Origin of the sequence: Polynucleobacter sp. JS-Mosq-20-D10 (genome assembly GCF_018687755.1) — a bacterium.
GTDB lineage: Bacteria > Pseudomonadota > Gammaproteobacteria > Burkholderiales > Burkholderiaceae > Polynucleobacter.
This window is the reverse complement of sequence record NZ_CP061305.1, coordinates 721,456-1,182,828: the sequence shown is the minus strand read 5'-3', so window position 1 is coordinate 1,182,828 and position 461,373 is coordinate 721,456. Positions and strand designations below refer to the sequence as shown.

The following is a 461,373-nucleotide window of genomic DNA, read 5'->3' as shown; positions in this document are numbered from 1 at the left end:
ACTATGCAAGTTGGTGCTGGCTGTAAAGTCCATTTACTGGCGAATGAGCTACCCTCGGGCAGATTAATTGTGAAGGTTTCTAAGCACCTTACAGCTGTAATTAACGGTGTTATTCAGGATACCCATAACCCCTCTCGGGCTGGGTCACGCTGTGTTTATGGCTACTATATTTTGCGCTAGGGGCGCTATTGATAAAGAAAAAGCCTCCAAAATGCGGAGGCTTAATTCATCAAAAATGACCAAAAATGGCCTAAAACAGAGCTAAATCAGCAATAAATTACCAATTTCCACTAGTTCTACGTGATTTCTGCTCCATTACTTTAGCTTCGCTAAAAGAAACTGCCAGCAATATGAAAAAGTCTTTAATTGCTAAAAAAGGCTTAAAGCTGATGGTGAATGCCTGTTGAAACTGTGTTGAGTTTGAATGTGCCATGGTGAGCTCCTTAAGGGTTAACCCTAATGATATACCTTATACTAATTAATTGCAGCAGTTGCCTACAAAAACCCACTTTTACTGGGCGGCGCTCTCAATTAAGCAAGGCTAGGCTAAGTTTCCATCCCCTAGGTTGATAATGAAGTATCCCTAATTTGATATTAAGAAACCATTGAACGAGCATCACATGCTAGGCGGCAAGAAGAAGGAATACTTTTTCTTGTTCTCCTTGGCCGGAATTCAGTTCACCCACATCCTGGACTTCATGATCATGATGCCTTTGGGCCCCGAATTTATTCGCGAGCTCAATATCAATACCCATGAGTTCGGTCTATTACTCTCTTCCTATACGTTTGCCGCTGCTCTTGCTGGTGTCTTTGCCACTTACTTTGTAGATCGCTTTGAGAGGCGAGTACTACTTCTGAGTTTGTATGCTTGTTTCATTATTGCCACCTTAGTCTGTGGTTTGGCGCCGGATTACCATTCCCTTTTTATTGCTCGCGCATTTGCAGGCGCATTTGGCGGTATTCTGAGTTCACTAGTGCAAACTATTGTTGCGGACTCCATTCCGTTTGAGCGCAGAGGCAAAGCTTTGGGAACAGTGATGTCTGCTTTCTCGATATCGACTGTGGCAGGAGTTCCACTCAGCCTATTGTTGGCTCACAACATTCCATCCTTAGGTTGGCGAGCGCCATTCTTTTTTATTGCTTTGATATCCAGCCTCATTTTATATTTGGGGTATCGCAATATCCCCAAAATTTCTGGCCATCTCCTGCACTCTCATGAGGGAAGTCGCCTTAGTCAAATCTGGAATATCTTTGTTGCCCACCAACATCTACGCGCATTCTTTTTTATGGCACTGATCATGTTGACTGGATTTTCAGTCATTCCGTATATTGCGCTCTATCTCACCTCGAATGTAGGTGTTGAAAACTCCTATATTTCTTTGATCTATCTTTGCGGTGGCATTGCTACACTGATGAGCTCTCGCCTAATTGGGCAGATGTCCGATCGTTACGGCAAGGTTAAATTATTTAGGGTGCTGGCAGTCATCAGCTTAGTCCCATTATTGGTGACGACCAATTTGACGCCAGTACCGCTTTGGGTGGTGTTAATTAATTCCACTGCATTTTTTGTCTTAGTTTCAGGCCGTATGATTCCAGCGATGGCGATTGTCAGCCAAGTGGTGGACGCCAAAATTCGGGGCACCTTTATGAGTCTGGTAGGCTCAGTGCAAATGTTAGCGTCGGGACTTGCTTCGGTTCTTGCTGGCATGGTAGTTACCATTGGTATGGATGGAAAAATGGAGCATTACAACCTAGTTGGTTATGGTGCGGCGGCATGTGGCTTGCTTACCTTCTGGTTGGTGGGCTATATTCATACTGATAAGCAAGCGCAGTAAATCTAATTTACTTGAAAAGAAAGATTGTGATGATTTCATTTAAGAGACCAGATGCCACTTTAGTAGAAGCCTATTTAATTGAGCCAGCCAACCCAAGAAATGCTCCTGGCGTAGTAGTGATTCAAGAGTGGTGGGGCCTTGATGATGAGATTAAGAATATTGCTAACCGTTTAGCAAAAGCAGGATATCGTGCCTTAGTTCCGGATCTGTACCGTGGCAAGCTCGCCTTGGAAGCAAATGAAGCTGAGCACCTCATGAATGATCTGAATTTTGGTGACGCTGCTAGCCAAGATATTCGTGGCGCTGTTCAGTACCTCAAGTTAACAGGTAGCACTAAAGTTGCTGTTACCGGGTTTTGTATGGGCGGGGCGCTCACAGTATTATCTGCTGGCCTTGTTCCGGAATGCGATGGAACAGTGGTTTGGTATGGTTACCCTCCGCTCGAGTATGTTGATGCAACGGCTATCAAAAAACCGATGTTGGCGCACTGGGCCCTGCATGATGATTTTTTCTCTATCGCTGGCGTAGATCAGCTGGAAGAAAAGCTGAAAGCAGCTGGAGTTACGTATGATTTCCAACGCTATGACGCTAAGCATGCTTTTGCAAATCCAAAGTCAGACGCTAGAGGTCTGCCACCATTGCAATACAACTCTGTAGCTGCAGATTTGGCTTGGGATCGCACGATGACTTTCTTAAAAACTCAGCTAACTCCATAAGTACTTTAATTGCAGATCTATCCTATGCATCTTTTTTCCGAAAACCTTGCTGTTGAACTTTCTTCCTATTACCGTAATCTTGCTTTAGGGCATGGTGTGATTCCTAAAGTCTTCACCTTAGTGAATGGAGAGGGGAGCCAATACCTCTTTTTTATTGATGACTTGCGTATGAATGCGGTTGAAGAAAATCAATTTTTGGCGTATATCGTGCAGGAGCATGAGGCAGTTTGTTATGCACGCGGAACTTTAGTAGTCTTAGAGAAGTCTCAACAGCTCATTGAGTTTGCAGTAATTGATCAGGACGACGCACAAGCAATTGTGTGCTCTGCCCAATTAACTCGGGATGTTGACGATAAGCCGGTTGGGTTAACGGAGTTTGAAAAGATCCTAGCTCCCAAAAAGACAATCTTCTTTAGTGGTCTCTTTGAGCCCATGACGCTATCAGAGGATAGAGTTGAAGAGTTTGAAGGTCTTTGGGATGAAATGAAACCTAAGATTTTGCATCGCTCTATGGGACTCTAGCTCTTCGATATGACGAATCAAACTGAGGAAGAAGTTCGAATCAATTTAGCTGCAGCGTATCGTCTCGCTGCGATGAAGGGGTGGGATGATGGTATTTATACCCATATTACAGCTTCTATTCCAAACGAAGAGGACGCTTATCTAATCAATCAATTTGGTTTGCGCTTTGACGAAGTGCTTCCAGAGAATTTAGTCAAGGTGAACCTTCAAGGAGAAATCATCTCGGGACTAGGGCCAGTGAATAAATCTGGTTTTGCCATTCATGGGGCGGTACATGCGGCCAGACCAGATGCGGCATGTGTACTGCATTTGCATGTTGATTCCGTCATTGCCATCTCTGCACGAAAGCAGGGTTTATTGCCACTATCGCAGCATGCCCTACGCTTTTATGGTGATATTGAAAGGCATTGCTATCAAGGGCTAGCCTTATCAGTGTCTGAGCAAGCGGGACTCATATCGGCTCTTGGAGATAAAAAAGCTTTATTGTTAGAAAATCACGGCAGCATCATCTGTGGAGCAAGTATTCAGCAGGCATTTTATTTGATGGACGTATTAGATAAAGCCTGCAAAATTCAACTATTGGCAGGTGAGGTAGAAGGATTGATAGTTCCCGATCCGGTAATTTGCAAGATGACTTATGAGCAATTATGCAGTGATGGTGATGAGGAAGGTCAGATGGAGTGGCCGGCTTATCTAGGTTTATTAAAAAAATAGTGAATAGGAGATATCTGTGCCATTAATTCAAGTTCAATTATTTGAGGGTCGCAGCGATGAGGTCAAGCGCGAGTACGCCAAGGCAATTACGGAAGCGGCGGTCAAAATTATGGGATGCAGTGCTGAATCAGTAGATGTTATTTATCAAGATGTTAAGAAATCAAATTGGGCGACTGCAGGCAAGTTATGGAGTGATTAATATTTGCGTATTAACGAATGCTCGATGTGGGAGCCAAAATGGGGCTTGTATTTAAGAAAGACGCCCCCATATAGGCTTTATGTATTTTTATGTAGAAACGGCCAGTTTTCTCTATAGCGGCCTTGTATTTTCAGGCGCAGAGCGCCGTTAAGCCTTGTTTGGTGCCCAGGAAGGGACTCGAACCCCCACAACCTTACGATCGCCAGCACCTGAAGCTGGTGCGTCTACCAATTTCGCCACCTGGGCATGCCGTTATTATAAAGGTATGCGCCTTCTGACCCACCTCTTAACTTGTTTTGGCCTTTCACCCTTCAGACTTGATGGTTTGATACAGTAGGCTAATTCACAATTTTCATTGAAATATAAGGCATGTATTGCCGAAGGAATTAAATGCGTAAAGCAAAAAACTTGGTGCCACGAGAGGCTGACCGTTTGGGTACAGTCCAGGGTCACCGAGATGGATTTGGATTTGTCATCCCAGATGACGGTGGTGAAGATATTTTTCTTTCTGAAAGAGAAATGTCCCGCGTCATGCACTCAGATAGGGTAAATGTCAGAGTATTGGGAACAGATCGCCGCGGTCGTCCAGAGGGCCAGATCGTCGATGTCATTTTGCATGCCAATAAAGTAGTCATTGGGCGTCTCTTAAATGAGAATGGTGTTTTGATTGTTGCGCCGGAAGATAAGCGTATTGGTCACGATATTTTGATTCCACCAAAAGGTCAAGGTAACGCGAAATTAGGTCAGGTCGTCAGTGTCGAGATCATTGACTATCCAGATAGTTACCGTCAAGCCGTTGGTCGTGTTGTCGAGGTGCTGGGTGAAATCGATGATCCTGGCATGGAAATAGAAATCGCTGTCCGTAAATATGGCGTGCCCCACGAATTTTCAGCAGCCGCAAAAAAAGAAGCGGATGCCTTACCCGATACCGTTCAGCAATCTGATTTAGAAGGTCGCGTAGATTTGCGCGATGTTCCTTTGGTCACCATTGATGGTGCTGATGCTCGTGACTTTGATGATGCGGTGTATTGCGAGCCAGTTATGTACGGCAAGAGCAAGGCTTGGCGCCTGATTGTCGCGATTGCTGATGTATCTCATTATGTTAAGCCTGGACACCCTTTGGATGATGAGGGACTTCTACGTGCAACCTCAGTGTATTTCCCGAGACGGGTAATACCCATGCTGCCGGAAAAGATCTCGAATGGCCTTTGTTCATTGAACCCTGATGTTGATCGTTTGTGTATGGTGTGTGATTCGGTAGTAGATCAAAGTGGAGTAGTCTTGGCTTACCAGTTCTATCCTGCAGTCATGCATTCTGCGCAACGCTTTACATACGATACGGTCTGGGAGATTCTCTCAAACAGCAAAGGCCCTGAAGCAACACGCTTTGCGCAGTTCAGGCCTCTACTGACTAATCTCTACTCGCTATACAAAATTTTACTAGACGCACGTCAAAAGCGTGGTGCTATCGAGTTTGAAACTACCGAAACCCAAATTATTAGTAATGAGTTAGGTAAGATTTTGCGCATTGAACCTCGTCTGCGCAACGACGCACATCGCTTGATCGAAGAGTGTATGTTGACAGCAAACGTCTGCGCTGCTGATTTCATTGATAAAAATAAGCATCTCAGTCTCTATCGCGTTCACGGTGAACCTTCAGAGGAGAAGCTGATGACTTTGCGCCAAGTCTTGCGTACCTCTGGCTTGTCATTGGGCGGCGGTGAAAAGCCGAAGCCAAAAGACTATGCCAAACTCATGCGCGAAATCAAAGAGCGTCCCGATGCAAACATGCTGCAGTCGGTTGTTTTGCGCTCTATGCAGCAGGCAATGTACCAGCCTGATAACGAAGGCCACTTTGGTCTTGCGTATCCTGCATACTCACATTTCACAAGCCCGATTCGTCGTTATCCTGATCTCTTGACCCATCGCGTCATCAAAGCAATTCTTACCAAGAAACCTTACACGCCAGTATTGCCCCCAACGGTTCCGTTAAATCTCACTTTGCCACGCAAAGGCAAGGGTCGCGAAAATGCCGTGAATGCCAAGAAGTCTCATAGCGATGCAAAAGAGGCTGCATCTAATGGTACGCGTTTGCCTAAATTGCCTAAGGGCGCTAATGCGGCAATGCCTATTTGGGGTCAACTTGGTGTGCATTGCTCATCTAATGAGCGTCGTGCAGATGAGGCATCTCGTGATGTAGAGGCTTGGCTCAAGTGCTATTACATGCGCGATCATTTGGGTCAAGAATACGCTGGTACGGTTACTGGGGTAGCTACATTTGGTTTGTTTATACAACTGGAAAATCTCTTTGTTGAGGGCATGATCCATGTGACTGAACTGGGTGGTGATTATTTCCAGTACGATGAAGCCCGTCAAGAATTGCGTGGCGAGAGAACTGGCATTCGTTATCGCTTAGGTGATCGGGTGCACGTTTTAGTCAGTCGAGTTGATCTAGACGCACGTAAAATTGAATTTAGTCTGGTGAAATCTGTTGGCTTAGAGCCGGGCGGCACCACCAATCGCCGTCAAATTGTATTGGCTAGCGATACCGGTAGACCCAATAAAAAAGCTTCTCCCAAAAAAGGTCGCCCTGGCAGCAAAGAACCACAGAAGCATTCTGGTGTGAATGTGAATGCCGCCAAATCTGCAGGGAACCTTGGCGCAAACCAATCTAAGAATCAAGCTGGGCGCACTGCGAGTAAAGTTGCGAAGTCTGGAAAGCCCACAAGACCTGCCGGTAAACCTACAGGTACAAAACCACCCGTTCGCAGCACTAAAGCGCGTCGTAAATAAGCATCAATATCAGATCGAGATAAGTAAAGATGAAGCAAATATTAGTTGGTTTTCATGCAGTTCAAGCGCGCTTACGAGTGGATGCAGCAAGTCTAAAGTCGGTTTATTTTGATCCTAGTCGACGAGATCGCCGTATGGGCGATTTTCTCAAGCAAGCTGAAGAAATTCTAGGCGAAAGATTGCATGCTGCTGATGCCGAGCGTCTTCACAAGCTGGCAGGGCATGATCGCCATCAAGGTGTGGTGGCTTTGGCGGAGAAGATGACTATTGCTCGGACCATTACGGAGGTAGTGGAAGATGCACAAAGTAATCAAAGTAAAGTGATGTTCTTGGTCTTGGATGGTGTGACCGACCCTCATAACTTTGGTGCATGCTTGCGCGTAGCGGATGGTGCCGGTGTAGATGCCGTAGTTATTCCTAAAGATCGTTCGGCCTCAATTAATGCCACTGTGAGTAAAGTGTCGAGCGGTGCTTCTGAGGTAATGCCTGTGATTACCGTTACCAATCTGGTTCGCAGTATGAAAGAAATGCAAGAAGCGGGTGTTTGGCTAATTGGTACCGATGATGAAGCTGAAAAATCTATTTACGATTTAGATCTGACTGGTCCCATTGGAATCGTTATGGGTGCAGAGGGTGAGGGCATGCGCCGCCTGACCCGCGAGACTTGTGATGAGTTGGTACGTATTCCGATGAAGGGTGTTGTAGAGAGTCTAAACGTATCAGTTGCAAGTGGCGTCTGCTTGTATGAGGCACTCAGACAGCGTTTATCCAAAGAACCTAAATAGTAAGCACCACTCACATACTCACTTAATCACTCAGTCAACTGCCGCACAAATTGTTCTAGTTGGGCTGGTGGCAGAGCACCGCTAACACGATGCACTTCTTTGCCACCCTTAAATCCCGCTAGCGTTGGTATTGAGCGTATATTCCATTGCGATCCGAGTAGTTGCTCGGCCTCGGTATTAACTTTCACAAACAAAACTTGATTTGCATGAGTGCTGGCGCTTGCCTGGAAAGTCGGGCCGAACATCTTGCAGGGTCCGCACCATGGCGCCCAGAAATCTACTATGACTGGCATTGTGGATTGAGTTACCAGTTCGCTAAAGTTAGCTGCTGTGGCATTAATCGGAAGCGAAAGGAGCTCTTGTTGACAGGCTCCGCAGACAGGCGTTTGATTGAGCCTTTCGGCAGGAACACGATTTCCTTTATTGCAATGCGGGCAATGAATAATCATATTGACTCCTCAATCTGGCAATTGACAGAATTAGTTGCTTAAGAGCGCTTCTAGTTTCTCGGTGTCGATGCAGAAATTTCTTATTCCTTCAGCTAGTTTTTCAGTGGCCATTGCATCGTTATTCAACTGTAATCTAAAATTCGATTCATCTAGCTTTAGGGCTAGGATATTTTCGGTGGAAAGTGCGTTAGCTGCGTTGCTGGCATTCAGTTGTTTCTCCACTACAGCAGTGCTTTTCTGTAGATCGCTCAATAGCTCTGGGCTGATGGTGAGTAAGTCGCATCCGGCTAGCTCTAATATTTGACTGGTGTTACGAAAACTAGCCCCCATAATTTCGGTGCTGATCCCGAAGTGCTTGTAATAGTGGAAGATACGCTTAACCGATATAACACCGGGATCATTTGCTCCGCCATTATTTTCATCACTCCAATTGCCGCCAAGCTTTGTCTTATACCAATCAGTAATTCGCCCTACAAAAGGGGAAATCAATTTTGCATTGACTGCACCGCAAGCCGCCGCCTGTACCAAAGAGAAGAGCAGCGTCATATTGCAGTGAATGCCCTCAGCCTCTAAAGATTTAGCTGCCTCGATTCCTTCCCATGTGCCAGCTAGTTTAATCAAGACGCGTTTTCGATCAATCCCATGAGATTCATACAGTGAGATGAGATGCTTGGCCTTCTTAATCGTTGCCAGAGTATCAAAAGAGAGGCGGGCATCAACTTCAGTCGAAACCCTCCCTGGGACGATCTTCAAAATCTCAAGACCAAAAGCTACCAGGATATGGTCGACTAAATCAACGGGTTTGATACCAGAGTGCGCTGATTTGACTTGATTTACTAAGGCCTGATAGCTGGCTTGCTGGGCAGCCTTCAGGATGAGGGAGGGATTAGTAGTGGCGTCTTGCGGTTGGTATTCCCGCATACGCTCAAAGTCGCCAGTATCGGCCACGACGGTAGTGAATTGTTTGAGTTGGCTCAGTGCGCTTGCGGGTGATGTCATGGGTATTTGCAATACTCTCGATGAATTAATCAGGAAAATAGATTGAATATCATATGATAGATGGATAAATCAGGTTGTTCCAGTTTAGATAAGGATATCGGGCAAGATCATGAATCAAGATCAACTAAAGCAATTGGTAGGTGAAGCAGCTCGGGATGAGGTACTAAAGCTACCCGCAGGTCAGATCTTAGGTGTTGGGACAGGCTCTACCGCTAACTATTTCATTGATGCCTTAGCACCCCATAAGGATCATTTCTCGGGAACAGTATCTAGTTCAAATGCCACGACTGAACGCTTGTTAAAACATGGTTTTAAGGTCATGGACCCCAATGAGGTAGATTATCTGCCTGCCTATGTGGACGGCGCCGATGAAATCGATCCTGCTGGTCATATGATTAAAGGTGGCGGCGGTGCTTTAACCCGTGAAAAGATTATTGCTTCCATGGCCAAACAATTTATCTGTATCTGCGATGCCTCAAAACAGGTTTCGGTATTGGGTAACTTTGCATTGCCTGTGGAAATCATTCCCTCATCAAAAGGAATTGTTACTCAAGAGCTAGCTCAGTTGGGCGGCACAGCAACACTCAGAATGAGCAAAGAGACTCGTGCAGACTTAGGTCAGACACCAAGCCAACCTTTTGTGACAGATAACGGCGGGTGGATTTTGGATATTGCCGGCTTGAAGATTTCTAATCCACTTGCGCTTGAAGCGCAAATCAATCAAATTGCCGGCGTTATTACTGTTGGGTTATTTGCAAAAGAGAAGGCGGATATTTTATTAGTAAGCAATACATCTGGCGTGAGTAGAATTACCTTTTAATTAAAAAACCCGACGGGGCAGCAAGCTGATCCATCGGGTTTTTTTGCCATGATGATTCATGGCGCAGGCAAAGGGAAGAGGTTTAGTTCCCAGTGCCCATAAGCATATAGATATGCTTACGAGTAGTGGCTTTCGCCAATGTAGCCGATCACGAAAACTGACTGACTACTATTTCATCCTATGCTTCTGAATTTGACTCGTCAATAGATATTCAGAAATAATTATTCAGCTGGCGGTACATAGCCCTGAGCCATATCTGCTCCACCTTCAAAGAAGTATTTTTCAACTTGCTTGAGGAGGTACTGACGAGCACGAGGGTCAGCCATATTCAGGCGATTCTCATTAATGAGCATTGTTTGGTGCTTCAACCAAGCGGCCCAAGCCTCTTTGGAGACTTGATTCCAAACCTTCTTACCGAGGTCGCCTGGTAGGGGGGCGAAGTCCATGCCTTCAGCTTCTTTATTGAGTTTGATGCATTGAACCATGCGTGCCATTTGTGTTGCCTTTCAAATATGGTGTACTAAAGAGAAAATATAAGGCGAATAATTTATTAGAGATCTTTGGTCAAAACCATCGATTTACGATCCCAGTTGTAAATTTGCTTTCTTTCTTCTGGAAGATCGTCTACCGAGGCGCGCTTAAAGCCACGCTTCAAAAACCAATGCTCTGTTCTAGTCGTCAAGACAAAAAGCTTCTTGATGCCTTCCCGTTTTGCTCGCATTTCAACGCGCTTGAGCAAACGCTCTCCATCGCCTGACCCTTGAACATCGGGATCTACTGCGAGGCAAGCAAGTTCACCTACGCCATTCGGGAACGGGAAGAGGGCTGCACATCCAAAGAGAACCCGGTCATGCTCAATGACAGAGAAGCGCTGAATATCACGCTCGATGACATCTTGACCTCGGGCAGCCAGAATACCTTCTTCTTCGAGTGGGCTGGTGAGCTGCAGAATACCGCCAACGTCATCTTGATTGGCTTCCCGCAAATTCTCAATATCGGATGAGGCCAGCATCATGCCAATACCATCATGGGTAAAGAGTTCTTCAAGCAGCGCACCATCTTGGTTGCAAGGTAAGAAGTGCACCCGACTTACACCAGCACGAATAGCTCTGCCAGAAATATTTAACAAACTCTTCATACCTAGATCAAGTTCCGGATGTTGGGCTACGTATTCTTGAAGCTGGGGCATTGAGAGTTCAGTGATGAAGTCGTCTTCCTCATCTTTTAAGCCTGCATAAGGGCTTAAGAAAATTAATTTATCTGCTTTGAGTGCTGCAGCAGTAGATGCAGCTACATCCTCAAAAGCGAGATTAAATGCTTGACCGGTTGGCGAGAATCCTAGTGGTGAGAGTAGTACGATCTTATTGCTATCGAGCGAGAGCTTGATGGAGGTGGAGTCCACCTTACGCACCAAGCCAGTATGAATGTAATCAATTCCCTCAACTACGCCAACAGGCATTGCTGTAATAAAGTTGCCTGAGATGACGGAGATTCGTGAGCCTGCCATCGGAGTATTGGGTAATCCCCGACTAAATGCAGCCTCGATATCCAAGCGTAATTCACCAGCAGCTTCTTTGACACATTCTAGGGCGGCTGCATCGGTAATTCGGTAGCTGTGCATTGCACTTTTGCCAAACTGACTTTTAATATTACGAAGCATTAGCTGCTCTTCAATTTGAGGGCGGATACCATGAACCAAGACAATACGCATACCCATGGCGTGCAGCATGGCGATATCTTCAATTAGATTTTCTAGGCCAATTTCTTGAGCCAGCTCACCGGCAAAGGCAATGACAAAGGTCTTCTCACGGAAGCTATGGATATAGGGCGCAACATCACGGAGCCATCCTACAAAAGGAAAGTTAGAGCTGGATTCTTCGGCATTTAAGCCGGGATTCGGTGCGTTTGTTGGCATAGTGAGAAAATTATAGGGTGCAAGAGCCTATAAACCAACAAAAACCCAAAGCGAGCCCTGAGACTGTGCCTGCTTCCAACACCCTTCGACGGCTGGAGATTCGCTTTCCGGAGGAGTTGCCGGTATCCAGCCAGCGCCAAGTTATCAAGGATGCCTTGAGTTCTCACCAGGTTGTGATTGTCTGTGGTGAGACTGGTTCTGGCAAAACAACCCAATTACCCAAAATCTGTTTAGATCTCGGCAGGGGCACTATTAACGGTGGTCGCCTTATTGGGCACACGCAACCTCGCCGAATTGCGGCTACAGCTACTGCAAAGCGTATCGCTCAGGAGTTGGGCAGTCCAATTGGCCAAGACGTAGGCTACCAAGTGCGCTTTGCTGATAAGACCAGTCAGGGCGCTTCAATCAAGTTGATGACCGACGGCATCTTGCTAGCAGAAACGCAGCGAGATCCTCAGCTGCGCGCCTATGACACTCTCATTATTGATGAGGCCCATGAACGCAGCCTCAATATTGATTTTCTATTGGGTTATCTGCGACAGTTGCTACCCAAGCGTCCAGACCTGAAGTTGATCATTACTTCAGCCACCATTGATGCAAAACGTTTTTCGGATCATTTTGCATTAAACGGCAAGTCTGCTCCTGTGATTGAGGTGAGTGGGCGACTTTTCCCGGTTGAGCAACGTTATGAGCCACTAGAGCCCGATGCTAAGCCAGACGGAAAAAAGGAGCCTAAAGAGGCTAAGGAGCTTTCGGATGCTGTAACAGAGGCAATTACAAAAGTATGGCGCGAAGGCGTATCCGGTGCAGGCGATGTACTGGTCTTCCTGCCCGGAGAGCGGGAGATTCGGGATTGTGTTGAAGCTCTCAGAAAAGACCCTGTTCTTCAGCAGCGCTTTCATCCGGAGATTTTGAGTCTCTTTGCTCGGCAATCGGTTGCGGAACAAGAGCGCGTATTCAATCCCGGCAATGGCCGACGTATTATTTTGACGACTAACGTTGCCGAGACCTCATTAACAGTTCCCAATATTCGTTATGTGGTTGATAGCGGTCTGGCACGCGTCAAACGCTACTCCTACCGCAATAAAGTAGAGCAATTGCAGATCGAGTCAATCTCTCAGGCGGCTGCCAATCAGAGAGCAGGTCGTTGCGGTCGAGTATCAGATGGTATTTGTATTCGTCTCTATAGCGAGCAAGATTATTTAAGTCGTCCTAAATTTACTGATCCAGAAATTTTACGTAGCTCATTAGCGGCGGTATTACTTCGCATGAGCTCGCTACGTTTACCCCGTATTCAAGAATTTCCATTTATTGATAAACCTTTGGGTCGTGCGATTGCTGACGGTGTCCAGCTACTAGATGAGTTGGGCGCTATCGTCTATGACGATGTTACCTTCGGTAGTGATACGGATAGCAACAGTAGATTCAAGCTCACCTCTATTGGTAAGCAGTTAGCGGATCTGCCATTAGATCCTCGAATTGGTCGAATGTTGTTAGCTGCTAAGGAGCACAACGCATTACGTGAGGTCACCATCATCGCTTCCGCTTTGGCTACACAAGATCCGCGTGATCGACCCATGGATCAAGCTGCTGCGGCTGATCAAGCGCATTTGCAGTTTGCAGATGAGCGTTCCGAGTTTCTGAGTTTCGTAAAGCTTTGGGATTGGTATCAAGATGCTTTAAAGCACAAGCACAGTAATCGACAATTAGAGAATCTATGCCGTAGTAAGTTTTTATCACCAAGACGTCTGCGTGAATGGCGCGATGTTCATGGGCAACTACATACGATGTTGAGCGAAAAGGGTTGGAAAGAAAATCCATCTGCCGCTACTTATGAACAAGTTCACCTCTCGCTATTAACAGGTCTCTTAGGTTATGTAGCTAAAAAAGAAGAGGATGAAAAATCTCAGGAGCGTGGTAGCAAGACAGGTAGCTATATGGGTGCCCGCGGTATTCGTCCCTTTATTTGGCCTGGCTCAACGATTGGCAAAAAGGCCGGCGCTTGGATTTTGGCTGGTGAGCTTCAAGAAACGAATCGTATGTATGCACGTACGATTGCCAAAATCGAGCCAGGGTGGGTTGAGAAGGTTGCAGCCCACCGCCTGATTAAGTCTTTGAGCGAGCCATTTTGGGATAGCCGTCAAGGAGAGGTCATGGCCTTCGAGCGTGGCACTCTATATGGGCTCCCCATTTATCACGGTCGCCGCGTACGTTATGAGCCTCACAACCCAAAAGATGCGCGTAGTTTATTCATTACCCAGGCCTTAGTTCAAGAAGAGATGTTTGGTCGCATGGATAGCCCAGCATTGATTCGGGAGACCGAGGCTGATGCTAGAAAAAAATATCCCGGGACTTTTGAATTCTTTTGGCACAACCGCAGACTGATTAAAGAGATTGAGGCTTTAGAGCATCGCTCACGACGGCCCGATGTGTTGGTAGATGATGATCTCCTTTTTGCTTTTTATGATTCACGTATTCCTGAGGATGTTCTAAGTAGGGAAAGCATGAAAGCCTGGTTGCTGAAGAGATTGGCGAGTAAAGGGGTCACTGAGGAGACACCCGATAGTCTTTTGCGCCTAGCTAAAGCAGATTTAATGCGCCACGAGGCAGCCGGAATTACGGTAGATCGTTATCCTAAAAAGATGATGGTTGGTGGTGGCGAACTAAGTTTGACTTATCACTTCGAGCCTGGCAGCCCCAAAGATGGAGTAACGCTGGTAGTTCCTTTGACGCTATTGAATCAGGTTGATGGTCGTCGATGTGATTGGCTGGTTCCAGGCATGTGTGAAGAAAAAATTGGGCTATTACTCAAATCACTGCCTCAAAAATTACGTCGCCACTGCGTCCCACTACCCGAGTATGCAAAATCTTTTTTAGAGCGGATGCTATCAAGCAAGCAGTTTGGGGTAGGTGACTTTTTGGATAGTCTCATTACCGATATTCGGAAAGAACGCGGCTTAGAAATTAAGCGCACCGATTTCAGACCCGAATCCTTACCTTTACATTCTTCAATGAATTTCCGCCTAGTGGATGAGCATGGCCGCCAGCTGGAGTTAGAGCGTAATTTATCTCGATTGCGTGCGGAATATGGAGAGACTGCCCGCACAGCCTTCCAAGCTATAGCGCAGCAAGCTGTCCAGGATGAGTTAGGGAGCGGTGCCCCAGTAAATAACTTAGCTTCTAATGGCAAAACCAATCAAAGTGCTATTGCATCTTCAGTAAAAACGGTAGAGCAGGGCGGCTATCGAACCTGGGGCTTTGGTGAACTGCCCGAGACTCTAGAGATTCAGAAGGGCAATCGCACCTTATTTGGTTATCCAGCTTTAGTAGACCGAATCGAAGCGTGCGATCTTGAAGTGTTCGATGATTTACTAGAGGCTCGGAAATATCATTGGCAAGGATTGCGCAGATTATTTGCACTATCGAATAAAGACACACTGAAAGCGCTACAAAAACAGCTCCCAGGAATTCGGGAGCTTGGATTGCTGTTTATCAATATCGGGTCCGTTGATGGCTTAATTGAGCAAATTTTGAATCTCGCCTTGGAGCGAGCATTTATGAATGATCCATTGCCTGTGAATGCCGATCAATTTGCAGAGCGTTTGCAAGCAGGTAAGCCCCGTTTGGCTCTGATTGCTCAGGAGATTTCAAAGCATGCCCTGGCGGCATTGCAGGCTTATGCAGATTTACAAAAGAAGTTATCCCAAGCAAAGGCTGCATCAGCTACTGCCCATGTCGATATTCAGAATCAAGTTCAGGGTCTCATATTTGCCAAATTTGTTTCAGAAACACCATACGTCCAGTTGGTACATTTCCCCCGCTATCTCAAGGCCATTGCCATGCGCATTGATAAATTGCGCGCTAACCCAAGCCGGGATTCACAATGTCAAAAAGACTGGGAGTCGGTTGCTAGGCCATGGCAAAAACTCGTTCAGGCTGGCCATGGCTCTGCGGCTTATGCTATCAGTCAGGATCAGGCCTTAACGGATTTTCGCTGGCAACTGGAGGAATTAAGGGTGGCTTTATATGCCCAGGAGTTAAAGACCCCTAGCCCAATGTCCTTAAAGCGTCTAGAAAAGGTCCTAGCTAACTTGCGATAGGTCAAATGCTTCTGCTTAAAGATCTGCGTCAGGTGAATCAATTGCTTACAATATCGCTCATGCATACCTATATTAGTAAAGCCAAATTTGGTAGTATTTCGACCTTAACTGTATTTGTTCTGGCAGGGCTATTGAATCCTGTCTATGCTCAAGGTTTAATCTCATCCGAGCCCAAGTTAGCCGTGGTCTTGAACTCTGGTGATGCTAGCGTCAGTTTGATTGATATGCCCAGCCGTAAAGTGATCAAGACGGTACCGGTTGGAAAAGAGCCTCATCACTTGATGATGACCCCAGATCAAAAGACATTGCTGATTGCCAATGCCGCGGGCAATGATGTTGTACTAATGAATCCCACCACAGGCGAGTTAACTGGCAAGATACCAGACATCATTGATCCGTACCAAATTGGTTATTCACCTAATCACAAGTGGTTTGTTGCAAATGGCAATCGCTTAGACAGGGTGGATGTCTATCACGCGCAGGGGGCAGATCTCAAGTTAGCTAAAGCAATCAAGCTGGGTAAGACGCCAAGTCATGTCGCATTTACAGCAGACAGCAAAATCGCATTTGTTACCTTGCAAGACTCCAATGAACTTGCGGCAATTGATTTGGATACCCAGACTGTCCTGTGGAAATTTACTACGGGTAAAGTGCCAGCAGGAGTTTGGATGACGCCCGGTGATCAATATCTATTTATTGGTATTACTGGTGAGGACTATGTTCAAGTCATTGATTGGAAAACCCGTAAGGAGGTAAAACGCATCGTTACCGGAAAGGGTGCTCACAACTTTCGCCCCCTGGGTGATAAAAAGCATGTGTTCGTAACCAATCGTATTGCGTCAAGTATCAGCATGATTAATATGCAGACCCTGGAAAAAATGGGCGATATTACTGGGCTTCCGGCAGGTCCGGATGACATGGAAATTACGCCTGACGGAAAAACTATGTGGGTCACTCTCCGCTTCTCTAAAAAGGTGGGAGTCATTGATATACCTTCGATGAAGTTAGTCTCGGTAATTCCTGTTGGTAGATCCCCTCATGGTGTTTTCTTCACTCCGCGTGCCAGCTGGGAATAGCCTAATTAGATGTATTTGAATGCGACTCTCGCTCGACTGACGGCATTCATTGTTTTGGCGGCCTGCTCTTCGCTGGGCTTTGCACAAGAGGCGAATTGTAAAAAAACGGTTTACCTAACATTTGACACTGGCAATATGTCCGTAGCGCAAACCATTGCCGATATTTTGAATCGCCAAAATATCAAAGCTACCTTTTTTCTAGCGAATGAAAAAACTAGCCGTGGTGATTTTTCTTTAGATGACTCTTGGAAATCCTTCTGGCAAGATCGCGTTCGCGAAGGTCATCATTTTGGTAGTCATACCTATGACCATTTGTACTTTGTGAAGGATGGCCCAAGTGGAGAGATCTATGCAAAGCCACAATTTGGACCAAAGGCTGGAGTGGCAAATCTATACAACGAAGCAGCTTATTGCCGAGAAATCCGACGAGTTGAGCAGCGCTTTCAAGAGTTAACGGGCGCCAGTATTCAAAAAATCTGGCGTGCCCCTGGCGGAAAAACATCACCACGTTCGATTAGGATGGGTGAGCAATGTGGTTATCAGCATGTTGGCTGGAACCCAGCGGGATTTTTGGGTGATGAGTTGAATTCTCAGACGCATCCCAACCAAATGCTTTTGGATAAGGCTAGTAGCCAACTTCAGGATGGCGATATCACTATGGCTCATTTGGGTATTTGGTCGCGTAAGGATCCTTGGGCTCCAGCAGTTTTAGAGCAGCTGATATTGAACTTAAAGGCTCGGGGGTTTTGTTTTGCAACCCTGCCAAAACGGGATAAATAAGACACAATTGAGTATATGGACTCAAACCCTCTGATAGCCGCCATCGCTTCAGCCTACGCTAGCGTTCAAGAATTCTTGTTTGCCTATATGGTTGGGCCAATTTTGTATCAATTCGATCTGATGTCGATGGCCGAGGATGTGTTTGATGGCATTGACTGGTTTTTATTCGGATGTATTCAGATTTTCCTGATTGCTGTAATTCTTAGAGCATGGGAGAGACTTTCCCCTGCAGAGATACAAGAGCGGTTTGCAAAGAGCTCCAAGGCAGATATTTTTTACACCCTGTTTCATCGTCTAGGTATTTTTCATGGTCTGATTTTTATCGCCTTATCAGGATTTTTCTTTCAAATTGATTCTGTCCTGCATGATTTTCGTTTTGGTAGGTTAAATGTGGAGTCTTGGTGGCCTTCAGTGACATCGATACCCTTGGTGAGTTTTTGTATTTATTTTGTATTGCTTGATTTTGTAGAGTACCTATATCACCGCGCTTCCCATGCTTTCAATTGGTGGTGGCAACTACATGCCTTACATCACAGTCAAATGGTCATGACTGCTTGGTCTGATGATCGCAATCACATTGTCGATGACATCATGCATGCGTTTGTGTTTTCCTTCTTTGCCCTACTATTCGGTGTTTCACCTGCGCAATTTATCGTATTGGTGGTATTGAGTCAATTAATTCAAAGCTGGCAACATGCTAATTTGAAGATTGATCTTGGACCTTTTAAGTATTTTTTGATTTCTCCGATGTATCACCGGATGCATCACGCGGTAGGGTTTGGTCACGAGGCCAAAGGTAAGCCAGGTGTTCTAGGTGGCTGTAACTTTGGTGTCTTGTTTCCTTGGTGGGACATGATGCTCAATACTGCAATCTTTTCAAAAGAGGTTCATCCCACTGGAGTCAGAGACTTAGTTTTGTCACCCAATATATTGCAACATCAGTGGCAGGGTCTCATGCACTCGATTCGAGAAATCTTTCCCAAAGCAAAATAGAAGCGAGTAGCTCTCACAGTGGCAATGGAAATCTATGGATAGCATGCAGCAAGTTTTTAAGTCTTTTGGCTTAGCTTTGGTTGGCTCAATGCATCCCAAAATGCTATGGCTGAGTCTAAGGCCATTTATGATCGTCTCGGTCTTTTGGGGTGCCTTAATTTGGCTAACTTGGACGCCAGCATTGGAGTTACTGAGTACTTTTCTGACAGCATCCATATTTACTGGCTGGATTGCGGATGGTTTGATTTGGGCAGGCTTTGAGAGTGCTCGTGCATGGATCGCGCCACTCTTCTTTGTAATGTTGCTGATTCCTCTAATCTCAATTAGTTTATTAGTATTCATCGCTTTGACAACCGTACCAACTATCGTCAAGGTGGTTACGCGGCAATATGCCTATAAAGACATTGCGAAGAAAAAGGGCGGCAGTTTATTTGGCAGCTTTGTCTATACCCTCTGGTCTGCATTGATCTGCTTAGCCCTAGTGATTCTTACTTTACCAGTGTGGTGGATACCGCCATTGGTTGCTGTTTTGCCTCCATTACTTTGGGGCTGGTTGACCATGCGCTTGATGTCTTATGATGTGTTGGCTTTGCATGCTACTGCAGAGGAGCGCGATACACTTTTGCATCAACACCGCTGGCCATTAGTGGCTATGGGAATCATTTCTGGGGTGTTGGGAGCGGTACCCACCTTTTTCTGGGCAACTTCTGTTTTAGCTCTTGTCTTGTTTCCTATTGTTAGTTTTGTTGCGCTCTGGATCTATTCTTTAATCTTTGTCTTTGCTGCGCTTTGGTTTACACATTATCTGCTTGAGGCTTTAAAAGAATTGCGCAGTAATGAGTTGAATCAATCCTTAAATATAGAAGCGCGTGTTATTGATACGGAGTTACCAAACCATGGTTGAGGTGTTAAAAAAGTCGAGTCTCGATGATTCTGAAGTGAATACTCGTCGTTTCGGTTTAATTGTGATTGGCGATGAAATTTTGTCAGGACGTCGTCAAGACAAGCATCTGGGTAAATTGATTGAGCTTTTAAATGAGCGCGGCCTCAGCTTATCTTGGGCTAAATATGTTGCAGATGATCCCGAACAAATTACTGCCACTCTGAAAGATAGCTTTGCTAGTGGTGACGTGGTTTTTAGTACTGGCGGCATCGGAGCCACGCCTGATGACCACACGAGACAATGCGCTGCTTTAGCTTTGGGTACTCAAACGCAACTGCACCCGACCGCACAAGACCTCATTACAGTTCGTATTCAGACCATGGCAGAGGGCGATCCCATGAAGGCAGATCTGAGTACTGCAGAAAATCAGCATCGCTTTAAGATGGGGGAGTTCCCAATTGGGAGCGACATCATCCCAAATCCCTATAACCAGATCCCTGGTTTTTCGATTAGTGAACACTATTTTGTTCCTGGCTTTCCCGTCATGGCTGCGCCCATGATGGCGTGGTGTTTGGATACCTATTATCAGAATTTGTTTCATCGCGAGAACTGGGCAGAACAAAGTTTCATCGTTCCAAAAGGCATAGAGTCCGTCTTAACGCCCTTAATGGAGCGTATTGAGGCTTCATTTCCGGGTGTAAAGGTATTTAGTCTCCCATCAGTTGGAGACTCCTCTAGAGGTGGTGTTTACGCTGAGCGGCATATTGAGTTAGGTATTAAGGGTAATGCCAACCTCCTAGATAGCGCCTGGATTGCTTTGCGCGCAGGCACTGAGGCTTTGGGTTATGTGATTCATGATATTTCAAAATCTGAGTGAGCACTAATTTGGTGCAAATATCGTATTTTTTAGGGTTTTAAGGGGTATTTCAGCACTTAATTAGTGCAATAATGATAATTCCCGTTTGTTTGCTTCAGTAAATTAGATACATCCCAAGGGCATGTTTGATGCCTGGAATAAACAAGGGTGTACACCTTAGGTTTGTATTCCGAATTCAGTTAATAGAGGAGATTTGCATGACGAAGACCGTCGCTGATGTGATGAAGTTGGTTAAAGAGAAGGAATGTACTTTCGTTGATTTCCGCTTTGTAGATACAAAGGGTAAAGAGCAGCACACAACAGTACCCATTTCCCATTTTGACGAAGACAAGTTTGAGAGCGGTCACGCGTTTGACGGTTCATCTATTGCTGGTTGGAAAGGCATTGAAGCTTCTGATATGTTGTTGATGCCAGATCCAACAGCTTGCTACATCGACCCATTCTATGAAGAGCCAACATTGGTGATTACATGTGATGTGATCGAGCCTTCAGATGGTAAAGGTTACGACCGTGACCCACGTTCAATTGCTAAACGTGCTGAGTCCTATTTGAAGAGCACTGGTTTGGGAGATACAGCGTACTTTGGTCCAGAGCCAGAATTCTTTATTTTTGATGGCGTCCGTTGGGGTGCTGACATGCAGGGTTGCTTCGTTAAGGTAGATTCTGAAGAGGCCCCATGGTCTTCAGCTGCTGAAATCGAAGGTGGCAACACTGGACATCGTCCAGGTAAAAAGGGCGGTTACTTTCCAGTTGCTCCGGTAGATACATTCCATGACATGCGTTCTGAAATGTGTTTAATCCTCGAATCTTTGGGTATTCCTGTTGAAGTGCATCACCATGAAGTTGCTGGTCAAGGTCAAAATGAATTAGGCACCAAGTTCAGCACATTGGTTCAACGTGCTGACTGGACAATCTGGCAGAAATACGTTGTTCAAAACGTTGCTCACGCATACGGTAAGACAGCCACATTTATGCCTAAGCCTGTTGTTGGCGACAACGGTTCTGGTATGCACGTTCACCAATCTATTTGGAAGAACGGCGAGAACTTATTTGCTGGTAATGGCTACGCAGGTTTGTCAGAGTTCGCATTGTTCTACATCGGCGGCATTATTAAGCATGCTAAGGCATTGAATGCGATTACCAATCCAGGTACAAACTCTTACAAGCGTTTAGTTCCAGGCTTTGAGGCACCAGTGAAGTTGGCTTACTCTGCGCGTAACCGCTCAGCTTCGATTCGTATTCCACACGTTTCAAGCCCTAAGGGTCGTCGTATCGAAACTCGCTTCCCTGATCCGTTGGCCAACCCATACCTCTGCTTCTCAGCATTGATGATGGCAGGTTTAGATGGTATTCAGAATAAGATTCATCCAGGTGAAGCTGCTGACAAGAACTTGTATGACTTGCCGCCAGAAGAAGATGCAAAGATCCCAACCGTTTGTGCAAGCTTGGAAGAGGCATTAGAAGCCTTGAACAAAGACCGTGAGTTCTTGACTCGTGGTGGTGTCTTTACAGACTCTATGATCGACGCATATATCGCTTTGAAGATGGAAGATGTCACACGTTTCCGTATGACTACCCATCCAATCGAATTCGATATGTACTACTCCCTGTAAGCGAAGGAGAAATGTTGAGCGCAGGTCTGTTGCGCAATTCGTTCAAAGGGGCAGCTTCGGCTGCTCCTTTTTTTCCGACATTGCTTGATCAGATGCCCAATGCCATCGTGGTATTTGAGGCGGACAACCAACAATTGGTTTATGTGAATCCTGCAGCAGAGTCTGCGCTGGATCTTTCTCGTAAATCACTTGAGGGTCAGTCTGTGCACGACTTATTTGGATCCAATGAATCCCTTAGTCACATGATTGAAGAAGTTAAGGCTGGACACTTTTCTGCGAAACGACAGGAAATGATGCTGCATTCATTACCCGGTAGCATTCATCAAGAATCTATTCCTGCGCATGTGGTGGTAGCTAGTCTTGAAGATCCAAGCCTCATTATGATGGAGTGGTTTCCAATAGATCAGCAGTTACGTAGTGAGCGTGATGAGCGCGTAACACAGCAAGTTGAGGCAAATAAACAGCTAATGCGTAACTTGGCGCATGAAATTAAAAATCCTTTGGGTGGCATTCGTGGCGCTGCTCAACTGCTCGAGTTCGAGCTTCCAGAAAAGGGTTTGCGTGAATATACCCAAGTCATCATTAAAGAATCTGATCGTCTGCAGAACTTGGTTGACCGACTGCTCGCGCCGCATCGCAAGGCTCATGCTATGGAGTCATTTAATGTTCACGAGGCCCTAGAGCGAGTTCGTAGTCTCGTATTGGCTGAGTTTCCAAAGGGACTCAGAATCATTCGCAACTATGACACCAGTCTTCCTGAGGTTTTGGGTGATCGTGAGCAATTGATTCAGGCAGTCTTAAATATTGCTCATAATGCAGCCCAAGCGCTTACTGAAGAAATTACTCAAGGTACAGCTCAAATTGAATTGAAGACCAGAGTCGCTCGCTCGGTGACTATTTCTAAGCAACGCTACAAGATGGCGATGGATTTACATGTGATTGATAACGGACCTGGTATTCCAGAAGAAATTCGTGAGCGCATTTTCTTTCCATTGGTATCCGGTAGGGATGGAGGTAGTGGTCTTGGCCTCACCTTGGCTCAAACTTTTGTGCAGCAGCATCAAGGATTTATCGCTTGTAACAGCCGTCCTGGACGGACTGATTTCCAAATTCAAATTCCTTACCGTAGGCAGGAGAAAGTAATATGAAACCCGTTTGGATCGTGGATGATGATCAATCTATTCGTTGGGTCTTGGAAAAGGCGCTTACTCGCGAGAATATTCCTCATAAGAGTTTTTCTAACCCCAATGATGTACTTGATGCATTGGAAAAAGATGCGCCACAGGTATTGATTTCAGATATTCGTATGCCACGTGGCAATGGTTTAGATCTTTTGCAGAACGTAAAAGAAACTCATCCACTACTTCCGGTCATTATCATGACTGCATATTCTGATTTAGACTCTGCGGTCTCGTCTTTTCAAGGTGGCGCATTTGAATACCTTACTAAGCCATTTGATATTGATAAAGCGGTTGAGTTGATTCGTCGTGCCATGGAGCAGAGTGAGCGCAACCAATCTGGCAACAAAGAGATGAATGGTTGGAGACAAGACTCCACTGAAATTATTGGCCAAGCTCCGGCAGTGCAGGAGGTCTTTAGAGCAATTGGACGTTTAGCTCAGTCACATTCAACAGTATTAATTACAGGCGAGTCTGGAACTGGTAAAGAGTTGGTAGCGCAAGCATTGCACAAGCATAGTCCGCGTGCGAAAGGTCCATTTGTTGCCTTTAGTACGGCAGCAGTCCCCAAAGACTTATTGGAGTCAGAATTGTTTGGCCACGAGCGTGGCGCTTTCCCTGGAGCTTTGAATTTACGTCGGGGCCGTTTTGAGCAGGCTGATGGCGGCACCTTATTCTTGGATGAGATTGGTGACATTCCATTCGATTTACAAACGCGTCTATTGCGCGCTCTAACTGACGGCCATTTTTATCGTGTTGGTGGTCAAGATCCGATTAAAGCAAATGTACGCATCATTGCATCGACTCACCAAAACTTAGAAGCTCGAGTGGCTGCAGGCGCTTTCCGGGAAGATTTATTGCACCGCTTAAATGTCATTCGCTTGCGCATGCCAGCATTGCGTGAGCGTGCAGAGGATATCCCCGTTTTGGCACGGCATTTTATGTTGTCCTGCGCAAAGTCCTTGGGTGTTGAAGCTAAAAATCTTTCGGATGACGTTTTAAGAGAAATGAGTTCTATGCCATTTCCTGGCAATGTGCGTCAATTAGAAAATCTCTGTCACTGGTTGACAGTAATGACGCCGTCTAATGTCATTGGGGTAAGTGATTTGCCTGCTGATATTTTGGCAGAAGCCGGTGAGCAACCGGTTCTGTTACAGGGTGAGTCTAGCTCTAACGTGCAGCTTGCTGTTAAGACTGGCTCTGTCGATTGGGAGGGTGGTTTGGGTCGTCTTGCGGTCAAAATGTTGCAGGATGGAGATTCAAAGGTGTATGACGTACTGTGCTCTAAATTTGAAAAGGCAGTACTACAAGCTGCGCTAGAAGTTACCCGCGGCAGACGTGTAGAGGCAGCCCAAAGACTGGGTATCGGTCGCAATACGATTACTCGGAAGTTGCAGGAGTTGGGAATCAATGACTGATTTAATCAGAATAGCTGCCTGGAATGTGAATTCTCTGAAGGTGCGCTTGCCCCAAGTACTCAAGTGGTTGCAAGATCATGAGCGTGCAAAAACACCTATTGATGCGCTCTGTCTTCAGGAGCTCAAGCTGACTGATGATAAGTACCCGCATCAAGAGCTTGAAGAGGCGGGATATCTCAGTATTGCTGCTGGGCAAAAAACCTATAACGGTGTAGCTATTATTGTTCGAAAAGCAGCGTTAGCGCCTATTGCTACGGATCATGACACTACTTTTCTAAAGCCAGTGAGAAATATTCCGGCTAATACAGATGAGCAACAACGCATCTTAGCGGCCACAGTCTGTTTTAAGGGAATGCAGCCTATTCGCCTAGTATCAGCATACTTCCCTAATGGACAATCGCCCGATAGTGATAAGTTTGTTTACAAACTAGGCTGGCTTAAAGCGCTGGAAAATTGGCTAAGAGAAGAATTAACTCAGAATAGCCGCTTAGCCCTTCTGGGTGACTTCAATATCGCACCAAGTGATGTCGACGTTCATGATCCCTCAAAATGGATTGGGCAAAACCTAGTTTCTCCAGAGGAACGTAAGGCCTTCCAGCAGCTAGTGGAATTAGGCTTGACAGACTCTTTCCGAATGTTTGAGCAAGCACCCAAGTCGTTTAGCTGGTGGGATTACCGCATGATGGGTTTCAGAAGAAACGCCGGTATGCGAATTGACCACATTCTCCTGAGCGATGCCTTAAAAGAAAAGTGCAACTCAAGCATCATCGATAAAGAGCCGCGCACTTGGGAGCAGCCTTCGGATCATGCCCCAGTCATTGCAGAAATAAAAGCTTAGATCCTTACCTTTACTGAGTCACTAAGCCGCCGTGACGAAGCAGGGCATCGATGCTGGGCTCGCGACCTCTAAATGCCTTAAATGATTCAGCAGCGGGGCGGCTACCACCTACCTCCAGAATCTCTTGGCGATAGCGTATACCCGTTTTTTCATCAAGGACGCTACCAGTCAGTTTTGCCGCTTCTTCAAAAGCAGAGTAGACATCGGCAGAAAGTACTTCTGCCCATTTATAGCTATAGTAACCAGCAGCATAGCCACCAGCAAAAATATGGCTAAATGCATTTATCCAGCGAGAGATAGATGCCTGCGGTATGACATTAAATTGATCTGCAATGTTTCTGGACAGATCGAGCGCAGATTGACCTTGGAAGTTTTTTGGATCAAAGCTAGCATGCAGACGCCAATCAGTTAGAGACATTACAACCTGTCGCAAAGTCATATAGCCATTTTGAAAATTCTTGGCAGCAAGTATTTTTTCAAATAATTCACGAGGCAGTGATTTTCCAGTTTCAGCATGCGCTGTCATTTTTTCTAAAACCTCCCATTCCCAGCAGAAGTTTTCCATGAACTGGCTTGGTAGCTCTACGGCATCCCACTCAACACCATTGATACCGGATACGCCTAATGCACTAACTTGCGTTAATAGATGATGTAGGCCATGACCACTCTCATGAAAGAGTGTGATTACATCATCATGAGTAATTGTTGGTTGGCGCAACACACCATTTACTTTTACAGGAGGTGCAAAGTTGCAGACTAGATACGCTACTGGTATCTGGATTTCTCCATTAGGTAATTCACGACGACCGCGCGCATCGTCCATCCAGGCTCCACCACGTTTGCCTGACCTCGCGTAGGGATCCAGATAAAAATAGGCCACTGTGTTGTCAGCAGCATTTTTGACTGAGAAGGACTGTACATCAGCATGCCAAGTTGGCAGATCAGCCTTTTCAATCTTCACGCCAAATAAGGTTTGAATAACGCCAAACAAGCCCTCTAAGACTTTAGGTAAGGGGAAGTACTGTTTCAGCTCATTTTCAGAGAAGGAATAGCGCTCTTGCTTCAATCTCTCGGAAGCATAGGCAATATCCCATGGCTCTAATCCATCAACAATAGACAGTTCAGTCTTGGCGAATAACAAAAGTTCCTGCCAATCCTTTTGTGCAAAAGGTTTTGCCTTTTGAGCAAAATTCGTTAAGAAGGTATCGACTTCTTTAACACTGCTTGCCATTTTTGGAGCCAAGCTCAGGGCGGCATAGTTTTTGAAACCCAGCATACGTGCTTCTTCATCGCGCAGCTTTAACTGCTCAAGTATGTTTTGTGTATTATCCCATTCGAGTTTGCCTTGAGAGTATTGAGGTCCTAGCTCAGAAGCTCGAGTGACATAGGCCTCATACATTTGGCGACGGAGTGACTGGTTCTCGGAGTACTGCATTACTGGGTAATAGGAAGGGAAGTGCAGTGAAAATGCCCAGCCTTGAATATTCTTCTGTTGGGCAAGATCGGCTGCAGCGGCAATGGCATCCTCAGGCAATCCAGCCAACTCAGCATGATCGGTAATGAGATGAATAAATTCATCAGTGGCATCTAAAACATGGTCGGAGAAAGCTTTCCCTAACATTGCTTGTTCATCTTGAATCTCTGCGAAGCGCGGCTTATCAGCATCACTCAGCTCTGCGCCACCAAGACGAAAGTCTCTTAATGAGTTTTCAATCACTTTTTTCTGGGCGAAATTGAGTTTTGTAAAGTCGCTACCTTGACTTAGAGCTTTAAACTTTTCATACAGTGCGAGATTTTGTCCCAAGCTTGAAAAGAAGGCAGTGACTTTAGGCATCATCTCGCCATAAACTGCTCTGAGCTCAGGATTATCTGCAACGCTGTTGAGATGAGAAATCACTCCCCAAGATCTACTTAAAGATTCAGTTGCATCCTCTAGGGGTTCTACCAAATCATTCCAGTTTGCAGGGGTGACCGGGTCTACTGCATGATCCACTGCAGATTGCGCCTCCTGCAGAAGGAAGTCGATTGCTGGCGCAATATCAGATGGCTTTACCTCGGAGTAGGCACAAATACCTCTACCGAATGCAATGAGTGGATTTTTCTGGAGTTCGGGAGAAGGCTTTGATGTGATTGATCTAGTCATCCCTATAGCTTAATGGACGACAGAAACTTTTGCTAATCAGGCCCTAAAACAACCTCAAGTGAAGACGTCTATTAAGTCAGTTTTGCTGCTTTTTCTGCTGCCTCTAGGGTGTTCATCAGAAGCATGGTGATGGTCATGGGGCCTACGCCACCTGGCACTGGAGTGATCCAACCGGCAACATATTGAACGGCATCAAAATCAACGTCGCCACAGAGTTTCCCATCAGGCATACGATTAATGCCCACGTCAATGACTACGGCACCATTTTTGACCATGTCGCCGGTAATCATTTTCGGCTTGCCAGTGGCAACCACCAAAATATCGGCATCCTTAGTATGATGCGCCAAGTCACGAGTCTTGCTATTACAAATAGTAACTGTCGCACCTGCCTGTAACAAGAGCATCGCCATCGGTTTGCCAACAATATTAGAGGCTCCCACGATCACAGCACGAGCACCACGAATCGGATATTCAATACTCTCTAGAATCTTCATGCATCCATAAGGAGTACATGGCTTAAATTCTGGTTGACCCACCATTAAGGCGCCGGCATTGGCTACGTGAAACCCATCCACATCTTTTGCGGGTGCAATTGCTTCAAGTACACGCTCGGCAGCAATGTGCTCAGGAAGCGGTAGTTGAACTAAGATTCCGTGGATAGCCGGATCAGCATTGAGAGTGGCAATGCGAGCTAGTAATTCTTCTTCGCCTAACTCGACGGAATAGCGCTCAAGCACAGAGTGGAAACCAACATCTTCACAAGCTTTCACTTTGTTTCTGACATAAACCTGGCTAGCAGGATTTTCGCCAACAACGATCACTGCCAAACCTGGTCTAACACCTTTGGCGGTAACGATTGCTCCACGAGCAGCAATTTCAGTTCGTATTTTTTTGGATAGGGCGACGCCATCGAGTAGCTGTGCAGGCATAAAAATTAATTGGGTTGTGGATCAGAAAGGGCAAGACGGAGAAGATCTGCAACGGTATTGACGTTGAGCTTTTCCATAATATTGGCGCGATGCGCCTCTACAGTTTTGATGGAGATGCTCAGGTCATCTGCGATTTGTTTATTTAAACGACCTGCTACGATTCGCTCGAGCACTTGGCGCTCACGCCCAGTGAGTTTACTTAAAAGGCTCTGGGTTACTTTGCGCTGACTTGCTTGGGAGTAATCAATCCGCGCTTTTCCAAGCATTCGATCTACTAAGCCGCAGAGATCATTTTCTTTAAATGGTTTTTCGATAAAGTCCACCGCACCACGCTTCATAGTAGAAACTGCCATCGACACATCGCCGTGACCAGTAATGAAAGCAACTGGCATGGGTAGGTTTTCACTAATCAGGCGCTCTTGTAATTCAAGGCCTGACATGCCGGACATACGCACATCCAGGATTGCGCAAGAGATGGTTGACTTATCGGTGCTTTGTAGTGATTGCAAGAAACGCTCAGCACTTGCATGACAGCGAACAACATAACCATTACTTTCGAGTAGCCAAGTGAGGGAGTCGCGAACTGCCTCATCGTCATCTACAACATAAACTACTTCCGCTTGATTGGATTTGGTAGCAGCACTGATATTCATATTAGCTCTCGCAGATAAACCTAAAAAAATACATCAATTAAATAGTGTCCTGAGAGCCCGGAGACTCTAAAGGTAATAATATTGTAAAGGTGCAGCCTGACAGCTTAGTATGTTCAGCATCCATCAGATTTGTTGCCCAAAGACGGCCCTGATGGGACTCAATGACAGATCTGCAAATGTTCAGACCCATGCCCATGCCGTCACTTTTGGTGCTGAAAAAGGGCTCAAACATGCGTTCAATCACTGATTTTTCGATTCCGCCACCCGCGTCCCTCACCTGAATGCGCAACATGGCGGGGAAGGTGCTGGTGTCTAAATCCGCTGAAATCCTTACAGGTGGAGCCGACCAGCGCGAGGAAAGGGGATAAAACTCCCTTAGACTATCCAGAGAGTTTTTCAGGAGATTGACCAAGACCTGCAGAATTAAAACTGGATCTAAGTCGACCGCAGGGAGATTTTCAGCAATTTCAGTGCTAATACTCAAGCGATGGCGATGGGCATCAATTTCCACCAATCCAACGGCATCATGAATAATTCCAGTAATGTCGCAAGACTTTCTTTGGGGTTCACTACGTTTTACAAAGCCTTTAATACGCTGAATGATCGTGCCAGCGCGATGAGCCTGATCAGATGCCTTTTCTAGTGCCGGAATAATATCTTTTTGTAAGGCAGGGTCAAGATGACCCTGTAAGCGCTTCGCTACACCCATGCAATAGTTCGAAATTGCAGCAAGCGGTTGATTTAATTCATGGGCTAAGGAAGAGGCCATTTCGCCCATGGTTGTTAAACGGCTAGTAAATTGCATCCGCTCTTCTTGTTGTCGTGCTAAGTCGTCAGCTTCAACGCGAAGCGTGATATCCGTGGCAATTAATAATTGTGCCAAGTGACCATCTACCCATGGGACATTACGTCTGCGAACTTCATACCATTTTGAGATTTCCGACGCCTTATCTAGCAATTGAATTTCTTTTGATTCAGTTTCTTGGAACAGTGGTGGGGGTGAAATAGTTTCGGCTTTCTTATCACCGGAGTCTTCAGACAGACTTTGCATTATGTTGTCGTTGATATCGCTACCAGCTAATTCAAAGTGACCCTTGGCAGTATTACCAAAGCGTTCACGATAGAAGCGATTTGTAAATAATAGCTCACCATTCTCATTTGACACTACCGAAACTGCTGCATCAAGCCCCTCCAATACGGCAACAAATCGCTCTTGTGAAGCTGCTAATTCTTCTCGAATTTTCTTAGGTTCTGAGATATCAATTAATGAAGTTACCCAGCCAGTTTGCTGACCCTTTTCATTTACGAGGGGTGCGATAAATGTCCGTGTCTGCATGACTGATCCATCCCTGTGAAGAATTGAGCCTTCAATTCCAATTTTCCTTTCTTCATTCAGTGTTATTTCGAGGGCCTTATTCATTTTGTCGGTCAGCTCATTTTTCTGACCTTCGGGCCAGAAAGCAAAAGGGGGGCTCAGTCCGATGAGCTCTTCCGCAGACCACCCTGTCATCTCACAAAATGCTGGATTCACATAAGTAATCACTCTATTCATGTCATGCGCACGGATTCCAACTGGAGTGGAATTTTCCATCGCACTACGGAAATTGGTTTCTGCTCGAAGATTTGCTTCAGCTTCTTGCCTAACCTGCATCTGTCTGAGAACGGACCATAAGCTCCAAATCACAAATGCACTCAAACCCAACACCACGCCTATTAACATTCTAAAAGTTAAATTCGTGGCTGGCGGGTAGGTGTCAATGCGCAGACTCAGGTTTGGACTGAGAACCCCAATATCCAAACTAGTTTGATTGCTAAATGCACGCTTTGGTGTATTTTTATCAGATGAGATTGCTAGTATCTTGTCGTCATCCGTAATTAAAGTAAATCGATATTGACCCTTGAGCTCGCCAGGGATCATTTCAAGTAGACCCTGTGTTGTATATAGCACAGCCACCATACCTTTAATTTCGCTACCAGACATCTGTGGAACAGCTTGCCAAAACACATTACGAATTTCTTTTGACACCACTTCGTCGCTTGGAACTTCAATGGTAATAAACTGACTGAAGGCGGGTCTATTTGTTGCAGTGCTGAGTTCCAGCGTTTTTTTCAGGGCTTGGTTTATTGGTACTGCATTATTTGCTTTATTAAACCAGTCCGTTTTTAAGTTGTCCGTAGGAATTTTCCATAGACTCTGATCCGTTTCATTAATCCAAGCAATTTGCGCTATTTCATGATTGCTTTGCAGAAGATTTTCTGCCTGAATAATCACGTTATCTTTTAACTTTGCGGAATCTCCAGCGCTGACATAATCCCTTCCAATGGATTGCAATACATCGGTATTGTTTGCAAAACGTAATTGGATGCGTTGCTTTGCAAAAGAGAGCTCTCTAAATAGTGCAGCTTCTTGCTGGCTCTTTTCTTGCAGTTGTAGGGTGCCCATAATGACCCCCATAACAACAGTAAACAGCACAATGGCTATTAATGGCGTGTAGACAAGCTTAAATCCCCGTATTCGACGGAACCATTTCACAGGTTTTAGTTGCCAGATTGAAAACGCTATTTTTTTCATGTAATTGGCTTATTTTGCCCTATAGATAGGCATTCTCAGCACATCTAACTTTTTAGTGCATTTGAGTGCGATGCAACAAAATACCACATAGTAAGAAATATTATCATTATGTGGAAAATTGCTTGTTTACACCCATAGACCTTCCTAGAATATTGGCTATAGAGTGAATCAATAAAAACGATGTGACAAATGGAGGCAGTTTATGGCAGCGGTTCCAGAACAAATTTTGGGTAGCGCAGGACAACAGGACGCGGATCCAGGCGAAACCCAAGAGTGGTTGCAGGCCCTCGATGGTGTTATTCGGAATGAAGGCCCAGAGCGTGCTGCCTATCTGATTGATCAGCAAATTTCGCATGCTCGTGTGAATGGAGTTGATCAACCTTTTCATGCTGAAACTCCCTACATCAACACAATCCCTGTAGAGCAGCAAGCACGTCTACCAGGTGATCAAAATGTCGAGCACCGCATTCGTTCATATACACGCTGGAACGCGATGGCTATGGTGCTGCGCGCCAATAAAGATACCAACGTTGGCGGCCATATTTCTTCTTTCCAGTCGGCCGCAACTCTGTATGACGTCGGCTTTAACCATTTCTGGCATGCCCCTTCCCCAGAGCATGGCGGCGATCTGATATTTGTTCAAGGACATTCTGCCCCAGGCGTGTATGCCCGTGCCTACATGCTCGGTCGCTTGTCGGATGAGCAGCTGAATAATTTCCGTCAAGAAGTGGGCGGCAAAGGTATCTCTAGCTATCCACACCCTTGGTTGATGCCAGATTTCTGGCAGTTCCCAACGGTCTCGATGGGTCTTGGACCCATTATGGCTATTTATCAAGCACGCTTTATGCGCTACATGCAGGATCGTGGATTCATCAAGGCGGAAGGTAGAAAAGTTTGGGCCTTCCTCGGCGATGGTGAAACTGATGAACCAGAATCACTTGACGCTATTGGCATGGCTGGCCGTGAAAAATTAGACAACCTGATTTTCGTAGTGAACTGCAACTTACAACGCCTTGATGGACCCGTTCGTGGTAACGGCAAAATTATTCAAGAGCTCGAAGGTGAGTTCCGCGGCGCCGGTTGGAATGTAATCAAGGTAGTGTGGGGCGGTCATTGGGATGCTTTGTTCGCTCGCGATAAAAAGGGCATCTTGATGCAGCGACTTGGTCAGATCGTCGATGGTGAATACCAGACTATGAAAGCCAAGAGTGGTGCCTACGTACGCGAAATCGTCTTCAATACACCCGAGTTAAAGTCATTGGTCAGTGACTGGAGTGATGATGAGATTTGGCAGCTCAATCGTGGTGGTCATGATCCCCATAAAGTATTTGCCGCTTTTCATTCGGCTATAAATCACAAGGACCAGCCAACCGTTATCTTGGCTCATACTATTAAAGGTTATGGCATGGGGGGCTCGGGTGAGGCGATGAATATTGCCCACCAAGCGAAGAAGATGAACGCAGATGATGTTCGTCGTTTTCGCGATCGTTTTGAGATCCCTGTAAAAGATGAGCAGCTAGATGAAATGCCTTTAGTGAAATTTGCTGAAGGAAGTCCAGAGCTTGAGTACATGAAAGCTCGGCGTCAAGAGTTGGGTGGTTACTTGCCACAGCGTCGTATGAAGGCTGAGAGCTTGCCTGTTCCTGCACTTGAGGTATTTGCACCATTGCTAGAGGCAACTACCGATGGCCGTGAGATTTCCACAACGATGGCTTTTGTTCGCATTTTAAATACCATTGTGCGCGATAAGGTTTTGGGTAAGCGAGTTGTTCCGATTGTTCCAGATGAGTCACGCACCTTTGGTATGGAGGGCATGTTCCGTCAATTAGGCATTTGGAATCAGCTAGGCCAGCTTTACACCCCAGAAGATCATGATCAATTGATGTTCTATAAAGAGGATAAGACCGGTCAGATTTTGCAAGAAGGTATTAATGAAGCAGGCGGTATGTGCGACTGGATTGCTGCTGCCACTTCATACTCAACCCATGGCGTGCCGATGTTGCCTTTTTACATCTTCTATTCCATGTTCGGTTTCCAACGCATTGGCGACCTCTGTTGGGCAGCTGGTGATATGCGTAGTCGTGGATTCTTATTGGGCGGTACTGCCGGTAGAACTACTTTGAATGGTGAAGGTCTTCAGCACGAAGATGGTCATAGTCAAGTTTGGAGCGCCGCAATTCCAAACTGCATTAGCTACGACCCTTCATTCTCATTCGAGGTAGCTGTAGTAATTCAAGATGGTATGCGCCGCATGCTGGCTGAACAAGAAGATGTGTACTACTACATCACCCTGATGAATGAAAACTACGCTCATCCAGCCATGCCAAAAGGTGCAGAGCAAGACATTATTAAGGGTATGTACAAACTTAAGTCGGTTGGTAATGCCACTGCGAAATTGCGTGTACAACTTTTAGGTTCTGGAACCATCTTCCGTGAAGTCATTGAGGCCGCTGAAATCTTGCACAAAGATTGGGGTGTCGCTTCTGATTTATGGGGCTGCCCAAGCTTCACTGAGTTAGGCCGTGATTGGAATGCAGTCCACCGCAACAATCTGCTGAACCTAACTGCAGCGCCAGCCTTATCTCACGTTGAAAAATGTCTCAAAGATACTGCAGGCCCAATCATCGCTGCAACTGACTATGTCCGTTTATTTGCCGAGCAAATTCGTCCAGCTATCCAGCATATGGGTCGTCGCTTCGAGGTATTGGGCACGGATGGTTTTGGACGTTCCGATACTCGTGAAAAATTACGCGATTTCTTTGAAGTAGATCGTCGCTGGGTTGTGTTGACGGCTTTACGCTCTTTGGTAGATGCTAACCAGATTGATCGTCAAGTACTAGCCGAAGCGATTAAGAAGTACGGCATCGATACCACCAAGCCAAACCCAATGACGGTTTGATAAGAGACGGATACTATGAGCCAACTAATTGATATTAAAGTCCCAGATATTGGGGATTACAAAGATGTGCCTGTCATCGAGGTATTGGTAAAAGCCGGTGATCGTGTTGAGAAAGAACAGTCTATTGTTGTTCTGGAGTCAGACAAGGCGACCATGGACGTTCCCTCTTCACACTCCGGTCTTGTGAAAGAGGTTAAGGTTAAAGTGGGTGACTCTATTTCAGAGGGCGCTATCGTTCTGGTGCTTGAAGAGAGTGGTGCAGCCCCAGCCCCAGCTACTCCACAAGTTGCTGCCGCTGCAACGCCAGCAAAAGTTGAGCCTGCTACGGCACCAGCCCCAAAAGTAGAGCCACCAATTGTGCGTGCACCAGCACCACCTCCTGTTAGCAATGCCTCGGTTGAAGCGGATCCAACAGCTAGTCACGCAAGTCCTTCGGTCCGTAAATTTGCTCGTGAACTCGGCGTTATGGTCCATCAAGTTAAAGGTTCTGGTCCCAAAGGCAGAATTACCCAAGAAGACGTACAGGCTTTTGTTAAGGCTGCCATGAGTGGTGGCGCTGGCAGCGCATCGACTGCATCTGGCGGAAGCTTAGGCGGCCTAAATCTAATTCCTTGGCCAAAAGTTGATTTCTCTAAATTTGGTGAGACGGAGCGTCAGCCATTAAATCGTATTAAGAAGTTGACCGCTGCGAACCTTGGTCGTAACTGGGTCATGATTCCTGCTGTGACCTATCACGAAGATGCGGATATTACTGATCTCGAAGCATTTAGGGTGCTCACCAATAAAGAGAATGAAAAGCAGGGTCTCAAAATCACGATGCTGGCTTTCTTGATGAAGGCTGCTGTTGCTGCTCTCAAAAAGTATCCTGAGTTCAATAGCTCTATTGACGGCGATGACTTGGTACTGAAGAAGTATTTCAATATTGCCTTTGCTGCAGATACACCAAATGGCTTAGTGGTTCCAGTGATACGCGACGCAGATAAAAAAGGTATCTTTGAGCTTGCTCGTGAAACTTCAGAGTTAGCCGCGCTAGCGCGAGATGGAAAACTGAAACCCGAGCAAATGCAGGGTGCTAGTTTTACTATCTCTTCCTTAGGTGGCATTGGCGGTACTTATTTCTCACCAATCGTGAATGCGCCTGAGGTGGCAATCTTGGGTGTAAGTAAAGCTGCTATGAAGCCAGTTTGGGATGGTAAGCAATTTGTGCCACGCTTAATTTGTCCATTGTCATTAAGCGCCGATCATCGTGTGATTGATGGTGCTTTGGCTACACGTTTTAATGTCTATATCGCCCAGTTGATGTCTGACTTTCGTCGCGCAGCACTGTAAGGAGAAGATATGACTAAGCAAATTATTCTCGTACCCGATATTGGTGATTATTCAGATATACCAGTGATAGAAGTGCTCATCAAGGTGGGTGATGTGATTGAAAAAGAGCAGCCACTATTGGTTCTAGAGTCAGATAAAGCAACGATGGAAATTCCAGCCGATGCAACTGGAACCATTCTGAGCATTTCCGTCAAAGCGGGCGACAAAGTCAGCAAGGGTAGTGTCGTGGCTGAGATTGAAGTAGGCGCGGCGACTGCACCTCAAGTTACATCGACTGCAGCAGCACCTGCTCCAACACCCTCTCCACAAGTAGCACCCCTAATCAGCACTCCTGTTGCCGGTCAATACAGCGGTAAGGTTGACCATGAGTGCGAAGTACTAGTCTTGGGCGCTGGTCCAGGAGGCTATAGTGCCGCTTTCCGAAGTGCAGATTTGGGTATGAGCACTATTTTGATAGAGCGCTATTCAACCTTAGGTGGTGTTTGTTTAAACGTGGGCTGCATTCCTTCAAAAGCGTTACTTCACACAACTGCAGTGATGGATGAAGTGAAAACGATGTCTAAGCATGGCATTAGCTATGGCGCTCCCAAGATTGAAATTGATCAATTACGCGGCTATAAAAATTCAGTCATTGCGAAGTTAACTAGTGGCTTGGCCGGAATGGCAAAAGCTCGCAAGGTTACTGTAGTACGCGGATTAGGTCGATTCTTGGATGCAAATCACGTAGAAGTTGAGTTAACCAAGGGGGATGGTCAGGATTTAACAGGGCAAACAGAAGTGGTTCGCTTTCAGAAGGCGATCATTGCAGCGGGAAGCCAGCCAGTAAAACTACCATTCTTACCAGAAGATCCTCGTATCGTAGATAGTACTGGCGCCTTGTTGCTCAAGAGCATTCCAAAGCGCATGTTGGTGATCGGTGGTGGCATTATTGGTTTGGAGATGGCCACTGTTTATAGCACTCTAGGCTCCCGTATTGATATTGCTGAAATGATGGATGGCCTCATGGCAGGTGCAGATCGTGATTTAGAAAAGGTCTGGGAGAAATTTAATACTGGCCGTTTTGAAAACATCATGCTCAAGACTCGCGCATCTAAAGCTGAAGTGAAGGCCGACGGCATTGTGGTGAGCTTTGAAGGTGAGGGCGCTCCCAAGGAGCCGCAGACTTATGACCTAGTATTAGTTGCTGTTGGGCGTACGCCGAATGGCAAGAAGATCGATGCATCGGCTGCTGGAGTTGTTGTAGATGAGCGTGGCTTTGTTCCTGTCGATAATCAAATGCGCACCAACGTTAACAATATCTTTGCGATTGGCGATATTGTTGGTCAACCTATGCTTGCTCATAAAGCAGTGCATGAGGGTCACGTTGCTGCAGAGGTTGCCGCTGGTGAAAAATCCTACTTTGATGCTAAGCAAATTCCATCGGTGGCATACACCGACCCCGAAGTAGCTTGGGCTGGTCTGACTGAAGAACAGTGCAAGGCCAAAGGAATAGCCTATGAAAAAGGTTTATTTCCTTGGGCGGCTAGTGGTAGAGCGATTGCCAATGGTCGAGATGAAGGCTTTACCAAACTTATTTTTGACGCTACAAGTAAGCGCATTATTGGTGGCGGTATCGTTGGTACGCATGCCGGCGATTTAATTGGTGAAGTTTGCCTTGCTATTGAGATGGGCGCTGATGCTGTGGATATTGGCAAAACGATTCATCCACATCCAACCCTAGGAGAATCTGTTGGATTAGCCGCAGAGGCTGCTCTTGGCCACTGCACTGATTTACCGCCAGTAAAGAAGAAGGCACATTAAAAAATTCTCTTGGCCTTGCTAAAAAAGCCCCAAAAAATAGGGGCTTTTTTTACATTTCTGCAATAAGAGTGATGTAGCAATTACATGGCAATCACTTCTGATTACTATTTTTACTTGCTATTTTATCGGTTGATCGGATGTTCTTCTCAATTGCGCTTGCGGCATTGCTAATATTAGTTTGAGCAACTTCAACTGCGTGCTGAACTGTCTTCTGACTGGTTTCAAATACATTGGCGGCAGAAGTGATCGCTTGTTTCATGGCATGTATTGCGGCATCTGAGCCTGCCGGCGTATTCTTGGTCCAGTCTTCTACCAAGGCATTCATTTTTTTCTGACCCACATGAAATTCTTTTTCAGCGGACTTGGTAAAGCTCGCTTGAGTCTCATGAGCTAATTCATAAAGATGGCGACTATAAGCCATTATTTTTTCAGCCATGGGCTGGACTGCTTCCGCCTGATGAGCAAGGAGTTGCTGAATATCTTTAACTTCAAGTGCTTTCTTGGCACTATTCATACTTTCACCCAGGCTTTGCTTGGCGATATGCATATTGAGCTCAATTAACTTTTCTATACTTTGTAGTGCTTGATCGGTTAGTCCGCTCAAAGTTTCTAAGTTGGCCTTTTGTGCTGCTGCTATTTGTTCGAGCGTTAATTTCATAGCAATACCTTTCCTGATGATTTCATAGCTTTGCTTACTATGAGCTATATCTGCACAATGTCAATTCATTTTGGCTGCATAGACCAGTATTTAGTATTTATGTTGCAGCACCCCCAAGATCTAGGCTGAGGCTTCAGAAATAAGCCTAAAATCACAGCTTAACTAAAACTCCGCACTTTCACTAAGTTATCCATGAGATTGAAGCTTGACAGCCTGATTGCCCCCTTATTTGTATTGATTTGGAGTACGGGCTTTGTGATTGCGCGCTTGGCAATGCCTTATGTAGAGCCTGCCACCTTCTTATTCTGGCGTTTTTCAGGCGTATTAATGGCTATGGCATGCCTGAGTCTTGTCTGGACAATCAGCTGGCCAAGTTGGTCTCAATTTAAGCATATAGCGGTTGCTGGCATATTGCTCCAGTTCGGTTATCTACTGGGTGTTTGGTTTGCAGTCCGGCTGGGGATGACTGCAGGCTTAGCAGCAATCATCGTAGGCTTGCAGCCCATCTTGACCGCTTGGTTTGCTGCCTGGGTATCTGAAAAAGTGACGGGACGCCAGTGGATCGGTTTGGGATTTGGATTTGCTGGGGTAGCTTTAGTTGTGGCGGAAAAGATCGGCTTTGCCCACATTCCTCTGCTGAGTTACGTATTGGCCTTTGCCGCCTTACTCTCAATTACGTTTGGCACTCTCTATCAAAAGAAATTCTGTCCAGTCTTTGACTTGCGGGCGGGCTCATCCATTCAGTTTGGTGTATCAGCCATACTTTGCTTTATTTGTATGTATTACTTTGAGTCTGCCGTTATGGTTTGGAATGCCTCAGTCATTGGGGCATTGCTATGGGCGATTTTCCCGCTCTCGATAGGCTCTATCAGCTTACTCTTTATGATGATTCGCAAGGGGGCTGCAACCAAGGTAACGAGTCTTCTGTATTTAACGCCGCCCACCACTGCGGCGATGGCATGGTTATTATTTGATGAGCCCTTCACCCTTATGATGGCATGTGGTTTATTGCTCACGATGACTGGAGTTGTTTTAGTTAATCGAGGTCAAACAAGTACTGTTGCTACCATTGCAGAATAAGTTTCCGTTCAGTGCACTAAATAGAAGCATTATTGTTGCCTTTATTTCTAAAAACTGCAGCTGAGCAGTAAAAGTTATTTATCATTCCGTATGTTAAAAGTTTTGGAAGGCAATTTGGGATGTATTTGAATCGTTTTTGGCTCGTTGCTCTCGTTTGCCTAATATCCCTTGGAGCGGCTACCTCCTCTCCGCTAATGGCGGCTAACTCAGATTCTCAAAGTGCAAAGTCCACCAAAGCAGCAGCCAAGACGTCTGCAAGGTCTGAGTCCAAGAAGGTAGTTAAATCCTCTAAAAAGCCAAAAACAGTAAGGACTACTGTTACTCGTCCAGTCGAGTCTCTTGTCCCAGCAAGACCCTCATTTGCAACGGCACTTGGTTTACGTGGCCAACACGACGATTTGAGTTTGAAGTCCAGCGTAGCCATGGTTGTTAATCAAGATACCAAGGAAGTGTATTTTGAAAAGAACTCCTCGGTTAGCTTGCCGATCGCTTCCATTACGAAGCTCATGACTGCGATGGTGGTACTTGATTCTAAATTGCCCCTAGATGAAACCATCGTCATTAATGCAGATGATGTCAATATATATCGTTCGTCCCGCCTTGCTGGGGGAACAGTATTGACTAGAGAAGAGGCGCTGTTATTGGCGCTAATGTCCTCTGAGAATCGCGCAGCCTACACGCTTGGGCGAAATTATCCGGGCGGTATTCCTGCATTTATTGACGCTATGAACCGTAAAGCAAAAGAAATAGGGATGGTACATACGCATTTTGCTGATCCTACTGGCCTCATGAGTGAAAACGTTGCGTCGGCAGAAGATCTCGCACGTATGTTGAGTGTTGCCTATCAATATAAGATGATTCGTGATTTTTCTACCTGGCCAGATTTGACCATGGTGATTGCCAAGCGACCACAGAAGTTCTTAAATACTAATCGCTTGGTACGTGCAGGTGATATGAATATTGGCTTACAAAAAACAGGATTTATTAATGCAGCAGGTAAGTGCTTGGTGATGCAGGCCCGTGTGAATAACACACCCTTATTACTGGTTTTCTTGGATTCTGTTGGAACGCAATCGCGTTTTGCTGATGCAGTGAGAGTGCGTGATTGGTATGAGCGCATGCCATTGGGTGAACCTCAGGCAATTCGTCGCTTGATGTAAGAGCTACATTCGCAAGAAAATCAAACCTTAAGAATGAGGGTCGCTGATCTTGGGTTTGTAACCCATACCCTTGGAAATTTGTAGGGCGGTATCCTGTAAAAGCTTGAGCCAGTCTGCCTGAATGCGATCTGTAGGCGAGCTCAATGAGAGCCCTGCTACCAACTTACCGCTGTCATCATAAATTTCGGCTGCCACGCAACTGACACCTAACTCTAGCTCCTCATTGTCGCGTGCATGACCTAACTTACGAACCTGATTAAGTTCTGAATCTAATTTTCCTAATTCGGTAATACTATTTCTGGTGTGGCCAGCTAAACCAGTACGTGTAACATAAGCGCGAACTTGGTTTGGGTCATCGCTCGCCAGAAATAGTTTGCCAACAGATGTCAGGTGGAGTGGTGCGCGACCACCAATAGCGCGAACCACTTGCATGCCAGAGCGTTCGCTATAAGCGCGGTCAATATAGACAATCTCATCACCCTGGCGAACCGAGAGGTTGATGGTTTCACCGGTGAGCTTGTGCAATGCCCGCATTGGCGCTTGGGCGGCCTCACGGACTGATAAACGGGCTTTGACAAGGTTGCCCAGCTCAAGTAACTTCAGACCAAGGCGATAGGTGCCACCATCGCCACGCTCCACCAAGCGGCAGGCTACCAAGTCATTGAGAATACGGTGCGCTGTGGACGGGTGTAAATCAGTTTCTTCAGCAAGGTTTTTAAGGTTACTGGACTCTTCGTGGGATGCAAGGGCGTCGAGCAGGTTCATCATGCGTTCAATCACCTGAATCGCTGTTTTGCCAGCTTCTCCCGGTGATTTTGTAACTTTTTCAGATTTAGTCGATGTCATGCCGTCAATTGTAGCGATTTTTGCTCAAATTGCACAATATGAAATGTCGCTGCGGCACTAAAAAGCGATTATTTAAGCCTAATTACCTTTTAGGGCTGCAGCGCACTCAGAAATTAACTTCGGACCCCGATAAATCAATCCACTGTAAATTTGAACTAGGCTAGCCCCGACAGCGATCTTCTCTTGCGCATCTTTGCCAGACATAATGCCGCCAACACCAACAATCGGAATGGTATCGGCTAAATATCCTTTGAGGCTCCTGACTACTTCGTTGGAGGCGTGACGAACAGGTGCCCCAGAGAGGCCGCCAGCTTCTTGACCAAATTCAAGTCCTTGAACAGCATCTCGAGCAATCGTTGTATTGGTAGCAATGATTGCATCAATCTTAAATTCCACCAAGAGATCAGCGATGAGTTTGATATCGTTTTGCTCAAGGTCTGGTGCAATTTTTAAAAAGAGGGGTTTGCGTACGCCAAATCGGTCACTCAAAGCTTCACGTGCAATATGCAGTGATTGCAGCAAAGAGCGCAACATATCTTCGCCTTGGAGAGCGCGTAAATTCTGTGTATTGGGCGATGAGATGTTGACGGTGATGTATGAAGCCACCTCATAGACTGCTTCCATGGCGGTGACATAATCACTTGCGGCATTCTCGATTGGGGTGCTCGCATTCTTACCGATATTTAAGCCAATAATGCCGCCGTTCTGCCAATAAGCTGAATTACGAACGCGCTTTACGCAAGCATCAACACCATCATTATTGAACCCCATTCGATTAATGATGGCCTGGGCTTGCGGCAAACGAAACATGCGAGGCTTTGGATTGCCAAGTTGCGGTTTTGGGGTAACAGTACCAATTTCTAAAAATCCAAAGCCTAGAGTGCCTAACGCATCAATATGTTTGCCATCCTTATCAAGACCAGCAGCAAGGCCAACTGGGTTTGGAAAGGTAATGCCACACAACTTCCGTGGATCTGGAGCTGGTTGATCACTCAAGTGGCGCAATAAACCCCAGCGCTCTGCGCGATCAAGATTGCTTAGGGTGATATTGTGGGCTTGCTCTGGATCTAAGGAAAAAAGCCAGGGGCGCAGAAGAGGGTAGCTGTCAATCATGAATCGATATTATGGCCCATTGATGAGCTGCCAGTGATCATCGATCAAGCCTTCTATAGGCTGAAACTTAGCCTTATAGGACATTTTTTCGCTCTGTTCTATGTAGTAACCAAGGTAGAGGTAGGGAAGATCTAACTCTAAAGTCTGCTGAATTTGCCACAAGATACTATAGCTTCCATAGCTTGCAGAGGCATTGCTGGTATCAAAGAAGGTATAAACCGAGGAGATTCCTTGATCCAAGATATCAATCATACTGACCATGCGCAGATGCCCTGGGTCTGATTCTTGGGGGCCATCCCGAAATTCAACAATTCTGGAGTTCACACGACTTTGCAATAAAAACTGCATGTACTGGTCTTGATCATCTTGATCTACATCACCACTGGCATGACGCTCATGTTGATAGCGTTGATAGAGTTGATAGTGTTCTTCTTGGTAGCCTAGATTGAGAATGCGAACATCTAGTCCAGCATGTTTTTTCCAGCTGCGTTTTTGACTTCGGTTCGGTGAGAAATGCTTCACTGGAATGCGTGTAGCAGTACAGGCATTGCATTCATCGCAATAAGGTCGATAAGTGTATAAACCACTGCGACGAAATCCCGCATTTACTAGCTCACCATATAAATCGGCGTGTATTAAATGTGAGGGAGTAGCTACTTGCGAGCGTGCAGTCCTCCCCGGTAGATAGCTACAGGGATAAGGTGCAGTTGCATAAAACTGCAATTCCGTGAGAGGAAGTTCTTTTAGTTGAGTCATAGCCAGTGACGAAGAATCTGTTTATCAAATTTCCAAGGAATCTCTATATTAGTTTGATTTAAAGCAACTTGCAGATGCGCTAAAAATTCATTGCGAGAAATCGTTGCAGCCCCTAATGAATTGAGGTGAGCTGTCTCTTGCTGGCAATCGATCATTTCCACTTGGTTTTGCTCGCACCAGGCAGCAAGAGCGGCTAAGGCAATTTTTGAGGCATCTGTTTGATGGCTAAACATCGATTCACCAAAAACCATCCCGCCGAATGAGACACAATAGAGGCCGCCTACCAGACGCCCATCCTCCATGATTGCAATGCTGTGAGCATGACCCTCTTCATGAAGATTTGTGTAAGCATCCATGATTTCATGGGTAATCCAAGTGCCATCCTGATCTTTACGGCTCGCAGTTGCACAGGAGCGAACAACGGCACCAAAGTCTTCATCAACCCAGATTTCTTTCCGAGGATCAGCTAAAAAATGACGAATGGCTTTCTTAAGCGAGTCATGACATTTAAAGTGTTCAGGCTTTAGTACCATCCGGGGATTGGGTGACCACCACAACACTGGTTGATTATCGGAGTACCAGGGAAAGATTCCCATTTGATATGCACGAGCTAGCTGTCCTGGATATATCCGTTCACTCACTGCAATTAAGCCGGGGACGCTTGGGTCAGGATCTGAATGATGAATAGGGTTGGGAAATTCATCCTGAGACCCTAGCCAGCTGATGTTACTCATGGGCTTGTGATTTTTATATTTTTTCAGCTGGCAGAATGTCTCTGCTGCGAACGCTAAATTCATTGCCAGAATCAAATACCCCAGCAGCACGATCAGCAAAGAACCACTCAAGAGTTTGCTTTACCGTTGGAAAAGCAATTTCATCCCACGGGATATCCTTCTCATCAAATAGAGCAACCTCAAGACTCTCTTCTCCTGCTTGAAAGTTTGGCGAATCCATCGAAGCTAGATAAAAAAGATGCACCTGTTCTGCATGTTGCACATTGAGCAGAGAGTAGAGCGGACCCATCTGAACAATAGCGCCGGCCTCCTCATATGTTTCACGAGCTGCTCCAGTACTGGTGCTTTCACCCAGCTCCATGAATCCAGCAGGCAGAGTCCAATAACCATGGCGAGGTTCTATGGCGCGACGGCATAATAAAACTTGATTGCCAAAGACGGGGATGCTGCCAACTACGTTACGTGGATTGAAATAATGAATACTTCCGCAAGAGTCGCATACATGGCGTTCCCGCGAATCATCCGCAGGAATCTTGATGCTGATGGGTGCTGCACAGTGCGAGCAAAACTTCATGCGGACTTTCTAAAAATGAGCGGGGATGAGACCGCGTAAAGCATTGCTAAGCATAATCTCTTTTGCATTCTGAATATCATCAATAGTCAGGTTGACCTCATGGGCATTCCATTGAGGATCATTCAATATGATTGATCTCATCACCCCCGGTAACAGACCCGCTGAGACGGGGGGTGTTAGCCAGCTATCTCCAGATTTTACAAAAACACTGCTTCTTCCACCCTCAGTGACATAGCCTTGCTCATTGGTAAAAAGGGCATCAAAGCCAGTAAGGCCCTCTGCCAATCTCCAGGCTTGGTCATAGAGATTTCGAGTGCTTATCTTATGTCTCAATAAAATATTGCCAGAGTAAAGTGTGGCCATATTTGAATCGGGCAGAATATCCCTTGCCCAAAAGATTTTTACCGATCCTTCTAGTGGGCTGATGGGTGTTATTTGATAAGTTGCGATTCCTAGATGATCGAGATCCAAGCGCAACCGATACTCAGTATCTATTGAGCAGTTTTTATACCCAATCTCAATCATTTTCATGATGTCCGGCACCGAGCAGGGTATGCCAAGAGCTAAAGCAGAACTGGCTAAGCGTGCTAAATGAAGTTGAACATGTTGAGCCTGACCTTTGCGGACCAAGATAGTTTCAAATAATCCCAGTTCACTGGGTAACTTGCTCAAGAACGCAGCTTTAATTTGGCATTCTTCCCACTCCTGCCCAGGCTCAGAGTCAATCGTAATGCCGGCGCCTATGCCTAAAGAAAAGAGTGAGGTATGTGTTTTTGCATCATGATTCATTTCAAGGGTGCGGATAGGAACGCTAAACGCAAAGTCACCACTAGGATCAATCCAGCCCAAGGCACCACAATAGTAGGCTCGATCTTGAGGTTCTAATTCTTGAATGATCTCCATGCTGCGTTTTTTTGGGGCGCCCGTTACAGACCCACAAGGAAATACCGCATTGATCACGTCACTCAATTTCATTTCAGGCTGCATCTCAGCTTGAACTGTAGATGTCATTTGCAGTACATCACCGTACTGAGTCACCTCAAATAGCTTGGGAACGGTGACCGTTCCCGGTAAGGCAAGTCGACTCAGATCGTTACGTAATAAATCAACGATCATGACATTTTCTGCTTGATTCTTTGTATCTGCTGATAAATGCTCGGCTGTATCGTTTAATGCGCTAGCAGTGCCTTTCATCGGCATAGCTTTTAATGTATTGCCTTGCTTCTGAATAAATAATTCGGGTGATTGGGATAATATAAAGTTCGAGTCTTGCGCAATAAATGCGCCAAATCTTCCTGGCTGCCGCTTCCTTAATCGTGCATATAAAGAGAGAGGGTCACCATAGGCTTCACCTGTAATCCGAAAGGTATGATTAATTTGATAAGTGTCGCCATTACGAATGTACTCTTGGATAGTCTGGATATCGGAGGTGAACTTCTCTTGGTTTACGGAAAAAACAAGATTAGCCACTCCTGCAACTTGAGCTTCGGGATCTAGAGTTGCTATCTTTTTTTCAATGTAAGTATCGACATCCGCTTTACTAAAGCTTTCATAGGATTTAAAAGACCATGCCTGCATTAATGGGTGCTCTTTGCTTTCATGTTGAGCTAGTCCATTTATATTGTGTATGTATAGACCTAGTTCATATGCAAATGCAGCGACAACATATTCTCCCTGAACTAATGCTTTATTAATATCTTGCAGGCATTGATCTACAGCTGCAATTGTCTGAGCATGGTTAGACTGAGGATAGACCGTCCAAAGTTGGAGCGCTTGCTCATACACGCGACTGCTCGGCTTTGCCATAGTGCTCTGGGCATCATCAAGCAATATCATGCTATCTATCGTCAGTGCTCAAATAAGCTAGTAGAAATTACTTTAAAACAGTGGCTGATTCAATTGCGACTGTCTTGCTAGGTACGTCTGACATGCGACCCATTCTTGGCGATGATGCCACCATTGTTGGGATTTTGCGAATAGCATCAATTGTTTGAGTGCCGGAAATAACTGTACCGAAAACGGTATAGCCATTACCCATCGCATTTGGATAATTCAAGCTCTCATTATCTTTAACATTAATAAAAAACTGGGCTGTTGCTGAATCGGGGTCAGAAGTACGCGCCATAGCGATAGTGTAAGTTTGATTCTTAAGACCATTTTGAGCTTCTGAAACCACAGGCGCATTAGTCGGTTTTTGGGTCAAGTCCGGAGTAAATCCACCGCCCTGAATCATGAAGCCATCTATCACGCGGTGAAAAATAGTCCCGTTATAAAAACCACTATTGACATAGTTCAAAAAGTTGGCTGAAGTTTTTGGGGCCTTGACTGAATCAAGCTCAACAACAAAATTGCCCATGGTGGTTTTAAATTCCACCTTAGGCCCGGCAAAGCTTGCGCCACTAGCAATGAGGCTGGAAACTAAAAATAGGGAAGCAATAATTTTGCGCATACTGGGTGTCCTTAAGAATCGAGTGAAAATAGGGTAAATCAGATTGTATTGCTCAAAGCCCAGAGGGGACTTGACCAGCATAGCGATAAGCCACATCTTTAAACATATTCGGCCTATCTAGATAATCTAAGGCCCAATCGATGGTGTCAACACCCCAAAAAGCATGACCATTGATAACAAGGGTTGGCACACCAAATGCACCATCAGCTTTTGCCCTTTCTGTATTACTAATTAGCTTGACTTTAACCTCTGGCGTATCTGGTTTTGGAGTGTCTTCTGCTAAGCCAAGGTATTGGCAAAACTCTGGCCAAGATAAATTGGGATCTTTACCTTCTACCCAAACATACTCAAACGCGCGCTCAACCATGTTCCATTGTGCATCTTGCCCAACTAGCAGACGCTGTGCTGCAACGGTAAGAAAAGGGTGGTGTTCTGGAAAGCGAAAAGGTAGACCTAACTTTTCAGCGAGCCATACGCAATATTGATAAGTATGGGGGCGTTTGGCTTCTATCTCCCCAGGCCCGCGGTTATCGGTCGCGCGGAGTAGGCCGCCTAATAAGATGGGCACAGGTTGTATGTCTACGTGTTTTTCTAGGCGATGGCGTTGCTTGATATAAAAATATGAAAATGGGGAAATGATGTCGTAGTAGAGCGTCCCTTTAATCCGTTTTTCGTCTGCTTGATCTTGAGTCATCTCTATTTCGACTCCTCATCTAACTTCCGCAAGAAAGCCATTTTCTCAGCAATCTGACTTTCTAAGCCCCGATCAACCGGTTGGTACCAATGGGGCTCTGCCATTCCATCGGGTAAGTAGGTTTCTCCAGCCGCATAGGCATGTGGCTCATCGTGTGCATAACGATATTCTTTACCGTGACCCAACTCTTTCATGAGTTTAGTTGGGGCATTGCGTAAATGGTTAGGTACAGGCTTACTTTGGTCGCTAGCAACATAAGCTCTTGCCGCGTTGTACGCTTGATAGCTTGCATTACTTTTGGCGGCGATCGCTAAATAGACAACGGCTTGACCTAGCGCTAATTCACCTTCCGGTGAACCAAGCCGCTCAAAAGTTTGAGCTGCATCATTAGCAAGTTGCATCGCCCTGGGATCGGCAAGTCCAATATCTTCCCAGGCCATGCGAATAATTCTGCGTGCAAGATATCGAGGGTCTGCACCGCCATCCAGCATCCGGCAAAACCAATACAGCGCAGCATCAGGATTAGAGCCGCGCACTGATTTATGTAAAGCAGATATTTGATCGTAAAAGTGGTCTCCGCCTTTATCAAAACGACGTGCCTGGACTGTTAAAGCGTTTTCAATAAACTGCTGGTCTACTTTAAGAATCCGAGAGTTTGGTGTTGAGACAGCATTGTGCAACTGCTCAACTAGATTCAGCAAACGCCTAGCATCACCATCTGCTTGAGAAATTAAACTATCAATTGCATTTGGTTCAAAAGGAATATCGGGCATCGCATAATTACATGCTCGATCAAACAACTGCTTAAGCTCCTCAGCATTTAATGATTTCAGCACATAGACTTGTGCGCGTGAGAGCAGGGCTGAGTTCACCTCAAATGAGGGGTTTTCAGTTGTGGCGCCAATAAAGTTAAATAATCCAGACTCAACATGGGGTAGTAAAGCATCTTGCTGACTTTTATTAAATCGATGAATCTCATCAACAAATAATATAGTTTGTCTGCCATATTGAGACATGTTCTGTTGGGCTTGCTCAATAGCCTCGCGAATTTCTTTTACTCCGGCAAGCACAGCTGAAATTGCAATAAATTCTCGATCAAAGGCTTTTGCTGAAAGTCTTGCCAGAGTGGTCTTGCCAACTCCCGGAGGGCCCCAGAGAATCATCGAATGTGGCTTACCTGATCCAAATGCGAGATTAAGTGGTTTACCAGCTGCGAGAAGATGTGTCTGTCCGATTACTTCTTCTATGGATTGTGGGCGCAAGACTTCCGCTAATGGTGGCGGAGGTGCTTGATCAAATAGATTGCCCATCAGCGCTGGTTTAATTCTGTACAAACAAAATAACCAACGCTGCCCAAATTAAGCATCCAGCAGAAACTAATGTAAGTCGATTTCGTAAGGTGATGAATGCATGAAGCGCTGCTTCATTGGAAAAGTAATATCGATAAGTTTCTTTATCAATATTACGCTGAATCACTAATGCTGATGCCAAGATGACGAGGCCAACTGGTATGTAAATGTGTAGTGCAAGCCAGGCAACTAATGCAGGTATTACGCCCCAGATCCATGCGTTGCGATCTCCCCACCGATCGCCTCGGGGTATTTTGCCTAGGGTATGTAGATTGGCGCCCCAATGCAAGGCACCCATGAATGCAGTGATCACCGCCCCGTAACCAGCTAGCGACTCAGCACTTAAATAATTGAGTGGGGTTGGAGCTAGCTGCACCATCAGTGCGAGACCAATAAAAGGAATTAGGCCGGCATAGGCTAATTTAGTAACTAGAGGGGGTAATGGGTTCACAAAAACTTCTTTATCTAGGTTGGTGAAGGGTGAATGGTGAATTGCAAAATCATTGATCGTAGGTATAGACGCCGCGTCCAGACTTGCGACCGAGGTAACCAGCTGCAACCATCTCGCGCAGCAGTGGGCAAGGGCGATACTTAGAGTCACTGAAGTTCTCAAAATAGACTTCCATAACAGCTAAGCATGTATCGAGACCAATTAAATCGGCTAAAGCGAGTGGACCAATCGGCTGATTGCAGCCCAATTTCATGCCGGCATCTATATCTTCGGGGCTAGCAAGGCCTTCGTGCAGGACAAAAAAAGCTTCGTTAATCATTGGCAACAAAATACGGTTTACTACAAAGCCAGGAGAGTTCTTGACGGTGATGGGCTCTTTGCCAATCCGTTTGGCCATCTCAATAATGGCGGCGTGGGTTGTGTCTGAGGTTTGCAAGCCTCGAATCACTTCAACCAATGCCATCATCGGTGGCGGATTGAAAAAGTGCATACCAATGAAACGGCCGGGATTGGAATCTAAGGCAGCAAGCTTGGTAATGGATAGTGAAGAAGTATTGGTGGCAATAATAGTTTCTTTGCCGACGATCTCATCAACCTGCTTCAGAATCTTTTCTTTGACTGCTTGGTTCTCGGTAGCAGCCTCAATGACTAGTTGAAGTCCCTTGAGTTCGGTATATGAAGTTCCACCTTGGATGCGTTTAAGTGCAGCATCTTTATCCTCATTGGTGAGCGTTTCTTTTTTCACTAAGCGATCTAAGCTTTTGCTAATTTGATTTAAGCCGCGTTCAACAGCAGCATCGCTGATATCAACCATGACGACATCAAGACCGGCAACTGCGCAGACCTGCGCAATACCATTGCCCATCGTACCCGCCCCAATGACTCCGACTGATTGAATCTTCATGCTATTTCCTTTTTTGATACTGTGATGAACCAAATAATTGCTCTCTTGCTTTGTCATCGTGCAAGGGCTTACGCAATGCAGTTAATACTTCAACGCCACGCTTAACGGCAGGGCGTTCACCAATCATTTCAAACCAACGCTTGAAATGAGGATATTCGTTGATATCAATACCTTGATTCTTCCAGTTACGCGTCCAAGGGAAGATGGCAATATCTGCTATGGAGTAACTTTTGCCGGCAATATAAGAATTATCTTTCAATTGATGGTCTATTACTCCATACAGGCGCTTAGCTTCATTGGTATAACGGTTAATTGCGTAATCAATTTTCTCTGGGGCGTAGATTCGAAAGTGGTGGTTTTGCCCTAAAAGTGGTCCTAGGCCGCCCATTTGGAACATGAGCCATTGCAACACCTCATATTTGCCTCGGGTAGATTTAGGTAAAAACTTTCCCGTTTTGGCTGCTAGGTATAGCAAGATTGCGCCAGATTCAAATAGATGGATGGGCTTGCCGTCGGGCCCATTTGGATCGGTTATAGCTGGAATCTTGTTATTCGGGCTGATTGCCAAGAATTCTTTCTTAAACTGATCTCCAGCTCCAATATCAATTGGATGGGCAATCCAGTCTTTACCTAACTTATAGCCACACTCCTCGAGCATGATGTGAACCTTATGTCCATTTGGCGTTGGCCAGCTATAAACGTCAATGATGTCTTTATTAGATTTGCTTATCGCCACGATTAATTCCTTTTCTACAGGGTTTGTAAACGCTCTAATGCGGTTGAAAGCGTCTTTTCTTTTTTAGCAAAACAAAAACGGATCACGCCTGACTCAACTGGCTTAGCGTAAAAAGCAGAGACCGGAATGGCTGCTACGCCAATCTCGGTGGTTAGCCAGGAGCAAAAATCTGCTTCGCTTAATTTAGCCTGGGGGATGCCCAGCTTGGTGTAATTGACGCACTGAAAATAGCTTGCTGGAGCTGGTAGTAACTTGAACTTGGTTTGCTGCAAACCTTGGCTAAAGTAATCCCGCTTAGCTTGATAAAAGGATGGTAATCCTAAGTAGTGATCTGCATTCTTGAGGTATTTGGCAAGACCATATTGCATTGGCGTGTTCACGGTAAATACGTTGAACTGATGGACCTTACGAAACTCTTTCATCATCGCTGCAGGTGCTGCTACATAGCCCATCTTCCAGCCGGTGACATGATAGGTTTTGCCAAAACTGGATATCAGAAAACTACGCGCTGCTAATTCAGGGTGACTTGCAATACTAATATGTTGATGTCCATCAAATACCATGTGTTCGTAGACCTCATCGCTCAAGATCAGCGCATTCGTATTTTTGACTAAATTTGCCAGGCGCTCAAGATCTGATGCCTGCCACACCATGCCAGTTGGATTGTGCGGTGTATTAATCATAACGAGCCGCGTTTTTGTATTGATTGCTTTTGCTAGATCATCCCAGGGTATTGAAAAAGAACTCACCATTCCTTGATCATCGCGATTGGCAGTCAAAGATACGGCAATCGTTTTGCCTCCCGCTAGATCAATTGATGGGCGATAGCTATCGTAGGCGGGTTCAATGATGACAACTTCATCGCCTGGACTGACGCAGCACAAAATAGCCGTCATGATTCCTTGGGTGCCGCCGGCAGTAATAGTGATCTCTGTATCGGGATCATATTCATGACCGTATAAAGTCGATATTTTTTTTGACACACCCTGGCGTAACTCAGCAATTCCCATCATAGGTGGATATTGATTATGATCAGCCAGCATTGCCTCATGAACCTCGGATATGAGCTTTCGATCGCATGAAAAGTCTGGAAAACCTTGCCCTAAATTAATGGCTTGATGCTTTGCAGCGAGGGCTGACATGATCGTAAATACGGTTGTGCCCACCTTGGGTAGGCGACTTGGAAAGTCTGGGCTTAGGGCGAGGTTTTGGTCCATGCAGGCGGTTTAGGGCAAATAAGGGAGGTAGTCGCTAGAATGGTAGAAATTCATCTTCAAATTGTGCCATGTTGATCGTCCTTTCACCCGCAAAATCCCTAGATTACAAAACCCCAGTCAAGGTCAAGGCTTCAACCTTGCCAGAGTTTGTCTCGGAATCGGCCAAGTTGATAGCTGATCTAAAGAAGCTCTCGCCTCAGGAGGTCGCCGATCTGATGGGTCTCTCTGACCCGTTGGCCGCATTGAATGTGGGTCGTTATCGTGATTGGTCCAAGAAATTTACGGATGCCAATAGCAAACCGGCTATTTATGCTTTTGATGGCGACGTCTATGACGGATTTGACGTAAAGACACTGAATAACAAAGCCATGGATTTTGCGCAAGATCATATTCGTATCTTGTCAGGCTTATATGGCGCTCTTCGCCCCCTAGATTTAATGCAGCCTTACCGCTTGGAGATGGGCACTTCCTTTAAAAATGCCCGAGGCAAGGATCTATACGCTTTTTGGGGCGAACGTGTGACTGACTCACTAAAGAAGTTGTTGGAACAACAAAAGAAGCCTGTGCTTCTCAATTTAGCTTCTGAAGAATATTTCAAGGTATTGCAAGCCAAAAACTTGGATTGCCCGGTGATTTCTCCGGTATTCCAAGACGGTAAGGATGGTAAATACAAAATTATCTCCTTCTACGCTAAGCGAGCTAGGGGATTGATGGCTCGCTATGTTGTTGAAAACCGGATCACCGATCCCGTAGATTTGAAGGGTTTTAATTTGGATGGTTACAAATATGTTGCCTCCGAATCTAAACCAGAAAAACCGTTATTTAGACGTCCCGAGAGAAAGTAGGAGGGTGCACCATGGCTGTTCATCGCACTAAATCCTCGCAACGCACTTCACCAGATGTTGAGCGCCTAGTAGCAGATGCTATCTCTTTGGCGGCTTCTGGCAGTCATATTGAAGACCAATTTTGGGAGGAGCGCTTAAATGTTCGCTTAATGCGTCTTCTGAGAAGTCAAAATCAAAATGTGATTGATGCTTCCTTAGATCAAACGTTTCGCATTAATACGCTAGCATTTGAGGTGCTTGCGGATTGTGCTGAGACGCTGGCTGAATCCTTAGTGATGGAGAATGAGGGTCAGAATTGGGATGTGCTGCTATTGGCTTTGCCAATCGTTGCCCACACCCGCTATCAGATTCCCTCTGGGGCATTGCCGGCGAATGTGATTGAATCTACTGCCGCGGCATTGCATAACTCAATAGCTTCTACGGACACACGCTTAGCGATTGTTCCCTGGCTATACAGTATTGATCAAATGCCGCACTCCCACTGCCAAACACGTTTGCTAACCGAGGCTTTAGCTAGCGCCGCTATTACCGCTAGTGAGGTTAAGTTAGAGCTGCGCGATATGTCAGAGACCATTGCGGTTTTAGCCGATCCACGCTTTATCATCGCCGCCGTTGCCGCTCCTTCTGGGATGCCATTATTCCGTTGGCAAGCTGAGGTGCCAGCACATCAAGAGCGTGGCGTAAGCTTAATTGGCTGGCAAAACGCGATGCAGGAACCTATCGCTGCGCTCTTGCCGGGTTGCGAGTTTGAGCTCTTATTGCCAGAGGCGTATTTCACAAACTGTCGATTAGCGGATAAACAAGTGCGTCCACTGAGTATTCGAGCCGCTGTGAATTTTCTTGAGAGCACTCTCGGAGTAATGCCTGCTGGATTGTCCTGCGTAGTTGGGGCTTTTGGCGAGGATCAGGCTGATGAGTATCGAATTTCTTTTAGCTTAAAAGGTTCTTCTGAAGTTGTATACGGAGTGATTTGGCCCTTGTATGATCGCGAGAGTGTTGCCAACGATGCGCTCAATGATTTGTCTGATGATGAAAGTCCCATGAAGCGCATTGCAGATGCGCTTCGTAATGCTGGTGTTGAAGACGTCTTCCGTCATGCCATGCTCTTTGACCCAGAGCTTTGCGATGACTGTGGTGCGCCGCTGTTCCCAGACCGATCTGGTGATGCTGTGCATGCTGAGTTGCCAGACGATGCGCCGACACAGCAACCCTTGTTTCATTAAGCAAATTCAGTCAGCTTTAAAGCTGAAAGATACAAATAAAAAAGCCGAGAATGTCTCGGCTTTTTTACTATGAAGCATTACTTTTAGTTCTGTACAAAGGGCTCTGAATTTGCAAACAAGTGCGGGAGCTTACCAGTCTTCATTTCTGCTGTTTGGCAGAAATCAGCAAGGCGAGTTCCAGACTTAATATTAAATAGCATTGCCTTATTGCCCAACACTACAAGATCATGTCCAGTAGCGGCATTTTTATAACGCAAGCTTCCTGGAAGGGAATTTTCGCGCTTCAAGTCAAACGTTTTAGATTCCCAAGTCAGGCGAACCGTTTCAGTTGTTCCGGAAGTTTTGAATTGCTTACTTTCGCTACAAGTCCAAGTGGATACTTCTTCGCTAGCAGTGACTGGGGCGGATCCTAAAAGGGCGGCTGCAACTAAGCTAGCGATGAGAAGAGTTTGCTTCATGTGCATAAATCCTTATGAGAGAAGATGCTTAACACCAGCTTGCTCTTCAAGCAATTCATTCAGCGTGTGATTCATGCGTTCGCGAGAGAACTCATCAATTTCCAAACCTTCCACCATCTTGTATTCGCCGTTTTCGCAAATCACTGGGTAACCATAGATTACTTCAGCAGGAATGCCGTATTCGCCTTTAGATGGAATACCCATAGTGACCCACTTACCATTGGTGCCGAGAACCCAATCGCGCACATGATCAATTGCTGCATTAGCTGCAGATGCTGCAGAAGATAGGCCACGGGCTTCAATAATGGCAGCGCCACGTTTACCAACTGTAGGAATGAAGGTATCTTTATTCCATGCTGCATCGTTGATGCTGTCTTTGACAGACTTACCATCGATGGTGGCAAAGCGATAGTCTGGGTACATTGTTGGGCTATGGTTGCCCCACACAACGAGTTTCTCGATATCAGCAACTGGCTTGTTCAGCTTGTTAGCTAATTGTGAGAGCGCGCGGTTGTGATCTAGGCGGAGCATTGCTGTGAAATTCTTCGCAGGAATATCTGGTGCAGATTTCATGGCGATATAGGCATTCGTGTTTGCTGGATTGCCAACAACCAACACTTTGACTGTTTTCTTAGCTACGGCATTCAATGCCTTGCCTTGCGCTGTGAAAATCTGTGCATTGGCTGAGAGTAAATCTTTACGCTCCATGCCTGGGCCACGTGGACGTGCACCAACCAACAAAGCAACATCAATATCTTTGAACGCTGTCATTGGGTCGGAGTGGGCTGTCATGCCTGCCAATAGGGGGAAAGCACAGTCTTCGAGCTCCATCATCACGCCAGCCAGGGCTTTTTGAGCTTTTTCGTCTGGAATTTCTAGTAACTGAAGGATAACTGGCTGATCTTTGCCCAATAAGTCGCCATTGGCAATACGAAAGAGTAGGGAATATCCGATTTGACCGGCTGCACCGGTGACTGCAACACGCATTGGGGCTTTTGCCATTACTAATAACTCCAGTTGAGGTTAATTAACTATTTTTTCTATTATCCATTCAAGTGTATGGACTTTCCATTTACACTGTCAATCATGTCTTATATAAGATATGAGATAAGCCTCAATTTTATCCAACATCAGCTGTCCTGGAGCTAATTTGCCCCTTACATCCGAACCCATTGCCTCATTTAGCCCGCTCTATGAGCAAATTAAAGCCATGATTCTGGCGAGTTTGCAGGCCTCCGAATGGTTGCCTGGTGATGCAATCCCCAGCGAGATGGAGCTTGCAGCGCGATATGCGGTGAGTCAGGGGACTGTTCGCAAGGCTATTGATGAGTTAGCTGCCCAAAACTTGCTAATACGTCGCCAGGGTAAAGGTACCTTTGTGGCAACCCACCAAGAGGAAGACTTTCAATATCGTTTTTTGCGTTTAGAGCCTGATTCTGGTGAGAAGTTACACCTCAAAAACCAGTTTTTAGCCTGTGAGAACATCCGGTCTGATCCCCATATTGCTCAGTTACTTAAGCTAAAGCCAGAAGATTCGATTATTCGGATCGACCGAGTGCAAAGCTCTGCAGGTCGACCAATCGTTTTTGAAGAAATTTGGTTACCAGAGGCTCGCTTTAAAGGCTTAAATTTAGAGATGCTCAATGCTTGGACTGGCCCGATGTATGCCTTTTATGAGTCTGAATATGCCACGCATATGGTTCGGGCGGAGGAAAAAATTAAGGCCATCTTGGCGGACCTAGAACTTGCAAGATACCTACAAGTTTCCGAGGGCGCCGCCTTACTTTCTATTGAACGTGTGGCTTTCACCTACGGGAATAAACCAGTAGAAATTCGACGCGCAAGATATGACACTGATGGGCAGCATTACGACAATAAATTGAACTAGGTAGTACACTCAAAATCAGTAAAAACCAGTTTTTAACCCCTTTAAACGCTAAAAAGTCCCCGCCACCCCCAGGTTTCTAATAGAATATGTTGCAATACAACAAAACCACACTGAACCTCCACCGAAAGATTGAGATTACCCATGGTTGACGCACAGCAAAATGTAAAAAAAGATAGACCCGTTTACCGAAACATTGGTCTTGCTCAGTTAATCAAGTACCGCCTTCCTTGGGCTGGGAAAGTTTCCATTCTTCACCGCATCAGCGGAGCGTCACTGTTCTTGATGTTGCCATTCTTGCTTTATCTCTTAGATCAAAGCTTAGCTTCTGAGATGAGCTACCAAACCTTTCAGGCAATTACGGGTCATGCGCTAGTAAAAATTGTCCTTCTAGGCTTAATTTGGTCCTTTTTGCACCATTTCTGTGCCGGAATTCGCTATCTTTTGTTGGATTTAGAGATTGGGGTTGAAAAAGCTGATGCCAACCGCTCTGCGATCTTTGTATTTTTCTTAGGCCTTGTTTTAACTGCGATTGTTGGCCTCAAACTTTTTGGCTTCTATTAAGCACTTCTTCACTAAGGAAATCGAATGCCTATTTATCAAATTGGACCCAAGCGTTTAGTTGTTGGCGCCCATTACGGCCTAAAAGAGTGGATTATTCAGCGTGCCACAGCCATTGTGATGGTAGTTTTTACGATCGTTCTTTTGGTGGATTACTGCATCACCGGTAGTGCAACTTATGAGGGTTGGGCTGCCTTATTTAGTAACCAATTCATGAAGCTGTTGACGCTACTATTTTTCATCAGCTTGTTCTATCACGCTTGGATCGGTATTCGTGATATCTGGATGGATTACATCAAGCCTGTCAGCATTCGTTTAACACTCCAAGTGTTAACTGTTTTGTATCTTGTAGCCTGTGCGGCCTATGCCGTACAAATTTTGTGGAAAGTGTAATTCAATGACCGCGATTAAAAAAGTGTTACCACGCCGTCGGTTCGACGCGGTAATTATCGGTGCAGGTGGTTCAGGTATGCGTGCTTCTTTGCAGTTAGCAGAAGCCGGCCTGAATGTTGCGGTATTAACTAAGGTTTTCCCAACACGTTCACATACCGTTGCTGCCCAAGGCGGTATCGGTGCCTCACTCGGTAACATGAGTGAAGACAACTGGCACTATCATTTTTACGACACGATCAAAGGTTCAGACTGGTTGGGCGACCAAGATGTGATCGAGTTTATGTGTCGCGAAGCTCCAAAAGTTGTTTATGAGCTTGAACACTTCGGCATGCCTTTTGACCGCAATCCAGACGGCACTATTTATCAGCGTCCTTTTGGTGGACATACAGCCAATTATGGTGAGAAACCTGTACAGCGTGCTTGCGCTGCAGCTGACCGTACTGGTCATGCCATGTTGCACACCTTGTACCAGCGAAACGTTCGCGCAAAAACAAACTTCTTCGTTGAATGGTTAGCTCTCGATTTGATTCGTGATGACGCGGGTGATGTCGTTGGGGTTACTGCGCTCGAAATGGAAACGGGCCAAGTTTATATTTTAGAAACCAAAGTCGTCATGATGGCTACTGGCGGTGCTGGTCGTATTTGGGATGCATCTACCAATGCATTTATTAATACTGGCGATGGCATGGGCCTTGCTGCACGCGCAGGCATTCCATTGGAAGACATGGAGTTCTGGCAATTCCATCCAACTGGCGTAGCTGGTGCAGGGGTGTTGTTGACAGAAGGTTGTCGTGGTGAAGGCGGCATCTTGCGCAATAAAGATGGCGAACGCTTTATGGAGCGTTATGCACCTACCTATAAAGACTTAGCTCCACGCGATTTCGTATCACGCTGCATGGATCAGGAAATTAAAGAAGGGCGCGGTTGTGGTCCGAATGGTGACTATGTGGTTCTCGACTTAACGCACATTGGTGCCGAGACTATCATGAAGCGTTTACCTTCGGTTTACGAAATCGGTATCAACTTTGCTAACGTCGATGTTACTAAAGAGCCGATTCCTGTTGTGCCCACTATTCACTATCAGATGGGCGGTATTCCCACCAACATCAATGGTCAAGTTGTTGTGCCAGGCAATGGCAAACATAATGACATCGTTAATGGTTTGTATGCTATTGGTGAGTGCTCTTGTGTATCTGTTCATGGCGCAAATCGTTTGGGCACCAACTCATTACTAGACCTGTTGGTATTTGGTCGTGCTGCAGGTAACCATATTGTTGCCATGGATCTTAAGAAGCGCGAATTCAAACCCTTGCCTGCAAATGCTGGCGAGCAAACTTTGGCTCGTATTGCTGCTCTTGATAACTCGACTTCTGGTGAATATGCGCAAGATGTTGCAAACGATATTCGTAAGACTATGCAGAAGTATGCTGGTGTATTCCGTAACCAAGAATTGATGGATGAAGGCGTTCGTCAAATGGCTAAGCTAACTGAGCGCGCTAAGCACTTATGGCTGAAGGATAAGTCTGAGATTTTTAACACAGCACGTATCGAAGCCTTAGAAGTTGCGAACTTAATTGAAGCTGCAAATGCGACCATGATTTCAGCGGCTGCCCGTAAAGAAAGTCGTGGTGCGCATTCACATGATGATCATCAACATCGTGATGATGACAACTGGATGAAGCACACGCTTTGGTATAGCGAAGGTAACCGCTTGGACTACAAACCGGTCGTCCTCAAGCCATTGACTGTTGAGTCTTTCCCTCCTAAAGAACGTACTTTCTAAGCGAAGAGAAATTAAAAATGAGTGATATCCGTGTATTTGAAATTTACCGCTACGATCCAGATGTCGATGCTGCGCCACGTATGGAGCGCTATGAGCTTGAATTAACTGGCGAGCGTATGTTGTTGGATGCCTTGATTTCCTTAAAGAAACAGGATGAAAGCATTTCCTATCGCCGCTCATGTCGTGAAGGTGTTTGTGGTTCGGACGCTATGAACATTAACGGTAAGAATGGATTAGCATGCTTGACCAATATGTTGACCTTGCCTAAAGTCATTACATTGCGCCCCTTGCCTGGTTTACCAGTGGTGCGTGATTTGATTGTGGATATGACTTTGTTCTTTAAGCAATATCTGTCTATCAAACCTTACTTGGTTAATGACAATCCATTCCCAGAGAAAGAGCGTCTCCAGAGCCCTGAAGAGCGTGAAGAGTTGAATGGTTTATATGAGTGCATCTTGTGTGCCTCCTGCTCAACTTCATGCCCATCTTTCTGGTGGAATCCAGATAAGTTTGTTGGTCCTGCTGGTTTACTCCAGGCATATCGATTTATTGCAGACAGCCGAGATGAAGATACGGCGCAGCGCTTAGACAACTTGGAAGACCCATACCGCTTATTCCGCTGTCATACCATCATGAACTGTGTAGACGTTTGTCCTAAGCATCTAAATCCGACCAAAGCAATTGGAAAGATTAAGGAGTTGATGGTCCGTAGGGCGGTATGACCCTCGGTAATGCAGAGTTATATCGTTTAAAGAGTGATGCCCGCAGGGGTTTGCTTGAAAACGATCTGATTCTGCAGCGTTTTTTTGAGCGTTATGGCTCTCAATTGAGTGTAGAAGATGGAAAAGTATTGAGCCAGTTATTTGCTTTAGAAGACAATGACTTGATGGACCTATTAATTGGTCGCAAGGATTCTGTGGCGGGATTGGAAAAAGAGTCGCAAGATGACTCTTTTAAGGCGGTTTTACAAAAGCTGAGACAGAAATAATTCAGCATAGTGTTGTAGTTGTAGTTTAGATGCGTGATCACATAATGAAGTAATCATCAATTTGAATGACTAAGGATTAGAAATGATTGAATCGGACATCAAGGCAAAATTATCGTTTTCGGATGGCACACCAGATATCGACTTGCCAATATACAAAGGTACAGTCGGCCCTGATGTAATTGATATTCGTAAACTTTATGGTCAAACTGGCAAGTTCACTTACGATTCAGGTTTTTTATCAACAGCTTCTTGTAATAGCAAAATTACTTATATCGATGGCGATAAAGGTGAGTTACTCTATCGCGGCTACCCAATTGAAGATCTTGCACACAACTGTGACTTCTTGGAAGTTTGCTATCTTCTAATTAACGGTGAGCTGCCAAATGCTACCGAGAAAAAAGATTTCGAGAATTTGGTCATGCATCACACGATGGTTCATGAGCAAATGCAATTCTTTCTGCGCGGTTTCCGTCGCGATGCGCACCCGATGTCTGTATTAACTGGCCTGGTTGGTGCGATGGCAGCTTTCTACCATGACGCAATTGATTACAGTCAGCCTAAGGCACGCGAAATTGCGCAGATTCGTCTGATTGCCAAGATGCCAACCTTGGTTGCAATGTCTTATAAGTACTCCGTAGGGCAGCCATTTATCTATCCAGATAATTCTTTGTCTTACACAGCCAACTTCATGCGCATGATGTTTGCAACACCTTGCGAGGAGTACAAGGTCAATCCATTATTGGTACGCGCCTTGGATCGCATCTTTACCCTGCATGCTGACCATGAACAAAATGCCTCTACTTCAACAGTGCGTTTGTGCGGCTCTTCTGGTACTAATCCATTTGCTGCTATCTCTGCTGGCATTGCTTGTCTCTGGGGGCCGGCTCATGGCGGTGCAAACGAAGCTTGCTTAGAGATGTTGAATGAAATACAGGCTAGTGGTGGTGTAGATAAGATTCATGAGTTTATTGCTCAAGTCAAAGATAAGAACTCTAGCGTTCGCTTGATGGGCTTTGGGCATCGCGTTTACAAAAACTTCGACCCACGTGCAAAACTGATGCGTGAAACTTGCCATGAAGTATTGAAAGAGCTGGGTCTGGAAAATGATCCATTGTTTAAATTGGCAATGACTCTTGAGAAGATTGCTTTGGAAGATGAATATTTTGTCAGCCGCAAGCTCTATCCAAACGTAGACTTCTACTCTGGAATTGTTCAGCGCGCCTTGGGCATCCCAACCGAAATGTTTACTTGCGTATTTGCTTTAGCGAGAACAGTGGGCTGGATTGCTCAGTGGGAAGAAATGATTACTGATCCTGAGTACAAGATTGGCCGTCCACGTCAGCTATATGTTGGAGAAACTTCACGCAAGGTTCCCAACATTTCTGTTCGCAAATAACAAGTTCTCGAGGGTATTCATGTCACGTACGCTTTACGACAAATTGTGGGATGACCATGTCGTCTATTCCGAGGAAGATGGCACGGCCACGATTTATATAGATCGTCAGTTATTGCATGAAGTCACAAGCCCTCAGGCTTTTGAAGGGCTTAATTTAGCTGGCCGTCCAGTATGGCGAATCTCTGCCAATCTGGCTGTTTCAGATCACAATGTTCCCACAACGGATCGCTCTGAAGGGATTGCTGACCCTATATCTAAGTTGCAAGTAGATACGCTAGATCAAAACTGTGATGCCTTTGGTATTACGCAATATAAAATGAACGATACCCGCCAAGGGATTGTTCACGTCATTGGACCAGAGCAAGGCGCAACCTTGCCGGGTATGACAGTGGTCTGCGGTGATTCACATACCAGTACGCATGGCGCCTTTGGTGCGCTAGCTTTTGGTATTGGGACATCTGAAGTTGAGCATGTATTAGCCACCCAAACTTTGCTGATGAAAAAAAGCAACAACATGTTGGTTAGGGTGGATGGACGCCTTCAACCAGGCTCTACTGCGAAAGATATTGTGCTCGCTGTGATTGGCAAGATTGGCACTGCAGGTGGAACTGGCTACACCATTGAGTTTGCAGGCGAAGCTATTCGTAGCTTGTCCATGGAAGGTCGCATGACTATCTGCAATATGGCCATTGAAGCAGGTGCTCGCGCTGGACTTGTAGCGGTTGATGAAACCACGATCGAATATATTCAAGGTAGACCTTACGCCCCTAAAGGCGAGGCTTTACTTCATGCTTTGCAATACTGGCGCACCCTACATTCAGATTCAGATGCCCAGTTTGATGCTGTGGTTGAGCTTCGTGCAGAAGAAATTGCTCCTCAAGTGACTTGGGGGACTTCGCCGGAAATGGTGTTAGCCATTAGTGAGCGCGTTCCCGATCCCGAAAAAGAGCGCGATGGAAACAAGCGTTCTGCAATGGAGCGTGCGCTTGAATACATGGGTCTTGTGCCCAACACGCCATTAAGCAATATCTCCGTAGATAAAGTATTTATCGGATCTTGTACCAATAGCCGTATTGAAGATATTCGTGCTGCCGCCAAGGTGGTTGATCGTCTAGGCAAGAAGGTGGCAGCTAATGTGAAGTTGGCGCTGGTTGTTCCTGGTTCTGGATTAGTAAAAGCTCAAGCTGAGCGCGAAGGTTTAGATCGTGTGTTCAAAGCTGCCGGCTTTGAATGGCGTGAGCCTGGCTGCTCTATGTGTTTGGCAATGAATGCGGATCGCCTTGAGCCTGGTGAGCGTTGTGCATCCACATCAAATCGTAACTTTGAAGGTCGCCAAGGTAATGGTGGGAGAACGCACTTAGTGAGCCCAGCAATGGCTGCTGCTGCTGCGATTGAAGGTCATTTTGTTGATGTTCGTAAGATTTCTTAAGGAGTTACAGTGTTTAAATGGTCTTCTTTCACAATGATTAAAAAATTGATGATAGTTGCTGCTATCGGCATCATCCTATCTGCTTGCGCAAACACAATGGAAGGTGTTGGTAAAGATCTTCAAACCATGGGCAACTCTATGGGCGGAAGCAAAAATTCCAACACATCCAATCAGTCCCAAACTCAAGGGAAAGATGTTGTTGTAACCCCAGTGAAGTAAGTTCACAACAATCATCACAAAGTTCACTATGGAAAAATTTACGGTATACAAAGGCTTGGTAGCTCCGCTTAATCGCGAAAATGTAGATACCGATGCCATCATCCCAAAGCAGTTCTTAAAATCAATTAAGAAAACGGGTTTTGGCCAGAATTTATTTGATGAGTGGCGTTATCTCGATCATGGTGAGCCTGGTCAAGACTGCAGTACACGCCCAATCAATCCAGATTTTGTTTTAAATCAGCCCCGCTATAAAGATGCTGGTATTTTGCTAGCTCGTAAGAATTTTGGCTGTGGCAGCTCCCGTGAGCACGCACCTTGGGCATTAGATCAGTATGGCTTTAGAGCGGTCATTGCCCCTAGTTTTGCGGACATCTTTTACAACAATTGCTTCAAAAATGGGCTTTTACCGATCACTCTCTCGGAGTTGCAGGTAGACCATTTATTTAATGAAACTCTGGCTTTTAGTGGCTTTCAGCTCACAATTGACCTAGAGGCCCAGCAAGTTATCTCCCCTGATGGAACCGCTTATAGCTTTGATGTGGCGCCATTCAGAAAGCATTGCCTGCTCAACGGCTTAGACGATATTGGCTTAACCCTGCAACATGCAGATAAAATCAAGGCTTACGAAGCTGAGCGCATTCTCAAGATGCCTTGGCTTGCTACACAACTGCCGTAGTTTTATAGAGTTAAAGGCCTTTTCATGAAAATTGCAGTCCTACCGGGCGATGGTATCGGCCCGGAAATCGTTGCTGAAGCCGTTAAGGTATTAAACGCGCTCGGCCCTAAATTTGACCTGGAGACAGCGCCTGTTGGAGGCGCTGCTTATGATGTTGCTGGGCATCCATTGCCTCCTGCGACTCTTGAGCTTGCTAAAAAAGCGGACGCTATATTGTTTGGTGCTGTGGGCGACTGGAAATATGACGCCTTGGCACGTGAACTCCGTCCAGAGCAAGCCATCTTGGGTTTGCGCAAGCATCTTGAATTGTTTGCCAATTTTAGACCTGCTATTTGCTATGACGAGCTTACCGCCGCATCAAGCTTGAAGCCTGAAATTGTTAGCGGTCTGGATATATTGATTATTCGTGAACTGAATGGCGATATCTATTTTGGTCAGCCACGTGGTATTCGTACTTCTGAATTGCCTTTATTTAAGGGTGCACGCGAAGGTTTCGACATGATGCATTACAGCGAGCCTGAAGTAGAGCGTATTGGCCGTGTAGCTTTTGAAGCAGCTCGTAAACGTAGCAAAAAGGTATGTAGCGTGGATAAGGCCAATGTTTTGGAGACTTCGCAGTTGTGGCGTGATGTCATGATTCGTGTTGGCAAAGATTATCCAGATGTTGAGTTATCGCACATGTATGTTGATAACGCTGCCATGCAATTAGTTAAGGCACCTAAGGCATTTGATGTGGTGGTGACTGGCAACTTGTTTGGCGACATTCTCTCGGATGAAGCTTCAATGTTGACGGGCTCAATTGGCATGTTGCCATCCGCTTCTTTGGATAAAAATAATAAAGGCTTGTACGAACCAAGTCACGGCTCAGCACCCGATATTGCAGGTAAGGGTATTGCTAATCCACTGGCAACTATTCTTTCTGCTGCCATGATGCTGCGTTACTCATTGAGTTTGCCTGCCCAAGCCGATCGTATTGAAGCGGCTGTCCAAAAGGTTTTATCTCAAGGTTTACGTACAGCCGATATCTACACCGAAGGTACAAAGAAAGTTTCTACCGTTGAAATGGGCAATGCCGTTGTTGCCGCCCTTTCAAAATAAGAATTACTTACACCCGAAAATATTTCAACACACTGAATAGATAGTTGATCATCATGTCAAATACAAAAACTCCCTTAGTAGGTTTAGTTGGCTGGCGCGGTATGGTTGGCAGCGTTCTCATGGAAAGAATGTTGGCTGAAAAAGATTTTGACCTGATTGAGCCTGTATTTTTTAGTACTAGTCAGGCTGGCGGTGAAGTGCCGTTCTTAAATGGTCAAAAAGTAGCTAAGAGTGAAAATGCTTTGCTCGATGCGAATGATATCAAAGCACTTTCGCGCTGCGATATTATTTTGACCTGTCAGGGTGGTGACTACACCAATGAGATTTTTCCTCAACTGCGTTCCGCTGGTTGGCAGGGCCACTGGATTGATGCCGCTAGCGCCTTACGTATGAAGGATGATGCGGTCTTGATTTTGGATCCAGTGAATCGTCCAGTAATTGATAAAGCATTGGCTGCTGGTGGAAAAAACTGGATTGGCAGTAACTGCACAGTCAGTCTAATGATGATGGCTATGGGTGGTCTTGTTAAGGCTGATATGGTTGAGTGGATTAGTGCTATGACCTACCAGGCGGCCTCAGGTGCTGGCGCCCAAAATATGCGCGAACTGTTGTTACAAATGGGCGCATTGCGCGATAGCGTGGCTACTGAATTGGCCGATCCTTCTTCTTGGATTCTGGATATTGATCGCAAAATCACTGAGACATTACGTTCACCTGATTTTCCAAAGAAAAACTTCCGTAATACTCCCTTAGCAGGTAGTCTGATTCCTTGGATTGATGTTCCCGTAGAGAACGGTCAAACTAAAGAAGAGTGGAAGGGCGGAGCCGAATTTAATAAGATCTTAGGTCGACCTGCGTTTAGAACTCCAGGCAGTATTCCCATTGATGGTTTATGTGTCCGTGTTGGCGCTATGCGCTGTCACTCACAAGGTCTCACCGTCAAACTCAAAAAAGATATTCCGCTTAAAGAAATTGAGGCAATATTGGCCAATGACAATCAATGGGTCAAGGTGATCCCAAATGATCGTGAGACTACTGAACGTGAATTATCTCCAGCAGCTGTTAGCGGCGCATTGACGATACCTATTGGACGATTGCATAAGATGGCAATGGGTCCTGAATATCTTGGTGCTTTTACTGTAGGCGATCAACTTTTATGGGGAGCAGCTGAGCCCTTGCGTCGAATGTTAAGAATCCTATTGGAAAGTAATGCCTAATATTCAGATGCTGAAATTTATCTTTGCTAGTCTTATTGGTATCGCACTATCGACTAGTGTCTTTGCCGTTACATTAGGCAAGGCGAATTTGGTATCTAATCCTGGCGAAAGTCTTCGAATTGAGGTTCCCATTGAGTTGGCTCCAGATGAGCAAGCCCTTTTAACAACTTTATCGGCGTCAATACCATCGGCAAGCGCTTATGAGCGCCTTGGTATTTCACCTAAAATTTTGGACTTCAATACCCAAGTCATGGTTTATCGATCAAAGGATGGGCGGTTGATGGTTTTGGTAGAAACGGTGGAAGCCGTACCGATCTCTGAGGATATCTTTGTAGATTTATTACTCACCTTAAATTGGTCAACAGGTTCAATTACTAGAATCTATACATTTTTGAATGGGACTTTGCCTAAGTTTGTTGTGGAGCCTGGACAAACCCTCTCTTCGATTGCTTCAAAGATGGATTCAGGTTCACCAAAGTTTTCGATCGACCAGAAAATGATGGCTTTATATCAAGCTAATCCGGATGCTTTTGCGGGTGGCAATATTAATCGTTTACGGGCTGGTTCTGAGCTCGTGATTCCTGATCCAGCCTCAGTACAGGCGATTGATTCTAAGCTTGCTAAGGATTTTGTAGACTCAGCGGCTCAACCACGGGCTGAGAAAAAGAGTGACCTGGCTAGCGTAGAAGTTAGTGTTGATGATGTTATTAATTCTGCAAATCGTTTAAAGATCGGCTCTAGCGGAGACCGGGATGCAGATACCAAGCGCATTACGGAAGAAATAGTAGCCCAAGAAAAAATTCTCGAACAAACTAATGTGAGAGCGCAAGAGTTGGAGAAGAATGTCGCAGACTTAAAAAAATTATTAGCTGAATCTCAAGGCTCTTCAGAGGTGCTTGATTCGGGAAAGAGCGGGTTTAACGCAAAGGCACTTTTTCTTGGCTTGCTTGCGCTTGTTTTAATTACTTGTCTTTTGATTTGGTTCTTTATTAGTAATTCGCGTAAAACTCCATTGCCTCATATCAACGCTCGTGACTACCCAGCCGAACACGAGCGGGTGCAATCTGCAGCGCCCGATCAGCATTCTGGTGATCATGAGGGTGTTCCCGATAAAGCTAAGGCATTGTTCGGAAGCATTAATCTAGATTTGCCTGTTGCTAAGCCCTCCACATCAGATCTGACGCCTGATGAACTTAGGGTTAGATTAAATCTAGCCAGAGCCTACATCACTATTGAAGATTTTTCCGCAGCCAAGAAATCTTTAGAAGAGATTGTTCGTATTGGCGCATCAATCGACCCTGAAATTGTGGTTGAAGCGCGCGGTGTTTTAGCCGAGCTTTCACATAGTAATAGCTAAATTTAATGCGCATTGCCCTTGGACTTCAGTATGACGGCAGTGCCTTCTCTGGTTGGCAGACACAGGTAAATCAGCCCACTATTCAAGATGAGTTGGAGAAGGCTATTAGCTCGTTTGTTGGTAATGATGCCCGGAACTCTTATCCTATTCGCGTCATTACTGCTGGTCGAACAGATGCCGGGGTTCATGCATTAGGTCAAGTTGTCCACTTTGATGTCAATGTTGAGCGAGAAAGCTGGTCGTGGGTGAGGGGGGTTAACGCATTCCTGCCAGATTCTATTGTGATTAATTGGGCTCAGCCAGTTACGGATGAATTTAGCGCTCGCTACTCAGCTCATGAACGCACTTATATTTATGCATTGCATGCAGGACCTTGCCGCTCCCCCATGACTGCCGATCGCGCTGGTTATGTGATGCTTCCAGCAGATCGCTGGTTTGATATTCATGCGATGAGATTGGCAGCTGAATGTTTGATTGGTGAGCATGACTTCACGTCTTTTCGTTCCTCAGAATGTCAAAGCAAGACTCCAGTGAAGATCATGTATTCCATCGAAATTTTCTCGAATGAGCCATGGCTGTATTTCAGGATCAAAGGGAATGCCTTCTTGCATCACATGGTGCGCAATTTAGTAGGGAGCTTCATCCAAATTGGCGTAGGCAAACAATCAGCTAATTGGATGGCCGAGGTTTTGGCCGCGAAAGATCGTAGTGTTGCAGCCCCTACGTTTTCACCTGCGGGCCTCTATTTAGCCCAAATTGCCTATCCAGAAGGATTCAATATCCCAAAACCATGGCTTTCAAATTCTTGGTTGCCTAAGGCGATTTTCGTTTAAATGTGTCTTTAATAGCTCAAGACCCTTATCATTTCCCCCTATGGGCTTACTAACAAACTCTCCGGGCCGAACTAGGGTCAAAATCTGTGGTCTCAAGACGCCTGGTGACGTTGATGCTGCCATTAGCTCTGGTGTTGATGCGCTTGGCTTCGTGTTTTATCCCCCCAGTCCTAGAGCCGTTTCTCCAAATATAGCTGCCGCATTGATTTCTAGGCTTCCAGCAGGGGTTGATGCTGTCGGATTGGTGGTAAATGCTACCGATGCTGAATTTGAGGCTATTAGAGCGGCTGCTCCTATTACTTTGTGGCAGTTTCATGGGGATGAGTCACCAGAGGAATGCCGCCGCCTAGCTGCAGGGCAGTCCTGGATTAAGGCTGCACGTGTTGGAGCAGGCTTCGCGTTTGATAATTTTTCCCTACAATATAGGCAAGCAAATGCTCTTTTGCTCGATGCGCTCGTTGAGGGCTATGGAGGAGGGGGCATTCCTTTCGATTGGTCAGGAATTCCACAAGCATGGATAAGCGCAAACGCGCCTCGGGTCGTTTTGAGTGGTGGATTGAACGTTCACAACGTGGGCGAAGCTATTGCTCGTCTACATCCTTGCGCGGTTGACGTCTCTAGTGGCGTAGAAATCAGCAAAGGTGTCAAAGACCACGCCTTGATGAAAGAATTTATCGAGGCAGTGCGTGCGGCAGACGCAAGCACACCATCCTAATCATTTGCTGCAACTAATAAAAGAGGTATTTATGTACGATAAGCCAGATGCACGGGGACACTTCGGTCCTTACGGTGGCGTATTTGTTTCTGAGACGCTCATGTTCGCTTTGGATGAGCTCAAAGCGGCTTATGCTAAATATCAATACGATCCAGAATTCTTAGAAGAATTTCATTATGAGCTTAAGCATTTTGTAGGTCGTCCATCACCGGTCTATCACGCTAAACGTTGGAGCGAGATATTGGGCGGTGCACAAATTTACCTTAAGCGTGAAGATCTAAATCATACTGGCGCACACAAAATCAACAATGTTATCGGTCAAGCCATGCTCGCTAAGCGCATGGGCAAGCCGCGCATCATTGCTGAGACTGGGGCGGGGCAGCATGGTGTTGCCACTGCAACTATTTGCGCTCGATTTGGTTTGGATTGCACTGTGTATCAAGGTTCTGTTGACGTAGCACGTCAAGCGCAAAATGTGTTCCGCATGAAATTGCTTGGTGCAAAAGTGGTGCCCGTTGAATCTGGAACGAAGACGCTGAAGGATGCGTTAAACGAAGCAATGCGTGACTGGGTTACTAATGTAGAAGATACCTTTTACATTATTGGCACTGTCGCCGGACCCCACCCTTATCCAATGATGGTCCGAGACTTTCAAAGCGTCATCGGGGAAGAGTGCAAAATACAAATGCCTGTAATGACTGGGCGTCAGCCTGACTATGTAATGGCTTGCGTTGGCGGCGGTTCTAATGCAATGGGTATTTTCTATCCTTACATTGATTTCCCAGAAGTCAAATTGATTGGCGTTGAAGCTGCGGGTCATGGCCTCAATAGCGGTCTTCACTCTGCAGCCCTTTGCGTTGGGAAGCCGGGTGTATTGCACGGCAATCGTACCTATCTTTTACAAGATGAAAATGGACAGATATCCGAAACGCATTCTGTGTCGGCTGGTATGGATTACCCTGGAGTTGGCCCTGAGCATGCTTGGTTAAAAGACTCAGGTCGCGCTGACTATGTGGCAATAACTGACGAAGAGGCATTGAAAGCTTTTCATGACTGCTGCCGTATTGAAGGCATCATTCCTGCCTTAGAATCTGCGCATGCGATTGCATATGCATGCAAATTAGCGCCCACGCTCCCTAAAGATAAAACGATCTTGGTCAACTTATCTGGTCGAGGTGACAAGGATATGCATACCGTTGCTCAAGCCACTGGTTCTGAGGGCTAACCCATAGCCAATCACTAGGTCACATATAAGAATAGATACGAATTTCCATGTCAAAAATTACTGCACTCTTCACTGAACTAAAAGCTAGCGGAAAAAAAGGTCTGATCCCTTTCATTACTGCCGGTGATCCCGATCCAAAACTCACTGTTGAATTAATGCACGCATTGGTTCGTGGTGGTGCTAACGTCATTGAGCTTGGGGTGCCATTTTCTGATCCGATGGCTGATGGTCCAGTTATTCAACGCTCATCTGAAAGAGCGCTCACTCAAGGCGTGACCTTGCGTGGTTGTCTAGAAATGGTGAAAGAGTTTCGTAAAACCAATGTGGATACACCGATCGTTTTAATGGGCTATGCCAATCCAGTTGAGCAGATGGGAGCAGAGCGCTTTGCAACGGAAGCTAAAGCTGCCGGTGTTGATGGTGTTTTGATCGTGGACTACCCTCCAGAGGAGTGCGTTGATTTTGCTCACCAAATGAAGATAGCGGGTGTTGATCCTATTTTTCTATTGGCTCCCACCTCATCACAAGATCGTATAAAAGATGCAGCCAAAATAGCTGCTGGTTATATCTACTATGTTTCTATGCGGGGGGTAACAGGTGCATCTCATCTGAATACTCAGGATGTAGCCAGCATTATTCCTAAGATTCGTGAGGCTACGCCAATTCCGATCGCAGTTGGTTTTGGTATTAATGACGCTGAAAGTGCCCGTGCAGTATCAAAAACAGCTGATGCGGTGGTGATTGGCAGTCGAATTATTCGTCTTTTGGAGGATTGTGCCCCTGGCCAAGCGGTACAATCACTCGAAACCTTCATACGTGAAATTCGTGTCGCTTTAGATAGTTAATGCACTGGATAGTTAAAAACTGATGAGCTGGATTGATAAATTATTACCCCCACAAATCCAACATACGGATCCTGCCAATCGCAAATCTGTACCTGAAGGACTTTGGGTTAAGTGCCCCAGCTGTGAAACCGTGCTCTACAGCACTGATATCGAAGCGAATTTATCGGTTTGCCCAAAATGTAGTCACCACATGCGCCTTGGCGCCCGTCAGCGCCTCGATAGTCTGTTGGACCCAAAAGGCCGCTACGAGATTGGCGCCGATGTTTACCCAATCGACCCCCTCAAATTTAAAGATTCCAAAAAGTACCCAGATCGCCTAAAAGAAGCTAGTGATGCCTCTGGCGAAACCGAGGCCTTAATTGTTCTTGGTGGAAAGATTGAGAACATACCAGTGGTGGCAGCCTGTTTTGAATTCCAATACATGGGCGGCTCAATGGGTTCGGTTGTGGGTGAGCGTTTTGCTCGCGGCGTAAAAGAGGCCATTGCTAAGAAGTGTGCCTTTATTTGTATTACCGCAACTGGTGGCGCGCGTATGCAAGAAAGCTTACTATCCCTCTTTCAGATGGCTAAGACTAACTCGATGCTAACCCTGCTCTCTAAAAAAGGTTTGCCCTACATTAGCGTCTTAACTGACCCAACTATGGGCGGAATTTCTGCCAGCTTTGCGTTTATGGGTGATGTTGTGATGGCTGAACCAAAAGCCTTAATTGGTTTTGCGGGTCCGCGTGTGATCGAGCAAACCGTTCGTGAAAAATTACCAGAAGGTTTTCAGCGCTCTGAGTTTTTGATGCAAAAGGGCGGTATAGACATGATCGTTGATCGTCGGCAGATGCGTGGTGAGATTGCTCGTTTGTTGGCCTTGCTACAGCAACTACCTGAGCCTGCGATTGCGGGTAGCGCAGCTGTATAAAGCGCTTGAATCTTCCCCTTCAAAACCCCATCCTCTTTTCTAGCTTAACGGCTTGGCTTAGTCATCTCGAAACAGCTCATCCTGTTGGTATCGACATGGGGCTTGCACGCATCAATCGTGTTAAGGATGTGCTAGACCTTCACTTTGATTGCCCGGTTATTACTGTGGCTGGCACCAATGGTAAGGGCTCTACCTGCGCCTATCTTGAGAGTATTTTGCTGGCGTCTGGCTATAAGGTTGGCTGCCATATGTCTCCGCATTTACTCGCATTTAATGAGCGTGCTCGAGTTAATGGTGAAGAGGTAAACGATGATCTTTTGCTAGAGCATTTTGCAATCGTTGAAAAAGCTCGCGTCAGCTTAGCGAATGCTCCAACCTTAACGTATTTTGAATTTACTACCTTGGCTATCATGCATTTATTTTCCAAGGCAAACCTAGATGCAGTAGTGCTTGAAGTGGGTATGGGGGGTCGCTTGGATGCTGTCAATATTGTTGATGCAGATTGTGCGATCGTCACGAGTATTGATATTGACCATGCTGATTTTTTGGGTGGCACACGTGAGGCAATTGGTTTTGAGAAAGCTGGCATTTTCCGAGCCGGCGGTATTGCAGTCTGTGGCGATCCCGTGCCTCCACAATCTTTAATTGATCACGCCGAAAAACTCGGATGTGATTTATGGCTACAGGGCCGTGACTATAACTTTCAAGGCGACAAGCAGCAGTGGGGTTGGGCGGGGCGTCAAAAGCGCTTTAGCGGTCTAGGCTACCCCGCATTGCGAGGTGCCAATCAGATTCTGAATGCATCCGCTGTGATTGCCGCATTAATGGCGTTGCATCAGCGACTGCCAGTTAGCGCACAGGATATCCGCAATGGCTTTGCTATGGTGGAGTTGCCAGGTCGTTTTCAGGTTCTTCCAGGTCAGCCCACTATCGTTTTGGATGTTGCCCATAATCCCCATGCAGCGGCCACATTAGGGCAAGGCTTGGATAAGATGGGCTATCACCCCTATACCTATGCCATTTTTGGTGCTATGGCGGATAAAGATATTGCCGGGGTTATTAAGCCCCTGTTGAATAGTGTGGACTTCTGGTTTTGTACTGATTTACCAACTCCCCGCGCCGCCAGTGCCGCAGCACTATCTGAAAAGCTGGTAGACCTAGGCGTGTCCGTCAAAAATGGGGAGGATGGCGGTATTGAGTGCTTCCCAGATCCAGCTGCAGCGTATCAAAAAGCGCTTTCTATGGCTGGTGAGGGTGATAGAATTGTTACCTTCGGATCCTTCTATACTGTTGCCGGAGTAATGGCATATCGAAATAACCAGGCCCATTGATCCATGATTCGTTTACCGAAGCTTTTTAAGCGAAACTATCAGACTGAAGACCTTGATCGGGCTTCGGTGAGGGGGCATCGTTCAGTCAATAAATTAGCTCCTCGTAGTTTTCAGCGGGCTCAAGAAAACGAAGAGCTAGCACTTACAGAAGACCCTGATCAGCAACGTGCTCGTCACCGTCTGATTGGTGCAGCTGTCCTAGTGTTAATTGCGGTAGTTGGCCTTCCTCGTATTTTGGATAACAAACCCAAATCTGTGAATAACGATATTGCTGTGAATATTGTTACTAGTCTGCCCGCCCCCAATACTGCAATGCCCGCAAATGATGAGAAGGTAAAACCGGCCGCCGCTGTTCAGGCGCCAGCGAAAGAAAAAGAGCCCACTCTATCCAAAGAAGTTGTAAAAACGTCATCTCCTACGGTAAGCAAAATAAATTCTATTAGTGGCTTGGCCGCTGGTGAAGAGGTCATTACTGCACCAGATGCAATCACCAAATCAAAAACTGAAGAACTGCCAAAAAAAGTGGGGCCTGGTAAGTATGTCATTCAGATTGGTGCTTTTGCATCTGAAGAGCGGGCTAAGGGTTGGATAGCTAAGATGAAGGATCAAAAGATTCCTAATTATGTTTTCAATAAAACCGGCACCGACGGTGTAAAGCTTTTTGTATTAAGAGCTGGCCCTTTTGCAGATAAGGACGCGGCTGAAGTTGCTGAGAAAAAAGTCAAGGCTATGGGCTTGTCTCCAAGGCTAGTTGAGGTGGAAGCCCCTTAATGGAATATTTATCCACCCTGCAGTTAACCACGGTGGATTACTTCATCCTCGTAGTGCTATTGGTGTCTGCATTGGTGGGAATTTCTCGGGGTCTCTTTAAAGAGGTGCTAGCACTAGCCTCTTGGTTCGTAGCTGCTTGGGTTGCTTATCACTATACAAACTATCTTTCTGTTGAATGGTTGTCTACTTTTCATATGGATGAGTTGCTGAGCTTGGGTGTGAGTTTCCTCGTTCTATTTATACTTACCTTGATTGTCTGTGGTTTGATCGGTAATGTGATTCAAAAGATTATTTTGTCTGCTGGATTGAGCATGACAGATCGATTTCTCGGTCTTGTTTTTGGCTTGGCACGTGGTGGTGTAGTGGTAGTCGTGATGGCCACATTAGCGGCCTTGACTCCTATTCCTCAAAGCGTCGCTTGGCAGAAGGCAATTACCCGGCCAGCCATCGATATCGCAACTAGTTTAATTAAAGGTTGGTTGCCGGCTGACTGGGCAAAGCAATTAGGTAATGCAATGCCTAAAATTGCACCCACCATTACACCTTCATTAACAATAGGGATCTAGGCTTATGTGCGGCGTCGTTGGAACAGTTTCCCACTCCCCAGTTAATCAGCTTATTTATGACGCGTTGTTGTTGCTTCAACATCGTGGTCAGGATGCTGCCGGCATGGCAACGATGAATGGCAATTCATTCACGATGCATAAAGCCAATGGTCTTGTGCGAGATGTATTTAGAACTCGCAATATGCGAAGTCTAGTAGGTAGTGCTGGCATTGGTCAGGTTCGCTACCCAACCGCCGGCTCTGCAAGCAGTGAGGAAGAGGCTCAACCGTTTTATGTGAGCGCTCCTTACGGCATTATTTTGGCCCATAACGGTAATCTGACTAATGCGGCTAGCCTGCGTGTAGAGATGGCTTATCGTGATCGTCGCCACATTAATACCAGTTCAGATACAGAGGTGTTATTAAATGTACTGGCCGATGAACTTCAAAAAGAAACTAATAGCGCAGCATTAGATGAGGGCGCTATGTTTAACGCCGTTACACAAGTAACTCAACGCGTTAAGGGCTCTTATGCTGTGGTTTCTTTGATAGCTGGTTACGGTTTATTGGCATTTCGCGATCCGTTTGGAATTCGGCCCCTCTGCATCGGTCGCATGGATACACCGAAGGGTCCGGAGTGGATGATTGCCTCTGAGTCAGTTGCACTTGATGGCCTTGGCTTTACTTTTGTGCGTGATGTAAATCCTGGCGAAGCAATTTATATTGATTTGGATGGTAATTTCTCTTCACGTCAGTGCGTTGCTGATGCAGTTCTGACGCCTTGCATTTTTGAATACGTTTATATGGCTCGTCCAGACTCCACGATTGATGGTGTGACTGTTTATAACGTACGGATGCGCATGGGCGACTATCTTGCTGAAAAGATTCGAAAAGAAACGATTCCAGGTGAGATTGATGTTGTGATGCCGATCCCTGACTCTAGTCGTCCAGCGGCAATGCAGGTTGCTAAACGTCTAGGCGTAGATTACCGAGAAGGATTCTTCAAGAATCGTTACATTGGTAGAACCTTCATCATGCCAGGTCAGGCTGTTCGTAAAAAATCAGTACGCCAGAAACTCAATGCCATGCGCATTGAGTTCAAAGACAAGACTGTCCTCATTGTGGATGACTCTATTGTTCGCGGTACAACCTCATTTGAGATTGTGCAGATGGCACGAGAGTCTGGCGCCAAGAAAGTGATTTTTGCTTCTGCAGCACCCCCTGTGCGCTTCCCTAATGTCTATGGCATCGATATGCCAACTCGTAGTGAGTTGGTTGCCTATGGCCGTACTGATGAAGAGATCAATAAGATGATTGGTGCAGACCAATTAATCTATCAAAGCGTCGAAGATATGAAGCAGGCAGTGAAGGATATTAATCCCGATATCCAGCACTTTGAGGCATCTTGTTTTGATGGCCACTATATTACCGGCGATATTAATGAATCCTATTTAGATGCTCTCGAGGCTGCTCGTAATACCTCCGAGGCCAAAGCTGACCGTCAACGCGATTCTAGTGACTTTGCCCGTTCGCAACTGCATTTGCACTTAGCTACAGAAGACTAAAAACAACGATCGAGTTCCTCGGACATGCGTGTCTGAGGCAATTCTGTAATTCGGTGTCAAAATAGCGCTATGAAGAGTAAAACTACCCGTAAAAAACCTGACTTCTCTAAGCTCGCGCTTGAAACCTTGGCGGTTCGTGCAGGTACACGCCGTACTGCTGAATATCAAGAGCACTCTGAGGCCATGTTCCTCACTTCGAGCTTTTGCTTTGATAGTGCTGAACTTGCAGCGGATGGTTTTGCACATGCAGATCAGGGTTTTATTTATTCTCGCTTTACCAATCCTACTGTCAGTATGTTCCAGGATCGATTGGCTGCGCTAGAGGGCGGCGAAGCTTGTATTGCAACTTCTTCTGGTATGGCTGCTATTTTGACGATGGCAATGTCGCATCTTCAGGCGGGAGATCACGTGGTTTGTTCTCGCTCTGTATTTGGTGCCACCATCCAATTATTTAGCAATATTCTGGGGCGCTTTGGTATTACAACGACCTATGTGGATTTGTCAGATACTAAAGCTTGGCAGAGTGCCGTCCAAGAAAATACCAAGTTGTTTTACTTGGAAACGCCTTCCAATCCATTGACTGAAATTGCGGATATCAAAGCTATCTCTAAGATAGCAAAGAAAGCTAAAGCTTTATTTGCAGTTGATAACTGCTTTTGTACGCCGGCCTTGCAAAAGCCACTTGCATTAGGTGCTGATGTAGTAATCCATTCGGCAACCAAATATTTGGATGGCCAGGGTCGTGTGGTTGGTGGCGCTATTGTAGGTAGCAATGATTTCATCATGGGCAAAGTATTTCCCTATGTGCGTACTGCTGGCCCAACACTCTCAGCGTTCAATGCCTGGGTGTTCTTAAAAGGTTTAGAGACTCTAGAGTTGCGTATGAAGCAGCAGAGTCAAAATGCTCTAGAGATTGCTCAATGGTTGGAAAAGCAGCCTGGAGTAGAACGCGTTTATCATCCTGGTCTGAAGTCTCATCCTCAACATGCGCTGGCTAAGCGCCAGCAAAAAGCGGGTGGTGCTATTTTGTCCTTCACACTTAAGGGTGGAAAAAAAGCTGCTTTCAAGCTAATCAATCAAACGAAACTCTGCTCCATTACGGCAAACCTGGGGGACACTCGTACAACGATTACCCATCCTGCTACAACGACACACTGCCGAGTAAGTCCAGAGGCTCGCAAAGCTGCAGGCATCACTGATGGCTTGGTTCGCATCGCAGTTGGTCTCGAGAGCGTAGTGGATTTAAAGAGTGATCTCATTGGTGGTTTGAAGAAGTAATCCAACATCAAATTAATCCAAGATCAGGGAATTCATGAGCTTTGCAGATGCTACCCAGTTCTGGAATGAACGCTTTGATAAAAAAGAGTTCATCTTTGGTAAAGAGCCAAATGAATATCTGGTTGAGCAAGCGTCTCGTTATCTTAAGCCTAGCTCCTCTGTTCTTTGTATTGCTGATGGAGAAGGGCGCAATGGTGTTTGGCTTGCTAAACATGGAATGCGCGTCACGGGTTTTGATGTTTCCGATATTGCATTAAGCAAAGCAAATCAGTTTGCTGCTGATAACGAAGTCAATATCCAATACAGTCTTTGTGACACCGATGGCTTTGATTGGCAGGCTAGCTCATATGATGCGGTAGTTGGTATCTTCATCCAGTTTGCTGATCCCGAAATGCGCGCCAGAATTTTCAAGCAAGTACATCGGACTTTGAAACCAGCTGGCCTATTTATTCTGCAGGGATACACTCCAAAGCAGTTGGAGTACAAAACCGGTGGCCCATCACTTATTGAGCATCTCTATACTGAAGAAATGATTCGTGAGTTAAGTCAAGATTTTGAAATTCTCGAATTACAGTGTTATGAAAAACGATTATCAGAAGGTCCCAGGCACACTGGTATGTCAGCATTGCTCGGAATGGTTGCCAAAAAGATTGTATGAAAACCGTCGACATTAAGTGCATCGCAGGTTGGTAGCAGTTATCGAGATACTTTCAGAAATAAAAAAGACTGCCGAAGCAGTCTTTTCAATTAAGCCTATAGCTAAAGAAGGGTTAAGCCTTCTTAGCGTATGCAGAGCACCAGCCTTTACCAGCAACTTGCTTGCCAGCAAACAAAGAGCAACCACCGGCAGCAGAATCAGGCTTACCTTGGTACAAAGCGCAGTTGCCGCATGCCTGACCAGCGGCGTACTTAGGGTACTTTGCTTTGTCTACAGCAGTAGCGTTTGCTTTGTAACCCAATGCAGCAGCTTGTGGATCTGTTTCAGCAACCATGGCTTGGGCTTGAACATGACCATTCAAGGCCAAGGTGCAAGCACCAGCAGCAGACAAAATCATAAATTGGCGACGACTATTTTTCATATGAGCTCCGTTTATTTGTTATTGAGTAAAATAATAATTTTGAGGATACTAGCATATAAAGTGGATGTTATCTGTCTGTTATGAGGATGATTTCAAAGGCTGACTGGGTAACTTATGTGTACATAGCCTGGTTTACAGAGTATTACTAAGTAAATTCCCAAGATTTTAATTTCCAATGAAGCGTCTAGGATCATTAATTAGCCGTAAGGGCATGATGTGAATTTGATTGCCATCAAGCTCGATATGCATTTGCTTGCCGACTTCCATCTCCAGCCTCCTGACTTCGGCGGAGGAGGCCTCCCATTCAACAGTATTTTTACTCTCTTGAATACGTAACTGGGTCACAGCTATCTGGCCAAGACTACTCATCTTTTGAACTAAGGCAGGTATGCTAGTTTGCGTTGGTTTGTTATGAAGGCTTAAGCCACTTTGGGGGATGACCCAGGCAACCCGAGATTTCGGTGGAATCTTTCCTTTATCCGCAACTGAAAAGACCTTTGCGCAGCCATCCCAAGTCAAGCTGCCGGTGTCGAATACGCCATTAAACAGATTGCTAATGCCAACCAATTCAGCAACCCTTGAATTTCTCGGCTTCTGAAACAGTACTTGTGGCGCTGCAGTTTGCAGGCTAATACCTTGGTCAATAACAGTAATATGATCAGCCAATAAATCAGCCTCACGTAGGTCATGAGTGACTAACAAGATGGGGATGTTTAAGTCTGAACGTAGATCTGCCAATATTTTGTATAGACTTTGACGTGTTGGTGTGTCGATCGCCGAAAATGGCTCATCTAGTAATAAGACTTTCGGCTGTCTAGCAAGTGCTCTTGCAATAGCAACGCGTTGCTGTTGTCCGCCAGATAGTTGATTTGGCATGCGCTCTGCGAGATTAGCAATACCCATGCGATCAAGCAGATCCAAGCTAATAGCCTTGCGCTTAGATCTGGAGATGTCAGTGTTCTGCAATGGAATCGTCACATTATCCAAGGCGCTGAGATGGGGAAAAAGAGCGTACTGCTGAAATAAGAAGCCGCAAGAGCGTTCTGCCGGCGAGAGTTGCTGGACTTTGCTGCGCAGATCATCCCCCTCAAACCAGACCTCGCCGTCACACTCAATTTTTCCACTAGCGGGTTTGTTTAAGCCTGCAATCGTTCTGAGAACGCTAGTTTTACCACTCCCGGAGGGTCCTACTAAAGCATGCAATTCTCCTGGAGCGCACTCAAGATTGATTTGTAGCTGGCTTGGAGCGGTCTGTTGAATTTTGACCCTTAACATTAGCTTAAGCCTTTGCGCAAATTTGGATTGCGCCCCAGTACTCCATAGGAAAGAGCAATGCACACCAGAGATATACCCAAGAGGACAAGAGCAATAGCGCCGGCACCAGAGGTGTCAAAGCTCTGAACCTTGTCATAAATTGCAATAGAGGCTGTTTTTGTTTCACCAGGTATTGCGCCACCAACCATCAGGACAACGCCGAATTCCCCAAGGGTATGGGCGAAGGTGAGGGCGGCTGCACCAGTAATGCCACGCCAAGAGAGGGGAAGTTCAATTAAGCGAAAGATTTGCCAATTACTGAGGCCGCTGACTTGGGCGGCCTCTCGAATTTCAGGATTAATAGCCTCAAAGGCCCGCTGTATAGGCTGAATTGCAAATGGGATATTTGCAATTAGCGATGCAAGTAGGATTCCTGTAAATGAGAATACAAGGGGAACGCCGAAAATACTGGTGTTACCAAATGAAACCAGAAAGTAGTAGCCCAAAACTGTCGGCGGAAGCACCAAGGGAAGAGCCAGAGCAGCCTCAACCCATGGTCGGCTTCTATTGAGATTCACTAGCTTATGGGCAACCCATATCCCAAATGGCAACATCAGAGCCATGGTCCAAAAAGCAAGCTTTAAGGACAGCAGAATTGCATCAATATCCATTCAGTGATTGTATTGCCTTCAAAGCTTAGGGTATTCCACTATATGGGTATCAAACTCTTTGGTGTCAAATATATACACATATACAAATATACGCATATATCGTTATAAATAATGAATATTGAAACTAAAGCAAAAAAAGCCACCAAAAATCTCTCTCCGCAAGTAATGGAAGAGGTTTTTTCACGTGTTGCTGAATACTTCAGCGTTCTTTCGGAACCGTCACGCTTACGCATCATGTATGCAGTGTGTAGCGGTGAAAAGTCTGTATCTGAGGTTGTTGAGTTGTGCGGCTCGAGCCAGGCTAATGTTTCACGTCACCTTTCTGCGCTTCACAAAGCGGGAATTTTGCTTAGACGCAAAGAGGGCATCACTGTCTTTTATTCAATTGCTGATAACGCCACTGTGGAAATGTGCCAAACCGTGTGCGCCAAGATTGCCGAGAGTTTGCATTAATTTTTTAGTATTTATTGACCAAAGTAGAGATCACATGAATAAAAAACAAGTCGAGATTAGAGCTCAGGACATCAGCACAATCGAAAAGCCATTTAATCAGGCTCGCCTAGTAAAGGCACCAGAACATTTTATCTCTCAGGAGCTCATCGCCGATATCAATGCAAACGGCTTAGATGAAACCCGCCGTAGCTTCTTACGTAAGGGCTTTATGTCTGCTCTTGGTGGTGCAGCAGCTGGACTGGCGACCCCACTAGCTATGGCGGCAGGCGAGGGTGACCCAGCTATTCTGGAAAAGCAAGAATGGCAAACAACGCTTGGCAAGAATGTAGCAACCATGCCATATGGTGTGCCATCAATTTATGAGTCAAACCTCATTCGCCGTGAGTCGCCGGGCTTGACCCGAGTATCGGCAGCCTCTGTTGCCTTTACTCCGCTTCAGGGCTTGTTCGGAACCATCACTCCCAACGGATTGCATTTTGAGCGCCATCATCAGGGCTGGTACAACGTCAATCCAGAAACACATCGCTTGATGGTCAATGGCTTAGTGAAGAACCCACGTGTTTTCACGATGAATGATTTAATGCGTTTACCTTCGGTATCTCGTACTCACTTCATTGAGTGTGGTGCAAATACTGGATTAGAGTGGGGTAACGTTGCTGTTCCAACTGTGCAGTACACCCACGGCATGCTTTCTTGCTGTGAATTTACAGGAGTTCCTCTAAAGGTATTGTTGGAAGAGTGTGGTGCCGACCTTAAAAAAGGCAAGTTCATGTTAGCCGAGGGCGGTGATGGTTCAGGGATGACCCGCACTATCAATCTCGAGAGTTGCCTTAATGACACAATTGTTGCTTGGGCCATGAATGGTGAGATGTTGCGTCCAGAAAACGGCTTTCCATTGCGCTTGGTAGTTCCTGGGGTGCAGGGTGTGAGCTGGGTGAAATGGTTGCGGCGTTTAGAAGTAGGCGATACGCCTTGGAATACCAAAGACGAAGCGGTTCACTACATTGAGCTCATGCCAGATGGAACACATCGTCAATACGCATCAATACAAGAGTGTAAATCCGTCATCACAACGCCCTCAGGCGGTCAACAATTGCTTGATAAGGGCTTCTATAACGTGAGTGGTATGGCCTGGTCTGGTCGGGGAAAAATTACTCGAGTGGATGTTTCTTTTGATGGCGGCAACAACTGGCGAACAGCTCGCCTAGAAACGCCTGTCCTCACTAAGTCTATTACGCGCTTTAATATCGATTGGGTATGGGATGGCTCCCCGGCAATCATGCAATCAAGAGCTGTAGATGACACCGGCTACATTCAACCTTCGATCAAAACACTTCGCAATGTCCGCGGTACACGCTCGATCTATCACAACAATGCAATCCAATCATGGAAATTGGATACAAACGGCGAGGTGAGCAATGTTCAAGTTGGATAAATTTAGCATCGGTCTAGGATTTGCGACGCTCATCGCAATTAGTTCTCAACAAGTATTAGCGCAATCTGGCTCAGCCAAATTCCCTGGTATTGGTAGAACGGCTACTCCTGCAGAAGTTGCAGCCTGGGATATTGATGTGCGCCCAGACTTCAAAGGTTTGCCTAAAGGATCTGGTTCTGTTGAAAAGGGTCAGGTTATATGGGAGGCTAAATGCGCCAGTTGCCATGGCACCTTTGGTGAGTCTAATGAAATCTTTACGCCTATCGCTGGTGGTACCTCCAAGGATGATTTGAAGACAGGTCGAGTTGCCTCTTTAAAAGATATGAAGCAGCCTCAAAGAACGACCTTAATGAAGGTGCCCACAGTATCTACATTATGGGATTACATTTATCGCGCTATGCCATGGAATGCTCCTAGATCACTGACTCCTGACGATACTTATGCATTAGTTGCATTTATCTTGAGTCTTGGTGAAGTTGTTCCAGATGATTTTGTTCTCAGCGATAAAAATATTGCTGAAATTAAAATGCCAAACCGCAACGGTATGACGACTAAGCATGGCTTTTGGAATGTAAAAGATAAGCCTGACGTCAATGGCAGTGCATGTATGCTTAACTGTGTACCATTTGTGCAAATTGGATCAACCTTGCCTGACTTTGCTCGCAACGCTCATGAAAATATTGCTGAGCAAAATCGAATGTACGGCCCATATCGTGGTGCAGACACCACGAAGCCACCCATTAAACAATTACCTGGTTCTTCAGGAGCTGGGTTGGCACATGCAGCAGATACCCATTCTTCTGCAGCAAAAGGTCCGTCAGTACTCTTTAAAAATGAGAACTGCTCTGCTTGCCATGCCCCCAATGCCAAGTTGGTTGGACCATCAATTGCAGATATTGCTAAAAAGTATGAGGGTCAGAGTGGTGCAGTGGATAAGTTAATGACCAAGGTGAAAGTGGGGGGAGCAGGGGTGTGGGGCTCAATCCCGATGCCAGCTCAAGCCCAGCTTACTGATGAAGATCGCAAGGCTTTAGTGGTTTGGATGCTTTCTAGCGGTAAATAAAAAGCTATTTTTGGTAGTAAGTAGGGTGTTTTAATGCAAAATAAGTAATAAATTGAGAGAAGTAAAGATTAATAAAGGAGTTTTTATGAATCAGCAGCGTCGCAGTGTATTGAAGTACTCAGCAGTATTTGGCTTGATGGCTTCTGCAGGCCTTATTAGTTCTGCTCAAGCCCAAGAGTGGAATAAAGCTGCTTTTGAAGGTAAGGGTATCGATGATGTGTTTAAGATCATGGGTGCTAGTAGCCCAGAAAAATCATCCGCGGTTACTTTAAATGCCCCTGATATTGCTGAAAACGGCGCGGTCGTTCCCGTTGGAATTATCACTTCGCTTAAAGCAGAGCAAATGGCAATCCTGGTTGAAAAGAATCCAAGCGCACTTGCGGCTCAATTCTTTATCCCAGCCGGTACAGACGCTTTTGTCACCACTCGCATCAAGATGGGTCAAACATCTAATGTATATGGTTTAGTCAAGGCTGATGGTAAGTGGCTAATGACTGTTAAAGAAGTCAAAGTAACGCTTGGTGGTTGCGGCGGTTAATTCCGCAGTAATTCAACAGAACAATTCATTTATATATAGAGTAAAAAAGGAACCAAAATGGCTGATCCAATGCGCGTAAGAGCTGCTGAAAATGGTGGCACTGTAGACGTAAAAATCTTGATGAAACATGATATGGAATCTGGTCAGCGTAAAGACGCGTCCGGTAAAACTATTCCAGCTTGGTTTATCAACACAATTAATGTGAAGGCAAATGGTAAGGATGTATTTAATGGTCAATTTGGTCCGGCGGTATCTAAGGATCCATTTTTGAACTTTAAGTACAAAGGTGCTAAGGGCGACAAAATTGTTGTGACTTGGAATGACAGTAAAGGCGACAAACGCACTGATGAAGCAACTGCTTCTTAATTGTTTTTTTGCTTTAATAAATCTTTACCGCCTCCGTGGTTCTGAAAGGGTAGGAAATGCAGCGTAAATTGACCTTAGGGCTAGCTACTGGTCTAGTAGTAGCTTTATTAACAATGACATCCTCGGTGTCAGCACAAAAGAGTGCTACAGACGATATTGCTAAGTATCGCGAGATGATTGCCGACGGAAATCCTTCAGAGCTCTACGAGGCGGCAGGTGAAGAGCTGTGGAAAAAACCTGCTGGGCCAAAGAATGCAACTCTTGAACAATGTAATCTAGGTTTGGGGCCTGGGGTTGTGAAGGGTGCCGCGGCTCAGCTGCCACGCTACTTCAAAGATACTAATAAGGTTCAAGATTTAGAGTCTCGCTTGATGACGTGCATGCAAGTATTGCAGGGTCGCGATCCACAGGAAATGATTGATGCTCTATTCCAAAAGGGTCCTAAGAAGGACATGGAGGCTATCGTTGCCTATGTTGTTACTTTATCTAAGGGTGACAAGATTAAGGTAAGCACCGCTCATCCAAAAGAAAAAGAGATGTATGACCTTGGTAAGCGCGCTTTCTTTTTCCAGGGCGGTCCGATGGACTTCTCCTGCGCATCTTGTCATGCGGAAAACGGTAAGCGTATTCGTTTGCAAGATTTACCCAATATTACAGAGCAAAAAGGTGCTGCTTTAGGTTGGGGTTATTGGCCAGCCTACCGCGTATCGAGCGGTCAATTTTGGACTATGCAGCAGCGTTTGAATGATTGCTTCCGTCAGCAACGTTTCCCTTTCCCTATATATAGCTCGGACGTGACTATCGCTTTGTCTATGTATATGGCAAAGACCGCAAATGGCGGAACAGTCGAAACACCTGGCTTAAAGCGTTAATGGATAAGAGATGAACATGAAAATTACACACTTAAAACAACTCTTAGCTGCTATTGGATTTATTTTTGCCGCTGGCTTGGTTCAAACTCCTGCTCTTGCTCAACAGAAAAATGATCCAAAATTTAACAAGATGATTCAGGAAAGCTTTAAAGCTGATGGTATTGCAGGATTAAATCGTATTGATCAAGATATTACGCAGAAGTTCTGCTCAGATCCTCAGTTTGCAAACAGCAAACAAGGTCAGGCCATGCGCGAGAAAATCCAGAAAATCAATATGGATTCAATAAAGCAGCCTGCTGATGGAAAATATATAGGCGACTGGAAGAATGGCGAGCGAATTGCGCAAAGTGGTCGCGGTGCAACCTGGACCGATACGGCTGATACCCCTATTGGCGGCGGTTGCTATAACTGTCACCAGATTGACTCCAAAGAAATTTCTTATGGAAACATTGGCCCATCGTTAACTGGTTATGGAAAAGTGCGTGGCTACTCCAAAGAGGTGGTCACCTACACTTGGAATCGCATCAATAATTCCAAGGCCTATAACGCTTGCAGTAATATGCCGCGTTTTGCTCACTTCAAATTATTGAATGAGCAGCAAATGCAAGATGTCATGGCTTTACTGCTTGATCCAGAATCACCTGTGAATAAATAATATATTTAAACAGGCCGAAAGGCCTGTTTTCTTAAGGGAATAACTATGCCTTTAAATCGTCGTGAGTTTTTACAAGCATTGGCTATCGCCTCCGCAGGTGGCATGAGTTTGCAATCTAATTTTGCTAGCGCACAGACAACTGCCCAAAAATTCTATGATTTGCCAAAGTTTGGCAATGTACATTTCTTGCATTTCACAGATTGTCATGCCCAGCTGTTACCAATCTACTTTCGTGAGCCCAATGTCAATCTTGGCATTGGTACGCAAGAGGGTAAGGCACCTCACTTGGTCGGCGAATATTTTCTAAAGGCTAACGGCATTAAGTCAGGGACGCGTGATGCCCATGCCTTTACTTATCTTGATTACGTTGCGGCGGCGCAAAATTACGGCAAGATGGGTGGCTTCGCTCATATGGCAACTTTGATTAAGCAAATCAAAGCAAGTCGTCCAGGCTCACTATTGTTAGATGGTGGTGATACTTGGCAGGGATCTGGCACGGCACTTTGGACCAATGGTCAGGATATGGTTGATGCTGCCTTGCTCCTAGGTGTCGATGTGATGACTCCGCACTGGGAAATGACACTAGGCGAGAAGCGCGTCATGGAAATTGTGAATGGCGATTTTAAGGGAAAGGTTTCTTTTCTTGCTCAAAACATTAAAACCGCAGACTTTGGCGACTCCGTTTTTAATCCTTATGTAATGAAGGTGCAGAACGGGATTCAAGTCGCCATCATTGGTCAAGCTTTCCCATACACGCCAATTGCTAATCCACGTTATTTCACGCCAGACTGGACATTTGGTATTCAGGAAGAAAATCTTCAGAAGACGATTAATGAAGTAAAGGCTAAGGGTGCAAAAGTAGTTGTGTTGCTATCCCATAACGGTATGGACGTGGATTTAAAGATGGCATCACGTGTTACTGGCTTAGATGCGATTATGGGTGGCCATACGCATGATGGCGTTCCGACTCCAGTCAAGGTAAAGAACTCGAATGGGGTAACTTTAGTTACCAATGCAGGTTCCAATAGCAAATTCTTGGGTGTGCTTGATTTTGATGTCAAAGGTGGCAAGCCCGTAGACTTCCGCTACAAGCTTTTCCCAATCTTCTCGAATATGATTCCCGCTGATCCTGCGATGAATAGGCTGATCGCTAAAGTGCGAGCGCCATATGAAGCTAAGTTGAATGAGAAATTAGCCACTACGGATGGTCTTTTGTATCGTCGTGGTAATTTCAACGGCAGTTTCGACCAGTTAATTTTGGATGGATTGATGGCTCAGAAGAATGCAGAGATTGCTTTCTCTCCAGGCTTCCGTTGGGGCACAAGCTTATTACCAGGCCAAGCTATTACTCGCGAGAACTTGTTAGACCAAACTGCGATCACTTATCCATACACCACGGTTACTAATATGTCTGGTGAAACTATCAAGACTATCTTGGAGGATGTGGCAGACAACCTATTTAATCCAGATCCGTATTACCAACAGGGTGGCGACATGGTTCGCGTAGGTGGTATGCAATACACCATTGATCCGGCAGCATCTGCCGGTAAGCGGATTAGTGATATGCGTTTAAATGGCAAGGACATCGATCCTAGCAAGACCTACAAGGTTGCTGGTTGGGCGCCGGTTAGCGAAGACGCTAAGAATGTTGGTGGCGAACCAATTTGGGATGTGATGGAACGCTATTTGCGTGATGTTAAGGTGGTTAAAGCCGTGAAGCTCAATGAACCCATCATTAAGGGTGTAAAAAACAACCCCGGAATGGTTTCACTCTAATACTTTTTATCCGAGATAAACAATGAAAAAATTACTTCAGTGCCTGGCAGTTACTTTTACCCTGTTTGCTAGCGGAGCTTATGCTGCAGGACCTACAGAAGTGGTTTATCACATTGATGATGCTGAGTCTCAAGGCATTAAAGGCCTACGTAATATACGGAACCACCTCGATGTATCCCCGCAGACCAAAATCATTGTTGTTACTCATGCCAATGGCGTCGACATCATGATGGAGGGTGCAAAAGATAAGAAGAATGGAATTGAATACGCACCTCTGGTTGGTGCGTTGAAGTCGCGTGGTGTTCGTTTTGAGGTCTGCGAGATTACGCTAAAGAATCGTAATCTGAAGAAAGATCAATTTACTCTAGATGCAGACTTCACTCCATCGGGAGTTGTTCGAGTTGCCGATCTTCAATATCAGAATCATTTTGCTTATATAAAGCCTTAAGCTATGCAGTTGTCGTATCTTAAGTTGTGCTTATATGTCCTACGAGCGCTTTCCCTTGCCTCGGCCTTACTGCTTATATCTGTAACCACTACTCACGCATCCGATGATTTAATCCTCAAGCCTATTCAAGTAGCGCCAAATACGTATTTCGTAAAAGGCTTAGCAGAGATGGGTAGCAGTAAAAATCAAAACTTTATTTCCAATGCGGGATTTGTGATTACGCCAAAAGGTGTGGTTGTCATTGATGCCTTGGGTTCGCCAGCGCTTGCCAAGAAACTCATTGCGGAAATTAAAAAGCTCACATCTCAAAAAGTCGTCGCAGTCATCGTAACGCATTACCATGCGGATCATGTTTATGGACTCCAAGAGTTCAAGCAGCTTGGGTCGAAGATTTATGCCCAAGGAGAAGGAAGAAACTATATCTCCTCTGAAACTGCTAAGCAGCGCCTGATCGCATCACGGACTGATTTTGCTCCTTGGGTAAATGCATCTACTAATTTAATTTCTGCAGACGTCTGGATAGATCAGAGTTTCACGCTGACAGTTGGGGGCGTCGAATTGAAGATTGGAAGAGTAGGTCCTGCCCATGCGCCTGAGGATTTAATTATTTATGTGCCATCGGAAAAAGTCCTTTTTGCTGGAGACTTGGTTTTTCGGGGTCGCATCCCCTTTGTTGGTAATGCCGATAGCAAGGGCTGGTTGAAGGCTTTGAATGAGATCGAATCACTAAACCCTAGTGTCGTGATTCCCGGCCATGGCGCGCACTCGATTAATCCAACTCAAGATATCCGCTTCACCAGGGAGTATTTGAAGTATTTACGTCAATCGATGGCAAAGTCGGCTATCGATATGGATCCTTTTGAGGAGGCCTATCAGCAGACAGATTGGTCAGAATATGAAGGAATGCCCTTGTTTAGGGCTGCAAACCGCATGAATGCCTATAACGTTTATCTATCCATTCAGGCGGAATAAGGCAAATTTGTCATCTGGCTTTAAAATAGTCGTTTATTTCGCTAAATGACTGATTTCTAATGAAATTACTGCTAATTAAGCTTGGATTTACGTTCGTGGCTATTTTGGGCCTGAACTTATCCGTCTACGCTACATCGGATCTTGCCAATGGCAAAAAAATTGATCAGCAGAAATGCTACGCCTGCCATGCCAAGAAATCTGGATTTGGCAATGGTGACATGATCTACACCCGCAGCGATAGTAAGGTTAAAAACCTTCAGAACTTAAAGACCATGGTCGCTTTGTGCAATACAGAATTGCGTCTTGATCTTTTCCCTGAGGATGAGGCTGACGTAACGGCCTTTCTCAATAAGCAGTTTTATAAATTTAAATAATTTCAGTAAAGATTTTTATTATGGATGCAGTGGATATTTCCTTTCTTAGCAAATCCGTTTTACTTGCTACCTTTGCAGTAACTTTTCTGCTTGGCGCAGTGATGCAAAAAACAGGTTTTTGTAGCATGGGCGCAGTCTCAGATATTTTTATTATGTCTAGCTGGGGTCGTTTGAAGCAGTGGTTTCTGGCTATTGGCGTTGCCATAGTCGGGTTTGCTTTGATGTCTTACTTGGGGCTCATTGATCCACTGAAAAGTATCTACACCAGCAATAAGTTTTTATGGTTATCCGCCATAGTAGGTAGTACTTTATTTGGTTTTGGCATGGTGCTTTCTTCTGGTTGCGGCAGCAAGACTCTTGTCCGCATTGGCGGCGGTAATCTCAAGTCCATCATCGTGTTCGTTGTCCTTGGGCTTTCGGCATACATGACTTTGAAGGGCTTTCTGGGCGTGATTCGTGTTAACACCTTAGATTCAGTATTCATTGCTTTGAGTACTTCTCAAGATTTACCAAGTATCTTGGCTCCAATTACTGGTATTGCTCGCAATAACTTACATCTAGCTTTAGGTTTAATAGTGGGATTTGCCTTCATTGCTTATGCGCTAGCAAGTAAAGCTTTTTGGACCGCTGAAAATCTATTTGCTGGAACTTTTGTTGGTCTGGCTATTTGCGCTGTGTGGTGGATATCAGGTAACTTGGGCTTTGTTGCTGAGGATCCCAATACCTTAGAGGAAGTTTTCTTGGTAACCAACTCTGGTCGCATGGAGAGTCTCTCCTTTGTGGCGCCTTATGCATTCTCGCTTGAATGGTTGATGCTATACAGCGATACTTCAAAGGTGATCACTGTCGGTATTGCTGCTGTCATCGGAATGATTACAGGATCTGCCTGTGTTTCCATTTTTACTAAGTCATTTCGCTGGGAGAGCTTTCGTGATACTGAAGATACAGCCAACCATTTAGTTGGTGCGACTTTGATGGGATTTGGTGGGGTTACAGCACTTGGCTGTACTGTCGGCCAAGGCTTAAGTGGTATCTCCACATTGGCAATTGGATCACTGCTTGCTTTGCCAGGATTTATCTTCGGTGCCTACCTAGCTCTTCTTTATTTAGAAACCCGCAATGCACCTAATCCCTGTAGTTAACCCATAAATTAGGCTGGATGATATGCAGATCGATTGGCTTGCCTTTACTCCTGGCCCCGCATTTCTTGGTGGAATTTTGTTGGGCCTTGCAGCTGCCTTATTCGTCATCCTCCATGGTCGCATCCTAGGTATCAGTGGAATTATTTCTGGACTATTGTCGCCCAAAGAGGGCGATATTCATTGGCGCTTAAGTCTTGTTTTGGGATTATTGAGTGCGCCAATTTTAGTCAGCCTCTTTTTTGGTCTTCACACAATAACTGTAATTGATGCTGACTGGATCACCATTATTGTTGCCGGTGTACTGGTGGGTTTTGGTGCCAACTATGGCTCTGGTTGCACTAGCGGTCATGGTGTTTGCGGCCTATCCCGTCTTTCGCCAAGATCTTTAGCTGCTACGCTGTCTTTCATGAGTGCTGGATTTTTAATAGTCTTTCTCATTCGTCATGTACTGGGCCTATAAATCATGAGAGGATATTTGAATTTTTTTAGTCAATATTTGATAGGTGTTTTATTTGGAATTGGCTTGATCATTTCCGGTATGAGTAATCCGCAAAAGATCCTTAATTTTCTTGATCTGGCTGGCAACTGGGATCCATCCTTAATTTTTGTGATGGGTGGTGCAATTATGGTGGGCCTCGCCGGTTTTTATTTGGCTTCCAAGCGTTCTGAAGCTTTTTTTGGTGGCGCACTACATATTCCCACTCGGAGAGATATTTCCAAGCCCCTCATCATAGGCAGCCTCATTTTTGGAGCGGGTTGGGGTATCGCTGGTTTCTGCCCAGGCCCTGCAATTGTTGCTCTTGGGGCAGGTCACCTTAAGGCTCTCGTCTTTATATTGGCAATGTTAGCTGGCATGGCCATCTGCAACCGCTTCTTTACAGGCCACAAAAAGTAAGTCTGATTTAGAATCTAAGTTATTAGTTTTTAAATTCCTATCATTTTTTGAGGTTTAGATGAGCCTTCCTATTGCCTGTCATACCGACCATTTCGGTACCTTGGGTCAAATCGACCCAAGTCACTTAGCTGAGATTGTTAAACAAGGTTACAAAAGCGTAATTAATAATCGCCCAGATTATGAAGGTGGTCCTGACCAACCTACGAATGCGCAAATTCAGGCTCAAGCTGAAGCCTTGGGTTTGAACTATGCTTTTTTGCCTGTAATCCCTGGCGCATTTACGCCGGATCAAGTTGTTGAGATGGCACGTTTACTAAAGACTATGCCGGGTCCCATTTTGGCCTTCTGTCGTTCTGGTGCTCGCTCTACCAATTTGTATCATATGGCTTTACAAGTTCGCTGATGCAGTATTGATTATCCAGTAAGCATTCATGCGCATTGAGATCCCGGAAGCAAAAAAGTTTGTTCATCAGATGTGTATGCCTATTCGTTGGGGTGACATGGATGCATATGGACATGTTAATAACACGGTGTACTTTCGGTATATGGAGCAGGCTAGGGTAGAGTGGATTACATCTCTCGGATATAGCGTTGCTCCTGGCGACGAATCTATGTTGATGATCAATGGCTTTTGTAACTTCTATCAACAGCTTACCTATCCAGGCGAACTCATTCTAAAAACCTACATCGGTAATATTGGTCGTTCAAGTTTGGATGTTTACACTACGATGGCTTTAACTACTGAGCTAGATACGATGGCTGCGGTCGGAGGCGCTACTATGGTGTGGGTGGATCTAAAGACAGGTAAATCGTCACCTTGGCCCGATCACGTGATCTCTAAGCTGCAATAGGATATCTTTTTTGCAACCCAGTAACCCGCATATTCTCAGTATTGAAGAGCTGGAGTCCTCCTTACCTGAGTTCGATTCCATTATTGATGTGAGGACGCCAGCGGAGTTTGCTTTAGATCACATTCCTGGTGCAATCAATCTGCCGGTTTTGAGTAACGAGGAGCGTATTGAGATTGGAACTCTGTACAAGCAAGCCTCTCCATTTGTCGCTAAGAAACTGGGGGCTGCTTATGTTTCACGCAATATTGCTAATCATTTAGAAAATTCTCTGATTGATTTTCCGCGAGAGTGGCGCCCCTTAATTTACTGTTGGCGTGGTGGCGAACGTAGCGGTGCCTTTACGCATATCCTCAATCGTATCGGCTGGAAAGCCCTGCAATTACAAAGTGGCTATCAAGGCTTTCGACGTGTCGTGATTAATGATCTCGACCAAGCTGCTAAAGACTTTTCTTTTCAGGTGATTGCCGGCATGACCGGAAGTGGTAAGACACGCATTCTCCAGGAAATTGGTTTACTTGGTCAGCAGATACTAGATCTAGAGGGTTTGGCTATTCATCGTGGATCGGTGCTGGGTAACGAGCCGAATATAGAGCAGCCTTCACAAAAAGGCTTTGAGACGAATCTATGGAATGCATTGAATTCACTAGATCCATCCAAGATAGTGTTTGTTGAATCAGAAAGTAAAAAGGTAGGAGGATTGCATATTCCCGATCCCTTGATGGAGCGTATTCGAGACGGCCAATGCATTGAGCTTCGCTCGAGCACTCATACGCGAGTATCTTGGTTGCTACGCGAATATGAGCATTTCTTATCTAATCCCGAAAGCTTTAAAGAGAAGCTGAGCCTACTGACATCACGGTATGGCAAGGAGCAAATCACAAAATGGCATGAGGCTATTAATGTGGGGGATTTTGAGAGCTTGGTCGAGGAGTTATTGGTGATGCATTACGACCCATCCTACCAATCCTCAATTATTCGAAACTTTCCGAGCTATCGCGAAGATCATTTTGTAAAGCTTGAGGATGATAGCGATGAGGCCTTTTCAAAAACAGCAAAAGACCTCATCACCAAGCTTGGACTTTAGCTAAAAGCCTGGATTCCAGTTTGCGCACGACCCAAGATGAGGGCGTGAATATCATGCGTACCTTCGTATGTATTGACTACTTCTAGATTGAGCATATGACGAATTACGCCATACTCATCTGAGATGCCGTTACCGCCATGCATATCTCTCGCTAAGCGAGCTATGTCTAAGGATTTGCCACAAGAATTACGCTTCATGATGGAGGTGATTTCTGGTGCGGCAATCCCTTCATCTTTCATGCGACCTAAACGCAAGCAGCCTTGCAGCGCTAAGGTAATTTCGGTCTGCATATCTGCAAGCTTCTTTTGAACTAGTTGATTTGCTGCGAGGGGGCGATTAAATTGCTTGCGATCCATGGTGTATTGGCGCGCTGCATACCAACACCACTCAGCAGCTCCAAGCGTGCCCCAAGCAATGCCATACCTGGCTGAGTTCAAGCAGGTAAATGGACCCTTGAGGCCGGTAATTTCTGGGAATTCATTTTCGGCTGGAACAAAGACTTCATCCATCACTATTTCACCGGTAATGGAGGCACGCAGACCCATCTTGCCGCTGATCTTGGGTGCAGACAAACCCTTCATACCTTTTTCTAGAATGAAGCCCCTAATCAAACCCTCATCATTTTTAGCCCAGACAACAAATACATCTGCAATGGGAGAATTAGAGATCCACATCTTGGATCCCGTTAATGAGAAGCCACCTGGTACTTTTTTAGCTCTGGTGATCATGCCACCTGCATCGGAGCCATAGTTAGGCTCAGTCAAACCAAAGCAGCCAATCCATTCACCGGTGGCTAACTTAGGTAAATATTTTTGTTTTTGTGCTTCGCTACCAAATTCATTGATTGGCACCATGACTAGAGATGACTGCACGCTCATCATGGAGCGGTAGCCCGAATCAACGCGCTCAATTTCTCGAGCAATCAGTCCATAAGAAACGTAATTTAGATTTGCGCCGCCGTACTGTTCAGGAATAGTGATGCCGAGTAGACCTAATTCGCCCATTTCGCGAAAGATTGCAGGATCGGTAGTTTCATTACGATAAGCATCATGAATACGCGGCATTAAACGACCTTGTGCATATTCAGCTGCAGCATCACGAATCATGCGCTCATCTTCTGTCAGTTGTGTATCAAGGAGAAGGGGGTCGGCCCAATTAAAACTAGCTTTACTCATGGTTCTTAGTGATCCTATAGGGGGGGTTAATCAGCGTTCTGTTAATTTTTAAGAATGCGGATATTCTTTTATCCTATTATCCATTTTTCTAGACATATGGACGCACCTAGACGTCATCATCGCTATTACGACCTGATATTGGCTGCCTTTGTTGTGGTTCTGCTGTGCTCCAATTTTATTGGTGCCGGCAAGGCCGCCACATTAGATTTGCCTTATTTTGGCAACGTCACATTCGGCGCTGGAATCCTCTTTTTCCCGATCGCCTATTTCTTTGGCGACATATTGACTGAGGTCTATGGCTACGCTTACGATCGCCGCGCAGTTTGGGCAGGTTTTGCAGCACTTGCCTTTGCCGCCATCATGGCCCAACTGGTTATTGCTTTGCCTGTCGCCCCGGGTTCTTATATGGCTAACTACCAGCAGGGCATGGAGACAGTATTTGGTAATTCTTGGCGGATAGCACTTGCCTCCATGATTGCTTTTTGCTGCGGCAGTTTCGTAAATAGCTATACCTTGGCCAAAATGAAGATCCTGACCCAAGGGCGTCATCTTTGGATGCGCACTATTGGTTCTGCCGCCTGCGGAGAATTAGTCGACTCTTCACTGTTCTATATGCTGGCTTTTTACGGTCTGTGGCCTATAAATGAGGTCTTGGCTGTTGCGGCGTCTCAATACGTCCTAAAGACTGCCTGGGAGGTTCTAGCAACCCCTTTAACCTATTGGGTGATTAGTTTTCTCAAACGCAAGGAAAATCAGGATCACTACGATATTCACACCGATTTCACGCCATTTAAGCTGAAAGTCTAATTTACGGCTTTTTTGGCCGCAAGCCGTTAAAATAATGCTCTTTGATGCATTTGCTGCATCCGCATCCTCGAATTGACCTATCAGAAAGTAAAAATACATCCGTGCTGTCCGCATCTAATATCACTATGCAGTTTGGGGCTAAACCCCTCTTTGAAAACATTTCCGTTAAGTTTGGCGGAGGTAATCGCTATGGCCTCATTGGCGCCAACGGTTGCGGTAAATCCACTTTCATGAAGATTTTGGGTGGAGAGCTAGAGCCAACCAGCGGAAACGTGAGCCTTGATCCTGGTATTCGCTTGGGTAAATTGCGCCAAGACCAATTTGCTTACGAAGATCAGCGCGTGCTTGATGTAGTGATGATGGGCCACGAAGAAATGTGGAAGGCGGCTGCAGAGCGTGATGCGATCTATGCAAACCCCGATGCCACTGACGAAGATTACATGAAGGCTGCTGAACTCGAGGGCAGTTATGCAGAGTATGGTGGTTACACGGCGGAAGCTAAGGCAGGCGAGTTGTTATTGGGAATCGGTATTCCGATTGAGCAACACAATGGGCCAATGAGTGCCGTGGCTCCAGGTTGGAAATTGCGCGTATTGTTGGCGCAAGCCTTGTTCTCTGATCCAGATGTATTGCTACTGGATGAGCCAACCAATAACTTGGATATTCACTCCATTCATTGGCTTGAAGATATTCTGAACCAAATTAAGAGCACGATTGTCATCATTTCCCATGATCGCCACTTCCTCAATGAGGTGTGCACGCATATGGCGGATATGGACTTCGGTACTCTGAAGGTTTATCCAGGTAACTATGACTCCTACATGTTGGCCTCTGTTCAGGCTCGTGCACAACAGCTAAGCTCCAACGATAAGGCTAAAGAAAAGATTGCTGAATTAGCGGCTTTCGTGGCCCGATTTTCTGCAAATGCATCGAAGGCGCGTCAGGCTACTTCACGTCAAAAACAATTAGAGAAAATTGAGATTGTTGAAATAAAACCTTCTTCACGTCAGAACCCATTTATTCGTTTTGATTCTGAGAAGAAGTTACACAATATGGCGGTTGAGTGTAATGCGCTCTCTAAGGCATATGACCGTCCTATTTTTAAGAACTTTAAGATCGGCATCCGCGCTGGCGAAAAGATTGCCATCATTGGTCAGAATGGCGCTGGTAAGACAACGTTGCTAAAGACTATTCTCAGCAAACGCTTTAGCGGGATTTCAGCAGATAGTGGTGATGTGAAGTGGGCGGAGAATGCTAACGTTGGCGTGATGCCACAGGACAATACCGAGATGTTCGCAAAAGACGAATTGCTCATGGATTGGATGAATGAATGGCGTAATACTGGTGACGATGATCAGGTCATTCGTGGCACCTTAGGTCGCCTCTTATTTTCTGGCGATGACATCGGTAAGTCTGTAAAGGTATTGTCAGGTGGTGAAAAGGGCCGCATGATTTGGGGTAAGTTGATGCTGCAAAAGCACAACGTACTTGCAATGGATGAGCCAACTAACCACATGGATATGGAGTCGATCGAGAGCCTGCAAATTGCTCTTGAGAAATATGAAGGCACTTTAATTTTCGTGTCTCATGATCGTGAGTTTGTCTCAGCGTTAGCTAATCGCATCCTCGAAGTGAAGATGGATGGAACAATTGCTGATTACTCAGGAACCTACGAAGAGTATTTACGCAGCCAAGCTTTAGCTGGCTAAATTGCTTACTTGGCTTGACGTTGGAAGCGCATTGCAGTGCCCTCTGCACGAATGCGTTTCCATACCAAATCCTTTTCTTCTTGGCTAAAGAAGACCCAATTACTGACCTCGCCCAGAGTGCGACCGCAGCCCTGGCAAATTTCATCGTACAGCGTCGTGCAGACTCCAATACAAGGTGAGTCAGAGCTATCGTCACCAACAGCTAATGAATTTACTCCAACTTGTTCTGGTAGGTTGTTATTAGATTCGGTCATGGCAGTACTTTAGACGATTTCAAAGGAATGTGTTGCTCGAGCTCATCAACATAAGCTGACATACCTTCACGTTCACGCTCTAAAAAACGTTTCACTGCATCAGAAAAACCGGCATCCGCTATCCAATGCGCTGATTGCAGGGTGGTTGGTAAAAAGCCTCTAGCCATTTTGTGTTCCCCTTGGGCGCCACCTTCAAATATCTTAATGCCTTCCTGAATGCAGTACTCAATTGCCTGGTAATAAGCTAATTCAAAATGTAGGCAGGGGATGTGCTCGATTGCACCCCAATAACGTCCGTATGCTTTTGAATTCGGGCGATCGACCACCAGTAAGGATGAAGCAATTGGCCTCTCATCTTGGGTGGCAATAATGAGGTGAAAATTCTCAGGCATATCCTTTCCAAGCATTTGAATACATTCTTCCGTTAAATAGGGAGAAGAGCGGTGCTCTATATAAGTATTTTCATAGCAGCGATAAAAGAATGCCCAATCATCTTTAGTTGCTATCGCCCCTGGAGCATGTCGATAGCTTATTTTATTCATTGCTACAGATGCACGCTCTCGCCGAATATTTTTCCGACGTTTCATTGTGAGGTCTGTAAGAAATTGTTCAAAATCTTTGTAGCCGATATTTTGCCAATGAAACTGTACCGAGTTGCGCAACATAAATCCTTGCTTCTCTAACTCAACTAATTCGCTAGCTTCTGGAAAGAGGATATGGGCGGATGAGAGTGCATTTTGATTAACCAGCGTCTTTAATCCAGTGACTAGGATTCGTTGTATTGCACCCTTATCGGCAGTTTGCGCTACGAGTAGTCTAGGTCCACGTACTGGAGTAAAGGGAATGGCAGACAGTGCTTTGGGATAGTAAGGCATGTTGTTTTGCTCGTATGCTTGAGCCCAGGCCCAGTCGAAAACAAACTCTCCGTAGGAATGTTGCTTTAGATAGAGCGGCATGACACCCAGCAGCCTTGATTCAGAATCCTCAACGAGTAAGTGAGCAACTTGCCATCCAGTATTGCCACCCACACATCCACTGACTTCTAATGTATTCAGAAACGCATACTTTAGAAATGGGCCTGCTTCGGGGGATAGTAGGGCATTCCAATCATCTTCAGCAATCTGCGAAAGACTATCAATCACTCGAAGTTGGATGGCGCCTTGCTTCAACTAAGTTAAAGGAAAATCTAGCGTTGAATTAATTCAATTTTGTAGCCGTCAGGATCTGTGACAAAGGCGATGATGGTATCACCACCCATGACCGGGCCAGCCTCACGCGTAATATTGCCACCAGCAGCTTTGATTTTTTCACAAGCGACATAGGCGTCGGCGACACCAATTGCAATATGTCCGTATGCGTCACCAAGTTGGTAACTTTCAACACCATGGTTGTAAGTGAGCTCAATCTCAGATTGGCCGTCTACATTCCCTTTTCCGTAGCCGACAAATGCGAGGGAATACTTTTGCTCTGGCCGCTCAGTGCTACGAAGCAGGTTCATCCCCAATACTTTGGTATAGAAATTGATCGAACGAGTCATATTGCCAACTCTGAGCATGGTGTGAAGAATCATCATTCTTCCAATATAAAGCTAAATCTGGTTTTCTGTTGACCAAGAAAAAACCCAGGGAGCTTGGCCTGGGCTTGTAGTCTAGGAGCGGAGACTTCTTATTGGATCTTGGCCTTAGCGCGAAGCTTTTGCATTAGCTCTGAGAACTTTGCCTTTTGCCAATTTTGATCTGCTGTGATCATCTGCTTAAGTTGGTCTTTAATTTCATCCATGCTTGGTGCCTTGACATCGCGAGTATCATCCATGTTGATAATATGCCAGCCATATTGAGTCTTCACTGGTTTGTCAGTGATTTGTCCTTTTTTGAGCTGCACCATCGCCTTGGAAAATTCTGGGACAAGCGCTTTATCACTTACCCAGCCTAGATCTCCACCATTCGGCGCAGAGCCGGGGTCTTTGGACTTTTCTTTAGCAATTTGTGCGAAATTACCACCAGCTTTAATTTGGGCAGTAATGGCTTTAGCATCCGCTTCTTTTTCTACCAATATATGTGCTACGTGGTATTCCTTGCCGGTGTACTGACCCTTCACTTGTTCGTATGCTGCTTTTAGTTCAGACTCTGCCACGCCTTCTTTTTCTACATAGTCTTCAAAAACTGCTGCGATCAAAACACCCATCTTGGATTGTTCAAGTTGATCCCGTACAGATTCTTTTTGCATGACACCGCGATTATTAGCTTCTTGCAAAATGAGCTCACGAGTAACTAGCATTTCTCTTGCTTGATCTCGGACTTGTGGATTATCTGGTTGATTTGATTTTTGAACCAGTTTATCTAGTTGCGCCTTTGGAATTGCCTTGCCATTAACAATGGCAGCGTTTTGAGCATAAATGGCTGTTGAGAAAAGCACAGTACTAAAGGTGCTGATGGTCAAAATTTGGCGTGTGTTGAACATGGATGAGGAATTTAAATATAGGTAAAGGAGAATCTTAAAGCAATCTGCGCTTAATGGGTGCTTTCACTGGGGGTGTATGCCAAGATGGTCAGAGCATGGATTGCATCAGGAAAGTGGCTATTTAAGGCGGCATAGATGGCTCTGTGACGGGCTACCTTAGCCATTCCCTCAAATTCTGGGGCTACGATGGTCAATTTAAAGTGACCACCACCAGATGCTGCACCCGCATGGCCTGCATGAAGATGGCTTTCATCCTCAATATTGAGATGGCTTACCTGAAACGCTAACCTGAGGTCAGCTTCAAATCGGGTAATTCTTTCTTGATTGATATTCATTCTGCAGGATGCTCCATGTGGCGAGTGAGCCAAACTCCCTGAAGAATCACAAATACCACTAGCAATCCTGTGCTACCAAATAGCTTAAAGTTGACCCAGGTTTCCTCGGAGAATTCAAAAGCAATGTAGAGATTGAGTACACCCATAAAAAAGAAAAATGTTGCCCAGGCCATATTCACTTGATGCCAAACCGATTTTGAGTTGTGCTCTTTCAGAGTAATTTGTTTGCCCATCAAAACTTGAATCCAGTTTTTTTGAAAAAATTGAGCACTAATGAATAGGGCGCCTGCAAAAAGCCAGTAAAGCGCAGTCGGTTTTAGTTGAATAAAAGTCTTATCGTGCAAGAAGATGGTTAGGCTTCCGAATACTAGAATCATGACAAGGCTAACCCACTGCATGGCGTCAATCTTGCGATGTCGGTAATACACCCAGAGTATTTGACCAATGGTTGCAACCATCGCTACGATAGTTGCGGTGTAGATATCACCAAATTTAAAGGCGATGAAAAAGAGGATGATCGGGAATAGGTCGAATAGAAATTTCATGGGCTTGATTATCCAGCTATTTATAAATTATTCCGCTTTACTTGGGGCGGCATTCTCTGAAGGTTCAAATGCTAGGGATGCTGAGTTAATGCAGTAGCGCAGCCCGGTAGGCTGTGGACCATCTTCAAACACATGACCCAAGTGTGCATCACATGCCTTGCAGCGCACCTCAGTGCGAATCATTCCATGGCTTGCATCCCGAATTTCAGTGATGAGCTCATTATTTTCAGGTGCGTTATAGCTGGGCCAGCCACAACCAGCATCAAACTTCGTTGCGGATTGAAATAGCGGGGTGTCACAGCAAATGCAGCGATATTGACCGGCAGCCCAGTGATCCCAGAATTCACCAGAAAACGGTCTTTCTGTTGCAGCCTCTCGGGTCACTCGATATTGAATATCGCTCAGTGATTTTTTATATTCTTGATCTGTTTTCTTGTTCATGGCCGGTTTAGTTTTTTGGGTTACGAGGAGCAGCTGACTTCTATGCGTTGCATATCGAAGGGTGGTGGTTTTGCATAATTCTCAAATACTTCCTGCTCATTAAAGGGTTTACTGAGTATGAGCTGCAGTCGTTCAATTTCAGAAAAATCATCTTGTTGAGCCTTTTCAATGGCGGCTTGAGCGAGGTGGTTCCTGAGAATATATTTGGGATTGATTTTATCCATCATTGCCTTTCTGGCTTCGTCACTGAAGACTTCACTTTGCAGTCTATGGATGTAATCGGCAAACCATTGATCAATGCTTTCACGATCGAGGAATTCATCTCTTTGAGTAATATCCGTTGGCTTGGAATCTTTTTGGGTATTGCTGAGCTGACGGAAGAGTGTGGTGAAATCTACTTTTGAATCATGCATCGCTTGTAAGAGACGTTCAATTAATTTAATATCAGATTCTATTTCTAATTGCAGGCCCAATTTAGAGCGGAAAGCTTGTTGCCATTCCTTTGCATAAGTCACTGGGAACTCCTCCAGCGCCGAACGTAAAAGAGCTTGGGATTCTTCTGGTGAATGCTCCAGCTCAAGCAGGGGGAGCATAGCGCTAGCAAGGCAGGCCATATTCCAATGCATGATTTGTGGCTGACGATGATAGGCATATCGCCCGCCATGATCACTATGGTTGCAAATATGGTCTATTTCAAAATGATCTAGAAATCCAAATGGCCCATAGTCAATAGTGAGTCCAAGAGCGCTGATGTTGTCACTATTTAAGACGCCATGACAAAATCCTACCGATTGCCACTGGGCAACCAATTTGGCATTGCGAGTGCTGATTGCTTTAAATAAACTTAAATAGGGATCTTTTGTATTAAGGCACTCTGGATAAAATTCGTTCATCAGCAAATCTGCCAGCTCCTTAAGGCGGACAGCATTCTGAAGTGAAGCAAAGTGTTCAAAGTGGCCGACCCGAATAAAGCTTGGGGCAATGCGTGAACACACTGCTGCAGTCTCTAGCGTTTCTCTGATAACCCGCTGTTTAGATCCGACTACCGAAAGGGCTCTGCTGGTAGGTATACCTAAAGCATGCATTGCTTCGCTACAGAGGAACTCACGTATAGATGATCTTAAGACGGCTCTGCCATCACCCATTCTGGAGTAGTGCGTCTTACCAGCCCCTTTTAGTTGGAGCTCAAGCTGATTCATGTCGCCCAGAAGGATGGCGCGACCATCTCCTAGTTGTCCTGCCCAGGACCCAAATTGATGTCCGCTATAGACAGTTGAAATCGGGCTGGAGAAAGTGAGTTCACCCGCATTCAATTGATTTCCCGCTAACAGTTCAAGCCAATCGGGATCATTGGGTAAGCCAATAGGTCCGAGCTCAAGCTGTAATAGTTTGGCAGCGGATGCTGAAAATGCAACCCAATAGGGATTGGATATGGGGGTGGGCGGGGTTGGCTGGCATACATCGTCGCCACGGAGTGTAAAGGGCATATTTTGTATTCTATGGGTAATTCACAAGCGTCGCAGAAGCCTCTAGAATGACACTATGACAAATAAAGTACAACTGAATGCAGAAACTCAACTTGCCAACCTAGGTGAAGAGCTTAATGTTCCTTTTTTGAAGCTTTTAGGGGTGAGGCTAATTACTGCTGAAATGGGTAAAGGCGAAATACTCCTAGCTCTCAAGCCCGAACATACCAATACTTGGGATGTGGCTCATGGTGGCGTTTTGCTCACCCTGATGGATGTGGCTATGGCCGTGGCTGCTCGCTCAAGTGATCCTGGTGATCGCAGTGTTGTTACCGTTGAGATGAAAAATAACTTCATGCAGGCTGCTAACGGCATCTTGCGTGTAAAAGCCGATACAGTGCGTCGTACTGCAACGATGGCTTTTTGCGAGGCCAAGCTCTTCAACGATCAAGGTGAGATCTGCTGTATGTCAACCGGGACGTTTCAGTTTATAAAGCGACTGGCAAGCAAAAATGCGAATGGCGAACGCGTTATTAATGAGGACTCCCGTCAGCAGAAATAATTCACGCTGATTGGTCGCTTACACCGAAAGGTTGGATCCCGGTGCAGCAGTAAGCTCACCGGTGACAACATCGTGACCGATGGTTCCATTGGCATCAAAACGTCTTTCTACCATCTCAAACTGACCATCCTTACGAACGCGCAAAATGGTGCTAGAGCGTGTTCCATAGCTTGGAGTCTTAATAAATGCAGCGGATAAAGCCTTTTCCCAATCTGGATTAATGCCAGTATTTGGTAGCTCTTGTGGGCTTGCTTCGTGAGTATCTGCCAATAAGCGCAGATAGTGATCTGCATTTTTAAGTTGTCCGCTATCCATTGCTAATGTTTGAGCAAACGCCGCAACCCGGTGATTTACTTTAGGCCATGGTGTATCCAGCATCGCGTTGGATAGACCATAGACTCCAGGACTCAATGCTTGCTCAGGAAATACTTTTCTTGGGCGAATACTCTGACCCATCAGGAGGCGATTGCTTACCCAATGCATTTCAGCGTTCTCTGGATCACTGAGATCAGCCATCAGTAGATTAAATCCGTTGTACAACTCAAATCGTTTTGCATTTTCTTGTATGTAAGTATGCGGTTTATGGTGACCAGTAAGATAGTGCAGACTGAGTTCACCACGAGTTCTTGCATCAGGATTTTTTTCGCTAGGCGCTCTGACATTCGTTAATGCAGCAAAGCGACCTGTCTTCGTGAAGCCCAACCAAGTTCCCGGACTGCCCAATACATCTGCTCGATCTTTGCCGGCTAATACGTGTGGGTGCTCGGACCACCATCCCATAGGATCAGTATCGCGCTCATAAAATTCATCACGGTTTGCCGCAACTACCAACGGGTAGTCTGGGTGAGATTTCCAGGCAAAGAGAATTAAGCACATAACGATATGAATGGAGTAAGAGTCAGATTAAATTTCTAATAAAGGGTAAGGTAGAGAATCTAGCGTTAAGACCGGCCCATCCCTCGCACCAAGATGAATTGCTCCAATTTCAAAGGCATCTAGCTTGCATTCCACCTGAAGATCAATGCGATCTGAATCTACCGCATTGGTAGCTGCCAGCACTACCATACCGCATGGCTGACTATCATCACTAGCTTGAAATAATTCCACACCGGGTTTCGAAAGCGCCAATGCAGATACATTGTTATCGATATGCATCAGTTGGAGTCTACGTTTTACTGCGCCACGGTATTGGCTACGAGCAACAATTTCTTGACCCGGGTAACAACCTTTTTTGAAATCTACACCAGCAACGGATTCAAAGTTAATCATCTGCGGGACAAATTGCTCCTGAGTTGCCAATACAATTCTGGGGATCGCGCTCAGTACCTCCAAAGAATTCCACTGATCTAGTGAGGCTTGATCAACCGATGACGCAGTAGCCCCCAACTTTTTCTGGGCGATGAGGATGCGCTGAAAAGATTGATCTTGGACCAGTACGTCAGGCATGCCCAAGGCTATAGAGTTTTTGGGTGGATTAGTGGATTGACTTGCATCCTCGTTTTGATAGGCACCAAACACTTCCCAGTCATCCGAGGCATCCACCACTTTTACTTTTGAGCGCAGTACGTACATCGACAATCGTTTTGCAGTACTTGCTGCAATATCTTTAGAAACAAATAGGGCAAAACGGTCATCTGAATCAACGGTTTCTGGAAACAAGCCAAGCCAAGCACTAGAGAGAAGGCGTCCTTTGGGACTGCAATATCCAACTAATCGAACAGAATCGGAGCCGCGTGCAATATGACCCAGCATGGTGCGCTTGAGACTAACTACGGAGTTGCTTAATTGACTTTGAAGCAGGGCTGCGGCGTCAGGCCCCTCGACCAAGATCAAGCCCCAATGGGTCAGGGAGGTAAATCCATGGTTTAGGCTAAAAGGAGGCATCGTGGAGTTTTTCTGTGCTGAAGGTCATGAGCTTTTATCATAGCTTGATGAGCAGAAAATTTCAGAAAAGTCTTTTTATTAAACCTTCAATTGGCGGATGGAAGTCTTATTCCCTGATCTTCATTTCCTTGCCACTTCTCTTGTACGGTGCCATCTTTTTATTACCGGTTGTGCCAGCCACATCAAATGTTGATAAGGGATCTGCCTATAAGATCAAAATAACTCCTCAATCTGGGCTGTCTGCAATTGCAGGTCAGTTATCAGAGCAGGGCATATCTACAAATGCAATCACTTTTCAAGTTGCAGCAAGAGCAGTTTTTGTTGGTTCTAAGTTAAAACCCGGAACCTATTTACTGGCTCCCCGTGCTAGCTTGGGAAATATCTTGCTACAAATTGCTCGTGGTGATCGAGTTCGAGAGACTATAGCCATCATTCCCGGTATGACCATATGGCAACTTAGAAGCCTGATTGATAAACATCCAGCTCTAATCCATCAGACTAAAGACATGAGTTCTAAAGAGCTGTTAATGACCATTGGGCTTTCTTACCCGGGCGATGAAGGGCTTTTTTATCCGGATACCTATATTTTTGATCCAGATGATTCGGATACTTCAATCTATAGAAGAGCCTCAAAGGCCATGCAAAAGCAGCTAACCGCTGCTTGGGATCAAAGGGACTCAGCCACACCCTTAAAAACGCCCTACGACTTGCTCATTTTGGCTTCTATTGTGGAAAAGGAGACAGGTCGCTCAAGCGATAGGTCACTGGTCTCAGCAGTTTTCGTGAATCGCCTCAATTTAAATATGCCCTTACAGACCGATCCAACCGTAATTTACGGAATTGGCCCTAAATTTGATGGCAATCTTCGAAAAACGGATTTGCGTAAGGACAGTCCCTACAATACTTATATGCACAAGGGTCTGCCACCAACACCAATAGCTATGCCCAGCAAGGAATCGCTCCTCGCTGTGATTCAACCGGCTAAAAGTGATGCGGTCTATTTTGTGGCGCGTGGTGATGGCACTAGCCATTTCTCCAAAACCTTAAAAGAGCATGAAAGCGCGGTTGATCAGTTTCAACGTAAACGCAATTCTTCCAATCAATCAAAGCCATAGTAATCGTTATGACAGCTCAATTTCCAGGTTATTTCATCAGCTTTGAAGGTATCGATGGCGCAGGTAAAAGTACGCACATAGAATCTTTCAGTAGCTTGATTAAACAGCGTCACCCTGATCGCGATGTTGTGATAACTAGAGAGCCAGGCGGCACTCAATTGGGCGAACAACTCCGCGCCTTATTGCTTGAAGTGCCCATGAATTTAGAAACTGAGGCATTGCTGATGTTTGCTGCTCGTCGAGAACATATTGCACAAGTTATAGAACCAGCATTGAAAGCGGGAAAGATTGTGATATCTGATCGCTTCACGGATGCCAGTTTTGCTTATCAAGGTGGTGGTCGCGGTTTAAGCTTGTCAAAGTTAAATGATTTGGAGAAATGGGTTCAGGCTCGCCCCGATGGTTCATTGCTCCAACCTCATTTAACCTTCCTTTTTGATTTACCTGGCTCAGTTGCCGAGGCTAGGAGATCAAAGGTAAGGGCGCCTGATAAATTTGAAAAGATGGACCTGGATTTTTTTGAAAAGGTTCGTCAAGAGTATCTGCGTAGAGTAAAGGCAGATCCAAATCGTTTTTATCTAGTGGATGCCACCCAAACACCAGAGGCTATTTGGCATGAGCTCAAGTCATTACAGATGAAACTCTAAATGAGTGATGTGATCTTTCAAAATGAGCCAGTTAAGAAGATAGCCCCATGGCTTGAGCCTATCTGGGATAGCATAAGCTTGGCTGCATTTCCTAATGCAGTTCTGATTCATGGTCAGTCCGGTATTGGTAAGTTTGAGTTTTCTATTGAATTGGCTAAAGCGCTGTTATGCGAGACGGCCGCGGCTATCAAGCCTTGCAATCAATGCGAAGCCTGTCGGTGGTTTGACTCTGGCAACCACCCTGACTTTATTGCGCTAGTGCCAGAAACGCATCGCAAACTTTTGCCGCAGGGTGATTTTGATTCAGACGCTGAATCCCCAAAAAAATCCAAGGCCAGTCAAGCTGATGGTGATGGTGATGCGCCCGAGAAAAAAGAAAAGAAGAGTATTTCTATTGAAGATGCCCGCAGTGCAATTGAAGGGCTATCTATTGGATCTCACCGTGGCGGAAACAGAGTCATTCTGGTCTATCCGCTAGAAATGCTCAGATCAGACTCCGCAAATACTTTACTCAAATCCCTTGAAGAGCCTCCAAAAAATACGATCTTTATTTTGCTAGCAGATCGCCTTGATCGTGTCTTACCAACCATTCGTTCTCGCTGTCGCCTGCTTTCCGCACCGCGACCAGATCGATTAAGTGGGCTCAATTGGTTACGTATCCAACTGAGCAAGATTCCTGGTTTAAAAACGAGCGATGCCGATGTCGAGGCTATTTATGATGAGCAGGGTGGGGCACCTTATGCAGTATTGGATTCCTTGATCGCGCGTCATAATAAAGATGAAAAGGATGAGCTTACGATTGCCATCCAAGCTTCACGTTATTTATTGCAAGCGATGGCGCAGGGCGCTCGGATCAATTGGTTAGATGCTGCTGATAAGACGCAAAAAGCCCGGTATTCAGTTTTGTTAGCTACTATGCAACGGTGGGTCTCTGATGTACAAAGTTGCGCACAAATGGGTTCGCCTCGCTATTACCCCAAGCATGAGGCTGCTATCAAGATGCTTGCGCAACAGGTGCGTCTACCAAAACTGCTCCGTTTCTGGAAGTCTCTGATACAGGCGCGTCGCCATGAAAATCACCCGCTGGCTACCCGTATTCAAGTAGAAGCATTGCTTTCTCAGTACCAGCAGGTATTTGAAGACTAAAATAGCGAGTCATGTTTATAGACTCACATTGCCATCTCGATTTCCCAGAATTCCAAACTCGCCTACCTGAGGTTTTGTCTAATATGGTCGCCTGTAAGGTGAGTCATGCCTTGTGCGTGTCGGTGGATATTCCTGATTTCCCTAGGGTTCGAAAGCTAGCTGAAGATCATGCTCATTTGTATGCTTCAGTCGGGGTGCATCCTGATTACGAAGATACGCTAGAGCCCAGCTTTGAATTCCTGATTGAAGAGGCTAAGCACTCCAAAATCATTGCGATTGGTGAAACTGGGCTTGATTACTACCGCATGGGTGATCGTAGCTATGAATCCATGGAATGGCAGAGGGAGCGCTTCAGAACGCATATACGCGCTGCTATTGCAGCTAAGAAGCCCCTCATCATCCATACCCGAGCCTCTTCTGTTGACACTCTCAGAATCCTCAAAGAAGAGGGCGCTGATCAGATTGGAGGAGTTATGCATTGCTTTACAGAAACAACTGAAGTTGCTAAGGCTGCTATGGACATGGGTTTTTACATCTCATTTTCTGGCATTGTGACTTTTAAGAGTGCCAAGGACCTCCAGGAAACATGCAGGCAAGTCCCTCTAGATCGCATGCTTATTGAGACGGATTCGCCTTATTTAGCCCCAATTCCCTATCGCGGCAAGACGAATGAGCCAGCCTGGGTATCCAAGGTTGGAGAATTTGTTGCTGAGTTGAAGGGTGTTTCTATTGAATTGCTGGCAGAACAGACATCAAGTAATTTTTTCCAATGTTTTCAAATAAATAGTGCATTTTCATGATAAGTTTATTTAAATTTAACCATCTTTTACATGCCTATTTATTATGCTTTTCTAGCTTGGTAATTGCACAGACTGCAGATCAGATTGCGGATTTCACCAAAGCAGCGAAGTTCGATGATGTCTCAGAGGTGCAATCCTTAATAAAAGCAGGTGTTAGCCCAAATGCGCTGGACCCGAGAGGCAATCCCATGCTAATCGTTGCTATTCGGGATAAATCTTTCAAGGTCACGGACTTATTGCTTGCTAATCCTGCTACAAACGTCAATTTAGCCAATAAAAGCGGTGAAAATGCACTCATGATGGCTGCTTTTGATGGTCAATTGGCCTTAGTGAAGACTTTGGTTGTTGAAAAGAAAGCCTCCGTAAATAAGCTAGGCTGGGCCCCAATTCACTATGCAGCCACCAATGGCCATTTAGAAATAGCTCAATTCTTAATGGCTCATGGTGCTCAGGTTAATGCATTAAGTCCAAGTGAGACAACGCCATTAATGATGTCTATTGGCTCCGGCAATGACCAATTAATCAAATACCTGCTTGATAACGGCGCAGATTTGCGCATGAGAAATCATGAGGGATATACGGCTATAGACGTTGCTCAATTATTCGGCAAGGATAATATTCGTGATGGCTTAATGTCACGTTGGTTAAAGCTCTATAACCAGCCGTATCCAGGCGGCCCTAAGAATTTTCCTTCATAAGTATCACATCTACTTACTGCGTATAATCATTATTATGTCAAATAAGAAATGTAACTGGATTTAACGGATAACATCAATGACTTTGAGCGGATTCTTGGACAAGCTCCCCGGCCTTAACTCCCTCCCCAGCTTCAGCACACTCTTTGCTGAAATAAATGCAGATATGGGAGATAGCGATATTTGGGTTTTATTATTTCTAACGTGTTTGATGCTGACATTTCATGGTTTGAGCGTTTTATCAATCGCGGGTATTTTTCATTGGATTGACCAAAAACTCGAAAATAAACGGGTCTATGGAGCCAACTTTGTATCTTATTTCTTTGCAATTTTATTGATTATTGCTATTCACCTGATTGAAATTATTGCCTGGGCCTATATTTGCTTGGGATTGCAAGTATTCCCAACCAACCTTCAAACCCTGTATTTTGCCGGTGAGATGTACACAACCGTTGGCTATGGTGAATATCTTCTTACTGCGCGCTGGCGGATTCTCCCCATTATTATTTCTTTCTCAGGAATCTTTGCCGTATCCATGTCTGGGGCTGCGCTGTACACCATGATGGGCGCTTTATTAGGAAGATCAAACCAAAACCCTAGATCAGGATCTGGGTTCTAAATTGGCCTCCCTTAGTTTTAGCAAACCCTAGGCTTAGTTAACTAGCTTAGATTTATCAATGGGCGCCCTTTGCTTAAATACGAGCTCTAAGATACGCCCATTGGACTCTAGAGAGCGCATTCTGCCTGGAAGCCAATCTAGATCCCTGGCCAGCCAAATATCTACTTGGCGCTTATATGGACTGCTCTCCCGCTGCATTAATGCGTAATGTCGGTTTACTGACATCCCCAAGCTTGGGATGTCATCTGACGCTACTTCTCCGTAGCTTTTAAATTGCCACATCTCAAGGGTGTCGTAGTCCACAACAGGAATACTTCGGATACTGCCAGCCTCATCAATCTTGTCGCTGCCATTGAGTAAAGAGGCCAGCTGAAAAAGTAAGCTAAATCGATCTTGAGTGCCCGGTAGTAGATCCGGTGTGAACTCAGGCTTTTCGGAGAAGTACATCTTCCCTACCCCACTCTGATCACGATCAAAACGAGAATAGCGCGGTGGTTTTGTACCCCGCTGGGTCCAGTAAATGGATGGTGCTATGCCATAGGCGTCAACAGAGCCTTTGGATTCAAAAACAAAAGGGCCGATAACCGCGAATGGTATGTTGATGTACAGGCGGTAATTATTGCCCTCAGTGATCCAGTCCAGTTGGGCAGTTTGATAGAGCTGCCCATCGACATAGGCATCAAAATAATATGTACCAGACTCAGGAAGGCGAAATGCCTGCCCAGATTGATTGCCAAATGCACCCTGCTCCCCTTTTCCCTGATCTGATAAAGGGTCCGCTGATACGGAGTTAGTTTGCTTGGGCAATGTTTTTTTCTTTGGCGCCGAAGTCATCTGGATTTTTTTTGGCGGTTCTACCCGCAGCTCTGTTTTGATGATGAGATCCTCGGCAATGGGGGGCGCACTACCAAAAGAGAAGAATGGAATCCCAAAAAATAAAATCAGGTGCCCCAAAAGGGATAGAAAAATTGCAGCAGCCAGAATCCACAAGGATTTTTTTGGCACAAATTGAAATCGATTGCCGATTGCATCCATCAAAAGAGTTTAATGCTTGATAAAGTCAATTACTACTGGCAGGTGATTAGCGTAATCAGAAATTCCATGATCGCTACCTTCGAGGATAAGTTGTTTGGCGCCAGGATAAAAAGCCGCCATTTCTTTCCAATCTAAAAGCTCATCCCCTTTTGCGGCAATTAAAAAATAACGCTCTGGATTAGTAATTGAATCTATCTGTAAGGCATGTAATTCATCGATGTACTTAGCCTTAAAATCAAATGGCTCTTCGCTGTCATAGGCAGTCATCATGCCAACATGGGGCTCTAATTCTCTAGCGGCATATACGGCAGGATTAAGGGCAATGCCTTTGCATTGATATTTTTCGACAAGATAGTTGGTATAAAAACCGCCCAAGGAGGATCCGACGATAACCAAGCGGTCAAATTTGGCTTGATCGATATGGTTGACCACCATCTCCAGGCTCTCTTCTGGAGATGCAAGCAGTTGAGGGCAATACCACTCATAAGAATAGTCGCCCGATGAAAGCGCCCTCACCGCCTCTCCAGTCATTACTGCCTTGGTTGAGTTTGGTGATGACCGAAAGCCATGCAAATAAACAACCAGGGTTACTGCCATACTTCTTCCTCTAGCTTTTTTGACCTATTTCAAAATTAGCCATTTTTTCTAATGCCTTGACCATAGCGGAATGATCCCACGATTTTCCACCATGTGCTGCACAGGAATTAAATAATTCTTGTGCGCTAGCTGTATTGGGCAAACTAACACCCAGTGCCTTTGCACTGCTCAGGGCTAAGCTCAAATCTTTTTGGTGAAGTTCAATCCTAAAGCCGGGATCAAAGGTGCGATTGATCATGCGCTCACCATGAACTTCAAGTATTTTTGAGCTGGCAAAGCCACCCATTAATGCCTGTCTAACTTTTGCTGGATCGGCGCCTGCCTTAGAAGCAAAAACCAAAGCCTCTGCAACTGCTTCGATATTTAAGGCGACAATAATCTGATTAGCAACTTTAGTAACTTGGCCGGCGCCATTATCGCCAACTAAGGTAATATTTTTTCCCATCAAATCAAAGACAGGTTTGACCTTGTCAAAGATTGCTTGTTTGCCACCAACCATGATAGTGAGGCTTGCACCCTTTGCGCCTAACTGGCCACCGGACACAGGGGAGTCCAAATATTCACAGCCTAGATCATTGATACGCTTCGCAAAATCTTTCGTAGAAATAGGAGAGATTGAGCTCATATCAACAACGATCTTGCCCTTACTAAGACCTGAAGCAATGCCATTCTCTCCAAAAAGTACTTTTTCTACATCAGGGGTATCTGGAACCATCGTAATAATGATGTCTGCCTTGGTCGCAACTTCTGCTGGAGTTGCACAGAGAATGGCGGCAGTATTAGCTAACTCATCTGGAACTTTACTGCGGGTATTGATAAATAGCTCATGACCTGCTGCAACCAAATGGCCAGCCATTGGCGCGCCCATAATACCCAAACCCACAAAGCCCAGTTTTAATTTACTCATGATTCATTCCTAAATGTTTATTAAATTATTGATTTAAAGCTCAACTAATATTACTGCTCGTATTGATCCATCCAATGTAGGCCAGCCTCAGTAGTTTTCAAAGGCTTGTACTCACAACCGATGTAACCCTTGTAACCAAGTCGAGTTAAAAAATCAAATAAGTAGCTGTAGTTTATTTCTCCGGTACCGGGCTCATTACGGCCTGGGTTATCCGCCAACTGAATATGCGCAATTCGATCAAAGTATTTTTGTATCGTATTGGCTAGCTCACCTTCCATGCGCTGAGCATGGTAAATGTCGTATTGTAAAAAAGCATTATCAGCAGCAACTGCATCCAGTATTGCAATACCTTGAGCAGTTTTAGAGAGATAGAAGCCGGGGATATCAAAGGTATTAATTGGCTCGATCAAGAGTTTTAATCCTGACTTCTTCAGCTCAGCAGCAGCAAACTGTAAATTGCTAACGAACGTGTCATGAACTAATGCCGGATCAACCCCCTCAGGGGTCTTTCCTGCTAAGCAGTTGAGTTGAGGTACGCCCAAAATACTGGCGTACTCAATCGCCTTCGCAACACCAGATCGAAACTCAGCAACACGGTCTGGGTGACATGCAATACCTCTTTCCCCTGCGTCCCAATCTCCTGCTGGCAGGTTGTGCAACACCAACTTTAAGGCATTGTTATCTAAAGCGGACTTAATTTCGCTAGCTTCAAAAGCATAAGGAAATAGAAATTCAACGGCTTTGAAACCCCCAATCTTGGCTAGCGCAAAACGCTCCATAAATGGTTTTTCATTAAACAACATAGTGAGGTTGGCTGCAAACTTGGGCATTCCTATTCCTTAATAACAATCAGATTGGATGATACATGGCTAAATTCAAGGCAATGAATCAATTACTCTAGAAGGCCGGCGGCAACTAATCCCTCTGTTCCAGCGGGATGACGGCAGTCAATATCTTCAAATTCATTCACATTGTTAATCTCGGTACCCATAGCAATGTTGGTGATTTTTTCTAAAATAATCTCCACTACTACCGGTACACGATGTTCCTTGGCCATCTTTTGCGCTTCAATCAATGCAGCACTGATTTTATTTGGATCCGAGACTCTGATAGCTTTGCAACCAAGCCCTTCAACAACTTGAACGTGATCCACTCCATAGCCCTTCAGGTTTTGATCGTCCACGTTGATGTTGTCAAAAGCCAGTTGCACGCAATAATCCATCTCAAAACCACGTTGCGCTTGACGGATCAAACCTAGGTAACTGTTATTTACCAAGACCATCACTAATGGCAAGTTAAATTGTGCACCAACTGCTAATTCCTCAATTAAGAATTGGAAATCGTAATCACCTGCAAGTCCGACTACAGTCTTTGTTGTGTCTGAGGCCAATGCACCTAATGCAGCTGGAATTGTCCAGCCTAGGGGGCCGGCTTGACCGCAGTTGATCCATTGACGAGCACCATAGACATGTAAGAATTGTCCACCAGCAATTTGCGACAGGCCAATAGTCGATACATATACGGTGTCGCGACCAAATACAGAATTCATCTCTTGATAGACGCGTTGTGGTTTGATAGGTACATTATCAAAGTTGGTTTTACGGAGCATCAAGCTCTTGCGCTCCTGGCAGCGCTCAACCCACTCACTGTAATTAGTAAGCTTGCCTTTTGCCTTCCATTCTTTCGCCACTTCAACAAATAACTCTAGCGCAGCTTTTGCATCTGAAACAATGCCGTAGTCGGGATTAAATACACGACCAATTTGAGTTGGCTCGATATCAACGTGAATAAACTTGCGATCTTTGCAATACACATCGATTGATCCTGTATGACGGTTAGCCCAGCGGTTACCGATGCCTAAAACAAGATCACTAGCTAGCAAGGTTGCATTGCCATAACGATGCGAGGTTTGAAGGCCAACCATACCGGCCATGAGTGGATGATCATCGGGAATGGTTCCCCAGCCCATCAGTGTTGGAATCACTGGAATGCCAGTCAATTCTGCAAACTCTACTAATAATGCATCTGCATCAGCGTTAATAATTCCACCGCCAGCAACAATCAATGGCTTTTTGGCTGACATTAACATTTCCAGCGCTTTTTCGATCTGCTTGCGGCTAGCTGCTGGTTTGTATACCGGCAATGGCTCATACGTATCAATATCAAATTCAATTTCAGCTAATTGAACATCAATTGGCAAATCAATTAATACAGGACCGGGACGGCCTGAACGCATGACATGAAATGCCTGCTGGAAGACGCGTGGCACTAAGCCAGGCTCACGAACAGTTACAGACATCTTCGTTACTGGCTTGGAAATTGTCTCAATGTCAACAGCCTGAAAATCTTCCTTATAAAGACGAGCACGTGGGGCTTGTCCAGTAATGCAGAGAATGGGAATAGAGTCAGCGCTTGCGGAATATAGTCCTGTAATCATGTCCGTACCAGCTGGGCCTGAAGTGCCGATACAAACGCCAATATTGCCGGCCTTAGCTCTTGTATAACCCTCAGCCATATGTGAGGCGCCTTCAACATGTCGGGCTAGGATGTGAGTAATTGACTGACGTTCACGCAACTGTGCGTAGAGTGGATTAATAGCAGCTCCAGGAACACCAAAAGCAGTGGTGATACCCTCTTTTTCCATTACAAGAACTGCTGCCATTGCGGCTTTCATTTTGGCCATGATGTTTCCCTTGCTGTTTAAGAATGGTTACATCATCAACACTTCGTGATGAAATGAGAATGCCACTCACCATCATATGTGCTATTCCAAAATGGAATACCCAAACAAAATCCAGTTAGAATTCTTGAATGGATCGAATTCAGGGAATAGCCCTTTTTGTCCGAGTCGTCGAAACCGGCTCATTTAGTAAGGCTGCAGCCAGCCTAGGCATAACTCAGCCTACAGCAACTAAGCACATCGCCTTTTTAGAAAAGCGACTCGGTTCCCTTTTATTGCATCGCAGCACAAGAGGAGTTACCCCAACTGAAATTGGCGAGATCTACTATGAGAAATGTAAGATTATTTCGAGAGAGCTTGAGGAGGCAGATAATTTAGCTGCCCTACTTCAAGGAGAAATGCAGGGTAAATTGACCATTAGCTCTTCAGTTGCCTTTGGGCGACGTATTTTGACACCGCTGGTACTTCAATTTATGAGTCAAAACCCAAAATTAGAAGTGCATCTGAGCCTTGAGGATCAATTTGTCAATTTGGTTGAAGGTGGTGTTGATCTTGCAATCCGTATGGGTCGCCTCGCAGATTCTTCTCTGGGCTCACGCTATTTAGGCTTAAATCCTTGGGTCCTGGTAGCTAGCCCAGATTATTTAAGCCAGAACGGCACCCCAAATCATCCAGAGGATTTGACGGCACATCAGGCCTTAATTTACAGCTCAGTTCAAGATAATCACCGCTGGCACTTTAGTGGGGGTGATGGCGAGACCATCTCTATACCTGTTAAAGGTCCGCTGTACTCCAATAACTTATCTGCTTTGCTGGCCGCAACCATCGGGAACATGGGTTTAGCCACTATTCCTTGGTACGTTGCCTATCACTCTATTAACAAGGGCACCTTAAAGCCTATATTGACTGATTGGAGCCTGCCCTCCCAGGAAATACACGCTGTATTTTCGTCGCCTCGCTTAGTGCCAGGCAAGGTCAGTCAGTGCATCGACTGGCTGCAATGTCACTTTTCTGGAAACTGGTGGGAGCGACTTTAAGTTCAAGCACTCAGGCGCAATTCTATTAATACAAAGTATTAGTCGCTTTCTGCTGAACTACCGCCCCCACTCATCTGTGGGCTTACCAACAGAATTTTTACAATTGAAATACGATAATATCGTTGTAGATACTCAATATTAAGGAAAGTCATGAAAATTAAATTCGCCCAGATTACTCTCGTAGCCGCCACATTGCTGGCAGGTTCATCATTAGTAATGGCACAAGCCCCAGTTGCCAATGCTCTAGTGGTGGATGCAGCTGTTACTGACAATATTTTCCAATTGTACGAAGGTACTGTTACGAAGATTGATAAGCAAACACGCACGATTTTCTTTAAAAATAATGATGGTGAATCCAAGTTTATTGCCGGTCCTGAAATTAAGAACTTTGATCTGATAAAAATCGGTGATCGACTCAATGTGACCTATGAACTTGCCGTTGCAATTGAATTGATTAAGGCCAAAAGCGATGGCATTCGCAGCAAAGTGGAAACTTCATCAGAAGTAACTTCTAAGCCTGGTGAAAAACCAACTCGCACAATTTCAAACACCACGACCATCATTGCTGACATCGTAGCTGTAGACCGCGCTAAGAAATTGGTCTCAGTTAAAGGGCCTAGTGGCAAGGTTACGGTTGTTACTGTTAAGAATCCCCAGCTGTTAGCGGATGTTAATGTTGGTGAGCAGGTTAGAGTTATTTATTTTGATGCAATGGCTGCATCGATTACGCCTCCAAAGAAGAAGTAATTTAAAGTAATTTAAAAAGAGTAATCAGTATTAGCAAGGATTTAATTTGAGCTTTCGCATCTTTTGGATCCTTGCACTTGTTGCCTTGCTCTCGGCATGCGCCAACACTACGCGCTCGGGAGCGGTTGGCGTTAACCGATCTCAATTTATGATGGCTTCTTCTGAAGAAGTTAATCGCATTTCTGCGGTAAGTTATAACGAGCAGAATCAAAAGGCAAAGGAGAAAAATATACTGGTCACCTCCGGCCCTGCCTATGATCGATTGAAGTTCATTGCAAATAGGTTGATCCCGCAGACCGAGGCATTCCGAGATGACACCAAGCAATGGGATTGGCGGCTAACCCTTATCGATGCCCCCGTACTGAATGCTACCTGCGCACCCGGCGGAAAGATCACCTTTTACACCGGCATTATTGAGCAGCTGAATTTAAATGATGATGAAATTGCAGCCATCATGGGCCATGAAATTGCTCATGCACTAAGAGAGCATGGTCGAGAGCGCGTATCCCAGTCGGTCGCACAAAACGTATTGGTGAATATTGCCATGGCTGTAGCTGGTCCCTATGGCTCCGCAGTAGGCGCTGCAAACCAGGTTGCCCAATATGCAATTATTTTGCCAAACTCTAGAGAGAATGAATCAGAAGCAGATGCAATTGGATTAGAGCTTGCAGCAAGAGCGGGATACAACCCTATGGGTGCAATTAGCGTTTGGCAAAAAATGTTGAAGGCAACCAAAGGTAGTAGCTCTCCCGAATTCTTATCCACCCACCCTTCTGGTGAAACCCGAATCGAGCAACTAACCGCGCTAATGCCGGCGGTTGAGCCTCTGTATAAAGTGGCGCCAAAGCCAGTGCCCACGAAAAAGCTTTAAGAAAGATTCAGTAGATCGCCAGTTTGATATGAACAATCCTAAGCAATTAATTCTTGCGATTCACAATGTATGCAAATAGAGTAGCAAAGAAGATTGTTGAAGCAAAAATAAAACTAATAATTATTTATTAGAGCTTAATTTAGCCATTATTTGCATTCTTGAATCAGAGACTCTAGCAATCAGTACAGCCCTAAATCGCTCACGTTGCAATTTTTCAATCAAATAAATAACCGTAAAGAATAAAGCCGCATAAATAAAGAGATGTAGAACATCAATCATGGTGGGTATCTCAAAACTATTATATGGCGGTATAAAAAAATAATATGCCAATACCATTCCAATAATGGCACTCATAGTTGCTGGCTTCCAGCCGAACCTGTAAGCAATAAAAACGGTGTTAAACAGAAAAAATAATATTGGGAACTGGGCCTGCATTAAAGGATGGAATTGATAGCGCATGAAAAATGCAGCTAAGGTTCCAAGTAATGCATATCCATAGACAGAAGGAGTATGAGGCGCCCATGACCGTGAGTTTTTTATTTGCATTTGGATTACACTCTATTGGAGAAAGCTACCAATCAAAAAAATGTCTAATGAAGTGAATGATCTTTTCGAGGAGTTTACCCCAGGAACTACGGGTATCGCGGTAATATTCCTGCCTGGGCTTCAGGGGTCTATGTTGGAATTAGGCTCCATCCCCAAAGCGATCAAAAAATTAGGGCATACCTCCTGTGTCCCCAGAATTCATGGCTACTCTGCTCAAAGTGGCTTTGACACATTTGATATTTGGCTCTCCGAATTGGATACGGTAGTTAATCTGCTACTTCAAAATCACAATCAAGTTTCTTTAGTTGGCTTGAGCATGGGTGCAACACTAGCAATAGCATACGAGGCTGATTATCAAAAGAATCTACCAGTTGTAGCCCTCTCCCCAGTTTTTGCCTTCGATGGTTGGAGCGTACCTTGGTATTACCCATTACTCTATATTGTCTTCAAACTTGGGATTACAAATTGGCACTATAAAGAATCTCAACCTTACGGCTTACGCAACCCTGAAGTCCGTCGTCGTGTCGCCAAACAAATCTTAGAGCAAGAAACTACAGAAGTGGGATCAGCATCTCTCTCAGCAAAACATTTATATCAGTCCTTGTGCCTTATTGAATTTGCAAAAAAAATACTGAATGATTTTCGATCTGATATAAAAATCATTTGCTCTATTGATGATGATGTAGTTGCACCAACAACCATTGATTGGATCTCTGAGAGCATCACCTCTTCAACTTGTAAGATCATTTGGCTTGGCGGCTCTTATCACATCATCACTTTAGATAATGAGCGTGAAATAGTAGTTAATGAATCCGTAGAATTCATTCAAGAATCATTTTTTAAGCGCAAGGCGCAAGTTGAATACAGCAAGGATGCTAAAGATTTAATAATTCGTGATCGCATCATTGAATAAATTATTTAAAACGATAGGCAAGCGCCATAAACATCGTATCTTGAAATGAACGAGTTAGAACTGGGCTGTTGTTGACTCCAGAACCTAGCCATTTTCGCTTTCCGTATAGATTAACGTACCAGTCTTCTGCTACTGGTATTTCAAGCAAAAACCCTGCCAATGGGTTATTTGAACTAGAGGCTGTATATGCTCCATACCCAGTAATTTGAGCCTGCCCAGGAGTAACACCGTAGTAGTAGTTCGCAAAAGAGCCCGACTGACGTTCCATGCCTACTTGCGGGTAGAGGACTACTTTGCTAAACAACTCGATTTCTGCAAAATAATTAACCTCAAGGAGATTGCCTTTAGACTGGCCAAAATCATGATAGGCGTTCAAAAAGAATGCCCCAATAGGTGTATCTTGAAATGTTCCCAGGCCGATAGGTACTTGATAACCTTTGTTAATCGTTTGACCGTTAATGGTTGATTTAACCTTATAAGAATCGGGATCGACTTTACCTACGATTTCAAGGAATCCGAATCCGACAGGTAAAGTTTTAAAGGCCAACTGATCAATGCGCATGGCAAAGCGCTGGTAGTCAAAAAATCCATAGGGTAAGGCCATTGATTGAGCGCCATAGCTACCAATATTTAGACTAGTGCTGTACACAGCAGCTCCGATATCGCCCACAATGCGATCTGGAATTCCATTTGGAATATCAGAATCCACGCTATTTGCAGCGTAGGTCACAGAAATACTTGATAAAAAACAAAGTAATATCAAGCTTGCGGTTAGTTTTACACATTTAATCATGGTGTCAATCTAACATGAAAGATGACCATCTGTATTAGCAGCCAAATCACTCAATGGAAACGTTATGAATAACCCATTACAAATCATTGCAAAATTTATCCAATGCACAGTGTTGGGCGCCTTTCTTTTTGTAAGTTATAGCAATGCGCAATCAACAGACCCAGTGATTGGTGTTTGGAAAACGATTGATGAAAAAACAAACCAACCCAGTTCATTAATTCGATTGGATGAAAAAAATGGTGAATTAATCGGTACCGTAACTGAGTTAATTCCTACTCCTGGCGAAACACTGGTAACTCATTGCAACTTATGCAAAGATGAGCGAAAAGGTAAACCTATTACCGGAATGATCATCATGAAGGGCCTTAAGAGATCTAGTCCAGGCGTTTGGTCGGGTGGAGAAATTTTAGATCCCGAAGAAGGTGAGATTTATAAGGTAAAAATTAATATGGTCAATGACAAAACATTGGATGTCAGGGGTTATATCGGCATTCCATTATTGGGTAGAACTCAAACTTGGGTTCGTTAATCTTTATTGCAAATATCAAAGAAACTACGCAGTAAGCAAAAATACTACGGGGTAACTTTCGGTGAATAAACATCAATCAGGCTCACTATTGGTTCAGTAGAAATGAAAAAAGCCCCTTATGCAGGGGCTTTCTAAACTTACTTGGCGGAGCGGACGGGACTCGAACCCGCGACCCTCGGCGTGACAGGCCGATATTCTAACCAACTGAACTACCGCTCCAATTACATCGATTGCTACTTGTGTCACTTCTTACTACTCACAACTAGCCAAAAATTTGGCGTCCCCAGGGGGATTCGAACCCCCGTACTCACCGTGAAAGGGTGATGTCCTAGGCCTCTAGACGATGGGGACCTGGACTACTACTAAAGCTAATACTGCAATTCTAAATGCTTGGTGGAGATAAGCGGGATCGAACCGCTGACCTCTTGCATGCCATGCAAGCGCTCTCCCAGCTGAGCTATACCCCCGTAATCTCGTTAAAACGCTACAAGACACTCAAAACAATCCAAGATTTTATCCTATTTTTGTAGGGGGAGGCAAGTTCTGGTTTAGACAACCTTCGAAAGCCTTGCTACCGCCTCATTCTTACCCAAAACAAGTAAGACGGAATCAATGGCTGGCGTCTGTGTGGTGGCAAATAAAGCATAACGCACCGGCATTGCTAATGCTGGCATTTTGATCTGATGCTTGGCTAAAACTTCTTTAAAAGCTGCCCCATAAGCCACTTTTGTATGCTCAGCAGATTGAATGGCCTCAACCAAATCCTTCAGAGCAGGAATGATTTCGGCTGGAATGTTTTCTGCAATTTGCTTATCACTGTGATTAGGTGCTGGTAAATAGAACAGCTTTGCACCTTCCGCAATTTCGATCAATGTATTAGCGCGATCTTTAAGCAGCGCAACTACTTGCACAAAGTCCGGACCATTTTCTGTATCAATGCCGAGTTCATGTGCGAATGGCTTAGTTGCTTCTGCCAGTATTTCTGGATCAGCATTCTGAATATATTGATGATTTAGCCAAAGTAACTTTTCAGGATTGTGTTGCGCCGGTGATCGACCAAGGCTACCCAAGTCAAACCAATTTACAAACTGCTCTTTAGTAAAAATCTCTGCATCACCATGTGACCAACCTAGCCTTGCTAGGTAATTCAGAATAGCTTCAGGTAGGTAGCCTGCTTTTTGATAATCACGCACACTCATGGCGCCATTCCGCTTACTCATTTTTTCACCAGAGTCGTTGAGGACCGTTGGTAAATGGGCGTATACCGGTGGTGTACCACCGAGCGCCTTCATGATGTTAATTTGACGTGGCGTGTTGTTGACATGATCATCGCCACGAATCACATGGGTGATGTTCATGTCGAGGTCATCTACTACAACGCAGAAGTTATAGGTTGGCGTGCCATCAGGACGGGCAATCACCAAATCATCCAACTCATCATTATTAATTTCGATCTTGCCTTTTACTGCATCTTCCCAAATCACAGATCCACCAATCGGATTTTTAAACCGAATCACTGGTAAAACATCTTCCGGTATTGCTGGCAGAGTTTTGCCTGGCTCTGGACGCCATTGACCGTTATAGCGAGGCTTTTCTTTATTGGCCATCTGTTGGTCACGTAGCTTATTGAGCTCTTCTTCGCTCATATAGCAAGGGTAAGCAAGGCCCGCATCGAGCATCTGCTTAACAACCGCACGGTAACGATCAATACGCTGCATTTGATAAATTGGGCCTTCGTCTAAATCTAGACCAAGCCATGCCATGCCTTCAATAATGACATCGACAGCTTCCTGTGTGGAGCGCTCTACATCGGTATCCTCAATACGCAAAATAAAGTCGCCCTGGTTGTGGCGAGCAAAAGCCCAGGGATATAAAGCGCTGCGAAGGTTGCCCAAGTGAATAAAGCCCGTTGGACTAGGGGCGAAACGTGTTCGTATATGCATAAGGCACATTATCTCAGGTCGGCTTTGAATATGATCATTTAGCACTCTGATCGTCAAAAAAGTGGATACTTTCACTTATGAACGAATTACTTGTATTTATGTGCGATGGTGCCCCGGTCCGCGGGGAGATTGTTTCCATTAGCAGCGCCTGGCAAGCCGTATTAGAGCGCCGTAATGATCCTCCTGTAGTCAGGCGCATCCTGGGTGATTTTGTGGGCGCTGCGACCCTGTTGAGCGCCAGCCTCAAATTTGATGGGACCTTGATCATTCAGGCTCAAAGTAAAGGCCCTATTCAGCTCCTCGTAGTGGAATGCAAGTCTGACCTGACCATGCGAGCTACCGTCAAGCTATCTGTAGATCCCACCAGTATTGATCCCAATGCCACACTAGGCGAATTACTGGATGCGGACAATACTGGGCGTCTAGTAATCACTCTAGACCCATCTGACCGTCAACCTGGTCAACCGCCTTACCAAGGAATCGTGGCCCTTCAAGAGCACCGCGGTACCGTCATTAAGCCTGTTACCAGCGCTGCCGAAGCGATTGCCCTGTACATGCAAAACTCGGAACAATTGGATACCCGCATCTGGCTAGCATCCAATGACACCCATGTTGGTGGATTGCTGTTGCAGCGATTGCCGGACTCAGGTGGTCATACCCATCTTGATCCTCAACTTGCAGCAGAAGGTTGGACCAGAATTCAGGCGCTGGGTGAAACGATTACCAATGAAGAATTACTCACGCTTTCACCAGAAACTATCCTCCGCCGTCTCTTTTTAGAAGAGTCAACAGAAAGCGGTGTCCGAAGCTTTCCACTCCGCCCTGTTCGCTTTAGCTGCCGCTGTTCACGCACCAAGGTGGCCGATATTCTTAGAATGCTGGGCGAAGAAGAAGTTGAAAGTATTCTTGCAGAGCAAGGCGTCGTAGAAACCGAGTGTGATTTTTGCGCTAAAGCTTATCGCTTCGATGCGGTTGATTGTAGGCAGGTCTTTAAAACAGATTTACTGGCAGATGCAACGAGACCACCCTCTAGTGGGCATTGAGCAATAGTTATGGCTTAGGCGTTGTTGGCTTTACGCCATCAGCAGTATTAGAGGCAGATTTTTCAGTGGGCAGGATTTGTACGAAGAACTCTCCCTCCTTCAGCATGCCGTGCTCAACACGAGCCCGCTCTTCAATCGCTCGGGTACCATCTTTTAAATCCTTAACGTCGCCGGTGAGTTTGGCATTACGCAAGCTCAGAAGACTGTTTTTAGCCTGTTGCAACTCAAGCTGCTTCTCCATCTCGTATACCTTTAGCCATCCACCCTTACCCAACCAAAGTGGGTACTGTATTGCAATTAGCAATAACAGCATCGAGTAGATGACAATACGCATAAACTAAAAACTAGCTAATGATTAGCGTTTGAGATTATAGAAAACAGATTTACCTGGATAGGTGGCAACATCACCCAAGTCTTCTTCTATGCGTAACAACTGGTTGTACTTGGCAATCCGATCGGAGCGAGACAAAGAGCCTGTCTTAATTTGGCCAGCATTTGTACCAACGGCAATGTCAGCAATGGTGCTGTCTTCTGTTTCACCGGAGCGATGAGAAATTACGGCCGTGTAATTGGCACGCTTAGCCATTTCAATCGCAGCGAAGGTCTCAGTTAAGGTGCCAATTTGATTAATCTTGATCAAGATGGAGTTAGCGATACCTTTCTCAATACCTTCCTTGAGAATGCGAGTATTAGTCACGAAGAGATCATCGCCAACCAATTGGATCTTCTTACCCAATTTCTGAGTAATGTCGGCCCATCCATCCCAGTCGCTCTCATGCATGCCGTCCTCAATCGATACAATTGGAAATTGGTCGGCCAAGTTACCAAGGTAGTCTGAGAATTCGCTTGAAGTCAATTGCAAACCTTCGCCTGAAAGGTGGTACTTACCATCTTTATAGAATTCACTTGCAGCACAATCTAAGGCTAGCAAGACATCTTCACCAGCTTGGTAACCAGCGCCCTCAATCGCTTTCATGATGGTCTGTAAGCACTCTTGATTGCTCTTGAAATTAGGTGCAAATCCGCCCTCATCTCCTACAGTTGTTGGCATGCCTTGAGCACCTAGAATCTTTTTCAATTCATGGAAGATTTCAGCGCCACAGCGAAGTGCTTCGCGGAAGCTTTGCGCTCCTACAGGCATCACCATAAATTCCTGAATATCTAGGCTGTTATTTGCGTGAGCACCACCATTGACAATGTTCATCATTGGGACTGGCAATTGCATGCCGCCTGATCCACCAAAGTAGCGATACAAAGGTAAGCCAGCTTCTTCTGCAGCAGCGCGTGCTACAGCCATAGAAACAGCCAATGTAGCATTAGCACCTAAGCGTGCTTTGTTATGTGTTCCATCCAGTTCAATCAAGGTGTGATCCAGGAATGCTTGTTCGCTAGCATCAAGACCGAGGATAGATTCAGCGATCTCAATATTAATATTTTGTACAGCCTTGAGAACGCCCTTACCTAAATAGCGTGCTTGATCTCCATCACGCAGCTCAATAGCCTCACGTGAACCAGTCGATGCACCTGAAGGCACTGCTGCACGCCCCATCACACCTGACTCAAGCAATACATCGCATTCGACTGTGGGATTACCGCGTGAATCCAAAACTTCTCTACCGATGATGTCAACAATGGCGCTCATGCACCTTCTCCTAAATTAAATGAATATGGGGTCTTACTTCAAGCTGTCTTCTAAAAATGAACCAGGCTTTTTCACAACAGAGTCAATGGCAACTAAAGACTCAAGTAATTCTTTCATGCGATTCAAGGGCACAGCATTTGGGCCATCAGAAAGTGCTTTAGCTGGATCTGGATGCGTCTCCATAAATAAGCCACTGATGCCGACTGCAACAGCAGCACGAGCTAGCACGGGAACAAATTCACGTTGGCCACCACTGGCATTGCCTTGACCACCAGGAAGTTGCACAGAGTGGGTCGCATCAAATACAACTGGTGCTTTTGCTTCACGCAAAATAGCCAAACTACGCATATCAGAAACTAAGTTGTTGTAGCCAAATGAAGCGCCACGCTCGCAAACCATAAATTGATCTGGCATGTTCGCTTCTTTAGCGGCTGCACGTGCTTTGTCAATCACGTTGAGCATTTCATGAGGAGATAAAAATTGACCCTTCTTGAAATTCACTGGCTTGCCACTTTGAGCGCAAGCGCGAATGAAATCCGTTTGTCTGCACAAGAAAGCTGGCGTTTGAAGAACATCTACCACTTTTGATGCCGGCGCAATTTCGCTGATGTCATGAATGTCAGTTAATACCGGCACACCAATCTCGCGCTTAACCCGAGCCAGAATCTCTAGACCCTTTTCCATGCCTAAGCCACGAAAAGAAGTTCCAGAGGAGCGATTGGCTTTATCAAAGGAAGACTTGTAGATAAATGGAATGCCGAGAGCAGCAGTAATCTCTTTGAGCTCACCTGCGATATCTAAAGCTGATTGCTCGGACTCAATGACGCAAGGACCCGCAATCAAAAAGAAACGATGGACTAGGCCAACATCAAAACCACATAACTTAAATGCACTCATGTATTTCTCCTACGCAACTTGCTTTTCGGTTGCGACTTGATGAACTAATGATGCCTTAATAAACGCAGAAAATAATGGGTGACCATCACGCGGAGTCGAAGTGAACTCTGGATGGAACTGCACACCAAAGAACCAGGGATGCATAGAACTAGGTAATTCCATCATTTCAGGTAAGGACTCATTTGGAGTTCTAGCGGAAATGATTAGGCCAGACTTCTCAAGACGAGGAACGTAAACATTATTTACCTCATAGCGATGGCGATGGCGTTCATTCACCTCATCACCATAAATCTCATGAGCCAATGTACCCGCCTTGACAGGACAGCGCTGTGAACCTAAGCGCATAGTTCCACCCAGATCAGAATCATTACTACGTTTCTCAACCCGACCTTCTCGATCAACCCACTCAGTAATTAGTGCAACGACTGGATTCTCAGTCTCTGGATCAAACTCAGTACTATTAGCCTTGGCAATATTGGCAACATGGCGAGCAAATTCGATCACAGCCAATTGCATGCCTAAGCAAATACCTAGATATGGGACATTATTTTCACGAGCATAACGAATCGCAGCAATTTTTCCTTCGGTACCACGCTTACCAAATCCACCTGGAACCAAGATCGCATCTAAATTTTTCAGGCAATCGACACCATCTTTTTCAATCACTTCAGAATCAATATAGTTAATGTTGACGCGAGTGTGATTATGAATTCCGGCATGACGCAAAGCTTCAATCAACGACTTATAAGACTCAGTTAACTCAACATACTTGCCGACCATGCCAATAGTGACATCATGTTGTGGGTTGGCCAACTCATAAACCAAGTTTGCCCAAACTGATAGGTCTGCAGGTTTAGCTTGAATATCTAATTCACGACAAATCAAGTCATCCATTCCTTGCGCTTGCAGCATCTCTGGAATCTTGTAAATAGTATCAACATCCCAAACTGAGATTACCGCCTCTTCCCGTACATTTGAGAAAAGAGAAATCTTAGCGCGCTCGTCCTCTGGAATCGGGCGGTCTGCACGACATAACAGCACGGTCGGCATGATGCCTATTTCCCGCAGTTTTTGCACTGAGTGCTGGGTGGGTTTTGTCTTTAATTCCCCTGCACTGGCAATGTAAGGAACCAAAGTAAGATGAACAAATGCGCAACTGTGTCTTGGCAGACGAATACTCATTTGGCGGGCTGCTTCAAGAAATGGCAAGGACTCGATGTCACCAACAGTTCCACCGATTTCACAAATCGCAATGTCAGCCTGACCGTCGTGACTTGCTTTGGCCCCCCGCTCTACAAACGCCTGAATCTCATTCGTAATGTGTGGAATGACCTGGACAGTTTTACCCAGATACTCGCCGCGTCGTTCTTTGCTAATCACAGATTCATAAATCTGCCCAGTAGTGAAGTTATTGCTTTTGCGCATCTTTGCAGAAACAAAGCGCTCATAATGTCCAAGATCGAGGTCAGTTTCAGCGCCATCTTCAGTAACAAAGACTTCACCATGTTGAAGTGGGCTCATTGTCCCTGGGTCAACGTTGATATATGGGTCTAATTTTAGGAGGGTGACTTTCAGGCCGCGGGATTCGAGAATCGCGGCAAGCGAGGCAGCTGCGATTCCTTTCCCTAAAGAGGAAACCACACCACCAGTGACAAAAACGTATTTGGTCATCGCTTAAGCTCTGTTGGAAAAAGTAATTATAACGATAGCGACTGAGTCATTAAAAAATCTTGGCAAGCTCAGAGATCAAATAGTGTGATTGCAGTTATTAAGACAATGGCAACTTTTTAGGCTTGCATTTGGGTAATGTGGAATCATTTCAAGGTTTTTTAATAGAACAAACCCCTCTTACCTAGCTCATGATCACCTAAATTGAGTCCAAAAATAGTCAGGCGGATCGATAATTGCCTAAATTTTAAGCAATTTAAGATATTTTTAAGAATTAAGTCTTATATAAGACATGAATTCGGAATTACAATAGACTGATTAAGGGTCACGCCCTACGTAAACTTACTGTTGATAAATCTTACCCAATAGGAAACACGATGCTAGAAGCCTATAACGCTCAAGTTGCCGAACGCGCAGCCCTTGGAATTCCAGCCCTCCCCCTGACTAAAGATCAAACTGCTGAATTAGTGGGTTTGCTCAAAAATCCTGCAAAGGGTAAAGAGATGGAATTAGTTGAGCTAATTACCAATCGCGTGCCAGCTGGGGTTGATGAAGCAGCTAAGGTGAAGGCAGAGTTTTTAGATGCTATTGCCAAGGGAACAGAGAAATCTCCGTTGATTTCACGCATTAAGGCAACCGAACTCTTGGGGACCATGCTGGGTGGTTACAACATTAAACCTTTGGTTGAATTATTATCGGATGCTGAGTGCGCAGCAACTGCAGCAGCAGCATTGAAAAAGACCTTATTGATGTTTGACTATTTCCATGATGTTCAGGAATTAGCAGAAAAAGGTAACGTGCAGGCTAAAGCAGTCATGCAAAGCTGGGCAGATGCCGAGTGGTTCACAAGCCGCAAGGCTGTTCCAGAAAGCATGAACCTTACTGTATTTAAAGTTACCGGTGAAACCAATACAGACGATCTGTCCCCTGCACCTGATGCATGGAGCCGTCCAGATATTCCATTACATGCAACCATCATGTTGAAGAACCCACGTCCAGGCATTGAGCCTGACGAGGTTGGTGTGCGTGGCCCAATGAAACAAATTGAAGCTCTCCAGAAAAAGGGTAATCAAATTGCCTATGTTGGAGACGTAGTTGGTACAGGATCCTCACGCAAATCCGCAACGAATTCTGTGTTGTGGTGGACCGGTCAAGATATTCCGTTTGTGCCAAACAAGCGCTTTGGCGGTGTTTGCTTAGGTGCGAAGATTGCCCCAATCTTTTTTAATACGATGGAAGATGCTGGTGCATTACCGGTTGAGCTTGATGTTTCCGATATGAATATGGGTGACGAAATTGAGTTACGTCCATACGAAGGCAAGGCATTTAAAAATGGGAAAGAAATCGCCACTTTCTCATTGAAATCACCAGTCATCTTGGATGAAGTTCGTGCGGGTGGACGTATTCCTTTGATCGTCGGTCGTGGTCTTACTGCTAAAGCCCGCGCAGCCCTTGGATTGCCAGCCTCTACAGAATTCCGCATCCCTGTTAGCCCGCCTGATAACAAGAAAGGCTTCACCTTGGCGCAGAAGATGGTTGGTCGCGCTTGTGGGTTGCCAGAAGGTCAAGGTGTTCGCCCAGGTACTTATTGTGAGCCACATATGACTACCGTAGGCTCGCAAGACACCACTGGACCAATGACCCGCGATGAATTAAAAGACCTTGCCTGCCTAGGCTTCTCCGCTGATCTAGTGATGCAATCTTTCTGTCACACCTCCGCTTATCCAAAACCAGTAGACATTCGTACTCACCATGAATTACCAGCGTTTATGACCAACCGTGGTGGCGTTTCATTACGCCCAGGTGATGGTGTTATTCATAGCTGGTTAAATCGTCTGCTCATGCCAGACACTTGTGGAACTGGTGGCGATAGCCATACTCGCTTTCCCATTGGGATCTCTTTCCCTGCTGGCTCTGGCTTAGTTGCTTTTGCTGCCGCTACTGGCGTAATGCCTTTGGATATGCCTGAGTCTGTATTGATACGCTTTAAAGGCAAGATGCAACCCGGCATCACTTTGCGCGACATGGTCAATGCAATTCCTTTGTATGCAATCAAAAAAGGTTTATTAACGGTTGAGAAGCAAGGTAAGAAAAATATTTTCTCTGGCCGTATTTTAGAAATTGAAGGCTTGCCTGACCTAAAGGTTGAGCAAGCATTTGAATTATCAGATGCCTCGGCTGAACGTTCTGCTGGCGGTTGTGCCGTTCAATTAAGCAAAGAGCCAATTATTGAATACATGCGCTCCAACATTACTTTAATGAAGTGGATGATCGCCAATGGCTACGAAGATAAGCGTACTTTAGGTCGTCGTATTAAAGCAATGGAAGCTTGGATTGCTAAGCCTGAATTGCTCAAGGCCGATGCTGATGCAGACTATGCTGAGATTATCGAAATCGATATGAGCGATATTAAAGAGCCTATCTTGGCCTGCCCTAACGACCCGGATGACGTGAAGTTCTTATCTGAAGTATCTGGCGAGAAAATCGATGAAGTATTTATTGGTTCATGCATGACTAACATTGGTCACTTCCGCGCTGCAGGTCAAGTGCTTCAGGGCAAAAAAGATATGCCTACACGTCTTTGGGTTGCACCACCAACCAAGATGGATCAGATGATTCTGACCGAGGAAGGTTATTACGGCATTCTTGGCGCTACTGGTGCTCGCATGGAAACTCCGGGCTGCTCACTCTGCATGGGTAACCAGGCACAGATTCGTAAAGGCTCAACTGCAGTCTCTACCTCGACACGGAATTTCCCGAATCGCTTAGGTATTGATACTCGTGTCTACTTGGCTTCTGCCGAGCTTTCAGCCGTTGCTGCACTCTTAGGTCGCCTGCCAACTCCGAAAGAATATTTCGAGCAAGTTGAATCCTTGAATGCTAAGGCTGGCGAAGTGTATAAGTATATGAACTTTGACAAGATTAAGTCATTTAGCGATGTTGCTGACACAGTTACAATTTGAGTCAAATTAACCCTGAATCTGAGGGCAACAAAAAAGGCGATCAACTGATCGCCTTTTTCTTATTTAATTCTCGTCAAATGGATAGTTTATTTTCTTGATGTGCATTTTCACGATTTAATCCAGACACCCAAGTATTGGTCGGTAAACCCGTTTTTTCCATAATGAGTTTTGCGCGCTTAGAAACCTCTTTCCACTCAACATCAAGCTTTGGACCTTTAAAAGCAATTGCTACAACATTGCAATCATGCGATTCCGGAAATAGCAGAACTCGGTTATCAAACGCTTCGCAGATGTTATTGAGATTAATATCAAAACTCTTATGGCGAGAGAACAAGTTCACCGTTAATATGCCAGGCGACCTTAGGATATCGAAACAGCCCTGATAAAAATCTAAGGAGCTCACAGATGGGCCGTCACAAATCGCATCGTAGAGGTCAACTTGGACTGCATCAAAGTGATTGCGATATTTGGAGTTCATCACAAAGGCTTTTGCATCAGTTTGAAGCGTCTCTAAACGCCGATCATCGGCCGGCGTGAAAAACATACTTCTAGCAGAAACAATCACAGCGGGATTGAGCTCAACTACAGTGGCTTTTACTGCAGGACAATAACGGTGCGCAAACTTGGTGAGAGCGCCAGTGCCAAGGCCAAGTTGAGCAACACGCATACCCGGTTTAGTCTCTAGAAATAGTAGCCAAGCCATCATCTGCTGGTTGTATTCCAGATAAATCTCATCCGGATCGCGAATACGCATAGCACCTTGAATTAACTCACTACCAAAATGCAAGTAACGGATGCCACCACTCTCGGAAAACGTTACTGGCTCCATAGCCATGGACATATCTGACATTGATTTATTTAGCCCAAACTCTCGCATTGCGGAACAAGCGCATCCAAGGGCTTGCTCCATCGGGCGCATTCAACCATTCATTCGGCGCCCAACTCATCTGCACAGTCCTAAACACCCGTTCAGGATGCGGCATCATTACGGTAAATCGACCATCCGGAGTAGTAACTCCTGTCAGGCCACCGGGTGAACCATTCGGGTTCATTGGGTAGGTTTCAGTTGGGCTACCTTGGTGATCTACAAATCGTAGCGCCGCCAATCCTTGTTTTTGCAAAGCCTCTAAGCTACCCTGCTGGCTAAAGTTGGCAAAGCCTTCACCATGCGCAATAGCAATCGGCAACTGACTACCTGTCATGCCTTGCGTAAAGATCGAAGGTGAGGAAATCACCTCAGCCATGACCAAGCGCGCTTCATATTGTTCAGACTGATTACGCGTAAATTTAGGCCAAGATTCTGCACCTGGAATAATTCCAGCTAGATTGCTCATCATTTGACAACCATTACAAACACCTAGCGCAAAGCTATTTTGACGACTAAAGAATGTAGAGAACTGATCGCGCAATTGACTATTAAATAGAATCGTCTTCGCCCAGCCTTCACCTGCACCCAATACATCTCCGTAACTGAATCCGCCACAGGCAATCATGCCTCGGAAATCATCTAACTTGGATTTGCTAGATAGCAAATCTGACATGTGTACGTCATAGCTATCAAAACCTGCCCAGTTCATGGCGTAAGCCATTTCTACATGGGAGTTGACGCCCTGCTCGCGCAAGATAGCAACTTTAGGTCGAGCATTCTGATTAATGAATGGCGCCGCAACATCATCCGTAATATCAAAGGTCAACTTGGGAGACATTCCTGCATCAGCAACATGTTCAAGTAGAGAAAACTCGCTATCAGCACACTCTGGGTTATCGCGTAAGCGTGCAATCTGATAGCTGGTGTTAGCCCACATCTTGTGAAGCACTTCACGGGGCTCTGCAAAAATATTCTTAGCATCACGCCAAATTTCAATTCGACCGTTATTATTCGGCTGTGCAATTACATGACTGTATGCACTGAGATTCAACTTACGCAGAACGGCAAATACTGCATCACGATCTGCTTTACGAATCTGAATCACTGCGCCAAGCTCTTCGTTAAATAATGCGCGCATGGTCTGCTCATGACGAAGCCCAGAAACTTGCTCTGCCCAGTTCTTAGCATCACCCCAATCAGCCTCTTGCCCAACATCTACCGCAATCATGTCAACATTCATGGAGATGCCGGTATGGGATGCGAAAGCCATCTCTGCGATACAGGCAAATAAACCACCATCAGAGCGATCGTGATACGCCAGTAATTGCTTACCTTGACGCAATTCGATGATCGCGGCAGCTAGAGCTTTGAGATCTGCTGGGTCATCTACATTAGGAGCTGATTTACCAGATTGGTTGAGCACTTGAGCCAGAATACTTCCCGCCATACGATTTTTACCGCGGCCCAAATCAATCAAAATTAATTCAGTTTCCAGGGCTACGCCAGACTCATCTTGAAGTTTTAGCAATGGCGTTGTTGTTTTGCGAACGTCCTGAACTGCTGCAAAAGCAGAGATGATTAGTGAAACTGGAGAAACTACTTTTTTAGCTTGATCACCCTCTTGCCATGCTGTTGCCATGGATAAGGAGTCTTTGCCGACTGGAATAGAAATTCCCAAAGCTGGACATAAATCCATACCAATCGCTTTAACGGAGTCATATAGCTTTGCATCTTCACCTGGTGAGCCGCAAGCGGCCATCCAGTTAGCAGAGAGCTTAACATCCTCTAAGCGACGAATATCTGCAGCCAATAAATTGGTAATGGCTTCACCTACAGCCATTTTGGCGGCAGCTGGAGCATCGATCACGGCTAATGGTGTGCGCTCACCCATCGACATTGCTTCACCGCGATAGCCTTTGTAATCCATCAAGGTAACGGCGCAGTCGGCAACGGGAACTTGCCATGGACCTACAAATGGGTCGCGCGCATTGAGACCGCCGACGGTACGGTCACCGATAGTGATTAAGAATGACTTGCTGGCAACAGTAGGCTGTTGCAGAACCCAAGCAATGCATCCTGCTAGATCAGCATCAGTAACGTCTAATTCTTCAAATTCTTGAGCAACACGCTCCACATCACGATGCATACGTGGAGGCTTCCCAAGTAATACCTCCATTGGCATATCAATTGGCATGGCAGCATCACTACCAGCAACTTCCTTGTTATCGCTTAACTGAAGTTGACGCTCTGTTGTGGCTTCACCGACTACGGCGAATGGGCAACGCTCCCGCTCACATAGCGACTTGAAGATCTCTAAGTCTTTAGCTTCAATAGCCAAAACATAGCGCTCTTGAGATTCATTGCACCATATTTCTGCAGGGCTCATACCGCTTTCTTCTAGCGGTACTTTACGCAATTGAAATTGCGCACCCAAACCAGCGCCATCAGCAAGCTCTGGGAATGCATTGGATACACCACCAGCACCAACATCATGAATCGAAACAATCGGGTTGTTTGTTCCCATGGCAATGCAAGAGTTAATCACCTCTTGCGCTCGACGTTCCATTTCTGGGTTACCGCGTTGGACTGAATCAAAATCTAAATCCGCAGTGTTAGTGCCGGTTGCAACAGAACTACCTGTTGCGCCACCCATACCAATACGCATACCAGGACCGCCTAATTGAATAAACAAGTGACCTGCTTTAATTTGTTTCTTGGCCGTGTGTATGGAGTCAATGCTGCCAATACCACCCGCAATCATGATGGGCTTGTGATAACCACGACGAACACCCTCTAAGGTTTGTTCGAATACGCGGAAATAACCACCCAAAATAGGGCGACCGAATTCATTGTTAAATGCGGCACCACCCAATGGGCCATCAATCATGATTTGAAGTGGTGTAGCGATGCGCTCAGGCTTGCCGTATTTCTCAGTTTCCCATGGTAAATCAGTGCCCGGGATATTAAGGTTGGATACAGTGAACCCAGTGAGGCCCGCCTTAGGGCGTCCGCCGACACCTGTTGCACCCTCGTCTCGAATCTCACCACCAGCACCAGTAGATGCACCTTGGAATGGTGCAATTGCTGTAGGATGATTATGCGTCTCCACCTTCATTAAGGTGTGCACTAGTCGAATGTCTTTTTCGTAACGACGATCTTGACCTTTAGCTAACCAAGTTTCCGATTCAGCCCCCACCATCACCGCTGAGTTATCAGAGTAGGCAACGATAGTACCTTCAGGCTGAAGTTGATGTGTGTTACGAATCATCGCAAATAAGGATTTTTCCTGATCATCACCATCAATTGTCCAGCTGGAATTAAATATCTTGTGGCGGCAATGTTCACTATTCGCCTGAGCAAACATAATTAATTCAACATCACCCGGATTACGCTTTAAGCGTATAAAGTTCTCAACCAAATAAAGCACCTCATCTTCGGAGAGTGCAAGACCTAGTTCTTGATTAGCCTTATCTAATGCCGCTCTACCCTCAGTAAGTACGGGGATGCGTACAAAAGGTTTGTCGGGAAGAGATTGATACAAAGCACCTGCTTCATTAACATCGCCAATAACAGCTTCAGTCATCCGATCATGAAGAGCGGCCAATATCAGTTGCTCTTGTTCTGCATTGAGTGATTTTTTACTTTGCCATGCGTATCGAACACCGCGTTCAATGCGTAAAATTTGAAGACCACACTGTCGAGCAATATCCGTGGCTTTACTGGCCCATGGAGAAACTGTGCCGAAACGAGGAATCGAAATCGCAGATTGTTTATCAGAGGTCTTGCTAAATATGAAGCCACCATCCTTCATTTGGGATGCAAAGGGCTGGCCGTAAGTCAGTAGACTTTCGAGAACCTCTCTATCTTTGGCATTAAGTTCAAACTCAGACCAAATGAAATGAAGGTATTGAGCTTCAATAGACTCAAGTTGAATTCCTTGGGCTGCGAGCGAAGCTAAAAGTCGCTGTTGGCGGAAGGCAGAAAGGGCATTTGCCCCGGGCAAGCAACAGAATGATGACATGCCAAGATTATAAGGTTTTGATTAAGCCAATCTTCCGCCAAGCAGGCTCAATTGGCGTCCACACCGAGCAGCCAAGGCTGGATCATGGGTCACCAAAACTAGTGTCGAGGAATTCTCCTGATTTAGCTCAAAAAGGAGCTCAATCACCCTATTTCCGCTGGCCTCATCTAGACTTCCAGTGGGCTCATCAGCAAACAGGATGGCTGGCTGATTAATAAAGGCCCGTGCTAGTGCCACACGCTGCTGCTCGCCCCCAGAAAGGGTTTTGGGAAAATGATTGATTCTAGGAGTTAAGCCCACCTTTTCTAGCCACTCCAGGGCGGACAGCCGAGCTTCAGCCTGAGCTTTCCCAGCAATCTCAAGAGGAAGCATCACATTCTCCAGGGCAGTGAGGTGAGGCAAGAGCTGAAATGATTGAAAGACAAAGCCAACTAACTGACCTCGTAAACGTGCCCTACCATCCTCATCGAGTAAGTTGAGGTTTTGCCCCATGAGGTCAATTTGCCCTGTACTGGGCAGATCTAGTCCAGCGAGAAGGCTAAGCAAAGTACTTTTTCCAGAGCCTGACGCTCCTACAATGGCCACGCTTTCGCCTTGCTCGATCTGAAAGCTCAGGTCGTGCAAAATACTCAGGTTGCCATCAGCCGTATTTACCAGCTTGCTTACCCGATCGGCAACAATGGAATTAGACTGTGTGTTCATGTGAAAAATTTTCAAGAATGGAAAAATGCAGACTCAGCTTTTAATCGCCAATAAATTTATTACGGGTCTATTTTGCCTCTTAATGAGTATTTGTTCTTGGGCTCAAGTAAAGCCGGTAATTCTGGTATTGGGCGATAGTCTTTCAGCGGAATATGGTCTTCCACGTGGCGCTGGCTGGGTTACGCTCCTTGAGGCGGAGCTTGGAAAAGATAAAAGTCCTTGGGGCGTGTTTAATGCCAGCATTAGCGGTGAGACTAGTTCTGGGGGATTAACCCGTCTGCCTGCCCTATTAAGTCAGAAAAAGCCGGGAATTGTCCTGATCGAGTTAGGCGCTAACGATGCTTTGCGAGGCTTACCTGTAAATCAAACTGAGACCAATCTACGGCAGATGGTTCAGATGAGCAAAAAATCAGGCGCCAAAGTTTTACTCTGCGGCATTCAGATCCCCTCAAACTATGGTCAAACTTATACCAAGCAATTTAAACAACTCTATCCTCAGATAGCAAATCAAGAGCGAGTTGAGTTGCTCCCGTTCTTCTTGGAGGGCGTTGCCACTAAACCAGAGTTATTTCAAGCGGATCGACTGCATCCCAACGTAGAGGCGCAAAGCATTATCTTTAAAAACGTATGGGGCTCAATGGCCCCATACAGTAACTTGCTGAAAAAGCTACCTTAGCTTAGCTTCCCGCACTTCCAGTGCCTGCTTGCTTTAGTGGGTTAATCACCTTAACGCCTGCGCTGTTGCGCCAGTAGCCCATAAAGCCTGCGAACTCTGACTGTGCAGCTAATGCTTGAATCTGTTGTGCTTGGGCTTTATGAGCCTTGGCATCTACCACTGACGGTTGACGAACCTGATCAATGCGATAAATCGTACTACCAACACCTGGATTGATCACTGAAACTACGGCTGGTAATGTACTTGCATTCACGGACATGACTTCATCCATAGACGAACCCACTAAGCTGCCTGGCTTGTTACGTGAAATCCAGACACCAGTACTGAAGCCAGCAACATTTTTTGGATCCTTTTCAAGGGCGACTAATTTCTCGCTAGCAGCAGCAACAGCCAGTTTCTCCGCAGCACGTTGACTCACTTGACGCTTTACTTCTGCCGCAACCTCTTTGTAAGGCAGAACTTGCGCTGGGTGTAAGGTCACTACTCGAGCAGATACAAACACGCCAGGTGCTATTTGCACAGCCTCGGTGTTGCGCTTATTTTTAAGAGCCTCATCGCCATATAGAGACTGAACTACTTTGGCATTTGCTAAAGGATGATCTCTGGGCACGCCAACTGCACCACCACGAGTGACACCCTTCTGAGTTTGAATGCTGAGCCTTAACTTGTCTGCGGCTGGCTTCAAGCTATCCGACTGGTCGTAAGTAATATTGGCAAACTGATCTGCTTTTTCATTAAAAGCCTTAGAATCCTCTTTCGGATCAGCCTTCAACACAATGTATTCAACATCAATATATTCAGGCTGCTCAAACATCTTAGCGTTGGCCTCATAAAAAGCCTGCAACTCTTGTGCACTTGGATTTACTTTGGCTAAATAATCTTTAGCATTGAACTGCAAAGTCTGAACCTGTCTTTCAGTTTCATATAAAGATGAAACAATCCCTGATAATTTTGGGCTAGCCAACTCTGTTCGGGCAACTGAATTTACTAGTTGTTGAATTTTTAAATCAAAACTTTGGCCATCATAAAACTGTTCTTCATTCATGCCGTTGCTAGAGAGCAACTGCTTAAAGCGCACATCATCAAATGTGCCGTCTTGCTTATATAAAGCACGAATCTGCGGAATCTTTTGCAGGCTATTAACTAGCTCTTGCTTACCTACTTGCAAGCGGAGGTCGCTGACTGCAAAACCAAGGATGCGCTGTTGCAATAACTCGTTTAGGATCGCCTGACGAAACGGCAGGCTTTGAGCAATTTGCATATTTCCACCGACGCGCTCAGCCTGGCGCTTAGCAGCCGTATCCACCTCTTGTGCGGTAATAGGCTTGCCGTTGACCTTCACAATGTCAGTTTCTTTATCCATAAATTCGGAGTAGCTTGAGATCCCGAAAAAGGCAAAGGATGGAACAATAAATAACATCAATACAAACTGCAGAACTCTTTGGTGTTTACGTACTGAATCAAACATGAATTAATCGCTCGAGAATGAAAATAATACGAGTGTACTAGGCGGAAGGTCTAGAAAGAACTAGAAAGCCTATTGGAGGGAAAACAAATGCAAATGGGGGAAACTGGTGGGCGCTGACGGGATCGAACCGCCGACATTCTGCGTGTAAGGCAGACGCTCTACCATCTGAGCTAAGCGCCCCAAATTAATACAGACGAGATTGTAACCTAGTGTGGGGAGAAAAGAGGGATTCTTAAACAAATTAAGCTGTAATAAACCGCTCAATCTGACTCAAAATCCCTCAAACATCCAATTGCATCAATGCTTCAAGACCTCTCCGGAAGAAATCTTTTCGTTGGCCTTGCTAGCTTCAGCAGCTTTTTTGGCAAGCTCTTCTGGCGTTGGATCAGACAAAGCAACTGGTTTTCTCTCTAAAGCCAGCTCCAAAACTTTATCAATCCATCGCACCGGCACGATTTCAATTGCATTCTTGACGTTATCAGGAATATCAATTAAGTCTTTGATGTTCTCCTCTGGAATCAATGCCAACTTGATGCCACCGCGATGCGCTGCCAAGAGCTTCTCTTTTAAACCACCAATCGGAAGCACCTCACCACGCAAGGTAATCTCACCTGTCATTGCCACATCTGAGCGGATTGGAATACCTGTAAACACAGATACCAAGGCAGTTGTGATTGCGATACCAGCTGATGGGCCATCTTTCGGGGTCGCACCATCGGGGAAGTGAATATGAATATCCTTCTTCTCAAATGCTTCGTCAGTAATACCAAGCGCTCTTGCTCGTGAGCGCACCACCGTTTTTGCCGCCTCTACAGACTCCTTCATAACATCGCCAATGGAGCCTGTTCGGGTAATGACACCCTTACCAGGCATCACTGCTGCTTCGATGGTGAGTAGATCGCCACCAACTTCAGTCCAAGCCAGACCAGTTACTTGGCCAACTTGATTCTCTTTTGCAGCAAGACCAAAGTCATACATCTTTACAGATAAGAACTTCTCTAAATTGTCGGCATTTACAGTGACTGGAGCGGCTTCTTTTTTCAGGAGAAGCAACTTCACCACTTTGCGACAAATTTTGCTAACTTCTCTCTCTAAGGAGCGTACACCAGCTTCGCGCGTGTAATAACGAATCATGCTACGCACAGCAGATTCCTCGATCTTCAGCTCACCTTTTTTGAGACCATTATTTTTAATCTGTTTGGGAATCAAGTAATTGGTAGCAATACTAGTCTTCTCATCTTCCGTATAACCAGCAAGACGGATAATTTCTAAACGATCTAATAGTGGGCCGGGAATATTTAATGAGTTCGATGTAGCAACAAACATCACATCAGAGAGATCAAAATCAACTTCAACATAGTGATCTTGGAACGTGTGATTTTGCTCTGGATCTAACACCTCTAGCAAGGCACTTGCGGGATCTCCGCGGAAATCCATGCCCATCTTGTCGACTTCGTCCAAGAGGAATAAAGGGTTACGCACACCAACTTTGGTCAAGCTAGATAGAATCTTGCCTGGCATAGAGCCAATATAGGTACGGCGATGCCCCCGAATTTCAGATTCGTCACGTACGCCACCCAATGCCATACGCACAAACTTACGGTTTGTTGCACGGGCAATCGATTGACCTAGGGAAGTTTTACCAACTCCAGGGGGACCCACTAAGCAGAGGATTGGGGCCTTGACGCGATCAACTCGTTGCTGAACCGCAAGGTATTCCAAAATACGCTCTTTAACTTTATCAAGACCGTAATGATCTTCATCTAATACTTTTTCAGCATTCGTCAAATCATTATTGATCTTGGTTTTCTTCTTCCACGGTAGCGTCACCAAGGTATCAATGAAGTTGCGAATCACTGTTGCTTCAGCAGACATTGGTGACATCAGCTTCAACTTCTTCAGTTCAGACTCAGCCTTCTTTAACGCTTCCTTCGGCATGCGAGCAGCTTTAATACGCTTCTCAAGTTCCTCGAGATCAGCACCCTCTTCGCCCTCGCCTAATTCTTTTTGAATGGCTTTGACTTGTTCATTTAAGTAGTACTCGCGCTGACTCTTTTCCATCTGACGCTTCACACGTCCACGAATACGTTTCTCGACTTGCAAGATATCGATCTCACTCTCAAGATCAGCCAGAAGACTTTCAAGTCGCTGCACTACATCAGACATCTCCAGCAAACGTTGCTTTTGCTCAAGTTTGACTGGCAGATGTGCGCAAATGGTATCCGCCAGACGGCTTGGATCATCAATGCCGCCTAGTGATGAGAGAATTTCTTGAGGCACTTTTTTATTCAGCTTCACATACTGATCAAATTGGGCCATGATGGCGCGACGCAATGCCTCTGTCTCGTGAGCGTCTAATGAGGACATTGCTGTTGGAGTAGCTTCGCAAGAGAAGTAGCCTTGGCTATCTTCCGCTTGACTGACGTCAGCGCGCTGAACACCTTCCACCAATACTTTGACAGTACCATCAGGTAATTTCAGCATCTGCAGAATATTGGCAATGCAGCCAACCTCGTAGAGGTCGTCCACGCTAGGCTCATCTTTCGCAGCAGTCTTTTGGGCTACTAAAAGCACATTCTTGCCAGTTTCCATTGCAGCCTCAAGTGCTTTAATGGATTTAGGGCGCCCCACAAACAGTGGAATCACCATATGAGGAAATACCACCACATCCCTTAATGGGAGCAGTGGCAGTTGTATTGGTTCAGAGGGCAGTAATAAGTGGCCGGGCATGGGGCAATTCCTCCAAAGGTAGTCATTCCGTAAAAATCTCTAAAAATGCCGCACCACTAGATACAGACATTATTAGAGAACAGGATACTACCTATGTGTGTGCCGCCTAGCGAAAAACAAGGGGGAAATATGCAAAAAGTGAGCAAAAAACTACTGAAAACAGCAAAAAGTAGCAAAAATTAGGCTTTTTTACTCAATTCTGTAGATTCCTCGCCTTGCTTGTAGACCAAAATGGGCTTACCACCCTCGGCAATGGCGCTTTCATCAATGACAACCTTTTGAACATTCTTCAAAGATGGCAGGTCATACATGACATCCATGAGGGATCCCTCAAGAATAGATCGTAGGCCACGCGCACCAGTTTTGCGGGCAATGGCTTTTTTGGCAATGGCTGACAAAGCTGCTGGGCGAACTTCAAGATCAGAGCCTTCCATCGTTAATAGTGCCTGGTATTGTTTAACCAAGGCATTCTTAGGCTCAGTCAAAATTTGGATCAAGGCCGCTTCATCTAATTGCGCCAAAGTGGCCACAACCGGCAATCGACCAATCAACTCAGGAATGAGGCCGAACTTAATGAGATCTTCGGGCTCCACCTCGATTAAGAGGTCGCTGATACCGCGATCATCTTTGCCTGGAACCGTTGCATTAAATCCGATACCGGTCTTCGCAGTACGCTGCTGAATGACCTTCTCAAGGCCATCAAATGCACCGCCACAGATAAACAAGATATTGGTAGTATCAACTTGTAAGAAATCTTGGTTTGGATGCTTTCGTCCACCTTGAGGTGGCACAGAAGCCATGGTGCCCTCAACTAGCTTTAAGAGCGCTTGTTGAACGCCCTCACCCGATACGTCACGAGTGATAGAAGGATTATCTGATTTACGGGAGATCTTATCAATCTCATCGATATAAACAATGCCACGCTGCGCTTTTTCTACGTTGTAGTCGCAAGCCTGTAACAACTTTTGAATAATATTTTCTACATCTTCACCAACATAACCTGCTTCTGTCAAGGTGGTTGCATCTGCCATCACAAACGGCACATCCAACATGCGCGCTAAGGTCTGGGCTAATAGTGTTTTGCCAGAGCCCGTTGGGCCAATCAGCAAGATATTGCTCTTAGCTAATTCGACACCGTCAACCATAGCTTTAGCAGGAAGCTTGGACTCTTTTTTATCAGAAGTCTCTACAGTCTTACCGTCTTTATCGAGCTTCTCTTTTTTGGGCTTTGGCAAATACTGTAAGCGTTTGTAGTGGTTATAAACCGCTACTGCTAAAGTCTTTTTAGCATGATCTTGACCAATCACATACTGATCCAAATTCTCACGAATCTGATGGGGTGTTGGCAAAGAATCATCGCCCTCAATCTTAGGCAACTTTGATAATTCTTCTTGAATAATGTCTGTGCAGAGATCAATACATTCATCGCAAATAAATACCGATGGGCCGGCAATCAGCTTTTTTACTTCGTGCTGACTCTTGCCGCAAAAAGAGCAATACAGAACTTTGTCTGCGCTAGTAGTGGTATTGATATCGCTCAAAATAACTATCTAAAAGGAAATTCGAATTAAGGGCGCTTATCGATAACTTTATCGATCAAGCCATACTCTTGAGCCTGGTCTGCAGACATAAAGTTATCACGATCAGTATCTTTAGCAATTGTTTCAATCGTTTGACCTGTGCGATCAGACAAAATCTTGTTTAAGCGCTCACGCAGATAAAGAATTTCACGGGCCTGAATTTCAATGTCTGAAGCTTGACCGCGTGCACCGCCTAATGGCTGATGAATCATCACGCGTGAATTCGGCAAGGCGTAGCGCTTGCCTTTCTCTCCGGCACATAATAAGAACGCACCCATGCTGGCAGCCATCCCCATACACAAAGTACTCACGTGTGGTTTGATGAATTGCATCGTGTCGTAAATTGCCAGGCCAGCTGATACAGAACCACCAGGAGAGTTGATGTATAGAGAGATTTCTTTATCTGGGTTCTCGCTCTCAAGGAATAGTAGCTGTGCAATTACTAGGTTGGCGGTTTGATCATTTACTTCACCAACCAAGAAAACAACGCGTTCTCTGAGTAAGCGGGAGTAAATGTCATAGGCTCTCTCACCTCGACCAGAGGTTTCAATCACCATTGGAACTAAACCCAAACCTTTGGGCTCTAAATTCTCAGACTGGAAATGATTCTGGTTCATGTGATCAGACCTTTATAAATTAATGACTTAGTTGAGCTTGCTGAGTTCTTCGAAGGTAACTGCTTTGTCAATCACTTTAGCCTGCGAAGTGAAATACTTCATCACATTATCTTCAAGAACCAAGTTCTCAACATCTTTAAGGCGGTTAGGATTGCTGTAGAACCAGCGGACCACTTCTTTTGGATCCTCGTAGGTAGCAGCCTGCTCATCAATCTCCGCTTTAATTTGATCTGCAGTGGCAGCCAAATTTTGCTGCTTAACTAAATCGCTCAAAATGAGACCAAGGCGAACGCGCTTCGTAGCTTGCTCAGCAAACATCTCAACCGGAATTGGCGCATCTTTCGCATTTGGAATGCCGCGCTGTATCAAGTCCTGACGTGCAGACTCCACTAAACGCTCTTGCTCTTGGGCAACCAAAGATTTAGGTACATCAAATTCGCAAATACTGTTGAGTTTCTCCATTACTTCGCCTTTTAACAAGGAGGTAATGCGACGCTTAGTTTCACGATCTAAATTTTCTTTGACTTCTTCACGCATCTTCGCAACGCCACCCTCGGTAACGCCTAAAGACAATGCAAAAGCATCATCAACTGCTGGCAGGTGCGCCCAATTGACTGACTTCACAGTGATGGTGAAATCAGCAGTTTTACCCGCAACATCTTTGCCGTGGTAATCCGCTGGGAAGCTTAGTGGGAAAGTCTTGCTATCACCTGCTTTGAGGCCCAAAGTAGCAGCTTCAAATTCTGGGAGCATGCGGCCTTCGCCGAGTACATATTCAAAGTTTTCCGCTTTACCGCCAGCAAATTCAACACCATCGATCTTGCCAACAAAGTCAATAACCACTTGATCGCCAGCCTGCGCAGCTGTATTTGTACCGCCATCACCATGAGCACCAGCATCGCCGCGCGGATGGTAATGTACTTGCTGCTTGCGCAATACATCCAGTGCACGATCAATTTCTGCATCGGAAATATCCGTTGTGTACTGAGTTACTTCTGCTTTAGAGATGTCGCCAATCTTCACTTCTGGCAAGACTTCAAAGTAAGCATCAAACACAATTTTATCTGCGTTTAATTCTGATTTTGGATCAAGGCGTGGTTGGCCAGCCAGTAGGATTTTTTCTTTTTGAGCTAATTCATAGAATAGTTCAGAGGCTTTGTCGAACTGGAGTTCAAAATCGACTTGCATGCCATATTGCTTTTCAACCATGGTCTTAGGCACCTTGCCTGGACGGAAGCCTGGGGCTTTCATGGTTTTACCCAATTTAGCCAAACGGTCTTCTCTAGCCTTTGCCAAATCGGCACGAGCGAACTCTAAGGTCACTTTGCGGTCTAACTGACCTAAATTTTCTATCTGCACAGCCATTCTCGTCTTTTAATTGAAAATCGGATTATGTGAAGCCCAAGCCAAGTAGCTATCTTGTGGTGCGAGGAGGGGGACTCGAACCCCCACACCATTGCTGGCGTCAGGACCTAAACCTGGTGCGTCTACCAATTTCGCCATCCTCGCGCGAATTCCGCAAACACTACCGAGCCAAAGCTTCACTCTAAAGACCATAATTCTACAATGCTTAGCGGTTGTGGAGGATATTTAGACCTTGTAGAGCAAAGCCACGGCATGGACTGCTATGCCCTCGCCCCTGCCAAGGTGCCCAAGAGATTCGTTGGTTTTAGCTTTGAGGTTGACATGGCTGGGCGTCACCAGCAAATCTGCTGCGATATTGCGGACCATTTCTGGTAAGAAAGTGGCTAATTTGGGTTTTTGGCAAACAATCGTTGCATCCACGTTGCCTACATGAAATCCAGTTGCTTGGATCTTTTGCAAAGCTGCTCTGAGCAAAATGCGGCTATCCATATCCTTGAACTGCGGATCTGTATCCGGAAAGAGCTGGCCAATATCATTTAAGCCTGCGGCACCCAGTAAAGCATCCGTTAAAGCATGCAACAAGGCATCCGCATCCGAATGTCCCAGCAAGCCCTTTTCATTAGGAACATGAACCCCACCTAGAATAAGCTTGCGACCCTCGACTAGGGCATGAACGTCATATCCCTGACCGATTCGAAATTGAGGAATGAGGGGCGTAATTGATGTCATGGGATTGTGAATGCTCTCTGAACGCTTAGTTTATAGAGGTTCGTAAGATCGTTTGCATCAAATCCCAATCTGCTGGGTGGGTTACTTTGAAGTTACGAGTTGCACCCTCAATTAATAGGGGGTTTTTGCCAGCAAGCTCCATGGCGCTGGCCTCATCTGTTATATCCGCCTCCAAGCGTATGCCACCTTCAATAGCGTCGTGAAGATCCTTTAAGCCAAACATCTGAGGTGTTTGGGCTTGCCATAGATGATCTCGGGATATCGTCTTCACAGCTCGGTTGGGATTGCCAGCAATCGCGGAGTTAGCATCAGCCATCTTGAGGGTGTCAGCTAGCGGCATTGCTAATAAGCCACCCTCGCCCGTTTGACTTACAGCAAGAATCAGTTTTTGAATGAGTTGAGGCGTGATTCCTGGTCTAGCAGCATCGTGCACCAGAACCCAATCGCTCTCAGGAATACCTGCCTTAAGCATCTCCGCCAAAGTATTGCGGACGGTTTCTTGACGGGTTGGTCCACCGCTCGGAGTGAACCGTACTGAGGGGGATTTGCTGGAAAGCATACCTAGGATGGGGTTATCAAGAAAAATAGGGCTTACACCCACCCAAATGGAGGCTATCTCCGGAGTCTTGATAAAGGCGTCCAGGGCAAAGGCTAGCATCGGCTTTCCTGCCAGCTCCTGAAACTGCTTTGGCAAGGCTCCACCAAGCCGAGATCCAGTGCCTGCCGTAGGTAACAGGGCATGACATTGAGGTAGAGACTGTGAAGATTGATTTCCAGAGGGCATACCTGATTCTATAATGAGCGCAGATGTCTGATGCATTAAAACTAGCACCCCCCATACCTGCACCGCGGGCTGGGCAGCGCTTTACCTTTTCAGGCCTAGTTGGCTCGTCAGATGCAGCACTTATCGCCCAATCTGCTCTTCGGTATCGCTTAGAGTTCTCAGTCATGGTCATTTTCTGTGCCCAAGCACAGGAGGCGCAGCGGCTTTTGGAAGAAATTCCGGCTTTTGCACCACAACTCAAAACACGCCTGCTGCCTGACTGGGAAATCCTGCCGTATGACCACTTCTCCCCACACCAGGATTTAGTTTCTGAACGCTTAGCGACTCTTTATGAATTACTCAACGGCAGCTGCGACATTGTTCTGGTCCCAATCACTACAGCTTTGCAAAGACTGGGACCGCCAAACTTTTTATCTGGACACACCTTCTTTTTTAGACAGGGTGACAAGCTCAACGAAGTCGCACTGAAACTGCAGCTACAGCAGGCAGGTTACGATCCCGTAAGCTCGGTGATGCGCCCCGGTGAATACAGCATCCGTGGCGGCTTGATTGATTTATTTCCAATGGGCTCCAGCTTGCCTTATCGCCTCGATCTTTTTGGTGATGAGATTGAGCAAATCAGAGCTTTTGACCCTGACACCCAACGCAGTCTCTATCCAGTAAAAGAAGTTCGCTTATTACCGGGTCACGAATTTCCATTTGATGATGCTTCACGTACCGCATTTCGGGGGCGCTGGCGTGAAGTTTTTGAGGGTGATCCAACTCGGTGCTCAATTTATAAAGATGCCAACCTGGGAATTCCTAGTGCAGGTATTGAATCTTATCTACCTCTCTTCTTTGAAGAGTCATCGACAGTTTTTGATTACTTTCCCCGTTCAGGCGATCCTGTTTGGGCGGTGACGATCGGCGATGTTGAAGAATCTATTAAGGGTTTTTGGAAAGATACACTTTCTAGATATGAATTCTTAAAACATGATCTTGATCGCCCTATTCTTCCGCCAGCTGAATTATTTCTAGATGTAGATCAATTCTTTACAGCGGCCAAGCCAAATGCGCGCTTAGCATTAAATAAAGAGGCGGATAAAGAATCCAAAGAGACTCCTCAATTTTTAGCTGTTCCCGACCTATCTGTTCATCGGCGAGACACCGATCCCATCAATCGACTGCGCACTTTAGTTGCTCAAGAAAAAGTACGTGTACTGATTTGTAGCGATAGCAATGGTCGTAAAGAATCCATTCGCCAACTGTTTGAAGATACTAATTCAGTTGCTGGTCAGCACGGTAAACCACTCTATCCACTGAAGCCAGCAAATTTTGAAGGCGTCTCTGATTTTATTAAGAGTGATGCTTTATTTGGCCTCGTAACAGCACAGCTATTTAATGGCTTTACCTGGCCTGCCGAAAACTTGATTATCGTAACCGAGGCAGAGCTGTTTACAGCCACCGCTCGCCAAAGACGTAAAGGTAAAGAGAGTGAGAGCGCCGATCCAGACATGCTCTTTAAGGATTTGTCTGAGCTCAAAATTGGTGACCCGGTTGTGCACTCTGATCATGGAATCGGTCGCTATCAAGGCTTAGTGCTTCTGAATTTAGCACCGCCTAAAGAAGATCCCATTTTTGAAGAGTTCTTGCACTTGGTATACGCCAAAGATGCCACTCTTTATGTGCCAGTACAGCAACTGCAGATGGTGACCCGTTATGCGGGCTCTGATCCTGACTCAGCACCATTACATCAGCTAGGCTCGGGTCAGTGGGATAAGGCAAGACGTAAGGCCGCTCAACAAATACGCGATACCGCAGCTGAACTTTTAAATCTATATGCCGCTAGAGCCATTCGCAAAGGTCATGCATTTGAATTCTCAGCCCATGACTATGCTGCGTTTGCAGAAAGCTTTGGATTTGAAGAAACACCCGATCAGGCTAATGCCATTGCTGCAGTTATTGGGGATATGACTAGTGGTACACCTATGGATCGACTGGTATGTGGTGATGTAGGCTTCGGTAAAACAGAGGTCGCCCTTCGTGCTAGCTTTGTTGCTGTCATGGGCGGCAAGCAGGTAGCCATCTTGGCGCCAACCACTCTTCTCGCTGAACAACATGTCGCGACCTGGAAAGATCGCTTTGCCGATTGGCCTGTGCGCATCGTCGAGCTCTCCCGCTTCAGAACCACCAAAGAAATTAATACTGCGCTAGAGGCGATTAGCAAAGGCGAAGCTGACATCATTATTGGTACACATAAGCTGCTTTCAAAAGAAACTCAGTTTGCTAATTTAGGCTTAGTGATTGTGGATGAGGAGCATCGCTTTGGTGTACGTCAAAAGGATGCACTCAAAGCATTACGTGCTGAAGTAGATATTCTGACTTTAACTGCCACTCCAATTCCACGAACTCTCGGTATGGCCATGGAAGGTTTGCGGGAGTTTTCTGTCATTGCAACCGCACCACAGAAACGCTTGGCCATCAAAACCTTTGTGCGACGAGAGGGTGATGGCGTTATTCGTGAAGCGGTCCTTCGAGAAATTAAGCGTGGTGGACAGGTTTACTTTCTGCATAATGAAGTCGAAACGATTCAAAATCGTAAGCATGCATTACAAGAACTCATTCCAGAAGCACGCATCAGTGTAGCGCACGGTCAAATGCACGAACGTGAGCTGGAGTCGGTTATGCGTGATTTTGTGACCCAGCGTACCAATATCTTGTTATGCACCACCATTATTGAAACTGGTATTGACGTTCCGACCGCTAACACCATCATCATGCATCGTGCTGATAAGTTTGGCTTGGCGCAGTTACATCAATTGCGCGGACGTGTTGGACGATCTCACCATCAGGCCTATGCCTATTTACTGGTTCCAGATCCTGAGGCGCTCAGTAAGCAAGCACAATTACGTTTAAATGCCATTCAAGCGATGGAGGAACTTGGCTCCGGTTTCTATTTAGCGATGCATGATTTAGAGATCCGTGGTGCCGGAGAAGTTTTGGGGGATAAGCAGTCAGGTGAAATACATGAGATTGGATTTCAGCTCTATACCGAGATGCTCAATCGTGCAGTGAAATCCTTGCGTAGTGGTAAAGAGCCAGATCTCTTATCACCACTTCAGGCGACAACCGATGTCAATTTAGGTGTACCAGCTCTCTTTCCAAATGACTATTGCCCGGATGTCCACGAACGACTGTCGATGTACAAGCGCTTTGCTGGAACAAGTGACTTCTCTGAACTCATGGGTTTGCGTGAAGAACTTGTAGATCGTTATGGTGATTTACCCGACCAAGCTAAATCTCTTTATGAAACCCATCGCTTGCGCCTAGAGATGGCTGGCTTTGGCATCAAAAAGATTGACGCCAGCCCTCTATCGATACAGATTCAGTTCATCCCTAATCCACCGATTGACCCGATGAAGATTATTCAACTGATTCAATCATCAAAATATATACAGCTAAACGGCCAAGATAAATTAAAAATTCTTCCCCAGAAAGAGAAGGATTTTGAGAAACTAGAGCAACGTCTTGACCAAATTCGGAAAATTCTGAGAAGCCTAAATGCATCTGCCATACTCAATACTGCTCAAGCCAGTTAATTATTAATTGCTTACTACCCATGTCCAGTCACCTCACACTTGTCGCTCTAGCTAACGCTGCGATCCCTGCAGAATTAAACGTTGCATTCATTGAGCATGCAAAAGTCTTAGGTATTGCAATTACTAAAGAGAGTATGGAGTACCCGCAGTCAAAATACTTCACTGCCCGCTGGACTTGTGCTCAAGTTTTATCGCCTGAAGCAAGGGTTGCTATGCGTGATATCGCCGCAGCACACGACACAGATTTAGCCTTTCTTTCATCAGCATTTAAGCCGGATGCAGTAAAAGTACTGGCGATGGATATGGACTCCACTCTCATTAATATTGAATGTATTGATGAGATTGCCGACTTCGCTGGTAAGAAAGCGGCTGTTTCAGAAATCACTGAGGCCACCATGCGTGGAGAAATTAAAGACTTTAAAGAGAGTTTGCGTAGACGGGTAGCTCTTTTAGCCGGTGTATCTGCTGATGTACTCGATTCGGTCTACAAAGAGCGTTTACGCCCTAACCCTGGCGCTGCTCAATTACTTGCTGGAGCAAATACTCAGGTACTTTATACGCTTCTAGTTTCTGGTGGTTTCACCTTCTTTACTGAAAAGCTGCAGCAAGAGTTAGGCTTCAAACAAGCCCAGGCCAATACCTTGGAAATCATTGACGGCAAACTGACAGGAAAAGTCATTGGCGATATCGTTGATGGTGCCGCTAAAAATGCCTATCTAGAACAAGCATGCGCTCTGATGAATTGCCTTAAAGAAAACTCCATCACCATAGGCGACGGATCCAACGATCTACCAATGATGCATGGCTCTGGAATCAGTATTGCCTATAAAGCAAAACCGATTGTTAAAGAAAAAGCCGACGCGGCTTTTGACCGAGTCGGCTTGGATGCTGCCTTACTACTGATTGCCTAAATCCCTTGGAACTAGGCTTATTCAGCAGCTGTTTCTTGCTTAGAGGCGCTCAAAAATAGTTGCGATACCTTGTCCACCGCCAATACACATGGTGACTAAAGCATATTTACCTTGAACGCGATGCAACTCATGGATAGCTTTAGTAGCAATTGCGGCACCAGAGCAACCAATTGGGTGACCCAATGCAATCGCTCCACCATTCACGTTAGTCTTGGCCGGATCTAATCCCAAACCTTTAGTGACGGCTAATGCCTGAGCAGCAAATGCTTCATTAGATTCGATCACATCAATTTGATCTAGTTTCAGTCCAGCGCGCTCAAGAGCAATCTTGGTTGCGGGGATTGGGCCCTCGCCCATGATGTGATTCGGTACGCCAGCAACAGCGTAAGAAACTAAACGAGCGATTGGCTTATGACCAGCCTTCTTCGCCGCTTCTGCATCCGCCAGCACAAAGAATGCTGCGCCATCATTAATGCCTGATGCGTTACCTGCAGTAACGCTACCACCCTCTTTTTTGAAGACCGCTTTCATCTTCGCTAAAGTTTCCATGGTGGTATCTGGCTTGCAGTGCTCGTCTGTATCAAACACCACATCGCCCTTGCGAGTTTTGATAGTGATTGGAACGATTTGAGATTTGAAGCGACCTTCTTTAATGGCATGTGCAGCACGGCGATGGGACTCTACTGCGAGAGCGTCTTGCTCTTCACGCGTGAGTTTCCACTTTTCAACTAGGTTCTCAGCGGTAACGCCCATATGACCGACGCCAAATGGATCTGTCAAAACAGATACCATCAAGTCGATCATTTTGGTATCACCCATGCGCGCGCCACTTCGCATTGCTGGTGAGCCATACATGCCACGTGACATCACTTCAACGCCACCACCAACACCGTAATCACAGTCGCCCAACATAATGGCTTGAGCTGTAGTCACAATCGCTTGTAAGCCAGAGCTGCACAAACGATTCAAGGCCATCGCAACAGATTCCATTGGCAAGCCAGCCTGGATAGACGCTACGCGAGCAACATAGGCGTAACGGTTGTCAGTAGGAATCGTGTTGCCTACAGTGATGTAATTAATTAAGGCTGGATCTACGCCAGAGCGCGCAACGGCCTCCTTCATCACAATACCGCCTAGCTCACTTGGCTCAAGGCTGCTGAGCGAGCCATTGAAGGCGCCAATTGCAGAACGTACAGCACTTAAAACGACGACATCTCGAGTCATAACAATCCCCTTTTTACGATACCTAATTAAGCAAAATAACGGGCCCATTCAAGGGCCAAAACTTTAGTTTTATTCTAATAGTCAAGTTTCGGCTATTAGGTCATGCCCTTGGGAGCTAATCACCGTAACTTTGATGATTTCACCTGTACGGTAGCGCTTTGATGGCTTACTTGGGGGTAAAACCCTGACCAAGCCATCAATTTCAGGAGCATCACCAATCGTTCGGCCAACCCCACCAGACTCATCAACCCGATCAATGATGACCTGAATGCGCTTGCCTATTTTTTTAGCAAGTCGCTTAATGGAGATTTCCTCAGCCTTAGCCATAAATCGGGCACGACGCTCTTCGCGCAATGAATTCGGAACAGGATTATCTATAGTATTGGCAGTTGCTCCATCTACTGGTGAATAGGCAAAACAGCCTGCACGATCAATCTGAGCTTCACCGAGGAAATGTAGGAGGTGCAAAAACTCTTCCTCAGTTTCGCCAGGGAAGCCGGCAATAAAAGTACTGCGAATTACCAAGTCAGGGCAAGCGGCTCGCCACGTCTGAATCCGTTCTAAATTCTTTTCGCCACTGGCTGGACGTTTCATGCGCTTAAGGACATCTGGATGCGAGTGTTGCAAAGGAATGTCTAAATAAGGAAGTACGCCAAAACCGTGGTCAGCAAACTCAGCCATTAAAGGCAGGACATCATCGACATGTGGGTATGGGTAAACATAATGCAGACGCACCCAAGCTTGATGCTCTCTCGCAATTTGGTTTAAGGCATTTACCAAATCAAACATTCGTGTCTTAACAGGTTTGCCATCCCAAAAGCCAGTGCGATATTGGATATCAACGCCATAGGCGCTCGTATCTTGGGAGACAACCAGTAACTCTTTTACCCCTGACTCAAATAATTTTTTTGCCTCTAGCAATACTTCACCAATCGGGCGTGAAACTAAATCACCTCGCATGCTTGGGATAATGCAGAAAGTACAGCGGTGATTACATCCCTCGGATATTTTTAAATATGCATAATGTTTTGGTGTGAGTTTGACGCCAATGGGTGGCAGCAAATCAGTAAAGGGATTATGCGGCTTTGGGAGGTGCAAATGAATAGCTTGCATTACCTCTTGGGTGGCATGCGGCCCTGTTACTGCAAGGACTTTAGGGTGAATGCTTTTAATGAGATCGCTGCCGTCTGCATTTTTTCGGGCACCTAAGCAGCCCGTCACAATCACCTTGCCATTTTCAGATAAGGCTTCACCAATCGCTGCGAGACTCTCCTCTACTGCGGAATCAATAAATCCACAGGTGTTCACGATCACCAGATCGGCACCAGAATAATCTTTGGCGGTCTCATAACCTTCAGCACTGAGTTGCGTGAGGATGAGTTCAGAATCAACTAGCGCCTTAGGACATCCCAAGGAAACAAAACCAACTTTACCTGCCACAATTATTCTTTTTCAGTCTTATTGGCTTGCCCAGAAAACGGGAAGCTACTGAACAGATTCGGAGAATTTTGCATTTGCTCCTGCATCTTCACAAATAGATCTTTACTTTGCTCCATATAGTTGCCCATGAGACCTTGCATCATTGGGTTTTGGAGATTCATCATCTTGGCCCAAGCTTCAGGTGTGCTGCCTGCGCCTAAACCCTCAGTTTGATCGCCTAACTTATTGTGAATATCCACGAAAGATTGCATAGTCTTTTCGAGATAACTACCCATCAAACCTTGCATGGAATTTCCGTAGAAGCGAATGATTTGAGAAAGCATTTGAGTTGAAAAAACTGGAGCTCCACCAGCCTCTTCTTCCAGAATAATTTGCAGCAAAATGTTACGAGTTAAATCGTCTTCAGTTTTTGCATCTACAACACCAAAAGCATCGCCAGCCATCACTAAATTTTTAATATCAGCCAGTGTGACATAAGCACTAGTTTGGGTGTCGTATAAACGACGATTGGGATACTTCTTGATTAAGCGGCTATCGCCGGCTTTTTTAGAACGTGTAGCCATGTAGTTTTTTCCTAACTCTTTGTACTGCAATGCAACATCGGCATAGTTTATCCCTAGTTTGAGCTAAAGGTAAATATGCCGATGCACAGACCACCAAAATTCTATTTTTATGGGATTTAGCCCGTATGCAGACCGCCATTTAAGGAGAAATCAGCACCAGTAGCGTAGCCACCATCATCAGAAGCAATCCAGCAGCAGATCGAAGCGATCTCCTCAGGGGTGCCTAAGCGCTTTACTGGAACGCCGGCAACAATCTTTTCTAATACATCTTCGCGAATGGCTTTGACCATATCGGTACCAATATAGCCAGGGGAAACCGTATTCACCGTTACGCCTTTAGAGGCCAACTCTTGTGATAAGGCCATCGTAAACCCGTGTAAGCCCGCTTTTGCTGTTGAATAGTTAGACTGACCAAACTGACCCTTTTGACCATTCACAGAAGAGATATTGATAATGCGACCCCAACCGTTATCAGCCATACCATCCACCACTTGTTTGGTAACGTTGAATAAAGAATTGAGATTGGTATCAATCACCGCTTTCCACTGATCTGGGGTCATTTTGCGGAAAACGCTGTCTTTAGTAATTCCGGCGTTATTCACCAAAACATCGACACGCCCTACTTCAGCTTTGACTTTATCGAATGCAGCAACGGTACTATCCCAATCGGAAACATTGCCCTCAGAAGCGATGAAGTCATAACCCAAGGCTTTTTGTTCGCCAATCCAGCGATCTTTGCGCGGAGAATTCGGGCCGCAACCAGCAATGACCTTAAAGCCATCCTTGGCAAGACGCTGACAAATAGCAGTACCAATACCACCCATACCACCAGTTACATATGCAATCTTTTGAGACATGTATTTCCCCTTATGAAAATATTATTGAGCGGCTGTGGATACTTTTTCTTTCACGTACTTACCAGGCGCTGCTTCTAGTTTTTTATAGCGTGCATTGCCAAACGTTTTGCTAGCTTTTACTTTCTTACCACCAAACTCTTCTAACCATTTTGCGTAGTTAGGCCACCAACTACCCTTAACATCTTTTGCTGCAGCTAACCACTCATCCGCAGACTTAGCCAATTTATTATTTTCAAAATAATGGCGCTTATTTTTTGCCGGTGGGTTAATCACGCCGGCAATGTGTCCAGAAGCACCCAAGACAAATCGATTTTTGCCTTTCAATATATGAGTAGATTCATAAGCAGATTTCCAGGGCACGATGTGGTCATCATGCGATGCATATATGTAGGCTGGAACAGCAATCTTGCCTAGGTCCACTTTTTCTCCACAAACCGTGAGCTTGCCAGGTTTGATCAATTCATTTTGCAAATAGGTATGACGTAAATACCAGCAGTACATTGGACCAGGCAGATTGGTTGAGTCGCCATTCCAGTAAAGCAAATCAAACGGCGGCGGCGAATTGCCTTTCAGATAGTTCTCTACAACATAATTCCATACCAGGTCATTCGGACGCAGGAAGGAAAAGGTATTACCTAAATCTAAGCCAGACATCATGCCGAATTGACCGCCTTCACCACCAATAGTGCCCTCACGTAACTTCACCATACTTTCATCGATGAACACATCTAAGATACCCGTGTCACTAAAGTCCAATAAAGTAGTGAACAAGGTTAAGCTTGCAACATAATTCTTTTTCCGTGCCGCCAATACTGCCAAGGCGGTAGAAGTTAAAGTTCCGCCGACACAAAAACCAAGAACGTTAATTTGATCTGTATCACCAATGTCTTTGACAACCTCAATTGCCTTAATGACGCCATCACCTACATAGTCATCCCAAGTAATTTTAGACATTGAAGCATCTGGATTTTTCCAGGAGACCAAGAAGACGGTGTGTCCTTGCTCAACCATGTAACGTACGACTGAGTTGTCTGGTTGTAAATCCAAAATGTAGTATTTGTTAATACAAGGCGGCACCATTAAGTATGGGCGCTCATACACTGTTTCAGTTAGCGGCGTGTACTGAATTAACTCAAAGAGATCATTGCGAAATACCACCTGACCTTCAGTTGTTGCAATATTCTTGCCAACTTCAAAAGCACTTTCATCCGTCTGTGAAACCTTCCCTTTTTTCAGATCGCCAAGCAAATTCACAATTCCGTTTTGAATGGATTGGCCCTGTGAGCTAATAATGTTTTCAAGAACTTCAGGATTAGTTGCAATAAAGTTTGATGGTGACAAGGCATCAATCATTTGCTCTGTAGTGAACAAAATCTTGGTCTTGGTTTTTTCATCCGCATCAACCGCTTTAGCAAGCGCAATCAAATGCTTTGAGTTCAGCAAATAGGTTGCTGCAATCATTTTGCTCCATGAGGAATGCCACGCTTTACCGGAGAACCGGCGATCTTTTACTTCGACAGCATCGGGATTGGTTGCAAGATGGGAGAACTCTGTGAAGTATTCTTTTTGAATTTCCGCTAAACGTTCTGGGGGAATTAACGCCATATGGTGTGGAGCCAAGGATGGCGCTACACCGGTATTCATGCCTGCTAACATAATGATCTCGTAAAGTTGTTGAGTTCATTCTCCATCTATCGGGCTGGAAGGGTTATACGCACTAACCCTAGCCCTAGAGCTAAGCTAGTAATAACCCCAAGATTAAGTGCTTTCTGAAATCCAGATGAGAGAGGCAAAGCGTCCCGTGACCTTATCCCGGCGGTATGAAAAGAAGCGCCCTGGATCATTCACGGTGCAAAACTCACCACCATCGATTTGCTCTATACCTAGGGTATTTAACCGATCTCTTGCTAGTAAATATAGGTCGGCTAAGTACTTGCCGGAAGTTCCAGCAATGGGAATAAAGGCTCTGGATAAGATTTCTTGATCCTGCTGGGCAAAGGCTTGCAACACATCCTCACCCACTTCAAATGCGCTGGACCCAATTGCTGGACCCATCCACGCACTGATATCACTCATCGTGAGGCCTGGAGATAGTGCAATCATTTCATTAATCGTGTTTTCCAGGATCCCGCCACTTAAGCCACGCCAACCGGCATGAGCCGCCCCAATCACATCGCCACTCCTGCTAGCAAATAAAACTGGCATGCAATCTGCAGTCAGAATAGCTAGCACCTCATTTGGGATATTGGTGACTGAGGCATCTGCCTCGTAGGGTCCATTGCCCAAAGCATTTCTCGAAGCTGGGGTACTGACTGTGACCCCATGAATTTGTTTGAGCCAAAGTGGCTCTGCAGGAAGCGCTGACCTAAGGATGCTGCGATTTTGTAGAACATCCGCTGCATCGTCGCCCGCATTCAGCCCAAGGTTAAGGTAATTAAATGGTGCCTTACTCAGGCCACCTTGCCGAGTAGTGCAAAAAGCCTGGATTTGCTGCGATACAGTCCAGTTTGGTTCAATCTTATTGAGCGCGTTGATCATTTTTAATGGAGGCCAATAGGGCCTCTTCTCTTGGCAAGTCGGCTTCCGTCATTCCCACCAAGGGCAATAAATCGAATAAATCTTGGGGAGGCAATCTAAACCAGGTCATAACTTCTTGAGTTGCTGGATGCTGCAGGCTTAAGGCGTAAGCATGTAAAGCCTGGCGACTAAAAGGCAATGATTTAGCTACTCCTGGAGTCCTCTTACGGTAGACTGGATCACCTAAAAGAGGAAAGCCCAAAGACTCCAGATGAACCCGAATTTGATGGGTACGGCCAGTCTCTAAGCGGCACTCTAGCAAAGCAACTGAACTTTGGGCAAAGCTACCTTTGGCTAAGCGCCGAAATAAGGTGGCAGCAGGTTTACCTTGAGCAGAACCGGCAGCCATTTTGAGTCGATCACGCTGATCTCGACCAACAGTCGCCAGTACCTTGCCCTGTGAGGGGGCATCACCCCATACCAAAGATAGATAACGTCTCCCAACTGTCCGCTCTTGAAGTTGCCTTACCAGTGAGGTTTGGGCAATATCTGTTCTGGCAACCACCATTAGTCCGGAGGTATCTTTGTCTAGGCGGTGGACAATCCCCGCTCTTGGAAGCTGCTTTAGCTCCGGAAAACGATAAAGCAAAGCATTTAACAAGGTTCCCGTCCAATTCCCAGCAGCAGGATGAACCACGAGTCCAGCAGGTTTATTGACCACAATAATAGAGTCATCCTCATAAACGACATCGAGCGCAATGTTTTCAGGGGAAAAAGCAAACTGTTCAGGCATTTCCTGTGGAAATACCTTAATACTCTCGCTCCCACGTAATAAATGACGAACTTTAGTGACTTTTCCATCCACCGTGACCGCCCCAGCCTCAACCCAGGATTTGAGTCGGTTACGAGAATAATCGGGCAAAGCGCCGCCAAGAAACTTATCCAAACGCTCGCCACTGACCTCAGGGGGAACTTCTAGGGCTATAAAATCCTCATCATCGATATAATCAATGGGATTCGAATCGGGAGTATGCGTCAATGCCACGCTTAAAGAGCCTTTTAGTTATGTCGGACGTTATTACAGACGCCAGTTTAAGGCTTGCCGCCACCCTTGGGTCATCTTCCAGAAAATCCCTGATTTCTCTCCTTGTTAGCACTAGTGCTGCCTGTCTTGTCCTGAGCGGATGCGCTGGCAGTGATGGCCAAAAAGATGAAACTGATATTTGGTCAGAGACAAAACTGTATTCCGAAGCCAATGAGAAACTAAAAGATGCGGACTATGCAAAGTGCGGTAAGTATTTTGAAAAACTAGAGGGTCGCTTCCCTTTTGGGCCCTACTCTCAACAGGCACAAATTAATGCTGCCTTCTGCTATTGGAAAGCACAAGAGCAAGCCCAAGCCCAAGTTGCTATCGATCGATTTATTAAGCTGCATCAAGGCAGTCCTAATTTAGATTACGGCTACTACCTCAAGGGCTTAATTAGCTTTAATGATGATTTAGGTTGGCTCGGTAAATTTACAGGGCAAGATTTGAGTGAGCGCGATCCAAAGGCAGCTAAAGAAGCTTTTGAGTCTTTCAAAGTTGTTGTTGAGCGTTTTCCTGATAGTAAATATGCGCCCGACTCTTTAGATCGCATGCGCTATATCGTCAATTCATTAGCAGAGGCAGATGTCATTGTGGCTCGCTTCTACTATCAACGCGGCGCCTACTTAGCTTCTGCTAATAGAGCTCAGCTCGTGATTCGAGATTACGATCGCGCACCAGCCGTTGAGGAAGCGCTCTACCTTCTGACAAAGTCTTATGAGAAGCTGGGCATGACTGATCTTAGTGATGATGCAGCACGTGTCTTTAAGCTGAATTTCCCTGATAGTCAAATGTTACTGACCGGTCAGCGCGTTCAAAAAGAACGTCGCTGGTGGCAGATCTGGAATAGGTAAGAGTAAGGCCGGCCGTTTCACTCAGTTAGCACTGACACCCTCTGCGCCAATGCGCAAATAAGTTCATAGCCGATGGTGCCGCTCATTTGAGCCACATCATCTACCGGCACTTCATTACCCCAGAGCTCTACCACACTGCCTATTTTGGCATTAGGTGCTTCGCGCAAATCGATCGTTAACATGTCCATAGAGACTCTCCCAACAATCGGGCAAATGACACCTTCCCCCTGAGCATCAGCATTCTCAACCCAAACTGGCGTGCCATCTTCCGCATGACGTGGATATCCGTCAGCATAACCGCCAGCGATCACACCAATGCGCATATCTTCTGGAGCTTCATAACGACCGCCGTAACCAACATGGTCACCCTTCTTTAGATTTTGGATATCGATGATTTCACTACGTAAACTCATCACCGCTTGAAATTCAGAGCGAACGATATCGGCATGCACCCCAGTTGGTGAAACGCCGTACAGCAGAATGCCTGGGCGTATCCAGTCTCCCAACGCATTGCGATGCCAAAGGATCGCAGCTGAATTAGCCAAGGAAGACGGAGCCTCGAGCCCTTGAGTAGTTTTATTGAAGCACTCCATTTGCTCACCGACCGATGGTGAGCGCTCAACCTGGTCTGCATTAGCGAAGTGAGTCATGTGATGGAGATGGTATCCAGCAGCATGCAAACGATGAAAGGCAGTTCGGTATTGCTCTGGTCTGAAACCAAGGCGATTCATTCCAGAATTCAGTTTTAAAAAGACATTGATCGGGCGATCCGAATGATTTTCAAAGCTTTCAAGCCATATAACCTGCTTCTCGCTATGTACCACTAAGTCACACTGAAGCTTGATTACCAACTCGAGCTCCTGCTGACTAAAAAGACCTTCTAGCAATAGGATTCGACCTTCCCAGCCGTGGCTCCTTAACCATTGTGCATCTGCAATATCTAGCAAAGCAAAGCCATCGGTAGACTCTAGCCCTTTAAATGCGGCTTCCAGGCTGTGGCCATAGGCTTTTGCCTTCACCACTGACCAGATCTTCGATTCCGGTGCAAGCTCCCGAATGCGGCCTAAATTATGTCGAAAGGCATCAGTGTGTATAGTTGCCACAATAGGCCTATTAATAAAGCGGTTAGCCAACAGACTCATTTACACCCTCCTTTCATGTTTTAATTACTTCAATGACTAGATTGTACGAATGAACCGTAGTTTTTACATCATTATGGCGGCGCAATTTTTTTCGTCGCTTGCTGATAACGCATTGCTGATCGCAGCAATCGCCCTCTTGGTCCAGCTGAGCGCTCCGGCCTGGATGACGCCTTTACTCAAATTATTCTTCGTCCTCTCATATGTATTGTTGGCAGCCTTTGTGGGGGCCTTTGCTGACTCCCGCCCCAAGGGTAATGTCATGTTCATCACCAATACGATTAAATTTGTCGGTTGTGTAGTCATGCTGTTCGGAAGCCATCCCTTATTAGCCTATGCGATTGTGGGTTTGGGTGCGGCCGCCTACTCTCCTGCCAAATACGGCATCCTTACAGAATTACTCCCACCTGAAAAGCTGGTGGCAGCCAATGGCTGGATTGAGGGCCTTACGGTAGGCTCCATCATTATGGGTACTGTTCTTGGCGGCGTCTTAATTAGCAAGTCCGTATCTGAAAGTCTTCTGGGGTTTGACATGCCCGTCCTAGAGACTAGCATCGATACCGCAGCAGAGTCCGCCATTATGATCATCATGATGATTTATGTGCTGGCAGCACTCATTAATTTACGTATTCCAGATACTGGGGCGCGCTACGAGTCACAAAAAGCGAATCCAATTGAGTTAGTAAAAGATTTTGCTATCTGTTTTAAGACGCTTTGGGATGATCGTCTTGGTCAGATTTCATTGGCGGTTACCACTCTGTTTTGGGGGGCTGGCGCCACTTTGCAATTTATTGTGATTAAGTGGGCTCAGGTTGCTCTTCATATGACCCTATCCCAGGGAGCTATTCTCCAAGCAATATCCGCATTTGGAGTTGCCGGAGGTGCTGTATGGGCTGCTTGGCGTATACCTCTTAGAAGTTCACTGAAGGTTCTACCATATGGCATTGCCATGGGTTTAGTCGTCTGTGTCATGGCTATATATAACTCAGACATGCTGCCCAATATTACTGTCTTGACTGTCGGCAAGTTCGAGCTTTCGCTCAAATTGCTGCCAGCATACTTCTTATTGATTTTGGTAGGCTGGTTAGCGGGCTATTTCGTAGTGCCCATGAACGCCCTACTTCAGCATCGCGGGCATGTGCTGATGTCTGCCGGCCACTCCATTGCAGTTCAAAACTTTAATGAAAATATTTCTGTTTTGATGATGCTGCTAATCTACTCTGGATTGATTTGGTTAGATGTTCCAATCCAGGCAGTCATTATTGGCTTTGGTGTCGCGGTTAGCGCGATCATGTGGCTGGTAATTAAACGTCACGCTGCCAATCAAGCTGAATACGATTCCATGCATTTAATTGGCGAACATAAGCACTAAGCCCAAGGCTTAGATATTTTGTAATACTGACTTAGCAAGCAGTAGATCTTGCCAAAATAGCACTTTATCCTTTGGCCTAGAAAGCAGTTGATTTAATTCAAAAGTAGCTATCAGCGGCAGATCCTCTGCCCCATCAGCATGAATTGCTAAAACAGTTTCACGAAGCTCTGGCAGAGCATCACGTTCACCAGATAATTTTTGGGCAGCAGCGCCACCAAATGCTAGAGCAACTATAGGTGTTCCGTCTTGTGGCAATAGTTCGGGACTGAATTTGTCCGCAGGATTTTTCCAAGACCACTCTTGTGGAGTTAGACCGAGAACCCGAATGGTGTTTTGAAAAAGTACTTCCGCATCACCCTGCGGTTTATTACCAAAAAACCACCATACTCCTAAAGAGTGACGCTCTTGTGTTTCTGTAACAACAGATGATGCAGGGGCAGCCCCGCCAACCTGATCGTTACTTATTTGGACACCAAGCATCGCTTGAGTATGCTCTGGAGCGGCATCGCGCGATGTCCACTCAGTAATACCCATTTCTTTAAGAAACGTGGAATTTGTACTCATATTCATGCCTCAAGCTTAATCGATTTAGCTAAAACTAGGGCATCTTCACGTAAGCCATTGACAGCATCGGCTGGGTAATAATTTTTGCGTAAACCGATCTGCTCATAACCAAGGTCTTGATAGAGCTGGAGGGCTGCCTCGTTACTGGGGCGAACCTCTAAAATAATTCGGGGCATTTTTTGCTGTGCAGCTACACCCTCAATTGCATTCATCATCTTTACACCAATACCCAAACGACGTAATTTCGGTGAAACAGTAATATTCAGAAGATGCAACTCATCTACAGCAGGAAACAAGATGCAATAGGCCCAAAGAATATCTGGGTCCAAATAACTACCTTTTACCGCATCTGCTAACTGGGGCCTTACACAATAAGCCCAATGACCTGCCGCCAATGAGTCTGAGAAATTGCCCTTAGTCCATGGATGAATATGTGAAACAGATTCAATAGCGAGAACCGAATCCAAATCCGCCACAGTCATAGGCAAAAATGAAAGCTCAGAAACACCCTCAGTATGTGATTGCACAGAGTTAAGACTATCAGCCATGCTGTAGACTCCGCTCCGCAGAAGTTAGTGCCACCTTATTGCGAATGTATAGCGGTTCCAATAAGTGAACATCTTGTTGGAGACCCTTGCTCCACATATCTTGGGCACACGCTAAAACGCCTAAAGCATTCACCCCGATAGTTGAATCGAAATGGCTGCTGGCAAATGGCCTAGGATTACTGGCAAGGAGACGATCACCAAACTCTGCAATTGCACTTCCCGCTAAAAAATCAATATTCTTAAGCTCAACACTCTCTGGTGCAGTTAGATGAATATCGCCCTGACGCTGAGGCAATAGATTTGTTCCAACTCGGTAGTTGGCCCAGTAAACTTCTTCCATACGAGCATCAACAGAAATGACAAAAGACTGAGCTCCAGAAACAACAAATGCAGGAGTTTGAATCAGTTGACTGGCAATGGCATCCAGGCTGGCAACAGGAAGCACTGGCAAGCGAGCGGCTGTTGCTAAACCCTGAACAGCAGCAACGCCAAGTCGGACGCCTGTAAATGCCCCAGGACCGACTCCTATCGCAATGGCATCAAGGTCGTTCAGTTCAATCGTGGCTTCGGATAAAAGCTCTTGCACCCAAGGCAATAAAAGCTGGCTAGCTCCAGCAGACACTTTTTGGTGACGGGCTAAGGGGGTAGCGCCATCTAAAGATAAAGCCACCGAACACCAAGCTGAGGAGGTGTCGATGGCCAATATATAGGTCAATTTGGACTCTCTTGATCTTATGAACTCAAGCCTGCAATGATATCTTGTGGCGCCTGAACTAGCTCGATCAATACACCCTCACCGGAGAAAGGAAACTCCTCATTTCCCTTGGGATGAACAAAAGCAATGTCGTAACCAGCGGCACCCTTACGTATCCCGCCAGGAGCAAAGCGAAGACCTTGGGCGGATAACCATTCGACAGCTTTAGGAAGGTCATCAACCCATAAACCAATGTGATTAAGGGGCGTTTGATGAACAGCGGGCTTCTTTTCAATATCAAATGGCTGCATCAAATCAACTTCAATTTCATGAGCTCCCTTACCGATAGCGCAAATATCCTCATCCACGTTTTCACGCTCAGATACAAAAGTGCTTTTGTACTCAAAGCCTAATAAGTCAACCCAAAGCTTACGAAGCCGATCCTTATCTTCGCCGCCAATCGCAATCTGCTGAATCCCCAATATCTTGAATGGCTTAGTCATGATTATCCTATTCAAAGCGAATAATCAATTGATCAACCGCTAAGCTTTCACCAGCCTTGGCACAGATTTCCGCAACGACACCATCTTGAGCCGCAACCAGGGTATTTTCCATCTTCATTGCTTCAATAGCGGCTAATTTTTGACCAGCAGTCACTGTCTCGCCGACCTTAACTGAGATATTAGTCAATAAACCAGGCATTGGAGACATCAATAACTTTGAGGTGTCTGGTGGAACTTTAACCAACATACGGCGCTGAAGCTCGGCACCAAGAGGACTTAGCACCATACACTCGTAATGTGCACCATCTATTACAAGAGCGTATTTCACACCCTTACGCTCTACCTGTGCGGTTATTTTGTGTGTGCCATTGATAGTTGCGCGCAAACAAATTTCACCTGGACGCCAATGGCTAACGATGTTGTAGCGACTAACATCGCCCCCCTCTTCAATGTAGACAGAGTAAATGCCATCTTTAAGCTCAACCCGAATAGGGACTTCTTTGATCTCTTCGCTTGAGCCTACACGCGATCCAGTAACGACAACAAACCTCTTTGCAATCGTCATTTCATGACCGGCTAACTGGCCATCAATCATTTTGATATGCTCAAGGTAGCGGTAGCGCATGAATGCCGCTAGGGCTGCCAAACGTTTAGGATCAGCTGGTTGCACAGAATCTTTTTTGAAACCATCTGGATACTCTTCGGCAATAAAACCAGTGGTGAAGTCGCCCGATACAAAGCGTGGATGCTGCAATAAAGCCGCCTGGAAGGGAATGTTTGAGTGAATGCCACGAATGACAAAGTCATTAAGCGCAGAGCGCATCTTCTCAATTGCCTCAGTACGATCCTTGCCATGCACAATCAGCTTAGCAATCATAGAGTCGTAATACATCGGTATCTCACCACCCTCATAAACGCCCGTATCTACACGCACACCATCTAGCTCTGCTGGTGGACGGTATTTAACTAAGCGCCCAGTAGATGGCAAGAAGTTACGAAATGGATCATCTGCATTAATACGGCACTCCATCGACCAACCATCGAGCTTAATATCTTCCTGCTTGAATGCTAGCTTTTCACCAGCAGCCACACGAATCATCTGCTCGACCAAATCAAGACCAGTAATACCTTCTGTCACTGGGTGCTCAACTTGTAAACGGGTATTCATCTCAAGGAAGTAAAAGGACTTATCTTTACCCACTACGAACTCTACGGTACCGGCTGATTGATAGTTAACTGCCTTTGCTAAAGCAACGGCTTGCTCACCCATGGCCTTGCGAGTTGCAGGATCAATAAATGGAGACGGCGCCTCTTCAATCACCTTTTGATGGCGTCGCTGAATTGAGCAATCACGCTCACCGAGATACACGATATTGCCATGGGCATCACCCAGCACCTGAATTTCAATATGACGAGGGCCTTCAACAAATTTTTCAATGAAGACACGATCATCACCAAAGCTATTGAGAGCTTCAGTGCGACAGGCTGTAAATCCCTCAAACGCCTCTTTATCGTTAAAGGCGACACGTAAACCTTTGCCGCCACCACCTGCTGATGCCTTAATCATGACAGGATAGCCAATACCTTGGGCAATCTTTACGGCGTCATCAGCTTTTTCTATAGCCTCATTAAATCCAGGTATCGTATTCACTTTGGCTTCTAAAGCGAGTTTTTTCGAGGCAATTTTGTCACCCATTGCTGCGATAGACTGATGCTTGGGGCCGATAAAAACTATCCCCTCTTCTTCACAACGACGTGCGAATTGCTCATTCTCGGATAAGAAACCATAGCCAGGATGCACGGCTTCGGCGCCAGTGTCCTTGCAGGCCTGAATGATGCGATCCATCACTAAATAGGACTCACGCGACGGTGCAGGTCCAATAAAAACTGCTTCATCGGCCATCTGTACATGACGCGCTTCTTTATCAGCTTCAGAGTACACGGCAACCGTCTTAATACCCATCTTTTTAGCGGTTTTCATCACACGGCAAGCAATCTCGCCGCGGTTAGCAATCAAAATTTTCTTAAACATTTTCGTAGTCATGATTTTTTTCGGCGCCTTAAAGGGGGATATTGCCGTGTTTGCGCGGTGGATTTATCAGCACTTTATCCTTAAGCATTGCCAAAGACCGTGAGATACGCTTGCGTGTCTCATGCGGCAAGATCACATCATCTATATACCCACGACGACCAGCTACAAATGGATTAGCAAACTTGGCCTTGTACTCAGCTTCCCGAGCCGCAATTTTTGCTGGATCAGATTTTTCCTCACGGAAAATTATTTCAACAGCCCCTTTTGGACCCATTACTGCAATTTCAGCTGACGGCCAGGCGAAGTTCACATCGCCACGCAAGTGCTTAGAGGCCATTACATCATAGGCGCCACCGTAAGCCTTGCGAGTGATCAGCGTCACCTTAGGAACCGTACAATCCGCATAAGCGTAGAGTAACTTTGCACCATGCTTAATAATGCCGCCATACTCCTGAGATATACCCGGCATAAATCCTGGCACATCAACTAAAGTGACTACTGGAATATTGAAGGCGTCGCAAAAGCGAACGAAACGTGCAGCTTTGATAGACGCTTTGATATCCAAGCAGCCAGCTAAAACTAAAGGCTGATTAGCAACGATACCAATCGAGCGACCTTCCATGCGAGCAAAACCGATCAGAATATTTTTAGCGTAATCTGGCTGGAGTTCAAAGAACTCACCATCATCGACAATTTTCCCGATCAATTCTTTCATATCGTAAGGCTGATTAGGATTGCTTGGCACCAATGTGTCTAGCGAGAAATCAGGCTCTTCGGTGCGTTGCGCCCCATTAATCATGGGGGGCTTTTCACGATTGGATAATGGGAGATAGTTAAAGAAACGACGGAGCATCATGATGGCATCAACGTCATTATCAAAAGCTAGATCGCAAACTCCTGAAATGGTTGAGTGAGTCATTGCGCCACCGAGCTCTTCAGCAGTCACATCCTCATGGGTTACCGTCTTTACGACTTCTGGACCAGTTACAAACATATAAGAACTGTCCTTCACCATAAAGATGAAATCAGTTAAGGCTGGCGAATATACAGCGCCGCCAGCTGACGGACCCATAATCAACGAAATTTGCGGAATAACACCCGAGGCAGTGACATTGCGCTGGAAAATTTCAGCATAGCCACCTAAGGAAGCAACACCCTCTTGAATACGCGCACCACCAGAATCATTTAAGCCAATGACAGGTGCACCGACCTTAAGCGCCTGATCCATGATCTTACAAATCTTCTCCGCATGAGCCTCTGAAAGCGAGCCTCCCAACACGGTAAAGTCCTGTGAAAATACAAATACCAAGCGACCATTAATCATGCCGTAGCCAGTAACAACACCATCACCCGGAACAGTCTGATCAGCCATACCAAAGTCATGGCAACGATGCTCAACAAACATATCCCACTCTTCAAAGGTGCCAGCATCTAACAAGAGCTCGATACGCTCGCGTGCAGTTAACTTACCTTTGGAGTGTTGAGCAGCAATACGCTTTTGCCCACCACCTAACCTGGCGAGCTCACGCTTTGCTTCTAGCTGTTGAATGATTTCCTTCATAACTACTCCTTAGAAAAATTCGTGACCCATTGCCTCGAGCAAACGCCTAGCAGCAACAGAGGCAGCCATAGTTCCTTGATTAACCTCGGCGCTCAGACTGGGTAAAAGTGCTTGTACTGCTGGGTGGTTCTGAAAAGCATTCTTAAGACCGGCATCAATCCGATCCCACATCCAAGATCCAGCTTGTTGCTTACGCCGAGATGCTAGTTGACCGTTCGCATTTTGTAGTTTCTGAAAATGCAGAATTTTTTCCCACAGTTCAGGAACGCCATTGCCCTCTAGGGCACTTAAGGTCATGACGGTCGGATGCCAATACTCCAAATGATGTGTGGCATGGTCAGGGTTACCTTGAAAGCCTAATAATCGCAAAGAGCTAGTGATAAATAATTGTGCACGCATGGCGGCATCAGGATCGATATCAACCTTATTAATCACAATAAGATCAGCAATTTCCATCACGCCTTTTTTTATTGCCTGTAGATCGTCGCCTGCATTAGGCAGTTGCAATAAGAGGAACATATCGGTCATACCGGCAACGGCAATTTCACTTTGACCTACGCCTACGGTTTCAACAATCACAATGTCAAAACCGGCCGCCTCGGCAACGAGCATCGCTTCGCGTGTTTTCTCAGCAACACCGCCTAATGTGCAGGATGAAGGGCTCGGACGAATAAAGGCGTTATCCAGGACAGATAATCTCTCCATACGAGTCTTATCGCCCAAAATAGAGCCGCCCGATAAGCTCGAGGAAGGATCAATAGCCAGAACAGCAACGCGATGACCTTTTGCAATTAAATCCAAGCCTAGCGTTTCGATGAGAGTAGATTTGCCAACGCCAGGAACACCTGATATGCCCAAGCGAAATGATTTACCCGTCTTTGGTAATAAAGTATTGAGAACCTCATCAGCACGTTGACGATGATCCATGCGAGTAGACTCAAGCAAAGTAATGATCTTGGCCAATGCTCGGCGCTGCGCCGATGACGGCACACCCGTGAGATCATTCACTAAAGCTTGGTCTACTGCATTAAGCATGCTGATTTCTTTTATCTAAAGTTAATCAGGCTTTACAGATTTACGAATCTGCTCAAGTACATCCTTAGCAGATGCTGGAATCGGAGTGCCCGGGCCATAAATACCCTTAACTCCAGCCTCATATAAGAACTCATAATCTTGTCTAGGAATGACTCCACCCACGAAGACAATGATGTCGTCGGCACCCTGTTTTTTCAATTCAGCAATGATGGCGGGAACTAAAGTTTTATGACCCGCTGCCAAAGTGGAAACCCCTAGAGCATGTACATCATTCTCAATGGCTTGACGAGCGCACTCCTCAGGAGTCTGAAACAACGGCCCAATATCTACGTCAAAACCTAAATCAGCAAAGGCGGTCGCAACCACCTTAGCGCCGCGATCATGGCCATCCTGACCTAGTTTAGCAATCATCACACGCGGACGACGGCCAAAGTCTTTTGCGAAATCGGCGATCTCGACTTTCAATTTATCCCAGCCTTCGGCTGAATCATAAGCAGCTGCATACACACCGGTCACCTTTTGAGTATCGGCGCGATGGCGCCCGTAAACTTTTTCCAATGCATCAGAAACTTCACCAACCGTAGCGCGTAAACGTATCGCTTGCACAGCTAATTCCAATAGGTTGCCAGTATTTTCTTCTGCGGCTTTAGTCAATGCTTCTAATGCTGCTTCTACTTTCTTAGAGTCGCGCTTTGCCTTGATGTCTTTTAAGCGAGCAACTTGGCTTTCTCGAACCTTGTCGTTATCAATCATCAAAACATCAACCAAGTCTTCTTTTCCAAGCTTATATTTATTGACGCCCACAATCACATCAGAGCCTGAATCAATCTTTGCTTGTTTTTCAGCAGCCGCAGCTTCGATCTTGAGCTTAGCCCACCCACTCTCGACCGCCTTAGTCATGCCGCCCATAGCATCAACTTCTTGCACGATCTCCCATGCTTTATCAGCCATCTCTTGAGTAAGATTCTCCATCATGTAAGAGCCAGCCCATGGATCGATCACGCTAGTGATGTGAGTTTCTTCTTGCAGAATTAACTGAGTGTTGCGGGCTATACGGCTAGAGAACTCAGACGGCAAGGCAATAGCTTCATCAAAGGAATTGGTATGTAAAGATTGTGTGCCACCAAATACAGCGGCCATTGCTTCAACTGTGGTGCGAACAACGTTGTTATACGGATCTTGCTCAGTCAAGGACCATCCAGATGTCTGGCAGTGCGTACGCAACATTAACGACTTTGGATTCTTTGGTTCGAAGGACTTCATAATGCGCCACCAGAGAAGGCGCGCAGCGCGTAACTTAGCAACCTCTAAGTAAAAGTTCATGCCTATAGCAAAGAAGAATGAGAGGCGGCCAGCAAAGCCGTCTACATCCAAGCCTTTTGCCAAAGCAGTTTTGACATACTCTTTACCGTCAGCCAATGTGAATGCTAATTCAAGAACTTGGTTTGCGCCTGCCTCTTGCATGTGATAACCCGAAATCGAGATCGAGTTAAATTTCGGCATGTGTTTGGCGGTGTATTCAATAATGTCACCGATGATGCGGATCGAAGGCTCTGGTGGATAGATATAAGTATTGCGCACCATAAACTCTTTCAGAATGTCATTCTGAATCGTGCCTGACAGCAACTCCTGCTTCACTCCCTGCTCCTCACCAGCAACGATATAACCCGCCAACACCGGCAATACTGCCCCGTTCATCGTCATCGAAACAGAGACCTTGTCCAGAGGAATCCCATCGAACAAGATTTTCATGTCTTCCACCGAGTCGATAGCAACGCCTGCCTTACCAACGTCACCAGTCACGCGCGGATGATCAGAGTCGTAACCACGATGAGTCGCCAAGTCAAAAGCAACAGAAACACCCTGGCCGCCTGCATCCAGAGCCTTACGATAAAACGCATTGGACTCTTCTGCAGTTGAGAAACCAGCATACTGGCGAATGGTCCAAGGGCGTACTGAATACATGGTTGCTTGTGGCCCACGTATGAATGGCTCAAACCCTGGTAATGAATGTGTGTACTGAAGACCCTCAGTATCTTGGGCTGTATATAAAGCCTTTAGGTGAATACCATCCGGTGTTTGCCAACCTAATTTATCAATATCACCATTGGGCGCTGACTTTTGGGCTGATTTTTTCCAAGCATCTAAATCATAATCTGGCACATTGGGCCAAGTATTCGATGAATTCGATGCAGATTTTTTCTCACTTGTACTCACAAAGCACTCCCGGTTGGCTTTCTACATCATGACTAATTTTCGTATGGCTATTTTGCTTGACTTTTTTGAATTTGTCTAGATACTGTATACATAATTATGAATACAAAACTAATAAACAGACCTCTTTATGAAGATGTTGCCGAGCGTTTACGAGAGCAAATCTTCTCCCATGAATTAGCCCCAGGAAGCTGGCTAGATGAGCAAAGCTTGGCTGCTGCCTTTGGAATTAGCCGCACGCCCATGCGTGAGGCCATTAAGGTACTTGCCTCCGAAGGTCTTGTCACAAGCAAAATGAATAAAGGCTCTTATGTCACCGAGGTTGATAGACGTGATTTAGAGCAAATCTTTACTGTTCTTTCCCTACTGGAGGGTCAGGCGGCAAAAGAGACGGCAATTAATGCTACTGAGGCTCAGCTAACTGAATTGGATGATTTACATCATCGTCTCGAAAAGGCCGCTGCAGATCGCGATATCGGGCAGTTTTTTGAATTTAATGTCAAATTTCATGAATTAATCCAAGAAATTGCAGGGAACAAGTGGATGAATGGCGTTATTGATGACCTGCGTAAGGTACTCAAGCTCCAAAGACGGGATTCATTGAGTAGAGGAGGTCGCCTTTTAAGCTCCCTGCTTGAGCATCGAGAAATTCTTCAGGCCATTCTAAAAAGAGATCCCATAGCTGCTGAGCTGGCTATGCGCAATCACCTCGCTAGAGGGCTTGAGGCCACAAAATAAGAGATGTACTGCGAAATCTATAAAAAACAAAGGCTTAGGTAATTAACCTAAGCCTTTATAGTGAGTTCAACTAAGCAAGTAAATTACTTCCTTACAACAAAGTTCCCAGGCAATTTAGCGATATAAGCAGCCATGTCGTGAAGATCAGCATCGCTGTAAGGCTTGGCCTGAGAAGACATTACTGCATTGTTACGGCCAAACTGCGGGTTGGAGCCGCCAACTTGGTAAGCACGCAAAGCGTAGTAAAGGTAGTCAGCATGCTGGCCAGCTAACTTTGGGTAAGCTGGCAAGATAGGTGCATTAAGCCCAGCACCATGACAGGAAGCACAGTTGCCCTTCTCTACAAGTGCTTGACCTTTTTCGGCGCTAGCTGCTTGAGCTAGGCCAATACTGGACAACAAAATGGCGGTAATTAGTCCGAATTTCATAAGCGTGCCTCTAAATATCACTTCAATGGGTTATTTGGTGAGCTGGCAGTTTGCGCAGCATAGTATTCGCCGATATCAGCCATGTCTTGATCAGACAAGCTACCCGCTATAGAACGCATGGTTGGATGCTTTCGCTCACCTTTTTTGTATGCCGCTAAGGAGCTGGCAATGTAAGCAGCGTTTTGACCGCCAATCATTGGGACTTTGTATACCAAAGGATAGTCAGCGCGGTAGTCAGGAATGGCGTGGCAACCAATACAAAGCCAAACCTTGCCTTGTCCAGCTTGGGCAGAACCTTTAACGTCTTGAGCTTGAACTGCAAATCCAGCAACAGCCAAACCAGCGCAGAGAGTCAATTGGGAAAGCGTAAGGTATTTTTTCATGGAAATCATTAGTAACGAGTTTGATTCAAAACAATTTGGTGAGAGTATAGCGGAGACGAGCCAAGATACCCTGTTTTTACCCCCTGCAATGAGTAAAAACACTGAAAATACCGACTCTTTTACCTATACTTGAAGACCATTCACAGACAAATTGATTCCCCTCACGATGACTAAGATCCAAGCCCGCTTTGATGGCTCGAAAAGCTATGTAGCTACTGATGATTTGAAATTGGCTGTCAATGCTGCCGTACAACTTCAGCGCCCTCTGTTAATTAAAGGAGAGCCGGGAACAGGTAAAACAATGCTGGCCGAGGAAGTGGCTGCAGCCTTGAAGATGCCTCTGATGCAATGGCACATTAAATCGACTACCAAGGCCCAACAAGGCCTTTATGAATACGATGCCGTTAGCAGATTAAGGGACTCCCAGCTTGGCGATGAAAAGGTAAATGACATTCGCAATTACATTGTTAAAGGTGTTCTTTGGCAAGCATTTGAAGCAGATGAACCGGTTGTTTTGCTAATTGATGAGATTGATAAAGCCGATATTGAATTTCCTAATGATCTCTTGCGAGAAATCGACCGTATGGAGTTCTACGTATATGAAACTCGTGAGTTGATCAAAGCGAAGCACCGCCCTCTTGTCATCATCACTTCAAATAATGAAAAAGAATTGCCAGATGCGTTTTTGCGTCGCTGCTTCTTCCATTACATCTCTTTTCCAGACGCAGAAACAATGCAGAGCATTGTTGATGTCCACCACCCAAACATCAAGCAAGAATTATTAGAGGCTGCTCTCCAATCTTTTTATCAAATCCGCTCTTTACCGGGCTTAAAAAAGAAACCTTCCACTTCTGAACTCATTGATTGGTTAAAGCTATTGCTTGCAGAAGATATTCCTGCCGAGGCTCTATACAGCGGTGATGACAAAATTGCGATCCCCCCACTGCATGGTGCGCTTCTCAAAAACGAGCAAGATATTCATCTCTTTGAGCGTTTAGTAATGATGAACCGCAATCACCGCTAATCCCACGGGCCGATATTTTTCAATAGCCCAATCATGTTGATTCAATTCTTTCTCAATCTCAAAGAGGCCAAGGTGCCCGTTTCCGTTCGGGAATTTTTAACGCTCCTAGAAGCTCTAAAGGAAGGCGTCTTTGAACCTTCGATTGATGAGTTTTATCAACTAGCCCGGATGACCTTAGTTAAGGATGAGCGGCACTTTGATCGCTTTGATCAAGTGTTTTGCTCCTACTTTAATGGTGTAGAGCAGATCATGGCCTTAGCTCCCGATATCCCTTTGGACTGGCTTGAGAAAAAATTACAACGCGTATTAACTGAAGAAGAAAAGGTCGCACTCAAAAAGCTAGGTGGCCCAGAAGCTTTACAAAAGCGCCTTCAAGAGCTTTTGAAAGAGCAAAAAGAATGGCATGGTGGTGGTAATAAATGGATTGGTGCAGGTGGTTCATCACCCTTTGGGCATAGCGGTTATCACCCAGAAGGCATTCGTATTGGCGGCGAGAGCGCGGGCAATCGTACAGCCATCAAAGTTTGGGAAGCCCGAGAATTTAAAGACTACGACAGCGATCTTAGTCTAGGGACGCGCAATATCAAAATGGCTTTACGACGCTTACGTCGTTTTGCCAGAGAAGGCTCAAATCTGGAGTTAGATCTCGATAAAACTATTCACTCTACTGCTGCAAATGCAGGGATGCTCGATATCCAAATGCGTCCTGAGCGTCACAACCAAGTCAAAGTCTTATTACTGATGGATGTAGGTGGATCAATGGATGATCACATTACGCGCATCTCTGAATTATTTACGGCGGTCAAAACAGAATTTAAACACTTGGAGTATTACTACTTTCATAACTGTGTTTATGAACATCTTTGGCAAAGTAATCGCCGCAGACGCGATCAAGTCACCGCAACCCAAGACATCATTAATAAGTATGGCTCCGACTACAAACTGATTTTCATTGGAGATGCCACTATGTCTCCCTATGAGATTCTGAGTCCCAATGGATCGGTTGAGTATAACAATCGAGAAACTGGTGCATCATGGATTAATCGCCTCATTGACCACTTCCCTCACTTTGCCTGGCTTAATCCAGAGCCAGAATCAGTTTGGCAATATCGACAATCGATCGATATCATGAAGGGCCTCATGAAAGACCGGATGTATCCTGTGACCTTAAATGGTCTCGAGAGTGCCATGCGTCAACTATCAAAGTAACCCAGTAAAATTTACGTCAACCTTCTTTATTTTCTTTATTTTTTCTCCACTAAAACTCTATGACAAATCATATTAGCAATCGCCTGAAAACTCTTGGCATTGACTTGCCTCCACCAGGACCACCTGCTGCCGCCTATGTCATGGCTTCAACGACTGGCAATACCGTTTTTCTATCGGGCCATATTGCCAAGCAAGATGGCAAGCCTTGGGTTGGTAAGCTAGGTCTTGATATGGATACCGAAACCGGTAAAGCTGCGGCGAAATTAATTGCGATTGATTTAATTGCCACACTACAAAATCACCTAGGCTCACTGGATAAAGTAAAGCGCATAGTTAAAGTGATGGGTTTAGTAAATTCGACCTCCGAATTTACAGAGCAACACCTAGTGGTTAACGGTTGCTCAGAACTACTCTTTGAAGTATTTGGCGATGCAGGAAAACATGCTCGTAGCGCATTTGGTGTAGCGCAAATCCCTCTAGGTGCTTGCGTTGAAATCGAGCTGATTGCAGAGATTTAAAAACTAAATCGGTTTAATTTATGTCTTTGGATGTCTTCCGGTGTGTCGACATCCATGACAAATGCCTGATTACCGGTGTGCATAGCCCTTACTTTGTCGGGATGCGCATCCATATAGACTCGACAAACCATGCCTGGGCTGGCTAGAACACCCGAGACTGCTTTATAAGAAAACAAAACAGGATTGCCGCGTCTTCCCTCCACCATTGGCAGAATGATTTCCTGACCGTCTTCTCGCTTAGCGTATTCGTCAAGCAGTTCTTGTATTTCTCTTGCACCAACTTCAGGCTGATCTGATAGTGCGACTAGCAAGACATCAAAGTCGGCTCGGAATGTTTCCAGACCCAAGCGAACAGAGGATGACTGACCCTCCTCTGGTGAAACATTTTTAATGATCTTCATCGGATAAGCCAAAGAGGAATTGATCTTGGCTATCTCAGGCTCAACTAACTGAGCATGAAAGCCAGTGACCACGATGAATTCGACAAGACCAAATCCTTGAATTGCACTTGCAAAACACTCCAATAGAGTCCTCCCTCCCTGGTGAAGTAAGACTTTGGGATACTTGCCGAGCCGACTACCCTCGCCTGCTGCCAGCAACAGCACAGCCATACGTACTTCTGAATCTTGGGTTGATGGGCTAGAACTTGTCATTAGAGAGATAATAAATAGGTTGATGGTGAGAAATAATAAATAAAAAAATTAAACGTAAGAAATTGACAGCATGAAATTGAAGACAGGAAATGAATAGTACCGATTTAAGCGTATTAAAAGCCGCGGTAGATTGGCTCAAATCGGGCCATCCGGTAGCCATTGCCACAGTTGTGCAGACATGGGGCTCTGCTCCAAGACCTGTTGGCTCCTGGCTAGCTATTCGAAGTGATGGGCAAGTCACTGGATCAGTCTCTGGTGGATGTGTCGAGGATGATCTGATTCGTCGAGTGCAAACCGAAATCCTCACTCGAGATTTACCAGAAATGGTGGTCTATGGCGTTAGTCAGCAAGAGGCCGCCCGCTTTGGCCTGCCCTGTGGTGGAACGCTACGATTACTCGTCGAGCCAAAACCAGAACTGGCTATTTTGGAGTCCATTCTGGAGTCCATCAGCAATCACCAAATTACTTCACGCACAGTAGATCTTGCGACTGGAAAATCTACGCTCGAAGCTGGCAATCGAAATGCAGCATTCATCTGCGATGAGCGCTTGATGAAAACTACTTACGGCCCCCGCTGGCGCATGGTAATCATTGGCGCGGGACAGCTATCACTGTATACCGCTGACTTTGCTCTCGCGTCGGACTTTGAAGTGATCGTCATTGACCCGCGCGAAGAATATGCAGAAGGCATCAATCGTGAACAGATTCAGTTTATGAAGGGTATGCCAGATGATGTGCTGCTCGAAATTGGGGTTGACTCCCATACGGCGGTGGTTGCCTTAACGCATGATCCTAAGCTGGATGACATGGCTTTAATGGAGGCATTGAAGTCCCCCGCTTTTTATGTGGGAGCGCTGGGTAGCAGAATCAATACTCAGAAACGAAAAGCCCGTTTACTGGAATTTGATGTGACACAGGAGCAAGTTGAAGGTCTTCACGGACCCGTTGGCCTATTCATTGGTGCTTTGACTCCACCAGAGATTGCCGTATCGATCTTGGCTGAAGTCATTGCAGTCAAGTACGGCGTACCAATTCCCCAAAAGGTTTAAGCAAAATAAAGAACCCGATCAACTCATGACCGGGTTTTTAATTCAGTAAAACTGGCTTAGCTTCTTAGTTCGCTTTGAGCTTGCCGTCTTTGAGTCTTGGTTCGACAAAGTGACCCTTACGGGCACGATTACCTGCAAACGACTTCAAGGTTTTCGCATCAAGACTTAACTCCGTTGGCTTACCAGCGCGTCCCGCACCTGAATACGTAGCGCCATCAGGTCCGACCGCAATTGCCGAGGCCAACCTCTCTTTATCATCTAAGCCCATCAGAATGACACCTTTACCACCAGTAGGTAAACGCTTTAGCTCATCAAGCGGGAAGACCAATAACTTAGAGCTTTCAGACAAGCAGGCTACCTGCTTCATGCCTGCCGTGACCTTAGCGGCTCCGAGAGGTGCATCACCGCCAGGAAATTTACTGTCGATACCAACAAATGATTTACCAGCCTTATTACGGGTAGACATGTCTGCCACATTTGCAAGAAAGCCGTTACCTGATCTAGTGGAAATCAGCACGAGATCATCCGACTGACCAGCATAGTAGGCAACCATTTGCGATCCAGCAGCTAAGTTCACAAAACTGGTTAGCGGTGAGCCATCCCCTCGTGCACCCGGCAACTCACTCACTGGCACTGTATATACGCGGCCATCACTGCCAAAACCTTGCATCACATCAACCGTGCGGCACTCAAAAGTACCATACAAGGCATCACCCGCTTTAAAGGCAAACTGCGTTGCATCATGTTCATGACCTTGGCGTACGCGCACCCAACCTTTTTGTGACACGATCACGGTGACTGGCTCATCTAAGACTTTAGTTTCAGCTACAGCGCGCTTATCTTCTTGAATAAGGGTTCGGCGATCATCACCAAAATCTTTCATATCGGATTCGATTTCTTTGATGATGCGCTTGCGTAGAATGGTATCGCTCTGCAATAAACCTTCAAGATCATCACGCTCAGACTTGAGCGCTTTCAACTCTTGCTCAATCTTGATGCCTTCAAGGCGGGCCAACTGACGCAAGCGAATATCTAAAATATCTTCCGCTTGACGATCACTCAGCTTGAACTCTTTTATGAGGTCAGCCTTAGGTTCATCACTATTGCGAATGATCTTAATGACCTTATCAATGTTCAGAAGAACGATTAAGCGCCCTTCCAAAATATGCATCCGATCATTCACCTTACCTAAACGATGTTGAGTACGCCGTGTAACCGTGCCAACTCGGAAAGAAATCCATTCGGAAATAATTTCTTTAAGGCCTTTTTGTCGTGGACGTCCATCAGTACCAATCATGACTAAATTCATTGGTGCATTGGACTCTAGTGATGTGTGAGCTAGCAGCAAGTTGGCAAACTCGTTGACATCAATATTTTTACTCTTGGGCTCAAATACCAAACGCACGGCAGCATCTTTACTAGATTCATCGCGCACGCCATCAAGGACATTCAGAATGGTGGATTTGAGATTGCTTTGCTCGGGAGTTAAAGTCTTCTTACCAACTTTCACCTTAGGATTCGTAATCTCTTCAATCTCTTGCAATACGCGCTGCGATGAAGTTGATGGTGGCAGTTCATTGACCACAATCTGCCACTGGCCACGAGCCAATTCCTCAACAGACCAGCGCGCACGAACTTTTAAACTTCCACGACCTGCTTCATAGATCTGCGCAATCTCCGCTGGAGAAGAAATAATTTGACCGCCACCTGGATAGTCTGGTCCAGGCATGATTTCTAGCAGCTCTGAAGTACTCATTTTCGGAGACTTCATCAAGGCAATAGCTGCACTAGCGACTTCACGTAAATTGTGCGAAGGAATCTCCGTCGCCATGCCTACCGCGATACCCGATGCACCGTTCAATAGAACGAAGGGTAAGCGTGCTGGCAACAACTTAGGCTCCTGGAAAGATCCATCGTAGTTCGGAGCAAAATCGACCGTACCTTCGTCAATCTCACTGAGCAACAAACCGGCAATCTTGGTTAAACGTGCTTCGGTGTAACGCATTGCCGCTGCACCATCACCATCACGTGAGCCAAAGTTACCTTGGCCATCAATCAGTGGATAACGTAATGAGAAACTCTGTGCAAGACGTACTAATGCGTCATAGGCAGATTGATCACCATGTGGATGGAATTTACCCAATACATCACCAACAACACGAGCACTCTTAACGGGCTTAGCATCAGCACGTAAACCCATCTCGCTCATCGAAAACAGAATGCGGCGTTGAACTGGCTTTTGACCATCGGATACATCCGGTAATGCACGACCTTTGACGACGCTAATGGCGTAATCTAAGTAAGCGCGCTCAGCGTAGACGGCTAGCGTGAGGCTGTCTTTGTCATCCTCATTGAGCTCAATCTTTTTTGGATCATGAGGATCATTCGGTCCGCCTGCCTGAACTGAAATGGGCTTATCCACTTCCACGATATTCATTTCAATTGGCTCACCTGCAAATAAGTCTGCTTGCTCTGCTGGTTTATTACCACCCGGAGTTTTTTTAATCGCCATTAGATGTCCGCCTCTACCTCGTTGCCACGCTCTTCCAACCAATCGCGACGTGCCCCGGATTCAGATTTACCCATCAACATATCCATTGTTTTAATTGTTTCATCTTCTGTCCATGCGCCTAAGGTCACCGGTAAGAGACGGCGCGTATCTGGATTGAGGGTGGTATCCCACAGTTGTTCGGCACTCATCTCGCCCAAACCTTTAAAGCGAGAAATTTGCCAAGCAGACTCTTTGACGCCATCTTTACGCAACTTATCTTCAATTGCTTGCAGTTCGCTTGCATCAAGTGCGTAAATCTTTTGTGCCGGTTTTTTGCCACGCGCTGGCGCATCCACTCTAAATAAGGGTGGTCTAGAAATATGAATATGCCCCAATTCAATTAACTTGGGGAAATGCTTATAGAACAAGGTGAGGAGCAATACCTGAATATGCGCACCATCGACGTCCGCATCAGACAAGATGCATACCTTGCCGTAACGTAAATTTGATAAATCAGGCGTGTCATTTGCACCATGCGGGTCCACGCCAATTGCTACAGCAATATCATGCACTTCATTATTTGCAAATAAGCGATCGCGTTCTGCTTCCCAGGTATTAAGGACCTTGCCGCGTAAAGGCAGGATAGCTTGATACTCTTTATTGCGACCCATCTTAGCTGAGCCGCCCGCTGAATCACCCTCGACGAGGAAGATTTCATTCATGCCAATGTCTTGGCTTTCACAATCAGTGAGCTTTCCAGGTAGAACTGCCACACCGGAAGATTTTTTCTTCTCCACTTTTTGTCCGGCACGGGTTCTTGCTTGGGCTTGTTTAATGACTAAGTCCGCTAGTTTGCGACCGTAATCCACATGTTCGTTAAGCCAAAGCTCTAATGCAGATTTAGCATAGCCAGAAACTAAACGCACTGCGTCTCTAGAGTTCAGACGCTCTTTAATTTGCCCCTGAAATTGTGGATCCAATACCTTGGCTGACAAAATAAATGAAGCGCGCGCAAAGACGTCCTCAGGCATGAGCTTCACACCCTTTGGCTGCAAAGCGTGCATCTCAATAAAACCTTTGACGGCATTAAAGAGACCTTCACGTAGACCACTTTCATGCGTTCCGCCTGCGGGAGTCGGTATCAAGTTCACATAACTCTCACGCACGGGTGCGCCATCTTCAGTCCAGGTTACAACCCAGGCTGCGCCCTCGCCTTCAGCAAAGGAATCATCGTCACCGTTACCAGTAGCGTATTGCTCACCTTCGAATGGAGGAATCACTTCTGCGCCATGACCTGCTTGAGCCATGGCTTCATTTAAGTAGCCGCGTAAGCCTTGAGCATATTGCCAAGTTTGGCTCTCGCCAGACTTTTCTTGAATCAGGGTCACTTTTACGCCGGGCAATAAGACTGCCTTAGAGCGCAACAGGCGAATGAGTTCAGGCATGGGAATAGCTGCACTATCAAAGTACTTGCCATCAGGCCATGCACGTACACGTGTACCGTGCGATTTATCCTCTTTGCCAGCGGCGCTGGTTTTGAGCTTTTCAATTACTTTGCCATCCGCAAAGGTCAATGTAGAGACTTGACCCTCACGCCATACGGTAACTTCTAGGCGTTTAGATAAGGCATTGGTAACTGAGACACCGACACCGTGCAAACCACCAGAGAAGGCATAAGCACCACCGGTGCCTTTTTCGAATTTACCGCCAGCATGAAGTTGGGTGAAGACGATTTCTACTACAGGGAGCTTCTCAGTCGGATGAATGCCGACTGGAATCCCGCGGCCATCGTCCTCTACGCTCACACTGCTATCAGCATGCAAAGTAACGATGATTTGCTTGCCAAACCCACCTAATGCCTCGTCAGAGGCGTTATCAAGCACCTCTTGAATAATGTGCAAGGGATTGTCAGTGCGGGTGTACATTCCCGGCCGCTGACGGACGGGTTCGAGCCCTTTTAGGACTTGAATTGATGATTCGCTGTATTCGGATGTTTTACGGGTAGCCATGCGCGCAAATTGTAGTCATGTCTGAACGAAAACCTGAATTTTCCTGAATGACCCTTTTTTTCATGTCAAAATTGCGGGATGGGAGCATTAAGTCATATTCGCGTTTTAGACCTCAGTCGTGTACTTGCTGGTCCGTGGTGCGCACAAAACCTCGCCGATCTTGGTGCAGATGTAATTAAAGTGGAACGTCCAGGCGTCGGGGATGATACCCGACATTGGGGGCCCCCTTTTGTTAAGGATGCGCGGGGGAATGACACTGCAGAAACAGCCTATTTCATCTGTATTAACCGCAATAAACGCTCAATTACGGTTGATATCAGCAAATCTGAGGGCCAAGAAATTATTCGCGAGCTCGTCAAAGAGTCTGACATCGTTATTGAAAACTACAAAGTTGGTGATCTGGCTAAGTACAGCTTAGATTATGAAAGCTTGAAAAAGGTCAAATCTGACCTCATTTATTGCTCCATTACTGGTTTTGGCCAAAATGGACCCTATGCGCATCGCCCTGGCTATGATTTCATCATCCAGGGAATGGGTGGTTTTATGAGTGTTACTGGGGAAGCGGATGATTTTGAAGGGGCTAGCCCTCAAAAGGCTGGGGTTGCTATAGCCGACATCTTTACCGGAATGTATGCCAGCACAGCCATTTTGGCTGCCGTTGTGCATCGGGACAAGACGGGCCAAGGTCAACACATCGACATGGCCCTCTTGGATACCCAAATTGCTGTGATGGCCAATGTTTCAAGCGCCTACTTATGCTCAGATAAAGTACCCCGTCGATGGGGTAATGCCTCACCCATTATTGTTCCCTATCAAACTTTCCCGACCTCAGACGGCTGGATCATTGTGGGAGTTGGTAATGACGGTCAATTTAAGCACTTTGTTACTGCAGGTGGTGAGGCCCATTTGGCTGAAAACCCTCTCTATATTAACAATCCCCTCCGCGTTGAGAATCGCAAGTCATTAATTTCATTACTAGAAATCATGACTCGCCGAAAAACCAAGGCTGAGTGGATAAGCCTTTTAGAGGCAGCAAATGTACCCTGTGGACCAATCAATAACTTTGAAGAAGTCTTTGACAATGAACAAGTAGAGGCACGAGGCGTCCAAATTCAGGTTCCACATCCCACTGCGGGGGTGATAAAGCTTGTTGCCAGTCCAATGCGCTTGTCAGAGACCCCTGTTGAAGTCCGTATGGCCCCACCCACTTTAGGACAGCATACGGATGAGATTCTCCGTGAGCGCTTGAACCTGAGCCCACAAGCTATTGCCGAGTTACAAATAAAAGGCATTACCTAATTACTATGTATACAAGTCACTCAAGTCAAAAATTAACTCTCAGACAAGTGTTGATTTATGGTGGTTTGATGGTGACATTTTCAATGGGTATACGTCATGGATTCGGCCTCTTTAACCTACCCATTACCTTTGCCAATGATTGGGGGCGAGAGACCTTTGCCCTAACTATCGCTTTACAAAATTTAATTTGGGGCGCAGTTCAACCCATCACCGGGGCATTGGCTGATCGTTACGGCGCGCTCAAAATTATGATTGCCGGGGGTGCACTCTATGCACTGGGTTTGGCTGGTATGGCGATCTCTACCGATGCTCTGAGTTTTACATTTGCTGGTGGATTGCTAATCGGTCTTGCGCAAACTGCGACCACCTATAGCGTGGTGTACGGCATCTTAGGTCGCAACGTTGCTCCTGAAAAAAGAGTGTGGGCCATGGGCATCACAGCAGCAGCCGGATCATTCGGACAATTTTTAATGATTCCGGTTGAGCAAGGCTTGCTGTCAAACTTGGGTGCCAATGATGCGCTACTCGTATTGGCGCTCATGGCAAGCCTCATGATTCCGATTGCCTTTATGTTGCGCGAACCCAATGCCGCAAATATGCAGCAAGAAAATAATCAAACTATTAAAGAAGCCTTAAAAGAGGCGATGACTTACCCTAGTTTTAGATTGCTCACTTTGGGTTATTTTGTTTGCGGATTTCAGGTGGTGTTTATTGCAGTTCACTTAGCGCCCTACCTAAAAGATTTATCCAAGATGTATCCTGATGTTGGCGCACCTTTTGTAGCTACTACCGCCCTCGCATTGATTGGTCTATTTAATATTTTTGGAACCTACGCCGCAGGAATCTTGGGGCAACGCTTCCCAAAGCACTACCTTTTGTCTGGTATCTATATCAGCAGGTCTATTGCAATCATCGCTTTTGTTTATTTGCCTTTAAGCCCGACTACTACCTATATCTTTGCAGCCATCATGGGCTTCTTGTGGCTATCTACCATCCCATTAACCAATTCAATCGTTGCGCAAATTTTTGGCGTGAAGTACCTCTCCATGCTCTCTGGTCTTGTGTTCTTCTCCCATCAACTTGGCAGCTTCTGCGGAGCTTATTTTGGTGGCTATCTATTTGATCGCACTGGCTCCTACCTGATCGTTTGGAATATTGCGATTGCCTTAGGTGTGTTTGCATTCTTAATCAATCTGCCAGTGAAAGAGCGAGCAATTCATCGCCTTGCTACCACTTAATTTTTTAATGACCATTTCTATTTCGCGCTTCGTTTCGTTTGCTCTGGCGGTTGTCATGTTGGGAATTATTTTCTCTACATACTTTGCACCAGAGTTGACTGTCGCAATCACCAATCAAGTGTGGGCACTGTGTGGCTGGTAATCGGTGGATAATGAAGATTGCCTTAACATCTTTTTTATAAAACGTTTTACTTTTTTTTCAATCTTGCCGTAGCACAATGGATAGTGCACATGCCTCCTAAGCGTGGGATACAGGTTCGATTCCTGTCGGCGGGACCACTTCTCGATCAGAACTTATCCACAGCTTGTGTGGATAAATACCCAAAAGTTTTCGTAAGTCGCAGATTTGTATAGTGTGACCTAGCTTGCTTAATTTATGAGCATCTACCTATAAAGAAAAATGTGCGTAAAAAATTATTGACAACTCAAATTTGTTTATAGATTTTTAGATAAGTTTTTATTGTTTTTTTAATTTCTCTTACACTCAAGGCATGCATAAGCTCAACAATAAGCTCACACCTAGCGCCATCGCCGCCCTAGAAGAATTACTCCAAAATACTGCAAGGCCCGCTCCACCAGATTACTTGCCTATCCATTTCTTGGGTGGATACACGGCTGGACAGGTTATTGGGTACCTAGACCCTGATTTCACAAACTATTTACAAGAATCTTTGGGGGAAAGTCCGATACCTCATGTCGAACTCGGCCAAGATCGCCTAACAATTAACAATGCAAAACCCTTAGCACTCTCCGAGAGTCTCTCGAAAATAGCCGATCGGATGCGTCATGGCGGGCTGATTCCGGGGTGGAGGAATGAGGACTTCGCCTGGATTGACCAAAATGGTCACGAATACTTCCGCTTGGAACGCTCTGCCTTCCGCGCTTTTGGCTTTCGCAGCATGGCAACCCATATCAATGGCTACACCAAGGCCGGTAATCTGTGGCTTGGGCGACGTAGTGAAACCAAGTCTACTGACCCTGGCCGTCTCGATAACCTAGCAGCAGGGGGTATTGGGGCGGATGAAACCCCTCGGGTTAATGCCCGTAGAGAATTATGGGAAGAAGCGGGTGTGCCACCCCAGATTTCCGATCACATTGATCCCGTGGGTCGCATACATATGCGCCGCCCCATACAGGGACGAGGCTTTCATGATGAGCAGCTCTATATTTATGACCTAGAGCTGGCGGATAATTTTGCACCTACCAATCATGATGGAGAAGTGAGTGGTTTTATTGAAATCTCGCTTTCAGAGGCTGCAGCCCGCATTTTGGCTGATGAATTTACTAGCGATGCCGCCTTTGTGACTGCGGATTTCATTCTGCGCAATACCAAGACGGACTAAATCTCTCTACACTGGATTTAAGCGCTTGATTTTGATCACCCAGCTTTAGGGCATTTCGTGGTTAAATAACATCTAAGGATGAAACAGGGGTGCCCTCGAGTTTTTTTGCTACGAGGCGCTGAGAAAGACCCTATAACCCGATCCAGGTAATGCTGGCGTGGGGAGTTTTCCATCAGACCGTCACCCGGTTTCGTCCATCTAAAAACAGTCAGGAGATGGACATGAGTGATACCAACACAAAATCAAAACAAGAAATTCCTAGCTTAAAAAGCTTAGAGCGAGACTTTGGCCAAAAATTTGCCTACCCCGCCTCTACTAAAACCTACCTAGAGGGCTCACGTCCAGATATCAAAGCGCCGATTCGTATGATTGAGCAATTATCAACCCGCGTTGGTGAAGAAATGGTTTCCAATCCCCCTGTGCCGGTTTATGACACATCAGGCCCTTACAGTGACCCAGAGATCGTAATCAATCTTGAAAAAGGCTTACCTTTATTGCGCAAAAACTGGATCGAAGAACGTGGTGACACAGTTCAGTTAGCCGGACCAAGCTCTGAGTACGGTGTTGCCCGCTCACAAGATGCGGCTACGCAGAATTTGCGTTTCGCCCATATTAACCCTCCTCGTGTTGCCAAAGCCGGGCAGAATGTGAGCCAAATGTATTACGCCCGCAAAGGCATCGTGACTCCCGAAATGGAATACGTTGCTCTGCGTGAATCCATGGGTCTTGAGCAATTGCGCAAGAACCCTGAATACAAACAACTGCTCAAGCAACACCCTGGTAAGAGCTACGGTGCGAATCTTCCTGACATCGTTACTGGTGAATTCGTGCGCTCTGAAATCGCAGCCGGTCGTGCGATTATTCCAGCCAACATTAATCACCCTGAACTGGAGCCAATGATTATTGGTCGTAACTTCCGCGTGAAAATTAACGGCAACTTGGGTAACTCTGCTGTGACTTCTTCTATTAATGAAGAAGTAGAAAAAATGGTGTGGTCAATCCGTTGGGGTGCGGATACGATCATGGATCTTTCTACAGGAAAGCATATTCATGAAACTCGTGAGTGGATTATTCGCAACTCACCAGTTCCGATTGGTACAGTTCCAATCTACCAGGCGCTCGATAAGACCGGCGGTATTGCAGAAGACCTCACCTGGGAAATGTTCCGCGACACCTTAATAGAACAAGCTGAGCAAGGTGTCGACTACTTCACCATTCATGCGGGCGTATTACTACGCTATGTACCTTTAACTGCTGACCGCATTACTGGCATCGTCTCTCGAGGCGGATCCATCATGGCGAAGTGGTGCTTGGCTCATCATAAAGAAAACTTCCTCTATACCAAGTTCGATGAGATTTGCGAAATTATGAAAGCCTATGACGTGTCATTTAGCTTAGGTGATGGCTTACGTCCTGGCTGCATTGCTGACTCGAATGATGCCGCGCAGTTTGGTGAGCTTCGGACCCTTGGTGAACTCACTGCCAAAGCCTGGAAGCATGATGTGCAAGTCATGATTGAAGGTCCTGGTCACGTGCCAATGCAGCGTATTGAAGAAAATATGACCGAGGAATTAAAGCACTGTCTAGAAGCACCCTTCTATACTCTCGGACCATTGATTACCGATATCGCTCCTGGTTATGATCACATCACCAGCGGTATTGGTGCTGCGCAAATTGGTTGGTACGGCACGGCGATGCTTTGCTATGTCACACCAAAAGAGCATCTAGGTTTGCCGGATAAAGAAGATGTCCGAACTGGCATCATCACTTACAAAATTGCAGCCCATGGTGCAGACTTGGCCAAAGGTTTACCAGGCGCTCAAGTGCGAGATAACGCTTTATCTAAAGCCCGCTTCGAGTTCCGCTGGGAAGACCAATTTAATCTTGGTCTAGACCCTGAGCGTGCCCGTGAGTACCACGATGCCACCTTGCCTGCAGAAGGCGCGAAGATCGCGCATTTCTGCTCAATGTGTGGGCCGAAGTTCTGCTCGATGAAGATCACACAAGAAGTACGTGACTACGCTGCCACATTAGATGCGGATGGCAATCCTAAGTCGAAAGTGATCCCGATTACTGCAGAAGGCTCTAGTGATCCAGCAAAAGGCATGGAAGAGATGTCAGCTGAGTTTCGTAAGCGCGGTAGCGAGATTTATCAGTAAGTGAGTCACGCATTCTCAAACGGCAAATACGCCATCGTTGGCGCCGGCCTCATGGGTCGGCTGCTAGCGGTCGCACTTGCTAAGCGAGGTGCTCAGGTAGAGCTGTTTGAGAAAGGTGGCTCGGATGGCAACTCAGCGGCGGCTCGGATTGCGGCTGCTATGTTAGCTCCATTGGCAGAGTCGGCCATTACAAAAGATAACGTTGTACGTATGGGTGTTTACAGTCTGCCGCGCTGGAAACAACTCATCGATGAATTGGCGAAGCCGGTGTATTTTCAGCAGAATGGCACACTCATCTTATGGCATCGGCAAGATGCTAGTGATGCAGAACGCTTTGCCTCTCATCTAGAAAGAAATTGCGATCAAAATCAGTCCCTGTCTAAACCGATTCCTTTGGATAGTCAGTCTCTTGCAGAAATCGAGCCTAGTGTTGCTGAGCGCTTTACCCAAGGCCTCTACCTTCCCAATGAAGGCCAGCTCGATAACCGCCAACTACTGGAGGCTTTATTAGTTGAGCTGACTTTAATGAAGGTGCCTTGTCATTGGAATCAAGCTGCTGATTCTGAGCTACTTCGTACAAAAGAGAATGGTTACGATTGGGTCATCGATTGTCGTGGTCTTGGTGCTAAGGTTTCTTGGGGGGATGCTGGTAGATCTTCTAAAGATTTACGAGGGGTGCGTGGTGAAGTTATTCGCTTGCATGCGCCTGAAGTAAAACTGCGTCGACCTACTCGCCTAATCCATCCGCGCTATCCAATTTATATCGCCCCCAAAGAGGATGATGTCTACGTTGTTGGCGCAACAGAAATTGAATCTGAAGATCTTTCCCCAATGAGCGTGCGCTCCGCTCTGGAATTACTCAGTGCTGTTTATACAGTCCATAGCGGCTTCGCTGAAGCGCGTATTTTAGAGATGGCAACACAATGTCGTCCTACGCTTAAAGATAATCTGCCGAAGATAACTGTTGATCGAAAACCAAATCAAGCTGGTCTGATGATGATCAATGGACTCTATCGTCATGGCTTCATGATCTCGCCGGCGATTCTAGATTGCGCATTAGAGGTATTAGATTCAGGGTTTAGCAGTACGGCTGTTGACTTAGGTCTTCAGGTGACAGCTTCTGCCGACCAGGAGCTCAGTACATGCGCATAATGGTGAATCAAGTTGCCAAAGAGGTTCCGGATCAGAGCACGATTGATGATGTATTGTTACTCATCGATGCTAGACCACCCTTTGCTGTTGCCGTCAATTATGAATTTGTTCCCAAGACCAGACATTCAGAAGAAGTATTGCGTGAAGGCGATGAGATGGAAGTCATAGCGCCAGTCACTGGCGGCTAATTTAGCATTGAACACATAAAGAAATATTTCCCGATAAAAGTATTTGATCCACATGACAGCCCCATTACCAAACTCTTTAAATACGGCCGATCCATTGTTGCTGTATGGCGAGTCCTTTGCTAGTCGCTTATTACTAGGGACCTCGCGTTATCCATCCCCACAGGTTTTGGAAAATGCTGTGAAGCAATCTAACCCTGGAATGATTACAGTAAGCCTGCGTAGGCAAGGCACTTCTACCACTGAAGCGCATTCCGGTTTTTGGGACCTCTTGAAGAAAATGGCTGTACCGGTTTTACCAAATACCGCAGGATGTCACAGCCCTAAAGAGGTGATCGCTACTGCGCAGATGGCACGCGAGGTTTTTGAAACTAGCTGGATTAAGTTAGAGCTTATCGGCGATGACTACACCTTACAACCCGATACCCTACGTTTAGTTTCTACAGCAGAAACTTTAATTAAAGATGGTTTCAAGGTCTTGCCTTATTGCACCGAAGATCTGATTTTGTGTCAACGCTTAGTGGATGTTGGATGCCAAGCGGTGATGCCGTGGGCTGCTCCGATTGGTACTGGTCAGGGCCCTTTAAATCCTTACGCATTGAAACTCTTACGTGACCGTTTAAAGGTTCCGCTCCTAATAGATGCTGGTTTAGGCCTTCCCTCGCATGCATGCAGTGTGATGGAGTGGGGCTTTGATGGCGTTTTACTCAATACTGCCGTTGCGCTAGCTGATGACCCGGTGGCGATGGCTAAAGCATTTGCGATGTCAGTCGATGCTGGTCGAACTGCCTACCTCTCTGGAGCTATGAAAGCCCAACACTCCGCCCAAGCCAGTACGCCACTAGTTGGCACGCCTTTTTGGCATCAAAGTTAAAGCGTCATTGAGATGAGCTTAGTGCGCGACCTTGCGGATCAAATTGTTGCAGCCCATGCAAAGGATGATGTGTGCTTACCGATCCCAGCGTACAGCATGTCATCGCCCCCGCCAAAAATTGATAACGAACATGCTACAGATCATTACGAATTAGCGGGCGCACTTGCATCGATTGAGATGGGCTTTATCGAATGTGATGCCAAAGTATTAGGCAAGGCTTGGTCACGCATGGTTCACCAAGACGGTGGATTTAATCCACTGAAATGGCCTTCTAGACCTGAGCATTTTGATTTGCTCCCTTGGACGCGGAACATGAATCCCAATGCTTTTCCGGAGTGTCCTCCGCGCTTGGGTTTATATGCCGTAATGCCTGATGCTGATTGGGTAAAGCGTGCAATTGAGGCTGAAGTACCAACGGTGCAACTGCGCCTAAAATCAGATGATCGCAGACTCATCCGAAAGCAGATTGTGCAATCTGTTGAGGCAGTTAAAGGCAGCAAGACTTTACTTTTTATTAATGATTATTGGCAAGAGGCGATTGAAGCTGATGCCTACGGTGTACATCTAGGACAAGAGGATCTAGAGGTGGCAGATTTGGACGCGATTCGATCTGCAGACCTACGCTTGGGTCTAAGTACCCACGGCTATGCTGAGATGGTTTATGCAGATCGTTTCTGCCCGAGTTATATCGCTATGGGTGCAGTCTTTGCAACCAATTTGAAGAAGATGGCCACCGCTCCTCAAGGCTTAGGGCGTTTATATAAATACGCTCAATTGATGAGTCACTATCCTTTAGTGGCTATTGGTGGCATTGATGAAAGCAGTATTCATGCAGTAGCGCAAAGCGGCGTTGGCTCAGTTGCGGTTGTCAGGGCAATCAATGGGTCGAGTGATACAAAGGCAGCAGTCAAGAGACTGCAAGAACTCATGAAAACCTAATTCTTCATTTTTTTATACTTATCCTCTTCTTCTGGCAATGCAGTCGGATAAAAATCATGCATATGCCATAACGGTCCTGGACCTTCGCCAATACTTAAGAAACGCCCTTTCTCCAGTCCCGCCTCAACATAAGCAATTGCCTTAGCAACAGCATGAGAAAGATCGTGACCGTCTGCTAAGTAAGTAGCAATAGCAGATGACAGTGAGCAGCCAGTACCATGGGTGTTAGGCGTATTGACACGATAGTGCTTGAATTCTTTTGACTGAACCACCTCAAGACCATCTTCAATAGTTCGCCACATCAGAAAATCTGTCAGCTGAGTATGGCTAGCATCCAGATGTCCTCCCTTGATCAAAACTGCCTGAGAGCCCATCTCGAGCAACTCTTCTGCCGCCATCTTGAAGTCCTTCACTCCGACGAGCTCACGACCCAAGAGCAAGCCCGCTTCTTCTAGATTAGGGGTGATTAAGCTTGCTATCGGAAATAACTCCTTAATCATGGCTTGAGCGGTATCGTCTCCACCAAGACTAGCGCCTGAGGTAGCTCTTAGCACAGGATCTAGGACTATTCTTTTGACTCCATGACGTTTGAGGGCCGACGCCACAGTACGAACGATTTCTGGGCTGGCCAACATGCCGATCTTGACAATGTCCACCCCAATATCCAGAAATACCGCATCAATCTGAGCCTCAACCACATCAAGATCAATATCCTGAATACGACTCACCCCCATAGTGTTCTGGGCGGTAATAGCCGTGATGACCGTCATCCCATATCCACCAAGGACTGTAATCACTTTGAGGTCAGCCTGAATGCCCGCGCCACCGCCACTATCGGACCCAGCGATGGTCAATACTTTAGGGATCTGCATAGAACTTGGAGTAGATGATTTCATCTTGCTATAATATCGGCTTATTCCTCGATAGCTCAGCGGTAGAGCAGCAGACTGTTAATCTGTTGGTCCGTGGTTCGATCCCACGTCGAGGAGCCAAATATGCGAAGCCCCTAGAGAAATCTTGGGGCTTTTTCTTTATAGACGATAGCACTAGGGTCTTTTTAGGCAAGCTAGCGAATCGTGAGAAGAGATAGAAAAAGGGGCTATTAAGTCCTTTTTTAAAATCTTAACGTAAAAGATAAAAACACCATCGGAGTATTCATCCGCCATTTCATTGATAACTTTAGCTACAGCTTGTTGCAAAAGGGTTTTTCAAAAAAAGGCAAAGACTAAGATTACTTCTTTTTAAAAAGCCCCCAACAATCAGTAATGTATCTATTATTTTTTGACCTAAATCGACCATCTTGAAAAATGGATATTGGGTAGCGTAAATCTCTCAGCCTGTGAACACCTTTTTTAAGCTGATTATTTGTCAGCCACTGGCCACTAACTGCATTAATTAGATACTTATGGGAGCCCCAAAAGCCAATATTTAGGATCTCTAGGTTGTGTTCTAGGGCAAGTCTTTCTAAGAACCTAGGATGAAATCCAGCCGAATAAAAGTATGGCTCTCCATGAATGCAGTTAACGGTTGGGATTGATATGTAAATATGGCCATCTTTCCTTGTGTGATGGATTAAGTTTTCAAGAGCAATATGTTGGTTAAAGATATGTTCAAAAACCTGATTACATATTGTTAGGGAAAAATTACGGCTTGGCTGGAGTTTCCACGGCATATCTAAGTCATAACTAGCATCCTCAGAGAAATTTAGCAGGCTAATTTGCTCCGCGTCAATTAGTTTAAGTTCAGGCTCATTCATGGATCCTGATACAACCCCAACATGTTGCTGGTTTTGCAACTTAAGCTCTTTTATTAGGCGACCAAACTCGGCAAGCGATACCACCCTTGAGTAGTTATAGAAATTACTTAATTTTCCATCAAAAAGAGAGTGATGGTCTTTGATGAATCTGTTAACTTCCGCAACACAAAGTTCGTAGTGCAATCCGTGATAGTTATATGACATTTCATATCCGATTTTTTTAGGCGCTTAAACATTAATTAGCAAATGCATGAGATTAACCTAAAAGGTTATTGAACTCTAATTTAATATGTATCTTTTGGTGTAAATTAAAGGGGTCAGTTGTTTAAAAGGTATCTGTTAATACATAGCACCCTATTACGAGTCTAGGTCGAGATCCAGATACAAGAAAACCACCCTTTTAGGTGGTTTTTTCTTTGATTGTCCAGCTGAGTCGATTGAGTCTAGATTAGCCCTTTCTTTTTTAGATTAGCAAGGCGGTTATTTAGAGTCTTGATGGTGAGAAGATTGAGTTTATCCCCATCGGACCAATTGCTGCCTTTCCACTCAATTCCACCTGGGGTGACATTGGCAAATGGCTCTTTACCCTCTTTTGCGTAGCCTTCCAAAATGGCAATGAGTGCTGGGCGATCATCCGATCCTCCCGCATCTTTAATGGCATCCAAGATTGGCTTGGTAATCGTATCGCCATAGGTGACTTTAGAATCTGGATGTTTTGGTGCTGCTGGCTCGTCAAAGATGTATTCATGTGGCCACTCAAATACATTTCTAGCTGAATTTTTTACTAACTGTGGACTTACTGCGCCGCCTTCGGGATTTTTTGGATCTGCCGGGAGATTTAATTCCATAATCCAGGCTTCAAATTCTGCGATACGGGCGTAGCGTTTTTCTTCACTATCGCGCTTTTGCTCTTCTTGAGAAAGTAGCAAAGTAACCCAAGCCCAGGCGATGTCTTTAGGTATAGCAAACTCCTGCGCCAAAATGCCGCTCGCTTTTTTTAGGATGGGCTTGGATGTGAGTTTTGTCATTGCGTTCTTTCTGCATTCATTAGTAGGCGCCTTCAATTTAAGATTGAAAGGCATGCCACAGACCCTGTAGGATACTCTTTATAAGGTTAGATTGAACACAAAATAGGCCTTTTAATCCCATGAAACCCTTTTGTTTCTTGCTCTGTTATGCTTTTGGCACTGGATTAAAAATCATCATTAGAATGAATTTAGTAAACAGGAGATAGCCATGATTCAAAGCAAACTTTTAAATGTATTTATTCGTATGCCCCTATTCTTTGCAGCACTGATAGTCTTATTGCTTGGCACAAGCCACATATCCCTCGCTCAATCGGACTATCCAAATAAACCAATACGTTTTGTTGTCCCCTTTCCTGCTGGCGGGGCAACCGATAACATTGCCAGACCGCTCCAAAACGAACTATTAAATACCGTGAAGTGGAATGTCGTTATTGACAATAAGCCAGGTGCAGGCGGCAATATTGGTGCGGAAATAGTTTCTAAATCGGCTCCAGATGGCTATACCTGGCTCATGGCATCCGTGGGTACGCACGGGATTAATCTCCCCCTTTACACCCAAGGCGGCGGAAAATTACCATTTGATCCGATTAAGGATTTCACTCCCATTACATTGGTAGCAGAGCTGCCTAACGTATTGGTTCTAAATCCTGAATTTGCAGCTAAAAACAAAATCAATAGCGTGAGTGATTTAATTGCCTACGCCAGGGCTAACCCAGGAAAAGTCAACATGGCTTCGAGTGGTAATGGCACCTCCATTCACATGGCTGGGGAACTATTTAAATCAATGACAAAAACTTACATGTTGCACTTGCCCTATAAGGGAAGCCCTCCAGCAGTCACTGATTTAATGGCGGGCAATGTGGACATCATGTTCGACAATCTCCCTTCTTCGATTAACTACATACGTGCTGGTCGTTTAAAGGCATTGGCAGTTACTAGTGCCAAACGCTCACCTGCATTCCCGGACATGCCCACCATTGCTGAGGCGGCAAACTTGCCAGGCTATGAGGCAACTTCGTGGTTCGGTGTTGTCGGCCCAGCAAATATGCCCGCCGATATTCTCAACAAAGATAGCACCGTTCTGATGGCTGCTATCAACAGCCCTGCTGTGAGAGAAAAATATTTAGCCATGGGTGCACAGCCAGTTGGTAATACACCTACTCAATTCTCAGCTTTTATTAAAAATGAAATTGCCAAGTGGACAAAAGTTGTCAAAGATTCTGGAGCAAAGGTAGATTAAGTTTCAATCTGACTTGCTTAAAGAGGGGCATCGCTCCTCTTTTTTATTGCCCCAATTGAGAAAGTAGTTTAGTTGGGGTAATTACTTCTGGATCTAAGACCAGTTCAATCAAAGCACCTTTTTTACTAGCAAGCGCCTTTGCAAATGCCGGCGCGAATTCCTCGGTCTTGCTGACTCTAAAACCGGGCATTCCGAAACTATCTGCAAACTTCACAAAATCGGGATTGGTTAACCCAGTCGCAATCACGCGAGACTTAAACTCCCTCTCTTGATGCATGCGAATAGTACCGAGCATGCTGTTATTCACCACCAAAATAATTGGGTAAGCATCGTAACGAGCAGCAGTAGCCAGCTCTTGGCAGTTCATCATAAAATCGCCATCACCGCAAACTGCGATAACCACTTTTTCGGGGCTAGCAATCTTTGCAGCAATTGCGGCAGGCAGACCATAGCCCATTGATCCATTAGCGGGTGCCAATTGGGTTTTGTATGCCCCATAGGGATAAAAACGATGCACCCAGGCTGCAAAATTCCCAGCACCATTAGTGATAATTGCATCACGCGGTATGAGATCAGACAATGAGTCCATGATGAACGCTAGTTGCAAGTCACCTTGTACAGTCACTGGGCTGGAGAAAGCGAGATACTCATCATGAGCCTGCTTCATAGCGGTGCGATCATGATGATCATTCATCTTCACCATGGTTAATGCTGAGCAAAAATTTTCTGGGCTGCAATTTAAGGCAAAGTCAGGTCGATACACACGACCCAACTCTTCAGGGCCTGACAGCACATGAATTAATTTTGGTTTCGCTTGAGGAACAGTCAATATGCTGTAACCAGCAGTTGTCATCTCTCCAAGGCGCTCTCCAATGACTAACAAGACGTCTGCTTCTTGAAGACGTTTTACCAAAGCAGGATTGGCGCCAATACCTAGGTCACCTGCAAACGCAGGATCCAGATTGTCAATAACATCTTGAGAGCGAAAGCTCGTTGCAACCGGTATGGCCTGCGAGTTTGCCCAAGAACACAAAGCCTCGCATGCAGTGCCGTTCCAATTACCACCGCCAGCTATTACCATTGGATTTTTAGCAGAGGTAAAAGCAAGCATTGCTTGGTCAAAACTGTGGAGATCTAAGCCTGGCTGAACGATATGGGCAGCTTTGACAGGGTTTTCTTGACCAGTCATGTACAGCACATCTTCCGGTAAAGCTAATACAACTGGTCCTTTTCGACCTGCCTGTGCCACATGAAATGCATGTGAAACAAACTCATCAATCCGATCGACGCGATCGATGCTACCAACCCATTTCGCACATTCTGAATACATCCGGCGATAGTCAATTTCCTGGAAGGCCTCACGCTCAACCATATCAGTGCCAACTTGTCCGACCAATAAAACCAATGGGGTTGAGTCTTGATAGGCAGTGTGCATTCCAATCATGGCGTTCGAGGCGCCAGGGCCTCGGGTAACCATTAAAACGCCGGGGTGACCCGTTAATTTTGCGTAGGCCTCTGCCATATAGGCAGCGCCGCCTTCTTGTCGACAAGTGATAAATCGAAAATCAGGATGATCGACTAAGCCATTTAATAAAGGCAGGAAACTCTCGCCAGGAACGCCAAAGGCAATATCTACACCCTGCCTTGCTAATGCGTTTGCGAGGATTTGGCCACCATTTAGCACTTTACTTGGGGTCTCCATGATGTTGATCGGCTTTCTAAAGATTTTGGATGTATATGTCGAGTATCAGAAACTTATCACACTTTATCCAGCAATGGAGCTGATAGAGCGGTCCTGATCAGTCCCAGATACTGCCCTATACTGCCATCACAAACAACAAATAAACCAATTCAATTGGAGGCTTTGCAATGCGATTATTTAGTTATCGAGATTCAAGTGGCTATGACGGTGTGGGGGCCCTCTTAACTGGGAGTTCAAATATCTTCATCAATCTATCTGCTACAGATCCTTTTATACCCAATAGCTTGCAAGCAATTATTGAATCTCAAGAGTCCTTAAATCGTGCTGCAGCAGCCATCCATAATTCAAAGGCAATTAAAGGGGAGATAGACGCTATCACTTTTAGATCGCCCATTGAGAGACCTGGAAAAATTATCTGCATGGGTTTGAACTATGCTGACCATGCAAAAGAAGGTGGCAACGCTAGACCTGAATACCCCAGCTTTTTTATGCGTGGACCCAGCTCATTAACAGCGCATTTAAGCCCCATCATTCGACCCCAGGTTTCCGATAAGTTAGATTACGAAGCGGAGCTTGCCTTTGTGGTGGGTAAAAAGGCGCGCCATCTGACATTAGAAAACGCTTTGGAATGTGTGGCGGGATACAGCATTTTTAATGATGGCAGTATTCGAGATTATCAACGTAAAACGACCCAATGGACTATTGGTAAAAACTTTGATCAAACTGGTGCTTTTGGGCCATGGCTAGTGACGCCAGATGAGCTTCCCCTTGGCTGCGATGGCTTGAGAATTCAGTCTCGCTTGAATGGCCAAGTTATGCAAAACGCTAATACCAAAGACTTTTTATGGAACGTGGCAGAAACCATTGTGCTGATAACAGAGTGCATGACGCTCGAGCCTGGCGATCTTGTCATCACCGGAACCCCGGCTGGCGTTGGCTATGCAAGGACACCCCCTGTTTTTATGAAACCAGGGGATATTTGTGAGATTGAAATCGAATCTATTGGAATACTGCGCAACACTATAGCGGATGAGTAATCGAGCTAAAGCTCTCAGTAGACCTTAAAATAGCGCTATGACTAAGATTCCAGAACTTCTCGCCCCTGCCGGCAGCCTTTCCATGCTGCGCACTGCCTTTGACTTTGGTGCCGACGCCATTTATGCCGGACAACCGCGTTACTCCCTTCGAGTGCGTAATAACGACTTCGGAAAAATGGAGACACTTCAGGAAGGCATTGATACTGCCCATGCTTTAGGTAAGAAGTTTTATCTTGTGTCCAATCTACTACCCCATGGTGGTAAGACCCGTACTTACATTAAAGATATGGATCCTGTAGTTGCATTAAAGCCTGATGCGATGATCATGTCAGACCCTGGTCTGATCATGATGGCCAGAGAAGCTTGGCCAGACATGCCCATTCATTTATCCGTTCAAGCTAATACGGTTAATGGCGCCTCTGCAAAATTCTGGCGCTCTGTTGGTATCAGTCGAGTGATTTTGTCACGCGAGCTATCTTTTGATGAAATTGAAGAAGTTCGACAAGACTGTCCGGAAATGGAATTAGAAGTATTTGTACATGGCGCTTTGTGTATTGCCTACTCCGGCCGCTGCCTACTATCTGGCTATATGTCCCATCGTGACTCCAACCAAGGCGCCTGTACCAATGCCTGTCGTTGGGATTACAAGGTCAAACCTGGCCAACAAAATACCAGCGGTGACGTGGTTCTTCTTCAGGAGGCACGTCGTCCAGATGATTTAATGCCAATGGAAGAAGATGAGCACGGCACTTACATCATGAACTCCAAAGATTTACGTGCCATTGAACATATCGAACGCTTGACGAAGATGGGTGTTGATTCATTCAAGATTGAGGGTCGCACTAAGTCGCCCTATTACGTTTCTCGTACATGCCAATCCTATCGCACTGCGATTGATGATGCAGTTGCCGGTCGTCCAATGAATATGTCTCTCATTGGCAATCTTGAGGGTCTTGCAAATCGTGGCTATACCGATGGTTTCTATGAGCGTCATCACGATAAAGAGTATCAACTCTACATGCGTGGTCACTCGCTCTCGGGCAGAAGTTTGTATGTTGGGGAGACCCTGGAGATCGATGAGGCCTCCGGTCGCGTCAAGATAGATGTGAAAAACCGTTTCTCCATTGGTGATAAGTTAGAAATCATTGAACCCGAGGGTAATCAAGATATGGTGCTTGATGCCATGTGGAACCTCAAAGATGAACCAATTGATGTTGCCCCTGGCTCAGGTCACTTTGTGTGGATTCAATTGCCACTCAAGAGTAAGCATGCATTTATTGCGCGCTACACCCAAGAACCAGCACCTGTTGAGGTTAGCTCTTGCAGCAACTGCTAATGGATCACTTCAGAAAGTTTTTATGAGTGCTACGCTACCTAATTTAGCTCCTTCACATGGCTTTAAAGAAAAAGCCAAGGAAGAATTTATTAAAGCATTGCAGTTAACCATTTACTTTGGCACTTGGTTTTGCGCTCTTGCCTTTTTAGCGGCAACCTTACTAGATCATAGGCCCATTCCTTTATCCATCTTTGGCTTTGCTTTGTTTAAGGCGGCAATCTGCGCCAAATTCATGCTACTCGCTCAAGCTGCATTCCCAATCAAAGTCAATGAGAAGCGAGGAATCGTGAGCTCATTACTCTTGGAGTCCCTGATTTATCTTCTAGTTGTCTTGGGCTTAAATTATTTAGAAGCTGGAGTTCATGGATTAATTCATGGAAAAGAATTTTTGACCTCCATGACTGAATTTGGCCAATCCAACCCCTTACGTGTAGTAGCTATGTCGATCGTGTACTGGTTAATTGTGTGGCCTTATCTACTCATGTCGGGGATGACCATCATGCTTGGTAGCAACGCTACCCTGAAGATTTTGTTTGGCGATAAACCGAAATCAAGCTAATTAAACTTCAGTCATTCAACTCGGATGATTAATTTACCCTCCATTACTCAAGGTCGGGCTTTTCTAATAGGTAAATGCCTATTACTCATTACAGGCCATTTTCTAGCAACTCTATCTCATGCCCAAGAAATCGAGGCGCGCACTTATTCCAATGCACCAGTAGGGATTAATTTCATCAGCGCGGGGGTTGCACAGGCAAAGGCTGGCAATTACACCCTGACCAGCGAAGTCATGGGCCTCACCCATATCTTTGATGCAGGGGGTCAATCCGGCAAGCTCACTCTAGTGCTTCCTTATGGCCAACTGACTGGGTCTAGCACCATTGGTGGGCGCACAGTCAATGCCAGTACTGAGGGATTATCAGATCCACTCATCAAGGCAGCAATTAACCTCTATGGCGCTCCAGCATTAACGCTAGATCAATTTAAGAGTTATCAGCAAGATCTAATTGTTGGGGTCAGTCTTGCGGCATCAGTGCCATGGGGCAAGTACGACGACAATCAACTCATTAATGTGGGCGCAAATCGATGGTTCATTCAGCCTGGTCTGGGAGTTTCTAAAGCGCTTGGTCCTTGGCGATTTGAGCTCGCTGGTTCTGGTATTTTTTACACCAGCAATACCAACTTCATGGGCGGTAACTCGCTATCTCAGAACCCGGTTTACTCAACACAAACCCACGCGATTTATTACTTTCAGAATACTGCTTGGATTTCAGTAGATGCCACCTACTTTACTGGCGGGCAATCCTACGTCAATGGCAACCCAATTAGCGGCAGCCAAGAGAATTGGCGCTTTGGAACAACGATGTCCTACCCAGTAAATAAACATAATTCGATTCGGCTATCGGCAAGCACGGGGGCTTACTCAAGAACCAATAATAGTTATGACTTGTATGGGATTTCTTGGCAATACCGCTTTGGTGGCGGGTTATAGTTATTTATAAGTCGCGCAGATGACGGCGCAAGATTTTGCCCACATTAGACTTAGGCATTTCATTAATAAAGGCGATCTTTCTGGGGCGTTTGTAACTTGTCATTTGCTCTTTGCAATACTGAATGACTTGAGCCTCAGTTAGCTCGGGCTTATCCTTGACGATATAGGCCTTGACGATCTCGCCGAGCTTGCGATGGGATAATCCAATCACGGCACATTCTCTTACACCGGGCATTTGAGAAATCACTTCCTCGATTTCATTGGGGAATACTTTATAGCCAGCAACAACGATCATGTCTTTCTTGCGATCGACAATCTGCACAAAGCCATCAGGACTCATAATTCCGATATCGCCAGACTTAAAATATCCCTCTGAGGTGAAAGATTGTCGAGTCTCTTCGGGTCTATTCCAGTAACCCGTCATCACTTGAGGACCCTTGATACAAATCTCTCCAGGCGTACCAAATGGAACTTCTATTCCGTCGTCATCCAATATCAATATATCCGTACTAGGCACGGGCATACCAATGGATCCGGTAAATTCTTTTACAAATGGCGTGTTCACACAAACCACTGGGGAAGTTTCCGATAGCCCATATCCTTGAGCAATCGGCACCCCCATTATTTTCTGCCAAAGTTCCGCTGTTTTCTTTTGAACTGCCATCCCACCGCCGATAGTAACCAAGAGATTGGGTATGCGTACATGTTTAAATTCTGGACGATGTATCAGCGCATGAAATAGCGTGTTGACACCTGGAAAAATATTGATATCGGGGTGCTTCATCAACAGCTTAATAAAGCCAGTGATATCGCGGGGATTGGCGACCAATAATAATTTGGCACCCTTACGCATTCCAAGCAGACCGCAGGCAGTTAGTGCAAAGATATGAGTCATGGGTAACGCACATAAAAAAACCAACTGCTGCTGACGATTTTTTAAGGCGGGCTCAAGCCAAGATTCAATTTGAATGATATTGGCTAATATATTGCGGTGTAATAAAACTGCGCCTTTAGAAACTCCTGTAGTACCGCCCGTGTATTGTAAAAAAGCAATATCGTCCTGCCTTAGATTTGGTTTAGTAAAGCCATGCCCAAACCCAATTTTCAGAGCTTGATTGAATTTGACACAAGCAAAGCTCCAATGCGGAATTAGCTTTTTAATATGGCGAGCAATCAAATTGATGATGACGCCCTTCGGACCCAAAGTCTCACCTATGCTGCTCACAATCACTTTCTTTACAAGCCCATAATTGGCAATCTCCTGATATACGTGAGCAAAGTTTTCTAGCATCACCAAGATGGACGCACCGCTATCTTGGAGTTGATGCTCTAGCTCACGAGCGGTATAGAGCGGATTAATATTGACTACAACAAAGCCTGCACGGAGAGTCCCTAGCATTGCAATTAAGTACTGCGGTACATTCGGGAACATGATTGCGATACGCGAGCCTGCTTCAAGACCTAAAGTTTGTAAATAAGCAGCGAAGTCCTTGGACAGAATGTCGAGTTGACGGTAGCTGATGGTGTGCCCCATCGAATCCATTGCTATGCGATTAGGATAATTATTAAAAGAGCTCTCTATCAAATCAGCAATTGATGAATAACCCGCTAAATCAATTTCATGGGGAACGCCCTCGAGATAGCTGTTCAGCCAGGGTTTTTGTAAGTTCATCTGCTTGAGTTATGAGGTGATTGTGCTTGGAGCGCTTTACGTACTCATCAAGTCTTTGAGCTTCTCTAAATACAGTTCTTGACCGTGATTGACGCGGTGAGTCCATTCATTTCCAGAGTCAGCGTTGGCATCATCAGTCACGTATTTAAATGATTGCCATGGGATATTAAATTGGTAAGCAATATTAGCAATCGCAAATAACTCCATATCCACCACATCAACTGCCTGCGATATTAACCAGGGGTCATGCGCAGTAACAAAGCTATCGCCAGTGCCACAAGTATGCTCACCACCAAGAGAAAGGTAGTGGGATGGTTTAGGGCAAAAAGGGGTTTGGCCTCGAGGCGCCAAAGGGACTGTCATCATGTCGCGCTGTATTACTTTGCCGATTTCTAGCAAACCCTGAAGAGCGGGGTTAATTTTTCCGACGGTACCAAAGTTCACTATCCTCTGAGGCTGATATTGATGAATGGCCTGAATACTTGCCGTAGCTGCATTGATCTTACCAACCCCAGAATACACAATATCAACACCCGCCGGCAACGTGCTTTTATCCAGCTCAGACTCTAATGCGGTAATAATGAGTAATTGTGTTTTCATGTCAGCCAATAATGAATTTATTAGATTATCTACCCGGAGTCCCCGACTTTCCTAAGCCAGGAATCCTCTTTAGGGATATCTCCCCTTTATTAGCTAATCCGAGTGCATTTAAGGAGGCTACGCTGCAACTAGAGGCACTTGCACAGCAGTTTGATTACAGCCATATTTTAGGTATTGAATCCCGTGGCTTTATCTTTGGCACCGCCCTCGCCTACAAAACCCATAAAGGCCTCGCTTTAGCTCGAAAACCCAATAAGCTACCTCTAGCCAGCCACCGAGAGTCTTATGGGCTGGAATACGGTTCTGATTCTCTGGAAATTCAGCAATCTACTTTGCCAACTGGTTCACGTGTTTTGATTGTGGATGATGTGCTAGCTACAGGCGGAACCATCATCGCAGCCAGTAAACTGCTCAAAAAGGCTGGCTTTGAAGTAGCTGGCGCCATCACATTTTTAGAAATTTCTGGTTTAAATGGTGGTGGAGCCCTGACCCAAAGCGGAATCCCCAATAAGACGGTCTTAGTTGCTTAAGGGCTAGCTATAGAAGGCTCTTGGCACCCTTGAGTAGTTTGACGGCACCCCAGCCTACGGCGAGCACTTTACTGGCAAGCTTGGGTTTGTAGTGCGCTAGTACAGCGAATGCACTAGTCCATAAGATCGGCGTGCTCTTCATGAAATTAAAAGCATCTATACCCTTATCAGCCCATGACAAGGGCTTTTCTATGGGCTCAAAATGCAACGCGAAGTCAGCTCGCTCAAGGGCTGCCCGCTCCTGCAGCACCCTTTGCCTAGCCTGAAGTTCAGCTAGTTTTTGACTCATCGCTTTGAAAGCTCCTGGCGGTCTTTTGCCAACTCCGTAATGGTTGCCTCAAATAATTTAGGCATGGTTTTGAGTGAGCGAATAACTACCAGCGCCAAAATGATACCTACAGCTAAGAAACTACTTGTTAGCAAGCTCAGCGCCATGATGCGATCAGTTTCCCAGCTATAAATCACAATGAGCAAGGCCAGCATCACCAAGCCAAAGAACAAGAAAAACAATGTAAAGATCACCATAACTAAAAGACTCAAAAACTTAGTACGCGCAATCTGCACATCCGTAGAGATCAACTCCAGACGGGTCTGAGCAATAGATGCCCCTGTGGAGACGAGATTCTTTAGTGAAGAGAAAAGATTTTCTTGTGACATGAATTCCTAGCGACGGCGAATCAATAGACCAACTAACAAGCCAATACCAGCAGCAACACCAACCGCCTCCCAGGGATTTCGATGGACAAACTCATCAGTGCGCTCAGCAACGACTTGAGCCTTTTCAGTCACAGTGCCCTCAACAGAGGAAAGACTTTCCCTTGCGCTATTGAGAGTCTCCAAGGCCTTTGAACGAATTGCGCCAAGCGGCCCATCGTCATAGCTTGCTGTTGCTTTAATGAGATCCTCAGCATCTGCCATGAGTGCCTTGAAATCACCAATTAAATTTTCAGAATTGATTTCTACCTCTTCATGCATAGTTGTCGATTTTTTAGCAGTCATTGCCACTCCTTGCTGATGCCATCGCATTGATGGATGAGTCCATTCTAAGCAATTTCAACAGAGATCACAGTATTAATACCGTCATCCCAGCGTTTCCTTCTTTGAAGTGCTTTAGATAGGCCCTTAATCCAGGTCTTCTTCTCAAAAGTGCATGGTAAGACTCGCTACCAAATGCGGTTTGTTCACCGAAGTGATACTCATCAACACGGTCCGAGAAATAGTTATTCTCCAGAGCATCATGAACGGCCCATTTAATTTTGCCACCCTCGCCACTGGCTCCATAGCCATGTATCAATATAATTGCCTTGATGCCCACTTCCGAAGCTCGGCGCAGTCTAATAGTCAATCGGTCCAAAGCCTCCTCAGCACTTGGACTATCAAACTTTAAATTCAATACCATCGTGTCACTATGCGGGAAAGGAAGTTCCTCGCTGCCGCATTGACGACATTCCCCCTGCATCCCTCGGGGATTGCCACATTCTGGACATTCAAATGAGTGGGCCAATCAAAATTCCTGTTATAAATATCAGACTATAAAGAGGAGACAATAATGCATCGCATCATTATGAACGGACTACTACTAACTGCAACATTAATCGCTGGCAACGCAGTCGCCCATAAACCTACAGAACCTGCCCATCAACTTTATGCAGAGGGTAATTTTGCCCTTGAGAATGGCTCGGTTATTAAGGACTTTGAACTTTCCTATACGACACAGGGAACCTTAAATGCCGATAAGAGCAATGCCATACTCATGGTCACTGCAATTGGCGGCAATCACCATCGGATTGATTACCTCATTGGGCCAGGTAAAGCATTAGATACAGATAAATATTTTGTGATTTGTACTGATGCTATTGGAAATGGCTTAACTACCTCTCCATCAAATAGTAAATTACAACCCAATATCCAGTTTCCAGAATTCAATATGCGCGATATGGTGAACAGCCAATATCGCCTTATTGCCGATCACTTCGGAATTAAAAAGCTAGTGGCAGTAGTTGGTGCGTCTATGGGTGGCATGCAAGCACTGCAATGGGCAGTCTCTCATCCGAATTCTATGCAGGCAATTATTCCGATCATTCCGCTTGCAAAAACGAATGCATGGACAACGGGCGTGCTGGAGATGCTACGCCAAAGCATCATGACAGATCCGAGCTATCAAGGCGGTAAATACGATAAACCCGTTGAGCAAGGCATGCGTCTGTGGTCAGGATGGCTTAGCGGAGTAATTGTCAGAACTCCAGCATATCAAGAGCAACTGAACGCAACGCCTGAAGCTGAAATTGAGTATCTAAAAAAGGTACAGGATGCAGGATGGAAAAGGATGGATGCCAATGATTGGATCTGGCAATCAAGGGCCTACGACCGTCATGATGTGGGTCAAACCCAAGGCTTTAATGGCGATACTTCTGCCGCTTTAAAGTCAATCAAAGCTAAAACTCTCATTCTTGCCGGTACTGGCGACTTGCTCAATCCAGAATCCGATGCCAAACTTTCGGCTAAATTGATTCCAGGAGCTAAATACATAGCCATCAATGATCGCCTCCCTATGGGCCACCTATCAGGTGCCGGGGCAACAAAAGATGAAAATGCATTTCAGAATAAAGTTATTGCAGATTTCTTAGCAAATCTTAAAAAATAATTCCACATGGGGGTCTGTCTGACCCCCCTTCTTTATTAGCAAGCCCCTCAAGACTTTGATATTCCTTTACCCCTACGAGCAATACTTCGTCTCTAAGACTGATGTTGAATTAGTTGAATCATCAATCATTCGATTTAGGGTCATTTGCGCTGCATCTTTGTTCTCTTGAACTTTTAGATTTAAATTAATTAAGCCGGCTACATCCTTGCGAATGGAGGTATTGCCATAGCGTAAGCCCTTTAATGTAGAAACTGCTTCAGCGGAAATCTTGCATTGCTGGTTTAGCAACTCAGAAGAATCCGATGAGGTATTTGCATAAGCCAATGCAGCTACTGAGATTGAGACAACGGCCAATAGAGTCTTCTTCATCTTATTTCCTTAATTTGTGACCACATGTTGGACAACAACCTAAATCTTTTGCTTTTGTTTTTCTTAAGGCGGCGTAGACGCTAGATTCTGAAATTTCCATCTTCCTAGCGGCCTGAGCTGCGGTCATTCCCTTCCCTATCCAATCCAAAGCTTGATGTGTTTTTGGTATCGCTCTTCTCATGTCACCTCCTTTGACAATACTATACCACAGAAGTTGTGAAGTTGTGAACATTATTTACAATTTTTTTCCAGGGTTGAAAAAGCTAGGTTTTTAAGGAAAAGGCTGTAGAGGCGCTAGAAAAGCGATAAGACGACGACGGTGATAAAGTAAGGGAATTAAATAAATACAAATGCAAAAAACATGAAGCCATACTTAGATTTATTGCAGGCATGCCAGCAAATACAACAAAACCAACTCAAAGTTGACGATTATTTGGCGCAATGTACTGCGCGAGCAGATCAAATTGAGCCGGAATTAAAGGCATTTACGGTAAGAGCATCATTACAAGAGCTTCAGCACCAATCAGGGGCTGGGCCATTAATGGGTATACCGGTAGCTGTGAAAGACATCATTGCAACGAAAGATTTTGTTACAAGTAATGGCTCGGCGATCTATAAGGATTTTGTCCCGAGCGAAGATGCTGAAATTGTCAAAAAAATCCGTAGTTTAGGTGGTGTTATTTTTGGTAAAAGCGTAACAACTGAATTTGCTTGGCGTCAAGCTGGTGCCACAACCAATCCATGGAATAGCGCCCACACTCCTGGAGGGTCATCAAGCGGCTCAGCTGCCGCTGTAGCGAGCGGAATTGTGCCCTTGGGCTTGGGCTCCCAAACCGCAGGGTCAATTATTAGGCCGGCATCATTTTGCGGTGTTGTCGGCTATAAGGCCAGCTTTGGAAGCGTTCCACGTAAAGGTGTCAATCCGGTTTCTGGCTCACTAGACCATATTGGATTTTTTACAAGATCTGTGGCGGATGCGAGATATGCATTTAACTTACTTCGCAATACCGCTATCGACGAGGAAGATGCAATTGTTTTACAAGAACTTACTCAGAAACCATTGAGTGAGGTTCTAAAAAATCGGCAACCTCGAATTGGCATCCTAAAAACGCCCTTTGATGAATTATTAAGCCAAGAGCAGATAAAAACGGTAATGACAGCTGAAGCATTACTAAATGCGTCTGGTGCCATCACAGAAGAAATCACACTCCCCGCAATTTACTGGGATGGAATAGAGGCTTTAGCAGTTTTGATGGCATGTGAAGCTGCGGTAGTTCATGAAAAGCATCTAGAGAAATTTCCAGATTTACTAAGCCTCGACATGAAAGAGCTCATAGAAAAAGGAAATACCTGTTCGGCTAGTAATTACATCAAGGCAAAAAATCTCCAAGCAAAATTACGCCTCTCTCTGGCTGAATATTTTCAAAGATTTGATGCGATATTGGCGGCACCTGCTACGGGAGAGGCGCCTAAGGGACTTAACTTTACTGGAAATCCCATCTTTTGCTCTCTTTGGAGCTTTATAGGTGCGCCAGCAATTGCACTTCCAGTGACAAAATCAAGCAATGGGCTACCGCTAGGAATTCAGCTTATTGGCAATTACAGAGAGGATGGAAAATTGCTCAACATCGCACAATTTGCTGAAGAATGCTTTAAGACGGCGGATGGGCGGTCTTAAGGTTTTTGCCAATCAGAAATCAGGTTGGCAAATAATTTAGTGGCATCTTCGATCTTATCGACATAGCAAAACTCATTTGTTTGATGAGCCATCTCAGGCTGACCAGGGCCTAAAATTACCGTGGGTGGATTACCGATCACGGATTTTAAAGCCGATGCATCCGTGAAATAAGAAACCGTCTTCTCTATTGGTCGAACACCATTCATTTTTGTGCAATGCTCAAATACCTTCTCCATCCATGGATCATTGGCTGGAGTAAAAACACCCTCAATATCAATAATGGTATCCAGCTGTACTGTTGGGCCCAACGCCTTGCATAAACAGCCATAAATGTGAGAATGACTTTGCCCAGCTACCGTACGAATATCTAAGGTCATTTCTGCAGCATCCGGAACAGAGTTGATATTCAGGCCAGCTTTGGCGGTGCCTATATTCAATGTTCCCTGCCCCATCATTTCATGTGGAGGCGTATCAAAACTAAATTGTTCCAGTGTTAATGCCGCTTTAGCAAGCTTATAAAATGCATTGTCACCTCTCTCGGGCATCGAGCCATGAGCAGTTACCCCCTCAGTTTTGGCTCTTAGCCAATAGGCACCCTTATGACCAAGTAGCGGCTCATTAGCGGTAGGCTCAGCTACAACAAAGCAACCAGCAGGACCCAAGAAATCTACAATCTCTTTACTTGCAGCAAGATGAAATGCGCCTTCACAGCCTGTTTCTTCACCTGCAGTAATAATCATGGTCACACCAGCACCTTGTTTAGCTTGATTTGCCATCTCTATGCCCGCCACTACAAATGCAGCGATACCACTTTTCATATCACTTGCACCGCGACCATAGAGCTTGCCGTCATCAATCAGACCAGAAAATGGCTCATACTTCCAAGGACGCGCACCTAAGGGCACAACATCAACATGGCCTGTAAAGCAAATACTCGGTTGATCAGCACTACAAGATCCAATTTTTGCAACTAAGCTTGTTCGTCTTGGGGCAAATTCAACCTGACGACACTCATAGCCAGCTGACTCTAAGAGAGTTTGCAAGTATTGACAGATTTGATCTTCATTACCAGGCGGGTTCACCGTATTAAAACGAATGAGATCTTGGGTTAATTCGACGGGATTCAGTTTAGCGTTCACAGTCAGTTACCCAAAATAGGCGGCTTGGACTTCTGCATTGTCCGCAAGTTCTTTTGCGTTGCCTTTGGCAACAACTCGACCTTTAGAGATGACATACCCTCGATGAGCAATTGCCAAAGTTTGACGCACATTCTGCTCAACTAAGAGCACAGTAGTTCCCATCTGATTTATTTCTTTGATAATTTTGAAGTTCTCTTTAACAAACAGTGGAGACAATCCCAATGATGGTTCATCAAAAATCAGCAGATCCGGCGAACTCATTAAACTGCGACTAATTGCCAGCATAGCCTGCTCACCACCAGACATTGTTCCAGCTACTTGCGAAGAACGCTCAGCCAAGCGAGGAAATAGCGTCTTCACATGTAAGCGACGCTCCTCAATTACATTCTTATCTTTGACCAAATAAGCACCAGCAGACAAGTTTTCATCAACCGTCATTCGTGGAAAAACACGCCGCCCTTCTGGTACGCAAGCAATGCCTTGCTCAATAATTTTGTGGGACGGTAAATGTGTGATGTCTACATCCTTGAAGAGAATTTGACCCCGATTGACTGGCGTTAGTCCTAAGATGGATCGAATTAAAGTTGATTTTCCTGCGCCGTTAGCACCCAAGATGCAGGTGATCTCACCTTGTTTAACTTCGATTGATACATCCTCGAGAACATCAATACGATCGTAGGCCGTATAAATATTGTGAATATTGAGCAAGTTCATGATCACTCTTGTCCTAAGTAGGCTACCTGAACCTCAGGATTATTAACAATCTCATCGTAGGTACCCTCGGCAATTTTTTTGCCGTAATTTAATACAATGCAACGCTCGGTCATACGTTGAATTAAGCCCATTTCATGCTCAATCAAAATGATTGTGAATGGCTTTATTTTGCTGCGAACCTGCAAAATATCGTCCATCACTTCAACAGTTTCATCATGGGTCATCCCAGCAGAAGGCTCATCTAGCAACAAAAGATCTGGCTCGCTAATTAAGGCACGGCAAATCTCGATACGACGCCGGTCAATCATTGGCAGACTAGCAACGGGCTCGAATATCTTTCCCGCTAATTTAGGATTAAAGGTGAGAAGCAATTGATTTACCTGCTCCACCACACGGTCATATTCCTCTCTAAATTGCTTTCGCTTGAAGAGATTAAAAATTAATCCAGTATTTAGACGTCGATTATCACCAATCGCAATATTGTCAAAAACGGTGAGGGGTAAAGACAGTCTGGATCGTTGAAAGGTTCTCGTAATGGCCTCACGATAGACCTCCTGAGCGCTGGCATCAGCAAGGTCCTTCCCCCTGAATGTCACATTACCAGAGGTTGCTCTATAAAGACCAGTCATCACATTAAAGAATGTAGTCTTACCAGATCCATTTGGACCTAAGAGCCCAAGAACTTCACCCTCATTAACATGCAAATTCAGAGAATCTAACGCTGTAACACCACCAAAGCGCATTGTCAGATTGTGAGCCTCTAAAATTTTATTTTTGATTTGGTTCATTTTTCACTCCCTGCTTTGTTACCAGGGAAATACTCTCGGATTCTTCTTGGCAATAGGCCATCAGGACGGAATAGCAAAATTAAAATCACAACAATTGCATATAACAAAAAACGATATTCCTGAATGAACTGCAACTTCTCTGGGAGGATCACCACAATAGCTGCTGCAGGAATAATGCCCCAAGGATTGCCAATTCCTCCCAAAATAACGATGGAGACCATAATTAACGAGTCGGCAAAAGTGAAATTATTTGGAGCTACATAGGCAGTCATCATTCCATATAGGGCGCCAGCCATGCCTGCTATCACATTACCCAATGTGAATGCCACAATTTTCCAATGTGCAATCTTGACACCAAATGTGGAGGCGGCAATCTCGTCAGTACGCACCATGTCCATACTCAATCCTATCCATGAACGCTCTAAATTACGGGTAACTTTGAAGCTCAAAATTAACAGGATTAAAGCGATTAACAAATAAGGTATGTAAAAGGAAATTTCGTATCCAGCGATCTCAATTCCATTCGAGAGATCCCAGCCAAATAAATTCATGGCTGGGATCTTCATTCCCTGAGGACCGCCTAAACTATCGTTTACCTCTAGAAAATTTCTGAACAAAATACCAAATGCAATAGTTACCAAAGCCGCATAGTGGCCCCGGGTTCTTAAGACCGGATAAATGAGAATCGATCCAATCAATGCAGATACACCTGCGGCCAACACTAAGATCAAGATATGCGGAACGGCCGTATAGGTTGCCAAGATTGCTGCTGTGTAGCTACCAATGCCAAAAAAAGCTGCTCCAGCAAAGTTAACAATTCCAACATACCCAAACTGAGTATTTAAACCGAGACAAACTACAGAGTAAATCAGCACTGTAGCCAACATCAGTAAGGCGAAGTGAGAGTTGTGAAAGACCACCATAGTGATGAGCACACCAGCAACCGAAGCATAGGCTGGGAACTGCGGGTGCTCTCGCACGGCAGCAGCCAATCGGTCCATCAGACCCATCTTTTTACCAACAACGCTGACAGCAAACGCCAGAATGACCAGACCGCCAACCTCGATCTGACTTTCTGATCCCAGCAATAAAATACTGTAGAGCAAACTCAATATAAAAGTAGTAATTAATAACTTCATTCTTACACTCGCTCGCTTGATTTTTCAGAAATCAAACCGGTTGGCTTTAATCCCATGATGATAATAATTACAGTAAATGCGAATACATCCTTATAGGCACTAGGAACATCAGGGAAAATCGCTGGTAGCAATACAGCGCCAATAGTCTGCAGTGCCGCAAAAAGAAAGCCGCCCACAATTGCCCCATAAAAATTTCCAAGGCCACCTACAACAGCAGCAGAAAAACCAATGACACCCAACAAAAGTCCCATGCTGAAGTTCACTTCGTTGTAATACAACCCATTCATTAAGCCAGCTAGGGCCGCCAAAGCAGACCCAAGCATAAATGTGATTAAAACAATTTGACGGAAGTTAATCCCCATGATTCGAGCCGTCTCGCTATCCTGCGCCACAGCTCTGATAGCTAACCCGATCTTGCTGCGAGTGATTAACCTTTGAACAGCAACAATACAGATGATTCCAGTTAGCAACAAAATGAGGCTGTCTGAGCGCAAGGTAAATTCCCCAAGGGCGATTCCGTCTACTGGTAAAAGTCTCGGGAAAGGCTTTGGATTAGAGCCATTCGGGTAAAAAAGGCGCACTGCTTCGCGCAAGGCTAAGCCCAACATCAGCGTGACTAATAATGTATTGATGGGGGGAGCCTTTTGCAAAGGCAGAATTAAGTAACGAGCAATCAGAGCGCCCAAGAATGAGGCCACTGAAAGGCTAATTAAGACAATGATTAATAATTGCAGCCATGGGGAATCAAAGGTGCCCGCTATACCAATATATGTAGTGAGACCAGCAAAAGCACCCACCATCAAAATATCACCGTGCGAAAACTTAATGACGTCCAAAACACCGAAGTAGAGAGTAAAACCCACTGCAACAATCGCATAAATGACGCCTAACATTAAGCCGTTAAGCAGATACTGCAAAAATATATCAAACGACATGCACTTTTACCCTCTTTACTTCGGTTACAAAACAGTAAATCTGAGCTTATTGCCCTAACTTACGCTGCTTCTTAGCATACAAGCTATCTTCCCAAACAACCCACTTACCATCTTGTGCAACGTACTTAGAAATTAATGGGACGATGTTCTGGCGGCGATCATCAAAACTAACCTTACCGATAATCGTATCAACATTATTTGTCTTGTTGAGAATATCCATCACCTTCTTACGATTTGGGCCAGCTTTTTCAATGGCATCCATAATCAAGTTAGCAGCTGTATATGCAAATGGGCCATAGGCTTCAGGTGCATCTGGATATTTTTGCTGGTTGTATTTAGCTGTAAATTCCAAGCCACCTGGTAATTTCTCCCATGGAGCGCCCTCGATGAAAGAAAGTGAGCCCTCTGACAATTTACCTAAACCTTCAATATAGGCATCAGACTTAATTCCAGATGTTCCTTCAAATACAGCCTTAATGCCCAGGCGGTCCATTTGTGTACGAATACGAATACCAATTGGAGTTAGGCCGCCAAAATAAACAACCTCGGGCTTCAAATCTTTAATCTTCGTCAACTCAGCGGTAAAGTCTTGTTGATCAGCGGTAACGCCGAAGGTACCCAGAATTTGTCCACCATTTTTGGTTAAATATTGGGTGAAGTATTTGTTATGGCCCTTACCGTAATCTGTAGTGTCATGAATAATGACCCACTTTTTATAACCCAGGCCTGTAAGAAATTTAGCCGCCACCTCATTCTGATTAATCATGGTGCCATTGACACGATGAATCTCTTTATAGTCATTGCCGTAAGTGATCTCCGGCAATACTGCTCCCCACACCATTACTGGCAGGCCAAATTTATGATAAACATCCACAGTACTCATTGCGACTGCCGAGCAATAGTGAGTTACGCCAGCAATAATTGAGTTATCGGCAGCAATCTTTGTAGCAACTTGCACGCCCACGTTTGGCTTGCATTCATCATCTGCGGAAACAAGTTCATATTTATATTTAGCATTGGGATCCTGGTTACGAAGACGTACCGCAAGATCAGCCGAGTTTCGACCACCAATACCATTGGCAGATACGCCGCCAGTCAAAGGCCCAATGTAGGCTATCTTTACCGTGTCCTTAGCTGAAACGCTGAAGGAAAGGCTGGAGCATAAAGCGAGGACTAAAGCTGAAACAATTGATTTCATAACTAATCTCCTAGGAATTTTTTATAACAATCTACGACTCAGTGTATCAATATTTTGTTTTATGAATATTGATCTGAATCACCCCTTTGATATGCTCGTTAACCCTAGATAATAATGCTGATGGCTCATAAACAAATAAGTGTGATTGCTTAAAGTATATGTGGTTGATCAATAACTCTGCACCCTGCCAATGTCTATAGTGGTGCAGAAAGAACTGTATTTGCACACATTGCACCAAAATTGAGGGGAGATGATGTTCTTAAGGATCTCCGAGCCTAGAGCTCTAAGGTAAGAGGCGGTGTTATAAATGAATTGTGGCCAGATATTATTCTGGGGTGTTAAAAAAACTGAATTCAGGGGGAGTGTCATGTCTTTATATTTCGAGAAGCGTAGAGGGTTACTTGTATTACTCACTGCCCTAGCCTGCTCAACGATAGGAGTGGCAAATGCCCAAACGAACGTAAGTTGGCCTGATAAGCCCATTAAGATCATTGTTGGTTACTCCGCTGGAGGGGCTACAGATATATTGGCACGTTTAGTTGCAGTAAAAATAGGCAACACCTTGGGTCAGCCAGTGATTGTTGAAAACAAGCCTGGCGCCAATAGCAATGTAGGCGCAGAAATCGTTGCACGGTCACCGGCTGACGGTTATACCCTTTATGCCTTTTCAATTGCCAACACCATCAATATGTCGCTATATCCAAAACTCGGATACGACGCACTCAAAGATTTAGAGCCTATTGGCATGATTGCCAAGATCCCCAATATTTTGGTAGTAAATCCAAACCTTCCAATCAAAACAGTCTCGGAATATGTGCGCTACGCCAAAGAATCAAAAGATGGCATCACTTTTGCGTCCTCTGGAAGTGGCTCATCCATTCACCTCTCCGGTGAAATGTTTAAGATGCAATCCAAAATCCAAATGCTGCACATCCCTTATAAGGGTAGCGCTCCTGCTGTCACAGATTTATTAGGGGGTCAGGTAGACTCCATGTTTGATAACGCCCCTTCTGCAATGCCTCATATTCAAAGTGGAAAGCTGCGTGCAGTTGGCATTACCAGCGCACAACGATCCCCATTGCTGCCCGAGGTACCTACAATTGCTGAGTCTGGCTACCCCAATTTTGACGTACAGTCATGGTTTGCCTTGGCTGCTCCTGCCGGAACTCCGAAGCCGATTATTGAAAAGCTCAACGCTGCATTAAATAAGGCTCTCACAGCACCAGATGTGCGTCAACGCCTGCAAGAATTGGGGGCTACACCTGAGCCAGGCTCCCCAGAGAAAATGCGCGACTTCGCAACAGCCGAGGTAAAGCGCTGGCGTGAAGTGGTTAAAGCATCGGGCGCCAAAGCCGAATAAAACACAACAAAAAGAAGGAAGTCCCCGCATGTTTCCAATCGACTTCTTTTGGCGAGCATCTTTGCGCTGGCCAAATCGTATAGCCATTGATACGCCTACTGGCCCGATTCGCTATGAAGAATTAGCGTCCAAAGTGAAGGCTCTTGCTAGCGCCCTCGTGAAATTGGATCCCAAGCTTCAAAGCCGAGTCGCAATTTGTTCCGGTAATAGTGCGGAGCACATCATCGCCTTATTAGCGGTGCTTGCCTCAGGCAAAGTATGGGTTCCGCTCAACCCTAAAAGTACCCGACCTGAGATACGACGCATCATCGACATTACAGAACCAAGCCTAATCATTCATGATCAAGCCTTAGGTGAATTATTAACCGATGCCCCAGGTATTTTTATTCTTACCAGCATGAATGATGCCCAGGCATCAAGCAAAACGATGGGTGGCTTGATCCAACTACACGATAGCGTCCCACTTCCATCATTTGATCTGCCCTTAGACGCTACTCAAGCGATCAAATTTACTGGCGGCACTACGGGGGCTCCAAAAGGGGTAATGCAACCCTATCGCGCCTGGTTGGCTAATATTGCTAATCAGATTCAGTCATGGGGCTTTGATGAGCATGAGCGCTATATTGTCGCTGCGCCAATCACTCACGGCACGTCAACTTATATTTTGCCCATTCTTGCGCAAGGCGGATGCCATGTCATCTTAGACGGTGCTGGTGCTGAAGTAGTTCGTACAGCCTTTAGAGAGCGCGGTGGCACTGCTTCCTTTATGCCCCCAACACTGCTGTACATGTTGATGGCATTGCCCAATGCCTCACGTAAGGATTTTCCCAAGCTACGCAGATTGATATATGGTGGCGCACCAATGCCCGCCGAAAAAGTGCGTGCTGTCCGTGATTTTTTTGGCCCTGTACTTTGTACTACGTATGGTCAAACTGAAGCCCCTCAAATATTAACCGTCATGAAACCAGAGGATTTTGAAGATCCTCAAAATTGGGCTGCTGTAGGATGCGCTACCTGGTTTGGCGATGTCGCGATCATGGCGCCTGATGGCAGTTTCCTACCCACAGGTGAAATCGGTGAGGTAGTGGCACGTGGCGATCTTCTCATGACGGGTTACTGGCGTATGCCAGAAAAAACTGCGGAAACAATCATGAACGGCTGGCTTCACACTGGAGATCGCGGTCTGATTGATCAGCGTGGTTACCTCTATCTTAAGGACCGCCTCAAGGATATCGTTATTACTGGCGGATTTAATGTATATCCAGTCGATGTTGAGAATGCTTTAACCCAACACCCCGCTGTACACGAATGCCTAGTTTTTGGCATTCCAGATGATAAATGGGGAGAAAGCGTGCAAGCAGCAGTACAACTTCGCCCTGGTCAGCAAGTTGATGAGGCAGCACTCATTTCATTTGTGCGCGAACTCTTGGGCCCGGTTCAGACACCAAAACGTATCCACTTTTATGCGAGTTTGCCTCGCTCCAATGTGGGCAAATTACTCAAGAGCGCCGTCCTTCAACATATTCTTAACCCATCAATAAATTCTTAATCAAGCCATCATGACTAATTCATCTAGCAAAACTCCAGTAACTAGTTTATGCACTCATACCCTTACCAGCCTGCACTATCGCGATGCAGACCTTGTCGAAGACTTGATGGGGAAAAAAACATTTACTGAAGTGATGTTGATGCAAATCTTAGGTAGGATTCCACGACCCGTAGACATCCGAATTACTGACGTTGTACTCATTGTTCTCATGGAGCATGGCCTCACTCCTAGTGCAATTGCGACGCGATTAATTTACATGAGCGCTCCAGAAAATCTTCAAGGAGCAGTATCAGCTGGCTTGCTGGCTGTCGGGAGCTCTTTTATTGGCACTATGGAAAATTGTTCCGGCTTGTTAGATCGAATTACAGCTGCAAGTAACCCTGATGCCGAAGCACTGGACATAGCGCAACATTACAAAGCAATCAAGGCAGCAGTTCCGGGATTTGGGCATCATCTTCATAAACCAGTGGACCCACGTGCATACAAATTATTGGAAATGGGTCGGGCTGAACCAGATCTTCAGGGTGATAAGATCCGCGCACTGGAAATTCTATCCAAAGCCGTTGATGTAGTGGCTGGCCGCCCGATTACGATCAATGCTACTGGTGCGGTAGCTGCGCTACTTGGTGAGATTGGCATTCCCACTTCTGTGATGCGCGGCTTTGCCGTCATCTCGCGCTCAGCAGGTTTGGTAGCCCATATTGTTGAAGAGCAACAGAGCCCCTCCGGTCGTTTTATTTGGGATACCGTTGAACATGCCATTCCCTTCGTGGATGGTGCCAATAAGATTGGATAAGGATGGGCCCTCAAGCTCAAACAGCAAGAGAGTGTGTATTGATTACAGGCGCTAGCCGCGGTATTGGTCGAACAATTGCTGATCGCCTGATTGCTGATGGTATGCATGTCATTAACTTTGACAAAATAGCCCCTAAAGAAAGTGCTGGTCATGAGAATTTCTATGGAGTTGATGTCTCAAATCAAACAGAGTTGCGTAGTGCACTGTTAGAGGTGGCATCAAAGTACTCAATCACCCGCTTAGTCAATAATGCGGGTATTGTGCGCCCTGCCACCATTGAAAATACCAGCATCGAAGATTTTTATGCAGTGATGAATGTGAATGTCGCAGCAGCGATTATTTGCGTACAGGAACTTCTCCCCGCCATGAAAGCGGCTCACTTTGGACGAATTGTGAACATCTCTAGTCGCGCAGCTTTAGGGAAAGAAGAGCGAGTTGCCTATGCCACTTCTAAGGCGGGCTTGCTAGGGCTCACGCGCACATTGGCTTTAGAGCTTGCGGCTGATGGCATCACTGTGAATGCCGTTGGACCCGGCCCTATTGCAACAGAGCTCTTTCAGAGTGCAAACCCTCCGGGCGCACTTGCAACGCAACGAATTCTAGATAGCGTACCCCTGGGTCGCATTGGTCAACCAGAAGAAGTGGCGCATATTGTTGCCTCACTACTAGATGAACGTGCCGGATTTACTACTGGCCAAGTAGTTTATGTTTGTGGTGGCATGACCGTAGGACTACATCATTAAATGAGCTCAATTGCACATCCTCCCGGCTTACCACTTGACCTCACTGGTCGCATCGTTTTTGTCTCTGGCGGTGGTTCCGCTGGACCAGGTTGGAGTATTGGTAGAGCATCTTGTGTCACTTATGCCAGACTGGGTGCCAAAGTCTGCGTAGTGGATCGAGATGCAAGCTCCGCAGAAGAAACCACCAAGATCATTCTGCAGGAAGGTGGCATTGCACAGACTTTTGTCGGCGATGTTTCTGAAGAGGATGAAGTAAAGAGGCTCTTTAGTGAAGCCCGTAATCAATTTGGACCTATTGATGTTTTGCATCACAACGTAGGCATCGGTAAAGTTGGTGGGCCCATGGAAACAAGCGCCGAAGATTTTGATCGCATTCATAAGGTAAATGTTCGCAGCCTCTTGCTAGCAGCCCAAGAGGTCTTGCCTGAAATGGCTTCCCGAGGTACGGGAAATATCATCGCCATTTCATCGGTAGCTGGAATGCGGTACATGGGTTACCCGCATTTGGCCTATAGTGTCACTAAGGCTGCCAATACCCAATTTATTCGGATGATCGCTCAACAGTATGCTGGTCAAGGCATCCGCGCCAATACGGTAGTGCCTGGTTTAATTGATACCCCACGCATTGCCAACACTGTAGCGAAGATGTTCTCTGAAAATGGTCTGGACGAGGCTCGTACTGCTAGGGATAAGCAAGTCCCTATGGGCCGATCAGGAACAGCATGGGATGTGGCTCATGCCTGCGCCTTTCTGATATCGGATGCAGCCGCCTACATTACCGGAACAGAACTAGTAGTAGATGGGGGGATCACCGGAAAATACACCTAACAAAACTAAGGGTCAGCACCCATTTCCCAGTTCGATCATCTTGAGGTATTTTGTAAACTTATTCCAAATCAAAGAGACTCTAATGAATCGCCTCCTGCAATTAGGACTCCTCACCTGTTTCTACCTACTTTGTGGCTCAGCCGCTGCTTATCCAAATAAACCAATCACTATTATTGTTCCTCAAGCACCTGGCGGAACAAATGATATTGTTGGTCGAGTAGTTGCACAGCGACTCGGAGAGCAAATCAAAGCCTCTGTGATTGTCGAGAATAAGCCAGGTGCTGGCGGCAATATTGGCACTCAGTTTGTTGCCAATGCCCCAAAAGATGGTCATACACTCTTAATGACAATTAGTAGCGCTCAAGCAATTAATCCCGCCCTCTATAAAAACCCCGGTTTTGATCCAGTCAATGACTTTATTCCTCTAGCCATGGTCGGATCAGTTCCAAATGTTCTAGTTGTGAATCCTAATTTTCCAGCTAAGAATCTAGATGATTTTTTAAAATTGGTTAAATCAAAGCCGCCGGAGACTTACCAATTTGCATCAGCTGGTAATGGGACGCTAAATCATCTCTTAGGTGAAATGCTTAATCAAAGCTATGGGATATCGTTGCAACATATTCCCTATAAAGGGGTTGCACCAGCACTCAATGATCTCTTGGGTGGGCAAGTTCAAATTGCTTTTGCTAGTTTGCCATCTGTTTTGCAATACATCAATACTCAAAAATTAGTTGCCCTTGGTGTAAGCTCTTCGAAGCGTTCACCCCTTCTGCCAGATGTCCCATCCATCTCAGAAAAGATTCCAGGCTTCTCTGGAACTCTTTGGATAGGTTTATTTGCACCTAAAGGCACACCTAAGACAGTCATCGATAACTTGCGAAAAGAAATGCAGTTAACCCTGACCAATCCGGAGTTAAAAGAAAAGCTGCAGGCCACTGGAGTAGAGCTTGCCAACATGACCCCAGCTGAATTTGCTAAACAGCTTCAAGAAGACATTACACGTTGGGCAAAGATCGTAAAAGCATCTGGGGCTTCTCTTGACTAAACTCTATTAATGCAATGTCAGAAGGCAAAAAAATAGAGCCCCGTGGTTAGGGGCTCTTCTATGGCATTTGGCGGAGACGAGAGGATTCGAACCTCCGATCAGAGTTTTAGCCCCGATGCTCCCTTAGCAGGGGAGTGCCTTCGACCAGCTCGGCCACGTCTCCGTATTGCATACAATTACTACGCCCCACAGTTTAACGGATAACCGCTCCTGAGGGGTTTCTTTTACTTCTGATCAAGCTCAAACGCCTTGTGCAGAGCACGTACAGCTAACTCCATGTATTTCTCGTCAATCACCACTGAAATCTTGATTTCGCTGGTGGAGATCATCAGGATATTAATACCCTCTTCCGACAATGTACGGAACATTTTGCTAGCAACGCCCACATGGGAACGCATCCCGACACCAACTACAGACACTTTAGAGACCTTGGGGTCGCCATTAATTTCTTTTGCTTCAATATGGGCTTGCACATTCTTCTTGAGCAAGTCCAATGCTTTTTGATAATCAGCTCGTGGAACTGTAAAAGTAAAGTCTGTCTTGCCTTCAAATGATTGATTCTGAATAATCATGTCCACATCAATATTGGCATCGGCAATCGGACCCAAGATTTGATAGGCGATGCCTGGGCGATCAGGAACTCCCAGAACGGTAATTTTTGCTTCATCACGCGCAAAGGCGATGCCGGAAATAACTGCGGCTTCCATAGTGCTGTCCTCTTCAAATGTAATCAAGGTGCCCGACTTCATCTCTTGGTCTAAGGGCATTAACGGATCTGTCAGTGATGACAGAACACGGGTTTTAACTTTGTATTTACCAGCAAACTCCACTGAACGAATCTGCAATACCTTTGACCCTAGACTGGCCATCTCTAACATCTCTTCAAAAGTAATCTTGTCAAGACGACGTGCATCTTCACAAACACGTGGATCAGTTGTGTAGACACCGTCCACGTCGGTGTAGATCAAACACTCATCAGCTTTGAGCGCTGCAGCCATTGCAACAGCCGATGTATCGGAACCCCCACGACCTAGAGTGGTGATGTTGCCATTGGGATCAACGCCCTGAAAACCAGTAACTACTACGGCACGTCCAGCATTGAGATCAGCCAGGATTTTTTTGTCATCAATACTCTTGATGCGGGCTTTAGTAAATGAGGAGTCCGTATGGACAGTCACCTGCCAACCGGCGTAGCTCACTGCATCAACGCCTTCACGCAGCAATGCCAATGCCAATAGACCGGAACTAACTTGCTCGCCTGTGGAGGCAATTTGATCGAGTTCGCGTGGATTTGCATCGGGATTGATGTCTTTTGCCAAGCCAAGCAAACGATTGGTTTCGCCGGACATCGCTGAAGGCACCACAACCACCTGGTGACCAGCACGCATCCACTTGGCAACGCGTTTAGCGACATTCTGAATGCGCTCAACCGAGCCCATTGAGGTACCACCATACTTATGAACGATAAGAGCCATAAAAACCGTTGTATTGTCTATTTACAGGGAATTACATTCCCTAGTGTCTAAAAGGGGCTTATTTTACAGGGTTTTATGCTTTGCTATGGCTTCTCAAGCCATGCGGGGAGCACTCGCTTACCAACAGAGACCAGATGGGGGTAGCTCATCCCCACCCCAGCAACAGCTACGAGCTCGTCGTTGATATAGAGCAGCGGAGCCTGTCTCTCCCATGGTGGCGTATCGGATTCCTGATAGAGGTTCTTAAGCGTTTTGCGCGGGGTATTTGGCTTGATTTGGAGCTTTTCTGCCCCCTGGCGTAGTCTTTCCTCAATCAAGCCTTGCTCTTGAGCTGAAGTGACCCAATCAGCAGACAAGCCAAGCAACTTACTTCGTGCGGGCACATTTTGGAAAACCCACCGCCCTAACTTGCACTGAGTTATCTGCAAGACGCTGCGCCACAAATAAATACTCACCTCATCATGCTGCCACTCCAAGCTGGAGTCTAGCTTTACAGCCTTCAGGTCTTTCCACCAAGACTCAAGACGTTCCTGAGATGGCATTGCTAGATCATTTAACTTTAACCAATAACGCATCACATTATTCGCAGCGGGTTGGTCCGTCTTGGCAAGGTCTAAGAGAGGCGCTAGCTTTACCTGATTACTTTGAAAAATATTTTTCCCATCTTGCTTAGCTAGGCGATCCAGCAACACTTGGGATTGAGCCAATAAAGTAGCACTGCGAGATAGGTTGGCAATGGCACCTGGCTGGATTTTCTCTAGCCTCGGAATGATTTCTTTACGAATGGCGTTGCGACGATAGCGAGTATTTTGATTGCTGGGATCCTCTACCCATTTGAGCTTGTGTTCTTTAGCATAGATCTCTAACTCTGCCCTGCTTTGATTCAGCAAAGGGCGCCAAAGAGTAATTGGATCGCCTTGCTTGACATTGGTGCGATGGAGAGGCATACCAGAGAGACCCGCTACGCCAGAGCCACGTAGAAGTTGCAAGAGCACAGTTTCAGCTTGGTCGTTTTGATGGTGCGCAAGCAGTAAATCTTCAATGCCATGCTCAATACATAGATCAGTCAACGCACCGTAGCGCTCCACCCTTGCTCGGGCTTCAATATTGCCCTGAGATGGATCAGCAAAGTGCAGTAAACGAAAATCAAAATGCACTTGGTATTTTTTGGCTAGCTGCTCACAAAACTCCAACCATTGATCGGCTGGCTTTTGCAAACCGTGATGAATATGAAATACCCAAAGCTCAGTTGGGTCATTAGAATTTGCTTTGAGGGCTTTACAAACAGTATCGAGCAACACAACCGAATCAAGCCCACCGCTTAAGGCAAGCCCAATACGTTTGGCTGCTGGTGAAGCCGCCTTAAGACTTGACTTCGATTTCCTTGAACTTACCATAGCCCATCAAGCGTTCATGGCGACGCTCTAGAAGCGCATCCACTTTCATCCCATCAAAAGTCTTGAGTGACTCAGCCAAAGCTTTGCGCATATTATTCATCATCGTGTCGTAATCACGATGTGCGCCACCAGTAGGCTCAGCGACGATCTTATCGATCAAGCCAATCGCCTTTAAACGTTGCGCAGTCAAGCCTAATTGCTCAGCAGCTTCAGGTGCTTTATCTGCCGTCTTCCAAAGAATGGATGCACAGCCTTCAGGTGAAATTACCGAGTAGGTTGAGTTTTGCAACATCATCACCACATCACCCATTGCAATCGCTAGTGCACCACCGGAACCACCCTCACCAATAATGGTAGCGATGATCGGCACTTCTAATTCCGCCTGAACATAGAGGTTGTGACCAATTGCCTCTGATTGGTTTCGCTCTTCCGCATCAATCCCAGGAAATGCACCCGGTGTATCGACAAAGGTAAATACTGGTAATTTAAATTTTTCTGCCAAGCGCATGACGCGCTTTGCTTTACGGTAACCCTCGGGGCGACTCATGCCAAAGTTTCTTAAGGCACGCTCTTTGGTGTCACGGCCTTTTTGGTGACCAATGACCATGCAAGGTTGATTCTGAAAACGAGCTAAGCCAGTAATGATGGATTGGTCATCTGCGAAATTACGATCACCATGAAGCTCATGAAAATCGGTGAACAATGCACCGACGTAATCTAATGTGTAAGGACGCTGAGGATGACGCGCCACTTGAGAAACTTGCCATGGGCTTAAATTGGCATAGACATCTTTAGTTAATTGCTGACTTTTTTCAGTCAGCGTTTTGATCTCATCAGAAATGTCTACTGATGATTCATCTTGCACAAATTGCAGCTCCTCAATCTTTGACTCTAATTCGGCGATTGACTGCTCAAAATCCAGGAAAGTCGTTTTCATAGTTTAATTTTAATATTCAACGGGCTTGGGGTCGATACTTCTCCACATATACCAAGTTGCTACCGTGCGCCAGGGAGCCCAATTTGCAGCCACTTCACGGGCCTCATGCCTGCTCACAGGCTCTCCACTGAAGTAATTGAGGGAAATAGCCTTAATCAGGCCAGCATCGTCTAAGGGGAGGATATTCGGCCTAATCATATTGAAAATCAGGAACATTTCTGCTGTCCAGCGACCAATTCCCCGAATCCCACACAATTCTTTGATAATGACCTCATCCTCCATACCCTTCCACTGATTGGCATGTAAACGACCAGAATCAAAGTGTTCGGCCAAATCGCGAATGTACTCCACCTTACGACCCGATAATCCCGCTGAACGCAAATCTTCAATACTTAAGGAAAGAATATTTTTAGGATTTACCTTATCTTTAGATGCTAACAAAACCTTAGTCCAGACAGACTGAGCTGCAGCAACCGAAATTTGCTGGCCAACAATGGCCCTTGCTAGAGTAGTAAATGCATCACCGCGTGTCCGCAAAAAACCTGATCCGTATTTTGGAATCAGTTTTTTTAAAATACGATCATGTTTCATCAACTCAGCACAAGCTTGCTCCCAATAATCGGGGGCAACCTCTTCAATGATGACTTGCTGTGCAACTTTACTCAAAATAAATATTCTTCAATTAACTTTTGCGCCATTCAGTAATGCCGCCTGGCTTATCCTCCAATACTACGCCCTGATCCAATAAAGTCTTGCGAATTAAATCTGCTTTAGCAAAATCTTTAGCCAGCTTAGCAGCGACTCGTGCTGCAATCTGCTCTTCAATAGCAGCAGCAGATAAGCTAGTATCACCACCCCGGGATCCTTCTTGCAAAAATACGATTGGGTCACGTTGCAAGAAATTGAGATCTCCAGCCAAGCTTTTGAGAGCGCTAGCCAACCGTACCTTCTCTTCGCCCTGCGCACGGTTCACCTCACTAGCCAAATCAAACAGGACTGCTATTGCCTCAGGTGTATTAAAGTCATCATTCATCGCAAGAGTAAAGCGCTGAGACCATGTTGAATGGGGGTCTACAGGTTTATCGACTGATGTAACTTGCGCCAAAGCCGTGTAAAGACGAACTAGGCCAGCGCGAGCCTCTTCAAGTTGTGCATCACTATAGTTAATTGGGCTGCGATAGTGGGCGCGTAACATAAAGAAGCGCAGGACCTCGGGGTCGAAGCTCTTCAAGACATCGCGAATGAGGAAAAAATTACCCAATGACTTGGACATCTTCTCTTCATTTACCCGAATATGCCCGTTATGCATCCAGTAATTTACAAAAGGTTCATCGCTAGCCTGGTGATCTTGGCCGTAAAGAGCCCCCTCGCTCTGAGCAATCTCATTTTCATGGTGCGGAAACTGCAAATCTGCACCACCACCATGAATATCAAAATGCTCGCCTAGCAAATCGCATGACATTGCGGAACATTCAATATGCCATCCAGGGCGACCTTCACCCCAGGGGGATTTCCAACGCGTATCAGCAGGCTCCTCTGGTTTAGCACTCTTCCATAGAACAAAATCCAATGGATCTCGTTTACCACCGCCAACAGCAACACGCTCACCAGCATTTAATTCATCTAGAGATTTACCGGAAAGGCGACCGTATTCTGGAAACAATCGAACGGCGAAATTGACATCGCCATCTTCGCCTTGATAGGCTAATTCTTTTTCAATTAAGCGGCCAATGATGCCTTGCATTTGCCCGATGTAATCGGTTGCACGAGGCTCATGATCGGGGTGCATCAAGCCCAATTCATTTGAGTCGGCATGCATCGCATCGATAAAACGCTGCGTTAATACAGAAATAGGCTCGCCATTCTCAATCGCACGATTGATGATCTTGTCATCGATATCAGTGATATTGCGGACGTAGATAACCTCATAACCACTGGCTCGCAACCAGCGCACCACCATATCAAACACAATCATCACTCGGGCGTGACCAATATGGCAAAAGTCATAAACCGTCATTCCGCAGACATACATCTTCACCTTGCCCGGCTCAATGGGTTTAAAGGCCTGCTTAGAACGACTGAGAGTGTTATAGATTTGCAGCATAAGGGCTATAAAGGTGGGCAGGTAGCGCCAATTTGTTAGACTGAGCGCTGAGTATATCGAATGAGCCCGTTTTTAACCCTGAACCCTATGCTAGCTAACCATTTTTTACTACGTCCAGCTCAGCTGCATGGCTTATGCGCCATTTTTGCTGTTTTGCTCCTTGCAGGCTGCAGCACTCCTGGGCAACAGTTAGCAGAGGCTGAAATTAAGGCCCTCAATAGTGCCCCCGCTAGTGCTCAAGGCACTCAAGCGCCCTATTTAGGATCTTACGGCCCCAATGACCCTCCAAGACTTGCCGGTAATGATGCTGGATACGATCCATTTAACGCTGAGCTATCAGACTCTGTTGCTGTTCCATTTTTATCCTTTTTGATTATTGAGCCTGATCCCGTAACTAAAAATGGGGTTCCGTCCGATATTGAAAAGTTAGTCAAAGCCAAAAAATATCCTGAAGCCATCGATAGTATTAATCAGCAACTGAAGAAAACACCGGGTAATGTGCAGTTACGTTACGTCAAGGCGCGTATGCAGATTGAAATGCGCCAATGGGTAGAAGGTAAAAAGACCTTAGTTGAAATTACCCAACAGTTTCCAGAGCTACCTGAGCCTTACAACAACTTAGCTGCACTAGCAGCAAACCAAGGCAATTGGATTGAGGCAAGGGATTATTTAGAGCTCGCCTTAAAATTACGCCCCAGCTATACAGTTGCCTCTGCCAACTTAGGCGAGGTCTATATTCGCCTTGCTGCTCAGGCATATGACAATGCCGCGAAGGATGCAGTCTTAAATCAACGTCAATATACCAACCGCGCAAAAGCATTGATAGAGATACTAAAACCACCCAAAAAGGTGACTACTCCAATGGCGCCTGTCTCAAAATAATTTTTTAGTATTTTTACCCACTGACACATAGAAAGTGAATTCATCATGACCAAAATTCTACTCACAACAAATAAGGGTGATATCACACTCACACTGGATGCCACTAAGGCGCCAAAGACTGTTGACAATTTTGTGCAGTACGTCAAAAGTGGTCACTACGATGGCACGATTTTCCATCGCGTGATTGATAATTTTATGATTCAAGGTGGTGGCATGACTGCTGGCCTAAAAGAAAAATCATCTGGCGCCCAAATTGAGAATGAAGCAAACAACGGTCTCAAGAACGAACGTGGCACAGTGGCTATGGCTCGAACTAGCGACCCGCACTCTGCGACAGCGCAATTTTTCATTAACGTCAATGACAATGACTTCCTAAACCATACCGCTCCCAATGCTCAAGGTTGGGGTTATGCTGTTTTTGGCAAAGTCACCGATGGTCTTGATGTGGTTGATGCCATTCGCAAAGTCAAAACAGGCAATTCCGGCTTTCATCAAGATGTTCCTGCAGAAGATGTCCTCATTGAAAAGGCAAGCGTTCTCGAGGAATGATTCCGCAATACGCGAGCGCGCTGCTCATTTCTGATTTACATCTTACGGCGTCAATGCCATTGACGGCGCAACGATTCTTTGATTTTTGCGAAAAAGATGCCCCCAAGGTAGAGGCTGTATTGATCCTGGGTGATCTCTTTGAGTATTGGGTTGGGGATGATGCCGCTTTACATTCACCTTTTCAACAAGAGGTAAAAAATGCGCTTGCAACACTGTCCACAAAAGTAAAAACCTATTACCTTCACGGTAATCGGGACTTTTTAGTTGGCAAGCATTTTTTAAGTAAAACAGGCATGACCCTCATGCCTGACCCTAGCAAGATCAATATTGCTGGCTCTGAATATGTTCTCTGTCACGGCGACTCACTTTGCACGGCAGATATTGGTTACCAAATTTTCCGTAGCTGGGTTCGTAAACCCTGGATCCAAAAACTATTCTTGAGAATGCCTTTGAATTGGCGCCGCTCCATTGCTAATCACCTGCGCAGCAATAGTAGTGTTCAATATCAACGGTCAATGCAATTCTCTATTGAAGAGGCAAAAGCCAAAACCAATGTCACCTTGACTGCCTGCGCAGCAGTTCTCAGAGATCAATCTGGCACTCAATTGATTCATGGACATACTCATCTGCCTAAACACCACCAAGAACATCTACAAGATCAAGAATGGCAACGCTGGGTCTTATCAGACTGGGATTTAGATCACCCCGAAAGTGGGCGACCACGCGCAAGCGCCCTACTCATTAATCAAGACGGCGTACATTACACCGACCTGATCAAAACTTAATACTGCCGCCTAATTAACAGCTGGAGTATTTGGATAAACACTGCACCATCTGAGCAAAGATACGTGGGTTTGCACTCATCACTTCACCACTTTGCAGGAATCCTTCTTCGCCTCGGTAGTTGCCGACAAGTCCACCAGACTCAGTAATCAATAAAGCGCCTGCAGCCATATCCCATGGCTTGAGATCGCTCTCAAAAAACCCATCGTAACGACCAGCAGCAACATAGGCTAAGTCAAGAGATGCAGCGCCAGGGCGACGCAGACCGGCACATTGGCGGGACATATCTGCAAAGATTTTTAAATACTTTTCTATATCTTGATCATCGCGATAAGGAAAACCAGTACCCAACAATGAATTGGCCAAACGATCTTGCGTGGCAACACGCAAACGCCGACGATCTAAATAAGCACCTGCACCACGCGTGGCAGTAAACAGCTCATCACGAGTCGGGTCATACACCACTGCTTGTTGGGTTACCCCGTTTACAGATAGTGCAATGGAAACTGCATATTGAGGGAAGCCGTGGATAAAGTTGGTTGTACCATCCAGCGGATCAATGATCCAGACATGTTCAGCATCAGCGTTTTGAGCGCCAGTTTCTTCAGCCAAGAAACCGTGCGAAGGATAGGCTTCGCTGAGCGTTTCAATAATGGCTGCTTCAGCCTGTCTGTCCACCTCAGTTACGAAATCATTATGTTGTTTGCGGTCGACCTGAAGTCGCTCTAAATTCAGAGACGCTCTATTAATCACGGTTCCGGCACGACGGGCAGCCTTAACGGCCACATTTAACATGGGATGCATAGTATTGATGGACAAATTAAATAAGAACAAGCTCACTAAATTGCAAACTGCGGGACAATAAGGAGCTAACACCCTGATTCTAAACGATTGCTACATTGAACACCCATGCCCATAGAGAATTCCGGTTGATATGAACGCCTCACAAGCACAGTTACTACGCTGGGTTTTAGTTGAAACCAGCCACCCAGGAAACGTGGGGTCGGCAGCGCGTGCACTAAAAACCATGGGGTTTAGTGATCTCCATCTGATTTCACCGAAGATTGCTGGGGTTGCACAGGCACCTGAGGCAATTGCTCTAGCCAGTGGTGCGGTCGATGTCCTGGAGTCCAGTCATGAGACTTCGTCTTTGGAATCAGCCGTTCAAGGCTGCACTCTTGTCTTAGGACTCACCAGTCGTGATCGTGAATTTGGGCCGCCAGCATTAAATTGGCAAGATACTCGCCCACTAGTTCAGGCAGCTATTGCGGGTAATCAGCGAGTCGCACTCCTCTTTGGACCAGAGCGCACCGGGCTAGATAACCACCACCTCTCACTGTGCACCCATCGCGTATGGCTTGATGCAAACCCACTTTATCCCTCCCTGAACCTCGCCCAAGCCATTATGGTTTGCGCCTTCACCCTCAGAGAATCGCTGGGGGAAGATTTGGGGCTTGGGATCTTAGGCCCTAATGCTGAGCCGGAAGATTATGCAGATCCTGCGGCTGTAGCTGCTATGCTGGAGCACTGGCGTGAGGGGCTAGAGGCCATTGGCTACCTTGATCCCACTAATCCCAAAAAGCTCATGCCCCGCTTACAAGCGCTATTTGCCAGAACGCGCCTCCATAAAGAAGAAATCGACCTGCTCCGTGGCATTGCCAAACAGATGCTCTTGAAAAAATAGATTGGGCATTACCCGTTAAAATCAATTTATGCTTAATTCGCTTTTCGACCAAGTCGACTCCATCATTGTTCGTGACCCTGCCGCAAGAAATCGCTTAGAGGTCATTACCTGTTATCCAGGCTTACATGCTGTTTGGATACATCGGGTATCACATGGTCTATGGAACTTGGGGTTAAAGTGGATTGCGCGCCTTCTATCGATGCTGGCCCGCTTCATTACTGGTATTGAAATTCATCCTGGAGCCAAGATCGGTCGTAGGGTATTTTTAGATCATGGTCTTGGCATTGTGATTGGAGAGACTACTGAAATTGGTGATGACTGCACCATCTATCAAGGCGTTACTTTAGGTGGGACCTCTCTATATAAAGGTGTAAAGCGTCACCCCACTTTAGGTAAAGGCGTAGTCATTAGTGCCGGAGCTAAGGTTCTGGGGGGCTTTACTGTTGGCGATGGTGCCCGAGTTGGATCTAATGCGGTAGTGCTAAAAGAAATCCCGGCTGGAGCAACTGCCGTGGGAATTCCTGCGCGCGTCTTGCATCCTGATTTGCCCCAGGCCAGCACTCCAGACAGCAAGGCTAAAGAATACTTCTCAGCCTATGGCGTAACGCCAAACGTAGATGATCCAGTTTCTATGGCATTAAAAGGTTTAATTGATGCCACTCTAGAACAAGAGGCTAAGATCGCTGCACTTGAAAAAGCGCTAGCGAAATTGAGCAATATGCCGTCATCACATACCGACGAATCTAGCGATACTAAGCGTGAGCTCGGCGTTTTAAAAGAGTGGCTTAAGGAGTAGTTTTGGTCTTAATGCAGAGTTGGTGATGAGCTGCCTGGGTTAGAGACTGCGCTAGTAAAGTCATCCTCAGCGTCATCCAAATCATCAGGCATCCCAAATGCAAATGCTTCTGCACCTACAGGGTGACGATTTTCAATCTCTTCATCTGTAGCAGTTCGAATATCTTCCACCTGAACCCAGAAGCGCAAAGCCATGCCAGCAAGCGGATGATTCCCATCTAAAACGACTTGGCTATCAGCCACATCAGTTACGGTGTAGATCAAGGGCTCCTCCTCTTCATCACCAGAGTCTTCCCCCTCTTCATCAGGAATACCCTCAAACTGCATACCGACTTCCAAAGGTTCAGGAAAGCGTGCGCGTGGCTCAATCTTGAGTAACTCAGGATCGTACTCTCCAAAGGCTTCGCTAGGTTCAAGCTGAATGCTGGCTTCGTAGCCCACATCCTGACCATCCAATAAGGTTTCAATTTTGGGAAAAGTGCCCTCATATCCGCCATGCAGGTATACCATCGGAGAGTCTGGTTCCTCGATAATATTATTTTGTGCATCAGTTAATTTGTAGCGCAGGGATACAACGGTATTTTTTTCGATCTTCATGCGTAATTCATTCAACATTGTGTTTTAAACAGCTTCTTACTGATATGACAGCATTTTACTTGAGCAAGGCCTACGATCCACCGCAGGCACCCCAAAAACTACCGCTAGATCGCCCATGGGCTCTTTTGGGGGGTAATAGCCCTCAACAGTTCATGAAATCCTATTGGCAAAAGAAACCGCTTTTAGTGCGAGGTGCCATTCCCGCCTTTGAGCTTGCCAAACAAATTGGTGATCCCTTGGGTTGCTCGATATCGCCTAAAGAGTTGTTCGAAATAGCAGGTGATGATGCAGTAGAGTCTAGATTAATTAAGGCAAATCCTTGGGCTTTTTCAAATGGTCCATTTAAAAAGAAAACTATCCCCTCTATCGAGACGACGGATTGGACGCTGCTGATTCAAGGTATGGAGGCAAAACATCCTGCAGCCGCAAAAGTACTTTCTTGGTTTCGCTTTATTCCAGATGCGCGCTTAGATGATTTGATGATCAGCATTGCTGGCCCTGGCGGCGGCGTAGGTCCACACTTTGATTCTTATGATGTCTTTTTGATTCAAATGTCGGGACGCAGACGTTGGCGCATTTCTGAGCAAAAGGATTTAACTCTGAATCCAAATCTCCCCTTGAAAATTCTGCAGGACTTTAGAGTAGAGCAGGAGTGGGATCTAGAGCCAGGCGATATGCTTTACCTACCACCCCATGTTGCTCATGATGGGATTGCTTTGGACGCAGGCTGTCAAACTTGGTCAGTTGGCTTTAGATCGCAAAGCTATAAAGAAATCTTGCAAGAAGGCTTATGGCGTTTGGCTGAGTCACTTGAAGATATTCCTGGGCTTAATAAGCACTTTACAGATCCCAAGCAAGCGGCAACTCATTGTGCCGAACAACTTCCGGACGAAATCATCGTACAAGTAGCGCAAAAGTTGAAAGACTTAAAACTCGATCGCGTAGAAACATTTCTTCCCGGCATAGCCGCCTATCTCAGCGAACCAAAGCCCCAGGCCTTCTTTGATGGACTAGCAAACGAACTTTCGCCCGAGCAATTTAGACACCAGCTTAATCAGCAATCCTTACACGCACACCCCTATACAAGGCTTCTCGCTTTGGGCACAAGAATTTACTGTAACGGTGAAGAGATGACCGACGGTCAAAACGCCTCAACTCAAGCCGCCTGGCGCTCGCTGGCAAGTAGCAAACAGTTCACAGGCTCCTTGGAAAAAATTGGATTAAATAACAGCCTTTTTGAGGCTTTTGAGGCCGGATGGCTGCTTTTTTAAGGCTCAATTCGTAGATGGCTATAATGCATGCTGGAAAGTACTTAGGGTCTAACCCTGCACTTACCAAGTATTCATAACCGGTTATTAATGATATTTTTTAAGAGGAAATTACAAATGAAGAAGTCACTAGCACTCGTAGCAATGTTGGCAATCGCTTTGGCCGCTTGCGGTAAAAAAGAAGAAGCAAAACCTGTTGAAGCTGCTCCTGCTGCTCCTGCTGCTGCCCCAGCTGCTGAAGCTCCTGCTGCTGCTCCAGCCGCTCCTGCTGCTCCAGCTGCTGACGCTAAGAAGTAATCTTCTTCTTGAAGAAAAAAAGCCGCTGAGAAGCGGCTTTTTTTTTGGCTCAGTTTTCTTAACTTCAATACCTATCTGGCCATTTGTTCCGTCAGCAACGTTAAGAGTTGCAAGCCAGCAGCAGTATTTTCAGGTTTACCATCTACATTTTGAACGTACACACTTGAAGAATTATCACCAGTCGCTTTGACCACCACGAGGTATTTCTTAGCCTTCAAGCTGGAGTCGTCCTTGCTACTGAACAGGTTAGTGAAAAATCCTTTGGTATCACCCAAATCCTTAGGGTTGACGTAACGTACATAGTAAACGCCGTTCGCACGATTACGATCTTCAACAGTAAAATTGGAGCGATCTAAGGCAAGTCCTGTATCACGCCATGCACGATCGAAGCCGGCTGCCATTTCAATATGAGCGGTATTGATGCCCTCTTGGACTAACGTTGCCTTAGGTGTCTTTGGTCCTAATGGCGCTGCAACTTGAGCCTTCGCCATTTCTTGGGTCATACCCAAGCGCTCCATCAAGCGGGCCAAAAATACTGCTTCAAGCTCAGGATCATTTGGACGTGCAGTCCAAATAGTGGAGATACAGTTACCAGTGCTATCGGTTGTACATTTTTCGATCGCACCACGTTGAGTAATATAAACTTCTGTTTCGTTAGGTTTAGTTGCTTCAAGACGAGTCTTGTACTTATCGCGCTCACCAGTGTCATAAATTGAATCTAATGCGCCACCGATAATATTGCGAATAAAGTCTTGCGCGATCCTAGCGCGGTTCTCCGCCCAATCAGTTTCCATAATGCCGGTAGAGGGTGAATCAATCACCAATAGGAAACCATTCTCTTGCCAGAAATCTTTAATTTGCGGATAAAGTTCTGGAGCTGGCTTTTCTACGACCAACCAACGACGCTCACCATCACGAGCGATACGCATACCCGGAATACCAGTCATGACGTTCTTACGAGTTTGGACCGATTTTTTTACTGCAGCGTTGTACTCAGACATGGTGGCAGAGCCATCCTGAACGATATAACGACGATCAGCTTGTGCGGTAATCAGGTCTGGCGGATAAGATAAATTAGGTCCACGCACAGCACCAGTGGACTTGTAGTCGACTGTGTCATTCGTTGTTATAGATTTACAGCCAGGCAAAACAACACCCACCAAAGAGAGTATTAGTAGAGTTGCACAGTGTTGGCGCAAGGGTCGCATCAAATTCATCATAGTAAGCCAGCCTGTTTCAATGCAGCCTTCAAAGGTTCGCGCAAGGCAACACTCAAAGGGGTTAAAGGTAATCTGATGCCTGAGGTCACTTTGCCCATTTGATGCAGGGCCCATTTCACAGGAATCGGATTTGCCTCAGTAAACATGGCTTTATGCACGGCCAGTAATTGATATTGAATTGCGCGTGTCTTGACGACATCATCGGACATTGCAGCCTGACAGAGCTCATGCATCAAACGGGGTGCGATATTGGCCGTCACAGAAATATTACCCTTGCCACCCATGAGCATCAGCATTGCCGCGCTGAGATCATCGCCAGAAAATACGGAGAAATCTTGGTGTCCAGCACGCTGGAGGTCGGCTAGCAACAAAGTGCCACGCTCAATACTTCCAGTAGCATCTTTGATTCCAATAATTCCTGGAACTCCTGCCAGGCGAACAGTCGTATCTCCAGCTAGATCAGCAACGGTTCTACCGGGAACGTTATACAGAATTACAGGCAAATCAACCGACTCCGCAATTTTCTTGAAGTGGGCATACATACCCTCTTGAGTTGGCTTGTTGTAATAAGGAACTACTTGGAGGCTGGCATCAGCACCAACCGACTTAGCAAAATTGGTTAACTCGATTGCCTCGGTAGTGGAATTACCACCAGTGCCAGCGATTACTGGGATACGCCCAGCAATATGATCAACAGTCACTTTAATGAGTTCACAATGCTCTTGCACAGAAACCGTGGGGGACTCTCCGCTAGTGCCGACAATGACAATGCCATCAGAACCTTCGGCAACATGCCAATCTAGCAAGGAACGTAAGCCCGGAAAATCTAGGCTTCCATCCTCGAACATCGGCGTCACAATGGCAGGCATACTGCCTGCAATAGGCTTTTTACTGACTTTGGATTGTGTTGTATTAGTCACTGAATGTGTCTGAATTTTCTGAATGTTAATCAGCAAATTGTAACGGAATGCACCCTTTTAAATGCCCTTTTACGGCACAAATCCGCTGAACCATGGCTGGTTTAGGTTGATCGAGGTAAATATCCTCATAGGCAATCACTTTCAGGCCTGAACGCTGTGCCAAAGCCAGCAATTCCCCTGGATTTAGCAAGAAATTAGGGTTTGAAGGTTTACCGAATGTGGCATTCCCCTGGGCAAAGGTCTCGTAGATAAAGACTCCACCCTCAGATAGCATTTTGGGCAATTCCTCAAGAAATGGGCGATAAAGATAATTCGTCACCACAATTCCTGAAAACTGCTGGTCTTGCAAGGGCCAATCTGAGCCCTCCAGATCGAATTTCTGGATATGGACAGCATCACTTTTCAGCAACTCAATGACAGAAATATCTTGATCAACCGCCAGAATATGATGGCCTAAAGAAGCCAGCAAGGCGGTATGCCGACCGGAGCCGCAGGCCAAATCAAGAACTACCCCTTCTTTTGGGAGTGCCGCAGCAAAACGCTTCACCCAAGGTGAGGCATTTACGATTGCATCATGCATTGAAGTCAAAGCAGCCTTAGTCGTACGCCAAGCCCATGGACTCTCGGACCTCGCGCATGGTTTCTTGAGCAACCTTACGCGCTTTATCGGAACCATCAGCAATGATGGAGCGCAATAGGCTTGGATCATCCAAGTATTTCTGGGCACGTTCAAACATAGGCTGCTGCTCAGCAAGAATGGCATCAATCACAGGCTGCTTGCACTCTAAGCAGCCAATACCTGCAGATTGACATTCTTTTTGAACCCATGTTTTGGTATCTTCGGATGAATACACAGCATGAAGTTGCCACACAGGACAACGCGTAGGATCACCTGGATCAGTTCGGCGCACCCGAGCAGGATCTGTAGGCATAGTCCGGATTGAGCGGATAACCTCTTCAGGTTTTTCTCGAATACTAATCGTATTGCCGTAAGACTTGGACATCTTCTGCCCATCAATACCCGGCATGCGGGATGCAGTAGTTAACAAAGCTTGTGGCTCTGGCAGAATAATTTTACGAGCACCCTCTAGAAAACCAAATAGTCTCTCGCGATCAGCCATCGACAGGCTTTGCGCTTCTTGCAATAGTGCTTGAGCTTGCTCAAGAGCCTCTTCATCGCCCCGCTCCTGAAAAGCGACACGCAATTCAGCGTACATTTTTGCGCGCTTACTACCCAATTTTTTAACCGCCTCTAAGGCCTTCTCTTCAAAGCCAGGCTCACGACCATAGAGATAGTTAAAACGACGCGCTACTTCACGGGTCATTTCCACATGTGGCACCTGGTCTTCACCCACCGGCACAAATTGAGCGCGGTACATCAAAATGTCAGCGGCTTGCAGCAAGGGGTAGCCTAAGAAACCATAGGTCTGCAGATCTTTTTCTTTGAGTTTCTCGATTTGATCTTTATATGTTGGCACGCGCTCCAACCAACCCAAGGGGGTGCCCATCGCCAGCAATAAAAAAAGCTCTGCATGCTCAGGCACTTTGCTTTGAATAAATAAAGTCGCTTGGTTCGGATCAACACCGCATGCTAACCAGTCAATCACCATGTCCCATACCGATTTCTCGATCACATCCGGAGTTTCATAGTGGGTTGTTAAGGCGTGCCAGTCTGCGACAAAAAAGTAACAGGGATACTCAGATTGCAAGCGAACCCAATTCTTTAAAACACCATGGTAATGGCCGAGATGCAAGCTACCAGTTGGGCGCATGCCAGAGAGAACGCGTTCTGCAAACATCTTGATCTTTATTCTTTAAGAGTAGTTAAAAAGGTTAAGTGTGGACGGTCGCCTAATGAAAGAGCGACCACACTGGAGTCAGGTGATCTGGCAAATGAGGCAAGGTGCCAAGGTCAATATAACTTTCCTCCGGGTCATGAAAATCTGATCCTCGAGAAGCTAAAAATCCATAATGCTGAGCAATCTTGCCATAGGTTTGATACTGATTTGGGCTATGACTGCCGGTAATGACTTCAATAGCCATGCCGCCAATTTCTTTAAAGTGCTTGTAGAGTTCATCCATCTGCATAGCGCTCAGCTTGTAACGGCCAGGGTGTGCAATCACGGCAGCACCCCCTGCTCCTTTAATCCAGGCAACCGCATTATCTAGTGTTGCCCAGAGGTGCGGCACGTAACCCGGCTTGTCTTCAACCAGATATCTTTTAAAGACCTGGTCAGTATCTTTGCAAATGCCCTGCTCCACTAGAAAGCGCGCAAAGTGTGTGCGAGAAATGAGTTCTTGATTACCCGCAAAATGCAATGCACCTTCATAGGCGCCAGGTATCCCAGCTTTTAACAATTGTTCGGCCATCTGCTTCGCACGATTACCGCGACCTTCGCGAGTACGACGCAAGCCCTCTAGAATTCCTGCATGGGCAGCATCAATTCCTAAGCCAACGATATGGATAGTTTGCCCCATCCAGCTTACCGAAATCTCGACCCCAGACAAATAGTCCATGCCAAGTGCGCTTGCGGCAAGCTGCGCCCTCTCTTGACCGCCTAGCTCATCGTGATCGGTCAATGCCCATAAACGCACGCCGTTAGCATGGGCACGCTCAGCCAACTGCTCAGGCGTTAGCGTTCCATCAGAAACAACGGAATGGCAGTGTAAATCTGCGTTTAGGCTGGAATTGCTAATCATGACCCTATTTTAGGTCAAGCTGGTATCAATTACCCGACGAGGTGCATCTAGGTAATCACGAGACTGCATCTCAATCAAACGAGAAACCGTTCTAGAGAACTCACTGGTAATCTGCCCCTCGGTATATAAATCCACCGCTGGGACCTCTGCAGAGATGATGAGTTTGATTTTATGGTCATAGAGGACGTCAATCAGCCAAATAAAGCGGCGGGCTTCATTAGTCATTCTAGGGGGCATATAAGGCACCCCAGACAAAATTACCGTATGAAACTGCTTGGCAATCTCCAAATAGTCATTTTGTGACCTGGGGCCGCAACATAAGGTTTGAAAATCAAACCAAACTACCCCTTCGGCCATATGCAAAGGTCTGAGCTCCCGGGATTCAATACGCAACACCGGGCGGACAGTCTCTTTTTGATTACCGATTAAAGTTTGAAACATCTGCATCAAGACCGCATGAGTTGCGGCGTTCACAGGAGTCAGGTAGGCCTGAACTTGGGCCATTTGTACGCGGCGATAGTCATTGCCAGCATCGACATTCATCACATCGAGCTGCTCTTCCAATAGCTTAATGGCCGGCAGCAAGCGATCACGATGCAAGCCGTTAGGATACAGCTGGCTTGGTTCATAGTTTGAGGTCATCACAAACTGGACGCGATCTTCAAAGAGTGCGCTGAGCAAGCGATACAAAATCATGGCATCAGCAATATCATTAATATGAAACTCATCAAAACAGATGAGCCGGTATCTATTGGCAATTCTTTTGGCAAGTTCATCCAATGGATCCGCCATACCAGAGAGCTCATGAAGCTCACGATGCACTTCTCGCATAAATTCATGAAAATGAATGCGGATCTTTTTCTCCAGGGGAGATGCAGCAAAAAAGACATCCATTAAAAAGGATTTGCCACGACCTACTCCACCCCACAAATAGACTCCGCGGGGGAGTTTTGGTTTAAAGAGTTTCTTTTTTAAACCGCTGCTACGGATTTCTTTATAAGCAACCCACTCATCTTCACAGCGCTGCAAGCGCTCAATAGCAGCAAGCTGCGCGGGATCACTGTGGTACCCGCGGGCCTTTAACTCCTGATGGTAATACTCTAACGCTTTCAATTACATGTTTAATGCACGTTTATCCGTCGCTAATGCAGCCTCGCGAACCACTTCCGACAGGCTTGGATGTGGATGACAGATACGAGCAATATCTTCAGCTGCTGCTTTAAATTCCATTGCTACGGCCGCTTCAGCAATTAAATCAGAAGCATTGGGTCCGATGATGTGAACACCTAATATTTCATCGGTTTTTTCATCGGCCAATACTTTGACAAAACCATCCGCACGATCCATGCCTAATGCACGACCATTAGCTGCAAATGGGAACTGACCTGCTTTGTAGGCAATACCGGCCTGTTTGAGCTGCTCTTCAGTTCTACCAACCCAAGCGATTTCGGGATCGGTATAGATCACCCAAGGAATACAGTTGTAATCAATATGCGGCTTTTGACCAGCGATCGTTTCAGCAACGAGCACACCTTCGTCTTCAGCCTTATGAGCCAACATAGGTCCACGCACTACATCACCCACGGCGTAAACGCCAGGCGCTGCTGTTGCACAAGTATGGTCATCAATTGGAATGAAGCCACGCTCATCCACTTTCAGGCCAATCTTATCGAGGCCTAATTTGTCAGTATTTGGAACCCGACCAACAGAAACAATTAAACGGTCACACTCTAATTTCTGAGCCTTACCTTCGCTATCAGTGTAGTTAACAACAACACCTTTTTTATCCACCTTAACTTCACCAATCTTGACGCCCATATTGATTTTGAGGCCTTGCTTGGTGAAGATCTTATGAGCTTCTTTTGCAATTCCTTGGTCACATGCACCTAAGAAAGTTGGGAGCGCTTCAAGAATAGTCACATCAGAACCAACACGACGCCATACAGAGCCAAGCTCCAGGCCGATTACACCAGCGCCGATGACACCAAGCTTCTTCGGAATGGAGTCAAACTTGAGACCACCTTCATTATCACTAATCAACACATTATCAACAGGAATACCTGGCAAATGACGCGCTTTAGATCCAGTTGCAATGATCACGTTTTTAGCGGTAACTACTTCTTTATCTTTACCGTCAATTTTGATTTGATAACCATCAGCGCCTTTGCCTTCAAAAGACGCATGGCCTTTTAACAAGGTAATTTTATTTTTACGGAACAAGAACTGAATACCAGCAGTCATCTTGGTCACAATCGCATCCTTACGGGCGATCATTTTGTTAGAGTCCAACTTAACAGATCCCACGGTAATGCCATGGTCGGCTACGTGATGACTAATCTTCTCAAACTCCTCAGAAGAGGCAAGCAACGCTTTAGAAGGAATACAGCCGACGTTCAAGCAGGTTCCGCCTAGGCGTGTCTCACCCTTTGGATCATCATAGGAATTTGATTCAGCGCAGGCAACTTTAAAACCGAGTTGCGCCGCACGAATCGCAGCGATATAACCGCCAGGGCCACCGCCGATTACTACTACGTCAAATGATTGGCTCATGTTCTTCCCTCTTACAGATCAAGGAGAAGACGTGAAGGATCTTCCAATGCGTCCTTCATAGCTACTAAGCCAAGTACTGCCTCACGACCGTCAATAATGCGGTGGTCATATGACAAAGCCAGGTAGTTAATCGGACGGATCACGATTTGACCATTCTCAACAACTGCACGCTCTTTGGTCGCATGAATGCCCAAAATCGCAGACTGCGGAGGATTAATAATTGGGGTGGAAAGCATCGAACCAAACACGCCACCATTAGAGATAGAGAATGTACCGCCAGTTAAATCTTCCAATGAAAGCTTCCCTTCGCGCGCTTTTACACCAAACTCAGCAATCTTCTTCTCGATATCAGCCAAATTCATTTGATCCACATCACGCAGAATTGGGACTACCAAGCCTCGTGGTGAGCTGACTGCAATACCAATATCAAAATAACCGTGATACACGATGTCATTGCCGTCAACTGATGCGTTTAACAATGGGAATTTCTTCAATGCGTGGGTAGCCGCTTTAACAAAGAAAGACATAAAGCCTAACTTCACGCCGTGCACTTTTTCAAACTGATCTTTGTATTTGTTACGCATAGCGATTACTGGGGCCATATTGACTTCATTAAAAGTGGTCAAGATGGCATTGTTTGCTTGAGACTCCAGCAAACGCTCAGCAATACGGGCACGCAAGCGACTCATTGGTACGCGCTCTTCTGGGCGATTACCCAGCGGAATTGGTGCGCTTGGCAATGCAGCGGAAGATGAACCTCCAGCAACAGCATTCAGTGCATCACCCTTAGTTACACGACCATCACGGCCAGAGCCTGCAACTTGACCGGTGGTCATATTGTTTTCAGCCAAAATTTTTGCTGCGGAAGGTGCAGCAGCGGCGCCAGATGACTTTGCTGCAGGTGCAGCTTTAGCTGGCGCAGCAGCTGGAGCGGCGGCAGGTACCGGTGCAGCAGCAGCTGCAGGAGCAGCGGCGGCAACAGCGGTGCTGTCAATCTTTGCAATCAGTTGCTCAGCAACTACAGTGCCACCGTCAGCAACAACGATTTCTGTAATAACGCCAGCAGATGGAGAAGGAACTTCCAGTACAACTTTGTCAGTTTCAATTTCAATCAAGATCTCATCTTGACCGACTGCATCGCCAACTTTCTTTTTCCATTGCAACAAAGTAGCTTCTGCTACTGACTCGGAGAGCTGGGGGACTTTAACTTCAAAAATGGCCATGATTAATCCTGTTTAGTATTTATATGTGAGTGACGCCTACGATTACTTCGTAATGACATAACCCTTAAGTTTTGCGAATGCTGCAGTAAGAAGAGACTTCTGTTGTTCTTGATGGAGATGGGCGTAGCCACAAGCTGGTGAGGCAGAAGCTGGACGGCCGGCATAAGCCAACTTCATGCCCTCAGACATATTCTCCAAAATATTGTGCTGAACAAAGAACCAAGCGCCTTGATTTTGCGGCTCATCTTGACACCACACTACTTCTTCTAAGTGTGGATATTTCTTTAACTCAACAGTCAACGCTTTGTGCGGAAATGGATAGAGCTGCTCCAAACGGATAATCGCAACATCCTCCAGTTTTTTATCAGCACGTGTTTTAGCTAAGTCGTAATAGACTTTGCCAGAACACATGATTAATCGAGTTACCTTTTTGCCATCGATGCTCTCATCGCGCTCAGGAAGAATGGTATGAAAACCACCCTTTGTAAACTCAGTCAACGGCGAAGCAGCCTCTTTGTTACGTAGCAATGATTTTGGTGTCATCAAGATCAACGGCTTGCGGAACTGACGAATCATTTGGCGACGCAAGACATGGAAGATCTGCGATGCGGTTGTTGGCTGAATCACTTGCATATTAGTATCGGCGCATAACTGCATAAAGCGCTCTAAACGTGCAGATGAGTGCTCCGGGCCTTGACCCTCATAGCCGTGAGGCAACATCATGACCAAGCCGTTTGCTCGACCCCATTTCACCTCTCCTGAAGCGATAAATTGGTCGATCACCACTTGAGCACCGTTCGCAAAGTCGCCGAACTGAGCCTCCCAAATAGTCAGAGTGTTTGGCTCTGCAGCGGCATAACCGTACTCAAAACCAAGTACAGCCTCTTCGGAGAGGATTGAATCAATCACTAAAAAAGGAGCCTGATCCTTGGCGATATGGCGCAGGGGAATGTAGACCCCTGTATCCCATTTTTCGCGGTTTTGATTATGCAAAACTGCGTGACGATGGGTGAATGTACCGCGACCACTGTCCTCGCCGGATAAGCGAACTGGATAGCCACTAGCCACTAGGGATGCGAAAGCCATATGCTCACCCATGCCCCAGTCAACATTAGTTTCACCACGGCCCATGGCTGCACGATCTTTTAAGACCTTTTCAACCAAGGGGTGAACCTTGAATCCTTCTCGGGCTGTAGAGACTCGCTCTGCAAGCCGCTTCCACTCAGTCAACGGAATGGCAGTATCAGCCTCATCGGTCCAACGCTTATTGAGAAATGGAGACCAATCTACCGCAAACTTACCTTTGAAGTTGCTGAGCACTGGGTCTGAAGTCTGTTTACCAGCATCCATGGCCGCTCGATACTCTTTCACCATTAATTCACCGGTGCCGGCAGGCAAAACACCTTGAGCTTCTAATTTATCTGCATACAACTTGCGTGTACCCGGATGAGCAGCGATGATTTTATACATCAATGGCTGTGTCATTGCTGGAGTGTCTTGCTCGTTATGACCTAGCTTTCTGAAGCAAACAATATCAATGGCAACATCTTTGTGGAACTGTGTGCGGAACTCAACAGCGAGTTTGGTAGCCAGAACAACCGCTTCAGGATCATCACCATTCACATGTAATACCGGCGCATCAATCACCTTCATGATGTCCGTGCAATACAAACTAGAACGCAAATCACGAGGATCAGATGTAGTGAAACCAATTTGATTATTAATCACGATATGAATCGTGCCGCCAGTGTAATAGCCACGCACCTCTGCCATTGCTAAGGTTTCTTGCATCACGCCTTGACCTGCAATGGCGGCATCTCCATGCACCAATACAGGCAGCACTTGCTCACCCAACATATCACCACGACGCTCCATGCGAGCACGTGCAGAGCCCTCTACTACCGGGTTCACGATTTCTAAATGGGAGGGATTAAATGCCAGCGATAAATGGACAGGTCCCGCCGGGGTAGAAATATCGCTCGAGAAACCTTGGTGATACTTCACATCACCTGCAGGTAATGTTTCTGGACCCTTATGCTCAAACTCAGCAAAAAGATCTGAAGGCATTTTTCCTAAAACGTTCACCAACACATTAAGTCGGCCACGATGGGCCATGCCAATCACAATTTCTTGGACGCCTTTAGCGCCAGACTCACGAATCAACTCGTCCATACAGGCGATAAAGCTCTCACCACCCTCTAGAGAGAATCGCTTTTGACCTACATACTTTGCTTGAAGATAGCGCTCCAAGCCTTCTGCCGAAGTAACGCGATCCAAAATATGGCGTTTCTCATCCATATTAAATCGAGGAGTTGAACGAATCGACTCTAATTTTTCTTGCCACCATTTTTTGATAGTCTGGTCAGCAATAAACATGTACTCAGCACCCAAGGTGCCACAGTAAGTTTGACGCAATGCTTGCAGTAAATCACGCAAGGTCATTTCGTTTCGACCAAAGAAGGTATTACTAGTGTTGAAGACGATATCCATATCGCCATCAGTGAAACCATAAAAAGCAGGATCTAGCTCTGGAATATCCTTGCGTTCAATTCGCTTCAAGGGATCAATATCGGCCCAGCGGTTACCGACGTTACGATATGCGGCGATTAACTGCTGAACAGCAACGCGTTTACGCCCCATCTCAGAGTCGGCCGAATCAGAAACTGTTCTGATGGGGCCTTGCTTAGCTCGCTCAGCAAAGGAAGCAACAATAGGTCCATGAGCAACATCGGCCCGAGAGGAGCCATCGAACGCTGGGACTTGCTTCACATTATCAAAATAATCTCGCCAATGATCGGCTACAGAGCCTGGATCGTGCAAATAGGATTCGTAGAGTTCTTCTACGTAAGGGGCGTTTCCACCGAAGAGATAGGAGCTATCTCTTTGATCTTGCATCATGATGCTCACCTTTCATCGGGTTTCCCGAATAAAGACTGTGGTTAAAACCATTCGTTCCACGGCTAAACCGCTTTACGAATTGATCTGTGCGAATACTCTTACAACTTCACTAATTTAACACGACTACCCATTGATTCGTAAAGGGCTTTCCCTGATTTAAGGACTTTCAGAGCCGCCCTCCATTTTTTTAGAGTCTGAATAAGAATTTTCCTACTCTGATTTAAACCATGCCTGACAGATTCCCTCAGACTTGATTCGTATTCTCTAAATCTCCAAATAAATTAATGAGATTAGGGACATATGAAAGCAATTACCCCAGAATTAGAATATCTAAGCACCCGTCAAAGCGCAAAAGTGCTGCAGGTATCACTTGGAACCGTCCAGAAAATGGTTGAATTAGGTGAACTAATAGCCTGGAAGACGCGTGGCGGTCACCGACGCATCTTGGCAAGCTCTCTAGATCAGCAACTTGCCCGTCGCAAAAGAGCTATGCGCCAAAAAACTACTCAAAACTGTATTGCAATGGGGATATTCAGGAGAGCTGAAAATAGCTATGAATTAATCGAATCTATTCAATTCTGGCAGTTAAAAGTGGACATGGAGGTATCTGTAGATAGTCTTGAGGGTCTGATGAAGGCCGTTTCAATTGCCCCCGACCTCATATTTCTAGACGCCCTGATTCCACCAGTTGAGCAGGTACATCTCATCCATTACTTGAGCAAAAACAAGGATACACAGCGTATTCCTATCTTGGTAGATGAGGGGTTTATTCGCCTTCATCCTGGGGTTATAGGCTTGGCCGATGAAAATACGGTTGGAGTAAAGTCGCGATACCCTGAATTACTGCAGGAGGAGCTTGAAAATGGCCTAATTGACCAAAATCCTCTGATTATTGGCTATCCAGCTACTAATCCAGAGCTTGAGAACAACTTGGGGGATAAAAATCGGCACGAACTCTTGGAGCCAATATTTATTCAGGCGCTCAATAGAAAGTGCGCCTAGACACTGAGCTGGCTCCATAAAACAAAAAAAGCCGCTCAGTCAAACAATGAGCGGCTTTTGAAATAATAAAACTATTTAAATCAATAGGTTATATCAAGAAGTTACTGCGATCTCTACCTTCAATCCATTTTGGCGCCTTACCGCGGCCAGTCCAGGTATCACCATTAGAAGGATTGCGGTACTTAGGGGCAACCTTGCCACCTGAACTGCGGACGCCAGCTTTACGACTGAATAAGTCTGACGCAGTTAAATCATATTGCTCAATGATGAGCTTGGCTTTAGCAATACCGTCAGACTTTTCACGTAATACTGCCTCTTTAATCTGCTTATCCAACAAATCACGTTGGGCTAACAACTCTTTATATGATGACATTTTTAGTTTATCCAGATAATCAATTTATGGAATAACAAAGGATTAGCTATTCCTGATTTATTATTATATCCATATATTGAAGAAATCATGATATATATTCAAATACTGCTTATAACCCTATAGAAATAAGCCTATATTGCAGTAATTAATAAGATAACCAACATAATCATTATAAATACTATATTTATAATAAGCAGATAAATATTACCTTCTTAGCATAAATGTCCCGCTAGATTTAGCAGTAATTTCACCAGCCTCATTTAACACTACGGCCTCGCAGTAATGAATCGTTTTACCAAACTTGAGAACGCTACCCTCCACCACAATCTTGCCAATACTTGGGCGCAAGAAACTGACATTCATATCAATTGTCATGGCGCCAAGTTGTTGGTTCACGGTACTACGAGCTGCCGCCCCCATCGCAAAGTCCAAAAGGGTCATCACAACACCACCGTGGGCAATCTGAAAGCTATTCTCAAACTCTGGTTTGATGACTAAGCTAATACGTGATTTACCCCCTTCGGCATACTCAGGGACAACACCCAAGTGGGCTAAAAAAGGGATTGTCAATCCAAAATACGTAGTGCTGTTTGAGTTTGTTGTCATAGGAAGTAGATGCGAAATTGAATGGTCGGGGCGAGAGGATTTGAATGGGAAATTTGATGAACTATGACGAACTATGATAACCCTGACAGCCTTACACAGCGTGACTTTATTCGTCATGGTGTGTTTTAGATAATCTCTAGAAAGCCACATAAAAGCCACACGAATAGCCACAAGAAAGCCACATGGAAGTGAGTAGATTTTTATGGCTCATTTACCAACTTTTTCCCACCCTCGAAACTTTCCAGATAACGCAGACTTTAATGCGTATTCAACTTCTTCCCACTTCATATTCCAGACCTCTTCCTTATTGAGGAAAGGTATGTCTGCGAATGGGGTATGCGCCCAAAATAGGCTCTCCGTTGCGTAAATATTCTCAACTGGGTGGAATTCCTTAAGAACCCACTTTTGTCCAGTCTCTTTTACTATTCTTCCCGTTAGCTGCTTGTAGTTTGTATTGTGTTGAGCAAGACGCTTTAGGGGATCACGAATGGTTACACCTATCTTATATAGCTCATCATCTGAGGGATGGGTCAGGACATAGATATATCCTGCCTTTGGTTCTCCAGCCATCACTTAAAGCTATAGCGCTGCACACACTCAGCAGCTCTCTTGGCTCTGGCAGCCTCAATATGGTCTGCGTTAAATCTTGCTAAAGAACAATTTGCCTCTTTCTTAGCTTCTTTGCATTGGAAATTCCAGTCATAGTCATAAGCTAATCTTGCTTGCTCTACGCAATCATCGAGCTTGCTTTCCCGATGGAAGTAGATAAGCAAAAGGACTACAGAAAAAAATACTATAAAGAGTTTGAACCAATTAGTAGCAAGAAAGCCTTTAGTTTGTTCGCTCATAAGTGCCTAAATAGTATGTAAATATAAATTTTATTACTAAAAAAGCCACATAAAAGCCACATGACCTTCCATATGCCGTACAAGTGATTGATTACATTGAGGAAAGTGGTCGGGGCGAGAGGATTTGAACCTCCGACCACATGCACCCCATGCATGTACGCTACCAGGCTGCGCTACGCCCCGACGAGAAACAAAATTGTATCAGTAACTATTTAGAGAGAATTTGCAGGACAGCCTGCAACTCATCGCGCAAGCGAAGCTCGCCACGAGCCTCATCAAGACGATTTCGGGCGCCACTGATCGTGAAGCCCTCTTCATATAAAAGCGCCCTAATCTTGCGAATTAAGACAACTTCATGGTGTTGATAGTAGCGACGATTACCGCGACGCTTTTGCGGACTTAATTGGGTGAATTCCTGCTCCCAGTAGCGCAATACATGAGAACGAACACCACAAAGATCGGATACCTCACCAATAGTGAAATAACGCTTAGATGGAATTGGGGGGAGCTGCGAACTCAGCAGCACCGACCCAGCATCAAATGCTGTTTTCTCGAGCATGAGACTCAACTACGTCCTTGAGCTTTTGACTTGCATGAAATGTCACGACGCGACGAGCAGCAATTGGAATCATTTGCCCAGTTTTTGGATTGCGACCTGGGCGGGCAGATTTATTACGTAACTGGAAATTACCAAATCCTGAAATCTTCACCTCAACACCAGTCTCCAACGATTTTCCAATACGGTCAAAGAAGGCATCAATCATATCCTTAGCTTCGCGCTTATTTAAGCCAACTTGATCAAAGAGAGCTTCCGAGAGCTCATTCTTGGTAACGGTGTCGTTGCTAACTAAATCATTCATGGCGGAAGTCTCTTCTTACTAGATCTATTGCTAATATTAAACCTAGCGCAGACGGGCTGCGCAATTTTTCTCAAGTGTTGCTAATAAAGCAGTCATAACCTCTTCAATTTGCGCATCCTGCAGGGTTTCCTGTGGATTAAGCAAAGTTACACGGTAGGCCAAGCTCTTCTCATCATCAGCCATACTGCTAGAACCAGCTTTTGGCTTGAACTCATCAAACAACTTAATTGCCTTAACAAAGTTCTGCTTCTTCGCATTCATTGCATCGAGCAAAGTCTGTGAAGAAACGGATTGCTTTACAACTACTGCTAGATCTCGCTGTACAGCAGGGAATTTACTCAACTCTTCCGGCTGCGGAATACCTAAATTACGAACAGCCTCTAAATCCATTTCGAACAGAACTGGGGCCTGTGGCAACTCGTAGGCTTGCTGTAAGCCAGGATGTAGTTCACCAATCCAGCCAATATTTTGCTTGCCAGCTGGGGTTAGTAATTGAATCTGTGCAGAACGCCCAGGGTGCAGTGCCGGATGCACCGCCGCCTCAGTTGTGAAATGCAAGGGGTCGAGCACACGCTCCAAATCGCCCTTTACATCAAAGAAATCGACTGCAAGATCAGCGCTTGCCCACTGCTCTGCTACAAATGAGCCATAAGCCAAGCCCCCAAGCTGCTGCGGCTGATGAAATCCTACAACTTTGCCGGCCTCTTCTTGTACGCTAGCATCACGCTTAAATACACGACCTGTTTCAAATAAACGGACACGTCCAGCACCACGATTCAGGTTTGACTTCAGGTTAGCCAATAAACCACCCCACAGATTGCTACGCATGACACCATATTGATTAGCAATCGGGTTGAGAACAGCAATAAGATCTTTTTCAGTGGCCGCAGCCAAACGTTGTTCACTCTCAAGATCAGTAAATCCAAAGTTCACCGCCTCTTGATAGCCTTGTAGAGCTAAACGCTGGCGCAATAAATGCACTCCGCGCTTTGCCTCGGCCCTAGCACTCATTTTTAAAGGGGAAATTGGCGGCACATCGGGAATATTCTCAAAGCCGTACATGCGCGCGACTTCTTCAATTAAATCTTCTTCAATTTCGATATCAAAGCGATAACTTGGCGGTGTTACAACAAATATATCACCTGCTTCTTGCTTAAACTCAAAACCAAGACGTTTGAACACATCAGAAACAATTTCAGCAGTGAGCGGAATGCCGATGACTTTCATAGCGCGAGCTAAACGCATGCCGACTGGTTTGCGCTCAGGAATAGCTAATACTTGATCATCAATTGGGCCAACTTGACCACCACATACTTCAACAATCAAAGCCGTTAAATACTCTAAGCAGTTAGCTGTATTTTGCGGATCAACACCACGCTCAAAGCGATGCGCTGCATCCGTACTGAAATTAAAACGACGCGCACGACCCTGAATTGCCGAAGGCTGCCAATAAGCGGCTTCAACATAAATATTTTTAGTGTCAACGGTCACGGCGCAATGATCGCCACCCATGATCCCAGCTAATGCTACAGGACCACTTTGGTCGGCAACCACACCAGCATCCTGGATCTTGCCTGCAGAATCTGGGCCTTGCAAAGTCACCGTCTGACCGTTCAATAGCTCAAGACTTTCGCCTGACTTCGCCCAGCGTACAGATAAGTCACCAGTCAATTTATCAATATCAAACACGTGGGTCGGCTGGCCCATTTCTAACATCACATAATTAGAAAGATCTACTAACGGAGAAATACTTCTTTGACCAGCATTACGAAGACGTTGAATCATCCAATCTGGTGTTTGTGCCTTTGGATTAACGCCACGAATCACGCGTCCTGCAAAGCGTCCGCAAAGATCTGAGTTTTCAACGGTCACTTTGAGCTTATCGGCAATAGTGACAGTTACTGGCGTCCATTTAGGAGCGCACAATGCAGCGCCAGTGATAGCCGACACTTCACGTGCCATACCTATCAGAGATAAACAATCAGCCTTATTGGGTGTTAACTTAATGACAAAGATCTGGTCATCCAGACTTAAGTACTTGCGGATATCCTCACCAACTGGTGCATCTGCAGGCAACTCCAGAATGCCCTCATGATCATCGCCAAGACCAAGCTCTCGACCCGAGCACAACATGCCTTGGCTTTCTACACCGCGTAGCTTGCCTACTTTGATTAGGAAGGGCTTACCACCCGCTTCAGCTGGCGGCAATTCTGCACCAACTAATGCGCAAGGGATCTTAATCCCAGCACGTGCATTTGGAGCGCCACAGACGATTTGTAACTCTTGACCAGTACCTGCATCAACCTTGCAAACACGTAAGCGATCTGCATCAGGATGCTGCTCTGCCGAAAGGATTTGAGCAACCACAATTTTTGTGAATGCAGGGGCTACTGAATGTTGCTCTTCCACCTCAAGTCCAGCCATAGTCATTGCGTGACCTAAGGCATTGCTATCGAGCGAAGGGTTTACGTATTGGCGTAACCAAGATTCAGAAAATTGCATATGCGCTATCTACTATTAGAAGGTTGGCGAATTAAGCTGGAAATTGCGCCAAGAAACGGAGATCGTTCTCAAAGAAAAGACGTAAATCATCAACGCCGTAACGCAACATCGTCAAGCGCTCTAAGCCAGAGCCAAAAGCAAAACCGGTATAGCGCTCTGGATCAATACCCATATTGCGCAATACATTGGGGTGTACCTGCCCTGCACCAGAAATCTCTAACCAACGGCCAGCTAGCTTGCCGCTACCGAAGGCCATATCAATTTCAGCTGAAGGCTCAGTGAATGGGAAATACGATGGACGGAAACGAACTTGCAGCTCATTAGTCTCGAAAAAAGTTCTTAAGAAATCGGTGTACACACCTTTTAAATCGGCAAAGGAAACGCTCTGTGCAATCCATAAGCCTTCAACTTGATGAAACATCGGTGAATGGGTTGCATCACTATCTACGCGATAGGTTCTGCCAGGCGCAATCACTTTGATAGGGGGCATCACATCAGCGTGAGCATATTTCTTGACATGCTCACTCGCATAACGAACCTGAATCGGACTGGTGTGCGTACGCAATAGCAAAGGCTTTCCATTAGAATCTTTGCCATCAATATAAAAAGTATCCTGCATTGAACGCGCAGGATGATTCTCGGGACTATTTAAGGCGGTGAAATTAAACCAATCAGTTTCAATTTCAGGGCCATCAGCTACTTCAAAACCAATTGAGCGAAAGATCTCTTCAACACGTTCCCAGGTGCGCATCACAGGATGCAGGCTACCTACTGATTGGCCACGGCCAGGCAAAGAAACATCAATCGATTCCGCCGCAAGACGTTGCAGCAATACCGCATCAGCCAATGCTTGGCGACGCACTTGTAATGCTGCTTCTACTTGGGTTTTGACTTGATTAATTTGGGCGCCAGCACTCTTGCGTTCATCAGGCGACATTCCACCAAGCGCTTTTAAACGCTCAGTGAGAACACCTGACTTACCGAGATACTTGGCTTTCGCGTCCTCTAGAGCTGCCGAATCGGCAGCTCCGAGGAAATCACGTTTAGCATCCTCGACAATGTGGTCGAGAGAAACCATTGCAGCTTAGTTTTTTTAAATGTACTAAGAATTAAGCTGCAGCGCTTACTACGGATTTGATCCGAGTAACCAAAGCAGCGAAAGCTGCCTTGTCAGCAATGGCCATATCAGAAAGTACTTTGCGGTCGAGTTCGATCGCAGCTTTCTTCATACCATTCATGAATACGCTATAGGTCATGTCATGCTGGCGAACTGCCGCATTGATACGAGCAATCCACAATGCGCGGAATACACGTTTCTTATTGCGACGGTCGCGGTATGCATATTGGCCAGCACGCATAACTGCTTGCTTAGCAATACGGAATACATTTTTACGACGTCCACGATAGCCTGTTGCAGCATCGGTGATTTTCTTATGACGGGCTCTTGCTGTAACCCCACGTTTGACTCTTGGCATTTAATTCTCCTAATCTAGTCTGAGGTTAAGCGTATGGAAGCATAGAGCGAATTGACTTAACGTCTGCCTTCGCAACTTCGGTAGTACCACGCAGGTGACGCTTATTCTTTGTGGTCTTCTTAGTGAGGATGTGGCGTTTGAAAGCCTGGCCTCGTTTGATCGTTCCGCCTGCGCGAACCGTGAAGCGCTTTTTGGCGCTACTCTTGCTCTTCATCTTGGGCATAAAGCACCCCTTCTTCTGCATGTGCAACTTAGGTGGTAACCGACGGTTACGCTTCCTGTACCTAGAAGCACTTCTTACTACCAGGGTCTTGCGACCCCTCCCTACTTAAACAACAAACCCCATCTTGCGATTTGGTTTATTACTTAGCCTTACGAATGGGGGCCAATACCATCACCATCTGGCGACCTTCCATCTTTGGAAACTGCTCTACCTGACCATGTTCAATCAGGTCTGACTTCAAACGTTCCAACATTCTGACTCCGATTTCTTGGTGAGCCATTTCACGACCCCGAAACCGTAGCGTAATCTTTGTCTTATCGCCATCTTCCAAAAAGCGGATTAGATTGCGTAGCTTCACACCATAGTCACCATCGTCTGTGCCGGGACGGAATTTAACTTCCTTCACCTGAATCACTTTTTGCTTGAGCTTAGCTTCATGCAAACGTTTGGCTTCTTGGTACTTGAATTTGCCGAAGTCCATGATCCGGACTACAGGTGGCACAGCCGTCGGAGCAATTTCAACCAAATCGGTCTCTTTCTCTTCTGCTAAAGCCAGGGCTTCACTCAACTTAACTACACCGATGGGTTCTCCATCCAGTCCAATCAGACGCACTTCAGGAGCAGTAATCTCCCGATTTATGCGCTGCGATTTATCAGTAGCGATCTTCTTAATTCCTTTAAAAAAACAATAAAAACCATTCCACCCCTAGCTAAGCTCGGGTCCGACTTTCTGAGAAATATCCTGCTGGAGTCGGGCAACGAAGGCATCAAGAGGCATCACCCCTAAATCCACTCCGCCACGGGCACGAACGGCCACCGAATTACTTTCTGCTTCTTTATCCCCTACAACTAACAAAAATGGGAGCTTCTGTAATGCGTGCTCGCGTATTTTATACGTAATTTTCTCATTTCGCAAATCTGATTCGACTCTAAACCCTTGTTTTTTCAGAGATTGCTGGACTTTTTGAGCATATGCAGCAGAATTATCCGAGATATTGAGGACTACAGCCTGGGTCGGGGCAAGCCAAACCGGCATATTTCCAGCATGGTTTTCGATCAAAATACCGATGAAACGCTCCAAAGAGCCCACAATGGCCCTGTGAAGCATCACTGGAGCCTTGCGGGTGTTCTCTTCGGTGACATATTCAGCACCTAAACGGGCTGGCATTGAGAAATCCACCTGAATCGTGCCGCACTGCCAAGTACGCCCAATCGAGTCCTTGAGGTGATATTCGATCTTCGGGCCATAAAAAGCACCCTCGCCTGGCAATTCTTCCCACTCTTGGCCTGAAGCGGTCAAGGCACCGCGTAAGGCAGCCTCCGCTTTATCCCAAATAGCGTCATCGCCAACGCGTTTTACTGGGCGCAAGGCGAGCTTGACAGCGACTTCAGTAAAACCAAAATCTTGGTAAACCTCACGAACAACCTTATCAAACGCAGCTACTTCAGACTGAATCTGATCTTCAGTACAGAAAATGTGGCCATCATCCTGTGTGAAACCGCGTACGCGCATCAAACCATGCAATGCACCCGACGGTTCGTTGCGGTGACACTGACCAAACTCGCCATAACGCAATGGCAATTCACGATAGCTATGCAAACCGGAATTAAAAATCTGCACGTGTCCTGGGCAGTTCATCGGCTTTAATGCATATGCACGATTCTCCGACTCCGTTGTAAACATGTTTTCTTTATAGTTATCCCAATGGCCAGACTTTTCCCAAAGGCCGCGATCCAAAATTTGCGGGGCTTTTACTTCTTGATAACCTTCGCGCTGATAAACGCGGCGCATGTATTGTTCAACTTCTTGCCAAATAGACCAGCCTTTTGGATGCCAGAAAATTAAACCCGGGGCTTCAGGTTGAAAATGAAATAAATCCAAGAACTTACCAAGGCGACGGTGGTCACGCTTCTCAGCCTCTTCGAGCATATGTAAATGCGCATCTTGATCTTCTTTTTTCAGCCAAGCTGTACCGTAGATCCGTTGCAACATCTCATTCTTACTATCGCCACGCCAGTAAGCACCAGCAACGCTCAGAAGCTTAAACACCTTAAGCTTGCCAGTAGATGGTACATGGGGTCCGCGACATAAGTCAGTGAACTTACCTTCGGCATACAAAGAGACATCCTCGCCTTGCGGAATGCTGGAAATAATTTCTGCTTTGTAGTTTTCCCCTTGATCTTTAAAGAACTTTACAGCTTCATCACGCGGCATTACTGTACGAATCACGGGCTCATCTTTTTTAGCCAGCTCAGCCATTTTTTTCTCAATTGACACCAAATCTTCTGGCGTAAACGCACGGTGGAATGAGAAGTCGTAATAAAAACCGTTTTCGATGACAGGGCCAATAGTGACTTGGGCCTCTGGGAATAACTCTTTAACGGCGTAGGCCAATAAGTGGGCTGTGGAATGGCGCACAATCTCCAGCGCTTCTGGGCTTTTATCAGTAATGATTGCCAGTTGACTATCTTTGTCAATCAGAAAGCTGGCATCCACCATCTTGCCGTCCACTATGCCGCCGAGGGCAGCTTTAGCAAGACCGCTTCCAATGCTTTGGGCAACATCAAGAACGCATACGGGAGCTTCGAACTCACGTTTAGATCCATCTGGCAGAGTAACTACAAGCATGACCGCTCCATCTTATTAAGATTCAGCCAAAAGACTGATTTACTGCACAACATCCACCAAAAAGAAAGCGCGGGAGCTTTTGGGCAACCGCGCACTTTTGGGTCTTTATTCGTTGGTAGGCTCGATTGGACTCGAACCAACGACCCCCACCATGTCAAGGTGGTGCTCTAACCAGCTGAGCTACGAGCCTATATAAGCCATAGAGTTTATCACCGGCGGCGTACTTGGGTCACCCCTTTGACTTCTTCTAGCGCATTTTGGGTAAGCCGCAAGGCTTCCGAGTCTTTAATCTCTACTGTCAACAGTATTTGAGCTAGGCCTCGCTTGGCAGATTTGCGAAGATCAATCACGTGGACACCCTGTCTTGTCAGAATCTCAAACAGCTCGCGCATCAGCTCAGGACGATCGAGGCCGGTTACAGCTAAATCCGCAGGAAATACACGCTTAGGATCATTTACGGCTGCTGCTTCGAGCCCAGAATCATTCCAGCCGGTTTGGATAACGCGCTCAGGGGCTCGCTCCAATAAACCTCTAAACGTTTTGCAAGAGCGTCGATGAATCGATACGCCACGACCTTGGGTCACAAAACCGGCAATTGCATCGGGTGGCACCGGCCGGCAGCACCGCGCCAACTGGGTCATCAATGAATCTACCCCCACGACCAAAACATCGCTTGCCTGACCCTGTTTGCGAGTGCTTTGTTTAAGAACAATTTCTGGGGTTGGGGCAATTACCTTCGCTTCTGTCTTTTGCTCTAGCTTGGTGTCGGTGGACTTGGAGCCCGCCTCTTCATCATCCAAAGCATTAAACCAAGCGCGTACACGTGTGCGAGCACGCTGTGAGCGCAAGTAATTGCGGCTAGGACTAATCCAATCTCGTGAGGGGCCGCCATGTTTTACAGCGACGATTTCAACCGTTTGGCCATTCTGCAATGACGTATCTAAAGGCACCATGGCGCCATCTACACGAGCACCGCGACAACGGTGACCTAGGTCGGTATGAACTGCGTATGCAAAATCGATAGGCGATGAACCCTTCTCCAAGGAAATTACTTTTCCCAATGGAGTAAGCACATAAATATGGTCATCGATCTCATGGTGCTTGAGTTGTTCCCAAGCATCTTCCTTCCAGGAAATAAGCTGTCTTGCCCAAGCAATTTGACGCTCATAGGCAACTGCCGCACTATGGGTGCCCGTTTGATGATTGAGATTTGAATCATGAGCTTTATTTTTTGGAGGCGTTGCAGCGCCAACATAGGCACCTTCTTTGTAGCGCCAGTGGGCAGCCAAGCCGTACTCAGCCTGCTGATGCATTTCATTGGTACGCACCTGAATCTCAAATGCGGTGCCATGCTCATCCATCACTACGGTATGCAAAGATTGATATCCGTTTGGTTTTGGCCTGGCAATGTAGTCATCAAATTCACGTGGGACTGGCTGCCAGATGTTATGCACTATTCCTAAAATCGCGTAACAGGATTTAACGTCATCTACTAAAACTCTAAACGCCCTGACGTCATAGAGATTGGCAAAGTCTAATGACTTGCCCTGCATCTTTTTCCAAATGCTGTAGATGTGCTTTGGGCGACCCTGAACCTCACCTTCAATGCGGGCAACATTTAATTCTTCTTTAAGCTTGCTAACAATCTGATTAATAAAAGATTCGCGCTCAATACGCTTGCCATCCAACATCCAGGCGATGTTGCGGTAGATTTCTGGCGAGAGAACTCGAAATGCCAAGTCCTCCATCTCCCATTTCATCTGCCAAATACCGAGGCGATTAGCAAGTGATGCATCAATATTCAGAATCTCTTGCGCCCAAGCTTTTGGCATCTCGATTTTTTCTTGAGTAATCCAACGCAGCGTTTGCAAGCGTGAAGCAAGATAAATCAGAACGACCCGTAAGTCATCACCAAAAGCAAGCAACATCTTTCTGAGCATTTCCTCTTGCCCAGAAATACTCAGACCGCCATCATTGCGCACTAGCTTGGCTTGAGCCTGTCTCAGGCCGCGATAGCCAATCAGGAGTTTGGCTGATTCATCGCCAATCAGCTTAATGAGGGATTCTTTGCCATGGGTACGGGCAATATTATGTGCAGCATTGAGCGTTGCTTCATCTAAGTGAAGCAGCTTCAGTATGCTAAGAACGCCAGTAGCATGATTTTCAGAAGGCTCGCCATACCAACCATCAATAATTTTGATGCTCTCAGATGCAGAAGAAGCATTTGACATGGACTACTGAAATCCTTAACTAAAGAATTCTTTTGCCAAAGCCACTTGCTCTGACTTTACAAAGGCGGGGGCATGACCAACTTCCGGAATTTCAATACTCCGAATGTAGGGGTTGAGCTTGCACATCTCGGCTACAGTTTTAGCGGAAAGCAAATCTGACTCACCACCACGCACGATCAACATCGGGATATGGATTTGCTTGAAGGCATGCCACATCGCCATCTCTCCCGCCTTTGCCATAATCGGATTGACCGATGCAAACGGCACAGAAATATTAGGGTCGTAGTGCATTACCCAAAACCCATCTTTTTGCACGAGCATGGGACCGTTATAAATCTCCCACTCTTGCGGAGTATGACTGCCAAAAGATGCGCAGATTTCGTTTAAACGCTGCAGAGCGTCTGCACGATTAGAAAAGCTAAAAGGTTGACCGACGTAAGAACCTAAGCGCTTGATGGCCTCAGGCTCAATGCGTGGACCTACATCATTAATCAACATGCGGCGAATCGGATTCTTGGGCATTGCGGCATAGACCATACCAATCAAGCCACCCATAGAGGTTCCAAACCAGTCAACTTGTGCAACGCCGAGATGCCCAATCAAGCTTGCCATGTCTGCGACGTATTGAGGAACGGCGTATAGCATAGGATTCTTAAGTCGATCAGAATCACCCCGGCCCACTACATCTGGACAAACGACGTAGTAATCCTGACTCATTGCCTCTGCCAGAGTTTTGAAATCACTTCCCCTGCGCGTTAGACCATGAACACAAACTAGAACCTTTGAATTATTAGGATTACCCCAGGCGTGGTAAGCCATACGATGCGGGCCATCGGGGCTGGTACAAGTCACATAAAAAGTATCGCCATGATGAGTAACGTTCGGCTTTTGAATCTCAGCATTTAGGAGTTCGTCACGCGCATGCTCTTCCGCCATGCCCGGAACTTCTGGCTGTAGCGTTACATGATCAATGCCGTGCTCGCTAAGCAACATCGCGTTGATACGCGCCATAATTTCTGGCCACTCATCCATGCGCTCAATTTCAATATGGCCAATCAGTGCCGGGAAGCTGGGAGTCATCTCCCAAACATGCAGATCATGAACCGCTAAAACACCAGGCACCTTTTTTAAATCCTGGCCAACTTGTAGATAGTCGATATGTAGAGGTACTCCCTCCATAAGAAAGTGATAGGACTCCTTCAAAATGGAAATGGTGGACTTCAAAATTAAGAGAGAGACCAAGATAGATAAGATGGCATCAATTGGCATCCATCCAGTAAGCTGAATCACAATACCCGCAATCAGAGCGGCTACGGAACCTAGCAAGTCACCCATGACATGAACCAAGGCAGCGCGAGTATTGACGCTCTTTTTATCGCGCGACAGCACCCATGCCACCACAATATTCATGATCAGACCAATGGCAGCCACTATGGTGACAGTTAAGCCATCCACCTTATGCGGGTCATAGAATCGACTAATTGCCTCAAACATAATCCATGCAACTAAGGCCAGCATCGCAATGCTATTGACAAAAGCTGCCAAGGCCTCAGCTCTTCCAAATCCAAACGAATGTTTGGATGATGGCGGACGACGAGAGATGATTTGCGCCAACAAGGCCAGACCTAGCGCAGCAGCATCAGTCACCATATGACCAGCATCCGATATCAGCGCTAAAGAATTCGCAAAGTAAGCAGCGGCACCCTCAACCCCTGAAAAACCGAGTGTGAGCACCAAGGCGATCAGCAAGAGATTTTGGTTAGAGACTTCCTTACTATGGGTATGCTTAGCATCACCCTGCTTGTGTGCGTGAAGTGAATGATCTACAACGCTCATAAGGGTATCTTTACAAAAGAAAATGGGGTCATCGACCCCATTATTTCACTATCTATCAAAAAAGGTTAGAAACCTGCGACGTCTATAGGGGCGCCTGTTTTGGATATGACCTCTTCCTTAGTGACGCCAGGAGCTAACTCCACCAACTTCAAACCCTTTGGAGTGATATCGAGCACGCAAAGGTCAGTAATGATGCGGCTAATAACACCCACCCCAGTTAATGGCAAAGTGCACTTAGGCAGAATCTTGATTTCTTCGGTGCCGTCTTTTTTCTTAGCAACGTGCTCCATCAAGACAACCACATGCTTTACGCCAGCAACCAAGTCCATGGCGCCGCCCATACCCTTCACCATCTTGCCAGGGATCATCCAGTTCGCTAAGTCGCCATACTCACTTACTTGCATCGCACCCAAAATCGCGATATTAATTTTTCCACCACGAATCATTCCGAAGGAATCTGCAGAAGAAAAAATGGAGGAACCAGGCAAAGTAGTAATTGTTTGCTTGCCCGCATTAATTAAATCCGCATCAATCGTTTTTTCGGTTGGAAACGGGCCGATACCCAATAAACCATTCTCAGACTGGAGCCACACTTCCATGCCCTCCGGTACATGATTGGCTACCAAGGTTGGCATACCAATACCTAAATTGACGTAATAACCATCCTTTAGTTCTTTAGCAGCACGTGCTGCCATTTCATCTCTATTCCAAGGCATGTCGATCTTCCTAAATATTCTGTTCTGTTTTTGTATGGCGTCTATAGGTATTAAGCGGCAGACAACGTGCGTTGCTCAATACGCTTCTCAGGCGAAGTGTTCAGCACCAAGCGATGCACATAAATACCTGGTGTATGAATCTGATCGGGATCTAATTCACCGTTCTCCACAATCTCTTCGACTTCAGCAACCGTGATCTTGCCAGCCATTGCAACCATAGGATTAAAGTTACGGGCGGTATAGCGATAAATTAAATTACCGGATTTATCTGCCTTCCACGCTTTCACAAGTGAGATGTCAGAAACGATTGCACGCTCCATGATGTAGCGCTCACCATCAAACTCTTTTTCTTCTTTGCCCTCAGCAACTAAAGTACCCACACCTGTTTTGGTATAAAAAGCAGGAATGCCGCAACCGCCAGCACGTAACTTTTCTGCTAAAGTTCCTTGCGGAGTAAATTCCAACTCAAGCTCACCAGCCAAAAACTGGCGCTCAAATTCTTTGTTCTCACCTACGTAGGATGCAACCATCCTTTTTACTTGTCTTGAATTCAGCAATAGACCTAAACCAAAGCCATCTACACCCGCGTTATTGGCAATTGCTGTTAAATTCTGCGCACCCAAATCCTTGACTGCGGCAATCAGCGCCTCTGGAATGCCGCACAAACCAAAACCACCAACAGCCAGTTTTTGGCCATCTTTCAAGATATCCCGCAAGGCATCGACAGCAGATGGGTAAGTTTTATTCATAAATTCGTCCTAATATTGCCAAAAAGGTAAAAAAGTAATCATAACGCCTTAGACCTCTCAGCCTATTAGCATTGGGCGCTAACTTGGTTTTTATGGCTTGGAACTAAACTATAGGTATAGCTTAGTGCTTCAAAGGTGGCAGAAATGCTCAAAATACCAAAGAGCCACAATGCCTAATGCGCCCTATTGATAAGTAATGTCGGAGAAATGAAATGACTGCCCAGGAATTACTCGAACAGTTTGGACCCAGAGAATCCATGGACTATGACCTCGTTATCGTGGGGGGTGGTCCTGCAGGCTTGTCCGCAGCCATTAAAGCCAAACAGCTAGCCAATGAATCTGGCAAGGAAATTAGTGTCTGCGTTCTTGAAAAAGGATCTGAAATCGGCGCACACATCTTGTCTGGCGCCGTCATGGACCCTAAGGCATTAACTGAACTCTTCCCCAACTGGAAAGAGCTAGGCGCACCACTGGATACCGAAGTAAGCCAAGATCAGTTTTTATTTCTAACCAAAGAGAGCTCATTTCAAGTTCCCAATTGGATGCTGCCCCATTGCTTTAAAAATGAAGGCAACTATATTGTCAGTTTGGCTAATGTCACTCGCTGGCTAGGTCAACAGGCTGAGAACCTGGGCGTAGAAATCTTTCCAGGCTTTCCTGCTGCAGAAATTCTCTATAACGAGCATGGCGCTGTTTGTGGCGTGATCACTGGCTCGATGGGTTTGGATAAAGCAGGTCAACCCACCGATCAATTTCAGCTTGGCATGGAATTGCGTGCCAAGTACACCCTATTCGCCGAAGGTTCGCGTGGACATTTAGGCAAACAACTAATTGCCAAGTTTGGGTTGGACAAAGATGCCGATCCCCAAAGCTATGGCATTGGCATTAAAGAATTATGGGAGGTCGAGCCCTCCAAGTCTAAGCCTGGTTTGGTGATTCATACTGCAGGTTGGCCGTTAGAGAGTGATACCTATGGGGGCTCCTTCCTGTATCACCTGGGTGATAACAAGGTTGCCGTTGGTTTGGTTGTTGGTCTTTCTTATAAGAACCCGTACCTCTCGCCGTTTGAGGAGTTTCAACGTTATAAGTTGCATCCGAAGATTCGTGAGACCTTTGAGGGCGGTAAGCGCTTGGCTTACGGTGCACGAGCACTGACAGCGGGTGGCTTAAACAGCTTGCCTAAAACAGTTTTTCCCGGCGGTGCACTGATTGGTTGTGATGCTGGATTCTTAAATGCCTCACGCATCAAAGGAAGTCATGCTGCCATCAAGACCGGGATGCTGGCTGCACACGCTGCAGTTGCTGCACTTGCTGAAAATCGCTCGGCTGATGTCTTGGCCGCATATCCAAGCACCTTTAAAAATAGCTGGCTGCATACTGAGCTAAATCAAGCGCGCAACTTTAAACCGTGGATGTCTAAAGGGCTCTACCTTGGCACTCTCATGGTGGGCCTTGAGCAAAAACTTTTGGGTGGCAATATGCCCTGGACCATTCACTTAAAGCATGCAGACCATGAATGCCTAGAACCAGCAGCCCAGCACCAAGCAATTGACTATCCAAAACCGGATGGCAAGATCACTTTTGATCGCCTTTCATCGGTATTTATCTCCAATACCAATCATGCTGAGAATCAACCCGTCCACCTCACCTTAAAAGATGCATCGGTACCAGTGAACTTCAATCTCAAAACCTACGCAGGTCCAGAGCAACGCTACTGCCCTGCTGGCGTGTATGAGTATGTAGAAAAAGAGGGGCAGCCGCAGTTGCAAATTAATTCGCAAAACTGTGTGCATTGCAAGACTTGTGACATCAAGGATCCAAGTCAAAATATTGTTTGGATAACCCCTGAAGGTGGTGGTGGTCCAAACTATGGATCAATGTAAAGATTGCTGATTCAGTTACCTAGGGGGGTAGTGGCGAGGGCGCAATTTGCCAATCGCCATGCCTCCTAGACCACAGGCTAAAGCCGCCATCACAAATACATTGCGGGGCTCAGTAGCATCCCATAACCAACCAGCAAGTAAACCACCCAGCGTTCCGCCTAAGCCATAAGACACGGTTGCCATTAAAGCCTGTCCTCGTGCTTGTAATGAGCCAGTAAACCAGCGTTGCAATAGTTTTGTAGCCGCACTGTGGTGTGCGCCAAAAGTACCGGCGTGCATGAGCTGAGCCAGAATCAGAACCCAAGTTAGCGGGAAGAAGGCCATCAAGATAAATCGAAACACGCCAATACCAAAAGCGATTTGCAAAACAACTTCGGCATCTAAGCGACTTAGTACCTTGCTTTGGAAGTAAAAGAAGAACACTTCAGCTGCGACGCCTAAGGCCCAAAACAAACCAATCTGGAATTTATCGTAACCTAAATCAGCGAGGTAGAGCGAATAGAACACATACAAAGCAGCATGCGCAAAGATCATAAAAAATCCTGAGAGCAAGAACCAGCGCACATCCGGATTAAACAGAACAATCAGCAGTTCACCCTTAACCATCTTACGACGCTCCATCTTGGGCTCATGCAAGCGAAAGGTGACCAGCGCCAAGAAGGCCAAAATCACCGCGCCCACAATAGGGTAAAGCTCGATGCCCTTGCGCTGAAATAATTCACCCGCAAATAAGACCATGGCAATAAAACCAATTGAGCCCCATAAACGCAAACGACCGTAACGCTTATCAAATGAATTGTCTTTAAATAAAGCATGTACGGTGGCCGACTCACCCAATGGCATCAAGCTACTGAGGATGGTGTGCAGCACAAACATCCAAATAAAAAAAGCAATGTAGCTATTGAGAAAAAAGATACTTAAGAAAGTAACTGCCGCAAAGCAAGCGCAAAAGCGAATGATGCCGATGCGATCCGATAGGTAGTCCGACAACCACCCCCAAGAGAACGGTCCCACTATTCGTGTAATTTGCAGCATAGACATTAAGATCGCAATCTCAATAACGCTAAAACCACGATCTAGAAAAAAGAGGCTAGCGTATGGAGAAACTAAACCAACATAAGCGAAATACAAAAAGAAAAAGGACCCGAAGGCCCAGCGCACTGAAGGTGTCATTTTCTTTTTAGTTTTCTAAAATGGATTTTGAATTTAATCCGTTGCAGAGCCAGGACGTGCAGCAGGGATCGACGGAACAGCATGTTTCACATCGCCGCATTGGGCACGATGACGCAAAGCGTGGTCTATCAATACTAAGGCTAACATCGCTTCCGCAATTGGAGTGGCGCGAATACCAACACAAGGATCATGACGACCCTTAGTTTGCACAGTAATAGGTTTGCCATCTAAATCAACCGATTCTTTTGGGCTCAAAATACTGGAGGTTGGCTTAATAGCAATCGATACACGCAAATCTTGGCCAGTACTGATACCGCCTAAAGTACCGCCTGCATTATTGCTAGCAAATCCATCTGGATGCAATTCATCACCATGCTCACTGCCACGTTGCGCTACTGACCTAAAGCCAGAGCCAATCTCAACGCCCTTCACTGCATTAATACCCATCATGGCATGCGCAATATCAGCATCCAACTTATCAAATAAAGGCTCACCCAATCCGATGGGCACATTGCGCGCCCGCACTTCAATCTTCGCCCCGCAAGAGTCCCCTGCTTTGCGCAGCGCATCCATATAAGCCTCTAACTGAGGAACGATATCGGCATTAGCGGCAAAGAAAGGATTGCTCTCAATTAGCGCTGTATCTTTAAATGGGATTTCGATTTCACCGAGCTGGCTCATATAGCCATAAAACTCCGTGCCATATTGTTCTTTGAGCCACTTCTTGGCAATCGCTGCTGCGGCTACTACAGGTGCGGTCAGTCTTGCTGAAGAGCGCCCACCCCCACGAGGATCACGCAAACCGTATTTATAGTGATAAGCGTAATCCGCATGACCAGGTCTAAATGTTTGGAGGATGTTGCCGTAATCTTGACTGCGTTGATCGGTATTCCGAATTAACAAGCCAATGGGCGCACCCGTGGTTTTGCCTTCATACACACCAGACAGAATTTCTACTCTATCAGCCTCTTGGCGTTGGGTAACATGGCGTGAGGTTCCTGGCTTGCGACGATCCAAATCAATCTGCAAGTCCGCCTCACACAGAGACATGCCTGGAGGGCATCCATCAACAATAGCGCCAATGGCGGGACCGTGGGATTCACCAAAAGTGGTGACAGTAAAGAGAAGGCCTAATGTATTTCCTGACATATTGACATTATGTCATTGCTCGGAGGCTTGGGCTAGGCTGAGTCTATGGAGTAGCTTTTTCGGCCTCTTCTGGCCAGTCTCGGATGTAAGCCTTGAGCATGGTGTTTTCGAAGTCCTGGGCCTCAACAACGGATTTAGCCACGTCGTAGAAAGAAATAACGCCCATCAACATCTTTTGATCAATCACCGGCAAGTAGCGGGCATGGTCAACTAGCATCATGCGGCGAACCTCATCAATCTCAGTCTCCATGTTGCACGTCAAAGGCTTGGCATTCATGACGCCTTGAACTTTGAGGTCATCTAATTTGCCATGGTGTTTTGCCAAAGCTGCAATCACTTCACGGAATGTCAGGATACCCACGAGCTTGTCGTACTCCATCACCACCAATGAGCCGATGTCATGTTCACTCATGACCAAGACGGCCGTTTGCAAAGCAGTATCCGGAGCCACTGTAAATAGTGTGCTGCCCTTAACGCGCAGTATGTCGCAAACTTTCATTTGATCTCCACTAATGGGTTCTTACCTGACCAATATATTCTTATGCCCCCAAGGAATCAAGGGGCACGGAAAGTATTTCAGTAACGAATAACCCTAAGCAACCCATTCCGAATGCTGGGGAGATTGGCAACTAGGACCGCCCCAGCCAAGGTAATCCACCAGGTAAGGTAAATCCAAATCAGCACCAATGGGAAGATCGCAAAAGCGCCATAGACCGTCTTGTAAAAGGCGACATTGGTTAGAAATAGACCAAAGCCAAACTTCATCAACTCAAAAGTCAGAGCTGCAAAGAAAGCGCCACTTAAAGCATCGCGCCACTCAATTTGGGTATAAGGGAGGATTTTGTAAGCGACAGAAAATACGGATATGGCCAGAAGTACTGGCACCACCGTTGCCACAAACCCCAAACCAAAACTCAGGGTTTCCGTCCAACCCTCTGCCGCACTAAATAGAAGACCACTCAAATAGGTGCCAATACCCAATAGGATGGGCCCCAATATGGTTGCGGATGAATAGATCGCAACCTTCTTCAAAATAGGTCGACTTTCAGAGACACGAAAGATCTGATTAAAGGCACTCTCAATAACTGCCAATGTCATGAGCGTGGTAATCACCAGGACGACCAAACCAATCAAGGTGAGGCCTTTGGCCTGAGCTGAAAATTGATCCAAGTAATTAAAGACCTGCTGATTTAAACCACCCGGCATATAGGTGTCCAGTAACCAGGTCTGAAAGGCATACTTAATTCGAACTACACTGGGGAGATAGCCGATCAAAATGGAAGCCACAGTTAGCATTGGAATCAAAGCAAGCGTGGTGGTAAAGGCCAAGCTAGCCGCTACTTGCTTCAGATTTTGACCCCGGTTACGATCCCAGATCTCTTTCCCAAGAGAGAGCCATAATTGAGGATTCTGTATGAGGCGCATCGCCCATATCATAAGAGATAAGAGAAGAATATGAGCCAATCTGACATTTTAGTGTTGTACTACTCACGCTATGGAGCAACCCGAGACTTAGCTCGACTGATTGCCGAGGGTATTGAAAGTGTCCCGGGCGTTAACGCCAGACTACGCACCGTGCCAGCGATCTCCACAGTATGTGAGGCTACGGAAGCCGCTGTCCCGGCTGATGGCGCTCCCTATGTTGAATATGCCGACCTAAAAGAATGTATTGGTCTAGCCCTAGGTTCTCCTACGCGCTTTGGCAATATGGCCGCTCCCATGAAATACTTTTGGGATGGCAGCTCCTCAGAATGGCTCAATGGGGCTCTCGTTGGTAAACCAGCCTGCGTCTTTACTAGTACGGGTAGCCTGCATGGGGGTCAAGAAAGCACCCTTCTCACCATGATGATTCCCTTGCTTCACCACGGCATGATGCTCATGGGCATACCGTATAGCGAGCCAGACCTGATGAGCACCTCAAGCGGTGGCAGTCCTTATGGCGTTACCCACCTTGCACACGCTGATGGTCGAGCGCCGATTAGCGCTGAAGAACAGCGCCTGGCTATTGCACAAGGTAAACGCTTGGCACTTGCAGCACTCAAACTCATTTAAGGCAATTCATGCTCAAAAGCTGGCTCTCCAAAAACCCCTACCAACTGATCGCTACAGCAGCTTTTGTTGACCTGTTTATTCTGTGTATTGCTTGGGAATGGTTTATCTCACCACTCAGGCCGGGAGGCTCTTGGCTCATTCTCAAGGCCATCCCCTTGTTATTTGCCATTCCAGGCCTGTGGAGAGGTAATGTCTACACCATGCAATGGGCCTCCATGCTGATCCTGCTCTACATCACCGAGGGCTTAGTCCGTATTTTGGAAACTGGAGTCAATTTTTGGATGGCTGCTCTAGAAACCACCATAGGAACAGTCGGGTTTGTATGTCTGCTGATGTTCCTCAAACCCATCAAAGCGCGGGCTAAGGCAGCAAAAAAAGAGCGAGTTGCAACGGAAAAGCAGCTTTAAAGTGGTAAAAACAATTGATTTGACTAGTTTTTGTTAATTTCTTTAAAAATATTACTTATTTCTGTCATCTCAGCCTCTTTTCCATGCGTTGTATGCTCATGGAGGTAGTAAAAATGTCAACAAGACTTAAACGTTGGGCCCGCACCATTGAGCAGATCGACTTGTCTAAAAGGACGCCTGAAGTCGCTATTGGCTATTTAGACAGCAAATACCGCGATATCGCCTGGCGCTACATCCGTATTTTGGGCTTTGAGCGCACTATCAGCTTTATGGCCAGCAATAACTTCCACCCAGAATAATCCGCTTCACTCAAAAAAACCCCAGAAGATCTCCTATCTGGGGTTTTTTAATTTAGAGCCAAATAATGGTGAGCATTAATTGCTACCTCTGGCCTTTAAAGCCTCTTCCAACTGATTAATCTTGTTTTGCATTGCAGATATTTTTGCATTCAGGGCGCCTACATTTAAAAAACTTTCGTCAGAGACTTGAGCTTTGAGGTTATTTCCCCAACCCAGCCACGATGAGTCATAAACCTTCACCTTTTTAAAACCAAGATTTTTGAGGACTGTGGCTGTTTCAGCAGCACGCACACCGCTTTGACAATAGACCACTGTCTCTTGATTGGGGTCCAGGTTCGAATACAACTTTTTCAAATCTGCCTGGCTTTTTAGAGCCATTCCCGAATTATCAGATACCTGCTTCTTGCCAAGCTTAATGGACGTTGCAGGATCCTGCCAATTTTCCTCGTAGGGAATATTGATTGCATTGGGAATGTGGCCACCTCGAATTGCACGAACATCTTTGCCAGAAAACTCATCAGGAGTTCGCGCGTCAATAATTTGGACCGATTTTGTTTGAGCCAACCTCAGCATCTCCTCATTTGTCACCAGCAACTGAGGCTGAGGCACCAGTGTTACGGAAACAGCCGGCAGACTGGGGCGCTCCTTTTGAAGCGGTAATCCAGCCGATTTCCAAGCATCAACCCCGTCGTGATAGATTTGAGCCTGCTTACCGCCAAAATAATGAATCGTATAGAGGCCAAAGTAAGCGTAGGGATTTCCGCGCGAGCCGTACACCACAATGTCTTTATTCACATCGAGTCCGGCAGCATTAAAAATAGACTGAATTTTTGCGGTGGCGATGTAATCCTCTTTATTTGCATCCCTCAGAATGTTGCCTGCATCACCGATATTGATTGCGCCAGGGATATGCCCCTCTAAGTAACTTTTTTCATCGCGCACATCCCAAAGAATTGCGCCTCGTGCCATGGCCTCCTGCACTTGCCCCGTCTGAATAATGGCATCATTTTTTTGCGCGGAAACCAAAGAGCTCAGGAGCAGCAAGCTGACGGAGAGGATGTATTTCAGGGGTGGGCGCATATAGATGCTTTCTTTTCAAAATGGGACTAAGACTAAATATTAACTCCTTGCTCTTGCAGGGGATGAAATACACGTAGCACCCAATTAAATATGGCGCTGACTGTCACAATCGCTTGAAACTCATCCCAATAAAACGTAGGATCAGGAATGAGACATCGGCCATTTACGCAGATTGAATAAACAGCATCCTATTGAAAGGAATACACCATGAGTCAGAAAAAATTAGTGAAGCAATTATTGAAAAAGCTAGATAAGCTCGAGGCAGATAGAGAAAAGCTCATCGACAAGCTTGCAAAAGCCTTGGACAAGCTCGAGAAAAAAGCTCCAGCTAAAAAGGTAGTCTCCAAAAAAGCAGCGGCCAAAAAAGTCCCTGCAAAAAAGACTCCAGCTAAAAAGGTCGTAGCTAAGAAAGCGCCAGCAAAGAAAGTAGTAGCGAAAAAGGCTCCTGCCAAGAAAGTAGTTGCGAAAAAAGTGATTCCAGCAACGCCAACTGCTTCATAGTCAATTGCATAGTGAAGTCTGCCCGTGAGTAAATCTGACATTCATGAACACACTTACGAGGCAGACCTCAGACTTCTTCAAATTGAATTGGTCAAACTTCAGCGTCACATTATTCAAAAGGGTAAGCGACTCTTAGTCATTTTCGAAGGGCGTGATACAGCCGGCAAAGACGGATCCATTAAAAGCATTACGGAACATTAAGCCCTAGAGATAGCAGAGTCGTTGCCCTGAATAAGCCCTCCCCGCGCGAGGAAGGCGAATGGTACTTCCAAAGATATGTTGCTCAACTTCCAACTGCAGGTGAATTCGTATTATTCAACCGCAGTTGGTATAACCGTGCGGGCGTTGAAAAAGTCATGGGATTTTGCACTGATGCGCAGTACAAGCAGTTTATGCATACGGTGAATGATTTTGAATCTCTACTGGTCGGATCAGATATCCAGCTAATGAAGTATTACCTGGATATCAGTAAAGAAGAGCAAGTTTCTCGACTCAAGGATCGCGCGAAGGATCCACTTAAGCAATGGAAGATTAGCCCGATAGATCAAAAAGCACAAAAGATGTGGGACGCCTACTCAGACGCTAGGGATAGCATGCTCAAAAAAACTAGCTCATCAGATGCCCCATGGACAGTTGTAAGTGCTAATGATAAAAAGCTTGCACACCTCAATCTGATTGCCGATTTATTATCACGAGTGGACTATCCAGACAAAGATAAGAAGATCTTAGAGATTGATCCGAAGATTGTGCTGACTTGGCCTGCAGATTCTAAAAAGTTACCGAGGCTCGCTCAATAGATTAACGATCTGCCATTGCCTGAATTTGAGCGACGGTGACATACCCCCTGCCCTGCTCATCAATTCTGCTGAAATGATCATAGATTCGAGGCATACAGCCCTTAGCCTCAACCATAGTCAACTTGCCGTCTCGATCGGTATCGCATTTAGCAAAGCGCTCTTGAATCTCTTTGTTACGTGAAGCTTCGTTAGCATAGGCGGGGACCGCTAGAAACATGAACGCTGCCGTGCCGATGAGGCATAAGCTACCGATAGAAAATCGCATAGGAAGTCTTATTTTGTGGCAGTTGCTCTTGGGTCTGCAGAAGTCTCCATTGCTACCTTGACCACCTTCTTAGCCATGGCTACAAATGATTCAACTGAACCGCCGCCAGTCCGAAAAGATTCACCCTGAATAGTGACTAAGCCCTCGCCAATGACTTCTTTAGTTTGGCTATCGGTAATCTTGCTCTCTACCAACATTGCCGGTGTTTTAGAGTTCACACCACCAGCATAAGCAGCCGCATTCATTGCCAAGCCAATCGGCGTGAAATTCCATGGCTGCAGGCTATCTGCTGAGCTCTCCGCACCAGTAATACCAACGGAGATTCGAGCAACCCCTGGACCGGGTTGATTTACGATTTTAATATTGCCACGACTGTTTACAGCATTCACCATCGAATCTTGCAATGCAATCTGCGCTTGATTAATCACCTCTGGAGAAATTTCCTTAGTAGCATTTTGGTTCAAGTAGATTGGATCTAAGATCACTGCGGTGTAGGCGCCTGGATTAACATCGGCTTTACGGTATCTCCATATACGAGTATCGGCCTCAGATGTCGCCATCGGCATTAGCACCGAGTAATTTGGTAGAAAACCAGACTTGGGCATTGGCTGGCTTGCCAATTTAGGCGTGTTGCTACAGGCAGCTAATGCAGCTACGGAGATTGCGGCAACTAAAGCGCCTAATTTGTTCATATTTTCTTCCAGTGAGTGATTTGCTTGATATTAGCTTTACAGCTAGCGGTATCAAATCATACGCTTAATACAAACTATGAACCCAAGCAACCTAAGGTGCTGGGCAAGGCATCAAGCTGCCAGACTTTTGATGAAGTTGTGGCCTGCACTCTAGTGGTGAAGTAAGGACTTTTGGAGTGGATGCTAAGCTGGAAGGAGATGATTGCACCACTTCAGCTTGAACCGCCTTGGGCACTGTCATATTTAAAGCTGGCACAGATTTATAAAATTCTTTATCAGTACCGGGGCACGGCATTACGGTACCAGTTTTAGAATTCACGACTGATTTACATTGTGGGTCAGCCTGTAACCTAGCCTCTAGCTTATCAACTGTACAGGCGCTTATTTGGGCCAAGGTGAAAGATAGGACGGCAACACGCAAATAAAGAGTCAGGCCCATAGGAATCATTCTAGACTAAACAGGGGGTTCTGAATAGTGGCAATATATCGATTCCAACTAATACAGCATCACCATAGGAGCTTGATATGAACAAAGAAGCATTTGAAAAGGGACTCAAAACTCGCCGCGAGGTTCTGGGAGCGGAGTATGTAGACAAATCCATCCAGAATGCCGATTCGTTCAATATGCCCATGCAAGAATTAGTTACTGAATATTGCTGGAATGAAATCTGGAATCGTCCTGGCCTTGACCGCAGGACCCGAAGCATCATTAATCTATCTATGATTACCGCTTTAAATCGCCCCCATGAGCTTAAGCTTCATGTGCGCGGTGCCATTAATAACGGGTTAAGCAAAGAGGATATTCAGGAAATCTTTTTGCAGGCTGCAATTTACTGCGGAGTACCAGCAGCAATCGATAGCTTCAGATGCGCTAAGGAAGTTTTTACTGAGATGGGAATTTAGATCAGTAATCTAAGATTTTTGAGAGGAAATCTTTGGCTCTCGGCGATCTCGCTTCGGGATTGCCAAAGAACTCCTCCTTGCTGCAGTCTTCAATAATTTTGCCCTGATCCATAAAGATCACGCGGTGACTTACCTTGCGGGCAAAGCCCATTTCATGGGTAACGCAACACATGGTCATCCCCTCATGAGCAAGTTTCACCATGACATCTAGCACCTCACCCACCATCTCGGGGTCTAAGGCTGAAGTTGGCTCATCAAATAACATCACAATCGGATCCATGCTTAAGGCACGCGCAATTGCGACTCGTTGCTGCTGGCCACCAGATAACTGCCCAGGAAACTTATCCTTTTGAGCCATTAGCCCAACACGCTCTAAATACTTGAGGCCATGGGTCTTGGCCTCTTCTACCGATCTACCTAAGACCTTCATTTGGGCAAGCGTCAGATTTTCGGTAACGCTGAGGTGCGGGAAAAGCTCAAAGTGTTGAAACACCATGCCCACACGTGAGCGTAGTTTTGGTAAATTGGTTTTTGGGTCATGTAGCGCAACTCCATCAACTGTAATTTCACCCGCCTGAAAAGGCTCGAGAGCGTTGATGGTTTTAATCAAGGTGGATTTGCCAGAGCCAGAGGGCCCGCAAATCACAACTACCTCACCTTTTTTAATCGATGTAGAGCAATCGGTTAGCACCTGAAATGAGCCATACCATTTGGATACGTTTTGAAGTTCAATCATGATGATCTATTTAATTTTGCACCGGATGAGATTAGCGAATAATAGCGACTCTAGCTTGTATCTTGCGTACTACCTTAGAAAGCGAGAAACAAATTACAAAATAAGTTGCTGCGGCCAAAATATAGGTTTCAATTGGGCGGCCGTAATTTTTACCAGCAATCTCAAACCCCTTCAGTAAGTCATATGCGCCAATGGCATAGACCAATGAAGTGTCTTGAAACAAGACAATAGTCTGAGTCATAAAAACAGGGATCATGTTTCTAAAAGCTTGGGGCAAAACTACAAGCCGCATCTTTTGGCCATAAGTCATACCTAAAGCCTCCCCTGCATAACTCTGCCCCTTCGGCACTGATTGAATACCAGCGCGCACAATCTCCGAGAAAAATGCCGCCTCAAATGCGATGAAAGTAATCGTGGCCGAGAGATCTGCACCAATGGGTCTGCCAATCAACATAGGGATGAGCAAGAAAAACCAGAGAATCACCATGACTAAGGGAATAGACCGCATCGTATTGACATAGAGGGTAGCGGGATAAACCAATACTGACCGTCCAGACAAACGCATTAAGGCCAAAAATGTCCCAAAGAGGATGCCGCCAACTGTTGCAAAAACCGTTAACTGAATACTAAATACCAAGCCCTTCAGAATATAGTTGGTAAATAATTCCCAGTTATAAAAACTTAGATCTAAGCTCAGCATGTCATTAATCCTATTAACGCCTAGTGAGCCAAGCTTGCATCATTAGAAACAATAAAACCAGGAATGCGACTACGCTTTTCAATTAAGGTCATTACTCGATTGACTGCAAATGCTGAGAGCGCGTATAGCAAGGTTACTGCTAAGTAGATTTCAACACCCCTAGATGTTTCTTCTTGGGCCTGCATTGCAAATAAGGTCAGTTCTGGTACAGAAACTGCAAAAGCCACTGAAGAGTTTTTAATAAGATTCATGCTCTCCGAAGTCAGTGGTGGCATCACAATCCGCAATGCCATCGGCAAGATAACATAACGATAACTTTGTATGGTTGTTAAACCTAATGCAGTTGCAGCAGCCCTTTGTCCGCTTGGCAACGCCTGAATACCTGCCCTGACCTGCTCAGCTATACGAGCAGATGTAAAGAAACCAAGAGCGATACTCACCAACCAATAGGATGGCAGAGACTTTAAGGGCAATACAAAAGATGGGATAACGTGATACCAAAGAAATACTTGAACCAAGATGGGGATATTTCTGAATAGCTCAACCCAAGCAGTAGAAATACGAATCAGCCATCTATTCAGAGAGCTGTTAGTTGGCAGAGTACGTAGAGTACCCATCACCGCCCCCAAAATTAAAGCAAGCGTCAAACTCAGGGCTGCTACAGCCAAAGTCCAGCCCCAAGCCTTCATCAGCCAATCCAAGTAGCTTGGATCGCTGTTTTGGGCCAAACCAAAAAGTGCGGAGAAGCAGTGATCTACCACTTCCCCGTCTAAGGTGTTCTTACAAAAAACACCTAAATCTAAAGACATATTGTTGACTCGTATTTAGTGACGCCTACCAATTATTTTTTGTTGTAATCTTCAGCAGGTTTGTCGTTGAGATTGGCCCAAGCGTTTTTAGTCGCCGGAGACAATTCAAGACCTACAACAATATTCTTTGGTGGAATTGGAGCTAAAAACCATTTATTCCAAAGCTTAGGCATATTGCCGTTTGCCACAATCTTAGCAATCGCACTATTTACAGCAGCCTTAAATTCTGGATCATTTTTAGGGACCATGATGGCGATAGGCTCAGTTGCCAGCACCTCACCAACAATCTTATAGTCCTTTGGATTCTTGGAGTTAGCAATGTTACCGGCCAGAATTGAACCATCCATTACGAACGCATCGGCGCGACCCGACTCTAGTAATAAGAAGCTGTCGGCATGATCCTTACCAAATACTTCGTCAAAATTAACGCCATTGGCTTTTTCATGCTTACGTAGCAACTGCACAGAAGTAGTACCGGTAGTTGTAGCAACTTTTTTACCAGCTAACTGAGAGATTGAAGTGATGCCAGAGTTAGCTTTTACTGCAATCCGAACCTCTTCAACGTAAAGTGTGTTGGCAAAACCCACATCCTTAGAGCGTGCAGTATTGTTAGTCGTTGTTCCGCACTCAATGTCTACTGTGCCGTTTTGAACTAAGGGCACACGGTTCTGGGATGTAACAGGCTGATAGTTAATGCGCAAAGTGCTTAAGCCAAGATTCGCTTTTATGTCAGCCAAAATCATTCGGCATACCTCAACGTGATAGCCATCAAAGCGGCTATCGCCAATGGTGTATGACATTGGAATAGAGGATTCACGAACGCCCATAGTGACCGCTCCAGTAGATTTAATTTTATCCATCGTCTGGCTTGCGGCATGGGCATTTACAGCACCCAACAATAATGTTGCAGCGATCAAATAGTTGGTACCGATTTTTTTACTTTTCATGAATCTCTCCTATCGTCTATGAATCTCAAAAGTGTCAGCACTAGTATATATATAGATATCAAAATGAATATGGCAAATATCCCTGAATAGAACAAAAGAGGCGGGAAGCAAGACTGGCGGAGTGGCCGCCCAGCACGATTCTAAAGTGCGAACTAGGCCTTAGAAGCTTTCGCAATTTTTCGAAATCCTATATATTTCAATGGTTTACACACTAGTAGTAAAACTCTGTCTTTGCAAGTAAGAGTTAGATTTTTGTCATTGATAGTTGAAACATCGGTATAACAGCGCTAAACATTCAAAAAGTTCATCGCTAGATTACTGTAACTGTGACAGATAGTGGGCAATTGCCTTTAAATCATCATCAGTCATGCCATACAGGGATGCCGCCATGACTGTATCCCTACCCGTAGCTTGATTTGAACGAAACTGTCTCATACTATACAAAAGGTAATCTTCTCTCTGAGCAGCAATTCGTGGCATCTGATCTCTGCCAACATAGCTGGGCAAATGGCATGTTCCGCATAAAGCCTCTTTTGAAATAACTTGACCCTTTTCATATAAAGCAGCATTCCTAGAGTCCGCTTGCGATATGGCTGGACTACTGGTGTAAAACTTTGCAATAGCAACAATCGCAGCATCGTTTAATCCATCAAGCTGCCCCTGCATAGCGGGAATGTTGCGCATACCCTCACGAATCATCACCAATTGGTTTTCTAGAAAAGTCTTGGGCTGACCCGCTAAAGAAGGGGTGCCTATCATTTTAGAATTACCATCAGAACCATGGCAAGCGCCACAAACCTGAATCTTGGCACTAATATCTTGCGCAAAGGAAAGCGGCGCTGCGCTAGAACATACGAGTCCTAAGGCCAACGCCGCTATTTTTAAATACTTCACAACAATACTGCGAATTACTGAGCTGCTACTAGCTGCTTGCTGTAGGTAACTCGGTAAATTGCACCTAACTGCTCATCCGACACCAACATAGAGCCATCAGGCATCTGCATGAGATAGGCTGGACGTCCCCAGAATGAATTATCTGCCGGATTCATAAAACCAGTAATGAACGGGGTAACCTTGGCATTTTTACCATCTGCGCTAGTCTTTACCATGACAACGTCATAACCAGACTTTTGATTGCGGTTCCATGAACCCTTACGAGCAACTAGGGCAGCATTTTTATATTCAGCAGGGAACATACTGCCCGTGTAAAACTTCATTCCCATTACGGCAGCATGAGGACCCATTAAAGTAACAGGTTGCTCTACGCCCTCACAGGGATTTGACTTCTTCACAACATCGTCTGGAATATTGCCTGCATGGCAATAAGGGAAGCCATAATTTAGGCCTGTTTTTTCCATGCGATTGAGTGTGTCATTAGGCTTATCGTCACCCATCCAGTCACGACCATGATTGGTAAACCAGAGTTGCTTAGTCGTAGGGTGCCAATCAAAGCCGACGCTATTGCGAACTCCCGTTGCGAGTACTTCCATGCCTGATCCATCAGCGTTATAGCGACGAATCTGAGCGTACTCAGGGGTAGGTAACTCACAAATATTGCAAGGCGCTCCAAATGGAACGTAAAGCTTCCCATCGGGTCCGAATGCAATGTACTTCCAGTTATGGTGTTGCTCGGGCGGTAAATTAAATTTAGCAGTGAGATCTACTGGGGCCACGCTTGGATTTTTTTCAATCCCGTCGTAACGCAGAACCTTATTGATAGCCATCACGTACAAGGAACCATTTTTAAATGCAACGCCAGCGGGCTGAACTAGCTTATCCACTACCACACGGCTAGAGCGCTCTTTGCCGTTATCGGTTAATTCATAAACGCGACCAATAGCTCGGGTGCCGATGTAGATTTTGCCGTTATCACCACGAGCCATCGCACGCGCACCGGGCATTCCAGTTGCCCAGACTTCGATCTTAAAGCCTGGGGGTAATTTCAGCTTATCAATCGGAATGTCGCCTGCTGAGGTAACAGTCATCTTCCCAGGCATTGGCGCCAAGGTCGAAGTGGCCATATCTGGCCCCATACCCTGCTTCCATGCTGGCGCTGGAGCTGGGGTAGCCTCGGCCTTAGGAGGGGGCGTAGTTGCACAGCCTTGCAAAATCATCAAGGACATGGCGAGGGTCGACAGTGTTGATGCTGAAATAAGTCGCTGGGTCATGGTTATTTCCATTCTTTTTTTTGACTAAATTTATTTATATTGTTAGTGCAATCAATTTAATTCTTTTTTTGAGTAATGGCTATAGTCTGATACTAGGGTTTTGCCTTATATAGCATCAACAAATTGGCAATATGTTACTTTTTTAACTTACTTAAATTGATAGCTTGCATTGCCGCCGATCATCCAATTACGTCCGGGGGCAGACTCATAGAACTGGCTACTAGCCTGATTAACAATGACAGATCCAACGTATGAGCGATTTAATATGTTGTTGATCCTAAAAAATTGTGAGGTCGACCAGCCGCCAGCAAGCTCTTGGCGTAAAACACCGCGAATATTCATCACGGCATAGCCATTTGCCATACTCAAGCTGTTGATGTCATTGACCGCCATAGACCCATTGACCCGCGCTTCTATTGCAGCCTCAATCGATTTATTAGGCTTGACCCAAAGGAGCTCGGAAAAAAGACCTTGATTGGGAACGCCAGGAATTCGATTACCGCTGAGCACGACATTGGTTGTTGTCGGGATACCAGTAGCTTGATAAGTATATGAATATGCTTCTTTAACAATTGCATTTAACCAGGTGTAAGCAAGATTCATTTCGAAATGATGAGGCAATATAAATTGCGAACCAAGCTCCATCCCCTGTCGATTCGTCTTTGGAGCATTAGTAAATGCAGTTCTTCCAAAGCTCGAAGCCCCGACCACTATATCGTTTGTGGTGTTGGCGTTAAAAAAGGCTAAATTGACTTGGGCCGACTTCGATACTTTGGATTTAAAACCAAATTCAAGCTGTTTAGTAGTAGCAGCGAATAAACCAAAATTTGAGCCACTAAAATTGGAGTTGTACGTCACCTGATTTAGCGTAGGAGTATCAAAACTGGACCCATACGAGACATATACATTGGAAAGCTCGGTTAAATAATATTGCAATGACATCATGCTGGTGAGTGCCTGATAAGTATTGGAGCCACTACTCGTATTATTTAGTGCGGGGCTGTTACTAATTGAGCTCAAAGTAGTTGTAGAATTTCTTGCGCCCATGTTGAGTGATAAGCGCTCAAGCAAGCGCCAATCTAAGTGTGCATACTGATCAAAATTTTTGGCACTCATGCGGTAATTTTGACCAAGTGCTCCTTGAACGCCCCCATTATTTTGATAGGTCAACCGATGATCATCATTCTCGTTCATATCAACGCCACCGACTACTGTAAATGGCATCTCTAGCATTTGGCTTTTATGAACCCATTTGCTATCCATGCCATAAAAGTTTCGCTTCAAATCAATGACCCCGTTACTCTGAGCAGCAAGGAATTGGGTGACATGACGCTGGCCATAATAGGGAGTAAACAATAGCTGATTGTCTTGATCAACACGTGTATCAATCGTAGCGCCCGTCTGAGACTGCAAAACTGATTTACGTGTATTTTGACTAATGGCACTATTGCCAGCTTGTTTTGGGTTAGCAGCTAATTGCGATGACGTTAGCCCAAGTGGATCTTGAGCACTTAAGTTGACATTATTAGCAATGAACGTGACAGCTGTGTCACCACCCATCTTAAATTTAAGCTTTGAGTTCGCATTAAATCGATCTGCTACGCTATGCACCCGATAGCCATTGGTATGGAAATCTCCTACGTCCAGCAGATAATTAGTATTGCGATAGATGCCATTTGCCTTAACGCCTGCTTTTCTTTGTGAGTAAGACCCCGCCTCAAAGTAAGGTTCTACCACGTTATTTGGACCACCATCTTGTGTAAAGACACTAATAACTCCGCCAGATGAATTGCCATAGAGAACAGAGTATGGGCCACGCATAGCCTCAATTCGCTCAGTGGATGGCAAATCAATATGTGAGATCTGACCCTGTCCGTCTGCGACGGTACCGGGAATATTATCAACAAAAATTTTGATGCCCCGCGTACCAAAAGTCGAGTTTGCTCCAAAGCCGCGGGAGGATATTTGAAGATCCTGCGCATAGTTTTGACGATTTAAGGCAAAAATACCAGGCACTCGATTCAATGGCTCGGAAAGGTTCTCCATGGCTTGACCGTTTTGAATCTGATTGCGGTTAACTACATTAATAGAGGCTGCTGTATCTAATATTTTTTGCTCATATCCACTAGCTGAGACCACAATCTCATCGAGTGGCGGGGCTTCATACTCAGGCTGATTCGCAAGCGCTGGCTCAATAAAAATACCGCTTGCGAACAGTGCTAGTACCTTTTTACGAAAAACAGGCCCTCTAGAATTCATCTTCTTCATATAAAACTGAGAGTTTATAGGTAAGGGCTGATTATGAAATTTGGCATACCCAGCACAATTCAAACGTGCGACCTACACATCAATAAATGAGATTATCGATCATAGTCACTAGCAAATTGGTGGTTTGTATCTCGATGATGGGCTTCATCATTTCGGACGGCAATCACGACATCACGCAAGGTTGCATTGGCATCCAGTTTCCAATAATCGATAGCAATCTTAGGAGCAGGAACATTGGGCGTGCGCCCCTCGTCAATTTCTTTTAAATATTCGGTATAGGAGTAGACGGCCTCTTCCTCAAAATAGCCGACTATGCGATGTGCTGTTCTTGGAAAAAATACATAGATAATGAAAAAGAAATTCCAGAAAATGGCTTGTGTAATCAAGACCAAATAGCGCTCAAACATATTGGGCTTGGCAATCTCGATAAAGGTCATTAAATGCATTCTTTCGTTCTCCGCCTCTGCTAAAAGCGTGCGAATCTTTGGTCCATAGCCCACCTTCATACTGCGTAGACTTGTTAAATGAGTCCACATACCAGCAACCATTCCCGGAACTCCTGCAACGGTTTCTAAAACAACAGCTCGGTGCCCATAGCGTTTCTTAAAAAAAGTATCAGCAAAAAAACGCATGCCCTTAGTAAATGACAGGGCGACTCGATCAGAAAATTGAATGGGGGTGTAGTGGATGGCGTCTTTCATAACAAATACTTTAAGTGTTTTTTGACTTTTGTGCCCATACGTCTCTGTTTTACTTACCTAGGGCTTTGATATTTGGCCTGCCAAGCACGATTCGAACGTACGCCCTACTCCTTAGAAGAATTCGTGGTTGTTCGAATATCTCATTATTTCAATGACTTACAGTATATAAATGGCACTATGCAAGGGCTTTTTTGCCTAATGAGAGAGGACGTGCCGTTGAAGAAGATTGCTCAGAGCTAGATAGGTCAGATCTTGATATTTATGGAAGAATATCTACCAATCAGTTTTAAAAAGGAAAAGTCAACATGTCAATATCTCGCACCGGTCTATCGTTAGCATTTATGTTAATTATGGCTAACCAGTCATTTGCTCAGGCAATCTCTAAGGACTATCAAAAAAATTGTGCTCGCGAACAAGTGGCTGAGCATCAAGGCATTAAAGGTAAAGCCCTTGCCGAGGAGGACTTTACAGCTTATTGCGCTTGTCAAGCAGACTTCATTTCTAAAAATGCTACAAATCGACAAGTTAATGAGTTACTGATGAACCCAAAAGCAAAGCCTGAATGGCTTAAGCTTATAGAGTTAAAAGCAATGAAGGCTTGTATTGCAGATCCTAAAATGAGTACATAGTATTTCTATATACCAATACACAATCAATATTAAATCGACACTTAAAGTGAAATAGATGGATAGCTTCGGTCCCGTTATCTTAATTGAAGTAGTGCTGATCTTCGGAGGAGTTTTGCTATTTGCATGGTGGCAATTGCGTGACCTTAAAAAGGAGCGAGAAAAAGACCTAAAGAAGAAAGCGCAAGATGAGAGACAAGGCTAAGAAAATTATTGAATAAAGCGACCTGCCCAGCAAGACCCAAACGTGCGACCTGGGTCTTAGAAGAAATTGTGGAAAGAACGTTGGTAGTTTGACTGCTAATTTTAAAGTACAGATTTAATTGCTTTTGTAGCCACATCCTCTAACCAAGCAAAGTCTATTTGGCTGTGTGCTTCGCAAATAAACCAAGGCTCTCTTGAGTCTGGCTCGAGCATCACTCCATACTCAATTAATTTCCAGGCAAAGTTCTTATATAAGGTGTTGTTGACCTTTCGCCACTGACGATAATTATTAGGCACTTCACTCGAAAAATGAATTCCCAACATTGCAGGAGGGCCAGCAAAAGCATGTTCAATTCCAGCGGCAGTAAAAACGCGACCTAATAAGGCTTGAATCTGTTGCCCCGCTTTATCCACTGTTTTGAGAGCATTGGTATTTGCCAAAATATCTAAGGTTGCGTACGCTGCACTCAAACTGACTAGGTTTGCTGTATAGGTTCCACCATGCACAACACCTCCAGCATGAGAACCAACCACATCCATTACCTCGGATCTTCCACCAAAAGCTGCAACTGGATATCCATTTCCCATGGCCTTAGCATACGTTGTCAGATCCGCATAAATCCCATACAAAGATTGAGCGCCGCCCTTAGCTACTCGAAACCCTGTTTTGACTTCATCAATAATGAGAATCGTACCGTTTTTAGTACAAAGATCACGCAATCTTTGTAACCAACAATTGCAAGCTGCAATGCTCCCAGCATTACCAATAATCGGTTCCAACAAAACACAGGCTAAAGAATCTTTATGTGAAATAAAGAGTTGCTCAAGAGACTCAAAATTATTGAGCTCAATAAAATCAACAAGCTGTCGGGTATTATTGGGAATGCCTGCCCCAAATGGAATAATTTTCGGGGGGTGAAGATCGCTAGAATTCCAATTCTCGATATCCGACTTCCACATCATCTCATCAACTAGGCCGTGAAAGCTACCTTCTACAATAGCAATTCGATCCCTACCAGTAAAACCACGCGCCGTTCTGACTGCACCCATCACAGCCTCAGTACCAGAATTAGCAAAACGTAACTTATCAATTTGTGGGCACAGTGCTTTGATTTGCTTCGCCACCTCTGTATCTAGCGATGTAGAAAAACCCGACAGCGTTCCGCCTTCCTGAATCTGTCGAATGACAGCTTGATCTACCCGATCATCGCGATAGCCCAAAATAATTGGGCCATATCCCAAACGAAAATCAATGTATTTTTTGCCATCACAATCTGTCAGCTCGGCACCCTTGGCTGAGGATATAAATACAGTTTGCTCATCACCCCAATAGCGATAGTTTTCTGCAACCCCTTGAGGCATATGCAAGTGAGCCTCTTGCATGAGTTTGACTTGATTTTTTAATGTCATGATCGGTGAAAACGCTATCAGGGCCGATTTTGTAAGTGGGGGCGCAAATAAGTACCGACCCGATCTTCCAATAATTTGACCACATGTAACTCAGCAGCAGATTCGCCATAAGTTTTTTTAGCCTCCTCAAAAAGGCTTTGAACAAATTGGCCCATAGTCAACGTAAAGCCCTGAGACTGCGCAATTTGATTGACCAAATCTAAATCTTTACAACATAGCGCCAAAGAAAAACTGGGATCATAGTGCCCCGCAAAAATAGATGGGATGTCATGTTGAGCTACCCAGCTGTTACCAGCACTTGATTGAATTGCTTTTGCAACAATATCTAGTGGAATGTCAGCTTTAGCTCCTAACATTAAGGCCTCACCAATCACTGCGGCGTGTGTAAACCATAACAGATTGGTTAGCAACTTAATCGTTGCCCCATTACCAGGCTTACCAACATAAAATATTTTTTCGCCAAGAACTTCAAAAATAGGTTTACAGATCTCAAAATCCGATTGCTTGCCGGCAACAAAAATCGACAACTTACCAAGCGCTGCAAAGTCAACAGCATTAGTCACTGGCGCCTCTAAAAAACCTACATTCTTTTCCTCTAGTAGGTTCGATAATTCTTGTGCAAGCTCTACCGAGCTTGTGGAAGTATCAATAATAGTTGATCCTGGCTTCATTGCTTTAATGAGCCCACTACTACCAAACATCACCTCTTTGACTTGAGCTGGGCCAGGCAATGAACAAATCACCACTTGCGATTGCTGACCAAGTTGCGTAATATTTTCTGCAAGACTTGCGCCTAAGGATATTAAATTTAATGCCTTGTGAGGCTCACGATCAAAAACACTTACCCTATAACCCGCTTTTAATAAATTGGCCGCCATGGGATTACCCATATTACCTACACCAATAAAGCCAATCAATGGATCATTCATCTTTATGGACATCTCTAAACACGCTTAAATTCAAGAAAATGTTGGTGCCTTTCTGTCCGATCCTCATACTCAAAACCATAACTCGATAGTAATTGCTTGGCATCGCTAAAATTATAGGTGCGGTAGTGAATCGTTTGAGCCATGACACGATCATCTTTGTCATCTAGGTAATAGTGCTTAGTAAACCCTAGCTCTAAAGGTTCAATCTTTTGTGAGTAGATCATCCCATTAGAAATAGGCTTCTCATAATCATGGTGTGGCCCTTGAATTCCTAGTAGCAATTTTCCACCGGACTGAACAAATTTACTTAAACTTTCAAGGCCAAGATGATTTGCTTGCTCATCATAGATATGGCTAACTAGAAACGGCTCTTTATCGCCATCAATCACGAAATACCAAACGCCACCATATGAAAAAGCCAAGCGATATTGCTGCTCAAGACTTAACTCAGTAATATTTTGCTGGCTTAACTTAATGTTTGGATACGGCTCTAAACGTTTTTGCGCTATGTCAAGCATCGATTGAGTTAAGTCTATGCCACGGATATTAGCTGCCGGTTCACGTTTGGCGATCTCCTCCAAAATTAAACCCGTGCCGCACCCAATCTCCAAGACATTCTCAAAAGGATGATGATTAAGTAATCCATCCACAATTGCCTGATAGTCGTAATACCCTGAGGTCATAATCGTGTCGTAATGTGCCGACATCTTGGTGTAATCGCCCATCTGCTTTCCATTTCCATTAGGGGTCTTGCAATTGAAGAATTAAAAGCTTCGAGTGGGTGCTTTTTTGTACTATAAACGATGATTTCTAAGTGGCGGGCATAGCTCTATCCAAAATCTTGCCAACGGAGCACAGTAGTGAAGTTGAAGTCACATTTAGCAAGAGAATTGAGCCTGAGAAGAATTCGTAGCTGCTGGAAAGTCTATATATTTCAGTGACTTACATGCTTGTAGCGGGACTATGTAATAAACTGTGTAATTCAGATCAATATCACTAGTTAGATGTAAAGTGTTTTGGTGCACTCAATGACCCAAGGAGACAAAAAAAGATGAGTAATTCATTAGATACTATCGCACCCTTGCGAGAATTTATTGTTGGAATGACAAAATTAGTTACTCAAGAGTCAGAAGAAAAAAATCTCATTACCAAAGGTTCTGAATTACTAAAGCCACTAATTCAATCAGATACTTGGCTGCCAGAATTCTGTTCCATCCCTAACCCTGAGTTTTATCAACAATTCTTACTGCATGCAGATCCACTAGGTAGATTTTCTGTAGTCAGCTTTGTATGGGGTCCTGGTCAAAAAACACCAATCCATGATCATTGCATCTGGGGTTTGATTGGGATGCTGAGAGGAATTGAAAAAGGACAGCGCTATCAAAGATTGCCAACGGGAGAATTAATGGTAGATGGTCCCGAAACCGTTCTTCGCCCAGGTGAAATCGAGGTAGTTAGCCCTACGATCGGAGATATACATGTAGTGAGTAATGCTGTACCCGATAAAACATCCATCAGTATTCATGTGTATGGTGCCAATATCGGTGCAGTCAAACGTCACACATATGATCCTGTGACCGGCAGCCCAAAGAACTTTGTTTCTGGTTACTCCTCTAAGCAAGTTCCCAATCTCTGGGACCGCTCAGCAGAAATTAGAGCAAGCCTCTAATCCAATAGGATCACCGAGCGGATTTCTTTGCCTTGCTTTAAGCGGGCAAGCCCCTCATTCACACCAGCTAATCCAATTCTGCTGGTAATGTATTCATCAAGCAGTAATTTTCCTGAGAAATAAGCTTCTGCCAGAAATGGGAAATCAATTTCTGGCCTAGTGCCGCCATAACTTGATCGATGAATGCGCTTCTCACCCATCAGCGATCCCCAACGAAATGCGACTTTCTGATTAACCGGCACCTTACCGAGCCAAACTGTTTTTCCACCAGGTCTAACTATCTCCACACTCAACTGAAAAGCAGCTTCATTACCTGCCGACTCAACAACACAATCAAAGCCAATCTGATTTGTCATCTGCATACAGGCTTGAATTGCATTTTCATCAGCCAGCAGGATATCGGTAGCGCCAAACTGTTTGGCTGTTTGTAGCTTAGTAATATCTCGATCAATCGCCAAGATTTTTCCAGCATTTGCTAGCTTGGCCCCCTGGATTGCTGAGAGTCCTACTGCGCCACAGCCAATCACTGCCACAGTTCCACCCGGCTCTAGCTCAGCAATATTGAGAACGGCCCCAACACCGGTCATAACGCCACAGCCAATCAAGCAAGCAACTTCGAAAGGCAATTCTTTAGGCACCTTAACCGCACACTCCTCCGTCACAACAACCACCTCAGAAAAACTCCCTGCATACATTAACTGGTGAACGGGATCATCCTTTGCGTAAATTCTGGGGGCGCCGTCAAAGTGGAATGACTTAGTGGCATTAGTGCGGTACTGGCTACAAATAATTCTTTGTTTGCGCTGGCAAAAATAACAAGTACCGCAATAGGGATTCCAAGAAATAACGACATGATCGCCTGGCTTTAGATGGGAAACATCCTTACCCACTGATTCCACAATCCCAGCAGCTTCATGACCCGGAATAAAAGGTAGAGGGGTTCCAAGCGCACCCTCTACCGCCTCAAGATCAGTGTGGCAAAGGCTAGTGGCCCTGATTCTAACTACGACATCTTTATTCAATAACCCTTTGAGAGATAAAGTCTCGATTTGTAAGGGCTGACCAATTTCTCTAAGTACTGCTCCGGAAAAATTCATGCGGAACGCACTTTCGGATCTGCCAAAGATGCATCATAGCTATCAACTTTAGTCCCTTTGTAGAGAATCTTGGCACTCTTATCGGTAATCTCTTGATGCAACTTCACGAAGGCAGGCTCCATTTCTTGGCTGGGTCTAGGTTCATGAGCAAACGTCTTAAACTCATCTTCACCACGCACCAAGGTAGCTGAATCATCACCCTCAATTTGCTTTACATACGTTGGAATGTAGCGAATTGCAAAACCAATCCGTCTTGCATCCGAATTGTTAGGAGGTGATCCATGAATAATGCGTACATGATGCAATGACATTTCACCAGGCTCTAACTCTAAAGTCACACCCCTACCCTCATCTACCTCGACTGCAACTTCTTGTCCGCGGGTAAGCAAGTTATTTTTGGAATAGGTATCTCGATGAGGAATTTGCTCCATGGAATGGGTGCCCGGAATCACGGCCATGGCACCATTACTTTTATTGCTGGGCGATAAGGCAATCCATGCAGTAACAACATCCGGTGACGACAATCCCCAGTAAGTGGAATCCTGATGCCAAGATACAAAACCCGGATCATGTGCCTCTTTAATAAAGAAATTACTTGTCCAACACAAAATATTGTGGCCATATAAGTCCTCAATCGCATCGACGATTTTGGTTTCCCGAACCAACTCATTTAACCAAGGAAACAATAAGTGGGTTTTATGTCTTTGAGAGCCATGCAAGGGAGATCCTTGGCGCTTTTCAAAGTCTTCTAATAGATCACGAATAGCCTGTGTCTGCTTGGAATCCATTACCCTAAGGTTCGAAACATAGCCCAAATCCTTAAATTGCTGGACCTGAGCTTCGGTTAAAAACTTAGGCATTATTCTCTCGCTTTCATTTGATTGATCAACTAATATATAAGTTGTACATTACCGAAAACTTTATTGAAGGATGCTCGCCGTGTCAATAGATACAAGCTCTCTAAACGCACATCCACCCCTTCAAGGTGATTGGATTGATGCGCCGCATCATTTATCGAGTATTGGAGACTTCCCGCTTGAGCTAGGTGGGCAAATTAAAAATTGCCGAGTAAGCTATGCAGTACATGGCGACCTTCAAGATCAATCAAAGCCATTGGTTGTTTTCTTATGCGCTATTGGCAGCATTCACCACCGCCTTGATTTTTTGATTAATCAATCGCGCACACTTGACATTAAAAAAACCCGCATCATTGCGATTGATGCCCTTGGGAATGGTTTCAGCAGCTCTCCATCCAACTCAACTGAGCAACCCTTCTTTCAGTTTCCCAAATTTACGATCCGCGACATGGTTCAAAGCCAAAAGAAGTTGCTTGATCAACTTGGCATCACCCATGTCAATATGATCATTGGGGCCTCGATGGGTGGCATGCAAGCCCTGCAATGGGCCGTCTCCCACCCAGATTTCATGGATTACATCGTAGCGCTGACGCCTATGTCTAAAACGACGGCCTGGGCATCATCGATGACTAGGGCTGCACGAGAATCTTTAGCCCCCCATATTGAACCTAACGGCTCATACGATCCAGATCATGCTTGGCTAGCCTGGCTACCAATAATGCAAATGCTGGCGATGCGCACTCCCAAGGAATGCGATGAACAATTTACTGATGTGCCCCAAATGCAAGACTGGTACGAGCAAAGACTGCGATGGTGGAAGAGCATGAATTTCCACCCTCTGGATTGGATCTATCAGTCCATTGCCTACGACACGCATGATGTGAGTAAGACAGCGCTACTTAACGGAGATTTGGCGAAAGGGCTTGGATCCATTCAAGCCAAATGCCTCATTGGCGTTCCAAGCCTTGATCTATTTAATCCAATTGAGCAAGCAATACATACCGCAAGCTTGATTCCTAATTGCGCATTGGTAAAGCTAGATACCAACTGGGGGCATATGGCTGCTAGCGCTCTTGACACTCCTTCTGCTCAAGCCATCTCACAAGCGATTGACTGCCTAACTGGGCGCTAAACCTTGGCTGCTATCGATAGTTGAGATTGGGCAACGCGTTTTGCCTCATCAACTGATCCAGAGAAAATAATTTCTCCACGCTCGATAATGTAAACCCGGTCAGCATATTCCGGAATGTGGAAAGCATTTGACTCAGCCATTAAGATGGCCCTACCCAACCCTCGTATAGAAGATAAGCCATCGCTAATCACCGGAATAATCGCTGGGGAAAGACCCTCAAAGGGCTCATCTAAGATGAGCATCTCAGGATCTAAAGCGAGAGCCCTTGCAATCGATAGCATCTTACGTTCACCACCAGACAAATGGTGACCACCCCTATCCCGATAGCGCTCAAGCTTAGGAAATATTTTGTAAGCAAGTGCAATACGCTCTTCATTCGATAATTTAGTCTGAATTGTCCAGGTGGGCATCTCAATATTCTCGGCAACAGTGAGATCACCAAATACCTCACTCTCTTCAGGTGAAAATCCAATACCTGCCCTAGCAATATCGAAGGTCTTTAATCCCACCAAGGATTTACCTTTCCACAATATATCTCCGCTCTTCGGTTTTAAGTAACCCATTAAGCTTTTTAAAGTTGTAGTTTTGCCAGCACCATTTCTTCCAACAAGGCATACCAATTCACCAGGATTGACCTCAATATTGATATTGCGCAATATTGGGCTATTTTGAATATCAACCGCCAAAGATTTGATCTCAAGCATGAGAAACCCGCTTTCCAATAATCTGCGCTTCTAGTTCAGCATTGGCAAAGAACTCTTTTGGCGGTAAATCAGCCAACAATTGCCCTTCAGCCAATGCAACAATGCGCGTTGAATACTCAGCCACCAACTCCATATCGTGCTCAACAAGCAAGATGGTCTTGATGCCTGAGATCTTTGCAGCCTCCATCAAGGTATCCATGATGCCGCGTTTATCTGCGGTAGAGATACCGCTAGTAGGCTCATCGAGCAAGATCACCTGAGGATCAAGTGCAAATGCACTGGCAATATCGAGAAGCTTCTTTTCACCTTGAGAAAGATATGACGCTTGCCAAGACATCTTTTTATCCAAATTAAAAATTTTGGCAACCTCATAAGCCTTATCGACTAAACGTTTTTGCGCAGCTGCACTTGACCAAAAATTATATTGAGAGCCGGTTTGCGAAATAACTGCAGAAATAATCGTCTCCTGCACCGTCATCAACGGAAAAATATGCACGAGTTGGAAGGCCCTAGCCATACCATATTTAGAGAGCTTCACTGGGCCAACACCAGCAATCGATTTACCCAAAAAATCAACATCTCCCTCAGTTGGCTTTAATAAACCAGTAAGGACATTAACGAATGTTGTTTTGCCAGCACCATTTGGTCCTACGATAGAAACTGTCTCACCTTCAAAAAATTTCAAACTAACATCTTTTAAGGCTTGATAGACGCCATAACTTTTAGAAACATTTTTAGCCTCAAGTATTGGGGTCATTGCACTTTCTCCTGAGAAACTGTTCTTTTTCTAGCTTGCAATAGGCCCATAATTCCGTTGGGCAGCAACAAGACCAGTAGAACTAAAACTACACCCAAGGCAAATCGCCAGTATTGCGTCAATCCAACCAACTGATCTTTGAGGCCAATAAAAGCAAATGCACCTACGATTGGGCCTAAGAAATTATTGAAACCACCCAAAATAGTCATAAACACAATATTTCCTGAATGCGTCCAATAGGCGAGCTCTGGATCAGCAAGACCAACAGGGACGACCAGTAAAGCCCCGCCAATTGAAGCGTAAATTGCAGAAATAACAAATGCAATCAAACGAAAGCGGTGTACTTGAATACCGAGATATTCAGCCTTTCTAGGATTGTCCCGAATCGCCCGAAAGTGCATCCCCATTGGAGAGTTCACAATCCGCCACATGAGAGTTCCCAGCAGAATCAAAATAATGATTGAGTAGTAAAAGAAAGGTCCGACCAAAAAGCTCGTCTTATCCATACTACTTAAATCTTGACCAAGCAGAAATGGCCGCACCACAGGTATTCCAGAATCCCCTCCCGATAAGTCATAAAACTTAAATAAAATCGAGTGGAATAACATACCAAAGGCTAGAGTCAACATACCAAAGAAAATGCGCACGTGGCGGACGCAGATCAACCCAACCGGCACTGCAACTACTACACTTGCAGCAATTGCGTATAAAAATATGATCTCCATATTTTTGATGCCTAATCTGCTGGTGAGTATAGCTACCGTATAAGCGCCAATCGCAACAAACAAGGCATGGCCAAATGACAATAGACCTGTATAACCAAAAAGTAAATTAAACCCCAGCAAAATAATGCTGTAAGCAATTGCTGGGAGCAATAAAGTCATGTGATATGGACTTAGATACAGCGGTGCAGCGCACAAGATGCTAAAGCAAGCTAACAATATAAATTTGGTACGGGCACTCATGACTCTACCGCCTTTCCAAATAAACCTGCAGGCTTGAAGATCAGGATTCCAATCACGATAAGATAGATCAAGAGAAGATCAATCTCCGCATAGATAGAAACTGCAAAGGCTCGCATGATACCAACAATGAGTGCTCCGACTAATGCACCACGCATACTACCAAGACCGCCAATGACAACTACAGCAAATGCCTCAACAACCACCTCTGAAATCACCTCTAGAGAAGCTGCAGCAGTTGGAACAACGAGCGCCCCACCAATAGTTCCCAAAATAGTACCCAGAGTAAAAATTGCCACATTGATCCACACGACATTGACGCCCATTGCCTCGCTCATACGGCGATTTTCTGCTGTGGCTCGCACAATTCGTCCAAAATTTGTCTTTTGTAATATCCAACCTAAACCGAGCGCTAGGATGATGCTCGCGCCAATGACCAAAAGCTTGTAAGTTGGAATCGATGTAGATGCGAAATTGAGTTGGCCATAAGCCATAGATAAATTACCCAGGGTCATTGGAGTGGCACCCCAGATCATCCTAATTAAATCCTCCAGCAACAACATAATTGCAAACGTGAGTAGCAATTGAAAGCCCTCCTCTCGGTCGTACACGAGTCGAAGTAATCTTTCGATAATTGGACCTACAAGCCCCATCAGTAGCCCGGCAACAATCAATACCAAAATCAAGCCATAAGTAGGCATACCAAATTTAATAGCCAATGTGACTAAAGTAATACCGAAATAAGCACCTAGCGCATAAAAAGCACCACAAGCCAAATTCACAATTTTTTGCACGCCAAAAACTAGTTGCAAGCCGCCAGCAAGCAAAAATAATACTGCGGCATGAAAAACTCCGCTAAGAATAATGTCAATAAATGCCGTCATATCTCACATTCAAAAATGCTGAGCAACAAGAATGTTGCTCAGCGTGACTAACGATTAAAGAGTGATGTTAGCTGTTTCAATCCATTGCCAGAAATCCATTCCTGGAGGCTTCTGCAGCTGATCACTAAACTTCTTATCAACCGGATTGATCGTGACAAAGTCATATTTATTCTTATGCGTTGTCAGGCCTTGATAGAAGGTTTGTTCTGCGATATGGTCTTTGCGCATCATTCCAGGGCCGCCTAAAGATTGAACCTGTACACCTTCCATTGCAGATGCAATTTGATCTTTGTTAGGCCATTTACCACCATTAGCTTTCAGTGCTTTTTCAACACCAGCCTTATAGACCTGCATTGCAAAGTAAGCCCTATCAGCCTCCCAATTTGGGTAGTCCTTGTATTTATCGTAATACATAGCTACGAATTCTTTTTGTAGAGGGGTAGCATTAGGCAAATCAAAATACATCGTGTTGTGCCCGAATACCATACCTTCTGGTGTGAATTCTTTCTTCATCAAAGTATGCTGGAAGCCAGCAGCAGGTAGGACAAACTTCACATCTCCATTACCTAATCCAGCAGCATTTGCATTTTGCATAAATACTGGCAAATCAGCAAATAAGAGCGAGGAGAATATGAGGTCTGGTTTAGCTGCCTTCAAAGCTGCAATTTGCCCTGATAGCTCCATAGTTCCAACCTTTGGCCATTGCTCGGCAACTACCTTATGTTCAATATTAAAACGCTTCAAGAGAGCCTGGAATGCCGCCCAATTATTTCTACCATATGAGTAGTCTGGATTGATACCTGCAATCGTTGCAAACTTACCCTTGTATTGCTTAATAGCAATCAAGGAAGCCATTACTGCTTCACACTCATTATCAGTTGAGCGGAAAAGATATTTTGGTTTTGGAATGGTTTCCTTCACCCCATCTTGTGTGGTTCCATCCCAGTAAACGGTAATAGTCTGCATTTCTTCCACAGTTGGCCCAAGCGCCAAAGAAACCCCGGAAGAAACTAAACCTTGAACACAGTCAACTTTGTCTTGAAGAACGAGCTTGCGATAACGCTCCGTTGTATCTTTAGCATTTGTCTCTTCTTCAATAACCAACTCGACCTTACGACCACCAATTCCGCCCGACTTATTAATCTTATCGGCTGCAAACATTGCCCCACGTAGACCGCACTCACCAATTGTTCCTGCAATACCAGCACGAGGGGCCAAAATACCAATTTTAATTGGGGTGTTTTGAGCAATAGCCGGAAAGCCCCACCCGCTAGCTGCTAGGGCTGTGAGTGCCCCAACTCCCTTAATGATCTCACGACGACCCTGATTATTCACTTTCTGTTTTTTCATTTCAGTCTCCTATCAATCTTAGTTAAACAAGACATCAACTACTACTAACGGCATTACTTACACGACATCACTCATGCAACATTACTGTCTTACGCGTAAATTCTTCTATGTAATCAAGTAACTTATCTACTGCTAAACCAGCTTCTTTTTCACTACCCAAAAAAATTGCATTGGCAATCTCGGCATGCAACATCGCTGCCTCTTTGATATCTCCGATCTGATGAAAGTTACCAAACCAAAATCTTCTAGACATACCTTGAAGCATGGATAAAGCCTTAGATGCATATTCATTTTTGGCGGTAATAATTGTCAAATCATTGAGCTCTTTATCAACTTTCAGAAAAAGCTTTTCATTATTCTCTTTTGCAGCTCTTTTAAAATCTTTAGAAATTTGCTCAAATTGTTTGCGTTCCTCTGCATTACATCTTTTTGCCGACTTTGTGCAAATTAGCCTTTCGAGAACACGACGGGTTTCGAGGACTCTGAGTTGCTTTTGTGGGTTGAGATCTGAAATAAAAATACCGCGCTTAGGCATAATAGACACAAGGTGTTCATGGCTCAGGCGCTGAATAGCTTCTCTAATTGGGGTTCTCCCAATACCGAGCATGGTGGAAAGCTGACTTTCTGAAACTGGCGTACCTGGAGCTAACTTCATAGTCACAATCATCTCTTCTAATTGCTCGTATGCTTTATCCGAAAGAGACGAATTTTCAATAGGGGCGGCAAGCGGAGTTTTAGTAGTTTTTTTGGTTGCCATATTGATTACGCGAAAACACTAGGAGCTTGCGCTCGATCAAACATTCCGTAATCACGCTGGACCTCATACACCCCAAGATCGATTAATCCATGATTGGAAATTGAATTTTTTACTTTTAAAGCGCTTACTGCATCAAACTCTAACAAAGCAATCCCTCTTTCAGGATTAATAACGCCCTTAAATAATTTAGGCACTGTACCAATTGATTTTTGGGTGCGCCCTGCTTCCAACTGAACTTGTTCAAAATTTCCCGCCAAAGCGAGCATGTAAGACTTGTCAGATTCACTGCTACTATCAAAGAAAGTAGATACAACTCTCAGACGATAGTCCTCTAAAACCAAATTTCTGCCACAGACTTGCGCCTCATGATGATCATGTTGACAGCGCCATGAGCTGAGCGCCTTCTCATCCACCCATTGCGAATAGGATAGGTACCAACCCTCTTGCCCAAGATTTTCAAAACGCTCTACTGAAATAAATCCAGGATTCATTTCTACCATGGGCTTTAAGCCAGCCGCCATTCCAAAATAGGCGTCTGTAAAACCTTTTTTTGGCAAAACATCGAAGAAAACAGCATGTGTCATAAGCTGGATAGCAGAAGAATTACTTCTCTAGCGCTTTAGACTCTTCAGAGGTCAAAATTGGGCCTTCGAGTGTGACTTTTTCCTCTTGTATCTTGCCGTTCTTAAACTTCTCAATAATTGGCTTTAGCTCAGGGTCTACATAGGCCTGATTAAAACCATTAAACAAAGTTCCTAACAAGCCACGTTTTAAATCAGACGTTCCCATTACCCAATCAGCTAGTGGGAAGCTCAGATTCATATTTTTATGCATCATGATGCCCATATTGTGATGTGCAGCGTGGTGACGCCTAATCGTATTAACGAATGGCATATTACGTACAAACCAATTTTCTTTTACATGGCAGCAGTAGTGAAATGTCTCATAAATCAGATAATGGCCAACCATAGTCATGAATAAAAAGTATCCGACATTGGGATTGAAGATTTGACTGGCTATGAACCCGAATAAAGTCCCAGCAACACCTAAGACAGTCAGTACGCGCCATGGAAAGAAAACAATCCTAAACTCTTTGACTGTATCGATAGTGTAGTCAGTATCGGTAAAGTACTGATGATGTTGGCGTGTATGGCGATCATAGATTGCGCGCAAGGCAAATACATCAATCAAACGATGCATGACGTATTTATGCATCGCCCATTCGACAAAGTTTCCAGCTATTGCCACTGGGATAATAACCATCCACTCCCAAGTAACGTCATGCAGGTTAGAAACGCAGTAGTAAATAAGGCTAATGCCAACCGCGTACATCACCCCAATATGAACGAGACCATTGTAAAAGGGGCTTACACCGTCGATATATTGATCGCGGAATTTCTTTTGCCTCTCGGTCATCACCATCTCTTGGAAAGCAATACTCATAGCCACCTCACGTTTGATTAAACTGTATATAAAACATATATGTTACTAATATACTAGAGAAATGTTAGGCTGGATCTAGATCAAATGATAGGGATTTCCCTTATTACAGGGTCTTCATCCCTCAAGCTCACGTAAAACCCAATTTTGCAGCCCTTGAGGGGTGCGGAAATCCATGACAGAACGTGCAGAAATCGCTGGATAAACCCAAGAAATCATCTTTGATAAGGCGCCCCCAGGACCCAATTCAAGGACTACGGTAATCCCAAAATCTACAAGGGTCTGCATGCACTGCTGCCATTGAATAGGCTCTGAGACAGCCCTCGCTAAAGAATGCATGCCCAAGGTCATGTTATCGGTGATTAAACCATTGATTCCCTGAATAACCGGAATACTGAGTTGCTGATCGCTTAAATTTAAACCACTTATTCCTGACTGTATTTGCACTGTAGCCTTCAGTAACAATGGTGTATGCGAAGGTATCGTAACCAGAAGTCTTTTTACCCAAGCTCCAGACTCTTCAAGTAATTTCTCATAGAAACTTATCTCCTCAATGGATCCAGCGATAACAAAGTGGTCATCCTCGTTATAAATTGCAATGTAGCAATGTGACCCATTCAAATGACTTAGCAACACTGACTTTGAAACTCCCTTCACAGCCAGCATTCCGCTATGAGTTGGGGCAAAATTTTCCATTGCCTCACAACGTAATTTACATAACTTTGCTAAGGTCTTAAGATCTATCTCCTCAGAGCAACCTAAAGCACTCACCTCTCCTGCACTATAGCCGGCAACATAGCTTGGTTTGGGCAGGCCATCTTTTATAGCCTCCCAATTTGCTAATGCCGTCGCGACTGTGAGGGGTTGTGAAAATTGGTTCAAAGTTAAATCCAATTTGTCGCTCTCTACAGAAAGCATATCCCAATTAAATTCATTGGAAAAGGTATCAATGACTGTAGTTGCCTTGGGAGATTGTTTGGCAAATGAAAAGATTCCTAGGTCCAGTGAACCTTGCCCGGAGCAAACGATAGCAAATTTATTCATCGACTTTCAATTTGATGAACAAATAAACAGGCGCTTAATAAATCAGCGCAACCTCCTGGGCTTAAATTCTGTGCTATCAATTGCCGATGAACATTGAATGCCCTAACATCCCAGTTATTAAGATGGATGCCGCCTTCATCTAAGAAAACTTGAGCTAATCCTTGGGCACGCTCAAGACCTTCCCTGCCCCCTCTATGAAGTAGATTGCTATCCTCCACATTGGCAAGCAGCGTAAAGAAGGTTTGTATGCAGGCTAACTGATGGCTTGAAGTCATCGTAAGCACATTACGATAGACTGGCAAGCCTAGCTTATATACAGATGGGTATCCCGATACAACCTCTTGAATTGCTCCGCCAACGTGATATGTGGATGCCACTCTAGAGCCATGGCTATTTTCCTTGCGACGATGTAAGGCAAGCTCTTCACCCCAAGTTTTCACCGTAATTTCACCTAAAGTTAAAGTGGTATCAGCCTGGCTATATTGGTAGGCAGCAGCAGCAGCCAACATACCTAAATTAAAAATTGCCCCACGATGCGTATTCACCCCATCAGTTGCACGCAGCATTCTAGCCTCAGCGACTAGGCCAGCCGAACGCAAGAATGCAAAGCTTGAACCTTCCAAGCCAAGACTAGCGATATCAAAAAAATAATGTCGCAAAGATACGATACTGGAATAAAAAGTATTGGCATCCATATCTTGGTGACTGCCAGAATCGACCAAGCTCACTAAACCAGGCTTAGGATAAGTGACCAATTCATGCCATAGAGATTGCACTGCACAGTTACGAATTTTCCGCAGGTATTGCACAGCATTCTGTTGCAATTCTTGTGCTTTATCTTTAACTAGATGATCAACACTACTAGAGAGCATTAAACTCCTCCATCATCTGATATCTAGAGATCATCTTAGGTCCTAAATCTGTCTTTATCAGCAATTCGGTTTCTTTGCTTGCAAACTCTCTCCAGCTAACTGAGTAGCCATTCAAGAATTCGAATTCGCCATCTAATCGCAAGTCAATTTCTTCGGATAGGCTACATAGCGCCTTTGCTAATTTGGATAAATGACAATTTTGAGCAGGTGAAATTAAGAGATCAATATCTGAATTCTCAGTCATATAATTTTGCCCGCCCTCATAGCTCCAAAAAACAGAGCCAAATACCTGAATCTGAATTGGATAATCCGCCAATCTAGATAGCATACACTTCACTTTTGAGGCCATACTTGAAGGAAAAGTACCCATAACTATCTGGATACTTAAAGGCTCATCAATTTTTAGAATGTCTGTTGAATCGACTTGCAGATTTAGACGCTTTTTTGGCGCTTCCGGTACATGCAACATTAATCCCAAAGGCAATAGGTTTTCACCACCTTGATCACAAGGGTTTACAGCCCTTCCTACTAAAGGCCTTCCTGACATAACCCAATTTTCAAGAAAAGCACGTTCTGTTAAAGAGATCTCATTAAGGCCTCTTATCGAAGCAATGCTTGCTGGTTTTATCCAAACTCGACGATGCCGCCAGCATTTGAAGTTATCCATTCAAACTGTTCATCAAGCTTTAATAATTGATTCAATAATAGTGTGGGCCATACTCCTCCCGCCCCTTTCATGCCCCAGTTTTGCCCTGTTATCAATCGTTGATTTGTTGCGAATTGCGCCCTCAACCAAAGACGCCAAATGGGCATCATCGCTATTCTCTAGCGCTCCAAGTGCCACGTAATTTTCTACTCCAGGCCCAAAGATAGAGGAGCTTTTACATAATTCCTGCAATCTCTCTAATGGGATTTGTGTAATTCGCGACATTGCTGGTAAGGCCATAACCCGAATCTGCGCATCTGAGAGAGCAAAGGACTGGTCGGCAATCATCCCCAGCGCAAGATATCCTCCGCTAACAGCTTCGTTGTAAATAATGCTGATGATTCTATGACCCCGGTCTCTAGCCAACTCAAAACATTTGGAGAGATGGGAGAGGTATCCCGCATTACCTAGCAGTTCATCTCGGCGCGATAACTGTTGACCTTGGGTATCGACCAAGATAATGATTGCTGTCCCAGGAGAGTGCTGCACTATATCCAGAACTTTGCTTGCTAATTCAAAAGCTAAGTCAACACCTATTGCTGCTTGATTGACTGTGCCAATCAAAGCAACGTCTCCCTGGGAAGTTTTTGCTGTGCCTGACACCAAATCACCATGGATAGAAATCTTATAGCCCAAAGGAAAAACTTTGGTACAAATTTGATTGATCTTATCCATTTTCGCGCACTTGATTTGCAATCTTCATAAAAGCATCGAAATCTAAAGAAGGAATCTCTTCAGGATTTGGGATACCCAAATCCCTCCATATATCCATTGCATCCTCAGCCTTGCCATATTTTCTCAAGCGTTCACCTAAATGTTGATGCTCAGCCATTACAGTATCGAAGTTTATAGGAATCGGTTTATTGAAATACTGCATCAGAGCATTGCGAATATCTTGGATTTCATCCTTAACAAAGGTTTGCGCCTCATTTATTAAGTATCGGTGCTTTCCTCCCATGGTTCGCCAAACTAGCGCACGATCTCTAGCATCAAATTCTTCAACCCCTTTTTGTGACTCAATCACTTCAGGCCCAGAAACCGATAGGCGCCCTTCCTCTGTAATGACAATATAGTCACAGCAACGAGAAATAATGCCAATGCCTCCGTAGACACCATTTGCTCCAGCTGAAACAACAATGAGAGGCACGCCAGCTTTGCGCGCATTAAACATAGCCCTTTGAATTTCAGAAATTGCTATTAGCCCTGCATTTGCTTCGTGTAAGCGAACTCCCCCAGTGTCAAACAACAAAACTACTGCTGCTGGCTTATGAAGTGCAGCTCGCTCGAGAAGCCCTGTTAACTTAGCGCCATGCACTTCCCCTACGGCACCGCCCATAAAACCGGGTTCTTGGGCGGCGATATAGATATTTTGACCGCCAATAGCACCTTCACCAATAATGACTCCATCATCAAATGAAACTGGCATACCCAAGCTTTTTAAGTGCGGGCTAAATACCCTTTCTGACGGAGGCAAATACTCTTGAAATGTATCAGCGTCCAATACCGCTAGTACTCGCTGGCGAGCAGTGGATTCTCTAATGCCAACTGTATTTTCAATCCTCATATTGAGCCCTCCACTGCTGTGCTGCTTGCATCAATCTCAGCTGCACTACTGCAGGCGTTGCACCACCATCATTAATAGTAATGAGGGTATTGGAAAATTGTTGTTGGTCAGAAAAATCTCTCAGGACGGCTTGCCATGTATTAGCAAATCCACTCACTGAAGTTTCAACAATAAATCTACTTTTTCCATTGAGGTCGGCATCCTCTAATAGAATTTCTAAATTACCCGATCCCACAACTCCAACAATAATTGGGGTTATGTTTTTTCGCACTCTGAGAATATTCCATGGGCCAAACTCATAGCTTAATGATTCCATTTTTACCAATTCCTAAATCGTTTAGGGGGTTTGTACAAACCATCAGACCAGCTCACCAAATCTTTGATTGAACGGGCGGCCAATAAATTTCTAGTTGCCATGCGCGGATCAATCCCTAATTCCTGTGGGCGCTGAATAATGCCCCTTGCAATGAGAGATTCCACTTGATCCCTATTGCGCTTGAGGCCTGCCGGCGTGTATCCAGCAACACCACGAATAGCCTGCTCTCTTTCTTGAAGATTTTTACATTTATGAAGATGGGCAATGCCCTCTTCGGTCACAAGGTGCGTAATGTCATCTCCATAGACCATCACAGGCGGTAAATCTAACTGAAAATCCTCCATCAGCTGCCAAGCATCTAAGCGCTCGACGAAAGTGGGCTGCATTTTCTCCTTAAATGTCTCCACTATCTGCACTACCAGCTTTCTACCGCGAGGCATAGTTGCATTCTCTGGCTTCATGCTTTCTTTACCAGCCATCAACCAAGCCTTACTCGAGTGTCTTCTCGCTCTTGAATCAGAGCCAAAATTCGGGGCGCCTCCAAAACCAGCGATTCGATTCAGTGTTGCCGTTGATGAGTTGCCCTCAATATCAATCTGTAAAGTTGAGCCAATAAATAAATCAGCATAGTGGCCTGCTAGCTGACAAAAAGCACGATTTGATCGCATTGAGCCATCCGGCCCATTAAAGAAAATATCGGGACGAGCTGTAATGTAATCCTCCATTCCCAACTCAGAGCCTGCACAATGAATATTCTTAATAAAGCCTGACTCAATTGCTGGAATTAATGTTGGACAGGGATTAACACTCATATATTCACAGATCTTGCCCCTCAATCCAAGTGATTCCGCATAGGTTGGCAATATCAATTCAATTGCAGCAGTATCAAAACCAATACCATGATTTAAGCGATTAATTCCATATGGCTCATAGATGCCCTTAATAACCATCATGGCCATTAAAATTTGTACTTCTGTGATTAAAGCAGGATCACGTGTAAAGATAGGCTCTATGTAATGAGGTCTCGGGGCCTGAACTACAAAAGATACCCAATCACATGGAATATCAATTCTCGGAATTTCATCAACCAATTCATTTACCTGAACGATCACCAATCCATTTTTAAATGCTGTAGCTTCAACGATAGGTGGCGTATCTTCTGTATTGAATCCGGTATACACATTACCGTGCTTATCAGCACTTTGTGCTGCAATGATTGATACTCTAGGTGTCAGATCTACGAAATATCGACTATATAACTCAAGGTATGTATGAATCGCACCGACTTCAACAATATTTTCCTTGATTAGACGTCCGAGACGAATACCCTGCTCACCTGAATAGCAAAAATCAAGTTTTTTAGCGATCCCCTTTTCAAAAATATCCAAGTGAGTTGCTAGTGCAATATTGGATTGCACAATGTGCAGGCCATTAATCTTGCCAGGGTCTACGAGTGTTAACTGCTCCGAGAGGAAATCTGCATGCTTTTGGTTATTACCCTCAACGCATACCTTATCGCCTGACTCAATGACAGCCTCAAAAAGGCGAACTACATCATCATTGCGAACGATCTTAGAATCCGTAATGTGGTTTGCCCGCTCTAGGCGACTACGCTTATTTCGTAGTAAGGTATCCCACAGCTTTTCTTCCACCAACATGCTTAGGTATCCAGAGTTATCTTCGCTTCACGAATTAATGAGCCCCATTTACGATAATCATCCTGAATGAGTGCCAAAATTTCTGTAGGAGTTTTGTACACAATCTCGTCATTGCCGAGTTTCTTTAATTCTCCAACAACCGATTGATCCCCAATCATTGTTTTAAAATCTGCTTGTAATTTACTGGCTACAGTTGGCGGTAACTTTGTCGGACCCATCACCATAAAGCGTAGCACTGCCTCATAACCTTTTAGACCCTGCTCCGCAATGGTGGGAACATTGGGCAATGATGCTGATCTCGCTAATGAAGTGACGCCAAGTGCGCGAGCTTTGCCTGCAGAAATCATTTGCAGTGCAGGGCCAATAGTTGCAAACATCATTGGCACTTGTCCACCAATGAGATCAGTTAGCGCAGGACCAGCGCCTTTATAAGGAACGTGCAGTATAGAAATACCGGCTTTAAACTTAAATAGTTCGCCAGCAAGATGATGAACGGATCCCACACCCGAGCTCGCGTAACTTAACTGCCCTGGTTTTGCTTTTGCCAGCGCAATCAACTCCTGAACATTTTTAACATCAAGCTCTGGATTGACTATTAATACCAAGCCTGTAGTACATACGTAAGATAAGGGTGTGAAATCAGTCAGCGGATCATAGCCAACCTTACGTAAATTTGGCGCTATACAGAGAGGACCTGTATCAACTAGTCCAAGCGTATAGCCATCTGGATTCGACTTTGCTACAAATTCTGCACCAATAGATGCTCCTGCACCTGGCTTGTAATCGATAATCACTGTTTGCTTGATAATCTGTTCAAACGGTCTCGTAATGATCCTGGCAGTTGCATCACTTGCACCTCCAGTGGTGTAGCCCAAAACTAATTTGATCGACCTATCTGGCCATCCTTGACTCCAGGAGCTCAAAGAATTGAAGCCAGCAGCAAGTCCCAATAGAAGCTTGATAACACCTCTTCTCTTTATCTCCATCATCATCTCCGTTTTTTAGCATCTAGTATGTTACTAATATACTAAAGAAATGTTAGGTTTGATCTAGATGAAAACTAAGGTTTTACCCTGACTTCTGCTCAGCATCAAAAAAGGTTTTGGCCCAATAAATAGGCTGGAAGCGAGGTCAAAGAGCCTAGTTTGCTCTGTTTTCTTTAGGAAAAATAATTGCGCCAATGACCGTAAGTAAACTCAGTCCAGCAATCGCCTTGAGCATCAAATCAAAACCGCCTTGGTTATACAGAATAGAAACCAATCCTACGGACAGTCCTGCAGCAGTAAAGCCTAAAAAGTATCTTGCCGCATAGGCGCGACCTCTCCACTCATCAGCCGTATATTTCCCAAGCATCGTATCGTTAACTGTTACCTGCCCAAAGATACCCACAATAAATACAATTGCCAAAACAATTAACCCATAATCACTCATTGTTGAAGCCAAATAAATTGTTGGAACAATCACAATGGCTAGAGGTAAGAATATATTTTTAAGAGAGTGCTTATCTAGTAAGTTTCCAATAATGTATTGAGCAAGGGCACCAGACAGGTAAACAAAAAAAGTGATACTTCCCAAAGCCGCCGTATTAGTGGTTAAACCTGACAGTCTCTCTTGAAACAGTTTTGGCAAAGCGACAGTAATAGTATTAAAGGCTATAGAACTAGCAATGACGGTTATTACAAGTGATGCCATGACCCAGATCATTACTGACTTTGATACCCGAGCAGGACTTACTGACGATTTTGTAATGATTAGATCAACTGAACTTGGAATATTTCGTAAATATGAAATACCAATAACAAGACAGACGATTGCGGGCGCTAGGAACGCAATACGCCATCCCAAGTATTGAGTGATAACGCCGGTGATGAGGGCTGAAGAGGCAACGCCAGCATTTCCCCAAACACCATTAATGCCAATTTCTTTTCCCAATTTTTCAGCATGAGCTACCAGCATCGAAGTTCCAACTGGATGGTAGATAGAGGCTATTATGCCAATCAATAAAAGCATGATGCCTAATTGAAGTGGTGTTTGAATAAAAGAAACACCTAGAAGAGTCAACCCCATACCGAAAAAGAAAATAGCCATCATGTTACGACGACTCCATTTATCACCTAGCCAACCTGTGAATAATGATCCAGCCCCAAAAGCAATAAATCCAGGGGTAGCGTAAGGAAGTAATTCTCCATACTTCATGTTAAAAGTGGGAGCAATAACAATCACCGCTGCCGCAAAGATCAGCATGGCGTAATGATCTATAAAGTGGGCTATATTGATGTAGGCAATAATCTTTTTAGTTTGGCTCATATCTCAAATATTAACAATTAAAAGTCTAAGAGCGGTGTATTTATCGTTTTCAACGATATGACCAACACATGAGCAGTCATTACCGGTCAAGGTTTATTGGACGTAATATGAAATTTAGCCTGCCCAGCACGATTCGAACGTGCGATCTACCTATTAGAAGAATTCGTGGCTGCCAGAATATCTATATATTTTAGTTAGTTACAGCGTAAAAAATGGCACTGTGTAATAAATAGTCTAATGCATAAGGGTTGTTTAATCTCGTTGCTCAAAACCGTTTTTATGAACAAGTTTGAAGTTCTATTGCTTGATTCTTATAAGGCCCTAATAAGGCTTTCTTAATTATCTTAAAAATATTGAAATCAAATATGATCCATAAAAAAATGTTTTACATACTTTACCCAAAAGATAGGAGCTAGTATTCTAGGGTTCAAGATTTAAATGCTAGTCTTATATAAAAAAATTAATAGGGACAAAAGATGCCTCAACTTCAATTCAAAATCTTTCTAAAGCTATCCGCTTTAATCATCACCTTTTGTGCTGCAAGCTTTTCTTTCTCGCAAACTGCAGATACTTACCCCAAAGGATCAATTAAAATTGTTGTCCCCTACTCCGCTGGCGCAGTAACCGATGCACTTGGTCGCATCATTGCCATGGGGCTGAGCGAAAGTCTTGGCGTAAGCGTCATAGTTGAAAATAAAGTAGGCGCTGGTGGCACAATAGGTACAGAACAAGTGGCCTTCTCTCCGCCCGATGGATACACCTTACTTTTGGGAGCGACCGGCCCTATTTCAGTAGGCAAAGCGCTTTATCCCCAACTTCGCTACGATCCTGCAAAAGACTTAACACCGCTTGCAGTCATCACCCGCGTACCGTTTGTAGTCGTGGTGCATCCAGATCAGCCATATAAAAATATAGCGGACCTCATTTCTGCCGCCAAAGCAAAACCAAACACCATAGCCTATGGCTCTGCAGGAAATGGAACTCCTCAACATATTATTGGCGAGATGTTTAAGCAATCAGCCAATGTACAACTAATGCACGTACCATATAAAGGCTCCGCTCCAGCAACCACCGATCTTCTTGGAAATCAAGTTCCGCTGATGTTTGATAATCCTGGTCCCCTAATGCAACATATCCGCAGCGGTAAATTACGTGTTCTAGCTCAAACCGGTGATCGCCGCTCCGCGGCATTACCAGATACGCCAACCATGCGTGAAGTAGGTGTTGCTGGGCTAGTTGCAGCACCTTGGTACGGGATTATGGGCCCAGGAAATATGCCTCCAGCAATCGCTGAAAAACTCAACAAAGAAATCAATGCCGTTCTACGTCGTCCTGACGTCATAACACGCATGCAAGAAATGGGATTGATAGCAACACCGATGTCATTAGTGGAGGCAAAGCAATTTTTAACTAATGAAGCAAAAGTTTGGGGTGATGCTACGCGTAAATCAAATGCTACTATCGATTAAAAATGCCCCACATCACTATTGAATCCCCATCAGTTCTTACAAAAAAAATTAATTGGAAAGATTTTTTCCAAAAATTGCACATCAGATTATCTAATGCTGGGTACGGCCGCTTAGATGACTTCAAGGGTCGCGTAATTAATCTGGATTGCTGGCAAGTTGCCGATAAAAATGAAGATGCACTATTTTTATTTGCCACACTTGAAACAATGAATCCTCGAACCCCTGAGATTATTAGATCAATGGGGGCTGTAATTACAGAGGAGCTAGAGATCGTTGCAAATGGAATTGCAAATGGTCGTTGGCTGCAAGTCTGCGTTAGAGTTGGAGGAACCCCAGTTGAAGACTATTTTAAAATCCACATAAACGCTCCAGATCTTAAGCCGGGTAACTTCAAGATTGGAGAATCCATTCGGTAAATTAGTGTTTATTTCATAACCTACAAATCAAACTGTGTAATTAACTAATACAGTCGACTAGGTGATATTTCCGATTGTATTGCTTAAGGTTTTTGGCCTACCCAGCAAGTGCTCGAAAGTCTATATATATCAATAGCCGACGGTGTAAAAATGGCGCTGTGTAATGAACTGTGCAACCCCGTTTGAAGGATTTAGCTTACTTCTAGCTCCTTTTGTCGGCCCCACATCTTTTTAAGATACCGGAGGATGTTGTCAATATCGTATTAGATGCTTAAGCGATTGGCACTATTGGCGTATTTGCTGTAAAAGGTATGGAAGATACCAATACAGCAATGGCTGACATAGCCACTATCATTAATGATTAAAAAGTAACTATAAAAATGGAGGCAGCATGAATAAAAAATCGATCTTTAGAAACCTAGCAATAGCCGTAACAGGTTTAGGAGTTGCAACAAGTGCATATTGTGGTACCTATGTTTATATCTCCAATATTGATGATGCCGATATAACAGCCTATGAACTAACGACTGGACTAACTCCACACTTAACTTCAGTAGGCCGCTTTCCTGCCAATAAATTTGTAATGCCGATGACTGTTTCACCCGATGGCAAAAATTTGTACGCTTCTGTTCGATCTAAACCGTTTTCCCTATACATGTATCAAATCGATCAAACTAACGGACAACTTAAATGGACAGGCGCAATTCCTTTGCCTGATAGCATGGTCTACGTATCCACTGATAAAACGGGTAAATGGTTATTAGCGACTTCTTTTGGCGGCCATAACAACAGCGTCAACCAAATTCAAGCAAATGGTTACGTTAATCCAGTCCCAGCAGAAGCATTTATGAGTGGCGGGAAAAATCCCCATGCAATCGTTTTTGATCAGACTAATAAGTTTGTATATGTACCCCAGCTAGGTACAGACGAAATCAAAATCCACGCTTTTAATGACGCTCAACTAAAACCACTATCGGAAACATCAACATCCGTTTCACTCCAAAAACAGCAAGGGCCAAGGCACATTTTTATCTCGTCAGATAATAAATATGCTTATGTCATCACCGAGATGACAGGCGAAGTCATTGTCTTTTCAAGAGACATCAAAACAGGATCCTTAACTCAAATACAGGCTGCCTCAAGCCTTCCAAGCGATAGCAAACTTGTCCCTGGAAGACCAAGACCACCTACAGGATCGCCGGAAGCAACCGCTTTTGATGATTCAAATATGATCTTTAATGCTGAAATCAAATTGACACCTAACGGAAAATTTCTCTATACATCAGAGAGAACTAAGAGCACCTTAAGCGGTTTTGAAGTAAATTCTCAAACTGGAAAGGTGAAGTATTTATTCACCATTCCCACAGAGGAAATGCCAAGAGGATTTAACGTTGATCCTAGCGGACAGTTTTTAGTGGCTACCGGTCAAAAGTCAGACAAAGTCTCACTTTATTCCATAAACCAAGTCACTGGCGAACTCACTTTAATTGAAAGAGTTCCTGGAGGTAAAGGTGCTAACTGGGTCACTTTTGTAAAAACGAAGTGAAATTACATTTCCAAGCTAAGAGCCACCTTCGGGTGGCTTTTTTAAAGGACGCGTTGTTTGTTTCACCAATAGGAAATTTATATATTTATTGGGGTTGAAATAACTACGTAGTGAACTAGCAAAAAAGTGACTGTGCAATGCGATTTGGGGTCTTTAGCGCTCACAAAAATCAATTTAATAGTAATGATTCAAGCTATGTGCTCGATACGGACTTTCTAAAGCGAGAGAATCTTGATGCCAGTACTTAATACGCCATGTATAGCAAAGGCTGCAGTACTGACAACACAAGCCAAAACGGTAATGGCAGTAACTGTCACATAAAAGCTTGGCTTGTGGCGCACATGGGGGCCATCTTCCTTGTCTTGCATATCTTCCGTGTCTAGCTTATCAAACTTGTAATGCTTATTTGGTTTGTGTTGCATATTTAATCTCCTAATGCGCTCCCAAAGGGTTGATTTAGTTTATATAAGAACTGATACAGAGCTTAAGTTTTTTTGAGGTCGCTTCTAAGCCAATTTGATCCAATTTTGTGCATCATGTACCAATTAGATAAAGCTTTTGTGCCGATAAAAAGCTCCTGAATTTTCATTCAAGAGCTTTTGCCATTATGGACAGAAATTAGTAAGTCTTATAGGATAAATATTTACCAGAAAGAACTACCTGCACACGATCACCCTTTGGGTCTGGCTCTCGCTGTATATCCATAGAGAAATCAATTGCACTCATGATGCCATCACCAAACTCCTCATGAATAAGCTCTTTGATAGTGGTGCCATATACGCTCACAATTTCATACCAACGATAGATTAGCGGATCCGTTGGAACAGCTGTAGGCAAAGAACCCTTATAAGGAACAATCTGCAACCATGCCATTTCTTCATCGGTTAATTCGAATAACTTGCCAGCAGCCTCAGCCTGGGATTTAGTGAAAGTCATTTGACCTAAGCATCCAGCAGTAACCCACTCCTTTGATTCGCCAATAGCTTTCGCAATGTCACTCCACTTCATCCCCTTGCGCACTTTTGCCTCTATGATCTTTTGAGTAACTACAGAACGATCCATCATTTTTTCTCCTTGATAATTAATTTATTGAGTAATCGGTGTGTGAAGGCCGGGACATACCAGTACTGGCTGATAGCCATCTAGCCCTCCAGATGAACCTTTGACCTGTAAATCTTTTGAGCGGTTCACCAAAAAATCAACTAAGTGATTTCGCATTGGGTAATACATCGGATCGTGATGCAAACTTGCACGCTTACGATCCTTAGGTAAGGTATTGATTACGATTTCTGCAATACGAGCATTAGGTCCATTGCTCATCAACATGATTTTGTCTGAGAGCAAAATTGCCTCATCCACGTCATGCGTAATCATGAAGACAGTTTGCTTGGTCTCGCTACAAATTTTGAGTAGCTCATCCTGAATCACTCCGCGAGTGAGAGCATCTAGTGCGCCAAATGGCTCATCTAGTAAAAGCATTTTTGGCTCAATTGCGAAAGCCCTGGCAATTCCAACGCGTTGCTTCATACCACCAGATAACTCTGAAGGCTTCTTATTTTCAGCGTTGACCAAACCTACCATCTCTAGATATTTTTTAGAGTGCTCGGTAATTTTTACCTTAGTCCAGTCTGGATACTTTGACTTGACAGCGAAAGCAACGTTTTGCAGAACAGTCATCCAAGGCATCAATGCATGACCTTGAAATACAACCCCACGATCAAGGCTTGGTCCTTTAATTTCTCGGCCAAGCATATAGGCGTAACCACCAGTGGCATCTTCAAGACCAGCGAGAACATTTAAGATAGTTGTCTTGCCACAGCCTGAATGGCCGATGATGCAAACAAACTCTCCGCGCTCAATTTCAAAATTAATACCCTCGAATACTGGAGGAGCATCAATCTTGTATGACTTACTGAGAGCCTCAACCTTTAAAAATGAATTTTCAATCTGCATAGGAAACTACTTTCTGTAATCTTGCAAATGCCATATCTAAAATCATCCCAACAAGTCCAATCATCACAATCGCAAAAATAACGCTAGAGATAGATAAGTTATTCCATTCATTCCATAAGAAATAGCCAATTCCTGTGCCACCAACGAGCATTTCTGCTGCAACAATTACAAGCCAGGCAATACCCATTGAGATTCGCATGCCAGTCAAGATCGTTGGTGCAGCTGCCGGCAATATCACCAAGAAGGCTTTTCTCAAAGCGGAAACTTCTAAGGTTTTGGTGACATTCAATAATTCTTTGCGGACATTAGCAACACCAAACGCTGTATTCAATAACATTGGCCACACAGAGCAAATAAAGATAACAAAGATGCCAGAGATTGATGAATCCTTAATCGTATAAAGCGCTATTGGCATCCATGCCAAAGGAGAGATTGGTTTTAGGATTTGGATGAATGGATTAAATGCCTCGTATGCTAATGGCGACATCCCGATTAAGAAGCCAAAAGGGATGGCAACTAACATTGCAAGGAAAAATCCAAGGCCTACCCGAGCCAAGGAATAGGCAAGTTGAATACCAATCCCTTTATCGTTAGGGCCATTGTCATAAAAAGGGCTTGAGAGTTGCTTGTAAAAGGTTTCCCCCATCTGACTGAGTGTTGGAAACCCTGACTTTTCCACAGAAACTCCGCCACCCTGCCCCATCAGGGCTTGATACTCACTCGACCCTGTACTAGCTACCGGAGTTGAAACTACTTTTGGAGCGGTTGCAATATGCCAAAGCAATAATGCAAACACCAGAATTGCAACCGAAAGTATTGCTCCGCGAATCTTAATAGAAAGCTTATTCATTCCCTTATACTTTCTTACTGAAAAGATTTGAGATAGGCGGCAGGCTGACTTGGGTCAAACTCCTTACCCATGATCTTGTCTTTTTTGTAACCCGCTTTTGCTAAAGTCGGAATAGCAATGCCAGTCTCCCCCATGTACTTCTTAGCATCTGTCAACAAAAATACCTTTTCAGAAATATCTTTGTAGTTGACATCACCCTTTACGTATCCCCAACGCTGCATTTGGGTGAGCATCCAAGTAGCCATTGAGTACCAAGGGATTGGGTTGAAATCAATCCGGTCTGGGACATTTTGAACATTGCCAAGACCATCGGCAAATTTTCCAGTCAACACTTGCATCACAACCGTTTCAGGTTGATTTAAGTAGTTAGCTGGCGAAATCACTTTTGCAATAAGCGGTCTATTAGCTGGATCACGAGCCATCGTTGAGGCATTCAATACTGCACGATATAGCGCCGCAAAGGTAATTGGATTTTTCTTAATAAACTCTTCAGATGTTCCAAATGCGCAACAAGGATGTCCGTCCCAGATTTCCTTAGTTAGGATATGGATAAAGCCAACCTCGTCATAAACAGCGCGTTGATTAAACGGATCAGGCCCAAGGAATCCATCAATATTGCCAGCACGTAAGTTGGCCACCATTTCTGGTGGTGGCGTCACGCGAATTTGGATATCTCTATCAGGATCTAATCCAGCTTGAGCTACGTAATAGCGCAATAGGAAGTTATGCATCGAATATTCAAATGGAACAGCAAATTTCATTCCTTTCCATTTTTTTGGATCGCGATTATCTTTGTGCTTATTCGCCAAGGTAATAGCCTGGCCATTCACATTTTGAATGGTTGCTACGCGCATCTGACTGGGGTCGGAGCCCAATCCCATAGACATTGAAAGCGGCATTGGAGATAAAAAATGAGAGGCATCATGCTCTTTATTGAGCATCTTGTCTCGAATCAAAGCCCAACCAGCTGTCTTATTGAGAGTGACATTGAGCCCCTGCTTCTTATAAAAACCTAAAGGATCGGCCATGATCAGAGGGGTTGCACAGGTAATTGCAATAAATCCAATCTTTAAATCGGGTTTTTCTAGGGGGCTTTATCTTGGGCCATTGCTTGCAAAGCACCTACTGGCAAAAAGCCAGAAAGCGCACTCATTGCACCACCAGTTCCTACTGCCTTTAAGAATGCACGACGACGACTTTCTTGAGGAAACAAGGCCTTAACAAGACTTGCCTCAACAAAATCAGCACTCATTCTCTCCTCATCAACTTTCGCAGATAAATCAAGTGCATGCTCGGCATCAGATGCATGACGACCACAACTGCAACGACTGCTAAACAGCGGTCTATCAGGATCAAAGGGGCGATATGAATTCATTTACATCTCCTGGTGGTATTAGTGATGAAACATAAGCAAAAGCTGACACCTCATTTTTAACAAGCCAAAATAATGCATCGACTTAGCCATGCACCAAAACATAACTCGGGAAAATGATTAGCACCGAAATGGGGATTATTAAACTGAGATCGAAAAGAGCAAGAATAGGTCGTGAAACAGCATGCAACATGCCTGGCGCTCTAATTCAGCATTCAATGAATGCCCCAAAGTTGGGCGGCAGATGCAATTATTTTTCAAATTCTCAGATGTCAATAGTTATCCTAACCACCTTGCATTAACTTAAATACATCAGAAAGTAGAGTTAGCGCCATGGAGCAAAAATTACCCCTACCCCCATTTACTAAAGAATCAGCGATTCAAAAAATCCGCATGGCTGAAGACGCTTGGAATACGCGTGACCCAGAAAAAGTTGCGCTGGTCTATACAGAAGACACTATATGGCGTAATCGTGCTGAATTTCCCAAAGGTCGTGAGCGAGTGAAAGAGTTTCTTCGTCGCAAATGGTCCAAAGAATTGGAATACAGGCTAATAAAGGAACTATGGGCATTCACAGATAACCGTATCGCAGTTCGCTTCGCATATGAATGTCATGACGACTCAGGCAACTGGACAAGGAGCTTCGGGAATGAAAATTGGGAATTTAATGAGAATGGTTTCATGATGCGTCGGTTTGCGAGCATCAATGATTTACCAATTAAAGAATCTGATAGAAAATTCTTTTGGTCCCTAGGAAGAAGACCGGATGATCATCCCGCACTGAGCGATTTTGGTTTTTAATTTATGCATTAAAAAAGTCAGCCTGAACAAATGAAAATGCCCCCATAAGTAGGCTATTCCGAATCTTTAATGATCGGGGCAGATTTATTAGGGCCTTAGGCGAGCAACCTACGAACAAACCATTCAATGGACTAAAGCAGCACTGTAGCTACTGTATCCGTTAATATTTCTTGGGATTTTGGCCTGCCCAGCACGATTCGAACGTGCGACCTACGCCTTAGAAGCTTTAAAAATGAGGTTAAACAACACTAAAAACAATGCGTTTAAGGTGTTGGATTTTGGTGCCCTGTAGGCACAGAGATCTTTGGTTCGGAGTGGAATGCCATGGATCCGACATTGCATCTGCAGGCGGTCGGATGTCTATTTTGTCGGGTAAACCGACAAAAATACTACTTTGAGTCTTTTGCCAATCTAAATCCAAGGTGTGACATTGGGCTATATGGATCTGCGCCACGTCTTGCACTTGGACGATAAGACTGGCAGTAATCTTCATTGCATAAAAATGATCCGCCTCGGATCACCCTCTTGGGTGCATTTGCAGGCACACCATAATCATCTGGATCATATGAGCTGCCTGGACCTTGAGGATTATTAGCTACAGCATTACCAAACTCCTTAGCTTGCATCGCAAAATAATCTGAGCGATACCAATCGGCAACCCATTGCCAAGCATTGCCAGTCATATCAAATAGACCAAAGCCATTTTGTGGAAAGGTTCCTACTGAACTGGTACCGATTGCACCTCCCGCCTTAGGACTTACGACTGGATTAACTACCGGAAATGCCCGCTTCTTTACATCCCAAATGTTGGCCGGTAACTTTCCCTCTTGCTCTAGTTGATCACCCCATACATAGGTTGCTTGATTCAAACCGCCGCGAGCTGCAAACTCCCACTCTGCTTCAGTAGGTAATCTTTTGCCGGCCCACTTGGCGTATGCCAAAGCATCCTCGTAACTCACTTGAACTACTGGATGATTTCCCTTGCCATCAATATTACTTTTTGGTCCAGATGGATGTCGCCAATTTGCACCAGGCACATAGGCCCACCACTGTGAGTAATCGTTCAGATTCACTTTTTCTTTCGTACCAACAAAAACCATGGCGCCAGCTACAAATACTGAAGCAGGCGGCTTAGGTATTCCTGGTGGAAGTTGTACACGAATGGTTTCCCAATCTGGGATTTTCTCTGCAGTTGTTTTGTAATTGGTTTCTTTAACGAATTGTGCGAATTGATCATTAGTGACATGAGTGATATCCATCCAAAATCCAGACACCTTCACTTTATGCGTAGGCTTCTCATTGGCCTGTGCTTTTTTATGGTCACTCCCCATTAAGAATTCACCGCCAGGAATCCAGGCCATCCCTTTTGGGCTATTAACGCCATCACCTAGACGAATTTCTGGGATGGATTTCTGAGATTTTGAAAAGTAATTACTCCAGATGAAATAGGAGCCCAAGCCTAAAGCAGCAACGGCAACCACAATCAATACTCGACGCTGTAGATTCATGCTGCTACTTTCCTAACGGGATGCTAATGGTCGAAATCATGGCATACCCTTCAACTCGGTTCTGTGCCCAGAACTCTTTATAAGCACGCAAATTTATATAGGCTTGTTTTTTACCAATATTAAATAAATATCCAATTTGTGGACCAATGGCTGCAACTTGGGATTTGAAGGCCCCCACCCTATCCCCACTACCGGAGTCGGCAGTGAGTTGATAGTAAACATATCCCGCAATACCGACCTGCCAGTTTTGCGATAAGAATTGTGAAACAGACCAATCCAAGTGGGAATCAATGCCGTTCTTATAGTTGGTTTGATTGTTCATCCAGTTATAGGTTGCACCCACTACGCTAGAGAATTCAAGGCCAGTTGTATTGTTTAAATAGGTATAGCCACCGCCTGCATCCATTGCAGCATGACCAATACCAATACTAGAAAGACTGGTTGCACTATAGGTGCCCACTGGTATATCACCAGTCACATAGGTCATAAAATTATTATTACCTTTATTCCAAGCCAAACTGGCCAAGGGATATATATCAGTACTTCCTGTCACCGAATTTGCTTTATTAAATTCAGTATTGATATTAGAGACACTTGCAAATGCAGTAGTGGTATTCGATCCGGGACCCCAGCCTACTCCAACATAGGGCTGCCCGCCTAAGATCTTTTCCTCTGCCGAGTATCCCAACTGAAATAAGAAAATAGACTCTCTAGCACTTAAGCCAGCATTAACGCTTTGGCCATGTTGAAAGTTTTTTGATTTGTCTGCGCTGCCGCTATAGACATAGGGCATCAATACCAATGACCAGCCAGGGTTAGAAGGGACTGCTGCCATACTGGCGTATTGACCAGACATCCAAAATGGAACTCCGCCTTCATCTGCCAATACCGATTGCGACGAAAAGAAGCTGAATGAAATCAAAAGAAGTTTAGAAAAAATTCCTAAACTTCTTTTGCAAAGCTGGCTATGCACTCAACATTCCTTCTTAACGCGCATTAAAGTTGGTTAAGTTAGCAGGTGGTGGGTTGGGGAACTTCTTAACCGAGGCAAGATACTCTTGAATTGCTTTGAATGCGTTAACTGAAATTGATTCGTAATTTACTAACTGTAAATCTTCATGCGGATCCATTTCGATATTGTAAACCTTTGGGTAGTACATTGGAACTGAATTAGCAGCTATGCCGCCAAGCATTTGCTGACCAGTACCCGTACGATTCATATCCCTAAAATACATTCTCCACTGCTTCCAGCGAACTGCCACTAAATCCGCGCCAATAAAGGACATTAAATGTTCGCGATTACCTATTTTGTTTTTACCAGTAAGCGTATCTAATTGATTGACTCCGTCAATGGCTCGATCTGTTGGTAGCTTAGCGCCCAAGATAGCGGCAAAGGTCGGCATAAAGTCCATGATCGAAAACATAGCATATGAAGAGGTATTTGGAGCGATGCGACCAGGCCAGCGAATAAAGCAAAAAGTCCGAACAGCGCCTTCCGTAGCCTCGCCTAGATCCCCTCGAAACGGCCCATTTGATCCCATGTCAGGCGCACCAAGACCCAATCGATCATAAGTCATCATGTATTGTCCGGTACTGCCATTATCAGAGGCAAAAACCAAAATAGTATTGTCCTCAATATTCATTTCTTTGAGGGCATCCATAATTTGGCCAACGTGATAATCCCCCTCCATCAATTTGTCACCGTACTGACCAATGCGGGACTTTCCAGCGAACTGCTTTGAAGAAAGATTCGGTGAATGACCCATTGAGAATGGCAGATACAGAAAGAATGGTTTACCAGCGGCATTCTCCTGCTTCATGAATGCAATAGATTTATCAGTCAATTCATTATCAATCTCTGCTCTGACCTCCATCGTAAATGGCTTTACACGCTCAAGCGGTCCATTTCCCTTTTGCTGAGTAAGCCAAGGCCCCTTTTCATATAAAACCTTATCGGGTACATTTGGATAGGAATGTGTTTGTAAAGCTTGTGCAACGTAGGTGGCAGAATCCCAAGAGACATCCGGCGGTAGACCGTAATACTGATCGAATCCGTGAGCACCGGGCAAACTCTGAGGTGATGCACCTAAATGCCATTTTCCAAAAATTGCGGTTGCGTAACCTGCATCTTTAAACAATTTACCCATTGTGTAGGCTTTGCCCGGTAAAGTACTAGGAGTGCCTGCCTCTGCAACAAGTGACAAACCATTCCGAATGGAGTATTGCCCGGTCATTAATGCAGCACGAGATGGTGTGCATGCTGGCTCTACCAAATACTGGGTCAGCTTCAGCCCACTCTTGGCTAATTCATCAGTGCGTGGCGTAGGAGCACCTCGTAATTCACCGCCACCGTAAGGCCCCATATCACCATAGCCAACGTTATCTGCAAGAATAAAAACAACGTTAGGTTTCTTTTGAGCAGGAGCAGTTTGTGCAAATACGGTTGGGGCAACCACTGAAATAGATAAAACTCCAATCCACACTCTTTTTAAAAACATTTCAATTCCTATGCTGTTATTAATGCAACTACCTATTTATTTGCGTAACCTTTGAAATCTTCGCCGACCTTGATATTGGGGTACTTCTTGATACTTGCTTCATAGCCCTCTATCCACTTAAAGCTTGGGGCATAAACCCAACCCAAGGTCAAATCCGTGTACATGAGATTGTTATCTTCATGCGGATCGCTACTCAAGTCATAAATCATTGGAATCTGAGGTTTTACATAAGGCTTTCCAATGGACTCGGGAGATTCGGCGTACCTAAAGATCGTTTTATAGATCTTCCATTTAATTGACATCAGCTCCCCATCAATACCAAAGAATGGATATAAGTCTCGACCAGTCGTTTTGCTCTTCCCTAACATGAAATTCGAGGCATCAACCCCATCGATCGGACGATCTTTAGGAACCAAATTGGATGAGCCAACCATTCCAGCAATTGTTGGCATCCAATCCACTGCAGCAAACATTTCTTCAGTAACCATGCCTGAAGGTACTTTTCCTGGCCAACGAATCATCGCAGGCACACGCATACTTCCCTCAAATGGCGTGTTGAAGAAATTGCCACGAAATGGTCCATTGGTTGCGCCACCAATCTGAGGACTCGCACCACCTCCAGCGTTATCACTACTGAAGATAAAAATAGTATTGTCTTCAACGCCCGCATCCTTAACAGCTTGCATCACCTGCCCAACGCGATAGTCCATTTCAGCAACGAGGTCTGCAAAGAGTCCACCACGTTGTGGAGACTTACCAGCAAAGTTTGGATTAGCTATTGGTGGCTCATGCATTTCTGAATAACCAACATATACAAAGAATGGTTTATTTGCTGCAGCATTTTTCTTGATGTATTCAACCGTCTTGGGAATAATGTACTTCTCATCAATCACTGGACGAATCTTTAGATCAAGTGGCATGACGGGTTTAGATTTTTGCCCTTTCTTGCCCTCCCAGAGCATTGGAACAGGAACTCCACTCTCTTTAAATAGAGGCCACTGTGTATAGCCAGCTTGATCCCATGTATCGGGGGTACCCCACCATTCATCAAAACCCTGATCATTAGGCATACGGCCTTGCGTGTTACCTAAGTGCCACTTGCCGTATAGAGCAGTGGCATAACCAGAATCGGAAAGTAGCTTAGCGATAGTGTATTCCCATGGAGCCATTCCTGCCTTTCCTTGACCGGGCCAAGGAACTGAAGTGGTTCCTGATCGTACCGGGTGACGCCCGGTCATGATTGCAGAACGAGATGGCGTGCACTGAGCTTCAACGTTGTAGTTATTAAAGCGAATGCCTTGACTTGCTAACTTATCAATATTTGGAGTTGGCACTGTGCCGCCATAAACACCAAACGATCCCCATCCGGTGTTGTCAACTAAGAAGTAAACAATATTTGGCTTTTTTTCTTTTGGGCCAGAATCGGATTGAGCAAATACTGGTCCAACAATTATTGAGATTGAAAAAAATCCAATCAAAAATCTTTTAAAGACCATTCAAGCCCCCACTCATTTAATTACATATACTAATTAGATTAATTATCGTTATACAGGAATCGGTTTACGGTTCAATATGGGGCGTAGTTACCCTAATAAACAAGACGCAAGAATATGGGATTAAAGTGCTTTCCAAGTCAAAATTTGTCGGTTTTCCCGACACATTTACTGATCAACATACGCTCTATTACGGCGTTCCAGAGGTTGGGCGAGCCGGGTCAAAATTTGGTCAACAGACCACAATAAAATCAGGTTTTGTGATCAAATCTCATCGGCTAGTCAAGCCTTTGGCCTGCCCAGCACGATTCGAACGTGCGACCTACGCCTTAGAAGAATTCGTGGCTACTGGAATGTCTATATATTTCAATGACTTAGATTAATAAATCGGGACTGTGTAATAAACTGTGCAATGCGATTGAGGCTATTTAGGCCTATCCTTTGCAGCTTTTAATGCAATTTTCTTTCTATCCATACAAGCAAAGCAACGCCACGAATTGGTGGTCTTACCACTACTTCGGGACACTATCTTTTTCATTTGATTCATTGGAGTAAGCGCACGACAGCTTGGGCACACTTTAGGAGCTTGGATAATCTCAGTCATAGCCTATTTTAGGCTATTAACTTAACAAGCTAAATTAAGGAATAAAAAAGGCCAACATAGAGTTGGCCTTAAAGGATATTCAAAAGCAGTTGAGCTTAGTTGGGCTTGACTAAATCAGGGGGATCAATAAATGCGTATCCAGGAACACGCCGCTTAATCCTTGAACGTATCGTTACTGTAACAACTCCCAACGCTTTAGCAGCCGCAACCAATGTAAAAAATTTTCCTATTGGCGTCTCTACCCATCTATAAGCAGGATGAAAAGCTTGTTCAGGTTTGACTGTTCCAATTGGCTCGCCTTCGTATGCATATCCATAATGCTTTTTTGAAATACGATATCTAATTGCCTCTCCAGTAACACTATAGTATCTTGCCGCTTCCTTGACTGATGCAAAAGATCCGTTAGGTGTAATCACTACTTTTGAGTTTGGATTATTGCCTCCTGACCTAGTCCCAGCCCAAGACCAGTCTTTTTTGATCAAAGTCATTCGCTCACTTTGTTTTTTTCTAATTAGCGGATTAGCCCAATGCTTTCTCAAAGAAATGCTTGCTTTACTAAGTTGATTACCGCTGATTACTTTTGACGCTCCAGCAAACTGTCTAGGTGTAAGGGATAGTAACCAGTCAATATTTCGATCTGCTTTATTCATTACGCAGCCTCCAAAAAGCGGCGAGCTTGACGCTGCCAATTATTAGGCTTTGCTTTCATGGTACGAGCGATATGCTGAGGTAAGCGAAGATCTAGACGACGAGGTGTATCCAGGTTTTCTAACAAGAACTTAAGTAGCTCAATTTTCTGCTCATTTGCAATTTCAGTATTTGCGTCAACTGCAAGATAGTCTTTTTCTACGATCATATGAAATATCTGTGCGTACTGATCCTCTCTACTCTCCAAATTCAATGAAAATGGTGCTGAGCGACTACGGAGTGCATCCATATGGTTAGCTATACGACCACGTCCGCTGGCTAGACGGACGTTTGTAGACACAATTACTGTGCCATTAAATTCAAAACTGCTGGGTAAAGGCTTGCCATTAATTGGGTTACGTAACTCTTTTGTAGATGACCATCCAACCCAGCGATAAGTTGGATCGGTAGCACCTTTTAATAAGTTGAGACCAGTCTCATCAGCAATGATCCCATCACAATCATCCAAGATTACATACTTGCCGTGCTTACGCATGAGATAGAGCAACACATATAGCATTCCAGGAGTCGTATGGCTTCTTGCGATAATAAAATCATTATTTTCTTGCAGCCCTGCATTGCTAAGTGCCTCAACAATTGCATGAGTCTTTCCCATGCCTGGAGGGCCATAGATAATAGCTGCGCGATGTGCGCCAGCTACTACGTCACGCAAAAACTCTTGTGCATCTTCGTTATATTCACGTACTTCATCAATACGTTTACGCAGACTTGGCTTAAAGATTGGATCTTGTAAGATTTCGGCAACTTCGGCATAGTTGATTGGATCTTTATCTGATACAAGATTACCAATTAATACAGTTTTTTGAATTTTCATAGCTTGCTCTTAACTTTCGTGATTGATAAAAATTAAATGTGTTTAAAGTTCAATTGGGTGATAAGTCCAATCAACACCCTCATCTGATAAATCATTGAAATAGGTTTGCGCTATATCTGAGAGCGACTCGTATAAAAGGTCGCTTTTGGCCATGTCATTTGAATCAACATATTGATAGAAAAAATTAGTAATAGTGTCTCCAGCGCATTGCAAGGCTAAGCTGCCTTTAAATCCCTGCTGCACCATTACCTTACGCGCGATTTCTCCCAAAGTGGAGTTATGAACGACGTGCATAAATGGCACGCTGACTCTTGTAAAACGATCTTCGCAGCAGCTGCACTTTGAAACATATCTATAGCTTTTTGACATTTGAAACTCCCTTTTAAAACAGCGAAATTGCTGTATTAGTAGTTTCTCAGCATTAGCACTTTCTTTGAATTGACTATTAATTCCCATCCTTAAGTGTTAATATATTTGTATGAATAAATCTCCAAAAAGTACCCTACCCGGCCGAACCATGAAGGACTGGTCCACTAGAGGTATTAAGGGTTACATCATGCTGATGGTCGAGTTTTTAAGGATTAGCCCAAGCTATGATCTAGCTAGGCAGATCCGCTATAAAGCGCTAGATAAGAAAACCCAAAACAAGCTCATTACTCAGTTATATGAAGCTGAAGGTAAAACGCTATCTGCTATTGATAAGCAAGCTGTGATTGCTGAGTTTCAATCGGTACTAGCTACCTACGATGAAATTGGCGACATTGCCACAATGACATTTGATGACTGGTGGCAAACACGTGGCATTTATATCTACGGCACGCCTTTTAGCAAACCTTTAGTCAATCAAATTACCCGTATTGAAAAGGATGAAGATTTTGAACCTCTTTTCTACAAGCCATACGAACAGTATCTAACCAAGATTCGCTCATCTGAGGGCAACCCCACATCATTGATATTAGGTTTGCCTCTTGGGATTCCTAAAGCTGATCTACTTAGACAGATATCTAAGTTAATAGATAACGCGAAAGTGCCGCTAGCCACTAAATCAGCACGTGCAAGCAAAGCATTGGCTGCTAAACGTTTACGTTCAGAACCGCTGTTTATTCAGTTACGCATTCTGATGGCAAAAGCACAATATCCCGATATGCAGCTTTGGAAAGTGGGCTTATGGGCAAAGGTTAGCGCCAAGCATGCCAAAACGCTAGACTTGAAAGAATCCAAAAAGAAGTTTGAGGACGCGGACAGTAAAGAACACTTGGCAATACTCACTAGTAGAGCTTTTAAGAATGCCAAGCAAGTGGCTGAGAACGCGGCACGGGGCAGCTTTCCCAGCTCCAAACCAGTAAGACTGCCTCATTATGATTTTGAGGACATCTACACTCGCTTAAGAGCGCACTACAAAACACTAAAGCCTAGATGAGTTCTACTGCATTGCGCAGGATATCGGGTCTCGTATCTATGTAGCGCTGCGTAGTTGACATCTGGCTGTGTCCTGCTAACTGCATCATTACCCTAACTGATACGCCCTTCTCACTCAAACGTGTCAAAAAGCCACGACGTCCACTATGGCTGGTAGCTCCATTAAGTCCCGCTTGACGGTACAAGCCGTTAATCACATGAGTGAGTGTATTAGGCGTAAATCCATAAGCCCTTTGTGTGGGAAACAATGGACGATTCATATCCTTTGGTGGATGCGCTGCGATATAGATGGCTAACTCTTGTTGCATACGTTCAGATAACAAGACCACCCTACTTTTAGAACCCTTAGTTTGATTAGCCGCTAAGTGGATCTCACTTAATACCTGTTTATCCGCGTTTAAAACGTCGCTGTAGCGCACGCTCGCCACTTCACCTATACGCATACCCGCCCAATGCGTTAACAGCAGTATTGCGCGATTACGCACTGCTGCTTTTGTAGTTGCTGCGTAATCTAGTGCTCGCTGTAATTCTGTATCGCTTAATGTTTTTGCTTGTGCCATGGTCTCTCCTTGTTTTGCCATCTATGTACTTATATTTTGTAGTCAAAACTGCCATATTCCTACCGGAAATGGCCACAAATACACTCAGATTGATGGGTTTTTCAAGAGAAATTTACTGAAAAATAACCGCTTGATTTTCAAATGGTTACAAGTACTCAACACTTAACGTAACTAATGTGTTGAGTGGAAATATCATGGATTTTAATGGTGATTCGTGGCAGAAATGCCACATGAATAGGTATAAATTCTGTCAAAATCGTCACCATATATCCCAATCGAAATATTTCGTATTGCAGTAGTATTTCACAACCAATATGTGAAATTGACGGAAAAAAATCAAAATGCCACAACATCCAAGATACAGTAATAGTCCAGAAAAAAATTACGAAAATTTAGGTAGCCTTTTATGGGAACTAGAGAAATTTGGCTTTATTCACGATGAAATAGATCAACCAATTAATCAATTAATGTCAAAGCTATATCCAGAAATTACCAATACGTATCTTTTACGTAATAACGATCTACCACTTGACGCAAATGTTGCTGATTATGATGTGGAGGAGCTTGATGCTTACTTGCCGAGTGTGTATGAGATCTGGGAACTAATCGACAATGATCAAGAGGAGCAATTTGTACAGGACTATCAGAATGTAATTAGAGCCTGTGTTTTTGGTGATGGTTACATGCTTTCTGATAACAAAGAATTTATTGATGAACTTATTAAATTGCGAGACCTTGACTACTTCAGAATGCATATACGAGTTGATTGTGATCCTCAGACGCTAAATTTATTTGAAAACGATGAGCGAACTATTTGGTTTTCATGGGATATTTTTCCACTGAGAGTTGGAATTTATGAAATATCAACAGATGGCTACAACGAGCCATATCGTGTTAGTGGCTATGCTCATTGGGATGGAAAAAAATGGCATGACTCCAGTGTTTTGTTAGCTGACTGTATTAAGCAAAAAAGAACTAAGCAGACTTCAAGAGACTATGGATATACGTGGCGAGGTTTTACAGCCTCTATAACTACAAAAGAGATGCTGGAAAGAGAGCAAAAATATAAAAATAGACGTATGCGAACGTTGGAGTCATTAAACTCTTCAAAATCTTTCGAGTTTGCAGAAGCTCTTTGAATACCAAGTCTTGAAATTTTCAATGTATGACTGAAGATTATTACTTTAAAAGCTAACTGCGTTAGCTTGCTCTTCGCTTGCGCTCATCGCATTTTTCTTCTTTTTATCATATTTTTTATAGTCATAATTAGAAATATTGAATTTCAAGATCTTTCACTAGGAAGCACAAGCCAAGCCCTGATAAAGGGCTTGACTTATGCTTACCTCTTTCACTGAGGTTTTCAACTGATATACACACAACTTGCCAGTGCAAGATAGGTAGGTATTGCTATCACCTATTACGTGCCGTCATACGCAGCTAATTTGCGGCCTATATCAGGAACCATTGCAAACTAGCTTGTGGATTTATTTCATTGGCGTTCCCACTCACTTTCAGCCTAGACGAATTTCTTCGTCATTTAGCCTACATTCACGTATCGCTACGCTACCAACCAATACAACATTGCAAACGGTACTGCCACACAGGGGCGTCGTTTAAAGCATCCAAAACAGGGTCTTGGGTAGTGCAATGAGGCCAGATAGTAAGTGATCTGAATTGCGTACCGTCACACATCAGAACGGGTTTCGCAGCACTATTACCTTCGGCGTGCCAACCTTTATGCCTTACTGTTTTTACTTCTTTTTATGAATTTATTTAGCTTGAACATAAAAATCGATAAAAAAAGTACCTATGTGTTCTAAGGCCTAAAAAGAGGTTAAGAACGGCCTTTTTTCGGTTGTCCAAAGGGGTTTTCTGATCATATTGTTGTGTTGTCCAGGCATTTTTAACTCAACTGATGGAGAACACGATGGCAACACTAGAGAACCTCAATACCCTCAAATTGACCGATGCAAAACGGCCCAAAAACCAACCCCCTATAGTGCAGCGTAGAAACAAGCTGATTAGCAAGTTATGGGAACAGCTGGAATTAGCCAAAGCAAAACATAGCGGTAAAGACTTTGTCGTAAAGCGCTACAAAAACGTCAAGGATCTAGAAGGCAATATCAAAAGTATCGAAAAGCCCAAGCGCATTAAACCTTGGTGGTTTAACAGCAGCGCAGGATCACTGTGCATTAACGTTTTTTATGGCAGCAAGCTTTTAGAGCTGGCTAATGGAAAAACTACTGTAGAGGCTGCTAATTTAGAGAATGTCATTGAAGTACTTGAACTACTCAAGCGCGAAGCGGAGATCGGTACATTTGATGCAGCCATAGAAGCGGCGAGCCTGCAGCTGCGCAGTCGCTTTGAATTGAAAATCCCGAAAACGAGTCAAAAGAGCAAGGTTTTAACTAGATCTGTTGCGTAAACCCAATTCATAAATAAATGACTGTGAGGCATAGCATAAATGAATCTATCTAAAACCCAGCTTTTGAATCATTTGGAGCAATTTTATGGAACGCAGTACTACTACCCTCTATGGCCTAAAGTCTTTCTAACGGATGGTGCACAATTTTTGGCACAAGAAGCGGCCTGCTATTGGCTGATGGATGCCATTAGCAGTCATATTGTCCATTTAACTAAAGCGGAAGTATTTGTCAGTTGCAAGTTGACTGTGAATAACGGCAAGGCTGAGCTATTACTCGATGATGGCAATGGCAACGTACTAGCCACTCAGAAAATTACCTATACGACCTTTCCACTAGATTCCATAGCACTCTATGCCTGCTGGGATAGTGAGCGTTGGATCTTAATGCTACCCACTGAGTATTAGTCACTAAAAGCCAACAGCTAAATATCAGTATGCGATTTTATGAATTTAAATCTAGCCCAACTAAGCCACTAACGCCAGCACAGGCGCGGATCAACGCCCTTAAAGATCAGGCTAAACGAGCACAAGCAGCAGTTAAAGCGGAGCGAGCCAGGCAAAAGATTCAAGCTGCTCAAACTACCCTCAATCAATTAGAAAGCTATCCAATGTCTAAAACCTTTAGAGCATTACATAAGCCCAATAACCCCTACTCAGCTTGGATAGGCATTGGAACCTATGGCTCATTTAATGATGCGCTAGCAGCAGTGCTAAGAAAGAAACAGCAAGGGTCTATTGCAGTGCAGATTCAAGATAGCGCAAAAATAGTGGTTTATTCTGCTTGAGCGCTCTTTGGTTTTCAAAACCACAGGAATTTTGGAGCAACCATCTAACACTTCGTTGCTCCAAAGTACTTTTTGAATGATTTGTAAGTGTTACTTAAAGTAACGCTTGTTTAACCAATGTCCGCTAACGACCCAAAGCGGACCTTGGTGGTACATCCTGCCACCACAATCTTACGTAATAGATGTATATATACGCATACACTCATATACGCATATACACAATTAAGCGTGACTTCTGCTGCCTAAAGAGAACAGTCAAAATTTTATTTTTGTATTAATAAATTAGCTAATTGATCTACTACTTCTGACCACTCTGAATCACCGGCCTTAGCCTTAATTAAAAAGGCCTTTTGATCTGGAGCCCAATAGATGGCATCGTGAAGGACTGAACCTGGCTTGAGCTGATGCCTTTCTATGTATCTCTCCATATGAATTTTTTGTGACGAAAGATCTAACTGCTCGAATAATTCTTCTAGAGTTTTTTTGTTAGCATTCATCAAATTCACCTTTGACAATATTTGCAGAATCGCTTTGTACCTATAGGGTTTCCAATCGCCCTCATATGTAGCTTGCAATGCGGGCAAGTAAGGCCATCCCACTGGGAAAGATAACCACTAGAATGACAACTAAGACAGACTTGCAACTTACTAATTTCAGTATTAATACCCCCTTGTTGAGCCAAAGTATAAGTATTAATTATTGAGCAAAATTTGCAAACCATCACCACTTTAGAAGAGTGAAGTCCAATTTCTCTGCCTATGCTACTAATGCATTCAAACTTACAAGAACGGCATTTAAATTTATACCTAGTCATAACTTAGGCTCGCTAACTCTTTTTAGACTGCACGGCCAACCGCTTCATACGGGCATCTTGTATGAGCAATTGTCTTTCCTGGTTAGCTACTCCGATAGTGATCTTTCTAGCAATGAGATCCGCATAAACGCCATCTATTTTTTTAAAGAACTCTTGATAAATTAAAGTCAACTCGGGGCTTAAGCCCTCAGTAGCAACCGGGCGACAGGTATTTGCTTCAGCCAAGTAACTTCTTAGAGCAATTATCTGCTGGTCAGTTAATTTATCGGCCGAATTAAAGAGAGCCTTAGCATGCGGATTGTTTCTTGTAACTACAATAATCTGACTATCTACCAGCAATGCATCGGCGCTTTGATTGGTTCGCACAATACAATCATTAAGTCGCCTAGTAACAACGCCTGACTGAACTGGAGTTATTGCTGTCATAGGTGCCGGCGCTTTAGTAACTTCTGCCGAGTTATTGGATGTGGTATTTGTCGCGCATCCACTTAGGAAAGCAATCCCCATCAAACTGAGTTTGAATATGTTTTTCATTGAATAGCCTTTGATGTTTAGCGATAGACAAAATCAGCGCGGCGATTTTCTTTAAATGCCGCTTCTGTCTGAGCCGGGTCAGCTGGCTTTTCTTTTCCAAAACTCACCGCCTCCAACTGAGATTCACTAACACCTTGAGCAACTAGGGCCTTCTTAACAGATTCGGAGCGCTTTTGGCCTAAGGCGAGGTTGTACTCTGCAGTTCCACGATCATCGGTATTACCTTGAATGATCACGGAGGCTTTTTGCTTTTGAAACGCTTTTAAATACGAGGCATGAGCAGAGATAGTTGAAACATATTTTGGATCTACGGTATAGCTATCAAACTCAAAATAGATTGAACGTTTGCCATATACGCTAGACTTGGGATCACTAATTGGATCGTAAGTCATTGAGCCGCCAGCATTAACTTCAGCCACACCATTGGCATCATCTAACTTAACGCTACTACACGCTGAAATGAGCCCAACAAAAGAAATTGCGAATAATAATTTATATAGCTTTGACATTGTAATAATTCCCAAAAAATCTGAAAATGTGTTTCAGATAAAAAATTTTGATGGGGAATTAGCTTAAGCCCCATCCTCTAAACGAAATTAGAGGATGTATTTCGGCGGCTTGAACGCAGAATCAGGAATATTCTGCGTGAATAATATATCGTACGCTGCCCCATGAGAAGCGGACTTAGCAGTTTGATCTTGTACGGCAATATCAATCGAACTCACGCTAGCTGTAACATGACTCATTAAAAATAAAGAGCAAGCATCCTGCTTATCATCCGAAGAACCGGACTGAAGACCGATCTCTACGGCAGCAGTGCCAAGCTGAAAGCTCTTATACATCTCGGCACGCTCAATGGCGGCCTCAATAAAAACGCTAGATGCTACCACCTTGAAAGAAATCAAGAAAAGGCAAATAAGAATTGATAAAGATCGAGAATGTGACTTCATTTTTTTATTCTACTGCAAAAAAACTCAAAAAAATGCCACTAGCGGACTAGCAGCATTTAAGGGTACATATTTCGATTACTTAGCCAAGAAACCTGCTTCAGCCATCAGTTGCTTGTGGAGCACTTCATTCAAGGTCAACCAGTTATTAAATTCTTTACCAGTCATGAATGTTTGGTTAAATGCGCCATCAGCCATAAACTTCTTCCATTCTGGTGTAGCACGTACTTTTTTGAACAACTCAATATAGAAATCAACCTGCTCTTGAGTTACGCCTGGAGCCATGAAAATACCGCGCAACATCACGTAGTCAGTTGAAACTCCAGCCTCTTTACAAGTTGGAACGTCATACCAAGATTGTGTAGCAGTGATTTTCTCTTTATAAGGCATACGAGTGTCATCAAATACACACAAGGCACGTAATTTGTTAGCACGCCATTGAGCAACCGCTTCAATTGGGTTATTCACAGAAGAATCAATATGATTACCTACAAGCTGAACAGCAACGTCGCCACCCCCTTTGAATGGGATGTAAGTGAACTTAGCACCAGTTGCTTTTTCAAGGGCAACGGTAATAATTTGGTCTTCTTGCTTAGAGCCAGTACCACCCATTTTGAATTTACCTGGGCCAGCTGCTTTAGCGGCATCGATATATTCCTTGGCTGTTTTATATGGCTTGTCTGCGTTATCCCACAATACAAACTGGTCTAAGGCTAACATCGCTACTGGAGTGATGTCTTTCCAGTTAAATGGAACACCAGTTGCCAGTGGCGTTGTGAACAAGTTTGAGAGGGTGATAACTATTTTGTTTGGATCGCCCTTAGCTTCTTTCATTGCCAAGAAACCTTCAGCGCCGGCACCAGCACCTTTGTTGACCGGAATTATTGACTGCTTCATCAAATTATTTTTTGTAACAATGCCTTGGATCATTCGGGCCATTTGGTCAGCACCACCGCCAGGACCGGCAGGAATGATGAACTCAACTGGCTTGGTTGGTTCCCAAGCAGCGAAAGCAGGTGAAACACTAGTAGCACCGAGGACTAATGCGGTGGAAATCAATGCCCCTTTAAGATAGTACTTCACGTTAAATCTCCTCATTAGTTGCCGGCTACAAATTCAAGTGTGGAATAGAAAAGCTCTATTCTTACCCTTAAGATCGACAAATGACTCGGTATTTACCCTTAATTTAGGGTATTCCTTAAGGTATTAATACAAAAAGCAAAAGATGATGTGAAGGTCATAACTATTTCAATTGAACAAGACATGAAAAAAAATACATTAGTCCGAAGCGGTATCTCATTGATAGCGCTATTTACGATGGCATTTAGCACTGCGTCCCAGGCTCAATCAAATTACCCAGCAAAACCAATATCGCTAATCGTTCCTTTTGCGGCTGGGGGACCAACTGATGCGGTAGCAAGACTGCTCGCAGTCCCCATGGGTAAGGCACTTGGTCAAACTGTGATTGTTGAAAACGTGGTTGGAGCCGGCGGAACAATCGCCGCAACCAAGGTGGCAAGATCAACACCAGATGGCTATACCCTATTTCTACATCACATGGGAATGGCAACTGCCCCAGCACTTTATGATTCGTTGCCTTACGATCCAATGAAGGATTTTGACTATGTTGGACAAGTTGTTGATGTTCCGATGCTCATGCTAGGTCGCAAAGATTTCCCCCCAAAGAACTTTAAAGAGCTTGAGGCATATATCAAAGCGAATAAAGAAAAAGTGACTATGGCCAATGCTGGCCCTGGCGCTGTTTCGCAACTTTGCGGATTAATTTTTATGAGTCGCGAAGGTGTGAAGTTAACAACTATTCCATATAAAGGCACTGGACCAGCCCTGACTGATTTGATGGGTGGTCAAGTTGATCTTTTGTGTGACCAAACAACTCAAACTATCCCATACGTAAAAGATGGGCGAGTACAGGTTTATGGGGTGACAACTCCAAAAAGATTGTCAGCACTACCAAATGTCCCAACACTTGATGAGCAAGGACTAAAGGGTTTCGATGTGAAAGTATGGCATGGACTTTATCTTGCTAAAGGCACCCCACCACCAATATTGGAAAAGATCAATGCAGCACTAAAAAAGGCGCTCAATGATCCAGATGTAAAAGCGCGCCTCAATGACTCAAATATTGATATTGTCGCGATGAATAAAGTAAGCCCCGAAGCCTTGAAATCACATCTAGAGGCGGAAATTAATAAGTGGGGCCCTATTATCCGTAAATCTAAAATCTCAGACTAATACAGGATCTACCAATGAATAATTATAAAAATCAAAAAAAGCGCATTCTTTTAAAAGCATGTTTGTTTGCTGGAAACATCCTTCTGCTTGGATCAATGCCATCAATTGCCCTAGCGCAAGAGTGGCCAGCAAAACAAGTCACTTTTTTGAATCCATTTCCAGCGGGTGGTGGAACCGATGCTTTTGCAAGACCTTTAGCTGCGCAGTTGACAGAGCAATTAGGTAAGCAATTCATTATTGATAATCGTGGTGGTGCAGGTGGTACCGTTGGTGCCTCAGTAGCTGCAAAAGCAGCCCCAGATGGTTACACTTGGTTTATCGGCGCAACTCACCACACAATTGCGCCTTCAATGTATAAAAATCTTGATTACGATATTGAGAAGAGCTTTATCCCAGTTGCGATGATTGCAAACGTACCACAAGTTTTAGTAGTAAACCCACAAAGAGTGAGCGCACGTAATGCTAAGGATTTCATCGCGCTCATGAAGAAAAACCCTGGTAAATACAATTTTGCTAGTGCAGGCAGTGGCACAGTTCATCACTTGGCTGGCGAACTCTTTAAGATACAAACAGGCACATTTATTACTCATATCCCCTATCGCGGTGCTGGCCCAGCAATGAATGATTTACTAGCTGGCCAAATTGACTTGGAATTTGATGGTCTTGCTACTTCGGCTCCGCAAATTAATGCGGGCAAGCTAGTAGCGATTGCTGTAGCATCTAATAAGCGTTCAACTGCCATTCCGAATGTACCTACTTTCAAAGAAGCTGGCTTACCTGACTACGAAGTGTCTACCTGGTACTCCATGTTTGCTCCTGTCGGCACCCCAAAACCAATCGTAGACAAGATGATTGCCGAAGTTCAAAAAGCGTTAAACAATCCAAAGCTCAAATCAATTTGGGAGAAAAATGGATCTGATACGCCTAATCTCTATGGCGAGGCTTTTGGTAAACAGGTAAGCGCAGACGTTACCCGTTGGTCTTCAGTAGTTAAGAAGTCTGGTGCCCAGTTAGATTAATTGAATTAACAAATATTTAAATACTAAAAATGAAACTACTTAAAATCATTGCGCTTTCTCTCAGCTTTTTGTGGGCAAGTGCACAAGCGCAAAACATTTCTATCGCAACCGGTGGTACTGGTGGCGTTTACTACCCAATGGGTGGTGGTCTTGCCTCAGTCTTATCCAAGCATGTACCAGGAATGTCAGCAACCGCTGAAGTTACAGGCGGCTCAGTTGATAATTTAAAACTCGTTGGCACTGGCAAACCTTATGTTGGTTTCTCAATGGCTGATGCTGCCAAAGATGCTAAAGATGGTGAAGATAAATTCAAGGGCAAGCCAGTAGATTTACGCAACTTACTGATTCTGTATCCAAACCTCATGCACGTTGCTACCGTCGAATCGACTGGCATTAAGACCATGAAAGATCTCAAAGGTAAGCGCATCAGTACAGGCGCACCAGGCAGTGCTACAGAAGTAATGGCTTTTCGCTTGTTAGAGGCTGCAGGGTTGGACAAAGACAAAGATGTCAAGCGTGAGCGTTTGAGCGTTGCAGAATCTGTTAATGCCGTGAAAGACCGCAAGATTGATGCTTTCTTTTGGGTAGGCGGCTTACCAACTGCTGCTGTTACCGATTTAGCAAATAGTCCTGGCATGAAAATTGTCATGGTGGACACCAATGCTGAAGTCCCTGCTATGAATAAAAAATATGGCAATCTGTATTTCCCATCTGAGATTACAAAGCAAACTTATAGCGGTATGGAAAAAGATAACAAAGTTGCAGCAGTTGCCAATCTATTAGTTGTGAACGCTTCTATGTCTGATGCAGAGGCATACAAAATTGTTAAAGCTATTTTTGATAATCAACTTGAACTTGTCCGCTCACATGCTGAGTACAGAAATATCAAGCTAGAGAACCAAAAAGCGAATGCCTCACCGATTGCCTATCATCCAGGCGCATTAAAGTACTTTAAAGAAAAGGGTGTCAAAGTAAATTAAGGTTAATTTAGGGGCCTGTGAAAGGCCACCTAAGTCCTACTTCGGTGTTTCATATGATTGACGATTAAGATCAATATTTGCTCAATGGGCTGATACAAAAAACCATGTGTCCGGTACGGACCAAGACTATTTGGCCTGCCCAGCACGATTCGAACGTGCGACCTACGCCTTAGAGGAAATTGTAGCCGCTCGAATATCCAATAATTTCAATTGCTTACAGCATAAGATGGCCAATGTTACAGGGTGTATCGGTAGAGATAATTCTTACTCAAATTTAATTGCCTCTGGCTTAGCCACAGGATTACCCGCCCCAGCCCACGCATCAAATCCACCGGCAATTGACTGAACATGCAAATAACCCATCTCATGTAAAACTTTAGAGGCTAATGCTGCTCTCCCACTATTTTTACAATACAGAACTATTTTTAAACTACGTGCACTCAATTCAGGGTCATTGCTCAACTTAAACTCCAGCAACCCTCTTGAAATATGAACAGCTCCTGGGATATGGCCATTCATATATTCATCAGCCTCCCTAACATCGAGCAATACATCAGAATTCTGAATAGCTAATTGGGCATCCGCCAAGCTCACCTCATCAATCGCAGCTTTAGCTGCGGTGACTAGATCATGTGCTGTCTTCATTGATTTCCTTTTAGATATTTTGCGTATATACGTTTATACGCATATATTATTAACATAAGCTCTCAAGAAAACCTGAGGAAGCTACAGCAATTGATCTCAACCACAATTTCTGCCGGTATTAATTCCTAGCAATGTATAAGCTGGGCAGAATTTAAATAATCCTGTTGCTAGTGGCACAACGCCAATCCAACCCCAAACACCCACAGTTCCCGTTGCTGCTAGACCAAGCAATACCAGGCCAACGACTATACGTAAGATACGATCAATACCACCGACATTGCATTTCATATTAAGACCTCTTTTGGTTGTGTACTGCAATAATTTTGATAAAGCACATTGATTACCTCTAAAGCTACTCGATTGGAGAGAGAGTAGTAAATTTGCTTTCCCTCTCTTTTGGTCGTGACTAACTCTTCATTTCTCAATACAGTGAGTTGCTGAGACAAAGTAGGCTGATGAATATCAAGACACTCCTCTAACTCACTTACACACATTTCACCTTGACTAATCTGGCATAACAACATCATCCGATCTCTATTCGACAGCACTTTCATCAAGCGGCAGGCATCTTCGGCTGATGAGTGCAGCATTTTCAGATTCAAGGTGGCCTCAAGGACTGACATAGTGGACACCCTTAATTCAGTGGCACGCCAACTAATGGACGACCTTCCAAAGTCCAAAGATATAAAGAACCATCATATAACTTGGTGGATTTATTACCCACTAACTCTGACATCACAAACCAACCGCCAGAGGCTAAGTGACCAGTATTGCAGTAGGCAATGGTTGGACCCTTGCTGCTTAAACCGTTGGCTGCAAGCAATGCGTCATAAGTCTTCTTTTGCCAAAAATACAATGCACCATTGCTTGGCCTAGCTAATAACTCAGGAGCTAATTCTTTGGAGCCCGCAATATGGCCAAAGGTTAAGACATCAGGACGTTTTGCAAGTCCTAAGTATTGAGCAGGCTGACGAGCATCCAATAATTGTGGCTTGCCACTTTTTGATGCTGCAGCTACTTCATTAGAACTCGCAATTAGTTCCTTACGCTCTGCTTTTGCAATCCAATTTCCTGTGGCCTTTGGAGAATTGGCAATTGTAAATTCACGACCCTCACTTAACCATCCTGCCATACCGCCATCCAATACCGCTACTTGATCCTCGCCATACACCTTGAATGACCAATAAGTTCGCAATGCTTCATCTATATCAGACATATCTTGTCCAATAGGAACGAGGACGATTGGTTTATCGGAATTAATTCCCAGAGATTGAACCAACTTCTCAAAATCTGCTTTTTCAGGAATCAGATGCTTAATCTTCTTGCCATCTACTAAACGCTCAACACGTACTTTCTTAAAGTCCAGGAGCGTTGAATTAGCAATATGGCCACCAACCTCTACGAGGAATTTCTTACCAGTTTTTTTATCTGTATCAAACTCCGGACTTCTGAGGTAACTTGCTAAATCTGTTCTCACTTCAATGACTTGAACCTCAGACATATTGTTTGCCAACCAGTCGGCGCTAACAACCGGACCAGGTAAGGTAATTGCCTGGGCTAAGCTTACTAAGCTTATTAGAACTAAGGCTAAAAGCCACTGAATCTTTTTCATTTCCACTCCTCTAGGAATTGACAACTAACAAATGGTCTGAGATACGTTCCATCAGATCAATTTTGCATTCGGTTAATACATGATGTTCTTTTGAATTTAGGACAAGCTCTCGATTACCCTGCTGTGCTACTAGCCGTGCAATCTTTTGATCGCGCTCTAAAATCAATCCTTCAATCTCTTTAGCAAATAATTGGATCAAAGCGCCGATCCACTTAGTCACTAGAGCCATGCGCCCTTTTGTCACCATTTCAAATCCCTGAATGGACTTCACCACCATTGTTGAATCTGCCATCTCCTCACCTGTCACCCACTGGTTCGTAGTAAACAGACGAGTTGGCAATCCCTTTTGGTTTAATGCAATCCCAATCAGATGATGAAAGCCTTTTGCATTACGCTTAATCACATGAAAATGACCGTGCTCCCCATTAGGCATTTCATCAGCAGAATGTGCGTGGTAATAAAACTCATAACCACTCACTTCATCTACCAAGTCATTAGCGGGGTAATGTTGCCATTCAACAAATGCCTTGGCACCGCATAAAGCAGCCTCACTTAAAGTACGCCCAGACTCTGCGTACTTCATTTGAATGCTTGCCAGCTCTTGAGCGGCCAACCAAAGATTAGATTGAATTAGCATTTTTATAATTACTCTGCAGCTTTACGCTTTTTAGGGCCGCAAGGATTGGCTGGACCGCATGGGTTAGCTGCTTTTTTCTTCGCAGGACCGCATGGGTTAGCCGCCTCTTTTTTTGGTCCGCAAGGATTCTTTTGCTCTGCACCTGCTGGTGTTGTGGGGGCATCAGCAGACTGTGCTAGCGGAGCTGCTGCCAAACCAGCTAAGGCCATTGCTAATGCTGCTACGGTAGATTTCTTAGACATATATTTCCTTTTAAATAATTAAACTTGTGAACTGACGGGGCCTTTAGATTTGCTTTCCATCCAAGAGCCCAATACAAATACGCCGACTGCTGCAATGACCATGCCAATATCGATCGATAAACCTGAGATATTGAAGGCATCTGGTAATGCGTCAGCTTTTGCGTATTCTCCTAAAGTGGTTAAGAATTCAATATTGGGATAAATGCCCGCAAACAATACTGTGCCAAGCATTAAGCCAACCAAGAATATCGCCGCATCAATACGCCCAGACATCAAGCCCACTACTGATGTACCTGGGCAATATCCACCAATCGCAAATCCAGCACCGACTAAAGCCCCACCTAACGCTGCAGCACCTAAAAATGCTGGTGGCACAAATAAGTTACCCGCATCCACCCATCCAAAATGTTCTAAGGCCATTAATCCCACCGCAGCAAACACAATGGCTGTGAACATCACCTTAAATACAGACCAGTCTGTTAAACGAAACTGGCCTGTTAATTTATTCGGGTTACCAAATCCAGCACGCTCTAATACAAACCCAAAGCCTGCGCCCAAAAGAAGTCCCGAAAGAATTTCAGTCATCTTATTTCTCCTCTTTCAAGAATCGACTTGCTATTAAGCCTACTGCAAAGAATGTTCCCAAGAAGGTAAATCCAGCCAAACTCAATACTGCTGCGCCAGATAAACCAAGACCACTAGTGCAGCCCGCAGCAACCCGCGCTCCAAAGCCCGCCAAGATGCCGCCAAATAAAGCCGTCATAGGACGCTTAGAGCCACCTAAGAACTTTTTGCCATCAAGCTGAATATGAATCCTCTTTGCTAAAAATGCGGATAACAAAGCGCCTATGGCCACACCCACTACCTGCCAAGTAATCCAAGCATTTAAGGGCTTGCCCTCTTCAACCATACCGCCTAAGTAGTCGTTTGCATTAGTTGCCACTGGAGCGACATACATTCCAATCCAGGCTACTACGCGTGTTGTAAAGCCTGTAGCCCCAAGACCATGACCCGTAACTACGAAGGTGGCTAACAAAACCATCCCCAGTAGAATTCCCGCCAACAAAGGATTCATATAGGGCGCTGGTTTGTGTACCTTAACGTTTTCTACCATCTTAGTTAACCTCATTTAATAAATTAATAATATATTAATTTATATATTATTAAAGACGACATACAAAGTCAATGCTTAAATTGAAGTAAAACCGATGTGACCCTAAAGTTTTTGATCTAGATCATAAAAAAGGAGCCTAAGCTCCTATTTATTAGTCATGAGCACGAAAAGTGCTTTTTATATTCACACTTAATGGCCTTCAAACTAAACGCATCCCCGTCGTCCCTGTTGCGCTCTTGGTCCTTAGTAACTAGTGATGTCAGCGCATGACTACTAAGCAGAGCATGAGGTGGGCATTAAAAAGAGGCCGAAGCCTCTTTTTAATTGTCAAACCCTTTCATTAACCCAAACTATCTGCCCAGATGTTATGCGCCCAGCCCCAAGCATAAATACCTTCGAGTACTGTTGGCGCTGGAGATAATCCACCAGATCCTGGAACAGTTTTATAGGTTTTCTCGGCGGCGTTATATTGATGAACGCTAGCAACGTGCACCACTTCTCTACTGTTGACAAAGCTATAGCAAGTATTGGTAAGAACAGGGGCAGGATTGACTTCCCAGCCACTAAGCTCGGCCACAATCGCAGCAGCAGCCACTTTGGCATGTTGATTGGCCATATGACCAGACTTAGGCATCAGTGGTGCAATCTGAATCGAGTCTCCTAGTACATGGATATCTTTTTGAGCGGTAGATTCAAAGTTAATGTAATTCACATTGACCCAACGACCATTGGAATTGGCTAAGCCAGTTTTGACAGCAATTTCACCAGCTGCCATCTGGGGTAGCAAATTGAGTACATCAGCTTTGACATCATCTTGCACTTCGAGTTTGACTATCTTATTTTTAGCATCAACACCAACAACATTGTGCTTAGGTAGATATTCAATCATGCCAGCGTATTGCTCAGCCCATACTTTTTTGAATAAGCCCGCTTTAGATACTACGTCTTGATTGGCATCTAAAATTAAGACCTTGCCCTTTGAGTTATGTTGCTTGAGATAGCTTGCAACTTGACAGGCACGCTCGTAAGGGCCAGGAGGGCAGCGATAAGGCGCCTCTGGAATACTAATAACGTAAGTACCACCTTCACGCATCGCAGCCACTTGCTTATGCAGAGCCACGGTTTCTGCGCCTGCTTTCCAAGCTTGTAGAGTTATGCCGTCCTTATTGGCCTGCGCCAGACCTTCAATAGTATTCATGTTCAAACTAATGCCGGGAGAGACCACTGCTTTGTCATAGCGCAATGTTTTTCCGGAGGCGAGTTTCACGGTCTTTTGAGTAGGATCAATACTGACTACGCTATCTTGAATAATCTTAATTCCATGACGCTTACTAAGAGTGTCATATGGCGAGGTAATTTCTGCCATAGTTCGTGAGCCGCCAATGACTAAGTTAGACATTGGACAGGAGATAAAGGAAGTATTTGGCTCAATCAGGGTAACCCTGGCAGTATTGTTGGAGAACATGCGTAAATATTTGGCAGCAGTAGCACCGCCATATCCACCGCCAATGACTAATATTTCTGCTTTTTGCAAACTAGCTGCTCTGGTTTGACCAGAGAGACCTGCAAGTAGACCTACTGCTGCAGCGCTATGACCTATAAAATGTCGACGATCCATGACGCCTCCTTATTGTTTTTTGCCAAGCTGATTGGCAATGGTGATGAGTTGTTCGTCTGTATAGCCTTTAGCAAGTTGCGGCATGATAGTGCCCTCTAAAGCTCCAGACTTATATGCCTTTAATTTCTCCAGCATTTGCGCGCTAGTGAGATTGTTAATTAGTGGCATGCCTCCATCAACCACCCCCTTACCATCCGTGCCATGACAGTTAGCGCAGGTAGCAGCAAGACCGCGTTTATAGAGTTGGTCGGCAGTTTGCGCGAAACTTAGCGCACTCCATTGACCAAGGCCAAGCAAAACACTCACCACAACTATTGGTTTTAAATACTTCACTTGCATAGGGATTGTCTCCGTCTTACATAAAGCTGTTTTAAGGGGTAATACTTAATAACCTCATACTAATCAGGCAATCTCGAAATTGGTGTTTCCACTTAGACTGATTTTTACTTTATTAGGGTATTCACTACAACGTTAGTGAATTCATCAAGAATCTGCAGTCATTCAGTTGTAAATAAGGAACATGATTTAAATGCATATATACGCATTTATGCATACCCCATTAATGTACCTGCAAGAATTAATAAACTTCATACTGAGAAACCCCTATTGCGGGTGACTTTACTGCCTTTAATATGCTTTTTAGTAAGTATTTGAAGTTCCTTATGTTTAACCTTGGAGTCCGTATGAAAAATAGTCGTCGCCAATTTATGATTTTGTCTGCTGCTGGTGCCTGTACGCTGGCTTTGAACGGTAAAGTTCAAGCCCAAGCCATGGTTGCTGAAACTGATCCACAAGCCGCTGCTTTAGGTTACAAAGCGGTTGCCACAACTGTTGATAAGGCAAAGTATGCAAAATATGCTGCTGGTCAAGAGTGTGATAACTGCGCATTGTTCCAAGGTAAAGTTGGCGATGCAACTGGAGGCTGTTCTTTATTTGGAACTAAGAAAGTTGCTGGCAAAGGCTGGTGCTCTGCTTACGCCAAGAAGGCTTAATTTCTGCATTCGCATTAATGCCATTACAAGGCTGCTTCGGCAGCCTTTCTTTTTCACAAAAATTAAAGGCCGCGCTCTGAAAAAGTACGAAGTGCATCAATATTGGGGACTTGGACTGTAAGCCTAGTCACATTTGATATGAGCCCTTGCTCTGACATAGATGCTAAGGCCCTGCTAATGGTTTCAAACTTTACATCCATCATCAATCCCATGTCTTCGCGCTTAAACAATGGCGCAACTGCGGAATGACCAGATGGCTTTGCTAGCTTCAGAAAAAACCGTGCAAGCCTAACTTCGATCCTACCGGTATTAATCTCAGAGAACCATGACTCCGATTGCGATAAAGCCTCACCCCATTTTTTAACGATTTGACGATGAAGGCGTGGGGACTCCTCACCAAGGGTAGAAATAATATTTTTAGGAATTCTGCAAAGACGAATATTGGTTAGAGCTGTCGCAGAGTGAGAGTAAAGATCACCCAATAAAGCTTCCATACCAAATAAATCACCAGGAGTCACAACGCGAACAATCCTCGTGGAACCATCTGGATTGAGATGGAGCAACTTTATATAACCCTCCCGCAGAGTGTATAGATGTGATGCTGAATCATTCTGGGAATAAATCAATGAATTAGCTTCATACTTTAGATCGTCAATTGGGGCATGTATTTTCGAAAAGTCTTCCTCGTTTAACTCTGCAAATAAAGCAGAGTTTCTGATAGAGCATGACCCACAGTCGCTCTGACCTTGCCACGCAATCTTGATGTCTACCGGCTTCATCATGACGTTATCTTCAAATTACTTTATACAGTTTTATGAATATATGCGTATATACGCATGAGATCATATACAAAGTGAATAATAAGCGAGGGAAACAAGCCTAATAATAAGTGAGCGCACTAGCTTTACCCTTAAATATCCGATATGAAAAAAGCGTATATCCCAAAATGGCTGGGAGCACGATAATTGCACCCCAAAAAATTACCCATAGAGATTCGGTAGCCGCAGCAGCTTGCCAGAGGGTCATTTTTCCAATAATGACATATGGAAAAATACTATAAGCAATGCCAAAAAATGCCAGCCAAAAAATCGCAACAACACAGGCAAATGGTAACCACTCCCGCTTACTAGCACCCCGCTCTAAGGATTGGATGCAGTGATTTGTAAGCAGGAACAAAATAGCGGTTGCGAGTGGTACCGGTGAGAGCCAAAGAATTTGTGGCCAAGCAAACCATTTGTTCATGATTTCAGGGCTAAAGTATGGCGTGGCAGCCGAGACTAATGCAATACCAAATCCGGTGAGCCATAAACTGGTTTTAGCCCATCGAAATGATTGCTGCTGAAGCTGTCCTTCTGTTTTTAAGATCAGCCATGTTGATCCAAGCAGCACGTAACCGGCTGGTAAACATATCCCAACTAGCAGTGAAAAAACCCAGCCCAAAATTCCCGAATCAAACCCCACGATCAGGCGGCCGATCATGATGCCCTGAGAGACTGAAGCAATCAAACTGCCGATGTAAAACAATAAGTTCCAAAGTGGCTTTTGCTCAATATTGACCTTGACTCTAAAGTCAAATGACACACCTCGCAAAATTAATCCCATCAACATGGCTGCTACAGGTAAGTAGAGCTCAGTCAGTATCGGCCCATGAGCCAGTGGAAACGCAACGAGTAATAGGCCAACACCTAAAACAATCCACGTTTCATTGGCATCCCAAAAAGGGCCAATCGATGCAATCATCATGTCTTTATCATGGTCTGTTGCACGATTGAGCAGCATTCCAATTCCTAAGTCGTAACCGTCCAGAACCACGTAAGACAGCATGGCAAATCCCATGGCAACAAAGAAAAATAGCGGGAGCCAGACAGTTGCTTGGGTATAGTCAATTGAGGTCATAGCTTAAGTCCTAAAAAGACTCCACGAAGTTTCAGATTGCTTTTCAACTTGAGTTTTGGGACTTTCTTTATCGTCAGCCTGGCGAGCCAGATAGAAGACCACCCAAATGTAAGCAGCTAGCAAACCCACATATAGAGTTAAGTATGCAAAAAGAGTAGAAAAGACCATGCTTGTTGGCAAAGTGGTTGCAGCTTGTGCAGTGGTCAGCACTCCAGTTACCAAATAAGGTTGTCGCCCAATTTCGGTTACATACCAACCAGCCAACACGGCAACCCAGCCTGAAAAGGTCATCAGCACTAAACCTTTGGCCAACAACTTTGGTAGAGGCCGATTTTGACGCATCTGCCAACGTCCCAACCATGAAAATAAGAGCATTAAGATACCAACGCCAACCATCACTCTAAAAGCAAAAAATACAGGGGCAACAGGCGGAATCTTATCTCCGAAATCATTTAATCCCTTGACCTCACCATCCCAACTATGGGTTAAGTAAAAAGACGCCAACTTAGGAATGCTGATCTCATAGTCGTTAGTACGAGTTTGTTTATTGGGTATCCCAAAGATTACTGCAGGCACACCAGTGCCGCCATTCCAAATTCCCTCCATAGCGGCTAGCTTTGCAGGTTGATGATGAAGCGTATTTAGACCATGTAGATCTCCAAGCATAATTTGAATAGGCGTTAAAACCATGGCAGCAGTGAGCGCCATTTTCATCACCATCAAATTTGCTTCCGAGCGGCTATTACGAAGGTAGCGGTAAGCAGAAATACCGGCTAAGAAAAACGATACTGTTAAAAATGAAGCTAACATCATGTGCCCCAGGCGATAAGGCATCGATGGATTAAAGATGATGGCTATCCAATCAACGGCATGCGCTCTGCCATCAATCATGGTAAAACCCTGCGGAGTTTGCATCCATGAATTTAAAGCAATAATCCAAAAGGCTGAAAGGCTCGTCCCAAAAGCCACCAAAAAAGTAGCTAATGTATGCACTCTTTGCGAAACACGCTTTGCACCAAATAGCATGACGCCTAAGAAAGTTGCCTCAAGGAAAAAGGCTGTTAGGACTTCATAGGCCAATAATGGACCGGCAATATTGCCAACGGTTTCCATGTACCCAGGCCAGTTTGTTCCAAACTGAAAGCTCATCGTGATACCACTCACGACACCTAAAGCAAATGTTAAGGCAAAGACTTTGATCCAGAACTGATATGCCTCTTTCCAGCAATCTAACCTAGTCCTGTTGTGTTTAATCTTGAAGTAGAAAAGGAACCAGCCTAAGGCAATCGAAATAGTCGGGAACAAAATATGGAAGGAAATATTTGCACCAAACTGGATTCTGCTCATAATAAGTGTGTCCAACATCCTATTGCCCCTTATTTTTGATGTACTTTTTTATTATCCTCTTAACCACTATGAATTGCTGAGCTTGGCTTTATACCCATCTCATTTAATCGACCGTTAAGACAATGCGAGCGTCAAACCTCAAAATGGATTAATTTACGGGGAGTTGATGATGGCTGACCTATAATGCCGTGAAAATTAATGTGTAATGTGTGTGGAGTTTGCCTACACACTTTTTAGCATGCCCAGCGTTACTTTAAGTAACGCTCAGAACTCCAAACCTCACCTTTAGTCTCAAAAGCCTTCTTTTTGTGACTTTTAGGTCGAGTCTAGGTTCTCTGGTTATGAGAGCGCTAAATCCTAAGACCACTTTAACTATCGCATACCTGCCAGAACTAGTTCTTTCATCACCTGATCTTGAACCCGCTCTACTATAGAGGCTTTGCATTTTTTACTATTTGTGTGAACCTCAACTGTTACTCCAGCAGTCTCTACTTGAATCACTACTTCCCCACTCTTAATTGCTACCCTATATTGCGCGGTATAGCGTGGTACTAATTCATCCTTAATAAACTCTGCTTTGACTTTGAGGGTGATCTTTTTACTCTTAATATCCCAATAGCCTTTGGTTAAATCATCCTTGCACCGTTTTATCAATGTCTTGGTTGATTCAATAGCTGCTTTTTTATCTACCTTTTTAAATGCTGCTAGCTCTGGACTCAAATCTTCACCAGACTTTAGTCTTGCCAAGACCTGCTCAAAAAAATGTAAATCAGCCACTCGATTAGCGGCCTTAGCTAGAGCGGCTTCTGCTTTACGAACAAAAAAGGCAGTGACTGGCAGCATGGTCGTGTGGGATGAATGCTTTTTATTCATAAGCTTAAACTTTACGCTTGCTATTGGTTAAGAGCTCTTGTGCAAGCTCTTTGGCGGCTGATGGATTTTGCTCTTGCAATGGAATATGGATACCCGTTGTCAAAGCGATGAGGCCCATCATATTGGCCTTAGCTGGATTCATATACTTTAATATCTCAGCATCTTGAGTGCCCCCTTCTTTACTACTAGGCGTCTTACCCGCCAACTTATCAGCAATCATCAAGACACTTAAATGGTTGTAATGCTTTTGCAGCATTTCAGCGCTGGTTCCCATTTGCGCCTCCAACTCCTCATAGGTATAGCCCTCTAGGATGCGCTGTGTAGCGTAGTAGTGACGCAGGCTATATAAGCTGCGCTCTTGGGTATCTTTACCGTTAGTCAGCATGCCTGCAGCTCTAATGCCATCCCCAAAGACGTTAACAAAGCTATAGGGGCGCTCGCCACTGCGCATTCTGAAAACATACTCGCTGCTTTTCGATTCAATTAACTGATCAAGTGTGAGCTTGGCAAATGCGGGTTGAAGCTCTCTGAGTTTTTCTAAAACAGGCCAAAGCTCATGACGAGCAATGATCTTGCGAGCACCTGTTTTGCCCTGTGGCAAATGAATGTGAATCAGTCTGGAATGGTCTTTTTCCAAAAACTCAATATGGCGCCACTGTAGCTCTTTAGTCTCTGTACCAGGACGCACGCCCGTACTAGCCACAAATGCTACAAACAAACACAGTAGTTCACGTAGATCTCGAGTAGCCTGGCTTCTCCCTTCAGTTGTCCACTTTTGAAGGTGCTGCTGCAGGGCGATTAATTCATCGTGAGTAAAAAAGCCTCTAGCCTCGCCTGCCTCACCAGTGTTCTTGTATTTGGGACGCAAGAACTCAGTCATATAACCACTCTCAATGGCGTGATCAAAAACAGTGTTAAGAGCTAGGTTGTGGGTATTTTGAGTACTTTGCTTTAGGCGACGGCCAATGCGCTCATAGCGCCAAATATCAAATTCATTGAGTACTGCAGGTGTAATCCGATCTACATTGAAATTACCAAAAAATGGAATCAGGTATTGATCAATTGCTCTGTAATAGTCGGCAAACTTCTTCTTGCCGGTGCCGTGCTTGATTTGCTCTTTGAATTTTGCACTGACTACTTCAGCGACTGCTTTGAACTTTTTGCTCACTACAGGAAAGCCTCTGCGCTCTGCTGCTCTTGTATCCGCAGCAAAATCTTCAGCAATCTGTTTAGCTTGTTTTAAATCAGTAGTGCCTGTGCTTTTACGCAGCCACTTATTTAGAGATTGAACCTTGTAATGTATTTGCCAACTGGTAGTGCCCGCTCTACTAACTAAGAACAGTTCTTTTTCGCGCAACACAACGGTTGTTTGGGCTTTTTTAGACATTAGTTTTAACAGCAATTTAACTAGTCTTTATTGTACAGCCTACCAATCAAACTGTGCAATGACTGTGCAATGGACTTTTGCACCCCAGCGGTTGAACTAAGTCATTGTTTTTACTAGGAAATTTGGCCTGCCCAGCACGATTCGAACGTGCGACCTACGCCTTAGAAGGGCGTTGCTCTATCCAGCTGAGCTATGGGCAGAATATGCTGGGTATATCTAGAACAATAAGGGAAAGTGGTCGGAGTACAAGGATTCGAACCTTGGACCCCCTGCTCCCAAAGCAGGTGCGCTACCAGGCTGCGCTACACTCCGACGGAATCGATATTCTACACCGAGATGCCCTACAGGGGCAAATACTGTAAGATTCGGGGCATGGAAGCCTCATTTTTAAGCAAACTCAGAAAGCAACTCAGGGGCTTCCTTGCCCTCAGTTTTCTGCTTGCTAGCTTATTGGGCACCCATTGGGTTGGCTTTGCTCACAGCATTGCTCACTCCGGCATACACCATCAAAATATTGAACTGAGTTGCACAGATCAAGCAACTACACCTGGCCATAGCTTTGATAGCTGTCATTTGCTTGATGCGCTGACACTTGCTGGATTCGTTGCCTCAACATCCAATCTCTTGCTAACCAGCAACCTCTCTCAGGAAGCTTACTTAGTATCAAACAGCCCTTCACTAGCCCGAATTCAAATTGGGTTATATCAATCTAGAGCTCCGCCTAGCTTCATTCTGTAATTCATCATCGTGCCAAGCGAATGCTTGGGCTACCGATTGATTCAATGCATCACCCTTATTAGGTGCATTTTTCAGAATGAAGGCTTCACTATGCAGCACCCCCATCTTTTTTTGAGCAAGCAAAAACTCATTTTTATTCTGATCTCTGGATTATTGAGCTCAGTCACCATCGCCCAATTAACTGTCCCAGACTTAGAAATCACTGCAACGGGATCACAAGAGGCTACTCAGAGCATTCTGACGCCAACGAAGGTTTTACAAGGTGATGAGCTACTCAATAAATTGGGTACAACCTTAGGCGCGACACTAGTCAATGAGCTTGGCGTATCTGCGACGGGATATGGCGCAGGCTCATCTCGACCAGTTATTCGAGGTCTTGAAGGTGCACGTGTGCAAATTTTGCAAAATGGTCTATCAGTTGGCGATGTATCTAACATCTCGCAAGATCATGCCGTTGGAAACAATATGCAAAATGCACATCAAGTAGAAATCTTGCGTGGTGCAGCCGCCCTACTGTATGGATCGGGATCTAGCGGTGGACTGGTCAACGTGATCAATGATCGCATCTTAACTAACCTTCCTGATAGGCCAACCGGTGCCGTCAACACTAGCTACGAGACAGTAAACAACGGTAGAGCTGGAGCCTTAGAGGTAGATGGTGCTTTTGGCTCAATAGCCGTGCACGTTGATACCGCAATTAATAATGCCAATAATTACCGCATACCAGGGAACTCAACGCAATCGCAAGGTGAGCCCGCGGGAGGGTGGACTGTTCCACCGGATGGAAACGGTGGCAATAACTACTCTGGCAAGTTGCCAAATAGCTTTAGCAACCAGAACAATTTAGGCGTTGGCGTTTCTTATATAGGTGAATCTGGCTATACAGGAGTTTCTGTAGAGCGCTTAAATAATAACTATGGTATTCCGACACCTGAAGGTGGCTCGATTAACCAATCACAGAATCGATATGACATCCAGCATCAAACTCGAGATCCATTTACAGGGTTTTCTTCTTTTAAATTGAGTGCAGCTAATTCGAACTATAACCATACTGAATTTAATAACGTGGGTGCAGCTGCTTCGGTTTGGAAGAATATTGCCAATGAGGCACGCCTAGAACTGGCCCACAATCCTATAGTCGGATGGAAAGGTACCTTCGGAGCGCAGATCTCTGCTGCCTCTCTCAACGCCACGGAAGTAGGTACAAATAGTTACGCCATTGTTCCTCCCACAAAAACTAACTCCAATGCCTTATTTTGGATTGAGGAAGGCAAATGGAACTCTCTACAAGGAAGCCTGGGGCTTCGATATAACAATGTTGCCCAGAATCCGAATTTGGGTACAGCTTTAGAGACTCAGCCTACAGCTACCCCCACCGGAACTACTCCCAATATTACTCTGCAGAATCGCAAATTCAATCTCATGTCCTACTCTGCAGGTAGCTTATGGAACTTCATGCAAGGGTATGGAACTGGTGTAGCTTATACCGTGTCGCAAAGAGCGCCAAGTGCTCAAGAACTCTATTCTTATGGTGCACATGAATCCACTGCCACCTTTGACATTGGTAACCCCAACCTCACCAAAGAGACCTCACATAACTTGGAGTTCAATATTCAGAAGACCAGCGGATTACTAAGAAGCAAGGCAAGCATTTATGCCAACCGTTTCAATAACTATATTTATGGTTACTACACTGGTAGCGCTATTAACAATGGCGGGCAACAAGGTGATGGCTTTAACGTAGTGACTGCGCAGCAAGCTGCAGCGACCATCAAGGGAATTGAGGGTGAGCTTACTTACAACTGGAATCAACCCGGCTTAGGTAGTCGAGTGTTTGGCGATGCTTCACAGGGAACTTTTGATGCGGGAGGCAATCTGCCCCTGCAGCCTGCGCCTCGCTTAGGAGCAGAATTAGCGCACCAAAAAAATGGTTGGCTGACGAATGCAACTTATATCTATAGCTACCAGCAGAATCGGCTAGCAAACTGGGATCAAGGCCCTGCTCCAAGTTACAACTTATTAAATGCTGGCATCTCTTATACAGAAAAAGTAAAGGATGTGAACTGGACTGTGTATATGAATCTGAAGAACTTACTCAATGAGCAAATTCGGTATGCCACTACTCCAATGGCTGTGAGACTGTATGCCCCACAACCAGGTAGAAGTCTGATGTTAGGCTTAAGAGGAACCTTCTAAACTTTTACCTATTTTAAATAGGCCATTAGTAAAGCACCAAATCCCCCTGAGCCAAGAATAACCAAGACTGGGTTAATCTTGGTTCTGAGTATCAGATACAGAGTGATTAGGGCAAGCGCCAAGGTAATACCACTCACCACAGATGCCTTGGCAACAGCATAAACACCGGATGACATGAGGCCAATCGAAATGGGCTCAAGCGCATTTTGAATAGATCGTCGCCAAGGACTTTCTCCAAAACGATTCCAGAGCCTTCCCATATAAAAGCACATTAGGCTTGAAGGTAAAAAGAAGGACAGCAAGACCACGCCTGCACCGATAAGCCCAGCAATTTGATAGCCAATAACTAAGACCATCAACATATTAGGACCAGGCGCTAACTGGCCAATACTGTAAATATGGACAAATTGGGTATGGTCTATGCCGAACTGATGTGCGAGTATGGTTTGCATCTCCGGTAACACTGCAGTGCCACCACCAACCGCCAGAACAGACAGTAAGGCAAAGGTCCAAGCCAAGTGAATCAATAGACTCATTGGGGTTGACCTGGTCTATACAGATAGATCGATATCGGCGCCATAATCAGGATCACGTATGGCAGTGAAAGCTTGAAAATGCTCATCAATATAAATGTGAAAACAATAATGGCCAAGGACTTCACGTGACGCCAGTGAGCATCTCCGATTTTGTATGTAATTGCCGCTAGCAAGCCGGTAGCGGCTGCTGCAATACCGGCCAAGATGAGATTGATCGAAGGATGATCTGCTGCGCTGGCGTAAATCATGCCAAACCCAAGCACAAGCAATGAGCCTGGCAATATTAAGCCCAAGGTAGCGATGAAGGCACCCAGAGCACCGCGCAGATGATCACCCGTAAGTACCGCCAAGTTCACAGAATTTAAGCCCGGCATTGTCTGACTAATGGCTAAGTACGCCATAAACTCATCAGTGCTGAGCCACTGACGCTTTTCGACCAAGAGAATGCGTTCGTAGGCGATGATGCCCCCGCCAAAGCTGACCGCACCAATAATTAAAAACTGAGTAAATAAATCACGCAAGCTAGGAGACTTCGACAGCTGAGTCAACTGCGCATTATCTTGAATCCGAGAGTTCACTCAGGTTTTCCGTATACCAAGGCTGTTTTGGTACTGCCAATTTCTAACCAACTTTCTAGTTCAATTTGCAGTTTCTTAAAGAACTTATCAGCGCGCTTGTGCGCTTTAGCTTGACCACGGTTGGCATCATTTAACCGGTAAGAAAAAGCTAGCTCACCAACAATTGGATCGCCTACACTCTTCATCCAGATGGCAATCTCACAATGCGCTTGCACGCCATCACCAAATACTAAGTTGCCAATCGGCAAACATGCCTCAAGAATCTTATTGGTACGACCGCCAACAATTCGGATGGGTAATTTTTTATCAATTGGCAAAGTAATTAAGCCGGGGAAGAACTTGGCAACACTAGCTAGTGACTTTTCAAATAAGCTATCGATTGGTACCGCATCTAAAATTGCATTATTAGAATAAATACTTCTGGCCGTTCCGATTGCATCGCCGCGTAGAATTTCTTCCTTTAGTCGTAAGCGGGACTTTATCGATTTTTTAGGCGTAGGGTCGAATTGATGAGATTTAACCAAATCATCAGTACGGCACTTCAGAGTAACCTCGCACCAGTCATCAACCCAGATGTTTTGTCGGGACTCACGTACGCGCAAAATAATATTGTTAAGTCTGAAATCTTCGCCTGGCGTATCGTAGAAATAAATATTCCGTAAGCCAGTTGTAGCGTTATCAAGGTGAAAAAATTCCACCTTATTGTTTTTGCAAAAACCCAGAATTTGATCGCTTAAGGCAGTGATTCGGCTACGCCTATCCAAGCCCTGAGGCTTAATCAGGAGCTTAAATTCTCTATTGGTAATGCTGTGCTTTGCTTTCAAGTACCGACCCCTTAATCAATATTAAGAGATTAACACCTCGAGTCCTATATTGAGAAAATCAATAGATCTCGGGAACATACATATTTTTTGGTACAGGCCCACGAAGATAATCCGGGTTATGCACTCGCTCAGGCAAGGTAATCTCCGGATGCTCAATTTCCTGATAGGGAATTTGAGTCAGTAGGTGCGAAATACAATTGAGGCGGGCTTTTTTCTTATCGTTTGCAGCGACAACCCACCACGGTGCCTCAGGAATATTGGTGCGCTCAAGCATGGTCTCTTTTGCCTTGGTATAGGCTTCCCAATGACGGCGAGCATCCAAGTCCATTGGGCTCAGTTTCCATTGCTTTAATGGGTCATGAATACGCACCATGAAGCGGCTATATTGCTCATCGTCTGAGATAGAGAACCAGTATTTAATCAGAATGATTCCAGAACGAATAATCATGCGCTCAAACTCAGGAACTGTACGCAAGAACTCTTCATACTCGGCATCGTTACAAAATCCCATAACCTTTTCAACACCAGCACGGTTGTACCAGCTACGATCAAACAATACGATCTCGCCACCAGCAGGCAAGTTTGATACATAGCGCTGAAAGTACCACTGGGTTTTTTCACGCTCGCTCGGTGCATTCAATGCGACGACTCTACAAACGCGAGGATTAAGACGTTGAGTAATTCGTTTGATCGCACCACCCTTACCGGCAGAATCGCGACCTTCAAATAAAACAGCTACCTTGAGTTTATTTTCAACTACCCAATCTTGGAGTTTGACCAATTCACCTTGCAGGCGAAACAATTCTTTAAAGTAGACATTTCGAGGTATGACAGAGGCGCTTCCGCCATCAGGTGATAAACGATCATCGTCGAGCTCCATTTCGAGCTCTTCATCCATGCTATCGAGAATATCTTCCCGAGCGCGCTTGTACCACTCGTCTATTTCTTTATGCTTTGACGTCATATCTCTTTCCGATAGCAATAGTTCTTTGTACCTCTAGGATATGACACTTTTATTACATATACCGTTTATAAGGCTTTAGTAATAGCCTCCTGGCAATAGAGAGCAAGTTCTTTTCGATCAGAATTTTCAGCTTTGTCAGTTAAATAGGGCTCTATAAGGCTTAAATACACCTCTATATCTCGGTTGTTAATGACATTGGACATCGATTCCAGTAACCCTATTTCCCCAATAAAGGCAGGAGCGTCACTCCTCAGACCCGTTAACCTTGACCGGTAAGCAATTGCTATCGGAAAGACTGGTGCATGAGCCAGGATGGCAGATTCAAATAAATTGGGTTTAAACGGCAATACTGACTCTCCGGAGGTAGAGGTACCTTCAGGGAAAATGCAGACTGACTCTATTTTCAGAACCTGAGCCATCTGGTCTACCACTTGTCTCGCATGACGGGCGCTATTTCTTCGGATAAAGACGGTACCCAACTGCTCTGCCATCCATCCAAATACAGGCCACCCCCGCACTTCCGATTTAGCGACAAAACGGACGGGTTTAAATGCATTAATCACATGAATGTCTAACCAAGAGACATGATTTGATGCCAACAAATGAGGCTTAGAGAGCAATTTCTCAGCGCCAATCACACGCAACTGAATATGAAAAATTTTTAATAATTTCTTAGACCATTGTTGTATGCGGCGATCTTTCTGATCTCGATTTAGCCAGGGAAACAGGAGAAATAGTTTGCAGACTCCACAAATCACATGCGTCAGGATTTGCATCCATATCCAATAGCGAAGCCAACTGCTTGGGGCTGAGGTGGGAATTGAGATGGGGTTTGATTGTGAATACTTCATATCTAGCCGTAATATAAATCAAGTCATCAAACTGTCGCAAAAGTGTCATGAGGTCTTCATAATGAATCGGCTTAATACGTACTCATGACGCATTACAGAGCGATTTGGATTTCAGATATACACCTAGGAACATCAGGGTGTCAGGCAAACTACCTCCTCGATTTCTTAAAACATAATGAAGCTGATCAGATTTACCTGGTGGGCGACATTATCGATGGTTGGCGTTTAAAGCAGTCGTTTTACTGGCCACAGAGCCACAATGATGTCGTTCAAAAGTTATTACGCAAAGCCCGTAAGGGTTCTGAAGTTATTTATATCCCTGGTAACCATGACGAAGCAGCTCGGCAGTACTTTGGAATGTCCTTTGGTGATATCAAGGTTCAAGAAGAGGTCATACATACAACCTTAGATGGACGGAAGCTGTGGGTAACCCATGGCGATTTATTTGATGGCGTAATGCAATACGCTAAATGGCTTGCCTATGTCGGCGACTCACTGTATTCCTTCATTTTGTATATCAATCGTTACTTCAATATGTTGCGCGTCAAGATGGGATTGCAATACTGGTCCCTCTCCCAATATCTCAAGCATCAAGTAAAAAATGCCGTCAGCTACATAGCTGACTTTGAGCACATCATGGCCAGAGAAGCCCGCCTAAGAAATTGTGATGGCGTCGTATGCGGCCATATCCATAAGGCAGAAATTCGTGAAATCGATGGTCTGTTGTATTGCAACGATGGTGATTGGGTCGAAAGTCTATCAGCACTAGTAGAGACCACGACCGGTGAACTGAAAATTATCTACTGGACACATATTCATGGTGACCCCGTAGAAGCACCTGAAATTACTCTCCAACCCGAGCTTGCAACACTGATTAAAGAGGCTACTGTATGAAAATAATGATCATTACTGATGCATGGGATCCACAAGTCAATGGTGTTGTAAGAACGCTCAAACAAACAAGGGCTGAACTCATTGGCATGGGTCATGAAGTCGAAATGATTACCCCGACTGGTTTTAAATCTATCCCCTGCCCTACCTATCCTGATATTGCCCTGTCCTTATTTCCGGGAAAAGAAGTAGCTCGCCGCATTAAAGCATTTGCACCCGATGCCATGCATATTGCTACAGAGGGTCCTTTGGGGTTATCAGCACGCTCTTATGCTGTAAAGAATCATTTGCCATTCTCTACGGCCTATCACACGCGTTTTCCTGAATACGTTAAGGCCCGTACCGGAATTCCCTTGGCGATCACCTATGCTTTTATTCGCTGGTTTCATGGTCCCTCAATGGCAGTGATGGCACCAACCATTGTTGTAAAAGATGATCTTGAGAAGTTTGGGCTTAAAAATGTTGTGTTGTGGTCCCGGGGCGTAGATTTAGACATCTTCAAAATGCAAGAGTCCAAAGCCCTCAATAGCGCTCACCCGATCTTTTTATACGTAGGTCGAGTAGCAGTAGAGAAAAATATCAACGCCTTTTTAGAGATAGATCTTCCAGGCTCTAAATGGGTGGTTGGTGATGGTCCTGCCATGGCCGGCATTAAAGAAAAATATCCCAATATCAACTATCTTGGCGTTTTACAGCAACAAGAGTTAGCCAAGGTATATGCTGCTGCCGATGTTTTTGTCTTCCCAAGCAAAACCGATACTTTTGGGCTAGTAATCTTAGAGGCCATGGCTTGTGGCACGCCAGTCGCGGCCTATCCAGTAACAGGTCCAATTGATGTTTTAGGCAACTCTGCTGCCGGCGCAATGCATGAAGATCTTCGAGTAGCTTGTATGCAAGCACTGAAGATCCCTCGAGAACTGGCTAGAGCCCATGCTGAGCAGTTTTCTTGGAGAGCGGCATCTGAGCAGTTTGCCAAGCATCTCAAACCTGTACCCTCCACAGCAGTTCATAGTACCGCTCTCGCTTAAGAATTTATTTTGTCAGCACCTTACAACATTAAACAAAACCCGCATAAGGGTAACCGTGGCCTCACGCGTGCATGGCATGCAGCCAAGAATTCGTGGTGCGGCATAGTCTACGCATTTCAAGAGGAAAGTGCTTTTAGACAAGAACTTTTCCTGCTTGCGGTGCTGAGCCCAGTTGCCCTTTTCTTGCCAATTAGCCCTCTTGAGAAATGCGCCCTCATTGCATCGCTCATCCTGGTTTTAGTGGTCGAACTACTGAACTCTAGCGTCGAGGCGGCTATCGATCGCATTTCATTTGATCATCATGATCTATCGAAAAGAGCAAAAGATTTTGGTTCTGCTGCAGTCATGCTCACCCTACTGATTTCCGCCTTATTGTGGGCAACGATTTGCTTACCCCTTGTCATCAAATAGTAATACCTCTTTTTTACTATTGATTATTAATACTTAAGGAAAACTATGTCTGACATTCCAAATCCTCTTGCTGCCTTTGATCTCTTTAATTCTCGCTTTGAAGTAAAGCCAAAGAAGATTAAAAAGAGCAAAACTGAAGCGATTAAAAAACTCTTTTCTAAAAAAATGGCGAAGAAGTTATTTGGTAAGAAATTTGCCACTAAAGCCAGAGCTGAGCTGAGGACTATAGAGCCAGTTGCCGAGAAAGCGATCGCCAAGCCAAAGCGCCCTGCATTTCAAATTACTTGGGCTAGTAACGCCAGTGAAATTAAAGAGGCACAGCGCCTGCGCTACAAGGTGTTTGCAGAAGAGATGGGGGCAAAGCTTCCAAGCAATCCAGAAAACCTCGATATTGACGAATTTGATTCCTATTGCGATCATTTGCTGATACGTGATCAAGAATCATTAAAGGTAGTCGGCACCTATCGCGTACTCCCTCCGCACAAAGCACTAGAGATTGGACGTCTCTACTCTGACTCAGAGTTTGATTTAAGCCGCTTGGATCACTTGCGCCCTAAATTAGTTGAGCTCGGTAGATCTTGCGTGCATGAAGACTTTCGTTCAGGCGCAGTCATCATGGCATTGTGGAGCGGCTTAGCGCAATACATGCAAAAACATGATTATGAAATCATGCTCGGTTGTGCCAGTATCCCTATGGGTGATGGTGGTCATTTTGCAGCCAGTCTATACAACTCACTAAGCAATGATCAGATGGCCCCAGTTGAAAATCATGCTTTCCCTCGCCTACCCTTGCCACTGGAGCGACTCAATGGCGGCTTAGACGTAGAGCCTCCACCCTTGATCAAAGGTTATTTGAAGTTGGGCGCTAAGATTTGTAGCGCACCCGCTTGGGATCCAGACTTCAATACAGCAGATGTATTGACCATGTTGCGTCTATCGGAAATCAATCCTCGCTACGCAAAGCACTTTTTAGGGCTGTAAAAATTACTTCAAGCTAATGCTATAAGGTCGGCCGATACGCTCCCATTCGGCCGCTTCTTTTTGAAGGCTAAACTCTGTTAATGGATGTTCTTTAGCCCAGTCTTTTGAGAGGGTAACCAGATAGTCTCCGTTGTGCTCCGAGACTTTCACCTTGGATAAATTGACATCACTGCGCCCACGGCAAAGTACCTGCGCAAGCCGCATGCAAAACAACATATGCCAATCAGAGAAAGAGGGATTATTTGCTAACTTCCCTAACTTGCCCGCGTGGCCAATGAGTAGGGCAGCTAATCTAGCTTGATCGTTTTTTGAGAAACCTGGCATATCCGCATTACCAGCAATGTATGCAGAATGTTTGTGATATCCGTTATGCGATATCGATAAGCCGATTTCATGAAGATTGGCGGCCCATTGTAATAAGGCGATGTTATCCGCTCGGCTCTCTTCATCTGGCTTGGGTAATTGCGCCAAAAACTCAGCGGCTAGATTGCTAACGCGCTTAGCCTGCTCACGATCTACGGCGTAGCGCTGCATGAATTGCTCAACTGTCACAAAGCGCATATCCTCATGCTGCGAGCGTCCTAACAAATCGTACAGAACGCCGATTCTCAAAGCGGCATCTGTAACCTCCATGGACTCAATACCGAGTTCATCAAATACAGCAATCATGATGGCAAGGCCACCAGGCCAAACTGAGCGCCGATCATCTTTAAGGCCCTGGAGCTCAACCTGATTGATGTGCTCATATTTGAGCAGATGCTTTTTCATGGCTCTTAAGCCATCGTGGGTAATCAAACCATCGGAGCCATCAATCTGGCCATTGAAGTTATTTTCCGCAATCAGTTCGGCTAAAGCACGTGCGGTTCCTGAAGAGCCGATAACTTGCTTCCAGCCAGACTTGAGATAGGCCTCGGAAATCACCTGAATTTCTCTTCTTGCCGCTAGCTCTGCCTCTTTAAAAGCATGAGAATCTATATTGCCCTTAGGGAAGAATGTCAGGCTATGAGAAACGCAGCCGATATATAAGCTTTCCATCAACTTGGGCTCATAACCTTTGCCAATAATCAGCTCGGTAGAGCCTCCACCAATATCGACCACCAAGCGATTGCCCTGTACTGCTGGTACTTCATGAGCGGCACCAATATAGATTAAGCGAGCTTCTTCTACGCCTGCAATAACTTCAATAGGAAAACCTAAGGCCTCCTCAGCTTCTTGGATAAAGTGAGGTGCATTTTTAGCTACTCGCAAGGTGTTAGTGGCAACAGCACGCACATTGGCAGGATCAAACCCCCGAATGCGCTCACCAAAGCGCCGAATTGCTGTAATACCCCGCTGATAAGCATCATTGCCCAATAATTTGTTATCAGTTAATCCAGCAGCCAAACGGACAGACTCACGCAGCGTATCAATCGGACGCAGCTGAGTGCCCGAGGGCGTCTTGACGACTTGGGCCACTAACATACGAAAGCTATTAGACCCAAGGTCGACTGCAGCGACGAGATCAGTAGCATTCATTAGGGATTTATTTTGTTGTAAGGCCACAGCATTTCCAATAGAAGCAGGTTTACTTGAATATGTCTATTTTATGAAACTCTGATGACATATTCGTGAAACGAGACCCTAGTCTACTGGGAAGTAGCTTAGGCGGCTAAGTTTTGCTCTGCACTAGAGCAATCTTGGCTTCCAAAGCTGCAAAAAATACAGCAATCTCCTGATCTCGGCTTCAAAATAGTGCTGCAACTTGGGCAGCGATATAGATGTTGAGAATAACCTTGCGGGATCTCTAGAGCTTCTTGTCCGAGGCAGTTAGGGCAGGTAATGGTGGTATGTAGTGAACTCACGGGGTTGATCATGAACTGCAACTATTACAAAATGAAGACAGTCAAAATATCAAGCGCCAAGCCCTACCCGATAGGAAAAAATAGTTTTGTCATATTACTTTGCTAGAGTGTGTCGGTTCTGATTACTTTTACCCGGATACCCATGAGCGAATATAAATATGAAGATGCTGTAAAACAGCTACAAGAGTCTGGTGCTATTGGTCTACAAGACTTTAAGAACCTATCCTATGATGACCTGAACGAGCTACTTGAAGAAATCAAGGTGTGGTGCCTGTATGCCAATGGTAAGTTAGATAAGTTACCTAAAGAGTCAAAGAAAAAGAAGGATAAGAAAGACAAAAAGGATAAGAAAGACAAAAAGGGCTAAGCAATAGAAGTGCTCTTAAACTGAAATACGCTCCTTAGGAAATCGAAGGGTAAAGGTGCTGCCCTGTCCGGGCGTACTATTAATGATGAGTTGAGCTTGATGGCGATTGGCAATATGTTTCACAATCGCCAATCCCAAGCCAGTGCCTCCAGTATCCCTAGATCGACTTCTATCCACGCGATAAAAGCGCTCAGTTAGCCTAGAGAGATGCTCAGATGCAATACCTGGCCCCGTATCAATAACTGAAAACTCACCTTCCCCGCGCTCATTGATACTCCATCGCACCTTAATTGAAGCAGCATCTGGTGTGTATCGAATAGCATTGGAGACTAAATTGCCAAAGGCAGAAAGAATCTCCCGCTCCTCTCCCATCAAATTATTTGCATTCGAGATCTCAAAGCTAAGGGTATGATGGCCTTGAGAAAGCGCCTCTGCATCATTCTTTAACAGTGCCATCAGAGTAGCGATACTCATTTCTTGTATTGGGGCGGGCAAAGTATTTGCCTCTAAATTAGCTAAGGTCAACAAGTCTTCCACCAAACTCTTCATTCGCTGAGCCTGAGACATCATCATTTCAAAATATTGACTTTGCTGGGATCTCTCGAGATCAAGCGACTGCATAGTCTCTAAAAAACCCATCAATACAGTAATTGGCGTTCTCATTTCATGCGAAACGTTTGCTACAAAATCACGTCGCATTGCATCAGCCCTCTGCAGATCGGTTACATCCTGCACAAGCAAGAGATGGCGCTGCTCGCCGAAGGGAAAAACTTGTAATAGCAAACTGAGGTTTGAACTTGGCCCCATGCGATCCAATAGCAATGGATCCTCAAACGCTCTCTTATTAAGATACTGGATAAATTCAGGTCTGCGGATGAGAAAATTGATTCTTTGTAGTGCATCACGCTTAAAGTTCAAACCAAAGAAGCGCTCAGCAATCGCATTACACCACTCAATATGATCTTCGCTATCTAGCATCACAATGCCATTAGGAGAAGCCTGAAAAGCCTCAATAAAACGATTGTGCTGTTTTTCGATAGATAGTATCTGTTGTTTAAGATTGCGGACTAAACGCTGAAGGCGAAAAAAGATTTCCTCCCAGTAGCCGCTTGGTAAAGGCATAGATTCGACCGAATCTGATAAGGTAAATTTTCTTAAACGAGCTAAATTGATATAGGAATAAATCAAAGGCACTGCAAGCACGGATATTGCCGCCGCAACCCCCCAAAAGGGGTCCAAGTTTGAGGATGCTATGTATGCGGCGAGAAAAGCCAAGCAAACAAGCATAGTAAAGCGAGTAATAACGGATAACATTCGACAATCTTAGAGCATCTGCTCCATTGGATCCAAAACTCTAGTTTAGAGCTTGCTTCTAGTTAGGTCTGGGTTGGCATCTTGGTAATTCGATAACCGCTTCCACGAACCGTCTCTATATAGCGATCACAGTCCGCAGGCGCTAAAGCCGCCCTTAACCTTTTAATATGAACGTCTACTGTCCGCTCCTCGATATAAACCTCATTTCCCCAGACCTTATCAAGCAAATTTGTCCGAGAATGCACCCTTTCAGGATTAGCCATCAAAAACTGCAAAAGGCGATATTCGGTAGGCCCCAGGGGAATGGATTGAGGATCCATATTAGGCCAAACAGCGGTCACACGATGAGAGAGTGGATCCATTCTTAATGGGCCCACCGCCAAAGGGCCAGAGTCTTCTATTGGGGTTTGGCGGCGCAAAAGCGCCTTGACACGTGCAACCAACTCTTTGGGAGAGAAAGGTTTAGTTACATAATCATCTGCGCCAGAATCTAAGCCAAGAACCTTATCTGACTCGTCACTCTTAGCAGTCAGCATCAGAATGGGCAAAGAGCGGGTGCGCTCATTGGATCTCAACTCTTTAGCAAATTGAACGCCTGATTTACCAGGGAGCATCCAGTCCAAGATTAAAAGAGAAGGTAACTGATCTCGCATCATATTCATAGCAAGATCAGTCTGGAGCGCCCTTTCAACCTCATAGCCTGCATGAGTAAGGTTGATTGCAATGAGCTCAGCAATCGAAGGCTCATCCTCAACAACTAATATTCGGTGAGTCATCTGGGATTCCGCTTTGATTGGTTACGGTTTATTAGCCTCGCGGACCAAATCCTCATGTGGGATGTGACGCACATCAGAGCCTTTGGCAATATAAATAACGAATTCGGCAATATTCTTTGCGTGATCACCAATACGTTCAATTGCCTTAGCAATAGTCAGCATGTCCAAACCTGTTGAAATCGTATGCGGGTCTTCCATCATGTATGAAATCAGCTTACGAACAAATCCTCTGAACTCTTCATCAATCTGACGATCTTCCTGCACTACTTCTGCAGCCGCAACGGTATCTAATCTTGCGAAAGCATCTAAGCTACGACGCAAAAGAGAAATTGCCATCTGTCCGGATAAACGAATTTCAGCAACATTAATATTGTGAGTAGCTCCAGCTTCAATTAAGCGCTTGGTTCTCTTGGCAACGCGTTCAGCTTCATCACCGGCACGCTCTAAATTGGTAATCGCTTTTGAAACAGCCATAACGAGACGGAGATCTCGTGCCGTAGGCTGACGACGGGCAATGAGTTCAGTACAAGCTAAGTCAATCTGGATCTCGAGATCATTTACGAGCTTTTCGTTCTGGATGACAACATTACAAGTATCAATATCCATTTGCGTGAAAGCACGCATCGCTGTGGAGATTTGGGATTCAACAAGACCACCCATCTCTAGCAAACGGCTAGAAAGTGAATTTAAATCTGCGTCAAATTGTGATGAAAGGTGTCTATCTGGCATATATTTCTCCAATTAACCAAAACGGCCGGTAATGTAATCTTCTGTTTCTTTACGCTTAGGCTTGATGAAGATTTCATCTGTTTTGCCATATTCAATGAGGCTTCCTAGGTACATATAGGCAGTGTAATCTGACACACGGGCAGCCTGCTGCATATTGTGAGTGACGATAGCAATCGTGTACTCATGCTTAAGTTCATTAATGAGCTCTTCAATCTTACCTGTAGAAATCGGATCCAAAGCAGAAGTTGGTTCATCCAGCAAAATCACAGACGGCTTAACTGCTACCCCGCGAGCAATGCACAAACGTTGTTGCTGACCACCAGATAAGGACAAGCCGCTTTGATTTAATTTATCTTTAGCTTCATTCCACAAAGCGGCCTTATTCAAGGCCCACTCAACTCGCTCATCCATCTCAGAGCGAGAAAGCTTTTCATAAAGACGCACACCAAAAGCAATATTTTCGTAGATAGACATGGGGAATGGCGTTGGCTTCTGAAACACCATACCAATTCGTGAGCGCAATAAATTAAGGTCCTGTCCAGGCTCTAAGATATTTTGGCCATAGAAGTTAATCTCACCTTCAGCGCGTTGACCAGGGTAAAGGTCATACATGCGGTTTAAAGTTCGGAGCAAAGTGGATTTGCCGCAACCTGAGGGGCCGATGAAGGCGGTCACTTTACCTTCCTCAATATCAAGATTAATATCCTTCAAGCCCTGGAAAGATCCGTAGAAGAAGTTAAGATTGCGCACTTCAAGCGCATTCTTAGCCATAGCTTGTGGGTTTTGATTTGTTGTTTCGTTCATCCCTGCCCCTTGACTATCGACGTGATTTAAGCCAAACATTGTTTTCATATTACTCATCATCCTTGAACCTTCTGGCGAAATACCACTCGAGCTAATATATTTAAGCCCAGCACAGCAAAAGTAATTAACAGCGCGCCGCCCCAAGCAAGATCAACCCAGTTGTCATAAGGACTCATCGCAAACTGGAAAATTACCACCGGCAAGTTCGCCATGGGGGCATTCATATTGGTAGAGAAGAACTGATTATTAAGCGCGGTAAATAGCAAGGGTGCTGTTTCACCACTGACACGAGCCAAGGCTAGCAAGATACCGGTTATTACACCACTTTGCGCCGCTCTTAAAGTAATCATAAATGCCACTTTCCACTTAGGTGTACCTAAAGCATAAGCGGCCTCTCGCAAACTACCAGGCACTAAACGCAACATATTCTCGGTGGTACGCACCACTACAGGAATAGCAATTAAGGCTAATGCAATCGTACCTGCCCAGCCCGAAAAGTGACGGACTTGAGCTACGAAGATGGCATACACAAATAAACCAATCACGATAGAAGGAGCTGAAAGCATGATGTCAGTAACAAAGCGGGTTACCGAAGCCACCTTACTTCTATCGCCATACTCAGAGAGATATAGCCCAGCCAACACGCCAATAGGCGTACTGATTAAGGTGCAACTAGCCACAATCATGAGGCTACCTACAATCGCATTAGCTAAACCACCGCCTTCAGATCCGGGAGCAGGCGTGCTATTGAGAAACACTCCTAAATTAATCGAAGAGAATCCTTTGATAAAAAGAATGCTCAAAATCCATAAAAGGAAAACCATCCCAAGCACCATAGCCGCAGTAGAAAGGACTAGGCCAATCTTATTAGCGCGCTTGCGTTTAGCAAAGATTGCAGGATTGATATTTGACAGACCTCTCATGTTTTCAGCCCCTGTTTTTTCTCCATACTTGCCAACATCCATTTGGCGATCGCTAAGACCATGAAGGTAATCATAAAGAGCGCAAGACCTAAGGCAAACAAAGAGGAGTAATGAGGTCCTAATTCAGCTTCACCAAACTCGTTTGCGAGCGTTGATGCAATTGAATTTCCTGGGGCAAATAGTGATGCAGATAAACGATGGGCATTGCCAATCACAAAGGTCACAGCCATCGTTTCGCCGAGTGCCCTACCTAATCCCAGCATGATCCCTCCAATGACACCTGCTTTGGTGTAAGGCAATACAACATTTTTAACCACTTCCCAAGTAGTACAGCCAATACCGTAGGCAGACTCTTTTAAAACTGGGGGAACAATTTCAAATACATCACGCATTACTGAGGCGATAAAAGGCAGGATCATCATCGCCAAAATGAGTCCAGCACAAAGAATGCCGATACCATTAAATGCGCCAGAAAATAGAATTCCAAAGCCTGGAATTTGACCCAGAGTGGCGGCTAATGCAGGCTGGATGTAATCAGCAAACAAAGGAGCAAAGATGAAGAGGCCAAACATACCGTAGATGATGGAAGGGACTGCAGCTAGTAATTCAACTGCTGTGCCTAATGGCCTACGCAAGGAGCTTGGACATAGCTCTGTTAAAAATACTGCAATACCAAAACTTAAAGGTACCGCAATCAGCAAGGCGATAAAAGAGGTAATCATAGTTCCATAGATTGCGATTAATCCACCAAACTCCCCATTAACAATATCCCACTCTTTGGTAAAGAAGAATCCAATACCAAATTTATCGAGTGCTGGCCAAGCGTTAATGATGAGTGAAATGATGATGCCGATCAGAACAATCAGAACTGATAATGCAAAAAATTGGGTAATTGCATGAAACAGAAAGTCTTGAATACGCTGTAACTTAGCAATACGAAGCGCCTGAGGCGTCGGAGCTGAGTGAGACTGGGTCGATTCAATCATAAATTACGCTTATTTAAATATTGAAACAGCTCCACTTTTGGTGGAGCTGTTATGCATAATGATTAAGAAATCTTAATCATTGAACCTTACTTAGTAACAACCTTTGCAAATACATTCTTACGGATGAAATCTGTTGTGACGTCAGGCATTGGCACGTAATCTAACTCTTCAGCCATCTTCTTGCCATCTTTGAATGCAAAGTCAAAGAACTTAATTACTTCAGCAGCGTTGGATTTATTTTCTGGATTCTTGTACAAGAGGATGAAAGATGCACCAGTGATTGGCCATGATTTAGCACCAGCAGCATTGGTAATGAATGTACCCATACCTGGAATCTTGGACCAATCTGTTCCAGCAGCTGCAGCAGCAAAGGTGATGTCATCAGGCTGAACAAATTGGCCATCTTTGTTCTTCATAGAAACGCTAATCATTTTATTTTTCTTGGCGTAGGCATACTCAACATAACCAATAGCGCCTTTAACACGCGATACGTTTGCAGCAACACCTTCGTTACCCTTACCGCCAACGGATGAGACAGCAGGCCATTTAACAGCAGCACCCTCACCTACAGCATCTTTCCAGTTCTGACTAACTTTTGCCAAGTAGTTTGTAAAAATCGCAGTAGTTCCTGAACCATCAGCACGATGAACTACAGTAATTGGCAAGTCAGGCATCTTCATACCTGGGTTATTCAACACAATACGCTTGTCATTCCAGTTAACAATGATGCCCTGAAAAATATCAGATAAGGTATCCGGCGATAACTTCAGCTCATATGGCTTTACGCCTTCTACGTTAATTACAGGCACTACTCCGCCAATGATGGCTGGGAACTGAACCATGCCATCTTTTTCTAATTCTTCAAACTTCACTGGATTGTCAGTTGCACCGAAATCAACAGTTTTTGCTTTGATTTGCTTAACACCACCGGAAGAACCAATAGATTGGTAGTTCAGGTTAGAGCCGGTTTTTGCTTTATAGGCTTCGGCCCATTTAGCGTAAATTGGGTATGGGAATGTTGCGCCAGCACCAGTCATATCCGCGGCAAAAGCAACTGGGGCCAATGAAATTGCGCTAATAACCAACGCTTTTTTCAAAAATGAGTTCATGTGGATCGTTCCTCAGATAAATTACGCAACATTGCGATATGAGGACGATACGATGTCAGTATGACTCTTTTGTGACAAGTGTTTTAATTAAAATTAATTCAATTAAATCAATTACTTATGATTTTGGTATTAGATCGGCGATGCTCTTAGCTGAGTTCATAGCTACATTGCCATCCTGAGCCTCAACCATGACCCGCAGGACGGGTTCTGTACCCGAAGCGCGGATAAGCACCCTACCCGTGCCTTTTAGATCGCTCTCCACCTGGCTAATCTTAGATTTGAGGGTGTTGTCAGCCTTCCAGTCATAGCCCGGCTTGAATTTAATATTGAGGAGCGCCTGGGGAAAGATTGTTACGGAGTCTAGGAGTTGGGCTAAGCCCTTCTTGGTCTGGCTCATCGCTGCCAGTACCTGCAGTGCAGCAATAGTGCCATCACCGGTTGAGTGCTGATCCAAACAAAGCAGATGACCTGAGCCTTCACCACCAATAATCCAACCTTTTTGTTTGAGTAACTCCAAGACATAACGGTCGCCTACGTTGGCGCGCTCAAATCCAATTCCTAAACCCTTAATCGCATTTTCCACGGCAAGGTTCGTCATCAAGGTGCCAACCACCCCTCCAATTGCATGGCCACGATCAATCCGGTCTTTGGCAAGAACGTATAGGAGCTCATCGCCATTAAATAATCGGCCAGAGGCATCGACCATTTGTAAGCGATCGGCATCACCATCCAAAGCAATGCCGAGATCTGCATTAGCTTCTTTAACCTTAGCAATTAATGCTGCAGGGGCTGTGGCGCCAAAGCCATCGTTAATATTGCGACCATCCGGACTCACGCCAATCGAAATGACCTCTGCGCCCAGCTCATGAAAAACATGAGGCGCGGTATGGTACGCAGCTCCATGAGCGCAATCTACAACCAACTTCATGCCCTTGAGGTTTAACTCACCGGGGAAAGTAGATTTACAGAATTCAATGTAGCGACCTGCAGCATCATCAATACGAAATGCTTTACCTAATTCTTTTGAGCTAACACAACCCATCGGTTTAGCGAGCTCGGCTTCAATAGCCAGCTCAAACTCATCGCTTAACTTACCGCCTTCTGCGGAAAAGAATTTAATACCGTTATCTTGATAAGCATTGTGTGAAGCGGAGATGACTACACCTGCAGATAAGCGCAATGCTTTAGTAAGGTAAGCAACCCCAGGAGTTGGCATTGGGCCGCACAACATCACATCGACACCTGCGGCAGCAAAGCCTGCCTCTAAAGCAGCTTCTAGTAGGTAACCTGAAACACGCGTATCTTTACCAATCAAAATCTTGCAGCGCTCTCCAGGCTTTGCTTGGTTACTCAGTACTTTGCCGGCCGCATAGCCAAGACGGGTAATAAACTCCGGAACAATCGGAAATTGCCCCACTTCACCGCGGATGCCATCGGTACCAAAGTATTGTTTTTTCATGGGCTTGATTATAAAACTTGTGGCTATTTGACTAAACAGATTATTCCTGAATAGCCTCCCAGAGCTTCAAGGAGTCGACTGTTTCCTGAACGTCATGGACGCGAATGATACGAGCCCCCCGATCGGCAGCCAGAATAGCGGCTGCCACACTAGGTGCTACACGGTCATTGGTATCGCGACCCGTTAATTTTCCCAACATAGATTTACGAGACATCCCCGCCAATACCGAGTAACCCAATTGCGAAAATTGATCAAAGTCGGCCAGCATCTTAAGGTTGTGTTCCAGACTTTTACCAAAGCCAAAACCAGGGTCAATGACGATGCGGTTTTGAGCAACACCCTTCTCTTGCAGTGACTTTGTGCGCTCTTGTAAAAACTGTTTCACTTCTGCGATGACGTCTTGATATTCAGGATCAAATTGCATAGTCTGTGGATCGCGCTGCATGTGCATTAGGATAAGGCCGCACTGTTTGCTTGGATTGCGCTGATCACTCTCAATAATAGCCTCTACCGCACCCTCTTGTCGCAATGCCCAAATGTCATTAACGAAATCAACTCCAGCCTTAAGAGCTTGACGCATAGTCTCGGCTTTGTATGTATCAATTGATAAAGCGACGCCACAATCTTTTAAAGCCTCTATCACTGGCAAGACGCGATCTAATTCTTCTTGCAGAGAGACGGGTTCAGCACCAGGGCGAGTCGACTCACCGCCGATATCAATTATGTCTGCACCATCAGCAATCATGCGCTCCGCTTGAGCAATAGCATCACTTGGAGTTCTGAACTTGCCACCATCCGAAAAGGAATCTGGCGTGGCATTGAGAATACCCATCACTAGTGGGCGCTGACGTTTGCTAAAGTCAAAAAGAAAACGCCCGCAACACCATGTTGCGGGCAGAGTTTGCTTGCTCACTTTGCTAAGCAGTGGCTGGAGCAGCCCCGGCAGCAGGACCAGGCGTACCAGCAGAGTTACCAAACTGGGTTGCTGGTGGTGGCTTCGGAGCGCGTGGTGGGCGACCTTCCATGATGTCGGTAATCTGCTCGGCATCAATAGTTTCCCATTCAAGCAAAGCAGTCACCATGGCTTCAACCTTGTCACGGTTTTGCTCGAGGATCGATCTTGCCAATGCGTACTGACTATCCACCAAGGCACGAATCTCTGCGTCCACCTTTTGCTGAGTTAACTCTGAAACCGTCTTCGAGCTATTACGCCCAAAAATACTTTCAGACTCGGTATCGACATAAACCATCGTACCCAAGCTATCACTCATGCCATAACGGGTGACCATGTCACGGGCCATTTTGGTGGCACGCTCAAAGTCATTTGAAGCGCCCGTACTCATCGAGTGTAAGAACACTTCCTCAGCAGCGCGGCCGCCAAACAAAATCGCTAACTCTTCCAACATGCGATCTTTGTACAAGTTCACACGATCAAACTCAGGCAGCTGCCATGTCACACCTAAAGCCATGCCGCGCGGCATGATAGTGACTTTATGGACTGGATCAGCCTTAGGCAATATTTTGGCAACTACAGCATGACCAGACTCGTGATACGCCGTGTTACGACGCTCTTCTTCACGCATTACTGCAGACTTGCGCTCAGGACCCATATAGATCTTGTCTTTTGCATCTTCAAAGTCTTTCATATCGACGGCACGCTTATTACGACGTGCTGCAAACAATGCAGACTCATTGACCAAGTTTGCTAAATCTGCGCCCGAGAATCCAGGGGTACCACGTGCCAATACGGCCGCATCCACATCTGGATCAATTGGAACTTTGCGCATATGCACTTGCAAAATTTGCTCACGACCACGAATGTCTGGCAAGCCAACATGCACTTGACGATCAAAACGTCCTGGACGCAACAAGGCCTTATCTAACACGTCGGAACGGTTAGTTGCAGCAACAACGATCACACCGCTATTACTTTCAAAACCATCCATCTCTACCAACATTTGGTTGAGAGTTTGTTCACGTTCATCATTACCGCCGCCCATACCAGCACCACGATGACGACCAACCGCATCGATCTCATCAATGAAGATGATGCAAGGAGAATTTTTCTTGGCGTTCTCAAACATGTCGCGCACACGAGAGGCGCCAACACCAACAAACATCTCCACAAAGTCTGATCCAGAGATGGAGAAGAAGGGAACCTTTGCTTCGCCTGCAATCGCACGCGCCAACAAGGTCTTACCGGTACCTGGAGGACCTACCAGTAATATGCCATGCGGAATACGACCACCGAGCTTTTGAAACTTTTGCGGATCCTTGAGGAAGTCCACAATCTCGAAGACTTCTTCTTTTGCTTCATCGCAACCAGCAACATCAGCAAAAGTAACCGTATTGCTGTTCTCATCAATCAAGCGCGCTTTGGATTTGCCGAAAGAGAATGCACCGCCCTTACCCCCACCCTGCATCTGACGCATCATGAAGAACCAGAAACCAATAATCAATAAAGTAGGTCCAAGGTAATACAAAGCAGAAACCAACATATTCGGCTCATCATCTGCTTTACCAGTGACCTGGACACCAAACTTCATCAGGTCGCCAACCATCCAGATATCTCCCGGGGAGATGATGGAATATTTGTTGCCGTCGTTTGGAGTCACTTGCAATGTGCGACCTTGCACATCCACTCGCTTGACTTTGCCTGCTTTGGCATCATCCATGAATTGAGAATACGTGACTTGATTCTGATCTTTAGGCTTGTCGAACTGTTTAAAAACAGTGAACAAGACCAAACCCACAATGAGCCACACACCGATTTTTTGCAACATATTGCTATTCAAAAGGAGACCTTTGCCGGATTAATCCGGGAGTTAAAGCGGATTGCTATACCTAAGTATTTGATTCTACTACTAGGCTTTTTCAATAGCGAAGAGCTAATTTATTTTATAAACCCCTTCTTTTGGGGGGTTATTTGGGTGCTTTAAGGTCTCGGCCGAGTAAAAAGATTTCTGAGGACTTGGCTCTAGAGGCTTTTGGCTTTCTGGAAGCCACTGATTTAAAGACCTTTTTAAAGGATTCCACGATCTGACTGTAGCCGCTACCGTTAAAGCACTTAATCAATAAAGCCCCATCAGACTTCAAGTGCTGAACTGAAAAATCCAAGGCAATTTCAGCCAAAAAGGCCATTCGGGCCGCATCCGCCACCCCCACTCCGGATAAATTAGGGGCCATATCAGACATCACAAAATCGACTTTTCCACCTGCATTTGCCGGTAAAAGTGCCTCCAGCGCCTTTAAACCCTCATCCTCGCGAAAATCCCCCTGAATAAAGGAAACGTCTGCAATATCCTCCATCGGCAGAATATCGATCGCAATAATGATTCCATCTGGCTTACCAGATTCAATATTGGGGTTATTTTTACCGAGCTCAGTCAGGCGATTGCGGGCGTACTGAGACCAGCTCCCAGGGGCGCTTCCGAGATCCACAATCGTCATACCTGCTTTGATGAGTCGATCCTGCTCATCTATTTCGCTCAGCTTATACACGGCTCGTGCGCGATAACCCTCTTTTTGAGCCATCTTCACGTACGGATCATTTAGGTGATCCTGTAACCAACTTTTATTAAATTTATTCTTTGCCACAACTTACCCACTTTCACTAATCATTTTCCTTGTTTATGCTCTACAAGGCAAAAGGAATCGACTGGAAACATCTTGATATTGACTCAAACAAAGCCGAAAGCCCTGTTTTACAAGCCCTAATGCTCTATCATCGAGCCCATGACTGCACTTACTATTACACCCGCACAGCGGAAATCCCTTAAAGCTGACGCTCATGGGCTCAGCCCAGTCGTCATGATTGGTGGAGATGGCCTGACCCCTGCGGTGATTAAAGAGGCTAAATCAGCCATCTCTCATCACGGCTTGATTAAAGTTCGCGTTTTTGGCGATGATCGTGAATCACGCATCGCTATCTATGAGGAGCTCTGCGACAAGCTAGGCGCCGCACCCGTTCAGCACATTGGAAAATTGCTGGTGCTCTGGAAGCCGATTGATATTGTCGATGCAGCACTCGTGAATTTGAGTAGATCTAGTAAACAAACTAAAAAGACATTACAAGCACCCCGTACTAAGCGCCAGCCAAATCGTGTGATAGCGAAAGCTGGCATTCGTACTAGCACTTCTGAGAGATCAGATCGACGCTTAGCTGCTAGCAAGTCGCCCTTTGAAAGAGCAGCTGCGGTCAAAAGCGCTGCCCCTAAGAAACGGGTTCTTCGTGCTGATGCTGCTGAATCAAAAATTGGTTGGTCTTCACCCGGCTACCGCAAAGCAGTTGCAGCACCTGCCCCAATCAAGAAACGCAAGGTACGCATGAGTAGCACTAAGAAGAAATCATTGGGCTCTTGAACTCTAGAGTATTAAAAAGTACTGTAGCTAAAAAAACGTCGCTAGTCGGCGTTTTTTATTGCACTTCTTTTAACTTGCTTTTGACTTAACTTACCTCTTAGTTAGTCGCCAGACCAAAAAGATTCCCAAAAGACTCTGCAGCATAAACAGCATGCTGGAGACGCCATGCAACCTTCCGAACACAGTGGCTGAGGGAGAAAGCATGACTGGCATACCTTGAATAAGGGCATCATCTCTCAAGGTGTTCATCCAGGGGATCAAGATAAAGCTAGCTGCGATTGCACAGAGTAGCATTGCCAATAAGAGCCAACGAATAAGCCTAAATTGATTAAGCCCGCGATTAACCAAGAGATTGGCTAGAACCATGAGACCAATGCACACAATCAAGCTGAGGTAGGCCTCCAATTTAAAGATGCTGCCAGCAACCATTCCGGCAGCTTGTCGATCAGTCATCGTACTGAAAATAGCTGGGGCAACCAAGTAGCCCACAGTCAGGATGCTGCCTACCCATAAACCAGCAATCACAATAAAAAGTCTTTGAGCCCCCATATGATTCGGAGTCTCTAAAGTCTGCATATGGACTCTGCTTTGTATTAGAGGTAACGGACCGCGAGAATCTCTACTTCGCGATTGCCGCCGGGAGCCTGAACTGCAACCACATCGCCCTCTTCTTTACCAATCAAAGCGCGAGCAATAGGCGAGCTAATCGAGATCTTATTGACTGCGATATCGGCCTCATCGTCACCTACAATTTGATAAGTGAGCTTGGTACCATCTTCTAAGTCTTCAAGATCTACCGTAGCACCAAATACTACGCGACCGTTGACATCCAAAGTGGCCGGATCAATGATTTGCGCTGCAGATAGCTTTCCTTCAAGCTCCTGAATACGACCTTCAATAAAGCCTTGCTTCTCTTTGGCAGCGTCATACTCTGCATTCTCAGATAGATCGCCTTGTGCACGCGCTTCAGAGATTGCATTAATCACGGATGGACGCTCTACATGCTTTAAGCGATGCAACTCTTCTTTCAGGAGCTCTGCGCCACGCTTGGTAATCGGAATTGTGTTCATGCTTCTTACCTCATTTAATTTAATTGAGAGTCTTGTGTAGATTTTGCAATGAATACACCTCAAGCGACCCTTTGTTACCATTTTGAGATGCCATCAAACCATCCATTACCGCGCGTGCCGCACTAATCGTAGTGTAGTAAGTCACATTATTAGCTTGAGCGCTAGTACGAATAGAGCGTGAATCTGCAATTGCAGTACGAGTTTCATCAACAGTAGTAAATACCAGAGAGATCTCACCATTCTTGATCAAGTCAACAATGTGTGGTCGGCCATCCTTAACCTTATTAACTACGCGTACCGGTAAGCCAGTTGCCTCAATAGCTGCGGCAGTACCTTTTGTAGCAACCATTGGGAATCCCAATTGATGCAAAAGCTTAGCAACTTCAACTGCTTTAGGCTTATCGCTATCTTTCACGGTTAACAACACAGTGCCACTCTTAGGTAATTTAATTCCGGCACCTAATTGCGATTTGAAGAGCGCCTCTCCGAAAGTTCTACCAACACCCATTACCTCACCTGTAGAGCGCATCTCTGGCCCTAAGATCGGGTCAATGCCTGGGAACTTGTTGAATGGGAACACAGCTTCTTTTACCGAGTAGTAAGCTGGCTTAACTTCATTCAGAATGCCCTGCTGTTCTAGCGTTTGACCCACCATGCAGCGAGCTGCAATCTTGGCTAACTGCAAACCAGTTGCTTTCGATACAAATGGCACGGTACGAGAGGCGCGTGGGTTCACTTCAAGCACATAGATAACATCTTTACCATCGACGTGCTGAATCGCAAACTGTACGTTCATCAAACCAACTACGTTCAGACCTTTCGCCATCGCTGCGGTTTGACGTTTGATTTCTGCAATCGTCTCGTCGGATAAGGAATACGGCGGCAATGAACAGGCAGAGTCACCTGAGTGAACACCAGCTTGCTCAATGTGCTCCATCACACCACCGATAAATACCTGCTGACCGTCACTAATGCAGTCCACATCACACTCAATCGCATCGTTCAGGAAGCGATCTAGCAATACTGGAGAGTCATGAGAAACCTTGACTGCCTCGCGCATATAGCGCTCAAGATCACGGCCATCGTGAACGATTTCCATGGCGCGGCCACCTAATACGTAGGAAGGTCGAACTACCAATGGATAACCAATTTCTTCAGCAAGCTTCAGAGCCTCATCTTCCGCACGGGCGGTACGATTAGGCGGCTGACGCAAATTCAACTCATGTAATAACTTTTGAAAGCGCTCACGATCTTCTGCAGCATCAATCATGTCTGGTGACGTACCGATAATTGGTACGCCATTAGCCTCGAGATCCAAAGCCAGCTTCAACGGAGTTTGGCCACCATACTGAACGATGACGCCTTTTGGCTTTTCAATGGCGACGATCTCTAGAACATCCTCCAGAGTCAAAGGCTCGAAGTACAAGCGATCGGATGTGTCGTAGTCAGTAGAAACCGTTTCTGGATTGCAGTTCACCATGATGGTTTCATAACCATCTTCGCGCATTGCTAAGGCGGCATGAACGCAGCAGTAATCAAACTCAATACCTTGACCGATACGGTTAGGGCCACCACCCAAAACCATAATCTTATCTTTATTGCTTGGCTGAGATTCGCACTCGCCATGCTCAGCTTCGTAGGTGGAGTACAGATACGCCGTATTCGTTGAGAACTCAGCAGCGCAGGTATCTACCCGCTTGTAGACCGGAACCACTTTGAGGCGATGACGTGCTGCGCGAACGGAAGAGGGGTCTACTCCCAATAATTTCGCTAAGCGGCGATCTGAGAAACCTTTTTGCTTAATGAAACGCAACTCCGGTGCTGACAAGCTATCGAGCTTGCGCTGCTTGAGCTCAGTCTCCATAGTGATGAGTTCTTCGATTTGCTCCAAGAACCAAGGGTCCACCTTCGTCTCGTTGTAAACCTCATCCAAGCCCATACCCATACGGAAAGCATCTGCCAAATACCAAATACGATCTGGGCCTGGCTCACCGATTTCTTGAATGATGTCATCCAGATCAGTAGAAACTTCATCAAGACCATCAACACCAACCTCTAAACCCCGTAATGCTTTTTGGAATGATTCTTGGAATGTACGGCCAATAGCCATCACCTCGCCCACGGACTTCATCTGCGTGGTTAAACGTGAATCTGCTTGCGGGAACTTCTCAAACGCAAAGCGAGGAATCTTTGTCACAACATAGTCAATCGATGGCTCAAAGGATGCGGGAGTTGCGCCACCAGTGATGTCATTTTTTAACTCATCTAAGGTGTAACCCACTGCCAGCTTCGCAGCGATCTTAGCAATCGGGAAACCAGTTGCTTTAGAAGCCAATGCAGATGAACGTGATACACGTGGGTTCATCTCAATGACGATCATGCGACCATCGACTGGGTTAATCGAGAACTGCACGTTTGAACCACCAGTATCCACACCAATCTCACGCAAAACCGCAATCGAAGAGTTGCGCAGAATTTGATACTCTTTGTCCGTCAAAGTTTGCGCAGGAGCAACCGTAATCGAGTCACCAGTGTGCACACCCATTGGGTCTAAATTTTCAATTGAGCAAACGATGATGCAGTTATCGGCACGGTCACGCACCACTTCCATCTCGAACTCTTTCCAACCCAAGAGGGACTCTTCAATCAAGAGCTCGCGGGTTGGTGATAAATCTAAACCGCGTTTACAAATCTCTTCGAATTCTTCGCGGTTATAAGCGATACCACCGCCTGATCCGCCCATAGTGAATGAAGGCCGAATCACGACTGGGAAACCTAAGCTGCCAGTTTCTTTCTGAATACGTTGCTGTACTTCATGGGCTTCATCCATGGAGTGCGCAATGCCAGACTTCGCAGATCCTAGACCAATCTTGGTCATCGCATCTTTAAACTTTTGACGGTCTTCCGCTTTATCAATCGCCTCTGGTGAAGCGCCAATCAATTCGCAACCGTATTTTTCAAGAACACCGTGGCGATGTAAATCGAGTGCGCAGTTCAAAGCAGTTTGACCGCCCATCGTTGGCAAAATGGCATCGGGTTTCTCTGTGGCAATAATGCGTTCCACTACCTCCCAAGTAATTGGCTCGATGTATGTCACATCCGCCATCTCTGGGTCAGTCATGATGGTGGCAGGATTGCTGTTCACCAAAATAACTTTGTAACCTTCATCACGCAGGGCTTTACAAGCTTGTGCACCAGAATAATCAAACTCACAGGCCTGTCCAATCACAATTGGACCAGCGCCAATAATGAGAATGCTCTTAATGTCGCTACGCTTAGGCATTATTTGCCCCCCTTATTACCAACAGCTGCAGCATTCATGAGCTCCACAAAACGATCAAATAAATAGGCAATATCGTGAGGGCCCGGTGAGGCCTCAGGGTGCCCTTGGAAACACAAAGCAGGCTTATCTTTCCAAGCCAGGCCTTGCAGTGATCCATCAAATAAAGACACGTGCGTAACACGAATATTGTCAGGTAAAGTTTTCGCATCAACTGCAAAGCCATGATTCTGAGAAGTAATCGCTACGCGCCCCGTATCCAAATCTTTTACAGGGTGGTTTGCACCATGGTGACCAAACTTCATTTTCAAGGTTTTAGCGCCAGCAGCTAAACCCATAATTTGGTGGCCCAAGCAAATGCCGAAAGTCGGAACACCCTTCTCAATAATTTCTTTTGCAGCAGCAATTGCGTAATCGCAAGGACCAGGATCTCCGGGGCCATTTGATAAGAACACACCGTCGGGATTCATTGCTAACACTTCGGCGGCACTGGTTTGCGCAGGAACAATAGTTAACTCGCAACCACGTTCGGTGAGCATGCGCAAAATATTGCGCTTCACACCAAAATCATAGGCAACGACTTTTTTGATTGGCTTGCTGACATCTAAGGATCTGTATGCAGGGGCATCGTCAGGGCCATGCAGGTCCCACTCAGCTTCACGCCATTGGTATGGAGTTTTTGTTGTCACGACTTTAGCCAAATCTAAACCAGCCATACCCGGGAAGGCTTTAGCCAGTTCCAAGGCTTTCTTACCGAGGGCCTCTACGTCATCACCCATCTTGCCGGCGACAATCGCGCCAGACTGGGCGCCCTTATCACGCAGAATACGAGTGAGCTTACGGGTGTCGATACCAGAGATGCCCACTACGCCCGCTTTTATGAGGTAGCTATCCAGACTTTCTTCAGAACGGAAATTCGAGACACGCTTAGAAAGGTCTTTCACAACCAAGCCAGCCGCATGAATCTGATCGGACTCAGCATCTTGCCCATTTACCCCAACGTTTCCGATGTGTGGATAAGTCAAGGTGACAATTTGGCGTGAATAACTAGGATCAGTAATGATCTCTTGATAGCCAGTAAGTGCGGTATTGAAAACAACTTCGCCGGTAGTGTCGCCAGGAGCGCCAATACTAAAACCGGGAAATATAGTGCCGTCAGCTAAAGCCAACACGGCGGGAGGAAAAGAAGGAAGCAAGGGTGACAAACCATCTCCAGTCCCTGCTCCATCCGACGCTCAACACCCCAAAAAGACCAACCCAGAAATGTTTGTGCGGGAGGTGAGTGTCTTTAAGCGCTAGGGTAATTTATTAAGTTTTGAACCCATCAATCATACCATTTTTGCGTATAAACCCTTGGATTCCCAGCCAATCGGGCTTGCAAGGTAACAAGCCCCTGAGTCACACGACACAGGGGCTTGTTTTTGATGCTACCAAGCTAGGTTTAAGACTTTGCGCTGTGTTCGATGATGGTCTTAATTTGAGCTAAAACGGTTTGATCTTCCATGGTACTGATATCACCTGGATCGCGCCCCTCAGCTACAGCCTGGAGAGCGCGGCGGACGATCTTGCCTGAACGTGTCTTGGGCAAAGCCGTAACCACATAAACGCGGCCTGGACGAGCAATTGCACCTAATGTGGTGTCGACAGTTTTCATGCACTCTGCTTCTAGAGTAGCTGTATCAGAGGCATCCTTTGGAATCACAAAGGCGATCGCAGCCTGGCCCTTGAGTTTGTCCTCAATGCCCACTACTGCCACTTCTGAGATATTTGGGTGACCAGAAATACTCTCTTCGATCTCGCGGGTGCCTAAGCGATGACCAGCAACGTTAATCACATCATCGGTTCGTCCTAAGATAAAGAAGTAGCCATCCGCATCTTTAATGCCCCAATCAAAAGTAGAGTAAATCATCTTACCGGGGATAGTTTCCCAATAAGTACTCACAAAACGCTTATCGTCACCCCAAACGGTTTGCATACAGCCTGGAGGCAAAGGCCCTTCAATCGCAATAACGCCCTTCCGATCTGGTCCCAATTCTTCCGAAGTAGCATCATCCAATAGCTTCATGTTGTAACCAAATGACGGAACACCAGGCGAACCAAACTTGTGTGGCATCACTTCCACGCCACGCTGAATTGCCAACATCGGCCAACCTGTTTCTGTCTGCCAATAGTTATCCACGATCGGCTTCTTAATCGCATCATGAATCCATGTTGCTGTTGGCTCATCTAGAGGCTCGCCTGCCAAGAATAAAGCTCGCAAGCTCGAGAGATCGTATTTAGTCAAGAAGGCAGGATCTTGTTTCTTGAGAACACGAACTGCAGTTGGTGCAGAGAACATGACTGATACTTTGTACTTCTCAACCAGCTCCCACCAAATACCTGCATCAGGACGCAAGGGCGTACCTTCATAAAGAATGGTTGCCATGCCGTTCAGCAATGGTGCGTAAATGATGTAGCTGTGGCCCACCACCCAACCAATATCTGACGTACAGAACATGGTCTCGCCAGGATTACCGCAGAAGATATGCTTCATAGTGGAAGCCAAGGCAACTGCATAACCACCGGTGTCACGTTGTACACCTTTAGGTTTACCAGTGGTGCCAGAGGTATACAAAATATATGAAGTGTGAGTTGCATCCACCCACTCAATCGGCACTAAATCATTGAGGTGTTTCTGGCGCTCGGTTGCGTAATCCAAGTCGCGACCAGCCACTGCGGTGAACTCAGTCAGGCCACGATTCACGATCAGGACTTTTTCAGGCTTGTAGCTCGCCAGCTTGATTGCCTCATCGAGCAAAGGCTTATAAGGGACTGCCTTACCACCACGCGCGCCCGCTTCTGCAGTTACAATCATTTTCGGTTTTGCATCATCGATACGTGATGCCAAACTATGGGATGCAAAGCCACCAAACACCACGGAGTGAATTGCACCAATGCGTGCACAAGCGAGCATTGCGAAACAAGCCTCAGCAATCATCGGCATGTAAATCAGCACACGATCGCCCTTTTGAACGCCGTTCGCTTTGTAGATGGCCGCAATACGATTGACCTCTTCGTAAAGCTCTTTAAATGTGTATGCTTTTTCTAGATTGGTTTCTGTTGAAACAGCGACTAGAGCGATCTGCTCAGCACGATCTTTGAGGTGACGGTCAACTGCGTTGTAGCAAAGATTGGTTAAGCCACCCTCAAACCATTTGGCAAACGGAGGGTTTGCGTAATCCAGAACTTTGTGAAATGGCTTTTCCCAATGAATAAGCTTTGACTGCTCTCCCCAGAATCCATCTGGGTCTTTAATGGAGCGTTCGTGTTCTGATTTATAGGACATGGTCAACCTAAATAAGTAAATTAAAGTGTCTGGGTTTACTGAATCTTGCTGGCCCCCTTGCCAGTTGAAGCCTTGGGAGTCGAGCTAGTTGTATTCGAAGATCCATTTTTCGCAGATTTTGCAAGTCCTGTCGATGCGGATTTATGCTGATTTGCAGAAGAATTACCCTTAGCTGAAGCTTTTACAGGCTTAGTAACAGGGCATTTAGCCCCCTTTGCGCATTTTTTTGGCGCTGACTTATCCAAATTGAGACTGCCGTTTTCGGCTAATGCCACTGAGATATCCCCTGGGCGCTGGCTAGTTTTAGGCACTAGAACCGTTGAACCTGACCGAATTCTCATACTTTTGGGAATGCCATTGACTGCTCGTAAAGTTTCAGCATCAACACCTAGCGTTTTTGCGGCTTGCTCAACTGATTCCGTCTTGGTCACCTGTACTGCCGACCAAGAAGATAGTGGCTTGGTGTACTTCTTGAGATTTTCCTGGAAAACCTCGGCATGTCCAAACGGTAGCAAGATTTGCTGATTAGCGTTACTCAAGATGACCGGCTTATTAAATGAGGGATTCAGACTATGAAACTCGTCCTCCGGAATTTCGCTCAACTGTATTACCAGAGCCACATCGATATCAGACCCGACATCCACAGCAACGAAATAAGGATGGTTTTCTAAATCCGGCAGAACAATGCCATAAGCTTTGGGATCCAAAACAATCTGCCGGTAAGCCATTAACTTCGGAACATAGTTTCGAGTCTCATTGGGCATCTTGAGACTCAGGTAATCCGTAGGGAGCCCTGCAGCAAGATTGCGTTTCTGTGCTTTTGAGACATTCCCTGCGCCCCAGTTGTAGGCAGCCAAAGCGAGATCCCAACTGCCAAACTGCTTATGCAAACGTTGCAAGTAATCCAAGGCCGCATCAGTAGACTGCAAGACATCTCTACGCTCATCCCTAAAAACGTTTTGCGTTAATCGAAAATCTTTACCAGTTGCAGGCATAAATTGCCACAAGCCCATAGCCTTTGCACTAGATTTGGCGTGCGTCACAAATGCGCTTTCGACAAACGGAAGTAAAGCGATCTCTGTTGGCATCTTGCGTGCATTCACCTCTTGCACGATATAAAACAAGTAGCGTGAGGAACGAGCCATTGAGCGATGAACATAGTCTGGGCGGGCACTAAGCCAACGTACTTGTTCGATCTCCAGCGGCGTATTCATGGGCGCCATCTCAAAGCCATCCCGAATCCGAATCCAGAGGTTGCTCGATGGTGCGTACAAGTCGCTTACGGATTGATTTTTTAGATTTACCCGTTTTGCGTTAGAGGCGCGGGGATCCTGACGTGTCGGCACATCAGAGGACCAATCTCCAGTGCTGGCACAACCCGTTAATACCGTAATCAGTGATATCACCGCATAACGCCACAACATCAGAACCGATCCTTCCACGCCCGAATTACTGCCAAGACATGTGCTGGCGTAGGTAGAGATTTTTCACCGGAGACCTCGAGAGCGGCATCGATCACGGCCGGTTGATCACAACGCATAAATGGATTCACTTGCAATTCTTGCCCGATGGTCGTTGGTAATGTTGGTAGATGTTGATCGCGCAGAGCTTTAGCAGTTTGCGCCCAAGTAATCAGATTGGCATTATTGGGCTCAACCGCCAGCGCAAAGCGAATATTGGATAAGGTGTATTCATGGGTGCAATACACCAGCGTATTTTTGGGCAAAGCGATAAACTTCGCGAGAGACTGGCTCATCTGCGTTGGAGTACCCTCAAACAAACGACCGCAGCCAGACGCAAACAAGGTATCACCACAGAACAGCATAGGCTCAACTACATTGGCCTGCATGTTCGCAAAGTAAGCAATATGACTCAAAGTATGGCCAGGCACTTCGTAAACCTCAAGGCTAAGACGTGGCGCAGCTACTTCTATCTTGTCACCCTCCATCAAGGCATTGGTACGACCCGGAATATCAATCGCGGCAGGGCCATAAACTGGGATAGTCGAACCAAGGGTATTGAGTAAAGTCAGAATGCCGCCAGTATGATCTGCATGGTGATGGGTAATTAAAATACCAGTCAGAGTCAACTTATTTTGGTCGAGATATTGCAGTACGGGGGCAGCATCACCTGGATCAACAATCAAGGCAGACTGGCCATCATGGATACACCAAAGGTAATTGTCATCAAAAGCCGGTATCGGCCAAACTTGCAATAAAGTATTCTTCACCATAGACCGATGATACCAACCCCACCCGCCCCCTCTCAGATGCCCGCACCACCATGGAGTTCGTGGGAAAAATGGCTGCAATCGCCTCCTGGGCGCTATGTGCTTGCCTGGGAGCAAAAATGTTTTAACCAAATTGTGGCTGATGTCTTTGGTTTTTATGCCGTACAAATTGGTTTGCCGCAAATCAACACCTTGGCAGAAAACCGCATGCCTTTGCACGCCCTGCTGATGAACACTCATGATCGCCAAAAACAGGCTGGTCAGTTTAATTGGCATCAGATTGAGGGCAACGCCAATGAGCTGCCCTTTGCCTCTGAGTCCATCGATTTATTAGTGATGCCACATGTCTTGGAATTTGCTACTGATCCTCATCAAATTCTGCGAGAAGCTGAGCGCGTCCTTCGCCCTGAGGGCCGCTTGATTATTTCCGGATTTAATCCGGCTAGTCTTTGGGGTATTCGCCAATATCTCAGCAGATTGATCGGCACCCCTTATCTACCAAGGGATGGGCAATTTATTGGCCTTCTCAGAATTAAAGACTGGTTGCAGTTACTGAACTTCTCACTAGATAGAGGTCATTTTGGCTGCTATAAACTGCCCTTGAGTGGTGAGTCAGGCATGGCCAGAATGGACTTTATGGAGCCTGCTGGCAACCGCTGGTGGCCTATTTTTGGGGCTGTTTTCCTAGTTTCTGCCATTAAGCGTCAGCAAGGCATCCGCCTTATTGGACAAGTCCAAGGTCTGCGCATCCCAGCAATCACTCAATTAAACCCTGTAGCTGAAAGTCGCCAGCAGTTAGTGAACAAGCAGGACCGAGTAAATTAACGGCATGTCTCACACTAAACCACTTCCTCACATCGTCATTTATACCGATGGTGCCTGCAAAGGCAACCCTGGTCCCGGGGGTTGGGGTGCCGTCTTGCGCTCAGGCGGCCATGAGAAGCACCTTCATGGTGGTGCCGAACACACCACCAACAATCGGATGGAAATTAGCGCCGTAATTCATGCACTTCGAGCCCTCAAGCAAACGAGCTCTGTAGAGCTTTGGACAGACTCACAATATGTCCAAAAAGGGGTTACTGAGTGGCTGGAGGGTTGGAAAAAAAGGGGTTGGAAGACCGCCAGCAAAGATCCCGTCAAAAATGCCGATTTATGGCAAGAACTAGATGCCCTCATTCCCGGCCATCAGATCACGTGGCATTGGGTTCGTGGACACAACGGCCACCCCGGAAATGAGCTCGCAGACCTCTTGGCAAACAAAGGTGTAGAAGAATTTCTACCCTAATTTGGGCCAATGCCCTATAGCCCATTTCTTACGGTCTTATGAGAGAATGATTGCATTCAAAGCTGTTACCAAATTCCCCGCAAAACCCATATAGAGCCAAGAAATAACCGAGACCGTGTCAAAAATAGAATCAGCGCTCGATAAAGTAGTCGCGCAGCTCCCAAAGCTCAAAAATTGGATCAAAGCCCGCTTATGCAGTCTTTGGAACAAGGTTTCACCACGACTTGGTAACCCAAAGAAATTAGATTTCGCCACTGCCAAAGCATTTGTCCTGAAATACAAGTGGCGCATTCTGATTGTGCTGATCATTTTGTATGCTGGATTTAAAACCTACAACTATTTTTTCCCAGCTCCTAGCAAAGCCGGCGGTGGACCTCAAACTATTACCAGCTTTGTAGTTGAAAAAAAGGATATCCCTCTCATTATTGAGGCCACTGGCACGATTGTCTCTAATAGCATCGTCGATATTCGCCCAATGATTACCAATACAGTAAAGACCATTCACGTGAAGGATGGGCAAGAAGTCAAAGAAGGTGAGCTCCTCTTTACTCTGGATGATCGCAACGACCGCGCTAACTATGAAAAGTTAAAAGCACTCGCCGATGATGCTCAGCAACAGTATTTACGTGCAAAAGAATTGGTTGCCAAAAACTTCATATCCAAAGCAGGATTAGAAACCTCCTTAGCCAATGCTAGGTCCGCACAAGCTGCTGCCCGCTCTGCCGAGGTACAACTCTCTTTTGACTCAATTCGCTCACCGATTAACGGAAGAGCAGGCATCATCAACGTCTTCCCCGGCTCTTTAGTGCAAGCAAGTAATGTCGTAACAACTTCAACAAGCTCAACTGCCACCTCGAGCGTAGGTTCGATGGTCACAATCACGCAACTGAATCCAATTAATGTTCAGTTTGTCATTCCAGAAAAGGATATTCCCATCATTTTAGAAAATAAAAAAGATGATGCGCCTTTAAAAGTAAAAGTGACTATTGGTGATACCGGAAAAAATACTTATGAAGGTCAAGTTCTGGTGATCGATAACCAAGTTGACCCATTGATTGCCGCAGTTCGAGTAAAAGCACAAATTCCGAACGATAAGTTGGAAATACTTCCTGGGCAATTTGCACGCGTTTCGCTCAATGCCAACACCTTAAAAGACGTGATTGCCGTTCCCACTCAAGCCGTTGTCATTGGCCCTGCTGGGCGTCTAGTATATGTAGTTGATAAGGACGATAAAGTCACCGCAAAGCCAGTGAAAGTACCCTATGAGTACCTGAGCACCTCAGTCATTACTGGAATTAATTCTGGCGATCGCATTGTGGTTGAGGGTAAGCAGAATTTACGCACTGGCAGTAAGGTGCGTGAGGCAAAAGCTGCTAAATCAGAGAAGCCCCCCGCTGATAAAACTTCTACCGCTGAACCAAAATGACGCTTTCTGAGCTATGCATTAGACGTCCCGTAATGACGGTATTGCTATCTATTGCAACTGTCATTGCTGGGGGTGTTGCCTATTTTAAGATTCCAGTAGCCGCTCTTCCTAGTTTTAATACGCCAGTTATTTCTGTATCGGCCAGCTTACCTGGTGCATCACCTGAAATTATGGCTTCGGCTGTTGCACTGCCGCTTGAAAAAGAATTTTCAACCATTGACGGCATCAAAGTCATCAGCTCCACCAACTCACTTGGCTCAACGAGTGTCACCCTTGAATTTACAAGCGATCGTGATATTGATAAGGCGGCCGTAGATGTTCAGGCAGCCCTCTTACGGGCCCAACGCCGTTTGCCAATTGAAATGACGGTACCTCCTTCGTATCGAAAGATTAATCCTGCCGATACACCCGTATTAATTGTGCGCATGAGCTCCCCGTCAATCAGCCTCTCTGAAATGAATGCTTATGCAGAGAACCTGATGTCCCCGAACTTATCCACTATTTCTGGGGTTTCACAAGTAGCAGTTTATGGAGCAAAGCGCTATGCAGTCAGAGTGAGCGTGAGACCAGATGCTTTGGGTAATCGCAATATCACCATGGATGAGGTGGCAGCTGCAGTCAACAAAGCCAATACCAATAGCCCTGTTGGAACCCTTGATGGCCCCCGCCAGCTGATCACCATCTATGCCAATCCACAACTAGTGTCAGCTGAAGAATTTGGTAACCTGATCGTTGCCCAGCGTAATGGATATCCAATTTATCTCAAAGATGTTGCTGATGTACAAGAGAGCTTTGAGGACGTAAAGACCTTTGCCTCGGCAAAAGGTGAGCGCTCAATAGCGATTGCCGTACTTCGCCAACCAAATGCCAATACGGTTGAAGTTGTTGACTCCATTAAAAAACTGTTACCTTCTCTACAAGCGCAAATGCCGGAATCTATTCAGTTAACGCTGATTAATGACCGATCGCTTTCGATTATTGAGTCGATTCATGATGTCAATCTCACCCTGCTTCTCACTATCGCACTCGTTGTCTTGGTAATCTTCCTATTTCTAAAGCATGTGTCTGCAACTGTCATTCCATCCATTAGCTTACCGATTTCTCTGATCGGTGCATTCTTTGTTTTCTACTTTTTAGGCTACAGCCTTAATAATATTTCCTTGCTGGGTATCACTCTTGCTGTTGGCTTGGTGGTAGATGATGCAATCGTAGTATTAGAAAACATCATGCGTTATGTTGAAGAAGGTATGGATCCCTTAAAAGCTGCTTTAAAAGGTAGCAAAGAGGTTGGCTTTACGATCATCTCAATCTCCGTGTCGCTAGTGGCGGTATTTATTCCACTATTTTTCATCGCCGGCCCAATTGGTCTCCTCTTTAGAGAATTTGCCGTTGTGGTGACGCTATCAATCCTAGTATCGGCCGTTGTCTCATTAACAGTAGTACCAATGTTATGCAGCCGCTTTTTGCCTAAACCTGGTGAGCATCCAAAAGAATATGAAATCACAAAGCAGTTCGATCGCGCATATGAATGGACTTTAAAGAAATATGTTCACTTTTTAGATTTAGCCTTAGCAAATAGAAGAAGAGTGTTATTTGGGGCATTAGCCAGCTTTGTCATCACGATTGCTCTTTTTGTCTACAGTCCAAAAGGATTCTTTCCAGAAGAAGACATTGGCCAGTTACGCGTGACTGTTGAGGCATCTGAAGACACTTCCTTTAGCGCAATGATGGCTTTGCAAGATCGGGCTGCGAAAGTGGTGGATAGCGATCCTAATGTTGCAACCTCAATCTCTATTCTTGGCGGCGGCCAAAGTTCAGGTCGCAATACCGGAAGATTCTTCATCATTCTGAAGCCCAAGGATGAGCGCCAAAAAATGAGCAAGGTCATGGAGGGCCTTAGATCTAAGTTTAAAGAAATTCCCGGTATTCAGGTCTACATGAGCCCGGTACAAAATTTACAGCTAGGTGGTCGAAGCAGTAAAAGTCGCTATCAATTTACCCTGCAAAGCGTTGGCTTTGAAGGTGTCAATGAATGGGCTGAGAAATTGTTGCAAAAAATGCGGGCTGATCCAATTTTTAAGGATGTCACTAGTGACTCGCAATTAAAAGGTTTGAATGTCAAAATTGAAATTGATCGGGAAAAAGCTGCCAGTGCAGGAGTGTCCATTGCCGATATTCGTACTGCCCTCTACTCTTCCTTCGGTGAAAGACAGGTATCCACCATATACACCCCCGTCAATACCTATTATGTGATTTTGGAAACAGCAGAGAATGATCGTCAATTTGAGACAGACTTGAACAAGGTCTTCGTTCGGGGTAGAGCGACAGATAAATTGATTCCGCTATCCAGTCTGGCGAGCTTTGTCAGAACTGTGGGACCCACTGCAGTAAACCACCAGGGTCAAATTCCAGCGGTAACGATTTCTTTTAACCTCGCTCCAGATGTTTTCTTAGGGGATGCAACAAAGGCAATAGATGGCTTTGTTAAGGCAGTTGATTTACCACCTTCCATCATCACGAGTTATGGTGGTGATGCAGCTGTATTTAAAGACAATCAATCGGGTCAGGTCATTTTGCTATTGGCTGCACTAGGTGTTATTTATATCTTACTTGGCGTTCTGTACGAGAGCTATATCCATCCTCTCACCATTTTGGCTGGCCTGCCCTCTGCAGCGATTGGTGCAATTTTGTCTTTACGCATCTTCGGATTTGAGCTAACTGTTGTGGCTTCGATCGGCATCTTGCTGCTCATCGGTATTGTGAAGAAAAATGCAATTTTGATGATTGACTTTGCATTAGATGCGCAGCGTAATCAAGGTATGACTCCCGAAAAAGCGATTCGTGAAGCCTGTATCTTGCGCTTTCGCCCCATCATGATGACTACTGTTGCAGCGCTCATGGGTGCCTTACCTATCGCCCTTGGCCTTGGTGCCGGAGCGGAGCTGCGCCAACCTTTAGGAATCAGCGTAGCAGGCGGATTAATTTTCTCGCAGTTTGTTACGCTCATCATTACCCCTGTGATCTATCTGTATCTGGATAAATATGCGGGTAACGGACCCCTTGAAATACCTCCCACTGTCTTAGAAGGCACCTAATGCGTCAAGTGATTCTCGATACCGAAACAACTGGTCTAAATCCCGCTACAGGCGATCGTATTATTGAAATTGGTTGCGTTGAGATGGTGGGCCGTCGCTTAACTGATCGCACCTTTCATTACTACATTAATCCTGAACGTGATATCGATGCTGGTGCCTTTGCAGTTCATGGACTCTCTCGTGAGTTCCTATCTGACAAGCCAGTATTTTCAAATATTGTGGAAGAGTTAATTGAATTTGTTGATGGGGCTGAGGTAGTTATTCATAATGCAGCGTTTGACTTAGGCTTTCTTGATAATGAATTTGCATTGCTCAAGCGCCCGGCTTTTAGGGGCCTTGCCTCCAAAATTACCGATACCTTGCTCGATGCCCGTCAAATGTTTCCGGGCAAGCGTAATTCGCTCGATGCCCTCTGTGAACGCTTTGCGATTAGCAATCAACATCGAACCTTGCACGGCGCTTTATTGGATGCCCAATTATTGGCTGAAGTCTATGTAGCCATGACACGTGGGCAAGAAGATTTATCGATTGACCTCATTGATTACACCGTTGGTACTGATGCCTCAGGACATGTGAAGGCATTACCCACCAAACTCAAAATCCTGACAGCGAGCGAAGAAGATTGCCTGTTGCATGAAAAGATCTTAGTTGAAATTGCCAAGGCAAGTAAAAAGGATTCCGTTTGGAGCCCTTCTGCTGTTGCTAGTTAATCAGTCTTTTTCATTAGCTGATAGCGCGGCGGATTTCATCTGCCTTAGGCTTCGATCCTGTAACAGATTCTGTATCGTGCTCGGTCGTATTTTCGATTGTCTCGATAAGCGCTTCTTGCATTCGAATATTGTCCTTAGGGCAAATAGGTGCGCCATATGTTGCCCACTTCTTTAGTAGCGTCACCTCATATCCGCACTGGCTACATTTGGCTTTATTGCGACTCGCATTACTCGGCCTTGGAGGCGGAAAAACAATTGCCTGATGTGGATATGGTCCAAGCTCTTGACTAATCATCATGAGACGCACCATCAACTCTTCGGTCGCATGAGCCATTCTGGCGGGACCTTCCAAACCAACAGTCTGAGCAATGCCCTTGAAGTCCTCGCCATGGCCGCTGAAGCAATCATCCACGGCATGGCATAACTCATGTACCAAAGTGTCTAATAACTGAACGGGATCATCTATCTTAGGTGAAATAAAGATCTCGTTAACCCCACCACCAGAGCGCTCACGCGGCCAACATTGCCCTAAGGTCGTTCGGGGACTGCTAGAGGCTGGAAAGCCACAAGATACTCTCACTGGGGGTATGGCATATCCCGCCTTGGAGAATACCGGCTCCAAATGTCTTACAGCATCTTCTAACCAAGATTCTCGTACGGAGTGTTGTTTCATTTATGGATCACTTAATCCAGCTTGATATTGGCTGATTTGATTGCTTTATCCCAATAAGGCAATTCTTTTTTCAGCAGGGCATCCATCTGTGAAGGCGTTAGATAACGCAACTCAACACCGGCTGCATCAGAACGCTCTTTCACCTCAGGTAGAGCCAGACTTTTCTTAACAGACTCGGTCAACTTAGTAATGACTGGTGCTGGCGTGCCTGCTGGAGCATATAAAGCTACCCAAGATTCCAATTGGAAAGTAGGTAAGCCTGCTTCAGCAGTAGTAGGCACATTGGGCATGCCAGGGTGACGGCTTTTACCTGTAACAGCCAAGCCCTTCAGCTTTCCACTTTGTACGTGTTGCATCACCGAAGGTGGTGTCGTGATAAAGACTTGTACCTGACCTGCCAATACATCCTGTATTGCAGGACCAGAACCCTTGTACGGTACGTGAACGATATCCACACCAGTATTTTGCTTAAAGATTTCCGTGCCAATATGAGATACCGAACCATTGCCCTGCGAAGCGTAATTGAGCTTTCCAGGATTGGCTTTAGCGTAAGCAATCAACTCTTTTAAGTTGTTCACAGGTACCGAAGGATGCACCGCAATCACATTCGTAGAAACTGTCAGGAGACCAACTGGAGAAAAATCTTTAATCGGGTCCCACGGCAATTTATCCATCAAGGAAGGGTTACCAACGTGGTATCCAGAATAAGAAATCAACAAGGTGTATCCATCGGGCTTGGCCTTAGCCACATATTGATAGGCAGTGTTTCCGCTAGCACCTGGTTTGTTATCCACAATCACCGGCTGACCAATCACCCGACTTAAGGGCTCGCTCAATAAACGCGCTGAGGTATCCACCAAACCTCCAGGCGGGTTCGGGACAACCAGGGTAATTGGTCGATCTGGGAATGATTGGGCATGAACGAAATGAGAGCCCAATGCCATACCAATGATGACTAAAGAACGGTAGATGAGTTTGATTGATTTCATATTGATCTCCAGAAACTGGGTTTTATTTGTTGTTTGAAACGAATTATCGCTGCCCTACTTTGACATCACCAAAAATGGCCTGGGCTTCACGCGGTAAGCAGCGCCAGTAACGCTCATTTGAAGGCACGGTGCCGCCCAAGGCTGCAGCAGCCTCCCAAGCCCAACGAGGTTTGTATAAAAATGCGCGTGCCAGAGCGATTAAATCCGCATCCCCTTTTTGCAAAATAGCTTCAGCTTGCGCAGGCTCGGTAATCAAGCCAACTGTCATGGTCGGAATACCAGACTTATCTTTCACAATCTTAGCAAATGGCACTTGGTAATTTGGTCCAATCGCAATCTTTTGCAATGGAGAAATCCCCCCGGATGAGATGTGTACAAAATCACATCCCAAGGGCTTTAGTCGAGCAGCAAAATCAGCCGTCTCTTCGGGAGTCCAACCACCCTCAATCCAATCGCTCGCAGAGATGCGGATACCTAAAACACCTTGATAAGCCTTTCGTACCGCCGCAAATAATTCCAATGGAAAGCGGATACGGTTTTCATAAGAGCCGCCATATTCATCCGTACGTTGATTGGCGATTGGCGACAAAAACTGGTGCAACAGATAGCCATGGGCACCATGCAGCTCAATACCATCGACCCCAATCCGCTCAGCCCGCTGTGCCGCAATAACAAATGCAGCCATGAGCTCAGCCAACTCTGTTTTTGAGAGCTCATGCGGCAAACGCTCATCTTTAAGCTGTGGAATGGCTGATGGCGCAACCATGTCCCAGCCGCCCTGCTCTTTGGAGAGCAATTGACCGCCAGCCCAAGGGCTAGCACTTGAGGCTTTGCGGCCAGCATGCGCCAGCTGAATAAAGACCGGAGTGGCTGGAGCTAAACTCCGAGCCCTCGTGAGCTTATCTTTCAGGGCTGCTTCTGTGCGGTCATCCCACAAACCCAGGCATACAGGGGTAATACGCCCCTCAGGGGTCACACCGGTGGCTTCGATGATGAAAAGCCCTGCGCCACTATTCAGGAGATTGCCCCAGTGCATTAAATGCCAATCCTGAGCCTCTCCATTAACTGCAGAGTATTGACACATTGGGGCTACTACGACTCGGTTTGATAGGGTTAAAGGCCCCTTCGGGGAGCTTAGAACATAACTGGAGAATAGAAGACTCATTTACTTACCTTAGGGGGCTAAAAAGCGTAAAAATAGCTAAAACGATAAAATAGAGTCAGTAGAATAAACGAGACCATAAAGTTGTGCGGAATCTAGCCCAAGCATCTTTATTGAACCCAAAACCAGACAATAGAATATTAAGTAAATCACTATGAGCGCACCCCAAGCTTTTACATCAAAAGAAGATATTGGTCATTTCGTTGGCGGCAAAGTCGTCAACCCAAAAGACGGTCGTTTCGCCGATGTATTTAATCCCTCCACAGGAGCTGTCGCTAGACGCATAGCCCTAGCTAGCCGACAAGAGGTTGATGATGTTGTAGCAAATGCTCAGGCAGCATTCCAGACTTGGAGCCAGACCTCCCCATTGCGCCGTGCGCGCATTATGTTTAAGTATCTTGAGCTGCTCAACGCAAACCGTGATGAATTAGCTGCCATCATTACCGCAGAACACGGCAAAGTATTTACCGACGCCCAAGGGGAAGTTACTCGCGGCATTGAAATTGTGGAATTCGCCACCGGCATTCCGGAGCTACTCAAGGGCGATTACACCGAGCAAGTGTCTACCGATATTGATAACTGGGTAATGCGCCAGCCTTTAGGGGTGGTTGCTGGCGTGACGCCATTTAACTTCCCTGTCATGGTACCAATGTGGATGTTCCCAGTGGCGATTGCCTGTGGGAACTCCTTCATTCTGAAGCCTAGCCCTACTGATCCATCCGCATCCTTGTTCATGGCTAAGCTATTAAAAGAAGCTGGCTTGCCTGATGGCGTGTTTAACGTAGTACAAGGCGATAAAGAAGCGGTAGATGCCTTGATTGAGAATCCTGATGTCAAGGCAGTAAGCTTTGTAGGCTCAACTCCAATTGCTAATTACATCTATGAGCGTTGTGCGCACTTCGGTAAGCGCTCACAGGCTTTAGGTGGTGCCAAGAATCACATGGTCGTGATGCCTGATGCTGATATCGATAAGACGATTGATGCTTTGATTGGTGCGGCCTATGGCTCTGCTGGCGAGCGCTGCATGGCAATCTCAGTGGCAGTTTTGGTGGGTGATGTTGCCGAGAAAATCATGCCAAAACTCATTGAGCGCACTAAAACTCTTAAGGTGAAGAACGGCATGGAGCTCGACGCTGAAATGGGTCCTATTGTTACTAAAGCTGCCTTAGAGCGCATCACCGGCTACATTGATAGCGGCGTTGCTTCCGGTGCAAAATTATTAGTTGATGGTCGTGGTTTGAAGGTGCCAGGACATGAGAGTGGCTTCTTTATCGGAGGCACCCTCTTTGATAACGTTACCCCCGACATGAAAATCTATCTAGAAGAAATTTTCGGACCAGTACTATCTTGTATGCGAGTAGCAAACTTCACCGAGGCTCTGAATTTAGTGAATTCCTGTGAATTTGGTAATGGCGTAGCTTGCTTTACGAGCGACGGTAATATTGCCCGTGAATTTGCTCGCCGCGTACAAGTAGGTATGGTTGGCATTAACGTACCTATCCCCGTTCCAATGGCTTGGCATGGTTTTGGAGGTTGGAAGAAATCGCTCTTTGGCGATATGCATGCCTACGGCAAAGAAGGCGTTCGTTTCTATACCAAGCAAAAGAGCGTGATGCAACGCTGGCCTGAGAGCATTGCCAAGGGTGCAGAGTTTGTGATGCCGACTTCGAAGTAATTGCTGGTCCGCAGACAGTATCTGCAGATAAAAATAGCGACCCTTGGGCCGCTATTTTTTTTATTGTTCATTCTCGATTAAGCGGGGATAAGATAACGCCTCTCAATGGCGCGAGCGAACAACACAATCACTGATACCAAGACTAAGTAAACCAAGGCAGCCAAAAAATAGGCTTTGAAGAATTGGAAGTTGGTCGCAGCCAACTCTTGTACCCGCGCAAAGAATTCAGTGTACTGAATCAAGAACGCAACCGAGCTATCTTTGAGATTTGCAATTACTTGATTCGTTAATGCTGGAATAGACAGTCGAATCACCTGCGGCAAGGTAATCAACCGAAAGATCTGTAAAGGACTGAAGCCCTGCGCACTCGCTGCCTCCAACTGACTCTTATCCAAACCATTAAAGGCAGTCTTTAGATATGCCGCATTGTAAGCTGCTACGTTAAATGTAAATCCAATGAAAGCGACTGTGAATGGAGGGAGTCGAACGCCCCACTGTGGCAAGCCGTAATACATTAAGAACAATAAAACAATTAATGGCATGCCGATAAAAAAGGAGATATAAGAGTTGATGGCACTACGCACGTATTGGTTTTTACTCAGCGTGAGATAAAACACCACGATGCCTAACAGCAATCCTGAAACACTAATCAAGCCCGCCAATTGCAAGGTCTTCACTAGCCCTGTCAAAATCATGGGCATCTGCTCCGTGAGATCACGAATGAAGGATGGCCACCCGCCCATTAACGCTTCTCCTCGGCACCAAAGAAGGCTTTGATATCTGGATCAGAATGTTTACTCAATATATCAATACGGTCATCGGCTCGAATGACGCCGCGATCTAGAAACATCACGGTATCTGCAATATTGCGTGCCAAGTTAAGGTCATGGGTCACGCAGATCATCGTGATCCCTTCGCTATGCAAGCGATTGATCAGATCCGCTACATCTCTAGACATGACAGGATCTAGTGCTGAGGTAGGCTCATCGAGCACCAAGACTGCTGGATCCATGGCGAGTGCACGGGCAATAGCCACCCTCTGCTTCTGTCCGCCAGAAAGCTGTGCGGGATACTTATCTTGATGAGATGTCATTTCAAAATGGGATAGCTCTTGGAGGGCTTTTTCTTTAGCCTGCGCTTTGCCCATCTGATGCAATTTACGCAGACCTAATGACACGTTATCCAAGACGGTGAGATGACTGTAAAGGGCGAATTGCTGAAATACAAAACCAATTTGCTTACGCAGCTCCCGGACATCCACGTCAGGATGCAATACTTCCTTACCTCTAAAAACAATCGATCCCGAGGTGGGCTCAACTAAGCGATTAAGGCAACGTAATAAGGTAGATTTACCAGAGCCAGAGGCACCCATCAAGACCCGAACATCGCCCTCTTTTAAATCCAGATTAATGTTGGATAAGACGGTTTGTCCATCAAACTCTTTTACCAAATCCCTCACTTGAATTAATGCCACAGGATTACCTCTTTAAGTAATGTAGTGCTAGCGCTCATACTGGGGCCATGCCTGGAATTTGGAAACGCCTACTCAGAAGTTGAATGCCGACTAAGCAAATTCGGTAAATCACGAAATATAAAATGCCCACAGCTAGATAGACCTCAATACCACGTAGCGTGGTTGAAGTGAGTGTCATAGCTTGCTTGGTAATCTCCGGAATCCCCACCGTATAGGCAAATGGAGAATATTTGAGCACCGAGGTGAACTCATTGACCATACCCGAAACTGAAAATCGCAGCATTTGGGGTAACTCGATAAACCTGAGAACTTGTATACGAGTCATTCCCATGGCCTGGGCAGCAACGACTTCAGTAGGATCTACTGAGTTAAACGCCCCTCGAAATACCTCGGCTAAATAGGCGGATGCTACTAGACCTAAACTGAGCACCATCGCCATCAAAGGCGGAACCTTAAGGCCAATGCCTGGTAAGCCAAAGTACACCATAAACAGTAAGACCAAAACTGGCACACCCCTAAAGACATAGGTATAGCAGTCAATCAGCGGGGTTAGCCAGGGAATATCGAGACGGCGTAGACTTGCTAAAAATAAGCCGACGACTAAGCCCGTTAGTGAGCAAACGAGAGTTACTAGAACTGTATAAGAAATGCCCTGAGCTAACTGAGCAAGAATATCCAGAAAAGTCACAGGGCAGCCTTTTGACTACTGATTGAGGTATTAATAAATGGAGTTTATTTCATCCACTTATCCAGAATGGCTTTAATTTTTTCTGGGCCAAGTTCGTTAAGGTATTTATCAAAATCATCGCGCAGCTTAGAACCTTTAGCAAAAGCAAAACCTAGCTTATCAAAGCCCTGAAATACATAGCTACTCTGAATCGGCAACTGTAGTTTATTTTCGTAATTCAGGAATACCGGTTCCTCAATAAAGGCTAGATCCAAATTACCATTCTGCAGATCGGTAATCACTTCTGCATATGAGGGATAGAGCTTGACCTTGCTTAGTGAATAGAAACCCTTTGGCTCTAGCTCATTCTTGATGAGGTCATCGTATGCCATGCCACGTGGATAGCCAATGGAGTATTTCTTGAGCTGATTTAAGTCAGTGATCTGAATATTTTTATTCTTCATGCTCACAAGATGCCAAGCATTGTCATAGTAAGGCTGGGAAAAATCCATCACCTCTTTACGCTTGTCCGTAATAGAAATTCCTGAGAAAGCCACATCAGCCTGACCACTAGAGACAGCGCCCAACATTCCAGCCCAATCATACGGAGTGACTTTTAAAGTACATCCACGCGACTGGCAGAAGCCCTGGAAAATATCCATATCAACGCCAACGATCTGCCCTTTATCATCAAATAACATGGGGGGAGATGCAGGAGAAACTGCAACCTTAATTTCTTTTGTATCAGAGGACTTGGAGCAAGCCACAATGGTGAGCGCTAGGACAGCTGCAAACAATGCTAAAAAAAAGCGTTTCATGGGTACTTCTCCTATTCTAATAAATGGTCATACCCAGACTCTGGGTGCACACCAAGTATAGGGGAATTAGGAAGGTGCCGGCTACTGTAAGGTATTTTTTAGTGCAGGCATCATAGGCATTGCCAACACCTCAATCCCCTCATCGCGCAAAGCCTCAGCTTCGTCAAGAGTAGTTTGACCGCGGATACTGCGCTCAGGAGATTCCTTATAGTGAATTTTTCGAGCTTCTTCTGCAAACGAACTCCCAACGTCTTCCGAACGCCCCATCAACTCACGCATACCCTTTAAAAAGGCTGCCTGTACCTGCGCCTCTAACTGAGAATGATCGCCACCAGTCAACGCAACGACATCACCACTCAATGTCCCAGTGACACCGGTATGATCAGTTGTCGCAGAACTGGCGACGGTAAGTTCAGTTGAAGTCGGAGTATCTTTGCTAGATCCTGATTTAGCAATATGTGGAGCCGACGGCATCCGGGAAATCTCCGTACTATCGCAAATAGGACACGCCAGCATTCCCTTGTCTTGCTGAGCAAGGCAATCCTCTTCAGAGGCAAACCATCCCTCAAAGCGATGAGACAGCGGGCAAGCGAGGTTATAAACTTTCATAAGACCTATATAGGGGCAAAAATACCAAATTCAATAGCCCTATTTTAATCGATAGTTGAATTAGCCCGAAATAGGCTCAGGAGTGACTAAACCACGACGACAGCGATCCAGCCAATAAGTCGCAATGGTCGTCTTCACATCCGTAATCTCTCCCCGCTCTACCCATTCTAATAATTGCTCCAAAGGGGCCGCAAAGACATCTAAAAACTCTTCATCATCTAAGTGGCTTTTGCCGGATACTAAACCTTCAGCTAAATAGAGATCAATAAATTCTGTCGAATACGAAATCACCGGATGAATGCGGCGTATAAAACTCCATTTACTTGCAGAGTAGCCAGTCTCCTCCTCAAGTTCTCTTTGCGCACAAAGTAATCGATCTTCACCAATTTCCAACTTACCCGCAGGAATCTCAATACAGGCCTTTGCAATCGGGTAGCGATATTGACGCTCCATCAGCACCCTACCATCATCTAAGATCGCTAGAATAGCGACTGCACCAGGGTGAGTAAGATATTCACGTACAGCCTGATTTCCGTCTGGCAGACTGACTTGATCGCGCTTCATGTTCAAAAAGATACCGCCGTAAATATCCTCACTGGATAAGCATTCTTCCCTCAAATGGGCATCACCGATTGGTAGGTCTTTAAATGATTTTTCAGTCATCATACATCTTTCATTAATTGAACGTTCATCATACAAAATCTAGGTGACAGCAAAGAAAAAGGCTCCTGTAAGGAGCCTATATCGCAATCTGATTGATGATTCCGCCTATGAACCCAGTAGAGTGCGGCGCATTGCATCTAAGCAAACAGCCATGAGCCCAGCTGGGAGGATCCCTAAAGCCAGAACCAATATCGCATTCAAGCTCAACAGTCCGCGCGCAAAGCCAGATCCAGAAATCTCAGCAACATGCTCTTCTTTTGGCTCATCAAAGTACATCACCTTAACCACTCGCAAGTAGTAGAAGGCACCAATCAAGGATGCGATCACCGCAATAATTGCCAAGAAGGTATGCTCGCCATCAACCAGAGCTTCAAGTACGCCAAGTTTGGCAGCAAAGCCCACTGTTGGCGGAATGCCAGCCAAAGAGAACATCATTACTAGACCAATAAATGCAAACCAGGGGTGGCGCTTATTTAAACCCTTGAGGTCATCAATCGTTTCGCAATCATGGCCCTTGCGTGACAAGATCATGATGAGGCCGAAGCTACCCAAGGTAGTTAAGACATAGGTAATGACATAGAACATCGATGCACTAAATGCATGATCATCAAACACGGATAGCATACCGAGCAATACAAAGCCCATTTGCGCAATCGCAGAATAAGCCAGCATCCGCTTGATATTAGTTTGCGCAATAGCGGTGACATTTCCTACTACTAAGGATAAAACGGCAAGGATCACCAGCATCGGCTGCCAATCACCCATCAGCGGCAAAAGTGTATTTACCAAGAGTCTGAATAGCAGAGCGAAAGCAGCTAACTTGGGAGCGGCTGCAATCATTAAAGTCACTGCTGTCGGGGCACCTTGGTACACATCAGGCACCCACATATGAAACGGCACAACCCCCAACTTAAAGGCCAAGCCGGAGACAATAAATACCAAGCCGAAGGCCATAACCAAATGATTCACACGGGGGTCAGCAACAGTTCTAAAGATCTCAATTAAATCGAGTGAACCAGTTACGCCGTACAACATAGACATGCCGTAGAGTAAGAAACCAGATGCCAGAGCTCCAAGAATGAAGTACTTAATGCCTGCTTCAACACTCTTCTCGCTGCTGTGACGCATCGCCACCAAGGCGTAAGTTGGCAGGGCCATCAGCTCAAGACCCAAATAGAGTGTGAGTAGGTTTGCACCGGAGATTAATACAAATTGACCTAACAAGGCTAGCAAAGCCAAGACAATGAAGTCAGGACGGAATAATGCGCGATCAGTCAGGTACTGTTTTGAATACACTAGGCTCACCAATACCGCTCCACATGAACAAGCTTTCAAGAGGTTTGAAATGGGATCTGACTGAAATAAGCCATTCATAGCTACGATGGATACATCTCCCATGCGACCTATAAATGCAAAGATCAAATACACCAACAAGATGATGGTGAAAAAGTAAACAAATCCAACGCCACGTGGCGTGTGGAATATATCCTGCTCTACTCCTGGGGTTGCTGGCTGATGTTCAGGTACATAAACACTCGCCACCAATAAAAGGCAGGCAACTACAAGTAAAACGAGTTCCGGCAGGACGGCGTATAGGTCAAATGCTTGCATTAGCTTTTACTCAGAGTTTGCTAACAGCAACATGCTGAAGCAGATTAATCACAGCTGGATGAATCATGTCGGTAAAAGGCTTTGGATAAACACCCATACCGATTACACAGATAGACAACACCGCCATCATGAAATACTCACGCGCATTGAGATCTTTTAATTCCTCAACATGCTGATTGGTAATTGCGCCGAAGAATACACGCTTGACCATCCATAAGGAGTAAGCGGCACCAAGAATCAAAGCGGTTGATGCCAAGATACCAATCACGAAGTCGTAATCTACAGCAGCCAGAATCACCATGAACTCACCCACGAAACCAGAGGTAGCGGGTAATCCACAGTTCGCCATCGCCATTAAGACAGCAAAGGCTGTAAAGGCAGGCATGCGATGGACAACTCCGCCGTAATCAGCAATTTGACGGGTATGCATACGGTCATACAAGACGCCAATAGAAAGGAACATGGCACCAGCAACAAAGCCATGAGAAATCATCTGCACAATGCCGCCCTCAATACCCAAGGGACTAAAGAGGAAGAAGCCGAGAGTCACAAAGCCCATATGCGCTACTGATGAATAGGCCACCAGCTTCTTCATATCTTTCTGAACTAGCGCTACTGCACCAACGTAGATCACAGCCACTAATGATAAGAAAATGATGAATGGGCCAAGGTACTGACTTGCATCCGGGGCAATTGGTAATGAAAAACGCAAGAAGCCATAAGCACCTAGCTTCAACATAATCGCAGCCAACACTACGGAACCACCAGTAGGTGCTTCAACGTGAACGTCTGGCAACCAAGTATGTAAAGGCCACATTGGCACCTTCACGGCAAAGGCCATAAAGAAAGCGAAGAACAACAGGATTTGTTCAACGATGTCTAGACGTGCGTTATGCCAAGCCAGGATATCAAAGGTATTAGTCACGTTGTACAGATAGAGCATGGCAATCAAGGTTAGCAATGAGCCAAGCAAGGTATACAAGAAGAACTTAAATGCTGCATAGATCCGGTTATGACCGCCCCATACACCGATGATGATGTACATCGGGATTAGGGTTGCTTCGAAGAATACATAAAACAGCAAAGCATCTAAAGCGGCAAACACACCAATCATCAATCCAGAAAGGACTAGGAAAGAGGCCATGTATTGCGAAACCTTCTTGTCAATGACTTCCCAGGCAGCAATCACTACGAGGATGTTGATGAAGGCTGTCAAAACAATAAACCAGACTGATATTCCGTCGATACCCAAGTGGTAGTTAATGTCGTAACGCGGAATCCAACTCATCTTTTCAACAAATTGCATGCCAGGATTGGCAATATCGAAATGAATAATCAATGGCAGCGTTGCAATAAAGCCCAGTACAGAACCAAAGAGGGCTAACCAGCGAACACCGGCTGTGGGTCTCTCTGAACCGTAGAACAAAATAATGATGCCGAAGAAAATCGGGATCCAGATGGCGAAAGAAAGAATCATGATGGCTACTTAAGTAACAAAGGCCTAGCGAACAAAAGGCAGGTAAGCGTATAAAACCCAAGCCAACAATATCGCCAAGCCCGCAATCATAGCGAAGGCATAGTGATAGAGATAACCGGATTGCAAATGGCGAATAACCGTGGAAAAGCGCCCTACCGCATGCGCACTACCATTAACCAAGAAACCGTCAATGGCCTGCTGATCACCGCGATGCCACAAAACGCCGCCGATCCATAACAAACCTCTAGCGAATACCGCTTGGTTTAAATCGTCGAGATAGTATTTGTTATCCATCAACTTCTTGATCGGTGCAAATGCTTGAGCTACAACACCAGGCAACTTCGGAGCCCAAAGGTAGCCAATTGCCGCGGTCAATACGCCGAGAACGACCAACAGTAAGACCGGTGATGTCAAAGAATGCATTGCCATTGCAATCGGGCCATGGAACTCTTCGGCAAGTTCTTTCATGGCAGGATGCTTGCCGATATCCACAAAGATAGAATCGCCAAAGAAAGTGCCAAACAATAAAGGCGTAATCGTATAGTAACCAATAATGACTGATGGAATCGCCAGCAAGATCAGCGGCAAAGTCACAACAAAAGGTGACTCATGTGGCTTTTGACCGGGGGCTAAACCATGGTGCGCATGATCATCACCCTGCTCTGCACGATCATGATGGTGATCGTGCGAGTGATTATCTTCATGACCCCAACGGGCTTTACCGTGGAATACATAGAAGTACAAACGGAATGAATATAGAGCGGTGACAAAGACGCTGGCCATCACTGCGAAGTAAGCAAAACTAGAGCCAGGAATATGGCTAGCTGCTACCGCTTCAATAATGGAGTCTTTTGAATAAAAACCCGAGAAAAATGGCGTACCGATCAATGCTAGGTTACCTAACAACATCATCAGGCAAGTGATTGGCATGTACTTCCAAAGACCACCCATCTTCCGCATATCTTGTTCATGATGCATGCCCAAGATCACACTACCCGCTGCAAGGAATAAGAGCGCCTTGAAGAATGCATGCGTCATCAGATGGAAGATGGCGATTGGATAAGCAGATACGCCCAATGCAACAGTCATGTAACCCAACTGAGACAGCGTTGAGTAAGCTACTACCCGCTTGATATCGGTCTGGACGATACCCAAGAATCCCATAAAGAGCGCAGTGATCGAACCAATCACCAAGATGAAGCTCAATGCCGCATCAGATAACTCAAATAGAGGTGACATACGTGACACCATAAAGATACCTGCAGTCACCATGGTTGCAGCATGAATCAGAGCAGAAATTGGGGTTGGGCCTTCCATGGAGTCTGGTAACCAAACGTGCAATGGGAATTGAGCTGATTTACCCATTGCACCAATGAAGAGGCAAATACAAGCTACGGTTACTAGGTTCCAGCTTGTACCAGGCAATGTTTGTGCAGCCAAAGTAGTGTTCTGAGCAAAGATCACGTCGTAGTTCATGGATCCAGTGCTGGCTAGCAATAACCCGATGCCAAGAATGAAGCCGAAGTCACCTATGCGGTTGACCAAGAAAGCCTTCATATTGGCAAATACGGCCGATTGCCGCTCATAGTAGAAGCCAATCAATAAATAAGAAACGACACCCACCGCCTCCCAACCAAAGAAGAGTTGTAAGAGGTTGTTACTCATTACCAACATCAACATAGCAAAGGTAAAGAGTGATATATACGAGAAGAAGCGGTTATAGCCCTCCTCGCCTTTCATATAACCAATGGTGTAGATATGAACCATTAAAGAAACAAAGGTCACTACGCACATCATGGTGGCTGTCAGCGGATCAATTAAAAAGCCAATATCCAGATTGAGTTCGCCCAACTGCATCCAGCGATATACAGTGCCATTGAAATAGAAACCATCCATCACCTGTACGAGTACAAAACAAGACAGAACGAAAGCAACCATCACGCCAAGAATAGTGACGAACTGACAAGCGCCATTACTGATGCGGTTGCCACCTAATTTAGTGCCAAATAACCCAGCAATAGCTGAGCCAAATAATGGCGCCAGCGGAATTGCACAAAGAACAGGAAGAGTTAAGGTCAATTGCATGACTAGCCTTTTAGGTGGTCAAGGTCTTCAGCATTGATGGTGTCTACCTTACGGAAGAGAACGACCAAAATTGCCAAACCGATTGCCGCCTCAGCAGCAGCCACAGTCAAAATAAAGAATACGAATACTTGACCAGCCATATCCCCCAAATAATGAGAGAAGGCTATAAAGTTCATGTTCACCGATAGGAGCATCAATTCAATTGCCATTAAAAGCACGATAATATTCTTGCGGTTTAAGAAAATACCAATCACGCTAGTCGCAAACAAGATTGCGCCGAGCACTAAGTAGTGAGCCAGGGTAATAGTCATTTCTTCTCCCCACGGGCATCTTGCTTTGCAGCCATATCAGAATCCATCTTGACGATGCGCATACGGTCAGCAGAATTCACGCTCACCTGCTCATGAATATTTTGGGCTTTCGAATCCTTGCGATTACGTAAGGTCAATGCGACAGCAGCAATAATGGCTACCAACAGAATGACGCCAGCGACCTCAAAGGCATAAACATAATCAACGAAGATCAACATACCTAATGCTTGTGTATTGCTAGAAGCCATCTCCTCGAGCATCGGCTGCACTGGGGAGTTAGTACCGATAAAGCTACGAATCAAGACGATAGATAGCTCTAAGACGATGACCGCACCCATCAAGAATGCTACGGGAAGAAATTTTTTGAAATCGCGACGTAAATGCTCAAGATCCAGATCCAACATCATGACCACAAAAAGGAAGAGCACCATCACAGCGCCAACGTAAACCAGAATTAAGGCTAAGCTGAGGAACTCGGCTTTTAGCAGCATCCACAGGCCAGAAGCGCAGAAGAAAGCGAGCACTAAAAAGAGTGCAGCATGTACTGGATTACGTGCAGTAATCACGCGCAATGCTGAGAGCACTAAAAGACCAGCGAAAGCATAAAAGAATGCTGCAAATAAGGTAGAAGTATCGAATGTCATATATTCTTGGGCTCGACTCGATTAACGATAGGGCGCATCAGCTGCGCGGTTAGCGGCAATATCTTTTTCATACTTGTCGCCCACTGCTAAGAGCATATCCTTGGTGAAATACAAGTCACCGCGTTTCTCGCCGAAATACTCAAAAATGTTAGTTTCAACAATTGCGTCTACTGGGCAAGCCTCTTCGCAGAAACCGCAGAAAATACACTTTGTCAAATCAATGTCATAACGGCTGGTGCGACGCGTACCATCATCGCGCTCAGCAGTTTCGATCGTGATTGCGTAAGCAGGACAAACTGCTTCACACAGTTTGCAACCAATACAACGCTCTTCACCATTTTCATAACGGCGTAAAGCATGCAAACCACGGAAACGAGGAGACTGAGGTGTCTTCTCTTCAGGGTATTGAATCGTAATTTTTGGCTTGAAAAGATAGCGGCCGGTAATCGACATACCGACCAAAATATCTTTCAGCATCAAGCTATCGAGGAATTGGGAAATTTTCTTAAACATGATTGATCAACTTATTTCCAAATATTCAATGGAGATACAACCCATGCACCAACGACAACTACCCAGAATACGGAGATGGGGATAAAGATCTTCCAACCCAAACGCATAATCTGGTCATAGCGATAACGTGGCAATGTGGCACGCAGCCAAATGACGCAAGACAAGAGGAAGAAGGTTTTGGCAAACAGCCAGAAGAAACCAGGGATATCGCGCAGGATTGGTAAATCCACAATTGGTAACCAACCACCCAAGAACATAGTGGATGCTAGAGCGGCGATCAAGATCATATTGGCGTATTCAGCCAAGAAGAACATCGCAAACGCCATACCAGAGTACTCAACCATATGACCCGCAACAATCTCAGACTCACCTTCAACCACATCAAATGGATGACGGTTAGTTTCAGCAACGCCAGAGATGAAGTAGATCAGGAACATTGGCAGCAGCGGCAACCAGTTCCAAGAAAGGAAGTTCAAGCCGATGTTGGCGAAATAGCCCTGCTCTTGTGAGGCCACAATCGTACTTAAGTTCAAAGAGCCGGAAGTCAACAAGACAGTAACCAAAGCAAAGCCCATAGCGATTTCATAAGAAATCATTTGGGCTGAAGCACGCATGGCGCCAAGGAATGGATACTTAGAGTTGGATGACCAACCCGCTAAGATCACGCCATAAACACCAATGGATGAAATTGCCATCACATACAGCAATCCAGCATTGACATCAGCCAAAACCATTTTGGCCTGAAAAGGGATCACAGCCCAAGCAGCAAACGCCGGCATGATCACCATCACTGGTGCAATGAAATACAAAACCTTACTTGCTTGCGTAGGAGAAATGATCTCTTTCATCAAGAGCTTCAAAGCATCGGCAATCGGTTGCAGCAATCCCAAAGGGCCAACGCGATTTGGTCCAAGGCGGATATGCATCCAACCAATCAGCTTGCGCTCCCAAAGAGTCATATAAGCAACGGCAGCAAACATCGGCAATACGATAATGACAATACGCACCAAAGCCCAAACGAGCGGCCACAGTGAACCAAAGATAGCTTCGCCTTGAGTGGTAACGAGATTCAAAAAATTATCCATCTCGCCCCTTATGCCTTGCTAACTGTTACAGGACCAAACATTGATCCCAATTGAGCGCTAGCCATAGTGCCCGCAGAAATTCTGACAGCGCCCTGGGCCAAGTTCGCTTCCAATGTCACTCGCAGGTCTACAGATTGACCGCCTTGAGTCACTCGCACAACATCACCCTCTTTCAAGCCCAACTCAGTAAAGAGACCTTGACCCAAGCCAACCTCGTTGCCACGCTTTGCATCGCGTGTTAACTGCAAGGCGGATGAACGACGTACGATTTGATCGCCAGCGTAAATACCCACATCAGATAAACGCTCTAAACCTGCTGATGGAGCAGCATTCCCGTTAGATATGCTAGTGGCTTTAGATTGATTGTTGAGCTTAGTGCAGTAATTGTCACCCAGTGCTTCTCCCAATATTTCTTCAGGCATGTTGTAGAGAAAACCATCTAAATTCAATAATCCGCCAAGAACCCGCAGAACCTTCCAGGCAGGACGAGAATCACCCAAAGGTTTTACAGCAGGCTGAATAGTTTGCGTACGAGCTTCTGCATTGACGAAAGTAGAGACTGTTTCTGTAAATGTGGAGATGGGCAGAATGACATCAGCCACCTCTAAAAGATCAGCACTCTTATAGGCGCTTAGGGCAATCACGGTATTGGCTTTAGCCAAAGCAGCTCGCGCTTGTGCAGGATTTGGTAAGTCAGCATCTGGCTCGATATTCATCAAGATCACAGCACGACGCTCACCAGATAAGACTGATTCAACACCAACACCATTAGCTCCAACCAAGCTAGCACCAACAGCATTACCGCCAACTGGCAAGAAACCTAAGCTTGCACCAGTCTGTTCAGCTATGAATTGCGCCAGCACATGTAAATCAGATGCATGTGGATGAGCTATTGCGGCAGAGCCTAGCAATACTGAACAAGATGAACCAGAAAGTAGGCCATCCGCAATCTCTTGCGCACTAGCAGAAACTGGTAAGTTAGTTGTGCCCGATGGAGCAGAAACAGATTTAGCTTTGGCTACTGCTAATGCAACTTCACTTAATGCATTGATCCATGCACTTGGGGCAGCAGCAATACCAACAGCAGGAATTAACCAATCATCGCCACCCGCATCAATACGTGAAACTCGCAAACTACGTTTAGCTGCAGTACGTAAACGTGCAGCAATCAAAGGCTGCTCCTTACGCAAGAAGCTACCGATGACTAAAACACGATCCAACTCACTTAATTTGCTGATCGGTATACCCAGCCATGGGGCAGAGGCAGAACCCCTTACGTCAGTTTGACGTAAGCGAGTCTCGACTTGATTGGAGCCTAAACCACGAATCATCTTCTGAAGGAGGTACAACTCTTCAGTACTAGAGATTGGATGCGCTAGAGCAGCAACTGCTTCAGGACCACTCTCAGAGGAAATTGTTTTGAGCGAATGAGCAACGTAATCCATTGCTGATTGCCAATCAGTCTCGAGCCACTGACCGTCCTGCTTCACCATGGGTGTTGTTACACGATCTGCGCTGTTCAAGCCTTCATAAGCAAAGCGATCACGATCGCTAATCCAGCATTCGTTAATTGCATCATTCTCTAAAGCAACGACACGCATGACTTTGTTAGCTTTTGTTTGAATGGTAGTGTTAGCACCCAGGCTGTCATGCGGACTTACTGAACGCTTGCGACCTAATTCCCAAGTACGCGCTGCGTAGCGGAATGGCTTGCTTGTTAAGGCACCAACTGGGCAAATATCAATCATGTTTCCAGATAATTCTGAATCAATGGTTTGACCGGCAAAGGTAGTGATTTCAGAATGCTCACCGCGATTGACCATACCCAACTCCATCACGCCGGCAACTTCTTGACCAAAACGTACGCAACGAGTGCAATGAATACAACGGGTCATCTCTTGCATGGAGATGAGTGGTCCTACATTCTTATGAAATACCACACGCTTCTCTTCTTCGTAGCGTGAATTCGATTTACCGTAACCAACTGCTAAATCTTGTAACTGGCACTCACCACCCTGATCGCAAATTGGGCAATCTAAAGGATGGTTAATCAGCAGGAACTCCATCACTGAGCGCTGCGCTTCAACTGCTTTAGCGGAATGCGTAAATACCTTCATGCCTTGCGTCACTGGTGTTGCGCAAGCTGGCAATGCTTTTGGTGCCTTCTCTACCTCTACCAAACACATACGGCAGTTAGCAGCAATAGATAATTTCTTGTGATAGCAGAAGTGCGGAATATACGTATCAAGCTTATTCGCGGCGTGCATCACCATCGAACCTTGCGGAACCTCTACTAACTTACCATCTAATTCGATTTCAACCATGCTCACTTTAAGATGTCCCGTGCTCAATGTCTTATAAAGGTTTAACAGAATCTAAGCAGCGCTTATGTTCTACGTGATACACAAATTCATCCATGTAATGCTTCAACATACCGCGAACTGGCATGGCAGCTGCATCACCCAAGGCGCAAATAGTACGACCTTGAATATTGGCTGCTACATCATTTAATAAATCCAAATCTTCTGGACGGCCTTCGCCGTGCTCAATGCGGTGAACAATGCGCCATAACCAACCAGTACCTTCACGACATGGGGTGCACTGACCACAAGATTCTTCGTGATAGAAGTAGGACAGGCGTTCTAAGGCGCGAACCATACAGCGTGTTTCATTCATGACGATCACTGCACCAGATCCCAACATGGAACCAGCTTTCGCAATGCTGTCGTAATCCATGGTGAGCGTCATCATCTCTGCACCCGGAATAACTGGAGCCGACGATCCGCCAGGAATCACAGCCTTGAGTGGGATGCCATCACGCATGCCACCAGCAAGCTTTAATAATTCAGCAAATGGTGTGCCCAACGGAATCTCATAGTTACCTGGATAAGTAACGTCACCAGAAATAGAGAAAATCTTCGTACCGCCGTTGTTTGGCTTACCCAACTCTAGATAGGCCGGGCCACCAATCGCCATAATGAAAGGCACAGCAGCAAATGTTTCAGTGTTATTAATCGTGGTCGGTTTGCCATACAAACCAAAGCTGGCAGGAAATGGTGGCTTAAAGCGTGGTTGACCCTTCTTGCCTTCGAGCGACTCTAAAAGTGCAGTTTCTTCACCGCAGATATAGGCACCCCAACCCGGAGAAGCATGCAATTGGAAGTTAAAATCACTTCCCATAATCTGGTCACCAAGGTATCCGGCAGCACGGGCTTCTTCAAGAGCCTCTTCGAAGCGAGAATAGACTTCCCAAATTTCACCATGGATATAGTTATAGCCCGCAGAAATGCCCATAGTGTAGGCACCAATGATCATGCCCTCAATCAAAGCATGCGGGTTGTAACGCATGATGTCGCGGTCTTTAAATGTACCTGGCTCACCTTCATCGCTATTGCAAACTAAATACTTTTGGCCAGGGAACTGGCGGGGCATAAAGCTCCACTTCAATCCAGTTGGGAAGCCTGCGCCTCCACGACCACGCAATGATGATGCTTTTAATTCAGCAATGATGGCATCTGGTGCAATCTTGTCATTGATGATGCGACGTAGCTGTTGATAGCCGCCTCGGCTTTCGTAATCTTTTAAACGCCAGTTCTCACCATTCAATCCCGCTAGGATTAAAGGCTTAATGTGTCTATCGTGCAAGCTAGTCATGCTGCTTTCCCTTCTGCACGGAGTTCACTTAATAGCGCATCAATCTTTTCTTTACTCATAAAGCTACACATGCGCTTGTTGTTCACCAACAGCACGGGAGAATCACCGCAAGCGCCCATGCACTCACCCTCTTTTAAAGTGAAGGTGCCGCAAGGCGTTGTCTCGTTGTAGCCAATGCCAAGTGTTTCTTTTAAATAGCTTGCAGCAGTCTCACCATGCATTAGCTGGCAAGGTAAGTTTGTGCAGATTACCAACTTGTACTTACCAATTTTTTTGGTGTCATACATATTATAAAAAGTAGCCACTTCATCAACTGCGATGGTTGGCATTTCTAAAATTTGGGCAACTGTTTCAATCACCTCTGGTGAAACCCAACCTAATTCAGTTTGGGCGGCAATCAAAGCGGCCATTACAGCAGATTGTTTTTGTTCTGGAGGGTATTTCGCAACATTGCGCGCGATGTCTGCGAGCGTTTTGTCAGATAGTTGAAGGGTTGTTGTCATGAATTCATCCTTGGCACGCTGTATTAGCGGTCAATCTCCCCGAACACAATATCTTGGGTTCCAATAATAGTTACAGCATCAGCCAACATGTGGCCACGGGACATCTCATCCATTGCAGATAGATGGACAAAGCCAGGTGCACGAATCTTCATACGGTATGGCTTATTCGCGCCATCAGAAATTAAGTAAATGCCAAACTCACCTTTAGGATGCTCAACAGCAGAGTAAGCCTCGCCATCAGGAACATGCATACCCTCTGTAAAGAGTTTGAAGTGGTGAATCAACTCTTCCATATTAGTTTTCATATCCACACGCTTTGGCGGAGACACCTTATGGTTGTCGCTCATGACTGGACCATCATTTGCCTTGAGCCAAACCACGCACTGTTTAATGATACGGTTGGATTGACGCATCTCTTCCATGCGCACTAAATAGCGATCATAAGAGTCGCCATTCACACCAACAGGAATATCAAAGTCGAGTTTGTCGTAAGTTTCATAAGGTTGCTTTTTACGCAAATCCCACTCAATACCGGAACCACGCAACATAGGGCCAGTGAAGCCAAGCTGCAAAGCGCGCTCCGGAGTCACGACGCCAATACCAACCAAGCGTTGCTTCCAAATACGGTTGTCCGTTAAGAGATTGCAATACTCATCCACGTTGGCATCAAAACCATTGGAGAATTGCTCAATGAAATCAAGCAATGTACCGCTACGGTTTTCATTCAGACGCTTAATAGCAGAGGTGCTACGAATCTTAGACTTTGAGTACTGCGCCATCTGCGTTGGCAGGTCACGATAGACTCCACCCGGACGATAGTAAGCAGCATGCATACGTGCACCTGATACAGCTTCGTACATGTCAAAAATATCTTCACGATCACGGAAAGCGTACAAGAACACGGCCATGGCACCCACATCTAAACCGTGACAACCAATCCACAAGAGGTGATTTAGTAGACGCGTTAACTCGTCATACATCACCCGGATGTACTGTGCACGCAAAGGCACATCTACTTGCAGCAACTTTTCAATTGCCATCACATAAGCATGCTCGTTTGCCATCATCGATACATAGTCCAAACGATCCATGTAAGGAACGTTCTGAATCCAGGTACGTGTCTCTGCTAATTTTTCTGTAGCGCGATGTAATAAACCAATATGCGGATCAGCGCGTTGGATCACCTCTCCATCAAGCTCTAACACGAGACGCAATACGCCATGCGCTGCAGGATGCTGAGGTCCAAAATTGAGAGTGTAGTTCTTAATTTGTGCCATGACTTAAACCGGGCCTCCGTACTGCTCTTCGCGCACAATACGTGGCGTGATTTCACGCGCTTCAATTGTGACTGGCTGATACACCACACGCTTTAACTCTGGGTCATAACGCATTTCTACGTTGCCAGAGATTGGGAAATCTTTTCTAAATGGATGACCAATAAAACCGTAGTCAGTCAAGATGCGGCGTAAGTCTTCATGACCATCAAACAAAATGCCGTAAAGGTCAAATGCCTCACGCTCAAACCAATTTGCCGAAGCCCATACTGGTGTTAGCGAAGCAACTACTGGGTAGGCATCTTCTGGTGCAAATACGCGTACACGCAAACGCCAGTTATGAGCTACAGATAAAAGATGTGTCACTACGCCAAAACGCTGACCACCCCACTGTCCATCTCGATAGTCCTGGTAATCCACTCCGCATGAATCAATTAATTGCTCAAAAGCCAATGATGGTTCATCACGCAACAACATAGCAGATTCAAAATAGGTATCTGCATTAACAACAACAGTGACTTCGCCCAAAGCAATCTGGATAGATTGGGCACGCTTACCTAAAACTTTTTCTAAATTAGCTGCGAGTTGAACTAAACGATCTGACATGGTTTAAGCCTTCCGCGCAATCGTGCTGGTGCGAGCGATCTTGGATTGCAACTGAATAATTCCATAGATCAAGGCTTCTGCTGTAGGAGGGCAACCAGGAACATAAATATCGACTGGCACGATACGGTCACAACCGCGAACTACTGAATAGGAGTTATGGTAATAACCACCACCATTAGCACAGGAGCCCATGGAGATCACCCAGCGTGGCTCAGGCATTTGATCGTAAACTTTGCGAAGTGCTGGAGCCATCTTGTTGCACAAAGTGCCTGCAACAATCATTAAATCTGACTGACGCGGAGATGGGCGGAAGACCACACCAAAACGATCCAAGTCGTAACGTGAAGCACCTGCATGCATCATTTCTACAGCGCAGCAAGCAAGGCCGAATGTCATTGGCCATAAAGAACCATTACGAGTCCAGTTAATTAACTGGTCCGCAGTAGTGGTAACGAATCCTTCTTTGAGAACGCCTTCTAATGCCATATCGATCACTCCCAGTCGAGAGCGCCCTTTTTCCAGATATATACGAAGCCCACAATAAATTCCAATAAGAAAATCACCATAGAGGCATAACCGAACCAGCCAATATCACGCAGAGCCACGCCCCACGGAAACAAGAATGCTGTTTCTAAATCAAATAAGATAAATAGAATTGCGATGAGGTAGTAACGTACGTCGAATTTCATACGCGCATCTTCGAAGGCCTCAAAACCGCACTCATAGGGAGACAGTTTTTCAGCATCTGGTTTCGATGGGGCCAAAATTTTTCCGAGGAACATGGGTACCAAACCAACCCCAATACCTACAAGGATAAAAAGCAGAACAGGAAAGTAATTAGCGAGATTCAAAATGGCCTTGAGTCGTTCGTCTGGTAAGTCCTAAGAAGCTACAAATTATCAATTACTCCACTACAAAAAACCTTGATTTAGGGCATTAAACCCTACAATTTTTACAATTTGGTGCCGACGGCGAGACTCGAACTCGCACAGCCTAAGCCACTACCCCCTCAAGATAGCGTGTCTACCAATTTCACCACGTCGGCATCTTGTAAAACTCGTCAATTCTACTGCATTGCACCACTCATTTACCTCAAAAATAGCGATAGAAACTACTTAAAACCCTATTTTTTACTTTGGAACTGCTGGCTTGGTCGGATCTTGAACTGGGGCTACTGGTGCGGCAGCAGGAGCCACGGTACCCGACAAAATTCCAGGACTTACTTCCTTTTTATTTCCGATCCAAGTAATGCCTAAGGTGCAAACAAAAAAGATTGCCGCAAAGATAGCAGTTGTGTGGGAAAGGAAGTTGGCCGAGCCGCTGGCGCCAAAAAGACTGCCGGAGGATCCAGAACCAAAAGCGGCACCCATATCAGCACCTTTGCCCTGTTGAAGCAATACGAGCAAGATCACAGCTAAAGCTGAAATAACCTGTAAAACGATCAATAAAGTCTTAAACCATTCCATGGCTTATCTCCAAATAAAAAATCTAGGCCTGACAAATGGCTAAGAAATCCTGAGGATTCAATGAAGCGCCCCCAATCAATCCGCCATCAATATCTGGCATTGCAAATAGTTCAACAGCATTATCAGGCTTGACACTGCCGCCATACAAAATTCCCACATGGGAAGCTACATCTTCATCAAACTCTGCCAACTGCAAGCGAATCGCTCTGTGCATGTCCTGAGCTATTTGAGCGCTGGCTACTTTACCCGTACCAATAGCCCAAACAGGCTCATAGGCAATCAGACAATCCGCCAAACGATCTTGCAAAATAGCAACTTGCTTTGAAATTTGACCTCTGACTACCTCAACTTCGCGGCCAGAATTGCGCTCATCTGCAGACTCACCAACGCAGATCACAGGAATCATCCCGTTGTCTAATACCTGCAGTGCTTTTTCTGCCACCTGCTCATCAGCCTCATGATGGTACTGGCGACGCTCCGAATGCCCCACAATGACGTAAGAACAATCAAACTCTTTCAACATAGCGGCCGCAACATCACCGGTATAAGCTCCCGCTGGATAAGCTGATGCATCTTGAGCACCTAAACTTAAAAAAGCTAAAGAGCAGTCACGAATTAAATCACCACACTGTGACAAATAAGGTGCTGGAGCGCACACCACATACTTACGACCCGCAGGCATACCCTGCTCCATGCCACGGCAAACAGTCTTGACCCAGTCTGCATTACTTGCAAAGCTGCCATTCATTTTCCAGTTGCCGATAACAGTGATTGGACGCATGAAATTGAATTCAATACTTAAACAGTTAAAACAATCTTGCCAACGTGCTCGGAAGATTCCATCAGACGATGAGCATCTGCCGCTTGATCTAGGCTAAATGTTTTATAAATGACAGGCTTTAATTTCCCCGAATCTAACAAAGGCCAGATATGGGCATACAACTGTTGAGTAATTTGCTTCTTAAATGACACTGGGCGTGGGCGCAATGTAGAACCAGTAATAGTCAAGCGACGACGCAAAATTTGATTCGTACTCACTTCAGCTTTTGAGCCACCCTGAATTGCAATTATGACAATACGACCATCATCAGCCAGGCAATCGATTTCTTTTTGTACGTAAGCGCCGGTAACCATATCCAAAATGACATTGACACCCTTACCGTCTGTAGCCTTCTTCACTTCGTCGACAAAGTCTTGTGTCTTGTAGTTGATCGCCAAGTCAGCACCTAAGGCTACGCAAGCAGCGCACTTCTCATCAGTGCCTGCAGTCACAAATACTTTATGACCTAAGGCTTTCGCAATCAGAATAGCTGTCACACCGATACCGCTAGAGCCACCTTGAACCAATAAAGTTTCACCTTCTGATAGTTCGCCACGCATGAAGACATTACTCCACACGGTATAAAACGTTTCCGGTAATGCGGCAGCCTCTTGATCGGTAAATCCCTTTGGATAAGGTAAGCATTGGGCAATTGGGGCCGCGCACAAATCTGCGTAACCACCACCCTGCACTAGCGCGCACACCTTATCACCCACTTTCAGTCCAAACAGATTGTCGACGTGACCTAAGTCACCGCCAACAATCTCACCAGCAACTTCGAGTCCAGGAATATCAGATGCGCCCGCTGGAACCGGGTAATGGCCTTTACGTTGTAGAACGTCAGGACGATTAATCCCAGCAGCCAAAACACGAATCAGAATCTCGCCAGAACCAGCACTAGGAAGCGCTGGATCAGGACGAGTGGCAGACACCAGCACTTCTGGTGCGCCAAATTCTTTAATTTCTATTACGCGCATATGAATTCCGCTTGCTAACCGAACTACTTAAGCGTTTTCGCCAGATGCAGGAGCGGCTTCAGCACCCGCCAAAGGAGCAATCGTGCCACCCTCATCCGCCATTGCAGCTTTGAGAGATAAACGTAAACGACCACGCTCATCAGCAGCCAACAACTTCACGCGAACAACTTGGCCTTCTGCTAAATAGTCTTTAACTTCTTTTACACGCTCATTAGAGATTTCAGAAATGTGCAAGAGACCATCTTTACCTGGAAGAATGTTGACCAAAGCGCCGAACTCAAGCAACTTCACTACAGGGCCTTCGTAGATCTTGCCTACCTCAGCTTCAGCAGTAATACCTTCGATACGAGCTTTTGCTTCAGCCATGCCTTCAGCAGAAGTAGAGGCGATTGTTACAGTACCATCATCTTTAATGTCGATGCTGCAACCAGTTTCTTTGGTCAAGGCTTGAATTGTTGCGCCGCCCTTGCCGATCACTTCACGAATCTTATCTGGATGAATCTTGAAAGAAACCATACGTGGAGCATGCGCAGACAATTCAGTGCGAACTGAACCCATCGCTTCTTGCATCTTGCTCAAAATATGCAAACGACCTTCTTTAGCTTGAGCTAAGGCGACTTGCATAATTTCTTTAGTAATACCTTGAACTTTAATATCCATTTGCAGAGCAGTAATACCGTTAGCAGTACCTGCTACTTTAAAGTCCATATCGCCCAAGTGATCTTCATCACCCAAGATGTCTGTCAACACAGCAAAACGGTTGCCATCCAAAATCAATCCCATTGCAACACCAGCGACGTGGGCCTTAACAGGAACGCCAGCATCCATCATTGCTAAACATCCACCGCAAACGGAAGCCATGGATGAAGAGCCATTGGACTCAGTAATTTCTGAAACCACACGAATGCTATAGGCAAAATCTTCTGCACTTGGCAATACGGGAATCAATGCACGCTTAGCCAAACGGCCGTGACCAATTTCACGACGCTTAGGGCTACCTACACGACCTGTTTCGCCAGTAGCGAACGGAGGCATGTTGTAGTGGAACATAAAGCGATCACGGTACTCACCTTCGAGTGCATCAATGATCTGCTCATCTCGTGCAGTGCCTAACGTAGCTACTACAAGGGCTTGTGTCTCACCACGGGTAAATAATGCTGAACCGTGTGTGCGCGGTAATACGCCATTACGAATCTCGATTGGACGAACGGTACGTGTATCACGACCATCAATACGTGGCTCACCATTCAAAATCTGGCTACGCACAATCTTGGCTTCGATTTCAAACATGATGTCGCTAACAGCAACCGCATCAACATCACCCTCTTCAGCTAGCTTAGCTAAGACTGTTTTGGAGATCTCCTTGAGTTTGTCTGAACGAGCACCTTTTTGACGAATCTGATAAGCCTCACGCAAAGGCGCTTCAGCCAATGCAGTGACCTTGGCGATAAATGGTTCATCTTTAGGTGCAGCAGTCCAATCCCACTCTGGCTTGCCAGCTTCGCGCACTAAATCATTAATTGCGTTGATCGCAGTTTGCATTTGGTCATGGCCGTATACAACCGCACCCAACATCACTTCTTCTGACAGCTGATTAGCTTCTGACTCCACCATCAATACAGCAGCCTGTGTACCAGCAACAATTAAATCCATTTCGCTAGTTGCTTGCTCTGTACGAGTTGGGTTCAAAAGGTATTGGCCATTAGCGTAACCAACACGTGCTGCGCCAACTGGGCCAGCAAATGGAATGCCTGAAACAGCTAAAGCTGCAGAAGCAGCGATCAATGCAGGAATATCAGCAGGAACGTCTGGGTTGATAGACAACACATGAACCACTACCTGCACTTCGTTCAAGAAGCCTTCTGGGAACAATGGACGCAATGGGCGATCAATCAAACGGGAGATCAACGTCTCGCCTTCTGATGGACGACCTTCACGACGGAAGAAGCCGCCAGGAATTTTTCCTGCAGCGTAAGTTTTTTCTAGGTAATCAACAGTCAATGGGAAAAAAGACTGGCCAGGCTTGGCTGATTTAGAGGCAACTACTGTACCCATTACTACTGTGTCATCCACGTTAACGATGACAGCACCACCAGCTTGACGAGCAATCTCGCCTGTTTCCATAGTTACTTGATGGTTACCCCATTGAAACGTCTTTACTGCTTTTTTAAACATAGTCATTCTGATCTTCTCCAAATTGTTCACGTAAAAGCCACATGGATTTCACGCTTGTCGTGGGATAAAGCAGTGTCACGACAACACTGGAGCGTTTGAAGATCACAAGGGATGCCATTCCAGGGAGACACTAGGCTCTTCAACCCAGAAACTCATTGGAATGACACGATCCCCTACACAAATAATCTTGAAGCGCTCAAAAAACATGCCATCTGCTTAAGACTGGTTCTGTTACGAAACAACCCTAAGATAGATGGCATTGCAATACCGATAAGAATTACTTACGGAGACCTAATTTCTCGATCAATGCGCGGTAGCGACCCAAATCCTTGCCCTTGAGGTAATCCAAAAGGCGGCGGCGGCGTGAAACCATCTTCAACAAACCACGACGGCTGTGATGATCTTTAGCGTTAGCTTTGAAATGGGGGGTTAATTCATTAATGCGGGCTGTTAGCAATGAAACTTGAACTTCAGGGCTACCCGTATCATTTGCGCTGCGCGCGTTATCTTTGACGATTTCCGCCGTTTTAATATCAGCAACTGCCATTTTCATACTCCTTACTTGCGAACACCTGAGCTTTCACCCAACTTGTGTCGTGCATTTATTAATCAAAACCAACAAAAAAGCTTTAAAAATCAAAGCCATCGAATTGTAGCAGATCTGCCTTAAATCCCTAGCTCTTGAGCTAGGCACTCAAACTGGGTTAAAACGATGGGTATTAGGTCAAGCCATTGATTTATATGAAATTATTATAAAAAATAACTGGAATTGCCTATTTTTTAGGCAATTCCTCATCAAATCCCCGCTTATAGCCTGGTGGGTACTTTTGCCACTCCTTGCCGCCAAGGCCCTGCTTGTAGCCGTAATCAAGTAGAGCCTGCATATAGGCAGTATCAAACTCCGTCTTATGCGGAAATTTGAAGTCTGACCCGATAAAAGCCAAGTTAAAGCTGACTCCATCAAGCTGGGTGGTGTGATAAATACGGTATAGATCGCCAATGCCTTGAGTCTGAATCATGCTAGAAATCGCCCTCTGAATGATGCTCAGGGTACCCCGCTCCGTCTCGCGCCACTCAGGATCTAAACGGGCATTGCGAATAATGTAGGCGTTACGCTGATTCTGTAGCTTGAGTTTCAAATCTTGAGCGCGCTGAGATAAGGCGCTTGGATAGAGGAATACCTGAGCAATAGCACCGCCATCGACATGCATCTCCTGAAAGCTTTGGTTAGAAACCTCAAAATCGAACATGACTGGTGAAAATGCACCCGGAATCGATGCAGAGGCCAGCATGACTTTTCTAAAAAGCTCTAAGGCCTCTGGAGTACCGATACTGGCAATCTTTCCCATATTCCAGACCACGGGTACGCCTGCATCTAAATTAGTTGTCCCAATCAAAAGCCAGCGGTTTTTAGTGGTGTACTCATTTGCTACCTTCCTCAGAAAATCTTGATCAATGTATTTTGAAATCAAATGAAACAAGGGGGTCGTGTCAGATAGGCCATCACTCAAAATGCCAGAGATCAATCCACGTTCAATGAAGATATCCCGGGGACCATATTTTGTATAAACATCGCGTAAGACAGGATCATATTCCTTCCCCATAAATGCGAAGGGAGCAATTAATGCGCCAGTACTAATACCAGTGACTAAATTAAACTGCGGACGATCGCCGCGCTCCGCCCACCCTATTAATAATCCAGCACCATATGCACCATCATCACCGCCACCAGAGAGCGATAAATAATTAGCAGGTGCATTTAAGGTTTTTTCATCCCTCACCTTAAATCCCGCCTGAATATCCACAGCCATCTGATCCACGCTCGATTGACTGGCAACCATATAGCGCACACCAGTAAAACCCGCAATTTGTGCTTGACCCATCTGCTGAGATGGCACTGCCGCTTTGCGCTGCAAGCTGCTACAGCCAACCAATGACAGCATGAAGAGAGTAAAGATACAGCGAGTGAACAGAGTCATATTAGATCGATATTGGACAAGAAGGCTTGTTGGAGTATAAAGATGGAATTCATTCATTGCGAAAATACAGCAAAGGAAAAAACGATGCGAACTCAATTCATCCAAGCATTAGCCTGTGGTCTATTAGCCCTATTCCCTACGCTAGTCTATGCGCAGTTTTCTAATCCATTTGCCGCCGACAAAACAATTGCCGAGCAACGCCAAGAGATCCTCAAGAAAAGAGAGGATACCTTAAAGGCACTATACCAAGCGCAGCCCAAGGCAAAAGAGTTAATTGAGAAATCCATTGGCTACGCGACTTTCAGCAACTTTGGTATGAAGATATTGATTGCTGGTGGAGGCACAGGTAGCGGTGTCGTTATCCAAAAAGATGGCGCTAAACCAATTTATATGAATATGGCAGAGGTTCAGGCCGGCCTGGGCCTGGGAATAAAGTCCTTCCAAAATATTTTTATCTTTCAAACACAGGCCGCACTGAATGACTTTGTGAATTCTGGATGGACATTTGGCGGTCAAGTAACTGCCGCCGCTAAGTATGAGGCTAATGGTGGCGGATACCAAGATGCGACTACAGTATCACCCGGCGTATTAATGTATCAACTGACAGACTCAGGCCTTGCCGCAGAAATTACTGGCAAAGGCACCAAGTACTACAAGAGCACGGATCTTAATAAATAAGAGGTGCATTGCGGCGACACTGCAGATGTCGCCGAGAATTTCTTAAGGCGTCATCTGCGCATTGAGCTTAGCTTGGCTAGGATCATGCAATTTATTCAGTGCTGATAAATAGGCTTTCGCTGAAGCCGCAATGATGTCCGGATCAGTTCCAACGCCATTCACGATACGTCCACCCTTTGCAAGTCTGACAGTAACCTCGCCCTGAGATTGGGTACCTGAGGTGATTGCATTTACAGAGTAAAGCAATTGCTCTGCCCCGCTCTTCACGATCTGTTCAATTGCGTTTAAGCTCGCGTCAACTGGACCATTACCTTCAGCCTCAGAGTTCACTTCTTTATCGCCAACCCGAAAAGTTACTTTTGACTTAGGACGCTCACCTGTTTCAGAGTGCTGACTTAGAGCAATGAATTTATAGAACTCACCCTCTTCGGCTGCAGCAGAATCCGACATGATGGCAATAATATCTTCATCAAAGATTTCTGATTTTTGATCGGCCAGGGTCTTGAAGCGGACAAAAGCTTCGTTCAAATCCGCTTCGGCTTCAATCGCAATGCCTAACTCTTGTAAGCGCTGTTTGAAAGCATTACGGCCAGACAACTTGCCGAGCACAATCTTATTGGCAGACCAGCCTACATCTTCCGCACGCATGATCTCGTAGGTATCCCGATTTTTTAAGATGCCGTCTTGATGAATTCCGGAAGTATGCGCAAACGCGTTGGCACCTACAACTGCCTTGTTCGGCTGAACAACGAAACCAGTAATTTGCGAGACCAACTTCGATGCAGGAACAATTTGAGTTGCATCGATACCGCACACCATATCGAAATAATCCTTACGCGTACGCAAAGCCATCACAATTTCTTCTAATGCAGTATTTCCGGCGCGCTCACCTAAACCATTAACAGTGCACTCGATTTGACGCGCTCCGCCAATTTTGACGCCAGCCAAGGAGTTGGCGACTGCCATACCCAAGTCATTGTGACAATGCACGGACCATACTGCTTTATCCGAGTTGGGAACTCGGGTACGCAAAGTCTTGATGAACTCACCATACAACTCTGGAGTGGCGTAGCCTACGGTATCCGGAATATTGATGGTAGTAGCACCCTCATTAATAACTCCTTCAACTACTCTGCACAAGAAATCCATTTCTGAGCGATAGCCGTCTTCTGCTGAGAACTCCACATCCCCAGCCAAGTTTCTTGCAAAACGAATGGAACGTTTAGCCTGCTCTAAAACTTCTTCTGGAGACATGCGCAATTTCACGGCCATATGGAGTGGGCTAGTTGCCAAAAACGCATGAATCCGTTTTGCATTAGCAGCTTTCAATGCATCAGCAGCCCGAGTAATATCTTTATCATTGGCACGTGCGAGTGAGCAGACAATTGAATCCTTCACGGCTGCTGCTACTGCAGAGATTGCCTGGAAGTCACCTTCAGAGCTCGCAGCAAATCCAGCTTCGATCACATCAACCTTGAGGCGCTCTAGCTGACGGGCAATGCGCACCTTCTCATCCTTGGTCATGGAAGCACCAGGTGATTGCTCACCATCACGTAAGGTGGTGTCAAAAATGATTACTTTGTCGCTCATCACTACTCTCCGGTTCAATATTGCTTAATTATGCTTACTGCTGATTCATGTTTACTAATTAACAACCCTCAAAACAAAAACCCCAGCAATTTGCTGGGGCTGGTATGTCGTGGCTAATGAATTACTTTAATCTCATTAACCTAGGCCTTACCTGCCCCAAGCTGAAGGCTTAGTGCTAGTAGAAGCAGTTTAGAGAGGGAGAAATTCATCAACATAGATTAAATATAACCTAAATATTACAAATTAGCTAAAGCGACGGCCGCTCAGGTGTTCCCAAGCCCAAATAACATATCCCGAGATGGAATACACCACAAAGAGGCCAAACAGAGTTAAAGGCGGATTAGAAGAAATGAGAACAAAGGTCAGAATCATCAGAACCATGACGCCAAAAGGCACGCGGTAGCGCACATCTAAAGCCTTGCCACTATAAAAGCGGGCATTGGATACCATGGTCAAGCCAGCATAAACAGCCAAAAAGAAAGTGATCCAAGGGATTGCACTGTCGCGCACTGGGATCTTATTGTCATCAGCCAGCCAAATAAAACCAGCTATCAAAGAGCCAGCCGCTGGACTAGGCAAGCCTTGGAAAAACTTCTTGTCTACCACGCCAGTATTGACGTTGAAACGGGCCAAACGTAAGGCCGCTCCCGCACAGTAGGTAAAGGCAGCCAGCCAACCCCACTTACCTAAGTCTTTTAAAGCCCATTCGTAAGCAACCAACGCAGGCGCCACTCCAAAAGACACCATGTCAGCCAAAGAGTCATATTGCTCGCCGAAAGCACTTTGGGTATTAGTCATACGAGCAACGCGACCATCCATACCATCCAAAACTAAAGATGCAAAAATAGCAATAGCGGCTATCTCAAACTGGTGGTTCATCGCATTGACGATGGCAAAGAAGCCGCAGAATAAGGCTGCGGTGGTGAATGCATTAGGGAGTAAGTAAATGCCCTTGCTACGTTTACGTGGCTTATCTACGTGCAACTCTTCTACTTCAAAATCAATCCCATCACCCAAGTCCTCCGCCCACTCATTTTGAGTGCGATCAGTGCGAGAGTTTGCTAAGCGACTGCGATCGATACGGCCACGACGGCGAAATGTAGGCAAAGAATATTCCCAGTTAAAACGACTTAATTAATCTAAGCCGGGTACGCGAGCTAATGCAGTATTCGTAGCAAAAACTTTATCGCCAACACTGACTAAAGGCTCGGCTGTTAAGGGTAAATATACATCGACTCGGGAGCCAAAGCGAATAAAGCCATAACGCTCACCCGCTTTGAGTCTATCGCCAACATGGATATAACAAAGAATACGGCGGGCAATGAGGCCTGCAACCTGCACTAGAGTCACGATTTGGCCGTTGGCATCAATCACAACAGCATTGCGCTCGTTCTCCGTAGACGCCTTATCTAAATCGGCATTAACAAACTTGCCAGGAAAATACTGAATCTCTTTTACCGTACCGTTGACTGCGCTACGGTTGGAGTGAACGTTAAATACATTCATAAACACACTAATCTTCAAAGCTTCACGGCCCGCATAAGGATCGTTCGCTTTTTCTACGACGACGATACGACCATCAGCGGGAGATAACACTAGATCACGACCTAAGGCAGCAATACGCTGCGGATCTCGGAAGAACTGCAGAACAAAGATAAAGATGATCCACAAGGGCCATGACCATGCAATGCCACCAAGATAGTGGACTAGCAAAGTAACAGCCCCCACTAATGCCAAATACGGCCAACCTTCTTTCGCAATAATGGGGTGTGGATACATCATCTTTGTTCTGAGCCTTTTTAAATAACTACTGATTAGTTCTTAGTCTGGTCAACTAATTTGTTCTTGGCAATCCAAGGCATCATGGCGCGCAACTTAGCACCAACTATCTCGATGTCGTGCTCAGCATTCAAGCGACGACGTGAGATCAAAGTAGGCGCACCTGCTTTGTTTTCCAAGATGAAGCTCTTAGCGTACTCACCAGTCTGAATATCTTTCAAGCACTGACGCATTGCGTTCTTGGTATCTTCAGTCACAATACGTGGGCCAGTGACGTACTCACCGTACTCAGCGTTGTTAGAGATTGAGTAATTCATATTGGCGATACCACCTTCGTAGATCAAGTCAACAATTAACTTGAGCTCATGCAAGCACTCGAAGTAAGCCATCTCAGGAGCGTAACCAGCTTCAACCAAAGTCTCAAAGCCAGCTTTGATCAACTCTACTGCGCCACCACAAAGAACAGCCTGCTCACCGAACAAGTCAGTTTCAGTTTCTTCACGGAAGTTGGTTTCGATGATGCCGGCACGACCGCCACCATTCGCTGTTGCATATGACAAAGCAACATCACGAGCTGAACCTGATTTATCTTGATACACAGCGATCAAATGGGGAACGCCGCCACCTTGAGCATAAGTACCACGCACAGTATGACCTGGTGCTTTAGGAGCAATCATGATCACGTCCAAGTCAGCGCGCGGCTGAACTTGACCGTAGTGGACGTTAAAGCCGTGAGCGAATGCTAGTGCAGCGCCCTGCTTGATATTGCCGTGAACTTCTTTGCTATACACGTCAGCGATTTGCTCATCAGGTAGAAGCATCATGACTACGTCAGCATCTTTCACGGCTTCGCCAACTTCTTTTACAGTCAAGCCAGCATTTGCAGCCTTACTCCAAGAAGCGCCGCCCTTACGCAAACCAACAGTTACGTTACAACCGGAATCCTTGAGGTTCAATGCGTGTGCGTGACCCTGTGAACCGTAACCAATGATGGTTACTTTTTTGCCTTTAATGAGGGACAAATCGGCGTCTTTATCGTAAAAAACTTTCATGCTCTTTCCTTGTTTTGAAAATGTAGTTAATGCAGTAATTAGTTAAAAAATTAAACCTTCAGAATGCGTTCACCGCGCCCAATACCAGAACCACCAGAACGGACAGTTTCCAGAATCGATGCGCGATCAATCGAATCAATGAAGGCATCCAATTTGGCGCCATCACCAGTTAATTCAATGGTGTAACTCTTATCAGTCACATCAATGATGCGACCACGGAAGATATCCGTTGTACGTTTCAACTCTTCACGCTCTTTACCCACAGCGCGTACTTTAATCATCATGAGCTCACGCTCAATATGAAGACCTTCAGTCAAATCAAAAACCTTAACCACCTCAACTAGGCGATTGAGGTGTTTAGTGATTTGCTCAATCACATCCTCAGAGCCAATCGTGACAATCGTCATGCGCGACAAGGATGGATCTTCAGTCGGCGCAACACTCAAGGTCTCAATGTTGTAGCCGCGAGCCGAAAACAAGCCAACCACACGGGATAATGCCCCCGGCTCGTTCTCTATCAATATGGAAATAATATGTCGCATTAGAGGTCCTCGCTACCCAAAAGCATTTCAGTAATACCCTTGCCCGCTTGAACCATTGGCCAAACGTTTTCCTCTGGGTCTGTCTGGAAATCCATAAATACTGTGCGATCTTTTAAACGAATGGCTTCTTTGAGAGCGCCTTCAACATCAGACTTCTTCTCAATACGCATACCCACATGTCCAAAGGCTTCTGCCAACTTCACAAAGTCTGGCAATGAATCCATATAGGAACTGGAATAACGCTTGTTATAAGTGAGCTCTTGCCATTGACGAACCATGCCAAGGTAGCGATTATTCAAAGAGACGATCTTCACAGGCGTGTTGTATTGCTTGCAAGTGGATAACTCTTGAATACACATCTGGATAGAGCCTTCACCAGTAATGGCAAATACATCTGTATCTGGGAATGCTTTCTTAATACCCATGGCATATGGCAAGCCAACACCCATGGTGCCAAGACCGCCGGAATTAATCCAACGACGTGGCTTATCGAACTTGTAGAACTGTGCAGCCCACATTTGATGCTGACCAACATCAGAAGTAATGAATGCATCACCACCAGTGAGCTCCCATAACTTTTGCACTACATACTGAGGCTTGACGATTTGCGATGCCTCGTCGTACTTTAGGCAATCTTTTTTACGCCACTCGTTAATCTGCGCCCACCATGCTGCCAATTTGGCTTCATTCTTACGTGGGCCAGCATTTTTTAGCTGAGCAGTCATCTCTTGCAATACTTCTTTGAGATTGCCTACGATAGGCACATCCACTTTCACCCGCTTCGAAATCACGGATGGATCGATGTCAATATGAATAATCTTGCGAGGATGACTTGCGAAGTGCGTAGGATTGCCAATCACGCGGTCATCAAAACGGGCGCCGATTGCAATCAACACATCGCTGTGCTGCATCGCCATATTGGCTTCATACGTACCGTGCATACCAAGCATGCCCACAAACTGAGGGCTAGTGCCTGGGAAACCGCCAAGACCCATTAAGGTATTGGTAACAGGGTAACCCAGCAAGTCAGCAAACTCTTTTAATTCTGGAGCGGCATCAGCCAAGATCACACCACCACCGGTATAGATGAATGGGCGTTCAGCCTCTTGCAATAAAGAAACAGCTTTACGAATTTGTCCACTATGACCCTTAACCACTGGGTTATATGAACGCATCTCCAATGTTTCTGGGTAGACGAATGGTCCTTTAGCTGCAGAGACATCCTTAGGGATGTCAATCAATACTGGACCTGGACGGCCTGTCTGCGCAATATGGAAAGCCTTCTTAATTACCAAAGGAAGGTCTTTCACATCTTTTACCAAGAAGTTGTGCTTGACTACTGGGCGAGTAATGCCCACGGTATCAGCTTCTTGGAAAGCATCTTCACCAATCGCATAGGTTGGTACATTACCGCTGATGACTACCATCGGGATCGAATCAGTGTAAGCAGTCGCAATTCCGGTTACCGCATTGGTTACGCCAGGGCCTGAAGTCACTAAGGCAACACCAACCTTACCGGTTGCACGTGCATAGCCATCGGCTGCATGAACTGCTGCTTGCTCATGGCGAACCAGAATGTGTTCAAACTTATCCTGCTTAAAAATCTCATCGTAGATAAAGAGAACGGAACCACCTGGGTAACCCCAGACGTATTCAACACCCTCTTTGTGCAAAGCTTGCACCAGCATCTCAGCACCAATCATTTCTGGTGGAGTTGCTGCGGGATTTGTAATTGTTGTGTCTTGATTAGCTTTAGAAGCTAAAAATTCGGCGCTGCTTGTATTCATTTTCTTTCGTCCTTTGCAATTTTCGGCAAAAAATTGTTTGGTCTGTTCTGTCTCTTGCTTGTGGCCTGAGTTCGAACGGCGCTGCTACCGGAAAAAACCACTTCTTGAATGAGATTCTAGGTAGTAAGCCCTATATTCTATAGCAATCCCTTAAAATAGACGAATTCCCTCTGATTCAGGTCTAATCTACTGAATGGCTTCGCCCCAAGAACTTTCTGACTTTCTGAGTAGTGTTGAGCAGCGCGCTTTCAAGCAAGCGGTCTATGCTGTGCGAGATGACGATGCGGCCTTGGATATCGTTCAGGATGCCATGATCAAACTGGCTGAAAAGTATGGTGACCGACCTGCAGCGGAATTACCCCTAGTTTTCACCAGAATTTTGCAAAATCGCATTCACGACTGGTTCAGGCGTCAAAAAGTTCGTAATACTTGGGTCACCCTGTTCTCGAACATGGGTAAGAAATCCGATGAAAACGATGATTTTGACCCCCTAGAGTCGCTTTCAGCTCCAGATGACAGTGAAATTCACCAAGATGGTGCGTTTAAGCTTGAACGTAGTCAGCTATTGCAGTCCTTAGAGTCGGAAATATCAAAATTACCCGCCCGTCAACGAGAAGCCTTCCTGATGCGTTATTGGGATGAGCTAAGCATTACTGAAACTGCCCTTGCAATGAGCTGTAGCGAGGGAAGCGTCAAAACCCACTGCTCAAGAGCCACCCAGGCTCTAGCTAAAGCATTGAAATTAAAAGGAATTACCCTGTGAACCGCAACGAAGACATCCTCAGCACAACAGAAGCAGATCAATTTGGTCTGACCGCTGCCGCCCTGCTCCGCCAAGGAACTCAATCCCTACCAACTGGGATCAAAGATCGCCTTTATGCAGCTCGCCTCAAAGCCCTTTCTGTGAAAAAACCAGAAAAAGTGCGCATTGCGCAGCCTGTTTTAGCAGGCTCTAGTGGAAGCTGGTCTATTGGTTCACGCTCACTCTGGGATAACGTGGGTTGGGTTGCCCCATTAGCCGTTCTGGTGTTCGGCCTGATCGGAATCGCCCAATGGCAGCAAGATTCCCGTATCAACGATATTGCCGAGCTAGATGTTGCCCTCTTAACTGACGATGTCCCGCCCGATGCTTATGCTGATAGCGGCTTTTTGGGCTTCCTCAAAAATGGTCCTTTAGCGGAATCAGATCAAGAAAGCCTCAGTTCAGCTAAGACTCCGTCCTAACAGTCATAGCGAGCTCAGTAGCGCATGCTAAAAAATCGATGGTCCTTGAGTGCCTCACTAAGCATCAGCATGATGCTGGCGATTGGCGCCCTAGGATCAATACAAAGTTCAGATGTATTCGCCCAAACATCGGCAGCAGGTCATGGAAAAACCACTGGCATCCCGGAGAAAAAACCGGATGGTACTTGGGAGAACCTAAAGCCAGGGCAGCAAAAAATCCTGGCTCCACTGGAAGATGATTGGGATTACATGCTCCCAGACAGTCGTAAAAAATGGATACAAGTCGCTAATCTACATCCCAAGATGAGTGAGGCTGATCAACAGCGACTGCAGTCCCGCATGACGGGTTGGTCTAAGCTCTCTCAAAAAGACCGCCGTCTGGCTCGAGAAAACTATTTAAGCAGTCTCAAGTTCCCCGCTGAGAAAAAAGCTGAAGCTTGGAGTGCTTATCAAAAGCTGAGTGATGAGCAAAAGAAGAAACTGGCCCAAGCAGAGGTCAATAAGAAAAAGCCAACGGCTTTAAGTGCACCTACGTTACAACAGTATCCGATCAAACAAAAATCGAACTTAGTACCGCCCCCAACAGCCAGTGGCGCTCCTGCTTCAGAGCTTCCAACAACGAACAGCAGCCCCGATAGCAGTTCAAACAATCCTTAAGTCGTGATAAGTCCCGCTGAATTAGACCTACTTCCTGCTCCACAGTTTTGGCGACGGATCTCTTGCATTCTTTATGAGCAATTGGTTTTATTAGGTGTCATCGCTTTTACCTTCCTACTTCCAAATTTGGGATTAGGTATTCTGTTTGGCATATCCCTACCAAGTTGGATTACCTTTCTCTATCTCTATGCCGTCCTAGGCATTTACTTTATTTGGTATTGGACTAAGTCGGGGCAGACGCTGGCAATGCAAACATGGCGAGTGCGCATGATTGGTCCAGGCGGATACAAGCTGACTCGCAGACAAGCGATTTGGCGTTATTTTTTTGGATCTTTGTGGCTGGTGCCTTGCGTGATTTTGCAGTGGCTATTCGAGCTGCAAAGATGGCAGATTATTGAAATGCTATTTGCAGTCGCTTTATTTCTGTGGCCACTAAGCATTTACCTAGATCGAGCCAAACCCTTGCTACGTCAAAGTCTGCCAGATCGCTTTAGTGGAACGCGTTTAGTGGAATTACCGAAGAACTTAGTTACGCTAAATTAAGCAAATCAAGACCCTCAGTCTAGTTAGGTCTCACGCAAACATTCCATTGCAGTAGCGGTTTGAATTCTTCTCTGAAAGCGATAACCCGCTAGTAGACAAGCAGTTACCCCAAAGCCAATACCCATCGCCAAAGACTGCGCAAATGCATTGAACTCAATCTCCAGTACAAAACGGCCAAGTGCCCATGCTGCAATTCCGGCAGCAAGTCCAGCCAAAGTTCCTGCAAGCACTCCAATAATCAGGAGCTCGGTTAATGCAATCTTCCCCAGTAAATAGCGCGACGCACCTACCGCCTTTAACAAGGCCGCGCTCCTGAAACGCTCATCTTGTGTTGCCGCTATTGCAGCTACTAAAACTAAAATCGCTGCCGCAATGGTAAAGGCGAACAAGAGGCCTAATACAGAAGATAGTCGATCCAGTACATCCTGTATTTGTTTAAGTGATGTCCCCACATCCACGATAGTGAGATTGGGATAGGACTGCGCAAGCTGATAATCCAAACCTTCAATTGCAGTGCTTTGGTAATACGAGGTAATCCAAGACTGGGGCATTTCTGCGAGCATTGCAGGCGGCATGATGACAAAGAAATTCACTTTCATCGAACTCCAATCCAACTTACGCAAAGAGGTAATAGGCGCAGTGACTTTTTCCCCGGCAAGCTCAAAGGTCATTTGATCTCCCAGCTTTAACTTCAAAGTCTTCGCAATCCCCGCTTCCAAAGAAACTTGCGGCGCACCCCCCTCAAGCCACTTTCCAGAAGTAATCCGATTACCCTCAGGCAACTGCTCGGTGTATGAGAGATTGAATTCTCGATCAACTAAGCGGCGCGCGTTTTCATCAATGTAGTCATTGGGTCCAATGATCTTTCCATTAACCTCAACTAAGCGCGCACGAACCATGGGACTAAAGCTCGGCTTTGCTACTCCCGCATCCAGCAGTGAGCGAGTGATACTAGACTTTTGATCTTCCTGAACATTAATCATGAAGCGATTAGGTGCATCGACTGGGATATTGTCCTGCCAGGTAGCCAATAAATCTTGTCGGAGCAGCAGGATGAGCAATAAGGCCATCAAGGCAATACCTAGCGCCGTGATTTGCATGACTGCAAAGCTAGATCGACGTGCTTGCGCCGTTAGTGCAAAGCGTAGTGCGAAGTGATGATTACTCCCTCTCGAAAACAGGCGTTTTAGTAAACCAAGGCATAACCAAGAAACTACAGCAAAGAGCGCAACGGCCAAACCAAAGCTTGTGGCAACCCAAGAGGCTAGCTTCCAATCTTGAGCTGCAAGCGCAATTAAGACAAGGCAAGTACTCAATCCAAAGAGTGCGACCCACAGCACCTTGATGTTCACCGATCCTAACTCTTTTCGAATCAGTCGCACTGGTGAAATCATGACCAAACTAAATAAGGGCGGCCCAGCAAAACCGATTAGCAAGCAGGAGGAAAATAAAATACTCCAGGCCAAGGGCCAGAGTGAAAGTGAGGGCAAATTGGCAAATATCAAATTACCCAAGATCCCAATCAATATCTCTTGAACGCCGTAAGCAATCACAGCGCCCATCACAGCGGCTGATATGCACAGAGCACCCAATATCTTGACTTGGTTTATGAGAATCGTTTTTTGGCTTGCGCCAAGGCATTTCATAACAGCACAAACATCAGCCTGCTTTAAAACATAACGACGCGCTGATAAGGCAATCGCTACCGCAGCTACCATGGCCGTCAGCAAGGCAACTAAGGCTAAAAAGCGCTCTGCCCGCTCGAGGGTTTTACGCATTACAGGCTGCGCATTTTCCAAGGTCTCAATGCGCACCCCTCTGAGGCTTTCGGATTTAATCGATTGCGTCGCCCATTGCTCATAATCAGAGATAGCCGAGTCACTCCCCGCTAAAAGTAGCCGATAAGTCACGCGGCTACCCAGACCAATCAGGCCCGTGGCTGGTAAATCGTCAAGTGACATCATGACGCGTGGCGCAAAGTTCATAAAGCCAGCGCCTCGGTCAAGCTCGCGCTCCAAGATGCCGCTAATGAGGAATGTCTTATCGCCCAATAACATCTGATCGCCAACCGTTGCCTTTAGCGCACTGAGCATTGCGGGATCCACCCAGACCGAACCTTTTGGTGGAGTTGCGCCGACTGATGAAGGTGATACCTGCAAGGTACCGCGTAAGGGGTAGGCAGAACTCACAGCCTTAAGGGAGGCCAGCTTACTTTGCACCCCTACCGTGGCCATACTCGGAAAGACAATAGTTTGGGCAAAGCTCAGTTGCCGCCCCTTGGCTTCCTGAATAAAGTGCTCGGGCAGTGGTTGATCAGAAACGAGCAATAAATCCGCAGCAAGAAGCTGGCGTGCATCGAACTGAAAGGCTCGCTGCATTCGGTCAGCCAAGAAACTAACGCTGGATAAGGCGGCTACAGAGAGCGTCAGCGCGACTAGTAATGCTACCAACTCACTAGATCGAAGGTCTCGCTGAATAGCCCGTAGAAAGCTGGTTAACACTATTTAGACCGCCTGAATCAGACCGCCATCTACACGAATCACTGAACCAGTAATGTAGGAGGCATTTCGACTGGCCAGAAACGCTGCTGTATCACCATATTCACAAGGGTCGCCATAGCGCTCCATCGGAATTTGCCTCAAGCTAGCTTGAACAACAGATTCATAGCTCACATTTTCACGTTGGGCACGTGCTTCATCTAGCTGACGTAAACGATCCGTTGCCACACGACCTGGCATGATTACATTCACAGTAATTCCATCGGCCGCTACTTCTGCTGCCAAGGTTTTAGACCAAGCCAGCAATGCAGCACGCAAGGTGTTGGAGATGGCAAGATTTTTAATGGGTGCAATAGCACCTGAAGTGGTGCTCGTAATAATGCGACCCCATTTACGTTGACGCATTCCCGGTAGAACTCGATCGGTAATGCTGATGAGTGATAGCACCATGTCGTTAAAACTCTTTTGCCACAAAGCAGGATCCTGCCCCGCCGCTAATGTTGGAGGAGGCCCACCAGTGTTGTTTACCAAGATATCAATCGGACCCAGCTCTTTTTCCACCTTACTCACCAGGCTATCGATCAGGGATGCATCAGAAAGATCCCAGCTCAGAGCTAAAGCTGTTCCACCGGCAGCCTCAATCATTTCAACCGATTTTTTTAATCCCTCGGGGTTGCGGCCAGTCACCGCCACTTTGACGCCCTCACGCGCCAAAGAAATAGCCATCGCCTGACCTAAACCTCGGCTAGATGCCATCACCAATGCAACCTTACCCTTGAGTCCTAAATCCATGTCTTCTCCAATATTCTTTTATGTACTGTCATTCTAAAATGCCTACTGCCCTAAAGGTGGAGGCAGATTACCAGCGTACCTATAAAGCACCGCCTCATACTCTTTTAAAATTTGCGCCAAGGCTTCCTGCTGGCCCAGCACCAATGCCTGGGGGGTATTGTCTTTGAGTGCAACTCTCTTGGTATAGCGGTTTTTACCAATGACGGGATTACGCTTTTGGGGGTCAGTTGCGGTAAGAAAAAATTCTATCGTTACAACAGCCTCTGGACGAACCCGGTAATCACCATAAAACTCCTCTATCGATGTCTGCAAGATGTAATACGGAAAGAAGTTATTACCCTGACCTACGGTCATAGAGAAGATCTGGGCATTATTCAGCCACTGACGTGTCGCATTACTGACCATCTCATTTGGTAAGGCAGAATACGTATTATAAAAATCCTTTTCATAGCGTTGATCACCTAAGCGATAAACCAAAGACTTGCCATCGAAAGGTGGCGTTGTTGACGATGAACCCATTTTGAGCCACAAATCACTTCGTGGCTTATAGGAGGCGCCAGTACGCTCTGGGGCGACCATCCAACTATTAATCTCTAATGCTGGTCTTTTAGGTAATGAGCATGCGCTTAATACGGTAGCTACGAATACAAAAGCGGCAAACTGAATGAAACGTGAGTGATTAGTCATCTGAATTTTCATTTTTGGACTCCATTCATTGGAGGCGTAATACGTGCAGGTGGTTCACCCCAAATTAGAGTAGACGGTGATTGACTTGCGACTCGGGTAAATTCATTTAACTGCTCGCTGGCCTGACGCAGGTTCTCCAAGGTTGCAGTAGTGTCACCCTGAACACTAGTAACGGTTTGACGCAAAGAAACCATGGTGGCAACCAATTCACGCATCAGAATATTGAGTTGATCTTTATCGGTGACCTTAGCAATTCGATCCAATAAGACATTGAGATCTTGAACCGAATTGATCAGACCCGTATTATTTTTACCGTCACCAGCCATCAATTGATTTAGATTGCCCAGAAGCGCATCAAACTTCTTCTGAGTTCCATCGATATCCATACCATTAAGTGCATCAATCAACTTCTGAACACCAGAAATAATTTCATCCGCCTGGTTAGGCATAGAGGGCACAACTGCATACTCCGGCGTCCAAGGGTAAGGCAACCGAGAGTATTGAGCGGCGCCTGGATAGAAATCTAACTCAACATAATTCACACCAGTAATACCCATCGATCGAATGCGCGCACGTAAGTTATCATTAATAAATGTTTCTAGGTGGCTTTTTTCAATAGCATCGCCATAAATTTGCATTCTCACGACTACATACTCTTGCTTCTGAATCATCGGCACTTCTTTCTCATACAAGTCACCAGATAAAGCAATTAATGTCACCTGTCCGATCTTGACACCCCGAAATCGTACCGCCGCACCAGCATCTAAGCCCGTCACTGATTGCTTCACATAAGTTTCAACCATGAATGATTTTTTAAAAAACTGTCCTGAGCCAAAGATCAAGATAATGGTGAGCAATGCACTAATTGCCGCCAGAACAAAAATGCCAAGACGGAAGTAATTCGGGTTGGAGTTATTACTCATGCTGCGTCCTTGCTCATGATGCGATTAAAAAATTGGTGCACTCGAGGATCTTTGCTGCCATCTCTTAATAGCTTAGGATCGCCCTCGGCAATAATGCCTTTGGCATCCTTATCCAACATAATGACTTTGTCAGCAATAGAATAAATACTAGCTAGCTCGTGAGAAACAATCACAAAAGTAAATCCTAAGTTTTTTGAAAGATCTAAAATCGTACTGTCGAGATCGGCCGACGTAATCGGATCAAGACCTGCCGAAGGCTCATCCAAAAATAATATTTTAGGATCCAAAGCCATTGCCCGTGCGATCGCAGCCCGTTTTTGCATGCCACCGCTAATTTCGCTAGGCATGTACGTTTCATATGGAAGTAAACCTACCAAATCCAGTTTGCATCGAGCTAATAAATTCATCTGATCTCTAGTGAGCTGGGTGTACTCCTCCATAAAGAGTGTCACGTTATCCAGTAGATTCATGGAGCCAAATAAAGCACCCTGCTGATACATGACCCCAAAGCTCGTCATGATTTTTTGGCGCTCAGCACCTTGGGCAGTAGTGATGTTTTGACCCTCGATCAGCACATCTCCAGCAAGCGGTTGATAGAGGCCGAATAAATTCTTTAAGAGACTCGATTTACCGCAACCTGATCCACCCAAAATCACAAAGATCTCACCGTTCTTGACGGAGAAGTTGAGGTTCTGCAAAAGTACTTTTGAGCCATAACCTACAGTAAGATTTTGAACATCAATCGCTTTATCTAGTGCATCCATCAGAAACCTGTCCTGTAAGAGATGTAGGCAAAGATACCGTCCACCAATACGATCATGACAATACTGCTCACCACTGCCCGAGTTGCGGAGATGCCAACAGCAGCTGCACCGGTACCGGTTTGCATGCCTCGTAAACAGCCCATTGCTGAAATAACCACGCCAAAGAGAGTGGCCTTAACAAGGCCGGATAGAACATCCTCAATATCGACAGCAGCTAACATGCCGTTATAAAAGTTAATAAAGGGAACACCATAAATTTGCATAGTCAGCATGGAAGAAAAAATACTGACGATGTCGGCAAATAAGGTCAATATGGGCGCTACTAATATCCCCGCCAGCACTCTTGGTACAACAAGGAAGCGGATTGGACTTAAGCCGCCAGTGACTAATGCATCGACTTCACTATTGACGGTCATGGTACCAATCTCGGCTGCAAATGCTGCTGATGAGCGGCCGGCAAGTAAGATCGCAGTAATCAGTGGCCCCATCTCTCTGACAATGCCTAGCGCAGCGAGTGGCCCAACAAATGAGACGGCGCCAAATTGCTGCATACCAATCGCAGCCTGAAAGGACAGAATGACGCCAATCAAAAATGCAACTAGACCAACAATAGGTAATGCGGAAATACCCGCCTCTACAGCAGCGTTCACAAAGTCACCCCAGCGAACTTGCCTGATATTTCGAATGGACCAAACTAAATCTGCCGACAGGTGGCCAGTAAATGTCACTAGGCCGCGGGCATCATCCCCCAAACTCTGCGCAGCCATGCCAGTGCTCAGAACAAAACTTCTTTTTTGTTTTACAGCAGGCTCTGGGAATAAGTTATTAATAGGATCGAATTCACGCAAGAGCGGCTGATACTTGGGATCCAAGCCTTGAATATCAAACTGTCCACCTGCTTTGTTCTGCGCCTCTTGCACATCAATCAAAAATGCAAATGCCGATCCATCCAAAGAGCTGACTTTTGATGCGTCAAAAATCAGTGAGTGCGCTTGTGCATTTCCTTGCCCTAACCACTGATTTTGCTTTTCCCGAACATCGGCCCACACTCCAGCCAGGGAATACACATTGACTGCACCACTCAAGCTGACTTGAGCATGCGTTTTATCTGCTTGCGACCAAACTGCCACTGGAGTCAGTAAAATTGAAGAATTAGGGTCTGAAATGCTCATAGGCAAACTATAAGGCTTCTACCTGAAATCACTATGAAATGCCAAAAAAAAGAAAAAGGGCCCAGTTTTTCAACTAGGCCCTGTAAGGGTTGGTGCGGCTGGCAGGAATTGAACCCACGACCCCTTGGTTCGTAGCCAAGTACTCTATCCAGCTGAGCTACAGCCGCAACAGCCATAATTATGCCATGGAAGAGAAGAACTACATCACACCGGCTGGTCACGAGCGCATTAAAAGAGAGCTTTTACAGCTCTTAAACCTTGATCGGCCAGAGGTTGTCAAGGTTGTTCACTGGGCTGCCTCCAACGGCGACCGCTCCGAGAATGGTGACTATATTTATGGAAAAAAGCGATTGCGGGAGATTGATCGGAGGATTCGCTTCCTCAATCAGCGCCTTGAATTTGCTGTAGTGGTCGATAACCAGGCCCGAAAATCGGGTGAAGCGGATGCCGAGCAGGTCTTTTTTGGGGCTACCGTTACTTATGCGAACTTGGAAGGTGTTGATGCTGGCAAACAGACAAGCATCACGATTGTTGGGGTCGACGAGGTCGATTTAGATCTAGGTCACGTCAGCTGGGTATCACCCATTGCTAAAGCCTTAATCAAGTCGCGGCTGGGTGATTGCGTCAAAATTCAGACGCCAACTGGCCCAACTGAGATTGAAATCCTAGACGTTCAGTACCAGTAATTGGGATTGACAGGAGCTTAACTAACCCGTACGCGAGTAACTCGCATCACATCATGGTTCGCACGCAAACTACGCATCACTTTAGAGAGGTGCAGACGGTCTGATACTTGGATAGTGAAGCGAATAGTGACGGCATCTTCTTTATAGCGATCATCCATTGATACGTTCATGATGTTGGAGTCTGCAGCAGTCACACTACTTGCCACTCTAGCTAATACGCCTTTGCCTTGGCGTGTATCAATCGCCAAGTCAACCTCAAACTCCCGATTGACCTCTTTACCCCACTCTACCTCTACCCACTTATCACTATCTTTTGAGAGCATTCTGAGGGCGAGTTGGCAGTCATTGGTATGCACCTGCAAACCCTCGCCTTTACCAAGATAGCCAATGATATTGTCACCTGGAATCGGGTGACAACAAGTTTGAAAATGAATTGAGTTTCCTTCTCGACCATCTACCAAGATGGCTTGGCGCTGGTGATGATGCGAGGCAATTTCTTGTTGGGGAGAGACCCAATCCGCTGCGCCCAAACGCATTTGGTCAGAGCCGCCCTCATCGTCAATCAAAATCTTTAAGCGAATTGCTAGCTCTTGAGAAGATCTGCGGCCCAAGGCAATATTGACACAGGCCTCTTCACGCGTTTTATCCCCAGTCCAATGCAATAACTTTTCCCAAAGTTCTGGTGATAGTAGTCCAGCATCCACACCCTGCTGACGTAATGCGCCAGCCAAAAGACGTTCGCCTAACTGCAAAGACTCGGCATAGTGCTTAGTCTTCAATGAATGACGTATCGAGGCGCGGGCTTTGCCTGTCCTCACGAATGCTAGCCAACCTGGATTGGGTTGAGAATTCGCTGATGTCACCACCTCAACAATGTCGCTATTCTTTAATTCACTACGTAAGGGTAACTGCATGCCGTTAATCTTGACTGCTACGCAAGTATTGCCTACATCGCTATGAATGGAGTAAGCAAAATCGAGAGCGGTGGCGCCACGCGGTAAAGCCCTAATCTGCCCCTTTGGCGTAAAGACATAAACTGCATCTGGGAACAAATCAATTTTGACGTGCTCTAAGAATTCTTGCGAATCTACGCTGCTATCCTGAATATCAATCAAGGATTGCAGCCATTGATGTGCACGGTTTTGCACCTCACTCATATCAGGACCACCATCTTTATAGGCCCAGTGCGCAGCAACACCTGCTTCAGCAACAGCGTGCATATCGCCAGTACGTATCTGAAACTCTACCGGCACTCCTGATGGGCCCAATAGTGTCGTGTGCAAAGACTGGTAACCATTCAGCTTAGGAATAGCAATGTAATCCTTAAACTTTCCAGGCATCGGCTTATAAAGCGCATGCAAAAGACCGAGTGCACGATAGCACTCGTCAATGGAATGGACTGTTACCCTGAAGGCATACACATCAAGCACCTGAGAAAAGCTCAAATGCTTGCTACGCATTTTGTTGTAGATACTAAAAAGGGTTTTTTCTCGACCTTGTAGATCAACTTCGAGATTAGCTTTTGCAAATGCCAACCGAGCATTTTGCAAAATCTTCTCCACCATCTCTTTACGGTTACCACGCGCCCGCTTCACAGCGCCTTCGATCACCCTAAAGCGCATTGGCATAGAGTAGCGGAAACTCAAGTCCTGTAAGTCGCGGTAAATGATATTGAGACCTAAGCGGTGTGCAATCGGAGCGTAGATCTCAATTGTTTCAGCAGCAACCCGGCGACGCTTTTCTATTGGGACAGCATCAAGCGTACGCATATTGTGCGTACGATCAGCGAGCTTGACCAAAATCACGCGGACATCGCGCGCCATTGCCATAAACATCTTACGAAAGCTTTCGGCCTGAGCCTCAGCATGGCTCTGGAACTCCAACTTATCGAGCTTAGTTAAACCCTCTACGAGCTCAGCCACTTTGCTGCCAAACTTACCAACTAGATCTGCTTGAGTACAACCCGTATCCTCAATCACATCATGCATTAAAGCTGCCATGATGGAAGACGCGTCTAAGCGCCAGGTAGCGCAAAGCTCAGCAACTGCTACAGGATGGGTAATGTAAGGCTCACCACTATGGCGATACTGCCCAAGGTGAGCCGCATCAGCAAAATGAAAGGCTTGCTTAATGAGAACAACTTCATCAGGCTTGAGATAGCCCAATTTAGAAATCAATCTATCAATCGAAACAACTTGGTGCTTTAGCGGTAATGAAGGCGCCGATGTTGGGCCAAATAGGTGTCGACTCGACTGAGCCAACAAAGTTGCGAGGATGGAAGACTTATCGCTGTTAGCGATCTCTTGGGGCGAGATCTGACCTTTGAGTTCCGATGTGTTTGGGTCGCCTAAGGGGAGCTCCACAACGGAACCCCTAAATTACAAAGGTACTTTGGTCAACATGTCACGGTCAGTTACACCAGCAGCAACTTCACGTAAGGCAACTACAGTTGCTTTATCTCTGGACTCAACACGTGGGGAGTGACCTTGAACTAATTGACGTGCGCGATAAGTCGCAGCCAATACCAGCTCAAAACGATTGGGGATAGTTTTTAGACAATCTTCTACAGTAATACGGGCCATGCTGGACTCACTTAAATTTAGCTTTAATACCCATAGGATAACTGATTAGACTCCGAGGCGCTTTAAAAGCGTAGGGTTACGAGCCATAATCGGCCCTGAGCGCAGGCGGCTGGCTGCGACCACATGTCGTAAATCAATCAATGCCCGCTCAAAATCATCATTGATCACAATAAAATCCGCCTCGTAAGCATGCTGGAGCTCTAAATGCGCTGCAGCCAATCTTCTCTGAATAGTAGCCTCATCGTCCTGACCCCGTTTACGCAAACGCTCCTCAAGAGCCTCAAATGAAGGTGGAAAAATAAAGATCCACTGCACTTCAGGAATGATTTGACGAATCTGCTGTGCGCCCTGCCAGTCGATTTCTAACATCACATCACGCCCGGTTTTCATCTGAGTCTCAATCCAAGCTTTGGATGTACCGTAAAAATTACCATGCACTTCAGCGTGCTCTAAAAAATGGCCCTGGTCACGCTCAGCAATAAATTCTGCTCTCTTGATAAAGCGATAGTCCTTACCATCTACTTCGCCCGGTCTTGGTGCACGCGTTGTCGTTGAAAGTGAAAGCTTGAGGGCTGCGTCTTCTTGCAACAGAGCATTGACTAAGGAGGATTTACCGGCGCCTGATGGCGCAACGATCATCAACATACTGCCTTGATAGGCAGGCGAGAGATTGGGTTTAATTTTCGGGCTAGCCATGACGATTATCTAAATATCAATTACTCTAAATTTTGCACTTGTTCACGCATTTGCTCAATCAGGAGCTTGAGCTCTAAAGCAGCTTGCGTGCATTCTTCTGAAACTGATTTGGAGCTTAAGGTGTTGGCCTCGCGATTGAGTTCCTGCATTAAGAAATCCAAACGCTTACCTACCGGGCCCTTACCTGCTAAGGCGGTATCGACTACTTGAAGGTGGGTCTTGAGTCGGGCAAACTCCTCTGCCACATCGATACGGACGGCATAGAGCACAACCTCTTGACGAATACGCTCCATCAACTCGGTGCCAGACCCGCTACTGCCCTTCCCTTGCTCTTGGGCAGCTAAGGCCTCAGATAGACGCTCGGTGAGTTTTTCTTGATACTGGGAAACGTAAAGGGGAACCTTGGGCTCAAGCACCTTCACTATCTCCCGCATTTTGCTAGTGATAGTGCTTAACACCGTGACCAAAGCCTTACCTTCGGCATGGCGACTATCCATTAGGGTAGCGAGAGCAGCGCGACCCGCTTCAACGGTAGCGGCAATCCAGCCCTCTTCTTCACCCCTAGGTTCAGAAACAATCCCGGGCCAGCGCAAAATATCGGCGATACACAAAGCTTCTGCATTCGGAAAGGCTACTTGCGCATGTTCTTGCAGGGTGTAAAGCGCATCTAGGCGATCTTTGTTTAAGGCGCCCAAGGCATGCGAGTTGGCTTTAGCTGCTCCAGCGGCACCCGAATTAACGCGCCATGCAGCCCGAAACTCGACCTTACCTCGAGAGAGGCTTTGCGTAGCCAGCTCTCGTAAGGCAGGCTCGGCCCCGCGACATTCGTCTGGAAGACGAAAGCCCAGATCCAGAAAGCGGCTATTTACAGCCCGACATTCCACTTGCAGATCGGCTACCACACCAGCTCCCAGGGAGACTTGGCGAGAAGCGCTGCCATAACCAGTCATGCTCGATATCATAGGGACATTGTAGATCTTTAGGACCACCCCCATGACTCAGCCCAACATCACCCGCCCTAGTGGCCGCGCTCCAGCCCAATTACGCCCTGTGAGCATCAGCCGCGCTTTTACTAAACATGCTGAAGGCTCAGTCCTAATTGCCTTTGGTGATACCAAAGTGCTCTGTACAGCCAGCGTCCTAGAAAAGGTACCTCCCCATAAAAAAGGCTCTGGTGAAGGTTGGGTTACCGCTGAGTACGGCATGCTCCCCCGCTCTACTCACACCCGCAGCGATCGTGAAGCAGCTCGTGGCAAACAGTCTGGGCGTACTCAAGAGATTCAGCGCTTGATCGGCCGTGCGATGCGCAGCGTCTTTGATTTGAAAGTGTTGGGAGAAAGAACAATTCATTTAGATTGCGATGTCTTACAAGCCGATGGTGGAACACGAACTGCATCGATTACCGGTGCTTATGTTGCAGCACGTGATGCGATCAACACCCTTCTTGAAAGTGGCGTACTTAAAGCTGACCCCATCATCGACAGCGTTGCAGCGATTTCTGTTGGCATCTACCAAGGTGTTCCCGTACTGGATTTAGATTATCCAGAAGACTCTTCTTGTGATACCGATATGAATGTGGTGATGACAGGCAAAGGTGGCATGATTGAAGTGCAAGGTACCGCTGAAGGCCCTGCCTTCTCCCGCGCCGAACTAAATGCTTTGTTAGATCTGGCTGAAGAAGGTATCGGTGATTTAACTCAGTTACAAAAAGAAGCCTTCAAATAAAATATTACAGGTAGATGGTGCAAAAGCTCGTTCTCGCCTCTAACAATGCTGGCAAGGTCCGTGAATTTCAGGAGCTCTTGGGGCCGTTTAACTTTCAAGTCATCCCTCAAGGTGAGTTGGGTATTCCAGCGGCGGAAGAGCCGCACCATACTTTTATTGAGAATGCTCTTGCTAAGGCCCGTCATGCCAGCGCTGCGAGCGGCTTACCTGCGCTCGCGGACGACTCCGGGATTTGTGCTCATGCATTAGATGGGGCGCCTGGAGTGTACTCAGCGCATTATGCAGGGCTTGATGGTGATACTGCGGCTAATAATCAAAAGCTAATTGCAGCATTACAAGGCAAAGCTGATCGTGGAGCGCACTATGTTTGTGCTCTTGTTATGGTCAATAGCGCTAACGACCCAGAGCCACTGATTGTCCAAGCCCGCTGGTATGGGCAAATTATTGATGATGCTCAGGGTGATCGTGGTTTTGGTTATGACCCCCACTTTTTTTTACCAGAGCTCAGCAAGACCGTCGCCCAATTAGGGCCCTCTGAGAAAAATCAGATTAGTCATCGAGGCCAAGCCTTGCGTGAACTGATTACTCAACTCCAAATCCGTGCTCAATACGCTTAGTTCTGTTTTGGCTACGCAGCCAAAACTCACTGCCCTACCCCCGCTGTCTTTGTACGTTCACTTTCCATGGTGTGAAAAGAAATGTCCTTACTGTGACTTCAACTCGCATCAAATTAAAAATGGCAAGCAAGGCTTTGATGAAGTGCGTTATATCAAAGCACTCATTGCCGATCTAGAGACAGAGCTTCCTCGCATCTGGGGTCGTCAAGTGCATAGCATCTTTATTGGTGGCGGCACCCCCAGCTTGTTATCTGCCAATGGTATGAATGAACTCCTTTCAGCCATTCGGGCACGGGTAAACCTAGAGCCCGATTGTGAGATCACGATGGAAGCCAATCCTGGGTCTGTCGAGACTGAGAAGTTTGCTGGCTTTGCAAAGGCAGGAATCAATCGCGTCTCTTTAGGTATTCAGAGTTTTCAAGATGCACAGCTCAAAGCTTTAGGGCGCATTCATAATGGTGAAGAAGCCAAGCGCGCAATTGCGATTGCCCTGCAACACTTTAAATCCGTCAATCTCGATCTTATGTTTGGCTTACCCAATCAAACACTAGAAGCCGCAAGATCGGATATTGAAACTGCCCTCTCGTTTAAGACGCCGCATCTCTCTTTCTATAATTTGACTTTAGAACCCAATACCTATTTCGCGAGCTTCCCACCAAAGCTTCCCAGCGAAGATGAGATTGATGCGATCTTTGAGCAGAACTTAACCTTGCTAGAGGCAGCAGGCTATCGACGCTATGAAGTATCTGCTTACGCGAAAAAAGATCAGGAGTGCAAACATAATCTCAATTACTGGCGCTTTGGTGATTACATCGGAATTGGCGCAGGTGCACATGGGAAGATTTCATTCCCTGACAAAATTACGCGTCAGGTACGAGAACGTCATCCAGAAACGTATATGCAGACAATGGAGAATAAGGGTAATGCCTTGGTCGAAGCGAGAGAGATTCCGACCAAAGATCTCCCTTTTGAATTCATGCTCAATACCTTGCGCCTGACTGATGGCGTAGACACCGTTACATTTGGAGAGCGCACTGGGTTGCCACTCAATGTAGTGTCAAAAGGACTGGATGAGGCGAGTAAAAAAGGTTTATTAGATCCCAATCCCAACAAGCTCAAAGCAACTGAACAAGGATTGCGCTATCTCAATAACTTACAAGAACTGTTTTTGTAGACTGCCAACTCTAGAATTATTTTCCTAGCCAGGTTGGTGGCTTGCCATCCAGAAACGAAGCAACACCATTCCTAAAGTCGTCGCTACCATAGCACTCGCGGATTAAATCATTGCAATCGGGTAAATTATTTTTAATGATTCTTGCAAGAGTTTGCTTGCTAGATTTTTGCGTAATAGGTGCGAGGCTCATTAAGCGCTCAGCCAACTGATTTGACTCATTCTCCAGCGCTTGAGCAGGATACGTGGCCAAGAGGTAGCCCTGTTTAAGTAACTCAGGCGCAGTCACCAGCTCCGCCAATAAGAGCATGCGCTTAACGATATTGATACCTAAGTGTGCAACGAGCCAGGCGACGTTGCCAGCAGATAAACAATTACCCAGTGTTTTGGCAATAGGCACTCCGAAGCGCGCATCAGGTGTGGAGATTCTGAAATCGCAACAACTAGCAATTGCAAGACCTCCGCCAACCGCCATGCCATCAATGACTGCAATCGTTGGAATAGGCAACATGGCTAAAGGTGCAAGGTAAGCATCAATACCCTCTTCGTAACGAATACCATCTTCACCAGAGCTAAATCCAGAGAACTGGGCGATATCACTACCCGAGACAAAGGACTTACCGCCAGCGCCTCTCAGAATGGCAACTCTGGCCGAAGAACTCTCAGCTAAATGCTCGCAAATCGATTTTAGGCTTTGATACATTCCCACTGTCATTGCATTACGAGCAGCAACATGGTCAAAGGTAATATAGGCAATGTTATTGCGAAGCTCTAAACGAACTTCGGCAATACGATCTGGGGTGGAGTCAATGGCTGTTGTCATGAAATGAAAAACCCTCCCTCATTCAAGAGAGAGGGTTGAACGATACTATAGCCCAATTAGCCAACCTAGTTTGATAAGCACAGGAAATGGATTATTCAGCCTTGATATTCAAGCTCTTTACCAAGCGCTGATACTTCGCCAACTCACCCGCCAGGAACAAATTAAAGGCCGCTGGTGTTGCTGGGCCCTCTGGTTGTAAGCCTTGAGCATCCAATGTTTTCTTGATCTCTGGATCATTAGTGGCTGCTTTTACGGCCTGATCAATCTTATTCACGACTGCAGGATCCATGCCTTTGGGCCCCATCACAGAATACCAATTGGTTACATCAAAGCCAACAATACCTACTTCATTAAATGTAGGGACGTTAGGTAATAATGCCAAGCGCTTTGGCGTGGAGATTGCCAAAGCTTTTAAATTACCCTGACGAATCTGCTGCAAGTTTGGCGGCAAGGTATCAAAGTTCATCGTGATTTGACCACCCAATAAATCCACAATCGCTTGACCGCTACCTTTGTAAGGCACGTGATTCATTTCTACGCCGGCAATCTTCGAGAACAAAGCGCCCGCTAGATGCTGGGTGCTTCCGATACCAGAAGAGCCATAAGTCATTTGACCTGGATTTTGTTTCGCCAAGGAAATCAATTGCGCCACAGAGTTCACGGGTAGAGAAGATTTGACTACCAATACGTTTGGTACATAACCTAAATAGGTAATTGGTGTGAAATCAGTCGCCGGGTTGTAAGGCACATTCTTCAAAACAAATGGAGAAATCGCATTGGAGTTGGAGTGCCCCATGAGCAGGGTATGGCCATCCGGACTGGATTTGGCAACGAGGTCTGCACCAATCGTTCCGGCCGCACCAGATTTATTTTCAATAACGACGCTTTGGCCTAATATTTCACTCATCTTGGGAGCAATAGCGCGAGCCACAATGTCCGTTCCACCACCAGGAGCAAAGCCTACAATTAAGCGGATGGGTTTTATTGGAAAGGCTTGCTGAGCATTAGCAGTCAGTGGCAAAGTGCTGCTGATACCCAGCGCCAAGAAAGCGAATCTGCGCAAAATCCGTTTGGGGGATTGATTGATCATACGATCTCCATTTTTTGTTTTATATTCAGTGCTGTAATTGAACTTAGCAATATAAACATATAAAAACTATTGAGACAATGATGAAAACACCTATCAGCAAGCCTTTGCCCCTGGCTGGCGTTCGAGTTCTTGACGTAAGTCAAGTAATGGCCGGCCCCTACTGCTGCATGTTGCTTGCTGACTTGGGTGCCGATGTCATCAAAATTGAGCCGCCCGGCACTGGAGATCAAACTCGTGGGGCAATGGGATTCAAGATGAAAGGCTCAGACAGCATGGGCTTTCTGAATATGAATCGCAACAAGCGTAGCGTAACCCTCAACCTCAAAACAGAAGCCGGGAAGAAAGTATTTTTTGAGCTCGTGAAGACTGCCGATATTTTGGTCGAGAACTACCGTCCTGGCGTTATGAAAAAACTGGGTATCGATTACCCCTCCGTGAAAGATCTCAACCCAGGACTGGTTTATGCCAGCATCTCAGGATTCGGGCAAACAGGACCATGGGCAGATCGCCCCGGCTTTGACTTGATGGCACAAGCCATGTCTGGCGTCATGAGCGTGACAGGTTACCCAGATGGTCCTCCTGTGAAAGCGGGTGTTCCAGTGGCAGATATTGGCTGCGCCCTTTTTGCGGTCTATGGAATTTTGTCAGCCTATATTGGTAAGACCAAATCAGGTGAAGGGCAATTTATTGATGCCTCCTTATTTGATTCTGCTTTAGCCTTCTCTATTTGGGATACAGCGCAATATTGGGGGACTGGTGTTGAGCCCTATAAGCTGGGTACTGCAAATCATATGAGCGCGCCCTATCAGGCTATGAAAGCCGCCGACGGTTACTTTGTGATGGGTGCCACCAATCAAAAACTCTGGAAACTCCTCTGCGATAAGATTGATCGCCCAGAATTATTTGAAGATCCTCTATTTAGAACTAATCCACTGCGTCTAGCCAATCGTTTGTTACTGGCTGCTGAGCTAGAGAAAACTTTTGTCGCCAAAACTAGTGATGAATGGATAGATCTTCTGTTGGCAGCTGGCATTCCTGCTGGGCCGATTAATACCTATCCACAGGCATTTGATAGTGAGCATGGACAGCATCGTCAGATGCGTATCGAGATTGATCATCCGATTGAAGGCAAGGTTCCCAATATTGGCTTTGCAGTCAAGATGATGGGCACTCCGCAACAGGTTTCTCGTCATCCTCCTTTGCTGGGTGAGCACACCAATGAGGTACTTCAGGAATTGGGTATTGATGGCGAGGAGTTGAAGGCGTTAGAAGATGGTGGCGCTTTCGCAGCTTGAGTCATTTACTACTTCCGAGGAAAAGAAATGGGCTCCAAGGAGCCCATTTTTAATTCTCACTAAATCCCTAACTGCATACTGAACTTAAGCACCATCTGAATTGGCAATTGGAGGAGCCTCAAACGGATCTTTGCTTGGTTTAACAGGAGGCGCTTTTTTGACTTTCGTGCCAGGCATCAATTCAAAATCTGGAGTAAAGGTAGTCATCGTGCTTCGCAGTTGCTCAAATGCTTTGCGATCACCTTCAAACTTGGCCTTACCTTCAGCCTGTAGTTTTTCAAAGGTGGTTTGTCCGCCCATCACTTTTTCTAAGTCGCTGCGATTTACGGTGATGGTCAGGTTTGGATTTTTATCCTGATAGCCTTTGATATTGCTTAGCGCAGAATTACTCATCTCCACGACAAACCTTTCACCATTATCGGGAGTGCTGAGGTTAATAGTGAACTTCATGCCGGCAGATTTTTTACTGTCCATGCTGATGGCCAATGCATTCAACCAAAGCTCTGTAGTCATTGCCCTGATCATGTCAGGACCACTGCTCTTGGGCGAAGCTCCAGAAGGCATGCCATGACGCAATTCATAGGCAGCACCCAAGAAACTATTGCGTACGCTTGGGCTTTCTTTTTGATAGCCAATTTGTTCAAAAATATCTGCCAGCAAATCTTTAGCAACTGTATTGTTTGGCTCTGCATAAACTAACTTGTTCACAATCTCCATCGCTTCGCGGTATTTGCCTTGCTTGTAGAGTTGCTTACCCTTTGCCATGATCTTGCTTGAACCACCCATCATCTCTACATAGAGTGGCGCAGAATCTTTTGGTGATAAAGGAATCAAGGTGGCAGGATTAGCATCCCAGTAACCCAAATAGCGATTGATGACGGCGCGGCTATTGTGTTCCTCTGAGCCATGGTAGCTATGAGCAGCCCATTGAGACTTCAGGCTCTCAGGTTGCTTGTAGACGTTATGTACCTCATTAATCGTTACACCATTATTCGCCAAATGAAGAACCTCATTATTCAGGTGCGCATAGCTATCACGCTGAGTGCGCATTACTTCTTGTACACGATCATTACCCCAGCGCGGCCAAGAATGTGAAGCAAACATCACTTGTGCTTCGTTGCCATAGCGATATAAGGCATTGTTGATATTTTTAGACCATGCCAAAGCATCACGTACTAATGCACCACGCAAGGTGTAGATGTTATGGATGGTGCCCGTAATATTTTCAGCAGCCCAGAATGCTTTGAGCTGTGGGAAATAGGTATTCATCTCAGCAGGTGCTTCGGTACCGGGCGTGTTCTGAAATTCCATCTCCACACCATCTATCGTCATTTTTTCAAACGGCTCATTAATGAGAATAGTTGGCTCAATTAAACCTAGGTTACCAGCCGCAGTATTTTTACCAATCGATTGGTCAACGTGGCCAAATGGGCTACGTGGCAATAAAACGCCATACTGGAAATACAAACGGCGCGTCATCGCATTACCAGCGTATACGTTTTCTGCGACGGCGTGATCCATAAAACCAGCGGGAGCAATAATCTTAACCTTGCCACTCTTCACGTCTGCTTCATCCACCACACCGCGTACACCACCAAAGTGGTCAGCATGAGAATGGGAGTAGACCACCGCCACTACTGGGCGCTTACCTAGCTTCTCATTAACCAACTCCAAAGCTGCTCTCGCTGTCTCTTTTGACGTCAATGGGTCAAAGACAATCCAGCCGGTATTTGTTTTGACAAAACTGATATTCGATAAGTCAAAACCGCGAACTTGATAAATCTGTCCTGGGATGACTTCATAGAGGCCGTAGCCCATATTCAGAATCGCTTGACGTTGCAATGATGGGTGAACGCTATCAAAGTCTTTACCTTGCAAGAGGAAGTCATAACTACCCATATCCCAAGCGACGTTACCGGCATCCGCCATGATGGTTTTATAAGTAGGGGCAGCAATAAATCCCCTCTTAGACTCTTCAAAGTCGCGCTTATCTTCAAACGGCAAAGTTTTACGCAAGCCATTTTGTAGATCAACCGTAAATGTGGACGGTGCCTTACCCTTTGAGTCAAAGTGTTTGCCCTGCATTGCGCCAGGGTCAGCAACCACACCGCCGCCGCCAGCGGCATTAGCGGGATTACCGCAAATGAATGTAATAGATAGGGCAAGCAGGGAGAGTTTAGTTTTCATAAAAGCCTTGAAGTAATACAGTGATTAATAAAAAAATATCTCACGAATGTAAAGATTGCTATATCTATAGGCAATTAGCTGTAAAGCTAATACCTACTCTTGAGGGGTCCCCATACTATCTATCGTACAACCAGCATCAGACTAGACAACCGAGTGACCAAGCCTACTGAGTCAGGCTAGGAAAGTAGCCACTCAAGATCAGGTAGAAAAAGTAAAGCGAACCCAAAAATATGAAGATGCCAATGACATACTGCGGATAACGTATTCCCTGTTCTGGCATGCCCTTTTTTTTACCGCTCACCATTGATCTGACCAGATTCTGTCTTTCGATCAAGCTCATGCCAATTGCTGCAATGATATGGATGATGACTAAGCCAAGAGCCAAACTAGCAACTGCTTCGTGAGCCTCTGATGCAAGGTTGCCTAAAAACTCTTTAACCGATAGATAGCCTGTTAAGCCAATTAACAGTATGAGCAACATCAGCGCAAACATGACTAAACCACCCGCTGGATTATGACCAACAGTGTGATGAGGATGACCACGTAACATGGCCATAAAATGCCCTATTACCGCCTTAGGACTTTTAAGGAACTGACTAAATCTAGCGTAACGGGTACCAATAACGCCCCACACTAATCGAATAAGGACAAGCAAGCATGCGGTGTATCCAAATGCATAGTGAATCAAGGTCCAGCGCTCACTCTCTGAGCTGAGCCACGCACCTGCAAAACAAACCACTAGCAGCCAATGAAAAACTCTCACTGGCATATCCCACACCATAATGGCTTGCCTCACTTTGCCAGTGGCACCAACTGCGTCATTCAGGGGATTATTCATTTCGCTGGGATCTTAATGTTCTTCTCACTAAAGACGCCATTAGCAGCATCGATGTGACAAGCACCACAATTGGCTGGGCTCTTGATGCTTGCCCGCTTCCAAACCTCAGACCTCACCTCATCATGCTTACGAATAAACCAAGATGTTTTAGTGATACGGTTTTCAGGGGCAGTCTCACTGTACTTTTGTCGAGTAGTCGCATTCTTAAGCAACCAAATAGTAATGTCATTCTGAGTCTTTGAATCCAAACTAGCATCGGTACCGAAGTGCTTTGAAAGACTAGACATGACATTCTTCCAACTCTGCTGACTTAAGAGTGCTGGTGGATAGGCCATATGACAACTAGCGCACTCTGCCTCATAGGAGGCTGGCATATCGGTAGGCATCGCCATTTTTCCCGCGAACGTAGGCGAAGAGATCAATAACAAGGTAGCGGCAATCAATACAGTTTTTTTCATTTTGTTGGGATTCATTAAATGGTCATTAGCCAAGATAGAACATCTGCTTTTTCTTGCGAGGTGCAGTCCCTGCCGAGTACATCATTGCAATTTCGCTTAAACCATTTCTCTGCCTTAGCTTCATTAGTAAAGCGGGTGGGATTGGCGCTAGGTGCTAATGGCTTAATGACCTTCCCAGTAACAATATGTTTGGTGTCGTGATTAGGGGGATTTTCATGGCAGGATGCACAGCTCCATTCCTTACCATGCTTAGCGTTAAAGAATTGCTCTCCGCGAGCCGGGTTTGCTTTACCAGATTGAGTCTCATAGGATTTCAGCAAGACTTGCGGCGTTGCTGCACCAACCGCAAGGGCCATACCCATTAATACGAACCCCGAAAGTAACTTTAAAAGCACATACGCCCCTATTGATCCCATTTGCTGAGTATGTGCCTTTTAAAAGACTGAAGATTGCGATAGATCAATAAATAGTATGGAATTAAGCCTGTTTTTGACGAATTAGCCCTGAAAACTCATTCTGATTAATAACATGAGTAATACAATCTCCATAATTGTTAAAGCAACCATATTTATCAATTACCCCACTATCGCTCACAGGTAATGTGATTCAATTTATTAAGGATTAATGCTGTTATGAAAAAAGTAATTATTGTTGTTGTTCTTGCTGCTATTGCCGCCGGCGCTTACTTCGTTCTAAACCAACCAAAGGCTCCTGTTGCTGCTGTAGCTGCCCAAGAGACTGCCCTCATTTATGACGGTGAAGTCATCAATATTGATGCTGCAACCCGCACTGTTACCCTCAAGAATCAAGATGGTGAATCGACTATCGTTGCTGGCCCTGAAGTAAAGAACTTTGCTGAGATTAAAGTAGGCGATCGTTTTGACGTTGTTTATGAACTCGCTGTTGCTATTGAGTTGGTTAAGGTCAAAAGCCCAGGCACAACTAGTGAGCAAGTTACTACTGCCACTACTACCGCCCCACAAGGCGATAAGCCAGGCATGATCACTACCAACACCATTACTGCTACTGCTAATATTGAAGCAATTGATGCGGCTAAGAACATCGTATCTTTAAAAGGTCCTCAAGGAAATATCTTCAAAGTGAAAGTTCAGAATCCTGACTTAATGAAAGACATTGCTGTAAATGACCAAGTTAAAGTGGTTTACACAGAAGCGATTGCTGCCGTAGTAAGCGCACCAACTGCTAAAAAGTAAAGCAATAACGCCTTTCTAGTTACTAGAAAGACAAAACCCCAGCAAGTGATTGCTGGGGTTTTTTATTTGGCGGAAGAGGTGTCCGCAATACCTACCCGTATATATTGGTCTGTAGGTCAATAATACGTAATGTCCCTTATTTGTACAACTTTGATTACACTATCCCGATAGAGCAAATACAGGGGGTGTATATGAGTGGATTAAGCAAAGAGGCGGCGCGTAAACGCGCTGAGGTTAACGCTAGAAATATCGTATTACTAACAATGCGGCAAGAGCCCGAGAACCCGATCTACCGTAAGCAATATTTGATACGACAAAGCCCGCCGCTAGGCTATATCCCGCCTCGTACAGAATTAGAGCAAGTCTTTAGGGGTTGGGTAGGCGGTTAACCTTACTGCGAGGTAAGGTTAAGTTAACCGATCTACGTAGATCGGTTAAAAAAATGCTTAAAGAGTAGCGAAAAGTATCAAGCATGGTTAGCCGCTAACGGCTTGGGGGATATTGGTACTCGAGTATTACAAGAGGCAACCCAAGTAACCCGCGCTCGGGCGCGTGTTAAAAAAATGCTTAAAGAGTAGCGAAAAGTATCAAGCATGGTTAGCCGCTAACGGCTTGGGGGATATTAGTAAGGTCGTATTAAGTCAGGCAACAAAGTTAACGTTAACTCGGGTTAATGTTAAAAAAATGCTTAAAGAGTATCCCGAGTGCGAGGTAACAATGCTCACCTTACTGCGAGGTAAGGTGCAAAACTTATTTAGTCGTGTAGACGGGTCGGGTATTCAATGCGGGGTCGTTAGCGTTTAGGCATTGAAAAATAATGTCGTAATTACTACCACTCTTGCCATTACTTCTACCGCTTACATTTTGTATTAGCGTCTCTTTGTTAAGACTCTTGCAATATTCGTTAGCTTGCGTAATAGCCTCTTTTTTTGCCCTAGGCGCGTTATCTGCGTCAAACATTGAATCGGATACGCCTACGGTTATTGAGAAAGTATCTTTTCCCATAGGTAATGCACCCGAAGTAGAGACGCAACCACTAAGAGCTAGTAGAGCTACCGAGCTAGTTAGTAAAAATCTCATGAATACCCCACGTATTTGGTTATGATATTTACTATTATTACCTGATATAGCCCGACCGAGGATTTTATGAGCCCCATTAAGACCGTAGCCGCAGTAGCCCTTACCTTAGCCGCTAGCCATGCCCTTGCTGAGTGGGTAGAGATTGGTAGCGGTCAAAAAGGTGGGGCTAACAATAGTACGACCTACACCATGTACTACGACCCAGCTAAGACTACTGCTGGGGTATCTAAAGACTTCAAAAAGGTAGTTGTATTGCAGACCTATGAGAAAAAGCAACCGCTAGAGAAGGGCGTTAGCTTTATTTCGCTCGCTACTCGTATGGAAGTCGATTGCGTAAACCAAAAATTTCAGCCCGTCGGTTTTTTCTTTTACTCTGAGCCTATGGCTGGCGGCAATATTGTTAAAACAATTAGCGAGCCGTCTTATAACGTCAACTGGGAATACCCAGCGCCTAACTCAGCAATGGAAACGCTCATAGAGAAAGTCTGTAAGCGTTAATCTACTCGCCTCGCCTCGTTTTCTCGCCGTGGTGCTTTAGGCAAAGGGTTTGTAGATTTGTTTGGTCTAAAGGGTCGCCGCCTTGGGCAATCCATTCTTTAAGCGGGATAACGTGGTCAACCTCAGGGTTCTCTACGTTATAGATACCCTCTTTCTCGCACTCAACGCAAAACGGGTGCTCGGCTAAGTGATAGCGACGAGTATTAGCCCATGCTTTAGTGCGGTATAGCTTTTGACCTATATCGTCGCGCCTATAAATATCGTAGTCGGCTTTATTCTTTTGCTGAGTGTGCTCGGCACAATAACGAGTACCGTGTGGCACTACGCGGTGGCAACCACCTCTCGAGCACTCTTTATTTTGAGCCATTGGCATATTAAATTACCCCTCTCTTAATATCGCGGTGATAGTGACCTACGCAGTTCGAGCAGAGTTTTGCGGGTGCACCGATAGCGGTCGCAATGCTCTCTAGCTTTAAGCAAACTTGGCAGTAAGGCTCTTTCTTATTTTCGTTAAGCCGCTTGGCTTTCCAATCTACAAGCGTTGGTTTAGTCATGTTGCTACCTCAGTTAAACGAAAAGCGCCTTTTGAGCGCTTTCGTAGTTATTCATTTGCATTTAAAGCCCTGTTACGGTTGCTGATAGGGGTTAGCTTTCAGCCGCTTTAAATTACTTCGCCCCCATTAAAAAGGCTCGCCGTTGTTTGGAAAGGAATTCCCCCCGTCGCGTCTCAGGCACTACTGGAAAACCAAGCAACTCTTTCGAGCCACTTGTTAAAAATCTTGCAAGGGTTTTGAGTCCCCTTGCACGACTATTTCTGCGCCGCCAATCCGACCAAGAGTTAGAGCGCAGAGAATTACTTACTTAGTTGCTACTTTTGCTAATGCGCCAGTTACAACTAAATTAGCGTCACGTACTAAGGCAACTGCACGAGCCTCAGCAAGCAATACTCGCAAGTTCTTAACAAAGTCGTCGGCAGTAGTGCCAATGTCGATACCTACGTTTTCACGTACGGCTAAATCGAGCCCTGAGCCGTCTAATGAAGTAGCAAGGTATGAGCCTTGTGCAACACCAGCCGCCGCACGAATAACGCCAGCGTAAGCCTGAGGTACTTGGATAAAGTCGCCGTTAGAGTTAGTCGCCAAAGTGATTGCGGCAAAGTCGATAGGGTTAACGAATACAACGCCTGATTTACCGTAGCTCTGAATTTGAGCAACTGCGCCCAATGCAGATAACAACGGTGTAGACATAGTTGCACCAGCAGTACCCTCAGCAGTCGCAGTAGCTACGATATTTGCGTCAACTGAACGAGCAATAGCGCCGTACATGATTGAGCCGATAGCTTGTTGGATTGCTACTTGATCGTCGAGCGCTTGAGTAGAAATCTTTACCCAACCAGCGTGCGTAAGCATTTCAACCTTTTTAGGTGTTGATACAACGGCTAATTCTTTCTTGAGGTCGCCTTCTTTAACTTGGATTGCGCCGCTATCTGCGGTTGTCAATACTGAGTAATCAATAATCGCGGCAGTAGTGCCAAAAGAATGGATTTGAGAAGCGATAGAGAGTTGCTCTGCTTGAGCGAATACGCCGATATTTTGGCTTACTGGATTCAAGTAACCAGCGCTTACGCCTTGCAAGAGGGTGCTCTTAGTAACGTCTACAGACGCTTTAGCAGTCATGTTGCCTGAGTTAGACAATGCGGCTACTAAAGATTTGAGCTCAAGACCTGAGGCAGTAGAAGTTACGCCATAGCCTTTAGCGCTAGCTTGCTTCTGTTCAATATCCATGACCCTTTGAGCCAGCTCTGAGAATTGTGCGCCTTTTGCTTCTAATGCTTGAATGATTTGGTTATGTTCCATGATTCGATACTTTCAAAATTTAAGTTGTAGTAGTGCCTACGTAATAAAACGGGCAATAAGTATTTCGTTCGCTTGGGGTCTTAGTCTCTCTGCGTCACGTAGAGCCGACTGTGATCGGTCGCTTGCCTGTTTGAACCACTACGTCTCGTAGTGTCTATTCAAACTGCATACCTCTACGTTAGCAAAACTAAAACAGACGTGCAAGCCTTTATTTATATGGCTTTGCGTGTAATCGTGTATCTACTTTTATCGACTGTTTGTTAATTGATTTTGCTCTCAGGAATATTAGCTTTTAGCGCAACTAAGAAAGCCTCGCACTTCTTTAACGTCCAATCTTTACCAAGTTTTACTAGCGTCTCGTAAGAGTCTTTAGGGCTAGCAAGACCTGATTCGATAGCGATACTCTTACCAAGTCCCGCAAAATCTTCGGTATCAAGTTGTTTAAGCGCCGCAATGAATACAAATACCTGAGCCTTCGTTAGTTGGGTTTGAGATTTAACTGTCTCGAGGTCTTCAAATATTTGTAGCACTAAGCCAGCCTTGTGCGTGAGTGGGATATGTTCGTTCATTTTTATTTTTAACTAATATTTGGGTATTAGTTAACCTTTCCTAAGTTGTTTAATAGCTTTGGCTATTCCTATTTCTATAACCGTACCTATTTTTGGGTTCATTTTGAAATTCACGAATTCAGAGCTAGGGCGACGATCCGCAAGAGTTTTAAGTAACCGAGTTAAACCACCCCCCAAGTTCTTTAGAGCCCTATGGTGACGCGCAAACTCTTTGGGAATACCCGAGGGTGTCGTCGCTTTAACTCTTCTCTAATCAATCGTAGTTACTTTCTTTTTTACATAAGCATTTAATGCGCTTGCAGTTGTATAGAAAAGAAAGCCCTTAAAGTTTTTATTGGAAAGCGTGTACTGCTCGTCCTCATATTCCTCGAATGGGTGGTAGCAAACTCTTACTACATTAAGACCATTAGGCAATGACCTCTCAACGTAACCCTCGAAATAGAGGTTATCTACTGTTGGCTCTTGAGATAAAAAGTACATACCCTCGAATGTTGGTACGGTGTAGTTAGATTCTTTAGTCATAGTATTTCTTTCTTAAATTGGTAGTCGTAAGTCTTGTCGTAAGTCTTCGTAAGTCTCGTAAGTCTTCTTTGAGACATACGGTTAATAGTGGTCGTAAGTATGTCTATTCCCTTAAGGGATAGACCATACTTACGACACTAACGATTAAGGTGGTTTTATAAAAAATACAGGCATGAGACTTACGACCCTTTGATAAATAAATAGGGTGTTTTGTTGCCCTGTTTATTCGTAATGTCGTTAGCCTCTGCTACTTTTCCCTCATTGAGTAATACCGTTAAAGCGTTGTCTATCTGCTCTTTGCTTAGACCTTTAGATAGCTTGGGGTCTGTAAGCATTACCTTGGCTACGTATAGCTTTGCTTGCTTTGCGCCTGAGTAGTAAACGCCACGCTCTGCACCGCTAGCGATAAGCTCGAGAATTGCCGCCTTACCCTTATCTATATCAACCTCTTTGCTATAGGCGCTCTTTTTGGCTACCGTTGCCTCATTGATTAGAGAAAACGCCTCACCGTTGAATTGAGCCGTAAAGGTATAGCTAAGGTCGCCGTAGTTATTCTTCTTGCATGAGAGCCGTACATACTCACCCTTGGGTTCTAAAAACGTGCGATACCTAACGTGGTTATGAAAGGCCACAGAGCCAAAATACTCGGTGGTCTTACCCTCGTCGTTAGCCTTGCCTGTATGCCCTACAAAGAGGATTGCGCGGTCTTTGCACAAGCGGGTTAGTGCGGTAATGAATTCGCCTATTAACTCGTCTGCGACCTTTGAGCTAGCTAAAACCTTGCTTATGTTGTCAATCAAGATAAGCGTAGCCCCGACCCTCTCAATTTCGACCTTAAGAAAGTTAAATAGGTCTGTTAGCTTTAGCTCGTTACCTACCGTCCTAGCAAGATAGCTCTCGACCTCAGTAAAGCTATAGAGGTGCAAGTTTTCCAAGGTATCAGCAAGCGGTACGCCGTACATTTTGCATATACCTTTTTGCCGCCTTGCTAACTCGTTGCTATCGTCCTCGCAAAACATTGCTAGCACCTTGTATTTTTTACCTTCGTGCACTTCCCCGAAAGTATCTTTACCAAGCGCTAGAGACGTTGCTATCTGTTGGCAGAGAAAGCTCTTACCTATGCCACCTTGCCCAAATAGTCCTGATACCGCACCCATAGGAATAAAGCCTTTAATGAGCCATTCCCTAAGCGGTGGGTCTTTATCTATCCATTGAGCAAGGTCTACCCGAGTTTCGATAAAGGGATTTACTAAAGGTGGCTCGGGCTCTTGCAATACTTGTGCCTTAGCAACCTTGCGCGACCCCTTTTTAGGCTCTGTACTTTCGGTAGCTTTGAGAAAATCTGAGGCTTGGTTGCTCGAGCTTGATATTCCTGCCCAGTACGCGGTTTTTTCTTCGGGCGTGAGGGCTTGTATTTCTTGAATAGTTAACTTACTCATACACGCCTCACAATTCTTAGCACTTGCGGGCGCGGTGCTTGACGATTAGAATTAGCTAAGACAATTTTTAAACATGGTTTAAGAGTTGCCTTGTTAATATCCTGTAGTTGATTAAGCGCTCTGCCCGTGAGCGCTTTATCTTTTGGTCTTCGCATTAGTCGTCCAATCCAAGAGGTAGATCGTCAATGCGGCTCTTAAGCGGATATAGCGCAGTAGGAAATACTGATAGCGTGAGCTTTTTACCGTCTTGGGTAACTATGTCAATGCCGCCAGTACCCTCGATTAAGAGTTGCTCAATGTCTTGGGCTAGCTCGCTCTGTAATAGGCTCTTGCTCATTGAATCGCCCCCTTACTCTTAGCTAAGGCAACGGCTTTAATTACCTCGGGCTCAGCCTTAACGCTCTCTACAAAATCGGCGCTTCCTGTAATTGCCATACATAAGCACTCGTCTTTACCGAGTTCGTCTGATAGGTCGGCAACGAGTGAGCCGACGGCTTCGTCTTGCCCTATAACAATCAGCTTGCAGTGGTTTTCCTCTAGCGTTAGCAAGGCTACCGCTTTTGCATTTGCGGTGATTGCAAAGTCAGCTACGCCTCTTGTAATTCCGCTTAATTTTTGGTAATTGGCTTTTAGGTAGGCGGTTTCCATTACGGTAATGTCTAAGCCATTAAATGAGTTATCCATTATTTGCCCTCCTTCTTTACGCCGCTCATTTCGAGTAGCTCAGAGTGAAAACGCGACTCTATCCATACAGGCTTGTTGCCAATGATTAGGTGCGGGCGCGGAATTTTGCCTCGGGTAAACCAATCGGTAACGCTTGCGTCGTTCTTAAGCCCCAATAGAGCGCGAACGTCTGCGCGGCGCAGATAAGTTGTGGCTGGTACTTCTTTTATTTCATTGTTTAATGCAGTCATGTTCTAACTTCCAAAAGGTGCACACACGTACTACCAACTGCTTACGTTTGTTTACCTTTCGGTGCTAGAGCTAGCGCGTTGCGCTAAGTCTGCGTACGAGTCCGTCGAGCAAACAAACGAAAAATAGTTTTCGTGTCTGCGTCCCCCACGGTCTCGCATAATGCGAGTCTTGCATTTCTGCAATAACGCTTACTGCTGTGTGCTAATTAAAAAAATACAACTCTCTTTAACGCAATCTAAGTTTATATACCCCCACGGCACTTAACTTAAATATGTACTCAATCAAGTACACGGAAATAAATATACAACAACTTTCTAAATCTACAAACTTATAGCCTCAGCTATTTAAATTATCGGTGCACCTATATTTTTAGCTCGTTAAATACTTCGTCCACTTAGTTAGTAGTTGCTCGCGCTCTTGCATATACAAAGAGCGGTCGTAAGCGTCATTAGTAGCGTGAGCCAAGCAAGCCTCGATCACTTCTTCGCGTGCGACATTAGTCTCTTTAGCCCATGTTTTGAATGTTGCGCGAAAGCCATGCGGTGTGAAATGGTTAGGGAAAAGTTTTTTATCACGGTCTTTAACTAGCGCCAACATTGCGCCGTCACTTAGTGGCTTGTCACCATATCGAGGTGATTGGAATACGTAGCCCTTCTCGGCGTGAGGGTGCGCCTTAGCCAGCTTTAATACTTTTAACGACTCAGCCGTTAGCGGTACTAAGTGAGTCCTACCCATTTTCATATCAGTATCAGGCACGGTACGTAACTTACCGTCAATCTCTGACCACTTAGCAAGTAACGTCTCTTTCGTTCTGCCAGCCGTGAGCATGGTAAATCTGAGTGCTAGCTTTCCCATGCTGAGATCGTCTTGCGCTAACCATTGGTAAAACGCTGGGGCTTTACGCCAATCTAATGCGGCATGGTGTCCCTTCTTTACCTTGGGCGTACCTTGCTCTAATGTTTTCTTTAAAGCGTCGGGCAGATTAAGCGTTACCAACTTCATTAAGATCGCTTTGTCCCATATGTCGCTAAGACGTTGACGTAAGCGTCGTCCAGTTACAGGCGTTTTCTTAAGCACCTTTAATAAGGCAGTCTCGAGCTCTGCAACTTCAATGCTGGATATATCGCGATCATATAAATCAGGCACGCCAGTTTTGATCGTGTTTATCCATTGGGCTTTGTGCTTTTCGTTACCCCATACGCGGTTATCGTGAACGGTCTCGGCGATTGAGCCAAGCGTATGCGTTTTGAGTGTCTTAGGCTTAACGTCGATACCGAGGGCTAATGAGCCCTTGATTTTGAGAGCCTGTTCCCTAGCTACTGAGAGACTGATCTCAGGAAAGCCGCCTATTGAGTGAGTCTTGCCGCCAGCGTTAACGTGCCAGCGTCTACTAGCCCCATTTGAGCGTACAAATAGGAATAAACCGCCCCCGTCTGCGTGCTTTCCGTCGGGCAGTTTGTGTAGTGTGGTGGGGCTTAGTGCCGCCCTAGCCGTCTTAGGTAATCGTGTCATTCTGTCCCTTATCTGTACTTAGATAATGTCTAGCTGATACCGATTGTACCCGACGCGTATCGACTTGTATCGACTATGAGACCTTTGTATCTATTGGTCTCTGCGGCGTATGTTGCTTTTTACTGCTTTTTATAACTACCGTAATGGCGGAAGAGGTGAGATTCGAACTCACGGAGGACTTTCATCCTCGCCAGTTTTCAAGACTGGTGCATTCAACCGCTCTGCCACTCTTCCTTTGCGAATTGAGTCCTAGATTATAGAGAACTTTTGATTTGTTCCTCTAAATGTTGGGCAATTGCCAAACAAGAGGTAAGGCCCGGGGACTCAAAGCCATAGAGGTTAAATAGTCCGGCAAGCTGGTGCTGCTCAGGTCCTTCAAAGTAAAAGTCTCCTGCTGGGGCGTTTGGCGGTACGATTTTGGCTCTGACGCCCGAGTAATCTGCTTGTAAAGAGCCATCTTTTAGGCCTGGCCAGTACTGCCTGACTGCCGCATAAAAACTGTCTCCTCGCCCTTGATCAACTGTGTAGTTAATCTGACATTCCTCGTTAATGTCTAGCCATTCCACATCTGGACCAAACTTGGCTTGACCACCCATATCGAGAGTCAGATGAACGCCTAGCCCACCGGGCTCAGGGATGGGATAAATCAAATGATTGAATGGGGATTTACCAGATAAAGAGAAATAATTTCCTTTTGCGAAGTAGGCTTTGGGTATTCGGTCTTTCGAGAGCCCTTCAATCTTTTGGGCCAGCGCTGGGGCGCTGAGTCCCGCACAATTAATCAGCAACTTCGTCTGAATAGTCATGCCATCAGTACCACCAATGGTGAGCTCAAAACCAGCTCCGGCATCGTTGCCAATCGGTTTAGCGCCAAGCAAGGGAGATTGATAAGCAACCATACCGCCTGCATCCTCAAACCCGCCCAACAATGACAACATTAATCCATGACTATCCACCACACCCGTTGAACTTGAGAGTACTGCTGCCTCACATTGCAACTGCGGCTCCAGCGCTTTAGCCTGCGCACCTGAAATCATTTTGATATCGGGGACTTGATTGTTTTGGGCTTTATACAAAATAGCTTGCAAATCATCTAGCTGACTAGCATCTGCAGCAACAATTAACTTGCCGTAAGCTTGCGTGCTCACTTGATGACTGCGGCAGTATTCATACAAGAGACGATTACCTTCTACGCAGAGCCTAGCCTTTAGAGAATCCTTAGGGTAATAAATCCCTGCGTGAATCACTTCACTATTGCGCGCACTGCTGATGGTTCCAAAAGAATCCTCACGCTCGAGCAAAATCGTTTCTCGGCCCTGCAATGCCATCTCGCGAGCAACTGCTAAGCCAACTACTCCAGCGCCTACTACTACGCAATCAACCTGCTCCATCCGCTATTCCTGACTTGATTTCAGATATGTCTCAATTTTGTAATGACTTTTGCCTAAGATAAAGCCTTGTTATTGATGAAATCGTAACATTTTCAGCGTTTTGAGGGGATTTTGACATCCTTATTGATAAAATCTAGCCATGTCTGCGCACGCTCAATTAGCCAACCAAAGCACTCACTCCGCCCTTGATGTGGTGCTCGATACTGCCTATCAAGGAATTGATACTGCTAGCTGGAAAAAGCTCTTTGCTTATGCTCGTCAAAATCATCTTGAGCAATTTATTGCGGATATGTTCGCTGGTAAGCATATCAACAATAGCGAAGATCGCCCAGCCCTACACTCCGCGCTCCGCAACTTAAGCAAAACGCCAGTCATGATCGATGGCAAAGATGTTATGCCCGCTGTTTCTGAAGTTTGGCATCGTATCGACGCGCTGTGCAATAAATGGGTTGGCGTAACTGATGTCATTCATATTGGCATAGGCGGATCAGACTTTGGTCCTCGCTTAGCGATTGAAGCATTAGCCCATGTTCCCGGCATTAAAAGCCGCGGCATGCGGATGCATTTCTTGGCTAATATTGATACTGCTGAGTTAGCGCGCATTCTCGCTCACGCTCAAGCGCATAGCACTCGTGTCATTGTGGTCTCGAAGTCATTCACGACTCTTGAGACTTCCATGAATGCCAAAGCCGTTGTTGCCTGGCTTAAAGACAACGGTTGCACTGCTAGCCAAATTACCTATTCTTTGTATGCAGTCACTGCCAACATCCCTGCTGCTATAGACTTTGGCGTAAGTGAAGACAATATCTTTCCTTTCTGGGATTGGGTTGGTGGCCGCTACTCTGTCTGGTCGGCAGTAGGTCTACCGATTGCCTTGCAATATGGCTTTGAGACCTTCAGGCAATTTTTAGCTGGTGCCGAAGCAATGGATTTGCATTTTAAGAATGCACCTCTTGAAGAAAATCTCCCCGTCATCATGGCGCTCTCTTTACTCCACCAGCAAGAGAAACACAATATCAAAGCCTATGCCGCTATTCCGTATGCAGATGCCTTAGATTGGTTTCCGAAGTGGTTACAACAGCTCGATATGGAGAGTAACGGCAAGAGCGTGGATCGCGATGGCAAGGCCGTTAAGCATTCTTCGCCGGTAGTATTTGGTAGTGCAGGCAGCAATGCCCAGCACTCGTACTTCCAACTCTTTCATCAAGGTACAGAAATCATTCCAATTGATTTCATTGCCGTTCGTGAGCCTATGAGTGATAGGCCAGAGGCTGTAGCGCATCACCGCATTCTACTTTCCAACTGTTTAGCACAAGCTCAGGCATTGGCAAGCGGTAAGTCTGCTGCGAATCCAAATGATGTCCATCCAGGTAAGCGCCCAAGCAACTTGCTATTACTACCAAAGCTCAATGCTTTTTATCTGGGTACCCTGCTTGCTCTCTACGAAAACCGTACTGCGACTTTAGGTGCCCTATGGAATATCAACAGCTTTGATCAACCTGGTGTGGAATACGGCAAAGTACTAGCCAAGCCGATTGAGAAAGCACTTGCGAGTCATCAGAATGATATTGCTGCCAGTGCAGACATTGACGCTGTTACTGCAGCCCGCATTAATCTATTAAATTCAAATAACTAGTTATCGCTCAAGCAATACTTGAGTGTTTTTTACTGAAAGATCTGTAATGCAATTGTCTCCATCTATTTTTAAAGCTTATGACATCCGCGGAATTATTGATGAGACCCTAGATCCCTCTATCGCCAGACTGATTGGCCAAGCCTTTGGCACTGAAATGCGTGAGCTTGGTGAAACCGATATTGCCATTGGTCGTGATGGTCGTCTTTCTGGTCCTAGCTTGATTGAGGCATTAACAGAAGGTCTGCTCTCTACTGGCATTCATGTGATTGATCTAGGCATGGTTGCTACACCGATGGTCTACTTCGCTGCTAATCACACCATCAATGGCAAGACACCTCAGTCCGGCATCATGATTACCGGCAGCCATAATCCCCCAAATTACAACGGCTTCAAAATGGTTCTGGGAACAGCGGCGATTTATGGTGAAAAGATTCAGGATTTGCGTAAACGCATAGAAGCTAAGAAATTTACTGTTGGCCAAGGAACACGTAGCACCTTTGATATTTTCCCAATGTACCTCAACTACATCGTAGGCGACATCAAGATTGCTCGTCCCATGAAGATTGCCGTCGATTGCGGCAATGGTGTTGGCGGTGCATTTGCAGGTAAATTATTTAGAGCTTTGGGTTGTGAAGTTCAAGAATTATTCTGCGAAGTCGATGGACGTTTTCCTAATCACCATCCGGATCCAGCCCATATTGAAAACCTGCAAGACCTCATCAAGAACCTCCAAACTACCGATAATGAATTAGGCCTTGCCTTTGATGGCGATGCCGATCGCTTAGGCGTAGTAACTAAAGATGGCCAAGTCATTTTCCCAGACCGCCAAATGATGCTCTTTGCAAAAGATGTACTCTCCCGCAATCCTGGTGGTCAAATTATTTACGACGTAAAGTGCACTCGTAATCTGGCGACCTATGTGAAAGAGCATGGTGGCGAACCCATCATGTGGAAAACTGGCCACTCTTTAGTCAAAGCCAAGCTCAAAGAAACTGGCGCCCCACTGGCTGGTGAGATGAGCGGTCATATCTTCTTTAAAGACCGTTGGTTTGGTTTTGATGATGGTCTTTACACCGGCGCACGCTTGCTAGAGATTCTTAGTAAAGAGACAAATCCGAGCGACACTCTCAATAACCTGCCAAATGCCATCTGCACACCAGAGTTGCAGTTGGCCTGCGCCGAAGGCGAGCCATTCGCCTTACTAGAAACAATCAAAGCCAATGCGAAGTTCCCAACATCCGAGTCAATCAATACGATTGATGGTGTGCGAGTGGAATACGCCGATGGCTTTGGCCTGGCCCGACCTTCCAATACAACACCAGTTGTAGTGATGCGCTTTGAAGCAGATAGTGAAGAGGCTATCCAGCGTATACAGGCGGAGTTTAAAGCGGTGCTGTTAGCTGCAAAGCCAGAGGCAAAGCTACCGTTTTAAGTAATTGAAGTGGGCTGTCGCCAGCTTGCGCAATAGAGATAAAATTACCCATGACTTCTACTGTTAGCACCCCTATAGTCTTTGATTACCCCCAGCAGAACGCGGCCGGGGCAACATGTACAGCTCAAGCTTGGGCCAAGACACCTCCCCAACTACATGGCGCTGAAAAAGCTGCTGTGCTTGCTCGTATTAAGCAATTACTAATCGAAAAAGATGCTGCTTTAGTTGCTCATTACTATGTTGATGGAGATATACAAGACCTTGCAATAGAAACTGGTGGCTTTGTTGCCGACTCATTAGAAATGGCGCGCTTTGGTAAAAATCACCCTGCCAAGAACTTGATTGTGGCTGGTGTGCGCTTTATGGGTGAATCTGCCAAGATTTTAAGCCCTGAAAAGCGCATCTTCATGCCCGACCTAGAGGCGACCTGCTCTTTGGACTTGGGTTGTGATGCTGCTGACTTTGCCGCCTTTAGAGCCCTTCATCCGGATCGCACTGTGGTTGTCTATGCCAATACCAGCGCTGCCGTTAAGGCACAAGCTGATTGGATGGTAACGAGCTCTTGCGCTTTAGCCATTGTTCATCAACTCAAAGTTGAGGGTAAAAAAATCTTGTGGGCACCTGATCGTCATTTAGGTCGCTATATTCAGGAGCAGGCTGGCGCTGATATGTTGTTATGGAATGGTGCCTGCATTGTTCATGATGAATTTAAAGCGGTTGAATTAGAGATGCTCAAAGCAGCCCACCCTCAAGCCATGATTTTGGTTCACCCAGAATCGCCACAAGCAGTAGTAGATTTAGCGGATGTTGTTGGCTCTACTTCTGCCATGATCAAAGCCGTAGTAGAAGGCGCTGCTACTGAATACATTGTGGCCACCGATAATGGCATATTGCATCGTATGCGCCAATTAGCTCCCAATAAAGTATTGATTGAAGCCCCTACTGCTGGTGATAGCGCTACCTGCAAGAGTTGCGCCCACTGTCCCTGGATGGCCATGAATGGCTTACAAGGTATTCTGAATTGTCTTGAGAACGCCTCTGGTGAAATTGTTATCCAAGAAAATATTCGAGTGAAAGCATTGGGTTGCATCGAGCGAATGTTAGATTTCACCCAGAGTCACCCCGACCTACTTGCAAAGGCGCAACATGGCTTTGTGAAGAATATTGGTGCCGCTTAATTCAACTTTTAGACTACAGATGCATGTTTGATTACAACGAAACCTTAGAACAGGCACGGCAACGCAATATTACTGACGCGCTGCTGGAAGATATTGGTAAGTGCGATTGGACTGCCCAACTGGTTCCCAGTAAGCCTGTACACGCACAACTGATCGTACGCCAAGAGGCCGTGCTCTGTGGAGTTGATTGGTTTGAAGGTACTCTCAAATACTTAGACCCCGCAGCAAAAGTCACTTGGCATTACTTAGAGGGCGACTTGATGAAGCCCGATACCAAAGTTTGCGATATTGATGCAAATTCTCGAGCCC

At 45.5% G+C, this 461,373-nt stretch carries 467 protein-coding genes, 16 tRNA genes, 2 pseudogenes and 1 riboswitch (2 of these 486 cut by a window edge); of the genes and pseudogenes, 181 read left to right on the top strand and 304 right to left on the bottom strand.

The window, feature by feature from the left end; translation table 11 throughout:
• Positions 1-180: the end of a hypothetical protein gene (locus FD967_RS06095; RefSeq protein WP_215325071.1), read on the top strand. It extends 324 nt beyond the left edge of the window; the window shows 180 of its 504 coding nt (coding positions 325-504); its start codon lies beyond the left edge, outside the window; its stop codon occupies positions 178-180.
• Positions 181-277: 97 nt separating this feature from the next.
• Here FD967_RS06095 and FD967_RS06090 read toward each other — a convergent pair whose 3' ends face one another.
• Positions 278-433 carry a hypothetical protein gene (locus FD967_RS06090; RefSeq protein ID WP_215325070.1) on the bottom strand — a complete coding sequence of 52 codons (156 nt, stop codon included), beginning with the start codon at positions 431-433 and terminating at the stop codon, positions 278-280.
• Positions 434-605: 172 nt separating this feature from the next.
• Between FD967_RS06090 and FD967_RS06085 the strand changes: the two genes are divergently transcribed.
• From FD967_RS06085 to FD967_RS06065, 5 genes are read left to right on the top strand one after another with little or no spacing between them, the layout of a single operon-like run.
• Positions 606-1,835 carry an MFS transporter gene (locus FD967_RS06085; RefSeq protein ID WP_251368986.1) on the top strand — a complete coding sequence of 410 codons (1,230 nt, stop codon included), beginning with the start codon at positions 606-608 and terminating at the stop codon, positions 1,833-1,835.
• Between the two features lie 29 nt (positions 1,836-1,864).
• On the top strand, positions 1,865-2,551 hold the full coding sequence (locus tag FD967_RS06080) for a dienelactone hydrolase family protein (protein WP_215325069.1): 687 nt from the start codon (positions 1,865-1,867) through the stop codon (positions 2,549-2,551).
• Positions 2,552-2,575: 24 nt separating this feature from the next.
• On the top strand, positions 2,576-3,073 hold the full coding sequence (locus FD967_RS06075) for a hypothetical protein (protein ID WP_215325068.1): 498 nt from the start codon (positions 2,576-2,578) through the stop codon (positions 3,071-3,073).
• Between the two features lie 9 nt (positions 3,074-3,082).
• Entirely contained in the window at positions 3,083-3,787 is a 705-nt protein-coding gene (locus FD967_RS06070) for a class II aldolase/adducin family protein (protein WP_215325067.1), read from the top strand.
• A gap of 16 nt (positions 3,788-3,803) precedes the next feature.
• Entirely contained in the window at positions 3,804-3,986 is a 183-nt protein-coding gene (locus tag FD967_RS06065; RefSeq protein WP_215325066.1) for a 4-oxalocrotonate tautomerase, read from the top strand.
• A 159-nt stretch (positions 3,987-4,145) separates the two neighbouring features.
• Here the strand turns inward: FD967_RS06065 and FD967_RS06060 are convergent.
• Positions 4,146-4,232 (bottom strand) — tRNA-Leu (locus tag FD967_RS06060).
• Between the two features lie 144 nt (positions 4,233-4,376).
• Here FD967_RS06060 and rnr point away from each other — a divergent pair.
• The gene (gene rnr / locus FD967_RS06055) at positions 4,377-6,779 is read left to right on the top strand and encodes a ribonuclease R (RefSeq protein ID WP_215325065.1); all 2,403 of its coding nucleotides are present in this window, start codon (positions 4,377-4,379) and stop codon (positions 6,777-6,779) included.
• A gap of 29 nt (positions 6,780-6,808) precedes the next feature.
• Positions 6,809-7,564, top strand: a complete 756-nt coding sequence (gene rlmB / locus FD967_RS06050) for a 23S rRNA (guanosine(2251)-2'-O)-methyltransferase RlmB (RefSeq protein ID WP_215325064.1) — start codon at positions 6,809-6,811, stop codon at positions 7,562-7,564.
• A gap of 26 nt (positions 7,565-7,590) precedes the next feature.
• Here rlmB and trxC read toward each other — a convergent pair whose 3' ends face one another.
• A complete protein-coding gene (gene trxC / locus FD967_RS06045) occupies positions 7,591-8,013 on the bottom strand; it encodes a thioredoxin TrxC (RefSeq protein ID WP_215325063.1) in 423 nt (140 codons plus the stop codon).
• Positions 8,014-8,043: 30 nt separating this feature from the next.
• Positions 8,044-9,012 carry a transaldolase gene (tal, locus tag FD967_RS06040; RefSeq protein WP_215325062.1) on the bottom strand — a complete coding sequence of 323 codons (969 nt, stop codon included), beginning with the start codon at positions 9,010-9,012 and terminating at the stop codon, positions 8,044-8,046.
• Positions 9,013-9,121: 109 nt separating this feature from the next.
• Between tal and rpiA the strand changes: the two genes are divergently transcribed.
• The gene (gene rpiA / locus FD967_RS06035; protein WP_215325061.1) at positions 9,122-9,832 is read left to right on the top strand and encodes a ribose-5-phosphate isomerase RpiA; all 711 of its coding nucleotides are present in this window, start codon (positions 9,122-9,124) and stop codon (positions 9,830-9,832) included.
• Positions 9,833-10,053: 221 nt separating this feature from the next.
• Here the strand turns inward: rpiA and FD967_RS06030 are convergent, their stop codons facing one another.
• Both FD967_RS06030 and argA read right to left on the bottom strand, forming a co-directional pair.
• On the bottom strand, positions 10,054-10,326 hold the full coding sequence (locus FD967_RS06030; RefSeq protein ID WP_215304216.1) for an oxidative damage protection protein: 273 nt from the start codon (positions 10,324-10,326) through the stop codon (positions 10,054-10,056).
• Between the two features lie 56 nt (positions 10,327-10,382).
• A complete protein-coding gene (gene argA / locus FD967_RS06025) occupies positions 10,383-11,747 on the bottom strand; it encodes an amino-acid N-acetyltransferase (RefSeq protein WP_215325059.1) in 1,365 nt (454 codons plus the stop codon).
• A gap of 65 nt (positions 11,748-11,812) precedes the next feature.
• Here argA and hrpA point away from each other — a divergent pair, with 65 nt between their 5' ends.
• From hrpA to xth, 10 genes are all read left to right on the top strand, one after another.
• Positions 11,813-15,847 carry an ATP-dependent RNA helicase HrpA gene (hrpA, locus tag FD967_RS06020; protein WP_215325057.1) on the top strand — a complete coding sequence of 1,345 codons (4,035 nt, stop codon included), beginning with the start codon at positions 11,813-11,815 and terminating at the stop codon, positions 15,845-15,847.
• 59 nt (positions 15,848-15,906) lie between these two features.
• Complete coding sequence (locus FD967_RS06015; RefSeq protein ID WP_215325056.1) at positions 15,907-16,923, top strand: cytochrome D1 domain-containing protein; 1,017 nt, start codon at positions 15,907-15,909, stop codon at positions 16,921-16,923.
• Positions 16,924-16,938: 15 nt separating this feature from the next.
• A complete protein-coding gene (locus FD967_RS06010; RefSeq protein WP_371819280.1) occupies positions 16,939-17,703 on the top strand; it encodes a polysaccharide deacetylase family protein in 765 nt (254 codons plus the stop codon).
• A gap of 15 nt (positions 17,704-17,718) precedes the next feature.
• On the top strand, positions 17,719-18,696 hold the full coding sequence (locus FD967_RS06005) for a sterol desaturase family protein (RefSeq protein ID WP_215325054.1): 978 nt from the start codon (positions 17,719-17,721) through the stop codon (positions 18,694-18,696).
• A 43-nt stretch (positions 18,697-18,739) separates the two neighbouring features.
• Positions 18,740-19,600: an EI24 domain-containing protein gene (locus FD967_RS06000; RefSeq protein WP_251368985.1), complete on the top strand. Its 861-nt coding sequence runs from the start codon at positions 18,740-18,742 to the stop codon at positions 19,598-19,600.
• The gene (locus tag FD967_RS05995; RefSeq protein ID WP_215325052.1) at positions 19,593-20,456 is read left to right on the top strand and encodes a molybdopterin-binding protein; all 864 of its coding nucleotides are present in this window, start codon (positions 19,593-19,595) and stop codon (positions 20,454-20,456) included. Before FD967_RS06000 ends, FD967_RS05995 begins: the two co-directional genes overlap by 8 nt.
• Positions 20,457-20,653: 197 nt before the next feature.
• Positions 20,654-22,069, top strand: coding sequence for a type I glutamate--ammonia ligase (glnA, locus tag FD967_RS05990; RefSeq protein ID WP_215325051.1), 1,416 nt, complete (start codon positions 20,654-20,656; stop codon positions 22,067-22,069).
• Between the two features lie 11 nt (positions 22,070-22,080).
• Entirely contained in the window at positions 22,081-23,217 is a 1,137-nt protein-coding gene (gene glnL / locus FD967_RS05985; protein ID WP_215325050.1) for a nitrogen regulation protein NR(II), read from the top strand.
• The gene (ntrC, locus tag FD967_RS05980) at positions 23,214-24,665 is read left to right on the top strand and encodes a nitrogen regulation protein NR(I) (RefSeq protein ID WP_215325049.1); all 1,452 of its coding nucleotides are present in this window, start codon (positions 23,214-23,216) and stop codon (positions 24,663-24,665) included. The genes glnL and ntrC overlap by 4 nt, the downstream gene beginning before the upstream one ends.
• A complete protein-coding gene (gene xth, locus FD967_RS05975; protein WP_215325048.1) occupies positions 24,658-25,503 on the top strand; it encodes an exodeoxyribonuclease III in 846 nt (281 codons plus the stop codon). The genes ntrC and xth overlap by 8 nt, the downstream gene beginning before the upstream one ends.
• Before the next feature lie 10 nt (positions 25,504-25,513).
• Here xth and FD967_RS05970 read toward each other — a convergent pair whose 3' ends face one another.
• The 4 genes from FD967_RS05970 to FD967_RS05955 form a co-directional block, all read right to left on the bottom strand.
• Positions 25,514-27,646, bottom strand: coding sequence for a M3 family metallopeptidase (locus FD967_RS05970; RefSeq protein ID WP_215325047.1), 2,133 nt, complete (start codon positions 27,644-27,646; stop codon positions 25,514-25,516).
• 71 nt (positions 27,647-27,717) lie between these two features.
• Complete coding sequence (gene folD / locus FD967_RS05965) at positions 27,718-28,575, bottom strand: bifunctional methylenetetrahydrofolate dehydrogenase/methenyltetrahydrofolate cyclohydrolase FolD (protein WP_215325046.1); 858 nt, start codon at positions 28,573-28,575, stop codon at positions 27,718-27,720.
• Positions 28,576-28,580: 5 nt separating this feature from the next.
• On the bottom strand, positions 28,581-29,228 hold the full coding sequence (locus FD967_RS05960) for a response regulator transcription factor (protein ID WP_215325045.1): 648 nt from the start codon (positions 29,226-29,228) through the stop codon (positions 28,581-28,583).
• A gap of 37 nt (positions 29,229-29,265) precedes the next feature.
• The gene (locus FD967_RS05955) at positions 29,266-31,800 is read right to left on the bottom strand and encodes a PAS domain S-box protein (protein ID WP_215325044.1); all 2,535 of its coding nucleotides are present in this window, start codon (positions 31,798-31,800) and stop codon (positions 29,266-29,268) included.
• A 202-nt stretch (positions 31,801-32,002) separates the two neighbouring features.
• Here FD967_RS05955 and aceE point away from each other — a divergent pair, with 202 nt between their 5' ends.
• The 3 genes from aceE to lpdA (FD967_RS05940) are packed head-to-tail and all read left to right on the top strand — an operon-like array spanning position 32,003 to position 37,828.
• Positions 32,003-34,699 carry a pyruvate dehydrogenase (acetyl-transferring), homodimeric type gene (gene aceE / locus FD967_RS05950; protein ID WP_215325043.1) on the top strand — a complete coding sequence of 899 codons (2,697 nt, stop codon included), beginning with the start codon at positions 32,003-32,005 and terminating at the stop codon, positions 34,697-34,699.
• A 15-nt stretch (positions 34,700-34,714) separates the two neighbouring features.
• Positions 34,715-36,028: a dihydrolipoyllysine-residue acetyltransferase gene (gene aceF / locus FD967_RS05945; protein WP_215325042.1), complete on the top strand. Its 1,314-nt coding sequence runs from the start codon at positions 34,715-34,717 to the stop codon at positions 36,026-36,028.
• A 9-nt stretch (positions 36,029-36,037) separates the two neighbouring features.
• Entirely contained in the window at positions 36,038-37,828 is a 1,791-nt protein-coding gene (lpdA, locus tag FD967_RS05940; protein ID WP_215325041.1) for a dihydrolipoyl dehydrogenase, read from the top strand.
• A gap of 91 nt (positions 37,829-37,919) precedes the next feature.
• On the opposite strand, the gene FD967_RS05935 is transcribed toward lpdA (FD967_RS05940), so the two are convergent.
• Positions 37,920-38,486: a phasin family protein gene (locus tag FD967_RS05935; protein ID WP_215325040.1), complete on the bottom strand. Its 567-nt coding sequence runs from the start codon at positions 38,484-38,486 to the stop codon at positions 37,920-37,922.
• Positions 38,487-38,678: 192 nt separating this feature from the next.
• On the opposite strand from FD967_RS05935, the gene FD967_RS05930 reads away from it, so the two are divergent.
• Positions 38,679-39,566 carry a DMT family transporter gene (locus FD967_RS05930; RefSeq protein WP_215325039.1) on the top strand — a complete coding sequence of 296 codons (888 nt, stop codon included), beginning with the start codon at positions 38,679-38,681 and terminating at the stop codon, positions 39,564-39,566.
• A gap of 119 nt (positions 39,567-39,685) precedes the next feature.
• Positions 39,686-40,726 carry a serine hydrolase gene (locus FD967_RS05925; RefSeq protein WP_215325038.1) on the top strand — a complete coding sequence of 347 codons (1,041 nt, stop codon included), beginning with the start codon at positions 39,686-39,688 and terminating at the stop codon, positions 40,724-40,726.
• Between the two features lie 27 nt (positions 40,727-40,753).
• Here the strand turns inward: FD967_RS05925 and FD967_RS05920 are convergent, their stop codons facing one another.
• From FD967_RS05920 to FD967_RS05860, 13 genes are all read right to left on the bottom strand, one after another.
• On the bottom strand, positions 40,754-41,572 hold the full coding sequence (locus tag FD967_RS05920) for an IclR family transcriptional regulator (protein WP_215325037.1): 819 nt from the start codon (positions 41,570-41,572) through the stop codon (positions 40,754-40,756).
• 78 nt (positions 41,573-41,650) lie between these two features.
• The gene (locus FD967_RS05915; RefSeq protein ID WP_215325036.1) at positions 41,651-42,685 is read right to left on the bottom strand and encodes a quinone-dependent dihydroorotate dehydrogenase; all 1,035 of its coding nucleotides are present in this window, start codon (positions 42,683-42,685) and stop codon (positions 41,651-41,653) included.
• Positions 42,686-42,694: 9 nt separating this feature from the next.
• Positions 42,695-43,441, bottom strand: coding sequence for an arginyltransferase (locus FD967_RS05910; protein WP_215325035.1), 747 nt, complete (start codon positions 43,439-43,441; stop codon positions 42,695-42,697).
• Complete coding sequence (aat, locus tag FD967_RS05905) at positions 43,438-44,175, bottom strand: leucyl/phenylalanyl-tRNA--protein transferase (protein WP_215325034.1); 738 nt, start codon at positions 44,173-44,175, stop codon at positions 43,438-43,440. The genes FD967_RS05910 and aat overlap by 4 nt, the downstream gene beginning before the upstream one ends.
• 13 nt (positions 44,176-44,188) lie before the next feature.
• A complete protein-coding gene (locus tag FD967_RS05900) occupies positions 44,189-44,749 on the bottom strand; it encodes an NUDIX hydrolase (RefSeq protein WP_215325033.1) in 561 nt (186 codons plus the stop codon).
• A gap of 9 nt (positions 44,750-44,758) precedes the next feature.
• On the bottom strand, positions 44,759-46,585 hold the full coding sequence (locus FD967_RS05895) for a bifunctional chorismate-binding protein/class IV aminotransferase (protein ID WP_215325032.1): 1,827 nt from the start codon (positions 46,583-46,585) through the stop codon (positions 44,759-44,761).
• A 37-nt stretch (positions 46,586-46,622) separates the two neighbouring features.
• Positions 46,623-47,198 (bottom strand): peptidylprolyl isomerase, encoded by a 576-nt coding sequence (locus FD967_RS05890; protein WP_215325031.1) that lies wholly within the window; start codon positions 47,196-47,198, stop codon positions 46,623-46,625.
• A gap of 52 nt (positions 47,199-47,250) precedes the next feature.
• Positions 47,251-47,892 carry a 2-hydroxychromene-2-carboxylate isomerase gene (locus FD967_RS05885; protein WP_215325030.1) on the bottom strand — a complete coding sequence of 214 codons (642 nt, stop codon included), beginning with the start codon at positions 47,890-47,892 and terminating at the stop codon, positions 47,251-47,253.
• 2 nt (positions 47,893-47,894) lie between these two features.
• A complete protein-coding gene (locus FD967_RS05880; protein ID WP_215325029.1) occupies positions 47,895-49,202 on the bottom strand; it encodes a replication-associated recombination protein A in 1,308 nt (435 codons plus the stop codon).
• A gap of 10 nt (positions 49,203-49,212) precedes the next feature.
• Positions 49,213-49,692: a DUF3429 domain-containing protein gene (locus FD967_RS05875; protein ID WP_215325028.1), complete on the bottom strand. Its 480-nt coding sequence runs from the start codon at positions 49,690-49,692 to the stop codon at positions 49,213-49,215.
• 49 nt (positions 49,693-49,741) lie between these two features.
• Positions 49,742-50,596 (bottom strand): 3-hydroxybutyryl-CoA dehydrogenase, encoded by an 855-nt coding sequence (locus tag FD967_RS05870; RefSeq protein WP_215325027.1) that lies wholly within the window; start codon positions 50,594-50,596, stop codon positions 49,742-49,744.
• A gap of 1 nt (position 50,597) precedes the next feature.
• Entirely contained in the window at positions 50,598-51,305 is a 708-nt protein-coding gene (locus FD967_RS05865; protein WP_215327203.1) for a glutathione binding-like protein, read from the bottom strand.
• A 41-nt stretch (positions 51,306-51,346) separates the two neighbouring features.
• Positions 51,347-52,549 (bottom strand): methionine aminotransferase, encoded by a 1,203-nt coding sequence (locus FD967_RS05860; RefSeq protein WP_215325026.1) that lies wholly within the window; start codon positions 52,547-52,549, stop codon positions 51,347-51,349.
• Positions 52,550-52,617: 68 nt separating this feature from the next.
• Between FD967_RS05860 and yaaA the strand changes: the two genes are divergently transcribed.
• Positions 52,618-53,394, top strand: coding sequence for a peroxide stress protein YaaA (gene yaaA, locus FD967_RS05855; protein ID WP_215325025.1), 777 nt, complete (start codon positions 52,618-52,620; stop codon positions 53,392-53,394).
• Between the two features lie 11 nt (positions 53,395-53,405).
• Entirely contained in the window at positions 53,406-54,617 is a 1,212-nt protein-coding gene (locus tag FD967_RS05850; RefSeq protein ID WP_215325024.1) for a DUF2863 family protein, read from the top strand.
• 83 nt (positions 54,618-54,700) lie between these two features.
• Here FD967_RS05850 and FD967_RS05845 read toward each other — a convergent pair whose 3' ends face one another.
• Both FD967_RS05845 and FD967_RS05840 read right to left on the bottom strand, forming a co-directional pair.
• Positions 54,701-55,075, bottom strand: coding sequence for a hypothetical protein (locus tag FD967_RS05845; protein WP_215325023.1), 375 nt, complete (start codon positions 55,073-55,075; stop codon positions 54,701-54,703).
• A gap of 12 nt (positions 55,076-55,087) precedes the next feature.
• On the bottom strand, positions 55,088-56,077 hold the full coding sequence (locus FD967_RS05840; RefSeq protein ID WP_215325022.1) for a malate dehydrogenase: 990 nt from the start codon (positions 56,075-56,077) through the stop codon (positions 55,088-55,090).
• A 148-nt stretch (positions 56,078-56,225) separates the two neighbouring features.
• On the opposite strand from FD967_RS05840, the gene FD967_RS05835 reads away from it, so the two are divergent.
• The 24 genes from FD967_RS05835 (at position 56,226) to FD967_RS05720 (ending at position 78,752) form a co-directional block, all read left to right on the top strand.
• Positions 56,226-56,963 (top strand): GntR family transcriptional regulator, encoded by a 738-nt coding sequence (locus FD967_RS05835; protein WP_251368984.1) that lies wholly within the window; start codon positions 56,226-56,228, stop codon positions 56,961-56,963.
• A gap of 141 nt (positions 56,964-57,104) precedes the next feature.
• Positions 57,105-57,524 carry a succinate dehydrogenase, cytochrome b556 subunit gene (gene sdhC, locus FD967_RS05830; RefSeq protein ID WP_215325021.1) on the top strand — a complete coding sequence of 140 codons (420 nt, stop codon included), beginning with the start codon at positions 57,105-57,107 and terminating at the stop codon, positions 57,522-57,524.
• Positions 57,525-57,548: 24 nt separating this feature from the next.
• On the top strand, positions 57,549-57,914 hold the full coding sequence (sdhD, locus tag FD967_RS05825; RefSeq protein ID WP_215304178.1) for a succinate dehydrogenase, hydrophobic membrane anchor protein: 366 nt from the start codon (positions 57,549-57,551) through the stop codon (positions 57,912-57,914).
• A 4-nt stretch (positions 57,915-57,918) separates the two neighbouring features.
• Entirely contained in the window at positions 57,919-59,697 is a 1,779-nt protein-coding gene (gene sdhA / locus FD967_RS05820; RefSeq protein ID WP_215325019.1) for a succinate dehydrogenase flavoprotein subunit, read from the top strand.
• Between the two features lie 17 nt (positions 59,698-59,714).
• The gene (locus tag FD967_RS05815) at positions 59,715-60,419 is read left to right on the top strand and encodes a succinate dehydrogenase iron-sulfur subunit (RefSeq protein ID WP_215325017.1); all 705 of its coding nucleotides are present in this window, start codon (positions 59,715-59,717) and stop codon (positions 60,417-60,419) included.
• Positions 60,416-60,685, top strand: coding sequence for a succinate dehydrogenase assembly factor 2 (locus FD967_RS05810; protein ID WP_215325015.1), 270 nt, complete (start codon positions 60,416-60,418; stop codon positions 60,683-60,685). Before FD967_RS05815 ends, FD967_RS05810 begins: the two co-directional genes overlap by 4 nt.
• 82 nt (positions 60,686-60,767) lie before the next feature.
• Complete coding sequence (gene gltA, locus FD967_RS05805; protein WP_215325013.1) at positions 60,768-62,081, top strand: citrate synthase; 1,314 nt, start codon at positions 60,768-60,770, stop codon at positions 62,079-62,081.
• Positions 62,082-62,100: 19 nt separating this feature from the next.
• Positions 62,101-63,510 carry a 3-isopropylmalate dehydratase large subunit gene (gene leuC / locus FD967_RS05800; RefSeq protein ID WP_215325011.1) on the top strand — a complete coding sequence of 470 codons (1,410 nt, stop codon included), beginning with the start codon at positions 62,101-62,103 and terminating at the stop codon, positions 63,508-63,510.
• Between the two features lie 9 nt (positions 63,511-63,519).
• Positions 63,520-63,729: a hypothetical protein gene (locus FD967_RS05795; protein ID WP_251368983.1), complete on the top strand. Its 210-nt coding sequence runs from the start codon at positions 63,520-63,522 to the stop codon at positions 63,727-63,729.
• A 28-nt stretch (positions 63,730-63,757) separates the two neighbouring features.
• On the top strand, positions 63,758-64,405 hold the full coding sequence (gene leuD / locus FD967_RS05790) for a 3-isopropylmalate dehydratase small subunit (protein WP_215325009.1): 648 nt from the start codon (positions 63,758-63,760) through the stop codon (positions 64,403-64,405).
• A 24-nt stretch (positions 64,406-64,429) separates the two neighbouring features.
• A complete protein-coding gene (gene leuB / locus FD967_RS05785) occupies positions 64,430-65,503 on the top strand; it encodes a 3-isopropylmalate dehydrogenase (protein ID WP_215325007.1) in 1,074 nt (357 codons plus the stop codon).
• Positions 65,504-65,556: 53 nt separating this feature from the next.
• Positions 65,557-66,720 (top strand): aspartate-semialdehyde dehydrogenase, encoded by a 1,164-nt coding sequence (asd, locus tag FD967_RS05780; RefSeq protein ID WP_215325006.1) that lies wholly within the window; start codon positions 65,557-65,559, stop codon positions 66,718-66,720.
• On the top strand, positions 66,713-68,077 hold the full coding sequence (locus tag FD967_RS05775; RefSeq protein ID WP_215325005.1) for a FimV/HubP family polar landmark protein: 1,365 nt from the start codon (positions 66,713-66,715) through the stop codon (positions 68,075-68,077). The genes asd and FD967_RS05775 overlap by 8 nt, the downstream gene beginning before the upstream one ends.
• A gap of 5 nt (positions 68,078-68,082) precedes the next feature.
• A complete protein-coding gene (truA, locus tag FD967_RS05770) occupies positions 68,083-68,910 on the top strand; it encodes a tRNA pseudouridine(38-40) synthase TruA (protein ID WP_215325004.1) in 828 nt (275 codons plus the stop codon).
• 40 nt (positions 68,911-68,950) lie between these two features.
• A complete protein-coding gene (locus FD967_RS05765) occupies positions 68,951-69,625 on the top strand; it encodes a phosphoribosylanthranilate isomerase (protein WP_215325003.1) in 675 nt (224 codons plus the stop codon).
• A 31-nt stretch (positions 69,626-69,656) separates the two neighbouring features.
• Entirely contained in the window at positions 69,657-70,850 is a 1,194-nt protein-coding gene (trpB, locus tag FD967_RS05760) for a tryptophan synthase subunit beta (protein WP_215325002.1), read from the top strand.
• Positions 70,851-70,897: 47 nt separating this feature from the next.
• Positions 70,898-71,695 carry a tryptophan synthase subunit alpha gene (gene trpA / locus FD967_RS05755; RefSeq protein WP_215325000.1) on the top strand — a complete coding sequence of 266 codons (798 nt, stop codon included), beginning with the start codon at positions 70,898-70,900 and terminating at the stop codon, positions 71,693-71,695.
• A 22-nt stretch (positions 71,696-71,717) separates the two neighbouring features.
• A complete protein-coding gene (gene accD / locus FD967_RS05750; protein ID WP_215324998.1) occupies positions 71,718-72,605 on the top strand; it encodes an acetyl-CoA carboxylase, carboxyltransferase subunit beta in 888 nt (295 codons plus the stop codon).
• Between the two features lie 5 nt (positions 72,606-72,610).
• Positions 72,611-73,936 (top strand): bifunctional tetrahydrofolate synthase/dihydrofolate synthase, encoded by a 1,326-nt coding sequence (folC, locus tag FD967_RS05745; RefSeq protein ID WP_251368982.1) that lies wholly within the window; start codon positions 72,611-72,613, stop codon positions 73,934-73,936.
• Between the two features lie 3 nt (positions 73,937-73,939).
• The gene (locus tag FD967_RS05740) at positions 73,940-74,707 is read left to right on the top strand and encodes an SPOR domain-containing protein (protein WP_215324996.1); all 768 of its coding nucleotides are present in this window, start codon (positions 73,940-73,942) and stop codon (positions 74,705-74,707) included.
• The gene (locus tag FD967_RS05735; protein WP_215324994.1) at positions 74,707-75,273 is read left to right on the top strand and encodes a CvpA family protein; all 567 of its coding nucleotides are present in this window, start codon (positions 74,707-74,709) and stop codon (positions 75,271-75,273) included. Before FD967_RS05740 ends, FD967_RS05735 begins: the two co-directional genes overlap by 1 nt.
• Positions 75,274-75,277: 4 nt before the next feature.
• Positions 75,278-76,816 carry an amidophosphoribosyltransferase gene (gene purF / locus FD967_RS05730; RefSeq protein WP_215324992.1) on the top strand — a complete coding sequence of 513 codons (1,539 nt, stop codon included), beginning with the start codon at positions 75,278-75,280 and terminating at the stop codon, positions 76,814-76,816.
• 69 nt (positions 76,817-76,885) lie between these two features.
• Positions 76,886-78,094, top strand: coding sequence for an O-succinylhomoserine sulfhydrylase (locus FD967_RS05725; RefSeq protein WP_215324990.1), 1,209 nt, complete (start codon positions 76,886-76,888; stop codon positions 78,092-78,094).
• Positions 78,095-78,128: 34 nt separating this feature from the next.
• Entirely contained in the window at positions 78,129-78,752 is a 624-nt protein-coding gene (locus FD967_RS05720) for a bifunctional 2-polyprenyl-6-hydroxyphenol methylase/3-demethylubiquinol 3-O-methyltransferase UbiG (protein WP_215324988.1), read from the top strand.
• Between the two features lie 112 nt (positions 78,753-78,864).
• Here FD967_RS05720 and FD967_RS05715 read toward each other — a convergent pair whose 3' ends face one another.
• The 3 genes from FD967_RS05715 to modB form a co-directional block, all read right to left on the bottom strand.
• Positions 78,865-79,173, bottom strand: coding sequence for a high-potential iron-sulfur protein (locus FD967_RS05715; protein WP_215324985.1), 309 nt, complete (start codon positions 79,171-79,173; stop codon positions 78,865-78,867).
• Between the two features lie 165 nt (positions 79,174-79,338).
• On the bottom strand, positions 79,339-80,448 hold the full coding sequence (locus FD967_RS05710; RefSeq protein WP_215324984.1) for an ABC transporter ATP-binding protein: 1,110 nt from the start codon (positions 80,446-80,448) through the stop codon (positions 79,339-79,341).
• Positions 80,448-81,098, bottom strand: coding sequence for a molybdate ABC transporter permease subunit (modB, locus tag FD967_RS05705; RefSeq protein ID WP_215324983.1), 651 nt, complete (start codon positions 81,096-81,098; stop codon positions 80,448-80,450). The genes FD967_RS05710 and modB overlap by 1 nt, the downstream gene beginning before the upstream one ends.
• A gap of 111 nt (positions 81,099-81,209) precedes the next feature.
• On the opposite strand from modB, the gene FD967_RS05700 reads away from it, so the two are divergent.
• The 17 genes from FD967_RS05700 (at position 81,210) to mnmH (ending at position 94,022) form a co-directional block, all read left to right on the top strand.
• Positions 81,210-81,551, top strand: a complete 342-nt coding sequence (locus FD967_RS05700; RefSeq protein WP_215324982.1) for a metalloregulator ArsR/SmtB family transcription factor — start codon at positions 81,210-81,212, stop codon at positions 81,549-81,551.
• Positions 81,552-81,630: 79 nt separating this feature from the next.
• Positions 81,631-82,986: a sulfite dehydrogenase gene (gene soxC / locus FD967_RS05695; RefSeq protein ID WP_371819320.1), complete on the top strand. Its 1,356-nt coding sequence runs from the start codon at positions 81,631-81,633 to the stop codon at positions 82,984-82,986.
• Complete coding sequence (locus FD967_RS05690; protein WP_215324980.1) at positions 82,970-84,049, top strand: c-type cytochrome; 1,080 nt, start codon at positions 82,970-82,972, stop codon at positions 84,047-84,049. Before soxC ends, FD967_RS05690 begins: the two co-directional genes overlap by 17 nt.
• A gap of 85 nt (positions 84,050-84,134) precedes the next feature.
• Complete coding sequence (soxY, locus tag FD967_RS05685; RefSeq protein WP_215324979.1) at positions 84,135-84,587, top strand: thiosulfate oxidation carrier protein SoxY; 453 nt, start codon at positions 84,135-84,137, stop codon at positions 84,585-84,587.
• Between the two features lie 57 nt (positions 84,588-84,644).
• On the top strand, positions 84,645-84,953 hold the full coding sequence (soxZ, locus tag FD967_RS05680) for a thiosulfate oxidation carrier complex protein SoxZ (RefSeq protein ID WP_215324978.1): 309 nt from the start codon (positions 84,645-84,647) through the stop codon (positions 84,951-84,953).
• A gap of 56 nt (positions 84,954-85,009) precedes the next feature.
• Positions 85,010-85,825, top strand: a complete 816-nt coding sequence (soxA, locus tag FD967_RS05675; RefSeq protein WP_215324977.1) for a sulfur oxidation c-type cytochrome SoxA — start codon at positions 85,010-85,012, stop codon at positions 85,823-85,825.
• A gap of 16 nt (positions 85,826-85,841) precedes the next feature.
• Positions 85,842-86,480, top strand: a complete 639-nt coding sequence (soxX, locus tag FD967_RS05670; RefSeq protein WP_215324976.1) for a sulfur oxidation c-type cytochrome SoxX — start codon at positions 85,842-85,844, stop codon at positions 86,478-86,480.
• Between the two features lie 45 nt (positions 86,481-86,525).
• Positions 86,526-88,256, top strand: coding sequence for a thiosulfohydrolase SoxB (gene soxB / locus FD967_RS05665; protein ID WP_215324975.1), 1,731 nt, complete (start codon positions 86,526-86,528; stop codon positions 88,254-88,256).
• 22 nt (positions 88,257-88,278) lie between these two features.
• Positions 88,279-88,704 (top strand): DsrE family protein, encoded by a 426-nt coding sequence (locus FD967_RS05660; protein WP_215324974.1) that lies wholly within the window; start codon positions 88,279-88,281, stop codon positions 88,702-88,704.
• 9 nt (positions 88,705-88,713) lie between these two features.
• A complete protein-coding gene (locus FD967_RS05655) occupies positions 88,714-89,676 on the top strand; it encodes an MBL fold metallo-hydrolase (protein ID WP_251368981.1) in 963 nt (320 codons plus the stop codon).
• Between the two features lie 59 nt (positions 89,677-89,735).
• Positions 89,736-90,050: a hypothetical protein gene (locus FD967_RS05650; protein ID WP_251368980.1), complete on the top strand. Its 315-nt coding sequence runs from the start codon at positions 89,736-89,738 to the stop codon at positions 90,048-90,050.
• A gap of 20 nt (positions 90,051-90,070) precedes the next feature.
• Entirely contained in the window at positions 90,071-91,192 is a 1,122-nt protein-coding gene (locus FD967_RS05645) for a YeeE/YedE family protein (protein ID WP_215324972.1), read from the top strand.
• Between the two features lie 22 nt (positions 91,193-91,214).
• Positions 91,215-91,652 (top strand): YeeE/YedE family protein, encoded by a 438-nt coding sequence (locus FD967_RS05640; RefSeq protein WP_215324971.1) that lies wholly within the window; start codon positions 91,215-91,217, stop codon positions 91,650-91,652.
• Between the two features lie 15 nt (positions 91,653-91,667).
• The gene (locus tag FD967_RS05635; protein WP_251368979.1) at positions 91,668-92,087 is read left to right on the top strand and encodes a DUF6691 family protein; all 420 of its coding nucleotides are present in this window, start codon (positions 91,668-91,670) and stop codon (positions 92,085-92,087) included.
• Positions 92,088-92,145: 58 nt separating this feature from the next.
• A complete protein-coding gene (locus FD967_RS05630; RefSeq protein ID WP_215324967.1) occupies positions 92,146-92,490 on the top strand; it encodes a TIGR01244 family sulfur transferase in 345 nt (114 codons plus the stop codon).
• 28 nt (positions 92,491-92,518) lie between these two features.
• Positions 92,519-92,938, top strand: coding sequence for a thioesterase family protein (locus FD967_RS05625; RefSeq protein WP_215324965.1), 420 nt, complete (start codon positions 92,519-92,521; stop codon positions 92,936-92,938).
• Between the two features lie 10 nt (positions 92,939-92,948).
• The gene (gene mnmH / locus FD967_RS05620) at positions 92,949-94,022 is read left to right on the top strand and encodes a tRNA 2-selenouridine(34) synthase MnmH (RefSeq protein WP_215324963.1); all 1,074 of its coding nucleotides are present in this window, start codon (positions 92,949-92,951) and stop codon (positions 94,020-94,022) included.
• Here mnmH and FD967_RS05615 read toward each other — a convergent pair.
• Positions 94,019-95,197, bottom strand: coding sequence for an acyl-CoA dehydrogenase (locus tag FD967_RS05615; RefSeq protein ID WP_215324961.1), 1,179 nt, complete (start codon positions 95,195-95,197; stop codon positions 94,019-94,021). The genes mnmH and FD967_RS05615 overlap by 4 nt on opposite strands.
• 96 nt (positions 95,198-95,293) lie before the next feature.
• On the opposite strand from FD967_RS05615, the gene FD967_RS05610 reads away from it, so the two are divergent.
• Together FD967_RS05610 and FD967_RS05605 are read left to right on the top strand one after the other, a co-directional pair.
• On the top strand, positions 95,294-96,004 hold the full coding sequence (locus FD967_RS05610) for a queuosine precursor transporter (protein WP_215324959.1): 711 nt from the start codon (positions 95,294-95,296) through the stop codon (positions 96,002-96,004).
• A 101-nt stretch (positions 96,005-96,105) separates the two neighbouring features.
• A complete protein-coding gene (locus FD967_RS05605) occupies positions 96,106-97,713 on the top strand; it encodes an ABC-F family ATPase (protein WP_215327195.1) in 1,608 nt (535 codons plus the stop codon).
• Positions 97,714-97,718: 5 nt separating this feature from the next.
• Here the strand turns inward: FD967_RS05605 and FD967_RS05600 are convergent, their stop codons facing one another.
• The 8 genes from FD967_RS05600 to FD967_RS05565 all read right to left on the bottom strand — a co-directional run bounded on the left by FD967_RS05600 (position 97,719) and on the right by FD967_RS05565 (position 103,235).
• On the bottom strand, positions 97,719-97,967 hold the full coding sequence (locus FD967_RS05600) for a DUF1289 domain-containing protein (protein WP_215324957.1): 249 nt from the start codon (positions 97,965-97,967) through the stop codon (positions 97,719-97,721).
• Positions 97,964-99,109: a GNAT family N-acetyltransferase gene (locus tag FD967_RS05595; RefSeq protein WP_251368978.1), complete on the bottom strand. Its 1,146-nt coding sequence runs from the start codon at positions 99,107-99,109 to the stop codon at positions 97,964-97,966. Before FD967_RS05595 ends, FD967_RS05600 begins: the two co-directional genes overlap by 4 nt.
• A 44-nt stretch (positions 99,110-99,153) precedes the next feature.
• Positions 99,154-99,540, bottom strand: a complete 387-nt coding sequence (gene gloA / locus FD967_RS05590; protein WP_215324953.1) for a lactoylglutathione lyase — start codon at positions 99,538-99,540, stop codon at positions 99,154-99,156.
• 92 nt (positions 99,541-99,632) lie between these two features.
• Entirely contained in the window at positions 99,633-100,427 is a 795-nt protein-coding gene (locus tag FD967_RS05585; protein WP_215324951.1) for a peptidylprolyl isomerase, read from the bottom strand.
• Between the two features lie 50 nt (positions 100,428-100,477).
• On the bottom strand, positions 100,478-100,762 hold the full coding sequence (locus tag FD967_RS05580) for a BolA family transcriptional regulator (RefSeq protein WP_215324949.1): 285 nt from the start codon (positions 100,760-100,762) through the stop codon (positions 100,478-100,480).
• Positions 100,759-101,307, bottom strand: coding sequence for a septation protein A (locus FD967_RS05575; protein WP_215324947.1), 549 nt, complete (start codon positions 101,305-101,307; stop codon positions 100,759-100,761). The genes FD967_RS05580 and FD967_RS05575 overlap by 4 nt, the downstream gene beginning before the upstream one ends.
• Positions 101,308-101,334: 27 nt before the next feature.
• Positions 101,335-101,748 carry a peptide-methionine (R)-S-oxide reductase MsrB gene (gene msrB / locus FD967_RS05570; RefSeq protein ID WP_215324946.1) on the bottom strand — a complete coding sequence of 138 codons (414 nt, stop codon included), beginning with the start codon at positions 101,746-101,748 and terminating at the stop codon, positions 101,335-101,337.
• A 20-nt stretch (positions 101,749-101,768) separates the two neighbouring features.
• The gene (locus FD967_RS05565; protein WP_215324945.1) at positions 101,769-103,235 is read right to left on the bottom strand and encodes a YdiU family protein; all 1,467 of its coding nucleotides are present in this window, start codon (positions 103,233-103,235) and stop codon (positions 101,769-101,771) included.
• Positions 103,236-103,290: 55 nt separating this feature from the next.
• Between FD967_RS05565 and FD967_RS05560 the strand changes: the two genes are divergently transcribed.
• The gene (locus tag FD967_RS05560; protein ID WP_215324944.1) at positions 103,291-103,776 is read left to right on the top strand and encodes a PaaI family thioesterase; all 486 of its coding nucleotides are present in this window, start codon (positions 103,291-103,293) and stop codon (positions 103,774-103,776) included.
• An 18-nt stretch (positions 103,777-103,794) separates the two neighbouring features.
• Here FD967_RS05560 and FD967_RS05555 read toward each other — a convergent pair whose 3' ends face one another.
• Positions 103,795-104,652: an NRDE family protein gene (locus FD967_RS05555; protein ID WP_215324943.1), complete on the bottom strand. Its 858-nt coding sequence runs from the start codon at positions 104,650-104,652 to the stop codon at positions 103,795-103,797.
• A 27-nt stretch (positions 104,653-104,679) separates the two neighbouring features.
• Positions 104,680-105,660: a folate-binding protein YgfZ gene (locus FD967_RS05550; protein WP_215324942.1), complete on the bottom strand. Its 981-nt coding sequence runs from the start codon at positions 105,658-105,660 to the stop codon at positions 104,680-104,682.
• Positions 105,661-105,686: 26 nt separating this feature from the next.
• Here FD967_RS05550 and mltG point away from each other — a divergent pair, with 26 nt between their 5' ends.
• The 6 genes from mltG to FD967_RS05520 all read left to right on the top strand — a co-directional run bounded on the left by mltG (position 105,687) and on the right by FD967_RS05520 (position 110,682).
• On the top strand, positions 105,687-106,775 hold the full coding sequence (gene mltG / locus FD967_RS05545; RefSeq protein ID WP_251368977.1) for an endolytic transglycosylase MltG: 1,089 nt from the start codon (positions 105,687-105,689) through the stop codon (positions 106,773-106,775).
• Positions 106,776-106,783: 8 nt separating this feature from the next.
• Positions 106,784-107,422, top strand: a complete 639-nt coding sequence (gene tmk, locus FD967_RS05540) for a dTMP kinase (protein WP_215324941.1) — start codon at positions 106,784-106,786, stop codon at positions 107,420-107,422.
• The gene (locus FD967_RS05535) at positions 107,423-108,568 is read left to right on the top strand and encodes a DNA polymerase III subunit delta' (protein WP_215324940.1); all 1,146 of its coding nucleotides are present in this window, start codon (positions 107,423-107,425) and stop codon (positions 108,566-108,568) included.
• An 11-nt stretch (positions 108,569-108,579) separates the two neighbouring features.
• Positions 108,580-109,368 carry a TatD family hydrolase gene (locus FD967_RS05530; RefSeq protein WP_215324939.1) on the top strand — a complete coding sequence of 263 codons (789 nt, stop codon included), beginning with the start codon at positions 108,580-108,582 and terminating at the stop codon, positions 109,366-109,368.
• 56 nt (positions 109,369-109,424) lie between these two features.
• The gene (locus FD967_RS05525) at positions 109,425-110,066 is read left to right on the top strand and encodes an ankyrin repeat domain-containing protein (RefSeq protein ID WP_215324937.1); all 642 of its coding nucleotides are present in this window, start codon (positions 109,425-109,427) and stop codon (positions 110,064-110,066) included.
• Between the two features lie 76 nt (positions 110,067-110,142).
• Entirely contained in the window at positions 110,143-110,682 is a 540-nt protein-coding gene (locus tag FD967_RS05520) for an ion channel (RefSeq protein WP_215324935.1), read from the top strand.
• Between the two features lie 33 nt (positions 110,683-110,715).
• Here the strand turns inward: FD967_RS05520 and FD967_RS05515 are convergent, their stop codons facing one another.
• The 5 genes from FD967_RS05515 to gcl form a co-directional block, all read right to left on the bottom strand.
• Positions 110,716-111,717 carry a DUF3108 domain-containing protein gene (locus FD967_RS05515; RefSeq protein WP_215324933.1) on the bottom strand — a complete coding sequence of 334 codons (1,002 nt, stop codon included), beginning with the start codon at positions 111,715-111,717 and terminating at the stop codon, positions 110,716-110,718.
• A gap of 9 nt (positions 111,718-111,726) precedes the next feature.
• Complete coding sequence (locus FD967_RS05510) at positions 111,727-112,314, bottom strand: YqiA/YcfP family alpha/beta fold hydrolase (RefSeq protein ID WP_215324932.1); 588 nt, start codon at positions 112,312-112,314, stop codon at positions 111,727-111,729.
• A gap of 10 nt (positions 112,315-112,324) precedes the next feature.
• The gene (gene glxR / locus FD967_RS05505) at positions 112,325-113,221 is read right to left on the bottom strand and encodes a 2-hydroxy-3-oxopropionate reductase (protein WP_215324931.1); all 897 of its coding nucleotides are present in this window, start codon (positions 113,219-113,221) and stop codon (positions 112,325-112,327) included.
• A gap of 50 nt (positions 113,222-113,271) precedes the next feature.
• On the bottom strand, positions 113,272-114,051 hold the full coding sequence (gene hyi, locus FD967_RS05500) for a hydroxypyruvate isomerase (protein WP_215324930.1): 780 nt from the start codon (positions 114,049-114,051) through the stop codon (positions 113,272-113,274).
• Positions 114,052-114,113: 62 nt separating this feature from the next.
• Positions 114,114-115,904, bottom strand: a complete 1,791-nt coding sequence (gcl, locus tag FD967_RS05495) for a glyoxylate carboligase (RefSeq protein WP_215324929.1) — start codon at positions 115,902-115,904, stop codon at positions 114,114-114,116.
• A gap of 128 nt (positions 115,905-116,032) precedes the next feature.
• Here gcl and FD967_RS05490 point away from each other — a divergent pair, with 128 nt between their 5' ends.
• The 3 genes from FD967_RS05490 to FD967_RS05480 all read left to right on the top strand — a co-directional run bounded on the left by FD967_RS05490 (position 116,033) and on the right by FD967_RS05480 (position 118,556).
• The gene (locus FD967_RS05490) at positions 116,033-116,938 is read left to right on the top strand and encodes a LysR family transcriptional regulator (protein WP_215324928.1); all 906 of its coding nucleotides are present in this window, start codon (positions 116,033-116,035) and stop codon (positions 116,936-116,938) included.
• Between the two features lie 150 nt (positions 116,939-117,088).
• Positions 117,089-117,685 carry a hypothetical protein gene (locus FD967_RS05485; RefSeq protein ID WP_215324927.1) on the top strand — a complete coding sequence of 199 codons (597 nt, stop codon included), beginning with the start codon at positions 117,089-117,091 and terminating at the stop codon, positions 117,683-117,685.
• Between the two features lie 46 nt (positions 117,686-117,731).
• Complete coding sequence (locus FD967_RS05480; RefSeq protein ID WP_251368976.1) at positions 117,732-118,556, top strand: M48 family metallopeptidase; 825 nt, start codon at positions 117,732-117,734, stop codon at positions 118,554-118,556.
• A gap of 120 nt (positions 118,557-118,676) precedes the next feature.
• Here FD967_RS05480 and FD967_RS05475 read toward each other — a convergent pair whose 3' ends face one another.
• The gene (locus FD967_RS05475) at positions 118,677-119,102 is read right to left on the bottom strand and encodes a DUF4118 domain-containing protein (RefSeq protein ID WP_215324926.1); all 426 of its coding nucleotides are present in this window, start codon (positions 119,100-119,102) and stop codon (positions 118,677-118,679) included.
• A 40-nt stretch (positions 119,103-119,142) separates the two neighbouring features.
• Here FD967_RS05475 and FD967_RS05470 point away from each other — a divergent pair, with 40 nt between their 5' ends.
• Complete coding sequence (locus FD967_RS05470; protein ID WP_215324924.1) at positions 119,143-120,015, top strand: carboxylesterase; 873 nt, start codon at positions 119,143-119,145, stop codon at positions 120,013-120,015.
• A 1-nt stretch (position 120,016) separates the two neighbouring features.
• On the opposite strand, the gene FD967_RS05465 is transcribed toward FD967_RS05470, so the two are convergent.
• Entirely contained in the window at positions 120,017-120,745 is a 729-nt protein-coding gene (locus FD967_RS05465; protein ID WP_215324923.1) for a MipA/OmpV family protein, read from the bottom strand.
• 127 nt (positions 120,746-120,872) lie between these two features.
• Here FD967_RS05465 and FD967_RS05460 point away from each other — a divergent pair, with 127 nt between their 5' ends.
• Positions 120,873-121,337: a DUF2147 domain-containing protein gene (locus FD967_RS05460; protein ID WP_215324922.1), complete on the top strand. Its 465-nt coding sequence runs from the start codon at positions 120,873-120,875 to the stop codon at positions 121,335-121,337.
• 142 nt (positions 121,338-121,479) lie between these two features.
• Here the strand turns inward: FD967_RS05460 and FD967_RS05455 are convergent.
• The 4 genes from FD967_RS05455 to gltX all read right to left on the bottom strand — a co-directional run bounded on the left by FD967_RS05455 (position 121,480) and on the right by gltX (position 123,289).
• Positions 121,480-121,556, bottom strand: a tRNA-Asp gene (locus tag FD967_RS05455).
• 56 nt (positions 121,557-121,612) lie between these two features.
• Positions 121,613-121,688 (bottom strand) — tRNA-Glu (locus FD967_RS05450).
• A gap of 40 nt (positions 121,689-121,728) precedes the next feature.
• Positions 121,729-121,804 (bottom strand) — tRNA-Ala (locus FD967_RS05445).
• An 81-nt stretch (positions 121,805-121,885) separates the two neighbouring features.
• Entirely contained in the window at positions 121,886-123,289 is a 1,404-nt protein-coding gene (gene gltX, locus FD967_RS05440; RefSeq protein WP_215324921.1) for a glutamate--tRNA ligase, read from the bottom strand.
• Positions 123,290-123,357: 68 nt separating this feature from the next.
• Between gltX and FD967_RS05435 the strand changes: the two genes are divergently transcribed.
• The gene (locus tag FD967_RS05435) at positions 123,358-124,323 is read left to right on the top strand and encodes an Hsp33 family molecular chaperone HslO (RefSeq protein ID WP_215324919.1); all 966 of its coding nucleotides are present in this window, start codon (positions 123,358-123,360) and stop codon (positions 124,321-124,323) included.
• 7 nt (positions 124,324-124,330) lie between these two features.
• Here the strand turns inward: FD967_RS05435 and ftsB are convergent, their stop codons facing one another.
• From ftsB to FD967_RS05415, 4 genes are read right to left on the bottom strand one after another with little or no spacing between them, the layout of a single operon-like run.
• Positions 124,331-124,657, bottom strand: coding sequence for a cell division protein FtsB (gene ftsB / locus FD967_RS05430; protein ID WP_215324918.1), 327 nt, complete (start codon positions 124,655-124,657; stop codon positions 124,331-124,333).
• A 21-nt stretch (positions 124,658-124,678) separates the two neighbouring features.
• Complete coding sequence (gene eno, locus FD967_RS05425) at positions 124,679-125,965, bottom strand: phosphopyruvate hydratase (protein ID WP_215324917.1); 1,287 nt, start codon at positions 125,963-125,965, stop codon at positions 124,679-124,681.
• 33 nt (positions 125,966-125,998) lie between these two features.
• Positions 125,999-126,862, bottom strand: coding sequence for a 3-deoxy-8-phosphooctulonate synthase (gene kdsA / locus FD967_RS05420; RefSeq protein ID WP_215324916.1), 864 nt, complete (start codon positions 126,860-126,862; stop codon positions 125,999-126,001).
• Between the two features lie 9 nt (positions 126,863-126,871).
• On the bottom strand, positions 126,872-128,533 hold the full coding sequence (locus FD967_RS05415) for a CTP synthase (RefSeq protein WP_215324915.1): 1,662 nt from the start codon (positions 128,531-128,533) through the stop codon (positions 126,872-126,874).
• Between the two features lie 374 nt (positions 128,534-128,907).
• Between FD967_RS05415 and FD967_RS05410 the strand changes: the two genes are divergently transcribed.
• Entirely contained in the window at positions 128,908-131,493 is a 2,586-nt protein-coding gene (locus FD967_RS05410; protein ID WP_215324914.1) for a bifunctional aconitate hydratase 2/2-methylisocitrate dehydratase, read from the top strand.
• A gap of 73 nt (positions 131,494-131,566) precedes the next feature.
• On the opposite strand, the gene FD967_RS05405 is transcribed toward FD967_RS05410, so the two are convergent.
• The 3 genes from FD967_RS05405 to FD967_RS05395 are packed head-to-tail and all read right to left on the bottom strand — an operon-like array spanning position 131,567 to position 137,084.
• Positions 131,567-132,343 (bottom strand): spermidine synthase, encoded by a 777-nt coding sequence (locus tag FD967_RS05405; protein ID WP_251368975.1) that lies wholly within the window; start codon positions 132,341-132,343, stop codon positions 131,567-131,569.
• Between the two features lie 4 nt (positions 132,344-132,347).
• On the bottom strand, positions 132,348-136,382 hold the full coding sequence (gene purL / locus FD967_RS05400; protein ID WP_215324913.1) for a phosphoribosylformylglycinamidine synthase: 4,035 nt from the start codon (positions 136,380-136,382) through the stop codon (positions 132,348-132,350).
• Positions 136,383-136,403: 21 nt separating this feature from the next.
• Positions 136,404-137,084 (bottom strand): ABC transporter ATP-binding protein, encoded by a 681-nt coding sequence (locus tag FD967_RS05395; RefSeq protein WP_215324912.1) that lies wholly within the window; start codon positions 137,082-137,084, stop codon positions 136,404-136,406.
• Positions 137,085-137,109: 25 nt separating this feature from the next.
• Between FD967_RS05395 and FD967_RS05390 the strand changes: the two genes are divergently transcribed.
• Positions 137,110-137,760, top strand: coding sequence for an arylesterase (locus FD967_RS05390; RefSeq protein WP_215324911.1), 651 nt, complete (start codon positions 137,110-137,112; stop codon positions 137,758-137,760).
• A gap of 1 nt (position 137,761) precedes the next feature.
• On the opposite strand, the gene FD967_RS05385 is transcribed toward FD967_RS05390, so the two are convergent.
• From FD967_RS05385 to ispD, 9 genes are all read right to left on the bottom strand, one after another.
• A complete protein-coding gene (locus FD967_RS05385; protein WP_215327099.1) occupies positions 137,762-139,228 on the bottom strand; it encodes a peptidylprolyl isomerase in 1,467 nt (488 codons plus the stop codon).
• 104 nt (positions 139,229-139,332) lie between these two features.
• Positions 139,333-139,408, bottom strand: a tRNA-Val gene (locus tag FD967_RS05380).
• Positions 139,409-139,525: 117 nt separating this feature from the next.
• Positions 139,526-141,958 carry an endopeptidase La gene (gene lon / locus FD967_RS05375; RefSeq protein ID WP_215327098.1) on the bottom strand — a complete coding sequence of 811 codons (2,433 nt, stop codon included), beginning with the start codon at positions 141,956-141,958 and terminating at the stop codon, positions 139,526-139,528.
• 179 nt (positions 141,959-142,137) lie between these two features.
• Positions 142,138-143,490, bottom strand: coding sequence for an ATP-dependent Clp protease ATP-binding subunit ClpX (clpX, locus tag FD967_RS05370; RefSeq protein WP_371819319.1), 1,353 nt, complete (start codon positions 143,488-143,490; stop codon positions 142,138-142,140).
• Between the two features lie 35 nt (positions 143,491-143,525).
• A complete protein-coding gene (gene clpP, locus FD967_RS05365) occupies positions 143,526-144,155 on the bottom strand; it encodes an ATP-dependent Clp endopeptidase proteolytic subunit ClpP (RefSeq protein ID WP_215306976.1) in 630 nt (209 codons plus the stop codon).
• A 27-nt stretch (positions 144,156-144,182) separates the two neighbouring features.
• Entirely contained in the window at positions 144,183-145,520 is a 1,338-nt protein-coding gene (gene tig / locus FD967_RS05360; protein ID WP_215327096.1) for a trigger factor, read from the bottom strand.
• A gap of 57 nt (positions 145,521-145,577) precedes the next feature.
• A tRNA-Leu gene (locus FD967_RS05355) sits at positions 145,578-145,664 on the bottom strand.
• An 81-nt stretch (positions 145,665-145,745) separates the two neighbouring features.
• A complete protein-coding gene (ispF, locus tag FD967_RS05350) occupies positions 145,746-146,249 on the bottom strand; it encodes a 2-C-methyl-D-erythritol 2,4-cyclodiphosphate synthase (RefSeq protein WP_215327095.1) in 504 nt (167 codons plus the stop codon).
• Between the two features lie 25 nt (positions 146,250-146,274).
• Entirely contained in the window at positions 146,275-147,033 is a 759-nt protein-coding gene (ispD, locus tag FD967_RS05345; protein ID WP_215327093.1) for a 2-C-methyl-D-erythritol 4-phosphate cytidylyltransferase, read from the bottom strand.
• A 23-nt stretch (positions 147,034-147,056) separates the two neighbouring features.
• On the opposite strand from ispD, the gene mfd reads away from it, so the two are divergent.
• Together mfd and serB are read left to right on the top strand one after the other, a co-directional pair.
• Positions 147,057-150,611: a transcription-repair coupling factor gene (gene mfd, locus FD967_RS05340; protein WP_215327091.1), complete on the top strand. Its 3,555-nt coding sequence runs from the start codon at positions 147,057-147,059 to the stop codon at positions 150,609-150,611.
• Positions 150,612-150,631: 20 nt separating this feature from the next.
• Complete coding sequence (gene serB, locus FD967_RS05335) at positions 150,632-151,522, top strand: phosphoserine phosphatase SerB (protein ID WP_215327090.1); 891 nt, start codon at positions 150,632-150,634, stop codon at positions 151,520-151,522.
• Between the two features lie 39 nt (positions 151,523-151,561).
• Here serB and FD967_RS05330 read toward each other — a convergent pair whose 3' ends face one another.
• From FD967_RS05330 to FD967_RS05300, 7 genes are all read right to left on the bottom strand, one after another.
• Positions 151,562-152,746 carry an acetyl-CoA C-acyltransferase family protein gene (locus FD967_RS05330; protein WP_215327089.1) on the bottom strand — a complete coding sequence of 395 codons (1,185 nt, stop codon included), beginning with the start codon at positions 152,744-152,746 and terminating at the stop codon, positions 151,562-151,564.
• Positions 152,747-152,827: 81 nt separating this feature from the next.
• On the bottom strand, positions 152,828-154,186 hold the full coding sequence (gene rimO / locus FD967_RS05325; RefSeq protein WP_215327088.1) for a 30S ribosomal protein S12 methylthiotransferase RimO: 1,359 nt from the start codon (positions 154,184-154,186) through the stop codon (positions 152,828-152,830).
• 2 nt (positions 154,187-154,188) lie between these two features.
• A complete protein-coding gene (gene phaR / locus FD967_RS05320; RefSeq protein ID WP_215327087.1) occupies positions 154,189-154,749 on the bottom strand; it encodes a polyhydroxyalkanoate synthesis repressor PhaR in 561 nt (186 codons plus the stop codon).
• 116 nt (positions 154,750-154,865) lie between these two features.
• On the bottom strand, positions 154,866-155,606 hold the full coding sequence (locus FD967_RS05315; RefSeq protein ID WP_215327086.1) for a 3-ketoacyl-ACP reductase: 741 nt from the start codon (positions 155,604-155,606) through the stop codon (positions 154,866-154,868).
• Positions 155,607-155,627: 21 nt separating this feature from the next.
• On the bottom strand, positions 155,628-157,262 hold the full coding sequence (gene phaC, locus FD967_RS05310) for a class I poly(R)-hydroxyalkanoic acid synthase (protein ID WP_215327085.1): 1,635 nt from the start codon (positions 157,260-157,262) through the stop codon (positions 155,628-155,630).
• A 102-nt stretch (positions 157,263-157,364) separates the two neighbouring features.
• Positions 157,365-158,144 carry a peptidoglycan editing factor PgeF gene (gene pgeF, locus FD967_RS05305; protein WP_215327084.1) on the bottom strand — a complete coding sequence of 260 codons (780 nt, stop codon included), beginning with the start codon at positions 158,142-158,144 and terminating at the stop codon, positions 157,365-157,367.
• Entirely contained in the window at positions 158,125-159,168 is a 1,044-nt protein-coding gene (locus tag FD967_RS05300; protein ID WP_215327083.1) for an RluA family pseudouridine synthase, read from the bottom strand. Before FD967_RS05300 ends, pgeF begins: the two co-directional genes overlap by 20 nt.
• Positions 159,169-159,188: 20 nt before the next feature.
• Between FD967_RS05300 and FD967_RS05295 the strand changes: the two genes are divergently transcribed.
• A complete protein-coding gene (locus FD967_RS05295; protein ID WP_215327082.1) occupies positions 159,189-160,061 on the top strand; it encodes an outer membrane protein assembly factor BamD in 873 nt (290 codons plus the stop codon).
• A 17-nt stretch (positions 160,062-160,078) separates the two neighbouring features.
• Here the strand turns inward: FD967_RS05295 and alr are convergent, their stop codons facing one another.
• Positions 160,079-161,179 carry an alanine racemase gene (gene alr, locus FD967_RS05290; protein ID WP_215327189.1) on the bottom strand — a complete coding sequence of 367 codons (1,101 nt, stop codon included), beginning with the start codon at positions 161,177-161,179 and terminating at the stop codon, positions 160,079-160,081.
• 73 nt (positions 161,180-161,252) lie between these two features.
• Between alr and lplT the strand changes: the two genes are divergently transcribed.
• Complete coding sequence (gene lplT, locus FD967_RS05285) at positions 161,253-162,572, top strand: lysophospholipid transporter LplT (RefSeq protein ID WP_215327081.1); 1,320 nt, start codon at positions 161,253-161,255, stop codon at positions 162,570-162,572.
• Positions 162,573-162,581: 9 nt separating this feature from the next.
• Here lplT and FD967_RS05280 read toward each other — a convergent pair whose 3' ends face one another.
• The 8 genes from FD967_RS05280 to scpA are packed head-to-tail and all read right to left on the bottom strand — an operon-like array spanning position 162,582 to position 171,672.
• Entirely contained in the window at positions 162,582-163,136 is a 555-nt protein-coding gene (locus FD967_RS05280; RefSeq protein WP_215327080.1) for a hypothetical protein, read from the bottom strand.
• A gap of 2 nt (positions 163,137-163,138) precedes the next feature.
• Positions 163,139-163,684 carry a GNAT family N-acetyltransferase gene (locus FD967_RS05275; RefSeq protein ID WP_215327079.1) on the bottom strand — a complete coding sequence of 182 codons (546 nt, stop codon included), beginning with the start codon at positions 163,682-163,684 and terminating at the stop codon, positions 163,139-163,141.
• The gene (gene tsaB, locus FD967_RS05270) at positions 163,677-164,399 is read right to left on the bottom strand and encodes a tRNA (adenosine(37)-N6)-threonylcarbamoyltransferase complex dimerization subunit type 1 TsaB (RefSeq protein WP_251369106.1); all 723 of its coding nucleotides are present in this window, start codon (positions 164,397-164,399) and stop codon (positions 163,677-163,679) included. Before tsaB ends, FD967_RS05275 begins: the two co-directional genes overlap by 8 nt.
• Before the next feature lie 17 nt (positions 164,400-164,416).
• Complete coding sequence (locus tag FD967_RS05265) at positions 164,417-164,881, bottom strand: VOC family protein (RefSeq protein WP_215327078.1); 465 nt, start codon at positions 164,879-164,881, stop codon at positions 164,417-164,419.
• Between the two features lie 7 nt (positions 164,882-164,888).
• A complete protein-coding gene (accC, locus tag FD967_RS05260) occupies positions 164,889-166,913 on the bottom strand; it encodes an acetyl-CoA carboxylase biotin carboxylase subunit (protein WP_215327187.1) in 2,025 nt (674 codons plus the stop codon).
• A gap of 28 nt (positions 166,914-166,941) precedes the next feature.
• A complete protein-coding gene (locus FD967_RS05255; protein WP_215327077.1) occupies positions 166,942-168,474 on the bottom strand; it encodes an acyl-CoA carboxylase subunit beta in 1,533 nt (510 codons plus the stop codon).
• A gap of 9 nt (positions 168,475-168,483) precedes the next feature.
• The gene (gene meaB / locus FD967_RS05250; protein WP_215327076.1) at positions 168,484-169,509 is read right to left on the bottom strand and encodes a methylmalonyl Co-A mutase-associated GTPase MeaB; all 1,026 of its coding nucleotides are present in this window, start codon (positions 169,507-169,509) and stop codon (positions 168,484-168,486) included.
• A 21-nt stretch (positions 169,510-169,530) separates the two neighbouring features.
• Positions 169,531-171,672, bottom strand: coding sequence for a methylmalonyl-CoA mutase (scpA, locus tag FD967_RS05245; protein ID WP_215327186.1), 2,142 nt, complete (start codon positions 171,670-171,672; stop codon positions 169,531-169,533).
• A 150-nt stretch (positions 171,673-171,822) separates the two neighbouring features.
• Here scpA and FD967_RS05240 point away from each other — a divergent pair, with 150 nt between their 5' ends.
• Entirely contained in the window at positions 171,823-172,461 is a 639-nt protein-coding gene (locus tag FD967_RS05240; RefSeq protein WP_215327075.1) for a GntR family transcriptional regulator, read from the top strand.
• A gap of 83 nt (positions 172,462-172,544) precedes the next feature.
• Here the strand turns inward: FD967_RS05240 and FD967_RS05235 are convergent, their stop codons facing one another.
• The gene (locus FD967_RS05235) at positions 172,545-172,889 is read right to left on the bottom strand and encodes a cytochrome c (RefSeq protein WP_215327074.1); all 345 of its coding nucleotides are present in this window, start codon (positions 172,887-172,889) and stop codon (positions 172,545-172,547) included.
• Positions 172,890-172,906: 17 nt separating this feature from the next.
• Positions 172,907-173,272, bottom strand: coding sequence for a cytochrome c (locus FD967_RS05230; protein ID WP_251369105.1), 366 nt, complete (start codon positions 173,270-173,272; stop codon positions 172,907-172,909).
• A gap of 166 nt (positions 173,273-173,438) precedes the next feature.
• On the opposite strand from FD967_RS05230, the gene FD967_RS05225 reads away from it, so the two are divergent.
• Genes FD967_RS05225 through FD967_RS05215 form a run of 3 tightly spaced genes read left to right on the top strand, consistent with a single transcriptional unit; the run spans position 173,439 to position 176,023 of the window.
• The gene (locus FD967_RS05225; RefSeq protein ID WP_215327072.1) at positions 173,439-174,296 is read left to right on the top strand and encodes a MoxR family ATPase; all 858 of its coding nucleotides are present in this window, start codon (positions 173,439-173,441) and stop codon (positions 174,294-174,296) included.
• A gap of 33 nt (positions 174,297-174,329) precedes the next feature.
• On the top strand, positions 174,330-175,505 hold the full coding sequence (locus tag FD967_RS05220) for a VWA domain-containing protein (RefSeq protein ID WP_215327071.1): 1,176 nt from the start codon (positions 174,330-174,332) through the stop codon (positions 175,503-175,505).
• 59 nt (positions 175,506-175,564) lie between these two features.
• On the top strand, positions 175,565-176,023 hold the full coding sequence (locus FD967_RS05215; protein ID WP_215327070.1) for a RidA family protein: 459 nt from the start codon (positions 175,565-175,567) through the stop codon (positions 176,021-176,023).
• Here FD967_RS05215 and FD967_RS05210 read toward each other — a convergent pair.
• The gene (locus FD967_RS05210) at positions 176,020-176,676 is read right to left on the bottom strand and encodes an NTP transferase domain-containing protein (protein ID WP_215327069.1); all 657 of its coding nucleotides are present in this window, start codon (positions 176,674-176,676) and stop codon (positions 176,020-176,022) included. The genes FD967_RS05215 and FD967_RS05210 overlap by 4 nt on opposite strands.
• Positions 176,677-176,765: 89 nt before the next feature.
• Here FD967_RS05210 and FD967_RS05205 point away from each other — a divergent pair, with 89 nt between their 5' ends.
• The gene (locus FD967_RS05205) at positions 176,766-177,725 is read left to right on the top strand and encodes an XdhC family protein (RefSeq protein WP_215327068.1); all 960 of its coding nucleotides are present in this window, start codon (positions 176,766-176,768) and stop codon (positions 177,723-177,725) included.
• A 64-nt stretch (positions 177,726-177,789) separates the two neighbouring features.
• On the opposite strand, the gene parC is transcribed toward FD967_RS05205, so the two are convergent.
• Together parC and FD967_RS05195 are read right to left on the bottom strand one after the other, a co-directional pair.
• The gene (gene parC, locus FD967_RS05200) at positions 177,790-180,162 is read right to left on the bottom strand and encodes a DNA topoisomerase IV subunit A (protein ID WP_251369122.1); all 2,373 of its coding nucleotides are present in this window, start codon (positions 180,160-180,162) and stop codon (positions 177,790-177,792) included.
• Positions 180,163-180,236: 74 nt separating this feature from the next.
• Entirely contained in the window at positions 180,237-182,225 is a 1,989-nt protein-coding gene (locus FD967_RS05195) for a DNA topoisomerase IV subunit B (protein ID WP_215327067.1), read from the bottom strand.
• A 78-nt stretch (positions 182,226-182,303) separates the two neighbouring features.
• On the opposite strand from FD967_RS05195, the gene FD967_RS05190 reads away from it, so the two are divergent.
• The 10 genes from FD967_RS05190 (at position 182,304) to thiE (ending at position 191,414) form a co-directional block, all read left to right on the top strand.
• Positions 182,304-183,524: a CaiB/BaiF CoA-transferase family protein gene (locus FD967_RS05190; protein ID WP_215327066.1), complete on the top strand. Its 1,221-nt coding sequence runs from the start codon at positions 182,304-182,306 to the stop codon at positions 183,522-183,524.
• A gap of 5 nt (positions 183,525-183,529) precedes the next feature.
• Positions 183,530-184,762 carry an MFS transporter gene (locus tag FD967_RS05185; protein ID WP_215327065.1) on the top strand — a complete coding sequence of 411 codons (1,233 nt, stop codon included), beginning with the start codon at positions 183,530-183,532 and terminating at the stop codon, positions 184,760-184,762.
• 7 nt (positions 184,763-184,769) lie between these two features.
• Positions 184,770-184,904: a hypothetical protein gene (locus tag FD967_RS10800; RefSeq protein ID WP_256441879.1), complete on the top strand. Its 135-nt coding sequence runs from the start codon at positions 184,770-184,772 to the stop codon at positions 184,902-184,904.
• 62 nt (positions 184,905-184,966) lie between these two features.
• Positions 184,967-185,041: transfer RNA gene (locus FD967_RS05180), tRNA-Arg, on the top strand.
• A gap of 212 nt (positions 185,042-185,253) precedes the next feature.
• Complete coding sequence (locus FD967_RS05175) at positions 185,254-186,105, top strand: NUDIX hydrolase family protein (RefSeq protein ID WP_215327064.1); 852 nt, start codon at positions 185,254-185,256, stop codon at positions 186,103-186,105.
• Positions 186,106-186,180: 75 nt separating this feature from the next.
• Positions 186,181-186,286: riboswitch (TPP riboswitch) on the top strand.
• Positions 186,287-186,326: 40 nt separating this feature from the next.
• Entirely contained in the window at positions 186,327-188,264 is a 1,938-nt protein-coding gene (gene thiC / locus FD967_RS05170) for a phosphomethylpyrimidine synthase ThiC (RefSeq protein WP_251369104.1), read from the top strand.
• Positions 188,265-189,416, top strand: a complete 1,152-nt coding sequence (locus FD967_RS05165) for an FAD-dependent oxidoreductase (RefSeq protein WP_256441878.1) — start codon at positions 188,265-188,267, stop codon at positions 189,414-189,416.
• On the top strand, positions 189,407-189,604 hold the full coding sequence (thiS, locus tag FD967_RS05160; RefSeq protein WP_215327062.1) for a sulfur carrier protein ThiS: 198 nt from the start codon (positions 189,407-189,409) through the stop codon (positions 189,602-189,604). The genes FD967_RS05165 and thiS overlap by 10 nt, the downstream gene beginning before the upstream one ends.
• Before the next feature lie 52 nt (positions 189,605-189,656).
• Positions 189,657-190,475: a thiazole synthase gene (locus FD967_RS05155; protein WP_215327061.1), complete on the top strand. Its 819-nt coding sequence runs from the start codon at positions 189,657-189,659 to the stop codon at positions 190,473-190,475.
• A gap of 12 nt (positions 190,476-190,487) precedes the next feature.
• The gene (gene thiE, locus FD967_RS05150; protein WP_215327060.1) at positions 190,488-191,414 is read left to right on the top strand and encodes a thiamine phosphate synthase; all 927 of its coding nucleotides are present in this window, start codon (positions 190,488-190,490) and stop codon (positions 191,412-191,414) included.
• Here thiE and thiD read toward each other — a convergent pair.
• A complete protein-coding gene (thiD, locus tag FD967_RS05145) occupies positions 191,411-192,310 on the bottom strand; it encodes a bifunctional hydroxymethylpyrimidine kinase/phosphomethylpyrimidine kinase (RefSeq protein ID WP_215327059.1) in 900 nt (299 codons plus the stop codon). The two genes, thiE and thiD, sit on opposite strands and share 4 nt — an antisense overlap.
• Positions 192,311-192,331: 21 nt before the next feature.
• Between thiD and FD967_RS05140 the strand changes: the two genes are divergently transcribed.
• Positions 192,332-192,406: transfer RNA gene (locus FD967_RS05140), tRNA-Asn, on the top strand.
• Positions 192,407-192,645: 239 nt separating this feature from the next.
• On the opposite strand, the gene FD967_RS05135 is transcribed toward FD967_RS05140, so the two are convergent.
• Both FD967_RS05135 and FD967_RS05130 read right to left on the bottom strand, forming a co-directional pair.
• Positions 192,646-193,374 (bottom strand): class I SAM-dependent methyltransferase, encoded by a 729-nt coding sequence (locus tag FD967_RS05135; protein WP_215327058.1) that lies wholly within the window; start codon positions 193,372-193,374, stop codon positions 192,646-192,648.
• 239 nt (positions 193,375-193,613) lie between these two features.
• Positions 193,614-194,198: a hypothetical protein gene (locus FD967_RS05130; protein ID WP_215327056.1), complete on the bottom strand. Its 585-nt coding sequence runs from the start codon at positions 194,196-194,198 to the stop codon at positions 193,614-193,616.
• A 244-nt stretch (positions 194,199-194,442) separates the two neighbouring features.
• On the opposite strand from FD967_RS05130, the gene FD967_RS05125 reads away from it, so the two are divergent.
• A complete protein-coding gene (locus FD967_RS05125) occupies positions 194,443-195,438 on the top strand; it encodes a tripartite tricarboxylate transporter substrate binding protein (RefSeq protein ID WP_215327179.1) in 996 nt (331 codons plus the stop codon).
• A 43-nt stretch (positions 195,439-195,481) separates the two neighbouring features.
• Here FD967_RS05125 and FD967_RS05120 read toward each other — a convergent pair whose 3' ends face one another.
• Positions 195,482-197,140, bottom strand: coding sequence for a thiamine pyrophosphate-binding protein (locus FD967_RS05120; RefSeq protein WP_215327055.1), 1,659 nt, complete (start codon positions 197,138-197,140; stop codon positions 195,482-195,484).
• Positions 197,141-197,307: 167 nt separating this feature from the next.
• On the opposite strand from FD967_RS05120, the gene FD967_RS05115 reads away from it, so the two are divergent.
• The 4 genes from FD967_RS05115 to FD967_RS05100 are packed head-to-tail and all read left to right on the top strand — an operon-like array spanning position 197,308 to position 201,005.
• Positions 197,308-198,177 carry a fumarylacetoacetate hydrolase family protein gene (locus tag FD967_RS05115; RefSeq protein WP_215327054.1) on the top strand — a complete coding sequence of 290 codons (870 nt, stop codon included), beginning with the start codon at positions 197,308-197,310 and terminating at the stop codon, positions 198,175-198,177.
• Positions 198,178-198,214: 37 nt separating this feature from the next.
• Positions 198,215-199,513 (top strand): U32 family peptidase, encoded by a 1,299-nt coding sequence (locus FD967_RS05110; RefSeq protein ID WP_215327053.1) that lies wholly within the window; start codon positions 198,215-198,217, stop codon positions 199,511-199,513.
• A gap of 22 nt (positions 199,514-199,535) precedes the next feature.
• Positions 199,536-200,072 (top strand): hypothetical protein, encoded by a 537-nt coding sequence (locus FD967_RS05105; RefSeq protein WP_215327052.1) that lies wholly within the window; start codon positions 199,536-199,538, stop codon positions 200,070-200,072.
• A 24-nt stretch (positions 200,073-200,096) separates the two neighbouring features.
• Positions 200,097-201,005, top strand: a complete 909-nt coding sequence (locus FD967_RS05100) for a transporter (protein ID WP_215327051.1) — start codon at positions 200,097-200,099, stop codon at positions 201,003-201,005.
• 4 nt (positions 201,006-201,009) lie between these two features.
• On the opposite strand, the gene FD967_RS05095 is transcribed toward FD967_RS05100, so the two are convergent.
• Together FD967_RS05095 and FD967_RS05090 are read right to left on the bottom strand one after the other, a co-directional pair.
• Positions 201,010-202,677, bottom strand: coding sequence for an AMP-binding protein (locus FD967_RS05095; RefSeq protein ID WP_215327050.1), 1,668 nt, complete (start codon positions 202,675-202,677; stop codon positions 201,010-201,012).
• Between the two features lie 36 nt (positions 202,678-202,713).
• Entirely contained in the window at positions 202,714-203,277 is a 564-nt protein-coding gene (locus FD967_RS05090) for a 5'-methylthioadenosine nucleosidase (protein WP_215327048.1), read from the bottom strand.
• Between the two features lie 11 nt (positions 203,278-203,288).
• Here FD967_RS05090 and FD967_RS05085 point away from each other — a divergent pair, with 11 nt between their 5' ends.
• The gene (locus tag FD967_RS05085; RefSeq protein ID WP_215327047.1) at positions 203,289-203,807 is read left to right on the top strand and encodes an adenine phosphoribosyltransferase; all 519 of its coding nucleotides are present in this window, start codon (positions 203,289-203,291) and stop codon (positions 203,805-203,807) included.
• A gap of 7 nt (positions 203,808-203,814) precedes the next feature.
• Here the strand turns inward: FD967_RS05085 and FD967_RS05080 are convergent, their stop codons facing one another.
• The 4 genes from FD967_RS05080 to FD967_RS05065 form a co-directional block, all read right to left on the bottom strand.
• The gene (locus tag FD967_RS05080) at positions 203,815-204,096 is read right to left on the bottom strand and encodes a YqjK-like family protein (RefSeq protein WP_215327046.1); all 282 of its coding nucleotides are present in this window, start codon (positions 204,094-204,096) and stop codon (positions 203,815-203,817) included.
• Positions 204,093-204,464 carry a phage holin family protein gene (locus tag FD967_RS05075; RefSeq protein ID WP_215327045.1) on the bottom strand — a complete coding sequence of 124 codons (372 nt, stop codon included), beginning with the start codon at positions 204,462-204,464 and terminating at the stop codon, positions 204,093-204,095. Before FD967_RS05075 ends, FD967_RS05080 begins: the two co-directional genes overlap by 4 nt.
• A 6-nt stretch (positions 204,465-204,470) precedes the next feature.
• Entirely contained in the window at positions 204,471-204,806 is a 336-nt protein-coding gene (locus tag FD967_RS05070; protein ID WP_215327044.1) for a YqjD family protein, read from the bottom strand.
• Between the two features lie 64 nt (positions 204,807-204,870).
• Positions 204,871-205,206 (bottom strand): Smr/MutS family protein, encoded by a 336-nt coding sequence (locus FD967_RS05065; protein WP_251369103.1) that lies wholly within the window; start codon positions 205,204-205,206, stop codon positions 204,871-204,873.
• A gap of 150 nt (positions 205,207-205,356) precedes the next feature.
• Between FD967_RS05065 and FD967_RS05060 the strand changes: the two genes are divergently transcribed.
• Entirely contained in the window at positions 205,357-206,451 is a 1,095-nt protein-coding gene (locus FD967_RS05060) for an alpha/beta fold hydrolase (RefSeq protein WP_215327042.1), read from the top strand.
• 72 nt (positions 206,452-206,523) lie between these two features.
• Here the strand turns inward: FD967_RS05060 and FD967_RS05055 are convergent, their stop codons facing one another.
• Positions 206,524-206,820 (bottom strand): hypothetical protein, encoded by a 297-nt coding sequence (locus FD967_RS05055; RefSeq protein WP_215327041.1) that lies wholly within the window; start codon positions 206,818-206,820, stop codon positions 206,524-206,526.
• Positions 206,821-207,181: 361 nt separating this feature from the next.
• Here FD967_RS05055 and FD967_RS05050 point away from each other — a divergent pair, with 361 nt between their 5' ends.
• Positions 207,182-208,498, top strand: a complete 1,317-nt coding sequence (locus FD967_RS05050) for an amidase (RefSeq protein WP_215327040.1) — start codon at positions 207,182-207,184, stop codon at positions 208,496-208,498.
• On the opposite strand, the gene FD967_RS05045 is transcribed toward FD967_RS05050, so the two are convergent.
• Genes FD967_RS05045 through FD967_RS05020 form a run of 6 tightly spaced genes read right to left on the bottom strand, consistent with a single transcriptional unit; the run spans position 208,495 to position 214,411 of the window.
• Complete coding sequence (locus FD967_RS05045) at positions 208,495-209,637, bottom strand: M20 family metallopeptidase (protein ID WP_215327039.1); 1,143 nt, start codon at positions 209,635-209,637, stop codon at positions 208,495-208,497. The genes FD967_RS05050 and FD967_RS05045 overlap by 4 nt on opposite strands.
• Positions 209,638-209,643: 6 nt before the next feature.
• Positions 209,644-210,351 carry an ABC transporter ATP-binding protein gene (locus FD967_RS05040; RefSeq protein WP_215327038.1) on the bottom strand — a complete coding sequence of 236 codons (708 nt, stop codon included), beginning with the start codon at positions 210,349-210,351 and terminating at the stop codon, positions 209,644-209,646.
• Between the two features lie 2 nt (positions 210,352-210,353).
• Positions 210,354-211,139: an ABC transporter ATP-binding protein gene (locus FD967_RS05035; protein WP_215327037.1), complete on the bottom strand. Its 786-nt coding sequence runs from the start codon at positions 211,137-211,139 to the stop codon at positions 210,354-210,356.
• The gene (locus FD967_RS05030) at positions 211,136-212,278 is read right to left on the bottom strand and encodes a branched-chain amino acid ABC transporter permease (protein ID WP_215327035.1); all 1,143 of its coding nucleotides are present in this window, start codon (positions 212,276-212,278) and stop codon (positions 211,136-211,138) included. Before FD967_RS05030 ends, FD967_RS05035 begins: the two co-directional genes overlap by 4 nt.
• A gap of 2 nt (positions 212,279-212,280) precedes the next feature.
• Positions 212,281-213,213 (bottom strand): branched-chain amino acid ABC transporter permease, encoded by a 933-nt coding sequence (locus tag FD967_RS05025; RefSeq protein WP_215327034.1) that lies wholly within the window; start codon positions 213,211-213,213, stop codon positions 212,281-212,283.
• Between the two features lie 46 nt (positions 213,214-213,259).
• Complete coding sequence (locus FD967_RS05020; RefSeq protein WP_215327033.1) at positions 213,260-214,411, bottom strand: branched-chain amino acid ABC transporter substrate-binding protein; 1,152 nt, start codon at positions 214,409-214,411, stop codon at positions 213,260-213,262.
• Between the two features lie 367 nt (positions 214,412-214,778).
• Here FD967_RS05020 and FD967_RS05015 point away from each other — a divergent pair, with 367 nt between their 5' ends.
• From FD967_RS05015 to FD967_RS04990, 6 genes are all read left to right on the top strand, one after another.
• The gene (locus FD967_RS05015; protein ID WP_215327032.1) at positions 214,779-215,771 is read left to right on the top strand and encodes a tripartite tricarboxylate transporter substrate binding protein; all 993 of its coding nucleotides are present in this window, start codon (positions 214,779-214,781) and stop codon (positions 215,769-215,771) included.
• Between the two features lie 28 nt (positions 215,772-215,799).
• Positions 215,800-217,320, top strand: coding sequence for a class I adenylate-forming enzyme family protein (locus tag FD967_RS05010; protein ID WP_215327031.1), 1,521 nt, complete (start codon positions 215,800-215,802; stop codon positions 217,318-217,320).
• A gap of 10 nt (positions 217,321-217,330) precedes the next feature.
• A complete protein-coding gene (locus tag FD967_RS05005) occupies positions 217,331-218,116 on the top strand; it encodes a citryl-CoA lyase (RefSeq protein ID WP_215327030.1) in 786 nt (261 codons plus the stop codon).
• A 2-nt stretch (positions 218,117-218,118) separates the two neighbouring features.
• A complete protein-coding gene (locus FD967_RS05000) occupies positions 218,119-218,859 on the top strand; it encodes an SDR family oxidoreductase (protein ID WP_215327029.1) in 741 nt (246 codons plus the stop codon).
• Positions 218,860-219,687 carry an SDR family NAD(P)-dependent oxidoreductase gene (locus FD967_RS04995; RefSeq protein WP_215327027.1) on the top strand — a complete coding sequence of 276 codons (828 nt, stop codon included), beginning with the start codon at positions 218,860-218,862 and terminating at the stop codon, positions 219,685-219,687. It abuts the gene before it with no gap.
• 82 nt (positions 219,688-219,769) lie between these two features.
• On the top strand, positions 219,770-220,732 hold the full coding sequence (locus FD967_RS04990; protein ID WP_215327026.1) for a tripartite tricarboxylate transporter substrate binding protein: 963 nt from the start codon (positions 219,770-219,772) through the stop codon (positions 220,730-220,732).
• A gap of 68 nt (positions 220,733-220,800) precedes the next feature.
• Here FD967_RS04990 and FD967_RS04985 read toward each other — a convergent pair.
• The 6 genes from FD967_RS04985 to cysS form a co-directional block, all read right to left on the bottom strand.
• Positions 220,801-220,895: transfer RNA gene (locus FD967_RS04985), tRNA-Ser, on the bottom strand.
• Positions 220,896-220,956: 61 nt separating this feature from the next.
• Positions 220,957-222,207 carry an aspartate kinase gene (locus FD967_RS04980; RefSeq protein ID WP_215327025.1) on the bottom strand — a complete coding sequence of 417 codons (1,251 nt, stop codon included), beginning with the start codon at positions 222,205-222,207 and terminating at the stop codon, positions 220,957-220,959.
• A gap of 83 nt (positions 222,208-222,290) precedes the next feature.
• Positions 222,291-223,604 carry a tRNA lysidine(34) synthetase TilS gene (gene tilS / locus FD967_RS04975; protein ID WP_215327024.1) on the bottom strand — a complete coding sequence of 438 codons (1,314 nt, stop codon included), beginning with the start codon at positions 223,602-223,604 and terminating at the stop codon, positions 222,291-222,293.
• Positions 223,570-224,541, bottom strand: a complete 972-nt coding sequence (locus FD967_RS04970; RefSeq protein WP_215327023.1) for an acetyl-CoA carboxylase carboxyltransferase subunit alpha — start codon at positions 224,539-224,541, stop codon at positions 223,570-223,572. Before FD967_RS04970 ends, tilS begins: the two co-directional genes overlap by 35 nt.
• Positions 224,542-224,550: 9 nt before the next feature.
• Positions 224,551-225,207, bottom strand: coding sequence for a DNA-3-methyladenine glycosylase (locus tag FD967_RS04965; RefSeq protein WP_251369102.1), 657 nt, complete (start codon positions 225,205-225,207; stop codon positions 224,551-224,553).
• A gap of 16 nt (positions 225,208-225,223) precedes the next feature.
• Positions 225,224-226,645 carry a cysteine--tRNA ligase gene (gene cysS / locus FD967_RS04960; RefSeq protein ID WP_215327021.1) on the bottom strand — a complete coding sequence of 474 codons (1,422 nt, stop codon included), beginning with the start codon at positions 226,643-226,645 and terminating at the stop codon, positions 225,224-225,226.
• Between the two features lie 60 nt (positions 226,646-226,705).
• Here cysS and FD967_RS04955 point away from each other — a divergent pair, with 60 nt between their 5' ends.
• From FD967_RS04955 to FD967_RS04945, 3 genes are read left to right on the top strand one after another with little or no spacing between them, the layout of a single operon-like run.
• Positions 226,706-227,527, top strand: coding sequence for a tetratricopeptide repeat protein (locus tag FD967_RS04955; RefSeq protein WP_251369101.1), 822 nt, complete (start codon positions 226,706-226,708; stop codon positions 227,525-227,527).
• 45 nt (positions 227,528-227,572) lie between these two features.
• Positions 227,573-228,076, top strand: a complete 504-nt coding sequence (locus tag FD967_RS04950) for a peptidylprolyl isomerase (protein ID WP_215327020.1) — start codon at positions 227,573-227,575, stop codon at positions 228,074-228,076.
• On the top strand, positions 228,073-228,861 hold the full coding sequence (locus FD967_RS04945; RefSeq protein WP_215327019.1) for a UDP-2,3-diacylglucosamine diphosphatase: 789 nt from the start codon (positions 228,073-228,075) through the stop codon (positions 228,859-228,861). Before FD967_RS04950 ends, FD967_RS04945 begins: the two co-directional genes overlap by 4 nt.
• Before the next feature lie 13 nt (positions 228,862-228,874).
• On the opposite strand, the gene FD967_RS04940 is transcribed toward FD967_RS04945, so the two are convergent.
• Positions 228,875-229,663 (bottom strand): inositol monophosphatase family protein, encoded by a 789-nt coding sequence (locus FD967_RS04940; protein WP_215327018.1) that lies wholly within the window; start codon positions 229,661-229,663, stop codon positions 228,875-228,877.
• Positions 229,664-229,793: 130 nt separating this feature from the next.
• Between FD967_RS04940 and FD967_RS04935 the strand changes: the two genes are divergently transcribed.
• Together FD967_RS04935 and cysE are read left to right on the top strand one after the other, a co-directional pair.
• Positions 229,794-230,543, top strand: coding sequence for an RNA methyltransferase (locus FD967_RS04935; protein WP_215327017.1), 750 nt, complete (start codon positions 229,794-229,796; stop codon positions 230,541-230,543).
• Between the two features lie 28 nt (positions 230,544-230,571).
• Complete coding sequence (cysE, locus tag FD967_RS04930) at positions 230,572-231,339, top strand: serine O-acetyltransferase (RefSeq protein WP_215327016.1); 768 nt, start codon at positions 230,572-230,574, stop codon at positions 231,337-231,339.
• An 8-nt stretch (positions 231,340-231,347) separates the two neighbouring features.
• Here cysE and FD967_RS04925 read toward each other — a convergent pair whose 3' ends face one another.
• A complete protein-coding gene (locus FD967_RS04925; RefSeq protein WP_215327176.1) occupies positions 231,348-231,935 on the bottom strand; it encodes a peptidylprolyl isomerase in 588 nt (195 codons plus the stop codon).
• A 44-nt stretch (positions 231,936-231,979) separates the two neighbouring features.
• Here FD967_RS04925 and FD967_RS04920 point away from each other — a divergent pair, with 44 nt between their 5' ends.
• Complete coding sequence (locus FD967_RS04920; protein WP_215327014.1) at positions 231,980-233,206, top strand: cupin domain-containing protein; 1,227 nt, start codon at positions 231,980-231,982, stop codon at positions 233,204-233,206.
• A gap of 114 nt (positions 233,207-233,320) precedes the next feature.
• Positions 233,321-233,500: a hypothetical protein gene (locus FD967_RS04915; RefSeq protein ID WP_215327013.1), complete on the top strand. Its 180-nt coding sequence runs from the start codon at positions 233,321-233,323 to the stop codon at positions 233,498-233,500.
• A 71-nt stretch (positions 233,501-233,571) separates the two neighbouring features.
• Here FD967_RS04915 and bamC read toward each other — a convergent pair whose 3' ends face one another.
• The 9 genes from bamC to FD967_RS04870 form a co-directional block, all read right to left on the bottom strand.
• Positions 233,572-234,720, bottom strand: coding sequence for an outer membrane protein assembly factor BamC (gene bamC, locus FD967_RS04910; protein ID WP_215327012.1), 1,149 nt, complete (start codon positions 234,718-234,720; stop codon positions 233,572-233,574).
• On the bottom strand, positions 234,717-235,589 hold the full coding sequence (gene dapA / locus FD967_RS04905; RefSeq protein WP_215327175.1) for a 4-hydroxy-tetrahydrodipicolinate synthase: 873 nt from the start codon (positions 235,587-235,589) through the stop codon (positions 234,717-234,719). The genes bamC and dapA overlap by 4 nt, the downstream gene beginning before the upstream one ends.
• Before the next feature lie 76 nt (positions 235,590-235,665).
• Positions 235,666-236,220 carry a bifunctional 2-polyprenyl-6-hydroxyphenol methylase/3-demethylubiquinol 3-O-methyltransferase UbiG gene (locus tag FD967_RS04900; RefSeq protein WP_251369100.1) on the bottom strand — a complete coding sequence of 185 codons (555 nt, stop codon included), beginning with the start codon at positions 236,218-236,220 and terminating at the stop codon, positions 235,666-235,668.
• 16 nt (positions 236,221-236,236) lie between these two features.
• Entirely contained in the window at positions 236,237-237,439 is a 1,203-nt protein-coding gene (locus tag FD967_RS04895) for a tryptophan--tRNA ligase (protein ID WP_215327010.1), read from the bottom strand.
• 52 nt (positions 237,440-237,491) lie between these two features.
• Entirely contained in the window at positions 237,492-238,340 is an 849-nt protein-coding gene (locus tag FD967_RS04890; RefSeq protein ID WP_215327009.1) for a 3',5'-nucleoside bisphosphate phosphatase, read from the bottom strand.
• Between the two features lie 9 nt (positions 238,341-238,349).
• Entirely contained in the window at positions 238,350-239,453 is a 1,104-nt protein-coding gene (gene zapE / locus FD967_RS04885) for a cell division protein ZapE (RefSeq protein ID WP_215327008.1), read from the bottom strand.
• Entirely contained in the window at positions 239,454-240,890 is a 1,437-nt protein-coding gene (gene lpdA, locus FD967_RS04880; protein ID WP_215327007.1) for a dihydrolipoyl dehydrogenase, read from the bottom strand. It lies immediately after the preceding gene.
• Positions 240,891-240,901: 11 nt separating this feature from the next.
• Positions 240,902-242,113: a 2-oxoglutarate dehydrogenase complex dihydrolipoyllysine-residue succinyltransferase gene (odhB, locus tag FD967_RS04875; RefSeq protein WP_215327005.1), complete on the bottom strand. Its 1,212-nt coding sequence runs from the start codon at positions 242,111-242,113 to the stop codon at positions 240,902-240,904.
• A gap of 42 nt (positions 242,114-242,155) precedes the next feature.
• Positions 242,156-245,011 carry a 2-oxoglutarate dehydrogenase E1 component gene (locus tag FD967_RS04870; RefSeq protein WP_215327004.1) on the bottom strand — a complete coding sequence of 952 codons (2,856 nt, stop codon included), beginning with the start codon at positions 245,009-245,011 and terminating at the stop codon, positions 242,156-242,158.
• A 300-nt stretch (positions 245,012-245,311) separates the two neighbouring features.
• Here FD967_RS04870 and FD967_RS04865 point away from each other — a divergent pair, with 300 nt between their 5' ends.
• Complete coding sequence (locus FD967_RS04865) at positions 245,312-246,013, top strand: excisionase family DNA-binding protein (RefSeq protein WP_215327003.1); 702 nt, start codon at positions 245,312-245,314, stop codon at positions 246,011-246,013.
• An 88-nt stretch (positions 246,014-246,101) separates the two neighbouring features.
• Here the strand turns inward: FD967_RS04865 and FD967_RS04860 are convergent, their stop codons facing one another.
• The 18 genes from FD967_RS04860 to FD967_RS04775 all read right to left on the bottom strand — a co-directional run bounded on the left by FD967_RS04860 (position 246,102) and on the right by FD967_RS04775 (position 261,061).
• Entirely contained in the window at positions 246,102-246,386 is a 285-nt protein-coding gene (locus FD967_RS04860; RefSeq protein ID WP_215327002.1) for an H-NS family nucleoid-associated regulatory protein, read from the bottom strand.
• Between the two features lie 204 nt (positions 246,387-246,590).
• A complete protein-coding gene (locus tag FD967_RS04855) occupies positions 246,591-246,992 on the bottom strand; it encodes a PaaI family thioesterase (protein WP_215327001.1) in 402 nt (133 codons plus the stop codon).
• Between the two features lie 207 nt (positions 246,993-247,199).
• Positions 247,200-247,562, bottom strand: coding sequence for a GIY-YIG nuclease family protein (locus FD967_RS04850; protein WP_215327000.1), 363 nt, complete (start codon positions 247,560-247,562; stop codon positions 247,200-247,202).
• Complete coding sequence (locus tag FD967_RS04845; protein ID WP_215326999.1) at positions 247,562-247,840, bottom strand: hypothetical protein; 279 nt, start codon at positions 247,838-247,840, stop codon at positions 247,562-247,564. Before FD967_RS04845 ends, FD967_RS04850 begins: the two co-directional genes overlap by 1 nt.
• Before the next feature lie 106 nt (positions 247,841-247,946).
• A tRNA-Pro gene (locus FD967_RS04840) sits at positions 247,947-248,023 on the bottom strand.
• A gap of 25 nt (positions 248,024-248,048) precedes the next feature.
• Positions 248,049-248,399: a MerR family transcriptional regulator gene (locus FD967_RS04835; RefSeq protein ID WP_215326998.1), complete on the bottom strand. Its 351-nt coding sequence runs from the start codon at positions 248,397-248,399 to the stop codon at positions 248,049-248,051.
• Positions 248,377-248,700: an integration host factor subunit alpha gene (locus FD967_RS04830; RefSeq protein ID WP_046330087.1), complete on the bottom strand. Its 324-nt coding sequence runs from the start codon at positions 248,698-248,700 to the stop codon at positions 248,377-248,379. Before FD967_RS04830 ends, FD967_RS04835 begins: the two co-directional genes overlap by 23 nt.
• 42 nt (positions 248,701-248,742) lie before the next feature.
• Positions 248,743-251,202, bottom strand: coding sequence for a phenylalanine--tRNA ligase subunit beta (gene pheT, locus FD967_RS04825; RefSeq protein ID WP_215326996.1), 2,460 nt, complete (start codon positions 251,200-251,202; stop codon positions 248,743-248,745).
• A gap of 31 nt (positions 251,203-251,233) precedes the next feature.
• On the bottom strand, positions 251,234-252,280 hold the full coding sequence (gene pheS, locus FD967_RS04820) for a phenylalanine--tRNA ligase subunit alpha (protein WP_215326994.1): 1,047 nt from the start codon (positions 252,278-252,280) through the stop codon (positions 251,234-251,236).
• A 31-nt stretch (positions 252,281-252,311) separates the two neighbouring features.
• Positions 252,312-252,677, bottom strand: coding sequence for a 50S ribosomal protein L20 (gene rplT, locus FD967_RS04815; protein WP_015421011.1), 366 nt, complete (start codon positions 252,675-252,677; stop codon positions 252,312-252,314).
• Positions 252,678-252,702: 25 nt separating this feature from the next.
• Entirely contained in the window at positions 252,703-252,900 is a 198-nt protein-coding gene (gene rpmI / locus FD967_RS04810; protein ID WP_046330084.1) for a 50S ribosomal protein L35, read from the bottom strand.
• Between the two features lie 139 nt (positions 252,901-253,039).
• Complete coding sequence (gene infC / locus FD967_RS04805) at positions 253,040-253,573, bottom strand: translation initiation factor IF-3 (protein ID WP_370624483.1); 534 nt, start codon at positions 253,571-253,573, stop codon at positions 253,040-253,042.
• Between the two features lie 33 nt (positions 253,574-253,606).
• A complete protein-coding gene (gene thrS / locus FD967_RS04800; RefSeq protein ID WP_215326993.1) occupies positions 253,607-255,529 on the bottom strand; it encodes a threonine--tRNA ligase in 1,923 nt (640 codons plus the stop codon).
• Positions 255,530-255,642: 113 nt separating this feature from the next.
• Positions 255,643-255,719, bottom strand: a tRNA-Val gene (locus tag FD967_RS04795).
• Between the two features lie 19 nt (positions 255,720-255,738).
• Positions 255,739-257,760 carry a bifunctional (p)ppGpp synthetase/guanosine-3',5'-bis(diphosphate) 3'-pyrophosphohydrolase gene (locus FD967_RS04790; protein WP_215326992.1) on the bottom strand — a complete coding sequence of 674 codons (2,022 nt, stop codon included), beginning with the start codon at positions 257,758-257,760 and terminating at the stop codon, positions 255,739-255,741.
• A 15-nt stretch (positions 257,761-257,775) separates the two neighbouring features.
• Positions 257,776-259,596, bottom strand: a complete 1,821-nt coding sequence (locus FD967_RS10825; protein ID WP_215326991.1) for an alpha/beta fold hydrolase — start codon at positions 259,594-259,596, stop codon at positions 257,776-257,778.
• Positions 259,597-259,661: 65 nt separating this feature from the next.
• Positions 259,662-260,312, bottom strand: coding sequence for a CoA transferase subunit B (locus tag FD967_RS04780; RefSeq protein WP_215326990.1), 651 nt, complete (start codon positions 260,310-260,312; stop codon positions 259,662-259,664).
• 50 nt (positions 260,313-260,362) lie between these two features.
• Entirely contained in the window at positions 260,363-261,061 is a 699-nt protein-coding gene (locus tag FD967_RS04775) for a CoA transferase subunit A (protein WP_215326989.1), read from the bottom strand.
• Between the two features lie 212 nt (positions 261,062-261,273).
• On the opposite strand from FD967_RS04775, the gene FD967_RS04770 reads away from it, so the two are divergent.
• Positions 261,274-262,944, top strand: coding sequence for an electron transfer flavoprotein-ubiquinone oxidoreductase (locus FD967_RS04770; RefSeq protein ID WP_215326988.1), 1,671 nt, complete (start codon positions 261,274-261,276; stop codon positions 262,942-262,944).
• 15 nt (positions 262,945-262,959) lie between these two features.
• On the opposite strand, the gene FD967_RS04765 is transcribed toward FD967_RS04770, so the two are convergent.
• The 4 genes from FD967_RS04765 to FD967_RS04750 form a co-directional block, all read right to left on the bottom strand.
• Positions 262,960-264,117 carry an MFS transporter gene (locus FD967_RS04765; RefSeq protein WP_215326987.1) on the bottom strand — a complete coding sequence of 386 codons (1,158 nt, stop codon included), beginning with the start codon at positions 264,115-264,117 and terminating at the stop codon, positions 262,960-262,962.
• Positions 264,118-264,150: 33 nt separating this feature from the next.
• Positions 264,151-265,266 (bottom strand): chorismate synthase, encoded by a 1,116-nt coding sequence (aroC, locus tag FD967_RS04760; RefSeq protein ID WP_215326986.1) that lies wholly within the window; start codon positions 265,264-265,266, stop codon positions 264,151-264,153.
• Between the two features lie 43 nt (positions 265,267-265,309).
• A complete protein-coding gene (locus FD967_RS04755; RefSeq protein ID WP_215326985.1) occupies positions 265,310-265,765 on the bottom strand; it encodes a CBS domain-containing protein in 456 nt (151 codons plus the stop codon).
• Positions 265,766-265,842: 77 nt separating this feature from the next.
• A complete protein-coding gene (locus FD967_RS04750; RefSeq protein WP_215326984.1) occupies positions 265,843-266,691 on the bottom strand; it encodes a YihY family inner membrane protein in 849 nt (282 codons plus the stop codon).
• Between the two features lie 30 nt (positions 266,692-266,721).
• On the opposite strand from FD967_RS04750, the gene wrbA reads away from it, so the two are divergent.
• The 3 genes from wrbA (at position 266,722) to FD967_RS04735 (ending at position 268,024) form a co-directional block, all read left to right on the top strand.
• Complete coding sequence (gene wrbA / locus FD967_RS04745; RefSeq protein ID WP_215326983.1) at positions 266,722-267,318, top strand: NAD(P)H:quinone oxidoreductase; 597 nt, start codon at positions 266,722-266,724, stop codon at positions 267,316-267,318.
• An 8-nt stretch (positions 267,319-267,326) separates the two neighbouring features.
• Positions 267,327-267,725 (top strand): DUF2069 domain-containing protein, encoded by a 399-nt coding sequence (locus tag FD967_RS04740; protein ID WP_215326982.1) that lies wholly within the window; start codon positions 267,327-267,329, stop codon positions 267,723-267,725.
• A gap of 113 nt (positions 267,726-267,838) precedes the next feature.
• Complete coding sequence (locus FD967_RS04735; protein WP_046330073.1) at positions 267,839-268,024, top strand: hypothetical protein; 186 nt, start codon at positions 267,839-267,841, stop codon at positions 268,022-268,024.
• 75 nt (positions 268,025-268,099) lie between these two features.
• Here FD967_RS04735 and FD967_RS04730 read toward each other — a convergent pair whose 3' ends face one another.
• Positions 268,100-269,104 carry a sulfurtransferase gene (locus tag FD967_RS04730; protein WP_215326981.1) on the bottom strand — a complete coding sequence of 335 codons (1,005 nt, stop codon included), beginning with the start codon at positions 269,102-269,104 and terminating at the stop codon, positions 268,100-268,102.
• A gap of 207 nt (positions 269,105-269,311) precedes the next feature.
• On the opposite strand from FD967_RS04730, the gene FD967_RS04725 reads away from it, so the two are divergent.
• Both FD967_RS04725 and ppk2 (FD967_RS04720) read left to right on the top strand, forming a co-directional pair.
• On the top strand, positions 269,312-269,605 hold the full coding sequence (locus tag FD967_RS04725) for a serine/threonine protein kinase (protein ID WP_215326980.1): 294 nt from the start codon (positions 269,312-269,314) through the stop codon (positions 269,603-269,605).
• Between the two features lie 18 nt (positions 269,606-269,623).
• Positions 269,624-270,402, top strand: a pseudogene (ppk2, locus tag FD967_RS04720) (polyphosphate kinase 2).
• A gap of 1 nt (position 270,403) precedes the next feature.
• On the opposite strand, the gene FD967_RS04715 reads toward ppk2 (FD967_RS04720), so the two are convergent.
• From FD967_RS04715 to FD967_RS04705, 3 genes are all read right to left on the bottom strand, one after another.
• On the bottom strand, positions 270,404-270,667 hold the full coding sequence (locus tag FD967_RS04715) for a hypothetical protein (RefSeq protein ID WP_251369099.1): 264 nt from the start codon (positions 270,665-270,667) through the stop codon (positions 270,404-270,406).
• 8 nt (positions 270,668-270,675) lie between these two features.
• Positions 270,676-271,359 (bottom strand): DUF3313 domain-containing protein, encoded by a 684-nt coding sequence (locus FD967_RS04710; protein ID WP_215326979.1) that lies wholly within the window; start codon positions 271,357-271,359, stop codon positions 270,676-270,678.
• 91 nt (positions 271,360-271,450) lie between these two features.
• The gene (locus FD967_RS04705) at positions 271,451-271,798 is read right to left on the bottom strand and encodes a hypothetical protein (protein WP_215326978.1); all 348 of its coding nucleotides are present in this window, start codon (positions 271,796-271,798) and stop codon (positions 271,451-271,453) included.
• Positions 271,799-271,884: 86 nt separating this feature from the next.
• Between FD967_RS04705 and FD967_RS04700 the strand changes: the two genes are divergently transcribed.
• A complete protein-coding gene (locus tag FD967_RS04700; RefSeq protein WP_215326977.1) occupies positions 271,885-272,262 on the top strand; it encodes a carboxymuconolactone decarboxylase family protein in 378 nt (125 codons plus the stop codon).
• A 1-nt stretch (position 272,263) separates the two neighbouring features.
• On the opposite strand, the gene FD967_RS04695 is transcribed toward FD967_RS04700, so the two are convergent.
• From FD967_RS04695 to FD967_RS04660, 8 genes are all read right to left on the bottom strand, one after another.
• Positions 272,264-272,998 (bottom strand): amino acid ABC transporter ATP-binding protein, encoded by a 735-nt coding sequence (locus FD967_RS04695; protein ID WP_215326976.1) that lies wholly within the window; start codon positions 272,996-272,998, stop codon positions 272,264-272,266.
• Between the two features lie 31 nt (positions 272,999-273,029).
• A complete protein-coding gene (locus tag FD967_RS04690; protein WP_215326975.1) occupies positions 273,030-273,698 on the bottom strand; it encodes an amino acid ABC transporter permease in 669 nt (222 codons plus the stop codon).
• A 20-nt stretch (positions 273,699-273,718) separates the two neighbouring features.
• Positions 273,719-274,507 carry an amino acid ABC transporter permease gene (locus FD967_RS04685; RefSeq protein WP_215326974.1) on the bottom strand — a complete coding sequence of 263 codons (789 nt, stop codon included), beginning with the start codon at positions 274,505-274,507 and terminating at the stop codon, positions 273,719-273,721.
• A 32-nt stretch (positions 274,508-274,539) separates the two neighbouring features.
• Positions 274,540-275,454: an amino acid ABC transporter substrate-binding protein gene (locus FD967_RS04680; protein WP_215326973.1), complete on the bottom strand. Its 915-nt coding sequence runs from the start codon at positions 275,452-275,454 to the stop codon at positions 274,540-274,542.
• A 315-nt stretch (positions 275,455-275,769) separates the two neighbouring features.
• On the bottom strand, positions 275,770-276,348 hold the full coding sequence (locus FD967_RS04675; protein ID WP_251369098.1) for a cytochrome c: 579 nt from the start codon (positions 276,346-276,348) through the stop codon (positions 275,770-275,772).
• A gap of 14 nt (positions 276,349-276,362) precedes the next feature.
• A complete protein-coding gene (locus FD967_RS04670) occupies positions 276,363-277,622 on the bottom strand; it encodes a sorbosone dehydrogenase family protein (RefSeq protein WP_251369097.1) in 1,260 nt (419 codons plus the stop codon).
• A 147-nt stretch (positions 277,623-277,769) separates the two neighbouring features.
• Positions 277,770-279,890 carry a TonB-dependent receptor domain-containing protein gene (locus tag FD967_RS04665; protein WP_215326972.1) on the bottom strand — a complete coding sequence of 707 codons (2,121 nt, stop codon included), beginning with the start codon at positions 279,888-279,890 and terminating at the stop codon, positions 277,770-277,772.
• A 92-nt stretch (positions 279,891-279,982) separates the two neighbouring features.
• Entirely contained in the window at positions 279,983-280,591 is a 609-nt protein-coding gene (locus tag FD967_RS04660) for an alternative oxidase (RefSeq protein WP_215326971.1), read from the bottom strand.
• A 305-nt stretch (positions 280,592-280,896) separates the two neighbouring features.
• Between FD967_RS04660 and FD967_RS04655 the strand changes: the two genes are divergently transcribed.
• Together FD967_RS04655 and FD967_RS04650 are read left to right on the top strand one after the other, a co-directional pair.
• Positions 280,897-281,220, top strand: coding sequence for a hypothetical protein (locus FD967_RS04655; protein WP_215326970.1), 324 nt, complete (start codon positions 280,897-280,899; stop codon positions 281,218-281,220).
• 55 nt (positions 281,221-281,275) lie between these two features.
• Positions 281,276-281,422, top strand: coding sequence for a hypothetical protein (locus FD967_RS04650; RefSeq protein WP_215326969.1), 147 nt, complete (start codon positions 281,276-281,278; stop codon positions 281,420-281,422).
• A 101-nt stretch (positions 281,423-281,523) separates the two neighbouring features.
• On the opposite strand, the gene FD967_RS04645 is transcribed toward FD967_RS04650, so the two are convergent.
• The 3 genes from FD967_RS04645 to FD967_RS04635 are packed head-to-tail and all read right to left on the bottom strand — an operon-like array spanning position 281,524 to position 284,485.
• Positions 281,524-282,831 (bottom strand): aspartate aminotransferase family protein, encoded by a 1,308-nt coding sequence (locus FD967_RS04645; RefSeq protein WP_215326968.1) that lies wholly within the window; start codon positions 282,829-282,831, stop codon positions 281,524-281,526.
• Between the two features lie 17 nt (positions 282,832-282,848).
• Positions 282,849-283,772: an NAD(P)-dependent oxidoreductase gene (locus FD967_RS04640; RefSeq protein WP_215326967.1), complete on the bottom strand. Its 924-nt coding sequence runs from the start codon at positions 283,770-283,772 to the stop codon at positions 282,849-282,851.
• A gap of 2 nt (positions 283,773-283,774) precedes the next feature.
• A complete protein-coding gene (locus FD967_RS04635; RefSeq protein ID WP_215326966.1) occupies positions 283,775-284,485 on the bottom strand; it encodes a trans-aconitate 2-methyltransferase in 711 nt (236 codons plus the stop codon).
• 326 nt (positions 284,486-284,811) lie between these two features.
• Here FD967_RS04635 and FD967_RS04630 point away from each other — a divergent pair, with 326 nt between their 5' ends.
• Positions 284,812-285,429, top strand: a complete 618-nt coding sequence (locus FD967_RS04630; protein ID WP_215326965.1) for a cysteine dioxygenase — start codon at positions 284,812-284,814, stop codon at positions 285,427-285,429.
• On the opposite strand, the gene FD967_RS04625 is transcribed toward FD967_RS04630, so the two are convergent.
• The gene (locus tag FD967_RS04625) at positions 285,426-286,526 is read right to left on the bottom strand and encodes a Zn-dependent alcohol dehydrogenase (protein ID WP_215326963.1); all 1,101 of its coding nucleotides are present in this window, start codon (positions 286,524-286,526) and stop codon (positions 285,426-285,428) included. The two genes, FD967_RS04630 and FD967_RS04625, sit on opposite strands and share 4 nt — an antisense overlap.
• Positions 286,523-287,386 (bottom strand): phytanoyl-CoA dioxygenase family protein, encoded by an 864-nt coding sequence (locus FD967_RS04620; RefSeq protein ID WP_215326962.1) that lies wholly within the window; start codon positions 287,384-287,386, stop codon positions 286,523-286,525. Before FD967_RS04620 ends, FD967_RS04625 begins: the two co-directional genes overlap by 4 nt.
• A gap of 79 nt (positions 287,387-287,465) precedes the next feature.
• Between FD967_RS04620 and FD967_RS04615 the strand changes: the two genes are divergently transcribed.
• Complete coding sequence (locus tag FD967_RS04615; RefSeq protein ID WP_251369096.1) at positions 287,466-288,515, top strand: alpha/beta fold hydrolase; 1,050 nt, start codon at positions 287,466-287,468, stop codon at positions 288,513-288,515.
• On the opposite strand, the gene FD967_RS04610 is transcribed toward FD967_RS04615, so the two are convergent.
• From FD967_RS04610 to FD967_RS04530, 17 genes are all read right to left on the bottom strand, one after another.
• Positions 288,512-289,219: an ABC transporter ATP-binding protein gene (locus FD967_RS04610; protein ID WP_215326960.1), complete on the bottom strand. Its 708-nt coding sequence runs from the start codon at positions 289,217-289,219 to the stop codon at positions 288,512-288,514. The two genes, FD967_RS04615 and FD967_RS04610, sit on opposite strands and share 4 nt — an antisense overlap.
• The gene (locus tag FD967_RS04605; protein WP_215326959.1) at positions 289,212-289,976 is read right to left on the bottom strand and encodes an ABC transporter ATP-binding protein; all 765 of its coding nucleotides are present in this window, start codon (positions 289,974-289,976) and stop codon (positions 289,212-289,214) included. The genes FD967_RS04610 and FD967_RS04605 overlap by 8 nt, the downstream gene beginning before the upstream one ends.
• A complete protein-coding gene (locus FD967_RS04600; protein ID WP_215326958.1) occupies positions 289,973-290,941 on the bottom strand; it encodes a branched-chain amino acid ABC transporter permease in 969 nt (322 codons plus the stop codon). Before FD967_RS04600 ends, FD967_RS04605 begins: the two co-directional genes overlap by 4 nt.
• Positions 290,938-291,822, bottom strand: a complete 885-nt coding sequence (locus FD967_RS04595) for a branched-chain amino acid ABC transporter permease (protein WP_215326957.1) — start codon at positions 291,820-291,822, stop codon at positions 290,938-290,940. Before FD967_RS04595 ends, FD967_RS04600 begins: the two co-directional genes overlap by 4 nt.
• Before the next feature lie 54 nt (positions 291,823-291,876).
• Positions 291,877-293,172, bottom strand: a complete 1,296-nt coding sequence (locus FD967_RS04590) for an ABC transporter substrate-binding protein (RefSeq protein ID WP_215326956.1) — start codon at positions 293,170-293,172, stop codon at positions 291,877-291,879.
• Between the two features lie 67 nt (positions 293,173-293,239).
• The gene (locus FD967_RS04585; protein WP_215326955.1) at positions 293,240-293,929 is read right to left on the bottom strand and encodes a GntR family transcriptional regulator; all 690 of its coding nucleotides are present in this window, start codon (positions 293,927-293,929) and stop codon (positions 293,240-293,242) included.
• 5 nt (positions 293,930-293,934) lie between these two features.
• Positions 293,935-294,513 carry an antibiotic biosynthesis monooxygenase gene (locus FD967_RS04580; RefSeq protein ID WP_215326954.1) on the bottom strand — a complete coding sequence of 193 codons (579 nt, stop codon included), beginning with the start codon at positions 294,511-294,513 and terminating at the stop codon, positions 293,935-293,937.
• A 19-nt stretch (positions 294,514-294,532) separates the two neighbouring features.
• Positions 294,533-295,348: a sterol desaturase family protein gene (locus tag FD967_RS04575; RefSeq protein ID WP_215327170.1), complete on the bottom strand. Its 816-nt coding sequence runs from the start codon at positions 295,346-295,348 to the stop codon at positions 294,533-294,535.
• A gap of 138 nt (positions 295,349-295,486) precedes the next feature.
• Complete coding sequence (locus FD967_RS04570; protein WP_215326952.1) at positions 295,487-296,413, bottom strand: acyltransferase domain-containing protein; 927 nt, start codon at positions 296,411-296,413, stop codon at positions 295,487-295,489.
• The gene (mdcB, locus tag FD967_RS04565; protein WP_215326951.1) at positions 296,410-297,285 is read right to left on the bottom strand and encodes a triphosphoribosyl-dephospho-CoA synthase MdcB; all 876 of its coding nucleotides are present in this window, start codon (positions 297,283-297,285) and stop codon (positions 296,410-296,412) included. The genes FD967_RS04570 and mdcB overlap by 4 nt, the downstream gene beginning before the upstream one ends.
• Positions 297,275-297,952, bottom strand: a complete 678-nt coding sequence (gene mdcG / locus FD967_RS04560) for a malonate decarboxylase holo-[acyl-carrier-protein] synthase (RefSeq protein ID WP_215326950.1) — start codon at positions 297,950-297,952, stop codon at positions 297,275-297,277. The genes mdcB and mdcG overlap by 11 nt, the downstream gene beginning before the upstream one ends.
• A 12-nt stretch (positions 297,953-297,964) precedes the next feature.
• Positions 297,965-298,666: a biotin-independent malonate decarboxylase subunit gamma gene (locus tag FD967_RS04555; protein WP_215326949.1), complete on the bottom strand. Its 702-nt coding sequence runs from the start codon at positions 298,664-298,666 to the stop codon at positions 297,965-297,967.
• Positions 298,659-299,555 (bottom strand): biotin-independent malonate decarboxylase subunit beta, encoded by an 897-nt coding sequence (locus FD967_RS04550; RefSeq protein ID WP_215326948.1) that lies wholly within the window; start codon positions 299,553-299,555, stop codon positions 298,659-298,661. Before FD967_RS04550 ends, FD967_RS04555 begins: the two co-directional genes overlap by 8 nt.
• Entirely contained in the window at positions 299,545-299,871 is a 327-nt protein-coding gene (gene mdcC, locus FD967_RS04545; RefSeq protein WP_215326947.1) for a malonate decarboxylase acyl carrier protein, read from the bottom strand. The genes FD967_RS04550 and mdcC overlap by 11 nt, the downstream gene beginning before the upstream one ends.
• Positions 299,872-299,873: 2 nt before the next feature.
• Positions 299,874-301,529 (bottom strand): malonate decarboxylase subunit alpha, encoded by a 1,656-nt coding sequence (mdcA, locus tag FD967_RS04540; RefSeq protein ID WP_215326945.1) that lies wholly within the window; start codon positions 301,527-301,529, stop codon positions 299,874-299,876.
• Between the two features lie 2 nt (positions 301,530-301,531).
• Positions 301,532-302,515 carry a tripartite tricarboxylate transporter substrate binding protein gene (locus tag FD967_RS04535; protein ID WP_215326944.1) on the bottom strand — a complete coding sequence of 328 codons (984 nt, stop codon included), beginning with the start codon at positions 302,513-302,515 and terminating at the stop codon, positions 301,532-301,534.
• A gap of 154 nt (positions 302,516-302,669) precedes the next feature.
• Entirely contained in the window at positions 302,670-303,836 is a 1,167-nt protein-coding gene (locus FD967_RS04530; protein WP_215326943.1) for an MFS transporter, read from the bottom strand.
• Between the two features lie 476 nt (positions 303,837-304,312).
• Here FD967_RS04530 and FD967_RS04525 point away from each other — a divergent pair, with 476 nt between their 5' ends.
• From FD967_RS04525 to FD967_RS04515, 3 genes are all read left to right on the top strand, one after another.
• Positions 304,313-305,305: a tripartite tricarboxylate transporter substrate binding protein gene (locus FD967_RS04525; RefSeq protein WP_215326942.1), complete on the top strand. Its 993-nt coding sequence runs from the start codon at positions 304,313-304,315 to the stop codon at positions 305,303-305,305.
• A gap of 2 nt (positions 305,306-305,307) precedes the next feature.
• Positions 305,308-305,721 (top strand): hypothetical protein, encoded by a 414-nt coding sequence (locus tag FD967_RS04520; protein ID WP_215326941.1) that lies wholly within the window; start codon positions 305,308-305,310, stop codon positions 305,719-305,721.
• Between the two features lie 391 nt (positions 305,722-306,112).
• Positions 306,113-307,267, top strand: a complete 1,155-nt coding sequence (locus FD967_RS04515) for a beta-propeller fold lactonase family protein (protein ID WP_215326940.1) — start codon at positions 306,113-306,115, stop codon at positions 307,265-307,267.
• Positions 307,268-307,482: 215 nt separating this feature from the next.
• On the opposite strand, the gene FD967_RS04510 is transcribed toward FD967_RS04515, so the two are convergent.
• The 5 genes and pseudogenes from FD967_RS04510 to FD967_RS04490 all read right to left on the bottom strand — a co-directional run bounded on the left by FD967_RS04510 (position 307,483) and on the right by FD967_RS04490 (position 311,445).
• The gene (locus FD967_RS04510; RefSeq protein ID WP_215326939.1) at positions 307,483-307,689 is read right to left on the bottom strand and encodes a hypothetical protein; all 207 of its coding nucleotides are present in this window, start codon (positions 307,687-307,689) and stop codon (positions 307,483-307,485) included.
• Positions 307,690-307,885: 196 nt separating this feature from the next.
• Positions 307,886-308,329 carry a cyanase gene (gene cynS / locus FD967_RS04505; RefSeq protein WP_215327169.1) on the bottom strand — a complete coding sequence of 148 codons (444 nt, stop codon included), beginning with the start codon at positions 308,327-308,329 and terminating at the stop codon, positions 307,886-307,888.
• 24 nt (positions 308,330-308,353) lie between these two features.
• Complete coding sequence (locus FD967_RS04500; protein ID WP_215326938.1) at positions 308,354-309,220, bottom strand: ABC transporter ATP-binding protein; 867 nt, start codon at positions 309,218-309,220, stop codon at positions 308,354-308,356.
• Positions 309,210-310,070 (bottom strand): nitrate ABC transporter permease, encoded by an 861-nt coding sequence (ntrB, locus tag FD967_RS04495; protein WP_215326937.1) that lies wholly within the window; start codon positions 310,068-310,070, stop codon positions 309,210-309,212. Before ntrB ends, FD967_RS04500 begins: the two co-directional genes overlap by 11 nt.
• A 14-nt stretch (positions 310,071-310,084) precedes the next feature.
• Positions 310,085-311,445, bottom strand: a pseudogene (locus FD967_RS04490) (CmpA/NrtA family ABC transporter substrate-binding protein).
• A 330-nt stretch (positions 311,446-311,775) separates the two neighbouring features.
• Between FD967_RS04490 and FD967_RS04485 the strand changes: the two are divergent.
• Positions 311,776-312,243, top strand: coding sequence for a nuclear transport factor 2 family protein (locus tag FD967_RS04485; RefSeq protein ID WP_215326936.1), 468 nt, complete (start codon positions 311,776-311,778; stop codon positions 312,241-312,243).
• A gap of 389 nt (positions 312,244-312,632) precedes the next feature.
• On the opposite strand, the gene FD967_RS04480 is transcribed toward FD967_RS04485, so the two are convergent.
• The 7 genes from FD967_RS04480 to FD967_RS04450 form a co-directional block, all read right to left on the bottom strand.
• A complete protein-coding gene (locus FD967_RS04480) occupies positions 312,633-313,751 on the bottom strand; it encodes a formylglycine-generating enzyme family protein (protein ID WP_215326935.1) in 1,119 nt (372 codons plus the stop codon).
• Positions 313,752-313,755: 4 nt separating this feature from the next.
• The gene (locus FD967_RS04475; protein WP_215326934.1) at positions 313,756-314,673 is read right to left on the bottom strand and encodes a transporter; all 918 of its coding nucleotides are present in this window, start codon (positions 314,671-314,673) and stop codon (positions 313,756-313,758) included.
• A gap of 64 nt (positions 314,674-314,737) precedes the next feature.
• Positions 314,738-316,249 carry an arylsulfatase gene (locus FD967_RS04470; protein WP_215326933.1) on the bottom strand — a complete coding sequence of 504 codons (1,512 nt, stop codon included), beginning with the start codon at positions 316,247-316,249 and terminating at the stop codon, positions 314,738-314,740.
• A 32-nt stretch (positions 316,250-316,281) separates the two neighbouring features.
• Positions 316,282-317,745: an arylsulfatase gene (locus tag FD967_RS04465; RefSeq protein WP_215326932.1), complete on the bottom strand. Its 1,464-nt coding sequence runs from the start codon at positions 317,743-317,745 to the stop codon at positions 316,282-316,284.
• 696 nt (positions 317,746-318,441) lie between these two features.
• Positions 318,442-318,996 carry a hypothetical protein gene (locus tag FD967_RS04460; RefSeq protein WP_215326931.1) on the bottom strand — a complete coding sequence of 185 codons (555 nt, stop codon included), beginning with the start codon at positions 318,994-318,996 and terminating at the stop codon, positions 318,442-318,444.
• On the bottom strand, positions 318,996-319,868 hold the full coding sequence (locus FD967_RS04455; protein WP_215326930.1) for a hypothetical protein: 873 nt from the start codon (positions 319,866-319,868) through the stop codon (positions 318,996-318,998). Before FD967_RS04455 ends, FD967_RS04460 begins: the two co-directional genes overlap by 1 nt.
• A gap of 42 nt (positions 319,869-319,910) precedes the next feature.
• Complete coding sequence (locus tag FD967_RS04450) at positions 319,911-320,162, bottom strand: hypothetical protein (protein WP_215326929.1); 252 nt, start codon at positions 320,160-320,162, stop codon at positions 319,911-319,913.
• 184 nt (positions 320,163-320,346) lie between these two features.
• On the opposite strand from FD967_RS04450, the gene FD967_RS04445 reads away from it, so the two are divergent.
• Entirely contained in the window at positions 320,347-321,288 is a 942-nt protein-coding gene (locus tag FD967_RS04445) for a hypothetical protein (RefSeq protein WP_215326927.1), read from the top strand.
• Here the strand turns inward: FD967_RS04445 and FD967_RS04440 are convergent.
• The gene (locus FD967_RS04440) at positions 321,281-321,868 is read right to left on the bottom strand and encodes a site-specific integrase (protein WP_251369095.1); all 588 of its coding nucleotides are present in this window, start codon (positions 321,866-321,868) and stop codon (positions 321,281-321,283) included. The genes FD967_RS04445 and FD967_RS04440 overlap by 8 nt on opposite strands.
• Positions 321,869-322,188: 320 nt before the next feature.
• Between FD967_RS04440 and FD967_RS04435 the strand changes: the two genes are divergently transcribed.
• The 4 genes from FD967_RS04435 to FD967_RS04420 all read left to right on the top strand — a co-directional run bounded on the left by FD967_RS04435 (position 322,189) and on the right by FD967_RS04420 (position 325,057).
• Positions 322,189-322,986: a hypothetical protein gene (locus FD967_RS04435; RefSeq protein ID WP_215326925.1), complete on the top strand. Its 798-nt coding sequence runs from the start codon at positions 322,189-322,191 to the stop codon at positions 322,984-322,986.
• 788 nt (positions 322,987-323,774) lie between these two features.
• Entirely contained in the window at positions 323,775-324,272 is a 498-nt protein-coding gene (locus FD967_RS04430) for a DUF6641 family protein (RefSeq protein ID WP_215326924.1), read from the top strand.
• Between the two features lie 39 nt (positions 324,273-324,311).
• Complete coding sequence (locus FD967_RS04425; RefSeq protein ID WP_215326923.1) at positions 324,312-324,677, top strand: DUF6876 family protein; 366 nt, start codon at positions 324,312-324,314, stop codon at positions 324,675-324,677.
• 29 nt (positions 324,678-324,706) lie between these two features.
• Positions 324,707-325,057, top strand: a complete 351-nt coding sequence (locus FD967_RS04420; protein ID WP_215326922.1) for a hypothetical protein — start codon at positions 324,707-324,709, stop codon at positions 325,055-325,057.
• A gap of 263 nt (positions 325,058-325,320) precedes the next feature.
• On the opposite strand, the gene FD967_RS04415 is transcribed toward FD967_RS04420, so the two are convergent.
• The 5 genes from FD967_RS04415 to FD967_RS04395 form a co-directional block, all read right to left on the bottom strand.
• Positions 325,321-325,554 carry a DUF2789 family protein gene (locus FD967_RS04415; protein ID WP_215326921.1) on the bottom strand — a complete coding sequence of 78 codons (234 nt, stop codon included), beginning with the start codon at positions 325,552-325,554 and terminating at the stop codon, positions 325,321-325,323.
• Positions 325,555-325,883: 329 nt separating this feature from the next.
• On the bottom strand, positions 325,884-326,405 hold the full coding sequence (locus FD967_RS04410) for a hypothetical protein (protein ID WP_215326920.1): 522 nt from the start codon (positions 326,403-326,405) through the stop codon (positions 325,884-325,886).
• A gap of 17 nt (positions 326,406-326,422) precedes the next feature.
• On the bottom strand, positions 326,423-326,914 hold the full coding sequence (gene pal, locus FD967_RS04405) for a peptidoglycan-associated lipoprotein Pal (RefSeq protein WP_215326919.1): 492 nt from the start codon (positions 326,912-326,914) through the stop codon (positions 326,423-326,425).
• 87 nt (positions 326,915-327,001) lie between these two features.
• Positions 327,002-327,355, bottom strand: a complete 354-nt coding sequence (locus tag FD967_RS04400) for a hypothetical protein (RefSeq protein ID WP_215326918.1) — start codon at positions 327,353-327,355, stop codon at positions 327,002-327,004.
• Positions 327,356-327,430: 75 nt separating this feature from the next.
• Positions 327,431-328,435 (bottom strand): Bug family tripartite tricarboxylate transporter substrate binding protein, encoded by a 1,005-nt coding sequence (locus FD967_RS04395; RefSeq protein WP_371819314.1) that lies wholly within the window; start codon positions 328,433-328,435, stop codon positions 327,431-327,433.
• Positions 328,436-328,669: 234 nt separating this feature from the next.
• On the opposite strand from FD967_RS04395, the gene FD967_RS04390 reads away from it, so the two are divergent.
• The 3 genes from FD967_RS04390 to FD967_RS04380 are packed head-to-tail and all read left to right on the top strand — an operon-like array spanning position 328,670 to position 331,604.
• A complete protein-coding gene (locus tag FD967_RS04390; protein WP_251369120.1) occupies positions 328,670-329,605 on the top strand; it encodes a tripartite tricarboxylate transporter substrate-binding protein in 936 nt (311 codons plus the stop codon).
• Positions 329,606-329,619: 14 nt separating this feature from the next.
• Entirely contained in the window at positions 329,620-330,624 is a 1,005-nt protein-coding gene (locus FD967_RS04385; RefSeq protein WP_215326914.1) for a tripartite tricarboxylate transporter substrate binding protein, read from the top strand.
• A gap of 29 nt (positions 330,625-330,653) precedes the next feature.
• Complete coding sequence (locus FD967_RS04380) at positions 330,654-331,604, top strand: TAXI family TRAP transporter solute-binding subunit (protein ID WP_215326913.1); 951 nt, start codon at positions 330,654-330,656, stop codon at positions 331,602-331,604.
• Positions 331,605-331,868: 264 nt separating this feature from the next.
• On the opposite strand, the gene FD967_RS04375 is transcribed toward FD967_RS04380, so the two are convergent.
• From FD967_RS04375 to FD967_RS04330, 10 genes are all read right to left on the bottom strand, one after another.
• Positions 331,869-332,249 carry a rhodanese-like domain-containing protein gene (locus FD967_RS04375; RefSeq protein ID WP_215326912.1) on the bottom strand — a complete coding sequence of 127 codons (381 nt, stop codon included), beginning with the start codon at positions 332,247-332,249 and terminating at the stop codon, positions 331,869-331,871.
• A gap of 96 nt (positions 332,250-332,345) precedes the next feature.
• Positions 332,346-332,537, bottom strand: a complete 192-nt coding sequence (locus FD967_RS04370) for a DUF2892 domain-containing protein (RefSeq protein ID WP_215326911.1) — start codon at positions 332,535-332,537, stop codon at positions 332,346-332,348.
• Positions 332,534-332,872: a helix-turn-helix transcriptional regulator gene (locus FD967_RS04365; protein WP_215326910.1), complete on the bottom strand. Its 339-nt coding sequence runs from the start codon at positions 332,870-332,872 to the stop codon at positions 332,534-332,536. Before FD967_RS04365 ends, FD967_RS04370 begins: the two co-directional genes overlap by 4 nt.
• Before the next feature lie 11 nt (positions 332,873-332,883).
• A complete protein-coding gene (locus FD967_RS04360; RefSeq protein ID WP_215326909.1) occupies positions 332,884-333,861 on the bottom strand; it encodes a sulfurtransferase in 978 nt (325 codons plus the stop codon).
• Positions 333,862-333,871: 10 nt separating this feature from the next.
• Positions 333,872-334,498 carry a hypothetical protein gene (locus FD967_RS04355; protein WP_215326908.1) on the bottom strand — a complete coding sequence of 209 codons (627 nt, stop codon included), beginning with the start codon at positions 334,496-334,498 and terminating at the stop codon, positions 333,872-333,874.
• An 8-nt stretch (positions 334,499-334,506) separates the two neighbouring features.
• Positions 334,507-334,740, bottom strand: a complete 234-nt coding sequence (locus tag FD967_RS04350; protein WP_215326907.1) for a hypothetical protein — start codon at positions 334,738-334,740, stop codon at positions 334,507-334,509.
• An 18-nt stretch (positions 334,741-334,758) separates the two neighbouring features.
• Positions 334,759-335,325, bottom strand: a complete 567-nt coding sequence (locus tag FD967_RS04345; protein WP_215326905.1) for a YeeE/YedE thiosulfate transporter family protein — start codon at positions 335,323-335,325, stop codon at positions 334,759-334,761.
• A 1-nt stretch (position 335,326) separates the two neighbouring features.
• Positions 335,327-335,869: a YeeE/YedE thiosulfate transporter family protein gene (locus tag FD967_RS04340; RefSeq protein WP_251369094.1), complete on the bottom strand. Its 543-nt coding sequence runs from the start codon at positions 335,867-335,869 to the stop codon at positions 335,327-335,329.
• Positions 335,870-336,194: 325 nt separating this feature from the next.
• Positions 336,195-337,472 (bottom strand): NAD(P)/FAD-dependent oxidoreductase, encoded by a 1,278-nt coding sequence (locus FD967_RS04335; protein ID WP_215326904.1) that lies wholly within the window; start codon positions 337,470-337,472, stop codon positions 336,195-336,197.
• A 9-nt stretch (positions 337,473-337,481) separates the two neighbouring features.
• Positions 337,482-337,811 (bottom strand): c-type cytochrome, encoded by a 330-nt coding sequence (locus FD967_RS04330; RefSeq protein WP_215326903.1) that lies wholly within the window; start codon positions 337,809-337,811, stop codon positions 337,482-337,484.
• A gap of 344 nt (positions 337,812-338,155) precedes the next feature.
• Between FD967_RS04330 and FD967_RS04325 the strand changes: the two genes are divergently transcribed.
• Positions 338,156-338,464: a high-potential iron-sulfur protein gene (locus tag FD967_RS04325; RefSeq protein ID WP_215326902.1), complete on the top strand. Its 309-nt coding sequence runs from the start codon at positions 338,156-338,158 to the stop codon at positions 338,462-338,464.
• A gap of 62 nt (positions 338,465-338,526) precedes the next feature.
• On the opposite strand, the gene FD967_RS04320 is transcribed toward FD967_RS04325, so the two are convergent.
• From FD967_RS04320 to FD967_RS04290, 7 genes are all read right to left on the bottom strand, one after another.
• Complete coding sequence (locus FD967_RS04320) at positions 338,527-339,246, bottom strand: Crp/Fnr family transcriptional regulator (RefSeq protein WP_251369093.1); 720 nt, start codon at positions 339,244-339,246, stop codon at positions 338,527-338,529.
• A gap of 97 nt (positions 339,247-339,343) precedes the next feature.
• On the bottom strand, positions 339,344-340,360 hold the full coding sequence (locus FD967_RS04315) for a cytochrome d ubiquinol oxidase subunit II (RefSeq protein ID WP_215326901.1): 1,017 nt from the start codon (positions 340,358-340,360) through the stop codon (positions 339,344-339,346).
• 3 nt (positions 340,361-340,363) lie between these two features.
• The gene (locus FD967_RS04310; RefSeq protein WP_215326900.1) at positions 340,364-341,725 is read right to left on the bottom strand and encodes a cytochrome ubiquinol oxidase subunit I; all 1,362 of its coding nucleotides are present in this window, start codon (positions 341,723-341,725) and stop codon (positions 340,364-340,366) included.
• 354 nt (positions 341,726-342,079) lie between these two features.
• Complete coding sequence (locus FD967_RS04305) at positions 342,080-342,580, bottom strand: hypothetical protein (protein WP_215326899.1); 501 nt, start codon at positions 342,578-342,580, stop codon at positions 342,080-342,082.
• 4 nt (positions 342,581-342,584) lie between these two features.
• Positions 342,585-343,967, bottom strand: coding sequence for a phage integrase SAM-like domain-containing protein (locus FD967_RS04300; protein WP_215326898.1), 1,383 nt, complete (start codon positions 343,965-343,967; stop codon positions 342,585-342,587).
• Positions 343,968-344,090: 123 nt separating this feature from the next.
• Positions 344,091-344,167, bottom strand: a tRNA-Arg gene (locus FD967_RS04295).
• 35 nt (positions 344,168-344,202) lie between these two features.
• Positions 344,203-344,279 (bottom strand) — tRNA-Pro (locus FD967_RS04290).
• 60 nt (positions 344,280-344,339) lie between these two features.
• Between FD967_RS04290 and FD967_RS04285 the strand changes: the two genes are divergently transcribed.
• Together FD967_RS04285 and FD967_RS04280 are read left to right on the top strand one after the other, a co-directional pair.
• Positions 344,340-344,705 (top strand): hypothetical protein, encoded by a 366-nt coding sequence (locus FD967_RS04285; protein WP_215326896.1) that lies wholly within the window; start codon positions 344,340-344,342, stop codon positions 344,703-344,705.
• Positions 344,706-344,795: 90 nt separating this feature from the next.
• Complete coding sequence (locus FD967_RS04280) at positions 344,796-346,901, top strand: TonB-dependent receptor (RefSeq protein WP_215326895.1); 2,106 nt, start codon at positions 344,796-344,798, stop codon at positions 346,899-346,901.
• 8 nt (positions 346,902-346,909) lie between these two features.
• Here the strand turns inward: FD967_RS04280 and FD967_RS04275 are convergent, their stop codons facing one another.
• The 5 genes from FD967_RS04275 to FD967_RS04255 all read right to left on the bottom strand — a co-directional run bounded on the left by FD967_RS04275 (position 346,910) and on the right by FD967_RS04255 (position 350,654).
• Complete coding sequence (locus tag FD967_RS04275; protein ID WP_215326894.1) at positions 346,910-347,437, bottom strand: chromate transporter; 528 nt, start codon at positions 347,435-347,437, stop codon at positions 346,910-346,912.
• Entirely contained in the window at positions 347,434-348,015 is a 582-nt protein-coding gene (locus FD967_RS04270; RefSeq protein ID WP_215326893.1) for a chromate transporter, read from the bottom strand. The genes FD967_RS04275 and FD967_RS04270 overlap by 4 nt, the downstream gene beginning before the upstream one ends.
• Positions 348,012-348,839, bottom strand: coding sequence for a hypothetical protein (locus tag FD967_RS04265; protein WP_215326892.1), 828 nt, complete (start codon positions 348,837-348,839; stop codon positions 348,012-348,014). The genes FD967_RS04270 and FD967_RS04265 overlap by 4 nt, the downstream gene beginning before the upstream one ends.
• A 58-nt stretch (positions 348,840-348,897) precedes the next feature.
• Positions 348,898-349,803, bottom strand: coding sequence for a polyphosphate kinase 2 (ppk2, locus tag FD967_RS04260; protein WP_215326891.1), 906 nt, complete (start codon positions 349,801-349,803; stop codon positions 348,898-348,900).
• A gap of 65 nt (positions 349,804-349,868) precedes the next feature.
• Positions 349,869-350,654 carry a 1-acyl-sn-glycerol-3-phosphate acyltransferase gene (locus tag FD967_RS04255; RefSeq protein ID WP_215326890.1) on the bottom strand — a complete coding sequence of 262 codons (786 nt, stop codon included), beginning with the start codon at positions 350,652-350,654 and terminating at the stop codon, positions 349,869-349,871.
• Between the two features lie 84 nt (positions 350,655-350,738).
• Here FD967_RS04255 and FD967_RS04250 point away from each other — a divergent pair, with 84 nt between their 5' ends.
• From FD967_RS04250 to FD967_RS04235, 4 genes are read left to right on the top strand one after another with little or no spacing between them, the layout of a single operon-like run.
• Complete coding sequence (locus tag FD967_RS04250; RefSeq protein ID WP_215326888.1) at positions 350,739-351,548, top strand: UDP-2,3-diacylglucosamine diphosphatase; 810 nt, start codon at positions 350,739-350,741, stop codon at positions 351,546-351,548.
• Positions 351,545-352,573, top strand: a complete 1,029-nt coding sequence (locus tag FD967_RS04245) for a glycosyltransferase family 1 protein (protein WP_215326887.1) — start codon at positions 351,545-351,547, stop codon at positions 352,571-352,573. The genes FD967_RS04250 and FD967_RS04245 overlap by 4 nt, the downstream gene beginning before the upstream one ends.
• Positions 352,574-352,582: 9 nt before the next feature.
• Entirely contained in the window at positions 352,583-352,984 is a 402-nt protein-coding gene (locus tag FD967_RS04240; RefSeq protein ID WP_215326886.1) for a diacylglycerol kinase, read from the top strand.
• Between the two features lie 45 nt (positions 352,985-353,029).
• Positions 353,030-353,965, top strand: coding sequence for a GNAT family N-acetyltransferase (locus tag FD967_RS04235; protein WP_371819313.1), 936 nt, complete (start codon positions 353,030-353,032; stop codon positions 353,963-353,965).
• Between the two features lie 3 nt (positions 353,966-353,968).
• Here FD967_RS04235 and ppx read toward each other — a convergent pair whose 3' ends face one another.
• Both ppx and FD967_RS10810 read right to left on the bottom strand, forming a co-directional pair.
• Complete coding sequence (ppx, locus tag FD967_RS04230; RefSeq protein WP_215327164.1) at positions 353,969-355,480, bottom strand: exopolyphosphatase; 1,512 nt, start codon at positions 355,478-355,480, stop codon at positions 353,969-353,971.
• 125 nt (positions 355,481-355,605) lie between these two features.
• Positions 355,606-355,818 (bottom strand): GDCCVxC domain-containing (seleno)protein, encoded by a 213-nt coding sequence (locus FD967_RS10810; RefSeq protein WP_305848866.1) that lies wholly within the window; start codon positions 355,816-355,818, stop codon positions 355,606-355,608.
• 130 nt (positions 355,819-355,948) lie between these two features.
• Here FD967_RS10810 and FD967_RS04225 point away from each other — a divergent pair, with 130 nt between their 5' ends.
• Positions 355,949-356,173, top strand: coding sequence for a hypothetical protein (locus tag FD967_RS04225; protein WP_215326885.1), 225 nt, complete (start codon positions 355,949-355,951; stop codon positions 356,171-356,173).
• 15 nt (positions 356,174-356,188) lie between these two features.
• Here FD967_RS04225 and phoR read toward each other — a convergent pair whose 3' ends face one another.
• From phoR to FD967_RS04170, 11 genes are all read right to left on the bottom strand, one after another.
• Positions 356,189-357,487, bottom strand: coding sequence for a phosphate regulon sensor histidine kinase PhoR (gene phoR / locus FD967_RS04220; RefSeq protein WP_215326884.1), 1,299 nt, complete (start codon positions 357,485-357,487; stop codon positions 356,189-356,191).
• A gap of 62 nt (positions 357,488-357,549) precedes the next feature.
• Positions 357,550-358,263: a phosphate regulon transcriptional regulator PhoB gene (phoB, locus tag FD967_RS04215; protein WP_215326883.1), complete on the bottom strand. Its 714-nt coding sequence runs from the start codon at positions 358,261-358,263 to the stop codon at positions 357,550-357,552.
• A 21-nt stretch (positions 358,264-358,284) separates the two neighbouring features.
• Positions 358,285-358,992: a phosphate signaling complex protein PhoU gene (gene phoU / locus FD967_RS04210; protein ID WP_215306659.1), complete on the bottom strand. Its 708-nt coding sequence runs from the start codon at positions 358,990-358,992 to the stop codon at positions 358,285-358,287.
• Between the two features lie 12 nt (positions 358,993-359,004).
• Positions 359,005-359,796: a phosphate ABC transporter ATP-binding protein PstB gene (gene pstB, locus FD967_RS04205; protein ID WP_215326882.1), complete on the bottom strand. Its 792-nt coding sequence runs from the start codon at positions 359,794-359,796 to the stop codon at positions 359,005-359,007.
• 56 nt (positions 359,797-359,852) lie between these two features.
• Positions 359,853-360,719: a phosphate ABC transporter permease PstA gene (pstA, locus tag FD967_RS04200; protein ID WP_215326881.1), complete on the bottom strand. Its 867-nt coding sequence runs from the start codon at positions 360,717-360,719 to the stop codon at positions 359,853-359,855.
• Positions 360,716-361,705, bottom strand: a complete 990-nt coding sequence (gene pstC, locus FD967_RS04195) for a phosphate ABC transporter permease subunit PstC (RefSeq protein WP_215326880.1) — start codon at positions 361,703-361,705, stop codon at positions 360,716-360,718. Before pstC ends, pstA begins: the two co-directional genes overlap by 4 nt.
• 86 nt (positions 361,706-361,791) lie before the next feature.
• The gene (gene pstS, locus FD967_RS04190) at positions 361,792-362,814 is read right to left on the bottom strand and encodes a phosphate ABC transporter substrate-binding protein PstS (protein ID WP_215326879.1); all 1,023 of its coding nucleotides are present in this window, start codon (positions 362,812-362,814) and stop codon (positions 361,792-361,794) included.
• A 115-nt stretch (positions 362,815-362,929) separates the two neighbouring features.
• The gene (gene glmM, locus FD967_RS04185; RefSeq protein ID WP_215326878.1) at positions 362,930-364,273 is read right to left on the bottom strand and encodes a phosphoglucosamine mutase; all 1,344 of its coding nucleotides are present in this window, start codon (positions 364,271-364,273) and stop codon (positions 362,930-362,932) included.
• 40 nt (positions 364,274-364,313) lie between these two features.
• Positions 364,314-365,186 carry a dihydropteroate synthase gene (gene folP / locus FD967_RS04180; protein WP_371819312.1) on the bottom strand — a complete coding sequence of 291 codons (873 nt, stop codon included), beginning with the start codon at positions 365,184-365,186 and terminating at the stop codon, positions 364,314-364,316.
• Between the two features lie 4 nt (positions 365,187-365,190).
• Positions 365,191-367,068 carry an ATP-dependent zinc metalloprotease FtsH gene (gene ftsH, locus FD967_RS04175; protein WP_215310012.1) on the bottom strand — a complete coding sequence of 626 codons (1,878 nt, stop codon included), beginning with the start codon at positions 367,066-367,068 and terminating at the stop codon, positions 365,191-365,193.
• Positions 367,069-367,195: 127 nt separating this feature from the next.
• A complete protein-coding gene (locus FD967_RS04170; RefSeq protein ID WP_215326877.1) occupies positions 367,196-367,870 on the bottom strand; it encodes an RlmE family RNA methyltransferase in 675 nt (224 codons plus the stop codon).
• A gap of 138 nt (positions 367,871-368,008) precedes the next feature.
• Between FD967_RS04170 and FD967_RS04165 the strand changes: the two genes are divergently transcribed.
• Complete coding sequence (locus FD967_RS04165; protein WP_215326876.1) at positions 368,009-368,635, top strand: YhbY family RNA-binding protein; 627 nt, start codon at positions 368,009-368,011, stop codon at positions 368,633-368,635.
• A gap of 90 nt (positions 368,636-368,725) precedes the next feature.
• Here the strand turns inward: FD967_RS04165 and FD967_RS04160 are convergent, their stop codons facing one another.
• The 7 genes from FD967_RS04160 to gloB all read right to left on the bottom strand — a co-directional run bounded on the left by FD967_RS04160 (position 368,726) and on the right by gloB (position 378,543).
• Complete coding sequence (locus FD967_RS04160; RefSeq protein ID WP_251369092.1) at positions 368,726-369,211, bottom strand: DUF4149 domain-containing protein; 486 nt, start codon at positions 369,209-369,211, stop codon at positions 368,726-368,728.
• A gap of 17 nt (positions 369,212-369,228) precedes the next feature.
• Positions 369,229-369,705, bottom strand: coding sequence for a transcription elongation factor GreA (gene greA / locus FD967_RS04155; protein ID WP_215326875.1), 477 nt, complete (start codon positions 369,703-369,705; stop codon positions 369,229-369,231).
• A 19-nt stretch (positions 369,706-369,724) separates the two neighbouring features.
• Positions 369,725-372,988, bottom strand: coding sequence for a carbamoyl-phosphate synthase large subunit (carB, locus tag FD967_RS04150; RefSeq protein ID WP_215326874.1), 3,264 nt, complete (start codon positions 372,986-372,988; stop codon positions 369,725-369,727).
• The gene (gene carA, locus FD967_RS04145; RefSeq protein ID WP_215327161.1) at positions 372,988-374,181 is read right to left on the bottom strand and encodes a glutamine-hydrolyzing carbamoyl-phosphate synthase small subunit; all 1,194 of its coding nucleotides are present in this window, start codon (positions 374,179-374,181) and stop codon (positions 372,988-372,990) included. Before carA ends, carB begins: the two co-directional genes overlap by 1 nt.
• A gap of 245 nt (positions 374,182-374,426) precedes the next feature.
• Positions 374,427-376,310 (bottom strand): propionate--CoA ligase, encoded by a 1,884-nt coding sequence (locus FD967_RS04140; RefSeq protein ID WP_215326871.1) that lies wholly within the window; start codon positions 376,308-376,310, stop codon positions 374,427-374,429.
• A gap of 35 nt (positions 376,311-376,345) precedes the next feature.
• Positions 376,346-377,734 (bottom strand): transglycosylase SLT domain-containing protein, encoded by a 1,389-nt coding sequence (locus FD967_RS04135; protein WP_215326870.1) that lies wholly within the window; start codon positions 377,732-377,734, stop codon positions 376,346-376,348.
• Positions 377,734-378,543: a hydroxyacylglutathione hydrolase gene (gene gloB, locus FD967_RS04130; RefSeq protein WP_215326869.1), complete on the bottom strand. Its 810-nt coding sequence runs from the start codon at positions 378,541-378,543 to the stop codon at positions 377,734-377,736. The genes FD967_RS04135 and gloB overlap by 1 nt, the downstream gene beginning before the upstream one ends.
• 36 nt (positions 378,544-378,579) lie before the next feature.
• On the opposite strand from gloB, the gene FD967_RS04125 reads away from it, so the two are divergent.
• From FD967_RS04125 to dnaQ, 5 genes are all read left to right on the top strand, one after another.
• On the top strand, positions 378,580-379,365 hold the full coding sequence (locus tag FD967_RS04125; RefSeq protein ID WP_251369091.1) for a class I SAM-dependent methyltransferase: 786 nt from the start codon (positions 378,580-378,582) through the stop codon (positions 379,363-379,365).
• A gap of 4 nt (positions 379,366-379,369) precedes the next feature.
• Positions 379,370-379,825: a ribonuclease HI gene (gene rnhA / locus FD967_RS04120; protein ID WP_215326867.1), complete on the top strand. Its 456-nt coding sequence runs from the start codon at positions 379,370-379,372 to the stop codon at positions 379,823-379,825.
• A 115-nt stretch (positions 379,826-379,940) separates the two neighbouring features.
• On the top strand, positions 379,941-381,251 hold the full coding sequence (locus FD967_RS04115; RefSeq protein ID WP_215326866.1) for an efflux RND transporter periplasmic adaptor subunit: 1,311 nt from the start codon (positions 379,941-379,943) through the stop codon (positions 381,249-381,251).
• Positions 381,248-384,346, top strand: a complete 3,099-nt coding sequence (locus tag FD967_RS04110; protein ID WP_215326865.1) for an efflux RND transporter permease subunit — start codon at positions 381,248-381,250, stop codon at positions 384,344-384,346. The genes FD967_RS04115 and FD967_RS04110 overlap by 4 nt, the downstream gene beginning before the upstream one ends.
• On the top strand, positions 384,346-385,056 hold the full coding sequence (gene dnaQ / locus FD967_RS04105) for a DNA polymerase III subunit epsilon (protein WP_215326864.1): 711 nt from the start codon (positions 384,346-384,348) through the stop codon (positions 385,054-385,056). The genes FD967_RS04110 and dnaQ overlap by 1 nt, the downstream gene beginning before the upstream one ends.
• A gap of 13 nt (positions 385,057-385,069) precedes the next feature.
• On the opposite strand, the gene FD967_RS04100 is transcribed toward dnaQ, so the two are convergent.
• The 3 genes from FD967_RS04100 to FD967_RS04090 form a co-directional block, all read right to left on the bottom strand.
• Entirely contained in the window at positions 385,070-385,729 is a 660-nt protein-coding gene (locus FD967_RS04100; RefSeq protein WP_215326862.1) for a SprT family zinc-dependent metalloprotease, read from the bottom strand.
• Positions 385,730-385,740: 11 nt separating this feature from the next.
• Complete coding sequence (locus FD967_RS04095; RefSeq protein WP_251369117.1) at positions 385,741-386,673, bottom strand: tripartite tricarboxylate transporter substrate binding protein; 933 nt, start codon at positions 386,671-386,673, stop codon at positions 385,741-385,743.
• A gap of 88 nt (positions 386,674-386,761) precedes the next feature.
• Positions 386,762-387,883, bottom strand: a complete 1,122-nt coding sequence (locus FD967_RS04090) for an NADH:flavin oxidoreductase/NADH oxidase (protein WP_215326858.1) — start codon at positions 387,881-387,883, stop codon at positions 386,762-386,764.
• A gap of 151 nt (positions 387,884-388,034) precedes the next feature.
• Between FD967_RS04090 and FD967_RS04085 the strand changes: the two genes are divergently transcribed.
• Positions 388,035-389,555: a CoA-acylating methylmalonate-semialdehyde dehydrogenase gene (locus FD967_RS04085; RefSeq protein WP_215326856.1), complete on the top strand. Its 1,521-nt coding sequence runs from the start codon at positions 388,035-388,037 to the stop codon at positions 389,553-389,555.
• A gap of 77 nt (positions 389,556-389,632) precedes the next feature.
• On the opposite strand, the gene FD967_RS04080 is transcribed toward FD967_RS04085, so the two are convergent.
• The 27 genes from FD967_RS04080 to FD967_RS03950 all read right to left on the bottom strand — a co-directional run bounded on the left by FD967_RS04080 (position 389,633) and on the right by FD967_RS03950 (position 414,966).
• Positions 389,633-390,298 carry an amino acid ABC transporter permease gene (locus FD967_RS04080; protein ID WP_215326854.1) on the bottom strand — a complete coding sequence of 222 codons (666 nt, stop codon included), beginning with the start codon at positions 390,296-390,298 and terminating at the stop codon, positions 389,633-389,635.
• Positions 390,298-391,029 (bottom strand): amino acid ABC transporter ATP-binding protein, encoded by a 732-nt coding sequence (locus FD967_RS04075; RefSeq protein WP_215326853.1) that lies wholly within the window; start codon positions 391,027-391,029, stop codon positions 390,298-390,300. Before FD967_RS04075 ends, FD967_RS04080 begins: the two co-directional genes overlap by 1 nt.
• A 34-nt stretch (positions 391,030-391,063) precedes the next feature.
• Positions 391,064-391,717: an amino acid ABC transporter permease gene (locus FD967_RS04070; RefSeq protein WP_215326852.1), complete on the bottom strand. Its 654-nt coding sequence runs from the start codon at positions 391,715-391,717 to the stop codon at positions 391,064-391,066.
• Between the two features lie 44 nt (positions 391,718-391,761).
• Positions 391,762-392,514: a transporter substrate-binding domain-containing protein gene (locus FD967_RS04065; protein ID WP_215326851.1), complete on the bottom strand. Its 753-nt coding sequence runs from the start codon at positions 392,512-392,514 to the stop codon at positions 391,762-391,764.
• An 81-nt stretch (positions 392,515-392,595) separates the two neighbouring features.
• Complete coding sequence (locus FD967_RS04060) at positions 392,596-393,123, bottom strand: DUF1178 family protein (RefSeq protein ID WP_215326850.1); 528 nt, start codon at positions 393,121-393,123, stop codon at positions 392,596-392,598.
• Positions 393,124-393,183: 60 nt separating this feature from the next.
• The gene (locus tag FD967_RS04055) at positions 393,184-393,786 is read right to left on the bottom strand and encodes an NUDIX domain-containing protein (RefSeq protein ID WP_215326849.1); all 603 of its coding nucleotides are present in this window, start codon (positions 393,784-393,786) and stop codon (positions 393,184-393,186) included.
• A 105-nt stretch (positions 393,787-393,891) separates the two neighbouring features.
• Entirely contained in the window at positions 393,892-395,397 is a 1,506-nt protein-coding gene (nuoN, locus tag FD967_RS04050; protein ID WP_215326848.1) for an NADH-quinone oxidoreductase subunit NuoN, read from the bottom strand.
• 10 nt (positions 395,398-395,407) lie between these two features.
• Positions 395,408-396,874, bottom strand: a complete 1,467-nt coding sequence (locus tag FD967_RS04045) for an NADH-quinone oxidoreductase subunit M (RefSeq protein ID WP_215326847.1) — start codon at positions 396,872-396,874, stop codon at positions 395,408-395,410.
• Between the two features lie 24 nt (positions 396,875-396,898).
• Positions 396,899-398,959, bottom strand: a complete 2,061-nt coding sequence (gene nuoL / locus FD967_RS04040) for an NADH-quinone oxidoreductase subunit L (RefSeq protein WP_215326846.1) — start codon at positions 398,957-398,959, stop codon at positions 396,899-396,901.
• Positions 398,960-398,961: 2 nt separating this feature from the next.
• Positions 398,962-399,270 carry an NADH-quinone oxidoreductase subunit NuoK gene (nuoK, locus tag FD967_RS04035; RefSeq protein WP_173960150.1) on the bottom strand — a complete coding sequence of 103 codons (309 nt, stop codon included), beginning with the start codon at positions 399,268-399,270 and terminating at the stop codon, positions 398,962-398,964.
• Positions 399,267-399,914 carry an NADH-quinone oxidoreductase subunit J gene (locus tag FD967_RS04030; RefSeq protein WP_215326844.1) on the bottom strand — a complete coding sequence of 216 codons (648 nt, stop codon included), beginning with the start codon at positions 399,912-399,914 and terminating at the stop codon, positions 399,267-399,269. The genes nuoK and FD967_RS04030 overlap by 4 nt, the downstream gene beginning before the upstream one ends.
• Before the next feature lie 21 nt (positions 399,915-399,935).
• Complete coding sequence (gene nuoI, locus FD967_RS04025; protein WP_215326843.1) at positions 399,936-400,427, bottom strand: NADH-quinone oxidoreductase subunit NuoI; 492 nt, start codon at positions 400,425-400,427, stop codon at positions 399,936-399,938.
• Between the two features lie 11 nt (positions 400,428-400,438).
• On the bottom strand, positions 400,439-401,512 hold the full coding sequence (gene nuoH, locus FD967_RS04020; RefSeq protein WP_215326842.1) for an NADH-quinone oxidoreductase subunit NuoH: 1,074 nt from the start codon (positions 401,510-401,512) through the stop codon (positions 400,439-400,441).
• A gap of 8 nt (positions 401,513-401,520) precedes the next feature.
• Entirely contained in the window at positions 401,521-403,836 is a 2,316-nt protein-coding gene (gene nuoG / locus FD967_RS04015; RefSeq protein ID WP_215326841.1) for an NADH-quinone oxidoreductase subunit NuoG, read from the bottom strand.
• A gap of 31 nt (positions 403,837-403,867) precedes the next feature.
• Positions 403,868-405,166: an NADH-quinone oxidoreductase subunit NuoF gene (gene nuoF / locus FD967_RS04010; protein ID WP_215326840.1), complete on the bottom strand. Its 1,299-nt coding sequence runs from the start codon at positions 405,164-405,166 to the stop codon at positions 403,868-403,870.
• Entirely contained in the window at positions 405,163-405,669 is a 507-nt protein-coding gene (gene nuoE, locus FD967_RS04005; RefSeq protein WP_215326839.1) for an NADH-quinone oxidoreductase subunit NuoE, read from the bottom strand. Before nuoE ends, nuoF begins: the two co-directional genes overlap by 4 nt.
• Positions 405,670-405,692: 23 nt before the next feature.
• Complete coding sequence (locus FD967_RS04000; protein ID WP_215326838.1) at positions 405,693-406,946, bottom strand: NADH-quinone oxidoreductase subunit D; 1,254 nt, start codon at positions 406,944-406,946, stop codon at positions 405,693-405,695.
• Between the two features lie 3 nt (positions 406,947-406,949).
• Positions 406,950-407,549 carry an NADH-quinone oxidoreductase subunit C gene (locus FD967_RS03995; RefSeq protein ID WP_215326837.1) on the bottom strand — a complete coding sequence of 200 codons (600 nt, stop codon included), beginning with the start codon at positions 407,547-407,549 and terminating at the stop codon, positions 406,950-406,952.
• Between the two features lie 3 nt (positions 407,550-407,552).
• Positions 407,553-408,035, bottom strand: a complete 483-nt coding sequence (locus tag FD967_RS03990) for an NADH-quinone oxidoreductase subunit B family protein (protein WP_011902891.1) — start codon at positions 408,033-408,035, stop codon at positions 407,553-407,555.
• Positions 408,036-408,040: 5 nt separating this feature from the next.
• On the bottom strand, positions 408,041-408,400 hold the full coding sequence (locus tag FD967_RS03985) for an NADH-quinone oxidoreductase subunit A (RefSeq protein WP_011902892.1): 360 nt from the start codon (positions 408,398-408,400) through the stop codon (positions 408,041-408,043).
• A gap of 109 nt (positions 408,401-408,509) precedes the next feature.
• Positions 408,510-408,594 (bottom strand) — tRNA-Leu (locus tag FD967_RS03980).
• A gap of 85 nt (positions 408,595-408,679) precedes the next feature.
• The gene (gene secG / locus FD967_RS03975; protein ID WP_215326835.1) at positions 408,680-409,015 is read right to left on the bottom strand and encodes a preprotein translocase subunit SecG; all 336 of its coding nucleotides are present in this window, start codon (positions 409,013-409,015) and stop codon (positions 408,680-408,682) included.
• A 22-nt stretch (positions 409,016-409,037) separates the two neighbouring features.
• Complete coding sequence (gene tpiA / locus FD967_RS03970) at positions 409,038-409,796, bottom strand: triose-phosphate isomerase (RefSeq protein ID WP_215326834.1); 759 nt, start codon at positions 409,794-409,796, stop codon at positions 409,038-409,040.
• A 17-nt stretch (positions 409,797-409,813) separates the two neighbouring features.
• A complete protein-coding gene (locus FD967_RS03965) occupies positions 409,814-410,812 on the bottom strand; it encodes an NAD(P)H-quinone oxidoreductase (protein ID WP_215326833.1) in 999 nt (332 codons plus the stop codon).
• A 27-nt stretch (positions 410,813-410,839) separates the two neighbouring features.
• Positions 410,840-412,993, bottom strand: a complete 2,154-nt coding sequence (pnp, locus tag FD967_RS03960; protein WP_215326832.1) for a polyribonucleotide nucleotidyltransferase — start codon at positions 412,991-412,993, stop codon at positions 410,840-410,842.
• Between the two features lie 271 nt (positions 412,994-413,264).
• A complete protein-coding gene (gene rpsO, locus FD967_RS03955) occupies positions 413,265-413,534 on the bottom strand; it encodes a 30S ribosomal protein S15 (RefSeq protein ID WP_112204355.1) in 270 nt (89 codons plus the stop codon).
• Between the two features lie 226 nt (positions 413,535-413,760).
• A complete protein-coding gene (locus FD967_RS03950; RefSeq protein WP_215326831.1) occupies positions 413,761-414,966 on the bottom strand; it encodes a patatin-like phospholipase family protein in 1,206 nt (401 codons plus the stop codon).
• An 84-nt stretch (positions 414,967-415,050) separates the two neighbouring features.
• Between FD967_RS03950 and FD967_RS03945 the strand changes: the two genes are divergently transcribed.
• Positions 415,051-415,644, top strand: coding sequence for a YSC84-related protein (locus tag FD967_RS03945; protein WP_215326830.1), 594 nt, complete (start codon positions 415,051-415,053; stop codon positions 415,642-415,644).
• A gap of 42 nt (positions 415,645-415,686) precedes the next feature.
• On the opposite strand, the gene FD967_RS03940 is transcribed toward FD967_RS03945, so the two are convergent.
• The 6 genes from FD967_RS03940 to FD967_RS03915 all read right to left on the bottom strand — a co-directional run bounded on the left by FD967_RS03940 (position 415,687) and on the right by FD967_RS03915 (position 422,394).
• Positions 415,687-417,234, bottom strand: coding sequence for a 2-isopropylmalate synthase (locus tag FD967_RS03940; protein ID WP_215326829.1), 1,548 nt, complete (start codon positions 417,232-417,234; stop codon positions 415,687-415,689).
• A gap of 243 nt (positions 417,235-417,477) precedes the next feature.
• A complete protein-coding gene (gene pssA, locus FD967_RS03935; RefSeq protein ID WP_215326828.1) occupies positions 417,478-418,341 on the bottom strand; it encodes a CDP-diacylglycerol--serine O-phosphatidyltransferase in 864 nt (287 codons plus the stop codon).
• Between the two features lie 27 nt (positions 418,342-418,368).
• Positions 418,369-419,016, bottom strand: coding sequence for a phosphatidylserine decarboxylase (locus FD967_RS03930; protein ID WP_215326827.1), 648 nt, complete (start codon positions 419,014-419,016; stop codon positions 418,369-418,371).
• Positions 419,017-419,048: 32 nt separating this feature from the next.
• Positions 419,049-420,065, bottom strand: coding sequence for a ketol-acid reductoisomerase (gene ilvC / locus FD967_RS03925; RefSeq protein WP_215326826.1), 1,017 nt, complete (start codon positions 420,063-420,065; stop codon positions 419,049-419,051).
• Positions 420,066-420,115: 50 nt separating this feature from the next.
• A complete protein-coding gene (ilvN, locus tag FD967_RS03920; protein WP_215326825.1) occupies positions 420,116-420,607 on the bottom strand; it encodes an acetolactate synthase small subunit in 492 nt (163 codons plus the stop codon).
• Complete coding sequence (locus FD967_RS03915) at positions 420,607-422,394, bottom strand: acetolactate synthase 3 catalytic subunit (RefSeq protein ID WP_215326824.1); 1,788 nt, start codon at positions 422,392-422,394, stop codon at positions 420,607-420,609. The genes ilvN and FD967_RS03915 overlap by 1 nt, the downstream gene beginning before the upstream one ends.
• 193 nt (positions 422,395-422,587) lie before the next feature.
• Here FD967_RS03915 and FD967_RS03910 point away from each other — a divergent pair, with 193 nt between their 5' ends.
• The 4 genes from FD967_RS03910 to FD967_RS03895 are packed head-to-tail and all read left to right on the top strand — an operon-like array spanning position 422,588 to position 424,818.
• Positions 422,588-423,157, top strand: coding sequence for an RNA polymerase sigma factor (locus FD967_RS03910; RefSeq protein WP_215326823.1), 570 nt, complete (start codon positions 422,588-422,590; stop codon positions 423,155-423,157).
• Complete coding sequence (locus tag FD967_RS03905) at positions 423,154-423,618, top strand: DUF3619 family protein (RefSeq protein WP_215326822.1); 465 nt, start codon at positions 423,154-423,156, stop codon at positions 423,616-423,618. The genes FD967_RS03910 and FD967_RS03905 overlap by 4 nt, the downstream gene beginning before the upstream one ends.
• Before the next feature lie 45 nt (positions 423,619-423,663).
• The gene (locus tag FD967_RS03900; protein ID WP_251369090.1) at positions 423,664-424,275 is read left to right on the top strand and encodes a DUF3106 domain-containing protein; all 612 of its coding nucleotides are present in this window, start codon (positions 423,664-423,666) and stop codon (positions 424,273-424,275) included.
• Between the two features lie 3 nt (positions 424,276-424,278).
• A complete protein-coding gene (locus FD967_RS03895; RefSeq protein WP_251369089.1) occupies positions 424,279-424,818 on the top strand; it encodes an RDD family protein in 540 nt (179 codons plus the stop codon).
• Between the two features lie 23 nt (positions 424,819-424,841).
• On the opposite strand, the gene FD967_RS03890 is transcribed toward FD967_RS03895, so the two are convergent.
• From FD967_RS03890 to FD967_RS03860, 7 genes are all read right to left on the bottom strand, one after another.
• Complete coding sequence (locus FD967_RS03890) at positions 424,842-427,319, bottom strand: ABC transporter permease (protein ID WP_251369088.1); 2,478 nt, start codon at positions 427,317-427,319, stop codon at positions 424,842-424,844.
• A gap of 3 nt (positions 427,320-427,322) precedes the next feature.
• Complete coding sequence (locus FD967_RS03885) at positions 427,323-428,108, bottom strand: SDR family oxidoreductase (RefSeq protein ID WP_215326820.1); 786 nt, start codon at positions 428,106-428,108, stop codon at positions 427,323-427,325.
• Positions 428,109-428,150: 42 nt separating this feature from the next.
• The gene (locus tag FD967_RS03880; RefSeq protein ID WP_251369087.1) at positions 428,151-428,807 is read right to left on the bottom strand and encodes a membrane integrity-associated transporter subunit PqiC; all 657 of its coding nucleotides are present in this window, start codon (positions 428,805-428,807) and stop codon (positions 428,151-428,153) included.
• Positions 428,804-429,718 (bottom strand): MlaD family protein, encoded by a 915-nt coding sequence (locus tag FD967_RS03875; RefSeq protein ID WP_215326818.1) that lies wholly within the window; start codon positions 429,716-429,718, stop codon positions 428,804-428,806. Before FD967_RS03875 ends, FD967_RS03880 begins: the two co-directional genes overlap by 4 nt.
• A complete protein-coding gene (locus FD967_RS03870; protein WP_215326817.1) occupies positions 429,715-430,482 on the bottom strand; it encodes an ABC transporter ATP-binding protein in 768 nt (255 codons plus the stop codon). Before FD967_RS03870 ends, FD967_RS03875 begins: the two co-directional genes overlap by 4 nt.
• The gene (locus FD967_RS03865; protein WP_215326816.1) at positions 430,482-431,654 is read right to left on the bottom strand and encodes an ABC transporter permease; all 1,173 of its coding nucleotides are present in this window, start codon (positions 431,652-431,654) and stop codon (positions 430,482-430,484) included. Before FD967_RS03865 ends, FD967_RS03870 begins: the two co-directional genes overlap by 1 nt.
• A gap of 90 nt (positions 431,655-431,744) precedes the next feature.
• Positions 431,745-431,821 (bottom strand) — tRNA-Arg (locus FD967_RS03860).
• Positions 431,822-431,839: 18 nt separating this feature from the next.
• Here FD967_RS03860 and greB point away from each other — a divergent pair.
• Positions 431,840-432,340 (top strand): transcription elongation factor GreB, encoded by a 501-nt coding sequence (gene greB / locus FD967_RS03855; protein WP_215326815.1) that lies wholly within the window; start codon positions 431,840-431,842, stop codon positions 432,338-432,340.
• 17 nt (positions 432,341-432,357) lie between these two features.
• On the opposite strand, the gene FD967_RS03850 is transcribed toward greB, so the two are convergent.
• The 4 genes from FD967_RS03850 to FD967_RS03835 all read right to left on the bottom strand — a co-directional run bounded on the left by FD967_RS03850 (position 432,358) and on the right by FD967_RS03835 (position 436,580).
• Complete coding sequence (locus FD967_RS03850; RefSeq protein ID WP_371819318.1) at positions 432,358-434,655, bottom strand: bifunctional (p)ppGpp synthetase/guanosine-3',5'-bis(diphosphate) 3'-pyrophosphohydrolase; 2,298 nt, start codon at positions 434,653-434,655, stop codon at positions 432,358-432,360.
• A 63-nt stretch (positions 434,656-434,718) separates the two neighbouring features.
• Positions 434,719-434,922, bottom strand: coding sequence for a DNA-directed RNA polymerase subunit omega (gene rpoZ / locus FD967_RS03845; RefSeq protein WP_011902918.1), 204 nt, complete (start codon positions 434,920-434,922; stop codon positions 434,719-434,721).
• Positions 434,923-434,967: 45 nt separating this feature from the next.
• Positions 434,968-435,618 carry a guanylate kinase gene (gmk, locus tag FD967_RS03840; RefSeq protein WP_215326813.1) on the bottom strand — a complete coding sequence of 217 codons (651 nt, stop codon included), beginning with the start codon at positions 435,616-435,618 and terminating at the stop codon, positions 434,968-434,970.
• 20 nt (positions 435,619-435,638) lie between these two features.
• Positions 435,639-436,580: a YicC/YloC family endoribonuclease gene (locus tag FD967_RS03835; RefSeq protein WP_215326812.1), complete on the bottom strand. Its 942-nt coding sequence runs from the start codon at positions 436,578-436,580 to the stop codon at positions 435,639-435,641.
• 31 nt (positions 436,581-436,611) lie between these two features.
• On the opposite strand from FD967_RS03835, the gene rph reads away from it, so the two are divergent.
• The 3 genes from rph to hemW are packed head-to-tail and all read left to right on the top strand — an operon-like array spanning position 436,612 to position 439,134.
• Entirely contained in the window at positions 436,612-437,343 is a 732-nt protein-coding gene (gene rph, locus FD967_RS03830; protein ID WP_215326811.1) for a ribonuclease PH, read from the top strand.
• Between the two features lie 17 nt (positions 437,344-437,360).
• A complete protein-coding gene (rdgB, locus tag FD967_RS03825; RefSeq protein ID WP_215326809.1) occupies positions 437,361-437,960 on the top strand; it encodes an RdgB/HAM1 family non-canonical purine NTP pyrophosphatase in 600 nt (199 codons plus the stop codon).
• On the top strand, positions 437,944-439,134 hold the full coding sequence (gene hemW / locus FD967_RS03820) for a radical SAM family heme chaperone HemW (protein ID WP_215326808.1): 1,191 nt from the start codon (positions 437,944-437,946) through the stop codon (positions 439,132-439,134). The genes rdgB and hemW overlap by 17 nt, the downstream gene beginning before the upstream one ends.
• Positions 439,135-439,150: 16 nt before the next feature.
• On the opposite strand, the gene FD967_RS03815 is transcribed toward hemW, so the two are convergent.
• Together FD967_RS03815 and FD967_RS03810 are read right to left on the bottom strand one after the other, a co-directional pair.
• The gene (locus FD967_RS03815) at positions 439,151-439,954 is read right to left on the bottom strand and encodes an enoyl-CoA hydratase/isomerase family protein (RefSeq protein ID WP_215326807.1); all 804 of its coding nucleotides are present in this window, start codon (positions 439,952-439,954) and stop codon (positions 439,151-439,153) included.
• A 91-nt stretch (positions 439,955-440,045) separates the two neighbouring features.
• Entirely contained in the window at positions 440,046-441,044 is a 999-nt protein-coding gene (locus FD967_RS03810) for a tripartite tricarboxylate transporter substrate binding protein (protein ID WP_215326806.1), read from the bottom strand.
• Between the two features lie 80 nt (positions 441,045-441,124).
• Between FD967_RS03810 and FD967_RS03805 the strand changes: the two genes are divergently transcribed.
• Complete coding sequence (locus FD967_RS03805; RefSeq protein WP_371819311.1) at positions 441,125-442,339, top strand: CaiB/BaiF CoA transferase family protein; 1,215 nt, start codon at positions 441,125-441,127, stop codon at positions 442,337-442,339.
• An 84-nt stretch (positions 442,340-442,423) separates the two neighbouring features.
• Here FD967_RS03805 and FD967_RS03800 read toward each other — a convergent pair whose 3' ends face one another.
• The 4 genes from FD967_RS03800 to FD967_RS03785 form a co-directional block, all read right to left on the bottom strand.
• Positions 442,424-444,526 carry an alkyl/aryl-sulfatase gene (locus tag FD967_RS03800; protein WP_215326804.1) on the bottom strand — a complete coding sequence of 701 codons (2,103 nt, stop codon included), beginning with the start codon at positions 444,524-444,526 and terminating at the stop codon, positions 442,424-442,426.
• 163 nt (positions 444,527-444,689) lie between these two features.
• Positions 444,690-445,364: a cytochrome b/b6 domain-containing protein gene (locus FD967_RS03795; protein WP_215326802.1), complete on the bottom strand. Its 675-nt coding sequence runs from the start codon at positions 445,362-445,364 to the stop codon at positions 444,690-444,692.
• On the bottom strand, positions 445,361-445,822 hold the full coding sequence (locus FD967_RS03790; protein WP_251369086.1) for a diheme cytochrome c: 462 nt from the start codon (positions 445,820-445,822) through the stop codon (positions 445,361-445,363). Before FD967_RS03790 ends, FD967_RS03795 begins: the two co-directional genes overlap by 4 nt.
• A gap of 14 nt (positions 445,823-445,836) precedes the next feature.
• A complete protein-coding gene (locus FD967_RS03785) occupies positions 445,837-446,178 on the bottom strand; it encodes a DUF1924 domain-containing protein (RefSeq protein WP_215327155.1) in 342 nt (113 codons plus the stop codon).
• Between the two features lie 276 nt (positions 446,179-446,454).
• Here FD967_RS03785 and FD967_RS03780 point away from each other — a divergent pair, with 276 nt between their 5' ends.
• Both FD967_RS03780 and FD967_RS03775 read left to right on the top strand, forming a co-directional pair.
• A complete protein-coding gene (locus FD967_RS03780) occupies positions 446,455-447,036 on the top strand; it encodes a hypothetical protein (RefSeq protein ID WP_215326801.1) in 582 nt (193 codons plus the stop codon).
• 191 nt (positions 447,037-447,227) lie between these two features.
• Positions 447,228-447,425, top strand: coding sequence for a hypothetical protein (locus FD967_RS03775; RefSeq protein WP_215326800.1), 198 nt, complete (start codon positions 447,228-447,230; stop codon positions 447,423-447,425).
• 361 nt (positions 447,426-447,786) lie between these two features.
• Here the strand turns inward: FD967_RS03775 and FD967_RS03770 are convergent, their stop codons facing one another.
• The gene (locus FD967_RS03770; RefSeq protein ID WP_215326799.1) at positions 447,787-448,116 is read right to left on the bottom strand and encodes a hypothetical protein; all 330 of its coding nucleotides are present in this window, start codon (positions 448,114-448,116) and stop codon (positions 447,787-447,789) included.
• A 66-nt stretch (positions 448,117-448,182) separates the two neighbouring features.
• On the opposite strand from FD967_RS03770, the gene FD967_RS03765 reads away from it, so the two are divergent.
• Positions 448,183-448,614, top strand: coding sequence for a surface-adhesin E family protein (locus FD967_RS03765; protein ID WP_215326798.1), 432 nt, complete (start codon positions 448,183-448,185; stop codon positions 448,612-448,614).
• 1 nt (position 448,615) lies between these two features.
• Here the strand turns inward: FD967_RS03765 and FD967_RS03760 are convergent, their stop codons facing one another.
• The 12 genes from FD967_RS03760 to FD967_RS03705 form a co-directional block, all read right to left on the bottom strand.
• Positions 448,616-448,981, bottom strand: a complete 366-nt coding sequence (locus FD967_RS03760; protein WP_215326797.1) for an HNH endonuclease — start codon at positions 448,979-448,981, stop codon at positions 448,616-448,618.
• 7 nt (positions 448,982-448,988) lie between these two features.
• Positions 448,989-449,168 carry a hypothetical protein gene (locus FD967_RS03755; RefSeq protein ID WP_215318953.1) on the bottom strand — a complete coding sequence of 60 codons (180 nt, stop codon included), beginning with the start codon at positions 449,166-449,168 and terminating at the stop codon, positions 448,989-448,991.
• Positions 449,169-449,471: 303 nt separating this feature from the next.
• Positions 449,472-450,470: a hypothetical protein gene (locus FD967_RS03750; RefSeq protein ID WP_215326796.1), complete on the bottom strand. Its 999-nt coding sequence runs from the start codon at positions 450,468-450,470 to the stop codon at positions 449,472-449,474.
• A 260-nt stretch (positions 450,471-450,730) separates the two neighbouring features.
• On the bottom strand, positions 450,731-451,039 hold the full coding sequence (locus FD967_RS03745) for a hypothetical protein (protein ID WP_215326794.1): 309 nt from the start codon (positions 451,037-451,039) through the stop codon (positions 450,731-450,733).
• 249 nt (positions 451,040-451,288) lie between these two features.
• A complete protein-coding gene (locus tag FD967_RS03740) occupies positions 451,289-451,561 on the bottom strand; it encodes a hypothetical protein (protein ID WP_215326793.1) in 273 nt (90 codons plus the stop codon).
• 179 nt (positions 451,562-451,740) lie between these two features.
• Complete coding sequence (locus FD967_RS03735; protein WP_215326792.1) at positions 451,741-453,000, bottom strand: AAA family ATPase; 1,260 nt, start codon at positions 452,998-453,000, stop codon at positions 451,741-451,743.
• A gap of 154 nt (positions 453,001-453,154) precedes the next feature.
• On the bottom strand, positions 453,155-453,337 hold the full coding sequence (locus FD967_RS03730) for a hypothetical protein (RefSeq protein ID WP_215326791.1): 183 nt from the start codon (positions 453,335-453,337) through the stop codon (positions 453,155-453,157).
• Positions 453,334-453,684 carry a hypothetical protein gene (locus FD967_RS03725; protein WP_215326790.1) on the bottom strand — a complete coding sequence of 117 codons (351 nt, stop codon included), beginning with the start codon at positions 453,682-453,684 and terminating at the stop codon, positions 453,334-453,336. The genes FD967_RS03730 and FD967_RS03725 overlap by 4 nt, the downstream gene beginning before the upstream one ends.
• Positions 453,684-453,914, bottom strand: a complete 231-nt coding sequence (locus tag FD967_RS03720; RefSeq protein WP_215326789.1) for a hypothetical protein — start codon at positions 453,912-453,914, stop codon at positions 453,684-453,686. The genes FD967_RS03725 and FD967_RS03720 overlap by 1 nt, the downstream gene beginning before the upstream one ends.
• Positions 453,915-454,284: 370 nt before the next feature.
• Positions 454,285-455,427 (bottom strand): site-specific integrase, encoded by a 1,143-nt coding sequence (locus FD967_RS03715; RefSeq protein WP_215326788.1) that lies wholly within the window; start codon positions 455,425-455,427, stop codon positions 454,285-454,287.
• A 144-nt stretch (positions 455,428-455,571) separates the two neighbouring features.
• Positions 455,572-455,661, bottom strand: a tRNA-Ser gene (locus FD967_RS03710).
• A 20-nt stretch (positions 455,662-455,681) separates the two neighbouring features.
• Positions 455,682-456,818 carry an NAD(P)/FAD-dependent oxidoreductase gene (locus FD967_RS03705; RefSeq protein ID WP_215326787.1) on the bottom strand — a complete coding sequence of 379 codons (1,137 nt, stop codon included), beginning with the start codon at positions 456,816-456,818 and terminating at the stop codon, positions 455,682-455,684.
• A 139-nt stretch (positions 456,819-456,957) separates the two neighbouring features.
• Here FD967_RS03705 and pgi point away from each other — a divergent pair, with 139 nt between their 5' ends.
• The 4 genes in view from pgi to nadC are tightly spaced (at most 50 nt apart) and all read left to right on the top strand, a layout consistent with a single transcriptional unit that may run on beyond the window.
• Complete coding sequence (pgi, locus tag FD967_RS03700) at positions 456,958-458,454, top strand: glucose-6-phosphate isomerase (protein ID WP_215326786.1); 1,497 nt, start codon at positions 456,958-456,960, stop codon at positions 458,452-458,454.
• Positions 458,455-458,500: 46 nt separating this feature from the next.
• The gene (locus tag FD967_RS03695) at positions 458,501-459,886 is read left to right on the top strand and encodes a phosphomannomutase/phosphoglucomutase (RefSeq protein ID WP_215326785.1); all 1,386 of its coding nucleotides are present in this window, start codon (positions 458,501-458,503) and stop codon (positions 459,884-459,886) included.
• A gap of 50 nt (positions 459,887-459,936) precedes the next feature.
• The gene (nadA, locus tag FD967_RS03690; RefSeq protein WP_215326784.1) at positions 459,937-461,064 is read left to right on the top strand and encodes a quinolinate synthase NadA; all 1,128 of its coding nucleotides are present in this window, start codon (positions 459,937-459,939) and stop codon (positions 461,062-461,064) included.
• Positions 461,065-461,087: 23 nt separating this feature from the next.
• On the top strand, positions 461,088-461,373 hold the 5' portion of the coding sequence (gene nadC, locus FD967_RS03685; RefSeq protein ID WP_215326783.1) for a carboxylating nicotinate-nucleotide diphosphorylase. 572 nt of this gene lie beyond the right edge of the window; 286 of the gene's 858 nt are visible here — the first part of the coding sequence; its start codon is at positions 461,088-461,090; its stop codon lies beyond the right edge, outside the window.

What these genes read in the sequence shown, in the direction of transcription:
- bamC (WP_215327012.1), bottom strand. Translation starts at nt 234,720, where the DNA reads ATGATGAATTTGATGCGACCCTTGCGCCAACACTGTGCAACTCTACTA.
- eno (WP_215324917.1), bottom strand. Translation starts at nt 125,965, where the DNA reads ATGAGCGCCATTGTTGACATCATCGGTAGAGAAGTTTTGGATTCACGC.
- FD967_RS04440 (WP_251369095.1), bottom strand. Translation starts at nt 321,868, where the DNA reads ATGGCAAAACAAGGAGAGACCATGGCACAAGCAAAAACATTAAGCGAT.
- FD967_RS05725 (WP_215324990.1), top strand. Translation starts at nt 76,886, where the DNA reads ATGAAGAGTAAAACTACCCGTAAAAAACCTGACTTCTCTAAGCTCGCG.
- FD967_RS04300 (WP_215326898.1), bottom strand. Translation starts at nt 343,967, where the DNA reads ATGTCTAAAAAAGCCCAAACAACCGTTGTGTTGCGCGAAAAAGAACTG.
- FD967_RS05115 (WP_215327054.1), top strand. Translation starts at nt 197,308, where the DNA reads ATGCGATTATTTAGTTATCGAGATTCAAGTGGCTATGACGGTGTGGGG.
- FD967_RS05700 (WP_215324982.1), top strand. Translation starts at nt 81,210, where the DNA reads ATGAATATTGAAACTAAAGCAAAAAAAGCCACCAAAAATCTCTCTCCG.
- FD967_RS05645 (WP_215324972.1), top strand. Translation starts at nt 90,071, where the DNA reads ATGGATGCAGTGGATATTTCCTTTCTTAGCAAATCCGTTTTACTTGCT.
- pstB (WP_215326882.1), bottom strand. Translation starts at nt 359,796, where the DNA reads ATGAACGAAACAACAAATCAAAACCCACAAGCTATGGCTAAGAATGCG.
- FD967_RS05070 (WP_215327044.1), bottom strand. Translation starts at nt 204,806, where the DNA reads ATGACTGCTAAAAAATCGACAACTATGCATGAAGAGGTAGAAATCAAT.
- FD967_RS04955 (WP_251369101.1), top strand. Translation starts at nt 226,706, where the DNA reads ATGAGCCCGTTTTTAACCCTGAACCCTATGCTAGCTAACCATTTTTTA.
- FD967_RS04065 (WP_215326851.1), bottom strand. Translation starts at nt 392,514, where the DNA reads ATGAAACGCTTTTTTTTAGCATTGTTTGCAGCTGTCCTAGCGCTCACC.
- lon (WP_215327098.1), bottom strand. Translation starts at nt 141,958, where the DNA reads ATGCCCGGCCACTTATTACTGCCCTCTGAACCAATACAACTGCCACTG.
- FD967_RS06000 (WP_251368985.1), top strand. Translation starts at nt 18,740, where the DNA reads ATGCAGCAAGTTTTTAAGTCTTTTGGCTTAGCTTTGGTTGGCTCAATG.
- FD967_RS04865 (WP_215327003.1), top strand. Translation starts at nt 245,312, where the DNA reads ATGAAAGCAATTACCCCAGAATTAGAATATCTAAGCACCCGTCAAAGC.
- tilS (WP_215327024.1), bottom strand. Translation starts at nt 223,604, where the DNA reads ATGGTAAGTTCAAGGAAATCGAAGTCAAGTCTTAAGGCGGCTTCACCA.
- FD967_RS05550 (WP_215324942.1), bottom strand. Translation starts at nt 105,660, where the DNA reads ATGCCTCCTTTTAGCCTAAACCATGGATTTACCTCCCTGACCCATTGG.
- FD967_RS05610 (WP_215324959.1), top strand. Translation starts at nt 95,294, where the DNA reads ATGGACGCACCTAGACGTCATCATCGCTATTACGACCTGATATTGGCT.
- FD967_RS05870 (WP_215325027.1), bottom strand. Translation starts at nt 50,596, where the DNA reads ATGAAGATTCAATCAGTCGGAGTCATTGGGGCGGGTACGATGGGCAAT.
- FD967_RS04790 (WP_215326992.1), bottom strand. Translation starts at nt 257,760, where the DNA reads ATGTCAAATGCTTCTTCTGCATCTGAGAGCATCAAAATTATTGATGGT.
- ilvN (WP_215326825.1), bottom strand. Translation starts at nt 420,607, where the DNA reads ATGCGACATATTATTTCCATATTGATAGAGAACGAGCCGGGGGCATTA.
- truA (WP_215325004.1), top strand. Translation starts at nt 68,083, where the DNA reads ATGCGCATTGCCCTTGGACTTCAGTATGACGGCAGTGCCTTCTCTGGT.
- FD967_RS04860 (WP_215327002.1), bottom strand. Translation starts at nt 246,386, where the DNA reads ATGTCATCATATAAAGAGTTGTTAGCCCAACGTGATTTGTTGGATAAG.
- ntrC (WP_215325049.1), top strand. Translation starts at nt 23,214, where the DNA reads ATGAAACCCGTTTGGATCGTGGATGATGATCAATCTATTCGTTGGGTC.
- FD967_RS03940 (WP_215326829.1), bottom strand. Translation starts at nt 417,234, where the DNA reads ATGAGCGACAAAGTAATCATTTTTGACACCACCTTACGTGATGGTGAG.
- rpoZ (WP_011902918.1), bottom strand. Translation starts at nt 434,922, where the DNA reads ATGGCCCGTATTACTGTAGAAGATTGTCTAAAAACTATCCCCAATCGT.
- FD967_RS04765 (WP_215326987.1), bottom strand. Translation starts at nt 264,117, where the DNA reads ATGACACCTTCAGTGCGCTGGGCCTTCGGGTCCTTTTTCTTTTTGTAT.
- cysE (WP_215327016.1), top strand. Translation starts at nt 230,572, where the DNA reads ATGCTTAATTCGCTTTTCGACCAAGTCGACTCCATCATTGTTCGTGAC.
- FD967_RS05640 (WP_215324971.1), top strand. Translation starts at nt 91,215, where the DNA reads ATGCAGATCGATTGGCTTGCCTTTACTCCTGGCCCCGCATTTCTTGGT.
- FD967_RS04060 (WP_215326850.1), bottom strand. Translation starts at nt 393,123, where the DNA reads ATGAAAGTTTATAACCTCGCTTGCCCGCTGTCTCATCGCTTTGAGGGA.
- FD967_RS06080 (WP_215325069.1), top strand. Translation starts at nt 1,865, where the DNA reads ATGATTTCATTTAAGAGACCAGATGCCACTTTAGTAGAAGCCTATTTA.
- FD967_RS04735 (WP_046330073.1), top strand. Translation starts at nt 267,839, where the DNA reads ATGTCAACAAGACTTAAACGTTGGGCCCGCACCATTGAGCAGATCGAC.
- FD967_RS05060 (WP_215327042.1), top strand. Translation starts at nt 205,357, where the DNA reads ATGCATCGCATCATTATGAACGGACTACTACTAACTGCAACATTAATC.
- mdcG (WP_215326950.1), bottom strand. Translation starts at nt 297,952, where the DNA reads ATGGATAACTTCAAATGCTGGCGGCATCGTCGAGTTTGGATAAAACCA.
- FD967_RS05185 (WP_215327065.1), top strand. Translation starts at nt 183,530, where the DNA reads ATGTATACAAGTCACTCAAGTCAAAAATTAACTCTCAGACAAGTGTTG.
- FD967_RS05405 (WP_251368975.1), bottom strand. Translation starts at nt 132,343, where the DNA reads ATGTCAGATATGTCCATGGCTATGGAGCCAGTAACGTTTTCCGAGAGT.
- FD967_RS05235 (WP_215327074.1), bottom strand. Translation starts at nt 172,889, where the DNA reads ATGAAATTCGGACTAATTACCGCCATTTTGTTGTCCAGTATTGGCCTA.
- kdsA (WP_215324916.1), bottom strand. Translation starts at nt 126,862, where the DNA reads ATGAGTGCATTTAAGTTATGTGGTTTTGATGTTGGCCTAGTCCATCGT.
- glnL (WP_215325050.1), top strand. Translation starts at nt 22,081, where the DNA reads ATGTTGAGCGCAGGTCTGTTGCGCAATTCGTTCAAAGGGGCAGCTTCG.
- nuoG (WP_215326841.1), bottom strand. Translation starts at nt 403,836, where the DNA reads ATGGTTGAAATCGAATTAGATGGTAAGTTAGTAGAGGTTCCGCAAGGT.
- ppx (WP_215327164.1), bottom strand. Translation starts at nt 355,480, where the DNA reads ATGAATGCTACTGATCTCGTCGCTGCAGTCGACCTTGGGTCTAATAGC.
- tig (WP_215327096.1), bottom strand. Translation starts at nt 145,520, where the DNA reads ATGGCTGTGCAGATAGAAAATTTAGGTCAGTTAGACCGCAAAGTGACC.
- yaaA (WP_215325025.1), top strand. Translation starts at nt 52,618, where the DNA reads ATGTTGATCGTCCTTTCACCCGCAAAATCCCTAGATTACAAAACCCCA.
- FD967_RS05630 (WP_215324967.1), top strand. Translation starts at nt 92,146, where the DNA reads ATGAGCCTTCCTATTGCCTGTCATACCGACCATTTCGGTACCTTGGGT.
- odhB (WP_215327005.1), bottom strand. Translation starts at nt 242,113, where the DNA reads ATGGCCATTTTTGAAGTTAAAGTCCCCCAGCTCTCCGAGTCAGTAGCA.
- cynS (WP_215327169.1), bottom strand. Translation starts at nt 308,329, where the DNA reads ATGGATCGTTCTGTAGTTACTCAAAAGATCATAGAGGCAAAAGTGCGC.
- FD967_RS04080 (WP_215326854.1), bottom strand. Translation starts at nt 390,298, where the DNA reads ATGGGCGGGTGGCCATCCTTCATTCGTGATCTCACGGAGCAGATGCCC.
- FD967_RS04450 (WP_215326929.1), bottom strand. Translation starts at nt 320,162, where the DNA reads ATGCACGTCGTTCATAACTCCACTTTGGGAGAAATCGCGCGTAAGGTA.
- nuoL (WP_215326846.1), bottom strand. Translation starts at nt 398,959, where the DNA reads ATGCAATTGACCTTAACTCTTCCTGTTCTTTGTGCAATTCCGCTGGCG.
- mdcA (WP_215326945.1), bottom strand. Translation starts at nt 301,529, where the DNA reads ATGTTGGTGGAAGAAAAGCTGTGGGATACCTTACTACGAAATAAGCGT.
- FD967_RS05765 (WP_215325003.1), top strand. Translation starts at nt 68,951, where the DNA reads ATGGGCTTACTAACAAACTCTCCGGGCCGAACTAGGGTCAAAATCTGT.
- FD967_RS05065 (WP_251369103.1), bottom strand. Translation starts at nt 205,206, where the DNA reads ATGGTATTGAATTTAAAGTTTGATAGTCCAAGTGCTGAGGAGGCTTTG.
- FD967_RS04620 (WP_215326962.1), bottom strand. Translation starts at nt 287,386, where the DNA reads ATGCCTAAGTTTTTAACCGAAGCTCAGGTCCAGCAATTTAAGGATTTG.
- FD967_RS06015 (WP_215325056.1), top strand. Translation starts at nt 15,907, where the DNA reads ATGCATACCTATATTAGTAAAGCCAAATTTGGTAGTATTTCGACCTTA.
- FD967_RS03795 (WP_215326802.1), bottom strand. Translation starts at nt 445,364, where the DNA reads ATGAATAATCCCCTGAATGACGCAGTTGGTGCCACTGGCAAAGTGAGG.
- FD967_RS03865 (WP_215326816.1), bottom strand. Translation starts at nt 431,654, where the DNA reads ATGAGCATTTCAGACCCTAATTCTTCAATTTTACTGACTCCAGTGGCA.
- trpB (WP_215325002.1), top strand. Translation starts at nt 69,657, where the DNA reads ATGTACGATAAGCCAGATGCACGGGGACACTTCGGTCCTTACGGTGGC.
- FD967_RS05220 (WP_215327071.1), top strand. Translation starts at nt 174,330, where the DNA reads ATGTTGATTCAATTCTTTCTCAATCTCAAAGAGGCCAAGGTGCCCGTT.
- hyi (WP_215324930.1), bottom strand. Translation starts at nt 114,051, where the DNA reads ATGCCCAAGTTTGCAGCCAACCTCACTATGTTGTTTAATGAAAAACCA.
- FD967_RS04870 (WP_215327004.1), bottom strand. Translation starts at nt 245,011, where the DNA reads ATGATGCAAGATCAAAGAGATAGCTCCTATCTCTTCGGTGGAAACGCC.
- FD967_RS04645 (WP_215326968.1), bottom strand. Translation starts at nt 282,831, where the DNA reads ATGACATTAAAAAATCAAGTCAAACTCATGCAAGAGGCTCACTTGCAT.
- FD967_RS05915 (WP_215325036.1), bottom strand. Translation starts at nt 42,685, where the DNA reads ATGATTGACAGCTACCCTCTTCTGCGCCCCTGGCTTTTTTCCTTAGAT.
- FD967_RS04465 (WP_215326932.1), bottom strand. Translation starts at nt 317,745, where the DNA reads ATGGTCTTTAAAAGATTTTTGATTGGATTTTTTTCAATCTCAATAATT.
- secG (WP_215326835.1), bottom strand. Translation starts at nt 409,015, where the DNA reads ATGGAATGGTTTAAGACTTTATTGATCGTTTTACAGGTTATTTCAGCT.
- FD967_RS04630 (WP_215326965.1), top strand. Translation starts at nt 284,812, where the DNA reads ATGAGTAATTCATTAGATACTATCGCACCCTTGCGAGAATTTATTGTT.
- pnp (WP_215326832.1), bottom strand. Translation starts at nt 412,993, where the DNA reads ATGACTATGTTTAAAAAAGCAGTAAAGACGTTTCAATGGGGTAACCAT.
- rlmB (WP_215325064.1), top strand. Translation starts at nt 6,809, where the DNA reads ATGAAGCAAATATTAGTTGGTTTTCATGCAGTTCAAGCGCGCTTACGA.
- FD967_RS06005 (WP_215325054.1), top strand. Translation starts at nt 17,719, where the DNA reads ATGGACTCAAACCCTCTGATAGCCGCCATCGCTTCAGCCTACGCTAGC.
- FD967_RS05255 (WP_215327077.1), bottom strand. Translation starts at nt 168,474, where the DNA reads ATGAAGGAAATCATTCAACAGCTAGAAGCAAAGCGTGAGCTCGCCAGG.
- thiE (WP_215327060.1), top strand. Translation starts at nt 190,488, where the DNA reads ATGAGCTTAGTGCGCGACCTTGCGGATCAAATTGTTGCAGCCCATGCA.
- FD967_RS05810 (WP_215325015.1), top strand. Translation starts at nt 60,416, where the DNA reads ATGACCCTCGGTAATGCAGAGTTATATCGTTTAAAGAGTGATGCCCGC.
- FD967_RS04310 (WP_215326900.1), bottom strand. Translation starts at nt 341,725, where the DNA reads ATGTTGGACACACTTATTATGAGCAGAATCCAGTTTGGTGCAAATATT.
- FD967_RS05995 (WP_215325052.1), top strand. Translation starts at nt 19,593, where the DNA reads ATGGTTGAGGTGTTAAAAAAGTCGAGTCTCGATGATTCTGAAGTGAAT.
- FD967_RS05925 (WP_215325038.1), top strand. Translation starts at nt 39,686, where the DNA reads ATGTATTTGAATCGTTTTTGGCTCGTTGCTCTCGTTTGCCTAATATCC.
- modB (WP_215324983.1), bottom strand. Translation starts at nt 81,098, where the DNA reads ATGGATATTGATGCAATTCTGCTGTCCTTAAAGCTTGCTTTTTGGACC.
- tpiA (WP_215326834.1), bottom strand. Translation starts at nt 409,796, where the DNA reads ATGCGTCCAATCACTGTTATCGGCAACTGGAAAATGAATGGCAGCTTT.
- FD967_RS04780 (WP_215326990.1), bottom strand. Translation starts at nt 260,312, where the DNA reads ATGCCTTGGAATAGAGATGAAATGGCAGCACGTGCTGCTAAAGAACTA.
- FD967_RS05110 (WP_215327053.1), top strand. Translation starts at nt 198,215, where the DNA reads ATGACTAAGATTCCAGAACTTCTCGCCCCTGCCGGCAGCCTTTCCATG.
- FD967_RS04135 (WP_215326870.1), bottom strand. Translation starts at nt 377,734, where the DNA reads ATGTTGTGGCGTTATGCGGTGATATCACTGATTACGGTATTAACGGGT.
- FD967_RS04110 (WP_215326865.1), top strand. Translation starts at nt 381,248, where the DNA reads ATGACGCTTTCTGAGCTATGCATTAGACGTCCCGTAATGACGGTATTG.
- FD967_RS04000 (WP_215326838.1), bottom strand. Translation starts at nt 406,946, where the DNA reads ATGGCACAAATTAAGAACTACACTCTCAATTTTGGACCTCAGCATCCT.
- FD967_RS03815 (WP_215326807.1), bottom strand. Translation starts at nt 439,954, where the DNA reads ATGACAACAGCCATTGACTCCACCCCAGATCGTATTGCCGAAGTTCGT.
- FD967_RS04375 (WP_215326912.1), bottom strand. Translation starts at nt 332,249, where the DNA reads ATGAAGACAGCACATGATCTAGTCACCGCAGCTAAAGCTGCGATTGAT.
- FD967_RS05660 (WP_215324974.1), top strand. Translation starts at nt 88,279, where the DNA reads ATGAAAAAATTACTTCAGTGCCTGGCAGTTACTTTTACCCTGTTTGCT.
- FD967_RS05415 (WP_215324915.1), bottom strand. Translation starts at nt 128,533, where the DNA reads ATGACCAAATACGTTTTTGTCACTGGTGGTGTGGTTTCCTCTTTAGGG.
- FD967_RS04600 (WP_215326958.1), bottom strand. Translation starts at nt 290,941, where the DNA reads ATGAGTGCCCGTACCAAATTTATATTGTTAGCTTGCTTTAGCATCTTG.
- FD967_RS05890 (WP_215325031.1), bottom strand. Translation starts at nt 47,198, where the DNA reads ATGCGCAAAATTATTGCTTCCCTATTTTTAGTTTCCAGCCTCATTGCT.
- FD967_RS04330 (WP_215326903.1), bottom strand. Translation starts at nt 337,811, where the DNA reads ATGCAAGTGAAGTATTTAAAACCAATAGTTGTGGTGAGTGTTTTGCTT.
- nuoF (WP_215326840.1), bottom strand. Translation starts at nt 405,166, where the DNA reads ATGACTAGCTTGCACGATAGACACATTAAGCCTTTAATCCTAGCGGGA.
- FD967_RS04995 (WP_215327027.1), top strand. Translation starts at nt 218,860, where the DNA reads ATGAGCTCAATTGCACATCCTCCCGGCTTACCACTTGACCTCACTGGT.
- FD967_RS05530 (WP_215324939.1), top strand. Translation starts at nt 108,580, where the DNA reads ATGTTTATAGACTCACATTGCCATCTCGATTTCCCAGAATTCCAAACT.
- FD967_RS10825 (WP_215326991.1), bottom strand. Translation starts at nt 259,596, where the DNA reads ATGAGCGTTGTAGATCATTCACTTCACGCACACAAGCAGGGTGATGCT.
- ftsB (WP_215324918.1), bottom strand. Translation starts at nt 124,657, where the DNA reads ATGCGTATTGTCATCTACTCGATGCTGTTATTGCTAATTGCAATACAG.
- FD967_RS03870 (WP_215326817.1), bottom strand. Translation starts at nt 430,482, where the DNA reads ATGGATGCACTAGATAAAGCGATTGATGTTCAAAATCTTACTGTAGGT.
- FD967_RS04360 (WP_215326909.1), bottom strand. Translation starts at nt 333,861, where the DNA reads ATGAAAAAGATTCAGTGGCTTTTAGCCTTAGTTCTAATAAGCTTAGTA.
- FD967_RS04235 (WP_371819313.1), top strand. Translation starts at nt 353,030, where the DNA reads ATGTCTGACATTCCAAATCCTCTTGCTGCCTTTGATCTCTTTAATTCT.
- msrB (WP_215324946.1), bottom strand. Translation starts at nt 101,748, where the DNA reads ATGAACAAGAAAACAGATCAAGAATATAAAAAATCACTGAGCGATATT.
- FD967_RS04725 (WP_215326980.1), top strand. Translation starts at nt 269,312, where the DNA reads ATGAGTCAGAAAAAATTAGTGAAGCAATTATTGAAAAAGCTAGATAAG.
- FD967_RS04085 (WP_215326856.1), top strand. Translation starts at nt 388,035, where the DNA reads ATGAGCGCACCCCAAGCTTTTACATCAAAAGAAGATATTGGTCATTTC.
- FD967_RS04895 (WP_215327010.1), bottom strand. Translation starts at nt 237,439, where the DNA reads ATGTTTGCAGAACGCGTTCTCTCTGGCATGCGCCCAACTGGTAGCTTG.
- soxB (WP_215324975.1), top strand. Translation starts at nt 86,526, where the DNA reads ATGCCTTTAAATCGTCGTGAGTTTTTACAAGCATTGGCTATCGCCTCC.
- FD967_RS05295 (WP_215327082.1), top strand. Translation starts at nt 159,189, where the DNA reads ATGTCGGACGTTATTACAGACGCCAGTTTAAGGCTTGCCGCCACCCTT.
- folD (WP_215325046.1), bottom strand. Translation starts at nt 28,575, where the DNA reads ATGCCTGCACAGCTACTCGATGGCGTCGCCCTATCCAAAAAAATACGA.
- FD967_RS04660 (WP_215326971.1), bottom strand. Translation starts at nt 280,591, where the DNA reads ATGAAAGACGCCATCCACTACACCCCCATTCAATTTTCTGATCGAGTC.
- phoB (WP_215326883.1), bottom strand. Translation starts at nt 358,263, where the DNA reads ATGACTCACCGAATATTAGTTGTTGAGGATGAGCCTTCGATTGCTGAG.
- FD967_RS04470 (WP_215326933.1), bottom strand. Translation starts at nt 316,249, where the DNA reads ATGTTTTTAAAAAGAGTGTGGATTGGAGTTTTATCTATTTCAGTGGTT.
- FD967_RS05910 (WP_215325035.1), bottom strand. Translation starts at nt 43,441, where the DNA reads ATGACTCAACTAAAAGAACTTCCTCTCACGGAATTGCAGTTTTATGCA.
- leuC (WP_215325011.1), top strand. Translation starts at nt 62,101, where the DNA reads ATGTCACGTACGCTTTACGACAAATTGTGGGATGACCATGTCGTCTAT.
- FD967_RS04430 (WP_215326924.1), top strand. Translation starts at nt 323,775, where the DNA reads ATGGCAACACTAGAGAACCTCAATACCCTCAAATTGACCGATGCAAAA.
- FD967_RS05085 (WP_215327047.1), top strand. Translation starts at nt 203,289, where the DNA reads ATGAATTTATTAGATTATCTACCCGGAGTCCCCGACTTTCCTAAGCCA.
- FD967_RS03945 (WP_215326830.1), top strand. Translation starts at nt 415,051, where the DNA reads ATGCGAACTCAATTCATCCAAGCATTAGCCTGTGGTCTATTAGCCCTA.
- FD967_RS03880 (WP_251369087.1), bottom strand. Translation starts at nt 428,807, where the DNA reads ATGAAAATTCAGATGACTAATCACTCACGTTTCATTCAGTTTGCCGCT.
- accC (WP_215327187.1), bottom strand. Translation starts at nt 166,913, where the DNA reads ATGTTTAAGAAAATTTTGATTGCTAACCGCGGCGAGATTGCTTGCCGT.
- glmM (WP_215326878.1), bottom strand. Translation starts at nt 364,273, where the DNA reads ATGAAAAAACAATACTTTGGTACCGATGGCATCCGCGGTGAAGTGGGG.
- rpsO (WP_112204355.1), bottom strand. Translation starts at nt 413,534, where the DNA reads ATGGCAGTTGCTGATATTAAAACGGCGGAAATCGTCAAAGATAACGCG.
- pgi (WP_215326786.1), top strand. Translation starts at nt 456,958, where the DNA reads ATGTCTGCGCACGCTCAATTAGCCAACCAAAGCACTCACTCCGCCCTT.
- FD967_RS04550 (WP_215326948.1), bottom strand. Translation starts at nt 299,555, where the DNA reads ATGAGGATTGAAAATACAGTTGGCATTAGAGAATCCACTGCTCGCCAG.
- FD967_RS04350 (WP_215326907.1), bottom strand. Translation starts at nt 334,740, where the DNA reads ATGTCTAAGAAATCTACCGTAGCAGCATTAGCAATGGCCTTAGCTGGT.
- FD967_RS04485 (WP_215326936.1), top strand. Translation starts at nt 311,776, where the DNA reads ATGGAGCAAAAATTACCCCTACCCCCATTTACTAAAGAATCAGCGATT.
- nuoI (WP_215326843.1), bottom strand. Translation starts at nt 400,427, where the DNA reads ATGTTTAAGAAAATTTCCCAATTCCTCGATAGCTTGATGCTGAAAGAT.
- FD967_RS06030 (WP_215304216.1), bottom strand. Translation starts at nt 10,326, where the DNA reads ATGGCACGCATGGTTCAATGCATCAAACTCAATAAAGAAGCTGAAGGC.
- pal (WP_215326919.1), bottom strand. Translation starts at nt 326,914, where the DNA reads ATGTCAAAGCTATATAAATTATTATTCGCAATTTCTTTTGTTGGGCTC.
- FD967_RS04045 (WP_215326847.1), bottom strand. Translation starts at nt 396,874, where the DNA reads ATGATTCTTTCTTTCGCCATCTGGATCCCGATTTTCTTCGGCATCATT.
- FD967_RS04285 (WP_215326896.1), top strand. Translation starts at nt 344,340, where the DNA reads ATGGAAGCCTCATTTTTAAGCAAACTCAGAAAGCAACTCAGGGGCTTC.
- FD967_RS05075 (WP_215327045.1), bottom strand. Translation starts at nt 204,464, where the DNA reads ATGTCACAAGAAAATCTTTTCTCTTCACTAAAGAATCTCGTCTCCACA.
- FD967_RS05225 (WP_215327072.1), top strand. Translation starts at nt 173,439, where the DNA reads ATGACTAAGATCCAAGCCCGCTTTGATGGCTCGAAAAGCTATGTAGCT.
- FD967_RS04670 (WP_251369097.1), bottom strand. Translation starts at nt 277,622, where the DNA reads ATGACCCAGCGACTTATTTCAGCATCAACACTGTCGACCCTCGCCATG.
- tal (WP_215325062.1), bottom strand. Translation starts at nt 9,012, where the DNA reads ATGACATCACCCGCAAGCGCACTGAGCCAACTCAAACAATTCACTACC.
- FD967_RS06075 (WP_215325068.1), top strand. Translation starts at nt 2,576, where the DNA reads ATGCATCTTTTTTCCGAAAACCTTGCTGTTGAACTTTCTTCCTATTAC.
- aceE (WP_215325043.1), top strand. Translation starts at nt 32,003, where the DNA reads ATGGCAGCGGTTCCAGAACAAATTTTGGGTAGCGCAGGACAACAGGAC.
- pheS (WP_215326994.1), bottom strand. Translation starts at nt 252,280, where the DNA reads ATGGTTTCTCTCGACCACATTGTCGAGGATGCTAAACGTGATTTCCTC.
- trxC (WP_215325063.1), bottom strand. Translation starts at nt 8,013, where the DNA reads ATGATTATTCATTGCCCGCATTGCAATAAAGGAAATCGTGTTCCTGCC.
- pstA (WP_215326881.1), bottom strand. Translation starts at nt 360,719, where the DNA reads ATGAGAGGTCTGTCAAATATCAATCCTGCAATCTTTGCTAAACGCAAG.
- FD967_RS03720 (WP_215326789.1), bottom strand. Translation starts at nt 453,914, where the DNA reads ATGACTGCATTAAACAATGAAATAAAAGAAGTACCAGCCACAACTTAT.
- FD967_RS04250 (WP_215326888.1), top strand. Translation starts at nt 350,739, where the DNA reads ATGACGCATTACAGAGCGATTTGGATTTCAGATATACACCTAGGAACA.
- gltA (WP_215325013.1), top strand. Translation starts at nt 60,768, where the DNA reads ATGATTGAATCGGACATCAAGGCAAAATTATCGTTTTCGGATGGCACA.
- FD967_RS05575 (WP_215324947.1), bottom strand. Translation starts at nt 101,307, where the DNA reads ATGAAATTTCTATTCGACCTATTCCCGATCATCCTCTTTTTCATCGCC.
- FD967_RS04920 (WP_215327014.1), top strand. Translation starts at nt 231,980, where the DNA reads ATGACAGCATTTTACTTGAGCAAGGCCTACGATCCACCGCAGGCACCC.
- rnr (WP_215325065.1), top strand. Translation starts at nt 4,377, where the DNA reads ATGCGTAAAGCAAAAAACTTGGTGCCACGAGAGGCTGACCGTTTGGGT.
- FD967_RS04695 (WP_215326976.1), bottom strand. Translation starts at nt 272,998, where the DNA reads ATGATTGAACTTCAAAACGTATCCAAATGGTATGGCTCATTTCAGGTG.
- leuD (WP_215325009.1), top strand. Translation starts at nt 63,758, where the DNA reads ATGGAAAAATTTACGGTATACAAAGGCTTGGTAGCTCCGCTTAATCGC.
- FD967_RS04335 (WP_215326904.1), bottom strand. Translation starts at nt 337,472, where the DNA reads ATGGATCGTCGACATTTTATAGGTCATAGCGCTGCAGCAGTAGGTCTA.
- pstS (WP_215326879.1), bottom strand. Translation starts at nt 362,814, where the DNA reads ATGAACTCATTTTTGAAAAAAGCGTTGGTTATTAGCGCAATTTCATTG.
- FD967_RS05735 (WP_215324994.1), top strand. Translation starts at nt 74,707, where the DNA reads ATGGAATATTTATCCACCCTGCAGTTAACCACGGTGGATTACTTCATC.
- FD967_RS04915 (WP_215327013.1), top strand. Translation starts at nt 233,321, where the DNA reads ATGAAGAAGTCACTAGCACTCGTAGCAATGTTGGCAATCGCTTTGGCC.
- FD967_RS05080 (WP_215327046.1), bottom strand. Translation starts at nt 204,096, where the DNA reads ATGAGTCAAAAACTAGCTGAACTTCAGGCTAGGCAAAGGGTGCTGCAG.
- FD967_RS04655 (WP_215326970.1), top strand. Translation starts at nt 280,897, where the DNA reads ATGTCAATATCTCGCACCGGTCTATCGTTAGCATTTATGTTAATTATG.
- FD967_RS03805 (WP_371819311.1), top strand. Translation starts at nt 441,125, where the DNA reads ATGAAAACACCTATCAGCAAGCCTTTGCCCCTGGCTGGCGTTCGAGTT.
- FD967_RS04830 (WP_046330087.1), bottom strand. Translation starts at nt 248,700, where the DNA reads ATGAATGATTTAGTTAGCAACGACACCGTTACCAAGAATGAGCTCTCG.
- FD967_RS04635 (WP_215326966.1), bottom strand. Translation starts at nt 284,485, where the DNA reads ATGGGCGATTACACCAAGATGTCGGCACATTACGACACGATTATGACC.
- aat (WP_215325034.1), bottom strand. Translation starts at nt 44,175, where the DNA reads ATGAGTAACATCAGCTGGCTAGGGTCTCAGGATGAATTTCCCAACCCT.
- FD967_RS03790 (WP_251369086.1), bottom strand. Translation starts at nt 445,822, where the DNA reads ATGAAAAAAACTGTATTGATTGCCGCTACCTTGTTATTGATCTCTTCG.
- FD967_RS05090 (WP_215327048.1), bottom strand. Translation starts at nt 203,277, where the DNA reads ATGAAAACACAATTACTCATTATTACCGCATTAGAGTCTGAGCTGGAT.
- meaB (WP_215327076.1), bottom strand. Translation starts at nt 169,509, where the DNA reads ATGCTTAATGCAGTAGACCAAGCTTTAGTGAATGATCTCACGGGTGTG.
- ilvC (WP_215326826.1), bottom strand. Translation starts at nt 420,065, where the DNA reads ATGAAAGTTTTTTACGATAAAGACGCCGATTTGTCCCTCATTAAAGGC.
- thiS (WP_215327062.1), top strand. Translation starts at nt 189,407, where the DNA reads ATGCGCATAATGGTGAATCAAGTTGCCAAAGAGGTTCCGGATCAGAGC.
- ispF (WP_215327095.1), bottom strand. Translation starts at nt 146,249, where the DNA reads ATGACATCAATTACGCCCCTCATTCCTCAATTTCGAATCGGTCAGGGA.
- FD967_RS03735 (WP_215326792.1), bottom strand. Translation starts at nt 453,000, where the DNA reads ATGAGTAAGTTAACTATTCAAGAAATACAAGCCCTCACGCCCGAAGAA.
- FD967_RS05105 (WP_215327052.1), top strand. Translation starts at nt 199,536, where the DNA reads ATGAGTGCTACGCTACCTAATTTAGCTCCTTCACATGGCTTTAAAGAA.
- mdcB (WP_215326951.1), bottom strand. Translation starts at nt 297,285, where the DNA reads ATGCTCTCTAGTAGTGTTGATCATCTAGTTAAAGATAAAGCACAAGAA.
- sdhD (WP_215304178.1), top strand. Translation starts at nt 57,549, where the DNA reads ATGCCTATTTATCAAATTGGACCCAAGCGTTTAGTTGTTGGCGCCCAT.
- FD967_RS03725 (WP_215326790.1), bottom strand. Translation starts at nt 453,684, where the DNA reads ATGGATAACTCATTTAATGGCTTAGACATTACCGTAATGGAAACCGCC.
- FD967_RS04730 (WP_215326981.1), bottom strand. Translation starts at nt 269,104, where the DNA reads ATGCGCCCACCCCTGAAATACATCCTCTCCGTCAGCTTGCTGCTCCTG.
- FD967_RS04245 (WP_215326887.1), top strand. Translation starts at nt 351,545, where the DNA reads ATGAAAATAATGATCATTACTGATGCATGGGATCCACAAGTCAATGGT.
- FD967_RS04355 (WP_215326908.1), bottom strand. Translation starts at nt 334,498, where the DNA reads ATGCTAATTCAATCTAATCTTTGGTTGGCCGCTCAAGAGCTGGCAAGC.
- FD967_RS04555 (WP_215326949.1), bottom strand. Translation starts at nt 298,666, where the DNA reads ATGGATAAGATCAATCAAATTTGTACCAAAGTTTTTCCTTTGGGCTAT.
- FD967_RS05265 (WP_215327078.1), bottom strand. Translation starts at nt 164,881, where the DNA reads ATGACTAAGCCATTCAAGATATTGGGGATTCAGCAGATTGCGATTGGC.
- FD967_RS04845 (WP_215326999.1), bottom strand. Translation starts at nt 247,840, where the DNA reads ATGAGCGAACAAACTAAAGGCTTTCTTGCTACTAATTGGTTCAAACTC.
- xth (WP_215325048.1), top strand. Translation starts at nt 24,658, where the DNA reads ATGACTGATTTAATCAGAATAGCTGCCTGGAATGTGAATTCTCTGAAG.
- phaR (WP_215327087.1), bottom strand. Translation starts at nt 154,749, where the DNA reads ATGGCTACACGTTCTAAAAAAGCCGGCGATAGCCGCTTAATCAAGAAG.
- FD967_RS05125 (WP_215327179.1), top strand. Translation starts at nt 194,443, where the DNA reads ATGCCCCTATTCTTTGCAGCACTGATAGTCTTATTGCTTGGCACAAGC.
- FD967_RS05435 (WP_215324919.1), top strand. Translation starts at nt 123,358, where the DNA reads ATGAACGAATTACTTGTATTTATGTGCGATGGTGCCCCGGTCCGCGGG.
- trpA (WP_215325000.1), top strand. Translation starts at nt 70,898, where the DNA reads ATGTCAAAAATTACTGCACTCTTCACTGAACTAAAAGCTAGCGGAAAA.
- sdhC (WP_215325021.1), top strand. Translation starts at nt 57,105, where the DNA reads ATGGTTGACGCACAGCAAAATGTAAAAAAAGATAGACCCGTTTACCGA.
- soxY (WP_215324979.1), top strand. Translation starts at nt 84,135, where the DNA reads ATGAATCAGCAGCGTCGCAGTGTATTGAAGTACTCAGCAGTATTTGGC.
- FD967_RS04585 (WP_215326955.1), bottom strand. Translation starts at nt 293,929, where the DNA reads ATGGCAACCAAAAAAACTACTAAAACTCCGCTTGCCGCCCCTATTGAA.
- FD967_RS04855 (WP_215327001.1), bottom strand. Translation starts at nt 246,992, where the DNA reads ATGACAACAAACTCAAACAGCACTACGTATTTTGGATTGACAATCCCT.
- nuoE (WP_215326839.1), bottom strand. Translation starts at nt 405,669, where the DNA reads ATGACAACAACCCTTCAACTATCTGACAAAACGCTCGCAGACATCGCG.
- argA (WP_215325059.1), bottom strand. Translation starts at nt 11,747, where the DNA reads ATGCCAACAAACGCACCGAATCCCGGCTTAAATGCCGAAGAATCCAGC.
- FD967_RS05130 (WP_215327056.1), bottom strand. Translation starts at nt 194,198, where the DNA reads ATGACAAAACTCACATCCAAGCCCATCCTAAAAAAAGCGAGCGGCATT.
- FD967_RS03715 (WP_215326788.1), bottom strand. Translation starts at nt 455,427, where the DNA reads ATGACACGATTACCTAAGACGGCTAGGGCGGCACTAAGCCCCACCACA.
- FD967_RS05565 (WP_215324945.1), bottom strand. Translation starts at nt 103,235, where the DNA reads ATGCCCTTTACACTCCGTGGCGACGATGTATGCCAGCCAACCCCGCCC.
- FD967_RS05930 (WP_215325039.1), top strand. Translation starts at nt 38,679, where the DNA reads ATGAGATTGAAGCTTGACAGCCTGATTGCCCCCTTATTTGTATTGATT.
- FD967_RS04700 (WP_215326977.1), top strand. Translation starts at nt 271,885, where the DNA reads ATGAACAAAGAAGCATTTGAAAAGGGACTCAAAACTCGCCGCGAGGTT.
- FD967_RS03760 (WP_215326797.1), bottom strand. Translation starts at nt 448,981, where the DNA reads ATGGCTCAAAATAAAGAGTGCTCGAGAGGTGGTTGCCACCGCGTAGTG.
- mdcC (WP_215326947.1), bottom strand. Translation starts at nt 299,871, where the DNA reads ATGGAATCATTAAGCTATGAGTTTGGCCCATGGAATATTCTCAGAGTG.
- soxX (WP_215324976.1), top strand. Translation starts at nt 85,842, where the DNA reads ATGAAAATTACACACTTAAAACAACTCTTAGCTGCTATTGGATTTATT.
- FD967_RS04970 (WP_215327023.1), bottom strand. Translation starts at nt 224,541, where the DNA reads ATGAAAACGACTTTCCTGGATTTTGAGCAGTCAATCGCCGAATTAGAG.
- thrS (WP_215326993.1), bottom strand. Translation starts at nt 255,529, where the DNA reads ATGCTTGTAGTTACTCTGCCAGATGGATCTAAACGTGAGTTCGAAGCT.
- FD967_RS04710 (WP_215326979.1), bottom strand. Translation starts at nt 271,359, where the DNA reads ATGAACAAATTAGGCGCTTTAGTTGCCGCAATCTCCGTAGCTGCATTA.
- FD967_RS05055 (WP_215327041.1), bottom strand. Translation starts at nt 206,820, where the DNA reads ATGAAGAAGACTCTATTGGCCGTTGTCTCAATCTCAGTAGCTGCATTG.
- FD967_RS04365 (WP_215326910.1), bottom strand. Translation starts at nt 332,872, where the DNA reads ATGTCAGTCCTTGAGGCCACCTTGAATCTGAAAATGCTGCACTCATCA.
- sdhA (WP_215325019.1), top strand. Translation starts at nt 57,919, where the DNA reads ATGACCGCGATTAAAAAAGTGTTACCACGCCGTCGGTTCGACGCGGTA.
- FD967_RS05100 (WP_215327051.1), top strand. Translation starts at nt 200,097, where the DNA reads ATGATTAATTTACCCTCCATTACTCAAGGTCGGGCTTTTCTAATAGGT.
- FD967_RS04160 (WP_251369092.1), bottom strand. Translation starts at nt 369,211, where the DNA reads ATGCAGACTTTAGAGACTCCGAATCATATGGGGGCTCAAAGACTTTTT.
- FD967_RS05625 (WP_215324965.1), top strand. Translation starts at nt 92,519, where the DNA reads ATGCGCATTGAGATCCCGGAAGCAAAAAAGTTTGTTCATCAGATGTGT.
- pstC (WP_215326880.1), bottom strand. Translation starts at nt 361,705, where the DNA reads ATGATTGAATCGACCCAGTCTCACTCAGCTCCGACGCCTCAGGCGCTT.
- FD967_RS05035 (WP_215327037.1), bottom strand. Translation starts at nt 211,139, where the DNA reads ATGAACCAAATCAAAAATAAAATTTTAGAGGCTCACAATCTGACAATG.
- FD967_RS05280 (WP_215327080.1), bottom strand. Translation starts at nt 163,136, where the DNA reads ATGAGTACAAATTCCACGTTTCTTAAAGAAATGGGTATTACTGAGTGG.
- FD967_RS05510 (WP_215324932.1), bottom strand. Translation starts at nt 112,314, where the DNA reads ATGGCAGTAACCCTGGTTGTTTATTTGCATGGCTTTCGGTCATCACCA.
- FD967_RS03740 (WP_215326793.1), bottom strand. Translation starts at nt 451,561, where the DNA reads ATGACTAAAGAATCTAACTACACCGTACCAACATTCGAGGGTATGTAC.
- FD967_RS05580 (WP_215324949.1), bottom strand. Translation starts at nt 100,762, where the DNA reads ATGAATATCAATCAAGAAAGAATTACCCGATTTGAAGCTGACCTCAGG.
- FD967_RS04595 (WP_215326957.1), bottom strand. Translation starts at nt 291,822, where the DNA reads ATGACGGCATTTATTGACATTATTCTTAGCGGAGTTTTTCATGCCGCA.
- FD967_RS05615 (WP_215324961.1), bottom strand. Translation starts at nt 95,197, where the DNA reads ATGAGTAAAGCTAGTTTTAATTGGGCCGACCCCCTTCTCCTTGATACA.
- FD967_RS04775 (WP_215326989.1), bottom strand. Translation starts at nt 261,061, where the DNA reads ATGAATAAAACTTACCCATCTGCTGTCGATGCCTTGCGGGATATCTTG.
- FD967_RS04980 (WP_215327025.1), bottom strand. Translation starts at nt 222,207, where the DNA reads ATGGCTCTTATCGTTCATAAGTATGGTGGTACCTCAATGGGCTCGGTT.
- FD967_RS05860 (WP_215325026.1), bottom strand. Translation starts at nt 52,549, where the DNA reads ATGGACCAAAACCTCGCCCTAAGCCCAGACTTTCCAAGTCGCCTACCC.
- FD967_RS04515 (WP_215326940.1), top strand. Translation starts at nt 306,113, where the DNA reads ATGAATAAAAAATCGATCTTTAGAAACCTAGCAATAGCCGTAACAGGT.
- FD967_RS05000 (WP_215327029.1), top strand. Translation starts at nt 218,119, where the DNA reads ATGGGCCCTCAAGCTCAAACAGCAAGAGAGTGTGTATTGATTACAGGC.
- FD967_RS05460 (WP_215324922.1), top strand. Translation starts at nt 120,873, where the DNA reads ATGAATAACCCATTACAAATCATTGCAAAATTTATCCAATGCACAGTG.
- glnA (WP_215325051.1), top strand. Translation starts at nt 20,654, where the DNA reads ATGACGAAGACCGTCGCTGATGTGATGAAGTTGGTTAAAGAGAAGGAA.
- FD967_RS05470 (WP_215324924.1), top strand. Translation starts at nt 119,143, where the DNA reads ATGTCTAATGAAGTGAATGATCTTTTCGAGGAGTTTACCCCAGGAACT.
- FD967_RS06070 (WP_215325067.1), top strand. Translation starts at nt 3,083, where the DNA reads ATGACGAATCAAACTGAGGAAGAAGTTCGAATCAATTTAGCTGCAGCG.
- FD967_RS04640 (WP_215326967.1), bottom strand. Translation starts at nt 283,772, where the DNA reads ATGTCCATAAAGATGAATGATCCATTGATTGGCTTTATTGGTGTAGGT.
- FD967_RS04570 (WP_215326952.1), bottom strand. Translation starts at nt 296,413, where the DNA reads ATGAATAAATTTGCTATCGTTTGCTCCGGGCAAGGTTCACTGGACCTA.
- FD967_RS04650 (WP_215326969.1), top strand. Translation starts at nt 281,276, where the DNA reads ATGGATAGCTTCGGTCCCGTTATCTTAATTGAAGTAGTGCTGATCTTC.
- FD967_RS04690 (WP_215326975.1), bottom strand. Translation starts at nt 273,698, where the DNA reads ATGCTGAGCTTAGATCTAAGTTTTTATAACTGGGAATTATTTACCAAC.
- FD967_RS05775 (WP_215325005.1), top strand. Translation starts at nt 66,713, where the DNA reads ATGCCTAATATTCAGATGCTGAAATTTATCTTTGCTAGTCTTATTGGT.
- FD967_RS05205 (WP_215327068.1), top strand. Translation starts at nt 176,766, where the DNA reads ATGAATAGTACCGATTTAAGCGTATTAAAAGCCGCGGTAGATTGGCTC.
- FD967_RS05040 (WP_215327038.1), bottom strand. Translation starts at nt 210,351, where the DNA reads ATGAACTTGCTCAATATTCACAATATTTATACGGCCTACGATCGTATT.
- wrbA (WP_215326983.1), top strand. Translation starts at nt 266,722, where the DNA reads ATGAGCCAATCTGACATTTTAGTGTTGTACTACTCACGCTATGGAGCA.
- FD967_RS05195 (WP_215327067.1), bottom strand. Translation starts at nt 182,225, where the DNA reads ATGGCTACCCGTAAAACATCCGAATACAGCGAATCATCAATTCAAGTC.
- dnaQ (WP_215326864.1), top strand. Translation starts at nt 384,346, where the DNA reads ATGCGTCAAGTGATTCTCGATACCGAAACAACTGGTCTAAATCCCGCT.
- gltX (WP_215324921.1), bottom strand. Translation starts at nt 123,289, where the DNA reads ATGTGCCTTATGCATATACGAACACGTTTCGCCCCTAGTCCAACGGGC.
- rplT (WP_015421011.1), bottom strand. Translation starts at nt 252,677, where the DNA reads ATGCCAAGAGTCAAACGTGGGGTTACAGCAAGAGCCCGTCATAAGAAA.
- nuoK (WP_173960150.1), bottom strand. Translation starts at nt 399,270, where the DNA reads ATGACTATTACCCTGGCTCACTACTTAGTGCTCGGCGCAATCTTGTTT.
- FD967_RS05230 (WP_251369105.1), bottom strand. Translation starts at nt 173,272, where the DNA reads ATGAAAAAATACCTTACGCTTTCCCAATTGACTCTCTGCGCTGGTTTG.
- FD967_RS04740 (WP_215326982.1), top strand. Translation starts at nt 267,327, where the DNA reads ATGCTCAAAAGCTGGCTCTCCAAAAACCCCTACCAACTGATCGCTACA.
- clpP (WP_215306976.1), bottom strand. Translation starts at nt 144,155, where the DNA reads ATGAACCAGAATCATTTCCAGTCTGAGAATTTAGAGCCCAAAGGTTTG.
- FD967_RS05475 (WP_215324926.1), bottom strand. Translation starts at nt 119,102, where the DNA reads ATGCAAATAAAAAACTCACGGTCATGGGCGCCTCATACTCCTTCTGTC.
- FD967_RS04370 (WP_215326911.1), bottom strand. Translation starts at nt 332,537, where the DNA reads ATGAAATGCAATGTCGGTGGTATTGATCGTATCTTACGTATAGTCGTT.
- FD967_RS04950 (WP_215327020.1), top strand. Translation starts at nt 227,573, where the DNA reads ATGACCAAAATTCTACTCACAACAAATAAGGGTGATATCACACTCACA.
- FD967_RS03745 (WP_215326794.1), bottom strand. Translation starts at nt 451,039, where the DNA reads ATGAACGAACATATCCCACTCACGCACAAGGCTGGCTTAGTGCTACAA.
- FD967_RS10800 (WP_256441879.1), top strand. Translation starts at nt 184,770, where the DNA reads ATGACCATTTCTATTTCGCGCTTCGTTTCGTTTGCTCTGGCGGTTGTC.
- FD967_RS04525 (WP_215326942.1), top strand. Translation starts at nt 304,313, where the DNA reads ATGCCTCAACTTCAATTCAAAATCTTTCTAAAGCTATCCGCTTTAATC.
- FD967_RS04460 (WP_215326931.1), bottom strand. Translation starts at nt 318,996, where the DNA reads ATGAATAAAGCAGATCGAAATATTGACTGGTTACTATCCCTTACACCT.
- parC (WP_251369122.1), bottom strand. Translation starts at nt 180,162, where the DNA reads ATGAATATCGTGGAAGTGGATAAGCCCATTTCAGTTCAGGCAGGCGGA.
- FD967_RS05490 (WP_215324928.1), top strand. Translation starts at nt 116,033, where the DNA reads ATGGATCGAATTCAGGGAATAGCCCTTTTTGTCCGAGTCGTCGAAACC.
- FD967_RS05515 (WP_215324933.1), bottom strand. Translation starts at nt 111,717, where the DNA reads ATGGATGCAATCGGCAATCGATTTCAATTTGTGCCAAAAAAATCCTTG.
- FD967_RS05710 (WP_215324984.1), bottom strand. Translation starts at nt 80,448, where the DNA reads ATGTTAAGGGTCAAAATTCAACAGACCGCTCCAAGCCAGCTACAAATC.
- FD967_RS04225 (WP_215326885.1), top strand. Translation starts at nt 355,949, where the DNA reads ATGAGCGAATATAAATATGAAGATGCTGTAAAACAGCTACAAGAGTCT.
- FD967_RS04770 (WP_215326988.1), top strand. Translation starts at nt 261,274, where the DNA reads ATGACTGCCCAGGAATTACTCGAACAGTTTGGACCCAGAGAATCCATG.
- FD967_RS06090 (WP_215325070.1), bottom strand. Translation starts at nt 433, where the DNA reads ATGGCACATTCAAACTCAACACAGTTTCAACAGGCATTCACCATCAGC.
- FD967_RS03705 (WP_215326787.1), bottom strand. Translation starts at nt 456,818, where the DNA reads ATGGAGCAGGTTGATTGCGTAGTAGTAGGCGCTGGAGTAGTTGGCTTA.
- FD967_RS05650 (WP_251368980.1), top strand. Translation starts at nt 89,736, where the DNA reads ATGAAATTACTGCTAATTAAGCTTGGATTTACGTTCGTGGCTATTTTG.
- FD967_RS03965 (WP_215326833.1), bottom strand. Translation starts at nt 410,812, where the DNA reads ATGCGCGTAATAGAAATTAAAGAATTTGGCGCACCAGAAGTGCTGGTG.
- FD967_RS05740 (WP_215324996.1), top strand. Translation starts at nt 73,940, where the DNA reads ATGATTCGTTTACCGAAGCTTTTTAAGCGAAACTATCAGACTGAAGAC.
- FD967_RS04100 (WP_215326862.1), bottom strand. Translation starts at nt 385,729, where the DNA reads ATGAAACAACACTCCGTACGAGAATCTTGGTTAGAAGATGCTGTAAGA.
- pheT (WP_215326996.1), bottom strand. Translation starts at nt 251,202, where the DNA reads ATGCAATTTTCTGAATCTTGGTTACGCCAATACGTAAACCCTTCGCTC.
- FD967_RS03915 (WP_215326824.1), bottom strand. Translation starts at nt 422,394, where the DNA reads ATGAATACAAGCAGCGCCGAATTTTTAGCTTCTAAAGCTAATCAAGAC.
- FD967_RS04325 (WP_215326902.1), top strand. Translation starts at nt 338,156, where the DNA reads ATGAAAAATAGTCGTCGCCAATTTATGATTTTGTCTGCTGCTGGTGCC.
- FD967_RS05020 (WP_215327033.1), bottom strand. Translation starts at nt 214,411, where the DNA reads ATGAAATCAATTGTTTCAGCTTTAGTCCTCGCTTTATGCTCCAGCCTT.
- mfd (WP_215327091.1), top strand. Translation starts at nt 147,057, where the DNA reads ATGTCTGATGCATTAAAACTAGCACCCCCCATACCTGCACCGCGGGCT.
- FD967_RS05095 (WP_215327050.1), bottom strand. Translation starts at nt 202,677, where the DNA reads ATGAACTTACAAAAACCCTGGCTGAACAGCTATCTCGAGGGCGTTCCC.
- aceF (WP_215325042.1), top strand. Translation starts at nt 34,715, where the DNA reads ATGAGCCAACTAATTGATATTAAAGTCCCAGATATTGGGGATTACAAA.
- gloB (WP_215326869.1), bottom strand. Translation starts at nt 378,543, where the DNA reads ATGGTGAAGAATACTTTATTGCAAGTTTGGCCGATACCGGCTTTTGAT.
- FD967_RS04835 (WP_215326998.1), bottom strand. Translation starts at nt 248,399, where the DNA reads ATGCTCGAGAAAACAGCATTTGATGCTGGGTCGGTGCTGCTGAGTTCG.
- FD967_RS05010 (WP_215327031.1), top strand. Translation starts at nt 215,800, where the DNA reads ATGTTTCCAATCGACTTCTTTTGGCGAGCATCTTTGCGCTGGCCAAAT.
- FD967_RS04665 (WP_215326972.1), bottom strand. Translation starts at nt 279,890, where the DNA reads ATGAAGAAGATGAATTCTAGAGGGCCTGTTTTTCGTAAAAAGGTACTA.
- FD967_RS03990 (WP_011902891.1), bottom strand. Translation starts at nt 408,035, where the DNA reads ATGGCATTAGAAGGCGTTCTCAAAGAAGGATTCGTTACCACTACTGCG.
- FD967_RS04580 (WP_215326954.1), bottom strand. Translation starts at nt 294,513, where the DNA reads ATGACACATGCTGTTTTCTTCGATGTTTTGCCAAAAAAAGGTTTTACA.
- FD967_RS04925 (WP_215327176.1), bottom strand. Translation starts at nt 231,935, where the DNA reads ATGAAGATCGAAAAAAATACCGTTGTATCCCTGCGCTACAAATTAACT.
- phoU (WP_215306659.1), bottom strand. Translation starts at nt 358,992, where the DNA reads ATGCCAGATAGACACCTTTCATCACAATTTGACGCAGATTTAAATTCA.
- FD967_RS05050 (WP_215327040.1), top strand. Translation starts at nt 207,182, where the DNA reads ATGAAGCCATACTTAGATTTATTGCAGGCATGCCAGCAAATACAACAA.
- leuB (WP_215325007.1), top strand. Translation starts at nt 64,430, where the DNA reads ATGAAAATTGCAGTCCTACCGGGCGATGGTATCGGCCCGGAAATCGTT.
- FD967_RS04415 (WP_215326921.1), bottom strand. Translation starts at nt 325,554, where the DNA reads ATGAATGCTAACAAAAAAACTCTAGAAGAATTATTCGAGCAGTTAGAT.
- FD967_RS03785 (WP_215327155.1), bottom strand. Translation starts at nt 446,178, where the DNA reads ATGGCCCTTGCGGTTGGTGCAGCAACGCCGCAAGTCTTGCTGAAATCC.
- FD967_RS03800 (WP_215326804.1), bottom strand. Translation starts at nt 444,526, where the DNA reads ATGAAAACTAAACTCTCCCTGCTTGCCCTATCTATTACATTCATTTGC.
- FD967_RS05555 (WP_215324943.1), bottom strand. Translation starts at nt 104,652, where the DNA reads ATGTGCTTAATTCTCTTTGCCTGGAAATCTCACCCAGACTACCCGTTG.
- FD967_RS04280 (WP_215326895.1), top strand. Translation starts at nt 344,796, where the DNA reads ATGCAGCACCCCCATCTTTTTTTGAGCAAGCAAAAACTCATTTTTATT.
- FD967_RS05005 (WP_215327030.1), top strand. Translation starts at nt 217,331, where the DNA reads ATGACTAATTCATCTAGCAAAACTCCAGTAACTAGTTTATGCACTCAT.
- FD967_RS03950 (WP_215326831.1), bottom strand. Translation starts at nt 414,966, where the DNA reads ATGACTCTGTTCACTCGCTGTATCTTTACTCTCTTCATGCTGTCATTG.
- FD967_RS04535 (WP_215326944.1), bottom strand. Translation starts at nt 302,515, where the DNA reads ATGGAGATAAAGAGAAGAGGTGTTATCAAGCTTCTATTGGGACTTGCT.
- FD967_RS05385 (WP_215327099.1), bottom strand. Translation starts at nt 139,228, where the DNA reads ATGTTTGATTCAGTACGTAAACACCAAAGAGTTCTGCAGTTTGTATTG.
- FD967_RS04165 (WP_215326876.1), top strand. Translation starts at nt 368,009, where the DNA reads ATGACTGCACTTACTATTACACCCGCACAGCGGAAATCCCTTAAAGCT.
- phoR (WP_215326884.1), bottom strand. Translation starts at nt 357,487, where the DNA reads ATGTTATCCGTTATTACTCGCTTTACTATGCTTGTTTGCTTGGCTTTT.
- FD967_RS04935 (WP_215327017.1), top strand. Translation starts at nt 229,794, where the DNA reads ATGAACGCCTCACAAGCACAGTTACTACGCTGGGTTTTAGTTGAAACC.
- FD967_RS05895 (WP_215325032.1), bottom strand. Translation starts at nt 46,585, where the DNA reads ATGATATTGCTTGATGATGCCCAGAGCACTATGGCAAAGCCGAGCAGT.
- FD967_RS04305 (WP_215326899.1), bottom strand. Translation starts at nt 342,580, where the DNA reads ATGAATAAAAAGCATTCATCCCACACGACCATGCTGCCAGTCACTGCC.
- soxZ (WP_215324978.1), top strand. Translation starts at nt 84,645, where the DNA reads ATGGCTGATCCAATGCGCGTAAGAGCTGCTGAAAATGGTGGCACTGTA.
- FD967_RS05240 (WP_215327075.1), top strand. Translation starts at nt 171,823, where the DNA reads ATGAATACAAAACTAATAAACAGACCTCTTTATGAAGATGTTGCCGAG.
- FD967_RS05520 (WP_215324935.1), top strand. Translation starts at nt 110,143, where the DNA reads ATGACTTTGAGCGGATTCTTGGACAAGCTCCCCGGCCTTAACTCCCTC.
- FD967_RS04610 (WP_215326960.1), bottom strand. Translation starts at nt 289,219, where the DNA reads ATGCTTGAGATCAAATCTTTGGCGGTTGATATTCAAAATAGCCCAATA.
- FD967_RS04320 (WP_251369093.1), bottom strand. Translation starts at nt 339,246, where the DNA reads ATGATGAAGCCGGTAGACATCAAGATTGCGTGGCAAGGTCAGAGCGAC.
- FD967_RS04315 (WP_215326901.1), bottom strand. Translation starts at nt 340,360, where the DNA reads ATGACCTCAATTGACTATACCCAAGCAACTGTCTGGCTCCCGCTATTT.
- FD967_RS05175 (WP_215327064.1), top strand. Translation starts at nt 185,254, where the DNA reads ATGCATAAGCTCAACAATAAGCTCACACCTAGCGCCATCGCCGCCCTA.
- FD967_RS04500 (WP_215326938.1), bottom strand. Translation starts at nt 309,220, where the DNA reads ATGCAGATTGAAAATTCATTTTTAAAGGTTGAGGCTCTCAGTAAGTCA.
- FD967_RS04480 (WP_215326935.1), bottom strand. Translation starts at nt 313,751, where the DNA reads ATGAATCTACAGCGTCGAGTATTGATTGTGGTTGCCGTTGCTGCTTTA.
- FD967_RS04900 (WP_251369100.1), bottom strand. Translation starts at nt 236,220, where the DNA reads ATGCATGATGCAATCGTAAATGCCTCACCTTGGGTGAAGCGTTTTGCT.
- FD967_RS04095 (WP_251369117.1), bottom strand. Translation starts at nt 386,673, where the DNA reads ATGGCATTGGGCTCTCATTTCGTTCATGCCCAATCATTCCCAGATCGA.
- soxA (WP_215324977.1), top strand. Translation starts at nt 85,010, where the DNA reads ATGCAGCGTAAATTGACCTTAGGGCTAGCTACTGGTCTAGTAGTAGCT.
- thiC (WP_251369104.1), top strand. Translation starts at nt 186,327, where the DNA reads ATGAGTGATACCAACACAAAATCAAAACAAGAAATTCCTAGCTTAAAA.
- FD967_RS04435 (WP_215326925.1), top strand. Translation starts at nt 322,189, where the DNA reads ATGCCACAACATCCAAGATACAGTAATAGTCCAGAAAAAAATTACGAA.
- FD967_RS03770 (WP_215326799.1), bottom strand. Translation starts at nt 448,116, where the DNA reads ATGAGATTTTTACTAACTAGCTCGGTAGCTCTACTAGCTCTTAGTGGT.
- FD967_RS05960 (WP_215325045.1), bottom strand. Translation starts at nt 29,228, where the DNA reads ATGAATATCAGTGCTGCTACCAAATCCAATCAAGCGGAAGTAGTTTAT.
- FD967_RS05535 (WP_215324940.1), top strand. Translation starts at nt 107,423, where the DNA reads ATGAGTGATGTGATCTTTCAAAATGAGCCAGTTAAGAAGATAGCCCCA.
- FD967_RS04380 (WP_215326913.1), top strand. Translation starts at nt 330,654, where the DNA reads ATGAAACTACTTAAAATCATTGCGCTTTCTCTCAGCTTTTTGTGGGCA.
- FD967_RS05585 (WP_215324951.1), bottom strand. Translation starts at nt 100,427, where the DNA reads ATGTTCAACACACGCCAAATTTTGACCATCAGCACCTTTAGTACTGTG.
- lpdA (WP_215325041.1), top strand. Translation starts at nt 36,038, where the DNA reads ATGACTAAGCAAATTATTCTCGTACCCGATATTGGTGATTATTCAGAT.
- FD967_RS05275 (WP_215327079.1), bottom strand. Translation starts at nt 163,684, where the DNA reads ATGGCTGATAGTCTTAACTCTGTGCAATCACATACTGAGGGTGTTTCT.
- mltG (WP_251368977.1), top strand. Translation starts at nt 105,687, where the DNA reads ATGAGCTTTTATCATAGCTTGATGAGCAGAAAATTTCAGAAAAGTCTT.
- FD967_RS03695 (WP_215326785.1), top strand. Translation starts at nt 458,501, where the DNA reads ATGCAATTGTCTCCATCTATTTTTAAAGCTTATGACATCCGCGGAATT.
- FD967_RS03775 (WP_215326800.1), top strand. Translation starts at nt 447,228, where the DNA reads ATGAGTGGATTAAGCAAAGAGGCGGCGCGTAAACGCGCTGAGGTTAAC.
- FD967_RS04390 (WP_251369120.1), top strand. Translation starts at nt 328,670, where the DNA reads ATGGCATTTAGCACTGCGTCCCAGGCTCAATCAAATTACCCAGCAAAA.
- rnhA (WP_215326867.1), top strand. Translation starts at nt 379,370, where the DNA reads ATGTCTCACACTAAACCACTTCCTCACATCGTCATTTATACCGATGGT.
- FD967_RS10810 (WP_305848866.1), bottom strand. Translation starts at nt 355,818, where the DNA reads ATGATCAACCCCGTGAGTTCACTACATACCACCATTACCTGCCCTAAC.
- phaC (WP_215327085.1), bottom strand. Translation starts at nt 157,262, where the DNA reads ATGTTAGCAGGCATGAATACCGGTGTAGCGCCATCCTTGGCTCCACAC.
- FD967_RS05880 (WP_215325029.1), bottom strand. Translation starts at nt 49,202, where the DNA reads ATGGGCAATCTATTTGATCAAGCACCTCCGCCACCATTAGCGGAAGTC.
- nadA (WP_215326784.1), top strand. Translation starts at nt 459,937, where the DNA reads ATGACTTCTACTGTTAGCACCCCTATAGTCTTTGATTACCCCCAGCAG.
- FD967_RS05395 (WP_215324912.1), bottom strand. Translation starts at nt 137,084, where the DNA reads ATGAACACACAGTCTAATTCCATTGTTGCCGATCGGGTAAGCAAGCTG.
- FD967_RS04400 (WP_215326918.1), bottom strand. Translation starts at nt 327,355, where the DNA reads ATGAAGTCACATTCTCGATCTTTATCAATTCTTATTTGCCTTTTCTTG.
- FD967_RS04055 (WP_215326849.1), bottom strand. Translation starts at nt 393,786, where the DNA reads ATGACTGAAAAATCATTTAAAGACCTACCAATCGGTGATGCCCATTTG.
- FD967_RS04605 (WP_215326959.1), bottom strand. Translation starts at nt 289,976, where the DNA reads ATGACCCCAATACTTGAGGCTAAAAATGTTTCTAAAAGTTATGGCGTC.
- FD967_RS04945 (WP_215327019.1), top strand. Translation starts at nt 228,073, where the DNA reads ATGATTCCGCAATACGCGAGCGCGCTGCTCATTTCTGATTTACATCTT.
- FD967_RS03875 (WP_215326818.1), bottom strand. Translation starts at nt 429,718, where the DNA reads ATGAGTAATAACTCCAACCCGAATTACTTCCGTCTTGGCATTTTTGTT.
- ispD (WP_215327093.1), bottom strand. Translation starts at nt 147,033, where the DNA reads ATGCCCTCTGGAAATCAATCTTCACAGTCTCTACCTCAATGTCATGCC.
- FD967_RS03750 (WP_215326796.1), bottom strand. Translation starts at nt 450,470, where the DNA reads ATGGAACATAACCAAATCATTCAAGCATTAGAAGCAAAAGGCGCACAA.
- asd (WP_215325006.1), top strand. Translation starts at nt 65,557, where the DNA reads ATGTCAAATACAAAAACTCCCTTAGTAGGTTTAGTTGGCTGGCGCGGT.
- FD967_RS05410 (WP_215324914.1), top strand. Translation starts at nt 128,908, where the DNA reads ATGCTAGAAGCCTATAACGCTCAAGTTGCCGAACGCGCAGCCCTTGGA.
- FD967_RS03930 (WP_215326827.1), bottom strand. Translation starts at nt 419,016, where the DNA reads ATGATGTATCCACACCCCATTATTGCGAAAGAAGGTTGGCCGTATTTG.
- aroC (WP_215326986.1), bottom strand. Translation starts at nt 265,266, where the DNA reads ATGTCAGGAAATACATTAGGCCTTCTCTTTACTGTCACCACTTTTGGT.
- glxR (WP_215324931.1), bottom strand. Translation starts at nt 113,221, where the DNA reads ATGAGTAAATTAAAACTGGGCTTTGTGGGTTTGGGTATTATGGGCGCG.
- FD967_RS05215 (WP_215327070.1), top strand. Translation starts at nt 175,565, where the DNA reads ATGACAAATCATATTAGCAATCGCCTGAAAACTCTTGGCATTGACTTG.
- FD967_RS05015 (WP_215327032.1), top strand. Translation starts at nt 214,779, where the DNA reads ATGTCTTTATATTTCGAGAAGCGTAGAGGGTTACTTGTATTACTCACT.
- FD967_RS03730 (WP_215326791.1), bottom strand. Translation starts at nt 453,337, where the DNA reads ATGAGCAAGAGCCTATTACAGAGCGAGCTAGCCCAAGACATTGAGCAA.
- FD967_RS03810 (WP_215326806.1), bottom strand. Translation starts at nt 441,044, where the DNA reads ATGATCAATCAATCCCCCAAACGGATTTTGCGCAGATTCGCTTTCTTG.
- FD967_RS04705 (WP_215326978.1), bottom strand. Translation starts at nt 271,798, where the DNA reads ATGGGCCTGACTCTTTATTTGCGTGTTGCCGTCCTATCTTTCACCTTG.
- FD967_RS04940 (WP_215327018.1), bottom strand. Translation starts at nt 229,663, where the DNA reads ATGCATCCCATGTTAAATGTGGCCGTTAAGGCTGCCCGTCGTGCCGGA.
- FD967_RS05560 (WP_215324944.1), top strand. Translation starts at nt 103,291, where the DNA reads ATGACAAATAAAGTACAACTGAATGCAGAAACTCAACTTGCCAACCTA.
- FD967_RS05330 (WP_215327089.1), bottom strand. Translation starts at nt 152,746, where the DNA reads ATGACTCGAGATGTCGTCGTTTTAAGTGCTGTACGTTCTGCAATTGGC.
- FD967_RS04445 (WP_215326927.1), top strand. Translation starts at nt 320,347, where the DNA reads ATGAATAAATCTCCAAAAAGTACCCTACCCGGCCGAACCATGAAGGAC.
- lpdA (WP_215327007.1), bottom strand. Translation starts at nt 240,890, where the DNA reads ATGAGCCAATCATTTGACGTAGTAGTAATCGGCGGTGGCCCTGGCGGT.
- FD967_RS05600 (WP_215324957.1), bottom strand. Translation starts at nt 97,967, where the DNA reads ATGACCGAATCTAATAACAACCTACCAGAACAAGTTGGAGTAAATTCA.
- pgeF (WP_215327084.1), bottom strand. Translation starts at nt 158,144, where the DNA reads ATGATCAACGCGCTCAATAAGATTGAACCAAACTGGACTGTATCGCAG.
- FD967_RS04275 (WP_215326894.1), bottom strand. Translation starts at nt 347,437, where the DNA reads ATGAGTCTATTGATTCACTTGGCTTGGACCTTTGCCTTACTGTCTGTT.
- FD967_RS04425 (WP_215326923.1), top strand. Translation starts at nt 324,312, where the DNA reads ATGAATCTATCTAAAACCCAGCTTTTGAATCATTTGGAGCAATTTTAT.
- FD967_RS03755 (WP_215318953.1), bottom strand. Translation starts at nt 449,168, where the DNA reads ATGACTAAACCAACGCTTGTAGATTGGAAAGCCAAGCGGCTTAACGAA.
- FD967_RS05955 (WP_215325044.1), bottom strand. Translation starts at nt 31,800, where the DNA reads ATGAAAAAAATAGCGTTTTCAATCTGGCAACTAAAACCTGTGAAATGG.
- FD967_RS05190 (WP_215327066.1), top strand. Translation starts at nt 182,304, where the DNA reads ATGGGAGCATTAAGTCATATTCGCGTTTTAGACCTCAGTCGTGTACTT.
- FD967_RS05210 (WP_215327069.1), bottom strand. Translation starts at nt 176,676, where the DNA reads ATGACAAGTTCTAGCCCATCAACCCAAGATTCAGAAGTACGTATGGCT.
- FD967_RS04340 (WP_251369094.1), bottom strand. Translation starts at nt 335,869, where the DNA reads ATGAGGTTAACTAAGATGGTAGAAAACGTTAAGGTACACAAACCAGCG.
- purL (WP_215324913.1), bottom strand. Translation starts at nt 136,382, where the DNA reads ATGTCATCATTCTGTTGCTTGCCCGGGGCAAATGCCCTTTCTGCCTTC.
- FD967_RS04345 (WP_215326905.1), bottom strand. Translation starts at nt 335,325, where the DNA reads ATGACTGAAATTCTTTCGGGACTTCTTTTGGGCGCAGGCTTTGGGTTT.
- rpiA (WP_215325061.1), top strand. Translation starts at nt 9,122, where the DNA reads ATGAATCAAGATCAACTAAAGCAATTGGTAGGTGAAGCAGCTCGGGAT.
- FD967_RS04385 (WP_215326914.1), top strand. Translation starts at nt 329,620, where the DNA reads ATGAATAATTATAAAAATCAAAAAAAGCGCATTCTTTTAAAAGCATGT.
- dapA (WP_215327175.1), bottom strand. Translation starts at nt 235,589, where the DNA reads ATGCCTGCCATTGTGACGCCGATGTTCGAGGATGGAAGCCTAGATTTT.
- FD967_RS04850 (WP_215327000.1), bottom strand. Translation starts at nt 247,562, where the DNA reads ATGGCTGGAGAACCAAAGGCAGGATATATCTATGTCCTGACCCATCCC.
- serB (WP_215327090.1), top strand. Translation starts at nt 150,632, where the DNA reads ATGTCCAGTCACCTCACACTTGTCGCTCTAGCTAACGCTGCGATCCCT.
- FD967_RS04750 (WP_215326984.1), bottom strand. Translation starts at nt 266,691, where the DNA reads ATGCGCCTCATACAGAATCCTCAATTATGGCTCTCTCTTGGGAAAGAG.
- FD967_RS04520 (WP_215326941.1), top strand. Translation starts at nt 305,308, where the DNA reads ATGCCCCACATCACTATTGAATCCCCATCAGTTCTTACAAAAAAAATT.
- accD (WP_215324998.1), top strand. Translation starts at nt 71,718, where the DNA reads ATGAGCTGGATTGATAAATTATTACCCCCACAAATCCAACATACGGAT.
- FD967_RS04530 (WP_215326943.1), bottom strand. Translation starts at nt 303,836, where the DNA reads ATGAGCCAAACTAAAAAGATTATTGCCTACATCAATATAGCCCACTTT.
- FD967_RS04510 (WP_215326939.1), bottom strand. Translation starts at nt 307,689, where the DNA reads ATGCAACACAAACCAAATAAGCATTACAAGTTTGATAAGCTAGACACG.
- FD967_RS04455 (WP_215326930.1), bottom strand. Translation starts at nt 319,868, where the DNA reads ATGAAAATTCAAAAAACTGTATTAATTGGTAATCTTGTATCAGATAAA.
- FD967_RS05025 (WP_215327034.1), bottom strand. Translation starts at nt 213,213, where the DNA reads ATGTCGTTTGATATATTTTTGCAGTATCTGCTTAACGGCTTAATGTTA.
- FD967_RS04420 (WP_215326922.1), top strand. Translation starts at nt 324,707, where the DNA reads ATGCGATTTTATGAATTTAAATCTAGCCCAACTAAGCCACTAACGCCA.
- FD967_RS05920 (WP_215325037.1), bottom strand. Translation starts at nt 41,572, where the DNA reads ATGACATCGACTAAATCTGAAAAAGTTACAAAATCACCGGGAGAAGCT.
- FD967_RS04715 (WP_251369099.1), bottom strand. Translation starts at nt 270,667, where the DNA reads ATGCGATTTTCTATCGGTAGCTTATGCCTCATCGGCACGGCAGCGTTC.
- FD967_RS05030 (WP_215327035.1), bottom strand. Translation starts at nt 212,278, where the DNA reads ATGAAGTTATTAATTACTACTTTTATATTGAGTTTGCTCTACAGTATT.
- FD967_RS04680 (WP_215326973.1), bottom strand. Translation starts at nt 275,454, where the DNA reads ATGAAAAGTAAAAAAATCGGTACCAACTATTTGATCGCTGCAACATTA.
- FD967_RS03995 (WP_215326837.1), bottom strand. Translation starts at nt 407,549, where the DNA reads ATGTCAGATCGTTTAGTTCAACTCGCAGCTAATTTAGAAAAAGTTTTA.
- FD967_RS04255 (WP_215326890.1), bottom strand. Translation starts at nt 350,654, where the DNA reads ATGAAGTATTCACAATCAAACCCCATCTCAATTCCCACCTCAGCCCCA.
- FD967_RS04090 (WP_215326858.1), bottom strand. Translation starts at nt 387,883, where the DNA reads ATGAGTCTTCTATTCTCCAGTTATGTTCTAAGCTCCCCGAAGGGGCCT.
- FD967_RS04410 (WP_215326920.1), bottom strand. Translation starts at nt 326,405, where the DNA reads ATGAAAAACATATTCAAACTCAGTTTGATGGGGATTGCTTTCCTAAGT.
- FD967_RS04890 (WP_215327009.1), bottom strand. Translation starts at nt 238,340, where the DNA reads ATGATTAGCAATTCCAGCCTAAACGCAGATTTACACTGCCATTCCGTT.
- FD967_RS05690 (WP_215324980.1), top strand. Translation starts at nt 82,970, where the DNA reads ATGTTCAAGTTGGATAAATTTAGCATCGGTCTAGGATTTGCGACGCTC.
- FD967_RS05485 (WP_215324927.1), top strand. Translation starts at nt 117,089, where the DNA reads ATGAAAATTAAATTCGCCCAGATTACTCTCGTAGCCGCCACATTGCTG.
- FD967_RS04625 (WP_215326963.1), bottom strand. Translation starts at nt 286,526, where the DNA reads ATGAATTTTTCCGGAGCAGTACTTAGAGAAATTGGTCAGCCCTTACAA.
- FD967_RS04140 (WP_215326871.1), bottom strand. Translation starts at nt 376,310, where the DNA reads ATGTCCTATAAATCAGAACACGAACGCTCCATTAAAGACCCAGATGGA.
- nuoN (WP_215326848.1), bottom strand. Translation starts at nt 395,397, where the DNA reads ATGCAAGCATTTGACCTATACGCCGTCCTGCCGGAACTCGTTTTACTT.
- carB (WP_215326874.1), bottom strand. Translation starts at nt 372,988, where the DNA reads ATGCCTAAGCGTAGCGACATTAAGAGCATTCTCATTATTGGCGCTGGT.
- purF (WP_215324992.1), top strand. Translation starts at nt 75,278, where the DNA reads ATGTGCGGCGTCGTTGGAACAGTTTCCCACTCCCCAGTTAATCAGCTT.
- FD967_RS05885 (WP_215325030.1), bottom strand. Translation starts at nt 47,892, where the DNA reads ATGACTCAAGATCAAGCAGACGAAAAACGGATTAAAGGGACGCTCTAC.
- FD967_RS04590 (WP_215326956.1), bottom strand. Translation starts at nt 293,172, where the DNA reads ATGAAAAAACAGAAAGTGAATAATCAGGGTCGTCGTGAGATCATTAAG.
- thiD (WP_215327059.1), bottom strand. Translation starts at nt 192,310, where the DNA reads ATGAAATCATCTACTCCAAGTTCTATGCAGATCCCTAAAGTATTGACC.
- tmk (WP_215324941.1), top strand. Translation starts at nt 106,784, where the DNA reads ATGACAGCTCAATTTCCAGGTTATTTCATCAGCTTTGAAGGTATCGAT.
- FD967_RS05120 (WP_215327055.1), bottom strand. Translation starts at nt 197,140, where the DNA reads ATGGAGACCCCAAGTAAAGTGCTAAATGGTGGCCAAATCCTCGCAAAC.
- FD967_RS05845 (WP_215325023.1), bottom strand. Translation starts at nt 55,075, where the DNA reads ATGAAGCAAACTCTTCTCATCGCTAGCTTAGTTGCAGCCGCCCTTTTA.
- nuoH (WP_215326842.1), bottom strand. Translation starts at nt 401,512, where the DNA reads ATGGATAATTTTTTGAATCTCGTTACCACTCAAGGCGAAGCTATCTTT.
- FD967_RS04685 (WP_215326974.1), bottom strand. Translation starts at nt 274,507, where the DNA reads ATGTCTTTAGATTTAGGTGTTTTTTGTAAGAACACCTTAGACGGGGAA.
- FD967_RS04990 (WP_215327026.1), top strand. Translation starts at nt 219,770, where the DNA reads ATGAATCGCCTCCTGCAATTAGGACTCCTCACCTGTTTCTACCTACTT.
- FD967_RS03885 (WP_215326820.1), bottom strand. Translation starts at nt 428,108, where the DNA reads ATGGATTTAGGACTCAAGGGTAAGGTTGCATTGGTGATGGCATCTAGC.
- FD967_RS05715 (WP_215324985.1), bottom strand. Translation starts at nt 79,173, where the DNA reads ATGAAAAATAGTCGTCGCCAATTTATGATTTTGTCTGCTGCTGGTGCT.
- FD967_RS03765 (WP_215326798.1), top strand. Translation starts at nt 448,183, where the DNA reads ATGAGCCCCATTAAGACCGTAGCCGCAGTAGCCCTTACCTTAGCCGCT.
- FD967_RS05900 (WP_215325033.1), bottom strand. Translation starts at nt 44,749, where the DNA reads ATGAAGTTTTGCTCGCACTGTGCAGCACCCATCAGCATCAAGATTCCT.
- FD967_RS05815 (WP_215325017.1), top strand. Translation starts at nt 59,715, where the DNA reads ATGAGTGATATCCGTGTATTTGAAATTTACCGCTACGATCCAGATGTC.
- FD967_RS03910 (WP_215326823.1), top strand. Translation starts at nt 422,588, where the DNA reads ATGGCTTCGCCCCAAGAACTTTCTGACTTTCTGAGTAGTGTTGAGCAG.
- rpmI (WP_046330084.1), bottom strand. Translation starts at nt 252,900, where the DNA reads ATGCCCAAGATGAAGAGCAAGAGTAGCGCCAAAAAGCGCTTCACGGTT.
- FD967_RS05970 (WP_215325047.1), bottom strand. Translation starts at nt 27,646, where the DNA reads ATGACTAGATCAATCACATCAAAGCCTTCTCCCGAACTCCAGAAAAAT.
- FD967_RS05155 (WP_215327061.1), top strand. Translation starts at nt 189,657, where the DNA reads ATGACAGCCCCATTACCAAACTCTTTAAATACGGCCGATCCATTGTTG.
- gloA (WP_215324953.1), bottom strand. Translation starts at nt 99,540, where the DNA reads ATGATGATTCTTCACACCATGCTCAGAGTTGGCAATATGACTCGTTCG.
- FD967_RS04125 (WP_251369091.1), top strand. Translation starts at nt 378,580, where the DNA reads ATGCCCGCACCACCATGGAGTTCGTGGGAAAAATGGCTGCAATCGCCT.
- FD967_RS05135 (WP_215327058.1), bottom strand. Translation starts at nt 193,374, where the DNA reads ATGTCATATAACTATCACGGATTGCACTACGAACTTTGTGTTGCGGAA.
- rph (WP_215326811.1), top strand. Translation starts at nt 436,612, where the DNA reads ATGACTCAGCCCAACATCACCCGCCCTAGTGGCCGCGCTCCAGCCCAA.
- gmk (WP_215326813.1), bottom strand. Translation starts at nt 435,618, where the DNA reads ATGGCTAGCCCGAAAATTAAACCCAATCTCTCGCCTGCCTATCAAGGC.
- cysS (WP_215327021.1), bottom strand. Translation starts at nt 226,645, where the DNA reads ATGCTGCAAATCTATAACACTCTCAGTCGTTCTAAGCAGGCCTTTAAA.
- FD967_RS05315 (WP_215327086.1), bottom strand. Translation starts at nt 155,606, where the DNA reads ATGTCTCAAAAGATTGCATATGTAACTGGTGGTATGGGTGGTATTGGT.
- FD967_RS04755 (WP_215326985.1), bottom strand. Translation starts at nt 265,765, where the DNA reads ATGAAAGTTTGCGACATACTGCGCGTTAAGGGCAGCACACTATTTACA.
- FD967_RS05390 (WP_215324911.1), top strand. Translation starts at nt 137,110, where the DNA reads ATGCAGACTCAGCTTTTAATCGCCAATAAATTTATTACGGGTCTATTT.
- ntrB (WP_215326937.1), bottom strand. Translation starts at nt 310,070, where the DNA reads ATGAATAAGCTTTCTATTAAGATTCGCGGAGCAATACTTTCGGTTGCA.
- FD967_RS05720 (WP_215324988.1), top strand. Translation starts at nt 78,129, where the DNA reads ATGAGCTTTGCAGATGCTACCCAGTTCTGGAATGAACGCTTTGATAAA.
- greA (WP_215326875.1), bottom strand. Translation starts at nt 369,705, where the DNA reads ATGAACACAATTCCGATTACCAAGCGTGGCGCAGAGCTCCTGAAAGAA.
- FD967_RS05840 (WP_215325022.1), bottom strand. Translation starts at nt 56,077, where the DNA reads ATGGCAAAAGCCCCAATGCGTGTTGCAGTCACCGGTGCAGCCGGTCAA.
- FD967_RS03780 (WP_215326801.1), top strand. Translation starts at nt 446,455, where the DNA reads ATGAAAAAAGTAATTATTGTTGTTGTTCTTGCTGCTATTGCCGCCGGC.
- FD967_RS03835 (WP_215326812.1), bottom strand. Translation starts at nt 436,580, where the DNA reads ATGATATCGAGCATGACTGGTTATGGCAGCGCTTCTCGCCAAGTCTCC.
- lplT (WP_215327081.1), top strand. Translation starts at nt 161,253, where the DNA reads ATGAACCGTAGTTTTTACATCATTATGGCGGCGCAATTTTTTTCGTCG.
- FD967_RS05850 (WP_215325024.1), top strand. Translation starts at nt 53,406, where the DNA reads ATGGCTGTTCATCGCACTAAATCCTCGCAACGCACTTCACCAGATGTT.
- FD967_RS04030 (WP_215326844.1), bottom strand. Translation starts at nt 399,914, where the DNA reads ATGACATTCGATACTTCTACCTTATTTGCAGCATTCTTTTATGCTTTC.
- greB (WP_215326815.1), top strand. Translation starts at nt 431,840, where the DNA reads ATGGAAGAGAAGAACTACATCACACCGGCTGGTCACGAGCGCATTAAA.
- ppk2 (WP_215326891.1), bottom strand. Translation starts at nt 349,803, where the DNA reads ATGACGTCAAAGCATAAAGAAATAGACGAGTGGTACAAGCGCGCTCGG.
- gcl (WP_215324929.1), bottom strand. Translation starts at nt 115,904, where the DNA reads ATGGCCAAAATGAAAGCCGCAATGGCAGCAGTTCTTGTAATGGAAAAA.
- FD967_RS05935 (WP_215325040.1), bottom strand. Translation starts at nt 38,486, where the DNA reads ATGAAATTAACGCTCGAACAAATAGCAGCAGCACAAAAGGCCAACTTA.